The organism is Streptomyces sp. B1I3 (assembly GCF_030816615.1).
Taxonomy (GTDB): Bacteria; Actinomycetota; Actinomycetes; order Streptomycetales; family Streptomycetaceae; genus Streptomyces.
On record NZ_JAUSYD010000001.1, the window covers coordinates 6,259,534 to 6,716,307 of the forward strand.

The window sequence follows — 456,774 nt, forward strand, 5'->3', positions numbered from 1 at the left end:
GAGGCCCTGCGCCGTGACGCCGCACTCGCCAAGGGCCTCAACACCCATGACGGCCAGGTGGTTTACCGCGAGGTGGCCGAGGCGCACGGGCTCGACCACGTCGAACTGAGCACGCTCCTGGGCTGAGCGGTCAACGCTTCCCGTCAACCTCGCGCGTCCGGCCGGACCTTGCTCAGCAAGGTCCGGCCGGACGTGTGCCGGGCCCTTGCCCGCGTCGCCGGAGACGTGGCTCTCCACCCGTTTTGCACCCCCGCGAAAGGTGCGCTCCGGTCACCCCGCACCCTTGACAGAGCGGTGCGCGATTGCCGACACATCGGGCCGGGTCCGGCGGATTGTGTTGCTGCGAACCGGTGACACGCCATAGAGTCGCCAATCGTCGGCATGGTGCCACGCTGACCTATCGATAAGTTTCCTGGTCGCATCCAAGGAGGTAAGACGACTTGTGAATGAGTCGACAATTACTCCCGGGGGTGGTCAACCAGGGATGCCTGCACGGGGTCTGAGCCCGATCGGGCTCGAAGCTGTCGGCTCCGTCGCTGTCCGCACCTTCGCCACCCACCAGCACATGACGACAGCCCCCCAGATGATGGACGGCCTACACGTGAACGCCATGGCCGGCAACGAAAGTGGCCGAGAGACCGCCCACTTCGCCGACTTCGCCGAGGTGCCCGAGGGGCACTTCTACGACCCCGACGCCGAGTACGAGCCCGATCCGGAGTACGCGGCCACCCTCGCGCCCGACGCCGCCCGCCAGCGCCGCGAGCGGATCGGCCCGACGGGCCGCCCGTTGCCGTACTTCCCGATCCCCGGGCCGCTGAACGAGCACGGCCCCGCGAAGATCATCGCGATGTGCAACCAGAAGGGCGGCGTCGGCAAGACCACGTCGACCATCAACCTGGGTGCGGCTCTCGCCGAATACGGACGGCGCGTCCTGCTCGTCGACTTCGATCCGCAGGGAGCCCTGTCGGTCGGCCTCGGCGTCAACCCGATGGAGCTCGACCTCACGGTCTACAACCTGCTCATGGAGCGGGGCATGGCGGCCGACGAGGTCCTGCTGAAGACCGCCGTGCCTAACATGGACCTGCTCCCGAGCAACATCGACCTCTCCGCCGCCGAGGTGCAGCTGGTGAGCGAGGTGGCCCGGGAGTCGACGCTGCAGCGCGCCCTCAAGCCGCTCATGGCCGACTACGACTACATCGTGATCGACTGTCAGCCCTCGCTCGGTCTGCTCACCGTGAACGCCCTGACGGCCGCGCACAAGGTGATAGTCCCGCTCGAATGCGAGTTCTTCGCGCTGCGCGGTGTGGCGCTGCTCACCGAGACCATCGAGAAGGTCCAGGAGCGGCTCAACCCGGAGCTGGAGCTCGACGGCATCCTCGCCACCATGTACGACTCCCGCACCGTCCACAGCCGTGAGGTGCTCGCGCGCGTCGTCGAGGCCTTCGACGAGCACGTCTACCACACCGTCATCGGCCGTACGGTGCGCTTCCCGGAGACCACGGTCGCCGGGGAGCCCATCACCACGTACGCGTCCAACTCGGTCGGTGCCGCCGCCTATCGCCAGCTCGCCAGGGAGGTGCTCGCCCGGTGTCACGCCGAGTGAGTCTGCCGGGGGCCGACGAGCTGTTCCGCACCACCGGGGGCATGGGCCTCCAGGCCTCGTCCCCGGCCGATCGGCGACGCAAGGCGAACGGTGAGGCGCGGGTGCCCCCGCCGGCCGGCCCGAGCGGCCCGGCGGCGGAGACGACCGGACGGGGCGAGGCTCCGGGCGGTGACGGCGGGACGACCGCCGCTCCGGCGCAGGAGGAGCACTCGGCGGCCGGTGACGGTGACAGCGGTTCGGGCTCCCGGGGCGACGGGGGCGGACGAGCCGCGGCGCCCCAGCCCCGTACCGAGCCGCAGGAAGCGGCCCCCACGGTCCAGCAGCAGCGCACACGCGGCGGCGGGCGGGGTGCGAACCGCAGGCCCAGTGGCCGCGAACGCCACGACGAGAAGATCACCGTCTACGTGTCGGCCGAGGAACTCATGGACCTCGAGCACGCGCGCCTCGTGCTGCGCGGCGAGCACGGTCTGGCCGTCGACCGCGGGCGCATCGTCCGTGAGGCGGTCGCCGTGGTGCTCGCCGACCTGGAGTCACGGGGCGACGCGAGCATCCTCGTACGGAGGCTGCGGGGCCGCTGACCGGCGCGGCGCCGGTAGCCTGCCCGGACGGGGCCGCCGACAGGGCGGCCCGTCCCGCTCCACCGGCCGCCGCCGGACTCCCCGCCACACCCCTGGACCTCCGCACATGCCGACTGCCGACGACCCGCTCCGCCCGGCCCGCCGCGCCCTCGGCCGCGGGCCCGTGACCCGGCCCGCGCCGGAGGCGTGGGATCCCGAGGCGGCCTCACCGGCCCCCGAGGCGGCTTCACCGGCTTCTGAGGCGGTTTCACCGGCTCCGAACGGTCCCGAGGCGGCCTCGCCGGCTCCGGAGGGCCCGCCAACGGCCTCAGGGCCCCCGGGGGGCCCTTCGGGGCCCAGGACGGCGCCTGAGGCCCAGGACGGCGTTCCGGGTGCGGGGAGCGTCCCTCAGGGCGCCGGCGAGGACACGGCCGGGGCCGCCGGCGACGGACGGTTCACCGTCCGGCTGGTCAATTTCGAGGGACCCTTCGACCTGCTCCTGCAGCTGATCTCCCGGCACAAGCTCGATGTGACGGAAGTCGCGCTCTCCAAGGTGACCGACGAGTTCATGGCCCACATCCGGGCCATGGGCCCGGACTGGGACCTCGACCAGACCACCGAGTTCCTCGTCGTCGCCGCCACCCTGCTCGACCTGAAGGCGGCCCGGCTGCTGCCCACCGCCGAGGTGGAGGACGAGGCGGACCTCGCCCTCCTGGAGGCGCGTGACCTGCTCTTCGCGCGGCTCCTGCAGTACCGCGCGTACAAGCGGATCGCGGAGATCTTTAGCGACCGGCTCGACGCGGAGTCCCGCCGCCACCCCCGCACCGTGGGGCTCGAGCCCCAGCACGCCGCGCTGCTGCCCGAGGTCGTCATCAGCATCGGCCCGGACGGCTTCGCGCGGCTGGCCGTGAAGGCGATGCAGCCGAAGCCCAAGCCGCAGGTGTACGTCGACCACATCCACGCGCCCCTGGTCAGCGTGCGCGAGCAGGCCGGGATCGTGGTGGCGCGGCTGCGCGCGGAGGGCGAGATGAGCTTCCGGGCGCTCACCGACGACGCGGCGGACACGCTCACCGTCGTCGCCCGGTTCCTGGCTCTGCTGGAGCTCTACCGGGAGAAGGCCGTCGCCCTCGACCAGGAGGAACCGCTCGGCGACCTCCTCGTGCGCTGGGCGGGCGGCGACGGGGTGCAGCCGCTCGTGACGGACGAGTTCGACCAAGAGGTTCGCGAGGCACGGGAGGACGTGGACGCATGAGTGCAGGGGACGACGGGCGCGGGGGCGGGGTGGCGGACCTCGCCCTCAAGCCCGCGCTGGAGGCGGTCCTCATGGTCGTCGACGAGCCGGCCACCGAGGAACACCTCGCCAAGGTGCTGGAGCGGCCCCGCAGGGCCGTCGCGGAGGCCCTGCGGGAGCTGGCCGGCGAATACACCGTCCAGCGCCGTGGATTCGATCTGCGGCTGGTCGCGGGGGGCTGGCGCTTCTACACGCGCCCGGAGTACGCGGTGGCGGTCGAGGGCTTCGTCCTGGACGGCCAGCACGCCCGGCTCACCCAGGCGGCACTGGAGACCCTCGCGGTGGTCGCCTACCGGCAGCCGGTGAGCCGGTCGAGGGTCTCGGCGGTGCGCGGAGTGAACTGCGACGGGGTGATGCGCACCCTCCTCCAGAGGGGTCTGGTCGAGGAGGCGGGCGCGGAACCCGAAACAGGTGCGATCCTGTACAGGACGACGAACTACTTTCTGGAGCGCATGGGCCTGCGAGGCCTGGACGAGCTCCCGGAGCTCGCGCCCTTCCTCCCGGAGGCGGACGCGATCGAGGCTGAGACGCTAGAGGGTGTGCCGTCGTTCGATCCGGACGCACCGGACACCCCGGAAACTCACGCAGACGACAAGACGGATTTTTGATGCGAAGCAGTGGCAGCAACAGCGGAAGCGGCAGCAGCGGCAGGAGCAGCGGCGGCGGTAGGAGTGGCGGCGCCGGCGGCAGGAGCAGCAGCGGCGGCGGTAGGAGTGGCAGCGGCGGCGGCAGGAGTGGCGGCGCCAGCAGGAGTGGCGGCGGCAGCGGCTCCTGGAGCGGCGGCGCAGGGGGCAGGAACAACAGCGGCAGCGGCCGGAGCAGTAACCCGAACCCCCGGGTCTCCGGCTCCGGACGCGACGACAAGCAGGAGGAGCAGCGCCCCCGCCGGCCCCGTCCCGAGGAGCGTCGCTACGACGTGGGCTCCGACAAGCCCGGCGGCGACGGCGGCCCCCGCAAGGGCCGCGGCTCGGCGGCACGCGGTGGGGCCAAGGGCGGCCCGAAGCCCGCACAGAACGTGAGCAAGGGCGGTCGGCGCCAGGGCGCCCCCGCCCGTCCGCGCGAGCTCGACGCCAAGATCGAGCAGCGCAACCGCGACCGGTACGCGGAGAAGCCCGAGATCCGTACGCCGAAGACGCACCCGGGCGCCGAGCAGGAGGGCGAGCGCCTGCAGAAGATCCTCGCCCGCGCCGGCATGGGTTCGCGCCGGGCGTGCGAGGAGCTGATCGAGCAGGCCCGGGTCGAGGTCAACGGGGAGATCGTCCTCGAGCAGGGCAAGCGCGTCGACCCGCAGAAGGACGAGATCAAGGTCGACGGCCTGACCGTCGCGACCCAGTCCCACCTGTTCTTCGCGCTGAACAAGCCGGCCGGTGTCGTCTCCACCATGGGGGACCCGGACGGCCGCCAGAACCTCGGTGACTACGTCAACAACCGCGAGACCCGCCTCTTCCACGTGGGCCGGCTCGACACCGAGACCGAGGGCATCATCCTGCTCACCAACCACGGCGAGCTGGCCCACCGTCTGACGCACCCCAAGTACGGCGTGAAGAAGACCTACCTGGCGGCCATCCAGGGTCCGCTCCCGCGTGACCTCGGCAAGCGGCTCAAGGACGGCATCCAGCTGGAGGACGGGTACGCCCGCGCCGACCACTTCCGGGTCGTCGAGAACACCGGCAAGAACTACCTGGTCGAGGTGACCCTCCACGAGGGTCGCAAGCACATCGTCCGCCGGATGCTGGCCGAGGCCGGCTACCCGGTCGAGCGGCTCGTGCGCACCTCCTTCGGCCCGATCCCGCTCGGTGACCAGAAGTCAGGCTGGCTGCGCCGCCTGACCAACACCGAGGTCGGCATGCTGATGCGCGAGGTCGGTCTGTAGGACCTGCAGGCACCGAACGGCCCGCGGCCGGTTCCTGGTTCGTTTTTCGAACAGGAACCGGCCGCAGGTCTTTTGCGGCCACCGTTTCTTCTTTATAGTCAGTGTGACCATAAAGAAGGAGGCGGCGTGACTCCCGCGGACATCCTCGATCCCCTGCAGCAGCCCCTGGTGACGGTTCTGGACACCCCGGTCAGCTGGACCGAGGTGCTCGGCTTCGGCAGCGGCGCACTCTGCGTCTGGCTCGTGGCCCGCCAGCACGTCGCCAACTGGCCGATCGGCATCGCCAACAACCTGTTCTTCGTCCTGCTCTTCGCCCAGTCCGGTCTGTACGCCGATGCCGGCCTCCAGATCGTCTTCATCACCCTCGCCGCTTACGGCTGGTGGACCTGGACCCACGGGGGTGGACCAGGTGCGTCCGTCCTGCCGGTGCGCACGACCACGCGCACCGAATGGGCCTGGCTGCTCGCGGCGGGGGTGGTGGGGACCCTCGCCCTCACGGTGCTGCTGTCCCGGGTCACGGACTCGACCGTGCCCTTCTGGGACGCGCTGACGACCTCTCTGTCCCTGACGGCGACGTACGGCCAGTGCCGCAAGCTCGTCGAGTCCTGGTGGCTGTGGATCGCCGCCGACGTGGTGTACATCCCGCTGTACGCGTACAAGGAGCTCTACCTCACCTCCCTGCTGTACGCCGGTTTCCTCACGCTCTGCCTCCTCGGGCTGCGCGCCTGGAGCCGGGACGTCACGGCCGGCCGTGACGCGGCCGAGCGGGTGCCCGCGTGAAGCGCCACGGGCACGGGCTGGTCCTCGGAAAGTTCTATCCGCCGCACGCCGGCCACCATCACCTCGTCCGCACCGCCCAGGACCGCTGCGAGCGCCTCACCGTCCTGGTCTGCGCCGCCTCCGTGGAGTCCGTCCCCCTGGCCGACCGGGTCGCCTGGATGCGGGAGGTGCACCCCGGAGTCCGGGTGGTGGGGGCCGTCGACGACACCCCCATGGACGTCACCGACCCCGCCGTCTGGGACGCGCACATGGCCGTGTTCACCGCGGCCGTCCCCGAGCGCGTCGACGCCGTCTTCACCTCGGAGTCGTACGGGGACGAACTGGCCCGCCGCTTCGGCGCGGAGTCCGTCCTCGTCGACCCGGAACGCACCGTCTTCCCCGTCTCCGGAACCGCCGTCCGGGCGGACCCGGCCGGTCGCTGGGACTTCCTGGAACCGCCCGTCCGGGCCGCGCTCACCCGCCGGGTCGTCGTCCTCGGCGCCGAATCCACCGGCACCACGACCCTCGCACGGGCGCTGGCCGAACACCTCCGCCGGCGCGGCGGTGTCTGGACGCGCACCCAGTACGTCGCCGAGTACGGGCGGGAGTTCAGCGAAGCAAAACTCGCCGCCCTGCGCGAGAAGTGGCCCGGCGCGCAGTGGGAGGACGTCACCTTCACCACCGAGGACTTCCCCCACATCGCCGAGACCCAGAACGCCCGGGAGGAGGCCGCCGCGAGGGTCGGCTCCCCGGTGCTCGTCTGCGACACCGACTCCTTCGCCACCACCGTCTGGCACGAGCGGTACATCGGAGGCCGCAACCCGCTCGTCGAGAGGACCGCCGACCGGATCACCCACCACCTCTGGCTGCTCACCGACCACGAGGGCGTCGCCTTCGAGGACGACGGACTGCGCGACGGCGAGGAGCTGCGGCCCTGGATGACGGACCGCTTCCGCGACGAACTCACCAGGACCGGGCGCACCTTCGTCGAGCTCAGCGGTCCCCACCGGGTCCGCCTGGCCGCCGCGGTCACCGCCGTGGACGAACTCCTCGCCAGGTCCTGGAACTTCGCGGCACCCCTCCCGGAGCGGCGATGAGTACCGTCCCCGAGGGCTACGACCCCCACGCCTTCACCCCCTTCGCCGTCACCGTCGACCTCGCCGTCTTCACCGTCCGCCAGGGCCGGCTCCACGTGCTGCTCGTGGAACGCGGCCGGCAGCCCTTCGAGGGCCACTGGGCCCTGCCCGGCGGCTTCGTGCTGCCCCGCGAGTCCGCGGAGGAGGCGGCCCGCCGGGAACTCGCCGAGGAGACCGGCCTCACGCAGAGATCCGTGTGCGCCTTCCACCTCGAACAACTGCGCACGTACACCGATCCGGACCGCGACCCCCGGATGCGGGTCGTGTCCGTCGCGTACGCCGCACTCGTCCCCGACCTGCCCGAACCGCGCGGCGGCGGGGACGCGGCACACGCGCGGTGGTGGGACACCGGCCGGGCCGGGCCGCTCGCCTTCGACCACGACCGCATCCTGGCCGACGCCCACGACCGGATCGGCGCCAGGCTCGAGTACTCCTGCCTGGCCACCGCGTTCTGTCCCGACGAGTTCACCCTCGGCGAGCTGCAGCAGGTCTACGAGACCGTCTGGGGCGTCACGCTCGACCGGCCCAACTTCAGGCGCAAGGTCCTCACCACACCCGGCTTCGTCCAGGCCGTGGAAGGACCGCCACGCCGCACCGGCGGACGCGGGAAACCGGCCGCCCTCTACCGGGCGGGTGCCGCTACCGCCCTGCACCCACCACTCCTGCGCCCGGAAGGACGCCCGAAAGGACGGACGACATGATCCCGACAAGGATGCTCACCAAACAGGCGGCCACGGGCGCGCTGACCGGGCTCGCGCTCGGCGACGCGCTGGGCTTCCCCACCGAGTTCGACAACGTGCCGTCCATCCTCGCCAAGTGCGGCCCCTGGCGGCAGATGCGGCTGCCGAAGCCCGCGTCCGTCTCCGACGACACCCAGATGACGCTCGCCCTGGCACGCGGCATCCGCACCGCCATGGACAGCGGGCTCCTCACTCCGCTGCGGCTGGCCCGTCCGGTGCGCGAGGAGTTCGTCGACTGGTACCACTCCCCGGACAACAACCGCGCCCCGGGCCGCACCTGCATGACGGCCTGCCGCCTGCTCGACAGCGACCGGCCCTGGCAGGAGGCCAGCCAGACGGGCTCCAAGGGCTGCGGCGCCAACATGCGGGTCGCCCCGGTCGGGCTCGTACCCGGCCTCAGCGAGGAGCAGCGCTCCGGAGCGGCCCAGCTCCAGGCCGCCCTCACCCACGGGCACCCCACCGCCCTGGCCGCCTCCGACCTGATGGCCCGCGCCGTGTACCTGCTGGCGCAGGGAGCCGAACCCATGGGCCTGGTGGGCCAGTTGCGCAGCTACGCCTACGAGAACAGCGACCGCTACCTCGAGCGCTGGCTCGGCGACCTGTGGCGGTACGCGGGTGACGCCTCGCCCGGGGCGTACATCCGGCGCGGCTGGGACGAGTGCCTGACGGCCCTCGCCAAGGTGCAGGACGCCCTGCGCGACCCCTCCCCGGAGACCGACCCCTGCGAGGCCACCGGCGACGGCTGGGTCGCCGAGGAGGCCCTCGCCACGGCCCTGCACTGCTTCCTGCTCTTCCCCGAGGAGCCGGTCACCGCCCTGCGCAGGGCAGCCTGCTCCCGGGGCGACTCCGACTCGCTGGGCTGCCTGACCGGAGCGCTGGCCGGCGCGCACCTGGGGGCGGGAGCATGGCCCAAGGAGTGGTCGGAGCGCATCGAGTACCGCAGCGACCTGCTGTCCCTGGCAGCCCTCTGGGACGCGTGAGAGCCGCCCGCCCGGGGCGGGCGGGACAGGGGACGGGCGGGAACCTGCCGAGGGCTCGGGGAGTTGACCGGACATGGCTGTCATCCACAGAACCACCCTGAACCGAGCAAGTTGCAGCTGCTGACCGCCTGGCTGCCCACCCGGTCCTGGTACACCGGTCCGGCCGGTGAGCCGGAGCTCGCCCGGGCCGGCGGCTTCCGGCTCGACGATCCGCAGGGTGAGGTGGGGATCGAGATCATGGTGGTCACGGACGCCTCGGGGGACCGGCCCGTCTCGTACCACGTACCGCTCACCTATCGCGGGGCACCGCTCGACGGAGCCGGCGAGGCGCTCATCGGCACGAGCGAGCACGGGGTGCTCGGGCGGCGCTGGGTGTACGACGGCGTCCACGACCCCGTGCTGGTCGCGCAGCTGCTCGCCCTGTTCCAGGGGCGTAGCGAGCCGCAGGGCCAGAGCCTGACCGGCACCCCCGACCCGACCGTCACCGTCCGGTCCACCGGAGCGGGCCCCTCGGCCGTGGTCACGTCCACGACCGTCCGGGACGGGAGGCACGGCACCGACATCGTGCTGAACACCGGGGCCGGGACGGGGGAGGCGGCGTCCGCCGTCGTCTCGGTGACGCGCGTCCTCGGGGCGGACGGGCCGGCCTCCCGCACCGAAGGGGCGACGGCCGGTGCGCAGGTCACCGCGGGATGGCGGCTCCCGGACGGAGGCGAGGCCCGCGGCCTGTTCTTCGCCCTGTTCGACGAGGCGTTGTAGGCGTCGTCCCACGCCCGCAGGGTGGTGGGCCCCTCAGCCCGCAGACGCGGACGCCCTCCGGGTCCGGACCAGGAAGTCCTCCACGCGGTCACGGTCCGGCTCCGGAGGGAGCGGGGAGCGGGTGGCCGCCTCGTCGCTCTCCTCGGCCAGGCGTGACATCCGCCGCTCCACCTCGGCCCACGGGACCTCCCCCCGCTTGACCGCGAGCAGCGGCTCCCGCGCATCGCCGACGCCGATCGTGAGCTCGCCCGTGCGCAGCAGGTCCCGGCAGCTCGTCAGGAGCCGCAGCAGATGCATGGCGTGCTTCCAGCGCGGAGCGCCGTGCACGCGGAGATCGGCCTCCAGCTTGCGGCGCTGGCTCACCGCGTAGCGCAGATACGTCGTGTGGGCGCGGCGGGAAAGGAAGGCTCCGCGCAGGCCGAGGAGCTCGCGGCCGGTGGCGTCGATCCGCTCCACGAGGGGGGAGTGCAGGCACTCCAGCACATTGGGGTCGGCGCGCAGAGCCAGCTCGCAGAAGCGTTCCAGCTCCCAGGAGAACTGCTCGTCCGCAGGGCCGTCGGCATGGGTCGGCGGTTTGGTGAAGCCCCAGAACAGCGGCGTCGGCGCGAGGAAGACCCCGCGCCGGTCCGTGTCGCTGTCCTCGGTGGCCAGCCCGAAGGCCCGGGAGCCGGTCACACAGGAGTAGACGGTGTGATCCCGCACGAGCCGTGTGCCGTCAGGGGTGATCATCCGCGCGAGCCTACGCGGGGCGGCGCGATCCGTGGAACGGATTTCAGGCCCGACGGATGCTGTCGCCCTCGACCGTGATCCGCTCGGCGGGCAGTGGGCGCGACGCCGGACCCGCCTCCACCGCTCCGTCGGTGATGCTGAACCGGCTGCCGTGGCACGCGCAGTCGATGGTGCCGTCGCCGACCGAGGAGACGATGCAGCCCGCATGGGTGCACACCGCGGAGAAGGCCTTGAACCGGCCGTCGGCCGGCTGGGTCACCACGATCCTCCGGTCCTTGAAGATCGTGCCGCCGCCGACCGGGACGTCGGAGGTCCTGGCCAGCTCCGCGCCGGCCGAGTCGGGCGCGGAGCTCTCGTCACCCCCGCCCCCGTCCGGCGAGCCGCAGCCGGTCGTCAGTGCCGCGGCTCCCGCGGCTCCCGCGGTCAGGACCGTCCTTCGTCGCGCGTGCATCGCTCTCCTCCGGTGGTGATCGCCCACAGGCATCGTGGCGCCGTCGGCCGCCCCGGCGAAGCAACCGCGCCCAGGGACGGCGTAGCACTACTTCCTGTACAGTTGTCCAGGAAATCCCGGGAGGCCATGTCATGCAGACCGCCGCACACGTGCTGGTCGCGCTCGTCGCAGTGATCCACGCCTACTTCCTGGTCCTGGAGATGTTCCTCTGGGACACCCCGCGCGGCCGCAGGGCGTTCTCCACCACCGAGGAGTTCTCGGCGCGGAGCGCCACGCTCGCCGCCAACCAGGGGCTCTACAACGGCTTCATGGCCGCCGGACTGGTCTGGGGCCTGATCGCGAGCGACCCGGTCGCCCACCAGGCGCAGGTCTTCTTCCTGAGCTGCCTGGTCATCGCCGGTGTGTACGGGGCGGCCACCGTCAGCCGCAAGATCCTGTACGTGCAGGCGGTGCCTGCCGTCCTGGCCCTCGTCCTGGTGCTGTCGGCGGGCTGAGCGGATGACACCCGCGACGACGGCCGGCAGCAGCGACCCGAGGACCGCACGCACCCGTGCCCGCCTCCGCGCGGCGCTGCTGGGGGCCTGCGAGGAGCAGCCGCTCGACCGGGTCGGCGTCGCGGGAGTGGTGCGCCGGGCGGGCGTGGGACGCGCCACCTTCTACCTGCACTACGACGACCTGCACGCCCTCGCCGTGGACGCCTGCGCCGGGGTCGTCCGGGAGGCGGTCGACGCCCTGCACGCCTGGGGCCCGGCGCCGCCCGGCCCGGACTCCCCGCCGGGGGAGCTCGTCGCCCTCCTCGGCGAGATCCACGGCCGTGCCGCGCTCTACCGGGGCCTGCTCGGACCCGGCGGCGGCCCCCTCGGGGAACTGCTGCACCGGGAGCTCCGGCTGCGCAGCGGTGACGAGCTACGACGGCGCAGGCCCGCCGGCAGCGCCCACGACCTGACCGCGAGCGCCGTGGCGGGACTGTTCACCGGGGTGCTCGCAGACTGGGTCCACGACCGGATCGACGCCTCGCCCGAGCAGCTCGCCGGGCGGATCTGGCGCATGCTCCTCGCCGTGCACGCCGCCGCGGTGTCTCACCCACAGGGCACGGTGACCACCGGCCCCCCTGCCCCTCTAGGCTGAACAGGCACGCAGAACGAGGAAACGAGGGGTATGACGTGGCGGTACGAGCGGTCCGTGGAGCCGTCCAGCTGGAGCGGGACGAGTCCGGGCACATGGACGAGCGGGTGGGGGCGCTGCTCACCGCCATCCTGGAGCGCAACGAGTTCGTCGCCGACGACCTGATCAGCGTCTGGTTCACGGCCACCCCCGACCTGCACAGCGACTTCCCGGCCGCCGCGGCGCGGAGCCTCGGCATCGTCGACGTACCGCTGATCTGCGCCCAGGAGCTGGACATCACCGGCGCCATGCCCCGGGTGGTCCGCATCCTGGCCCACGTCGAGACGCATCTCTCCAAGGCCGAGATCAGCCACGTCTACCTCGGCGCCACGGGCGCTCTCCGCAAGGACATCGCCCAGTGAGAACAGCTCTCGTCATCGGAACCGGCCTGGTCGGCACCTCGGCCGCCCTTGCTCTCGCCGGGCGCGGCGTCAAGGTCCACCTCGTCGACCGCGACCCGGCCTCGGCGCACACCGCGGCCGCGCTCGGCGCCGGTACGGACGAGGCGCCCGAGGGACCCGTCGACCTCGCCGTCATCGCCGTACCGCCCGCCCACACCGCCTCCGTGCTCGCCGGGGCCATGCGGGACGGCGCCGCCCGCGCCTACCTCGACGTGGCCAGCGTCAAGGGCGGTCCGCGCCGCGAGCTGGAGGCACTCGGCCTCGACCTCACGCCGTACATCGGCACGCACCCCATGGCCGGCAAGGAGCGCTCCGGCCCCCTGGCGGCGACCGGGGACCTCTTCGAGGGCCGCCCGTGGGTGCTCACCCCGACCGGGGGGACCGACACCGAGGTGCTCAACCTCGCCCTGGAACTGGTCGCCCTCTGCCGCGCCGTCCCGGTCGTCATGGACGCCGACGCCCACGACCGGGCCGTCGCCCTGGTCTCCCACACCCCGCAGCTGATCTCCTCGATGGTCGCCGCCCGGCTGGAGGAGGCCGACGAGACCGCGGTACGCCTCTGCGGCCAGGGGATCAGGGACGTCACCCGCATCGCGGCCTCCGACCCCCGGATGTGGGTGGAGATCCTCTCCGCCAACCCCGGCCCCGTCGCCGACGTGCTGGCCGGCGTCGCCGCCGACCTGGACGAGACGGTGAGGGCGCTGCGCGGCCTGCAGTCGGCCGACGAGGACGAGCGCCGTTCCGGCACCCGGGGCGTCGAGGACATCCTGCGCCGCGGCAACGCCGGCCGGGTCCGGGTGCCCGGCAAGCACGGGGCGGCCCCGGCGGCGTACGAGATCGTGGCCGTGCTCATCAGCGACCGGCCGGGCGAGCTGGCGGGGATCTTCGCCGACGCCGGGCGGGCCGGGGTCAACATCGAGGACGTCCGCATCGAGCACGCCACCGGTCAGCAGGCCGGCCTGGTGCAGCTGATGGTCGAGCCGAGCGCGGCGCCCGCGCTGAGCACGGCGCTCAAGGAGCGGGGCTGGTCCCTCCGCGCGTAGGCCGGTGTGCCCGGTCCCGCTCCTGTCCCGCCCGGCCCTGCCCGGTCCCGCCCGGGGCAGGGGTACAAAGGCGCTTCGCACACTCGGTAACCTTGGGGGAGGCCGTTCCCTGGCCCGCTCCGCCCACCCCGTGTACCAGGAAGGTGTCCACCACCGTGGAAACCGTTAGCGCCGCAGCCCGGACTGCCCCGGCCGCAGTGATCGTCGCCATCGACGGTCCCTCCGGCACCGGCAAGTCGAGCACCTCCAAGGCCGTCGCCGCCCAGCTCGGCCTGAGCTACCTGGACACCGGCGCGCAGTACCGGGCGATCACGTGGTGGATGCTGAACAACGGCATCGACGTGAGCGACGCCGCCGAGATCGCGACCGCCGCCGCCAAGCCGGTCATTCTCTCCGGCACGGACCCGGCGGCCCCGGCCATCACCGTCGACGGCGAGGACGTCTCCGGCCCGATCCGCACCCAGGAGGTCACCGCGGCCGTCAGCGCCGTCAGTGCCGTCCCCGAGGTGCGGACCCGGATCACCGAGCTGCAGCGCACCATCGCCGCGGAGGCCGGGCAGGGCATCGTCGTGGAGGGCCGGGACATCGGTACGACCGTGCTGCCCGACGCCGACATCAAGATCTTCCTGACCGCCTCGCCCGAGGCGCGCGCCGCCCGGCGCAGCGGTGAGGTCAAGGGTTCCGATCTCGCCGCCACCAGGGAGGCGCTGATCAAGCGGGACGCCGCCGACTCCGGCCGCAAGACCTCCCCGCTGGCCAAGGCCGCCGACGCGGTCGAGGTGGACACCACCGAGCTGACCCTCGCGCAGGTCATCGAGTGCGTCGTCACCCTCGTCGGGGAGAAGCGGGACGCGAAGTGACCGATGCCACCGCCGCGCCGACGCTGCGCGGAGCAGCCGTCGGGCGCGGTATCGGCATCGGGCTCATGTACGGCCTGTTCAGGCCCCGCGTACTCGGCGCCTGGCGGGTGCCCGCCGGCGGACCCGTCATACTCGCGGTGAACCACGCGCACAACATCGACGGGCCGATGCTGATGGGCACCGCGCCCCGGCCCGTCCACTTCCTGATCAAGAAGGAGGCGTTCGTCGGCCCCCTCGACCCGTTCCTGCGCGGAATCGGGCAGCTGAAGGTGGACCGCACGACCGTCGACCGCACCGCCATCACCCAGGCGCTCGGCGTGCTGGGGAACGGCGGGGCCCTCGGGATCTTCCCCGAGGGAACCAGGGGCGAGGGTGACTTCGCCTCGTTGCGCGCGGGGCTCGCGTACTTCGCGGTACGCGGCGGGGCGCCGATCGTCCCCGTGGCGGTCCTGGGAAGTACGGAGCGCCGCGGACGGTTGATACCGGCACTGCCTCCACTGCGCAGCCGGGTCGACGTCGTCTTCGGCGACGCCTTCCAGGCCGGTGACGGCAGCGGCCGGCGGACCAGGAAGGCGCTGGACGAGGCGACCCTCCGGATCCAGGGCGCGCTGACCGCGCACCTGGAGCACGCCAGGCGCCTCACCGGGCGCTCGGCCAAGACGTGAGTAGTGGGTCACCAGTTCGTGGCCCATCGATGATGATGCAAAGAGGAACGGACTTCATGAACGACCAGATTCACTCCGACGGCTCGGACCACGAGCACGGAGCACTTGGCGATGCCGAGTACGCGGAGTTCATGGAGCTCGCCGCGCAGGAGGGGTTCGACCCCGAGGACGTCGAGGGCGCGATCGGCGAGGCCGGCCACGGCCCGCTCCCCGTCCTCGCCGTCGTCGGCCGTCCGAACGTCGGCAAGTCGACCCTGGTGAACCGGATCATCGGCCGCCGCGAGGCCGTCGTGCAGGACAAGCCGGGCGTCACCCGTGACCGCGTCAGCTACGAGGCCGAGTGGGCCGGGCGCCGCTTCAAGGTCGTCGACACCGGCGGCTGGGAGCAGGACGTGCTGGGCCTCGACGCCTCCGTGGCCGCCCAGGCCGAGTACGCGATCGAGACGGCCGACGCGGTCGTCTTCGTGGTCGACGCGACCGTCGGCGCCACCGACACCGACGAGGCGGTCGTCAAGCTGCTGCGCCGGGCCGGCAAGCCCGTCGTCCTGTGCGCCAACAAGGTCGACGGACAGAGCGGCGAGGCCGACGCCACCGCACTCTGGTCGCTGGGCCTCGGAGAGCCGCACCCGGTCTCCTCGCTGCACGGCCGCGGCACCGGCGACATGCTGGACGCCGTCCTGGAGGCGCTGCCCGAGGCGCCGGCACAGACCTTCGGCACCGCGCTCGGCGGCCCGCGCCGCATCGCGCTCATCGGACGTCCCAACGTCGGCAAGTCCTCCCTGCTGAACAAGGTCGCCGGCGAGGACCGTGTCGTCGTCAACGCTCTGGCGGGCACCACCCGCGACCCGGTCGACGAGCTGATCCAGCTCGGCGGGACCACCTGGAAGTTCATCGACACGGCGGGCATCCGGCGCAAGGTCCACCTCCAGGAGGGCGCGGACTACTACGCCTCGCTGCGCACCGCGGCCGCCGTCGAGAAGGCGGAGGTCGCCGTCATCCTGATCGACTCCAGCGAGTCCATCAGCGTGCAGGACCAGCGCATCATCACGATGGCGGTGGAGGCCGGCCGAGCGATCGTCGTCGCCTTCAACAAGTGGGACACCCTCGACGAGGAGCGCCGTTACTACCTCGAGCGTGAGATCGAGACGGAGCTCGCGCAGATCTCCTGGGCCCCGCGCGTCAACGTCTCCGCCGTCACCGGCCGGCACATGGAGAAGCTGGTCCCGGCGATCGAGACCGCGATCGAGGGCTGGGAGACCCGTGTCCCCACCGGCCGGCTGAACGCCTTCCTCGGTGAGATCGTCGCCTCCCATCCGCACCCCGTGAGGGGCGGCAAGCAGCCCCGCATCCTCTTCGGCACCCAGGCGGGCACCAAGCCGCCGCGGTTCGTCCTCTTCGCGTCCGGCTTCCTGGAGCACGGCTACCGCCGCTTCGTCGAGCGCCGTCTGCGTGAGGAGTTCGGCTTCGAGGGCACCCCGCTCCACATCTCCGTCCGCGTGCGCGAGAAGCGCGGACGCAACAAGTAACGGCCACGGCTGACGACGAAGCCCCGGATCGCTCGCGAGAGGCGAGCGATCCGGGGCTTCGTCGTACGCGGTCAGGCGTCCGCGGACCCCGGGGGCAGCGCGGCGGGCCGGGTGCGCCCGGCATGCCGCCCCACCCGCTGCCAGGAACCGAGGTTGCCACCGTGCGCGCTCTGGCTTCCCTGGCTGTTCGCCGCCGTACGACCGCTCAGCGGGGCGCGGCTGCCGAACATCCCGATGCCGAACTTTCTGAAGCCGAGATTCTCCTCACCGCTCCGGTCCCCCGGAAGCGCCCGGAACGATCGCCGGTACTCCGAGTACAGGGCGTCGTAGATCGGGGTGGGGGACTTGCCGCCCGAAGGGTCCTGCGACGGACGCATGGCCGGGATCGGGGCGGGCTGCTGGTGAGAAGGGTCGTATGAGTGCACGTAGGTGCCAACGACCCCGCCGCCCGTCGGATGCGGGCCGGGCGGAGAAAACGCTGTTCGGCGGCTGCGGGACGGCGGCACGGACATGATCAGGTCCCGGCGAGTGGCATGGACGCGGCGACCAGGAGGCCGTTGACCGCGGCCTTGTCCAGGGCGTCGCGGAGCAGGTCCTCGCGCGGCTGCTGGCCGATGGAGCCGGCCGGGGCGGCGAAGACGAGCACGGTCTGTGACTTGTTCGCGGCGGCACGCCAGCCCTCGGTCACCTGGAGAGGCTGATGGGCCTGCCACCATGCGACCGGGTTGCCGCCGCCGGCGCCCGGCTGCAGTACGGCGTGCAGCTGGCCCATGGCCAGGAGAACCGACCAGCCCCGGAGCACGCCCGGCAGCCGGTGCAGGTCGGGCGTGGGCGCGAAGCCCTGCTCCAGCAGCAGCTGGAGGAACTGGTCGCCGTCGCGTCCGTCCGTGCCGGGCCGGGCGATCGGGCCGGTCGGTTCGACGACGAGGGCGGGGCGCAGATCGTCCTCGATCAGGACGAGGCCGCTGGTGATGCCGAGAACGGCCTGTTCGGGCATGAGGCCCTCCGGGTTCTGTGGCTCGCTGCCGGTGATGGATCGCACGGCGCCCTGCAGTTGGTCCTCCGCGATCTGGACGACCTGCGAAGGGATGCAGGTCGCGTGGGCGAAGGCCAGCACGGCGGTCTCCTCGCCCACGAACAGCACGGTGCTCGTCCGCTCCTGGTCGGAGTCGCCCGGGGTGCGGCAGGAGGTGCAGTCGTAACTGCCTGGGGCGCTGTCGCCGACGAGCAGCCGGTCGGCTTCGGCATCGCCGATCTCGGCGCGTACGTCCTCGCTGACGTCGAGCATGCGCGGCACGGGTGGCTCCTCGAACTCGGTGCGTGGGCCGGGCGGTTCCCGGCTCATGCAGAGACAACGGGCGACCGGGGGCCGGAGTCACGCGCGAATCGGCAGGAGAAGTCGCCGGGTCGGCAGACCGGCAGGTCGGCAGGTCGTGAAAGCGACACGGAGCTGGGCATTCCGTGGAGGAGTCCACAGGTCGGCCGCGCGTTCGAACTGTTACGGGACTGTGCGACTCGTGTGCGAACCCTGTGGGGCGAGGTGACGCCGCGTAGGGTCCATGGAGACCAGTCGAACAGGGGAAACGACTTCGCAATGCACATTTCATTTCTGCTCCACAACGCGTACGGCATCGGGGGAACGATCCGTACCACCTTCACCCTCGCGAGCACCTTGGCCGAGCAGCACGACGTGGAGGTCGTCTCCGTCTTCCGGCACCGTGACGCGCCCGTGCTGGGAGCGCCCGACGGGGTGCGGATGCGGTACCTCGTCGATCTGCGCAAGGAAAGCCCTCAGTACGACGGCGACGCGCCGGCCTACTCCGGGCCCGCCTCGGTGTTCCCCCGCGGCGACAGCAGGCACCGCCAGTACAGCCGGCTCACCGACACCCGCATCGCGGCCCATCTGAGCGCCCTGCAGGCGGACGTCGTCGTCGGTACCCGCCCGGGCCTCAACGTCCACATCAGCCGGCAGGCGCGGCGCGGCCCGGTGCGCGTCGGCCAGGAGCACCTCACGCTCCAGAGCCACAGCTACCGGCTCCGCCGGGAGATAAGCCACCGGTACGGGCTGCTCGACGCGGTCACGACCGTCACCGAGGCGGACGCGCGCGACTACCGCGACCGGCTGAGGCTGCCCGGCGTACGGATCGAGGCCATCCCGAACAGCGTGCCGGCACCCGCCGGGCCACCGGCCGACGGAGACGCCCGCTGGATCGTCGCGGCGGGGCGGCTGCACCGGGTCAAGCGGTACGACGTACTGATCCGGGCCTTCGCCGAGGTGGCGGCGGCCCGCCCCGAATGGGGACTGCGGATCTACGGCGCCGGCGACGCGAGCGGCAACGAGCAGAAGGCGCTGCGCGGGCTCGTCGACGGGCTCGGGCTCCGGGAGCGGGTGCTCCTGATGGGATCGGTCCACCCGATGGAGAAGGAGTGGCCCAAGGGCTCCATCGCCGCGGTCACCTCCGAGCGCGAGTCCTTCGGCATGACCATCGTGGAGGCCATGCGCTGCGGGGTGCCGGTCGTCGCCACCGACTGTCCGCACGGTCCGGCCGAGATCATCGACGACGGCACGGACGGCCGCCTCGTGCCGTTGGGGGACACAGGGGCCTTCACGGACGCCCTCCTCGCGCTGGTCGACGACGACGGGCTGCGGCACCGGATGGGGCGGGCCGCGCTGGCGTCCTCCGCCCGGTTCGACCCGGCACCGATCGCGGAGCGGCACGAGCGGCTCTTCGCCGAGCTGGCCGCGCGGGGTGCCCGGGGCCGCTCGCGGAGCGCGGTGCGCACGGTGCTGCACCGCTCCAGGGGCAGCGTGCTGGACGGTGCGTATGCGCTCCGTTACAAGGCCGCGGGTGTGCTCCGCAAGGGGAAAGGGCCGTGAGGGCGCGGGGGAGCCGGCGTATCCCTGGCCGTTCGCCCGGTCACAGGCCGCAGGCAGCCGGCGGGCCCCGGAGATGGGCGCCGTATATATAAGGCACGCATAAGGGTGAGTGAATTCCGGATGAAGTAACCGTTCACGCCCCCTCCCGCGACTCTTGGGAAAACTCGTACGGCCCGGGTATCCGTCCGTCGGGTAATTGGTTTCCGTGGCCGTCCGGCCCCATTGCGCGGACGGTCACCAATTCCGACTTCCCGGGAGCGGAACGAGCGTTCGGGTGAACGGGTTCCCGGTAAACACGCGTGGGGATCCTGTGACACAAGTGTGACCGTGGAGGTACATAAGTGGGTGAGGGGGCGTTGTCGCCCCTGCTTCCGTCACGGCCACGGGCACCCTACGGTGAGAGGTATGGCACCTGTACCGACACCACCAGCCCAGCCGGCCGACAGGCCCGAGTCGTACGTCGGCCTCGATGCCGGGACCGCCGAGCGGCAAGCGAGAGAACGGGGCTGGAACACGGTCCGGGCCCTTGCTCCGGGGACGGTCATCACCATGGAGTTCCTCGGCGGGCGGATCAACTTCGAGGTGGAGGCCTCCACCGTGACCCGCTGCTGGGTCGGCTGACCCGTCGTCCTACGCACGCCGAAGGCCCCGACGTCCGTCGGGGCCTTCGGCGTGCGGGGGCGTCCCACGGGCCGCTCCGGTGGCCCGTGGGACGGGCGAGGTCAGGGGGCGACCGGCCCGCCCGTCACGGGCCGGGCCGGGGTCGCGTTGGCCCGGGGGGCGCGGTCCGCGTGCGGGGGGCGGCGCGAGCCCCCGGGGTGAGGGGCGTCCGCTCCGACCGCACCGCGTGCGGCGGATGCGCCCTCGACCGGCCGCCCGCGGCCGGGTACCCGGCCGTTGCCTGCGGCTCGGGTGCCGGGCTGCCGCCCTCGTTGTCCCTCGCGGCGCCGGGGGAGATCCCTGGGGGGACCTCGCGGGGGGCCTGCGGGGAGCTCTGTGCGGCCAGGTCCCCCGGTGTCTGCGGTACGAGCACCGGTGCGGGTGCGCCGGCCGCGGCCGGTACGGGAGCCCGCCGCCCGCGTCGGTCCCGCCACTGGCGGCGCAGCGAGAGGACCCAGACCTCGCTCCGGGTGATCAGCGGTTCGAACCAGGGCAGGGCCAGCAGGATCAGCAGCCCGGCCGCCCAGCCCAGCAGTACGTCGCTGAGCCAGTGCGTGCCGATGTAGACGGTGGTGAGGCCCACGCCGAGGGAGACGAACGCCGACACGGCCGAGAGGTAGCGCCGGGCGCGCGGAGTCGTGGCCAGATAAGCGAGGATTCCCCAGGTCACGACGGCGTTCGCGGTGTGTCCCGAGGGAAATATATCGCCGCCGGCGAAGAGTTCCGCGGACCCGATCTGTGTGGCGTAGTGCGGGCCGAGCCGCCCGAGGCCGAGCTTGACCGCGCCCACCGTCACGTTGAGCAGCAGCAGAGAGGTGCCCAGGGTCAGCAGGGGGCGCAGCGTGTGCTGGCGCCAGGAGCGCCAGCCGAGCCAGGAGGCGACCATCACGGCCGTGGGGCCACGCTGGCCCAGCACGACGTAGTAGTCGAGGAAGGCGTGGAGTTCCGGCCACTGCTGGTAGGGCCGGAACAGCATGACCTTCCAGTCGAGAGCCACCAGCCAGGAAGAGGCGAGCACGGCGACGACGATGGCGAGATAGAACGCCAAAGTCCCGCCGAAGAGAGCGATGCGGTGACGGCTCATCCGCGGGATCTCTATCTTCGGCGGTTCCGGCTCCCGGTCCAGACGGGCAAAGATGTCGGTACGCACACATTGGACGTTACAGCGAGTGAGTGAGCGATCCGGCCGATCCCGCATCTTTGTGATGACGATGTGATGTGGACTTTGTCTCGGAACGGCATCCATTCCGCGCACTCCGGGAAATCGTCCCGGACCTGCGGCCTATTTCCCCGGGGCGCCGATCGCAGAAATGTTTGATCTCCGAAGAGATGATCCGTCCGGCTCCACTCCGTATTCGTCCAGCCGTTCGCAGGGGGTGGACGGGTGCCGTGGGAGGACGGCTCGGCCCAGGGGCGGGCGACGTCCGCCGCACGGCCCGCCGTCCGTCGCGGAGGTCCCGGAGGCGCCCCCTCCGGCAGTCGCCCGAGTGGTGTACGCCACACCCCGGTGCGGGCGGGCGTATGAGGTGGACCACGTCTGACCACGCGGGACTCGCGTACGCTGACGGCTCACTCGCCCATCGATGCCGGGCCTGAGGGACGCCGGAGCGCGGGTCCCCGGTAGGTCTGCCGAGCGCGAGGGACTCATTGTGGGAGGTACGTACATGACCGGGACGTCCACAGCCGTGGCCCGGCTGCGCGCAGCAGCCGGCGGCGCCGACCGCTGGGTCGTCCTGGTCGTCCTCTGCCTCAGTCTGCTGCTCGTCGCGCTCGACGCGACCGTGCTGCACGTCGCCGTTCCCGCCGTGACCGAGGACCTGCGGCCGAGCGCCGTCGGCCTGCTGTGGATCGTGGACGCCTACCCGCTGGTCTGCGCCGCGCTGCTGATCCTCTTCGGCACGCTCGGTGACCGGATCGGCAGACGCCGCGTCCTGCTCTGCGGCTACGCCCTCTTCGGTGTCGCCTCCGCGCTCGCGGCGACGGCCGGCACCCCTGCCGTGCTGATCGCGGCACGGGCCCTGCTGGGCGTCGGCGGCGCCATGATCATGCCGGCGACGCTCTCGATACTCCGCCAGGTCTTCCCCGACCGCCGGGAGCGCGCCCTCGCCATCGGGGTCTGGACGGCGGTCGCCGCGGTGGGCGCCGCCACCGGACCGGTGATCGGCGGATTCCTCGTCGAGCACTACTGGTGGGGCTCCGTCTTCCTGATCAACGTCCCCCTCATGGCCGTCCTCCTTCCGCTCGGACGCAGGCTGCTGCCCGAGTCCCGCGGTGACGGCGACGGTCCCTGGGACGTGCTCGGCGCTTCGATGGCGGCGGCGGGGGTGTTCGGAGTCGTTGTCGGCGTCAAGCGCATCGGTGGCGGAGAAGGCCTCTGGGACCTCGCCTCCCTCGGGCCCCCGGCCGTCGGTGCCTCGCTGCTCGTCCTCTTCGTACGCAGGCAGAAGCGCCGTGCCCACCCGCTGATCGACATCGCGATGTTCTCCCGGCCCGCCTTCACCACCGCCGTCGGCTGCATCGTCCTTGCCATGCTCGCCCTGGTGGGCCTGGAACTCATCGCCGTCCAGTACCTCCAGCTCGTCCTGGACCTCAGCCCGCTCGAGACCGGGCTGCGGCTCCTTCCGCTGACCTTCGCCGCCATCGCGGCCGGCGCGACGGGCTCGTACACGCTGAGCCGTGTCGGCCCCCGCAGGATGGTGGGCTGGGGATTCGTGCTCACGGCGGCCTCGGTGCTGCTGCTGACCGCGATGGGCCAGCACGACCGGCCCGTGCTCCTCACCGCAGGCTTCGTCCTGCTGGGGTTCGGACTGCAGTCCACACTCTTCGGCGCGTACGAGTCGATGCTGAACGAGGTCCCCGCCGAACGGGCCGGCGGCGCGGCCGCGATAGGGGAGACCTCCTACCAGCTCGGTGCCGGCATGGGGATCGCCCTGCTCGGCAGCGTGATGAACGCCGCCTACACCCCCGGTCTCGCCCGGCTGCACGAGGAGGGTGTGCCCGCCGCCGCGGGATCGGCCGCGGCGCACTCGCTCGGCGAGGCCTACCAGGTCGCGGAGCGGCTGGGCGGTCCCACGGGTGATCTGGTGCGGAACACGGCCCGGCACGCGTTCGTCGGCGGCCTCCATGTCACGCTGCTGGTCAGCGCCGGTCTGCTGCTGCTCGGAGCGCTCGCGGCGACCCGGCTGCCGCGGGTCATGGACTGCTTGCCGGCCGGAACGGACGCGCCGGAGCCACTGCCGACCGGACTCCCGGTACCGGGACAGGCGGCCCACCCGCGGCCGGGCGCGGCCGGCCCGGCTCCGGCCGTCGCGGGTGCCCGGTCCGCACCCCACCCGTTGCCGGCGCAGGGCCGGCCGGAACGGACCCGGGATGCCCGGCTCGCCGGGTGGCGGGAGCCCGCCGAGGCGACCGGCTCTGGACGGCCGCCGCGGTGAGCCGTAACGTCAGCGCGAGGCCATAACTACCACTGCTAGTTTTTGTACCGTGCGAGCCGCCGGAGGCACCCCCATGTCCACCCCCGAGTCCGCGAAGCCGTCGAAGCTGCCCTCCTTCGATCCCCATGACCCCATCGGCATCGACGATCTCCTCGACCCCGAGGACCTCGCGATCCGCGACACGGTGCGCACCTGGGCCACCGACCGCGTGCTGCCGCACATCGCCGAGTGGTACGAGAACGGCGAACTCCCCGGCATCCGGGAGCTGGCCCGTGAGCTGGGCTCCCTCGGCGCGCTCGGCATGTCCCTGCGGGGATACGGCTGCGCGGGCGCGAGCGCGGTCCAGTACGGACTGGCCTGCCTGGAACTCGAGGCGGCCGACTCCGGGATCCGCTCCCTGGTCTCCGTCCAGGGTTCCCTGGCCATGTACGCCATCCACCGCTTCGGATCCGAGGAGCAGAAGCAGCGCTGGCTTCCCGGCATGGCGTCCGGCGAGATCATCGGCTGCTTCGGGCTCACCGAGCCGGACCACGGGTCCGATCCGGCGGGCATGCGGACGTACGCCGAGCGGGACGGGGACGACTGGGTCCTCACCGGGCGCAAGATGTGGATCACCAACGGCTCGGTCGCCGGGGTCGCCGTCGTCTGGGCGCAGACCGGCGAGGCCGGTGGCGGATCCGGTATCCGCGGGTTCGTCGTCCCGACGGACAGCCCCGGCTTCTCGGCGCCGGAGATCAGGCACAAGTGGTCGCTGCGCGCCTCGGTCACCAGTGAGCTGGTCATGGACGGTGTACGTCTGCCCGCAGACGCCGTCCTGCCCGAGGTCACCGGCCTGCGCGGCCCGCTCAGCTGCCTCGGCCACGCCCGGTACGGCATCGTCTGGGGGGCCATGGGCGCGGCGCGCGCCAGCTTCGAGGCGGCCCTGGACTACGCGAGGACCCGCGAGCAGTTCGGCAGGCCGATCGGCGGGTTCCAGCTGACCCAGGCCAAGCTGGCGGACATGGCGCTGGAACTCCACAAGGGCATCCTGCTCGCCCACCATCTGGGCCGCCGGATGGATGCCGGCAGGCTCCGTCCTGAGCAGGTCAGTTTCGGAAAGCTCAACAACGTGCGGGAGGCGATCGAGATCTGCCGTACCTCGCGCACGATCCTCGGAGCCAACGGGATCTCGCTGGAGTACCCGGTGATGCGCCACGCGACGAATCTGGAGTCGGTGCTCACCTACGAGGGCACCGTGGAGATGCACCAGCTGGTGCTGGGCAAGGCGCTCACCGGCCTGGACGCCTTCCGCTAGGGCCGGGAGCGGCACTCCCGACGCCCGGCGAGCACCCTGCTCAGCTCTGGTTGAAGAAGCCGTCGGCGGGCCGGCCGGCGGCTTCGCCGTTCACCACCCGCGTGTGGGCGGGAGTCAGCAGGAACACCCGGGTCGCCACGCGCTCGATCGAACCGCGCAGACCGAAGGTCAGTCCCGCGGCGAAGTCCACGACGCGCTTGGCGTCGGTGGGGTCCATGGCCGTCAGGTTGACGATCACGGGCACCCCGTCCCGGAAGAGCTCGCCGATGCCGCGCGCGTCCCGGAAGCTGTCCGGGGTGACGGTGGCGATCCGGCGGCCGGTGTCCTCGGCCTCCTCGGCAACCACCTGCACGCGGGGGTCGGTGACCCAGGGCTGGTTCGTACCGGTTTCCGCCTCCTCGGAGTACTCGTCGTCGTAGTACCGCTCGTCGTTGTCTTCCACGAGGCCCAGCCAGGCACTCGCCTTGCGCACCGATCCCATGGACTCCTCCTCTCACCGCGGTTCGTTGGTGTTCCGCATCTCTTTCCTATCCCTATGGTCGTCCATGATGCGGATGATGCGCCAAGGGGATAGTCGGCGCGCAGGCGATTCGTGACGCGACTGGTGCAGATCATGTGGCGATTCGTCAGGGTTCCAGCCCCATAGGGCGGGTTGCGGAAGGAAAATATGATGCGCCCGTCCGTACGGGTGACCTGGGGGACGTACGGGTGAACGACTCACTCGATACGATGCACGCCGCGCACGCGCACGAGTGCGGCGCGTCAGGTGAGCGGCTCCCGGGGGATCGTCGTGTTCGGAATCGTGAGGCCCTGCACCCATCGGCTGTCCGAAGGGCTCAGGGCGGAGTGGGTGGCCCATCTCTGCGGGCTCTGCCTCGCTCTCCGCGCGGACCACGGGCAGTTCGCCCGGGTCGTCACGAACTACGACGGTCTGATCGTCTCGGTCCTGACGGAGGCTCAGGCTGAGCATGCCCCCGGCCGGCGACGCACCGCGGGACCCTGTCCGCTCCGCTCGATGCGGAAGGCGCCGGTCGCCCGCGGCGAGGGGGCCAGACTCGCCGCCGCCGTATCGCTCGTGCTGGCGTCGGCGAAGGTCCGCGACCACGTGGCCGACCGGGACGGGCTGTTGAAGCGCCGCCCGGTCGCCGCCGCGGCGCGCCGGGTCGCGGCCGGCTGGGACAGGGCGGGCGCGCGCACCGGAGCTGAGCTGGGCTTCGACACGGCGGTCCTGGTCGATGCCGTCGACCGGCAGACCGGCATCGAGTCCCTGGCCGGCCCCGGCACCTCACTGCTGACGGTCACCGAGCCCACCGAGACGGCGACGGCCGCCGCCTTCGCGCACACCGCGCTCCTCGCGGGCAAGCCGCGGAACGCGGAGCCGCTCGCCGAGGCCGGGCGTCTCTTCGGGCGGCTCGCCCATCTGCTGGACGCCGTCGAGGACAGGGAAGCTGACGCCGCGTCGGGTGCCTGGAACCCGCTGACCGCGACCGGCACCCCGCTCGCCGAGGCCCGGCGGCTGTGCGACGAGGCGCTGCACGGAGTGCGTCTGGCGATGCGGGACGCGGAGTTCACCGACGGCAAGCTGGCGCACGTCCTGCTGGTGCACGAGCTGCGGCGCTCCGTGGACCGGGCCTTCGGCTCCGCCTCCTGTTCGCACCAGCAGGGCGCGCACCCGTCGGGGGCGTACGGTCCCCAGCCGGGTAACCCGTACGCACCGGCCCCCGGCGGCCCCTACGTCCCGCCCGGCCCGCCGCTCCCGCCCGAACCGCCGCGCAACCGGCGCGGCCTGATCGCCGGCTGCCTGGTGTGGGCGGGACTCGCCTGCACCTGCCAGATGTGCTGCGGCAGCTTCCACGACCCCTGGAGCGGACAGGAGCGCGAGGGGCTCTGCCAGAAGTGCGACTGCGGGGACTGCTGTGACGCCTGCGACTGCTGCAGCAACTGCTGCAGCTGCGAGGACGGCTGCTGCAACTGCGACTGCGGGTGCGACTGCTGAGCCGTCACCGGCCACCGCACGTGATCTGGGCCGTCACCCGCCACCGCACGTGATCTGAGCCGTCACCCGCCACCGCACGTCACCTGAGCTCCGGCGGCGAGATGCGTGAAGTCCGGATCGCGGACTCGCCGGTGCCCCACTTCTCCAGGATGCGGTCGTAGGTCCCGTCCGTCTTCAGGCCGTTGACCGCGGCCTGGAACGCGGGGGCCAGCGGTGTGCCCTTCCTGAAGGCGAAGCCGACATCGAGCCGCTTGAACTCGTCGATGAAGCGCAGGCCCTCCTGCTGGGTCACGGCGTAGCGCAGCCCGTTGATCGTCGACATGACGACATCGCTGCGGCCCTGCCGGAGCGAGATCCAGATGGCGGCCTGGTCGGCGTACGTCCTCACGTCGTACGCCTTCCGGCCCGCGTCGGAGCACACGTGTCTGCCGGCCTCCAGTGTCGCCTCGAACGTCGTCCCGGCGCCGGTGGCGACGGTCAGGCCGCAGAGCCGGGTGAGGTCGGTGACCTCCTCCAGCGGGCTGTCGTCGCGGACGGCGAAGCCCTGGCCGTCGTTGATGTACGTCACGAAGTCGATGGTCCTTCTGCGCTCGTCGGTCACCCCGAAGTTGCCGGTGCCCACGTCGTACTTCCCGCTGTCCAGGGCGGGCAGGATCGCCTCGAACGAGGCGACCTCCCGCTCGAGTTCCAGCCCGAGCGCCCTGGCCACCGCGTCCGCGAAGTCGATGTCCGCGCCGGCCAGGGTCCTGCCGTCCTCCAGGTAGAACGCTCCGGGAGGCGCGCCGACAGCGGAAGCGAGCGTGAGGGTGCCCGAGGCGCGGACCTTCGCCGGCAGCAGCCTCGCCGCGTCCTCGTTCCGCTTCACCGACGAGACCACGTCGGCCGTCGGGAGCCTCCCCCTGGCCACGGGCCCGGCTCCTGCCGGTGGGGCGGCGGCCGGGTCTCCCGACCCGCAGCCGGTGAGCGCGAGCGTGACCAGGGTGATCAGGGTGAAGGCAGAGATGTGCCAGGTTCGGGGCATGACGGAACTTCTCCGGTCTGCTTCGACCGCGCTCCGGCGCGCGGGCAGCACGGAGTCACGGGACGGGAGATCAGCGGTGCGAGGGGAGGGTGGAGCGGCGTCGTGTAAGTGAAGGCACGCGGGAGGGCGCGCTCGAGCACCGGCAGGGGTGCGAGCGTGCGGAAAGCGGAAACGCGGGTGGGGTCAGCTCAACACGAACAGGACCACACGCGACCGAAGTCGATGTGGGAGCGGGTGACCAGCCACTGCTGCGAGTACATGGCCCAAGTGGAACAGGCATCCGGATGCGCGTCAACAGGGCCAGGTCGTACGGCTCACAGTGTGGACAGCCTTGACAACAGGCCCCGGGCAGGGCTTGTCTCGGTGGCGGACCGGCGCTGAGGGGCCCGGTCCACGTCGCGTTCCGTGTGAAGGCACACCCCGTGTCCGATCTCTGCATCCACGGAGCCTTCGCATGTCCGCGCAGACAGCCACCCTTCCCCCGCCGGTCCCCGCCCCGTCCGCCGAGGACACCGGGAACACCGCCCTCCGTATCGTGCCGGTCCGCCGAACAGGACGGCGGGCGGCGGCCGTCGCCGTCCTCCTGCTCCTCGCGGCGGTCCTGGTCTCCGTGGTCCGCAACGACGCGTTCCAGTGGGACGTCGTCGGCGAGCACCTCACCACCGCGTCCGTGCTCCGGGGCCTCGGCCTGACCCTGTGGCTGACAGGTCTCGTGATGGTGCTCGGCTTCGCCCTCGGCACCCTCCTCGCCGTGCTCCGGCTCTCCGGAAACCCGGTGCTCCGGGCCGTCAGCTGGGGGTACGTCTGGCTGTTCCGGTCCACCCCGATCCTGGTGCAGCTGCTGTTCTGGTTCAACATCGGCGCCCTGTACCCGACGATCCTGGGTGTCGACACGGTCGACCTCCTCGGCCCGGTCACCGTCGCGGTCATCGGCCTCACCCTCCACGAGGCCGCGTACGCCGCCGAGGTCGTCCGCGGCGGCATCCTCTCCGTCGGGCACGGACAGCTGGGAGCCGCCCGGTCGCTCGGCCTCCGGCCGTGGCGCCGGCTGCGGCGGATCGTACTGCCGCAGGCCATGCGCTCCATCGTCCCGCCCGCCGGGAACATGCTGATCGGCACGCTCAAGGGAACCTCCGTCGTCAGCATCATCGCCGTGCAGGACCTGCTGTACTCGGTCCAGCTCGTGTACCACCGCACCTACCAGGTCATCCCGCTGCTGCTCGTCGCCACCCTCTGGTACGTCGCCGTCACCTCGCTGCTGTCCGCCGGGCAGTACTACGTGGAGCGCCACTACGCACGCGGCACCGCGGGCACCCGATGAGCGGCGTACCGGCGCTCGTCGTCATCGGGGGCGGCCCCCGCGGCACCGGCGTCATCGAGCGCATCGCCGCCAACGCCGGTGAGCTGTACGGGGACCGGCCCCTGGACATCCACCTCGTCGACCCGTACCCGCCCGGCGGTGGCCGGATCTGGCGGCAGGACCAGTCCCCCCTGCTCCGGATGAACTCCATGGCCGAGGACGTCACCATGTTCACCGACGACACGGTGCGCATGGACGGCCCCGTACGGCCGGGGCCCGCCCTGGACGCCTGGGCCGGGGACGTGGCGCGGGGACGGACCGGGGTCGAGGCAGCCCCCGACGTCCTGGAGGAGATCCGGACGCTCGGCGCCCGGGACTTCCCCAGCCGCCGCCTGCAGAGCGTCTACCTGCGCTGGGTGTACGAGCAGGCCGTCGCCGCCCTGCCGCCGGGCATCACCGTCCACGAACACCGCACGTCGGCGTGGCACGTCTCGGGTCCGCGCGACGGCCGGCAGCGCGTCCGGCTCGACGGCCGCCCCGAACCGCTCCTCGCCGACCTCGTCGTCCTCACCGTCGGCCACCTCGACGCCGAACCCGACACCGGGCAGCGGGAGCTGACCGCCTTCGCCGCCCGGCACGGCCTCGTCCACCTCCCGCCGGACTTCACCGCCGACAGCGACCTGAGCGCGCTGCCCGCGGGCCGTCCCGTCATCGTGCGCGGCTTCGGCCTGGCGTTCGTCGACCTGATGGTGCTGCTCACCGAGGGCCGCGGCGGCCGGTACGAGAACGGGACCTACCTCCCGTCCGGGAGGGAGCCCGTGCTGTACGTCGGATCGCGGCGCGGCGTCCCGTACCACTCCAAGATCGGCTACCCGCTGCTGGGCGAACGGCCGCCCCTGCCCAGCCACTTCGGGCCGACCCAGGTGGAGGCGCTGCTGAAGGAGGGGGGAACCGCGGACTTCCGGCGCGACCTGTGGCCCCTGATCGTCAAGGAACTCGGACACGCCCATTACCACCGGCTGTTCACCGCCCACCCCGAGCGCACCTCCGTCGCACGCGCCGACTTCGAGGAGAAGTACGCCGTCGCGGAGCCGGGGAGCCCCGAACTGGAGGCCCTGATCACCGGGGCCGTCCCCGACCCCGCCGACCGGCTCGACCTCGAGGCGCTCGACCGGCCGCTGGACGGAGTGCGCCACGCGTCCTACGACAGCCTGCAGGACGGCCTGCGCGACTACATCACCGCCGACCTCGAACGCCGCCACGACCCCCGGCACAGCCCCGACCTCGCCGTCTTCCTCGGCCTGCTCTCCGTGTACGGGCAGCTGGTCCGCCTCGGCGAGGCCGGCGACCACTGGCACGGCTTCTTCAGCCACCTGGCCTCGGGGCCGCCGGGACCGCGGCTGCGCAGCCTCCTCGCCCTGTCCCGGGCCGGAGTGGTCCGCTTCCTCGGCGCCGGGATCACCGTCGAGGCGGACGAGGAACGGGGCCTCTTCCGGGCCGGCAGCGCCACCGTGCCCGGCGACCACGTCACCGCCCGGGCGCTGGTCGAGGCCCGGCTGCCCGACCCCTCCGTACACCGGACCCGCAGCCCGCTGCTGCGCGCACTGTACGAGGACGGGGCGTCCGGTACCGGCTCGGGACTGCTCCGAGTCGCCCCGGCCGACGGCCGCGTCCTTCACCGGGACGGAGTCCCGCACCCGCGGCGCTTCGCCCTCGGCCCGTACACCACGGCACGGAGCGGCGGCGCGTTCACGCGGCCCCGCACGGGTGGCCCGGCCCTCCGGCAGAACGACGCCACCGCCCGCGCGGCCCTCGCCTTCCTGCGCACGGTCGGCGCGACCCCGAGCACATGACCGCCGCCACCCGCCCGCACCCGCGACCCCAGGGACACCGCATGCAGCTCACCAGTGACCGCCGGCCCGCGACCCCAGACGCACCGGCCATGGTCGAGATGCGTCCGAGCACCCTTCTCCCGACAAACCGACCGAGGTTCCCATGACTGCCATCAGGCCACTCCACCTGGCCGCCGAGATCGGCGGCCCGCCGCGATACGACGCCGCCTCCCACATCGCACTCGCCCGACTCGCCGAACGGGGCGCGCTCGACTTCGTCAGCCTGGGCGACTCCTTCGCCCGGCCGGGGCCCGACGCCGTGGCCGTGCTGGCCCACGTCGCCACCAGGACAAGCCGGATCGGTCTCGTACCGACCGTCACCACCACGCACACCGAGCCGTTCCACGTCTCGTCCGCCGTCGCCACCCTCGACTGGGTCAGCCGGGGCCGGGCCGGCTGGCACGCCGACGTGTCGACGACCGAGGCCGAGGCCCGGCTGTTCGGCCGGCGCCGGGCCGCGCCCGCGGCCGCCCTCTGGCAGGAGGCGGGCGAGGTGGCCGACGTCGCCGCCCGGCTCTGGGACAGCTGGGAGGACGACGCGGAGATCCGGGACGCCGCCACCGGTCGGTTCATCGACCGTGACAGGCTGCACCACGTCGACTTCCAGGGCAGCACCTTCTCCGTGAAGGGCCCCGCCATCGTGCCCCGGCCCCCGCAGGGCAGACCCGTCACCGTCGTCGACGCCACGACCGGCCCGGCCCGGGAGCCCGCGGCACGGTACGCCGAGGTCGTGTACGTCCGGGCCTCCTCACCCGGGCAGGCGGCCGCGCTCCGCGACGAGATACGCCGCTCGGCCGCCGCCCACGGGCGGGACCCGGACGGCCTGCGGGTGCTGGTCGCGCTCACCGTCGACCTCGGGGACGCCGAGACGACACCCGAACCCGGACTCGTGAGCGGGCCCCAACTCGCCGGACACGGGACCTACTTCCGGGGCGGCCCCGTCGACCTGGCCGAACTCGTCACCCAGTGGTACCGGTCCGGGGCGGTGGACGGCTTCCACCTCACACCCCTCACCCCGGGCCGCGACCTCGAAAGGATCGTCAACGGCACCGTGGCCCTCCTCCAGCACCGCAGTCTCTTCCGCACCTTCTATCCCGGGGGCACGCTCCGCGAGCACCTCGGCCTGGCGCGCCCGGCCAATCGGTACGCGCTCCAGCGCACGGCCACGGAGGCGACCACGTCATGAAGCAGATGCACCTCGCCGCCCACTTCCCGGGCGTCAACAGCACCACCGTCTGGGCCGACCCCCGTTCCGCCAGCCAGATCGACTTCGCCTCCTTCGAGCACCTCGCCCGTATCGCCGAACGGGGGAAGTTCGACTTCTTCTTCCTCGCGGAAGGGTTGCGGCTGCGCGAGCACAAGGGACTGATCCACGACCTCGACGTGGTGGGCCGTCCCGAATCCCTCACCGTCCTGAACGCCCTGGCGGCCGTCACCGACCGCCTCGGCCTCGCCGCCACGGTCAACGCCACCTTCAACGAGCCGTACGAACTCGCCCGCCGTCTCGCCACGCTCGACCACCTCAGCGCGGGGCGCGCCGCCTGGAACGTCGTGACCTCCTCCGACGCCTTCACGGGGGAGAACTTCCGCCGCGGCGGCTTTCTGCACCGTGCGGACCGCTACACCAGGGCCGCCGAATTCGTGGCCACCGCGCGGGAGCTGTGGGACTCCTGGACGCCGGAAGGGGTCCCGAGGCCGTTCGCGCACTCGGGGCGGCACTTCGGCATCTCCGGCGAGTTCGGCGTCCCCCGCTCCCCGCAGGGACACCCCGTCGTCATCCAGGCGGGGGACTCCGACGAGGGCCGGGAGTTCGCCGCCTCGGCCGCCGACGTCATCTTCACCCGGCACGGCACCCTGGAGGCCGGGCAGGCCTTCTACGCCGACGTCAAGGCCCGGCTCGCGAAGTACGGCAGAGAGCCCGAAGACCTCAAGGTCATGCCAGGGGTCACCGTCGTCCTCGGCGACACCGACGCGGAGGCCCAGGAGAACGCCGCCGAGATCCGCCGGCTGCAGGTCTCACCGCAGAACGCCATCCTGGCCCTCGAACAGGTCTGGGGCCGCGACCTCTCCTCGTACGACGCCGACGGCCCCCTCCCCACCGTCGACCCGGACCCCGATGCGGTCCTGGCGCAGGGACGGGTCCGGGTCGACGATCCCCTGGCCGTGGCCGCCAGGTGGCGTGCCCTGTCCGAGGCCAAGGGGCTGTCGATCCGCCGGACGGTCATCGAGGCCACTACGCGGCAGTCCTTCGTCGGGTCCCCGGACACGGTCGCCACCGCCCTGGAGACGTTCGTGGCCACCGGCGCCGCCGACGGCTTCATCCTCGTACCCCACCTGACCCCGGGCGGCCTGGACGGTTTCGTCGACCGGGTCGTCCCGCTCCTCCAGGAGCGCGGAACCTTCCGTTCCGACTACACCGGGCCCACCCTGAGGTCGCACCTCGGTCTGGCGGAGCCCGTATGGAAGGGTTGACCGCATGAGCACGGACGCACAGCAGGAGAGCCGGGACGGCCGGGACGCCGAGGACCTCCGGAAATGGCAGCGCTGGCACGAGGAGCGCGTCGTCGCGGTCGCCGCACCGTACGGCCCGCTCTCCCTCACCGGCACCCACTGGCTGGCCGACCACCCGGAGGGGCGAATTCCGGCCGTACCCGGACTGTGGCGCGAGGAGGACGACCACCTCGTGCTCACCGCCGGCGCGGAGGACGGACTGACCGTCGACGGAAGGCTTCTGGACGGCGACGTCAGGCTCACCGCCGACCGCGGGCCGATCGACGCCTCGCGGGTGGCGCGGGGCGAACGGCGGCTCGTCGTCCTGAGCCGCGAAGGCCTCTGGGCCGTGCGGGACTTCGACCCCCTGTCACCGGCCCGGCACCGCTTCAGGACCATCGACGCCACCCCGTACGACCCGGACTGGTCCCTGGACGGTGTCTTCCGGCCGTACGACACCGACCGGACGATCCGCGTCGAGAACGCCGACGGGCGCGAGCGCGGGCTGGGGCTCAGCGGCGAGATCGCCTTCACCCTGGACGGAGCCGAACACACCCTCCGGGCCGCGGTGGAGCCCGACGGCTCGCTCTGGGCCGTCTTCGCCGACGCCACCAGCGGGGACAGCAGTTATCGGTTCCGCTTCCTGCGGCCGGACGCCCCCGACGGACACGGGAGGGTGAACGTCGACTTCAACCGCGCGCTGCTGCCGCCCTGCGCCTTCGCCGACCACTTCATCTGCCCGTTCCCCCCGCCCGGCAACACCCTCGCGGTCGCGGTCCCGGCCGGGGAGCGCAACCGCATCGACGCCTGACCGGCCGGCACCGGTGACACGGCTCCGGCGGCTTCGGCGCATCGGCCTCCGGGCTGCCGCCGCCGGTGCCGCCGGTGCCGCAGTTGCTGCTGGTGCAGGGATCGGCGCCGCTTGCCGTCGCGGCCGAAAAGGCGTCCTTGCGGGGCCCGGTGACGCCCCCGAATACTCCCGAGCAGCGCTGGTCAGGGGCATGGAGTATCCGGAATCGGCACGCTCGCCGAACGCGCCCACGCCCACTGACCGCGCCTCACGGGTCCAGCCACCCCACAGGCCGACCCCCGATCCTTCTCGGGAGGAACGAAAAGTGAGGATCACGCGCACCACCCCCCGCGGCGGCACAGCGAGACGCAGCAGGGCCCTCGCACTCTCGGCCGGCCTCGTCGCCATCGCCGCCCTCGCCGTCCCGTCGGCCGGCGCCGACACCACCGGGACGTACAGCGCCGCCCGACTCGACGCGTTGGGCGACGCCGTCCTCGGCGCCGACGTCGCCGGCACCGCATGGAACGTCGACCCGGCGACCGAACGGCTCGTCGTCACCGTGGACAGCACCGTCTCGCAGACGGAGATGAACGAGATCAAGAAGTCCGCGGGAGCCGACGCGGGAGCCCTGCGCATCGAACACACCCCCGGGACCCTCAGCAAACTGATCTCGGGCGGCGACGCCGTCCACGCCTCCAGCTGGCGCTGCTCCCTCGGCTTCAACGTCCGCAGCGGCAGCACCTACTACTTCCTGACCGCCGGTCACTGCACCGACGGCGCCGGCACCTGGTGGTCCGACTCCGCCCACGCCACGGTCCTCGGCACCACGACGGGCTCCAGCTTCCCGACCGACGACTACGGCATCGTGCGGTACACCAACACCTCCGTCACCAAGTCCGGCACCGTCGGCAACCAGGACATCACCAGCGCGGCCAACGCCACGATCGGGATGTCCGTCACCCGCCGGGGCTCCACCACCGGCACCCACAGCGGCACCGTCACCGGCCTCGACGCCACGGTCAACTACGGCGGCGGGGACATCGTCCACGGCCTGATCCGCACCAACGTGTGCGCCGAGCCCGGCGACTCCGGCGGCCCGCTCTACTCCGGCACCCGGGCGATCGGTCTCACCTCCGGCGGCAGCGGCAACTGCTCCTCGGGGGGCACGACCTTCTTCCAGCCGGTCACCGAAGCGCTGAGCGCGTACGGCGTCAGCGTGTACTGACACCGGACTCCGCCGCACTCCTGTGAGCCCCCGCCGATTCCCGGCGGGGGCTCCCGTTCGGCCCGCGGCTTTTGAGAGGATGTGACAACGGTCGGTCGCAGAGGTACCACGGGGGCGGACACTGTGCACGGCCGGAGGGCTGTCCCTCCGGGCCCCCGCAGACACCCAGGGGGTTCCAGGTCCGTGAAACGCATCGGAGTGACCGGTCACCGATCCATCCCCCAGGAGGTCCACGCGCACGTGATCGAGGGGATGCGGGCGGCCCTGTGCGCGGCGGAAGGCTCCCTGGAGGCGCTCTCCAGCCTGGCGGTGGGAGCCGACCAGATCTTCGCCGACCTCGCGCTGGCGCACGGCGCCGAGCTCACCGCCGTCATCCCCAGCGGCGACTACGAGGCCGGTTTCGCCGAAGGGGCCGAGCTGGCGCGCTACCGCACGCTCAAGGCCCGGGCCGTCCGCGAGGTCCGGCTCGGCTTCCCGCACTCCACGGACGAGGCCTACTACGCGGCGGGCGCCTACATCGCCGACCACTGCGACCGGCTCCTCGCGGTCTGGGACGGACGGCCCGCGCGAGGGCTCGGCGGCACCGGCGACATCGTGACGTACGCCCGCAGGCTGGGCCGGCCCGTCACCGTCATCTGGCGCGACGGCGTGGAGCGGGACTGAGCGGGCACCGCCTCACATCCGGTGCCGGGCCAGCCAGTCCGTGTGCTCGGGCGAGACGATCCGCTCGGTCTCGAAGACGGCGGCCGCCCACTGCCGTTCGGTGAGGGTGGTCTCCATCGCGGCCTGCATGTTCTCCAGGTCCTCCTCCACCAGCGAGTGCGCGGAGACCAGCGGATGATGGCGGCGCTTCTCGTTCCAGGCGAGGCAGGCCGCGGCGGCGGCGGAGAACGTCCCGGTCAGCGCGAAGGAATCGGCGCTCCCGAAGGTCTGCAGTGCGGCGAGGACCAGGGCAGGCAGCGTCAGTACGGCGATGGTGCTCGCCCAGACGAGCGAGCCACGCCGGGAGACCTGCCTGCGCCTGCGGTACCAGCGCCGCTGCTCTATGAGCCGGTCCCGGATGTAGGTCTCCTTGCGTACGGTGAACGCCCTGTCCCGTAACTCCCGCATGGACGCGGTGATCAGACCCTCACCCGCGTCCGTCATCTCCTCCCGGGGATCCACCCAGCCCACCTTCCGTAACTCCTGGAGGCCGTCCTCGATCCGGTTGGCGAACACCGCCTCCGGATGCAGGGTGCCCGTGTCGAAGGGCGAGCCGTGGACGGCGTACCGCCAGCAGTTGGACTTGATGAACTCCGCTGCGGAGCGGTTGAGTTGCCAATGCGACTTTGCTTTGCGCCGCGAGGCGAGGTACGTCGCGATCAGGACACCGAGGTAGGCCAACACCGCTGTCGCGTCGAGCAGTTGGATGTCACCGGCCACCTCGACGTGCCAGGGCAGGGCGGCGGGCACGGTACCGACGACGAGGAGGGCCAGCTGACCGCGGGTGGTGTTGACGGCCTCACGCTGACGTGCGACGGCGACGGCGTCCGTGTGGTGGAAGAGTGCGGGCAGATCCTCGCTCCGGAAGACCATGGACTGAAGTGGCCCAGGTATCGCCGACATGTGCACCCCCGTCTGCAGTTGTGTGCATGCCCCCGTCCGGGGGCCACGAGAGTAGGTCGCGCACCCGTCGACTGCAATGGCGCCTCGGGCCGCCGCCCACGGCCGGCGGCGCCCGGAGGCGCTCTCGTGCGATGCGGCAAGCTGTGGGAAACTCACGCGACTTCGTACGTGAGCGGGCGCGTCGGCCCTGGGGGGACCGTGCCGGTGCCTCGCTCCCCGATGGGGGGAAGCGACGTGAGCGATGCAGGCCGGCGCAGTGCCGCGCCGCCGTCCGACGCCCAGCGCAGGGTGCGCCGGAGCCCACTGCTGTTCACCGCCCCGCTGGCACTGCTCGGTGTCCTGACGCTCATCCTGATCTGGGAGGCGATCCGGGCGAACGTGACCGCCGAAGCGCGGACCGAATGGCCGTGGCGCCTCCAGCTGCTCGACGTGGACGCGCTGGGAAGCCTCCTGGCGGTCGCTGCCGGCGCCGTCCTGGCGAGGGCTCAGTACGCCCGTACCGTGCGGCCCTACCTGGGCTGGCGGTCGTCCTGGGCCAAGGGGCACCTCCAGGACGACGCGCCTGCCTGGCGCGTCGGCATACTCAACGGCGGGCAGCACATCGCGGCCATCGAGTCCTGGGACTGCCAGGTGGTCCTGGCAGGGGCGTCCGCTTCGGGTGACGCGCCGTGGGTCGACGTCTCCGAGGCCGTCACCGAGCTGGCCGCGGCCGGCCTGGCCGTCGCCGAGGACTTCCAGCTGGTCGAGTTCGGCGCGGGGTTCCCCCTGGTGGGAACCGCCGGCTACGAGACGGTGCTGGTCGGCGCCTTCTCGAGGAGGTTCGTCGAGAGCGTCGACGCCCTGTACCTGCGCGTGCGGGTGACGGACGTCGTCGGCGACAGCCACGAGCGCATCGGTGACTGCATGAAGGGTGCCGGAGCGCTCGCCCACGCCCCGCTCGACTGATAGGGGGTGCGGCTCACCGGCCTGACCGGGATTCCCGGGCCGGATCGACTGTTCACGGACCCGGACGGGTGGACCGCTGGTCCGCCGCGCCGCCCGAGGCGCATTCCGGCCCTGGCATGGAGGTGCGGACGCCACCCGGGTGGGTCAGGCCTCGAAAGAATTTCGGTCTCCACAATTCGGCGTAAACACAAGATTTCCCGCCACGGCCACGTTTGCGGAGGGCTGCGGGGGGAGTAAAGTCATGCCGCCGGACACTGTGAATATGCAGGTGCCGGTCGTGATCCAGTGTCCGGAACCAATCCATCAAGGACGGCCGTGAAGACCTACGAAACCTCCCCTTCCTTCGCCATTGCGAAGAAGAGTCGCGTGCCCCTCGCGGAGATCGACACGCGCGGACCCGAAGCCTCCAGGAAGCTCGGCCGGGTATTCGGCACCGCCGCGGCCCGCCCCACCCGGACTTCGACCTTCAGTTCGGCCCTCTGAGGCGGGGGGCGACACTGCTGGACGGGGGGACAATTGGCGGGCGTGGTCAGGCCGATGGGCTGACAGGCGCGGCTAGACTGGGGGAATGACAGGACCCCTGGTCCCCTTTCGCGAGATCGTGCTCAAGGTGCACAGTCGATGTGATCTTGCCTGCGACCATTGCTATATCTATGAACACGCAGATCAGAGTTGGCGTACCCGACCTAAGTCCATCTCTGACGAAGCCATTTCATGGACAGCTCGACGATTGGCCGAGCATGCCGAACGGCATGCGCTCGATTCGGTGGCAGTGATCCTGCACGGAGGCGAGCCGCTCCTGGCCGGGACCGCGCGTCTGCGCCGTGTCTGCGAGGAGCTCACGTCGGCCTTGCGCGGTATCGCTGAGCTGGACCTCAGGATCCACACCAACGGCGTCCAGCTCAGCCCCCGGTACCTGGACCTCTTCGACGAGTTCGACGTGAAGGTCGGCATCTCGCTCGACGGTGACCGCGCGGCCAACGACCGGCACCGCCTCTTCGCCAACGGGCGCACCAGCCACCCCCTGGTCCTGCGAGCGGTGGAGCTGCTGCGCCAGGAACGCTACCGGCACCTGGATCTCGGCCTCCTGTGCACGATCGACGTCCGCAACGATCCGGTCGCCGTGTTCGACGCACTCGCCGAACTCGACCCTCCTCAGGTCGACTTCCTGCTGCCCCACGCCACATGGGAAGAGCCGCCGCCGAGGCCGGACGGGTCGGCCACCGCCTACGCGAGCTGGCTCCTCGAGGTCTTCGACCGCTGGACGGAAGGAGGGCGACGGCTGCCGGTGAGGCTCTTCTCGTCCGTGCTCTCCACCCTGAGCGGGGGCCCCAGCCTCACCGAGTCCCTCGGGCTGGCCCCCACCGATCTGGTCGTCGTCGAGACGGACGGCTCCCTCGAGCAGGTGGACTCGCTCAAGAGCGCCTACGAAGGCGCGGCGGCCACCGGGTTCGACGTGTTCCACCACGCCTTCGACGAGGTCGCCGCCCACCCCGGGGTCAGGTCACGGCAACTCGGTCTCGCCGGAGTCAGCGAGACCTGCCGTACGTGCCCCGTCGTACGTTCGTGCGGCGGCGGGCTCTACACGCACCGCTACCGCGCGTCGAACGGCTTCGACAACCCGTCGGTGTACTGCGCCGACCTCGAGGCGCTGGTGAAGGGCATCGAGGAGCGCACGGCCGTGCGGTCCGGCTCCCCGGCCGTCGCGGGGACCGCGGAGCTGGTCGAGGCCGAGCGGAATCTCAACCTGACCATGCTGGCGGCCCTTCACGCCGAGCTCGGAGGGCGGGGGCGGGAGCGCTGGGACGACGCCTGGGCGCTGGTCGCGGCGACCGAGCGGACGGAGGAGGGCGCCGGCGCCCTGGACGAGGTGCTGACCCACCCCTACGCCCGCAGCTGGCTCCTCGACGCGTCACGCGCGGCGGAACGTACCGGACCGCGGTCCGCCGACGGGACCGCGCAGCGACTCGCCGCCACGGTGGTGGCGGCGTCCGTGCGAGCCGGGCTCGACCTGACGGTGCCCCTGGAGTTCCGGGACGGCAGGGTCTTCCTCCCCACGCTCGGGGAGCTGCGGGTCGGTGGCCCTGCGGAGCGGGGCACCGTACGGGTGCGGGCCACCGAGGGCGGACTCGTGGTGCGTCGCGGGGGAGGTGGTGGCGAGCTGCGCATCGCGCGTGACGCCGAGGAGAGCGCCGCATGGCTGCCTCTGCGCACGGTGGGCGGAGGCGGTGCCCCCGTGTTCGTGCTCGACGACCTCGACCCGTACCGCGACTGCTTCGGTGTCCCCGTGGCACCGCGCCTCACACCGCAGGGTGTCCAGGACTGCGACGCACGCGTCACCCGCGCCTGGGCGCTGCTGCTGGAACGCGTGCCGAAGCAGGCTGCCGACCTGGCGGAAGCCCTGACCACGTTGACACCGGTCCTCCCGGTTCCGGCCGTCGCGGGCGGGCACGGGTACGGCGCCCTGGGGATCGGGAGGGCGGACAGCGACGAGGAGCTGGCGCTCGGGCTGCTCCGGGCGTTCAGGCGTAGCACCTGGCAGGCAGTCGTCGCCGTCACGGACCTGTACGCGTCGGACGGGACCTGGGAACATCGGTCGCCCTGGAGGCGGGAGCCCGTCCCCTTCTCCACGCTGCTTTCGGAGACCTTCGAACGGGTAGGGATCGGACTCTTCGACGCGCGGTTCCTGCCGGGTGTCCGGCAGGCGCTCGGCGCGATGGCATCCGCCGCCGAACTGACCGTCGACGGGAAACGGGTGCTCATCGGGCTCGAGAAGGAGATCGCCGAGCTACCGGAAGGGACATCTGGGGAAGAACGTCCGCAGATCGTCTCCGCGCGGGGGCCGCGGTGAGCGGGCGTGGGGATGGATGACCGAAAAGTAACGGTGAATGACCGGCCGATAGAGGGGTGGAGCACTGTCCGCTCCGTAATGATGAATTCGCTCGCATTCTTTCTCCCTTCTCGATGCGAGTGCTCACACAGGACGGGGGTCGTGTGCACGCATCGACGCAGCAGCGAGCGGCGGACCATCGGCCGTACTTCTTTCTGAGTTACGCGCACACACCGGGGTACGGCGGTGGGACGGACCCCGATATGTGGGTCGAACGGCTATTCCAAGATCTCTGCGGTCATGTGATGGCCATGACCGATCTTCCGGCCGGGGCGTCCGCCGGATTCATGGACCGGGAGATACGCTCCGGCGAGGGCTGGTCGGAAAGACTGGGCGGAGTGCTCGCCACCTGCCGCGTCTTCGTCCCTCTGTTCTCGCCCCGCTATTTCGCCAGCGAGATGTGCGGCAAGGAGTGGTATGCGTTCGAACAGCGCGCCATTCATCACAGGGCACGCTCGAACCAGCCGGCGGAGGCCATCGTCCCGGCGCTCTGGGTTCCGGTCCCGCCCAGCCAGCTGCCGGGCTCGGCCGAGCGGTTGCAGTTCAATCACCGCGACTTCGGTGAGCGTTACGTCAGTGACGGGCTCTACGGGCTGATCAAACTCAGGCTCTTCGCCCAGGAGTACGAACGGGCGGTCTACGAACTGGCCAAGCGGATCGTCAGTGTCGCCGACACCGTGCAGATCGACACCGGGAGGCCGGTCGACTACCGCCTCGCCCCCAGCGCCTTCGGATCGACGAGCAGTGGGGTGGGCGCTCCGCGGCCGATGCAGATCACCATCGCCGCCCCCACCCGCCACGACCTGCCCGAGGGGCGGAACGCCGACTACTACGGCGACCACCCACAGGACTGGAACCCCTACTATCCGGCTGCCGCGAGACCTCTGGCCTATGTCGCCGAGGAGCTGGTGCGTTCCCTCAACTACCAGGCCGTGATCACCTCTTTCGACGAGGAGTCCGGACAGCAGGAAGGGAAGCAGGCGCCCAGCACGCCGGAGATACTCCTCGTGGACCGCTGGGCACTGCAGGACGAGGACCGGCGGCGCCGGCTCGCCGCGTTCGACGCGGAGAACCGGCCCTGGGTGACCCTGGTCGTGCCCTGGGGCAGGGAGGACCACCAGAGCAGGGCAGCCGAGGCCGAACTGACCGAGAAACTCGAGCGGACGATGCCCGCCAAGATGCGGCAGGGGCGGGCCTTCTGCCGCGCCGCGGCCAAGGGGGTCCCCACCATGGAGGCGTTCGGGCAACTCCTTCCCCAAGTGGTCGAAGTGGCCGCCCAGCAGTATCTGCGGCATGCCACGGTCTACCCCCCGGCGGGCGGCCGGCACAGTGAACGGACGCGACTGATGGGCCCCATGGGCGGCAGCACGCAGTTCATACCCGACATGCACGACCCTGCGACGGATGCGGAGGACGTATGACTGCCGGTCGTGACGGGCGCGTCGTCACTTTCTACTCGTACAAGGGCGGCACGGGGCGCACCATGGCCCTCGCCAACACCGCGTGGATCCTCGCGGCCAACGGCAAACGGGTGCTGGCCGTCGACTGGGACCTGGAAGCACCCGGGCTCCACCGCTTCTTCCACCCCTTCCTCGACCCGTCGACCCTCGGCGCCACCACCGGCGTGATCGACCTGATCACCGAGTACGCCTGGGCCGCCACCAACCCCGCCCAGCGCGCCGACGACTGGCACCGCGACTTCGCCCGCATCCAGCCGCACGCGGTGTCCCTGAACCCCGAGGCGCTCGGCTGGGAATTCCCGCAGGGCGGCACACTCGACTTCGTCTCCGCAGGCCGGCAGAACCGCGAGTACTCCGCGACGGTCTCCACCTTCGACTGGGACAACTTCTACGACCGGCTCGGCGGCGGGCACTTCTTCGACGCCCTGCGCGACGACATGAAGGCCAGTTACGACTACGTCCTCATCGACAGCCGCACCGGCCTCAGCGACATCGCCGACATCTGCACCGTCCACCTCCCGGACGTGCTCGTCGACTGCTTCACCCTCAGCGACCAGTCCATCGACGGCGCGGCCTCCGTTGCACGGCAGATCGCCGAGCGCTACACCGGCCGCCCCATCTCCATCTTCCCCGTCCCGATGCGCATCGACGAGGGGGAGAAGGAGAAGGCCGACGCAGGCCGCGCCCTGGCCCGGCTGAAGTTCGACCGGCTTCCCCGTGACCTGTCCGGCGACGAACTCACCGCGTACTGGGGAGCGGTGGAGATCCCCTACCGCCCCTACTACGCGTACGAGGAGACCCTCGCCACCTTCGGTGACGAGGCGGGACTCAGCAACTCACTGCTGTCCGCCTTCGAACGCCTCACGGCCGTCGTCACCCAGCAGGAGATCACCTCGATGCCCCCGGTGGGCGAGGAGGTACGACTGCGCATCCGGGACGCCTTCACCCGGCGCAGGCCCGCGCTGCCCGCCGATCTCTTCCTCAGCTATGTGGCGGAGAACCGCATGTGGGCCGACTGGATCGAATCGGTCCTCACCCGGGCGGGCTTCCGGGTCGTCCCGCGTGACGTCTCCGCGGAACGGGACACGCGGGAGCCGGCGGCCGTCGCAGCCGAGACGGCGGCCCGCACGGTGGTCCTGCTCTCCAGCGCCTATCTGAAGTCCCAGCGGGCGGTGGACCTGTGGAACCGTGCGGCCGCCGAGGACTCGGGCGGTGGCAGGCGTCAGCTGCTGGCCCTCCGGGTGGGCGACGTACGCCTGTCCGGGCCGTACATCGACCGCAACCCCGTCGATCTCTTCCGGCTGGACGAGGTGCACGCGACCACGGCCCTCATGCGCGCCCTGGACAGGCCCGTACAGCTCGTCGACGGCACGTCGCCGGGTCCCCGCTTCCCCGGCACCGTGCCGCGGATCTGGAACGCGCCTCCCCGCAACCCCGGGTTCACCGGCCGCTCGCTGGTGCTCGAGCGGATGCGTGACCAGCTCGGTGGCGGCATGGCCGTGGTGCTGCCGCAGCCGCAGACCCTGTACGGGCTCGGCGGCGTCGGCAAGACCCAGGTGGCCCTCGAATACGTGCACCGCTTCATGGCCGACTACGACCTGGTGTGGTGGATATCCTCCGAGCAGACCGACGACGTCGTGGCAGGACTGGCGGAACTCGCCGTCCGGCTCGGCGCCCAGGGCGGCGACGACATGGCCGCGGCCTCCAAGGAGGCCGTCGACATGCTGCGGCGCGGCCTGCCGTCGGACCGCTGGCTGCTCGTCTTCGACAACGCGGACGACCCCGAGCAACTGCGCCGCTACTTCCCGCAGGGCGGCTCGGGGCACATCCTCGTCACCTCCCGGAACCAGAGCTGGTCCCAGCACGGCGACGCGCTGCCCGTCGACGTCTTCCTGCGCGAGGAGTCCGTCGAGCACCTGCAGCGCCGTGCCCCCGGACTGACCGCCGACGAAGCCGCCCAGGTGGCGACGGCTGTCGGCGACCTGCCGCTCGCGGTCGAACAGGCGGCGGCCTGGATCGCGGAGACGGCCACTCCCATCGGTACGTACCTGGAACAGCTCGCCCAGCAGGCGCCCCAGGTCCTCGGTCTCAACCAGCCCGCCGGCTATCCGCAGCCCGTCGCGGCGACCTGGAACATCTCCATCGCCCGCCTCAAGGAGCGCTCACCCGCCGCGGTGAGACTCCTGCAGCTGTGCGCCTTCTTCGCCCCGGAGCCGATCTCCGCGAACCTCCTCTACAGCAAGGAGATGATCGAGGCGCTCAAGCCGTACGACTCCTCGCTCCAGGAGAAGCTCGTGCTCGGCCGGGTCATCCGGGAGATCGGCCGCTTCGCCCTGGCCAAGGTCGACCAGGTCTCCAACTCCATCCAGGTCCACCGGCTGGTCCAGGCCGTCATCCGGGCCCAGCTCAGCGAGGAGGAGCAGCGCGACGCCCGGCACGTCGTGCACCGCATCCTGGCCGGGGCGCGCCCCGACGACGACGAGCCGATCGACAACCCCGAGACGTGGCCGCGCTTCGCCACGATCTGGCCGCACCTCGGCCCGTCCGACGCGCGCAACTGCAAGGAGCCCGAGACCCGCAGGCTGCTGATCGACCGCGTGCGCTATCTGTGGAAGCGCGGTGACTTCAGGACCGCCGGGACCCTCGGGAACGAGCTGCGCGACATCTGGCGGGAGACCCTGGGGGACCGGGACCTGCAGTACCTCTACCTCCGCTTCCACCTCTCCAACATCCTCCGTTCGCGGGGGCGTTACGTGGAGGCGAAGGAGCTCGACGAGGTGACGCTCCAGCGGCAACGGGAGGTGCTGGGGCCCGAGCACCCGCACACCTACATGACCACCAGCAGCCTCGCCATCGACCTCGGCACGCTCGGTGACTATCAGCAGGCCATCGCGCTGGCGACCGAGGCCAACGACGGCTTCAGCCAGATCTTCCACGAATCGCACCCCAGGACACTCGCGGCCGCCAACAACCTGGCACTGAACCTGCGCAGCGTCGGGCAGTACGCGAGGGCCCGGGAGATCGACCAGGACGTGTACGACCGGCGTACCGAGGTGCTCGGGGCCGACCACCCGCACAGCCTGTCCTCCGCCATGAACCTGGCGCGCGACCTGCGGGAGGTCGGGCGCTACGACGACTCCGTGGCCCTGCTCAGCCGCACCTACGAGAGTTTCAAGGTGACGCTCGGCCGCACCTACCCGACCACCCTGAGCGCGGCCAAGAGCCTGGCGGTGTCGTTGCGGCGGGCAGGCCAGCACGAGGACGCACGCCGGCTCACGGCGGCCACCCGGGCCAGGTACCGCGCCAAGTACACGGCGGCCAACCCGGACTCGCTGGCGTGCGACCTCAACATGGCGGCGGACTTCTTCGCGGCCGGCGAGGCGGTCGAGGCGAAGGAGACCGCGCAGGAGGTCGTCGACGAGTACATGAAGGTGCCGGGGGAGCAGCATCCGTACACCCTGGCCGCGCAGAACAACCTCGGCGTCTACCTGGCCGGGGCGGGGGCGCCGGACGAATCGGAGAAGGTGCTGACCAGGGTGGTCGCCTCCATGCGGCGGGTCTTCGGCCGGGAGCACCCGAACACGCTGTTCTGCGTGATGAACCTGGCCAGTGCGACGGCGGAACGGGGCGAACTGGATCTGGCCCTGCGCACGGAGCGCGAGGTGGCCGGGCAGCTCCGGAACGCGCTCGGGGCGTACCACCCCGAGACGCTGGCCATGATGTCGAACATGGCGGTCACTCTCGACGCGATGGGCCGGGAGGCGGAAGCACGCCAGGTGCGGGCGGAGGCGGGTGACGAGCTGGCCAGGCTGCTGGGGGAGGAGCACCCGCTGACCCGGATCGCCAGGGACCAGCGGCGCTTCCAGCGCGAACTGGAGCCGATGGCGGTGTGAGCAGGGCGGGCCGCCGGTGCGACGGCGCACCGGCGGCCCGCCCGCACCGCGGTCAGCAGGTGGTCTTCTCCCGGTCGTCCAGCAGCCAGTTGAGCACCTCCGGGAGCACCGACAGCGCGTCGAAATGCGCCGCCGCCGGTTCGAGCACCGTCGTGGCTCCCGGGATCTGCCCGGCCAGCCAGCGGGAGTGGCCGACCGGTGAGAACACGTCCTTCTCACCGTGCCACAGCATCACGGGCCCGGTGATGTCCGCCGGGTCGAAACCCCACGGCCGGGCGAACGCGATCGCGTCGTCGATCCAGCCGTACGCCGAATGCCTCAGTCCCTCACGGTAGTTGGCGAGCAGCATCGTGCGGATCCCCGCGTCGTTGACCACGACCCGGTCGGAGTCGGTCAGCTCCCGGCGCAGGTCGTCCAGGAGCCGGACGGGATCCTGCCGGATCTCCGCCGACCGGCTGATGAAGGACTCCGCCAGACCGTCCGGATCCGCGGCCGCGGTGGAGTAGGCGAGCACGTTCGACGCCGCCATCCCGTCGAACCAGTCGAGCCCGGCCGCGCCCCAGGGGGCCAGGCCGACCAGAGCCGCGGTGCGGGTGACCCGTTCGGGCATCAGGGCGGCGCAGGCCAGGGCGTGCGGGGCGCCGCCGGAGCGGCCCACCACGGCGAACCTGTCCAGGCCCAGCGAGTCGGCGATCGCCCGTACGTCCTCGGCGACATCGACCACCCGGCGGCCGGCCAGCCGGTCCGATCCGCCGTACCCCGGGCGGTCGTAGGCGATGAGCTGCGTCTTGCGCTGGTAGAGCACCATGCCGCGCGGGGCCGGGCCGAGCCGGCTGCCAGGGGTCCCGTGCAGGAGGAAGACCGGTCTGCCGCGCGGATCCCCCTGCCGCTCGACCATCAGATGCCGCCCGTCCGCCACGCGCACCCGACTGCGCACCCGCCGCCTCCGCTCGGTCGCCCCGCCCGGTCCGGGCGTCAACTGCCCGGCGTGCATTGCCTGTTCGATGATGACCTATCCACGGCGATTGCGGCACTCCGCGTGGCCGGGAACCGGGGGTGTTCGAAGCGTTCAGGGGGCGTCCGGTGGTGTCGGGGGCGTCCGGCTTCAGGAGACCGGCCCGCGCCATCCGGACTCGTGGCGCGCTTTCAGGACAGGTCCAGTCCTCACCGGTTGCCGATCTCCGGTCGCACCGGGTGTTCGCACATGGAATCGACATGGTCCGACACCCGCTTGTGAACGCGTGGGGCGTGAAGCGTCGGTGTCATGTGTGCGTCTCGAAGTCGACCTTGTGTGCTATCGGCCGTCTCGGAATAGTGGGCGCCCCATCCTCCGTGTTCCCGGGCACCCCACTTGTCCGGCACACGGCCCCACAGGAGGTCGAAGTTGAAGCACCGACGCATATCCAGGAAGCGCGCGGCCATGGCCGGATCGGCCGTCGTCGCCCTGGTCGCAGCAGGAGTGACCTTCCAGACTGCGAACGCCAGTGACGACGTACCCCGGTTCACCGTGCGGACCCTGACGGCGAGCGCGGCCGGAAATCTCGCCACCACCCTGGACCGGACCCTGGGCGGTGACGCGGCCGGCGCCTATTACGACGCCGACGCGAAGAGCCTCGTCGTGAACGTGCTCGACGAGGCGGCGGCCGAGCAGGTCCGCCAGGCAGGCGGCAAAGCCAGAATCGTGCAGCACACGCTCGCCGAGCTGACGTCCGCCCGGCAGACCCTCACCGACAAGGCGACCATCCCGGGCACCTCCTGGGCCGTCGACCCGGTCAGCAACAAGGTGGTCGTCACAGCGGACCGTACGGTCGACGGCGCGTCCTGGGACAAGCTCGGCAAGGTGGTCGCAGGGCTCGGCTCCAAGGCTGAACTGAACCGGTCGGCAGGGGAGTTCAAGCCGCTCATCGCGGGAGGCGACGCGATCTGGGGCAATGGTGGCCGCTGCTCGCTCGGCTTCAACGTGGTCAAGGACGGCGCACCGTACTTCCTGACCGCCGGCCACTGCACCGAGTCGATCACCAGCTGGTCCGACGCCCAGGGCGGCGCGGAGATCGGGGCCAACGAGGGATCCAGCTTCCCGGACAACGACTACGGCCTGGTCAAGTACACCTCCGACGTGGCGCACCCCAGCGAGGTCGACCTCTACAACGGCTCCACGCAGCCGATCACCAAGGCGGGTGAGGCGACCGTCGGCATGTCGGTGACCCGCAGCGGCTCCACGACCCAGGTCCACGACGGCGAGGTCACCGCCCTGGACGCCACGGTCAACTACGGCAACGGCGACATCGTCAACGGCCTCATCCAGACGACGGTCTGCGCCGAGCCGGGTGACAGCGGCGGCTCCCTCTTCTCCGGGGACACCGCGATCGGCCTGACCTCGGGCGGCAGCGGCGACTGCTCCGCCGGCGGCGAGACGTTCTTCCAGCCGGTGCCCGAGGCGCTGGCGGCATTCGGCGCCGAGATCGGCTAGCCCTCCGGCTCCACCTGCGGTCCGGTGACCCGGCGCGCCCGCTCCCCACGTCGGGGAGCGGGCGCACTGCCGTGCGTGGAACGCAGCCCGGAGTGCGTGACTGCCGGACGGCGGCCGGCGCGTGCGCACGTCCCAGCGGTCAGGGGCCCTTGAAAGGGGCCGTACGACCGCGGGCCGGCCGACCGCGGGCCGTACGACCGCGGGCCGTACGACCGCGGGCCGTACGACCGCGCTTCCGTCTTCGGAGGGACGTCCTCACCGCAGCTGCTCGGGGGTGAGCAGGCGCTGAGGCACCGGCGATGCGCCGGGAGCCCGCCCGGCGGGGACGCCGCTCAGCGCTCCGTCCATGTATCCGAACAGTGCGTCGCCGATCGGGTCCGGCAACGGCTTGCCGTCATCGCCGAACCGCTCGTACTTCATCAGGTTGTAGCCGATCGCGGCCTGGCGACGCCCGTCCTCCGTGGACAGCGCCCAGGTCCCCGCCCCGAACACCCCACCGTCGTGGCCCCAGTACCAGCCGCCGCTGGGCATCTTGAGCGTGTACAGGCCGAGGCCGTACCGCATCGCCACCTCCTGTCCAGGAGCCGGCTCGTAGGCGGGAACCGTCGTCTTCATCTCCCGCAGCTCCGCCGCGCCGAGCAGCTTCCCGCTCAGGAGCCGGCGGTAGAAGTCGTTGAGGTCGTGCATCGTGGAGACCATCGCACCGGCCGTCCCGGCCCAGGACATGTCGTAGACGCTGTAGTCGCGTGCCGGGTCGATGGTTCCGTAGAAGGACTCGTACATCTTGGCGTGCGGTCCCGATATGCGGGCGGAGCGCGGGAAGTACGTGTGCCGCAGTCCGGCCTTGCGGATGACGTTCCGGGTGATGTACGACTCCGGATCCTGGCCCGTGACCTTCTCCAGCAGCAGCCCGGCGAGGACGTAGTTGGTGTTCGCGTACGAGTGCGTGCCACGCGGCGCCGGCGGCTCGGCGGCCAGGCCGAGGCGGACCAGCTCCTCGGGGGCCCGCCTGCGGAACCGGCCCGCGTCCAGGGCCTGTCCCGGGTCCGTCACCAGCTCGGGGAAGGCCGGCAGTATGTAGTCCGCGATGCCGCTCGTGTGGTTGAGCAGCATCCGCACCGTCACCTCCCGGCCCCGCTCGCCCGGTACCAGCTCCGGGAGGTAGTCGCCGATCGGGGCGTCCAGGTCGATGCGGCCGTCGGCCACCTGCTGCAGGACGGCCACCGACGTGAAGGTCTTGGTGATACTCCCTATCCGGTGTTCGTAGTCCGGGCGCATCGGCCGTCCGGTGCTCATGTCGGCAACGCCTGCCGCTCCGCGCCACTGCTCGGAGCCGTCCCTGACCGATGAATACGCCCCGTACATCCCCGCCTGGTGGAACGCATCGAGGGAGGCCCGCAGCGCCCTCCGGTCGAGGTCGGTCGTGGCCGAGGCGGCGGACACGGTGGCCCCGGCCGGCAGCGGGGCGGCGGCCCCAACCGGAAACGCACCGACCACGAGCGACAACAGGGCCGCCGACGCCACGGCGGCCAGACGCGCTCTCCGGCGGTGGGGTCGAGGGCTCGGTCGGGTGTTGCACATGGGTGGATCCCGTCTCATCAGGTGTCTGTGGCGGACGCCCCCATCCTCCGCGCGTCCCGCCGGCCATCCGTCCTTCCTCCGAACGACCCTGCTCACAGGAAGAGATGACGTTTGTCAGGTGTGGGTGCGCCCGGTGCAAGGTGTGCATCCGGGCGTGGCCGGCCGATCCGCGCGGACTCACACACCTGGCCGGTGTGCCGTCGGCATCCACGGCTCACGCTGCCCGGCAGCGGATCTCGAAGGCCACTCCCGCGGCGAGGCCACGGGCCGTCCCCGGGAGCGAGCCCCTGCGTGCGGGTGGGGCGGCAGGTCGCGAGCAGACCGTCGTACCGCTCGTCGAGCCACGTGTGGTTCGCGGCATCGTTCACGGGGGCAGGACCGGCAGCCGTCACCGGCAGCTCTCACCGGCAGTCGGTTCTCCGCCGGCCCTCCCGCGTGATCGTCCACGGCCCGCCCGCAGGCCCAGGGCGGCATGGAACCCCGGGCCCGGCGGGCAGGTGGCTGTCAGGCTGCTCGGGCCAGTCCGGCGGAGCTCGCCTTGGCCGGGGCGACGCCGAAGATGTCCACGGCGTGGTAGTACGTCCAGGCCGTGCTGTTGCACGACGTCAGCTTGGCGCCGGAGTAGGCGGCGCACACACGTTTCAGGTCCGAGTAGAACGCGGAGTCGATCCGGGACTTGTTCGCGGAGAACGTGCCGGCGGCCTTGTAGTTGCGGTAACCGAAGTCGTGGCGGGCGCAGGCCGTCTGGAAGGGGAAGCCGAACGGGTTGTCGGGGGAGGTGCTGCAGTAGTCCGTCGACCAGTCGAAGCCGTACGCGGCCCAGGCGCCCTGGTTGTTGCGGGCGGCGTTCCAGGCGTTGTAGCTGGAGACGCTCGTCTGCGTCCAGGAGCTGAGGACCTGCGGCTTGTCCGACGGGGCAGCCGAAGCGGAGACGGCCGGCAGAAGGGCGAGCGGGACCGACAGGGCGACTGCGGCGAACGGAACGGTGAATCGGCGACGCATGAGCAACCTCCGTGGAATGGGTGGGGGTTGTACGGCCGTGCTCCTCGCGGGGCTCTCACGAGGCCGCTCCAGAATGGCGTCATGTACCTGCCATGCCTAGGGGTCTTCGTCAGTTGGACGCCGAAAATTCGGTCATGCGTCAGGCGGTGATCAGCGGGGATCCGGCTCGGGGGTGAAGGCCGGAGCGGCCGGACGGGTCCGCCCCGCCCGGCCGCCGCCCCCGAACCGCTATGCCTTCGACTCCAGGTGGTACGTGGTGTCGACCCAGAAGCCGTTCAGGGCCCTCGCCTTGATCTCCAGTACGTACTGGCCCGGGAGCAACGGCGCCATGCCACCCCAGATACCCCACGCGTAACGCTGGATCAGGCCCGTCCTGAACGGCGCGGTGAACTCCTGCAGTGGCAGCGGTATGCCGTTGAGCGAGGCCGTGGCCTCCGCCACCTTCAGGGACTGGGGCACCCTCGCATACGACCTGGGGTGCTGCATGTTGAGCACCGGGAAGAAGATCGGCCGGTCCGAGGGGGCGGCGCAGCGGCGTACCACCCGGCCGCCGTAGGTGCCGGCCAGGAACCAGAGGTCGTCCGGCTGGTTCCAGGCGGCGTGCTCGCCCGTCGTGTCCTCGACCGGGCTGCGGCCCTCGGGTGCGGCCAGGGCCCACTGCCACCACCGGCCCGCGAGTCTCCCGCCCTCTTCGCTGCTCAGCTTCCACCCGCTGTCGACCGATTCCGTGCCACTCATGACGCCCCTCCCGCCTGCGGTCCCTGTCAGGGACCGTTTTCGAACGAGCAGACAGTACCGGGGGTGAACGGCCGGGCACTCATCGAGTGGCGGTGCCGGCGGCCCGCCATACCGGTTCGCCCGCGCGAGCGGGCCGAGCGGGAGCCCGCCCTCCCCGGCGCCAGGTGCGGGCGGGCTTCCCTGCTGTCACACGGCGGGCGCGGCCGACGCCTTGACGACGGGCTCTTTCGCCAGCGGGTCGTTCTCGCAGCCGAGGGCCTCGGTGGCTCTGCGGGTCATGAGGTAGAGGAAGGTGACCTGCTGGTCGATCGTCTTCTGCTGGACTTCGGTCCCCATGAGCAGGGTGTTGGAGGCTTCCCCCTGGAGCAGTATCTGCTTCGACGTCTTCTTGTCAGCGCCTGGTAGCACGCACTCGACCCTGAGGTGGGAGCTGATGTCGTTGGCTTCCCCCACGGCGCCGTTCACGTTGTAGTGGCTGAGCGGGCCCGGAAGCTTGTTCCCGTGGCCCGCCTCGACGTTCCGCGGAACCCATGAGAACTCGATACGCAGTGTCTTGGTGCCGGCGGTGTCTCGCGGAGCGTACGAACAGGTGGCCTGAGGCAGTGTCGGTTCGCTCAGGTCCTCTTCCAGTCGTTCCTGCATGCCCTCGACCAGGTCCGAGGTCTCCGCGAAGACGGTGGACCTGAGATTCTGTGCCTTCAGCTGATCGCGCACCAGCTTTCCTTCGGCGGAGGAAGTGGGTACGTCACAGAACTCCTTCTCGGGTGCCGCCTTGCCATCTGTCGTGCACGCGGATGTGGCGAGCCAGAGAAGGGCTACAGCGGTGAGAGCCAAGCGCCTCCTGGTCCGGACCGGGGTCCGGCCCTCAGGAGTGCAGGTGCGCCGCAGCGGCGCCCCTTCCGATGCTGTAACCAGCACTCGCGTCATCCTTCGCCTCGTTGAACGGCCCATCACCCGTGATTCCCCTCTTTGCGCCCCATTCATCGATGAGGCGATTGGTTCCCTCCATACCCTTGCCGTAGTTTTCACTGGAATCCTGCTTGCCCTGCTGCTCGGCTTCCTCGACGACATCCTTGGTCCAGTCGTATTTGAGCGAATCGATCAACGCACCACCCGCGGTGCTCACTACCGGAATTTCGCCTATGAGCCCATTGGCCCCGATGGCTGAATACTCGGCGGTGTCCTCCGCCCATTCGACCCTGTCATCCTCCTTGTCCTTGTAGACATCGGCGCCGATTCCATTGATGGCACCCATCGCCGTGCCGATCTGCTGGTTACGGTGGTTCCAGTCCGAACTGGCTCCGTGCGTGCTGTCGCCGTGGAACTCCGGCGCATCGGCAAGCACCTCGGCCGAATAGGCCCGCTCCGCCTCGTACAGCAGTGAATAGGACGGCGCATCGTCCGAGATGCCCCGCATGACACGGATGAGGCTCCCCTGGCCCACGGCGATGTGTGCCTTGTCGCCGGACCCGTGGACGGAATCGTTGCCGTCGACACCGCCGTAGTCCGATTCCTGACCGCCGAGGATGATGTGGGTGTCGGAGACATAGTCCGCCATGGCCTTGGCCATCGGCTGCTGCAGGTTCTTCAGGTCCTCGGGGAACTCGTCCCCGCCCATCTCGCTGTCCAGGTAGCGGATGGTGTTGTGCATGACGCGGGCCTGGCCCTCGGTGTGCGGACCCGCCTCGCCCAGCTTCTCTCCCGGTTCGTGCCCGGTGGCGGCCGCCTGGATGGCCGCTCCCAGTCCCGTGGCCTTGTCGGTGTCCTCGACGTCCATGACCGCGCCGGGTCCGGAGAAGTACTCGTCGGGCCATTCCTTGCGGTCCGTCAGCAGGTACTTGAGGTGCTCGTTCTTGTTGCCCGGGGCCTCCGGGTCGAGGAAGTAGGTGGCCGCGCCCGGGTCCTTGCCCATGATGCCGAGGATGCCGTCCAGCGGGTCGTTCGCCAGGGTGGGGCGGCTGGCGTCGACGTGGTGCAGCCAGACGTTCGGGTTCTTCTTCTCGGCGTCGATGATGTCGTTCGCGACGTCGTTGAGGAACTGCTTCCCGTACCCGTTGCCGTGCTGCATGAGGGTGACCGCGGTCTGGTAGCCGTTCACCGGCCGCAGGTTGTCACCGATGTTGTCCGTACCGGCGTCCTTGAGCCCCTCGACGAAGGGCTTGTACGCGTAGCTGGTCGGATCCTTCGTGCCCGAGGCCACGGTGTTGGCCAGGCTGGTGTTGATCGAGTCGTAGAGCTTCTTGTCTTCCTTCGACACGCCTCGTTCGTTGGCCGCCAGCTCCATCTTGTCGGCCAGGTCCAAGGTGCCTTTCGCGCCGAGGCCGTCGATATAGGCCTCGCCGAAGTGCTTGTCCTCGGAGTTCTGCTTCATGATGTCCCGGTAGTGCTGCAGCTCCTTCTCGGAAGCCTTACCGGAACGGACCTTCTCCGTGAGGTTGAGCGCCTCGACGGCCTCGACATCGTTGATCGGCTTCGCGTTGAATCCGAAGAGCCCCGACTTGTCGGCCCCCGACGCCTGCAGCAGGGCCACCTTGATGTCGTGGTCGTATTCGGTCACGACCTTGACCGCGTCGGCGATCTTCTGGGTGTAGGAGTGCTCCACGTTCGGAAGGTCCGGGTCGTGCTGGATGCTGTACTTCGTCTTCGCGTCGACCTTGCTGAAGTCATAGTTCGCGACGCCCTGGGCCGAGACCTTCATCCCCGCCTTCTCGGCCTCCGCCACAGCGGACTTGACCCGGCCGATCAGCTCGGTGAGCTGGCCATGGGCATCGCGGAGCAGCGACTCCATGGCTTTCGCCTCTTTCTGCGCGGCGTCGTACTCACTGCGCGTCAGGGCGAAGTTCGTGGAGGAGACGGAGGCGCTCTCACCCGTCCAGAGCTGCCCCTTGGAGATGCTCTGGACGTCGTCCTCGTACAGGTCCTCGAGCGTCTTGAACTTGCCCGCCATCGTCTTCCAGCCGTCCGCCGCCGTGGTGAGCGCGGACAGCTTTATCTGCGTGATCTCTTCGTACGTCGGCACCGGCTCCCCCTAGATACCCGACACCTTGGACTTCACCGGGGCGAATCCGGCCTCGGTCTCCAGGTCGTTGTTGCTGAACATGATCGCCGTGTTGCGCAGAGCCGACTTCTCCCGGCTCAGGCGCCCCATCAGCCGCTTGACCTGCGTGTCCCATTGCTCGTGGGCCTTCTTGAGTCCGGAGGCCGTTTCCCAGCCCTTGAACTCGGTGATGGCGCCGCGTACGCCTTCATCGGCGGCGTTGGCGGCGGTCCTGGTGCCGGGCTCGATGTTCTTCTCGATGCTGTTCGCCGCCTTCTTCTTCTTGGCGGGCGCGGTCGCCAGGTCCGGCGACTGGCTGCTGCCCAGCAAGGGCGGCTGTCCCGTGGGCCCTTGGTCGCCCGGGAGCTGGTTCAGCCGCATCTGCGTCGAGTGGCGCTCGGCCACCTCGTCCTTACGCTGCGCCCACTCTTGCTCGAACGACATGGGTCCCCCTTGCTGGTTTCACCGGTTGCAGAAGCGATCACTCTATCGAGTGGCCCACGTCCTGAACTCCGGAGGCGTAGCACCTGTAACCAACCCCACGTGGGCGCGCACGCGCTGTTTATGGCCTTTTCGTGAGTCATGCACAGCGAAGTCCGCCGGTCCGGCGTGTCCGGTGTGTGAAGGATGAGGAGGTCATGAGGCGGCAAGCGGTGCCGGTCGACGCGCTGGTGCGTAATTCCACCGGTTCTGCGGACGTGCTGGGTGCGTAACCCCACCGGATCTGCGGACGTGCTGGGTGCGCGATTCCACCGGATCTGCGGCTGACACCGGTGGGGCGGCGGCGTCCCCGTGGGCCGTGCTGCCCCTCGCGCCCGGCCCTCAGGTGACGCCGGACCCGCCCCCGGCCGCGGCTTCGCGGGCTCCGTCCGGCTTCCGGTGGCGCATCGACAGGAGCAGTGTCAGAGCCGTGCCGGCGACCGCCCACGCGGAGAGCACCAGCAAGGGGCCGGTGACCGCGTTGCCGTGGAAGTACGCGATCGAGCGCGCCACCCAGGTTCCCGCACCGGGCGGGAGGGCGGGGCCGATCGCGCGCCAGAAGTCCGGCAGCATCGGCAGCGGGAAGGCGCCCCCCGCGCTCGGATTGCCGGCGATCACGATCAGCAGGACGGCGAGACCGATGCCGACGATGCCGGTGAGCGCCTCCAGGGCGAGTGTGATCATGCCGACCGCGAAGACGACCAGGGCGCCCAGCCCGGCCAGTCCCCACACGCTGCCCGGCAGTGCGCCGAGGATCGGCCCGATGATGACCGCGCCGCCGATCCCGCCCGCGATCGAGTACAGCGCCATGACCCCGGTACGGATCATCGCGCGCTGCCGGTTGGCGGGTTTGGTGCCCGCGCTGATCGCCAGGATCGAGGCGCAGAGGTAGCCGCCCACGCACCAGCCCACGACCAGGTAGAACGACGAGAGCCCGTCGAAGTCGTCCGGCGAGGCCGGGGCCACGTCCACGGCCCGCACCGTGCGCTGCCGGCCCGCCTCCACCTCCGTGACGATCCTGACCAGGGAGGTGGCCAGGACCGTGCCGCCGCCGGAGGCGACGAGCACCGTGTCCTTGGCGCCGGTGGGGCTGACGATCAGGGCGCCGTCGATGTCCCGGTTCTCGATCTGCCTGCGGGCCTCGGCCGTGTCGGTGACCGGGCGCGGATCGAGCGGGCCGCCGGGGAGGTCGCCCAGCCGGGTGACGAGCTGCCCGGACACCTGCTGCGGGGCGACGACCCCGAAGGGGACGTCCGTCGGGTCGGGCCTGTGCAGCGCGCCGACGTAGGAGGCGATGAACAGCAGCTGTAGAGCCAGCACGCCGATGACGAGCAGCGCGGCCCGTGCGGTGACGGCGTTCTTCACCTCGTCAGCGAAAGTCATGCCCCCACAGTCCGGGGAGCTCGCCGTCCGCGCAGGTGGGGCCGGGCCGAATGGCGGACGAGTGGCGCGCCCTCGGTTATCGTACGAACGTTCGAAACTTGGTCTATGGTGGAGAGCGAGGGGTGGTGAGTACGGATCGGTCCAGGAGGCGCGGATGTCAGGCTTCACGCATCTGCACACCGTTTCGGGGTTCTCCCTGCGGTACGGGGCCTCGCACCCGGAGCGGCTGGCCGAGCGTGCCGCCGAGCGGGGGATGGACGCCCTCGCGCTGACCGATCGCGACAGCCTCGCGGGCACCGTCCGCTTCGCCAGGGCCTGTGGGAAAGCCGGCATCAGGCCGCTCTTCGGGGTGGAGCTCGCGGTGGCGCCTCCCGCGGGGACGGGCGGCGGGCGCACCCACCGGCCGCGCACCCCGGTGCGCGGCGGTGCCTTCGTCGACGAATCGGCCCCCCGGGCCACCTTCCTCGCCAGGGACGGCGCACGCGGCTGGGCCGAGCTGTGCCGCCTGGTCACCGCCGCCCACGCCCGGACGGCGGATTCCGGGCAACCTCTGCTCGACCGCTCCGCCCTGCCCGCCGAAGGGCTCACCGTGCTGCTCGGTCCCGCCTCCGAGGTCGGGGCCGCGCTGACCGCCGGCCGGCCCGACCGGGCGGCCGCGCTCCTCGCCCCCTGGCGGGAGGTCTACGGTGACGCCCTGCGCCTCGAAGCGGTCCACCACGGCCGCGAGGGCACCGGGCCGGGATCGCTGCGGCTCGCCGCCCGTACCGTCGGCTTCGCCGCCGAGCACGGGGTGCGGGCCGTCCTGACCAACGCCGTCCGGTACGCCGATCCGGGGCAGGGGCCCGTCGCCGACGTCCTCGACTCGGCCCGCAGGCTCGTCCCCGTCGACCCGCGCCGCTCCCCCCTCGACAGCGGGGAGCGCTGGCTCAAGGACGCCCGTGCGATGCGGGAGACCGCCGAGCGCGTCACCTCCGCCGCCGGGCTCGGGCCGGGCGCGGGGGAGCGGCTGCTCGCGGAGACCCGGCACACCGCCGACGCCTGCTTCGTCGACCCCGCGGACGACCTCGGCCTCGGCACCGTCCACTTCCCCGAACCGCACCTCGTCGGCGCGGAGCGGCGCACCGCCCAGCGGGTGCTGGCCTCCCGGGCCGCCGCGGGCATGGTGCTGCGCGGGCTCGACCGCAGGCGCGACTACTGGGAGCGGATGCACCACGAGCTGGACATCATCGCCCACCACGGCTTCGCCTCCTACTTCCTGACGGTGGCTCAGGTCGTCGACGACGTGAAGGGGATGGGCATACGGGTCGCCGCGCGCGGCTCCGGGGCCGGATCCCTGGTCAACCACCTGCTCGGAATCGCCCACGCCGACCCGGTCGAACACGGACTGCTCATGGAGCGCTTCCTGTCCGAGCGGCGCTTCGTGCTGCCCGACATCGACATCGACGTCGAGTCGGCCCGCCGCCTGGACGTCTACCGCGCGATCATCGGACGCTTCGGCGCCGAACGGGTCGCGACCGTCTCCATGCCCGAGACCTACCGGGTGCGCCACGCCATCCGGGACGTCGGGGCCGCACTGTCCATGGACCCGGCCGAGACCGACCGGCTCGCCAAGGCCTTCCCGCACATCCGGGCCAGGGACGCCCGCGCCGCGATGGAGGAGCTGCCCGAGTTGCGCGCCGTGGCCGGGCAGAAGGAGAAGTACGGCCGGCTCTGGGAGCTGGTCGAAGCGCTGGACGCACTGCCGCGCGGCATCGCCATGCACCCGTGCGGAGTGCTGCTCTCGGACGACTCGCTGCTGCGCCGCACGCCGGTCGTGCCCACCAGCGGCGAGGGTTTCCCGATGGCGCAGTTCGACAAGGACGACGTGGAGCACCTGGGGCTGCTCAAGCTCGACGTGCTCGGCGTACGGATGCAGTCGGCGATGGCGCACGCGGTCACCGAGGTGAAGCGGGCGTCGGGCGAGGTGGTCGACCTGGACGCGGTGCCGCCCGGTGACCCCGAGACGTACCGGCTGATCAGCAGTACCGAGACGTTGGGCTGCTTCCAGATCGAGTCGCCCGGCCAGCGTGATCTGGTCGGCAGGCTCCAGCCCTCCACCTTCCACGACCTGGTGGTCGACATCTCGCTGTTCCGCCCCGGCCCCGTCGCCGCCGACATGGTGCGGCCGTTCATCGAGGCCAGGCACGGCCGGGCGCCCGTCCGCTACCCCCATCCCGACCTCGAGGAGGCGCTGCGCGGCACCTACGGCGTCGTCGTCTTCCACGAGCAGATCATCGAGATGGTGGACATCATGACCGGCTGCGGCCGGGGTGAGGCCGACCGGGTGCGGCGCGGTCTCTCCGACCCCGAGTCGCAGGACCGGATCAGGACCTGGTTCGCGGCCCGGGCGGCGGAGCGGAAGTACGACGCGGAGGTGATCGCCCGGGCCTGGGAGATCATCGAGGCGTTCGGCAGCTACGGCTTCTGCAAGGCGCACGCGGTCGCCTTCGCCGTACCGACGTACCAGTCCGCATGGCTCAAGGCGCACCACCCGGCGGCCTTCTACGCCGGGCTGCTCACGCACGACCCCGGGATGTACCCGAAGCGGCTGCTGCTGGCGGACGCGCGGCGGCGCGGGGTCCCGGTGCTGCCGCTGGACGTGAACAGGTCCACGGCGGTCCATCGAATCGAACTGGTGTCTGGTAAGGGGGGTGAGGACACCTGGGGTCTGCGGCTCGCGCTCTCGGACGTCCACGGCATCAGTGAGGCCGAGGTCGCCCGGATCGAGGCCGGACAGCCCTACGCCTCCCTGCTCGACTTCTGGCAGCGGGCCAGGCCCGGAAAGCCGGCAGCCGAACGGCTGGCGCAGGTCGGCGCGCTGGACGCCTTCGGTGCCAACCGCCGGGATCTGCTGCTGCACCTGTCCGAACTCCACCGCGCCCAGCGGGGGTCCGGAGCCGGGGGAGCCCAGCTCCCGCTCGGCGACGGGCACCGGACCGGCACCATAGGTCTGCCCGACCTCAACGACGCCGAACGCCTCAGCGCCGAGCTCGGCGTCCTCAGCATGGATGTGTCACGCCACCTGATGGGTGACCACCACGCCTTCCTGGAGGAGCTCGGGGCGCTCTCCGCCAAGCGGCTGCGCGAGGCCCGGCACGGCGAGACCGTGCTGGTCGCGGGCGCCAAGGTGGCCACCCAGACCCCACCGATCCGCTCCGGCCGCCGGGTCGTCTTCACCACCCTGGACGACGGGACGGGCCTGGTGGACCTGGCCTTCTTCGAGGACAGCCACGCCTCCTGCGCGCACACCGTCTTCCACTCCTGGCTGCTGCTGGTGCGCGGTGTGGTCCAGCGGCGCGGTGCGCGCAGCATGAGCGTGGTGGGGTCGGCGGCCTGGAATCTGGCGGAGCTGGCCGAGCTGCGGCGCAGCGGCGGACTCGACGCGGTCGCCGCACGGCTGGCCGAGGTGCCCGCTGCCGAGGAGGAGGCGGAGGCGGAAGGAGCGCCCGGACGCCGGATCCGCCTGTCCACGGGCTACGAGATGAACCCGTGGGCCGATCTCCAGCCGGCCGGTGAAGGGGCGCCCACCGGAAGGAAGTTGTGGCACCAGAGCCCGGGGAGTGCGGGATGAGCGAGCGACCGAAAGCCGTCCGTGAGCAGCAGCTGACAGCCATGAGTGAGCAGTCGCCGGTCATGGGTGAGCAGTCGGCGGATGTGGGCGAGCAGCTGACGGACATGGGTGAGCAGCCGACTGTCCTGTGCCTGCGCTTCCGCCGGATCGGCGGAGGGCTGCCGGACAGCGCCGGTTACGAGGGGCTGCTCGCCCTCCTCGGCGCGTTCACCCCTGTCGTCGAGGCGGCGCCCCCCGACGGGGCACTCGCCGACGTCGGTGGCTCCCTGCGCTACTTCGGGCAGGCCCCGGCGGGGCTGGCCTCGGTGATCAGGGTCCGCGCGCTCGCCCTGCACGGTGTGGACTGTGCGATCGGGGCGGCCCCGAATCCCATGCTGGCCAGGATGGCGGCGCGGCAGGCGGCGCCCGGGACGACCTTCGTGGTGCCCGCCCGGGAGGTCGCCGGCTTCCTCGAGCACAGGCCCGCCGCCGCGCTGGACGGCGTCGGGGCCGCGACCGCACGCACCCTGTGCGGATACGGTCTCGACTCCATCGGCCGGATCGCCGCCGCGCCGCTCGCCACCCTGCAGCGGATCGCCGGGGTGCGGACCGGGCGCGAGCTGTGGGAGCGGGCGAACGGCATCGACCGTACGCGGGTCGTGCCGAACGCGGCCGCCAGGTCGATCGCGGCCGAACGGTCCTTCCCGCGCGACGAACTGGACCCGGAGCAGCACCGCCGGGCGCTGCTCTCGCTCACCGAGGAGCTGGGTGCCAGGCTGCGCGGCGACGGCCAGGTGTGCCGCTCGCTCGCGGTCTCCGTGCGGTACGCCGACCGGACCGGTTACTCGACGCTGACCCGGAGCCGTACGCTCCGTGAGCCCACCGCCCACTCGGCCGACCTCACCGCGCTCGCGTACCGGATCCAGGACTCGTTCGGGCTGCAGCGGGCGCGCGTCCGGGGTCTCGCGCTGCGGGCGGAGGGGCTCACGGACGCGGAACGGGCCTCCCATCAGCTCACCTTCGACCCGGTGGACGAGCGGGCACGGCGCATCGAGGCGGTCGCCGACGAGCTGCGGGCGAGGTTCGGTCCGCAGGCGGTGAAGCCGGGGCGACTGGCCGCCTGATTCCCCGCCGGCCGGTGCGGGCTTCCTGCCCGCTGATTTTTTACCCGCGCGTAACTTCCCGCGCCACCTTACCCGAGCGTAATTTGACATGAGCACATAGAAACGCCACGCACATTCACCCTGTTCCACCTGTGGTCCGGACCGCAGGGCGCACAGACATCGCAACTCCCTTGAGCCGCAAGGAGATCACCCGATGCTGCCCTGGATCCGAGTCCCGCGTACCCCACGCGCACGCCGAACCCTCGCCGCACTGCTCCTCGCGGTCGCCGCCATCGCCACCCCCACGGCGACCGCGACCGCAGCCACCCCCACCGCCTCCGCGGAAGCCGCCGCCACCTCCCGCGGCTGGAACGACTACTCCTGCAAACCCTCCGCAGCCCACCCCCGCCCCGTCGTCCTGGTCCACGGAACCTTCGGGAACTCGATCGACAACTGGCTGGTCCTCGCGCCCTACCTCGTCAACCGGGGCTACTGCGTCTTCTCGCTCGACTACGGGCAGCTCCCCGGGGTGCCGCTGTTCAACGGCCTCGGCCCGATCGACAGGTCGGCCGGACAACTCGGCGCGTTCGTCGACAAGGTCCTCGGCGTCACCGGCGCCCCGAAGGCCGACCTCGTCGGCCACTCCCAGGGCGGCATGATGCCCAACTACTACCTCAAGTTCCTCGGCGGCGCCGCGAAGGTGAACTCCCTCGTGGGGGTGGCCCCCGACAACCACGGCACCACACTCCTCGGGCTGACCGGGCTGCTGCCGTACTTCCCCGGCGCGGGGGACCTGCTCACCGAGCACACCCCGGGGCTCGCCGACCAGGTCGCCGGCTCCGCGTTCATGACCAAGCTCAACGCGGGCCCCGACACCGTGCCGGGCGTCCGCTACACCGTCATAGCCACCCGTTACGACGAAGTCGTGACCCCGTACCGCACGCAGTACCTCGACGGGCCGAACGTACGCAACGTCCTGCTCCAGGACCTGTGTCCGCTCGACCTCTCCGAACACGTCGCCATCGGGACCATCGACCGGATCGCCTACCACGAGGTCGAGAACGCACTCGACCCGGCGCACGCCACCCCGACGACCTGCGCCTCGGTCATCGCCTGAGACGGGCCGGCCGTCCCCGGCCGGCCCGGGCCGCCGGGCCTCGCCACAGGGGCCCGGCAGCCGCCCGATCAGCCGCGGGGCGCGCCACCGGCCGCACGGCGGCGGACCGAGGCGAACAGGGCGCTCGCGCCGATGGCCAGCGCCGCCGCTCCGCCGGCCGCGAGGTACGGGGTGGAGCCGTCACCGCCGGTCTCGGCGAGGCTCTCCTCACCCGCGGGGGCCTCGACGGACGCGGCGGCGTTCTTCGCCTCGGGAGCGTTGCCACCGTCCACCGGGGCCGCACCGTCCGCCTCGTCCACCGGACCGGTCCCGTCGGCGGGGGCCGCCTCCGTGACCTTCGCGCCGGTCGAGGCGTCGTCGTCCCCGTGTCCGGCGTGCTCGACGGACGACTTGCCGGCGCCCTGGTCGATGTCCTGCTCCGACGGGGCGGACGCGGTCGGTGCCGGGACCGCCGCGACCGGACCGCCGCCCGTCCCTCCGCCGCCGAAGACCACGTCGGAGCAGGCGTAGAAGGCCTCGGAGGAGTCCGACCGCTGCCAGATCGTGTAGATCAGCTGCCGCCCCGACGCCTGCGGCACGGTCCCCTCGAAGACGTACGAACCGTTCTCCAGCGCCGGGTCGGTGGCCGCGGCGAACGGCTTCTCCTGGAGGTCCGACCACTTCAGGGGCTGTGACGGGTCGTAGCCGGCGTCAGTCAGGTACAGCTCGAACGTCCCCTTGTGCGGGGCGGTCGCACGGAAGCGGAACGTGTGGCTGCCGGCCTCCATCGCGGTGGACGGCCAGTCGGAGCGCGGCAGGTCGAGCCCCTTGAACTTGTCGTTGCCCGCGCTGCACAGTTCGCCGTCCGGGATCAGCTCACGGTGTTTCCCGGCCGCGCCGGCGATGTTCACGCCGTTCCAGTCGTACAGCGCCTGCGTCCCGCCCGCCGCGACCGCCGCCCGGCACGCGGCGGACTTCGGGTTCTCCGGACCCTCCGCGAAACAGGCCGAGACCCGGCTCACCGGGTCGGTCGGCGAACCGTGCGCGGCGGCCGGCGAGGCGGACAGCCCCGTCAGCGCGAGTGGCGCGACGCCGAGCGTGACGATTCCGGCGAGGCTGCGGCGAGCGGTCGTGATGACGGCCATGGTGGTGGGTCTCCTTCGGCGGACGCGTCTGCGAGGGCGCGGCACAGGGTCCGCACGGCGGTGCGGCCCCCCGTACGGATGCGGCACCGGCGGGACGGACCCCGTGTCGGTGATCAGCAAACTAGCCGCCGTCGAGGGCGTGTTCAGCCGTGGAAAGCCGCAGGTGGCGATCGTTATGGTGGACTTAAGGGAGCGCTAAGAGAGCCATCGGGATCGGACGGCCGTGGGCCTCTTCCGAGCCGTGACGCCGGGAGGGGAGCCGTGGTTCGCGGGCGGGCCCCGGCCGCCCCCTGCCCCCGGCGGGGCCTCACCCGGTGGGGCCTCACGTACGGCCGGGGGCCGAGCCGTACGTGAACAGGACGGCTGCGCGGCGGGAGCGGCTCAGGACACCGCGCGGTAGCGGCGCTCCGGCCGGCCCGTTCCGCCGTAGCGCAACGACACCTCGGCCCGGCCGGTCACCGCGAAGTACTCCAGGTAGCGGCGCGCGCTGACCCGGGACAGGGTGCCCGCCTCCGCGCACTCCGAGGCCGACAGGCCGTCCGGATGCTCGCGCAGGACCCGTTCCACCAGGTCCGCGGTGTGGGCCGCCAGGCCCTTGGGCAGCTCGCGGGAGCCCGGGGGGCGGGTGCCGAAGATGCGGTCCACGTCCTCCTGGCGTGCCTCCTGCCTGGCCTCGTCGAGCGCGTCCAGACGATGGCGCAGCGAGGCGACATGGAGGAGCTGCTCCTGCAGTGCCGCGCGGTGGAACGGCTTGATCAGGTAGTGCAGGGCGCCTGCCCGCAGGGCGGCCCTGACCACCCCGGCGTCCCGGGCGGCAGTGATGAAGAGGGCGTCCGCACTGTGCGTCCCCCCGTCCCGCCCCTCCGCGGCGCGCAGCTCCCGCAGTACATCGATGCCGTCCATGTCGGGCAGATAGATGTCGAGGAGTACGAGGTCGGGGCGCAGCCGGCGAGCCGCGCGCAGCGCTTCGGCGCCGCTGTGGGCCACGCCGACGACCGTGAACCCGTCCATCGCGGACACATAGCGGCTGTGCAGCTTCGCGACCATGAAGTCGTCGTCCACCACCAGCACTGTCGTCACGCCCGACACGGTAGGTCGCGACCACAACGACCACAACGTCCGTTGGTTCCGGAACGGCGACAGCTGGTCAACGCGCAGGCAACATGTGGGCCACCTCACACATGTCCACGCTCGGCTCGAAAGGCGGCACCAGGTGCGATCGCGCACTCCACTCGCCCTGTTCGGGGCGGCGCTGCTGGTGGTCCTGGGACCACCACTGCTCTCCACCGGCAGCGGCTCCGACACCGGCACGCAGATACCCGGACTGCGCTTCATGGTCCCCAACTCACCCGGCGGCGGTTACGACATCACCGCCCGTACCGCCGCGAAGAACGCCGAGGACGCCGGTCTCACCCACGGCATCGAGGTGTTCAACCTCCCCGGCGCCGGTGGCACCGTCGGGGTGACCCGGCTGGTCGGCGAGCACGGAAACGGCAAGCTCGCCATGTCCATGGGTCTCGGGGTCGTGGGCGCGGTCCACACCAACAAGTCGCCCAAGTCCCTCGCCGACACCACCCCGATCGCCCGGCTCACCGAGGAGCAGGACATCGTCGTCGTCTCCAAGGACTCCCCGTACCGGACGATCGACCAGCTGCTCACCGCCTGGAAGAAGGACCCCGGGAAGATCCCCGTCGGCGGCGGTTCCTCACCCGGTGGCCCCGACCACCTGGCACCCATGCTGATGGCGAAGGCCGCCGGGATCGCGCCCAAGGAGGTCAACTACATCCCCTTCGACGGCGGCGGGGAACTGCTCGCCTCGATCCTGGGTGACAAGGTCGGCTTCGGCGTCTCCGGGGTCGGCGAGTACCTCGACCAGATCGAGGCAGGCGAGCTGCGACTGCTCGCCGTCACCGGCCCGAAGCGGGTCCCGGGCCTCGACGCGCCCACCCTCCGCGAGGCCGGTCTCGACACCGACTTCACCAACTGGCGCGGAATCGTCGCACCGCCCGGCCTCTCCGACGCCGAACGCGACAAACTCGTCGGACTGGTGACGAAGCTGCACGGCTCGAAGGAGTGGCGCGACTCCATGGAGAAGAACGGCTGGGACGACGCCTTCCTCCCCGGCGACGCCTTCGGGGAGTTCCTGGACGGCCAGGACCGCCGCGTCGCCACCGTCCTGAAGGAGCTGGGACTGTGACGAACGGAACGACACCACCACCCCGGCCCACCACCGCGCGCTCCTGGTTGCGCGAGCACTCCGAACTCGGCGTCTGCTTCCTGCTGCTCGTGCTGGGCGTCCTCGTCCTGACCGACGCCCTCACGATGAGCGTGGACCTCACCCAGCGCGGGCCCGTCGGCCCCAGGACCGTCCCCGTCGTGGTGGGGGCCGGCCTGCTCGTCGTGGCCCTCCTCCTCGCCGTCGACGTCCTGCGCGGCGGCCGGGGAGAGGCGGAGGGCGGCGAGGACGTCGACCTCGGCGAACCCGCCGACCGGCGGACCGTCGCCCTGCTCACCGGGGTCTTCCTCGCCTTCGCCGTCCTCATCGGGCCGCTCGGCTTCCCCATCTCGGGCGCCCTCCTCTTCTGGGGCTCCGCCTACGCGCTCGGCAGCCGCCACCACGACCGCGACCCCCTCATCGCCGCCGGGCTCTCCCTGGTGACCTACTTCGTCTTCGACAACCTGCTCGGCGTCCCCCTTCCGGGCGGCCCGCTGATGGGGGTGCTCTGACCGATGGATTCCCTCAACTCCCTCATCGACGGCTTCGGCACGGCGCTCACGCCGGTCAACCTGCTCTGGGCCGCGCTCGGCGTCCTGCTCGGCACGGCGATCGGCGTACTCCCCGGCATCGGACCAGCCATGGCCGTCGCCCTGTTGCTGCCGGTGACGTACGGGCTCGAACCGACCGGCGCCTTCATCATGTTCGCCGGGATCTACTACGGCGCCATGTTCGGCGGCTCCACCACCTCGATCCTCCTCAACACACCCGGGGAGAGTGCGGCCGTCGTCGCCGCGATCGAAGGCAACCCCATGGCGAAGGCCGGGCGCGGCGCACAGGCGCTCGCCGCCGCTGCCATCGGGCACTTCACCGGCGGCATGATCGGCACGATCCTGCTCGTCATCCTCGCCCCGACCGTCGCCTCCCTCGCCGTCGACATCGGGGCGCCGGACTACTTCGCCATCATGGTGCTGGCCTTCATCGCCGTGACCTCCGTCCTCGGCTCCTCCCGGATCCGCGGCCTCGCATCCCTGCTCATCGGCCTCACCATCGGGCTCGTCGGGCTGGACCAGATGACCGGCCAGCAGCGGCTGACCTTCGGTTCGCTCCAACTGGCCGACGGTGTCGACGTGGTGATCGTCGCGGTCGGGCTCTTCGCCATCGGCGAGGCCCTCTGGGTCGCCGCACATCTGCGCCGCTCCACCGGAGAGCCGATCCCCGTCGGCCGCCCCTGGCTCGGCAGGGACGACGTCCGGCGCACCTGGAAGTCCTGGCTGCGCGGGCCCCTCATCGGCTTCCCCTTCGGCGCGATACCGGCGGGCGGCGCGGAGATCCCCACCTTCCTCTCGTACGTCACCGAGAAGCGGCTCTCCAAGCACCGTGACCAGTTCGGCAAGGGCGCCATCGAAGGCGTCGCGGGACCGGAGTCGGCGGCCTCCGCCTCCGCCGCCGGGACCCTGGTCTCCATGCTCACCCTCGGCCTGCCCACCACGGCCGTCGCAGCCGTGATGCTGGCCGCCTTCCAGCAGTACGGAATCCAGCCGGGCCCGCTCCTGTTCGAACGCGAACCGGAGTTGGTGTGGGGCCTGATCGCCTCACTCTTCGTCGGCATGGTGCTGCTGCTCGCCCTCAACCTGCCGCTGGCACCGCTGTGGGCGAAGCTGCTGCGGATCCCGCGCCCCTACCTCTACGCGGGCATCCTGTTCTTCGCCGCCGTCGGTGCGTACGCGGTCGGCGGGGAGGCCTTCGACCTGGTGATCCTGCTGGTGATCGGGCTGATCGGATTCGGGATGCGCAGGTACGGGCTGCCGGTGCTCCCCGCGGTGATCGGCGTCATCCTCGGCCCGGCCGCCGAACAGCAGCTGCGGCGCGCCCTGCAGATCAGTGACGGCAGCGTGAGCGGCCTGGTCAACACGCCGTTCTCCGTGACGGTGTACGCGATCGTCGTGCTCATCCTCGCCTGGCCGCTGGTCAAGAAGCTGATCACCCGCCTCCGGGCCTGACGCGTCGTCGGTGGCGGCTGACAGGATCACCCCATGACCACGATCGACTGGGACGCCGCCGCCGACTCCTTCGACGAGGAGCCCGACCACGGGCTGCTCGACCCGGTGGTCCGCAGCGCCTGGGCGCAGCGGATGGAGACCTGGCTGCCCACCGTCCGCTCCGAGGTCCTCGACCTCGGGTGCGGCACGGGCAGCCTCGCGCTGCTTGCCGCGACCCAGGGACACCGCGTCACCGCCGTCGACCGGTCCCCGCGCATGGCCGAGCAGGCGCGCGCAAAACTCGCCGGGACCGGCACCGAGGTCCTCGTGGGCGACGCCGGCCGGCCGCCCGTCGGCGGACAGCGGTTCGACGTGATCCTCGCCCGGCACGTGGTCTGGCTGCTGCCCGACCCCGCGGCCGTGCTGCGCCACTGGTTCGCCCTGCTGCGGCCCGGCGGGCGGCTGGTGCTGATCGAGGGGGTGTGGGGCGGCGTGGGACTCTCCGCGGCCCGCCTCACCGCCCTGCTCGCCCCCCACACGGAGCGCGTCCACCACGAGCCGCTCTCCGGCGACGCCCGGCTCTGGGGCAAGGAGGTCGACGACGAACGCTACGCCCTGGTCGTCCGCGCCGAGCCGGTGCGCCGGCACAGGGAGGTCGTCGACGTCCACCTGATCCTCCGCCGGGGTCCCGACGTGCTGCTGGCCCGGCGGGCCGGCACCGGATACGCGGACGGGCTGCTCCACGCACCCTCCGGCCACGCCGAGGACGGGGAGGACGTCCGGGAGGCGATGATCAGGGAGGCGGCCGAGGAGATCGGCGTGGTCCTCGATCCGGACGAGCTCCGCGTCGCCCTGGTGATGCAGCACCGGGGGCCCGGCGGCAACCCCAGGATGGGCTGGTTCTTCGAGGCGGAGTACGACCCCGACCGCCCGCCCCGCAACACCGAACCGGAGAAGTGCTCCGAGCTCGGCTGGTTCCCGCTGGAGGCCCTGCCCGACGACATGGTCGCCTACTGCCGCGCGGGACTCGACGGCTACCGCGCCGAGGAGCGCTTCCTGATCCACTGGCACGAGGACGGTGACACCGTCGGGTACGCCCCCGACGGGGACCGGCGGGCCGTCCCGGTCCCGGTGGCCGTGGCCCCCACCGGCCGCTTGCACCACATCGAGCTGTGGACACCCGACCTGGCACGGGCCGAGGCGGAGTGGGACTGGCTGCTCCGCGAGCTGGGCCACGTCCCGTACCAGCGCTGGACGCACGGCCGCAGCTGGCGGCGCGGTGACACCTATGTGGTGGTCGAACAGTCTCCGGACCTGACGGCGCGCACGCACGAGCGGCTGCGGCCCGGGCTCAACCACCTGGCGTTCCACGTGCGGGACCGGCCCGCCCTCGACGCGCTGGTGGCAGTCGCCCCCGGCCGGGGCTGGCGGCTGCTCTTCCCGGACCGCCATCCGTACGCCGGCGGCAGCGGGCACTACGCGGCGTACCTGGAGAACACGGCCGGGTTCGAGGTGGAGCTGATCGCTCCTCAGGTGTCCGGCGGGGCCGCCGGGGCCGGGTCCGCGAGACCGCGCCCGGCCCGCCCGTCGGACGGCGGGACGCCGCGGACCCCTTAGGGCCGCTCGCCGACCAGTCCCGCCAACCCCTCGGTCCGGGCCAGGTGTTCGAGCTCGTCCAGTGCCCGCACGGCGGCCCGAGCCGCTACGGGGTCCCGGTCGGCGAGGCCGCTCTCCGCGAACTCGTCCTCGTCCAGCCGCAGGACGGACGAGCCGTCCGCCGACACCCAGAGGTCGAGGTCGAGGTCCTCGACCAGGAGTTCGTCGCCGCGCAGGACTGCGGGCCGGGTGACGTCGCAGTACCAGCCCTTCAGCACCCCACCACCGGTGCGGACCTCCTTCACCGCGAACCACCTGTCGCGCCAGTAGTGCTCCGTGAAGACATCGCCCGGCTCGAACCGCACGAATCCGAAGTCCCGGACGCCGGGGGCCGCCCACGGGGCCCGGACGGTGATGCGGGTGCCGTCGTCACGGACCGGCTCGGCCGGGTAGCGGATCTTGGTACGGCCTGCCTTGACCAGGGCGACGGTGAGAGTGGCCCCGGACCCGACGGGCGAGGGGGTGGACATGACGTACCTCCGTTGCGCAGATGTCATAGCCGAAGCGCGCGTCGACGGCCGGCCTGGGGCCGTCCCCCGCGTCGTTCCCGGTACGGGGGTTCCGCGTCGGCGGGCCGGACCTCACGAACGATCACCGTCATGCGGGGGACGGTACGCGGGAGGGCGGGGCGCCCGCCTCCGAATTTCCGGTGGTGGGGGAGAATCGGCCCGTGACCCTGACGATCGCCGTTGACCCGGACTCCGCCACCGCCCCGTACGAGCAACTGCGCACGCAGCTCTCCGAACAGGCACGCTCGGGGGCGCTGCCCGTCGGCTACCGGCTCCCGACCGTACGCGGCCTCGCCGAGGACCTGGGCCTGGCCGCGAACACCGTCGCCAAGGCCTACCGCGCGCTGGAGGCCGACGGGGTGATCGAGACCCGGGGCCGCAACGGCACGTTCGTCGCGGCCGCGGGCGATGCCGCGGCGCGCAAGGCGGCGACCGCCGCCCAGGAGTACGCCGGTCAGGCCCGGCGCCTCGGCCTGTCCCGTGCCGAGGCGCTCGCACTGGCCGAGGACGCGGTCCGCGCGGCCTACCCGGGTTAGGCCGCGTCAGCCCCCGGAGCCGCGGGTCAGCCGGCTCGGGGAAGGCCTTCGGCAGTCCGGCCCGCGTCTCAGAGGTACAGCCCCGCGTCCGCCCCCGCGTCCTGCTTCGGCACGGATGCGGGGCCGCTGCCCCGCCGCAGCGCGTACAGCTCCGCGAGGGTCGTGCCCTCCCGCCCGACGCCCTCCTCGGTGCCCAGCCAGGACACCGACTCGGCGCGGGTCAGCGAACCCACCTCGATCCGGGCCAGGCAGCGGCCGGGCCTGACGACCGCGGGGTGCAGCCGCTCCAGGTCCTCGTTGGTCGTCACGCCCACCAGCACCTTGCGGCCCTGGCCCAGCAGACCGTCCGTCAGATTCAGCAGCCGGGACAGGGCCTGGCCGGCCGTGTGCTTGGCCTCACCGCGGATCAGCTCGTCGCAGTCCTCCAGCAGCAGCAGCCGCCACCGGCCCTTCGCCGAGCTGTCGTCCTCGCCGATGGCGATGTCCATCAGATAGCCGACGTCGTTGAAGAGCTGCTCCGGATCGAGCACGCAGTCGACCTGGCACCAGTCACGCCAGGACCGCGCGAGCGTGCGCAGCGCCGAGGTCTTGCCGGTGCCCGGGGGGCCGTGGAGCAGGAGCAGCCGGCCGGTGATGTCGTCCGGGGTCACCTTCATCAGCCGGCCCATGGCATCGGCGACCGGAGCGGTGTAGTTGGCGCGGATCTCGTCCCACGTGCCGGCGGCGATCTGCCGGGTGGTGCGATGCGGGCCGCGGCGCGGGGAGACGTACCAGAATCCCATCGGCACGTTCTCCGGCTGCGGCTCCGGCTCGTCCTGCGCGCCGTCGGTCGCCTGGGCCAGCACCTGCTCCGCCAGCTCGGCGCTGGTGGCCGTGACGGTGACGTCGGCCCCGCGGTTCCATCGCGAGATCAGCAGCGTCCATCCCTCACCCTCGGCGAGCGTGGCGCTGCGGTCGCCGTCACGGGCTGCCCGCAGCACCGTGGCCGCCGGTGGGAGCAGGGTGGCCCCCGACTTCACCCGGTCGAGCGAGGAACTGTGCGAGTACGGCTGCTCGCCCGTCGTGAAGCGGCCGAGGAACAGCGCGTCCACGACGTCGGACGGCGAATCGCCGTCGTCGACGTTGAGCCGGATCGGCAGAGCGGACTCGGGGTTGGCAGACATGGCGTCCATGATCCGGCACGGCGGCAGCCCGCGCACCCAGGTTTCACCAGCTGCCCCCGTGCGTGCGGCGATGACACACGCCCGGTTCGTCCGGACGCGAGTGCGGGCGCCCTCGACCCGATGCGCCGCACGCCGAGTCGGACTGTCGTTCGGTCAGCACGCCTCTGAGGCACTCCGGTTCAACGTTTTTGGCATGGACACTTCCGGAAAGGCCGTTGGTGGGCTACCACGGAGTAGGCAGAGATCCTGCCCAAGGAGGTTCCATGAAAATGTCCAGACTCGTGGCGTTCTCGTCCTCTCTCCTGCTCGGCGTCGCTCTCGCGCTGACCGGCGCGAGCGTCGCCACCGCCGGCGAATCCGTCCAGGCCGTCGACTACGTGGCGCTCGGCGACTCGTACTCCTCGGGCGTCGGGGCCGGCAGTTACGACAGTGCGAGCGGTGACTGCAAGCGCAGCACCCGCGCCTACCCGGTCCTCTGGAAGGCGGCCAACGCCCCGGCCTCGTTCGCCTTCACCGCATGCTCGGGGGCCAGGACGGGTGACGTCACGGCCGGTCAGCTCGGCCCGCTCAACTCCTCGACCGACCTCGTGTCGATCTCCATCGGCGGCAACGACGCGGGCTTCGCCGACGTCATGACCACCTGTGTCCTGCAGTCCGAGGCCACCTGCCTGAGCCGGGTCGCCACCGCCCGCGGCTACGTCGACTCCACCCTGCCCGGCAAGCTGGACGCGGTGTACTCCGCGATCAGTGCCAAGGCGCCCTCCGCCCACGTCGTCGTCCTCGGCTACCCCCGCTTCTACAAGCTCGGCGGCGGTTGTCTCGCCGGACTGAGCGAGAACGAGCGCACCGCCATCAACGGCGCCGCCGACTACCTCAACGCGGCCACCGCCAAACGGGCCGCCGACCACGGTTTCACCTTCGGTGACGTCACCCCGACCTTCACCGGGCACGAGATCTGCTCGGGCAGCGCCTGGCTGCACAGCGTCAACTGGCTCAACATCGGCGAGTCCTACCACCCGACCGCGGCAGGGCAGTCGGGCGGTTATCTGCCCGTCCTCGACGCGAACGCCTGACCGCGCGTCCCCGCACCTCCCTCGCGCGTTCGCGCACATCCCTCGCACGCCCATCACCCGGCGCGCCCGGCCGGCATGTCCGCCGGGGAGGAGACTCCGTCCACCGGGGACTCCTCCCCGATCCCGGCATATCGGCACCGGACCGCCCCAACAGGGCCCGCAACATGCCGAATCCGGTAACGGGCCGTCAACCTCCGTGTACGTGTGTGCAATCCTGCGGCCGGGATACACGAGTGTCAGCGCGGGACGATAGGGTTAACCTGCCCGGGCCGGGTGCCCTCGTACGGGTGGGGAGTGACATGGAACAGATAACGGTGCGCAGCAGGCCGCGTGTGCCTGCCATTACATGCGGGAGCAGTGCGACCAGTTCGCGCCTCGACCGCCATCTCGCAGTGCTGGGCGGCCCCGCCGTTCCGCAGCGCGAGTCCGCGGAAGCGACGCTGCTGATGCTCGAGCTCACCTCGCGCGACGCCTCGCACACCCGCAGGAGCAGGAGCGCGCGCGTCTCGCTCTTCGCCCCGCTGCGGCGGCTGCGACGCTCGCTCTTCGGCAGCCGCCGCTGACCGACGGCTGTCACCACCGGGCCGGCCCACCGCTCGTTGCCGGACCCGCGATCACTCCGTCCCGACGCAGTGCTGCGCTCTGCTCGCCCGTCATCCCCAGGGCTCGCAGCGTTGCGTCGGTGTGTTCTCCCAGCGCCGGTACGGCACCCATCGGTGTCGGCGCCCCGCCCGGCAGGCCGATCGGTGGCAGCAGGGCACGCAGTGCGCCGACCGGGGTGGCCACCTCCCGCCACCGGTCCCGCGCGGCCAGCTGCGGATGGGCGGCGACGTCCGCGACCGTGTTCAGCCGCGCGCAGGCGATGCCCGCCGCGTCCAGCCTGGCCAGCGCCTCCTCGCCCTTCAGCCCGGCTAGTGCCGCGCCCACCACCGCGTCGGTCCGCTCCCGGTTCGCCGTCCGCGCGGCGTTCGTCGCGAAGTCCGGGTCATCGGCCAGTTCCGGCCGCTCCAGCACCTGCCCGGCGAGCCGGCGCCATTCACGGTCGTTCTGCACGGAGAGCAGCAGTTGTTCCCCGTCCGCGGTGCGGTACGCGTCGTACGGGGCGATGACCGCATGGGCGAGGCCCGTGCGCGCCGGCGCCACGCCGCCGTGCATCCCGTGGTGCAGCGGATGCCCCATCCACTCGGCCAGGGCGTCCAGCATCGAGATCTCCACCGGGCCGCCGCGTCCCGTGGTGGCCCTCCTCAGCAGTGCGGCGAGCACGCCGGAGAACGCGTACATCGCCGCCGCGATGTCGGCGGCGGGGACGCCCGCCTTCACCGGCTGTGCGGGGGTCCCCGTGACGGACACCAGGCCCGCCTCGCACTGGACGAGCATGTCGTAGGCCCGCCGGTGCGCGTACGGCCCGTCCGGCCCGTACCCCGAGATGTCCACGGCCACCAGACGGGGGTGCGCGGCGCAGAGGGTGGCGGCGTCCAGACCGAGCCGGGCGGCCGCCCCCTGCGCGAGGTTCTGTACGAACACGTCCGCGTCCTGGACGAGCCGGCGGACCACGTCCAGACCGCGCGGGTCCTTGAGGTCGACGGCCACGGACTCCTTGCCGCGGTTGCACCACACGAAGTGGGAGGCGAGCCCGCCCGCCGCGGTGTCGTAGCCGCGGGCGAAGTCGCCCCCGTCCGGACGTTCGATCTTGATGACCCTGGCGCCCAGATCGGCGAGCTGCCGGGTGGCGAACGGGGCGGCGACGGCCTGCTCGACGGCGACGACGGTGATCCCGTCCAGGGGGAGGGGCTGAGTGCTGCTCATGAGACCCGTGCATACCGTCTGCGCGGCGGCCTTGTCACGCGTGGCCGCGACCGGCGCACGCTCGCCGCACCCGCGGTCCGCCCCCGCACCGGCACCTGCGACCCGCCCGGGCACCCGCGATCCGCCCCGGCCTCTGTGACCACCCCCGGCACCTGCGAGTCGCCGCGACGCCGATCCCCGGCGCCTGTGACACCCCCTCCGGAACGCCGATCCCCGGTGCCTGTGACCCCTCCGGAACGCCGAACCCCCGCACCTGCGAATACCACCCGCCCCCGCCGTCACAGCAGCGCGAACTGCCCCTCCGGCCCCTCTTCGTGGTGGTCCAGGACCGAGGCGGGCCGCCGTGCCGCCGCCGGAACGGGCAGCACCCCCGCCGTGCGCAGGTCGTACCGGGTCAGCGCGGCCGCCCGGCCGAGGTGCTCCCGCAACGCCTCCTGCCGGGGACCGAGTTCGTCGAGCAGGGCCAGTACGGTGATGAGTTCGAGCAGTTCCGAGGTCCACTCCTGCGGCCAGCCGCGCGGACCCAGGGCCGCCAGACCCTCCGCCCCCTCCCGCACGGTGCGGCGACGCTCGAACCAGAGCTCCAGCATCCGCACACCGTTCACCCTGAACTCCCAGGCTCCGGCCGGGACGGGCGAGATCCGCCCCTCGCCCAGGGTGAGCGTCTCCTCCCCGGCGTCGTAGGCCAGGCCGGCCGGACTCGGTGGGATCGCGGCCCGCACGTAGGGGCGACGGCCTCCCGGCAGGCGTGGACGCTCCCCGCCGCGCGCCCCGCGCAGGTGCAGCCGCAGCAGCTCCTGACCCAGCTCGACGCCGTGCGACCACAGGGCGCCGTCGGCGGGCAGAGGAACGAGCGGCCCGGCGGGGGAGGGGCGTGCGGCGGCGAGGACCCAGGCGAGCACCGACCGTGCGTCCTCGACCTCTCCGTACCGCGCGCGCAGCAGGCCGAGCAGCCCCGGGGCGAGATTGGGCTCCCGGCCGTCCGGCCGCCGGTAGAGGGGCCGGATCCGGCCCGGCCGGCCGGCGGGTGAGTGGCCGTCGGGGAGCAGCGCCGTCACGGAGAGCGCCAGCCCGGTGTCCCGCGGCAGGCAGCCGTGTTCGACGGCGAAGATCTGGTGCCCGTCCGCGACACGCCACATCTCGGGGCGGGCCGCGTCGAGCAGCCGCTGGTCGGGGATGAGCCACTGCTCGTCGAAGGGGCCGTGCAGGATCCGTACGGGCTCGGGGTACGGGCCGGGGTCCCGGGCGAACCCGCTCGTCCCGGTGGTCCGGCCGGGCAGCGCGGCGGCCGGGGACAGGGGCGTACGGGAGCGGCTCGGCCGGAACAGCCGTTCCTGTTCCGCGCCTTCGGCCCGCGCCAGCGCTTCCCAGCGTGCGCGCAGGGAGGGGGCGTCGGGGGCCGTCACCCAGGGGCGCCCCGTCCTCAGGGGCCGCACGGACCAGGGCATGAGGTCGTCCAGCAGCGGGCAGGCCCCGTCCCCGCCGGCTCCGGCCGCCACCCGTGCTGCCACCGTGTCGTCCTCCCCGTCGCCACGTCCGCCGCCCTGGGCATCGTAGCGACCGCCGAGCGGCCTTCGTCCTCGATGGGCGGCACCCACCGCATGGCGTCAAGCGGCGTCCGCCGCCGGTGGGCGGCCCCCGCCCCATGACCTCGAGCGGCGCCCGCCCGTCGCGCGCCCCCTCGGGCGGCGGGGCCGCGTCAGTGCGCGTCCACCGTCACGGAGAAGGAGAAGCGGTCCCCCCGGTAGCGGATGCGCGCCACGTCCACCACCCGGCCCTCGTCGTCGTACGTCACGCCGGTGTAGTGCAGGATCGGGCTGAGGAGCGGGACCTCGAGCAGCTCCGCCGTGGCCGGGTCGGCGAGGCGGGCCTCGACGGTGTCCGTGATCCGGGAGATCTTCACCCCGACGGCGTCGCGCAGCACCTTCGTCATCGGCCACCGTTCGAGGTCGGCCACGTCCAGGCGGGCCGCGATCTCCGGAAGCACGGCGTTCTCGGCCCAGTTGGTGGGCTCCCCGGTGGTGCCGTCGCAGCGCAGCCGCCGGTAGCTGACCACCTCGGCACAGTCCGGGAAGAACTCGGCGAGTTCCCCCGGCACAGGGGCCGGGCCGTGGCCGAGCACGGTCGTCAGCTCGCCCGACTGCTGGGCGACGATCGCGTCGATCGAACCCAGCAGCCGTACCGGCGACACCCGCCGGGCACGCGGCTCGATGAACGTGCCGCGCCTTCGGTGCCTGCTGATCAGGCCCTCGGTCTCCAGTTCCTTCAGCGCCTGGCGCATGGTGAGGACGCTGACGCCGTAGTGCACGGCGAGCTGCTCCTCGGTGGGCAGCCGCGGCGAGGCGTCCCGCGGGCGGCCCAGTATGGACGCCCGCAGCGACTGCGAGACCTGGTACCACAGCGGCAGCTTGCGGTTCAGCACCAGGGAGTCGGGGGCGAAGGCGGGCGCACGACTCACCTCGTTCACCTGGTCCATCCCGTTCACCCGGTCTCTCTGCGCTGGGGGCCGGCCGTGCGGTCTCACGCCCGGAAGTTGCGGCTCAGACCCTGCCACACGTCGTCGTACCCGCGCTGCAGATGGTCCGCTCCCACGGCCTGGGCGGTCGCCGTGACCGGCCAGCGGGTCTCGAACATGAACGCGAGGCCGTCGTCGATCTTCTGCGGCTTCAGCTCCGCGGCGCTCGCCCGGTCGAAGGTCTCACGGTCCGGGCCGTGCGCTGACATCATGTTGTGCAGTGAACCGCCGCCCGGGACGAATCCGCCCGCCTTCGCGTCGTACGCGCCCTCGATCAGGCCCATGTACTCGCTCATCACGTTGCGGTGGAAGTACGGCGGGCGGAAGGTGTCCTCGCCCACGAGCCAGCGCGGGGCGAAGACGACGAAGTCGACTCCGGCCAGCCCCGGGGTGTCGGACGGCGAGGTCAGGACGGTGAAGATCGACGGGTCGGGATGGTCGTAGCTGATCGTGCCGATGACGTTGAAGCGCCGCAGGTCGTAGACGTACGGCGTGTGGTTGCCGTGCCAGGCGACGACGTCGAGCGGCGAGTGGCCGTACGTGGCCGACCAGAGGTTGCCGCAGAACTTGTTGACGACCTCGACCGGTCCCTCGCGGTCCTCGAACGCGGCGACGGGGGCCAGGAAGTCCCGCGCGTTGGCCAGGCCGTTGGCACCGATCGGACCGAGTTCGGGCAGGACGAACGGCTGCCCGTAGTTCTCGCAGACGTAGCCGCGGGCCCTCGTGTCCAGCAGTTCCACGCGGAAGCGGACACCCCGTGGGATCAGCGCCACATGGCCCGGTTCCGCCCGCAGCAGTCCGAGTTCGGTACGCAGCAGCAGGCCGCCGTGCTCGGGGACGATCAGGAGTTCGCCGTCCGAGTCGCTGAACACCCGGTCCGTCATGGAGGTGTTGGCGTCGTAGAGGTGCACGGCCATACCGGTGCGCTGCGCGGCGTCGCCGTTGCCCCCGAGCGTCCACAGACCGGTCAGGAAGTCCGTACCGGCCGGTGCCGCCGGCAGCGGGTCCCAGCGCAGCCGGTTCGGGTCGGGGACCGTCTCGGTGAAGGGGGCCGTGCGCAGGGTGCCGTTGTCGACGCGGACGAAGGCGGGGTGGGCCGCGGAGGGACGGATCCGGTAGAGCCAGGAGCGGCGGTTGTGGGCGCGGGGCTCGGTGAAGGCGGAGCCGCTCAGTTGTTCCGCGTACAGGCCCAGGGGGGCGCGCTGAGGTGAGTTGCGGCCGTGCGGCAGGGCGCCCGGAACCGCCTCGGAGCTGTGTTCGTTCCCGAAACCGGGGGAGTGGCGGAGTGTCTCCGCCGTCTTCCTCGCCTGCTCGATGCCGCTCATCACGCACTCCCGGTGGAAGGGGGATCCCGTGGACCCCCTGACGAAGAATCCTATGGATCACCGTAGGAATCGGAAGGCGACCCGTCAACGGCATACGGGCATCATGGGGACCGTGTCCCATGTGCATACGAATCTCAGGCGCGTCCCCGTGCAGCAGCGCAGCGCCGAACGCCTGGCCCGGATCCTCGACGCCGGCGCCGGAATCCTGGACGAGACCGGCTACGAGCAGCTGTCCACCAGGGCGGTGGCCGACCGGGCTGGGGTGCCCATCGGGTCCGTCTACCGCTTCTTCCCCAACAAGCGGGCGCTGGTCGACGCGCTGGCCGCGCGCAACCTCGACGTCTACGCCGAGCGGGTCGTGGCCCGGCTCGCGGTCATCCCGGAGCCGGAGTGGCGGGCGGCCATCGACGCCGTACTCGACGAGTACCTGGCGATGAAGCGTTCGGTCCCCGGCTTCGCCCTCGTCGACTTCGGTCCTCCCGCCCCGGTCGCCGACCCGCTCGACGACTCCAACCAGCGGGTCGCGGACCGCCTGAAGGCGCTGCTCGCGAGGCATCTCGGTGCAGGGCGCGCGGGGGCCGTGTCCGACGCCGACCTCTCCCGGACGGTCCTGGTCTGCGTGCAGGCCGCCGACGCGCTGCTCCAACTGGCCTTCCGCGGCGACCCGTCGGGCGACGCGGACCTGATAGCGGAGACCCGGACCCTGCTGCGGGCGTATCTGGCGCAGCTGCTCGAATGAGCCCGTCCGGGGCTGCCGGTGCAGATGGTGCCGCGGCCGGTATCCGGTGGCGCCACGACCTCGCCACCATCCGTACCGGTCGGTATGCTCGCTTCGGCGGGAGGTCGTCCACCGCGCCCGCGGCGCGGGCCGGCGCCCGTCGCATGCCCGCGCGCCACCGCTGTCGCCGCCCCGGGAGGGCCCATGTCCAGCGAATCCCGCACCGCTCTGCGCGTCTGCCCGCTCTGCGAAGCCACCTGCGGACTCACGCTCACCATCGAGGGCGGGACCGTCACCGGCGCCCGTGGTGACCAGGACGACGTCCTCAGCCATGGCTTCATCTGCCCCAAGGGCGCGTCTTTCGGCGGGCTCGACACCGACCCCGACCGGCTGCGCACCCCGCTCGTGCGTACGGACGGCGTGCTGCGCGAGGCGACCTGGAGCGAGGCCTTCGACGCGATCGCCGCCGGCATCCCGGCCCTCACCCGGACGTACGGCAGCCAGGCGGTCGGCGTCTACCTGGGCAACCCCAACGTCCACACGATGGCCGGCGCGCTCTATCCGCCCCTGCTGCTCTCCGCGCTCGGCACCCGCAACGTCTTCACCGCGAGCACGCTGGACCAGATGCCCAAGCACGTCTCCAGCGGACTGCTCTTCGGCGACGCCCACGCCATCCCCGTACCCGACCTGGACCGCACGGGCCACCTCCTGCTGATCGGCGCCAACCCGCTCGAGTCCAACGGCAGTCTCTGCACCGCCCCCGACTTCCCGGGCAAGCTCAAGGCGCTGCGCCGGCGCGGCGGCACCCTCACCGTCATCGACCCGCGCCGCACCCGCACCGCGCGCCTCGCCGACCGGCACGTCCCTGTCCGGCCCGGCACCGACGCCCTGCTGCTGGCCGCGCTCACCCAGGTCGTCGTCGAGGAGAAGCTCGCCGCACCCGGCGCACTCGCCGAGCACCTCGACGGGTACGACGAACTCGCCGCGGCCATCGCGGACTTCACTCCCGAAGCCGTGGCGGCCGCCTGCGACGTGGAGGCCGGGACCATCCGCTCGATCGCCCGCGAACTGGCCGCCGCCCCCGCCGCGGCCGTCTACGGGCGCATCGGCAGCTGCACCGTCGAACACGGCACCCTGGCCAGCTGGCTCGTCGACGTGCTCAACATCCTCACCGGCAACCTCGACCGGCCCGGCGGCGCGCTCTTCCCGCTCTCCGCCACCGCGCGCGCACCCCGCCCCGCAGGCCCCGGCAAGGGGTTCGCCCTCGGGCGCTGGAGGAGCCGCGTCTCCGGACACCCCGAGGCGAAGGGGGAACTGCCGGCCGCCGCGCTCGCCGAGGAGATCGAGACACCGGGTGAGGGGCGGATCCGGGCCCTGATCGTCGTCGCGGGCAACCCCGTGCTCTCCGCCCCGGACGGGGACCGGCTCGACCGCGCGCTCGCCGACGGCCTCGACTTCATGGTCAGCGTCGACCCCTACCTCAACGAGACCTCACGCCACGCGGACGTGGTCCTCCCGCCGCCGCCGCCGTCGCAGAGCGCCCACTTCGACTTCGCGTTCAACTCCTTCGCCGTCCACAACCAGGTCCGCTACAGCCGCCCCGCCCTGCCCCTGGAGGACGGCGGGATGGACGAGTGCGAGATCCTCGCCCGGCTCGTCCTCGCCGTCGGCCCCGGGCACGGCGCACCGCCCGAGTCCGTCGACGACCTGGTCATCGCCACCACACTCGCCCGGGCCGGGGCCCCGGAGTCGCTCGCCGCCGAACTGACCGGCCGCACCGGGGCCGAACGGCGCCTCGACCTGATGCTGCGCCTCGGCCCGTACGGGCTCACGCTCGAGCAGCTCCTGGACCATCCGCACGGCATCGACCTCGGCCCGCTGAAGCCCCGCATACCGGAACTGCTCAAGACCCGTAGCGGTCGCATCGAGCTGTTTCCCGCGCCCGTCGCCGCCGATCTGCCCCGGCTGCGTGCCGCTCTCGGCGCGCGCCCCACCGGTCTCGTCCTCGTCGGCCGCCGCCATCTGCGGTCCAACAACAGCTGGATGCACAACGTCGCTCAGCTCCGCGGCGGCTCCAACGTCTGCACCCTGCAGATCCACCCGGACGACGCGGCCCGCCTCGGACTCACCGACGGCGGCACGGCCCGCATCACCGCGGCCGGCGGGGAGGTGGAGGCGCCCGCCGAGATCACCGACGCGGTACGCCCCGGGGTCGTGAGCCTTCCGCACGGATGGGGACACAGCCGCCCCGGCACCCGTCTCTCCGTCGCCGGCGAGGAGCCGGGAGTCAACGTGAACCAGCTGCTGTCCGGCACGCTCCTGGACCCGCTCTCCGGCACCGCCGTGCTCAACGCCGTCCCCGTCTCCGTATCAGCCGCCCGCTGACCTGGGGTTTTGCTCGTATTGCTCACACGTCAACATCTTGTTAACTCCTCCTTGGGACCCCTAACGTCAGCCGGACCGCCGAGTCCGGTGCGAGTTCAAAGGTGAACGTTAGGTATCCCACATGCTGACAATCCTCGGATTTGCCATGATCGCGACCTTCCTGGTCCTGATCATGATGAAGAAGATGTCGCCGATCGCGGCGCTGGTCCTGATCCCCGCCCTGTTCTGCGTAGCCGTCGGGCAGGGCGCGAAGCTCGGCGACTACGTCATCGAAGGCGTCGGCAACCTCGCGCCGACCGCGGCGATGCTGATGTTCGCCATCGTCTACTTCGGGGTGATGATCGACGTCGGACTCTTCGATCCGATCGTCCGGGGCATCCTGCGCTTCTGCAAGGCCGACCCGATGCGGATCGTCGTCGGTACGGCGGTGCTCGCCGCGATCGTCTCGCTGGACGGTGACGGCTCCACCACCTTCATGATCACCGTTTCGGCGATGTACCCGCTCTACAAGCGGCTGAAGATGAGCCTGGTCGTGATGACGGGCGTCGCGGCCACGGCGAACGGCGTCATGAACACCCTGCCCTGGGGTGGACCCACCGCCCGCGCGGCCACGGCGCTGAAAGTCGACGCGGCCGACATCTTCGTCCCGATGATCCCGGCCCTCGCCGTCGGGCTCCTCGCGGTCATCCTGCTGGCCTGCGTCCTGGGCCGCCGCGAGCGCAAGCGGCTCGGCACACTCACCCTCGACGACGTCCTCGTGACGGAGCCCGAGACCGTCCTCGTGGGCGCGGGCGGCGGCGGGGACCGGCCCGCGCGCGGGCCGAAGCCTTCCACCGGCGGCGGCGCGGCCGTCGGCGAGGAAGGGCAGCACAACGGGGACACGGAGCACGGGAAGGGTGCGGACGAGGGGGGCACGGGCGAGGGATTCAAGGGGCTCGACCCCGACAGGTCCACGCTGCGGCCCAAGCTCTACTGGTTCAACGCCGGCCTCACCGTTGCCCTCCTGGCGGCCATGATCCTCGAGCTCATGCCGATCCCGGTCCTCTTCCTGCTCGGCGCGGCCCTCGCCCTCACGGTCAACTTCCCCCACATGCCGGACCAGCGGGCCCGCATCGCGGCCCACGCCGACAACGTCCTCAACGTCTCCGGCATGGTCTTCGCCGCCGCCGTCTTCACCGGAGTCCTCACCGGCACCGGCATGGTCGAGCACATGGCCGACTGGGTCGTCGGCGCCGTCCCCGACGCCATGGGCCCGCACATGGCCCTGGTCACCGGCCTGCTGAGCCTGCCCCTGACCTACTTCATGTCCAACGACGGCTTCTACTTCGGTGTCCTGCCCGTACTCGCCGAGGCCGGAGCCGCCCACGGAGTCTCCCCGCTGGAGATCGCCCGTGCCTCCATCGTGGGGCAGCCCCTGCACATGTCGTCGCCGCTCGTGCCCGCCGTGTACGTCCTGGTCGGCATGGCGAAGGTCGAGTTCGGTGACCACACCAGGTTCACCGTCAAGTGGGCGGTGCTCACCTCGCTCGTGGTCCTCGGCGCCGGAATCCTCTTCGGCATCCTGTGAGGGCACATCCGCAACCGGGGCCCGGCAGGGGCTGGCTGCTGCGCCTCGTCATCGCCTTCGCCTTCGCGCAGGGGGCGGTGTCGATGGCGCGGCCCGCCGTCTCCTACCGGGCCCTGTCCCTGGGCGCCGACGAGCGGGCGATCGGCGTCATCGCGGGCGTGTACGCGCTCCTGCCGCTCTTCGCCGCCGTACCCCTCGGCCGCAGGACCGACCACGGCCGCTGCGCACCCCTGCTGCCCGTCGGCGTCGCCCTGATCGCCGCGGGCTGCGCCCTCGGCGGCAGCGCGGGCTCCCTGCCCGCACTCGCGGCCTGGAGCGGGGTCATGGGCCTCGGCCACCTCTGCTTCGTGATCGGCGCCCAGTCGCTCGTCGCCCGGCAGTCGGCCCCCGCCGAACAGGACCGCAACTTCGGCCACTTCACCATCGGGGCCTCCCTCGGCCAGCTCATCGGCCCGATCGCGGCCGGTTACCTCGTGTCGGAGCGGGACGGCGCGATGGGCCGTACGAGCGCCCTCGCCCTGCTGGTCGCGGCGGCCGTCGCCGCCGTCTCCTTCACCGCACTGTGGCGCCTCGAGCACCGGGCCGCCCCCGGCCCCGGCGAGCGCGCGGCGCAGCGGGTGCCGGTGGCCCGCATCCTGCGGACCCGGGGCGTGCCGGCGGGCATCTTCGTCAGCCTCGCCGTGCTGTCCGCCACCGACATCATGACCGCCTACCTCCCGGTCGTCGGCGAGCACCGCGGCATCGCGCCCGCCACGGTCGGACTGCTGCTCAGCCTGCGGGCCGCCGCCACCATCGCCTGCCGGCTGGTCATGACACCGATGCTGCGCCTCTTCGGCCGGAGGGCGCTGCTCACCACGACCTGCCTGCTCGGCGGCCTTCTCTGTGCGGGTATCGCCCTGCCCGTACCCGTGTGGGGGCTCGCCCTGATGCTGGCCGCCCTGGGCTTCTGCCTGGGAGTGGGCCAGCCGCTGTCGATGACCACCGTCGTCCAGGCGGCCCCCGCGGCGGCCCGCTCCACCGCCCTCGCGCTCCGGCTCACCGGCAACCGCCTCGGCCAGGTCGCGGCTCCCGCCGCGGCGGGCCTGATCGCCGGGGTCGCGGGCGCCGCCGCGCCGTTCGTGATGCTGGGCGCCCTGCTCCTGGCGGCGGCGGGACTCGGCGTACGCGGTGGTCCGGGGGAAAGGGCGCACGGCCCCGACCCCGGCCCTGAGCCCGCCTCAGCCGAGCCCCGCGCCGAACCCGTCCCGAAGGAGACGGCGCAGGAGTGACCCGCACGGGAGGGCGGACCGGGAGCGCACGTCCCGCCCGGCGCATGTCCCGCGCGGCCGCCGCCGCGCCGCTGTGCCGGCCGTACCGGGGACATCCCCGGCCTCGACGTGCGACTGTTGCCGACAGCCGTGCGTGACCTGTGTCTCCAGCGGTTCCCTGGCGCCGGAAAACTAACAGCGCTAGTTTGGGCCGGGGCGGAACCGTCCACAGACGCAGGACGCAGGACGCAGGACGCAGGACGAGCGACGCACACGACGCGCGATGCACGACCGGCGACGCACGGCTTCGGCGGCAGGCACAGTGAGCCCGGGAGGGGCAGTCATGAAGGCGCATGACGGGATGTACATCGGCGGCACGTGGCGGCCCGCCGTCGGCCAGGACACGATCGCGGTCGTGAACCCGGCGGACGAGCAGGTCATCGGCCAGGTCCCGGCGGGCACCGCGGAGGACGTCGACGCGGCGGTACGAGCCGCCCGCGCCGCGTTCCCCGGCTGGGCCGCGACCCCGCCCGCCGAGCGCGCCGCGCGCATCGGCGCCCTGCGCGACGTCCTGGCCGCCCGCAGGGGTGAGATCGCCGAGACCGTCACCGCCGAGCTCGGCTCGCCGCCGGCGCTGTCCCAGGTGGTGCACGCGGGGGTGCCCATACTGGTCGCCGGCTCGTACGCCGAGCTGGCCGCGACGTACGCGTTCGAGGAGAAGCTGGGCAACTCGACCGTCCTGCTGGAACCCGTGGGCGTCGTCGGCGCGATCACCCCCTGGAACTACCCGCTCCACCAGATCGTCGCGAAGGTGGCTCCCGCGCTCGCCGCCGGCTGCACCGTCGTGCTCAAGCCCGCCGAGGACACCCCGCTCGTCGCCCAGCTCTTCGCCGAGGCCACCGCGGAGGCGGGCCTGCCGGACGGCGTCTTCAACCTGGTCACCGGTCTCGGCCCGGTCGCCGGACAGGCGCTCGCCGAGCACGAGGGCGTCGACCTGGTCTCCTTCACCGGGTCCACGGCCGTCGGCAGGCAGATCGGCGCCACGGCGGGCGCGGCGGTCAAGCGCGTCGCGCTGGAGCTCGGCGGCAAGTCCGCCAACGTGATCCTGCCCGGCGCCGACCTCGCCAAGGCGGTGAACGTCGGCGTCGCCAACGTGATGTCCAACTCCGGCCAGACGTGCAGCGCGTGGACCCGGATGCTGGTCGACGCCGACCGGTACGAGGAGGCCGTGGCCCTCGCGGCGGCGGCCGTCGCCAAGTACGTCCCCGGGGAGCGGGTCGGCCCCCTCGTCAACGCCAAGCAGCAGGCCCGGGTGCGCGGTTACATCGAGAAGGGCATCGAGGAAGGCGCCCGGCTGGTCGCCGGAGGCCCCGAGGCGCCCAAGGAACAGGGCTACTACGTCAGCCCCACCGTGTTCGCCGACGTGACGCCCGCCATGACCATCGCGCAGGAGGAGATCTTCGGCCCGGTGCTCTCGATCCTGCGCTACGAGGACGTGGACGACGCCCTGCGGATCGCCAACGACACCGTGTACGGACTGGCCGGGGCCGTCTGGGCGGCCGACGACGCCGAGGCCGTGGCCTTCGCCCGCCGCATGGACACGGGGCAGGTGGACATCAACGGCGGCCGGTTCAACCCCCTGGCACCCTTCGGCGGTTACAAGCAGTCCGGGGTGGGCCGCGAACTCGGCCCGCACGGCCTGTCCGAGTACCTCCAGACCAAGTCCCTGCAGTTCTGAGCCCCTCCGGCTCCCAGCCCCTGCCCGCTCCCCACCGAGGAGTCCGTTCGTGGTCCGCGCCGCTGTCCTGCCCGCCGTCGGAGCTCCCCTGGAGATCACCGACATCGAACTCCCGGAGCCCGGCCCCGGCCAGGTGAGCATCAGGCTCGCCGCCGCAGGCGTCTGCCACTCCGACCTGTCCCTGTCGAACGGCACCATGCGGCTGCCCGTTCCCGCCGTCCTCGGGCACGAGGGCGCCGGGACGGTGCTGGCCGTCGGCGAGGGCGTCACCCATGTCGCCGCCGGTGATCCGGTCGTCCTCAACTGGGCGCCGTCCTGCGGGGAGTGCTTCCACTGCGGGATCGGCGAGGTCTGGCTCTGCGCCGACGCGCTCAAGGGCGCAGGCAACATCCACGCCCGCCTGGCGGACGGCACGGAGCTCCATCCCGGACTGAACGTCGCGGCCTTCGCCCAGGAGACCGTCGTCGCCGCGAACTGCGTGCTGCCCGCCCCGGCCGGCATCCCGCTCGACGACGCCGCCCTGCTCGGCTGCGCTGTCCTGACCGGGTACGGGGCGGTCCACCACTCCGCCCGGGTCCGTGAGGGCGAGAGCGTCGTCGTCTTCGGCATCGGCGGGGTGGGCCTCGCCGTCCTGCAGTCGGCGCGTCTCGCGGGCGCCTCGCGGATCATCGCCGTGGACGTGTCGCCGGAGAAGGAGGAGCTGGCCCGGCGGGCCGGTGCCACCGACTACGTCGTCGCCTCCGACACCACCCCACGCGCCGTCCGCAAACTCACCGGCGGCCAGGGCGCGGACGTCGCCGTGGAGTGCGTGGGGCGTCCCGCCACGATCCGCGCAGCGTGGGAGTCCACCCGCCGCGGTGGCCGCGCGACCGTCGTGGGCATCGGCGGCAAGGACCAGGTGGTGAGCTTCAACGCCCTGGAGATCTTCCACTGGGGCCGTTCGCTGACCGGGTGCGTGTACGGCAACAGCGACCCCGCCCGGGACCTGCCCGTGCTGGCCGAGCACATCCGCGCCGGCCGCTTCGACCTCTCCATGATGGTCACGGAACGCATCACGCTGGACGGCATCCCCGCGGCCTTCGACACCATGATCGCGGGCAAGGGCGGGCGGGCGCTGGTCGTGTTCCCCGGCGCCGACGCCGCGCCCTGACCCCCGGGCCGTCCCCCGGCTCCCAGCCCTCGGCCGGCGCCGGGGGTGCCGGGACGCGGTCGCCGGCGCCGCGCCCCGCGGATCCGCGTGGACCTCCAGGCCGCCGGGCCCACCGTGCACGGCCGGGTCTGGGCGTCGAACACCGGGGGAGAGGCGGCGACGGCGGTCCGCTCCCCCGGGAGCCGGGAGCGGCGTGTGCGGTGTGCTGCGTCACGTGCCGACCTCCTGCCGCCGGGGCCGCGCGGCGGCCCGGGCCGGCCACGCGGGCTGTGACTCATCTCCCGGCGTTCGGCTCCGACGCGGCCGACGTCAGGGGAGTCGGCCCCTTGCCGGAAGGCTTCTTGCCCCGTCCCGCCCGGGCCCGGGTGCGCGAGACGGCGACGCCGGCGAGGCAGAGCAGCCCGCCGCCGACCGTGAGCAGTGCGGGCACCTCGTCCAGCAGCAGCCACGACATCAGGACCACCAGCGCCGGCACCGCGTACGTCGTCGCGCCCATCCTGCCCGCGGTGGTGCGGGCCAGGGCGTACGCCCAGGTGGTGAAGGCCAGCGCCGTCGGGAAGACGCCGAGATACAGCATGTTCAGGGTCGCGGAGGCGGGGGCGTCGGCCGCTTCGGAGATGAGCAGGCCGGAGAACGGCAGGCAGGCGACCGTACCGATCAGGCAGCCGAAGGTCGTGATCTGCAGCGGTGTCCCGTGCCGCAGCGCGGGCTTCTGGATGACCACCCCGCCCGCGTACGACACGGCGGCCAGCAGGCAGAGCAGCACGCCGAGCACGGACGAACTGCCGTGCCCGGACATCGAGAGGCCCACCACGACCGCGCCCGCGAACGAGACCGCCATGCCCGTCAGGAGCCGGCGCGGCAGGCCTTCTCCCAGCAGGCGGGCACCCAGCAGCGCCATCAGGATCGGCCCCACGTTCACGATCATGGCGGCCGTACCCGCGTCGACCTGCTGCTCACCCCAGTTGAGGACCACCATGTACAGCCCGAACCAGAGCAGCCCGGAGCCGACGACGCCCGGCCACGCCGCGCGGGCGGGCAGCCCTTCCCGGCGTATCAGCAGGATCGCCCCGAGCCCGGCCCAGGGCCAGCGCCCCGGGGGAGTAGGCCTCGCCCGCGCTGCGGATGGAGACAAAGGCGGAGGCCCACAGCAGCACCGTGGTGCAGGCGGCGGCCGGCGCACGCCAGTCGCGGCCCGGCGAGGCGGTCGCCGGTGAGGTCGGTGTCGTCGTCATGGTCACGACCGTAGAGCCGACACGCGTCGGCCCCCACCGAATTGTCAGGGACCGTCAATCGTCGCGGGTTCGATGCCCAGGTGATCCGACAGTGCGCGCAGCCCTTCGGGCGTCGTGCGTACCGCTCGCCCCGAACCGATCCGCTCGCACCAGCCGGCGTCGAGCGCGTGGGTGCACAGGGCGGCGCCCGCGACGCCCGCCAGGTGCGGGCGCCGCTCGGTCCAGTCCAGGCAGTCGCGCGCCAGGGGCCGTCGCGCGCCCGTGTCCAGGGGGACGCCGAGCGCACCGAACCACCGCAGTCCGTCGTCGGTGAGCGCGAAGCCGGTGTCCTGCCGCAGCAGGCCCCGGGTGGTCATGGCGTCCGTGATCGTGATGCCGAGCCGCCCGGCGAGGTGGTCGTAGCAGGTGCGTCCCCGGGCCAGTGCGCTGCTCAGGCTCGCCGCGCGCAGGGTCCGGGGCCGCGTCTCGTCCGGCCCGGGGACGACCCGGGCGGCGAGTTCCTCGAGGAGCCGGGCGGTACGGGCGCCGGCGAGCCTCACGTAGCGGTGGCGGCCCTGCCGCTCCTGGGTCAGCAGCCCGCCCGCGACCAGCTTCCCCAGGTGCTCGCTCGCGGTGGAGGGTGCCACACCGGCGTACCGGGCCAGCTCGCCCGCCGTCCAGGCGCGCCCGTCGAGCAGGGCGAGGCAGAAGGAGGCGCGGGTCTCGTCGGCGAGCAGTGCCGCCAGCGCGGCCAGGCGGGGCGCTGCCGGGTCCCGCGGTGTCCTGGGTGTCATACGGTCCAGGATGCGTCAGGCACCGTTCGGCGCGCGCCGAACGGTGCCGCCGCCACCGGCGGTCTGCTCGTACTGGAGCACGAGGCCGTCCAGGAGGGCCCGCAGACCGGTCTCGAAGGCGCCCTCGTCGACCTGCTGGCGGCGGTCGGCCAGCAGATGGGCCTGGCCGAGGTGGGGGTAGTCGGCGGGGTCGTACGCCGTCTCGTCGTCCACGAAGCCCCGGGCGAAGGAGCCGAGTGCCGACCCGGTGACGAAGTACCGCATCAGCGCACCGATGTACGTCGCCTGGGCGGGCGGCCAGCCGGCGCGGACCATGGCGCCGAAGACCGCGTCGGCGACCCGCAGGCCGGCCGGGCGGCGGCCGGGGCCCTGCGCCAGCACCGGGACGATGTGCGGGTGCGCGGCGAGCGCGGCACGGTAGGAGACGGCCCAGTCGTGCAGGGCGGCGGGCCAGTCCCGCGGGTCCGCATCCTCGAACATCGACAGGTCGACCTGGGCGGAGACCGCGTCGGCGACCGCGTCGAGGATCTCGTCCTTGTTCCGGAAGTGGTTGTAGAGCGAGGGCCCGCTGACTCCGAGTTCCGCCGCGAGCCGACGGGTCGAGACGGAGCCGAGCCCCTCGGCGTCCACGAGCGCGCTCGCCGCCTCGACGATGCGGTCTCTGCTGAGGAGGGGCTTGCGCGGTCGTGCCATGCGGCACATAGTAGGGCCTGCGAACAGAAAACTAGCAGTGCTAATTAAAAGTGGGGTGTCACAGGATGAACCTGGAGCTGAGCGAGGAGCAGGACGCCGTCCGGCAGCTCGCCGAGGACTTCGTCGCACGGGAGATCACCCCGCATGTCGTCGAGTGGGACCGTGCCGAGAGTGTCGACAAGTCGATCGTGAAGAAGCTGGGTGCCCTCGGCTTCCTCGGACTGACCGTCCCCGAGGAGTACGGCGGCTCCGGCGGTGACCACCTCGCCTACTGCCTGGTGACCGAAGAGCTGGGGCGCGGCGACTCCTCGGTGCGCGGCATCGTGTCCGTGTCGCTCGGCCTGGTCGCCAAGACGATCGCTTCCTGGGGCAGCGAGGAGCAGAAGCGGCAGTGGCTGCCGGAGCTCACCGCGGGCGAGGCCGTCGGCTGCTTCGGCCTCACCGAGCCGGGCACCGGCTCCGACGCGGGGAACCTGACCACCAGGGCCGTGCGTGACGGCGGCGACTACGTCATCAACGGCTCCAAGATGTTCATCACCAACGGCACCTGGGCCGATGTGGTCCTGCTGTTCGCCCGCACCGGCGACGCGCCGGGCCACCGGGGCATCTCCGCCTTCCTGGTGCCGGCCGACGCCCCGGGCCTGACCCGGCGGACCGTCCACGGCAAGCTCGGCCTGCGCGGGCAGGCCACGGCCGAACTGGTCCTGGAGAACGTCCGCGTCCCCGCCACCACGCTCATGGGCCCCGAGGGCAAGGGCTTCTCCGTCGCCATGTCCGCCCTGGCCAAGGGGCGCATGTCCGTCGCGGCCGGCTGCGTCGGCATCGCGCAGGCCGCGCTGGACGCCGCCGTGCGGTACGCGGGGGAGCGCGAGCAGTTCGGCAAGTCCATCGCGAGCTACCAGCTCGTCCAGGAGCTGATCAGCGACATCTCCGTCGACGTGGACGCCGCCCGCATGCTGACCTGGCGCGTCGCCGACCTCGTCGACCGCGGCCAGGACTTCGCCACCGCCGCCTCCACGGCGAAGCTCTTCGCGTCCGAGGCCGCCGTGCGCGCCGCGAACAACGCCCTCCAGGTGTTCGGTGGTTACGGCTACATCGACGAGTACCCGGTGGGCAAGCTCGTCAGGGACGCCCGTGTGATGACCCTGTACGAGGGCACCAGCCAGATACAGAAGCTGATCATCGGCCGTGCGCTGACAGGAGTCTCCGCCTTCTGAGCGCGGCGGCCCGTCGCCGCCGCCTGCCCGCCGGCGACCGCACCGGTGAGTACCGGCTGAGTACGCCGACGGATGCCGTGGTACGCCACCGCGCCCCATGCTGTGCGGCATGAGTGAGACAACATCGGTCAAGCAGCAGAGCACCGCCGCCTTCTACGGACAGGCCGTCCTCTCCTTCGGGGTGGCGATGGGCGCGGTGGCCCTCGGCATCTTCTTCCTCGACGCCGACGCCTGGGTGCGTGCCTTCCTCGCCGTCGGCGTCCTCTACCTCGTCACTTCGTGCTTCACTCTGGCCAAGGTCATCAGGGACCGGCAGGAGGCGGGGCAGATCGTCAGTCGCGTCGACCAGGCCCGGCTGGAGAAGATCCTCGCCGAGCACGACCCCTTCCAGAAGCTCTGAACGGTCCCGGCCGCGCGAGAGACCCTAAGCGCTTGCTCAGGTTCGCGGTATGGTGTTCGTCCTGCGAGGGAGAGGGGCACGTGAGCATGAGCACGGCGGAGGAGACCGACGGCGAGAACACGCCGTGGAGTGAGGTCACGCCCGAGGCGGCCCGGCGACTGCTGGTCGCCGCCGTCGAGGCCTTCGCCGCGCGCGGCTATCACGCGACCACCACGCGGGACATCGCCGGCCGGGCCGGGATGAGCCCGGCGGCGCTCTACATCCACTACAAGACCAAGGAAGAGCTGCTCCACCGGATCAGCAGGATCGGCCACGACCGCGCCCTGCTCCTCCTGGAGACGGCCGCGTGCAGTGGCGGTACGGCGGCCGAGCGGCTCGCCGGCGCCGTGCGGTCCTTCGTCCGGTGGCACGCCGAGCGGTACACCACGGCGCGCGTGGTGCAGTACGAGCTCGAGGCCCTCGGCGAGGAGCACCGCACCGAGATCGTGGAGCTGCGCAGGAAGAGCGACGCGGTGGTGCGCCGGATCATCAGCGAGGGCGTGGCGGCGGGTGAGTTCGACGTCCCCGACGTCCCCGGCACCACGCTGGCCGTGCTGTCGCTCTGCATCGACGTGGCGCGCTGGTTCAACGCGCAGGGGAGCCGGACGCCCGACGAGGTCGGGGCGCTCTACGCCGACCTCGTGCTGCGGATGGTCGGCGCCCAGAAGTAGGCCCGGCCGGACGGCGCCCCTCGGTAGGCCCGGCCGGAGGGCGCCCCGAAGGGGGCCGGGCGCGTGCCGCGCTCCCGGCTGCGCCGGGGCGCCCCGGGGGCCGTGCCGTCCCGCAGGCGCCCCGGGGGTGTCCGGCAGCGGTTCAGAAGTAGTAGCGCGACACCGACTCGGCGACACAGGCGGGCTTGTCGCCGCCCTCGCGCTCGACCGTGACGAGCGCGGTCACCTGCACGCCGCCGCCGGTCTCCTCGACGTCCTTGAGCACCGCCGTGGCCCGCACCCGGGAACCCACCGGGACGGTCGAGGGGAAGCGCACCTTGTTGGTCCCGTAGTTGATGCCCATCTTCGCGCCCTCCACCTGAAGGATCTGCGGGACGAGCACGGGAAGCAGCGAGAGTGTCAGATAGCCGTGCGCGATCGTCGTGCCGAAGGGACCGGCCGCGGCGCGCTCCGGGTCCACGTGGATCCACTGGTGGTCGCCCGTGGCCTCGGCGAACAGGTCGATCCTCTTCTGCTCGATCTCCAGCCAATCGCTGTGACCGAGCTCCTGGCCCACCCCGTCCCGGAGCTCCTGCGCGGAGGTGAATATCTTCGGCTCTGCCATGTTCCTGGTCCCTGCCTTCCGGCTGTCCGCCGTCGTCGCCGAGTAGTGTCTAAGCGCTTGCTCAGCATGCTGGGGCCGCGCGCTCCTGTCAACGACGGTCCGCCGGGCCGGGAGCCCGGTCAGCGCGCGACGTCCGGGCCCCAGTACGGACCGTCCGCCTCCCGCACCCGGCCGTCCTCCTCCACCACCACGAAGCGGTCGAAGGTGCGGGCGAACCAGCGGTCGTGCGTGACCGCGAGGACCGTGCCCTCGAAGCGTTCCAGGGCGGATTCCAGGGCCTCGGCGCTGTGCAGGTCGAGGTTGTCGGTCGGCTCGTCCAGCAGGAGCAGCGTGGAGCCCTGGAGTTCCAGCAGGAGGATCTGGAACCGCGCCTGCTGGCCGCCCGACAGCTGGTCGAAGCGCTGGTCCCCGTGTGCCTGGAGCTCGTACCGGCGCAGGACCGAGACGGCTGCCCCCCGGTCCCGCCCCTCCCGGTCGCCGTCACCCCGGCCCAGTACCTCCACCAGCGTGCGGCCCGCCAGGTCGGGCCGCGCCTGGGTCTGTGCGAACCAGCCCGGCCGCACCCGCGCGCCCAGCCTGGCCACCCCGGTGTGGCCGACCGGTTCGCCGTGGCGTGCCGGATCGTGCAGATCCTGCTCGCTCCCGCCGGCCGCGAGCAGCCGCAGCAGGTGCGACTTGCCCGTACCGTTCGAACCGAGTACGGCCACCCGCTCGCCGAAGTAGACCTCCAGGTCGAACGGCTTCGTGAGCCCGGAGAGTTCGAGCGCCTCGCAGCGGACGGCCCGTACGCCGGTGCGGCTCCCGCGCAGCCTCATGCGGACGTTCTGCTCGACCGGCCGCTCCGGCGGCGGGCCGGCCTCCTCGAACCGGGCGAGCCGCGTCTGCATGGCGCGGTACTTCCCGGCCATCGAGGCGGAGGCCTTGGCCTGCTGCTGGAGCGTGCGGACCAGGTTCTTGAGCCGCTGGTGCTCCTCGTCCCAGCGCCGGTGCAGCTCGTCCAGACGTTCGAGACGGGACTGCCTCGCGGTGTAGTAGTCCCGGAATCCGCCGCCGTGCACCCAGACGCCGTTCGCCTCCAGGGTGAGGACGCGGGTGGCGGTGGCCGCCAGCAGTTCGCGGTCGTGGCTGATGTAGAGCACGGTCTTGCGGGACGCGGCCATCATCTCCTCGAGGTGGCGCTTGCCCGGTACGTCGAGGTAGTTGTCCGGCTCGTCCAGCAGCAGCACCTGGGCGTTGCCGCGGAACAGCGCCTCGAGCGCGAGACGCTTCTGCTCGCCGCCGGACAGGGTCCGCAACTCCCTGGACCTGGCCCGTTCGAAAGGGAGCCGCAGCGCCGCCCCGGTGACCAGGTCCCATTCCACCTCGGCGTCGTAACCACCGGTCTCCGCCCATTGCGAGAGCGCTTCCGCATAGCGCATCTGCACGGCTTCGCTCTCGCTCTCCAGCATGGCCAATTCTGCGCTCTCCATGGCCGAAAATGCCTGTTTCAATTCCGGCCTGGACAGTGAGACGAGAAATTCGAGCACGGTGGTCGCGTCGCGCACGGAGCCGACGAACTGGGGCATGACCCCGAGCCCGCCCACCGTGCGCACCGTCCCGGAATGAGCCTTCAACTCGCCTGTGATCAGGCGGAACAGCGTGGTCTTCCCCATTCCGTTGGCTCCGATGAGAGCGACCTTGTCGCCGTCACCGACACGGAAGGAAGTGTCATGAAAAAGCATCCGGCCATCCGCCAGCCAGTACTCCAGACCGGAAACTTCCAAGAACCCCACGGCTTTTCACCCCTCGATCGCGTTTAACGTCCCTCCGGACTCTTCAATCTCTCATGCCTTCTTGTTTTGTTTCCGGGCCTTGTGCAAGCATCCCGTCATCCGGTCACCGGACATCACGCTCGGTGACCGGGGGTCCAGGGCGCACCCAAGGGGTGAGAGCTCCGTCCCGGTGTGCCCGTCCACTCACACGAGGGGAACCACCATGGAATCCAACGCCCAGCGTCCGGTGAACGAGGAGACCCCCGAGCTGCGCCAGCAGGACGGCGACACCTCGGGTCCGGAGCTCGAGACCGACGGTCTGGTCTTCAAGCGCGAGCTGCTCAACGAGTTCCTCGGCGGACGCGTCCGCAGCTGACCGAAGCGCCACCGGGCTCCGGCAGACGCAGGGCCGGGGCCCGGTGGTGTGCGACATCGGGCCGACGAGGCGGAACGAAGGTGCCGACACGGAGCGGGGGGCGGTGGTCGACGTGCGGACGGACGAGACCGGCGAGGGGAAGCGCGGCCCCCGCCCGTTCACCGTGGACATCGACGCCTGGCCGCTCAGTCTGGACCCGTACCACGTCGTGGACTTCAACCAGGCGCTCGTCCTCGACGCGCTCGTCGACCCACTCACCCGCGAGGACCCGCTCGACCCGGGGGTCGCGCTGCCCTCGGCCCTGAGCTCGCTCGACCCCCTGGACGACGGACGGACCTGGCTGCTGCGCCCGGCGCCCGGTCAGATCTGGGACGACGGCACACCCGTCCGCCCCCAGGAGATCGCGGCCGGGATCCACCGGGCCTGGGGCCCCACCGGGCTCGTGCTGCCCGACGGGTACGCCACCCACGACAGCGGTCCGGGCGGCGGCGCCCGGTCGCCGGTCACCGCACGCGTCGTCGCCGGCGACGGCGGAGCCGTCACCGGGCGCACGGTGATCGAGGTGCGGTCCTCCCTGGCGCTGCCCTACCTCGCCGGGCTCCTGGCGTTCCCGGGCGCGGCCCCCGTGCGGGAGGAGGGACACGGCTGGACGGCCAGCGGGCCCTACCGCCCGGTGAGCGCCGACCGCCGGCTGGGCAGGATCGAGCTGCGCCGCAAACCGTCCCGCAGGACCGGCCCCGGGACACCCGCAACCGTCGTCTTCCAGGTGCACCGCGAACGCGCGCGGGCACTCGCCGCGTTCGACGAAGGACTGCTCGACCTCTCGCTCAACACCGGTCTGCCGCCGGCGGACTTCGGCCGGCTCGCAGCCCTGCCGCACGCGACGGTACGCACCCTGTCCATGGCCTGTCAGCTGTGGGTGCGCCCCGGCACCGACTCCGTCCTGGACACCGCTGCCGGACGGCGCGCGTTCGGCGACGGCTTCGACCGGGAGGCGGTCTCCGCCCGGCTGCAGCGGGCCGTGGTGCCGTTGCACCGGTACAGCGGGCTGTGGGACACGCACCGGCCGGCCCCTGGGATGCCCGACATCGCGACGCCGCCGCCCCGCCGGCTTCCGCCGTCCGGCCGCCGCGCGGAACTGACCCTCACCTACGCGGACTTCCCGCCCAACGACCGGGTCGTCGCGGCCCTCGCCGCCGACATCGAAGCCCGCCTCGGCCATCGTGTCCATCCGCGCCCCCTGACCTACCGCGCGTTCGCGAAGGCCGTCACAGCCCTCGACTACGAACTGCTGTACTGCATCAATCCGGCGCCCCTGGCGCACGTGGCCGGCTACCTCACCCAGTTCCACAGCGCCGCGGCCACCGGCAGAGCGCTCGGGCTGCGTGACGCGGAAGTGGACGCGGCCCTCGACCGCGCCCTGCGCACGCCGGGGGCCGAGGCCTCCGCCCGGGCCTGGCAGCAGGCCGAGGCGGCCGTCCTGAGCCGGGCCCCCGTGGTGCCGCTCTTCCAGGTCAACAGCGTCACCCTGCACCGGCCCGGCTCCCCGCCACCCGCGGTGGCCGCCACCGGAGCCATCGACCTGGACCGTGCCGCCGGCCCCGCCGCGCCCCACACCCACGACCGGAAGGTCCTCTCCGCATGACGAACACGACCACGGGCAGGGCCCATGCCTACCGGGCGGCGGACCGGACCCCGCCGGAACTGGCCGCCCTCGGCGCCCTCCTGCGCCGCGACCCCGCCCGCCCGGTCCACCTCGACGGATTCCTGCCCGCCGAGCGGGCGGACCGCCTGGGCGATGCGGTCCGCGCGCTCCCCCGATGGGCGTCGTCGGCCGTGGTGTGGACCGAGGACCGGAGCTCCACCGTCAAGGTCACCCCGCAGGAGTGGCGGGCCGCGGAACCCGGCCGGCGGGCCGCGATCCGTGACGTCGCCCAGGACATCCCCGCCCTGTTCGACGGGGACTTCACCTACCCGGCCGCGTACCGGGAGGAGCTCTCCGACTTCTTCGTCTTCGCCGGCATGGGGCCCGTCCTGCGCACCCGGCTCGCCCGGTGGGTGGCACCGGACGGCCCGATCACCACCAACGTCGAATTCGCCCGCTACGGCCGGGACGACCAGCTCGGCGAGCACTCCGACGCGGAGTCCGACACCCTCTTCGTCCTCAACCTCTACCTCGATCCCGGATTCCGGGAGGCGGACGGCGGCGTACTCGGGTTCCGCAACGAGGCGGGGGAGGAGTTCCGCATGCCGCCCCGCTTCAACAGCGTCTCCGTGGTGCCGATCCGGCCGGGATGCGTGCACTGGGTCGAACGGTGGCGGACCGGACGCATCGGCCGGCACACCGTCAGCATCGCCGTGACCCCGGCCCCCACGACGAACGCCGAGGTGAAGTGACCATGGCAGTAAGTGCTGGGAACGCTCCCGGGACGAAGAGCGCGGGGACCTCCACGAGCGGCGCGGACGGTGCGCGGTCCGTGGTGCTCGCCTTCCCGCCGCTCGTCGAGTCCAGCTTCGGCCGCTACTTCCCCTCCGTCGCCGCACTCGCCGGATACCTGGACAGCCGCGGGGTCACCACGCGGCAGTGGGACCTCAACGAGGAGTTCGCCCTGCACCTCCTCGAACCGGCCCACCTGCAGGCGGCCGGCGAGGGCAGGCTCACCGGCCTCGAGGACCACTCACCGGAGGCGATGAGCGCGGTCGCCGGGCGTTGGCTCGCCGGTCACCGCGACACGCTCTTCGACGACGAGGGCCGTCACGCCTTCGCCGCCTCGGCCGGTCCCGCCTACCTGCTCTCCGCCCTCGCACAGCCCTACCTCATCGATCCGGAACCGCAGTGGCTCGGCGACGCCGCGCTCCTGCGGTCCGCGCCCACGCTCGTCTACCGCACCTACTACGCCCGCCTCGGCCTGGCCTCCCGCATTCCCGCGGACGCCTGCCTCATCGGCATCTCCGTCCCCATGGGACCGCAGCTGGTTCCGGCGCTCCTGCTGGCCGAGGCCGTCAAGGAGGTCCGCCCCGACGTACGCGTCGTGCTCGGCGGGCCCACGCTGTCGCTCATGCAGGAGGAGGACCTCACCACTCTGCTCGCCACCCACCGGCAGGTGGACGCGGTCGTCAGGTTCGACGGCGAGACGCCGCTCGCCGCCCTGTGCTCCCACGCACGCGAGGGCGGCTGGCGTCCCGGCGAGGTGGCGGGAGTGTCCTCCTGGTCGGGGCAGGGCGTCACGCACGTACCGCCCGGTCCCGGCCTGCACCCCAACGTGCTGCCGCCCGCGGCGTACGACCACGAGCTCCTCGGCAGGCTCGTCGCCCCCGAGATCGGCATCTCCCAGGCGCGCGGCTGCTACTGGGGCAAGTGCGACTACTGCGACTTCGTCGAGCTCTACGACGGCAGCCCGCCCTACCGCGGACGCTCGGTGAAGACCTTCATGGCCGAGCTGGAGCACCAGGTCCGCTCGCACGGCGCCCGCCACTTCGAGCTGATCACGGAGTCCATCCCGCCCGCGTTCGCCCGGCGCTTCTCCCAGGCGGTCATCGACCGAGGGCTGGACATCGTCTGGAACTCCTTCGCCATGGTCGACCGGCGCTTCGACGCCGAACTCCTGCAGCTCATGGCCAGGGCCGGGTGCGAGTACCTCGTCATCGGCATGGAGACCACCAACACCCGCGTGCTGAACCTCGTCCACAAGTCGGCCGACCGCGAGGAGAACCTGCGCTTCATCCGCGAGGCGCACAGCGCGGGGATGAAACTGCGGATCAACCTCATTCCCGACCTGCCCTCCACCACCCGCGAGGAAGCTCTGGAGTCGCTCCGGGACGTCGCCGAACTCGCCGATCTCGTCGACTCGTTCACCGTGTTCCCCTTCGAGGCGACCCGGTCGTCCGAAGTCGGCCGCAACCCCGAGCGCTTCGGGCTGGTGATCGCCGACTCCGGCACGGGCACCGCCAACCAGGCGCAGTACGCCCTCAACCACCTGGGCAACATCGATCCGGCGATGACCGACGAACAGCGCCGCGGTGTCCACGAGGTGTACCAGGACTTCGCCGTCCAGCACGGCTCCGGTTACATGCGGGTGACCGGCTCGGACTTCCTCGGGCGCCTCCCTGCCCCGGACGAGCCGTTCCGCCTCGGCACCGAGTACCTGGACGTCCTGCGGCGCGGGGAGGCACTGGTCGTCACCCACGTGCTGCGCCGCGAACGCACGGTCCTGCCCGCCGCCGTCGCCACCGGACTGACCCGCTGGCTGGACGGATCACCGCTGACCCGTCAGGACCTCGCCCACTCCTACGGGGACGACGGGGCGCGACGGGTCGTCGAGCAACTGGTCGACGCCCGGATGCTGATGACGGCCGCCGGGGCCGTCGACAACGAACCCGCCGTCGTGTGACCCGTACGGAGCAGAACGACACCTCCGCCACCCACGAGGAGAATCCATGCGCAGTACCACCGAGCAGCCGACGCACCCGGAGCTCGCCGCGGCAGTGCCGTTCATCGCCCCCGAGTACCTGACCGGCGACTTCTTCGCCAGGATGGGTGACTGGTACCACGGCGACGAACCCCACCCCCTGCACCTGCACAACTTCCTGCGGCCCGAGCTCGCGGCCGCGGTGTCCACGGCCGTGCGCGGCATCCCCGACTGGTCACCGCACGCAGCGCTCTACGAAGGCCGCATGGGCAAGACGGAGTTCTGGGACGAGGAGGCGGACGCCGGCCACGAGGTCACCATCAGCCAGCTCGCCGTACGGGACATTCCCGCACTGCTCGACAGCGGGGCCATGGACCCCGCCCACCAGCAGGTCATCGAGCAGTTCCTCGCCTTCGCCCTGCTGTCCGACACACTCCGCGACTGGATCAAGGCCGGCACCGGTCTGGAACTGCGCAAGCGGGCCTTCATGGAGATCGCCGCCTACCGCCGCTCCGACGGGCTCGGCGCACACCAGGACCTGGTCCCCGGCCGGGTGCTGGCGATGAACTTCTACCTCGACGAGAACTACCGCGCCGAGCACGGCGGCCGGCTCAGCTTCCGTGACGGCGAAGGCCGTGAGCACCACATCGAGCCCGTCTACAACAGCCTCTCCATCATTCCGATCCGCGAGGACTGCTGGCACTGGGTCGAGCCCTTCAGCAGCGACACGGTCGGCCGGTACACCATCGCCATCGGGCAGCATCTGGAGGGGAGCTGAACCGCACCCTGCGCCTCCTGCCCGCCGTGGCGGTCCATGAGACCGAGTGCGAGACGCTCCTGAACCTCGGTGACCGGCTGCTGCGCGTCGGCGGCCCCCAGCCGCGGGTCCGCGCGGCACTGGACCGGCTGCGCACGGGAACCACGCAGGACCGGCTGGCCGCGGACTGGGCCCCCGGTGCGGTCGCGGCGCTGCTCGCCGAACTCCGCGACCAGGGCTGGCTCACCGGGGAGAGCGAAGAGGAACGTGCCGCCTTCGCCGGGGAGACGTACGAGCGCCAGGTCGACCACCTGGCACTCTTCGGCCCCGACACGGCCGCCGCGCAGCGCCGGCTGCTCGGGTCCCGGGTCGCCGTCATCGGCCTGGGAGGCATCGGCGGCATCGTCACCCAGCACCTGGTGGGAGCGGGCGTCAGCCGGTTCTGGCTCGTCGACGACGACTGCGTGGCCGGCCACAACCTCAACCGCCAGTTCACGTACGGGTCACAGGACATCGGCAGTCCCAAGACCCGGGCGCTCGCCCGCAGTCTGTCCGCCCTGCGGCCCGGCATCCGCACCACCGGCGTACGGAAGCGGATCACGGAGGCCGCCCAGCTCTTCGACGAGCTCCCCGGCGACCTGGACCTGGTGATCGTGGCCGCGGACACCCCGCCGGGTCTCCCGGACGTCGTGTGGGAGTGGGCCGTGGCCACGGGCACCCCCACGGCCGTCGCGGCTGTCGGTGTCGGCATCGGCTTCTGGGGCCCCGTCCTCGTGCCCGCCCGCGACGGCTGCTGGCCGTGCTTCGAGCGCGGCCGGCGAGCCGTCCTCACGGGACTGGAACGAACCGTCGAGGACCGATCCGCCGAACCTGCCCCCTTCTCCTTCGGTCCGAGCAATACAGTGATCGCCGCGATGCTCGCCCATGACGTCGTGGAGTTCCTGTGCAGCGGATCGTGCCCCACCCTGGGCCGCCGTGCCGCGCTGGACTTCCGGCGCCAACGGATCACCCACAGCGAAGAAATGAAGTGCTCGTGTCCGACGACCTGATAACGCAGCAGAAGCAGAAGGCGGCGGGCCGCAGGAAGGAGTCGTTCAGGGGCACCGGCTTCCTGCGCCTGTGGTCGGGCGAGACGGTGTCCGTGGCGGGCACCGAAGTCACCTTCATGGCGATCGGGATCGCCGCGGCGACCACCCTCGCCGCGACGCCCTGGCAGATGGGTGTGCTGGAGGCCGCGGAGTCCGCCGCGGTCCTGCTGCTCGGCCTGTCCGCGGGCGTGTGGGCGGACCGCTACGAGCGGCGCCGCATCATGCTCATCGCCAACCTGGCACGCTGCGTACTGATCCTCTCCGTCCCGCTGCTGTACTGGCTGGACGCACTGACCATGCCCGTGCTGTACGCGGTCGTCTTCCTCGTCGGTGCCCTGACGCTGCTCTTCGACAGCGCGATGTCGGCCTATCTGCCACGGCTGTTGCCCCGCAGCCAACTGGAACGCGCCAACTCCTGGATGGAAGCCAGCACGTCGGTGGGCTCGGTCGCCGGACCGGGACTCGCCGGAGTGCTCATCCAGGTCATGAGCGCCCCGGTGGCCCTGGTCGTCGACTCCGTCTCCTACCTGGTCAGTTACCTCACCCTGTCGCGGCTGCCCCAGGCCCCGCCGTCCGCCGACCCGGGGACCCCGGACGCGGAGCCGCAGGAATCGCACCGGCACGCCGTCCTCAAGGGCCTGCACCTGCTGCGCGTCGACCGCATCCAGCGGCCGATGATCCTCGCCGCCGCGCACTTCAACATCTTCCACACGATGTTCTTCGCCGTGCACACGCTCTTCGTGTTGCGTGTACTCGACTTCAGCCCCGGCCTCCTCGGCGCCACCAGCATGGCGGGAGGTGTCGCAGGACTCCTCGGCGCGTCCTTCACGCCGGCGCTCACCCGTCTTTTCGGCCAGGGCCGCACCCTGATCATCGTCTACGCCGCCCCGGGCCTCTCGGCCCTCCTGGTCCCGCTGGCCCACCACACGGGCGACCGGGGCCTCGCCATCGCCCTGGTCTCGCTGTCGACCTTCACGTGGACGTTCGCCGTGGTGGTCAATCTCGTCATCAGCGAGACGGTGAAGCAGACCCTGGTCCCCGACCACCTCCTGGGCCGGGTCACCGCCACCACACGCTTCGTCAGCTGGGGGGTCCAGCCGGTCGGCGCGCTGCTCGGCGGCTGGCTCGGCGGACGGCTGGGGCTCTCGGAGGTCATGGTCGTCTCGGCGGCCGGCCTGTTCACGTCCGCGCTCTGGCCGCTCCTCAGCCCGGTACGCAATCTGGTCGGACCGCCTGACGACGACACGGACGGCGGCGTGACGGACGGCGACGGCGGGGACGTCGACGGCGCGAGCGGCGCGACGAGCGAGCCGTCGCCGCCGCCCGAGAAGACCTGACGACAGCCGGCCCGGTCCGTCCGCAGAGCCTGAACACAGGAGCAGAAGATGCCCGCGCTCAATCCGATCGGCCGCACCTTGTCCAACGGCCTGCGGGTGATCGTCTCCAGGGACACCACGGTCCCCGTCGCCGCGGTGTGCCTGTGGTACCGGGTGGGATCGTGTGACGAGCCCGCCGGCCGGACAGGTCTCTCCCACCTGTTCGAACACCTGATGTTCCAGGGATCGACGCACGTCCCGGCCAACGGCCACACCGCCGCCGTGGAGGAGGCGGGCGGTCTGACCAACGCCTCCAGCGGCTTCGAACGCACCACTTTCTACACGGTCGTCCCCGCCGGCCAGCTGGAACTGGTGCTGTGGCTGGAGGCCGACCGGATGGGAGGCATGCTCGACGCCTTCACGCCCGAGGGCCTCGGCAACCAGCGGGACGTCGTGCTCAACGAGCGGCGGGAGCGGTACGACAACGTGCCCTACGGCACCGGATGGGAGCAGCTGGTCGCCATGACGTTCCCTCCCGGTCACCCCTTCCGCGAGTTGCCGGCAGGCAGCCCCCGGGACCTGGCCGCCGTCACGGAGGACGACTGCCGGGCGTTCTTCCGCCGGCACTACGCCCCCGACCGGGCGATCCTCACGGTCGTCGGCGACGTGGAACCGGACGCGGTGGTGGATCTCGCGGAACGCCACTTCCGTCACATAGCGCCCTCCGCCTCCGGCCGCTGGGCACCCCCGGCGTGCTCGCGCACCCCCGCGCTCCCGGCCGAGACCCGGCGCCACGCCGAGGCGGCGGTGCCCGGTCCGGCGTTCATGGCCGCCTACCAGCTGCCCGCCCGTGGTGGACGTGCCTACGCCGCCACGGACCTCGCTCTGACGCTGCTGGGGGGGATGAGCAGCAGCGGACTGCACGACCGGCTCGTGCGGCGGGACCAGCTCGCCCACAGCGCCCGCTTCTCCCTGTTGCCCCTGCGGTCGGCACCCTCCCTGGGCCGGCTGGACGTGCGCGCCGTGCCCGGCACCGGCCTCGACGTCGTGGAGAAGGTGGTCGACGAGGAGATCGAGCGCCTCGTCGACCACGGGGTCGCCGACGCGTCGCTGCGGGGGGCCAAGGCCCAGATCCGGCGCGAGTGGTACGACCGCCTCGCCCATCCGGGCAGCCGGGCCGACGAACTGTGCGCCCAGGAGGCTCACTTCGGCGACGCGGCGCTGGCCGACGCCCATCTCGGTGAGGCCTTGGACATCTCCGCGGCCGAGGTGCGGCAGGCCGCGGCCGACTGGCTCGCCCCCGAACGGCGCTCGGTCCTGACCTATGAACCCGCGGGTGCCACGGACCCGGCCCGAGCCGCGCGAGGAGCCGCCGCATGACCGCCCCCGCCACCACCGGCCCGCGCCCCGCCCGTCCTGCCACGGCGCCCGTCCGGCCGTGGCACTTCCCCCGGCTGCACAGGAGCGTCCTGGACAACGGCCTCACGCTGCTGACCTGCGACCGGCCGGGTCAGGAAGTGCTGAGCGCCGAGATCATCGTCGCCGTGCCGCTCGCTCTCGAACCACGCGAGCTGGAGGGCGTCGTGGGCATCACGGCCAGCGCCCTGGCCGAGGGCGTACCGGGACTGGACTCGCTCGACTTCATCCACGCGCTGGAACACTGCGGAGCCACCCTCGGCGTCGGCGCCGAGCACACCGGCCTCCGGATCACCCTCGACGTCCCCGGTACCCATCTGGAGGAAGCGCTGGGCCTGCTCACCTCGGCTCTGCGCACCCCCCTGTTCCCCGCTCGATCCGTCGAACGCCTGGTCGGAGCACGCGCGAACGCGTACGTCCGCAACCGGGCCGACGCCGAGCGCCGCGCGTCCATGGAACTGCACACCGCCCTGTTCGACGCGGCGGACCGCCGTTCGCGGCCGGCCCGCGGCACCGACGTGACGGTCCGCGGGATCGACCGGGACGCGGTCGCCGCCTTCCACCACCGCTTCGTCCGCCCGGCCGTCTCCACCGTCGCGCTCGCGGGCGACCTGGCCAGGTACGACGTCGACGCCGTGCTGCGCCGCGTGCTGGGCACGTGGGAGGGCGAGCCGGGCACCCTTGAGGCACCCCCGTCCCCGCCGGTGCGCGACGAGGCGCCGGTGATCCTCGTCGACCGGCCAGGGGCCCTCCAGACCCGGCTGGTCCTCGGGCGGGTCGCACCGGGCCGTGCCACGCCCGACTGGGACGCGCTGCTGATCGGCAACCACAGCCTCGGCGGCTCGGTCAACGCACGGCTCGACCGTGAACTACGCGAGGCCAAGGGCTACACGTACGGGTTCCACAGCCGCCTGCTGGGTGTGGTCCAGGACTCCCTCGCCGTCGTGACGGGGGCGGTGGAGACATCGGTGACGGCGCCCGCGCTGAACGACATCACCCGCATCCTGACCGAGGTCGCCGACCGCGGGATCACGGAGGCGGAGCGCGCGGCCGCGGTGGCGCAGATCGTGGACGCGGCGCCGCTGCGCTACCTCACCGCGTCGGCGGTCGCGGAGGAGATGGCCCTGCTGGTCCTCGACGGCCGGGACCCCGCGAGCCTGCCGGACGCCTTCCGGCGCGCGGCGGCGATCACCACCGAGGAGGCCTCCGGCGCCCTGCGTTCAGCCTTCCCTCCGGACGGCATGGTGACGGTCGCGATCGGCGACGTCTCGGTGTTCGGTGAGGAACTCCGGGGGAACGCCACGGCTCCGGTGCACCTCCTGCGAACGGGGTCCTCACGGCTCCCGTAGGTCCCCAGGGCGACATGGCGGAGCCCGCTCCATGGGAGGGGCGAGGTCGTTAGGGTGGGAGGGGTGCCCCAGATCCCGCAGACACTCCACGAACTCACCGTCGGCCAGCTCTCCGCGCGCAGCGGCGCGGCGGTGTCGGCCCTGCACTTCTACGAGTCCAAGGGCCTGATCACGAGCCGCCGCACCAGCGGCAATCAGCGCCGCTACACCAGGGACGCCCTGCGCCGGGTCGCGTTCGTGCGCGCGGCCCAGCGGGTGGGTATCCCGCTGGCGACGATCCGGGACGCGCTCGCCGAGCTGCCCGAGGAGCGCACACCGAACCGCGACGACTGGGCACGGCTCTCCCGGGCGTGGCGCGCGGAGCTTGACGAACGGATCAAGCAACTGGGGCGGCTGCGGGACCATCTCACCGACTGCATCGGCTGCGGCTGCCTGTCGCTGGAGACGTGCGTGCTGTCCAACCCCGACGACATCACCGGTACACGCATGGCGGGGTCGCGTCTGATGCCCGAGCTGATGGCGCCGGACCGTTCCTGAACCGCTCGGGCCCCACGCCCCCGGGCACGGGCGACACGGGCGACACGGCCCACGCATGCCCCGCCCGCCTCAGGCCGCCGACGCCAGGTCTCTCGTCCGTGTCCTCCTCGCCTTCGCCAGGGCCCCTGCCGTCAGGACGGGCCTGGGGACCACGATGCCGCACCCGGTGCACACGGGGCCGGACGACGGCTCACGGTCCAGGTCCTGGCGCCAGACGATCCCGGTGTCCGAGCAGACCGGGCACGCGGCACCAGGCTCCGTCCCCAGCGCCGCGATCAGCCGGCCCAGGACCTCGGCGAGGGGGGCGGTCGGGTGGGTACCCGGGTTGTCGCAGAGGGCGATCCCGTTGCCGCCCCACGTCCGCCTGTGCCAGTCGTCGAACGAACCGGGCCGGCGCAGTCCGTCGTGCTTCTCCCGGCGCCGCCGCTCGGCGAAGCCCGACTCGTACGCGAGCCAGACGGCCCGCGCCTCCTCCAGCTCCTCCAGCGCGCGGATCAGGCGCGCGGGGTCGGGAGCCCGGTCCTCGGGTCCGATACCGTGCCGGGCGCACAGATGGTCCCAGGTGGCCCGGTGGCCGTACGGGGCGAAGCGCTCCAGGCATTTTCGCAGCGAGTACCGCCGCAAAGCCAGATCGCCCCGTGGATCACGGACCTGTCTCGCAAGACTCCGGAAACCGGCCATGGCACTGCCACCTCCGTCGCTCGTACTTCGGCGTCAAGGGATGGACGTACGACTGCCCGATTCGGCTCCATCGAAAGGTGATTGCGTCCGCGGAGTGAGACGGCACCTGTCGGGCGAGGTGCGGAGGCGCCGTGCGCGGTGTGTCGTGCGCCGCCCTGCGGACCGGAGTGTGGCGGTTCGGAAAAAGTGACCGATGTTCACCTTACCGGCGGTACAACCCGCCGGTAACCTCCGGCGCATCGGTCTCACCGGAGGAGCACGCATGCCCCCACGCACCCGCACGCTCTCGGCCGCCGCAGTCGCGGCCGTCCTCGCTCTCGGTACCTCCCTGCTCGCCGCCACGGCCCCCCGGGCCGAAGCCGCGCAACCGGATCCCGTCGCCGCCACCGACTTCTGCCAGGGCCGGTGCGCCGACATCCTGCCCCCGGGCGAGAACGGCAACGCCACCCTCGCCGAGATCCTCGGCAACAAGGCGTTCGGCACCCACCCCGCCCACAGCGACGACCAACTCGACCGCTACAACGGGCTGGTGGCCGGCCACACGACCCTCACCGACCAGAAGCTGACCGACTTCTTCGGCGACGCCTCCTTCGGCGTCGCCGCGGACCAGGTCGAGTCCGTCACCTCGCCCCGCGAGGACGTCACCATCACCCGCGACAAGAAGAGCGGCGTCCCGCACATCAAGGGAACGACCCGCTACGGCACCGAGTTCGGCGCCGGCTTCGCGGCCGGACAGGACCGGCTCTGGCTGATGGACCTCTTCCGGCACATCGGACGAGGCGAGCTGACCCCGTTCGCCGGAGGAGCCCTCGCCAACCAGGGCCTCGAGCAGCAGTTCTGGCCCCAGGCCCCGTACACCGAGGCGGATCTCGAGGCCCAGGTCGAGCGGATCAGGACCACCGAGGGGGCGCACGGTGAGCAGGCGATGGCCGACGCGCAGGCCTACGTCGACGGCATCAACGCCTATCGCGAGAAGTCGAAGAAGGGCCGCTACTTCCCCGGTGAGTACGTCCTCACGGGAAAGATCGACGCCATCACCAACGCGGGCGAGATCCAGCCGTTCAAGCTGACCGACCTGATCTCGATCGCCTCGGTCGTCGGCGGACAGTTCGGCGGCGGAGGCGGCGGCGAGGTGCAGGCCGCACTGTCACTGCTCGCCGCCCAGCAGAAGTACGGAGTCCAGGAAGGCACCCGCGTCTGGGAGTCCTTCCGCCAGCGCAACGATCCCGAGGCCGTCCTCACCGTCCACGACGGCACCTCCTTCCCGTACGCGGGCAAGCCCGACGAGGCCCGCGGCGCCGCACTCCCCGACCCGGGCACCGTCACCCCGGAGCCCTTGATCCACGACCGCACCGGCGCGGCGGGCACGGACAGGAAGGACCCGGTCGACGCACCGGCCCGCCTCGAACCGGCCCAGGGAATGTACGACGACGGGGTCATCCCGGAGGGCTCGCTCCCGGGATCCGGTGAGGGCGCCCAGAAGCGAGGCATGTCCAACGCACTCCTGGTGTCCGGCGAACACACCGCGAGCGGCAACCCGATCGCCGTCATGGGCCCCCAGACCGGCTACTTCGCCCCGCAGCTGATGATGCTCCAGGAGATCCAGGGCCCCGGCATCAGCGCGCGAGGCGTCTCCTTCGCCGGGGTCGGCATGTACATCCAGATGGGCCGAGGCCAGGACTACGCCTGGAGCGCCACCTCGGCGGCCCAGGACATCACCGACACGTACGCCGTCGAGCTCTGCGAACCCGACGGCTCCGCCCCCACCAAGGACTCCACGCACTACCGCGACCACGGCGCCTGCACGGCCATGGAGAAACTGGAGCGCGTCAACTCCTGGAAGCCCACCGTCGCCGACTCGACGGCCAAGGGCTCCTACCGGATGCGGGTGTGGCGCACGGACTACGGCATCGTCACCCACCGCGCCACGGTCGACGGCAAGCCCGTCGCCTACACCTCGCTGCGCACCACCTACCGGCACGAGGCCGACTCGATCATCGGCTTCCAGCTGCTCAACGACCCGGCGTACGTGACGGACGCGGCGTCCTTCCAGCGGGCGGCGAGCCACATCGACTACGCCTTCAACTGGTTCTACGCGGACTCGCGCACCGCGGCCTTCTACAACAGCGGCATGAACCCGGTGCGCGCCGCCGGGGTCGACCCCGCGCTGCCGGTCAAGGCCGAGAAGGCGTACGAGTGGCAGGGCTTCGACCCGGCCGCCAACACCAGCGACTACACCCCGTTCGCCGCACACCCCCACTCCAGCGGACAGGACTACTACATCTCCTGGAACAACCGTCAGGCCAAGGACTACGCCACCGCCGCCTTCGGCTTCGGGTCGGTGCACCGGGGCGACCTGCTCGACGACCGGGTGGCCGCACTCGTCGAGGACGGCGGAGTGACCCGCGCCTCCCTCACCCGTGCCATGGCGGAGGCCGCCGTCACCGACCTGCGGGGCGAGCAACTGCTGCCGGAGCTCCTGAAGGTGATCCGCTCCCGGCCGGTCACCGACCCGGAGCTCAACGCGGTGGTCCAGCAGCTGGACTCCTGGCGGGCGGCCGGTGCGCAGCGCAAGGAGACCCGCGAGGGCTCGCACACGTACACGCACGCGGACGCGGTACGGATCATGGACGCGTGGTGGCCGAAGCTCGTCGAGGCGGAGTTCCGTCCGGGTCTGGGTGACGACCTCTACGCGGCGTTCACCGCGAGCCTGGCCACCGACGAGTCCCCGGCCGCGAGCCACGGGCCGAGCGGGGCGCACAGCGGGTCGGCCTTCCAGTACGGGTGGTGGGGGTTCGCCGACAAGGACCTGCGCCAGGTCCTCGGGCAGCCCGTCGCGGGGCCGCTGGCGAGGACGTACTGCGGCAACGGCGATCTGGCCACCTGTCGCGACGCACTGCTGACCACGCTGAAGCAGGCGGCCGCGGTGCCCGCCACGACGGTCTACCCGGGCGACGACAGCTGCACGGCGGGGGAGCAGTGGTGCACCGACGCCATCGTGCACCGCCCGCTCGGCGGGATCGGCCACAAGATGATCCACTGGCAGAACCGGCCGACCTACCAGCAGGTCGTGGAGTTCCCCTCCCACCGCTGAGCCCCGGTCGGCCGGCGCCAGGCGCGCCGAGCCCTGCCCGGAAGACCTGACGGTGCAACACATCCCGTCCCCCGTACCGCCGTTCACGGCGGGACGGGGGACCCCGTCGTGCGCGGACCGGATGCGCTTCGGCCGCCCCGGCGTGCCCGGTCCGTGAGGCAGCCAGTAGCATTCCGCCGTTCAACAATGTCATGTGCATCAAGGGGTGGGGACAGCTTGAGACTGAATCGAGTGCGCGGTACGGCCGTGGCCGCCGCCCTCGGAGTCGTCGCGGTTCTGGGATTCCAGGGCGTCGCGAACGGCACCGGGGCGGGCGAAGCGCCCAACGAGGGCGGGCCGGCCGGCGGGGCGGGCGTCCACAGTGCCGCGGCCAAGGGGAACGGACCGGTCAAGAGCGAGGTCCACAAGCTCGCCCTGAAGTCCGAGGGGCGTGGCGAGGCCACCCTCTCGCGGCGTACGACGGAGCCGTTCGGCATGCTGGGCGTGTCCTGGCCCGACGCCGACGCGAAGATCAAGGGCACGATCGAGGCCCGCACCCGCAGCGTGGAGACCGGTGCCTGGTCCGACTGGATCACCCTGGAGCCGTACCTGCCCGGCCTCGACGGCGAGCGTCCCTCGGAGCGCGGCTCCACGGAGCCCGTCTGGGTCGGACGTTCGGACGGCGCCGAGGTACGCGTGAGCGACGGAGCGGCCTCCGGCACCCTGCCGGCCGGTCTCCGGCTCGACATGGTGGACCCGGTCGCCGGGCAGAGCGCGGCAACCGGCGGTGGACTGAACGCCGAGCCCGCCGCCTACTCGTCCTCGGCGGCCGCCGCGGTCGACCCCGGCCCGCCTTCGACGGTTCCGCAGCCCCCGGTCGTCACCCGCGCCCAGTGGGGTGCCGACGAGTCCCTGAACAACGAGGGCCCGATCTACCTCGAGGGCGGCGTCATCAAGGCCGTCTTCGTGCACCACACCACGGACGGCGCCTACAACTGCGCCGATTCCGCGGCCGTGGTCAGGGCGCTGCACGTCTACCACGTGAAGACGAACGGCTGGCGCGACCTCGGCTACAACTTCCTGGTCGACAAGTGCGGGACGATCTTCGAGGGCCGTCAGGGCGGCATCGACCAGCCGGTCATGGGCGCGCACACGTACGGCTTCAACAGCGAGTCGACCAGCGTCGCGATCATCGGCAACTACACGAACGCCGGTGCGTCGAGCGCCGCTCTCGAGGCGACCGCCCGGGTGGCCGCGTACAAGCTCGGGCAGTACGGCGGTGACCCGGCCGGCAGCACCACGCTGGTGGCCGGCGCCACGCAGAAGAACTACGCGGGCAAGGAGTTCGTCGCCGGGCAGTCGTACCCCTTCAGCCAGATCTCGGGCCACCGGGACGGCTTCAACACCGAGTGCCCGGGTATGCAGCTCTACCCGCAGCTTCCGGCCATCCGGACGCTGGCCGCGGGCCCGGTGCAGGGCCTCAAGGTCACCTCGGTCGGTGGCGGGGCGTTCGCCGTGGACTCCGGCTACGAGACCCCTGGCCCGGTCTCGGTGAACTGGTCGACGACCACCCCGAGCTCCCTGATCAGCGGGTTCGAACTCGTCGTCGACGGCCGGACCGTGACCAGTGTCGCGGGCAGGGTCCGCACCGCCTCCACGACGCTCGTCCCGGGCAGCCACAAGGTCGCCGTGAAGGCCGTCCACCAGTCGGGCAGGACCACGGTCACCGCCGCGGTGAACGTGAACGTCCCGAGCCCGAAGAAGTTCGTGCCCGTCACCCCGCAGCGGCTGATGGACACCCGTGTCGGCCTCGGTGTGCCGAAGGCCCAGGTCGGTCCCGCGGGTGTCGTCACCCTTCAGGTGACCGGTACCAACGGCATCCCCGCCACAGACGTGGGCGCCGTCGTGCTGAACGTGACGGCGACGCACGTGTCGGCGACGAGCTTCGTGTCGGTCTACCCGAACGGGACGACCCGTACGAGCGCCTCGAACCTGAACGTGGTGCAGGGGCAGACGGTCCCGAACCTGGTGGTCGTGCCGGTCGTGAACGGCAAGGTCAGCTTCTACAACAACGCGGGCAGTCTCGACCTGATCGCGGACATCACCGGCTACTTCACCTCCGCCGGCGAGGGCTCCACGCACGTCAACCTGGGGCCGCAGCGCGTGATGGACACCCGTGAGGGCCTGGGTGTGCCGAAGGCCCAGGTCGGCCCGGCCGGTGTGGTGACCCTGCAGGTCGCGGGCGTCAACGGGGTGCCGGCCGAGGGTGTCACGGCGGTCGTGCTGAACGTGACGGCGACGCACGTGTCGGGTACGAGCTTCGTGTCCGTCTACCCGGACGGCACCACCCGGACGGACGCCTCGAACCTGAACGTGGTGAAGGGGCAGACGGTCCCGAACCTGGTGATCGTGCCGGTCGTCAACGGCAAGGTCAGCTTCTACAACAACGCGGGCACCGTCGACCTGATCGCGGACATCACCGGCTACTTCACCTCAGCCGGTGAAGGCGCGTCGCACATCAACCTCGGCCCGAAGCGCGTGATGGACACCCGTGAGGGCCTGGGCGTGCCGAAGGCCCAGGTCGGCCCGGCCGGTGTGGTGACCCTGCAGGTCGCAGGCGTCAACGGGGTGCCGGCCGAGGGTGTCACGGCGGTCGTGCTGAACGTGACGGCGACGCACGTGTCGGCGACGAGCTTCGTGTCGGTCTACCCGAACGGGACGACCCGTACCAGCGCCTCGAACCTGAACGTGGTGCAGGGGCAGACGGTCCCGAACCTGGTGGTCGTGCCGGTCGTGAACGGCAAGGTCAGCTTCTACAACAACGCGGGCAGTCTCGACCTGATCGCGGACATCACCGGTTACTTCCGCAAGTGACCTGACGGAGGCGGGGTGGTCCGGGCCCGGCCCGGACCACCCCGCCTTCGCGTGCGGCCACCGGGATCCGGCCACCCGCCGCCTCCGGCCGCCGACCGGTACGGGCGCTGCCCCCGACCCTTCACCGGTACAGGAGGTACTCCCGCCGCACCGCCCGGAACGCCGCCAGATCCGCCGCCCAGGCGCCCACCACCTCGTCCGTGCCGGCGCCCGCGTCGATCATCGTGCGCACGCGGGTGTTGCCGGTGAGCTTGTCGATCCAGTTGTCCGCGCGCCACGCGAACCCACTCCACGTCCGCTTCGCCGTCACCAGCAGCGCGATCCCGGTGCGGACCGGGTCGAAGGACTCCCGGTCGTGGACGTGCAGCTGCACGCCACCCACCGTCCTTCCCTGGAACTTGGAGAACGTGGGCGCGAAGTACGCCTCGCGGAAGGCCACTCCCGGCAGGTCCAGCGCGTTCGCCGCGGCCGCCCACCGGTGGTCGATCCCCTCCGCGCCCAGCAGCTCGAAGGGGCGGGTGGTGCCGCGGCCCTCGGAGAGGTTCGTACCCTCGAACAGGCAGGTCCCCGGGTAGACCAGTGCCGTCTCCGGAGTCGGCATGTTCGGGCTGGGCGGCACCCATGGCAGGCCCGTCGCGTCGAAGAAGTCGGACCGCCGCCAGCCCGCCATCTTCACGACCTCCAGTTCCACCGGCCGGTCCGCGAGGAACTCCGCGTTGAACAGCAGTGCCAGCTCGGCGACCGTCATCCCGTGCGCCTGTGCGATCTCCCGGCGCCCCACGAACGTGGCGAACGCCGGGTCGAGCACCGGACCGAGCGCAGCCCGCCCGGTCACCGGGTTCGGCCGGTCCAGGACGACGAACCGCTTGCCCGCGAGCGCCGCCGCCTCCATGCAGTCGTACAGCGTCCAGATGTACGTGTAGAAGCGGGCTCCGGCGTCCTGGATGTCGAAGACGACCGTGTCCACGCCGGACGCCGTGAAGACGTCGGCGAGCGCCTGCCCGCTCCTGAGGTAGGTGTCGTAGACCGGCAGACCCGTCGCGGGGTCGTCGTAGCGGCCCTGCGAGCCACCCGCCTGCGCGGTCCCCCGGAAGCCGTGCTCGGGACCGAAGACGGCGGTGAGGCCGACCCGGTCGTCGGGGTGCATCACGTCCACGATGTGCCGCACGTCCGCGGCGATCCCGGTGGGATTGGTGACCACACCGACCTTGTGCCCCGCCAGCAGGCGGTATCCGTCCGCGGCCAGCCGGGCGAACCCGGTCCGTACGCCCGGGCGCCCGCCACCGTGGCCGGGAGCGGCGGTGGCCGGGCCGGTCCCGGTGACCGCGAGGGCACCCACCGCGCCGCCGGCCGTCAGCACACCACGTCTGGACAGGGTCATTCCACTACCTCCATGATCGCGCCGACCGTCATGGCCACGCACGCTAGCGCGGGCGCGCGCCACACGGAACGCCCATGACCGGGCAGATTCCCAGTCCTGCCCCGGACCCCTTCCCGGATCACATACCGACTGGTTAGTCTGCCGGAGGAAGACGGCCGAGAAGGGTGGAACGGATGAGTACGGTGCAGGGCGCTGGTGTAGTGGTGACCGGAGCCGGAGGCGGCATCGGTGCCGCTCTGGCCCGCAGATTCGCCGCGGAGGGCGCCCGGGTCGTCGTCAACGACCTCGACGGCGACCGGATCAAGGCGCTCGCCGAGGAGATCGGCGGCACCGTCGTGGCCGGCGACGCCTCCGGTGTCGTGGCGGCCGCACGCGACGCACTCGGCGGCACGGTGGACGTCTACTGCGCGAACGCCGGCCTCGGATCGGGCGGCGACGCCTTCGCCGGCGAGGACGTCTGGGCCGCGGCCTGGGACGTCAACGTGATGGCGCACGTCCGCGCGGCCAGGGAGCTCCTGCCCGACTGGCTGGAGCGGGGCAGTGGACGCTTCGTCTCCACCGCGTCGGCGGCCGGCCTGCTGACGATGATCGGAGCAGCCCCGTACAGCGTCACCAAGCACGGCGCCGTCGCCTTTGCCGAATGGCTCTCCCTGACCTACCGGCACCGAGGCGTCAAGGTGCACGCGATCTGCCCGCAGGGCGTGCGTACGGACATGCTCACGGCGGCCGGCTCCGCCGGCGACCTCGTGCTCGCCCCCACCGCGATCGAGCCGGAGGCCGTCGCCGACGCCCTGTTCGACGCCATGGAGCAGGACCGCTTCCTCGTGCTGCCGCACCCCGAGGTGGCCGGGTACTACCGGGCGCGCGCCAAGGACCCCGACCAGTGGCTCGGCAACATGAACCACCTGCAGCAGAAATGGGAGGCGACCGGCGCATGACCGAGTCCATCTACGCGGCCAAGCCCTGGACCGCCCTGCTCAGCGAGGCGCAGCTCGCGCCCGCCCGGCCGGCCGAGACCGTGGTCCACGCCTTCCGCGAGGCCGTCGACCGGGCGCCGGAGCGCACCGCGCTCGCCTACTTCGACGGACGCCTCAGCTACCGCGAGGCCGACGCGCTGTCGGACTCCGTGGCCGGGCACCTCGCCGCCGAGGGACTGCGGCGCGGCGACCGGGTGGCGATCATGCTGCAGAACACCCCGCACTTCGTCCTCGCGCTGTTCGGCGCCTGGAAGGCGGGTGCGACCGTCGTCCCGCTCAACCCGATGTACAAGTCCGGCGAGGTCGGCCACGTACTGAACGACGCGGGTGTGAGCGCGCTGATCTGCTCCGACCGGGCCTGGGCGTCCTACCTGCGGGAAACCGCCGAGGCCGCCCCCGGCGTGCGGATCGCCCTCACGGCCTGCGAGCTCGACCTCCAGACGACCGACGACCCGCGGGTGCTCGGCTTCGAGCGGCTCCCCGCCCCGGGTCCCGACGACTGGGCAGCCGATCTGGTGGCCGTGGCCCGCCGGGGTCTCGGCGCCCCCGAGGGCCGGGAGCTCACCGCGTCGGACACCGCTCTGATCAGCTACACCTCCGGGACGAGCGGCACCCCCAAGGGGGCCATGAACTCCCAGGGCAACATCATGATCAACGCCGAGCGCCAGCGGGCCGGCCACCCCATCGAGGAGGGCTCCTCCTACTTCGCGCTCGCCCCGCTCTTCCACATCACCGGCATGGTGTGCCAGCTCGCCACCTGCGTCGCCAACGCCGGCACCCTCGTGCTGGCCTACCGCTTCGAGGCGAGCGTCGTCCTGGAGGCCTTCGCCGAGCACCGCCCGGCCTACACGGTGGGCCCTTCCACGGCCTTCATGGCCCTCGCGGCACACCCGGGGGCGACACCGGAGCACTTCGCCTCCTTCAAGGTGATCTCCTCGGGCGGCGCACCGCTGCCGCCCGCCCTGGTCGAGAAGTTCCGCGCCGGCTTCGGTCCGTACATCCGCAACGGATACGGCCTCACCGAGTGCACCGCACCCTGCGCCGCGGTGCCGCCCGAACGCGAGGCCCCCCTCGACCCGGTCTCCGGGACCCTGTCCGTCGGCGTGCCCGGCCCCGACACCGTGGTGCGGATCATCGACGAGAAGGGCCACGACGTGCCCTTCGGTGAGCAGGGCGAGATCGCGATACGCGGACCGCAGGTCGTCTCCGGCTACTGGAACCTCCCCGAGGCCACCGAAGCCACCTTCCCCGACGGGGAGCTGCGCACCGGAGACATCGGCTTCATGGACACGGCGGGCTGGCTCTACGTCGTGGACCGCAAGAAGGACATGATCAACGCCTCCGGCTTCAAGGTCTGGCCCAGGGAGGTCGAGGACGTCCTCTACACCCACCCCGCGGTCCGTGAGGCGGCCGTCGTGGGCGTCCCCGACGCCTACCGGGGCGAGACCGTACGGGCCTACGTCAGCCTGCGCCCCGGAGCGGTGGCGGAGCCCGCCGAGCTGAGCGCGTACTGCAAGGAACGCCTCGCCGCGTACAAGTACCCGCGCGAGGTGGAGGTCCTGACGGAGCTCCCCAAGACGGCAAGTGGGAAGATCCTCAGGCGGGAACTGCGTTCCCCCCGTTAGACGGTTCACGCATGGACGAGAGGGCAGGTGGCGGCAATGGCCAAGGCGACGGACGGGAACGGTACGCCCGTCCCCCAGAGGCTGCTGGCCGCCGCCACCCGGCTCTTCGCCGAGCGCGGTTACGACCGCACCTCGGTCCAGGAGATCGTCGAGGCGGCGGGCGTCACCAAGGGCGCCCTCTACCACTACTTCGGCTCCAAGGAGGACCTCCTCCAGGAGGTCTACGCCCGGGTGCTGCGCCTCCAGCAGGAGCGGCTCGACGCCTACGCGAACGCCGAGGCGCCGATCGAGCAGCGTCTGCGGGACGCGGCGGCGGACGTGGTGGTCACCACCATCGACAACCTCGACGACGCCTCGATCTTCTTCCGCTCGATGCACCACCTGAGCCCGGAGAAGAACAAGCAGGTCCGCATGGAACGCCGCCGCTACCACGAACGCTTCCGCGCCCTGATCGAGGAGGGCCAGCGAGCCGGGGTCTTCTCCGGTGCGACCCCGGCCGACCTGGTCGTCGACTACCACTTCGGCTCGGTCCACCACCTGTCGACCTGGTACCGCCCGGACGGCCCCCTCAGCCAGCAGGAGGTCGCCGACCACCTGGCGGACCTGCTGCTGAGGGCCCTGCGTCCCTGAGTCGCCGCATCCCTGCGCCGCTGTGCCCTTGCACCGCCGCGCCCCTGAACCGCCGCGCCCCTGAGCCACTGCGACCCTGAGCCACTGCGACCCGAGCCGGACCGACGGGCCTTCGGCAGGTCAGGAGGCGGGCGGGCAGAAGAGGCCGTCTGCCGTGTGTAGCCCATGCTGCGGAAGGCATGGCCGGTGACGTCGAATCCGTACGTCTTCACGGGGTGCCGTCGATCCTGAGTTCCCCCGTCCCCAGGACGCTGCGGGCGGGCGCCCCTCGGTGTGCGACCGCCTCCGGCGTGCTCCGGCACACGCCGTGGCCGGCCGCCCGGGTGCGGCCCAGCCCGCGAGCCCGCCGAGCCCTCCTCGGGCCTTCGGCGTCCTTCACGTCCTTCGGGCCGGGCCCTTCCGGCCGGAGGGGGCGGCACGAACCTCGGCGCCCGTCACGGCCTCCCCCCGGATGTCCGCTGAGCGAACGCGCCTGTCCGGATTCCACCCTTGACGGTACTCGGTCACCTACCCGAGCATCGGGGGCGCACTTCCCCCCACTGCTCCAGGCCCCGGGCCGTGCACGGCCCGGGGACCCCCCGCACGTTCCGTCAGTCCCCGAACGGAGTCCGGAGCCTTCGATGAGACCTGCCCGCAGCACATTCCTCCCCGCCGCCACACTCGCCGTCGCCGCCCTGCTGGCGACCGCCGCCCCCGCCGCCCCCGCCGTGCAGGCCGCGCCCGCGACGGCCGCCGCCGCCCCCGACATCCCCCTCGCCAACGTCAAGGCGCACCTCACCCAGCTCCAGTCCATCGCCACCGCCAACGGTGGGAACCGGGCCCACGGCCGGACCGGCTACAAGGCCTCCGTCGACTACGTGAAGGCCAAGCTGGACGCGGCCGGATACACCACGGCGCTCCAGCAGTTCACCTCCGGCGGAGCCACCGGGTACAACCTGATCGCGGACTGGCCGGGCGGAGACCCGAACCGGATCCTCATGGCCGGCTCCCACCTCGACTCGGTGACCTCCGGCGCCGGCATCAACGACAACGGATCGGGTTCGGCCGCCGTGCTGGAGACGGCCCTCGCGGTCGCGCGGGCACAGCTCGCACCGGACAAGCACCTGCGCTTCGCCTGGTGGGGCGCCGAGGAGCTGGGCCTCGTCGGATCGAAGTACTACGTCAACAGCCTGGCCTCCACCGAGCGTGCCAAGCTCGCCGGGTACCTCAACTTCGACATGATCGGCTCGCCGAACCCCGGCTACTTCGTCTACGACGACGACCCGGTCATCGAGCGGACCTTCAAGGACTACTACGCGGGCCTGTCGATACCCACCGAGATCGAGACCGAGGGTGACGGCCGTTCCGACCACGCCCCGTTCAAGAGCGCGGGAGTCCCCGTGGGCGGGCTCTTCTCCGGAGCCGACTACACGAAGACGACCGCCCAGGCCCAGAAGTGGGGCGGCACGGCGGGCCAGGCCTTCGACCGCTGCTACCACTCCTCGTGCGACACCGTCACGAACATCAACGACACGGCCCTGGACCGCAACAGCGACGCGATCGCCCACGCCGTCTGGACCCTGTCCGCCGGGACGGTCACCCCGCCGACCGGAACGGTGTTCAGCAACGCGACCGATGTCGCCGTGCCCGACAACGGAGCCGCGGTGACCTCCTCGGTCGCGGTCACCGGCCGCACCGGCAACGCCCCGTCGGCGCTCAAGGTGGGCGTCGACATCAAGCACACCTACCGGGGCGACCTCGTCGTCGACCTGCTCGCGCCCGACGGGACGGCCTACCGCCTGAAGAACTCCAGCAGCAGCGACTCCGCGGACAACGTGATCGCGACCTACACGGTCGACGCGTCGAGCGAGACCGCCAACGGCACCTGGAAGCTCCAGGTCAGGGACGTCGCGGCGCAGGACACCGGCTACGTCGACAGCTGGCAGCTCACCTTCTGACCCGCCGGGGAGGCGGCCACCCGGGCGCCTCCCCGTACAGAGTGGTCAGAGGTACTTCTTGATCTCCCGCCGCGCCAGCGACCGCTGGTGCACCTCGTCCGGCCCGTCCGCCAGGCGCAACGTCCGGGCCGACGCCCAGAGTTCGGCCAGCGGGAAGTCCTGACCGACCCCGCCGGCGCCGTACAGCTGCACCGCCTGGTCGAGGATGCCGCACACCGCGCGCGGTGTGGCGATCTTGATCGCCTGGATCTCGGTGTGGGCACCGCGGTTGCCCACGGTGTCCATCAGCCAGGCCGTCTTCAGCACCAGCAGCCGCAGCTGCTCCACCGTCACCCGGGCGTCCGCGATCCAGTTCTGTACGACGCCCTGCTGCGCGAGCGGCTTGCCGAAGGCCGTACGGGCCACGGCCCGCCGGCACATCAGCTCGATCGCCCGCTCGGCCATCCCGATCAGCCGCATGCAGTGGTGGATCCGGCCCGGCCCCAGCCGCGCCTGGGCGATGGCGAAGCCGCCGCCCTCCTCACCGATCAGGTTCGCCGCAGGCACGCGTACGCCGGTGAAGACGACCTCGGCGTGGCCGCCGTGGGAGTGGTCCTCGTAGCCGTACACCTGCATCGCGCGGCGTACGTCGACGCCCGGGGTGTCACGCGGGACGAGGATCATGGACTGCTGGCGGCGGATGTCCTCGCCGTCCGGGTCCGTCTTGCCCATCACGATGAAGACGGCGCAGTCGGGGTTCATCGCCCCGGAGATGTACCACTTACGCCCGTTGATGACGTAGTCGTCGCCGTCCCGGGTGATGTGGGTCTCGATGTTCGTCGCGTCCGAGGAGGCCACGTCCGGCTCCGTCATCGCGAAGGCCGAGCGGATCTCCCCGGCCAGCAGCGGCTCCAGCCACTGCTTCTTCTGTGCGTCCGAGGCGAACTGGAAGAGCACCTCCATGTTCCCGGTGTCCGGCGCCGCGCAGTTCAGCGCGGTCGGCGCCAGGTGCGGGCTGCGGCCGGTGATCTCGGCGAGCGGGGCGTACTGGAGGTTCGTCAGCCCCGCGCCGTACTCCGCGTCGGGCAGGAAGAGGTTCCACAGGCCCTGGCGGCGGGCCTCCGCCTTGAGGTCCTCCACGATCCTCGGGGTGTCCCACGGGGACGCCAGCCGCGCGCGCTGTTCCTCGGCGACCTGCTCGGCGGGGTACACGTGCTCGTCCATGAAGGTGAGCAGCCTGGTGCGCAGCTCTTCGGTACGGGCGTCGAATGCGAAGTCCATGGGGTGGGTCAGCCTTCCTGGAGGGTGGTGAGGCCGTGCGAGATGAAGACGGGGACCAGGTCGCCGATGCGGTCGAAGCCGGCGCCGACCGTCTGGCCCAGGGTGTAGCGGTAGTGGATGCCCTCGAGGATCGCGGCGAGCTTGAACCACGCGAAGGCCGTGTACCAGGAGATGGCCGAGGTGTCCCGGCCGGAGCGGGCGGCATAGCGCTCGATCAGCTCGGCGGGGCTCGGGTGGCCCGCGGCCCCGCTGGTGGTGGAGACCGGGGACTCCGGCAGGTCCAGGTCGGAGCTGTACATCACCAGCAGGCCGAGGTCGGTCAGCGGGTCGCCGAGCGTGGACATCTCCCAGTCCAGCACCGCCTTGATCCGGTCGTCGGAACCGATCAGCACGTTGTCCAGGCGGTAGTCACCGTGGACGACGGCGGGGGCGGGGGAGACGGGGAGCTCCCTGCCGAGCGCGGCGTGCAACTCGTCGATCCCGGCCAGCTCACGGTTGCGCGAGGCGTCGAGCTGCTTGCCCCAGCGCCGCAGCTGCCGGTCCAGGAAGCCCTCGGGCCGCCCGAAGTCGCCGAGGCCGACCGCCGAGGGGTCCACGGCGTGCAGGTCCACCAGGGTGTCCACGAGCCCCAGCACGGCCGCCCGGGTGCGCTCGGCGCCCAGGGGCGCGAGCTGCTCGGCGGTCCGGTACGGGGTCCCCTCGACGTACTCCATGACGTAGAAGGACGAGCCGATGACCGAGTCGTCCTCGCAGAGCAGGACCGGCCCGGGCACGGGCACGGCCGTGGGGTGCAGCGCGCTGATCACCCGGTGCTCGCGCTTCATGTCGTGCGCGGTGGCCAGCACATGGCCGAGCGGCGGCCGGCGGACGACCCACTGCCCGGTACCGTCGGTGACGACGTAGGTGAGGTTGGAGCGGCCGCCCTCGATGAGCCGGGCCTCGAGCGGTCCGTTCACCAGGCCCGGCCGCTCGCGGTCGAGATGGCCGCGCAGCAGGTCGAGGTCGAGACCTGGCGGGTGGACTGGGCTCATGGTGCGTACCTCCGGGGCGGTGGGGACGATCGGGACCATGATGCCGACCAGTCGGTATGTCGTCCAGTCTCCGCCCTGAATCGGCCGGACGAACAGGGCCGGTGCCCCGGTGGCCGGCCCTCCCCCCGGACGGGTTCCGCGGGCGGTTTTCCGGGCGGGGACGGCCCTGCCCTGAGTTGCGGGGGCCCTGGCCCACGCCGATCGTCGGAGGATGAAGGCGATCAGCTACAGCAGGTACGGCGCGGCCGACGTCCTGGAGTACGGCGAGCGTCCCGACCCGAAGGTCGGGCCGGACTCGGTCCTCGTCAAGGTACGGGCCGCGGCCGTGAACCCGGTCGACTGGAAGGCCCGCGAGGGCTACCTCCAGGCGGGACTGGAAGCCGTCTTCCCGGTCATCCCCGGCTGGGACGTCTCCGGCATCGTCGTGCAGCCCGGGGCGGCCGTGGACGAGTTCGAGGTGGGCGACGAGGTCATCGGCTACGTCCGCGAGGACTTCCTCTCGCGCGGGACCTTCGCGGAGTACGTCGCCGCCCCCGTGCGCACCCTCGCCCGCAAACCCCTCAGCCTGAGCTTCGAGGAGGCAGCGGGCCTGCCCCTGTGCGGCCTCACCGCGCACCAGGTGCTGCACCGCGTCCTGAAGGTCCAGGAGGGCGAGACCGTCCTCGTCCACGCCGCCGCCGGCGGTGTCGGCTCGCTCGCGGTCCAGCTCGCCCGGCACGCGGGCTGCCGGGTCATCGGCACGGCGGGGCCCCACAACCACGACTACGTACGGCGGCTGGGCGGTGAACCCGTGGAGTACGGCGACGGGCTGGCCGGCCGGCTGCGGGACCTGGCGCCCGACGGCATCGACGCCGCGTTCGACACGGTCGGCGGGGAAGCGCTCCGGGTGTCCGCCGAGACCCTCGCGAGCGACGGGCGGCTGGCCTCCGTCGCCGACGCGGAGGTCTTCTCCTACGGCGGCCGCTACGCCTTCGTACGGCCCGACGCGCAGGACCTCGCGCACCTCGCGGAACTGGCCGAACAGGGCATCGTCTCCGTCCACGTGGACCGGGTGTTCCCGCTGGAACAGGCCGTCGACGCCTACCGGCTCAACGAGGAGGGGCGTACCCGCGGGAAGATCGTCGTCACCGTCGGCCGGGAGAGCTGACTCCGGCCGGAGGTCAGAACAGCGTCGCGGCGGCGAACACCGCGAGGGCGGCCGTGCACGCGGCGGCCGTCAGCGCGAGCCGCGGCGACAGCGGCGCCGGCACGGCGGCCGCCGTGCCCGCCATGCGGCGGTGCGCCACCGCGAGGAAGAGCAGCCAGGCCAGCAGGGTCAGCGCCACCGCGATCACCCCGGGCCCGCTCGCCCCGCCGTGCAGTGCCTGACGGCCGGCGAGCAGCGCCACCACCGTGCAGGACAGCGTCGTACGCCGCCACGCCAGCCGGGTCCGCTCCGGCTGCAGACCCGGGTCGCGGCCCGCTGCCGTGGTCACCGGCCCTCCCACCCGAAGAGGACGACCACCACCATCGCCACGGCGACCACGGCGACGGCCAGACCGAGCAGCGCCGGGAAGCGCGACACGGGCAGATCCTCGCCCCGCCGCATCGCCCGCTCGCACCGCACCCAGTGGCTGACCGACCGCAGCGCGCAGAGCACCCCGGCGGCCAGCAGCGCGAGGGCCAGCCCGGTCCGTACCCCGTGGACGAGACCGGGCAGGAACTGGTCCACGGCGAAACCGCCGCCGATCAGCGCGAGCGCGGTCCGGATCCAGGCGAGGAAGGTGCGCTCGTTGGCGAGCGAGAAGCGGTAGTCCGGAGTGTCGCCCTCCTCGCGGATCTGCCGCGGTGCGAGCCCTGTCCGCAGACCGCGCAGGAACTCGCTCACGAGCCGTCCGCCTGCGCGGCGGAACGGAACCGCCGCAGCCGGTGGTACGTCTCCAGCCCGTCCGGCACCCACAGCCGGTCGCCGAGCTGCCGCTCCAGCTCCGCGTCGGTGAGGAAGGTGTGCCAGGCCACCTCCTCCGCCTGCGGGCGCACCGGCAGCTCGCACCGCACCTGGTACACCGCGGACCACCAGCTGTGCCCGGCGTTCTCGTACAGGAACGTGAACAGCGGCTCGGGGCGGGGGAGGCCCTGGACGCCCAGCTCCTCCTCGGCCTCCCGCAGCGCGGCGTCGTCGTAGGACTCGCCCGCGCCCACCACCCCGCCGACGAACATGTCGTAGTGCGAGGGGAAGACCAGCTTGGTCGCCGTCCTGCGGTGCACGAAGAGTCGGCCCGCGGCGTCCCTGGCCTCGACGAACACGCAGCGGTGGCGCAGGCCCCGCGCGGTCGCCTCGCCGCGCGGCGCCTGCCCCACCACCTCGTCGTTCTCGTCCACGATGTCCAGGATCTCGTCAGCCGGAGTCATGGCGTCCATCCAACCCCACGCCGTGGACCTCCGTTGAACCGTGCTGCTCCTTGCCCGCCGGCATCGCCGGGTGCAGCCCGAGCAGCACGATCCCGGCCACGATCGCCGCGAGGCCCGCCGCCTGCCATGCCAGGGCGCCGACGTCGGTGCGGACCTGGTCGCCGAGGAACCCGATCCCGCAGACGATCCCGGCCAGCGGCTGGGCGGCGGTCAGCGCGGGCAGGGACATCCGAAGTGGCCCCGCCTCGAAGGCGCTCTGGACGATGATCAGGCTGGTCACACCCATGACGACCAGCGCGTACGGCTGCCAGCTCGTGAACAGGGCTCCCCAGCCGCCGTCGGCCAGCCGCAGACCACAGACCCGGGTCAGGGCGTCCTGGAGCCCGTACAGCAGTCCCCCGGCCAGCCCCAGCAGCGTGGGGGCCCACGGGGTGCGCGGGTGCCTGGCGAAGGCCGTGAGCACGAGCGCGAGCCCCGCCACCACGCCGATCACCAGCCAGTGCCGCAACGGCTCGGTCACCGCCTCGCCGCCGCGTGGCCGGCCGCCCAGCAGGAAGGCGATGACGCCGCCGGCCAGCAGCCAGAGGCCGCCCCAGCCCTGCCGGCCGAGTCGCTGCCCGGTGAAGTAGCGCGACAGGGCCAGAGCGAAGAGCAGGTTGGTGGCCAGCAGCGGTTCGACGACCGACACCTCGCCCTGCCCGAGCGCGAGCGCCCCGAGGACCATGCCGCAGATCATCAGACCGATGCCGGCCAGCCAGCTCGGCACCCTCATCAGGTCCAGCAGGAGTCGGGGCGACAGGAAGTCGCTCGGCGGCGCGCGGCGGGCCGCGTCCTGCTGCAGGACGAAGCCGAAGCCCGTACAGCACGCGGCGCCCACGGAGAGCAGGAGTACCAGCAAGGACACGGTCCGACGATAGCCCCGCAGCCGTACCGGACGCGTGAGGCCGCCGTCGACCGGACGGTTGACGTGGGAGCGGCCGGTACCCAAGATCTGACGCACGAGTAACTTCGCACCGGGCGGCGACCCGCGCCGGGTCGCCCCGCATGCCCCGAAGGACGGAACCCATGGCGTACGACGCTGATGTCATCGTGATCGGGGCGGGGCTCGCGGGTCTGGTGGCCACCGCCGAGCTCGTCGACGCGGGCCGGACGGTGATCCTGCTCGACCAGGAACCCGAGCAGTCCCTCGGCGGTCAGGCGCACTGGTCCTTCGGCGGCCTCTTCCTCGTCGACTCACCCGAACAGCGCCGGATGCGGATCAAGGACAGCCACGACCTGGCCCTCCAGGACTGGTACGGCACGGCCGGCTTCGACCGCAAGGAGGACCACTGGCCGCGGCAGTGGGCCCAGGCGTACGTCGACTTCGCGGCCGGTGAGAAGCGGTCCTGGCTCCACGCCCAGGGGCTGCGGCTCTTCCCCGTCGTCGGCTGGGCCGAGCGGGGCGGCTACGACGCGAACGGCCACGGCAACTCCGTCCCCCGCTTCCACATCACCTGGGGCACCGGCCCCGGTGTCGTCGCCCCCTTCGAACGCAGGGTGCGCGAAGGTGTGGCGAAAGGGCTCGTCCGGCTGCGGTTCCGCCACCGGGTGACGGGCCTCGGCCGCTCGGCCGGGACGGTCGACACGGTCACCGGCGAGATCCTCCGGGAGAGCGGTGCCGAGCGGGGCACCGCGAGCACCCGCGAGGTCACCGGTGCCTTCGAGCTCCGGGCCCAGGCTGTGGTCGTCACCTCCGGAGGCATCGGCGGCAACCACGACCTCGTGCGTGCCCAGTGGCCCGAGAGGCTGGGCACCCCGCCCGGGAAGATGCTGTCCGGGGTTCCCGCGCACGTCGACGGGCTGATGCTCGGCATCACGGAGGAGGCGGGCGCGCACCACATCAACCGCGACCGGATGTGGCACTACACCGAGGGCATCGAGAACTGGAACCCGATCTGGGCCAGGCACGGCATCCGCATCCTCCCCGGCCCCTCCTCCCTCTGGCTGGACGCCCGCGGCAAGCGGCTCCCCGTCCCGTTGTTCCCCGGCTTCGACACGCTGGGCACCCTCGAACACATCATGAGGTCCGGCCACGGCTACACCTGGTTCGTCCTGGACCGGAAGATCATCGGCAAGGAGTTCGCGCTCTCCGGGTCCGAGCAGAACCCCGACCTGACCGGCAAGTCGGTCCGCGGGGTGATCGGCAGGGCGCGCGCCGACGTCCCGGCGCCGGTCAGGGCGTTCATGGACAAGGGCGTGGACTTCGTCGTCGAGAAGGACCTGGGCGCGCTGGTGCGCGGCATGAACGCGCTGACGGGCGACACGCTGATCGACGAGGACGACCTGCGCCGTGAGATCACGGCGCGCGACCGGGAGATCGCCAACCCCTTCACCAAGGACCTGCAGGTCACCGCGATCCGCGGAGCCCGCACCTACCTGGGCGACAAGCTGATCCGCACGGCCCGCCCGCACCGCATCCTCGACCCCGCGGCGGGCCCGCTGATCGCCGTACGGCTCAACATCCTGACCCGCAAGTCCCTCGGAGGCCTGGAGACGGACCTGTCCTCCCGCGTACTGACGGCGGACGGTTCCCCGTTGCCCGGCGTGTACGCGGCAGGCGAGGCGGCGGGCTTCGGGGGCGGCGGGGTCCACGGCTACCGCTCCCTGGAGGGCACGTTCCTCGGCGGCTGCATCTTCTCGGGCAGGGTCGCGGGCAGGGCGGCGGCGGAGGCGACCGGCTGAGCCGCCCGGGGCCGGTCCGGTCACTCCAGCCGCTCCACCACCCGGAACCTCTCCGCCACCACCATCGTCCCGTCGTCCACGGTGAACGCCGGATCGTCCAGCGCCTCCCGCATCTCCTCGCTGTGCCAGAACGCCTCGTGCGCCGCGCGCCACGCGGCCACCGAGGTGTACCCCTCGCCCTCGTCGAGGACGTGCTGCAGGTCGACCGATCCCAGGGGGAGCACGCGGACCTCCGTCACCTCGACGACGGCGACCTCACGCCCGCCGGAGTCGATGAGCGCGGACCGTTCGCCCACCGGTGGAAGCTCCTCCTTCTCCGCCTCGTACTCCACGAGCAGCCCGGAGGTGGAGACCTTCTCGCCGGCGAGTACGGCCGCGACCAGCCGGTCGCGCAGCGGCCCGGGAAGGGCGAGAGGGAGGGGTTTGAGCGCTTCACGGTTCTCCATCCCAGCAGTGTGGCACGCGTCACTTCACCCCCTCGCGACACCTCCGCACCGCGGTCCGAGCTGCGCGGATGGTGTGGACCAATGACCGCGCAAGGTCAACTGGGCTAGCGACGCGGGGAGTTGCGGACGGCGTGCGCTTGACTCGGAGCACCCCCTGCCGGTTTGCTGTGCGCGATCGTCTGCTCGCACACAGCATCGAACCGCTCGCCCGTCGCGTCGAGAAGGAAACCTGCGGATGTCCCCGCCTCCGCCGCCCCTGGGCCGCTCCCGCCGCAGGGCCGGACGCTCGGACCACGCGTTCGACCCGGCCCTTGGCGACCAGGAACTCATCGACGCACGCGACCGGTTCACGCAGGGGCGGTGGGCAGGAGCCCGGTCCCTGCTCGTGACGACCGGCACGGACTGGGACCGGCGCGGCCACCGTGTCCTCACCCTCGCCGCTGTCCCGTCCGCCACCGGATGGGCCCGTGACTGGCTGCTCGCCGAGCCGGACAGCCCCGACGCCGCCACCCTCCTCGCCTGCGCCGCCGTCACCCGCAGCCTGCGCCCGAAGGCCGATGACGCCGAACGCGACGCCGCCCGCGACGCCTGCCTGGCCGCCGCCGCACTCGCCCCCGCCGACCCGACCCCCTGGCTGGGCCTGATGCTGCTGCACCGCACGTACGGCACCTGGGAGGAGACCGGCCGGCACTTCGAGAAGATCCGCGCACGCCACCCCGAACACCACCAGGCGCACCACCTCATGACGGCCCGGCTCGCCGAGTCCCGGCCCACTGGCGACCCGCTCCACGAGGTGTACGACTTCGCCGCATGGGCCGCCGAACAGGCCCCGGCCGACTCGCCGCTCGCCATGCTCCCCGTCGTCGCACACGCCGAGCGCTACCGCGTCCTGGTCGCGGCGGGCCATGCGTCCGAGGACCCTGCGGCGTCCGGCCACTGGGCCGGACGCCGGGCCCGCCAGGTGATGAAGGCAGCTTTCGACTGGTGGCTGGAATGGGAGCGCGAGGACCACCCCCGCCACCACGCCGACCTCAACTTTCTCGCCCACGCCAAGACCTGCGAGGGCCGCCCCGCCGAGGCCGCCGCCCTCTTCCACCGCATCGGCCCGCACGCGACCGCCGCCCCCTGGTCGTACTCCGGCCGTGATCCGTACCCCGCATTCCTCGCCGCGCGCGGCTACGCGCTCGGTACCCCGTGATGCAGCCGCTCTCAACGAAGGGACACCGCCGCCATGCCGACGGGCAGAACAGACGCGAGTGAGGCCGGAGCGAGCGTGACCGGCACGAGGAACTCGACGGGCGACACCGGTGGGATCAACACCTACAAGGGACAGGAGCGGGCCCTGCGGGCCGACCGCCTCGGCACCCCCGGTCTCCTGCTCTCCGTCCTCGCCGCGAGCGCCCCGCTGATGGTCGTCGCCGGGGTGATGCCCACCGTCTTCGGAGTGATGGGCATCGTCGGGCAGCCACTGCTCTACGTCATTCTCGGCATCGTCCTGATGCTGTTCGGCGTCGGTTACGCGGAGATGAGCCGTCACGTCCACAACGCCGGCGCCTTCTACGCCTACATCGCCCGCGGGCTCGGCGCGACGGCGGGCGCGGGCGCCTCGTTCGTCGCCCTGGTCGCGTACAGCGCCATGCAGGTGGGCATCTACGGCATCCTGGGCTTCGAGGTCTCAGGCCTGTTCGCCACCTACCTCGACGTCGAGCTCAGGTGGTGGATCCCCGCTCTCGTCTGCGTGGCCGTCGTCGGCGTACTCGGCTGGCTGAAGATCGACCTCAACGCCAAGGTCCTCGGCGTCCTGCTCGTCGTCGAGTGTGCCCTCGTCGTCGTCTTCGACATCGCCGCCGTCGGCAAGCCCGGCCCCGAGGGCCTGTCCCTGCACGCGTTCGACCCGGAGACCCTCACCGGGGCGGGCCTGGGCACCGCACTGTGCTTCTGCATCGCCGCCTTCGTCGGATTCGAGCAGGCTCCCGTGTACGCCGAGGAGACCAGCCGCCCGCAGGTCGTCGTCTCCCGCGTGATGTTCCTCGCCGTCGGCTACGCCGCACTGTTCCTCGCCGTCAGCTCCTGGGCGCTGACCGTCGCCGCGGGACCCGGCTCCATCGCCGCCACCTCCCTCGAGGAGGGACCGGGCATGCTCTTCGGCCTGACCGAGGACCGGCTCGGCGCCACCTTCACCGACGTCCTGCACGTCCTCTTCGTCACCGGGATGTTCGCCGCGCTGCTCAGCTTCCACAACGTGGTCGCCCGCTACGCCTTCGCCATGGGCCGCGAAGGGCTGCTGCCCGCCCGATTCGGCAGGACCAGCAGGACCAGCGGAGCGCCCGCCACCGGATCGATGCTCCAGTCCGGGCTCTCCGCGGTGATCGTCGCCGCCTTCGCCGTCACCGACGACAACCCGGCCGGCGACCCCACCGCGCCCGTCCTGCACCTGTTCACCTGGATGGGCAACGTCGGTGCGCTCGGAGTCATCCTGCTGATGGCGACGGCCTCCTTCGCGGTCATCGCCTTCTTCGTACGCCGCGGCGCCGGCCGGGCCCAGGCCCCCCGGCTCGTCGCCTCCGGACTCGCGGGCCTGGCCCTGCTGGCCATCGCCGTCCTCACCGTCCGGGACTTCGACGTCCTGGTCGGTTCCGGCCCCGGCTCGGTCCTGAACCTGCTGCTGCCCGGTGTCATCGTCCTGGCCCTCGCGGGGGGCCTGGTCCACGGTGCCGTACTGCGCCGCACCAGGCCCGCCGTGCACGCCGGGATCGGCCTCGGCAACGAGGCGTTCCAGCTGGAGAAGGCCGCTGAGAGCCGCCCCGCGCCGCGCTGACGCACGGTTCGGCCACTGACGGCCTGGCGGACGGCAGCGGGCGGATCGTCCTTACCGAAGAGTGACGGCCACCCGTGGCCCCTGGTGACGGGCGGCCGCGGGTGTTCGAATGGGCGGGTGAACAGTCCCCCTCCCGACACGGGCGGCACACCCGTCGGCCGCCGTCTGGTCCTGACCATGCTCGGCCTCGGCGCCACCGGGGTGGTGGCCGCCCCCGTCCTGCAGCGCGCGCTGGAGAACGGCCTCGGCGCCGTCGCCGACAAGGACCCCACCGGACTCACCGGCCTGCTGCCCAACGGCGGCGGCTTCCGCTACTACTCGGTCACCACCTCCGTGCCCGAGAAGACCGCCGCCGACTACCGGCTCACCGTGGACGGCATGGTCGACCGCCCGGCGACGTACACGCTCGGCTCCCTGAAGTCGCTGCCGCAGACCCGCACGGTGCGCGACGTCCAGTGCGTCACCGGCTGGCGCGTGCCCGAGACCCCGTTCGAAGGCGTCAGGCTCTCGGCGCTGCTGGACGCGGCGGGGGTGCGGCCCGGCGCGAAGGCGGTCCGCTTCACCTGCTTCGACGGCGCCTACAGCGAGAGCCTCACGCTCGAACAGGCCCGCCGTCCGGACGTCCTGGTCGCCCTGCGCATGCAGGACAAGCCGCTGGCCCACTCGCACGGCGGCCCGGCCCGGCTGTACGTGGCCCCCATGTACTTCTACAAGTCGGCGAAATGGCTCTCGGGGATCACCGTCACCGACTCCGTGCGCCCCGGATACTGGGAGGAGCTCGGCTATGACGTCGACGCCTGGGTCGGCCGGTCCAACGGCCGCGACGACGCCCCGACCGTCTGAACCGTCCCCGAGGATCCGCTTCACCACCGCGGAACGCTGGGTGCACCGCACCACGGCCTGGCTCGTGCTCCTCTGCGTGGCCACGGCCGCCTGTCTGTACGTTCCCCAGCTCGCGGAGCTCGTCGGCCGCCGCCGCCTCGTCGTCACCCTGCACGAATGGTCCGGGCTGCTCGTCCCCGTACCCCTGCTGGCCGGGCTCGTCTCCCGGGCGCTGCGCACCGACCTGTCGCGGCTCAACCGGTTCGGGCCGCACGACCGGCAGTGGCTGCGGGCCGCCCTGCGCCGCGAGCGCACGCCCGGCGCACGGCCGGCCGGGAAGTTCAACGCGGGCCAGAAGCTCTACGCCGGCTGGATCGCGGGCGCCGTGCTCGTGATGCTGGGCACCGGGCTGCTGATGTGGTTCACCGGCCTCGCCCCGCTGGTGTGGCGTACGGGCGCGACCTTCGTCCACGACTGGCTGGCACTCGCGGTCGGCGTCGTCCTCGCCGGGCACATGGCGAAGGCGCTCGCCGACCCGGAGGCACGCCGTGGCATGCGTACCGGGTCGGTCGAGCGCCTGTGGGCCCGTACCGAGCATCCGCTGTGGCGGGACCCGGAGGAGTAGCGGGGGCTACAACACCAGGGACAGCAGCATGATGAAGCCCAGCGAGACGACGGAGATGATCGTCTCCATCACCGACCAGGTCTTGATCGTCTGCGGGACGTCCATGCCGAAGTACTCCTTCACCAGCCAGAATCCCGCGTCGTTGACGTGGCTGAAGAAGAGCGAACCCGCACCGACCGCGAGGACGAGCAGCGCGACGTGCGACGTCGACAGGTCGGCGGCCAGGGGGGCGACCAGACCGGCCGCCGAGATGGTGGCCACGGTCGCGGAGCCCGTCGCCAGGCGGATCGCGACGGCGATCAGCCAGCCGAGCAGCAGGGCGGGGATCGACCAGTTCTCGGAGAACTCCAGGATCATCTGGCCCACGCCGGCGTCGATGAGGGTCTGCTTGAACCCGCCGCCGGCGCCCACGATCAGGAGGATGCCCGCGATCGGGGCGAGCGACTTCTCGACGGTGACGGAGAGGCGGGCCCTGGTGAAGCCGGCCGCACGGCCCAGGGTGAACATGCCGACGACGACGGCTGCCAGCAGCGCGATCAGCGGCGAGCCGATGACGTCGGTGACCCGCTGGACGTGGTTCTCCGGGTCGTCCACCACGATCTCGACGAGTGCCTTGACCAGCATCAGCACGACGGGCAGCAGGATCGTCGCCAGGGTCGCGCCGAAGCTGGGACGGCGGTCCAGGTCCTCGGACGGACGCTGCGGGACCATCTTCTCCGGCGCCTCGATGTCCACCCAGCGGGCGGCGTAGCGGGAGAAGACCGGACCCGCGATGATCACGGTGGGGACGGCCACCAGCACGCCGAGGGCGAGCGTGACACCCAAGTTGGCACCGAGGGCGTCGATCGCCACCAGCGGGCCGGGGTGCGGGGGGATCAGCCCGTGCATCACGGAGAGACCGGCGAGCGCCGGGATCCCGATCCGCATCAGTGAGTAGTTGCCGCGCTTGGCGACCAGCAGCACCACCGGGATCATCAGCACGATCCCGACCTCGAAGAACAGCGGAAGCCCGATGATCGAGGCGATCAGGACCATCGCCCACGGCATCGCCCGCCCGCTCGCCTTGGCGAGGATCGTGTCGACGATCTGGTCGGCGCCGCCGGAATCGGCGAGCAGCTTGCCCAGGATGGCACCGAGAGCGATGAGCACGCCGACGCCCGCGACGGTCGAACCGAGGCCCGCGGTGAAACTGGCGATCGTCTTCGCCGGGTTGGCCCCGGCGAAGGAGCCGAGGGCGAGCGAGCCGATGGTCAACGCGAGGAACGCGTGCATCTTGAGCTTGGTGATGAGCAGGACGATGACGGCGATGCCCGCCAGGACGGCGATGCCCAACTGGGCGTTGCCGGCCGATGTGATCGGTTCGACTGCATCGGCTGCCAGCATCTCGACGCTGAGACTGGTCACGGTGATGATCCTTAAGAGTCGAGCCGGCGCAGCGCGGCGACGGCCCGTTCGGTGATTTCCTCGGGGGTGCCGGACACGTCGACGGCCACGCCGGCCTCGTCCTCCTGCAGCGGCTGGAGGGTCGCGAACTGGGAGTCGAGGAGGGCGGTCGGCATGAAGTGGCCCTTGCGGTCCGCCATCCGGCGCTCGATGAGCGGCCGGTCGCCGGTCAGATGCAGGAAGACGGCATCCGGGGCCTCGTTCCGCAGCCGGTCGCGGTAGGCCCGCTTGAGCGCCGAACTGCTGACGACCCCGCCGAGCCCCGCCCGGCTGTGCGCCCACTGCCCGATCGCGTCCAGCCAGGGCCAGCGGTCGTCGTCGTCCAGCGGGGTTCCGGCCGACATCTTGGCGATGTTGGCCGGCGGGTGGAAGTCGTCGCCCTCGGCATAGGGGACGCCGAGTGCGGCGGCGAGCAGGGGGCCGATCGTGGTCTTGCCGGTCCCTGCTACGCCCATCACCACGACGACGTGGGGGGTGCTCATTGGTGCCTCGCTGTCTTCATCGACATCGGTCCGCGACATCGGTCCGTCGCGCTACTGAAACGCATTACATACGACTTATTCAAGGGGCTGTGACATAAACGTCGTACTTTTTGTTCCCGGAGGCCGCCCCGTAGGGTTGTGCGCATGACCACACCTGCTCAGGGGCTCCATACGCATGTGCTGGACGCCCTGGGGCTGGAGATCGCCGCGGGTGACTGCCCACCCGGCATGGTCCTGCGCACCGACGAGCTCGCCCAGCGTTTCGACGTGTCACGCACCGTCGTACGCGAAGTGGTCCGCGTCCTGGAATCCATGCACCTGGTCGAGTCCCGGCGCCGCGTCGGGGTCACCGTGCGGCCCACCGAGGAGTGGAACGTCTACGACCCACAGGTCATCCGCTGGCGGCTCGCCGGCTCCGACCGGTCCCGGCAACTACGCTCCCTCACCGTGCTGCGGTCCGCCGTCGAACCCGTCGCCGCGGGCCTCGCGGCCCGTCACGCCACGGCGGAGCAGTGCGCCGCGCTCACGGAGTGCGCCCTCGGCATGGTCGCGACCTCACGCGGCCAGCAACTGGAGGGTTACCTCCGGCACGACATCGCCTTCCACCGCATCGTGCTCAACGCCTCCGGCAACGAGATGTTCGCGCGGCTCGGCGACGTCGTCGCCGAGGTCCTCGCCGGGCGTACCCACCACCAGGTGATGTTCGAGGACCCCGACCCCGCCGCCGTCACCCTCCACGTCCGGCTGGCCGAAGCCGTCCGCGAGGGGGACTCCGGGGCGGCCGAACGGCTGACCAAGGAGATCGCGGTCGGCGCGCTGCACGAACTGGACGTACTGGCCCCGTGAGCGGCGCCCCGCCCGGGTACGGTGGGCGTGTTCGATCTTCGGGACGACGGGGCAGTCGGGATGGGAGACCACGGCATGGCACAGCAGGTACGAGGGGTCATCGCACCGGGGAAGAACGAGCCCGTGCGCGTCGAGACGATCGTGGTGCCGGACCCAGGTCCCGGTGAGGCCGTCGTCAGCATCCAGGCGTGCGGCGTCTGCCACACCGACCTGCACTACAAGCAGGGCGGCATCAACGACGACTTCCCCTTCCTGCTCGGCCACGAGGCCGCGGGTGTCGTGGAGTCGGTCGGCGACGGCGTCACCGACGTGCGGCCGGGCGACTTCGTCGTCCTCAACTGGCGTGCGGTGTGCGGTCAGTGCCGTGCCTGTCTGCGCGGCCGCCCCTGGTACTGCTTCGACACCCACAACGCGAAGCAGAAGATGACCCTCCTGGACGGCACCGAGCTCTCCCCGGCGCTCGGCATCGGGGCCTTCGCCGAGAAGACCCTCGTCGCCGCCGGTCAGTGCACCAAGGTCGACCCGGAGGTCTCCCCGGCCGTCGCCGGACTGCTCGGCTGCGGTGTCATGGCGGGCATCGGCGCCGCCATCAACACCGGCCAGGTCGGCCGCGGCGACTCCGTCGCCGTCATCGGCTGCGGCGGCGTCGGCGACGCGGCGATCGCCGGTGCCCGGCTCGCGGGAGCGGCGAAGATCATCGCGGTCGACATCGACGACCGCAAGCTGGAGACGGCGAGGAGGATGGGCGCCACCCACACCGTCAACTCCCGCTCCGACGACCCGGTCGAGGCCATCCGCGCGCTGACCGGCGGCAACGGCGCCGACGTCGTGATCGAGGCGGTCGGCCGGCCGGAGACGTACAAGCAGGCCTTCTACGCCCGCGACCTCGCCGGCACCGTCGTCCTCGTCGGCGTCCCCACGCCCGAGATGCGGCTCGAACTCCCGCTCCTCGACGTGTTCGGCCGCGGCGGTTCGCTCAAGTCCTCCTGGTACGGCGACTGCCTGCCCTCGCGCGACTTCCCCATGCTCATCGACCTGCACCAGCAGGGCCGCCTCGACCTCGGCGCCTTCGTCACCGAGACCATCCAGCTCGGCGAGATCGAGCAGGCCTTCGCCCGGATGCACGACGGCGACGTCCTGCGCTCGGTGGTGGTCTTCTGATGGCAGCCCGCATCGACCACCTGGTCACCTCCGGAACCTTCGCCCTCGACGGCGGTGAGTGGGACGTCGACAACAACGTCTGGATCGTCGGCGACGACACGGAGGCCGTCGTCATCGACGCCGCCCACGACGCCGCCGCCATCGAGGCCGCACTCGGTGGCCGTACGCTGCGTGCCATCATCTGCACCCACGCGCACAACGACCACATCGACGCGGCCCCGGCCCTCGCCGACGCGACCGGGGCACCGATCCTGCTGCACCCCGACGACCTCGTGCTGTGGCGGCAGACCCACCCGGACCGCACCCCGGACGCGGAACTGGCCGACGGCCAGGAGCTGGAGATCGCCGGCACGCGCCTGACGGTCATGCACACTCCGGGCCATGCCCCGGGAGCCGTCTGCCTGCACGCACCGGAGCTGGCCACCGTCTTCACCGGTGACACCCTCTTCCGGGGCGGGCCGGGCGCCACCGGCCGCTCCTTCTCCCACTTCCCGACGATCGTCGACTCGATCAGGGACCGGCTGCTCTCCCTCCCGCCGGGGACCACCGTCCGCACCGGGCACGGGGACTCCACGACCATCGGCGCCGAGGCCCCGCACCTGGACGAGTGGATCGCCCGCGGGCACTGACGGTCAGAGGGCGTCCGGGGCGTCCGGGGCGTCCGGCCACGCGGTGAGCCGCTGTCCGCTCTCGAAGCGGCGCGGCTCACCCGTGACCGGATCGGTGAACTCGAGCACCCTCGCGACCAGTTGGAGCGGGCGGAGGTAGTCCCCGGGGCCGGGCTCGGGCTCCACCACCGGATAGACCGGATCGTTCACCAGCGGCAGCCCCAGTGCGTTCATGTGGACCCGCAGCTGATGGGTGCGCCCGGTGGTGGGCAGCAGCCGGTAGCGGCCGAGCCCACCCCTGTGCTCCAGCAGCTCGATCCTGCTCTCGCTGTTGGCCTCGCCCGGCTCCTCGCGCGCCGCGATGACCCCGCGTTCCTTGACGATCCGGCTGCGCACGGTGCGGGGGAGCGCGAGCTCCGGGTCGTACGGTGCCACCGCTTCGTACTCCTTGCGTACCAGCCGGTCCCGGAACAGCGTCTGGTACGCGCCCCGGTCCTCGGCCCGTACGACGCAGAGCACCAGGCCGGCGGTCAGCCGGTCCAGCCGGTGCGCGGGCTGCAGCTCCGGCAGCTCCAGCCCGTCGCGCAGCCGCGCGACCAGGGTCTGGGTGACGTGCCGGCCACGCGGGGTGGTGGCCAGGAAATGCGGCTTGTCCGCGATCACCAGGCGGTCGTCGCGGTGGACGACGCCCACGGGGAAGGGCACCGGCTCCTCGGGCGCGAAGTCACGGTGGAACCAGAGGTGGCGCCCGGCCGTGTACGGCTCGTCCGCCCGCACCGCACCGCCGTCCGCACCGACGAACCTGCCCTCGGCCAGCATCGCGTCCACCCTCCCGGCGCCGATCGCCCCCGCGAACCGGTGCAGCAGGTGGTCCCGGACGGTGGGCCAGGCCCCGGCCGGATCCGCCGGGAACCGCACCCGCACCGGGTCGACACCCGCGCGCTGGGGGAGCGGGGCGGCGGGCGGTTTCGCCCGTCCTCTCATCGCATGGGTCCTTGTCACCGGAGGGGGCCCGGTACGGACGGGCGCAGCCCCTTCATCATCCCATCGGCGTGTGCGCCCGCAGCAACCGCTCGTACTCCTGCCGCGTGACCGGCAGTACCGTGCCGTGGCGGGCGCCCGCCGGGAGGGAGTAGTCGGTGGCCATCGTCCACCGCCCCGAATCGAGATCGGTGCTCTCGAAGGGGACATAGCCCCGCCCGCCGAACTCGTCGATGAGCAGGTACCACTTCGCCTCGGTGCCGGACGCGAAGACCGCGGGTCCCTCACCACGCTCGACCGCGCCCTTCCCGACGCAGTCGGCGACGAAGTCGTAGGCCCCTGAGGTCAGCTCCCGCGACTTCTCCACGGTGATGAACTTGGAACAGGGCGTGTCCGACGAGGGGTTCCGCTCGTCCTTCGTGAACCGGTAGTAGCTGCCGTCGTGGCGGATCACGGTCGAGTCGATCACCGAATAGCCGGGGTCGTGCCACACGGCCGGCTCGCTGAAGGTGCGGAAGTCGCGTGTGGTCGCGTACATCATCTTGTTGTAGGTGCTGCCGGTGTGCCCCGGGTCGTCGGCCGCGTAGAGCTTCGAGGCCCAGAAGACGACGTACGAGCCGAGCTCCTCGTCGTAGTACGCCTCCGGCGCCCAGGCGTTTCCGGCGGTCCGCGGTGCCACCTCGACCAGGCGCTGATCCGTCCAGTGCACCAGGTCCGTCGACTCCCAGACCATGACGGACCGGCTGCCGGTGCGCTGCACCTGGTCCCAGCTACCGCCGCTTCCCCCGTACATCCGCAGGTCGGTGGCGATCTGGAAGAACCTGTCGCCCTCGGGGGAGCGGATGACGAACGGGTCGCGCAGCCCACCGGTGCCGAGCTCCGAGGTGAGCACCGGTTGGCCGCCGTTCAGCTCCTGCCAGTGCAGCGCGTCGTCGCCCCGGCTGAGCGCCATCCGGATCTGCTCCCCGTCCGCGGTCCCCTCGCCGGTGAAGTAGCTCATGGCGTAGGCGGCGAACGGCTGCTTCCGCGGCAGCTCGCGCACCGACGCGGTGAAGGCCCGGGTCGCGACGGCCCGGCCGCGGGTGTCGGTCGCGGTCAGCCGCACCCTCTCCGGGCCCTTCCCCCGCGCCGGGCGGTGCACGACGCCGGCCGGACCGATGACGGCGGGCCTGGAGGAAGCCCAGGTCACGGCCGTGCCGAGGGCCCCGGCGGCCGGCAGTGTCAGATTGCCCCGTACGTCGTCGAGCCCGTGCACCGTGAGCTCGGCGGCGGCCCGGGTGGTGGCGCGGACATCACCGGCTCCCACGGACCCGGTGCCCGGCGCTCCGGCGTGCGCGGAGCCGCCCGGCAGGGCGAGCAGGCCGAGGACCAGTGACAGGACGGGGACCAGGGCCTTCCGCATGAGGAGTGGACGCATGACTCTCCCGACATCGCGTTCGGTATACCGGACGTTGTTCGTGAAATCGGCCCGACGCTAAGGGGGCCGGCGCAGGGCGTCAAGCGTCTCGACGAAAGTGCCCGTTCCGTAGAAAGCGCTTGCCGGAGGCGCTAGGGTCTCTGCCCGTTGAATCCATTCAATACGGAGGAGTCCGCCATGCGCCGAACCGGTACCGCGTTACTGGCAGCCCGTGCCACCGTCGCAGCCCTGACCGCCGTGGCCGCCCTGACCGCCGTCGCCGCAGTGCCGGCCCGGGCGCAGGGCCGCGTCCCCGGCGGGAACGGCCTCGGCCACTGCACCGGCACCGCCCCCGTCGTCTGCCACCTCGACGTCGCCCCCGGGACCTATCGCGTCCGGGTCCTGCTCGGAGGGGGTGCTGGAGCGGGCGCCACCGCCGTCACCGCCGAGACCCGCAGGGCGATGCTCGCCGAGACGCCGAACGCCGCGGGCGAGACGGTCCGGCGCGGCTTCACCGTGGACGTCCGCGATCCCGAGGGCGAGCCCACCGGGGCCACCGGCAACCCCGGCCTCGACCTCGCCTTCGGAGGAACGGCCCCACAGCTCGCCGCCCTCCAGGTCGAACGCGTCCGTACGCCGCAGATCCTGCTCGCGGGCGACTCCACCGTCTGCGACCAGGCCGGCGAACCGTACACGGGCTGGGGGCAGCGGCTCCCGCAGTACCTCACCGAGCGGGTGTCCGTCGCCAACTACGCGGACTCCGGCGAGGGTTCACAGTCGTTCCGGGACAACCCGGCGCTCTTCCCCGCCCTGCGCTCCCGCATCCACCGCGGAGACCTCGTCCTCGTCCAGCTCGCCCACAACGACAAGCAGACCGACCGCGACACCTACCGGGCCAACCTCACGGCGATGATCGAGGGCGTACGCGCCGAGGGTGGCAGGCCCGTCCTCGTCACCCCGATCGTCCGCCGCTGGTTCAACCCCGACGGCACGCTGGACAACGGCACCGCGCTGCTCGTCAACGGCCTGGGCGTGGACCTGCCCGCCGAGGTGCGCGGCCTCGCCGCCGAGCAGGGCACCCCCCTCGTCGACCTCACGGCCCTGACCAGGGCCAGGGTCGAGGAGCTCGGCCCCGAAGGGTCCAAGGCCCTCTACCTCTACGACGAGAAGCGCGACAACACCCACACCTCGGTGCGCGGAGCCACCGAGTACGCCGCGCTCGTCCTCGGCGAACTGCGGGCTCAGAAGCTGCTCCCGTCGCGCTCGTTCCGCTGAATCCGTCTTCGGTCGAACCGCGACCGCTGAATCCGTTCCCGGTCGAACCGCGACCGCAGAATCCGTTCCCCGGTCGAGCCGCGACCGCTGAATCCGTTCCCGGCCGGAATGCGACCGGGAACCCCGTTGCCACGCGAGAGGTGATAACCGTGAGTCGAGCCGAAGTGCCCAACCGCAGAACCGTGCTCAGGGGTGCCCTGGCCGCAGGGGCCCTCACCGCCGTACCCGCCACCGCCGCCCAGGCCGCGGCGCCGCGAGCCCCGTACCGCAACCCGCTGGTCGAGCAGCGCGCCGACCCGCACATCACGCGGCACACCGACGGCCGCTACCACTTCACCGCCACCGTCCCCGAGTACGACCGGATCATCCTGCGTTCCTCCCGTACCCTCCGCGGTCTGGGCACCGCCGAGGAGTCGGTGATCTGGACCAGGCACACCACCGGCGACATGGCCGCCCACATCTGGGCGCCGGAACTCCACCACATCCGCGGCAGGTGGTACGTCTACTTCGCCGCGGCCCCTGCCGACGACATCTGGAAGATACGTATCTGGGTGCTGGAGAACGCGAGCCCCGACCCTCACCGCGGCAGCTGGACCGAGAAGGGGCAAATCGCCACGGCCTGGGACACCTTCTCCCTCGACGCCCACACCTTCACCCACGGCGGCGACCGCTACCTCGCCTGGGCCCAGCACGAGCCCGGACTGGACAACAACACCGGGATCTTCCTCTCCCGGATGGCGGACCCCTGGACCCTCACGGGGCCCCAGGTCCGCCTCAGCACGCCCGAGTACGACTGGGAATGCGTGGGCTTCAAGGTCAACGAGGGTGCCGCGGTCATCAAGCGGAACGGCCGCGTCTTCATGACGTACTCCGCGAGCGCGACGGACGCCAACTACTGCATGGGCCTGCTCAGCGCGGACGCCCGCAGCGACCTGATGGACCCGGCTTCCTGGGTCAAGTCTCCGGAGCCCGTCTTCGCCGGCAGCGAGGAGACGGGCCAGTACGGCACCGGCCACAACTGTTTCACCGTCGCGGAGGACGGCCGCACGGATGTGCTCGTCTACCACGCCAGGCCGTACAAGGAGATCACCGGCGACCCTCTGCACGATCCCAACCGGCACACCCGCATCCAGCGGTTCGGCTGGCGGCCGGACGGCACACCGGACTTCGGCGTCCCGGTGCGCTCCTGAGGGGCCGTCCCGGCCGGTTCCGGCGAGGGCGTTGACGCACGGCCCCGCCCTGCCTATCTTTCGTTCGAAGTTCTGGGCAGCGTCCGATATATCGAACATTTAACCCTGGAGCGTCCATGCCGCACCCGCACCTGTGGCCGAGACTCACCGTCCCGGTCGTCGCCCTCCTGCTCGGCACGCTGGTGGCAGCACCCACCCGCGCAGCCGACGGCCCACCCGTGGCGGAGGCGACCGACTACTCCCTCACCGTCCACCCCGAGCGCACGGGCCCCGCCATCAGCGCGTCGATGTACGGCGTCTTCTACGAGGACATCAACCACGCGGCGGACGGCGGTCTCTACGCCGAGCTCGTCCAGAACCGCTCCTTCGAGTACGACCGCGCCGACAACGCCGCGTACTCACCCATGACCGCCTGGAGCGAAGCCGCCGTGGCGGGCGGCACGGGACACGCCGTGACCGTCGACGACGAGCAGCGCCTCGGCGAACGCAACCGGCGCTACCTGCGCCTCGACCTCGCCGGGACGGGAGAACGCGGGGCCGGCTTCGGCGTCAGCAACTCCGGCTACAACCAGGGCCTGACCCTGCGCAAGGGCGAGCGCTACGACTTCTCCGTCTGGGCCCGCACGGACCGTCCCGCGGGGACCGCCCTGACCGTCGGCGCCACCACGGCGGACGGCACCGCGCTCGCGACGCCGCTGCGCGTCACGGCCCGAGGCGACCGCTGGAAGAAGTACACCGGCACGTTCACCGCCCGCACCTCGGCTGCGGACGGCCGGCTGACCGTCACGGCGGGCGGCAGCGGCACCGTACGGCTCGACATGATCTCGCTCTTCCCCCACGACACGTACAAGGGCCGGGCCAACGGCCTGCGCAAGGACCTCGCGGAGAAGACCGCCGCGCTCGACCCGGGCTTCCTGCGCTTCCCCGGCGGCTGTCTCGTCAACACCGGCAGCCACGAGGCCTACGAGGCACCCGGCTGGGAGCGGAAGCGCTCCTACCAGTGGAAGGAGACCATCGGACCGGTCGAGCAGCGCCCCGTCAACGCCAACTTCTGGGGCTACAACCAGACCTACGGCCTCGGCTACTACGAGTACTTCCAGTTCGCCGAGGACATCGGGGCGATGGCCCTGCCGGTCGTGCCCGCCCTCGTCACCGGATGCGGCCAGAACAAGGCGACCGACGACCCCGCCCTGCTGCGCCGGCACATCCAGGACACCCTCGACCTGATCGAGTTCGCCAACGGCCCGGCCGGCTCCACCTGGGGCGCGAAACGGGCCGCGATGGGCCACCGCGCGCCGTTCGGACTCACCCACATCGAGGTCGGCAACGAGGAGAACCTCCCCGAGGAGTTCCTCGCCCGCTTCACGGAGTTCCGCACGGCCATCGAGGCCCGGTACCCGGACATCACCGTCATCAGCAACTCCGGCCCGGACGACAGCGGCAGCACCTTCGACCGCGCCTGGCAGCTCAACCGCGACGCGGGCGTCGCCATGGTGGACGAGCACTACTACAACAGCCCGCAGTGGTTCCTGGAGAACAACGGGCGTTACGACACCTACGACCGCAAGGGCCCGAAGGTGTTCCTCGGCGAATACGCCTCGCTCGGCAACCGCTTCTCCAACGCCCTCGCAGAAGCCGCCTACATGACGGGCCTGGAACGCAACGCCGACGTCGTGGAGCTCGCCTCCTACGCCCCGCTGTACGCGGACACGAACGACGCCCAGTGGCGGCCGGACATGATCTGGTTCGACAACGAGCGGTCGTGGGGATCGGCGAACTACGAGGTCCAGAAGCTCTTCATGAACAACGTCGGCGACCGTGTCGTCCCGAGCACCGCTTCCCCGACGCCCGCCACCACCGCGCCGATCACCGGCGCCGTCGGCCTGTCGACATGGGCCACCAGCGCCGCGTACGACGACGTCGAGGTCACGGGCCAGGACGGCGCACAACTGCTGAGCGACGACTTCTCCGGCGGGGACGCGCAGTGGACGAAGGCGGCGGGCCGTGGCACCTGGGCCGTCCAGGACGGGGCCTACGTCCAGTCCGACGAGAGCGCGGAGGACACCCTGGTCACGGCAGGGGACGCCGGCTGGCAGAACTACGACCTCAAGGTCAAGGCCACGAAGAAGGCCGGTAAGGAGGGCTTCCTCGTCGCCTTCGGGGTCAGGGACACCGGCAACAAGTACTGGTGGAACCTCGGCGGCTGGAACAACACCCGCTCCGCGGTGGAGAAGACCGTGGACGGCGCCAACCAGACGATGACCGAGGACGCCACCCGGATCGAGACGGGGCGTACGTACGACCTCGAGATCCGGGTACGCGGCCGGCAGGTCGCGCTGCTCCTCGACGGGAAGCAGTGGGGCGCCTTCACCGACGACAAGCCGGCCGAGCCCTTCCGCCAGGTGGTCACCGAGGACAAGGCCACCGGCGAGCTCGTGGTCAAAGTGGTCAATGCCCAGGCGTCGGACACCAGGACCCGGATCGACCTGGGGGCGAAGCCCGGCTCACCGGTCGCCCGCCTGACCACGCTCCAGGCGGCTCCGGACGCCGTGAACACCGCGGAGGACCGGCCGGTGGCTCCTCGGAGATCGACCCTGCGCGTCGACGGACGTGTGCTCACCCATACGTTCCCGGCGCACTCCGTGACCTTCCTGCGCATCAAGGAGTAGGGCGGGAAAAGCAAAAACCCCCAGGGCGACCTGGGGGTTTTTCGCTGGTGTCCGAGGGGGGACTTGAACCCCCACGCCCGATAAAGGGCACTAGCACCTCAAGCTAGCGCGTCTGCCATTCCGCCACCCGGACAAGGTGTCTGTCTCGCGGGCCCCTGGCCCGTTCCGACGTGGAAAACCATAGCAAACATTCAGGGGTGCTCGATCACGCCCCAGATGACGCCCAGGCTCGTGAACGGCGCATGACGGGGCGCGGCCGGTCTTGGGTGCGCGGGGCGGGCGCGCGAGGATGAGGGGGAGCACCACCGCGACAGTGGGAGGAAACAGCATGAGCGAGGCCGACGCGGCCCGGACCGGCATCGGTGAGTCCGCCGAGAAAGAGGTCGTCGACCTCTGCCGTGACCTGATCCGGATCGACACCAGCAATTACGGCGACCACTCCGGACCCGGGGAGAGGATCGCCGCCGAGTACATCGCCGAGAAGCTCGCCGAGGTCGGGCTGGAGCCGAAGATCATCGAGTCCCACAAGGGCCGGGCCTCCACCGTGGCCCGGATCGAGGGCGAGGACCCCTCCAAGCCCGCGCTGCTGATCCACGGGCACACCGACGTGGTGCCGGCCAACGCGGCGGACTGGACCCACGACCCGTTCTCCGGGGAGATCGCGGACGGCTGCGTGTGGGGTCGCGGCGCGGTCGACATGAAGGACATGGACGCCATGACCCTGGCGGTCGTCCGTGACCGGATGCGCAGCGGCCGCAAGCCCCCGCGCGACATCGTGCTGGCCTTCCTCGCCGACGAGGAGGCGGGCGGCACGTACGGCGCACGCCATCTCGTGGACCACCACCGGGACCTCTTCGACGGGGTGACCGAGGCGATCGGCGAGGTCGGCGGCTTCTCGTTCACCGTCAACGAGAACCTGCGCCTCTACCTGGTGGAGACCGCGCAGAAGGGCATGCACTGGATGCGGCTCACCGTGGACGGCACCGCCGGGCACGGCTCGATGACCAACGACGACAACGCGATCACCGAGCTCTGCGAGGCCGTCGGCCGGCTGGGCCGCCACACCTGGCCGGTGCGGATGACCAAGACCGTACGGTCCTTCCTCGACGAGCTGTCCGACGCCCTGGGCACCCCGCTCGACCCGGAGGACATGGAGGCGACGCTCGCCAAGCTCGGCGGGATCGCCAAGATGATCGGCGCCACCCTGCGCAACTCCGCGGCGCCCACCATGCTCGGCGCCGGTTACAAGGTGAACGTGATCCCAGGACAGGCCACCGCGCACGTGGACGGGCGCTTCCTGCCCGGCCACGAGGACGAGTTCCTGGCCGACCTCGACCGCATTCTCGGTCCGCGCGTGAAGCGGGAGGACGTGCACGGTGACAAGGCCCTGGAGACCACCTTCGACGGCTCCCTCGTGGACGCCATGCAACTGGCGCTGAAGGCCGAGGACCCGATCGCCCGCGCAGTGCCCTACATGCTCTCCGGCGGTACCGACGCGAAGTCGTTCGACGACCTCGGCATCCGCTGCTTCGGTTTCGCCCCGCTCAAGCTGCCGCCGGAGCTGGACTTCGCCGGGATGTTCCACGGGGTGGACGAGCGGGTGCCGGTGGACGGCCTGACCTTCGGTGCACGGGTGCTCGACCGGTTCATCGACCACGCGTGAACGGGCGGCCACGTCCGCCACTTTCCGTACCGGAATTCGCCAGCGCGTGCGACGTGACTGGAAAGGGTGAAAGGCGTCGCGCACTCGTAGCCCCGCCATCCCCTCCTCGTTACAGGTGATGCGGTCCGCGGCTGGGACCGCACTTGTCAACCAGGAGGAATTATGATCAAGAAGGTCGTCGCAATCGCGGCAGCTACCGGTGGTCTCGTGCTCGCGGGTGCGGGTATGGCGTCCGCCGACGCCGGTGCCCAGGGTGCCGCCATCGGCAGCCCCGGCGTGCTCTCGGGCAACGTCATTCAGGTGCCGGTCCACATTCCGGTGAACGTGTGCGGCAACACGATCAACGTGATCGGGCTGCTGAACCCCGCCTTCGGCAACGTCTGCATCAACGACTGACGTTGCGAAGTCAACCCGTAAGGGTGTGAGTCCGGTCGGCCCCGGAGTGCGCGCCATGCACTCCGGGGCCGCTGGGCATTCGGCCCCCGCACGGTGGTGTCGGGGCATTTCGGCAGGCAGAAGGCAGGAAAGCAACCTATGCGACAGGTCACACGTAAAGGCCTGATCACCATGGCAGCCGCGGGCGGAGTGCTCGCGCTCGGTGGCGGCTACGCACACGCCGACGCGGGAGCGGCCGGCGGCGCGTCGAACTCACCGGGAGTGCTCTCGGGGAATTCGATCCAGATTCCGGTCGATGTACCCGTCAATGTGTGCGGGAACTCCGTGGACGTCGGTGGTCTGCTCAACCCCACGGGCGGTAACGACTGCGGAAACGGCGCTGCGAGCGCCGCGCACGAGCAGACGTCGGACAGTTCCCCGTCCGGTCACGGCTCCGGCAGCTCGGCCCCTGGCGGCCACGGCTCAGCCAGCTCGGCCTCCGGCGGCCACGGTTCCGGACACGAGGCCCGGGACAGCGGAGCGGGAACCGGCAGGCACCGCGCCTCCGGCACCTCGGCACAGGCGGAGACGACCGGTTCGCCCGGCATCCTCTCCGGCAACCAGGTGCAGGTGCCGGTGGAGATCCCCGTGAACGTCTGCGGCAACAGCATCACCATCGGCGGTCTGCTCAACCCGGTCTTCGGCAACAGCTGCGAGAACGACACGGAGGCGCCCCCGCCCGTCGTGCCGCAGACGCCGCACACCCCCGGAAAGCCGATTGCTCCGCACACGCCGCAGGCTCCCGAGCCCCAACTGCTGCCGGGCGAGCAGCTCGCCCAGACGGGCGCCGGAGGGCTCGGCCTGCTGGTTCCGGCGAGCGCCGGACTGCTGCTCGCGGGTGCGGGCACGGTCCTGTACCGGCGCTCGCGCAGCGCCGCGTAACGACGGCACCCGGAACGGCACCGCCGCCCGGGTGTGCCGGGCGCGGAGGAGGAGAGCGGGTTCCGCGGGTGCGGGGCCCGCTCCGTCCTACCAGGTGGCCCGGAGCTGGCGGATGATCCGGCGGCGCAACCGCACACGGCGACTGCCGTCGAAGCGCAGCGTCAATCGGTCCAACTCCCAGTGCCCGTACTCGGCATGGTCGGTCAGCAGGCGGGTCGCCTCCTTACGGGACACCCCGCGCGGCACGTACACGTCGACAAATTCGTATTCCGGCATCGCATCTATTGTGCAAGCAGAGCCCTGGTACGGATAGCGTCTGCACTATGTCTGATGCTGCGCAGCCCACCGCTGCCGAGGTACGCGCCGCCGCCGATGCAGTCAAAACCGCGCTCGACCGCCACCTCGAGGCCGTCGAACGCCGTACCGGGGACGACGACCCCGCCGTCTACGACGCGTTCAACGCACTGGCCGCCGCGGCCGAGGTCTACGACGAACTCCTCTACGACCGCTACGACGAGGTCACCCCCTTCGAGATCCCCGGCGCCGAGGATTCCCTGCCGCCGTACGCCGGTCCGGAGGAGCCGCACGCCCTCAGCGTGCTGATCAGGCGCGACTACGCGGTCGCGGAACCCTCGCGGTTGCTCGCCCAGGCACAGCGGCTCGCCGACCTGGATCCGGACAGCCAGGACGGCGGCGTGGCATCGGTGCCCGGCATTGGGGTGCATGCCGCGCTGGGCGTGCTCTTCGGGGAGTACGAGGCGGACGAGATCGCCTCACGGCACAAGGAGTTCGGACTGGAGGAGGGGGACTCCACCCTCTGGGTGACCGCGGCCGAAGAACTGCCGGAGCCCGGAGAGTGGCTCGCGGAGCCGTTCGAGGACGCGGACCCCTCGCTGGTGGTCTGCCGCTTCGACGTCAGCTCGGTCTTCGACGAGGACGACGGGCCGGACGGGGATCCGGAAGGCTCCGCCACGGACCGTTCCTGACGCCCCGGCGCCGCGGCCCAACCGACTGACACCGTCCGCCGGAGGGACCTGCCGGCACCGCCCTGGGGCGGTACCGGCCTGGCACGGCTGCCGGCCCCGGAGCGCTGCGCTCCGGGGCCGGCAGCCGTGCCAGACGGCTCCGGCAGACGCCGGGCGGGGGGGGGGGGGGGGGGGGGGGGGGCTCAGAGGGCGTCGGGGGCCTGCTGGGCCTCCAGGAGGGGGCGCAGCCGGGTCGTCCGCTCCTGGGCCGGGATCGCGGCCACGGCGTGCGGCAGTGCCTGATCCACCCCGTGCACCACGGACAGGTGCCGCTCGCCACGGCTGAACGCGGTGTACACCCAGGGCCGGCTCAGCGCCTGGGCGGCGTCACCGGGCAGCACGACCACCACGGCGGGCCAGCGCATCCCGGCCGCCTGATGGGCGCTGAGCGCCCAGCCGTGCCGCACCGAGGACTCCACGCGGTCCGGGGGCACGAGGACACCGGCGCCCGCGCACTCCAGGTGCAGCCCCTCGGCGTCGGCCGAGACCACCGAGCCGGGAACCGCCCTTCCAGGTGCCGGGACATGGACCACCCGGTCACCGGGGTCGAATCCGCCGAACCGGCCCGGGCCCGGATTGAGCCGCTGCTTGAGCGCCGCGTTGAGTGCCGTGGTGCCCGCCGGGCCGCCGTGTCCGACCGTGATCACCTGGGTGTCCGACGCGGGCACGCCGATGACCCGCGGCACCGAATCGGCGACCAGTTGCACCGTGCGGTGGACGGCCTCGCCCGCGTCACGGACGGGCACGATCACGACCTCCTTGCCGGGTGCGTCGACCTGGCCGAGCTCACCGATGCCGACACCCGACACCAGCTCGCCGATCGGTCCGGGGTCGGGGGTGCGCGACACGACCTGCGGGCAGGACCGGGCCGCCAGGACGTCCCCGAACACGCGCCCCGCGCCGGCGGACCCCAGCACGCCCGGATCACCGCTGAGCACCAGCCGCGTCCCGTCGGCGAGGGATTCCACCAGCATCGCCGCCGCCTCCACGTCGAGCTGAGGAGCGTCCAGGACGACCAGCAGGTCGATCGCGAGCGCCCCGTCCGCGTCCCTGCCCGGCTCCGCGGCACCGGAGAGCAGGTCCCACAGAGTGACGGCCACCTGCGGGTCACCGGCCGCGGCGGCCAGCCTGCGCCGGCCGTCCTCGCTGTGGGTGGTGCCGAGGGCCCGCAGTCCCAGGCCCCCGGCCGCGGCGAGCAGGGCGGCGGGCTCGCCGCGGGCGCTCTCACCGCCGCTGTGGACGACCAGTCCGGCGCCCGCGACCGTCCGGATCAGCTCGCCCGCCGAGGGAGACGGGGCGGCAGCGGCTGCCTCCGCCCAGTCGGCTTCCTTCTCGCAGCTGTTGACCAGCCGCGCCAGGCCGTCCGCGAGGCTCTCCTCGGCCAGGGCGTACCGGTCGAGGCCGAGCAGGACCCGTACGGGCTCCTCCCCGTCCCGTGAGCCGTCCGGTGAGCCGTCCCCCGAGCCGTCCTGAGTGCCGTCGCCGGCGCTCCCGGAGGCCGGCCCCTCGGGTCCGGAGGCGTCCGAGGTCTCCCCGGCGTCGACGCCGTCCTGGAAGACGAGCACGACACCTTCGGACACGGCGTGCCCAACGGCCGCCCCGGGATCGGTCACCGCGTGCTCGGCGAGTGCGGCGCGCACCTGGGAGGCGTCCAGCGCGGTGTGGCCCCTCAGCGCGGCCCGCTCCAGCAGCCAGCCCACGAGCGCGGCCGTGCGCCGCCCGTCGTCCGGACCGCACTCGGCGCCCAGCAGGGCCCTCGCGAAGCCGTCGGCCTGCTCCGGACGGACGCCGGGCACGGACAACAGCTGCCAGGGATCCGCACGCAGGATCCCGGCGGCCTGTTCACCGAGTGCCGCGGCCGCCGGGCGGGCCAGGGACTCGGGGGCCCCGCCTTCGGCGAGCACCGCAGCGACGGAGGCCGCCGCTTCCGGGGAGGCGCTCCGCGCGCCGGCCTGCCCGGTGGACGGGGGAGGGGGCGATGACGGCCGTGCGGGCGGGGGCGCCGGGGTGGCGCGGCGGGGCGTGGGCGCCGACGCGGGCGAGTCGAAGAAGGCGGTGCCCGCCTTCTCGCCGCTCTCCACGGCCCGCACGGCCGCGAGCAGATCGGCGGCCGGACCGCTCAGCTTCGCACCGGCCGCGACGGGCCCCGCCTTCTCGGCCTTGCGCTTCTCGATCCGCTCATGGAGCTCGCGCTGGGCGGCAAGCTCCAACTCCGCCTCCGAGGGCGCGGGATTCGCGGCGTCGGCGACCTGCTCGGCCGCCGGGGCCTCCGCGCCCTCGGACGGCTGCTCAGCAGCGCCTTCGCCGGGTGTGCCGGCGGCGGCGGCCTCCGGACCCGCGTCCTCGCGGACTTCGCGGTCCCCGCGGTCCTCGTCGTTCTCGGCCGCGGGGTCCGGGGACTCGCCCCGGGGAAGCGCAGTCACAGCGTGCTCCAGTCCTGGTCGGGATAGCGGTGCACGGGCGCCGACACGTCGTCGAGCGCCTGGCAGATCTCGTCAGGAAGACTAAGCGCCTCCACTGACAACGCCTCGCTCAGCTGCCGCGCGTTCCGCGCGCCGACGACCGGGGCCACCACTCCCGGGCGGTCCCGCACCCAGGCGAGCGCGACGAGGAGTGCCGTCGTGGCGAGGCCGTCCGCGGCCGTGGCCACCGCGTCCACGATCCTGCTCGCCGCGTCGTCGAGGTACGGCTCGACGAACGGAGCCAGCACCTCGGAGGCGCCGCGCGAGTCGGACGGGGTACCCGTGCGGTACTTTCCGGTCAGCACCCCGCGGCCCAGGGGGGACGACGGCAGCAGCCCCACCCCCAGGTCCAGTGCGGCCGGCAGCACCTCGCGCTCGACGCCCCGCTGCAGGAGTGAGTACTCCATCTGCGTACTCGCGAGCCGGGTCCGGAGCCCGGGGGAGGCGAGCTGCCAGGTGGCCGCCTTCGCCAGCTGCCAGCCGCTGAAGTTCGACACGCCCGCGTACCGGACACGGCCCGACGAGACGGCCAGGTCCAGTGCCTGCAGGGTCTCGTCCAGCGGTGTCACCGGGTCGAAGGCGTGGATCTGCCAGAGGTCGACGTAATCCGTCCCCAGGCGCTCCAGGGAGGCGTCGAGGGCGGCGAGCAGATGGCCGCGCGACCCGTCGAAGCGGCGGTACGGGTCGGGCACGCTGCCCGCCTTGGTGGCGATGACCAGATCCTGTCGCGGAACGAGGTTGCCCAGGAGCCGCCCCAGCAGGTATTCGGCCTCTCCGCCGCCGTAGACGTCGGCCGTGTCGACGAGGGTGCCACCGGCGTCCCAGAAGGCTTTCAGCTGTTCGGCAGCGTCGTGCTCGTCGGTGTCCCGGCCCCACGTGAGGGTGCCGAGCCCGATCCGGGACACGCGAAGGCCGGTACGGCCCAGATACCTCTGCTCCATGGGCGCTGAGATTACTGGCCAAGGGCGCACGGGGTGGCAGCCTGTGGACAGGGCGGCGGCCGGCGACCGGGCCTGCCGGATCGCGGTACCCCGCGCTAGAGTCCCGGACACAGGACGTTACTGATCAGTAGAGGGAGCGTGGCTATGCGGCTCGGCATCAATCTCGGTTACTGGGGTGCGGGTATGGACGGCGACAACCTCGCCGTCGCCCAGGAGGCCGACCGGCTCGGCTACGACGTCTGCTGGGCGGCCGAGGCCTACGGCTCCGACGTCCCGACGGTACTGGCCTGGGTCGCGGCCCGGACCGAGTCCATCGACGTGGGTTCCGCGATCATGCAGATCCCGGCCCGCCAGCCCGCCATGACGGCGATGACGGCGGCCACCCTCGACTCGCTCTCCGGCGGCCGCTTCCGCCTCGGCCTCGGCGTCTCGGGACCGCAGGTCTCCGAGGGCTGGTACGGCGTCAAGTTCGACAAGCCCCTGGCCCGCACCCGCGAGTACGTCGAGATCGTGCGCAAGGCGATGTCCCGGGAGCGCCTGTCCTACGAGGGCGAGCACTGGACGCTGCCGCTGCCCGACGGCCCCGGCAAGCCCATCAAGCTGACCGTCCACCCGCAGCGCGAGCACATCCCGCTCTACATCGCCGCGATCGGCCCGAAGAACCTGGAGCAGACCGGCGAGATCGCCGACGGGGCACTCCTGATCTTCCCGTCCGCCGATCACCTGGAGGAGACCACGGTGAAGCACCTGCGGGCCGGTCGCGAGAAGGCCGGGAAGACGATGGAGGGTTTCGACGTCTGTCCGACCCTGCCGCTCGCGGTCGGCGACGACGTCAACGGCCTCGCCGACATGTTCCGCCCGTACACCGCCCTGTACGTCGGCGGCATGGGGAGCCGCAAGCAGAACTTCTACAACGCGCTCGCCCAGCGCATGGGGTACGAGAAGGAAGCCGCCGAGATCCAGGACAAGTACCTGTCCGGGGACAAGGCCGGAGCGGCGGCCGCCGTACCGCACGAGCTCATCGACCGGACGACGCTGCTCGGCCCGGTGGAGCGGATCGCCGAGCGGATGCAGGCGTACGCGGCCGCCGGTGTCACCACCCTCACCCTGGCGCCGGCGGGCTTCACGCTCGACGAGCGGCTCGCGGCCCTGCGCGCCGGCACGGACGCCCTGGAGCGCTCCGGCCTCGCCGCGTAGCGACGCCCTCGCCCGGCAGCGACGCCTCGCCATGCGACGAGGCGTCCCGTACGGCAGCACTACGGCCGTGGTGGGGGCTCGGGGGTCCTCCCCGCCACGGCCGTCACGGAGCACAACGGGCCCGGCGCCGTGCGGGTTACGCCGGGTACTCCTCCCGGGGCGCCACGGCATGCCGCACCGCGCCCGTTCGGCCCCGCGCCGGCCCTCTCGTGTTGCCTACCGCCCCGTACCGCATTTGACTGTGCCCCTGCGGACACCGGTGCGAAAGGTGGCAGTGATGCTGTCGGCTAAGAGTCTGTTCCAGGAGATCGTCGACAACGACGAGTCGTTCCGGCTGTTCTGCTCGATCGCGGCGGGCGGCGAGGCGCAGGGCGGCTGGGAGAACGGCCGCATCGCCGCCCTCGTCCCCGCCAACCTGCGTGATCTCGCCCCCAAGGCCGCCCGGCACGGAGCCGACGAGGACAAGCACGGCCGGATCTTCAACGCCCTGCTCAAACAGCGCGGGCTCGCTCCGGTGGCCGTGCCCTACGAGACCGACTACACGCTGATCCTGGAGAGGCACGGCATCGGCCTCGCCCATGAGCGGCTCGGCCGCGAGGAGCCGCTCACGGAGCGGGACGTCATCGTGTACCTGGCCCACAGCCGGGTGACCGAACAGCGGGCCTCCGAGCAGATGCGGCTCCTGCTCAGGCACTTCGCCGGCCACCCCGTCCTCGGGCGCGCGGTGCAGATGATCTCGAGGGACGAGGACAGCCACCTCGCCTACTGCCACGAGGAACTGCTGCGCCTGGCCCGGTCCGGGCACGGCCGGACGATCCAGTCCGTCCTGCGCGAGTGCGCCCGGGCCGAGATCCGGGTGTACCGCGACGTCAGCCTGGCCGTGATGAGCCACATGGGCGCGATCCTGCACTGGCCCCGTGCCAAGGCCGCCGTGCTGGCGGCCGGCATCCACGCGGTGTACGCCTACGAGAGGCTGGCGGGCTGGCGGCGGATGGTCAGCCTCCGGCAGCCCGACCGGCGCAACGCGCTGGGCGGTCCGGCGGTGCCCGAGACGGAGTTCGCCTGACCCCCGGGACGACCGCGCGGCGCCGCTCACGGCCGGCCGCGGCGCCCGAACGGCGCGGCGCCGCCTACAGCCAGCCGCGGCCCTTGAACAGGCGGTGCAGTCCGAAGACCGCGACGGCCATGGACACGATCACCGCGGGGTACGTCCACACCCAGTGCAGCTCCGGCATGTGGTCGAAGTTCATGCCGTAGATCCCGGCCACCATCGTCGGCACCGCCGCCATGGCGGCCCAGGCCGAGATCTTCCGCATGTCGTCGTTCTGCCGTACGCCCATCTGTGCCAGATGCGCCGACAGGATGTCCGAGAGCAACCGGTCGAGCCCCTCCACCTGCTCGTTGGCACGGGTGAGGTGGTCGTTCACGTCCCGGAAGAAGGGCTGTGAGCCCTTGTCGACGAACGGCACGCCCGCGCTCGCCAGCCGCGCCATGGGGGCGCTCAGCGGGCCGGTCGCCCGGCGGAACTCCAGTACCTGGCGCTTGAAGGTGTAGATGCGTGCGGCGGTGCTCTGGGAGTCGCCGGAACCGCTGGGGGCGAACACCCGCGTCTCCAGCTCCTCCAGGTCGACATGGAGCTCGGCGGCGACATCTATGTACTGGTCCACGACCGCGTCGCTGACCGCGTACAGCACGGACGTGGGGCCGTGCCTGAGGACCTCCGGCTCGGCCTCCAGACGGCGCCGCACAGCCGCCAGGGGGGCGCCCTCGCCGTGCCGGACCGTCACCACGAAGGAGTCGCCCATGAAGAGCATCAGCTCTCCGGTGCTGACCGTGTCGCTCTCGGGTTCGTAGACCACCGGCTTGATGACCACGAACAGGGAGTCGTCGTAGATGTCCAGCTTGGGGCGCTGGTGCGCGCGCAGGGCGTCCTCGACCGCCAGCGGATGCAGCGCGAACTCGCTGCTGACGAGGTCGAACTCCTTCTCCGTGGGCTCGTGCAGTCCTATCCAGACGAACGCGTCCCCGGCGGCCCGCGCCTCGTCGAGGGCGTCGGAGAAGTCGGCGGGGCCTTCGGTCCGGCGCCCGTCCCGGTAGATGCCACAGTCCACGATCACGCGCGCATTCTTCCCTGCCGTCGGCTCCGGTGCACTCTTCCCGTGCCCCCTAGGCTGGCACGTATGCCCACGCTCATCCTTGTACGCCATGGACGCTCGACCGCCAACACCGCCGGACTGCTCGCCGGGCGGACCCCCGGTGTCGCCCTCGACGAACGCGGCGCCGCGCAGGCCGCCGCGCTCCCCGGCCGGCTGGCCGCCCTCCCGCTCGTCGCCGCCGTCACCAGTCCCCTGCAGCGGTGCCGCGAGACCCTCCAGCCACTGCTGGACGCCCGCCCCGGCCTGCCGCTGCACACCGAGGACCGCATCAGCGAGTGCGACTACGGGGAATGGTCGGGACGCAAACTGGCCGAGCTGTCCGACGAACCGCTGATGTCCGTCGTGCAGCAGCACCCCTCCGCAGCGGCCTTCCCCGGTGGCGAGTCCATGCGTGGCATGCAGGCCAGGGCCGTCGACGCCGTACGGGACTGGAACGCCCGTGTCGAGGCGGAGCACGGCGAGGACGCCACGTACGTGATGTGTTCGCACGGCGACATCATCAAGGCGCTCGTCGCCGACGCGCTCGGCATGCACCTCGACCTCTTCCAGCGCCTCCATGCCGACCCGTGCTCGGTCACCGCGATCCGCTACACCCGGCTCCGCCCGTTCCTCCTCAGGCTCGGGGACACCGGCGATCTCGCGTCCCTGGCACCGCGCGAACAGGCCCTGGGGGCCGACTCGGCGGGGGGTACGGCAACCGAAGCGGCCGTCGGGGGCGGCGCGGGGGCGCCGTGATCGCTCGGCGCAGTAGGGTGGACGCGCCGTAGCGGCCTCGCGGGGGCTTTCCCCCCTGGGCCCCGGCCGCCCCCATTGGCCTCCACATTCTCAAGGGAGACAGGACGTGTCCCGTCAGGTGTTCCTCTACGACCCCCCGGACCGTTTCGTGGCCGGTACGGTCGGGCTGCCTGGCCGCCGTACGTTTTTCCTGCAGGCATCCTCGAGGGGACGGGTCACGAGCGTGGCCCTGGAGAAGACCCAGGTTGCCGCGTTGGCCGAACGGATCGACGAACTCCTCGACGAGGTCGTCCGGCGGACCGGCGGCAATTCACCGGTGCCCGCCGTGGCACCCATGGACGTCGCCGACACCGCTCCGCTCGACGCCCCCGTCGAGGAGGAGTTCAGGGTCGGCACGATGGCCCTCGCCTGGGACGGCGAGGAGCAGCGCATGATCGTCGAGGCGCAGGCGCTCGTCGAGCTGGACGCCGATTCCGGGGACGACCTCGCGGAGGCCGAGGAAAGGCTTCTGCAGGACGAGGAGAACGGCCCGCCCATGCTGCGCGTCCGGCTGAGCGGCGCCCAGGCGCGGGCGTTCGCCAAACGCGCCCTGGACGTCGTCAACGCCGGGCGCCCGCCGTGCCCGCTGTGCAGCCTGCCCCTCGACCCGGAAGGACACGTATGCCCGCGCCAGAACGGATACCGTCGCGGGGCCTGACGGAGGCCGGGCTGCGCACCCTGCTCAGCGAGGGGGAGCTCACGGTCCTCGGACAGGTCAGGGGCGCGTCCAACGCGGTACTCCACTGCACGGTCGCGTTCGAGGGTGAGGAGCGCACCTGCGTCTACAAGCCGGTCGCGGGGGAGCAGCCCCTGTGGGACTTCCCCGACGGCACGCTCGCCCAGCGGGAGGTCGCGGCGTACGAGATCTCCGAGGCCACAGGATGGGGCCTCGTGCCGCCGACCGTGCTGCGGGACGGGCCGTACGGCGAGGGGATGTGCCAGCTCTGGATCGAGGCGGAGGAGGCCGCGGCGCCGGACGGGGCTCCCGACGCGGCGCACGGGCTGCTGGCGCTCGTGGAGGGTGAGGAGCCCGGCGAGGGCTGGAAGGCCGTGGGCTTCGCCGAGGTCGGCGGGGGGAGGACCGCCCTGCTGGTGCACGCGGACGACCCACGTCTGCGGCGGCTCGCGATCCTGGACGCGGTGATCAACAACGGGGACCGCAAGGGCGGCCACCTGCTGCCCGCGCCCGGCGGCCGGCTGTACGGCATCGACCACGGCGTCACCTTCAACGCGGACGACAAGCTGCGGACGCTGCTGTGGGGCTGGGCGGGCGAGCCCTTGCCGGAGGAAGCCGTCACGGTGCTCGAGCGGCTGTCCGTGGACCTGGAGCCGGGCCGGGCGCTCGCCGCCCGGCTGGCGGAGCTGATCACGGAGACGGAACTGGACGCGCTGCGGGGGCGGGTGGAGGCCCTGCGCAAGAGCGGCCGGCACCCTGGGCCGAGCGGGGAGTGGCCCGCGATCCCCTGGCCGCCGGTGTGAGTGCCACCTACGGGCCGCCGCCCTGCCGCCCGTAGAACACGGCTTCCGGATGCGCAAGACCGCCTCTTCGGCCACGATCCGTGATCCGGTTCGTATCCGGAAGCAACGTCCGGTTACGCTCATGACATGCATGCCTGGCCCGCTTCTGAGGTCCCCGCCCTGCCTGGCAAGGGCCGCGACCTTCGGATCCACGACACCGCGACCGGCGGACGGATCACCCTTGACCCCGGTCCCGTCGCCCGCATCTACGTCTGCGGCATCACGCCGTACGACGCGACCCACATGGGTCATGCGGCGACCTACAACGCGTTCGACCTCGTTCAGCGCGTGTGGCTCGACACCAAGCGGCAGGTTCACTACGTCCAGAACGTGACCGACGTGGATGATCCGCTGCTGGAGCGGGCCGTGCGCGACGGTCACGACTGGACCGAGCTCGCGGAACGCGAGACGGCGCTCTTCCGGGAGGACATGACGGCCCTGCGCATGCTCCCCCCCGAGCACTACATCGGGGCGGTGGAGGCGATACCCGGCATCGTCCCCCTCGTCGAACGGCTCCTGGACGCGGGCGCGGCCTACGAGCTCGACGGCGACGTGTACTTCTCCGTCGAGTCCGACCCGCACTTCGGCGAGGTCTCCCACCTCGACGCCGAGGCGATGCGGCTCCTGTCCGCCGAGCGCGGCGGGGACCCGAAGCGTCCCGGCAAGAAGAACCCGCTCGACCCGATGCTCTGGATGAGCGCCCGCGACGGCGAGCCGAGCTGGGACGGGGCCACGCTCGGCCGCGGCCGGCCCGGCTGGCACATCGAGTGCGTCGCCATCGCGCTCGACCACCTCGGTATGGGCTTCGACGTCCAGGGAGGCGGCTCCGACCTCGTCTTCCCGCACCACGAGATGGGCGCCTCGCACGCCCAGGCGCTGACCGGCGAGCACCCGTTCGCCCGCGCTTACGTCCACGCGGGCATGGTCGCCCTCGACGGCGAGAAGATGTCCAAGTCCAAGGGCAACCTGGTCTTCGTCTCGGCTCTCCGCAGGGACGGCGTGGACCCCGCGGCGATCAGGCTCGCGCTGCTCGGGCACCACTACCGGGCCGACTGGGAGTGGACCGACCAGGTGCTCGCCGACGCCGTCGAGCGGCTCGCACGGTGGCGTGCCGCGGTCTCCCGGCCCGACGGGCTGCCCGCCGACGCACTGGTCGAGGAGGTGCGGGAGGCGCTGGCCGACGACCTCGACACCCCTGCCGCACTCGCCGCCGTGGACCGCTGGGCCGCGGCGCAGAGCGCCGCCGGCGGCACGGACGAGGGCGCGCCCGGCCTCGTCTCACGCACCGTGGACGCCCTGCTGGGCGTCGCCCTGTAACCCGCTCCCCACTCCGTACACACCCCGGCCCCGTACTTCGCGGTGAAGTCCGGGGCCGGGGTGTGTACGGAGTGGGGAGGGAGACGGCTCAGCCGTCCGAAGGGCCGGGGCCCTCGTCCGGCCCGGACGGCGGGTCCTGGGGCGGGTCCGCGTCCTTCCGCCGCCCCGTCTCCGGGCGCTGCGGTTTGGGCGGCCTCGTGCGGCCGCTCGACGGATCCCGCAGATAGGACGCGTCACCGCTCTCCGTCGCGTGCCCGCCGGGCCCCTGGCCGGCGGGGCCTCCGACGTCCCGGCGCCTCAGGTACCGCTCGAACTCCCGGGCGATGGCCTCCCCGGACGCCTCGGGCAGCTCCGCGGTGTCCCGGGCCTCCTCCAGCGTCTGGACGTACTCCGCCACCTCGCTGTCCTCGGCCGCCAGCTGATCGACACCGAGCTGCCAGGCACGGGCGTCCTCGGGCAGTTCGCCCAGCGGGATGCGCAGTCCGAGCAGGTCCTCGAGACGGTTCAGGAGAGCCAGCGTCGCCTTCGGGTTCGGCGGCTGCGACACGTAGTGCGGCACCGCGGCCCACAGACTCACCGCGGGCACACCCGCGTGGGTGCAGGCCTCCTGGAGGATGCCGACGATGCCGGTCGGTCCCTCGTACCTCGTCTCCTCCAGGTCCATGGTTCTGGCCAGGTCCGGGTCCGAGGTGATGCCACTGACCGGTACCGGCCGGGTGTGCGGGGTGTCGCCGAGCAGCGCCCCCAGGACGACGACCATCTCGACGCCCAGTTCATGGGCGAAGCCGAGGATCTCGTTGCAGAACGACCGCCAGCGCATGGAGGGTTCGATGCCGCGGACCAGCACCAGGTCGCGGGGCTTCTCGCCACCGACACGGACCACCGAGAGCCGCGTGGTGGGCCACACGACCTTGCGGGTCCCGCCGTCCAGCCACACCGTGGGCCGGTTGACCTGGAAGTCGTAGTAGTCCTCGGCGTCGAGCGCCGCGAACACCTCGCCCTTCCATTCCCGGTCCAGGTGCCCGACCGCTGTGGAGGCGGCGTCGCCGGCGTCGTTCCAGCCTTCGAACGCGGCCACCATGACCGGGTCGATCAGCTCGGGTACTCCCTCGAGCTCGATCACCCAGGCCTCCTTCCGAAGTTCCCTTGTGTACGGACCAACCTTACGGCTTCCGTCCGCTGCGGCCGTAGCCCGTTTGCGTGCACTCGTGAACCGTGCGGTGCTCGATTCGTCCGAGCTGTACCGGTCGAAGAGCGAGCTGACCTGGCCATGGGCCTTTACGGCGGGGCCTGTGGAGCGCTATACATCGGATGACCACCCAGAGATCCGATGTTATTTCCCAGGGGCGCACATGAGCCGTACCGTCACGCACTTCGAGGTCCACGACATCCGGTTCCCCACCTCGGAACAGCTGGACGGCTCCGACGCCATGAACCCCGATCCCGACTACTCGGCCGCCTACGTCGTGCTGCGTACGGACGGCGACGGCCCCGAAGGGCACGGTTTCTGCTTCACCATCGGCCGTGGCAACGATGTCATGGCCGCCGCCATCGAGACGCTCCGCCCCGCCCTGGTGGGGCGCCCCGCACCGCGCGCCGCAGCCGACCTGGCCGCCCTGTACCGCGAGCTGACGCACGACTCCCAACTGCGCTGGCTGGGGCCGGAGAAGGGGGTGATGCACATGGCGGCCGGCGCGGTCGTCAACGCGGCCTGGGACCTCGCGGCGAAACAGGCCGGGCAGCCGGTCTGGCAGTTCCTCGCCCGGATGACCCCCGAGGAACTCGTCTCCCTCGTCGACTTCCGCTACCTCACCGACGCGCTCACCCCCGAGGAGGCGCTCGCACTCCTGCGCGCCGCCGAACCCGGACGCGCCGAGCGGACCGAGCGGCTGCTCGCGGAGGGGTACCCCGCCTACACCACCTCGCCCGGCTGGCTCGGATACGCGGACGACAAGCTGGTCCGGCTGGCCGAGGAGGCCGTGGCGGACGGTTTCACCCAGATCAAGCTGAAGATCGGCGCCGACCTCGACGACGACGTCCGCAGGCTCGCGCTGGCCCGCGAGGCCGTCGGCCCCGGTGTCCGCATCGCCGTCGACGCCAACCAGCGCTGGGACGTCTCCGCAGCGGTGGAGTGGATGACCGCGCTCGCACCGTACGACCCGTACTGGATCGAAGAGCCCACCAGCCCGGACGACGTACTCGGGCACGCCGCTGTGCGCGCCGGTCAGCCGGTCAAGGTCGCCACCGGCGAACACATCGCCAACCGGGTCGTGTTCAAGCAACTGCTCCAGGCCGGCGCGGTCGACTTCCTCCAGATCGACGCCGCACGGGTCGCCGGCGTCAACGAGAACCTCGCCGTCCTGCTGCTCGCCGCCAAGTACGGCGTGCCCGTCTGCCCCCACGCCGGCGGCGTCGGGCTCTGCGAGCTGGTGCAGCACCTGGCGATGTTCGACTACGTGGCGGTCTCCGGCACCTGCGAGGACCGCGTCATCGAGTACGTCGACCATCTCCACGAACACTTCGCCGATCCGGCCGTGATCAAGGACGGGCGCTACACGGCCCCCCGTTCACCGGGATTCTCCGCCCGGATGCTCCCCGCCTCGATCGCCGATCACCGCTATCCGCAGGGCCCCGTCTGGCAGGCCCGCCGTACCGCCGAGGAGACCGGCCGATGAACACGACACAGGACTTCGACGGGCTCCGCGCCCTGGTCACGGGCGGCGCCTCCGGTATCGGCGCAGCTGTCGCGGCCCTGCTGCTCGCCCGCGGCGCACGCGTGGCCGTGCTCGACCGCGAGACCGGGGGCGCTCCGGAAGGCACGCTCGCGCTCCGGGCCGACGTGACGGACGACGCCGCCGTACGGGACGCCGTCGACCGGGCGGCCCGCGAACTCGGCGGCCTGCACACCCTGGTGTCCAACGCCGGTATCGGCTCCATCGGCACCGTCGAGGACAACCCCGACGAGGAGTGGACCCGCGTCCTGGACGTCAACGTGCTCGGCATGGTCCGCACCGCCCGGCACGCCCTGCCCCACCTGCGCCGGTCCGCGGCCGGTCGCCCCGGCGCGGTGTCGATCACCCAGACCTGTTCCGTCGCGGCCACTGCCGGGCTGCCGCAGCGCGCCCTCTACAGCGCGAGCAAGGGGGCGGTGCTCTCCCTGACCCTCGCCATGGCCGCCGACCACGTCCGCGAGGGAATCCGGGTGAACTGCGTCAACCCCGGCACCGCGGACACCCCCTGGATCGGCCGGCTGCTCGGACAGGCCGAGGACCCGGTGGCGGAGCGCGCGGCGCTCGAAGCCCGCCAGCCGCTGGGACGGCTCGTCCCGGCGGACGAGGTCGCCGCCGCCGTCGTCTACCTGGCGAGCCCGGCGGCCGCCTCCGTGACCGGGACCGCGCTCGCCGTCGACGGCGGCATGCAGGGCCTGCGCCTGCGCCCCGCCACCGGCTGACGGCGGACGCGGGCGGTGACGGTGACGGGGACGGTGGGGCCGCGGAGTCCGGGCCGGGCCGCGGCGCCGGGCCGGTTCACAGCGCCGAGGCCCGGACCGGGCCGCGGCGCCGGCCGGCTCACAGCGCCGAGCGCAGCCACTGCTCCACACTCGCCACGTGCACGGTCGCCCAGGACCGGGCGGCCTCCGGGTCACGGTCCCGCAGCGCGCCGAGTATCGCCCGGTGCTCGTACAGGGTGCGGCTCACCGCGTCCTGCTGGGTCAGCCCACGCCAGACCCTGGCCCGGGTGGTCGGCCCGGACAGGCCGTCCAGCAGCGAGCAGAGGACCGAATTGCCGGAGGACCGGACGATCCCGCGATGGAACTCCAGGTCGCCTGCGACCAGTTCCTCCACCGAGGGGTCGGTGCCCAGCGCGTCCAGCTGCGCGTCCAGCGCGTCCAGCTGTGACTCCTCGATGCGCAGGGCCGCCATCGCCGTGGCCGCGGGCTCCAGGATGCGGCGCACGGCGAGGAACTCCAGCACGGTGTCGTCGCGGTGGAAGTCCACGACGAAGCTGAGCGCCTCCAGGAGGAGCTGCGGGTCCAGGCTGGTGACATAGGTGCCGTCGCCCTGGCGGACGTCGAGGATCCGGATCAGCGACAGGGCACGCACGGCCTCGCGGAGCGAATTGCGTGAGAGGCCGAGCTCGGCGGCGAGTTCGCTCTCCCTGGGGAGCCGGTCGCCCGGAGCCAGGGCACCCGAGACGATCATTCCTTTGATCTTCTCGATCGCTTCGTCGGTGACGGCCATGGACGGCCTCCTCGCACATAAGACATCGGATCTATGACGTCATTATGGGGGTCGCGGCGCAGGGGCCGGACGGCCGGACATCCCGCCCCCCGGACCCCGGCGGTCCGGGGGGCGGGCCGGGGCAGGGGCCCGGCCGTCCGGCGCGGGGGCGCGGGACCGGACCGCCGCGGGAGCCGTGCGTGGACCGGCGTCGCAGGCGCGTGAAGGGGCGGCCCCCACCGGGGGGCCGCCCCTTCACCGTGGGTGCGGCGTCAGCGCCTGTCGGCCAGCACGGCCTCGACGCGGGTCCGGATGTCGTCCGTCGCCAGGCCCCGGATCGTCAGTGTCGTCCGGCGGCGCAGCACGTCGTCCGCCGTCTCGGCCCACTCACGGTCGCGGGCGTACACCACCTGGGCCCAGATCTCCGGGGCTTCCGGGTGGATGCGCTCGGCGAGCGCCGGATCCTCGTTCGCGAGGCGTGCGATGTCGAAGGCGAGCGAGCCGTAGTGGGTCGCGAGGTGGCGGGCCGTCTCGGCCGCCATCCGCGGTCCCGGCGTCCCGCCGTCGACCAGCAGCCGGTGCGCGACGGCGTTCGGGTTGGCGATGCCGGGCAGCGGCAGCTTCCTCGGCAGCCGCGCCATCGGCTCCATGCCCTCGGCCAGCGGGTGCCCGGGCAGGGCGGCCAGCTTGTTCATCACCGTGCGGCCGATGTGACGGAACGTCGTCCACTTGCCGCCCGCGACGGACAGCATCCCGCCGCGGCCCTCCGTCACGACCGTCTCGCGCTTGGCCTTGGACGTGTCACCCGGGCCGCCCGGGAGCACCCGCAGCCCGGCGAAGGAGTAGGTGATCAGATCACGCGAGAGCTGCTGGTCGCGGACCGAGAAGGCTGCCTCGTCCAGGATCTGGGCGGTGTCCTTCTCGGTGACCGCGACGTCGGCCGGGTCGCCCTCGTACTCCTCGTCCGTCGTACCGAGCAGGAGCATGTCCTCCCACGGCAGGGCGAACGTGATCCGGTACTTGTCGATCGGGGTGGCCAGCGCGGCCTTCCAGGGGCGGGTGCGCCTGAGCACCAGGTGCGCGCCCTTGGACAGACGTATGGACGGGGCCGCGTTCGGGTCCTCCATCTTCCGCAGGTGGTCGACCCACGGGCCGGTGGCGTTCAGCACGAGACGGGCGTCGACGCCGAACTCCGTACCGTCCTGGCGGTCCTTCAGCTCGGCGCCGGTGACCCGGCCCCGGGTGAAGCGCAGGCCGGTGACCGCCGCGTGGTTCAGGACGACGGCGCCCGCCTCCACGGCCGCACGGACCGTCATCAGGGCCATCCGCGCGTCGTTCATCTGGTCGTCGCCGTAGACCGCGACGGCCTTCAGGTTGTCCGTACGCAGCTCCGGCACGTCGCGCTGCGCCCGTGCCGGGCTGATCACGTGGCCGACGCCGTCACCGAACGCGGAGAGCGCCGAGTAGGCGAAGACGCCCGCACCCAGCTTGGCCGCGCCGTGCGGGCCGCCCTTGTAGACGGGCAGGTAGAAGGTGAGCGGGTTGGCCAGGTGCGGGGCGACCTGACGGGAGACCGCGCGCCGCTCGAAGTGGTTCTCCGCGACCAGCTTCACCGCGCCGGTCTGCAGATAGCGCAGACCGCCGTGGAGCAGCTTGGAGGAGGCGGAGGAGGTGGCGCCGGCGAAGTCGCCGGCGTCCACCAGGGCCACCCGCAGTCCGGACTGCGCGGCGTGCCAGGCGGTGGAGATGCCCAGGATGCCGCCGCCGATCACCAGGAGGTCGTACGTCGCCTTGGACAGCTGCTCCCGGGTTTCGGCACGGCTCGGGAGGGAGCCGGAGGCCGGATGCGTCCCGAGGGCGGGGACGCTCTGCAGGGTGGTCATATCGATTACTCCTCGACAGTGTCGTCGTCGAGCCAGCCCATGGACCGTTCGACGGCCTTGAGCCAGCTCTTGTACTCGCGGTCGCGGGTCGCCGCGTCCATACGGGGTGTCCACTCGGCGGCCCGGCGCCAGTTGGCGCGCAGCGCGTCGGTGTCCGGCCAGAAGCCGACGGCGAGGCCGGCGGCGTAGGCGGCGCCGAGGCAGGTGGTCTCGGCGACCATGGGGCGCACCACGGGCGCGTCCAGGAAGTCGGAGAGCGTCTGCATCAGCAGGTTGTTGGAGGTCATGCCGCCGTCGACCTTCAGGGCGGTCAGCTCGACGCCGGAGTCCTTGGTCATGGCGTCGCTGATCTCGCGGGTCTGCCAGGCGGTCGCCTCGAGTACGGCACGGGCGATGTGCGCCTTGGTGACGTACCGGGTGAGGCCGGTGATGACCCCGCGGGCGTCGGGGCGCCAGTAGGGGGCGAACAGACCGGAGAACGCGGGCACGAAGTACGCGCCGCCGTTGTCCTCGACGGAGGAGGCGAGCGTCTCGATCTCGGCCGCGGACTTGATCAGGCCCATCTGGTCGCGCATCCACTGCACCAGCGAACCGGTGACGGCGATGGAGCCCTCCAGGGCGTACACGGCCTTCTGGTCACCGATCCGGTACCCGACGGTCGTCAGCAGTCCGTTGTAGGAGTTCACGGGGGTGTGACCGGTGTTCATCAGCATGAAGGTGCCGGTGCCGTACGTGGACTTCGCCTCGCCCTGGGCGAAACACGTCTGGCCGAACAGCGCGGCCTGCTGGTCGCCGAGCGCGGAGGCCACCGGGACGCCGTCCAGCACGCCGCCCTTGGTGGTGCCGTACACCTCGGCGGAGGACCGGATCTCCGGCAGCACGGCGGGCGGGATCTCCATCGACTGCACGATCCGGTCGTCCCACTGCATCGTGTGCAGGTTCATCAGGAGGGTGCGCGAGGCGTTGGTGACGTCGGTGACGTGCACGCCGCCGTCGGTGCCGCCGGTCAGGTTCCAGATGACCCAGGAGTCCATGGTGCCGAACAGGATGTCGCCGCGCTCGGCGCGCTCGCGGAGCCCTTCGACGTTGTCGAGCAGCCAGCGGACCTTGGGACCTGCGAAGTACGACGCCAGAGGCAGGCCCGTCTCGCGGCGGAAGCGGTCCTGGCCGACGTTGCGGCCGAGGTGCTTGCAGAGGGCGTCGGTGCGGGTGTCCTGCCAGACGAGGGCGTTGTGGACGGGCTCACCGGTGTTCTTGTCCCAGAGCAGGGTGGTCTCGCGCTGGTTGGTGATGCCGATCGCCTTGACGTCGGCGGAGGTGATGCCGGCCTTGACGATCGCTCCTGCGACGACTTCCTGGACGTTCTCCCAGATCTCGGTCGCGTTGTGCTCGACCCAGCCGGGCTTGGGGAAGATCTGCTCGTGCTCCTTCTGGTCGACGGAGACGATCCGGCCGTCCTTGTCGAAGACGATGCAGCGGCTGGACGTGGTGCCCTGGTCGATGGCCGCGATGAACGGGCCGGTGGTGTGTGCGTCGGTCACGGTGTGCTCCCGGGGTCTGTGTGGTGGTGAGGGGTGCCGCTCAGGCGAAGGCGAGGTTGTAGAGCCCGCCGGCCAGGGCAGCACCGACGAGGGGTCCTACCACCGGTACCCAGGCGTACCCCCAGTCCGAACCGCCCTTGTTCGGCAGCGGCAGCAGCGCGTGCACGATGCGCGGACCGAGGTCGCGCACCGGGTTGATCGCGTAACCGGTCGGGCCACCGAGCGAGAGGCCGATGCCGACGACCACCAGCGAGGTGATCAGGGCACCGAGGGCCCCGAGGCCGTTGCCCTCGTCGTTGAGGCCCTGGGTGAGGATCGCCAGGATCAGGACGAAGGTCGCGATGACCTCCGTCACGACGTTCTGCACCGCGTGCCGGATCTCCGGACCCGTGGCGAAGACGCCGAGCACCGGGCCCGCCTGGGGAGCCGACGCCTGGTCGACCATGCCCTCCTCGAGGGGCTGGTCCCCGACGATCTCGGGGTCGGTGAGGTGCGCGTGGAACTGCCCGTAGTAGACGGCCCAGACGAGCACGGCACCGATCATCGCGCCGAGCAGTTCGGAGGCGAGGTACAGGGGCACGTCGCTCCACGCGGTGCCGCCCTGGATCGCGAGGGCGATCGTGACCGCCGGGTTGAGGTGGGCGCCGGACACACCGGAGGCTATGTAGGCGCCGGTCAGGACGGCGAAACCCCACCCGAAGGTGATGGCCGGCCAGCCGGCGTTCCGCGCCTTGGAGCGCTTGAGCGTGACGGCGGCACAGACACCGCCGCCGAGCAGGATGAGTATGGCGGTACCGATGGTCTCGCCGATGAAGATGTCGGAGCTGGACACCCGCGACTCCTTTGTCCTTCGTCCAGGGGGAAGGCGAAACACCGGGTACCTCCGGTGGATCGCGCCCCAGGCGGGCACCCGTCGCATACGGGACGCCGCCTGTGAGGGCTTGACCGGCCATCGGCACTGTCACACCCTAACGCGTATTTCCGTTAGGTGTTCGGCAATGCCGACCGGTGAACGGCAATGTTTCTCCCCAATGAACGACGCGTCAAGAGTTCTGTGGTGCGGAGTCGGCGCGGAGCCCGATCGTTATCGACGGGCGGGGGTGTCCTCAGAAACGCCCGGCACCCAGGTCCCGTGAAACGGCGCGGGCGCAGTCCCGTACGGCGGCGACGAGCTCGGGGCGCAGTTCCCCGCCGGTGCAGACGCGCTCCACGGCGCCCGTCACGGCGACGGCGCCGACGGGCATCCTGCGCCGGTCGTGGATGGGGGCGGCCACGGCCGCCACACCCTCCCAGGTCTCCTCCACGTCCGCCGCCCAGCCCTGCGCCCTGATCAGGTCCAGCAGGGACTCGAACTCCTGCGAGCCCGTGACCGTACGCGGGGTGAACGCCCGTCGTTCCGCCTCGACGACCTCGCTGTGCGCGACGGGGTCGTAGGCCGAGAGCACCTTGCCCAGGGCGGTGGAGTGCAGTGGCTGCATGGCGCCGACCTCGAGGACCTGACGGCTGTCGTCGGGCCGGAAGACGTGGTGGACGATCAGGACGCCGTGCTGGTGCAGCACGCCGAGGTGGACGCTCTCGCCGCTGGAGCGGGCCAGGTCGTCGGTCCACACCAGGGCGCGGGCCCGCAGCTCGTGCACGTCGAGGTAGCTGTTGCCCAGGCGGAGCAGCTCCGCGCCGAGCTGGTAGCGACCCGAGGCCGGGTCCTGCTCGACGAAGCCCTCGAGCTGGAGCGTGCGCAGGATGCCGTGGGCGGTGCCTTTGGCCAGCCCCAGGGAGGAGGAGATGTCGGACAGCCCGAGCCGGCGCTCGCCGCCTGCCAGCAGGCGCAGCATCGCCGCTGCCCGCTCGAGCGACTGGATGTTCTTGGCCATCGCGCCGTACTCCTCCACCTCGGTTCGACAATGCTGAACACTATCGGTCGATGCCGACCTGTGTCTGGTCGCGCGACGATTCTGCGCCACCACGCGGACGGGGCCGTGCCCCGCACAGCATGCAGTCCGTCCCGTGGGACGCGGCGACCGGCCCGGGCTCCGCCCCGCTACGCTGGCCGCGTGCCCTCCTCCACAGAAGGGCGCAAAGCCGACAGCCGTCGCATCCCAGGGAGAACATCCATGGCCTCGTCGCCGACCCCCTCCGTTGACAGCCGGACCCGAGCCGCAGCGCTCCGTGAGGCTCTCGCCACCCGTGTGGTGGTGGCAGACGGTGCCATGGGCACCATGCTCCAGGCGCAGGACCCCACTCTCGAGGACTTCGAGAACCTCGAGGGCTGCAACGAGATCCTCAACGTGACGCGGCCCGACATCGTCCGTTCGGTGCACGAGGAGTACTTCGCCGTCGGCGTGGACTGCGTCGAGACGAACACCTTCGGCGCGAACCACTCGGCTGCCAACGAGTACGAGATCGCCGACCGGATCTTCGAGCTGTCCGAGTCGGGCGCCCGGATCGCCCGCGAGGTCGCCGACGAGTTCGTCGCCGCGGACGGCCGGCAGCGCTGGGTGCTCGGCTCGGTGGGCCCCGGCACCAAGCTGCCGTCGCTCGGCCACATCGCGTACGACGTGCTGCGGGACGGCTATCAGCAGAACGCCGAGGGTCTGCTCGCCGGTGGTGCCGACGCCCTGATCGTGGAGACCACCCAGGACCTGCTCCAGACCAAGTCGAGTCTGATCGGCGCGCGCCGGGCGATGGAGGCCCTGGGCGTCGATGTGCCGCTGATCTGCTCCCTTGCCTTCGAGACGACCGGCGTGATGCTGCTCGGCTCCGAGATCGGCGCCGCCCTGACCGCCCTGGAACCGCTGGGCATCGACCTGATCGGCCTGAACTGCTCGACGGGTCCGGACGAGATGAGCGAGCACCTGCGCTATCTGGCCCGTCACTCGCGCACGCCGCTGATGTGCATGCCGAACGCGGGCCTGCCCGTCCTCACCAAGGACGGCGCCCACTTCCCCCTCGGCCCCGACGGCCTCGCCGACTCGCAGGAGACGTTCGTCCGGGACTACGGGCTGTCGCTCATCGGCGGCTGCTGCGGTACGACCCCCGAGCACCTGAGGGCCGTCGTCGAGCGGACCCGCGACCTCACCCCGGCGCCGCGCGACCCCCGCCCCGAGCCGGGCGCCGCCTCGCTCTACCAGACGGTTCCCTTCCGTCAGGACACCGCGTACCTGGCGATCGGTGAGCGCACCAACGCCAACGGCTCGAAGAAGTTCCGCGAGGCGATGCTCGAAGCCCGCTGGGACGACTGCGTGGAGATGGCGCGCGACCAGATCCGCGAAGGCGCGCACATGCTCGACCTCTGTGTCGACTACGTGGGCCGTGACGGCGTCGCGGACATGGAGGAGCTGGCCGGCCGCTTCGCGACCGCCTCGACCCTGCCGATCGTCCTGGACTCCACGGAGCTGCCCGTCATCCGGGCCGGTCTGGAGAAGCTCGGCGGCCGCGCGGTCATCAACTCCGTCAACTACGAGGACGGCGACGGGCCCGAGTCCCGCTTCGCGAAGGTCACCGCCCTGGCCAAGGAGCACGGCGCGGCGCTGATCGCGCTGACCATCGACGAGGAGGGCCAGGCCCGTACCGTCGAGCACAAGGTCGCCATCGCCGAGCGGCTGATCGAGGACCTCACCACCAACTGGGGCATCAACGAGTCGGACATCCTCATCGACTGCCTCACCTTCACCATCTGCACCGGTCAGGAGGAGTCCCGCAAGGACGGGGAGGCCACGATCGAGGCGATCCGCGAACTCAAGCGGCGCCACCCCGACGTCCAGACCACCCTGGGCCTGTCCAACATCTCCTTCGGCCTGAACCCGGCTGCCCGCGTGGTGCTGAACTCGGTGTTCCTCGACGAGTGCGTCAAGGCCGGCCTGGACTCCGCGATCGTGCACGCGTCGAAGATCCTGCCCATCGCACGGCTGGAGGAGGAGCAGGTCAAGGTCGCCCTCGACCTCATCCACGACCGCCGGGCGGAGGGCTACGACCCGCTCCAGAAGCTCATGGAGCTCTTCGAGGGCGTGAACATGAAGTCGATGAAGGAGGGGCGCGCCGAGGAGCTGTTGGCCCTCCCGCTCGACGAGCGCCTCCAGCGACGGATCATCGACGGCGAGAAGAACGGCCTGGAGGCGGACCTCGACGAGGCCCTGCGGACCCGGCCCGCCCTTGACATCGTCAACGACACCCTCCTGGCGGGGATGAAGGTCGTCGGTGAGCTCTTCGGCTCCGGGCAGATGCAGCTGCCGTTCGTGCTGCAGTCCGCCGAGGTCATGAAGACCGCGGTGGCGCACCTCGAGCCGCACATGGAGAAGTCGGACGCGGACGGCAAGGGCACCATCGTGCTCGCCACCGTCCGCGGCGACGTCCACGACATCGGCAAGAACCTCGTCGACATCATCCTGTCGAACAACGGCTACAACGTGGTCAACCTCGGCATCAAGCAGCCCGTCTCCGCGATCCTGGAGGCCGCGGAGGAGCACCGGGCCGACGTCATCGGGATGTCCGGCCTGCTCGTGAAGTCGACCGTGATCATGAAGGAGAACCTTCAGGAGCTCAACCAGCGCAAGATGGCAGCCGACTTCCCGGTCATTCTCGGCGGCGCCGCCCTGACCCGCGCCTACGTCGAACAGGACCTCCACGAGATCTACGAGGGCGAGGTCCGCTACGCCCGTGACGCCTTCGAGGGCCTGCGCCTCATGGATGCCCTGATCGGCGTCAAGCGCGGCGTCCCCGGAGCGGCGCTCCCCGAGCTCAAGCAGCGTCGTGTTCCCAAGCGCGACACGCCGCTGCCGGACGCCGAGGAGCCGCAGGAGGGCGTGCGGTCCGACGTCTCCGTCACCAACCCGGTCCCCGAACCGCCGTTCTGGGGAACCCGTGTGGTCAAGGGCATCCAGCTCAAGGAGTACGCCTCCTGGCTGGACGAGGGCGCCCTCTTCAAGGGCCAGTGGGGTCTCAAGCAGGCCCGCGCCGGGGACGGGCCGACGTACGAGGAGCTCGTGGAGACCGAGGGCCGCCCGCACCTGCGCGGCTGGCTCGACAAGCTCCAGACCGAGAACCTGCTGGAAGCGGCCGTCGTCTACGGCTACTTCCCCTGCGTCTCCAAGGGCGACGACCTGATCCTGCTCCACGAGGACGGCTCGGAGCGCACCCGCTTCACGTTCCCGCGCCAGCGCAGGGGCCGTCGGCTCTGCCTCGCGGACTTCTTCCGGCCCGAGGAGTCGGGGGAGACCGACGTGGTCGGCCTCCAGGTCGTCACGGTCGGCTCGAAGATCGGCACGGCGACCGCCGAACTCTTCGAGGCGAACTCCTACCGCGACTACCTGGAGCTGCACGGGTTGTCCGTGCAGCTGGCCGAGGCGCTCGCAGAGTACTGGCACGCGCGGGTCCGCAGCGAGCTCGGATTCGCGGGCGAGGACCCGTCCGACGTCGAGGACATGTTCGCCCTGAAGTACCGCGGTGCCCGTTTCTCCCTGGGATACGGGGCCTGCCCCGACCTGGAGGACAGGGCGAAGATCGCCGCGCTGCTGGAGCCCGGGCGCATCGGGGTGGAGCTCTCCGAGGAGTTCCAGCTGCACCCGGAGCAGTCCACGGACGCGATCGTCATCCACCACCCCGAGGCGAAGTACTTCAACGCACGGTAGACACCGTTCGACGCGCGGTAGGCGGACGCTCCGCGCGCCGGGTGCGGACGAGTCGTACACTGGTCGGTCCAGTGCAGGCCGGTCGCCCTTCCCACCGGGGGAGGCGGCCGGCCCTCTCGTCCCTCATGGAGGTGTACCGGATGACCAGTACCGTCCCCGCGTCCCTGACCCGTACGGCCGAAGGATCCGCCCTGCAGGCGGTCCTTCTCGACATGGACGGAACACTGGTCGACACCGAAGGCTTCTGGTGGGACGTGGAGGTCGAGGTCTTCGCCGATCTCGGTCACCGGCTGAACGAGAGCTGGCGCGACGTGGTCGTGGGCGGTCCCATGACCCGCAGCGCCGGCTACCTCATCGAGGCCACCGGTGCGGACATCGCCATCGGCGAACTCACCGTGCTGCTCAACGACCGCTTCGAGAAGCGCATCGGACGCGGGGTGCCGCTGATGCCGGGTGCCGCACGGCTGCTCGCCGAGCTCGCGGCCCACGAGGTGCCCACGGCCCTGGTCTCCGCCTCGCACCGGCGCATCATCGACCGGGTGCTCGAGTCGGTCGGCCGGCACCACTTCTCACTCACGGTGGCCGGGGACGAGGTGATCCGCACCAAGCCCCACCCCGAGCCCTACCTCACAGCGGCCGCCGGATTCGGGGCGGACCCGTGGCGCTGCGCGGTCATCGAGGACACCGCGACCGGCGTCGCCGCGGCGGAGGCCGCCGGCTGCCGTGTCGTCGCCGTGCCGTCGGTGGCGCCGATCGCGCCCGGCCCGGGGCGGGTGGTCGTGCCCTCTCTCAAGCACGTGGATCTCGCCTTCCTGCGGGGTCTGGTCACGGAGGACAGATGATCTCCGGGCGTAAATCAGGTGCATGTCAATGAGGTGATTCCGGTCGGGATGTGACCTTGCTCACTCAACGTGGCGTTCCGGGCTCCTCGAGATCGGCCGGGCTGCCCGTTATGGGCGCCCAAAAGTCCGGATTGATGGAGGGGTGCACGAAACATTCCCCGACATGACATAGACAGGCCGTCATGGGTGATCACCGAACGGATACGGGCCCCGATCACGCCGGTCAAGCGCTTCCGCAGCGCCTACTAATGTCAGTTTTCTCGCATGCCGTGATGAGGGAGAACGTCCAGATGAACCGCAAGACGCTGGTGCTGCCGGCCGTAGTGGGCCTGCTCGCGCCCGTGCTCGCCGCCTGTGGCGGGTCGGACGACGGGGGCGATGCCATCGTTGTCGGGACGACGGACCAGTTCAGCGCCTCCGCGGACACCCCGGCGCCACTCGACCCGGCGATCGGCTACGAGGCCGGCGTCTGGAACGTCCTCCGTCAGACGGTGCAGACCCTCACGCACATCCCGCGCGGCGGCGGCGAGCCGGTGCCCGAGGCGGCCGAGAGCTGTGCCTTCACCGACACGGAGAACGAGAGCTACCGCTGCACGCTGCGCGACGGGCTCACCTTCGCGGACGGGACGCCCGTCACACCGGACGACGTGAAGTACTCCATCCAGCGAGTCCTGGACATCAAGGACGAATCCGGCCCCGTCGGTCTGCTCGCCAACATCGACACGATCGAGACCAAGGGCGAGAACCAGGTCGTCTTCCACCTGCGGACCTCGGACGCGACCTTCCCGTACAAGCTCGCCACGCCGCCCGCGGGCATCGTCCAGAAGGACAAGTACCCGGCGAAGACGCCCCGCAAGGGCTTCCAGGTGGACGGGTCCGGCCCGTACACCATGAAGCCGGAGGTCAAGGACAACCAGATCGTGAAGATGGTCTTCACGAAGAACCCCAAGTACAAGGGCGATCTGAAGGTCCTCAACGACAAGGTCGAGCTGACCTCCTTCCCCGATGCGGCGGCGATGGGCAAGGCCCTCGACGACGAGAAGATCGACATGATGACCCGCACCATGTCGCCCGAGCAGGCCCAGGAGATGCTCGCCCAGCCCAAGGACGGCATCAAGCTCACCGAGATGCCCGGTCTCGCCATCAGCTACCTCGGGTTCAACACCGAGGACCCGTTGGTGGAGGACAAGGCCGTCCGGCAGGCCATCGCCCAGGTCATCGACCGCGGGTCCGTCGCGAGCAAGGTGTACGGCAGCACGGCCGAGCCGCTGTACTCCCTGATCCCGTCCGGTATCACCAACCACACCAACTCCTTCTTCAACAAGTACGGCGACCCCGACGCCTCCAAGGCCGCCGGGATCCTGGAGAAGGCGGGCATAGACACGCCTGTGAAGTTCACGCTCCACTACACGACCGACCACTACGGTCCCGCGACCAAGGCCGAGTACGAGATGCTGGCGAAGCAGCTCAACGACTCGAAGCTCTTCGAGGTCAAGGCCGAAGGCACCGAGTGGGCGAAGTTCCGGCCGGCGCAGAGCAAGGGCGAGTACGCGGTGTACGGAATGGGCTGGTTCCCGGACTTCCCGGACCCGGACACCTACACGGCGCCGTTCCTCGACGAGGACAACTTCCTCAACTCGCCCTACCGGTCGGACACCATCCAGAAGACACTCATTCCGCAGTCCCGGCGCGAGGCGGACCGCAGCGCCGCGGCCGACACCTTCACGAAGATCCAGAACATCGTGGCCGAGGACGCTCCGGTCATCCCGGTCTGGCAGGGCAAGCAGTACGTCGCCTCGCTCGACGACCTGAACGGCGTCGAGTGGGCTGTCACCTCCTCGGCCGACCTGCAGCTCTGGGAGCTCGGCCGCGGCACCGCTTCCTGACACCTGCTCATACGGCGATGCGGTCCGGGGCCGTCGGCCCCGGACCGCATCGCCGTGCCGGTGGCGCGTCACTGGGCGCCGGGGCGCACCAGACCGCTCTCGTAGGCGTAGACGGCCGCCTGCACGCGGTCGCGCAGGCCCAGCTTCGTCAGGACATGACCCACATGCGTCTTGACCGTCGTCTCGCTGACGAACAGGTCGGCCGCGATCTCCGCGTTGGACAGCCCCCGCGCCACCAGCTTCAGCACCTCCACCTCACGCTCCGTGAGGGTGTGCAGGGCGTCCGGCACGGACTCCTCGCCCGAGGGCAGGTGATCCGCGTACTTGTCGAGCAGCCGGCGCGTGATGCTCGGCGCGAGCATCGCCTCGCCCGCGGCCACCACCCGGATGGCCTGCACCAGCTCATTGGCGGGAGCGTCCTTCAGCAGGAAGCCGCTCGCGCCCGCGCGCAGCGCCTCCACGACGTACTCGTCGAGATCGAAGGTCGTCAGCACCAGGACCTTCGCCGGGCCGTCGCGGCCGGGGCCCGTGATCTGCCGGGTCGCCTCGACGCCGTCCATCCGCGGCATCCGGATGTCCATCAGCACGACATCGGGCTGGAGTGCGCGCACCTGATCGATGGCCTGCAGGCCGTCACCGGCCTCGCCGACCACCGCGAGGTCCCCCTCCGCCTCCAGAATCATCCGGAAACCGGTGCGCAGCAGCGGTTGATCATCGACCAGCAGGACGCGGATAGCCACGGAATCTCCTTCATGGGCCTTCGAGGGCCGCCGGTCGGCCGGCCTCGGCCCGGACCGGCTCCATTGTGCCCTGCACACCCTCCACCGACTCCGCCGGGCGGATCGGCAGGGGATAGACCGGGGGAGTCCCGCCGAACTCGGGACAGACCGCCCGGTGGTCGCACCAGCCGCACAGCTTCGTGGGCCTCGGCCGCCACTCGCCCGTCTCCGTGGCCAGCCGGATCGCCTTCCAGAGGGCCAGCAGCTTGCGCTCCACCCGCTCCAGGTCGGCCGGAACCGGGTCGTAGGTGAGCACGTCACCACTGCCGAGGTAGACCAGCTGCAGCCGGCGCGGGACGACGTTCTTCAGGCGCCAGATCACCAGCGCGTAGAACTTCATCTGGAAGAGCGCGCCCTCGGCGTACTCCGGCCGCGGGGCCTTGCCCGTCTTGTAGTCCACGATCCGGACCTCACCGGTCGGAGCGACGTCGACGCGGTCGATCACCCCGCGCAGCCGCAGCCCCGACTCCAGCTCCGTCTCGACGAACAGCTCCCGCTCGGCCGGCTCCAGGCGCGTCGGGTCCTCCAGGGAGAACCACCGCTCCACGAGCCGCTCCGCCTGGTCCAGCCACTCCGCGAGCCGCTCTCCGTCCGGGTCCTCGGCGAAGAGCCCGGTCAGTTCCGGCTTCGACTCGAGCAGCCGGTCCCACTGACCGGGGATCAGCGCCTTGGCCCGAGGAGCCGTACGGTCCCCCGCCGGGGCGTCGAACAGCCGCTCGAGCACGGCGTGCACCAGCGTGCCTCGGGTAGCCGCCTCGCTGGGCTTCTCGGGCAGCTTGTCGATCACCCGGAAGCGGTAGAGCAGGGGGCACTGCATGAAATCGCTCGCGCGCGAGGGCGACAGGGACGAGGGTGGCTGAGGCGGGCGCGATACGGAGGTCATGTCGCAGACCCTACGGCCCGCCACCGACACCGAGCGGCATACCATCGACCACAGAGCTCGCACACTGCATGATCGTGGCAGACGCCATCGACCGAAGGGACCTCGTGGACGAGAGCGGCGACAGCGAGCGCCCACAGCCCGGCGCAGGGGGGAAGGACCCCGGCACCGGACCCGGGAAGGGCGCACGGCGACGCCAGGAAGATCCCGGTGGCGGCCTCCTCATGGGTCGTCCCTTCGGCGTGCCCGTGTACGTGGCGCCCAGCTGGTTCGTCGTCGCCGCACTGATCACCTGGGTCTTCGGCGGCCAGCTCGACCGCGTCCTGCCCGAGCTCGGCGGAGCCCGCTACCTGGTCGCGCTCTTCTTCGCGATCGCCTTCTACGCCTCCGTCCTCGTGCACGAGCTCGCCCACACCGTCGCCGCGCTGCGCTACAAACTGCCCGTCCGGCGCATCCAGCTCCAGTTCTTCGGTGGCGTCTCCGAGATCGAGAAGGAGAGCGAGACCCCCGGACGCGAGTTCGTCCTCGCCTTCGTGGGCCCCCTGCTCTCCCTCGTGCTGGGCGGCGTCTTCTACATCCCGCTCCAGTTCGTCGAGGCGGGTACCGTCCCGGGCGTCCTCCTGGCCGGGCTGATGGTCTCCAACCTCATCGTCGCCGCCTTCAACCTGCTCCCGGGCCTGCCCCTGGACGGTGGCCGGATGCTGCGCGCCGTCGTCTGGAAGATCACGGGCAGGCCCATGAGCGGCACCGTCGCCGCGGCGTGGGTCGGCCGGGGTCTGGCCGTCACCGTCCTCATCGGCCTCCCGCTCCTCACGCACACCGGTGCTCTCGGCAACGCCACCAGCGAGATCAGCGGTGTGGAGACCGTCACCGACGCCCTGCTCGCGGCCATCCTCGCCGGCATCATCTGGACCGGAGCCGGCAACAGCCTGCGCATGGCCCGGCTGCGCGAACACCTTCCGGACCTGCGGGCCCGCGCGCTCACCCGGCGCGCAGTCCCGGTCGAGTCCGCCACCCCGCTCTCCGAGGCGCTGCGCCGTGCCAACGAAGCCGGTGCCCGCGCCCTCGTCGTCGTCGACGGCCACGGCAACCCCAAGGGAGTCGTCCGCGAGGCGGCCATCGTCGGCGTCCCGGAGCACCGCCGCCCCTGGGTCGCGGTGAGCGGCCTCGCCCAGGACCTCACCGACGGCATGAGGGTCCCGGCCGAGCTCGCGGGCGAGGCACTCCTGGACCGGCTCAAGGCGACCCCGGCCACCGAGTACCTGGTCGTCGAGGAGACCGGTGAGATCTACGGCGTGCTGTCCACCGCCGACGTCGAACGCGCGTTCGTCGCGGCCATGGCCCGCCCTGCGGCCTGACCGCGACCACCACGGGCGACGGCCGGTCGCGGCCCCCGGAAAGGGGGCCCGTAAATACCGGTAGGCTGGTCACATGTCCGAACCGACCGGTGCCGCCCGCCGTCGCGGCCCATTCAAAGTCGGGGACCAGGTCCAGCTCACCGACCCCAAGGGACGCCACTACACGTTCACGCTCGAGGCCGGAAAGAACTTCCACACCCACAAGGGTTCTTTCCCGCACGACGAGCTGATCGGTGCTCCCGAGGGCAGTGTTGTCCGTACCACGGGAAACGTCGCCTACCTCGCGCTGCGCCCCCTGCTCCCCGACTACGTCCTGTCCATGCCCCGCGGCGCCGCCGTGGTCTATCCCAAGGACGCGGGGCAGATCCTGGCCTTCGGCGACATCTTCCCCGGCGCCCGCGTCGTCGAAGCCGGCGTCGGCTCCGGAGCCCTCAGTACCTTCCTCCTGCGCGCCATCGGCGAGCAGGGCATGCTGCACTCCTACGAGCGCCGCGAGGACTTCGCCGAGATCGCCCAGCAGAACGTCGAGCGCTACTTCGGCTCCCCGCACCCCGCCTGGCAGCTCACCGTCGGTGACCTCCAGGACAACCTCTCGGACACCGACGTCGACCGTGTCGTCCTGGACATGCTCGCCCCCTGGGAGTGCCTCGAGGCCGTCTCCAAGGCACTCGTGCCCGGCGGCATCCTCTGCGCGTACGTCGCCACCACCACCCAGCTCTCGCGGACCGTCGAGTCCATCCGCGAGATCGGCTGCTTCGCCGAACCGCAGCCCTGGGAGTCGATGATCCGCAACTGGCACGTCGAGGGCCTGGCCGTCCGTCCCGACCACCGGATGATCGGCCACACCGGCTTCCTTGTCACCGCCCGCCGCCTGGCGGACGGCGTCGAGCCGCCGCTGCGCCGCCGCCGCCCCTCCAAGGGCGCCTACGGTGACGACTACGACGGTCCCGGCAGCCGGAGCGGCTCCGCCACCCGCGACTGAACCCGCACAACGCACGGGCGCCGCCGCCGAGTTCCCCGGACCGACCCGGGAGCCCGCCGGCGGCGCCTTCGCATACCGCGCGGCGGCCGGCGGCGACCCCGCCGTTCCCTTGCGGTGTGAGGTGTGGCACGATGCTGGCCACCCCCCGCACCGCCGGCCCGCTCGGCACCGCCTGCCCAGGCCTCCAGGAACCACAGGAGACATACCGCGTGCAGACCTCCGCGCTCCCGGACCTCGCGCACACCGACGCCAAGCCGGTGCACTGGCTCGCCACGGCCGCGGCGATGGCCGCCGTCGTCGCCGCCGCAGGGTTCCTGCAGCCCGCCGGGGCCACCGCGACGGCCTCGGCGTCCGAGCACGGCGCCGGCGTCTCGCACGGCAGCGCACCGGCCGCCGCCCCCGACCCGGAGCGGGTCGCCTTCCCGCTCGACTGCGGTACCGCCGGCCGGACCGTGGCCGAGGAGGCACCCGGCGACCTCGACGGCGACGGCAGGCCGGAAACAGTCGCCGTGGTCCACTGCGCGGCCGGATCCGGCACCCCGCCCAGTGGCGTCTACGTCCTGACACAGACGAGCGGGGCCGCACCCCGGGTCGTGGCGACCCTGGTGGACCCCGCTCAGAAGCTGACCGTCACCGACTTCGCGGTCCGCGGCGGCAAGATCTCGGCGACCCTGCTCGGCTACTCCTCGCTCGACGTACCGCGCTGCTGTCCCGACGTGCGGGAGAGCGCCTCCTGGCAGTGGAAGGGCAACGCGTTCGTGAAGTCCGCCGGGGCGACCGAGCTGAGTGCCTGAGGCACTGAGGGCCGGCTGCCCCGCGGGCCGCGTCACGGCCGGAGACCTCCCTCCGGCCGTCTCCGGGCCGGGACCTTCCCTCAGGCCGCGTCCGGGCCGAAGACTTCCACGTTGTCCGAGACGCGACGTACATGGATGCAGTCGCCCGGGCACTCCTTGGCCGAATCCACCACGTCCTGGAGCAGCGGCAGCGGCACCGGAGTAGTGGCCCCCTTGTCCTGGAGGAGCTCGTCGTCGGCGCTCTTCACGTACGCCAGTCCGTCGATGTCGAGCTCGAACACCTCGGGGGCGTACTGCACGCAGATGCCGTCGCCCGTACAGAGATCCTGGTCGATCCAGACCTCGAGATCCTGCGCGTCACTGTCGCCCGGAGCGTCCTGCTGCACGGTCATGTGTCCTGCCGTTCCCTGCGTATCTGCACCAATTGAAGCCAGCCCTGACGGGTGTTGAACGCTTCGACGATACAACCGGCGGCTTTCCGATGCCGAAGGGTGGGTATTCCCTTGGCGTGAGGGAGGGCGCAAGGGTGAAGATCGGACACGCTCCCAGGTCTTTGTGATCTAGGGGTTTCAATCATCACTCACCCAGGTAGGGTCAGGAAGCGTCCAGCTCCCCTTGGAGGAGGTGAGGACCGTGGCAGCCCACGACGACGACATCAACCGCGGCATCCGGCCCGGGCGGGGGTCAGAAGACCCAGCCGGCCAGGTTGCCTATCTCGAGCAGGAAATCGCCGTCCTGCGACGTAAGCTCGCCGACTCTCCGCGTCATACGAGGATTCTCGAAGAGCGGATCGTCGAGTTGCAGACCAGCGTGGCAGGTGTGTCCGCGCAGAACGAGCGGCTCGCCGGCACGCTCCGGGAGGCCCGCGACCAGATCGTGGCCCTCAAGGAGGAGGTCGACCGGCTCGCTCAGCCACCGGCCGGCTTCGGTGTCTTCCTGCAGGCCAACGAGGACGGCACCTGCGACATCTTCACCGGGGGCCGCAAGCTCCGGGTGAACGTCAGCCCCAGCGTCGAGCTCGACGGCCTCCGGCGAGGCCAGGAAGTCATGCTCAACGAAGCGCTCAACGTGGTCGAGGCCATGGAATTCGAGCGGGCCGGGGACATCGTCACCCTCAAGGAGATCCTTGAGGACGGCGAGCGCGCCCTGGTCGTCGGGCACACCGACGAGGAACGGGTGGTGCGGCTCGCCGAGCCGCTGCTGGACATCACCATCCGTCCCGGCGACGCCCTCCTGCTCGAACCCAGGTCGGGCTACGTCTACGAAGTGGTGCCCAAGAGCGAGGTCGAAGAACTCGTCCTCGAAGAGGTTCCGGACATCGACTACGACAAGATCGGCGGCCTGGGAGACCAGATCGAGCTGATCCGTGACGCGGTCGAGCTCCCCTACCTCCACCCCGACCTCTTCAAGGAGCACGAACTGCGCCCGCCGAAGGGCATCCTGCTCTACGGCCCTCCCGGCTGCGGCAAGACACTCATCGCCAAGGCCGTGGCCAACTCCCTGGCCAAGAAGGTCGCCGAGGTCACCGGCCAGCCCGCGGGGAAGAGCTACTTCCTCAACATCAAGGGCCCCGAACTCCTCAACAAGTACGTCGGTGAGACCGAGCGGCACATCCGCCTCGTCTTCCAGCGTGCCCGGGAGAAGGCGAGCGAGGGCACCCCCGTCATCGTCTTCTTCGACGAGATGGAATCCCTCTTCCGCACCCGTGGCTCCGGTGTCAGCTCGGACGTGGAGAACACCATCGTCCCCCAGCTGCTCGCCGAGATCGACGGTGTGGAGGGCCTGGAGAACGTCATCGTCATCGGTGCCTCCAACCGCGAGGACATGATCGACCCCGCCATCCTGCGGCCCGGCCGTCTCGATGTGAAGATCAAGATCGAGCGCCCGGACGCGGAGGCCGCGAAGGACATCTTCGCGAAGTACCTCACCTCGTCGCTCCCGCTGCACGCGGACGACCTGGCCGAGCACACGGGGTCGAGGGAGGCCGCCGCCCACGCCATGATCCAGTCGGTCGTGGAGCGGATGTACACGGAATCCGAGGAGAACCGCTTCCTCGAGGTCACCTATGCGAACGGCGACAAGGAAGTCCTGTACTTCAAGGACTTCAACTCCGGAGCGATGATTCAGAACATCGTGGACCGGGCGAAGAAAATGGCCATCAAGGCATTCCTCGACCAGGGCCAGAAGGGCCTGCGCGTCTCCCATCTCCTCCAGGCGTGTGTGGACGAGTTCAAGGAGAACGAGGACCTGCCCAACACCACCAACCCGGACGACTGGGCCAGGATTTCCGGAAAGAAGGGCGAGCGGATCGTGTTCATCCGCACACTCGTCACCGGAAAGCAGGGCGCGGACACCGGTCGTTCCATCGACACGGTGGCAAATACCGGACAGTACCTGTAAAACGCAGACCGGCTGCGGACGCCCTGCCGGGCGTCCGCAGCCGGCCGTTTTCCCGGTAGTTCCGGCCTCACCCGAACAATGACGTAATTGATCTCCCCACCGGCGCATGGGCGCTCTAGGCTCTGCTGTACCGCCGAGTCGCGCAGTGCGGGGACGGGCACCGCACGCGCAGGAACCAGCAGCGGTACTTGAGCGGCGCTCCCGGACGGGAGCACCGCCGGGCAAGGAGGGCCGCATGACCGTACGGCGAGTAATGGGCATCGAGACGGAGTACGGGATCTCCGTCCCCGGTCAACCCAACGCCAATGCCATGCTCACCTCGTCCCAGATCGTCAACGCGTACGCGGCGGCGATGCACCGGGCGCGCCGCGCCCGCTGGGATTTCGAGGAGGAGAATCCGCTGCGCGACGCGCGAGGCTTCGACCTCGCCCGTGAGACCGCCGACTCCAGCCAGCTCACCGATGAGGACATCGGCCTCGCCAATGTCATCCTCACCAACGGTGCCCGGCTCTACGTCGACCACGCGCACCCCGAATACAGCTCACCCGAGATCACCAACCCGATGGACGCGGTGCTCTGGGACAAGGCCGGCGAACGAGTGATGGCGCAGGCCGCCGAGCGGGCCGCCGCGATCCCGGGCGCACAGCCGATCCACCTCTACAAGAACAACACCGACAACAAGGGCGCGTCCTACGGCACGCACGAGAACTACCTGATGAGGAGGGAGACCCCCTTCTCCGACATCGTGCGCCACCTGACCCCGTTCTTCGTCTCCCGCCAGGTGGTGACCGGCGCCGGCCGGGTCGGCATCGGCCAGGACGGCAACGAGCACGGCTTCCAGATCAGCCAGCGCGCCGACTACTTCGAGGTGGAGGTGGGCCTCGAGACCACGCTGAAGCGCCCCATCATCAACACCCGCGACGAGCCCCACTCCGACGCCGAGAAGTACCGCAGGCTGCATGTGATCATCGGGGACGCGAACCTCTCCGAGATCTCGACCTACCTCAAGCTCGGCACGACCTCGCTGGTCCTGGCCATGATCGAGGACGGCTTCATCAACGTCGACCTCGCGATCGACCAGCCGGTGCGCACCCTGCACCAGGTCTCGCACGATCCGACGCTCCAGCAGTTGATCACGCTCCGTAGCGGCCGGACACTGACCGCGGTGCAGTTGCAGATGGAGTACTTCGAACTGGGGCGCAAGTACGTCGAGGAGCGGTACGGCGCGGACGCCGACGAGCAGACCAAGGACGTCCTGCTCCGCTGGGAGGACACGCTCAACCGCCTGGAGAACGACCCCATGAGCCTGTCGGGCGAGCTGGACTGGATCGCCAAGCGGGAGCTCATGGAGGGCTACCGGCGCCGTGACGGCCTGGACTGGGACGCGCCGCGCCTGCACCTGGTGGACCTCCAGTACGCGGACGTACGGCCCGAGAAGGGCCTGTACAACCGCCTGGCGGCCCGCGGGAAGATGAAGCGCCTGCTCGACGAGAACGACGTCGAGCGGGCCCGTACGAAGCCGCCCGAGGACACCAGGGCCTATTTCCGTGGCCGCTGCCTGGAGCAGTACGCCGACGACGTGGCCGCGGCCTCCTGGGACTCGGTCATCTTCGACCTGCCCGATCGTGACTCCCTGCAACGGGTGCCCACGATGGAACCGCTGCGCGGTACACGTAGTCACGTGAAGGAGCTGCTGGACCGCTGCCGCACGGCGGAAGAGCTGGTCCGGACGCTGACGGGGGGCTGAAATGCGCTCCGGCTGGGAATCAATCAGATGACCTGGGGACGTTGACACAAGTACCGGGCCGATGTCGGACCCCGTAGGTAGGGTCTGATCAAGTGCTTCGAATGCTTCGAACCGAGCGGGGTGAGCTATATGGCGACCAAGGACACCGGCGGCGGACAGCAGAAGGCGACGCGTTCCACCGAGGAGACCGAGGAGCAGGCGCAGGACGCGCAGGCGTCCGCGGACCTCCAGGAGCGCCAGGAGAAGCTGAGCGACGACGTCGACGACGTCCTCGACGAGATCGACGACGTGCTCGAGTCCAATGCCGAGGACTTCGTGCGGTCGTTCGTGCAGAAGGGTGGCGAGTAGCCCGGGCCCGGCCCCGGGGAACTGCTCGCCGGCAGGCTCCCGCCACCGGCGGACGCTTCCGCGGGACGACCCGCACGCACGCAGGGTCGTCCCGCGGAAGCGCTTCTGCATCAGGGCGAGGTTGATCGCCGCCACCGGACGGGTAGGGTCCGTGGCGTACTGCTTCAACTGCAATTCGGCCATCGGCAAGTTGGGGGATGATCCTGACTCCTTGCGCAGGGCCATCGCATACCTGGAGGGAAACGCGTGGAAGCCAACACTCGTAGCACCGGGCGTCTACCAGCTGCCTTCCTGACGCCGGGTTCGTCCTCGTTCATGGACTTCCTGTCCGACCACTCACCCTCGATGCTTCCGGGCAACCGCACCCTGCCGCCGCTGCAGGGTGCGATCGAGGCGCCGCACGGGACGACCATCGTCGCCGCCTCGTTCCCCGGCGGGGTGGTCCTCGCCGGTGACCGGCGGGCGACCATGGGCAACATGATCGCCCAGCGCGACATCGAGAAGGTGTTCCCCGCCGACGAGTACTCCGCCGTGGGCATCGCGGGCACGGCGGGCCTCGCCGTGGAGATGGTGAAGCTGTTCCAGCTGGAGCTGGAGCACTTCGAGAAGGTGGAGGGCGCCACCCTCTCCCTGGAGGGCAAGGCCAACCGTCTTTCCACGATGATCCGCAGCAACCTGGCGATGGCCATGCAGGGCCTGGCGGTCGTCCCGCTGTTCGCCGGGTACGACGTCGACCGCGAGAAGGGCCGGATCTTCTCCTACGACGTCACCGGCGGCCGTTCCGAGGAGCACGGGTACGCGGCCACAGGCTCCGGCTCGGTGTTCGCCCGCGGGTCGATGAAGAAGCTCTACCGCGAGGACCTGACGGAGGAGCAGTCGCTCACCCTGGTCGTCCAGGCGCTGTACGACGCGGCCGACGACGACTCGGCGACCGGCGGGCCGGACGTGGCCCGCCGCATCTACCCGATCGTCACCGTCATCACCGACGAGGGCTTCCGCAAGCTCGACGAAACGGAGTCCGCCGCGATCGCGCGGTCGATCCTGGAGCGCCGGCTCGAGCAGCCCGACGGCCCGCGCGCCGCGCTGCTCTGACCGGGCCGGAAGCTTTTGAGATGCACTCGTCACTGACAGAAAGGGACGGATAGCCGGTGTCGACGCCGTTCTATGTCTCACCCCAGCAGGCCATGGCCGACCGGGCGGAATACGCCCGCAAGGGCATCGCCCGCGGTCGCAGCCTGGTTGTGCTGCAGTACGCCGACGGCATTGTGTTCGTCGGCGAGAACCCGTCCCGTGCGCTGCACAAGTTCAGCGAGATCTACGACCGGATCGGCTTCGCCGCCGCCGGCAAGTACAACGAGTACGAGAACCTCCGCATCGGCGGCGTGCGCTACGCCGATCTGCGCGGCTACACCTACGACCGTGACGACGTGACGGCGCGGGGACTGGCCAACGTCTACGCGCAGACGCTCGGCACCATCTTCTCCAGCCAGGCGGAGAAGCCGTACGAGGTGGAGCTGGTGGTCGCCGAGGTCGGCGACGGTCCCGAGGGCGACCAGATCTACCGGCTGCCGCACGACGGCTCGATCGTGGACGAGCACGGCTCGGTCGCGGTCGGTGGCAACGCGGAGCAGATCAGCAGCTTCCTGGACCAGCGCCACCGCGACGGGATGTCGCTCGCCGAGGCGCTGAAGCTGGCCGTGCAGGCGCTGTCCCGCGAGGCCAACGGCAATGAGCGGGAGATCCCCGCCGAGCGGTTCGAGGTCGCGGTCCTGGACCGTACGCGGCCGCAGCAGCGCAAGTTCAAGCGGATCGTCGGGCGGCAGCTGACGAGGCTGCTGGACGCGGACGGCGCGGGATCCACCCCCACGGACGCACCGTCGGACAATGAGGACGACGCCCCGGACGCCCCGGCCGGGGGCACCGGCACGTCCACGCAGGAGTAACCCCGGGTGTCCGGTGCCCCCGGCCGTCGCGTACGGCGGCCGGGGGCACCGTCATGAGTGGGCGGGAGCGACGGCCGGCGGGGCGGTGGAGCCGCGGACCGTCAGCCGCACGGGCAGGTCGCCCTGCTCCGCCGGGCGGCCGTCCAGGACGGCGAGCAGCGCCCTCATGCCGCGCTCGCCCACCTGCTCGGCCGGCAGCCGGACCGTGGTGAGCTCGGGCTCCACGGCGGTGGCCAGGGCCAGGTCGTCGAAGCCGGTCACGGAGATGTCCTCGGGCACCCTCAGCCCACGCCTGCGTACGGCCTTGCAGGCCCCCGCGGCCAGGATGTCGTCGTCGCAGACGATCGCGGTCGGCAGCGGCCCCGGAGCCGCGAGCACCTTCTCCACGGCCTCCCGCCCGGCCCCGACGTCCAGCGCCGCCGGCACGGTGCGCAGGGCGGCGTCCGGGACGTCCCGCACGGCCCGCGCGAGGGCCTGGGCGCGCACCGTGAAGGTCCAGGTGTCCACGGCGGAGGCGAGGTGGACCAAGCGGCGGTGGCCCAGGCCGAGCAGATGCTCCGCCACCTGGCGCATGCCGTCCGCGATGTCCAGGTTCACGTGGGCCGCCGGGCCGGGGTCCCCGGGATCGCTGTCCAGCATCACCAGGGGGAGGTCGGCGCCCCGCAGGGCTCCCAGGGCCTCGGCGGCCATGGAGGAGGCGATCACCCCGTCCAGGGCCGCGCGGGCGGAGGCGAACGGGTCCCGGGCCGGGCCGGTGCCGTCGGGCGACGGGTAGAGCACCACGCCGAAGTCGTGCTCGGCCGCGACGGCGGCGGCGCCGGAGTAGACCCGGGCGAAGAACTCGTTGGTCAGCGCGGGCACGACGAGGAGGGCCGTGCGGGTACGGCCGAGCCGCAGGCTGCGGGCGGCCAGGTTGGGCCGGTAACCCAGCTCCCTGGCGCTGCCACGTACGCGTTCGGCGGTCGCCTCGGAGACCCTCCCGCGCCATTTCCCGCCGAGCACCAGCGACACCGTGGCCTGGGAGACGTCCGCGGCGCGCGCGACGTCACGGCTGGTGGGGCGGGGTGGGGCCGGCTGCTGCGCGCTGCTCACTCGTGCCTCCGTGCTGAACCGGACAGGTGCCGTGGGATGGACTCGCGGACTGCGCACATGGTACGTATGAGAGCGACGTTATACGTAAAACCCCGAGGGTGCGGCACATGCGGCACCCGCCGGGGGAGAGGGGCGGAAACATGGCCGCGGGATATCTGGACATCCTCAGGGCGCGGCATGCCGCCCGGCTGCTGACGGGGACGCTGGTGGGACGCCTGCCGAACGGCACGGCCCACATCGCCATCGTCCTGTTCACCCGGGCCGAGGGCGGCAGCTACACGCTGGCCGGTGCCCTGGCCGCCGCGTACGGCCTCGCCACGGCCGTGGGCCAGCCCCTGCTGGGCAGGGCCGTGGACCTGCACGGGCAGCCGCGCGTCCAGCTCCCCGCCGCGGTGCTCTCCGCGCTCGGCATGGCCCTCCTGGCCCTGGTGGGCCTGGACATGCTCCTGCTGGCCTACGCGGCCGTGATCGTGGCCGGTGTCTTCACGCCACCGCTGGAGGGCGGGCTGCGCGCCCTGTGGCCGACCGTGCTCGGCACCGAGGACCGGGTGCACCGCGCCTACGCGATGGACGCGGTGGCCCAGGAGGTCATGTTCACCGTCGGGCCCCTCCTCGTGACGGTCCTCGTGTCGCTCTGGTCGCCGGCCGCCGCCCTCCTGGTCATCAACGCCATAGGCGTCCTGGGGGCGCTGTCCGTGGTGCTGTCCGAGCCCTCCCGCACCTGGCGCTCCGCACCCCGCGAGGCCCATTGGCTCGGCGCGCTGCGCTCCCCGGGGCTGCTGGCGCTCCTCGGCGCGTTCTTCTTCGTCGGGCTGGCGCTCGGCTCGATCACCGTCGCGGGCGTCGCCTACGCCGACGACCACGGCCAGGAGTCCGTGTACGGCTGGCTGATGGCGGCGCTCGGCCTGGGGGCGCTGGTCGGCGGCTCGGTCTACGGCGCCCGGCAGTGGGCCGGGGCGCCCGAGCGGCGGCTGCGGGTCGTCGTCGCGCTGCTGGCCCTCGGCTACCTGCCGCTGATGCTGACGCCCGGGGTGCCCGCCATGACCGCGCTGGCCGCGCTGGCCGGAGTGTTCCTGGCGCCGGCGATCGCCTGCTCCTTCATCGTCGTGGACCGGCACGCGCCCCGGGGCACGGTGACCGAGGCGTTCTCCTGGCTCGTGACGACGTTCGGGGTGGGCGCGGCGGCGGGGACGGCCGTGGCGGGCCCGGCCGTCGAGCTCGGCGGGACGGCGTGGAGCTTCGCCGTCGCGGGGGCCGGGGGAGTGGCCGCTCTGCTGGTCCTGCTGACCACCGGAAGGGTCCTCGCAGTTCCCGGCCGTACGTCCGATGTCGTGGCCGGTGTTGCGGCCGGATCGGAAAATGATCGAAACGGTGCTGCCGAACCCGGTTTCAGCTCAGGCCGTAAGGCGTAATGTTCAGTCATGGACCGCCGCATTTTCGGGCTGGAGAACGAGTACGGCGTCACGTGCACGTTCAGGGGACAGCGCCGACTGTCACCTGACGAAGTGGCGCGCTACCTCTTCCGCCGTGTTGTGTCATGGGGCCGCAGCAGCAATGTCTTCCTGCGGAACGGCGCCCGCCTGTACCTCGACGTGGGATCGCATCCGGAATACGCAACCCCGGAATGCGACGACGTGACCGAACTGGTCACGCACGACAAGGCGGGCGAACGCATTCTCGAGGGCCTGCTCGTCGACGCCGAACGCCGCCTGCACGAGGAGGGAATCGCGGGCGACGTCTATCTCTTCAAGAACAACACCGACTCGGCGGGAAACTCCTACGGGTGCCACGAGAACTACCTCGTGGCCCGGCACGGAGAATTCTCCCGGCTCGCGGACATCCTCATTCCGTTCCTCGTCACCCGGCAGCTGATCTGCGGTGCGGGAAAGGTGCTGCAGACCCCGCGCGGAGCCGTCTACTGCGTGAGCCAGCGTGCCGAGCACATCTGGGAGGGCGTCAGCTCCGCGACGACGCGTTCCCGGCCGATCATCAACACCAGGGACGAACCGCACGCCGACGCGGAGCGGTACCGCCGCCTCCACGTCATCGTCGGCGACTCCAACATGTCCGAGACGACCATGCTGCTCAAGGTCGGCGCGACCGACCTGGTGCTCCGCATGATCGAGGCGGGCACGGTGATGCGCGACCTCACCCTGGAGAACCCGATCCGGGCCATCCGCGAGGTCAGCCACGACATCACAGGACAGCGCAAGGTGCGCCTCGCCAGCGGCCGTGAGGCCTCGGCCATAGAGGTGCAGCGCGAGTACTACGAGAAGGCCGTGGACTTCGTCGACCGCCGGGGCATCCGCACCGGCACCGTCGCCCAGGTCCTCGAGCTGTGGGGCCGCACTCTGGACGCCATCGAGGCCGAGGACCTCGACCGGATCGGCACCGAGATCGACTGGGTCATGAAGTACCAGCTCATCGAGCGGTACCGCGCCAAGCACAACATGACCATGTCGAATCCGAGGGTCGCTCAGATAGACCTCGCCTACCACGACATCCACCGGCGACGGGGGCTGTACTACCTGCTGGAGCGCAAGGGGCAGGCAGCCCGCATCTGCAACGACATGAAGATCTTCGAGGGCAAGTCCGTGCCCCCGCAGACCACCAGGGCGCGGCTGCGCGGCGACTTCATCCGACGGGCCCAGGAGCAGCGGCGGGACTTCACCGTCGACTGGGTCCACCTCAAGCTCAACGACCAGGCGCAGCGCACCGTGCTGTGCAAGGACCCCTTCCGTTCCGTCGACGAGCGGGTGGAGAAGTTGATCGCCGGTATGTGAGCTGGCGTCACCGCATCACTACCCCTGCCCCCCAGGACGCATTGGTCCTGGGGGGCGCCTTCAGTCGACCTATTCTCCTTGCTTCAGTTACGGATGGGCTCTGAGTGAGCGTTTGGTCCTCATATTGGGTGTTTCGCTGTGGTTTTGAGCGATCAAGCATGGGCGCCTGAGTGGCGATCTACCAGGAAAGCGGCTTATGCGGCAATCCGTGGACCAGTAATACGCCGGGTTCCTTATAAAAGCTCCCGTCTCATATAGAAGCGACCTGGTTCATGCGGGTCTGAAAACCCGCGCCCCGATGCACCGGATACCTCAGCACACGCCCTGCCCAGGTCGGCCGCCGCCACATACCCAGGCACCATGCAGCCCTCGCAGTCCTACCCCAGTGACCTGTCCGACGCCCGCTGGGAACTCATCCGCCCCACCCTGGAAGCTTGGCGCCAAGCCCGCGCCGGCATCCGTAAGCCCACCCATGACCTACACGCCCTGATGAACGCCATCCTCTACGTCGACCGCACCGGCATACCCTGGCGCTACCTCCCCCACGACTTCACACCCCACCAGACCGTCTACGGCTACTTCGCCCGCTGGGAAGCGGACGGCATCTTCGACCAGCTCACCAGCATCCTCCGCGGCAAGGTCCGAAAGGCCGAAGGCCGCGCCAGCCAGCCCAGCGCCTGCCTGATCGACAGCCAGAGCATCAAGACTTCCGCCAGCGTCCCCCTGACCAGCCAAGGCATCGACCCGGCCAAGAAGATCATCGGACGCAAACGGCACATCGTCACCGACACCCTCGGCCTCCTCCTGGCCGTCGTCGTCACCGCCGCGAGCGTCCGCGACTCCGCGGGCGGTGCCCAGCTCATGACCAAGGTCGCCGCACTCCACCCGACGATAAGCAAAGCCTGGGCCGACAACGGCTACAAGACCAAGGCCGTCGAACACGCAGCCCGACTCGGCATCGACCTCGAGATCGCCCAACGCGACCCCACCACCAGAGGCTTCCACGTCCAGCCACGCCGATGGGTCGTCGAACGCACCCTCGGCTGGCTCATGCACCACCGCCGCCTGGCCCGCGACTACGAAACCCACCCCCACCGATCAGCCGCCATGATCCAACTGGCCGCCATCAACCTCATGACCCGCCGCCTCACCCACGAGACCACCCTCAACTGGCGCGACAGCTAGACCAAACGAAACAGACATTGGAGAACGAAACGCTCACTGAAGCGGAGTCGCGAAAGCGCTTCCTGACCCGGGCCGATAAACCTTTGCTGAGAGGTTCTGTCAGTCCAGGCGGTGGGGCATCTTCTATTAGCCATGCGGGCGTGGTTGACGGCGCGTTCGGTCGGGGGTGCGTTCGCCGTGGCGTGTCTTTGCTCCGACGGCCACCCAGGTGCTGGCGGCCTGGTGGGCGAGGTCGGCAGGGACGGGCACGCCTCGGCGCTCTCAGACCCGGACGACCTGCTTGCGTGGGCAGTGTCAGCCCGTGGCATTCCCCCGGCAGTGCGGGCGAGATCCACGGCCTGTGGCCAGCCGGGTCCGTGACGACCTGCACGTTCACATCGTGGCAGCGATGCTTGGCGGAGTGATTGTCCTGGCGACGGTCGAGGCGTCCCACTCGGCAAGGATGCCGTCGAGCGGGACGTAGCCTGGGTCTTTCTCTCGCAAAACTCTGAGCGGTCCCGGTGCCTGGTCGGCAAGCAGATCGATCACCTTCGAGGTGTACGCGTGAGAGGTGCCGACCGGGATGCTGGACTCGGTGGCGGTCTGGATGAGGGGGTCGCTCTTGCGCACGTCGGTGCGGGGGCGACGGGTAGGAATCGCGGCAAGCGGGGTGCCGTGTCCCTCAGTGATCAGGTGGTCCTACGTTGTTGCGTGGGTTGGACGGGCCAGTCGTAAAACTCAGAGATCCGGCGGCGCTGGGTACGGCTTTCAGGCGGTTGCCCCTGATGGTTTCAAACACCTCGCCGCCTGGTGTCTCACGATGACCCGACCGCTGATTACTGGGGTTAAACTCGTGGAGTCGTAGGAGCTGACGGCTCGTCGCCCCTGCGGTATCGCCGAGGCATGTGGTATCCACAAAGGGCGGACTGACCGCCGAACGGCGGCATTTTCCAGGCGGAGTTACGGCTGAAGGTGGGCGAGGGGTTCGCCCAGGGCGAGGCGAACTCAGTGATCGCCAAAGACCTGCGGGTCAACGCCTGATGGCGGCAGGTATGGGGCGAGGGCGGCCCCCGGCCTCTGCGGTCGCAAGAGCCGGCGTCGCTGCCGGCTGAGCGAGAAAAGATTCGCCCAGTTGGAGGCGGAGCCGGCCAAGGACCTGCCGCGCACGGTTGGGAGGGCCAGCGATGGACGCTCGCGCGGATCAAGATGGTGATCGGCCGACACTTCCATCTGACCTACACCATCCAGGGCGCGCGAAAACTGCTAGTGACCTGAGTCAGAGATTCGCCGGCAGTAGCTGGCGACCTTGTCGAGGATTTCGTCGGCAGTCTTGGTCCAGATGAAGGGCCGTGGGTGGTCGTTCCAGTCCGCGACCCAGGCCCGGATATCGCGTTCCAGTGCCTGGACGGAACGGTGGACACCGCGTTTGAGCTTCTTCTGCGTGAGCTCGGCGAACCATCGCTCCACCAGGTTCAGCCAGGACGAACTGGTGGGTGTGAAGTGCAGGTGGAATCGAGGGTGTGCCAGCAGCCACTTCTTGACCGCCGGTGTCTTGTGGGTCGCGTAGTTGTCGAGGATCAAGTGCACCTCGAGACCGGCTGGCACTTCCTTGTCGACCTTGGCCAGGAACTTCTTGAACTCGGCTGCCCGATGGCGGCGGTGCAATGAGCCGATGACTTTGCCGGTCGCCACTTCCAGAGCCGCGAACAGGGTGGTGGTGCCGGCACGGATGTAGTCGTGGCTTCGGCGTTCCGGGACGCCCGGCATCATCGGCAGCACGGGCTGGGACCGGTCCAGGGCCTGGATCTGCGACTTCTCGTCCACGCAGAGGACCAGCGCTCTTTCCGGCGGATCCAGGTAGAGGCCCACAACATCGCGGACCTTGTCGATGAAGAACGGGTCCGTGGACAGCTTGAACGTCTCAGACCGGTGCGGAGCCAGCGCGAACGCCCGCCAGATCCGGGAGATGGCCGACTGCGACATGCCCGTGGCGGCCGCCATCGACCGGGTCGACCAATGGGTGGCGTTCTTCGGCCTCTCCTCGAGTGTCTTGACGATGACCCGCTCGACGTCGGCGTCACTGATCTTCCTCGGGGCGCCGGGCCGCGGTTCGTCGGACAGGCCGTCCAGGCCACGTTCGATGAACCGCCGCCGCCAGGTGCGGACGGTGTCCGCGGCAACATTCAGCCGGCGAGAGACCTCCAGGATCGAATGCCCCTCGGCGCACTCCAGCACGATCCGCGAACGCTGAGCCAGCGCCTGGGCCGTCGAACGACGACGCACCCAACCCTCCAGCACAGCCCGCTGGGCATCAGTCACCGACAACGGCGGAATCTTCGGACCCGGACGACTCATACACAACCAACGACGAAATCCGACTCAGGTCACTAGTACGCAACGGCTGGTTCTGCCAGGTCCCGGACGGCGACGCGGTGGCGGGTTGGGTCAAGGAGGTGTGGTCCAGCGCGGAAGACTCGCGGCAGCCGTGGAGCCTGGCTCGTCTTCGAGGACGAAGCCGGAGTCTCCATGACGCCGCCGGAGGCGAAGACCTGGTCACAACGCGGCCGGACCCCGGTGGTGCGAGTGCGGGGCCGTTCCCGCAGACGGGTGTACGTTGCCGCGCTGACCTGCTACAAACCCCGCCACCAAGTCCGGCTGATCTACCGTCCCAGTCAGGACGACGGCTGGCGCGACGGACGCAGGAGCTTCTCCTGGCGCGACTACCGAGACCTGCTGATCGCCGCCCACCAACAGTTCGGCGGCCCGATCGTGGCAGTCTGGGACAACCTCAACGTCCACAATGAATCCGCTGCAAGCACCCGTTGGCTTGGCAGCGGCTGTCGTGGCAGCAACGGTTCCATCCGCTCCCATAGGTAGTCTGACACGATCCACGGTGAAATTCCCATGCTGGACGACGTTGTCTTGACGCGGGCAGGGATGCCAGGAGCGGTATCCCTCCGTATGATCTGCTATGAGAGTAGCTAGTGTCCTGAGTCCTTAGAAGCCATCTCATTTGGACGACTCGGTATTCTGTGAGTCATGGTGGGGATCGTTGAGCGGCTGGTGCCGGATGAGTTGTGGGAGTTGTTCCAGCGGGTGGTGCCTGAGGCGCCGTCGCGGCCTCAGGGCGGTGGTCGGCGTCGGCACGGCGACCGGGAAGTGCTGGCGGCGATCGTCTTCGTGGCCACGTCGGGTTGTACCTGGCAGCAGCTGCCTTCAGCGTCGTTCGGTCCGTCCGGAGCGACCGCCCACCGGCGGTTCTCGGAGTGGTCGAAGGCCAGGGTGTGGGCCAAGCTCCACCGCCTGGTCCTCGACGAACTCGGTGCCCGCGGAGAGCTGGACTGGTCGCGGTGCGCGATCGACTCGGTGAACATGCGGGCCCTGAAAAGGGGGACCTGACGGGTCCGAATCCTGTCGACCGGGGCAAGTACGGCTCGAAGATCCACCTGATCACAGAAAGGTCAGGTCTGCCCATATCCGTCGGCATTTCCGGGGCCAACCTGCACGACAGCCAGGCCCTGATCCCGCTCGTGAAGGGCATCCCGCCCATCCGCTCGCGCCGCGGCCGGCGACGGCGCAAGCCCGGCAAACTCCACGCCGACAAGGGCTACGACTACCCCCACCTGCGGCGATGGTTACGCGAACGCGGCATCGCCCACCGCATCGCCCGCAAGGGAGTCGAGTCCTCGCAACGGCTGGGCCGCCACCGCTGGACCGTGGAACGCACCATGGCCTGGCTCGCCGGCTGCCGCCGCCTCCACCGACGCTACGAACGCAAAGCCGACCACTTCCTCGCCTTCACCAGCATCGCCTGCACCCTCATCTGCTACCGCAGGCTCGCCAAATGAGATGACTTCTTAATGGCGTGCAAGTACGAAACAACGCACAGTTGCGTATAACTGATCCCTCCGAGACGTTCACGTATGTTGTAAACATGGAATTTGACTGTCCGCTTGGTGATGTTGAGGGATTCGGCGAGATTGTCAAAGGTGGGCGCGTTGGATAGTAGTGAAAAGACATCCTTCTCGCGGGCAGTCAAGCTGTACAGAAGGGATAGAGCGCGATCAAGCGGTTCGGTAAGAGAAACCGGAAGTGCACCTATGGTAGGGGTCGACTTCACGGCGGGTCTGACAGAAATTTGTTCGAAATTCGATCCGCTTGAGAGTCTCTGTGAAATAATTTCTGGATGAAACACGTGCGTTCTTTCCCTGTTCGGTGACACTTGGTCGAACTTCTGCGATCTGTTAAGGGGTGAGCGATTCGGCAAGCTTAAGCCTGTCTTTAAGTTGCCGTTTGGCAAGATCAAGCATCTTGATGTTGGCGTCAATGATTCTAGTCTGATAGATGGATTCAACATTGAAATAGATACCCGCCAGATTTATATTTTGCTTACACTCGACGTCCTTCTTTGCGATGGTTATGGCGCGAGGGGAGGAGGCCGTTTCCTCATCATCGAATCCCAGTTGAGTGGCTGCCTTCATTGGATCATTTGCGACGAAGCCATGCTTCTTCATGCATGCAGACCAAAGCTTGTTGACATTCTTGATCCGAGAGTCGTTCAGAGCCGCAGATTCGGCATCTCTCTGGAGGTTGAAGACGTACAAGAGATCAACACTGTCTGGTGTACGAGCATAGAGCTTTAGAAACGATTCTCTAGTGCAGCCCCCAACGGGTACTCGCCGACCGTTGATTTTTTGCTCGCTGCCACCTCGCTTATCGGCTTCCTCTTGACTCATCGGTAGATCTTCGAGAGCCAAATCCTTCGCCCCGGCCAGGGCGACGCGCTCAGCTTCACTCTGCAGTGAAGTGCCCGCACCTTGAAGGCTTGTCTCAACTTTGCGTCCATATCCGTATCGGGCGGCAATCTCCATGTCGAGAATTCCAAAAACCCCCGCGTGCCTGCGATCCATGGAGGCGGCAGTTTTTTCGGGGGGAGCATACTCGAATCCCAATCGCTTCATGCATTGCTTCGTCAGAGCCGCCTGCGCTCTGTCAGATGTCTCTTGCTCCTTCTCTGACGCTTGATATTCGTCAAGGGGAAATTTCAATCCCTCTGTTGTTACAATTTTAGGGGCCGTCGCTGGGTGATGTTCCGTTTCATCACTCACCGGGCCGCGGGTCGAACAGCTCACGAGGAGGGTAGATATGCACACGACCAAAGTTGATCGCGTAAAATAATACGAATAAGAAAAGCGCATGCGGATTCCTGTAATCGAGTGGAAAGCGGAAACCGCCATCCCGATCCGAAAATTCGGACAGAATGGCGGCCCTCAGTTCAGGGGAGCTGATTAACCCTTCCAGATGTTCCGGATCGTAGAATCCGCGAATGATGTGATGGCATTTTTGTAATTCAAAGAGGCGTTGCCGGCGTATCCCGAGGGAAGTGAACCTTCGAGGCCGCCACCCGCCACGCCGGTATAGACCCAAATGGTCTCGTGAGCGCGATTCCAGTACGCGGCAGCGTTGTTGTCAACGGACTGCCCCTGGCCTGCGCAGCCGAGGTAGATGCTGGACGATATAAACTTGTTGTCGCTCAAGTTTCCATCGCCGATGGCGACCCCGGGTTGGCCGTCGTCGAATACGCACCCCTTTTGGTCGGAGTTGTAGTAGAGGCCGAACTCTCCGTCGTTGAGGGTGCCGTCTCTGTCTGCCGCCGATGCGATGCTGACGGTCGCGAGGATGACGCCGATGGCGGCAGTTGTCGTTACGGCTGCTCTGCCAAGGTTTCGTGCGATCGTGGATCTGGGCATATCTACTCCTCCTAGGAGTTCTTTTGTGGTACGGGAGATCGTGGCTCGCGAACAGTTATCCAATCAGGATAAAAAGAGGATACGCAACTGTCTCATGAGGCAGGTCCGTTTGAAGCCGGTTAAATTCGGCCATCTCGCAGAAGGCTGCAGTGCGGGCAATCTATGCTATGGTTTCCGCCCTGGAAACAGCCTGGCGTTGGCTAGCCTCGATCCTTCGTGTCGGGCCGTTTGGGTAGCCCGTTTCGGCTTGTCGGGTCGGTGACGGGAGGACGATGACCCGGCTGTCGCGTCGGGTGTGCGCCGGGTTTCACGGCTCCGGCGGGCGGTTCGAGTCCGTCGGGGCAGGCGGTTGCTGCTGGTCATCCAGGGTTCGGGAGTGCTTCGAGTCGCTGGATCGCGCCTGTGATCACGTCGGTCCAGGGCCAATGGTGGGTGAATCTCAGGTGCCGGCGGCGGCCGGTGGCGAAGAGCTGGGCGGCGGCGGAGAACAGCCGCGGTCGTAGGCGGCGAGGTTCCCAGAGGCGGGGTCTGCCGGTCAGGGCGAGCATCGGCAGTCAGGCCAGCAGGTCGAGCCGGGCAATCTGCAGCCAGATCTGGATCTGCGCGGTGTCGTGCAGGGGCTGGTTACGCAGGCCTGCGGCGCGTGCATGGCGGTTGCGGCCCTCGGCGCGCTCGCTGGCGGTGGCCTAGTTCGAGTGCGGCGATCGGGATGTTGGTGGTGTTGGTGGCGAAGCACGTCAGTCGCAGTCCGTCAGCGTCGGTGATCCGTAACTGGGCGCCCAGGTGCGGACGTTCCTTGCGGACGATCATCCGGGTCTCTTGCAGCCAGCCCTTGAGGGCGTCGCCGTCGAGTTCGGCGGGTCCAGACGCCTTCGCGGATCTCGCCTCCCTGTTCGTCGACGGCGGGTGTCCAGGCGCAGGCGGGAACCTTCAGGACGGCAAATTGAATGGTGTCGGTGATGGTCATCCCGACCGAGTGCGGCAGCCGCGTTCCGCGTTTCGCGAGCCAGGCGACGAACTCGTGGGCGCCGCTGGCGGAGTCGGTGCGGATCAGGGTGGAGCGGCCTCGTCGATATCGCTTGGGAAGCTGGGCCAGGGCGAGCCGGGTGGCGGATGTGATCGGCGGCGGTGTTGCTGCCGCGTTCCCTGGACACAGCAGGGCTGCCACCGGCTCTCTGGCGCCGCCGCGTCCCTGATCGACGAAACCCATGAGCGGATGATGCCCGTAGGACTTCTTCCAGGTCGCGGCCGCGTCCTGCTTGTCGGAGTGAGCTGGCACCAGCACTCCATCCAGGTCTATGATCACCTGCCCGGTGGCGTCCGGTGACGAGGCGCCGACCAATTTCCATTCCCGCGCGCGCACTTCGGCCCGGATGGCGGTCAGAGCCTTCGAGCCTGCGGCGGCGAGCTTTCGATGAGCCGGGAGACAGCCGGGTCAGGGCCACCGGCCCGAACGCGGACGGCTCGGCCCGCAGCATCGCGACATCCGCCAGGCAGTCCCCGCCCAGCTGGCCGCCAGGGCCACGTCCGGCAGGATCTTCCCCGGATCATGCACCGGCCGAGGACGCCGCCACGGTGCGAGAGCCTCCGATATCGCGGTGTCCAGGCCGCTCTTGCGGACCGTCTCGACCAGCAATACCCCTCCGGCCTGGAAGACCACCGCCCGGCCACCGCCCTCGATGCGGACAGGCGGAAGGGCCAGATAAGCTTTTGCGCCCGAGGAGTGCTTCCCTTCATGCTACGACCTAAGACCTGTCCCGTAACTGCCGGTCAGGGGTGAGATGATCTTGGCGTGTCTGGTGTGATCACGGCGTCGCAGCCCTCTTGGATAGCCCCGTTCAGCGGGTTGAGCCCGCGCCAGTTCGGCAGGCTGGTCACCGCGCTCCGGCGCGAGGGTGCATATCCGGTGCGCAAAGGCCGGCCATGGAGTCTGCCGCTGGAGGACCGCGTGCTGCTGGTCGCCGCGTACTGGCGGACCAACCTGACCCTGCGCCAACTAGCGCCGCTGTTCGGGGTGTCGAAGTCCGCGGCCGACCGCGTCATCGACCACCTCGGGCCATCGCTCGCGCTCCAGCAACGCAAGCGGTTCCGCAAGGACACCGTGCTCATCGTGGACGGCACCCTGGTCCCCACCCGCGACCACAGTGTCGCCGAGCAGTCGAAGAACTACCGGTACTCCACCAACCACCAGGTCGTCATCGACGCGGACACCCGGCTGGTCGTCGCAGTCGGCCGTCCTTTGCCCGACAACCGAAACGACTGCAAGGCATGGGAGCTGTCCGGTGCGAAGGCCGCCGTCGGCAGGACCACGGTCATCGCGGACGGCGGCTACCGGGGCACCGGTCTGGTCATCCCGCACCGTCGCGAACCCGGCCAGAGCGAACTCGAGGCATGGAAAGAGGAACACAACACCTCGCACCGCAAGGTCCGCGCCCGCGTCGAGCACGCCTTCGCCCGGATGAAGACCTGGAAGATCCTCCGCGACTGCCGCCTCAAAGGAGACGGCGTCCACTACGCCATGCTCGGCATCGCCCGCCTGCACAACCTCACCCTCGCCGGGTGACGAAAGAAACGAGCAGGTCAACGGACACGTCGTAGATCATTTACGGGACAACGCTTAGAGTCTGGATAAGTCCTATCGTTGCAGTTCAGGGGCGACTTTGCGTTTCCGATCATGCATTGGACACCCAGCCACATGAAAGCCCGAGGCTAAAGATTGCACTAACTGATCGTTTCAGAATGAGTTGAGTCATGGGTCTTGTGCTCGGCGATCTTGGTCGGCAGGGTGTCTGGGGTGCGTGCTGATCTTGTTCCTGACGACCTGTGGGAGCGGATCGCCCCACTGTTGCCGCCTGCTCCCGAACGGCGCCGCCGCCATCCCGGGCGGCTGCGTGTTCCCGATCGGGCAGCACTCGCCGGCGTCATGTACGTGTTGCGGATCGGTGTGGCGTGGCGCGATGTTCCTGCCGAGACCGTGGGCTGCTCCGGAGTAACGGTCTGGCGCCGGCTGCGGGACTGGACCGAGGCCGGTGTCTGGCCGCGCCTACACGCCACCCTGCTGGCCGAGCTTCGCCGCGTCGACCTGCTGGACCTAGACGACTGCTCCGTGGACGGGTCGCACGTCGGGGCCCTCAAAGGGGGGATCACGTCGGTCCCTCGCCCGTCGACCGAGCCCGCCCCGGCTCCAAGCACCACCTGATCGTCGACCGCCACGGAACGCCGCTCTCCGTGACGCTGACCGGCGGGAACCGGCATGACGTCACCCAGCTCCTGCCGCTGCTGGACGCCGTTCCGCCTATTCGGGGTCGGCGGGGACGTCCCCGCCGCAAGCCCCGACGTCTGTACGCGGACCGGGGCTACGACTTCGACAAGTACCGCCGCCTACTGCGGAAGCGCGGCATCAAGCCGTGCATCGCACGACGCGGCGTCGCCCACGGTTCCGGACTGGGCAAGGTGCGCTGGGTCGTCGAGCGCGCCTTCGCCTGGCTGCATCAGTTCAAGCGGCTCCGCATCCGCTACGAACGACGCGCGGATCTGCATCAAGGCCTGCTCGAACTGGCCTGCAGCCTCATATGCCTTCGCCGTCTGAGAACTTCATTTTGAAAGATCAGCGAGGGGCAACATGTCGGAGCCGGCGGTAGCGGCAAAGTCGGTTGGTGCCCTTGAGGGCTGAGCTCAGGTGAGGTCGAAGGTGGTGTTCACCGAACCGTGCCCGTTCGGCACCTCCATGAGCGTGAGGGTTCCATCCTCTGTTTCGAAGACTCTCACCAAGATCCCGCTGTTGTCCTCGCCGGGAAACACAACGGAGAAGTGGGGGTCCATCTCCATCAGGAAGTCCCAGCCCTCCCGCTGGGTCGTGTCGAGGAGACTGGCATGCCGACCGGTTGTTCTGCCACTTGCCGACCTCATCGACAGTGACGGTGATGTCGATGCCGTACTTCTCAAGGCAGATCTCGCGATTGGCCCACCATTCGAGGCTGGCCTGACCCACGAATCGATCCGTAGCACACTATGCACGGCACCCAGGCCGGACGGTCAAGTTTGTGTGGCTGCCGGCCGTCGTAGAGCGGTCCGTGAGACAAAGCTGCATGGGCAGGCGGACAGGCCCCCGCCTCAACCGGCTACAGCGTGGATGCCTTCTCTGCCTCCGGATCCCATTCTGAAACCAGCCTTTAAGGCTTCGGCGTAGTCGTGTGCTGTCCGGTTCACGCGTATTTGCCACATGGCTTCGAGCGAGTCTGTTGGCCCCATGGGAACGACTGGTCGGGGGCCATTCACCTGGCGGTGGGTGTGGGATTCGAACTCACGGTGACATCGCTGCCACGACGGTTTTCAAGATTGTCACCGTGAGCGGGCCGCATCGCGCGCGCCAATGATGAGAGTCTGCGCCTCCATGACCACATCACGGAGGCGTCCCGGCTCAACGCCTTCGCGTGCCATCCACTCATCGAGGCGGGGATGGAGGTATCTGACCGCCCACGGCCCGGGGCGCCTCAACATTGAGCGGCTGACCGAGATCTCTTCCTGGATCTCCCGACGCAGCTCGTCTGTCCAACCCTGCTCGCGATCAGCGCTTTCCAGCGGAGTTTTTAGGGCGACCACGGCCTCGCCGAGGGACTCTCGCAGATCCATGGGCTCTCCGATCTAAGCATCCCGACTCGTGAGCTATCGCGCCTCCCGGTTCTAGCAGCACCGACGTTGGCGTACAGCAGCGGAGTACCGCAACCACAGCAACCCTCTTCGTCCGCCACCGTGATCTTCGAGTGGAGTCGCCCGTAGAACGGACATCGCCCCAGCGCCATGGGCTGTAGCGAGCGACATCACGCGGCGAATCTCAGTAGTCCTATGCAGAAACCGAAGGTCGACCAGGGCCTTCGCTCCGCCGGGTTGACGGCTCGGCGAGAGGACAGGCACGGGCTTCCAAGACATGGAGTTCTCTACGCCCCGTGCCTTGCCTGGAAGACCGTGCCTGCCGACGCATCATTGCTGATCCCACCTGCCCTTGACCAGCTCCGCGAGCGGCCCCAGGTTGTGCCAGGGGAGGTGCCAGGTCTGCTGGAACGGCTGGCCGAGGTACCAGATCCTCGCGATCCGCGCGGGGTTCGACACGCCCTGGCCGTCGTGCTCGCGCTGGCCGCGTGTGCGGTGTTGGCCGGGGCAACCTCACTGCTGGCGGTCGGTGAGTGGATCGCGGACGCACCACCGCAGGTGCTGGAACAGCTCGGCGTGCAGCCTGACCCGGTACTGCCGCGGCGGCTGGTGCCGGCGGAGGCGACGGTCCGCCGGCTGCTGGCCCGCATTGACGGCGACGCGCTGGACCGGGCCGTGGGCGGCTGGCTCGCCGACCGCCGCCCCGAGAGCTCCGGATTGCGCGGACTGTCAGTGGACGGGAAGAGCCTGCACGGCGCGGCCAAGGCCCGCGGCCGCAAAGTCCACCTGCTCGCCACCCTGGAGCACACGTCCGGCTTGGTCCTGGCCCAGCTCGACGTGGGCGAGAAGACCGGCGAGACCACCTGCTTCCAGCCACTGTTGGACACTGTCGCCGACCTGGCCGGAACCGTGGTTACCAGCGACGCGCTCCAAACCAAGCGCGAGCATGCCGGATACCTCCTGGGCCGCCGGGCCCACTACATCGCGATCGTCAAAGGCAACCAGAAGAAGCTGCGCAAGCAGCTCAATTCCATGCCCTGGAAGGAAATTCCGCTCCAGGGCCGCACCCGGAGCAGCGGCCACGGCCGCTCCGAGATCCGCCGGATCAAGGTCGCCACCGTCAGCAACCTGCTCTTCCCCGGCGCCCGTCAAGCGGTCCAGATCAAGCGCCGCCGCACCGACCGCAAGACCGGCAAGGCCACCATCGCCACCATCTATGCGGTCACCAGCCTGACCGCCGAGCAGGCCACCCCGCCCCAACTCGCGAAACCGATCCGCGACCACTGGAAGATCGAGGTGCACCACGTCCCGCGACACCACCTTCGCCGAGGACGCCTCACAGCTGCGGACCGGGAACGCTCCCCGGGCGATGGCGACCTGGCGCAACCTCGCCATAGGCGCCCTCCGGCTGGGTGGTGTCAAGAACATCGCCGCCGCCCTCCGCCACAACGCACGCGACGCCCGCTGCCCTCTCACGATCCTCGGCCTCGCATGATCACAAAACGGATGTCAGCCGACTATGACGAAGCCCTGGTATGCGACTGGGCCCCGCACGTTCCTCGTACGGGGCCCTTCGCTCCGCCTAGAGTGTCGGGGGACCATTCACGTGTCGTCTGAGATCTGAGGAACCAGTGCGCCGACTTGCCGGCCTTCTCGTCGTCCCCCTCCTGCTGCTGTCCACAGCGGCATGCGGCGACGACAAGGCCTCCGACTCCGTCTCCAAAAACGGGTTTCCTGCGATCACCGCAGGAGCGAAGTTCGGTGAGAAGCCCACTCTGGCGAAGGGTGAGGGGGATCCACCCAAGGAACTGAAGATCGATGTCATCAGTGAGGGGGGCGGCGCGAAGCTCAAGAACGGCGAAGCTGTCCAGGTCAACTACCTCGGACAGGCGTGGGACTCCACCAAGCCATTCGACAACAGTTTCGATCGCAAGCAGCCGTTTGGACTCATTCTCGGTGCAGGCATGGTAATTCCGGGCTGGGAGCAGGGGCTCGTCGGCCAGAAGGTTGGTAGCCGTGTGCAGTTGGTTGTCCCGCCGGAACTTGGCTACGGAGAGCAGGGCCAAGGCCAGGATATCAAGCCCAACGCCACACTCGTTTTTGTCGTGGACGTGGTGAGTGGGAAGGCAGTCCCGAAGTCGCCGAAGGGCACCGCGGTTGCCCAGGACAACTTTGACCTGCCGAAGGTCGGTGCCAACACCGACGGCAAGGCACCTAAGGTCACAGTCCCCAAGAGCGACCCGCCCAAGAAGCTGGTCTCCAACTACATCATCGAGTCCGACGGGGAAACGCTCAAGGAGAGCGACACCGTGGTCGTGAACTATGAGGCGTACGTCTGGAAGGGCGAGAAGAAGTTCGACAGCACGTACGACACAGGCAAGGTCGCGATGTTCCCGCTGGCCCAGATCACCGTCAAGGGACTGAAGAACGGGCTGGTCGGCAAGAAGGTCGGCAGCCGTGTGCTGCTCGTCATCCCGCCGGACCAGGCCTTCGGCGGCGCGGCGCAGCAGACCATTCCTGCCAACTCGACGCTCGTGTGGTCCGTGGACATCCTGACAAAGATGTAAGACTGTCCCGGTTGCCCAGTTCATCATTTAGAGGAGCAGTTCAGTGAGCATCGAGAAGCCCGAGATCGACTTCCCGGGTGGCGAGCCGCCGGCCGACCTGGAGATCAAGGACATCTGGGAAGGCGACGGACCGGTGGCCGAGAAGGGCCAGACCGTCTCCGTGCACTACGTGGGCGTGGCGTTCTCGACCGGCGAGGAGTTCGACGCCTCCTGGAACCGCGGCACCCCGCTGCAGTTCCAGCTCGGTGCCGGTCAGGTCATCGCGGGCTGGGACCAGGGCGTGCAGGGCATGAAGGTCGGCGGACGCCGTCAGCTGACGATCCCCGCGCACCTCGCCTACGGCGACCGCGGCGCGGGCGGCGGCGCCATCGCCCCGGGCGAGACCCTGATCTTCGTCTGCGACCTGGTCGGCGTCTGAGCCGTCCGGTACCGCAGCGAGGGCCCGCGCCGCAAGGCGCGGGCCCTCGCTTTGGCCCGGACACCCCGGGGCGGTACGGTCGACGGTCGTAGAGCACGTAGAGAAAGGGCGTCGATGGCGATTGCCAAGGCCGAACGGCTGATGAACCTGGCGCTGTGCCTGCTGGGTACCCGTCGCCCGCTCAGCAAGCGTGAGCTCCGAGGGTCCATCGAGGCCTACCTGGAAGCCGGCACCGACGAGTCCTTCAACCGGATGTTCGAGCGGGACAAGGACGATCTGCGCGAACTCGGCCTGGTCATCGAGACCGTGGAGAACCTGGACGGCGACACCGGCTACCTCGCCCGCCGCGACAGCAACCGGCTGCCCCCCATCACCCTGGACGCCGAGGAGGCCGCGGCCCTCGGGCTCGCCGCCAAGGTCTGGCAGCAGGCCCGGCTGGCCGGGGCCGCCAGCGGCGCGCTGCAGAAGCTCCGGGCCGCCGGAATGCCGGAGGCCGAGGACGCCTACGAGGTGCACAGCGCCCTGGAGCCCCGCATCCCGGTCCACGAGGCCGCGTTCGAGCCGCTGATGCTCGCCTGCCGGGACCGCCGCCCGGTCACCTTCGACTACCGCAAGGCCAACGCCGCCCGCCCCGAACAGCGCCAGGTCGAACCCTGGACGCTCGAGTGCTGGCGCGGTCACTGGTACCTGGCCGGCTGGGACCGCGAACGCGGCGCCGAGCGGGTCTTCCGGCTGTCCCGGATCTCGGGAAAGGTCCGCTCCCGCGCCGGGGCGTTCACGGCCCAGGTGCCCGACGTGGTCACCGTCCGCGAGACCGTGGAGAGCTGGGCGGGCGAGACCGCGACCAGGACCGCCCGGATCAGGCTGCGCACCGGGGCCGGATACCCGCTGCGCTCCCGTGCGATATCGGTGCGCGAACTCGGTGACGGCTGGGAGGAGCTGGAGATCCCGTACGGACACGGACTGGACGCCTGGCTCGTCGAGTTCGGGCCGGACGTCGTCGTGAGCGAACCCGCCGATCTGCGGGCCGATGTGATGGACCGGCTGCGCGCCGTGGCCAAGGACTGAAGGGGACCCCTGCCCGTGGCCACGAACGCCATCGACCAGACCCGGCGGATGCTCTCCCTGGTGACCTACCTGCGTGAGCGCCCCGGTGCGCACGTCCAGGACGTCGCCCGGGCCTTCGGGATCACCGAGGACGAGCTGATCTCCGACCTCGACGTACTCCCCATGTGCGGCACCAGCTTCCGCGGCGGTGACCTCCTCGACATCGACACCGACGGCGACCGGATCTGGTGGCACAACCCGGACGACGTCGCCGAGCCGCTGCGGCTGGCCGCCGACGAGGCCACCGCCCTGCTCGTCGCGGCCCGCGCCGTCGCCACACTGCCCGGACTGCGGGAGAGCGACCGGCAGGCGCTGGTGCGCGCGACCGCGAAGCTGGAGACGGCGGCCGGCGAGGTGGGGGCCGCGAGCTCACGGCTCTCGGTCACCTTCGAGTCCGAGGGCGGCGTCTTCGCCGAGGTGGACCGGGCGATCTCCGAGCGGCGCCGGCTCTGGCTGCGCTACTACTCGCCCGCGCGTGACGAACTCACCGAGCGCGAGGTGGACCCGATCAGGCTGTTCGCCGTCGGCCACACCTACATGGAGGGCTGGTGCCGGCTCTCCGAGGCGCGGCGCACCTTCCGGCTCGACCGGGTGGCCGAGATCAGGCTGCTCGACGCCCCGTCGGCGCCGCCCGAGCTGGAGTTGCGCGACCTGTCCGAAGGGCTGGTGCAGCCGGCGGCCGAGGACCCGGAGGTCGTGATCGAGGTGGGGCCCGGAGGCCGGTGGGTCGCCGAGTACTACCCCCACGACAGCGCGGAGGAGCTGCCCGACGGAGGCATGCGGATCACGCTGCGCACCCCGGACCCGGCCTCGCTGCGCAGACTGGCGCTGCGACTGGGCGGGGAGGGGCGTATCACAGCTCCGCAGCAACTGGCCGAGAGCGCCCGGCTGGCGGCGCGTGAGGCACTGGCCGCCTACGACGGCGCGCTCTGAGCGGCCGTCACAGGGGAACCGAGGGGACGGAGGTCACATGAGGGGAACACCGCAGGGGCGGACCGGGCCGGTTCCGGTTGCGGTGGCCGCCGCCGTACGGTTCAAGGCCGCCTGCCCGGACTGCCGGGGGCGGTTCGAGCTCGCGGCCGGCTCCCTGCGCCTGGCGATAGGAGCCAGCCGCCGCACGACCTTCTACTCCTTCACCTGTCCCGAGTGCGGCTCCGCCGTCCGCAAGCCGGCCGGGGAGCGCATCGTCGAACTCCTCACCGGCGGCGGGGTGCGGACGCTGCGCCTCCACACCGCGCTGCGGTAGCGCGTGCGGTGACGACACACACATCGAGGCTCGTCCATGTTCTGGCCCATGCTCGCCATCGCTCTCGGATTCCTCGGCCTCGCCGTGCTGGGCGTCCTGGCCGTGAAGGTGTTCGTCGAGGCCCAACGGCTCGGCAGACAGGTCGCCACGACCACCCGGCGGATCAACCGAGCGGCGGAGGATCTCGAACGAGCGGCCTCGACGCTCGCCGACACCGGTGAGGCCCTGCGTTAGCGGAGCGCACCCTCCTGATTCACCGGTTCGGGGGGTACGCTGCTGGAGTCGGCCCAGGCAGGGAGGTGGGGGCCGCAAGCCGGAGTACGCACGGCCATTGCCTCGCGTTTACCCCTGCGGGTTACGATCGCTGCCAGCGCGAAGGTCGGACGTATGTCCGTCCCAACGGGTAGCGAGCCCACCCTCCAGTCGCCTCAGTGAGAAGGAAGTCGCACATGATCGGCAATCTGAAGCCCCTCGAGATCGTTCTGATCATCGCTGTCATCCTGCTGCTCTTCGGTGCCAAGAAGCTTCCCGACATGGCGCGTTCGCTCGGCAAGTCGGCCCGCATCCTCAAGAGCGAGGCCAAGGCCATGAAGAAGGACGACGCGGAGACCGCGGCGCCCACCACGGAGACCGTCGCGGACGCGACCCCGCAGGCGACCACCGCCCGGACGATCCAGGCCGCTCCGGGAGACGTCACCAGCTCCCGCCCGGTCAGCGAGGCCAAGCCCACCACCCAGAGCTGACAGCTGATCCGTACCACCGGCAGCTGCCGCACGAGACGAGGGAAGTGGGTTGCTCAAGTCTGCCCGCAAGCAGGAGAAGGACGACGAGGGGCGGATGCCCCTCCTCGATCACCTGCGTGAGCTGCGCAACCGACTGCTGAAGTCGGTACTGGCCATCGTGATCGCCGTGATCGCGGCAGCGTTCTTCCAGAAGGACATCTTCGAGTTCCTGATGAAGCCGATCCTGGACTCGGTCGGCTGCAAGAACGGCGCCGTGACCATGATCAATGGCCGGCCGTGCGCGGAGATGACCACCAACGGTCTCCTCTCGCCCTTCACCATCGCGCTGAAGGTGTCCCTCATGGCGGGCGTGCTGGTGGCCACTCCTGTGTGGCTGTACCAGCTCTGGGCGTTCGTGGCGCCCGGCCTGCACAAGCAGGAGAAGCGCTACTCCATGGCCTTCGTCGCCGCGGGGGTCCCGCTCTTCGTCGCCGGTGCGTACCTCGCGTACGCGATCCTGCCGCAGACCGCGGAGATCATGCTCGGCTTCACGCCCGACAACGTGCGCAACCTGCTGCCGCTCGACGACTTCCTCGACCTGATCACCCGCATGGTGATCGTGTTCGGGCTCGCCTTCGAACTGCCGCTGCTGCTCATCCTGCTCAACATGACCGGCGTCCTGTCCGGCGCCCGCATGCTGCACTGGTGGCGCGGGATGCTGGTCGGGCTCACCGCCTTCGCCGCCATCGCGACCCCGGGTGGCGAGCCCATCTCGATGCTCCTGCTGGCGGGCCCGCTCGCGGTGCTCTACTTCATCGCCGTGGGTGTCTCCCTCCTCAACGACAAGCGCAGGCGGCGGTCCGACCCCGACGCCGAACTCGACGACGACGAGGCCTCGCGGCTGGACCTGACTCCCGAGGCCGTCGGCGCGGTCGAGCCGGTGTCCGCGCGGGCCGCCCTGCCCGAGCAGGCCGGCGGTGACGCGGACGGTGGGCGCTCGCGCCGGCTCAACGGTTACGACGACATCACCTGACCTTGTAGTGTCCCCGGGTGACCAGCGAGATCACCCTCTTCGTCAATCCCACCGCGGGAAGCGGCCGGGGCGCGCGAGCCGCGCAGCCGGCCGCTTCCGCGTTGCGGGACGCCGGATTCTCCGTACGGACGGTCCTCGGAGAGGATGCCGGCGACGCCTTGCGGCGGGCCCGGGACGCTGTGGCGGGTGGGACGGGAGCGCTCATAGCCGTGGGTGGGGACGGCCTGATGTCCCTCGCCCTGCAGGCGGTGGCGGGAACCTCCACGCCGCTCGGCGTCGTCGCCGTGGGCACCGGCAACGACTTCGCCCGGGCCCTCGGGCTGCCCGTGCGCGATCCGGCCGCGGCCGGGCGCCTGGCCGCCGAGGCGCTCAAGGCGGGAACGGCACGCGAGATCGACCTGGGCCGGGTCGGCGGCCGCTGGTTCGGTACCGTGCTCGCCTCCGGGTTCGACTCACGGGTCAACGACCGGGGGAACCGGATGCGGTGGGCCGGCGGACGGTTCAAGTACGACCTGGCCATCCTCGCCGAGTTGGCGGCCTTCCGGCCGATCCCGTACCGCCTCCGGCTGGACGGCGGGCCGGTGCGCGAGACCGAGGCGACGCTGATCGCGGTGGGCAACGGGACGACGTACGGCGGCGGCATGCGGATCTGCGCCGACGCCGTCATGGACGACGGTCTCTTCGACGTCACCGTCGTCGGGAACTGCAGCCGCGCCACCCTGCTCAAGGTGTTCCCGAAGGTCTACAGGGGCACCCACCTCGGCCATCCCGCGGTCACCGTGCACCGGGTCTCCTCGATAGAGCTGGAAGCGGCCGGTGTCACGGCGTACGCGGACGGAGAGCCGCTGGGCGCGCTGCCCCTCACCGCCACCTGTGTCCCCAGGGCGGTCCGGGTCCTCGCGCCGTGACCCCTGCGGCGTGACGTCCGGGCCGTGCTGCCCGGGGCCGTGCCCCGTGATCGTCGCGCGGTGGTCGTCGCCCTGTGATGCCGCGCCGTGGTCGTCGCACCATGATCATCGCACCGTGAAACAAAGATCGGGCTGACTGTCATACGCGGCGGGTAGGCTCGTATCAAGATGACAGAGGACCTCTCACCAGCTGAGCGATACCAGGCTTCCCGGGTCCGTGCCGCCGAGCAGGCCACGGCTCTCGGGCCCTTCCGCGAGATGTACGCATTCGGGCTGGACCCGTTCCAGATCGACGCCTGCAAGGCCTTGGAGGCGGGCAAGGGGGTGCTGGTCGCCGCTCCCACCGGCTCGGGCAAGACCATCGTCGGCGAGTTCGCCGTGCACCTGGCCCTGCAGCAGGGCCGCAAGTGCTTCTACACCACCCCCATCAAGGCGCTGTCCAACCAGAAGTTCACCGATCTGGTCAGGCGCTACGGTGCGGACAAGGTCGGGCTCCTGACCGGCGACAACAGCGTCAACGCGGACGCGCCCGTGGTCGTCATGACCACCGAGGTGCTGCGCAACATGCTGTACGCCGGCTCCCAGGCGCTCACCGGCCTCGGCTACGTGGTCATGGACGAGGTGCACTACCTCTCCGACCGCTTCCGCGGGGCCGTGTGGGAGGAAGTGATCATCCACCTGCCGGAGTCGGTGACTCTGGTGTCCCTGTCGGCGACCGTGTCCAACGCCGAGGAGTTCGGCGACTGGCTGGACACCGTCCGGGGTGACACCGAGGTGATCGTGTCCGAGCACCGGCCCGTGCCGCTGTGGCAGCACGTCATGGCCGGGCGCCGGATGTACGACCTCTTCGAGGAGGCGACCGACCACGGGGGCCGGGGCACCGGCCGCCGCGAGGTCAGCCCCGACCTCGTCCGGCTCGCCCGCATGGAGAACCAGCGCGGGTACAACCCGCGCGACCGCCGCCGGGGAAAGATGGTGCGCGAGGCGGACCGCGAGCGGGAGCGGCGCCAGCGGAGCCGGATCTGGACCCCGTCCAGGCCGGAAGTCATCGACCGGCTCGACGCCGAAGGGCTGCTGCCGGCCATCACCTTCATCTTCAGCCGGGCCGGCTGCGAGGCGGCCGTGCAGCAGTGTCTGCAGGCCGGGTTGCGGCTGAACGACGAGGACAAGCGCCGGCTGGTGCGGGAGATCGTCGAGGAGCGGACGGCGTCCATCCCCGGCGAGGACCTCCACGTCCTCGGTTACTACGAGTGGCTCGAGGGCCTGGAGCGGGGCATCGCCGCTCACCACGCCGGCATGCTGCCGACCTTCAAGGAGGTCGTGGAGGAGCTGTTCGTCCGCGGTCTGGTGAAGGCCGTCTTCGCGACGGAGACGCTGGCGCTGGGCATCAACATGCCCGCGCGCTCCGTGGTGCTGGAGAAGCTCGTCAAGTGGAACGGTGAGCAGCACGCCGACATCACGCCCGGCGAATACACCCAGTTGACCGGGCGGGCCGGGCGCCGGGGCATCGACGTCGAGGGCCATGCGGTGGTCCTGTGGCAGCGGGGCATGGACCCCGGCGCCCTCGCCGGGCTCGCCGGCACCCGTACGTACCCCCTCCGCTCCAGCTTCCGGCCCTCGTACAACATGGCCGTGAACCTCGTGCAGCAGTTCGGGCGGCACCGTTCGCGCGAGCTGCTCGAAACCTCCTTCGCCCAGTTCCAGGCCGACCGGTCGGTGGTCGGGATCTCCCGGCAGGTCCAGCGCAACGAGGAGGGCCTCGCCGGTTATCGCCAGGGGATGACCTGTCATCTCGGCGACTTCGAGGAGTACGCGCGGCTGCGCCGCGACCTCAAGGACCGGGAGACCGAGCTGGCCAAGCAGGGCGCGGCCCAGCGGCGGGCGGCGGCGGCGTCGTCCCTGGAGAAGCTGAGGCCCGGCGACATCATTCACGTGCCGACGGGGAAGTTCGCCGGACTCGCGCTGGTCCTCGACCCGGGTGTGCCCGCGGGACGGACCGACGGGCATCGCGGGCTGGAGTACCACGACGGGCCGCGCCCCCTGGTCCTGACCGCCGAGCGGCAGGTCAAGCGGCTGGCCCAGATCGACTTCCCGGTCCCGGTGGAGGCGCTGGAGCGGATGCGGGTGCCCAAGGCGTTCAACCCGCGCTCCCCGCAGTCGCGCCGCGATCTCGCCTCCGCGCTGCGGAGCAAGGCCGGGCACATCGATCCGGGACGGCACCGCAAGCAGCGGTCCGCAGCGGCGGACGACCGCGAGATCGCCCGGCTGCGGACGGAGCTGCGCGCGCACCCCTGTCACGGATGTGACGAGCGCGAGGACCACGCGCGGTGGGCCGAGCGGTACCACCGCCTGCAGCGCGACACCCGGCAGCTGGAGCACCGCATCGAGGGGCGGACCAACACGATCGCCCGTACCTTCGACCGGATCGTGGCCCTCCTCACCGAGCTGGACTACCTCCGGGGCAACGAGGTCACGGACAACGGCAGGCGGCTGGCCCGGCTCTACGGCGAGCTGGACCTGCTGGCCAGTGAGTGCCTGCGGGAACACGTCTGGGAGGGGCTGAACCCGGCCGAGCTGGCGGCGTGCGTCTCGGCGCTCGTCTACGAGGCGCGCCAGGCGGACGACGCGGTCGCGCCCAAGCTGCCGTCCGGACCGGCGAAGACGGCGATGCGCGAGATGGTCCGCATCTGGGGCCGTCTCGACGCCCTGGAGGAGGACTTCAAGATCAGCCAGACGGAAGGGGTCGGTCAGCGTGAACCCGACCTCGGCTTCGCCTGGGCGGTCTACATGTGGGCCTCGGGGCGGACGCTGGACGAGGTGCTCCGTGAGGCGGAGATGCCGGCGGGCGACTTCGTACGGTGGTGCAAGCAGGTCATCGACGTGCTCGGCCAGATCGCGGCTGCCGCTCCCCGGGAGGGGAGTTCGGTGGCGAAGAGTGCGCACAAGGCCGTCGACGCGGTGCTGAGGGGTGTGGTGGCGTACAGCTCGGTGGGGTGACCCGGCGGGTGGGGGCGAAGGAGTGGCCACAGGCGGGTCGTCCCTGCCTGTGGCCCTTGTCGCATGCCTCCCGGTCAGGTTTTCCTGTTCTTCATCGCGACTCCCGCGCAGGCCGCCCCCAGCACGATCGCCAGCGCTCCGACGATCACGTTGTTGAGGATGACGCCCGTGTCGGGGCTCTGGCCCACGACCCAGGTCGACACGATGAGCCATGCGCCCAGTGCACAGATCGCCATGCTCATTCCGGTCATCCGTTCCGGCATGGCGGTGAAGCACAGTGCCAGTACGGCTATCGCGATCCCGATGACGAGGTTGTGCGTCACCAGGGAGGGCTGGCTCGCTGTGAAGTGCAGGATCCACGGCGAGACGGCGCAGTACAGGCCGAGCAGGAACACGGGTGCGTCCGCCATGGCGGTGTTGCGGCCGCCACCCCGGGCCACGCGGTCATGCCGGGCCCGCATTTCTTCTGCATCGGGGTGGCCGGAAATGTCTCTTCCGGTGTGCGAGACGTTGCTCATGAGGTTCGTCTCCTTCGTCTGGCGAGAACAACCACGCTTCCGAGTGCGCGGTCATCACCTCTCCCGACCCAGTGTGCTCTTATATGTCCCTTATGTGTAGTTTTTCGGGTGGTGTGATTCTGCGGATCCGTCGAGCCTGAGAGCCAGTGACACGAGGTCATCGGTCCGCAGCACCCGGTCCCCGTATCCCGGCAGGGGGACGTGCAGCGGGCGCGTCCAGCGTTCCGGCACGGCGCCGATCCCGTACACCGCGCCCGCCAGCCCGCCCGTGACCGCCGCGACCGTGTCGGTGTCCCCGCCGGCGTCGACGGCGGCCGCCAGGGCGTCCTCGAAGGTGGTGGTCGTCCGCAGCGCCCACACCGCAGTTCCCAGGCACGGCCACACCGCACCGTTGAACTCGGTGGCCTCGCCCGGATGCCATCGCGGCGAGAGCACGGTGGCCCAGCGGGCCCGGTGGTCCTCGTGCACCGCGGCCAGGACGTCCTGCACGGCCGCGAGGGGATCGCCGCCCTCCAGGGCCACGCGCACCAACTCGTGCTGAACGGCGGCGCCTTCCCACGCGGCCCGGTCGCCGTGCGTCAGCGCCGCGATTCGGCGGGCCGCGTCCATCGTGCCCGTCCGTCCCGCGCGGGCGAAGTGGATGGCGGAGGTGGCGGCACGCATCAGCGAACCATTGCCGGCGGCACGGTCGTTGACCTGGAAATGAAGCGCGGCCGCGAGATCCCACGGATCACCGCTGGTGAGGACGGCTTCGGTCTGCAGGCCGATGTCCTTCGGCTCACCGGCCGCCCACCGGCGGAACCGGGCGAACATGTCGGGGAGGTCCAGGCCCCCCTTCTCGAGCAGGGACTCCCCGACGAGTACGGCCATCTGTGTGTCGTCCGTCGCCTCGCCCGGATCCCAGCCGCCGCCCCCGCACATCGCGCCGGCACCGTCCGGGAAGCGCGAGGTGTAGACGCCGGGGGCGCCGAATTCGAAGGGCGCGCCCAGCGCGTCACCCACCGCCGAGCCGACGACCGCGCCCACGGCGCGAGCCTTGCGGGCGGCGCCGTCCCGGTCGTCGGGGCAGGGGGCGCGGTCCACGGGGCTCGTCGACGTCATGCCGTCAGGATACGGACGGGCGCACCGCTCAACTCGGCGGCACCGGAACGGTGTCGGGCGACGGGCATCGTGGCGTCGGTGGTCGGGGCGTAGCCGCAGCGCCGAAACGGTCGAGCGCCCCCACTCGGACGCGAAAGACCGGGTGACGGGGGGCGCGGCACCATCCGCCGCCCAGGCGCCCGGGTGCTCCGGAACCTACGGCGACGCGGGGCGGGCGCCGGGTACGGGGCCGGCTGAACGACGTACGGAACCCGGTCACCTGCGGGGCAGGTGACCGGGTTCCGTGGGGGCGGGCGGGTGTCAGCCCGCGTTCTCCTGCTCGCGTTCGACCTGCTCGTTCCACTCGCGCTTGACCGCGCGCCACGCGTCGTCGCTCTGCCCGAGACGCCAGTAACCGGAGATCGACAGCTGGGAGAGCGGGATGCCGCGCTCCAGCCGCAGGTGGCGCCGGATCTCCTTCACGAACCCGGCCTCGCCGTGGACGAAGGCCTGCACCTCCCCCTCGGGGAAGTCCAGTTCCGTCACCGCGGCGACGACGGCCTCGCCGACCGGGCGGTCGCCGCGGTGCAGCCAGGTCACGGCCACCCCGTCCGGCGTCACGATCTTCTGTTCCTCCGTCGCGTCCGCCACCTCGACGAAGGCGTGCACCAGGGCGCCCGCCGGCATCCGCTCCAGCGCGGCGGCGATCGCCGGGAGCGCGCTCTCGTCGCCGGCCAGCAGATGCCAGCCGGCCGACGCCTGCGGTCCGTAGCCCCCGCCGGGCCCCAGGAAGGTCACCTGGTCGCCGGGGCGGGCCCGGGTCGCCCACGGCCCCGCGAGCCCCTCGTCGCCGTGCACCACGAAGTCGACCGCGAGCTCACGGGTGGCGGGGTCCCAGGAGCGCACCGTGTAGGTGCGCGTGGTGGGCCACTGCTCACGCGGGTACTCCTCGCGGATCCTGGCCATGTCGAACGGGTGGGTGTAGTCCGCGCCTTCGGGGGCGAAGCACAGCTTGATGTAGTGGTCGGTGAACCCGGCGAGGTTGAAGTCGGCCAGGCCGTCGCCCCCGAGGACCACCCGCACCATGTGCGGCGTGATCTGCTCGGTGCGCAGGACCTGCGCCCCCTGCGCCTTCGGTGCCCGGCGTGCCGGCCGCTCTGCCACGAGGTTCTCCCTGCTCTGGACGTTGATGGGGCTCTGCGCACCCGGGTCGCCGCCGCTGACGCTGCCGCTGACCGACTGCTGTCCGACCGGGCCCCATCCACTTAGGCTTACCTAAGTTAGCATCTTCACGCCTGGAGCGTCACGAGGAGGCGCTGCAGTGCCCCTCCCAGACCCCACCGGGACGCGAGGGCCTCCAGCGCGGCGGGGTCGCGCGGCTCCCGTGGCAGGGCGAGGCCGACGTCGGGCAGTGGTACGTCGCCGGCGACGCGGACGACCTTGGGGGCGACCGCGACGTAGTCCCGCGCCTCGTCGAGGCGCTTGCGCTGCGACGGCGTCAGCCGGGCGGCCGGATCGTCCACCGCGGCCATGATCCCCGCGAGGTCGCCGAAGGTGTCCAGCAGTTTGGCGGCCGTCTTCTCGCCGATCCCCGGGACCCCCGGCAGTCCGTCGCTCGGATCGCCACGCAGCAGGGCCAGGTCGACGTAACCGGCGCCGTCGACACCGTACTTCTCGCGCAGCCAGGCCTCGTCCGTCACCTGGAGCGACCCGACGCCCTTGAGGGGGTAGAGCACCCTCACCCCGCGCGCGTCGTCGACCAGCTGGTAGAGGTCGCGGTCCCCGGTGACGATGTCGACCGGCCCGGTGGCCCGCCCGGCCAGTGTGCCGATCACGTCGTCCGCCTCGTACGGCGCGACGCCGATCCGGGTGATGCCGAGCGCGTCCAGCACGTCCTCGATGATCGGGACCTGGGGGGAGAGCGTGTCGGGGGTCTCCTCCTCGTCGGGGACGCCCTCGGGCGTCTCGACGGCCACGCGGTGCGCCTTGTAGGTGGGGATCAGCTCCACCCGCCAGTGCGGGCGCCAGTCCGCGTCCATGCAGGCGACCAGGTCGTCCGGCCGGTGGTCCTGCACGAGCCTGGCGATGAAGTCGAGCAGCCCGCGCACGGCGTTGACCGGCGTGCCGTCCGGTGCGCGCACCGAGTCCGGGACGCCGAAGTAGGCGCGGAAGTACAGGGAGGCGGTGTCGAGGAGCATCAGGCGTCGCGTCACACCCTGATGATGCCGCACCCCACCGACAGTTCCGGCCGTCGGCGCCCGCGGTTCCTGGAACGCCACCTCGCCGAAGTGAACTGGGTCACACATGTGTTTGGGTTGTGTAAAGAGGGGCAGCCGCGCCATCGGAGCGGATCACGTCCATTTTCCATCGGTGCACGTGCTCTGCGGGCCGAATCCGCCCGCTCCACGGTCTGCCGGCGGGGGTGGCAGACCGTTTTCGGTTCAACGCGTGAGGTGTATGTGTCAAGGCTGCAAGCGGAGCACTTGTACAAGGTGTTCGGCAGACGACCGGATCAAGCCGTGCAGAAGCTCGAGAACGGTGCCCACCGTGACGAGCTGCGCGCCGACGGAACGACAGCAGCGGTGATCGACGCCTCGTTCACCGTGGAACCGGGTCAGATCTTCGTGGTCATGGGACTCTCCGGGTCCGGCAAGTCGACCCTGCTGCGGATGCTGAACGGGCTGCTGGAGCCCACCGCCGGACGTGTGCTGTTCGACGGGCAGGACCTCACGGCACTCAGCGCCCGCGAACTGCGCGGCGTACGCTCGTCGAAGATCAGCATGGTCTTCCAGCACTTCGCGCTCTTCCCCCACCGGAGTGTCCTGGAGAACGCCGCGTACGGCCTCGAGGTGCAAGGGGTTCCGCGTGCCGAACGCGAGCGGCGCGCCACCGAAGCGCTGCAGCTGACCGGTCTCGCCGGGTGGGAGAAGTCCTGGCCCGACGAGCTGTCCGGCGGTATGCAGCAGCGTGTGGGCCTGGCCCGCGCGCTGGCCACCGACGCCGACCTGCTGCTGATGGACGAGTCCTTCAGCGCGCTCGACCCGCTGATCCGCCGCGACATGCAGGACCAGCTCCTCGAACTCCAGAAGCGGCTGAAGAAGACCATCGTCTTCATCACCCACGATCTCAACGAGGCCATGCGCCTCGGCGACCGCATCGCCGTGATGCGGGACGGCGAGATCGTGCAGCAGGGCACCGCCGAGGACATCCTCGTCCGGCCGTCCAACGACTACGTGGCCTCGTTCATCCAGGACGTCGACCGTTCCCGTGTGCTCACCGCCGGTTCGATCATGGAAGCGCCCGAAGCGGGACGTTCCCACAAGGACCTGCTGGCGGAGGCCCCCGCGACGGTGTCCGCCGAGACACCCATCGCCGAGCTCTTCACCCCGTGCTCCACCAGCGGGGTCGCCGTCGCCGTCACCGACGCGGGCGGCGGCGTCATCGGGGTGGTACCCCGCAACCGGTTGCTCGCCGCGCTCGGCGAGGAGCCCCGGGTCGAGGACGTCCTGCCCGCCCCGCGCGACGCCCGGGTGGTGAAGGCAGGTGCCTAGGTTCTCCTTCGGTGAATGGGTCGAGAGCGCGGTCGACTGGCTCCAGTCGAACCTCACGTGGATCTTCGACGCCATCAAGACCGTCCTCGGCGGCATGTACGACGGTGTCGACGCGGTGCTCGGCGGTGGTGAGCCGCTGCTGATGGCGGCGATCTTCGCTGTCATCGCGTTCTGGCTGCGCGGCGTGTTCCCGGCCGTCCTCACCTTCGTGGGGTTCGCCCTCATCGACTCCCTCGCCCTCTGGGACGAGGCGATGGCCACACTGTCGCTGGTCGTCGTGGCAGCGGTGATCACCATCGTGATCGCGGTGCCCACGGGCATCTGGGCCGCGCGCAACAGCAGGGTCAGCGCCACGCTGCGGCCGGTGCTCGACGTCATGCAGACGATGCCGGCCTTCGTCTACCTGATCCCCGGCGTCATGTTCTTCGGCGTCGGCGTCACCCCCGGTGTGATCGCCACCATCGTCTTCGCGATGCCGCCCGGCGTCCGGATGACCGAGCTCGGCATCCGCCAGGTCGACGGCGAACTGGTCGAGGCCGCAGCGGCGTTCGGCACCACGCCCAAGGACACCCTGACCCGGGTGCAGCTGCCGCTCGCCCTGCCGACGATCATGGCCGGAATCAACCAGGTCATCATGCTGGCCCTGTCGATGGTCGTCATCGGCGGTATGGCCGGGGCCGGCGGCCTCGGTGAGAAGGTGTACGCCGCGATCACCCAGCTCCAGGTCGGCCTCGCTGCCGAGAGCGGGATCGCCGTCGTCATCCTCGCCATGTACCTGGACCGGATGACCGGCGCGCTCAACGAACGGGTGTCCCCGCTCGGCCGACGTGCCGCCGCGAAGGCCGCCGCCGGTGCGCGGCGCCTGAAGTTCGCGCACTACAAGCCGGGGACCGCCGTCGCCATGACGGGTGTCGTCGTCCTGGCGCTCGTCGCGGGCGGCCTCAACATCGCCGGCTCCGGCGACGCGGGGAGTACCCGGGCCGCCGGCGGCGACGTCGGCAAGGGCCAGAAGATCAACATGGGCTACATCCCCTGGGACGAGGGCATCGCCTCCACCTTCCTCTGGAAGGAGCTCCTGGAGCAGCGCGGCTACGAGACGGGCATCACCCAGCTCGACGCCGGCCCGCTGTACTCCGGGGTCGCCCGCGGTGACATCGACTTCCAGACGGACTCCTGGCTGCCGACGACGCACAAGGACTACTGGGACAAGTACAGCGACCAGCTGGACGATCTCGGCTCGTGGTACGGGCCGACCTCGCTGGAGCTGACGGTTCCCTCGTACGTCAAGGGCGTCGACTCGCTGGCCGACCTCAAGGGCCAGGGCAAGAAGTTCGACGGCAAGATCATCGGCATCGAGGCCAGTGCCGGGATGATGGGCACGCTCAACGAGAAGGTGCTCAAGGCGTACGGCCTGGAGGGCGAGTACAAGGTCGTCTCCTCCAGCACCTCCTCGATGCTCGCCGAGCTGAACGCCTCCATCAAGAAGAAGGAGCCCGTCGTGGTGACCCTGTGGTCGCCGCACTGGGCCTACGGCAAGCACGACCTGAAGAAGCTCGAGGACCCCAAGGGGGCCTGGGGCAAGGGCGAGGAAGTCCACACGGTCGCCCACAAGGGCTTCGCGAAGAAGGCCCCCGCCGTCGCCGAGTGGCTCAAGGACTTCGAGCTCAGCGAGAAGCAGCTCACGAGCCTCGAGAACGAGATCCAGAACGCCGGGCAGGGCGAGGAGCAGGACGGCGTCCGCGCCTGGCTGAAGAAGAACCCGGGCCTGGTCGACAAGCTGGCCCCGGTGCCGGGCGGCGCCGGCGGCACGCAGCAGGGCAAGGACGCGGGCAAGACCGTCGACATGGGGTACTTCCCGTGGGACGAGGCGATCGCCTCGACCTACCTCTGGCAGAACATGCTGGAGGACCGGGGGTACAGGACGACGGTCAAGCAGCTCGACCCGGGCCCCCTCTACACCGGCCTCGCGCAGGGGCAGCTGGACGTCCAGTTCGACTCCTGGCTGCCCACGACGCACAAGGACTACTGGGACCGTTACAAGGACGACCTCACCGATCTGGGTTCGTGGTACGGGCCGACCTCGCTGGAGCTGACGGTTCCCTCGTACGTCAAGGGCGTCGACTCGCTGGCCGACCTCAAGGGCCAGGGCAAGAAGTTCGACGGCAAGATCATCGGCATCGAGTCGAGCGCCGGGATGATGGGCACGCTCAACGAGAAGGTGCTCAAGGCGTACGGCCTGGAGGGCGAGTACAAGGTCGTCTCCTCCAGCACCTCCTCGATGCTCGCCGAGCTGAACGCCTCCATCAAGAAGAAGGAGCCCGTCGTGGTGACCCTGTGGTCGCCGCACTGGGCCTACGGCAAGCACGACCTGAAGAAGCTCGAGGACCCCAAGGGGGCCTGGGGCAAGGGCGAGCAGATCCACACGGTCGCCAAGAAGGACTTCGCCGAGGACTTCCCGGAGCTGACCGGCTGGCTGAAGGACTTCGAGCTCGGTGAGGCGCAGCTGGCCTCCCTCGAGGTGGAGATCCAGAAGGGCGGCGCGGGCAAGGAGAAGGAGTCGGCCCGCCGGTGGATGGATGCCAACCCGGACGTGGTGGACAAGCTGGCGCCTGTCGGCAGCTGAATTCGAACGTCTGAACGATGAAGGGGGCGGCCCGGTAGCGAACCGGGGCCGTCCCCTTCAGGCTGGTCGGAGGGACCCGGACGGTTTCCCGTCCCGTCACTTCCGCTCCATCGCGCGAACGACATGCGTAGGGTGCTGGCAACCGGGAGGATGGCGATCCGGGGAGGGAGCCGGACATGGACGACAAGGAAGCCCTTCGAGTGGGTGCCGCGGTGCGCCGTCGGCGCAGGACCCTCGGCCTCACGCTGGCCGCGGTGGCCGGGCGCAGTGGCCTGTCCGTACCGTTCCTCAGCCAGATCGAGAACGAACGGGCCAGACCCAGCCCCCGGTCCCTGGACCGGGTGGCCGAGGCGCTGGAGACCACCACCGAGCGACTGCGGGCGGCGGCCGACTCGGCGCGCGCCGTGGACGTCGTACGGGCGGACGGCGATGACGGGGTACGCCGGCTGGTGCGTGGCCGCCACCAGCTGAGCGCCCTCGAATTCGTGGGCGAGCAGGACCTCGGACGGGAGTTCCAGCACCGCAACGACGAGTTGATGTACGTCGTGGAGGGCGCCGTCGAGGTCGAGGCCGAGGGCCGGGCCTACCGGCTGGGCCGCGGCGACACGCTCTTCCTCTCGGGCGGGGTCCGCCACCGGTGGCGGGCGACCGTCACGGACACCCGGCTGCTCGTCGTCGCGGTCGCCGAGCACATCGACGCCACCTACGACACCCGCCGCTGAGAGTGCGACACCCCCGGCGGGGCGGACGGGCAGCCGCCACCGGACGGCGTCCGCGGCTCGCCGCCGCGGGCCGCCTCAGGTCGCGGCGCCGGCCACCGGACACGGCGGTCGCGGCGGCGCGAGCAGCGTTCCGCCGATCACCCCGCGCAGCGTCCTCGCGCCCGCCACGGCCCAGGCGGTCACCAGCAGGGCGTAGAGCGCCACGGCCAGCCAGGTGAGCGCGGTCAGCCCCGTGTGCCGGGCCAGTCCCGCCGCGCCGGTGACGCACGTGCCGACCGGGAACGTGAAGCCCCACCACGTCATCGTGAACGGCATGCCCCGCCGCGCCGCGCGCACCACCATCGCGACGGACAGTGCCAGCCACAGCAGCGCGAAGCCCATCACCGGCACCCCGTAGACCACGGCGAACGCGCCGAACGCCGAGGCGTAGGGCGTCCTGATCGCGTCCGGCGCCACATCGGCCAACTGGTTGACGGCGGTCGTGGACTGGCCGAGCGGGCCGAGCACCAGGAAGAGCGCCGGGGTCAGCGCGAGTGGCAGTGGCCCGTGGTGGATCAGTCGTCCGAGGATCAGGGGCACGACGGCCAGGGTCGCCAGCAGGGACAGCCCGAACATCGCGTAACAGGCCAGCAGCAGCGCCTCGCGCCACTGGCCGGGCGGCAGCTCGGGTACGAGGAGGGGGCCGACCGCGGCGGAGACCATCGGGGCCACCAGGGGCAGCAGCCAGACCGGCGAGGCGGTGCCGGGTGCCGGGCGGTGACGTACGACCATGAGGTACGGGACGGCCACGGCGACGACGAGGCCGCTCACCGTGCCCGCCGTGAAGAGCACCGCGCCCGTGGCGACGGCCGCCGGGTGGCCGATGACGTCCCGGCCGACGGCCGCCGTACCGGCGCCCACCGCGAGCAGCGCCATGGACAGGCAGCCGTAGAACGGGGCGACGGCGGGGTCCAGGAGGTGTGCGCGGGCCTGGTCGCGGTGGAAGACCCAGTGTCCGGCGCGGGCCACGAGGACCCCGGCGAGCAGCACGGCGGACAGGAGCCACACCGCGACGCAGGCACCCCGCAGGCCCGGGACGTGGACGGGCAGCGCGGCGCCGGCGCTCGCGACGACGGCGGTGCCCATGACCGTCGCGTACCAGTTCGGGCCGATGTGCCGGAGGGAGGGGAGTGGGAGCGGGGCGGGGGCCGGTGCGAGGGCGACGGGCCGGATCCGCGGAATGGTGGCCATGCCATGATTTTCCGTGGGCGGGTCGCCGCCCACCAGGGAGCCCGCACCTATGAGGTCATAAGCTGGCTTTATGCCCAGCTCCACGCCCGGCCCCTCGCCCGTGCCGCCGCCCGGCCCCTCGTCCGTACCGCCGCCAGGTCCCTCGTCCGTGCCGCCGCCCCCCGGGACAGGAGCCGGTCAGTCCGCCCCCGGCGATGGGCACGGGCGCCTCGCGCAGCGGGTTCCCGACCTGGGGGCGATGGTGCTGCTGCTCGCCGTCGCCCGGCACGGGAGCCTCGGACGGGCGGCCCGGGACATCGGCATCACGCAGCCCGCTGCCTCCAGCCGCATCCGGTCGATGGAGCGGCAGCTGGGCGTCGCGCTGCTGGACCGCTCGCCGCGCGGCTCCCGGCTGACCGACGAGGGAGCCCTGGTCACGGACTGGGCGCGCCGGGTCGTCGAGGCCGCCGAGGCGTTCGACGCGGGAGCCCAGGCGCTGCGGGACCGCCGTGACTCCCGGCTGCGGGTCGCCGCGAGCATGACGATCGCGGAGTACCTGCTGCCCGGCTGGCTGATCGCGCTGCGGGCCGAGCGCCCCGGTACCGCCGTCTCGCTCCTCGCGGGCAACTCGGCCGCGGTGGCACTGCGGCTGCTGACCGGTGAGGCGGACCTGGGCTTCGTCGAGGGACTGTCCGTACCGGAAGGGCTCGACGGCACGGTCATCGCGCACGACCGGCTCGTCGTCGTGGTCGCCCCCTCCCATCCGTGGGCCCGCCGCAGGACCCGGCTGATGCCGGGGGAGCTCGCCGCCACACCGCTGATCCTGCGGGAACACGGCTCGGGCACGCGGCAGGTCCTGGACGCCGCCCTGGCGGTGCACGGAGGGCTGGCGCGCCCCCTGCTCGAACTCTCCTCGACGACCGCGGTCAAGGGCGCGGCGGAGAGCGGGGCCGGTCCCTGCGTGCTGAGCGAACTGGCCCTCGGCGAGGAGCTCTCCGCCCGCCGCCTGGTCAAGGTCCCGGTCGAGGGCGTCCGGCTGCGGCGCCAGCTGCGCGCGGTCTGGCCGGCCGGCCACCGGCCCGCCGGACCGGCCCGCGACCTGCTCTCCCTGACGGTCCCCCCGGCGGGGCCGGGCCGCGCCTGAGGGCCGTCAGTACCGCACCCGCCGGGACGGAGGCCGCCGCACCGGATCAGACGCGGACGGCGACCGGGGGCGCTGCCGCCTTCTCCCGGGCCGCTTCCACCAGCGCCCGCACGACCCGGAGGTCGTCACCCATCTCCGGATGCCACTGAACCCCCAGCACCCACTGCGCGCCCGGCAGCTCGACCGCCTCCACCGTGCCGTCCGCGGCGTGCGCGGACGCCACCAGACCGGGCGCGAGCCGGTCCACGGCCTGGTGGTGGTACGTGGGCACGGACGCCTCCCCGGGCGCCACCGAGGCGTACAGCGTCCCCTCCACCGGGGTCACCACGTGTTCGCCGAGAACCCCCGCCTTGCCGAACGGGCCGGCGTGGCCGTCCAGGTGCTGGATCAGCGTGCCTCCCAGCGCCACGTTGAGCAGCTGCATGCCGCGGCAGATGCCGAGCACCGGGATGCCCGCCCGCATCGCCGCGCGGAGCAGGGCGGGCTCCCAGGCGTCCCGCTCCGGCGCAGGCGGCCCGGTCCTGAAGTCGCGCTCCGCGCCGTACAGCCCGGGATCGATGTCGGCGCCGCCCGCCACCACGAGGCCGTCGAGCCGGGCCACCACGGCCGCCGCCTGTTCAGGGGAGTCCGGGGGCAGGAGGACGGCCAGACCGCCGGAGCGCTGGACCAGCCGTGGGTAGGCGGCGGGGAGCACCGCCGCGGGGAGTTCCCAGACACCCCAGCGAGCCGCCGGCTCCAGATAGGTGGTGACGCCGATGAGCGGTCGGTGCATGGTGCGGTCCCTCCGGCGGGCGGGTCTGCGGACCGGCCCAGTGCAATGGTGTCGCGTCATACCTTTGTGCGTCCGGCGGGGCCGCGCAAGAGAGAGGATCCGGAAGGGCGGGTTCAGGCCAGGAATCCCCGCAGCAGCGCCGCCGTCCCCGCGCAGTGTTCGCGCATCACCGCGCGTGCCGCCTCCTCGTCGCCGGCGAGCACCGCCTCCACGAGCGCCGTGTGCTGGCGCTGCGCGTGTTCGAGGTTGCGTACGAGCAGGGGGATGCAGTCCAGCAGGTCGTTCACGGTCGCCCGCACCGCCGCGTACCGGGCGCTCAGGGAGGGTGAGCCGGACAGTTCCGCCAGCGTCAGGTGGAAGAGGGTGTCGAGCCTGCGGTACTCGGGCAGAGGTGCCTCGTGTGTCGCGACCAGAGCCGTACGCAGCCGGGCGGCGCCCGTGTCGTCGAGGCCGCGGCCGGCGCACAGGCCGGCGGCGCCCGTCTCCAGCACCTCGCGGAAGAGCAGGACGTCCTCCATGTCGGTACGCGCCGCCCGGCGGCGCAGCTCCTCCCCGTCGGCCGGGGCGGTGCGGGGAAGCACGAAGGTGCCGCCGTACCGCCCGCGCCTTGCCTCGACGAGGCCCTGGTCGGCGAGGACCCTCAGGACCTCGCGGAGCGTGACGCGGCTGATGCCCAGGCGTTCGGCCAGCTCGCGCTCGGCGGGCAGCCGCCCGCCGTCCGGTACCAGCCCGAGCCGGACCACCTGGAGGATCTGCTCCAGCGCCTCCTCGAAGCCGTTGCCCGCACGGACCGGCCGCAACACCGGCATCAGGCGGTCGAAGGGCCGGAACACCTCGCTCTCTTCCGCCACGTCCCGATTCCCTTCCCCCCAATGGTTTTCTCCCATACCTTAGACCGGCCGACCGAACGAGGAGCATCCCGTGGCAGACCGAACACCTCCGCTCCGGGCCGAGCGGCTGCGCGCGCTCGTCGCGAGCGGGGAGATCGACACCGTCGTCCTCGCCTTCCCCGACATGCAGGGCAGGCTCCAGGGCAAACGGTTCGCGGCGTCCTTCTTCCTGGACGAGGTGCTGGAGCACGGCACCGAGGGCTGCAACTACCTGCTCGCCGTCGACACGGACATGAACACCGTCGACGGATTCGCCATGTCCTCCTGGGCCGACGGCTACGGCGACTTCGCCATGCGCCCCGACCTCGCCACCCTGCGCCGCGTCCCCTGGCACGAGGGCACGGCGATGGTCATGGCCGACCTCGCCTGGGAGGACGGCACCCCGGTCGTCGCGGCGCCCCGCCAGATCCTCAGACGGCAGCTCGAGCGGCTCGCCGCCCACGGCCTGACCGCCCACGTCGGTACCGAACTCGAGTTCATCGTCTTCAAGGACACCTACGAACAGGCCTGGGACCGCAACTACCGCGGCCTCACCCCCGCCAACCAGTACAACATCGACTACTCCGTCCTCGGCACCGGCCGCATCGAGCCGCTGCTGCGCCGCATCCGCAACGAGATGGCGGCCGCCGGACTCACCGTCGAGTCCGCCAAGGGCGAGTGCAACCCGGGGCAGCACGAGATCGTGTTCCGGTACGACGAAGCGCTCGTCACCTGCGACCAGCACGCCGTCTACAAGACCGGCTCCAAGGAGATCGCCGCCCAGGAAGGCGTCGCCCTCACCTTCATGGCCAAGTTCAACGAGCGCGAGGGAAACTCCTGCCACATCCACCTCTCGCTCCAGGACGCCGGCGGCCAGAGCGTCATGGCGGGCGAGGACGGCACGATGTCGCCCCTGATGCGGCACTTCCTCGCCGGTCAGCTCGCCGCACTGCGGGAGTTCTCCCTGCTCTACGCGCCGAACATCAACTCCTACAAACGCTTCCAGCCGGGCTCCTTCGCCCCCACCGCCGTCGCCTGGGGCCACGACAACCGGACCTGCGCCCTGCGCGTCGTCGGACACGGCCGCTCCATGCGCTTCGAGAACCGGCTGCCCGGCGGAGACGTCAATCCGTACCTGGCGGTCGCCGGTCTCGTGGCCGCCGGGCTGTACGGCGTCGAGCGCCGGCTCGAGCTGCCCGAGGCGTGTGCGGGCAACGCCTACACCGCCGGATACGAGCGGGTGCCCACCACCCTGCGTGAAGCGGCCGACCTGTGGGAGCACAGCGAGATCGCCCGGACGGCCTTCGGCGAGGAGACGGTCGCGCACTACCGCAACATGGCGCGCGTCGAACTGGAGGCCTTCGACGCAGCGGTGACCGACTGGGAACTCCGCCGCTCCTTCGAACGCCTGTGAGGCGCCCCGTGACCACCGAGCACCACGTCCTCAACCCGGCGACCGAGGAACTCGTCGCCACCGTCCCCGCCACCTCCGTCAACGAGGTCGACACCGCCGTCACCCGGGCCTCGGCCGCGCAGCGCACCTGGGCCGCCCTCGCCCCCGCCGACCGCGCCAGGCTGCTGCGCCGCTTCGCCGTCCTCGTCGACGAGCACGCCGAGCGGCTGGCCCGGCTCGAGGTCACCGAGGCGGGCCACACCCTGGGCAACGCCCGGTGGGAGGCGGGCAACGTCCGTGATCTGCTGGACTACGCGGCCGGGGGAGCGGAGCGGCTCACCGGACGGCAGATCCCCGTACCCGGCGGGATCGACATCACCTTCCTCGAACCCCTCGGGGTGGTCGGGGTGATCGCCCCGTGGAACTTCCCCATGCCGATCGCCGCCTGGGGCGTCGCCCCCGCCCTCGCGGCCGGCAACGCCGTCCTGCTGAAACCGGCCGAGGCCACCCCGCTCACCGCCCTCCACCTGGCCCGGCTCGCCCTCGACGCCGGCCTGCCCGAACACCTCTTCCAGGTGCTGCCCGGGGCCGGCGACGTCACGGGCAACGCCCTGGTCGAACACCCCGGCGTGGCCAAGATCGTCTTCACCGGGTCCACCCGCGTCGGCAAGCAGATCATGGCCCGGTGCGCCGGCCAGGTGAAGCGGCTGACCCTCGAACTCGGCGGCAAGAGCCCCAACATCGTCTTCGCCGACGCCGACATCGAGGCCGCCGCGGCCGCCGCCCCCATGTCCTTCCTGGACAACACGGGCCAGGACTGCTGCGCCCGCACCCGCATCCTGGTGCAGCGCCCGGTGTACGACCGCTTCCTGGAGCTCCTGGCCCCCGCCGTGGCCTCGGTCGTCGTCGGGGACCCCGGCGACGAGAGGACCCAGATGGGCCCGCTGATCTCCCGGACCCAGCTGGAGCGGGTCCGCGCCCACGTCCCCGAGGGCGCGGCCGGGATCCGGGGCACGGCCCCCGACGGCCCCGGCTTCTGGTTCCCGCCGACCGTCCTCACCGATGTCGGCGCGGACGCGCCCGTCGCCACCGAGGAGGTGTTCGGGCCGGTCGCCGTCCTGCTGCCCTTCGAGGACGAGGCCGACGCGGTCCGGCTGGCGAACGCCACCAAGTACGGCCTGGCCGGCTCGCTCTGGACCCGTGACGTGGGCCGCGCCCTGCGGGTCTCCCAGGCGGTGCGCGCCGGGAACCTGTCGGTCAACTCCCATTCCGCCGTCCGGTACTGGACCCCCTTCGGCGGCTTCAAGCAGTCCGGACTCGGCCGTGAACTGGGGCCCGACGCCCTCGCGGCCTTCACCGAAACCAAGAACGTCTTCATCGGCACGGAGGTCTGAACGACCATGACCACGGACACCGGGAACATCTGCCGCCGCCTGGCCGGCCGCACCGCCGTCGTCACCGGGGCGGGCAGCGGCATCGGCCTGGCCACCGCCCGCAGACTCGCGTCCGAAGGGGCCCACGTCGTCTGCGGCGACATCGACGAGCGTGCGGGCGCCGCGGCCGCCCACGAGGCGGGCGGCACCTTCGTACGCGTCGACGTCACCGACCCCGAGCAGGTCGAGGCGCTCTTCGCCGCCGCGTACGAGACCTACGGCTCCGTCGACATCGCCTTCAACAACGCCGGCATCTCACCGCCCGACGACGACTCGATCCTCACCACCGGCCTCGAAGCCTGGAAGCGTGTCCAGGACGTCAACCTCACCTCCGTCTACCTCTGCTGCAAGGCCGCCCTGCCGTACATGCGACGTCAGCGTCGCGGTTCCATCATCAACACCGCGTCGTTCGTGGCCCGGATGGGCGCGGCCACCTCCCAGATCTCCTACACCGCCTCCAAAGGCGGTGTGCTCGCCATGTCCCGCGAACTCGGCGTCCAGTTCGCCCGGGAGGGCATCCGGGTCAACGCCCTGTGCCCGGGACCGGTCAACACCCCGCTGCTGCAGGAGCTGTTCGCCAAGGACCCGGAGCGCGCCGCCCGCAGGCTCGTCCACATCCCTGCCGGCCGGTTCGCCGAGGCGACGGAGATCGCGGCGGCGGTCGCCTTCCTGGCGAGCGACGACTCCTCGTTCGTCAACGCCACGGACTTCCTCGTCGACGGCGGTATCTCGGGGGCGTACGTGACGCCGCTGTAGGCCCTCGGCCCCGGCGCGCACAGCCTCTCCCTAGAGTGGACGGCATGAGCGACGCGCCCCCGCCCGGCTGGTACCCGGACGTGAACATGCCCGGCACCGAACGCTGGTGGGACGGCGCGGCCTGGACAGGGCACATCCGGTCGTCCGCCGCCCAGGTGCCCGCGGTGCCCGGGCCGCAGTCCGGTCCCCGGGTGTCCGGGGCGCCCGGCGGCCGGGCCGGGGCCACGACGGTGGCCGCGGTCACCGCGGCCGTCCTGGCGACCGTCGCCGTCGCCGTCACCGGGATCACGGTCTCGGGCGACGACGGAGGGGCGAAACCGGGCTCGGCGCCCACCACCTCCGCCCCGCGGCCCACCGCCACGGCCACCCCGAACGCCGCCGCCCCGTCACCGCAGGACGGGCCGGTGGACGATCCGAAGGTGCTGACCGACCAGCTCGACGGCATCACGCTGCGCGTCCCCGAGGGCTGGGAGAAGCCGGAGAGCACCCTCGACGACGCCTCGACGATGCGTACGACCGGGTCCTACACCTGCCCCGGCGACTCCGGAAGCTTCTGTTACCACGGCACGGTCACCGTCCGGACGGCGAGCGGCACCGACCTCGATTCCATGAAGGCGCTGGCCGAGGAGGACATCGGCACCGCCGCCGACCGGGCCTACGGCGAGAACACCGTCGGCGACCTCGTCCACGGCGGCATCAGGTCCCACAAGAAACTGACGTCCGCGTCCGTGAGCGTGGCCGGGCGCACCGGACACCTCGTGCGGTGGCAGGTCACCACGGGCCGGGGCGCGGGCGGATACGTGGAGTCGCTCGTCTTCCCCTCCGCGGTCGGCAGTGAGACGCCGGTCATCGTGCGCTTCGCCTTCGACGCGGGCCGCAAGGAGCTGCCGCTCTCCCTCATGGACACCATCACCCGCGGCATCCGCCCGATCGGTGACAGCGCCACCGGTGGCGGCGTCGGCAGTACCGTCGGCCCCTGAGGCCGCAGGGCTCACAGGAACGTACGGCCCTCGCCCCGGTACGTCGGGACGGTGGCCGTGATCCGGTCGCCCTCGATCAGCCGCAGCTCGTCGAAGCGCTCGCACAGCTCACCGGCCTTGGCGTGCCGGAACCACACCTTGTCCCCGATCAGCAGGTCGTCGGCCGGGGCGCCGAGCAGAGGTGTCTGCACCTCTCCCGGTCCCTCCTGCGCGTCGTAGCGCAGCCCGTGGGGCAGATACGGGACCGGGAGCCGGTCCGCGCCCGCGGCCCCGGACGCCGGATAGCCGCCGCCGAGCACGGTCACCACACCCACGCCGGGCCGCCGGACCACGGGCTGGGCGAACAACGCCGCCGGACGGCCCGTGAACGACGTGTAGTTGTCGAACAGCCGCGGCACGTACAGCCCCGACCCGGCCGCGATCTCCGTCACCGCGGCCTCGGCGGCGGTGTGCTGCACACTGCCGGTGCCGCCCCCGTTCACGAACTCCAGGTCCGGCGCCACCGACCGCACCGCCCGCACGACCTCCGCCCGCCGGGCCGTCAGCTCCCGGCGGGCCGCCGCCTGCATCAGCCGGACCGCCCGGGAGCGCAGCGGCCGGCCCGCCACCTTGTCCCCGACACCGGCCACATGACCCTCGTACGCCATCAGCCCCACCAACCGGAATCCCGGCCTGCGGCCCACCGAGCGGGCCAGGTCGGCCAGTTGGGCGGGGGAGCGCAGGGGGGAGCGCAGGGCGCCGACCCTCACCCGGCCACCGAGCAGCCGCAGGGAGGTGTCCAGCTCGAGGCAGACCCGGATCTCCTCGGTTCCGCCGGCCCGTGCCGCGTCGATCAGTTCCAGCTGCGCGTGGTCGTCCACCATCACGGTCACGGCCGCCGCCAGCTCGGGGTCGGCCGCCAGTTCGGCGTACGCCGCCCGGTCGGCCGACGGATAGGCGAGAAGGACGTCGCCGAAACCGGATTTGGCCAGCCACAATGACTCGGCGAGGGTGAACGACATGATCCCGGTGAACCCGGGCCGCGCGAGCACCCGCTCCAGCAGGGCGCGGCAGCGCACCGACTTGCTCGCCACCCGGATCGGCTTCCCGCCGGCCCGCCGCACCAGGTCGTCGGCGTTGGCGTCGAAGGCTTCCAGGTCCACGACGGCCACGGGGGCGTCGAGATGGGCGGTGGCCCGGTCGTAACGGGTCCGGTCGGCGGCGCGGGCAGTCATGGCCGCAGCTTGCCAGACCGCCGTACCACTGGGTAGGGGGACGTTCGGGGCAGATCCCCCGCAGCCGCCGTCCCGTTCCCACGGCGTGTGCTCCACCCCGTAGAGTGACGGTCACGCGGATGACCGGCGGACCAGTCCGGCACGGTGATCCACGGGCGGTACGGGGACGTGGACCAGGGGGCCGGATGAGTACCGAAGCGCAGCGCGCTCCCGTGCCACCCCGCCCGACCACCCCACCCCCGGTGCCGCCCCGGCCCCCCGCCGCACCCGCACCGCGCACGGAGCCCGCGCAGCCGGCCGCGCCCCGCCCCGCGTGGGAACCGGCGTCCGGCCCGGCGGAACCGGCGCCCCCGCCCGTGTCGCCCCCGCCCGTGGAGACGACCACGCGCCTGCGCGCCGTTCCCCCCGCGCCCCACGACCGCCGCACCGCCACACCCCCCGCGCACCACGGCCGGCCCGGCACACCGCCACCGTCCGCCGCCACCAGGCGCCGGCCCGTCGGCGCCGTCGACCTCACCCCCCGCCCCGGCGCGGCTCCCGCCCCGCGCGGCGTGTACTACGCGTACGCCGAGACACCCGTGGAGACCACGACCCGGCTGCGCCCCGTCAAGAACGGGCACCCCGCCAGAACCGCGGCCGCCGCAGCCTGCGTCGTACTCGGCCTCGGACTGATCGGCGGAGCCGTCACCGGCAGCTGGCTCACCGGCGACTCCGCGGCCGACCCCGGAGCCGGCAACGCGTACACCGTGGGCCGCTCCGTCTGGCACGGCGTTCCCGTCGACACCCTCTTCCCCCGCACCCTCAAGGGCGACGGCGCAGGCCCGGGGGCCGCCGACCGCGTCTGGACCCGGATCGCCGTGGCCACCGACAGCGACTGCGCCGCGGGCCTGGACCCCCTGCTCCTGGAAACGCTCCGCCCGGTCGGCTGTGAACGCCTGGTGCGGGCCACCTACACCGACGCCACCCGCAGCAGCGTCACCACGGTGGGCCTGGTCTTCACCGAGGCGGACGCCGCGGGGATGACCGCGCTCAGCACCCGCTTCACCGGTCAGCACCTCGGCGAGCGCGCCGACCTCATGCCCCGCGCCTTCCCGGCGAGGGGCACCGCCGCCGCGGACTTCGGCGACCGGCAGCGTGCCAGCTGGACGGTCCGCGTACTGACCGAGGTGCCCGTCGTCGTCTTCTCCGTCTCCGGCTTCGCCGACGGCCGCCCCGTCACCGAACCCCAGCCCGCCGCCGCGGCCATGGCGGAGGGCGCCACGACGCCGGCGGCACAGGCCGGACTCGGTCACGAGGCGAAAGGCATCGCCGACCGGGTGGAGCGCGCGCTGCGCAGGACCGTCACCGACCTCACGGAGAAGCCGGAATGACCCGCCCGCGACGGCTCCGCGCCCTCACCGCGCTGGCCACGGCCACCGCGTTCACGCTGCTCCCCGCCCTACCGGCCCACGCCGACGCCATCCGCGACCAGCAGTGGGGTCTGGAGGCCCTGCACACGGAGCGGGCCTGGCAGACCACCCAGGGCGAGGGCATCACCGTCGCCGTCCTGGACACCGGAGTCGACCGCAGCCACCCCGATCTCGCCGGTCAGATCCTCCCCGGCAAGGACCTCATCGGCTTCGGCGCCGGTCAGGGCGACAGCGCCTGGGCCCTGCACGGCACGGCGATGGCCGGCATCATCGCCGGCCGCGGCAGCGGCCCCGGCCGGGACGAGGGGGTGCTCGGCGTCGCTCCGGGAGCGAAGATCCTGCCCGTCCGGGTGATCCTCGAGTCCAACGATCCGTCCCGCACCAAGGCCCGCGCGTCGCGCGGCACCGCCCTCGCCGAGGGCATCCGCTGGGCCACCGACCATGGCGCCGACGTCATCAATCTCTCCCTCGGCGACGACAGCAAGTCCGCCCACCCGGAGCCCGGTGAGGACGCCGCCGTCCAGTACGCCCTGAGCAAGGGCGTCTCGGTCGTCGCCTCGGCGGGCAACAGCGGGGACAAGGGCGACCGCGTCTCCTACCCCGCCGCCTATCCGGGAGTGATCGCCGTCGCGGCCGTCGACAAGTACGGCACGCACGCCGCGTTCTCCACCCGCCGCTGGTACGCGACGGTCAGCGCACCGGGCGTCGACATCGTGGTCGCCAACCCCGACCGGCACTACTACATCGAGTGGGGCACCTCCGCGGCCTCCGCCTTCGTCTCAGGAGCCGTCGCCCTCGTGCGCGCCGCGCACCCGGGCCTGTCGCCCGCCCGGATCAAGACGCTGCTCGCGGACACCGCCCGCAACTCGCCCGCGGGCGGACGCGACGACGCCCGGGGCTACGGACTGGTCGACCCCGCGGCGGCGATCGAGGCCGGGGCGAAGCTGGGCCCCGACGGCCTGAGCGCCGCGTCAGGATCCGGGGCCGGCTACCGCAAGCAGTACTTCGGCCCCGGCCCCACCCCGAAACGGGAGGACGAGCGCCCGGCCGGCTGGCTGGCCCCGACGGCCGGAGGCCTCGGCGCCCTCCTGCTGGCCGTGGCCGTCGTGCTGTGGCGCGGCAGGAACACCGCCGGACGCGGGAACAGCGCCTCCGCGGCGGGCATCGGCGGGCATCGCTGACCCACCGGCCCCGGAGACCGCCCCCGGTGGCCGGCGGCGCGCCCCGGCCCCGGCGGTCCGCATCCGGGCCCGTGGGCCGACCGGCAGCCCCCGAGCCCGGGGGCCGGTCGCAGTCACCCACCCGGTACGACGACGGCCCCGGAGGCTGTGGCGGGCACGGCCCGGGGCCGGGAACCTGGGCCGGCAGCAGCCTGTGCCGACCTGTCGCCCGGGTGGGAGAACCGACCCACTACGCTCGTCGTGTGGCGCTCAAGAACATCCCGGACCCCGGTTTCTCCGAAGACGACGGCACGGCCGCTCCCGAACTGACGGCGGCGCTCGCCGCCTGGGCGCAGGACCGTACGGCCGTCGGCCCGGTCCTGACGGCACTCCGCGGGGCCCGGCTGCTCGTGCCGGTCGTCGCCGTCCTCGGCGAGGTGGAGGAGGACGAGAACGGGCTGCGCCGCGAGAAGACCAGCGACATGGCCGTGCCGACCCTCCAGGCGGGGGACCGGCGCGCCCTGCCCGCCTTCACCTCCACCGCCTCGCTGGCCCGCTGGGACCCGCAGGCCCGGCCCGTCGCCGTACCCCTGCACCAGGCCCTGCAGGCAGCCGCCCACGAGAAGGCGGACACCGTGGTGCTCGACCTCGCGGGTCCAGTCGCGTTCGAGCTGACCGGCCCGGCGCTGCTGGCCCTGGCGGAGAACCGCACCAGCGCCGACCCGCTCGACGACCCGGCGGTCGTCGCCGCCGTACGGGAGGCGGTCGCCGCCGAACCCGCGGTGGTCCGCGCCCATCTCGGTCCGGGCCGGGCCGACGGCACCGTCGCTCTGGTCCTCGCCCCCGACGCGGTGCCGGCCGAGGCCGTCCGGCGGGTCGCCGAGGCCCTGTCGGCCAGTGAGGTGCTGCGGGCCAGGCTGGTGCGCGGCATCGACCTGGCGCTGCTGCCGGCCGGCGCCGCCGCCCCGGGCGAGCCCCTGTTCAGCCGCTGACGCACGAGGGCCCGCCGCCTGTCGCAGGCGGCGGGCCCTCGTGGAGGATCTCCTAGCCGTAGACGGGGCCGGTGTACTTCTCGCCGGGGCCCTGTCCCGGTTCGTCCGGTACCAGCGAAGCCTCGCGGAACGCCAGCTGGAGCGACTTCAGGCCGTCGCGCAGAGGCGAGGCGTGGAACGTGCTGATCTCCGTGGCGCTCGCGTCGAGCAGCCCGGCGAGCGCCTGGACCAGCTTGCGGGCCTCGTCGAGGTCCTTGTGCTGCTCGCCCTCCTCGGTCAGGCCGAGCTTCACGGCGGCCGCGCTCATCAGATTGACCGCGACGGTCACGATCACCTCGACCGCGGGGACCTCCGCGATGTCGCGGGCCATGTCGTCGAAGCCGGGGGTCTCGGTGCTGGGAGGGGTCGCGTCGCTCATGCCCCACACGATAAGGCCAGGCCGCGCGCTTCCTTCCCGCGGGAGCGGGGGAGACACGGGATTAGCGCACGCCCCGGCGGGCTGCTAACCTTGTGTAACGACCGGCCGGACACCTATGTGCTCGGCCCACAAGTGGAGGCTCCGATCTCCCACCTGACCGTCCTCCGGGACGGCGGGTCACCGGTCAGGTGGCGACCATCGTTCCGTACGGACGATGGAGCCGCCCGATGCGCCCCGCGGTTGCACGCGGCGGTGTTCCGGTATTTCCAGGAGCCCCGCCTGTGTCCCGTCCGGGGCATTTTCTGTCTTCCGGTTCGGTTGGTCCTACACAAACAGACGTTACGCGGCTGTCCGCCAGGCGGTCGCGTGGTGCTACCTAGGAGGATCCATCAGCGCCGAGCCCCGCATCAACGACCGGATTCGCGTTCCCGAGGTGCGACTTGTCGGTCCCAGCGGCGAGCAGGTCGGGATTGTCCCGCTTGCCAAGGCCCTTGAGCTCGCACAGGAGTACGACCTCGACCTGGTCGAGGTGGCGGCGACAGCCCGTCCCCCCGTGTGCAAGCTCATGGACTACGGGAAGTTCAAGTACGAGTCGGCCATGAAGGCCCGTGAGGCGCGCAAGAACCAGGCGCACACGGTCATCAAGGAAATGAAGCTCCGGCCGAAGATCGACCCGCACGACTACGACACCAAGAAGGGTCACGTCGTCCGGTTCCTCAAGCAGGGGGACAAGGTCAAGATCACGATCATGTTCCGCGGTCGTGAGCAGTCCCGCCCCGAGCTGGGCTTCCGACTGCTCCAGCGTCTCGCTTCGGATGTCGAGGACCTCGGCTTCATCGAGTCCAGCCCGAAGCAGGACGGCCGAAACATGATCATGGTTCTCGGCCCGCACAAGAAGAAGACCGAAGCGATGGCCGAAGCCCGTGAGGCCCAGGCCGCCCGCAAGGCGGAGCGTCAGGGTTCCACCCACGACGCCGAGTCCGATGGGGATGCCGCCGAGGCTCCGGCCGAAGCGGTCGAGGCTCCGGCCGAGACACCTTCCGAGGCGTGACCTCCGGGGGCTGCCATCCAGGCGCCCCCGGGCCCCTCGGGAACCACCCAAAGATCTGACGCCCCTGCAGTCCGGTGCCCGCACCGCGAGGGGCGCCACTGACGAGGAGATAACGGCGCGATGCCGAAGAACAAGACGCACAGCGGTGCCAGCAAGCGCTTCAAGATCACTGGATCGGGCAAGGTGCTCCGCGAGAAGGCCGGCAAGCGCCACCTGCTCGAGCACAAGTCGTCCAAGAAGACCCGCTCGCTGACCGGCACGACCGTCGTGGCTCCGGCCGACGCCAAGAAGATCAAGAAGCTTCTCGGCAAGTGAGGACGCGGCCTCCGGTGACACCGGCGGCGCGTTCTCGATCAGGCCGGGACCAATTCGTTTCCGGGTCGGGTGAGTCTGAACTGCGACCATCCGGCCCCGCTGCAAGGAGTTAAAAGTGGCACGCGTCAAGCGGGCAGTAAACGCCCACAAGAAGCGCCGGGCGATCCTCGAGGCCGCCAGCGGTTACCGCGGTCAGCGTTCGCGCCTGTACCGCAAGGCCAAGGAGCAGGTCACCCACTCCCTGGTCTACAACTACAACGACCGCAAGAAGCGCAAGGGCGACTTCCGTCAGCTCTGGATCCAGCGCATCAACGCCGCTGCCCGCCAGAACGGCATGACGTACAACCGCCTCATCCAGGGTCTGAAGGCCGCCAACATCGAGGTGGACCGCAAGATCCTGGCCGAGCTCGCGGTCAACGACGCCAACGCGTTCGCCGCGCTCGTCGAGGTTGCCCAGAAGGCCCTCCCGAGCGACGTCAACGCCCCGAAGGCCGCCTGATCCAGGCAGTTCTTCCGGCGTTCCAGCGTTTCGAGCCGGACCCGCAGGCGCGCACACCGTCTGCGGGTCCGGTGCGTTGCGCGACGTATCGCGTACGTGCGTAGTCAGCCTTACGCAGATCAACGTACGCAGAGAAGCAGAGTTACGCAGAGAGGCTCGCCGCCGACCATGGGCACCCCCGAACTGATCTCCGCGCGCTCTCCGCGCGTCGCCGCCGCACGCAGGCTGGCCCGGCGCAACTTCCGCGGCAAGGAGCGCAGGTTCATCGCCGAGGGCCCGCAGGCCGTACGGGAGGCCGCGGCACACCGGGGCGGCGACGGGCAGCCCACGCTCACCGAGCTCTTCGCCACAGTCGAGGCGGCCGAGCGGTACGCCGCCATCGTCGACGCGGCCCGTGCCGCGGGGGCCCGCGTGCACCTCGCCGACGCCGACGTCCTGGCCGAGGTGTCGCAGACGGTCACCCCGCAGGGCCTGATCGGCGTGTGCCGCTTCCTGGACTCGCCCTTCGAGGACATCCTCGCGGCGAAGCCCACCCTGGTCGCCGTCCTCGCCCACGTACGCGACCCCGGGAACGCCGGAACGGTGCTGCGCTGCGCCGACGCCGCGGGCGCGGACGCCGTCGTGCTCACCGACGCGTCCGTCGACCTCTACAACCCCAAGTCGGTCCGTGCCTCCGTCGGCTCGCTCTTCCACCTCCCGGTGGCCGTCGGCGTACCCGTCGAGCAGGCCGTACGGGGGCTGCGGAGCGCCGGTGTGCGCATCCTGGCAGCGGACGGCGCGGGCGCCGACGACCTCGACGACGAACTCGACGCGGGCACGATGGGAGGACCCACCGCCTGGGTGTTCGGCAACGAGGCCTGGGGTCTGCCCGAGGAGACGCGGGCGCTGGCCGACGCCGTGGTCCGGGTCCCGATCCACGGAAAGGCGGAAAGCCTCAATCTCGCCACCGCCGCCGCCGTCTGCCTCTACGCCTCCGCACGGGCCCAGCGCCCGCGGCACACCGCCTGAACCGCCTCGCTACGGCGGCCCCACCGACCGATACAGGCCACACCGGCCGGGGCGCGCCCGCAGGGTGTCGCTCGCCGTCCGGCGCCTAGTAGGGTGACGAACTCGGGGGCCCACTGCACCGGTTCGAGAGGTGGGGTACGGGAATATGGCTGTCGGCATGAGCACGCCGCGTCACACACACACGGCAGCCGTGCGCGCCACCACCGACGGGGACGGCGAGGAGCGGGCCGCCGTCGACACGGCGACGGACATCGGTCCGGACGACCTGCCCGACGGGCTCGTCGTCGCGGACGAGAACGGCCGGGTCATCTGCTTCAACGCGGCCGCCGCCAGGATCACTGCCACGCCCCGCGCCGCGGCCCTCGGCCGCTCCCTGGAACACGCGCTGCCCCTGGAGGACCTCAAGGGCCGGCGCTGGTGGGCCCTGACCGACCCGTACGGCGGGCTCGCCACCCGCGTCGGCCAGCCCGAGCGCAATCTGCTGCTCCCGGGCGGCCGCGAGGTCCTGGTCTCGGCACGGTACGTGCGTGAGACGCCGACCGGTCCGGTCCGCCGGCTCGTCGTCTCGCTGCGCGGCACCGAGGCCCGCCGCCGCACCGAGCGCAGCCACGCCGAGCTGATCGCCACCGTCGCCCACGAGCTGCGCTCCCCGCTGACCTCTGTGAAGGGCTTCACCGCGACGCTGCTGGCCAAGTGGGAGAGGTTCACCGACGACCAGAAGCGGCTCATGCTGGAGACCGTCGACGCCGACGCCAACCGCGTCAACCGGCTGATCGCCGAGCTGCTCGACATCTCGCGTATCGACTCCGGCCGCCTGGAGCTGCGCCGCCAGCCCGTGGACATCTCCGCCGCCGTCGAACGCCACATCCAGGCACTGACCGCCACCGGTCAGGCCCCCGGCCGCTTCCTCGTCCGGACCCGCCGGCCCCTGCCCGAGCTCTGGGCGGACCCGGACAAGGTCGACCAGGTCCTGGGTAACCTGCTGGAAAACGCGGTGCGGCACGGCGAAGGAACCGTCACCATCGAGATCGCCCCTGCGCCCGCACCGGGCAAGAGGGACGAGAGCGGAACGGCGGTCACCGTGAGCGACGAAGGCCCGGGAATCCCCGAGGAGTCGATGGGCCGCGTCTTCACCCGCTTCTGGCGGGGCAGCAAGCGCGGCGGGACCGGCCTGGGCCTGTACATCGTCAAGGGCATCGTCGAGGCGCACGGCGGCATGATCACCGTGGACCGGGGACCCGGCGGCGGCGCCGAATTCCGATTTATCCTGCCCGTGAGCATGCCGGCCTACCTGGCCTGAGCCGCCCACGGGCTTCTTCGCCTCCCCGCGGCCCGTAGACTCGACTTTTGGCACCTTTGCGTCCTCAGTCGTCGAACCAGGGTCGCCACCAGCCAATCGGAAGCACGGGAAGAGATGTCGGCACCGAACAAGTCGTACGACCCAGTCGAGGTCGAGGCACTGAAACCGGAAGAGATCGAGCGCATGCGGGACGAGGCGTTCGCCGCCTTCGCCGCCGCCGGCGACCTCGAGGCGCTCGCCCAGGCGAAGACCGCGCACACCGGTGGTACCTCGCCCCTGTCGCTCGCCAACCGGGAGATCGGCGCCTTGCCGCCGCAGGCCAAGGCCGAGGCGGGCAAGCGCGTGGGCCAGGCCCGCGGCGCCGTCTCCAAGGTGCTGGCCGCCCGCCAGGCCGAGCTGGAGGCCGAGCGTGACGCCCGGGTGCTGGTCGAGGAAGCGGTGGACGTCACCCTGCCCCACGACCGCGTCCCGGCCGGCGCGCGGCACCCTCTGACAACCATCATGGAGCGCGTCGCCGACGTCTTCGTCGCCATGGGCTACGAGATCGCCGAAGGCCCCGAGGTCGAGGCGGAGTGGTTCAACTTCGACGCCCTGAACTTCGTGCCCGACCACCCGGCGCGGCAGATGCAGGACACCTTCTTCGTCCAGGGCGCCGAAGGCACCAGGAGCGACGAGTCCGGTGTCGTGCTGCGCACGCACACCTCGCCCGTCCAGGCCCGCTCGCTGCTCAGCCGCAAGCCTCCGGTCTACGTGGTCTGCCCCGGCCGGGTCTACCGGACCGACGAGCTCGACGCGACGCACACCCCGGTCTTCCACCAGATCGAGCTGCTCGCCGTCGACGAGGGCCTCACCATGGCCGACCTCAAGGGAACGCTGGACCACATGGTCCAGGCACTCTTCGGCCCGGACATGAAGACCCGGCTGCGGCCGAACTTCTTCCCGTTCACCGAGCCGTCCGCAGAGATGGACATGGTCTGCTACGTCTGCCGCGGTGAGTCCGTCGGCAACCCGGACCGCCCCTGCCGCACCTGCGGCAGCGAGGGCTGGATCGAGCTCGGCGGCTGCGGCATGGTCAACCCCAAGGTGCTCACGGCCTGCGGCGTCGACCCCGAGAAGTACAGCGGGTTCGCCTTCGGGTTCGGCATCGAGCGGATGCTGATGTTCCGGCACAACGTCGAGGACATGCGAGACATGGTTGAGGGCGACGTCCGGTTCACCCGGCCGTTCGGGATGGAGATCTGATGCGCGTCCCGCTTTCCTGGCTGCGGGAATACGTCGACCTGCCGGCGACGGAGACCGGCCGCGACGTACAGGCCAAGCTCGTCTCCGTCGGACTCGAGGTCGAGACCGTCGAGCAGACCGGCGCCGGCCTCAAGGGCCCCCTGGTCGTCGGACAGGTACTGACCATCGAGGAGCTGGAGGGCTTCAAGAAGCCCATCCGCTTCTGCACCGTCGACGTCGGCACGGCCAACGGCACGGGTGAGCCGCAGGAGATCGTCTGCGGCGCCCGCAACTTCTCCGTGGGCGACAAGGTCGTCGTCGTCCTCCCGGGCGCCGTCCTGCCCGGCGACTTCGCGATCGCCGCGCGCAAGACGTACGGCAAGACCTCGCACGGCATGATCTGCTCCACGGACGAGCTCGGCATGGGCGACGACGGCACGCACGGCATCATCGTGCTGCCGCCCGAGTTCGAGCCCGGCACCGACGCGATCGAGCTCCTCGAGCTCGTGGACGAGGTCCTGGACATCGCCGTCACGCCCGACCGCGGCTACTGCCTCTCGATGCGGGGCGTGGCCCGTGAGACCGCCATCGCGTACGGCCTGCCGCTGCGCGACCCGGCGCTCCTGGACGTGCCCGCTCCGAACGCGTTCGGCTACCCGGTGAAGGTGTCCGACCCGATCGGCTGCAGCAACTTCACCGCGCGTACCGTCACCGGCCTGCAGCCCGAGGCGCGCTCCCCGATCTGGATGCAGCGCCGGCTGCAGAAGGCCGGGATGCGTCCGATCTCGCTCGCCGTGGACATCACGAACTACGTCATGCTCGAGCTCGGCCAGCCGCTGCACGCCTACGACCGCACCCGCGTCGACGGGCCGATCGGTGTGCGCCGCGCCCAGCAGGGCGAGAAGCTCACCACGCTCGACGGTGCCGTGCGCGTCCTGGACTCCGCCGACCTCGTGATCACCGACGACCGCGGGCCCATCGGTCTCGCCGGCGTCATGGGCGGGGCGAACACGGAGATCGCCGACGTACAGGCCGAGACGGCCGGCACCACCGAGGTCGTCATCGAGGCCGCGCACTTCGACGCGATCGCCATCGCCCGGACCGCGCGCCGCCACAAGCTGTCCTCCGAGGCCTCCAAGCGCTTCGAGCGCGGGGTCGACCCGCAGGCCGCCGCCGCTGCCGCGCAGCGCACCGTCGACCTGCTGGTCCTCCTGGCGGGCGGCACGGCCGAGGCCGGCGTCACGGAGATCAGCGCCCCCCGCGCACCGCGCACCATCGCGATGCCCGCCGCCCACCCCGACCGGGTGGCCGGCGTCGAGTACGGCCGCGAGACCGTCGTGCGCCGCCTCCAGGAGGTCGGCTGCGACGTCTACGGGCAGGACGAGCTGATCGTCACGGTGCCGTCCTGGCGCCCCGACCTGGCCGAGCCGAACGACCTGGCCGAAGAGGTCATCCGGCTGGAGGGGTACGAGAACCTCCCGTCCACCCTGCCGACGCCGCCGTCCGGCCGCGGGCTCACCGACGGACAGCGGCTGCACCGCCGCATCGGCCGGGCCCTCGCCGGGGCCGGATACGTCGAGGCGCTCAGCTACCCGTTCATCGGCGAAGCCGTCCTCGACCAGCTCGGCCTGGAGAAGGGCGACGCCCGCCGCCGTACGGTCACCCTCGTCAACCCGCTCTCCGACGAGGAGCCCTCGCTGCGCACCACGCTGCTGCCGGGCCTGCTCGGCGCACTGCGGCGCAACGACGGCCGCGGCAGCCACGACCTCGCCCTGTTCGAGACGGGCCTGGTCTTCAGGCCCACCGGCCAGGAGACGAAGGCCGTACGGCTGCCCGTCGACCGCCGTCCCACCGACGAGGAGATCGCCGGGCTGAACGCGGCACTCCCGCGCCAGCCCCGCCGCGCCGCAGTCGTCCTCGCGGGCGCCCGTGAGCAGGCAGGCTGGTGGGGCAAGGGCCGCCCCGCCGACTGGGCGGACTCCGTCGAGGCGGCGCGCACGATCGCCCGCGAGGCGGGCGTCGAGCTGACCGTCCGCGCCGACCGGCACGCGCCCTGGCACCCGGGCCGCTGCGCGGCGCTCTACGTCACGGTGGACGGCCAGGAGACCTTGTTCGGGCACGCGGGCGAACTGCACCCGCGCGTCATCAAGGAGCTCCACCTGCCCGAGCGGACCTGCGCCATGGAGGTCGAACTGGACGTCCTGGAGCAGGCCGTCGACGGCGTGCTGCAGGCGCCGCGGATCTCCACCTTCCCGGTGGCGACCCAGGACGTCGCGATCGTAGTAGGCGCCGACGTTCCCGCCGACGCGGTGGAGAAGGCCCTGCGCGAAGGCGCCGGTGACCTCCTCGAATCGCTGCGGCTGTTCGACGTCTTCACCGGTGAGCAGATCGGCGAGGACAAGAAGTCCCTGGCGTACGCGCTGCGCTTCCGTGCGGCCGACCGCACACTGACGGTCGAGGAGGCCACCGCCGCCCGCGACACGGCGGTCGCGCTGGCCGCCGAGCGCACCGGCGCGGTGCTGCGCGGCGCATAGGGCCTTTGGTCCGGGCACGCGGGCCCGGACGGGTCCGCACGAGAGGGCCGTAGGCACTCGTGGACAGTGAGAAGGGGCGTATCCGGCCACCGGATACGCCCCTTCCTCTCTCGCAGGACGGCCCGGGGACCGCACGCGGGCCCTCCTGTCATCGAGGCAGTAGGTCGTGCGATCCGGCGCCGTCCCTCCTGCCACGGAGTGTCGGGCAGGTCGGCAGGAGGGACGGCGCGGGGGCGGGTCGTCGAACTGTACGAGGGGGAGCCGACGACCCGGCCGCCTCTTGCGAGGCACTCATTCAAGCCGCCGGTGCCCCGTCGGGGCAGAGCGCACGGCGGCACGGTTCGGGCACTGCGTTCACACCCCGTGTGAATCGCGCTCCACTATGCTCGTCGCCACACGCACATGGGGGGGCGATGGAGCCCAACGTCCTGCTCGAATCCCTGATCGACGAGGCGGGTGTGTCCCGTGCGGGGCTCGCCGGTCACGTCAACCAGGCCGGCCGTGCCCGTGGCCTGGGCCTGAGGTACGAACACACCGCGGTCTCCCGTTGGCTCAAGGGCCAGCGCCCGCGCGGGCAGGTGCCCGACCTGATCTGTGAGGTCCTCGCCGGCAGGCTGCACCGGTCCGTCACGCTCGACGACATCGGCCTGGGCGTCTCCGGCGCCCGGACGGCGGCGCACGGCTCCACGCTCTGCGGATTCGTCGAGCACGCCACCGCGCTGTGGCGCTCCGACGAACAGCAGCGCCCGCACCTGGCGACCGCCGCGGCCGTCACGGGCACGCCGGCGGTGATGCCCGTGTGGGAGTGGGAGAACCCACCCGAGGACGCCGACGTCTCGCGCCCCGGGCCGTCCCGCGTGAGCGCGGCGGACATAGGGATGCTTCGAGCGGCGCGGTCCCACTACGAACAGATGTACCGGAAGGCGGGTGGCATCGCGACCAGATCCCGCATCGTCGGCTTCCTCAACGCCGAGACGGCACCGCTGCTGCGGGGCGGGTACAGCGACGCGCTGGGCCGCCGGCTGCACCGTGCGACCGGCGGGCTGGTGGCCGTCGCCGGTATCTGCGCCTACGACTCCGACGCGCACGGCCTCGCCCAGCGCTACTTCCACCAGGCGCTGCGCCTGGCCAAGGCCAGCGGCGACCGCGGGTTCGGCGCCTATGTGATCGCGCTGCTGGTCAACCAGTCGCTGTTCCTGGCCGACTACCGCAGGTCGGTCGCCTTCGCCGAGGCGGCACTGCGGGCAGCGGGCCCGCACCTCACCCCGGCCCTGGCCGCCGATCTGTACGCCATGCAGGCCAAGGCCTACGCGCAGCTCGGCGACCGGCCGAGCGCCCTGGAGCGCATCCGCCGGGCCGAGACCGAGGCCGGGCGGATCCGCCCCGGACACGAACCGGAGGAGACCGGATACGTCCAGCCGGGCCTCGTCAACGTCCAGGTGGCCGAGGCGCTGCTCGGTCTCGGGGATCTCACCGGGGCCAGGGAGCACGCGACGGCGGCCGTACGCTCCCCTGCGCACGACCGGGGCAGAGTGCACCGGCTGGCCATGCTCAGCCATCTCGAACTCCTCCAGGGAGACGCGGACCAGGCGGCCGGCACGGCGTGTGAAATGGCCGAACACGCCTGCGGTATGGAGTCCCGGCGGCTCCGGGACCGGCTCCGTTCGGTGCGCGAACTCCTGGCCGCGAGCGGCTGCGCCGACGCGCAGGCCGCGGCCGGCCTGATCGACGGAGCGTTGCGCGTGCCCCTGTGAGCCCCGTCCGAGCCGCCCCCGCGCGTTCCGCTGCGGGGCGGCCCCTGCTCCGATGTTGTCATCGACCAATCGGAAGGTGGCAGCACTGTGCAGTGGACGAACTTGAACGAACAGGCCGTGTACGCGAATCGCTGGTTCCGAGTCAATCTGGCGGATGTCGTCCTCCCCGACGGCCGCCATCTCGACCACTTCGTCATCCGGCTCCGCCCCGTGGCGGCGGCCACGGTCGTCAACGAGGCCGACGAGGTGCTGCTGCTGTGGCGGCACCGCTTCATCACCGACAGCTGGGGGTGGGAACTCGCGGCCGGCGTGGTGGAGGACGGCGAGGACATCGCCGCCGCGGCCGCCCGGGAGATGGAGGAGGAGACCGGCTGGCGGCCCGGAGAGCTGAGTCCGCTGATGACCGCCGAGCCCGCCAACGGCCTCACCGACGCGCGCCACCACCTCTTCTGGTCGCGCGAGGCGACCTACACCGGCCGCCCGGTGGACGACTACGAGTCCTCGCGCCGCGAGTGGGTGCCGCTCAAGCTGGTGCCCGACATGATCGCGCGCGGCGAGGTTCCGGCGGCGGCCATGGCGGCCGGTCTGCTGATGCTCCATCACCTGCGGCTGGGCTGAGGGCGCCCGGGGAACGAGGGCCGGCCGCAAGCTCACCGGTCGGCCCTCGGTACGGGCCGAAGGCCCTCACGCGTACGGGTAGAACCCGATCCCGTCCTGCGGCCGAGCCGGCCCGCGTCGACCATGCGCTGGAGCAGCGGGGGAGCGGCGTACAGCGGCTCCTTGTACTCCGCGCAGGACACCGAGGACCCTGCGGCGCTGCAGCGTGTGGAGGTGCTCGGGGTCGCCGAGTGCGGTCTCGGCGTGGCTGAGCAGGGCCAGGCGGCGGGCGGTGCTTTCCTGTTAGCGGTACCAGCCCACCGCGGCGACCACTTCGTCGGTCCTCGACTGGCTCCAGCCCGCCGCTTCCCGCTGGGCCGCGCGGGCACGCTCCAGGGCGGTGCGGACCATGTCCGGGCGCGGCATGGGCGTCACAGCTCCTTTTCCACCAGACCGGTCTCGTACGCGATGATCGCCGCCTGCACCCGGTTGCGTACCTCGAGGGACATGAGGATGGAGCTGACGTAGCTCTTCACCGTCCCTTCCACGACGTGCAGTCGCTTGGCGATGTCGGCGTTGGACAGGCCCTGGCCGAGGAGGGCGAGGACTTGGCGTTCGCGTTCGGTGAGTGTCTCGACGCGTTCGCGTGAGGCGGCATTCCGCACCATGCGCTGGCCCGCGGAGCCGCGGTTCAGCTCGGCGATGATACGGCCCGCGACCTCGGCCGAGAGATAGGCGGCGCCCCGTGCGGCGGCGTGTACACCGGTCAACAGTTCCCGGGGATCACCGGACTTGAGCATGAACCCGCCGGCACCGTCGCCCAGGGCCCGGGCGACATACTCGTCCTCGGAGAAGGTGGTGAGGATCAGGACGGAGGTCTCCGGGACCTTGCGCTTGATCTCCGCGGTTGCGGCGAGCCCGTCCATCACCGGCATCCGGATGTCCATGAGGACCACGTCAGGGCGGTGTCTGAGGGTCAGGTCGACGGCTTCGGCGCCGTTACTGGCCTCCGCCACCACATGGATCTCGGGATCGGCGGCGAGGATGGCCTTCACGCCGGCCCTGATCATCATCTCGTCGTCGGCAAGGATGAGTCGGATGGCAGTAATCGTGCTCTCCCTATTCTGTGGGGACCTGGGTGCGCGGAGACGGGGGACGGTCCGCCCGGCCGGTCAATCATGGTCGACGGGTTCGCGGGACCTGGCCGTGATGACGTCCTTGTGCGTCAGCTCGCCATCTTGAAAGCAGAGCCTGAACACGTCGACGCGTACGAACAGCGCCGAACTCCCCCGGTAGTACCGGCAGTCGGCGCCCTCGGGCTCGGGGAGCGATTCGGAGGGCGGATCGCTCATCTCGTTGTCGGGCAGCAGGTGCTGTATCTGGCCCGTGGTGCTGCCGAGCTCGATCCGATCGTAGAACTTCGGGGCGAGCGCCGACGACGAGGACAGATAGGCGTAGTAGCCGAGCATGCCGACGGCCAGGCACACGCACAGGCTGAGCGGCAGGGCCACCAGGGAGATGAACCGCCGGCGCAGCCGGGTGGTGGCGTGCGCCAGGCTGTCCTCGGTGATCTCGGCGTGGGTGTTGATCGGCGCCGTGGTGCTGCCGGCCTGGCGCATGGCGGGCGGGGTGCGCGGCAGGCTCGCCTGCACCTCGAAGCCGCCGTCGTGCAGGGGGGCCGCGCGCAGGGCGCCGCCCGCGAGCCGGGTCCGCTCCTCCAGCCCGATCAGTCCGCGCCGGCCTTGCACGGCCGGCCGGTCGGGCCGCTGCGGCGAGGGTCCGTTGCGTACGGTGACCGTCACCTCGTCGACAGCGTAGGCGAGCCGGACCGCGATGCGTGATCCGGGCGCGTGCTTCATGGCGTTGGTCAGCGACTCCTGCACCACCCGGAACAGGGCCTTGTCGGTCATGTCGCCGAGGCTCCCGATATCGCCGCTGCGGTCGAACGCCACGTCCACTCCGCTGTCGCGGGCGCGTTCCACCAGGTCGCCGATGTCCGGCTGGGCGGGCTCCATCCGGGCCGGGGCGTCGTCCTCCCGCAGGACTCCGATGATGTCGCGCAGCCGTTCCAGGGAGCTGGCGGCGTTGGCCCGCAACTCCCCCGCCGCGTCCCGGAAGCGCTCGTCGACGCCAGGCGTGACCTGCAGGGCGCCCGCGCGCAGCGCGATCAGGCTGAGCTCGTGGCCCAGCGAGTCGTGCATGTCCTCGGCGATACGGGTGCGTTCGCGCAGCCGGGCCTGTTCCACGCTGATGCGCTGCTGGAGCTCCAGCTGGCGGGCGTGCTCCCAGCCGGCGTGCTGCAGTTCGCTGCGCTGGCGTGCGTAACGGCCCACCAGCCACGGCAACTGGCAGGCGAAGATCAGGGAGGTCACCAGGACGAACCACATCGGCAGCGTCAGCCCGGCGAAGGCTGTGACCGCGGTTCCCGCCAGGACCACCACGCCGACCGAGGCGAGCACCGAGGCCGGCCGCATCGGCAGCCGTCCCACGGTGAAGCTGCTGATGAACACGGCCGGCAGATACGGCGACACCACAATGGAGCCGACATCGTTCTGCATGACCCCGACGAACCACCACAGGCCCAGGCACAGTACGAACGAGACGAGGGGCAACCGCAAGTAGAGCAGCACGGCGGCGCCGATCACCGCGGCGCCGACGAGGAGTTGCAGCGGCCGGTGCTCCACCGCGTTCATGCTCTGTACGAGCAGCAGGGCGGGGATGTTGAGCGCGACCCAGGTGAGCAGCGAGGCCGAGATCCAGCGCCTGGGCCTCGGCGAGCGCTCGGTGGGGGCCAGCCAGTCGGCGAGTGTTCGCAGATGGGGAGGGATGCAGGTCACTGTGTTCACCTTAAGTCAGCCGACCGGCGGCGTAGCAGGAGCCATGGGTCAACCGGCTTGGTGTCGGACGGGTGTTGCGCATCCGAACGGGGGATGCTGAATGCGCAACACCCGCACGCCCCGGTTCTGCGACCGGGACGTGATCGGAGGGTCAGGCGTCGCGGCGGCGCAGCGCCTGATGGCCGACCGCAGTGATCACCACGGACCACAGGAGCAGGAAGACGAAGGCCGTGCCCGCTCCGTACGGACTGGTGTCCGCGTTCATGAAGTGCGTGCCCGCCGAGTTGGGCATCCGGTCGGAGAGCCAGACCAGCGGCGACATGTCGGAGGCCTGCAGGATCACCGGCATCACGGTGAGGCCGACGAACACGATCGTCAGGGTGCCCGCGGCGCTGCGCACCGCGATGGCGACGCCGATGGTCAGCGTGCTGATCAGGGCCAGGTAGACGCCCATGCGCAGGGAGGTGGCGAGAATTTCTCCCCCGTCGGCGATCGCCTTGTCGCCCAACGTCACGGCCGACATTCCGGCGCCGATGAGGCAGAGCACGACACCGCCGACGAAGTTGACGGCGCCTGCCACGATGTTCTTGGCGGCGAGCATCTGCCCGCGCCTGGGCACGGCCTGCAGCGTGGTGCGCATGCTGCCCGAGGTGTACTCGGCTGTGATCACCAGCATCGACAGGGCGATGAGGGCGAACTCGGCGACGTAGACCGTGTTGACCGCGACCTCGCTGACCGCGACTCCGGCGCTGTTCTTCTTGTTGTTCGCCATGGTCGAGCCGATGATCGGCGCGGTGAGCAGCATCAGCAGGCCGCCGCCGACGAGGCTCCACCAAGTGGACCTGACCGACCACAGCTTGGTCCACTCGGCCTCCACGGCGCCGGGCAGTCCGCCACCGGTCGCCTGCGCCGCACCGGGCGCGGCGGACGGATAGGTCGATGTCGTCATGACAGTTCCCGTTCGGATGAGGAGAGTTGCTGGGGGCGCCGCTGTTCAGCTGCGCGTGGCGGAGTACGGGGCTTGCCGCGGGGCGGGCGGCGCCAGGACGGGCGAGGTGCCGAGGACCAGCGCGAGTGAGGGCTTGCGACGCATCGCCGTGACGAGGTGGGTGCCGGGTGCCCGCAGGGCCAGGAGCACCAGCGGGGCGAGCAGAAGGCCGAGCAGCATGCCGGCCGCGACGTCGTGCAGGTAGTGGACGCCGACGTAGACCCGGGACAGGGCGGCCAGGACCGCCACCGGCAGCAGCAGTACACCGATGAGGCGCCAGCTGATCAGGAGGGTGGCCACTGCGGAGGCGGCGATCACCGAGTGGTTGCTGGGGAAGGAGTAGTCACCGGTGGCCGGACACTCCGCGATGGCCCGCACCCCGGGGATGTCCCGGCAGGGCCGCTCCTCGTGCAGCCATACCTTGATGCCTTCGCTGAGGGCGTAGACCACCACGACTGCGAGCGGCGCGATCAGCGCGTACGCCATGGCGCGGTCGTCGCCCTTGCGGGCCCGCCACCACTGGAAGATCATGACGCCGACGAACAGCAGGATGCCGCCCTCGGTGAACAGCTCGCCGAGCGTCTGCAGCCAGTCGGGGGTGCCGACCGCCCACTCGGTGATGTCGCGGTACACGCCGACGCCGTAGCCGGGTCCGGCCTTCGCCAGAGGTACGAGGGTGGTGGTCATGCGCGGCCTCCGTCGACATCCGACTCCGGCGCGGGGCGCGAGGCAGGGGTTCCGTACTCGACGCTGTCGGCGGTGAGCTCCATGTAGGCCTGCTCCAGGGAGGCCTCGACGGTGCGCACCTCGTGCAGGCGCACGCCCAGCTCGTACGCCAGGTCGGAGACCCGGTCGACGGTGAGCCCGTTGATGTGCAGTTCGTTGGCGCTCTCCCAGCGGACGGGCACTCCCCACTCGAAGAGGCGGGCGACCAGGCGCTCCAACGCGGGGGTCTCGGGACCGCGGGCCTTGACGGCGTTCAGGGAGCTGGCGTCGATGAGCTGCTTGACCGAGGTCTCGGTGATCAGCTTGCCCTTGCCGATGATGACCAGCTGGTCGGCGGTCAGCTGCATCTCGCTCATCAGATGGCTGGAGACGAAGACCGTGCGGCCCTCGGCGGCCAGGCCGCGCATCAGGCCGCGGATCCAGCGCACACCATCCGGGTCGAGGCCGTTGACCGGCTCGTCGAACATGACGATGCCCGGGTTGCCGAGCAGTGCGCCTGCGATCCCGAGGCGCTGGCTCATGCCGAGTGAGAACGTTCCGGCGCGGTGATCGGCCACCGAGGTGAGGCCGACGGTCTCCAGGACCTCGTCGACCCGGGCCGTCGGGATGCCGTTCGTCCGGGCGAGCGCCTTGAGGTGATTGCGGGCGCTGCGACTGGGGTGCACCGCCTTGGCGTCCAGGAGCGCGCCGATCTCGCGCAGCGGGTGGCGCAGCTGCTCGTAGGGCCGGTTGTTGACCAGGGCATGGCCCTCGGTGGGGCGGTCCAGGCCCATGATCATGCGCATGGTGGTGGACTTGCCCGCGCCGTTGGGGCCGAGGAACCCGGTGACCCGGCCCGCCGGGACCGTCAGGGAGAGGGCGTCGACCGCGGCGCGGTCGCCGTACCGCTTGGTCAGCCCCTGTAGGGTGATCATCTATGCGCTCCCTGCCTCAACACGTTCATCGTCACGTAACGAAACGTAAGGGCCGGGCAGGGGTCTCCACAGTGCACGAAGGCCAGTGAGCACCCCTACTTTAGTCAGGACTTCGGCCGGAACCTTCGGCACATGCCCGGCGCCTCTCGCCGAGCGGTCGGAAGGCATCGCAGAGTGGACTGCTGGTAGACGGACGGGATTCACCGCCAGTCCGGTTCCCTTTCGCCGACGATGTCCGAACAGGTTCCACTCCGCCCTTTTCCTGCTGCCTTCGCCAGGCCATACGCAGACAGATCCTTCACCCAGGGAGAACGTCCGGGCGCATGAATGAGTTTGTTTCGGCACCCGCCCGACCCGCCCTTTCGCCATCGTCACCTACGGAATCCGTACGCGCCTATTACCGCCTGGTCGACGCCGATGACATCACCGGGCCGCTCCAGCTGTTCGAACCCACCGCGCAGTACCGAAGGCCCGGATACGCAGAGCTCAACGGCCCTGCCGAGCTGGAGCGCTTCTACCGGGACGAGCGGGTCATTGAGAGCGGAACCCATTCCATCGCCACACTCGTCTGCGAGGGTCGTGAAGTGGCCGTGCGCGGCGCTTTCGAAGGAGTGCTGCGTGACGGGGTGAAAGCATCACTGCGCTTTGCCGATTTCTTCGGCGTGACCGCGGCGGGGACATTCTCGCTGCGCGAGACATTCTTCTTTGCGCCACTGGTTTGATTGCTTGAGTCATTGACGGGGGATATCAGAATCATGCACAATCCAGCGAATGACGCTCACGCCTGCCCGCGCGCCATTCGGTGAACTCCTCACCCCGCACATGGTGACCGCGCGGTGGCAGCAGGGTGCGGGCTGGTCCCGGCCGCACCTGGAGCCTTTCGCGGACCTGCCGATGTCACCGGCCATGGTCGGCCTCCACTACGGCCAGGTGGTCTTCGAGGGTCTGAAGGGATACCGGCGCCCGGGCGGCGGCGTGGACCTGTTCCGGCCGCTGGACCACGCCGCCCGGCTGCGCCGCTCCGCGGAACGCCTCGCCATGCCCGTACTGCCCGAGGCACGCTGTTCCAGGACGCCGTCGAACTCCTCGTCTCCGCCGACCAGGCGAGCTTGCCCCGGCAACCCGGACTGAGCCTGTACCTGCGTCCGGTGCTCTTCGCCGACGAGGCCAACCTGGCACTGCGCCCGGCCCGTTCGTACACCTTCCTGCTGATCGCCTTCATCACCGGCGGCTTCTTCTCCGACCGGCCGGACCCCGTCACGGTGTTCGTCAGCCGCGACTGCACGCGTGCCGCGCCGGGCGGCACCGGTGGTGCGAAGTTCGCGGGCACAGGGGTGGTCAGGGTGCTCAACAATGACGGTGGAACACTTTGTAGAGGTCCGACAGCCACCGGTGCTCGTCGCTCGGGACGGGGTGACCCGGCGCAGCCGGCTCAACTGAGGTCGCCCCAGTGGGTCGCTGGCAGCGCCACCGGTGGACGGCCGGTGGACAGACGCCTTTGGACGGTGCAGCACAGGCCGACCTACCGCACGTGCTCTGATCAGGAAGAAGGTCAGTACGCAGCGGGAGACGGCACCACGCAACATAGTCGCTCTCGGACTCGTAATGCGTAGGCCCGAGATCCGAGTTGCTAGGGACTTTTCAGGGACTTCCAACTCTGTCAGAGGGATATCCGAGGGAGTTTTCGCAGTACAAGCACGGAAGATTGCGACAGTGCTGAAAGGCCCAGGGCTTCGGGCCCGCACATCCGCGCCGTCGCTCCACTGCGCCCGGCGCGGATGTGCGGGCCGGCAGTGGAAGACGAGGCTCTTTCGAAGCCGCACACGGTCCTGACCTCGGAGAACGTGCCCCGGCGGGCCCGGCAGGGTGAGCGCCGGGCCCGCGGGCGGGTGGTCAGGCGTACGGGTAGAAGCCCGAGCCGGTCTTGCGGCCGAGTCGGCCCGCGTCGACCATGCGCTGGAGCAGCGGGGGAGCGGCGTACAGCGGCTCCTTGTACTCCGCGTACATCGAGTCGGCGACCGAGGCCACCGTGTCCAGGCCGATCAGGTCGGCGAGCTTCAGGGGACCCATCGGGTGGGCGCAGCCCATCTCCATGCCGTTGTCGATGTCCTCGCGGCTGGCGATGCCCGACTCGAACATCCGGATCGCCGAGAGGAGGTACGGGATCAGCAGGGCGTTGACCACGAAGCCGGACCGGTCCTGGGCGCGGATGGCGTGCTTGCCGAGTACGTCCTGCACCACCGCCTCGGCGCGCTTGACGGTCGCGTCCGACGTCGTCAGGGCGGGGATCAGCTCGACGAGCTTCTGCACCGGCGCCGGGTTGAAGAAGTGGATACCGATGACCTGGTCGGGCCGGGAGGTCGCGACGGCCAGCTTCACCAGGGGGATGGAAGAGGTGTTCGAGGCGAGGATTGCGTCCGGCCGCGTCACCACCTGATCGAGGACCTGGAAGATCTCGGTCTTGACCTGCTCGTTCTCCACGACGGCCTCGATGACGAGGTCACGGTCGGCGAACTCGCCGAGGTCGGTCGTGTAGCTGAGGCGGCCGAGCGTCTCGTCGCGCTCCTCCTCGGTGATCTTGCCGCGTTCGGCGGCCTTCGAGAGGGAGTTGTGCAGCCGGGTACGCCCTATCTCCAACGCCTCGCCGGTGGTCTCCGCCACCATGACATCGAGGCCGCTGCGGGCGCACACCTCCGCGATGCCTGCGCCCATTTGGCCACAGCCCACCACTCCGACGCGTGCAATGTCGGCCATAGAGTCCGTCACCTCGTGCCTTTCGCTGATCCTCGTGCGGCAGTATCCGTCTGATTCCGGTGCCCGCCTCGACCCCACGACGTTACTCCGCGATCAGGCCCCCATGACCTGCGGGTCGCGGGGCGGGGGCGGGCATGATCTGCGTCACGCACGACGGCCGGAGCGACACATGAGGACACAGAGAGACGAAAGGCGCGATCGATGCGGCATTGTGGCCGAAGGTCTTTTGTGATGAGCGCGGCAGGAATGCTCGCCGCCCTGGTGACGGCGGGTGACGCCGTCGCCGTTCCCCGGTCCGGCGCCGCCGTGCCCGTGCCGGGCCCGGGAGCGGCGCCACGGCGCCGGAGAGCGGCGCAGGGCGAGATGCGCGGCATGTGGATCTCCACCGTCGCCAACGTGGACTGGCCCTCGAAGACCGGTCTGTCGGCCGCCGCCCAGCAGGCCGAGCTGATCGACCACCTGGACCGTGCGGTCGACCTCGGGCTGAACGCCGTCGTCCTCCAGGTCCGGCCGACCGCGGACGCGCTCTGGCCCTCCCCGTACGAACCGTGGGCGCAGTACCTCACGGGGGTCCAGGGCAAGGACCCGGGTTGGGACCCGCTCGGCACGGCGGTGCGTGAGGCGCACGCCCGCGGGCTGGAACTGCACGCCTGGTTCAACCCGTACCGGGTGGCGAACCACACCGACCCCTCGCGGCTCGTCGCCGACCACCCCGCCCGGGTGCACCCGGAGTGGGTCCTGCCCTACGGCGGCAAGCTCTACTACAACCCGGGGCTGCCCGAGGTCAGGAAGTTCGTTCAGGACGCGATGCTCGACGCGGTGAGCCGCTACGCCATCGACGCGGTCCACTGGGACGACTACTTCTACCCGTACCCGGTGGCGGGCCAGGACTTCGACGACGACGACGCGTACGCGCGCCACGGGGGTGCCTTCGCGTCCAAGGCCGACTGGCGCCGCGACAACATCGACCGGCTGGTGCGCGAGACGTCCGAACGGATCAAGGACACCAGGAGCGGCGTCCGGTTCGGCATCAGCCCCTCCGGCGTGTGGCGCAACAAGGCGACGGACGCGCTGGGATCCGACACCAGCGCGGGCGTACAGACCTACGACGACCTGTACGCCGACACCCGTGCATGGGTGAAGAAGGGGTGGATCGACTACATCTGCCCGCAGATCTACTGGCACATCGGCCTCGCGTCGGCCGACTACGCCGAGCTCGTGCCGTGGTGGGCGGAGACCGTGCGGGGCACCGGGGTCGATCTGTACATCGGGGAAGCCCTGTACAAAGCCGGCGACCCCGCCCAGCCGGCCGCCTGGCAGGACCCGGCGGAACTCTCCCGCCACCTCGATCTCGCCGCAGACCACCCGGAGGTGGGCGGCCACGTGTTCTTCTCCGCGAGACACGTCAAGGCCGACCCCGTCGGGGCCATGGCGCGCGTGGTGGCCGACCACTACCAGGTCCGTGCCCGTACTCCACGCTGAACCGGCGGGTGCGCCGGAGGCCCAGGAGGCGCCCGGCGCACCCGCGCCCTACCGGTCTCGATCCTGCGCGGCGGTGTGCTGGACGACGCTGTCGGGGCCGGGGGACCTGATCGACTCGTGTCCGTCGTCGAAGCGCAGACGGTACGGCGGACTGCCTCCGTCACCGAGCACTTCGACGATCTCTGCGACCTGGTCGTGCTGCCCCACGGTCCTGCCGTGCGTCAGCAGCCTGTCGCCCATGTGTGCCTCCATCGGGAGTGACCTCCTCACGGGGTGGCGGTCCGTATATCGACAAGTCTATGACCGCGGGCCCTGGCCGCCTCCTGGACGGGCGGCCGTGCCTCCCCCCGCGCGGCCGCCCGACCGCTGGGTGGCGGCGATGCAGACCAGGACGGCCACCGCTGCCACCGGGGCGGCCGCGGACACCTTCTCGCCGAGCGCAAGGAACGACCAGACCAGGGTCAGCAGCGGCTGCGCCAGCTGGAGCTGGCTGGCCCGGGGCACGCCGATCTCCGCCATGCCCCGGTACCAGACGTACAGCCCGAGGAAGGTCGATCCACCGGCCACCCAGACCAGCCCGGCGACCCCGTGTGCCGTGAGGTGCACCGGCTCGAAGGGCAGCGCAACGGCCGCCCCGGCCACCGCGAGCGGCAGGCAGAGGACGAGGGCCCAGCCGATCACCTGCCAGCCCGGCATCACCTTGGCCAGCCTTCCGCCCTCGGTGTAACCGGCCGCACAGACCAGCAGCGCCCCGAAGAGATACAGGTCTCCGCCGGAGAGTGCCCCGCCACTCTGCTGGACCGTGAAGGCGATGACCACGGCGGCTCCGGCCAGCGCCGCGATCCAGAAGGCGCGCGGCGGGCGCGAGCCGGTGCGCAGCGCCGCGAGAAGCGCGGTCGTCAGCGGCAGCAAACCCACCACCACCGCTGCGTGCGAGCTGGTGGAGGTCTGCAGGGCCAGCGTGGTCAGGAGGGGGAATCCCACCACCACGCCCCCGGCGACAACCGCCAGGCCGCCCCAGTGACGGCGGGCCGGCAAGGGCACCCGGCCCGCCAGCAGGGCGCAGCCCGCGATCAGGGCGGCGAGCAGGCTGCGCAGGGCGACCAGGGACCAGGGGCCGAAGCTCTCCAGCCCCCACACGGTGGACGGGAAGGTCAGGGAGAAGGCGACGACGCCGAGCCCGGCGAGCAGGACGCCGCCGCGCGCGCTCTTCGCGCCCGTCGGATCGGCGTCAACCGCTATCGTCCTGTGTCCAGTAGCGCTATCCTGTGCTGTCATGGAAGAGCGTAGCAGTGCCTCCGAGCTGGTTAGTTCTCTGAGGAGCGAGCTGAACCGCTACTCACCCGGAGGGAAGCTGCCGTCCAGCCGGGCACTCGTCCAGCGCTTCGGGGTCAGTCCCGTGACGGTCTCGCGGGCCGTCGCGCAGCTCGCCGCCGAGGGGCTGGTCGTCACCCGGCCCGGCGCGGGAGCCTTCCGGGCCGAGCCCCGCAGCGCCGTGCCCGCGCCGGGCGACACGTCCTGGCAGGAGGTGTCCCTCAGCGGCGACGGCGGACCCGAGGTCGTGCCCCGCACGGTCGACGCCTCGGGGGTCCTGGTCACGCTCGCCGCGCCGCCGTCCGGGGTCATCGAGTGCAACGGGGGCTATCTGCACCCCTCGCTCCAGCCGGAACGTGCCATGGCCGCCGCCCTGGCCCGCGCGGGCCGCCGCCCCGGGGCGTGGGGCCGGCCGCCCACCGACGGGCTGGACGAGCTGCGTGCCTGGTTCGCCCGGGAGATCGGCGGCACGGTCACCGCAAGCGACGTCCTGATCACCGCGGGCGGGCAGAGCGCGCTGGCCACCGCCCTGCGGGCGCTCTCCCCGCCCGGCGCCCCCGTTCTCGTCGAGTCACCCACCTACCCGGGCATGCTGGCGGCCGCCCGCGCCGCGGGGCTGCGGCCGGTGCCCGTGCCGGTGGACGCCGACGGGGTGCGTCCCGATCTCCTGGAAGCGGCCTTCCGCGCGACCGGGTCACGGGTCTTCGTCTGCCAGCCGCTCTTCCAGAATCCGACCGGAGCGGTCCTCGCGCCGGAGCGGCGCGGGCAGATCGTGCGCATCGCCCGGGACGCCGGCGCCTTCGTCGTCGAGGACGACTTCGCGCGGCGACTCGTCCACGCGGACGCGGGGCCGCTGCCCGTCCCCCTGGTGGCACACGATCAGGACGGGGTCGTCGTCCACGTCTGTTCCCTCACCAAGGTGACCTCGCCGAGTCTGCGCGTCGGCGCGCTGGCCGCCCGGGGGCCGGTCCTGGAGCGGCTGCGCGCCATCCAGGTCGTCGACAGCTTCTTCGTGCCCCGTCCGCTCCAGGAGGCGGCGCTCGAACTCGTCGGCTCCCCGGCGTGGGGGCGCCATCTGCGCGCCGTGGCCGCCGAGCTCGCCGGCCGGCGTACCGCCACGACGGCCGCGGTACGGCACCACCTGCCCGAACTCGCCCTGCCCCTCGTGCCGTCCGGGGGCGGCACCCTGTGGCTCCGGCTGCCCGGGCCGGGAGCCGGCGAGCCCGCCCTGGTCTCCGCCGCACTGCGGGCCGGCGTCGCCGTCGCGCCCGGCAGGCCGTACCACTGTGCCGAGCCCCCGGCCGGGCACATCCGGCTGAGCTTCGCGGCCGTCTCCGGTCCCGCCGAGCTCGCCGAGGCGGTGCGGCGGCTGCGCACCGCCTGCGACGAACTGTTCGGCCCCCCGCCCGGCCCGGACGGTAGCCTCCGCGCATGAGCGACCACGACACGTCCGAGAGGCGTCACGAGATCTCGTCCGATCCCTCCCGGCTCGATACCGCCCGCATCCACCACTGGCTCTCCACGGACGCCTACTGGGCGCTCGGCCGCACCCCGGAGCAGCAGGAGCGGGCGATAGCCGGTTCCCTCAACTACGGTGCCTATGACCTGACTTCGGGTGAACAGGTCGCCTACGCCCGGGTGGTGACCGACCACGCCTCCTTCGCCTGGATCTGCGACGTCTACGTCGACCGGGCGGCCCGCGGCCACGGCCTCGGCACCCGCCTCGTCACCGCCGTCCGGGACCACCTGACACCGCTGGGCGTACGCAGGCTCATGCTCGCCACCAAGGACGCCCACGGGATGTACGCGAAGATCGGGTTCACGCCGCTGGAGGCGCCGGACATGTGGATGTCCCTCGAGGCGGGCTGAACCGGGCGCCCGTTCACGCCGCGCCGCCCTCTTGACCGGCGCGGCGTTCGGCTCCACGATCGCGCCCATGAGTGTTCGGGTCTCGCTGGTCGCCGCAGCACGCAGCTCAGCCCTCCTCGCCGAGCGTTTCGACGACGACCGGCCACTCGACCACGCGGGCTGGCGGGAGGTGCAGTTCGTCGCGCACGTCCTGGTGCCGCTGCTCGGGGCCGCCGAACTGCGCTACTGCTCCCCCACCCCCCGCAGCCGCGCCACCGGGGACGCCCTCGGCTTCGCCCCGCTCGTCCAGCCCGCGCTGCGGGACTGCGACATGGGACGCTGGCGCGGCCTGACCCTGGCGGAGGTGGCCGCCCACGAACCGGATGCCGTCGACGCCTGGCTCGCCGACCCCCGCTCCGCCCCGCACGGCGGCGAACCGCTCATGGCCTTCATCTCCCGGATAGGGGGCTGGCTCGACACCCGGCCTGCCTGCGACGGTCTCATCGTCGCCGTCGCCGAACCCGCAGTGGTCCGCGCCGCTCTCGTCTACGCCCTGAACGCCCCGCCGTCGGCGTACTGGAACGTGGACGTCCGGCCGCTCTCCACCCTCACGCTCACCGGTCTCCCCGGCCGCTGGAGCCTGAGCCTCCAGTCGCTCACCGGCTGACCGGGGCCACGGAGGGAAGGACGCGGCAGCTGACGTCTTTCCGCCGGTCCGACCAGTCGGTATGGTGCAATCCCCGAGCCGAGGAGAGACCCGTGCCGCAGATCCATGGCCACTGCGACGACAGGTTCACCGCCGTGCGCGACGCCTTCGCGGCCAACTTCGCGGAGCGTGACGAACTGGGCGCGGCCGTCACCGTACTCGTCGACGGCACCCCGGTCGTGGACCTCTGGGGTGGCTGGGCCGACGCGGCCCGCACCCGCCCGTGGGAGCGGGACACCGTGGTCAACGTCTGGTCCACGACGAAGGGCCCGACCGCGCTCTGCGCCCACGTCCTCGTCGACCGTGGCCTGCTCGACCTGGACGCTCCCGTCGCCGCGTATTGGCCCGAGTTCGCCGCCGCCGGCAAGGAGTCCGTCCGCGTACGCCACCTGCTCTCGCACCGGTCGGGAGTCGCGGGCCTGCGTCAGGAGCACACCCTGGCCGAGCTCTACGACTGGGAGCTGACCACGGCGCGCCTCGCGGCCACCGAACCCTGGTGGGAGCCGGGCACCCGTTCCGGGTACCACGCGATCTCCTACGGCTTCCTGGTCGGCGAGGTCGTCCGCCGGATCACCGGCCTGCTGCCGGGGGAGTTCCTGCGGCAGGAGATCACCGGACCGCTCGGCATCGACTTCACCGTAGGCCTCCCGGAGGAGGACGCGGGCCGGGTCGCCGAGCTCGTCCAGCCGAAGGCCGTCTTCCGCGAACAATCCGCGCTCTTCGCCCGGATGGAGCCGGTGGCCATCGCCTCCCTGCTCAACCCCGGCACCGGGACGGCTGCCGCCAACACCCCCGCCTGGCGGGCCGCCGAGATCCCCGCCGCCAACGGTCACGGCACCGCCCGCGCGGTCGCCGCCCTCTACGCCATCCTCGCCGGACGCGGCAGCCTCGACGGCCGGCGCATCCTCTCCGAGGAGGCCGCGGAGCGGGTCCGGGAGGGGCAGGGCCCCTGCCGGGACCTGGTGCTGGGCGCCGGGTTCGCCCATGAGACAGAGCTGGGTCTCGGACTCTGGCTGAGCGGCCCCAACGCCTCGTACGGGCCCAACCCACGGGCCGTCGGACACGACGGGGCGGGCGGCTCCTGCGGACTCGCCGACCCGGAGGCCGGGGTCGCGCTCGGCTACGTCATGAACCGCATGGGCCCGCACATCGCGGACGACCCCCGCAAGATGGCGCTGGTCGAGGCGGTGTACGGGGCCCTGTGAGCCCGTTGGGGGCGCGACCGGCGCGGCTGCTCCCCGAAGCGCTAGGGGCAGGGGCTCCGCCCATCCGCTACGGCCGGCGGCGCGGCTTTCCGCGTGAGGCGCCGCCCTTGGCGCCACCTCTGGGGTTCTTCGCACCGCCGGAGCCGCCGGAGCCGCCCGAGCCGCCTCGGGAGGTCCTGCCCGCCGCCGGTTTGCGCGGGGCGCCGCCCTTCTTGCCGGTGTCCTTGGCCTTGCCCTTGGGTTGCGGAGGCGTCGGCGGACGCCCTCGTGTGCTGTTGACCGTCCGCCCGCGGACGATCCCGATGAACTCCTCCACGAGGTCGGTCGTCCGCTCCTCCGGCCACGAGAGGGCGATCCGCGACTCGACGACACCGGCGAGGGGCCGGTAGGTGAGGTCCTTGCGGTGGTGCAGCCGGGCCAGCGACTGCGGTACGACGAGCAGCCCCACCCCCGCCGCCACCAGTTCGACGGCGTCCGCCGTCGTGGCGGGCCGCTCGAACGCGGGCCGGCCCGGGGGATGCTCCCAGCCGAGGGTGTCGTCGAGGGGGTGCAGCACGATCTCGTCGGCGAGGTCCTCGGCCGACATCTCCTCGACGGCCGTCGCCGCGTGGTCCTTGGGGATCACGACCACGGTCGTCTCGGTGTAGAGCGGGATCGCGCTGAGGTCCGTACGGTCCACGGGCAGCCGCACGAAACCGGCGTCGGCGCCGCCGTCACGCAGCAGTCCGGCGGCCTCGGCCGCGGGCACACCGACGAGGGACAGCGGGACGCCAGGCAGCCGCTCGTTCCAGATCCGCACCCACTTGGTCGGGGTCACGCCCGGGACGTAGGCGAGCCGGAACGAAGGGGGTACTTCCGAGCCTGTCACCCCGCCAGGTTACCGGCCGTGGTCGGAGGGGGCGCACATGCTCGATACCCTGGGCACCATGACGTCGCACCAGACCACCCAGACGATGAAGCCCGCCACAGCGGCGAAGAAGCTGGGTGTGTACCTCGAAGCCACCCCCGCCGAGTTCCAGGAAGGCGTCGTCTCGCGCGCCGAACTCAACGCGCTGCAGGCCGATCCGCCCGAGTGGCTGCAGGAGCTGCGCCGCAACGGCCCGCACCCCCGGCCGGTGGTCGCCTCGAAGCTGGGCGTCTCCATCGCCGGGCTGGCGCGTGGCGGTGTCACTGAGCCGCTCACCACCGAGCAGATCGACGAACTGAAGAAGGACAGCCCGGAGTGGCTCCAGAAGGAGCGCGCGACCCAGGCCGAGGTCCGCAAGGAGTCCGCGCGGATCAAGGAGCGCGACGCCGCCCGAGCCGAGGAGCCGGGCCGCGACTGACGTGCCCGGCGGCCGTGCGTGACGGCCCGCGGTGTGCGGCGGGGGCCGCCCGGCCGCCCGCATCGGGTCCCGCGGATGTCGGTCCGAGGCGGTGGAGTCGTCGGTCACGACGCATCTCTCCACGAGAGCCGCGCCATGCGTACGTCGCCTGTCGCCTCGCAGTCCGGGTCGCGGTGGAGGACGAGCAGCTGGGACGCGGCGAGGCGCCGCACCGACTCCGGATCGGGCGCGATGACGGCGAGGTCCCTGCCGACGGCGAACCCGCCGTGGATGCCCGCGCTCGGCGCCGTCCTGACCTCTTCGGCGACGTGGGCACGGTAGGCGTCCCGGAACGTCCGCATGTATCTGCCCGTCGCCGGTCCAGAAGACGCGGATGTCGGCGCGAAGCTGCCCGTGGGCAGCATCACGTCTACGCCGTCCGGGCGGTGCCGGCACCTCGGCCCGGCCTCAACGCGGGCCGGTCCAGCCGCCGAGCGTGACCGGGCCGAGGCCGGACGGCAGCCTGTGCACAGCCGCTGCGACGGCCTCGTCCGCCGTGGCGAACAGGCCGAAATCCGGAGTGCTGAAGCCCCTGCCCACTCCGTACGTGGCGTCGCTGCCCGAGGTCAGGCACGGTCCGGCGACGGTCAGGTTCGGGCGGGTGGTGGCCGAGAAGCGCAGCGCCCAGTGGCTCGTGAACGGGTAGAGGGCCCGCAGCGCCGGCTCGGCGTACGCCGCCTCGATGAGGGCTTGGTACTGCTCCTGCCAGGTGTACTCCAGTCCGCGCGCCTCCTGCAGCATGCCCTGCCACTCGGATTCCGTCAGGCGCACGGGATCGCGGTCGGGCACCTCGAACCGGCCGGTCAGGCGCACGAAGGGGGCCGCCCTGCGGATGTCGTCCAGGGCAGCCCCCTCGTGCCACGACTTGGCGGCCCTGGCGACCTGCGCCAGGTCGTCCGTCCTGCCGACGATCAAGGGCAGCCCCTGGAACGGCTCCGCACCGTCGATCGACCACCGTCGCCCGTGCGGCCACCCGCTGATCCGAAGCGGCTCGCGATGTGCCAGGGTGCTCGCCACGCTCGCGTGGAGCAGCGGAGCGGAGTCGGGGGACGTGACGGGGACGGCGCCGAGACAGCCTCCCGCCTCGCCCCGGAGCGCTGCGGCGAGGCTGCCGCAGGCCGCGACGTCGGGGTACAGGACGGCGGGATCAGGAGGGGTCGGCACGGCTCCCGATTGTGCCCGAGCCGCCGGGTTCCAGGGCAGGTGGCCCCAGGGGCGGTCTCGACGGCTGTCCTGCGAGCCCACTGGCCGGAACCCTCAGGGGCCGACTGCAGCGCTGGGGGGCCGACTGAAGCCCCGATGAGCGTGGAGCGGGACGCGAGCGCTGTGTACTGGCCGAGGACGTTGACCGAAGGCGACGGATGGCTCCTGTCAGGGGTGCCGTTGAGGTGCGCCCAACGCGACAGACGTGTTGCGGGTGTGGGACCCACGTGGATGTACCGAAGTGACGATCACTCCGCTGATCTGGGGTTTTTGCGCTGGTTGGCGTTGAAGCGCGCCTTCTTCTGACGATTCCCGCACGTGTTCATGTCGCACCACTTGCGGGTGCGGCTCTGGCTGGTGTCGAAGAAGGCGGCTTGGCAGGTCGGTGACGCACACAAGGCCAACTTCCCGTCTCGTTCGCCTGCGATGATGTCGATCGCGTCGGCGGCGATCACACTGAGGGCATCTTCCACGCAGGAAGCCGAGCTGAGCCGCCATCGCCGCTCACCCTCGGGCGTCAGGACAGCCGCGGCCCGACCGTGAGCGCTGCAGTCGTTGATGACGTGGACAGCAGATGCAGGGAGAGCGTCCTGGATCGCGGCCGCTGTCGCGGCGGCGTGAATCGACTCCCTCAGTTCCCGGGCGAGGCCGAGCTGGGCAGCGGTGCAGGAGTCCACGGCGAGGCCGTTCACTGCCAGCCAGTCGACGAGTCGGTGCGGCGTGGGAATGCGCTCCACGGCGTCGCCATGACGCTCCGACAGAGTCCCCGTGAAGCTGGTCGCCAGCACGTTGCCGAGGCGGAAGTCAGGGAACCGGGCATGCATGGAACCACCTTAGCGGGTTGCGGCGTGGCTCAGGGGACTGCTAGAACCGCCTTAGCCGGTTCACGAATGGTCGTAGCCGGTTCCACGACGGCCAGGAGGTCTCATGCCCCGTCCCACCAGCGACGTGCAAGCATTTGAAGCCCACGCAAGTGACGCCGACCTCGACGATCTGCGCGCACGACTGGCCGCGGCGCGACTGCCGGAGGCCGAGACGGTCCGTCGCGCCGCACCCGGCCCTCGCCGATGGGAACAGGGCGTTCCCCTCGCCGACCTCGTCGATGTCGTGAACTACTGGCGCACCGGGTACGACTGGCGGTCGTTCGAAGCGCGCCTCAACCGGATCGGCCAGTTCCGCACGACCATCGACGACCTGGGAATCCACTTCCTGCACCGCCGATCCGCGCGCGCAGATGCGACTCCTCTGATCCTGACGCACGGGTGGCCGGGCAGCATCGCCGAGTTCGTCGATGTGGTGGACGAGCTGGCAGATCCGAAAGACGCGGGCGCGCCGGCGTTCCACGTCGTGGTCCCGTCGCTACCAGGCTTCGGTTACAGCGACAAGCCGGCCACCACCGGGTGGGGAGTCGAAAAGATCGCGGCCGCATGGGTGGAACTGATGGAAAGGCTCGGCTACAGCAAGTTCGCAGCCCACGGCGGCGACTGGGGAGGTGTGATCACCACTGTTCTCGGTGGCAGGTTCCCGACGCACGTTCTCGGCATCCACACACTGACCCCGCAGGCACCGCCCGGGTTGACAACGGACGGGCTGACGGCGGCCGAGCGCAGATGGACCGAGGAAACCCGCGATTTCTGGAACGGCCCCCGCGCGGCGTACGCGAAGCAGCAGGCGACCCGACCGCAGACCATCGGCTACTCGCTCGTCGACTCACCGGTCGGGCTTCTCGCCTGGATCCTCGACAAGTTCGCCGAGTGGACAGATACCGAAGACAGCCCGTTCGAGACGATTTCCGTAGACCGCATCCTTGACAACGTGACCCTGTATTGGCTGACGCGGGCCGGAGCGTCGTCGGCCCGCATCTACTACGAAAGCCACGACTCGCTCGATCCCGAACTCCGGGTCGACGTCCCGTCAGCGCTCAGTGTGTATCCCCGCGACATCGAGAAGTGCCCGCGCGCCTGGGCGCAGGAGCGGTTCCGGCAGATCGTCCGATGGAGGTCGCCTGAAACCGGGGGACATTTCCCGTCGCTGGAGGTTCCCGAGTATTTCGTCAAGGATCTGCAGGAGGGCCTCGCGGCAGTGCTGGCCGCTCATCACTGAACGCGGCTCGGTGACCCGGCACCCGATCACCACCTGATCCGGCTCGAGGCGTTGCCCGACGGCTTAGGTAGGGCCCGGTCGCGCAGGTGCGTGGTTCACGCTAGGGCGGTGGACGGCGGTGATCCTGAGCCCGCGGCTTCCACGACGGTCCCTCCGGCCCGGGTGCGTGCATACAGCACCTCTCTGCCCACACGGTGGCGGCTCACCAGACCAGCGGTGCGCAGGGCCGTCAGGTGCTGGGAGACGCCGCCGGGAGTCAGCCCGGTGCGGCGGGCGAGGTCGGTGGTCGAGGCGGGGGCTGTCAGTTCGGTCAGGAGGGTTGCACGGGAGCGGCCCAGCACCCCCGCCAGGGCATCGGACACGGTCGCGGGACGCGCCTGCCACAGCGTGCCGACGGCGCGTGGCGGATAGCGCAGTGAGGGCTGCCATGGCTCGTTGAGCACGGAGAACACGCGCGGCCACACGAAGGCGGACGGCACCAGCAGCAGGCCCTGGCCGTCGAGTCGGCGCGCTCCGCGCACGGTGCGGTGCTCCAGGTGCAGAGTGCCTCCGGCCCAGGTGACCTGTGGGTCGAGGTCTGCGAACAGACGCAGGGCGCCGCCTTCGACCAGGCGCCCGGCGCGGTAGCGGATGTCGCCCTCCAACAGCGTGAGGATCCGCGACCAGTACGGCGCCAGTGCCAGCTCCCAGTACGCCTCCAACACGTCGGTCAGTCGTCCGAGCTCGGCTGCGGGGTCGGCGCGCAGCACCGCCATCCGTGCAGGCGGCACCTCGGCCGTCGTGTGCAGGAGCGCCGGCGGGGTGGCCCGGACCGTGGCCAGCTCCACATCCAGTGACGGTAGCGGCGTCGTGGGCGGCGGGCAGATGAAACCCGGAACGCAGTCGGCCCAGGGCGAGCGCGTCGACACCGGAACAAGGTCGAACAGTGGCCCCAGGTCGAGGTCTGCCGCAGCCAGCCTCGGGCGCACCTGATCGGCCCAGGTGCGATGCAGGCCGTGTTCGTCCGCGCCCTTGAGCACCCGGACGCTGGCCACCACCTCCCACAGCGGGGAGATCGCGAAGCGGGTGCGGGCCACATCCTCCAAGCCGAGTCCGATCTCGATCATTTAGCTGAGGGTAAAACACTGGGTGGAGCGGTCGCGGTCGCGCACAGTACCCGCCGGCCCCGGCCAGGCCGGTGCGCTGGCCGCACTGTCCACCGCCGCCTTCCTCTTCATCGGCCTGCCCGCGGGCGCCTGGGTGGACCGCATGCCCGGCCGCCGGGTGCTGGTCGCCGCCGACGCGGCCCGTGCCGCGCTGTTCGCCTCGATCCCCGTCGCCTGGTGGCTGGGCGTGCCGTCACTGCCGCAGCTGTACGCGGTGGTGCTGCTGAACGGCTGCGCGACGGTGTTCTTCGACGTCGGCTCGCAGAGCGTCCTGCCCGAGCTGGTCGGCCGTGAGCGCCTGGTGCCGGCGAACGCCGCCCTGGTGAGCCTGATGGCCGGCGCCAACATCGCCGGCCGCGGCGCCGGCGGCTTCTTCGTGCAGTTCTTCACGGCTCCCCTCGCGATCCTCGGCGGGGCCGTCGCCTACCTGGCCTCCGCCGCCGGCCTCACGGGCATCCGACGACAGGCTCCTGCCGTGCCACCGGCAGACCGGCGACGGCTGCGGGCCGAGATGGCGGAAGGGCTGCACCACGTCCTGGGCAGCCGCGAGCTACGCGCGTTGGCGCTCACCGCGACCCTCACCAACCTCGGCGCACAAATGATCAACGCCATACTGCCGGTGCTGTTCGTCCGCGAACTGCACCTGTCCGCCGGGGTGCTCGGGGCGTACTGGGCTGCCGGCGGCCTGGGTATCCTGCTCGGCGCCGGCGTCGCCCGCCGCCTCGCCGCCCGCCTCGGCCACGGCCGCACCCTGGGGTTGGCCGGGCTCTGGTTCGCACCCGCCGCACTCGCCGTCGCGCTGATCGACGATGGGCCGTGGCTGTGGGTGGCCGGTGCCGGGTGGCTCGCGGCCATGACCAAGACGGGTATCGACAACGTCCTCGGCGTCACCCTGCGCCAGCACCTGACCCCTGGCCCGCTGCTCGGACGCATGAACGCCACCTTCCGCTTCCTGCTCACCGGCGCCCTGGCCATCGGCTCCGCCCTCGGTGGCCTCGTCGGCCAGGCGGCCGGCCTGCGCACGGCGGTCTGGGCGGGTGCGATCTGCCTGGCCGGCGCCTTCCTCCCGGTCTTCTGCTCCCCCGTCCGTAAGCTGCGAGAGCTTCCGGTAGCCAGCACGCCACCCCGCCGGGCATCAACGGCATGCGCCACCGAGGCGTGAACCGGCACTCGCCTGCGCGATCGGGCCCCGTGGGTCAACCACGACGCTCAACAGGCCAACTCGAGCGCTCACAGGCCGACTGAAACGCTCGGTCACACATCCGACGCCCGTGCGCCGATCACACCTTTGCATAAACCTGCGTGGATGCGTATAGTCATGCCATCGACGAGGAGGATTCCCGATGGTGGTACGTGCGGCAGTGGCAGGAGCGAGCGGCTATGCAGGCGGAGAACTGCTCCGCCTGCTCCTCGCCCACCCCGAGGTGGAGATCGGCGCGCTCACCGCGCACTCCAACGCCGGGGAGCGGCTCGGCGCACTGCAGCCGCACCTGAGGCCGCTCGCGGACCGGGTTCTGCAGCCGACCACGGCCGAGGTACTTGCCGGGCACGACGTCGTCTTCCTGGCCCTTCCGCACGGGCAGTCCGCCGCCGTCGCCGAGCAACTCGGCGAGGAGGTGCTCGTCGTCGACATGGGCGCCGACTTCCGGCTGGCGGACGCGGCCGACTGGGAGAAGTTCTACGGCTCGCCGCACGCCGGCACCTGGCCCTACGGCCTGCCCGAACTGCCGGGAGCCCGCGCGGCCCTGGAGGGCTCCAAGCGCATCGCCGTACCGGGCTGCTATCCCACCGCCGTCTCGCTCGCGCTCTTCCCGGCCTACACCGCCGGCCTCGCCGAGCCCGAGGCCGTCGTCGTCGCCGCCTCCGGCACCTCCGGCGCCGGCAAGGCGGCCAAGCCGCACCTGCTCGGCTCCGAGGTCATGGGCAACATGTCCCCGTACGGCGTCGGTGGGGTGCACCGGCACACCCCCGAGATGATCCAGAACCTCAGTGCCGCGGCCGGTGAGCGCGTCACCGTCTCCTTCACGCCGACCCTGGCCCCCATGCCCCGCGGCATCCTGGCCACGTGCAACGTGAAGGCGAAGCCCGGCGTGGACGCCGGCACGCTCCGCGCAGCCTACGAGAAGGCCTTCGCCGACGAGCCGTTCGTCGATCTGCTGCCCGAGGGGCAGTGGCCCGCCACTGCGGCCGTGTACGGCTCCAACGCCGTCCAGGTCCAGGTCGCCCACGACGAGGCGGCCGGCCGGATCGTCGTGATCAGCGCCATCGACAACCTCGCCAAGGGCACCGCCGGAGGCGCCCTGCAAAGCATGAACATCGCCCTCGGGCTCCCCGAGGACACAGGTCTTTCCACGATCGGAGTCGCACCGTGAGCGTCACGGCAGCCAAGGGATTCACGGCGGCGGGCATCGCCGCCGGAATCAAGGAGAGCGGTAGCCCGGACCTGGCCCTCGTGGTCAACAACGGCCCCCGCCGCGCCGCCGCGGGCGTCTTCACCTCCAACCGCGTCAAGGCCGCACCCGTCCTCTGGTCGGAGCAGGTGCTCAAGGGCGGCGAGGTCACCGCCGTCGTCCTCAACTCTGGGGGAGCCAACGCCTGTACGGGTCCTCAGGGTTTCCAGGACACGCACGCCACGGCCGAGAAGGCCGCCGAGGTCCTCACCGGTCACAGCGCCGGTGAGATCGCGGTCGCCTCGACCGGGCTGATCGGCCTGCTCCTGCCCATGGACAAGCTCCTGCCCGGCATCGAGAAGGCCGCGGCCGCCCTCAGCGAGCACGGCGGGGAGAAGGCCGCCCTCGCGATCAAGACCACGGACACGGTCCACAAGACGGCTGTGGCAGGCGGCGAAGGCTGGACCGTCGGCGGCATGGCGAAGGGCGCCGGCATGCTCGCCCCCGGCCTCGCCACGATGCTGGTCGTCCTCACCACCGACGCGGACGTCGACGCGCCCGCCCTCGACGCCGCCCTGCGCGCCGCCACCCGCACCACGTTCGACCGGGTCGACTCCGACGGCTGCATGTCGACCAACGACACCGTGCTCCTCCTCGCCTCCGGAGCCAGCGGAATCACGCCCGCCCGGGCCGAGTTCGACCAGGCCGTCCACAGTGTGTGCGCCGACCTCGCCCGCCAGCTGATCGGTGACGCCGAGGGGGCCTCCAAGGACATCCGGATCGAGGTGATCAACGCGGCCACCGAGGACGACGCCGTCGAGGTCGGCCGGAGCATCGCCCGCAACAACCTCCTCAAGTGCGCCATCCACGGCGAGGACCCCAACTGGGGCCGGGTCCTCTCCGCGATCGGCACCACGAAGGCCGCCTTCGAGCCGGACCGTCTCAACGTCGCCATCAACGACGTCTGGGTGTGCAGGAACGGCAGCGTGGGCGAGGACCGTGAACTGGTCGACATGCGCTACCGGGAGGTCAGGATCACCGCCGACCTCGCCGCGGGAGCCGAGTCGGCCGTCATCTGGGCCAACGACCTCACCGCCGAGTACGTCCACGAGAACAGCGCCTACAGCTCATGAACGCCGCGAGGAAGCACACCGCGCTGCCCAAGGCCCAGATCCTCATCGAGGCGCTGCCCTGGCTGACCCGGCACAACGGCAAGACCGTCGTCATCAAGTTCGGCGGCAACGCCATGATCGACGAGGAGCTGAAGGCCGCCTTCGCCCAGGACGTCGTCTTCCTGCGGCACGCCGGTCTCAAGCCGGTCGTCGTGCACGGCGGAGGCCCGCAGATCAGCGCCCAGCTCGACAAGCAGGGTCTGGTCAGCGAGTTCAAGGCCGGGCTGCGCGTGACCACGCCGGAGGCGATGGACGTCGTACGCATGGTGCTGGCCGGCCAGGTCCAGCGTGAGCTCGTGGGGCTGCTCAACCAGCACGGCCCGCTCGCCGTCGGTATGACCGGTGAGGACGCCCACACCATCACCGCCACCCAGCACCGTCCTGTGATCGACGGCGAGTTCGTCGACATCGGCAGGGTCGGAGAGATCACCGCCATCGACACCGGGGCCATCCAGGCGTTGCTGGACGACGGCCGGATCCCGGTCATCTCCTCCATCGCGCGCTCCGCCGAGGACAACCACGTCTACAACGTCAACGCCGACACCGCGGCCGCCGCACTCGCCGCCGCGCTGAACGCCGAGACGCTGATGGTCCTGACCGACGTCGAGGGCCTCTACGAGGACTGGCCGAACAGCGACGACGTGATCAGCCGGCTCACCGCCACCGAGCTGGAGAAACTGCTCCCCGACCTGTCCAGCGGCATGGTGCCCAAGATGCAGGGGTGCCTGCACGCCGTACGCAACGGTGTCGAGACCGCCCGTGTCATCGACGGCCGGGTCCACCACTCGATCCTGCTGGAGATCTTCACCGACGAGGGAGTCGGCACAATGGTCGTGCCCGACGCACAGACCGACGTCCGCACCGACGCACAGGCCGACGCCCGCACCGACGCGCAGGCCGACGCCCGCACCGACGCACGGACCGACCCACAGGCCGGCGTACGCACCGGCCAGCAGACCGGCGAGCAGGGGGAAGCATGAGCAACGAGGAGCTCTCACAGCGCTGGCAGACCGCGCTGATGAACAACTACGGCACCCCGCAACTGCCCCTGGTCCGCGGCTCCGGCGCCCGGGTGTGGGACGCCGACGGCACCGAGTACCTCGACTTCGTCGGTGGTATCGCGGTGAACGCGCTCGGCCACGCCCACCCTGCCGTCGTCGAGGCCGTCTCCACCCAGATCGCCTCCCTCGGCCATGTCTCCAACCTCTTCATCGCCGAGCCGCCGGTGGCGCTCGGAGAGCGGCTGCTGCAGCTCTTCGGCCGGACGGGCAGGGTCTTCTTCTCCAACTCCGGCGCGGAGGCCAACGAAGCCGCGTTCAAGATCGGCCGGCTCACCGGGCGCACGCACATGGTCGCCACGGACGGGGGCTTCCACGGCCGGACCATGGGCGCCCTCGCCCTGACGGGTCAGCCCGGCAAGCGCGAGGCGTTCCAGCCGCTGCCCGGCGACGTCACGCACGTGCCGTACGGAGACGTCGAGGCCCTCAGGGACGCGGTGACGACCGAGACGGCGCTGCTGATCATCGAGCCCATGCAGGGCGAGAACGGCGTGGTCGTCCCGCCTGCGGGTTATCTGGAAGCCGCCCGGGAGATCACCCGGGCCACCGGCACCCTGCTCGTACTGGACGAGGTGCAGACGGGTGTCGGCCGCTGCGGCCACTGGTTCGAGCACCAGGCCCACCAGGGGGTCGAACCGGACGTCGTCACGCTGGCCAAGGGCCTCGGCGGCGGACTGCCCATCGGCGCCACCGTCGCCTTCGGCGCGGCGGCCGGCCTGCTGCAGCCCGGCCAGCACGGCACGACGTTCGGCGGGAACCCCATCGCCTGTGCCGCCGGCCTCGCAGTCCTGGACACCCTCGCGGCCGAAGGCGTCCTGGACGAGGTGAAGCGGCTCGGGGAGAAGATCAGGAACGGGGTCGAGGGTCTGGGCCACCCGCTGGTCTCCCACGTCCGCGGCTCCGGCCTGCTGCTGGGTATCGTGCTCACCGGGCCCCTCGCACCGCAGGTGCAGCAGGCGGCTCAGGGAGCCGGACTCCTGGTGAACGCGCCCGCCCCCGATGTCGTGCGGCTCATGCCGCCGCTGATCATCGGTGACGCAGAGGTGGACGCGTTCCTGCGGATTCTTCCGGGAGCCCTCGACGCGGCCTACGGGGACGGACGATCCGGGGAGTCACGATCCGGAGAATGAGGCGACGACGATGACCGAGGCGCAGGAAACCGACCACGGCGGGCCGTCGGTGCCGCAGACCCGCACCGCACGCCACCGCAGGATCGTGGACATCCTGAACCGGCAGCCGGTGCGCTCGCAGAGCCAGCTGGCCCGGCTCCTCGCCGACGACGGGCTGAGTGTCACCCAGGCGACGCTCTCCCGCGACCTGGACGAGCTCGGCGCGGTGAAGATCCGCAACACCGGAGGCGAGCTGATCTACGCGGTGCCGAGCGAGGGTGGATTCCGTACCCCGCAGGCGCCGCTCGGCGGGTCGGCCAAGGAGGAGCGGATGCGCAGGCTCTCCGCCGAGCTGCTCATCTCCGCGGAGGCCTCGGCCAACCTCGTGGTGCTGCGCACGCCCCCGGGCGCCGCGCAGTTCCTCGCCTCGGCCATCGACCAGGCCGAACTCCAGGCGATCCTCGGCACGATCGCGGGCGACGACACACTCATGCTCATCAGCCGCGACCCGGCCGGCGGGCAGGCGCTGGCCGACCATCTGCTGAGGCTGGCCCAGAACGACGTCTGAGCCGTCGGCGCCGGTCAGTACCGGGTGATCGCGGTCGGGCCCGACCGGGTGCCGACCGCGATGTGCGGCAGGCGGCCCGGATCGGCCCAGGCGAGGAGCCGGTCCATGGCAGCCGCCGGTACGGACACACAGCCGGCCGTCGCCCCCTTGCCGTCGACGTGGAGGAAGATGCCGGCGCCCCGGCCGCGTACCGGCCGCTCGTAGTTGTAGCCGATCACGAGCGCCCGGGCGTACTGCGTTCCGTACGCCGCGAGGCGTTCGGCCTCCTCGGCCCGGCAGTCGTCCGGCAGGGGCTCCACCCAGCGGTTGTAGGCGCGCGAGGCGTTGTCCTGGCACCACCAGGAGTGGGCACCGATCCGGCGGTAGGGGTAGCGGGTGCCGGGCCGGGCGGCCTCGGTCCCGAAGGCGTACGGCAGGTCGTACAGGCCGGTGGGTGTGGTGTTCGTGCCCTGGGTGCGGGTGGCCCCCTCGACGAGGCCGTTCGCCCCGAAGCGGGCCGGGGCCGAGCCGGCCGCCACCCACCCGCCCCGCCGCCGGTCCCACCAGGTGAGCGTGCCGGTGGTGGAGCCGGCGCCGGGTGCCTCGGCGGTGATCAGCTGCGTACCGCCGCCCGTGTCGGCCAGCCGGCCGGGCAGGGACGGGCCGTCGGCGGGCCGGGCCCCGAGGGAACCGGCCAGCGCGAGCAGAACGGACGCGGCCACCAGGTGTCTGCGCATGCGAGGGACGCTACGGCGCGCGGGGGCCCGCCACCCCCGCATCTGCTCCGGACGGCCCAGCGCCTCACCCCGCGGTCGGCGCGGCGGGCATGCCGGGCAGCGGCAGGTTGCGGCCCGGCATGCCCGGTGCCGGTGACGACGTCCGGCTTCTTCCCGGAACAGCCGCTCAGGCCCTCGTCACACCGGCGCCGGAAGCGGTCGGCGTGCGGGGAACGAACCGGGCCGCAGGACCTGAAGGACAGCCCACCGGAGCGACCGGCCCCGATCACCGGCTCGGCGCGTGCACACCACGGCCGTCTTCCGGAGGGACACATGCCGGGCGCGGAACAGCAGCCGCATGTCAATGCATGCGCGTTTCCACCGCCCTGACCGGCAACTTTGACAAACCATACGGCCTATCGCATAGTTATGCTGTTCGTGATCGCGCCGCGAGGCGGCCGCACACCCCTTGCACTCCCGAGGAGCACCCCAGTGAGCAACGGCACCGGTAACAGCGACGTACGCCTCTGGGGCGGCCGCTTCGCCGACGGCCCGGCCGAGGCCCTGGCCAAGCTGTCCGTCTCTGTCCACTTCGACTGGCGGCTCGCCCCGTACGACATCGCCGGCTCCCGTGCCCACGCCCGTGCTCTCGGCAAGGCGGGCCTGCTCACCGGGGACGAACTGACCCGCATGATCGCCGGGCTCGACGCCCTGGAAGCGGATGTCGCCGACGGCTCGTTCACCGGCACCATCGAGGACGAGGACGTCCACACCGCCCTGGAGCGCGGCCTCCTGGAGCGGCTGGGCCCGGATCTCGGCGGCAAGCTGCGGGCCGGCCGCTCCCGCAACGACCAGATCGCCACGCTCTTCCGGATGTACCTGCGCGACCACGCCCGCACCATCGGCGGGCTGATCGCCGAACTCCAGGACGCGCTGGTCGGGCTCGCCGAGGCGCACCCGGACGTGGCCATGCCCGGCCGTACCCACCTCCAGCACGCACAGCCCGTCCTCTTCGCCCACCACGTCCTGGCACACGCCCAGGCCCTGGGGCGGGACGCCGAGCGCCTGCGGCAGTGGGACGGGCGGACCGCGGTCTCGCCGTACGGTTCCGGCGCGCTGGCCGGCTCCTCCCTCGGGCTCGACCCCGAGGCGGTCGCTGCCGAGCTCGGCTTCGAGCACGGTTCCTGCGGCAACTCCATCGACGGCACCGCGTCCCGGGACTTCGTCGCCGAGTTCGCGTTCATCACCGCGATGATCGGAGTCAACCTCTCGCGGATCGCCGAGGAGGTCATCATCTGGAACACGAAGGAGTTCTCCTTCGTCACCCTCCACGACGCCTTCTCCACCGGGTCGTCGATCATGCCGCAGAAGAAGAACCCGGACATCGCCGAGCTGGCGCGCGGCAAGTCCGGCCGCCTCATCGGCAACCTGACCGGCCTGATGGCGACGTTGAAGGCCCTGCCGCTCGCGTACAACCGCGACCTGCAGGAGGACAAGGAGCCGGTCTTCGACTCCTGCGACCAGCTCGAGGTCCTCCTCCCCGCCTTCACCGGCATGATGGCGACGCTCACCGTCAACCGGGAGCGCATGGAGGAGCTGGCACCGGCCGGTTTCTCACTCGCCACGGACATCGCCGAGTGGCTGGTCAAGCAGGGCGTTCCGTTCCGTGTCGCGCACGAGGTCGCGGGGGAGTGCGTGAAGGTGTGCGAGCAGCAGGGCATCGAACTGGACGAGCTGACGGACGAGCAGTTCGCGAAGATCTCCGAGCACCTCACCCCCGAGGTGCGCACGGTCCTCGACGTGAGGGGAGCCCTCGCCTCGCGCGACGGCCGCGGCGGCACCGCCCCCTCTGCCGTCGCCGTCCAGCTCGCCGAGGTGAAGGCCGACCTGGCGGCGCAGCACGCCTGGGCCACCGCGCGCGGGTGAAGGAGGCATCGCGGGCGGTCTTTTCGGGAAGGCGTCCGGAACCGACCCAGAGGAGCCCGCGATGCCCTTCGCCCGCCTGAACCGAGCGACCACCCCGACCGCGCACATCGGGCTCGGCCTGGCAGCCGTCGGCAGGCCCGGCTACATCAACCTGCACCGCGACCGCGACCTGCCCGCCGACCGCAGCGTCGACGCGCTGCGGGCGCGTACCCACGAACTTCTGGACGCCGCCTACGCGCAGGGTGTCCGCTACTTCGACGTGGCCCGCTCCTACGGCCGTTCGGAGGAGTACCTCGCCGACTGGCTCACCGCCCGGCCCGACGTGACGGACGTCGTCATCGGCAGCAAGTGGGGCTACACCTACACGGCCGGCTGGCGTGTCGACGCCGAGGCGCACGAGGTGAAGGACCACGGCCTGGCCACCTTCGAGCGTCAGCGGGCCGAGACCGCCGCGCTGCTCGGTGAGCGGCTCGACCTCTACCAGATCCATTCGGTGACGGCCGACAGTCCGGCGCTGAACGACAAGGACCTGCACGCGCGTCTGGCCGCGCTGGCCGCCGAGGGCACCACCGTCGGCGTCACCACGAGCGGGCCCGCCCAGGCGGACGCCGTCCGGGCCGCCCTCGCCGTGACCGTGGACGGCGAGCCCCTCTTCCGTACGGTGCAGGCCACCTACAACGCCCTGGAAACCTCCGCCGGGCCGGCGCTCGCCGAGGCGCACCAGGCGGGAGTCACGGTCATCGTCAAGGAGGCCATGGCCAACGGCCGGCTCGCCGGCACGCAGGCCCCGGCCGTCGTCCGGGAGATCGGGGCCGAGGCCGGACTGGACGCGGACGCCGTGGCCCTCGCGTTCGTGCTCCACCAGCCGTGGGCGGGTGTCGTGCTGTCCGGAGCGGCCACGGTCACCCAGCTCGCCGGCAATCTGCACGCCCCCGTCCTCGGCCTCGACGCGGACGGGCTGGACCGGCTGGACGCCCTGGTGGAGGAGCCGGAGGCGTACTGGCGCCACCGCTCCTCGCTGCCCTGGAGCTGAGGCCGTTCACACCCAGTCGGCGAGCGCGTCGAAGTCCGTCGGCACCAGGCCCACCCGGGGATCGATCTGCCGCAGCAGGGCCCGCCCCGGGTGGTGGGCGGCGACCCACGCCGTGTCGATGTCCGTGATCTCGTCGTCGACCCAGGCGAACGGCCGCCCGGCCGCGTACGCGACGACGTACCGCGTCTTCCAGTACGTTCCGTCGCCGGTGGCTCCGTGCATGTCCGGCCAGTCGATGTACGGCAGTGGCGGCAGCCCGAGGTGCGGGCCGATCCACTCGTTCGCCTCGTCCTTCCAGGTGGAAGCCCAGACGAGTTCGTAGCGGTCGGTGAGGGTCAGCAGTTCGTCGCCGTGCCCGGGGTGGAGCAGCACGGGCAGCGGCGGCCCCGCCGTCCACCCCGTCGGCCGCATGGAGTGCCTCGTATAGCCCTGGGGCGCCCTGCGGCGTGACAGTGCCGCGTACGGATTGAGCGGACCGTCGACGTCGATCAGCAGCAGCGGCTTCATGGCGTCATGGTGCCCGCGGGCGGCGGGGGAGTCGACACCATTCCTCCATGAGACGTACATGTCTCAAATGGCTTACTCTCGTCTCATGACCCTCGACCGTGAACAGGTGCTGCGGAGCGCCGCCGCCCTGCTGACCCGCAGATCCACCGCGACCATGGACGAGGTCGCCAGAGCCGCAGGCATCGGGCGCGCCACCTTGCACCGGCACTTCGCCGGCCGGGACGCCCTGGTCGGCGCGCTGGAGAACCTCGGCATCCAGGAGTTCGAGGCCGCCCTGGACGCCGCCGCCCTCGACGAGGGCAGCGCGGAGGAGGGGCTGCGGCGGCTCGTCGCCGCCGTCGAGCCCAGCGCCGGCCTGCTGTCCTTCCTCGTCACCGAGAGCCAGCTCTTCGAGGGCGACCAGGTGAACGAGGGCTGGAACCGGCTCGACGCCCGGGTCTCCGCCTTCTTCCGCCGGGGGCAGGAACGCGGTGAGTTCCGCATCGACCTCACCCCCGCCTGGCTGACCGAGGCGCTGTACGGGCTGATCAGCAGCTGCGCGTGGTCCGTGCAGGTGGGCAGGGTCGCCGCCCAGGACTTCCCCCACATGATCGTCGAGTTGCTCCTGGGCGGAGCACGCCGGAGCGTGGAGAAATGAGTAGCACCGATCAGCGGGCGGGCGTCACCGGCGATCCGCACCACCAGGGGCGGTGGGTCGCCCTCACCGTCCTCGTCCTGGCCGTACTGCTGGTCGCCGTCGACGCCACCGTCCTCGGCCTGGCGACCCCGTTCCTCAGTGAGGATCTCGAACCGACCGGCACCCAGCTGCTCTGGATCGGCGACGTCTACTCCTTCGTGATCGCCGGACTGCTGGTCTCCATGGGCAGCCTCGGTGACCGCATCGGCCGTAAGAAGCTGCTGCTGACCGGCGCGGCCGCCTTCGGCGCGGTCTCCGTGCTCAACGCCTACGCGTCGAGCCCCGAGATGATGATCCTGGCGCGGGCACTGCTCGGCGTGGCGGGCGCCACCCTGATGCCGTCCACGCTCGCCCTGATCCGCAACCTCTTCCACGACCCGCGCGAGCGCAGTCTCGCCGTCGGGATCTGGGGCGCCATGGCATCGGCGGGCGCCGCCGTGGGACCCGTCGTGGGCGGGCTGCTCCTGGAACACTTCTGGTGGGGCTCGGTCTTCCTGATCAACCTGCCGGTGATGGCGGTCCTGGTCGTCGTCGGCATCAAGATGATCCCCGAATCGAAGAACCCGGCACCCGGCCCATGGGACCTGCCCAGCGTGGGGCTCTCCCTCGTCGGCATGATCGGCGTCGTCTACGCCGTCAAGGAGGCGGCCGCGCACGGCATCGGCTGGGAGACCGCCGCCTCGTTCGTCGGCGGGGCCGGGGCCCTCCTCTGGTTCGTACGCCGTCAGCTCCGGCTGCCGGCCCCGCTCCTGGACATGCGGCTCTTCCACCACCGCGGATTCTCCGGTGCGGTCCTCGCCGACCTGCTGACGATTCTCGGCCTGTCCGGGATCGTCTTCTTCCTCTCCCAGTTCCTGCAGCTGGTCCAGACCCGAGGGCCCCTGGAGGCCGGGCTCGCGCAGCTGCCGGCGGCCGTCGGCGCGGTGACCGCGGGCCTGACGGCGGGGATGGTCGCGCGCCGCTACTCGGTGCGCTCGGTCGTCGCCGCCGGTCTCGCGGCCATCGGTGTCTCGCTCGCCGTGGTCACGGTGATCCACAAGGAGACCGGCTACCCGCTGATCGGGGCACTGCTCCTCGTCGTGGGCGTCGGCGCGGGGTTCGCCTTCACCGTCACCTCCGACGTGATCCTCTCCAGCGTCCCCAAGGAGCAGGCGGGGTCCGCCTCCGCGGTGTCCGAAACGGCGTACGAACTGGGCGCGGCCCTCGGGATCGCCCTGCTCGGCTCCATCGTCACGGGTGTCTACCGGGGCTTCGGCACCCCCGAGGGCATCCCCGCCGCCGCCGAGGCGGCGGCCCACGAGTCGCTCGGCGGCGCCGTGGAGACGGCGGAGCACCTTCCGGCGCAGCAGGGGAGCGAGCTGGTCGTCGCGGCCCAGGAGGCGTTCGTCAACGGGCTGCGGGTGTCGGCGGCCGTCGGCGCCGTGGTGCTCCTGGCGACCGCCACGGCGGCCTGGTTCCTGCTGCGGGGCCAGAAGCTGGAGGAGGGCATCGTCCCCGACGAGTGACGGCCCGCCCGCTCCGCACAACCGGAAGGGCCGGTGACCGCCGAGGCGGTCACCGGCCCTTCCGGTTGTGCGGAGCTCAGGCTGCCTTGGCCTTCGTGGCGTAGATGTCGACGTACTCCTGGCCGGACAGCCGCATCACCTCGGCCATCACCGAGTCCGTCACCGCCCGCAGCACGTAGCGGTCGCGGTCCATGCCCTCGTAGCGGGAGAACTCCATCGGCTCACCGAAGCGGACCGTGACCTTGCCCGGGCGGGGGAGTCCGGCACCGCCGGGCTGCAGCTTGTCCGTACCGATCATGGCGAACGGCACGACCGGCGCGCCCGTCATCAGCGTCAGCCGTGCGATGCCCGTGCGGCCCCGGTAGAGCCGTCCGTCGGGGGAGCGGGTGCCCTCGGGGTAGATCGCGAAGGCGTTGCCCTCGTCCAGCACCCGGCGGCCCGTCATGAGGGCCGCGACGCCGCCGCGGCCACCGTCACGGTCCACCGGGATCATTCCGCAGCCCGTGAAGAACCAGGCCATCAGGCGGCCCTTGAGCCCCTTGCCGGTGACGTACTCGTCCTTGCCGATGTAGAACACCGGCCGGTCGCAGCAGATCGGCATGATCATCGAGTCGATGAACGTCAGGTGGTTGCCCGCGAGAATCACCGGCCCGGTCCCCGGGATGTTCTCGGCGCCTTCCACCTGGGGGCGGAACATGAGGCGCAGGATCGGTCCGAGCACTGCCTTGATGACCGTGAGTCGGGACAACGCATCCTCCGGTGTCGTGGCCGGGCGGCCGGGTGTGGATTTCGCAAGGGTCTGTGCAGGTGAGGACGATACTCGCGGGTACTGCCTGATCGCACATCGGGTACACGCGGCGGACACACGGTGTTGACGTGTGTTTCCGCCACGTTCGTCCGTGGGCCGCCCCACCGATGGCGTGGCTGCCTACGATCGAGCCTCGCTCGACACGATGCCAGACATCCCATGCGAGGAGCATTCATGACAGAGCGCGCGCGCACGAGTCCCGGCCGACGGACCCTTCTGGGGGCGGCCGTCCTCGGCACGGCGGCCCTCGGAATCACCGGTACGGCGCAGGCCGCCGAGCGTGGCACGAACGGCCGGAACAGCGGCCACGGCTCCTATCGGGACCTGCCCGTGCCGACTGTGATCGGCCACCGCGGCGCCAGCGGCTACCGCCCCGAGCACACCCTCGGCTCCTACCGGCTGGCCCTGGACATGGGCGCGCACATCGTCGAGCAGGACCTGGTGCCGACCAAGGACGGCCACCTCGTCTGCCGCCACGAGAACGACATCACCGCCACCACGGACGTCGCGGACCACGCCGAGTTCGCGAGCCGCAAAACCACCAAGAAGGTCGACGGCGTCGCGCTCACCGGCTGGTTCACCGAGGACTTCACCCTGGCCGAGCTGAAGACACTCCGGGCGAAGGAGCGCATCCCCGCCAACCGCCAGGAGAACACCCTCTACGACGGACGCTGGGAGATCCCCACCTTCGAGGAGGTCCTGCAATGGGCCGACGAGGAGGGACGCAGGCGCGGCAGGCCCGTCTGGCTGTACGTCGAGACGAAGCACCCCTCCTACTTCCGGAACCTCGGGCTCGCGCTCGAGGAGCCGCTCGCCCGGCTGCTGCGCCGCCACGGCCGGCACCGCGCGCACTCCCCGCTGATCCTGCAGTCCTTCGAGCCGAGCTCCATGCGGCGGATGTCCGAGCTCGTCGCCACCCCGCGCGTCGTCCTGCTGTCCGGACCGGGGGAGCGCCCCTGGGACTTCGTGGAGGCCGGCGACCCGCGCACCGTCGCCGACCTGGTGAAGCCCGCCGGGCTGACGTGGATCGCGTCCTTCGCCCAGGGCATCGGCCCCACGCTGGACCTGGTCGTCCCCAGGGACGGCGCCGGCCGGCTGACCACGCCCACGGCCCTGGTGGACGACGCGCACGCCCGGGGCCTGATCCTCCACCCGTACACGATGCGCAACGAGAACACCTTCCTGCCCGCGGACTTCCGTCGCGGCACGGACCCGAACGCGTACGGCGACGCCTTCGGCGCCCTGCGCACCTACTTCGAGGCGGGCATCGACGGCATCTTCTCCGACAACCCGGACACCGCGCTGCTCGCGGCGTCCGACTTCGCCGAGGGCTGAGCGCAGCCGTCAGCCGCACGGCCGGGATGCCCCGGTCGGGTGGAGCTCCCCGCGTACGGCAACCGGCCCCGCGCGGGGAGCGTTGACGGGGCATGACGCTTCCCGATCTTGTTCCCCGGCCGGCGGACGCCTCCCGGAGGGCCGTCGTCCGCGCCCTGCACCCCCTCGTGCGCGCGGAGGCGACAGCCGAGGCCGTGGCGGCCGGGATGGAGGCCGCCGACCTGGAACAGGCCGTCTGGTTACGGCTGCTGGAGCGACCGGCCGGGCAGGGGCCTCCCCGGGACCCCGCCCGCTGGGTCCGCGCCGCCGTACGGGCGGCGGCGCGCGACGCCCGCCGCAGGGCCCGTCATGAGCGGGCGTACACCGCCGGCGACGCGCCGGGCGACTGGAGCGGCTGCCCCGAGCGGATCGCCCTGGGGGCCGACGAACGCCGGGCGCTGCGCGCCGCGGTGGGACGGCTGCCCGGGAGATGCCCCCGGTTACTGGAGGCGATGCTGTCCCCCCACGATCCGACGTACCGGGAAATCGCAGGGGAGTTGGGTATGTCACAGGGGAGTTTGGGACCGATGCGTTCCCGATGCCTTGGATGTCTGCGCAGAATGCTCACGGCGGAGGTTGTAGCTCCTGAACTGCGGGGAATGGAGCGGTAGACAACCGGCGGACCAGGTGAGCGGGAGGCATGCACACATGGGCATGAGCGTGACCATCTCGGCGGCGACAGCGCAGGACGCCGAGCAGATCTTCAGGCTCCAGTACCTCTGTTTCCAGAGCGAGGCGGAGCTCTACGGCAACTACCGGATCGATCCGCTCGTGCAGAGTCTCGACTCGGTCCGCGACGAAGTCGCCACCGACCTGGTGTTCGTGGCCCGGCTCGGCGACGAAGTCGTCGGCTCGGTACGCGGCTTCACCGACAAGGACGGCACCGGCCGGATCGGCAAGCTCTGCGTCCACCCCCGGCTCCGCGGCCACGGCCTCGGTACCCGCCTGCTGCGCGCCGCGGAGTCCGGCCTGACGGACGGGCGTTCCGCCACCCGCTTCCGGCTGCACACGGGGGAGCGCAGCGAAGGCAATCTGCGTCTCTACCGCAAGGCCGGATACGCCCGGGTGGGCAACGCCACCGGTGAGGACGGCGTCCGGCTCGTCCTGCTCGAGAAGAACGCCGCCGCACCGGCGTACGTCGCCAGTGCCTGAGGGTCTGCCGGGTGGTCCGCGGTCGTGCGGCGGGCACCCGGCAGGCGCCTGACGGCCCGGTGCCCCTGCGGGCGGCGGGCGGACCGGGGAATCACGCGCTCCGCGCGCGGCGCAGCCAGAGCATCCCGGTGACCGGCAGGATCACCGGGATGAACAGGTACCCCATGCCGAAGTCCGACCACACCGTGGCGTCCGGGAACGCGGACGGCTTCGCCAGCGTCCAGGTGCCGACGACCAGCACGCCCGCGAGCTCGGCGGCGCAGCACACGAGCGCCGCCCTGCGCGCCTTCTCGCCGCCCCGCACCAGCGAGTACGTGATGAAGCCGTACACGAGGGCGGCGACGGCCGAGAGCACGTACGCCAGGGGTGCCCGGTCGAAGTCCAGGATCATCTGGACGATCGAGCGGGAGGCGGCTGCCACGGTGAACACCCCGTAGAACCAGACCAGTACGCGCCCGGGGCCCGTGCCGAGCTCGAACTGCGGCCTCGGCTGCGGGTGCGGCCCGGTGGGGGCCTCGGAGCGGTCGGTGTCGGTCACAGTCAGTTTCCCCAGATGTCGTAGAGCCGCACTTCGAGGACGGCCAGCACCACCGCACCCGCCGCCACGGTCACCGAACCCCAGCGGGTCCGCTCCGTCAGGGACAGGAAGCCCGCCGCGGGTACGGCCGCGAAGGAGCCGATCAGATAGGCGATGAAGATCGTCATGCCCTGGTCCGGCCGCTCGCCCCGGGCGAGTTGCACGATCCCCACCACGAGCTGGGCCAGCGCCAGCACGGAGACGACCGCCATCCCGATGAAGTGCCAGTCCTTGGTGGGCTGGTCCCGGTAGGCGGCGAGTCCGCACCAGGCGGCGAGGGCGAGCGCGGTCACGGCGACCGCGACCGTCAGGGCGTCAAGCATGAAGCGAGGGTATTACGGACCACGGGGACCACCGCGTGCGGCCCTGGCGCCGGGCCGGACCGGGGCGGCCGGGTGATCGTGGCCTTGGCCACAGCCCGCCCACGGCCGAGCCCGGTGGCCCGCCGGGCGAGTGGAGTACCTGCTTCCGTATCATCGCAGGTCACAGAGGTGGCGGGCCCGCCCGGCGGGGGCGGGCCGGCCATCCATCACTGTCCGCTATACGGACAGCCGGGCTCGGCGGGAGGTGACGTCTGTTTTACTTGGGCCATGACCACGACGAGCTACCGCAGCCCTGCGACCGAGGCGATCACCACGCCCGGTGCTCGTTGTATGTGTCGAATGCGCGCCTTCTGAGGGCCCCCGCCTGAGCCTCGCGCCCCGAAGCGAGACCGAGCCCATGCCGTCCGCAGCGCACCGCGGATCGAGCCCGCCCGGCCATGTGCCGCGTCCGGCCGCCCGCCGCGCCCGGCCGTGCCGGGACTGCCACCGGTCGACCACCGAGAACAGTCTCACCAGACGAATGCCCCGTGCCCGGCGGACACCGCGCCGCGCACTCGACAGTGACGGAAACCCTGTGATCACCACTTCGGGCCTCACGAAGGTCTACCAGTCACGCGGCCGCGAGGTCACCGCCCTGGACGGCGTGGACCTCCACGTCCGCGAAGGAGAGGTCTACGGCGTCATCGGACAGAGCGGTGCCGGCAAGTCCTCCCTCATCCGCTGCGTCAACCTGCTCGAACGTCCCACGTCCGGCACCGTGACGGTGGCGGGCCAGGACCTCACCGCCCTCGCCGGTCGCGGCCGGCGCGCCGGCAAGGAGCTCAGGCGGGCGCGCAGCCGCATCGGCATGGTCTTCCAGCACTTCAACCTGCTGGACTCGCGCACCGTCCGGGACAACGTCGAGCTCCCCCTGGAGATCCTCGGCGTCTCCGGACAGGCGCGTACCCGCAAGGCGCTCGAACTCCTCGACCTCGTCGGCCTGGCCGACAAGGCGAAGGCCTACCCCGGGCAGCTGTCCGGTGGCCAGAAGCAACGCGTCGGCATCGCCCGGGCCCTGGCCGGCGACCCGAAGGTGCTCCTCTCCGACGAGGCGACCTCCGCGCTCGACCCCGAGACCACCCGTTCCATCCTGCAGTTGCTGCGCGACCTCAACCAGGAACTCGGCCTCACCGTCCTGCTCATCACGCACGAGATGGACGTCGTCAAGACCGTCTGCGACTCGGCCGCCCTGATGAGGAAGGGCCGCATCGTCGAGTCGGGCACGGTCGGCACGCTGCTGGCCACCCCCGGTTCCGAACTGGCCCACGAGCTGTTCCCCGTCGGCGGAACCGCCTCCGGGCCCGACCGCACGGTCGTCGACGTCACCTTCCACGGTGAGGCCGCCGCCCGGCCGGTGATCTCGCAGCTCTCCCGTACGTACAACATCGACATCTCGATCCTGGGCGCCGCGATGGACACCGTCGGCGGCAAGCAGATCGGCCGGATGCGCATCGAGTTGCCCGGCCGCTTCGAGGAGAACGTCGTACCGATCGGCTTCCTGCGCGAGCAGGGCCTGCAGGCCGAGGTCGTCGACGGCGAGCCCGCCGGCACCACGGACATCCCCGCCCAGACCCCCGCTCAGCTCACCAAGGAGGTGGCGAAGTGACCTGGTCCGAAATGCAGCCACTGCTCACGCAGGGAACCATCGACACCCTCTACATGGTGCTCTGGTCCACGCTCGTCACCGTCGTCGGCGGTCTGCCGCTCGGCATACTGCTCGTCCTCACCGACAAGGGCGGCCTGCTGCAGAACACCGCGGTGAACAAGGTCGTCGGCGTGATCGTGAACATCGGCCGTTCCCTGCCCTTCATCATCCTGCTGATCGCCCTGATCCCCTTCACCACGTGGGTCGTCGGCACCTTCATCGGCCCGTCCGCGATGATCGTGCCGCTCGCCGTCGGGGCCATCCCCTTCTTCGCGCGGCTCGTCGAGACGGCGGTGCGCGAGGTCGACCACGGCCTCGTCGAGGCGGTCCAGTCGATGGGCGGCTCCATCCCCACGATCGTCCGCAAGGTCCTCCTGCCGCAGGCCCTCCCCTCGCTCGTCTCGGGCGTCACCACCACCGTCATCGTGCTCATCGGCTATTCGGCGATGGCCGGCGCGGTCGGCGGCGAAGGGCTCGGCTCCAAGGCCGTCACCTACGGATTCCAGCGCTTCGACAACCAGTTCATGCTCATCACCGTCGCGCTCCTGATCCTCATCGTGACCGTGATCCAGCTGATCGGCGACGGGGCCGTACGCCTGCTGGCCCGCCGGGGCCGCACCACCTCCTGACCTCATCGCCCCATGAAGCCCGAACTCCTTGTCGGGCGCACCACCGTCACCACCGGAAAGAGGCACTCTTCGTGCGCAAGAACATCAAGATCACCGCTGCAGCAGCCGCCACCGCCGCCCTCGCACTGGGCCTCAGCGCCTGCGGTACGGACTCCGACCCCGCCGCCAAGGGCGAGACCGGCGCGAACGCCGACACCTCCAAGGCCCTCGTCGTCGCCGCGTCCCCGACCCCCCACGCCGACATCCTCGGCTACGTCAAGAAGAACCTGGCGGAGAAGGCCGGCCTCAAGCTGGAGGTGAAGGAGTTCACGGACTACGTCCTGCCGAACACCGCCACCGAGAACGGCCAGGTCGACGCCAACTTCTTCCAGCACAAGCCCTACCTGGACGACTTCAACAAGAAGAACGGGACGCACATCGTCCCGGTCGTCGACGTCCACCTCGAGCCCCTCGGCCTCTACTCCAACAAGGTCAAGGACCTCAAGGACATCAAGGCCGGCCAGACCGTCGCGGTCCCGAACGACACCACCAACGAGGGCCGCGCGCTCCAGCTGCTCGCCGAGAACGGGCTCATCACCGTCAAGGACGGCGTCGGCACCAACGCCAAGCTCAGCGACATCACGGACAAGAAGGGCCTGGAGTTCAAGGAGATCGAGGCCGCGACCGTGCCGCGCGCCCTGGACGACGTGGACGCCGCCGTCATCAACGGCAACTACGCCATCCAGGCCGATCTCCAGCCGGGCAAGGACTCCCTGGTGCTGGAGAAGGCCGAGGGCAACCCGTACGCCAACCTCCTGGCCGTCAAGGAGGGCAACGAGGACGACCCCCGGGTGCAGAAGCTCGCGAAGCTCCTGAACTCCGACGAGGTCAAGAAGTTCATCGAGGACACGTACAAGGGCTCGATCATCCCCGCCTTCGGGGCGCCCGCCGCGTCCTGACCCCGGGCACCACTCGCCCCTCGGGCCCCGCACACCCCCGGCAGGGTGTGCGGGGCTCCGCCGTGCGGACCCGGCCATGCGCATCGACGTCCCGATGCTGCATGCTGTGTCTTCACACGGTCTTCGGCATGGAGCTGCGCATGACTACCACCTTCCCGTCCATCTCCATCAGCACGGACAGGTTGGTGCTGCGCCCCTTCGACATGGCGGACGTCCCGGCGTACATCGAGATGATGAACGACGAACTCGTCACCGCCTGGATCGACGGACCGCACCCCTACACCCAGGTCGACGCCGAACGGTGGGTCCGCAGGATCGCCCCCGCCGAGCGCACCCAGGGCCACGGCATCGTCTTGGCCGTCACCGAGTTCCTCACCCAGCGCCTCGTCGGATCCGTCCGGCTCCTCAACACCGACTGGCGCACCCTGGCGACCGAGGTCCGCTACATCACCGCCCCCTGGGCGCGCGGTGAGGGGTACGCCACCGAGTCCGTGCTGGCGCTCGCCGAGTGGCTCTTCCGCGACCAGGCCTTCGAGCGCATCGAGCTGCGCACCCCCGCCGACAACACCGCCTCCCAGCAGGTCGCCCAGAAAGTCGGCTGCATCAGCGAGGGAGTCCTGCGCAACGCCCGGATAGCGCGGACCCGGACCGAGAACGGCACGGACGGCGGCTGGACCGACATCAGGACCGACCTCATCGTCTGGGGACTCCTGCCCGAGGACCTGGAAGGCGTCGCCGAGCAGCTGGCCGACGCGGGCGGGTACGGAACCTACAGCGACTGGGACTGACGCCCTCCCGGCCTCCGGCCCCCTGTCCGTACCGCGCAGGGCCCGCAATCCCCGCGCGCGCCCACCTCGGCGCGTCACCGCCGACACCCGTGGCGCCGCCACCGACCCCCTCCCGCGCCCTGCGGTGCACGGCACGGACGACGCTCCCCACGTCCCGTCCCGTCCCGTCCGGACTGAACACCCTCCGGGCAGCCGCCGGTCGGACGCCGGTACGGACCGGATACGCTCACCCTTGCTCCGCCACGCCGGCGCAGAGCCCCCGCCTGCGACACCCCTGGAGACTGACGACGATGGCCGACCGGGTCACGGTGATCGGCTGGGACGGCTCGCCACTGACCAGAGCGGCCACGGCCGCGCTCTCGGCCGCCACGCTCGTCGCCGGAGCCGCCCACCACCTCGCTCTCCCCGAGATCCCGGAGCGCGCCGAACGCATCCGCCTCGGCAGCGTCGACCTGGCCGCCCGCAGGATCGCCGGCCACCGCGGCAGCCCCGTGGTCCTCGCCGACGGCGATCCCGGCCTCTTCGGCGTCGTGCGCACCCTGCGCGCACCCGAACACGGCCTCGAGGTCGAGGTCGTCCCCGCCGTCTCCTCCGTCGCCACGGCCTTCGCCCGCGCCGGCATGCCGTGGGACGACGCCCAGATAGTCGTCGCGCACCCCCGCACCCTGCGCCGCGCGGTCAACGTGTGCCGCGCGCACCACAAGGTCGCCGTGCTCACCTCGCCGGGTGCAGGTCCCGCCGAACTCGCCCTGCTCCTCGAGGGCGTTCACCGCACCTTCGTGATCTGCGAGGAGCTGGGCACCGAGCGGGAACGCGTCACCGTCCTCACCTCCGACAAGGTCGCCGACCACGCCTGGCGCGACCCCAACGTCGTGATCGTCATCGGCAGCGGCCCCGAAACGTCCACCGGTGCCTGGATCGGCGGCCGCCGGCCCGACGGCGCCCGGGGGATCCGCGGCTGGGCGCTGCCCGCGGCGGCCTACGGCGCACCCGCCGCCTCCCGGGGCCCCGACGAGCAGGGCGAGGGCGAGTCGCCCGGCCTGCGCGCCGCCCAACTGGCCCGCCTCGGCCCGCGCACCGGTGACCTCCTCTGGGACATCGGGGCGGGCAGCGGCGCCCTCGCGGTGGAGGCGGCCCGCTTCGGCGCTGCGGTACTGGCCGTCGACAGTGATCCGGACGCCTGTGCGCGTACGGCGGCGGCGGCCCGCGCCTTCGAGGTACCCGTCCAGGTCGTCCAGGGCCGGGCACCGCACGTACTGGAACGCCTGCCCGAGCCGGACGTCGTGCGCATCGGCGGCGGGGGCGTCCCCGTCGTCATCGCGGTCGCCGACCGGCGGCCGGAACGTATCGTCACGCACGCCTCGAACCGGGACGAGGCCGAGGCCCTCGGCGCGGCGCTCGCGGAGAACGGCTACACCGTCGAGTGCTCGCTGCTCCAGTCCGTCGAACTGGACACCTCCGCCTGGACCGAGCGCGAACGCTCCGTCGTCTTCCTGCTCTCCGCCCTGCGTTCCGACCTCGCCCCCTGAGCCGCCCCGGCCGGGCGCGAGGTAGGCTGACCGATTGTTGTACCGCACCCGGCCGTTCGACGGTTCGTTCGTCAATGTCCGGAAAAGTGGACCGTTTTGGTCCGCGATGTGGTACGGCATCACCGGGGGACGCGCAACGTGGCGCAGTCCACAGCGAGCCGTGGCAGAACTGTCTTCCGCGGCGGCGAACGACCGCGAGAATGTATACCTCCCGCGCGCGTTTCGTGCCGCGCGGCGAGCCCGCTCGTTCTAGTTGACGAGCACCGGCGTGCCGTGGTTCGGGCATCCCGGCGAAGGGCCGAAGGAGCACTGACGATGGGCGAGGGGTACGCATGACTGACACCGGCCAGATCCCGGGCGAGGGACTGCCGGAGAACGCAGGCATGGTGGAGCAGCCGGGCGTCCCCGTCCCGGACGCCTACACCTTCCTCGAACCCTCCGAGCACACGCCCGAGGACGACGACCTCCTCCTGATGCCGGCGGCCCAGGGCGCGTGGAGCGACGCGCCGGCGGGCCAGTCCGCGCAGTTCACGGCCCAGGACCGGGCCCCGGGCGGCGCCCACGCGTCCGGCTCCACCGACGTCAGCGGCGTACGCATCGCAACTCCCTCGCAGACTCCCGGCGGTCAGGTGCCGGTGGCCGCCCACGCGGCCCCTCAGGCCCGGCGCCCCCTCCACCGCGGCCCCGCGACCCCCGAGGCCCCCTCCTACGGTGGGACGCCGAGCGGCGGAGTGGTGCGTTCGCTCGCGGACCGCGGCCCGGCCGGCGCACCGCAGAGCCCGGCGGCCACACGGCACGCCGGACCGCCGACGACCGGCCCCGAGTACTACGACATCCCGGCGGACGACGCGTCCCAGCTGCCCGGCCCGCAGCTGGGGGAGATCCCGCCCCAGAGCGGGGCCCCGTGGGGTGCCCGGACGCCCGAGGCAACGGTCCAGGCCGGGCCGGTGGCCCAGCCCGAGACCGCACCGGCCGCGCAGGCGGAGCCGGAGGCAGCGGTGCAGGCCGAGCCGGTCGCCCAGGCCGGGCCGGAGCTCGTGTCCGAGCCCGTCCCCGCTCCCGAGCCGGTCCCCGCTCCCGAGCCGGTCCCCGCTCCTGATCCGGTCGCGCCCGCTCCCCAGCCCGTGCCGGTTCCCGAGCCGGTGCCTGCTCCCGAGCCTGTGCCCGCGCCTGTGCCCGCGCCCGGGCCGGTCTCCGCTCCTGAGCCGGCCGCACCCGCAGAAACGGTCGTTCCTGAGCCGGTGGCCGCAGTGACGCCCGGGGTTCCCGAGGAGGCCGCAGCGGAGCCGCTCGCGCCCGTCGTGGCCGAAACCCCGGCGGACGGGCCGGCCGAGGTGCCAGCAGCTGCCCAGACCGAGATGCCCGCAGAGGCAACCCCTTCAGTCGTCACGGGCGAGCCCGTGAGCCGGTTCGTGCCCGTCGAGGGCCTCGTGCCGACGGCGGAGCACCTCTCCCCGACGTTCGTGGCCGACTCGCCGACGGCACCGGCCGAGCCCGTGCCGACCGAGCCCGTCCCGACCGAGCCCGTGCCGATCGAGTTCGTGCCGACCGAGCCCGTGCCCGCCGCGCAGCCGGAGGCCGCACCCGCGCCGGTTCTGGCGGAGCCCGAGGTGGAGCCCGCGCCGGAATCTGTCGCCCTCGCCCCGGCCGCTCAGGCGGAACCGGTCGCCGAGGCCGCCCCCGCCGCCGTCGAGCCGCAGCCCGCCCCCGCCGCCGTCGAGCCGCAGCCCGCCCCGGCCGCCGTCGAGGTCCCCGCAGCTCCGCAGCCGGAAACGCCCGAGGTCCGGGAGACCTCCGCCCCCGAGCCGGAGGCGGTCCCGGAGCCCGAGCCGGAAGCGGCCCCGGAGCCGCTCGCCGCGCCGGAGCCCGTGGCCCAGGCCGAGCCGGCCGTGGAGGCCGGGCCCGTGCCCGCGGTGCAGGAGGAACTCCCGGCCCCCGCCGAGCCGGAGCCGGGCACCGGCCCCGAGATCATCGAGACGCCGGAAGCCGGGACGCCGGAAGCCGAAGCGCCGGAAGCCGAAGCGCCGGAAGCCGAAGCGCCGGAAGCCGAAGCGCCGCAGATCGTGACGTCCGAAACGCCGACGCCCCGGCCTGCGACGTCCGAAGCCCCGACGCCGGAAGCCGAGCCGCTGGAACCGCAGGCCCCGGAGGCCGGCACCTCGCAGGAGCAGGAGCAGGAGCAGGAGCAGGAGCAGGAACCCGCGCCCTCGGAGCCCGCGGCCCCGGAAGCAGAGGCGCCTCACACGGCAGCCGAGCAGACGCCCGCCACCCCGCCCGCCCCCGGATACGACGACGCCGAGCGCGAGGCCGTCCTGCGGGTCATGCGCGAGCGCCGCGACATCCGCAACGGCTTCCGCAGCGACCCCATCCCGCACGAGGTCCTGCTCCGCGTGCTCGAAGCCGCCCACACCGCACCGAGCGTCGGCCACTCCCAGCCCTGGGACTTCGTCGTCATCCGTTCCGCGGAGACCCGCCGGTCCATGCACGAACTCGCCCAGCGCCAGCGCGAGGCGTACGCCAAGTCGCTGCCCAAGGCGCGGGCCAAGCAGTTCAAGGAACTGAAGATCGAGGCGATCCTCGACACCCCGGTGAACATCGTCGTCACCGCCGATCCCACGCGCGGCGGCCGCCACACCCTGGGCCGGCACACCCAGCCGCAGATGGCCCCGTACTCCTCGGCGCTCGCCGTCGAGAACCTGTGGCTCGCCGCCCGGGCCGAGGGCCTCGGCGTCGGCTGGGTCAGCTTCTTCGACGAGCGTGAGATGGTCCGTGCGCTGGGCCTGCCCGAACACCTCGAGGTCGTCGCGTACCTGTGCGTGGGTTACGTCGACGAATTCCCCGAGGAGCCCGAGCTGATGCAGGCGGGCTGGTCCAAGCGCCGCCCGCTGTCCTGGGTCGTCCACGAGGAGACGTACGGCCGGCGCGCGCTGCCCGGCGAGGAGCCGCACGACCTGCTGCAGGAGACCATCGCCAACATCCGCCCGCTCGACGCCAAGGCGCTCGGGGAGGCCTGGGAGCGCCAGAAGCGGATGACGAAGCCCGCCGGTGCGCTCGGCATGCTGGAGATCATCTCGGCGCAGCTGTCCGGGCTCTCCCGGATGTGCCCGCCGCCCATCCCCGAGCCGGCCGCCGTCGCGATCTTCGCCGGTGACCACGGGGTGCACGCCCAGGGTGTCACCGCGTGGCCGCAGGAGGTCACCGCCCAGATGGTCGCCAACTTCCTCGGCGGCGGCGCGGTCTGCAACGCCTTCGCCGCCCAGGTCGGCGCGGAAGTCTGCGTGGTCGACGTGGGCGTCGCCTCCGAACTGCCCGCGACGCCCGGTCTGCTGCCCCGGAAGATCAGACCGGGAACGGCCGACTTCACGACGGGCCCCGCGCTCACCCGCGACGAGGTCCTCGGCGCGATCGAGGTCGGCATCGAGACCGCCCGCGACCTGGTGGCAGCCGGCAACAAGGGCCTGCTGACCGGTGAGATGGGCATCGCCAACACCACCGCGTCGGCGGCGCTGATCTGCGTGTACACCGGCATGGACCCGGCGGAGGTGACCGGTCGCGGCACCGGCATCAACGACGAGATGCACGCCCGTAAGGTCGACGTGGTCCGCCGCGCCCTGGATCTGCACCGGCCCGACCCCGGCGACCCGATCGGGGTACTGGCCGCGGTCGGCGGTCTCGAGCACGCGGCGATGGCGGGCTTCCTGCTGGGTGGCGCCTCGCTGCGCACGCCCGTGATCCTCGACGGGGTCAGTGCCGGAGCGGCGGCGCTGGTCGCCCGGGCGATCGCCCCCGAGGCGCTCGCCGCCTGCATCGCGGGGCACCGGAGCGCCGAACCCGGCCATGTGGCCGCGCTCAACAAGCTGGGCCTGCGTCCGCTGGTCGACCTGGACCTCCGCCTCGGCGAGGGCACCGGAGCCCTGCTCGCGCTCCCCATCGTGCAGAGCGCGGCGCGGGCCATGCACGAGGTCGCGACGTTCGACTCGGCGGGCGTGACGGAGAAGTAGCAGGGCGGGGCGCTCCGAGCCGGTCCGACGGCCCGGAGCTCCGGCCCGGCCACCGTGCCCCCGGATCCGCGGTGGCCGGGCCCTCACGGCCCGACGCCCCCGCGACACCACCCCGTATCGTGGTCCCACCCGCACAGCCCCGGCACACTCCGCGCCGCCGCCGCCCCACCCGCCCGCATCGCCCAGCGCAGTCCCCGCCGCTCCACCGCCGCAGCGGCCCGCAGCACACCGCACCCTGCACGAGGAGCACGCACGACCATGGCCGAGCACGACGAGCACCCCGCCTACCCCGTCGGACTGCGCCTCAACGGGCGCCGCGTCGTCGTCGTCGGCGGCGGCCAGGTCGCGCAGCGCAGGCTGCCCGCCCTCATCGCGGCCGGAGCCGACATCACCCTCGTCTCCCCGTCCGCGACCGCGTCCGTCGAGGCGATGGCCGACACCGGCGAGATCCGCTGGGAGCGTCGCAGGTACGAGGAGGGGGACCTCGCCGACACCTGGTACGCACTCGTCGCGTCCTCGGACCCCGCCGCCAACGACGCCGCGTCCGCCGAGGCGGAGCGCACCCGCACCTGGTGCGTCCGTAGCGACGACGCGGAGGCGGCGACCGCCTGGACGCCGGCCACCGGCCGCAGCGAGGGCATCACGGTGGCCGTCCTCACCACCACGTCCGAGGGCCGCGACCCCCGGCACTCCGCCGCCGTCCGCGACGCCATCGTGGAGGGCCTGCGCGACGGAACCCTCGCCGCGCCGCACCACCGCACCCGCGCCCCCGGCGTGGCCCTGGTGGGCGGCGGCCCGGGTGACCCCGACCTGATCACGGTCCGCGGCCGTCGTCTCCTCGCCGAGGCCGACGTGGTCATCGCGGACCGGCTCGGCCCCCGCGACCTGCTCGACGAGCTCCCGCCGCACGTCGAGGTGATCGACGCCGCGAAGATCCCCTACGGCCGTTACATGGCGCAGGAGGCGATCAACCAGGCACTGATCGACCACGCGAAGGCCGGAAAGTCCGTCGTGCGGCTCAAGGGCGGCGACCCGTTCGTCTTCGGGCGGGGAATGGAGGAGGCCCAGGCCCTGGCCGCAGAGGGCATCGCCTGCACGGTCGTCCCCGGCATCTCCAGCTCGATCTCCGTGCCGGGCGCGGCCGGGATCCCCGTCACCCACCGGGGTGTCGCCCACGAGTTCACCGTGGTCAGCGGCCACGTGGCGCCCGACGACCCGCGTTCGCTGGTCGACTGGGCGGCCCTGGCGCAGCTGCGCGGCACGCTCGTCCTCCTGATGGCCGTCGACAAGATCGGCGCCATCGCCGACGCGCTCATCGCCCACGGGAAGTCCCCGCAGACCCCCGTGGCCCTGGTCCAGGAGGGCACCACGGCCGCGCAGCGCAGGGTGGACGCGACGCTCGGGACCGTCGGGGAACGGGTGGTCGCCGAAGAGGTGCGCCCCCCGGCCGTCATCGTCATCGGCGACGTCGTCGCCGTCGGCCAGGAGGCCCCCCGGCCTTCCACCCACTAGCGGCACAGCCGCTCCACGCATCCGGTGGCCCCGGCTCCGGCCGGGCCCCGGCACCCACACCGGACAAGGCAGCATCACCCCGTGGCTGAACTCACCACCGTCACCGACCCCGACGACCCGCGCCTGAGCGACTACACCGGCCTCACAGACGTCGAGCTACGGCGCCGGCGGGAACCCGCGGAGGGCCTCTTCATCGCCGAAGGCGAGAAGGTGATCAGACGCGCCCTCGACGCCGGGTACGCGATGCGGTCCATGCTGCTCTCCGCCAAGTGGGTCGACGTCATGCGCGACGTGATCGACGAGACCCCTGCCCCGGTGTACGCGGTCGCACCCGAGCTCGCCGAGCGCGTCACCGGCTACCACGTGCACCGCGGCGCCCTGGCCTCCATGCAGCGCGCCCCCCTGCAGGGCGCCGGCGCCCTGCTGGCCCCGGAGTCGGGGGACGTCCGCCGGGTGGCCGTCTTCGAGGACATCGTCGACCACGCCAACCTCGGAGCCGCCTTCCGCAACGCCGCCGCACTGGGCGTCGACGCCGTCCTGCTCACCCCCCGCTGCGCCGACCCGCTGTACCGCCGTGCGGTCAAGGTGTCGATGGGATCCGTCTTCCACGTCCCGTGGACCCGGCTGGAGTCATGGCCCGCGGACCTCGGCCTGCTGCGGGCGGCGGGCTTCACGACCGCCGCGCTCTGCCTCGGCGAGCGGTCGATCACCCTGGACGAACTCGTCGCGCGCGGGTACGGGAAGCTGGCCCTGATCTTCGGCACCGAGGGCGACGGGCTCACGCCGCAGGCGCTTGGCGCGGCCGACTGCCACGTCCGTATCCCCATGGACGCCGGCGTCGACTCGCTCAACGTCGCCGCGGCCTCCGCCGTCGCCTTCTACGCCACGCGGGTCCGGCCGGCCTGACCGTGCGGGACCCGGCCGGAGCCGGGGACGACCTGGCCGGGCAGGCCCGCTCCCGAGCCGGGCAGCACCGGCCCGGTGTGCGTCAGCGCGCGTCGCCACCGCGCGGTTGCCCCGCGGCCCGGTCCTGGGTCTGCGACGGTGTTCCGCCCAGCCCCCGCGTCGGCCCCTGACAGCCCTGGGCGGCCGCGATCCCCAGTGCCACCAGCAACGTGACCACGACGAAGACGACGAGCCGCTGACGCAGCAGCCGCGGATTGGCCGGGCGGCGCTTGCCGTTGCTGCCCGCCGAGGTCGTGCGTCCCCCGGAGCGGGTGCCCGGACGGCCGTTCGTGCCCTGCGTCCCGTGCGGGCGCTTCCCGGAGGGCGTACCGCCCCGGGAGGCCTGGGGGCGTGAGCCGCCGGTACGGGCCGGCGCCGGGCGCGCCGAGGAGGGCCGCCGGACCGGTGGGCGGGTCTCCGGGCCGGGGCCCGGGGCACGCCGGGTGTGCTGCTCGGTGTACGGGCCCTGCAGACGGCCGGTGGGGCGGTCCAGCTCCTGCTCGCCGCGCTGCGCGGGTGGCCGGCGCTCCTGCAGGCCCTGCGCCTCGCGTGCGGCGATCTCCTTGAGCCGCATGGAGAGCTGCAGGGTGCTCGGCCGCTCCTCGGGATCCTTCGCCAGACAGGCCCGTACCAAGGGGGCGAGGGCGTCGTGCACATCGAACAGATGCGGCTCCTCGTGCACCACGCGGTAGAGCATCACCTCGGAACTGCCGTGTCCGAAGGGCGAGTCGGCCGTGGCCGCGTACGCCAGTGTGGCGCCCAGCGAGAACACGTCCGTGGCCGGCGTCACCGCCGCTCCGCGCACCTGCTCCGGCGCCAGGAACCCCGGCGAGCCGACGGCCGTACCGACGTGCGTGAGCGTGCTGGCCCCGGTCGCCCAGGCGATGCCGAAGTCGATGATGCGCGGGCCCTTGGGGGAGAGGAGGATGTTCGACGGCTTCAGGTCACGGTGCACGACACCGGCCTCGTGCACCGCCACCAGTCCCTCCGACAGCGCCGCCCCGATCGAAGCGACCTCGGCGGCCGACAGCGGCCCCTCCTCGGCGACCTTGTCGTGGAGCGAGGGCCCGGGCACGTACTGCGTCGCGAACCACGGGCGGTCCGCCTCCAGATCGGCGGCCACCAGGCGCGCCGTGCAGCCGCCGCGGATCCTGCGGGCGGCGGACACCTCGCGCGCGAAACGCGAACGGAACTCCTGATCCTCCGCGAGGTCCGGCCGGATCACCTTGAGCGCCACCCGCTGGCCCCTGCGGTCGGACCCCAGGTAGACGACGCCCATGCCACCCGCTCCGAGCCGCCGGTGGAGCCTGAACGAGCCGACGACACGCGGGTCCTCGCGCCGGAGCCGCATCATCGCCATCGTCTGCCCATCCCCGCTGCCTGGTCCGCCGTCCGCCTGACGAGGCACAGCTTACGTACCCGTGGCGCGGCGCGCTCAGAGGCCGCGCCCTCACCGGTCCATCGATTGTCAGTGCCCGGTGGGAGAATTGAAGGGTGGTCAGGGAGCCGCGGATCCAGGCTTCCCGGCCCGTGCGAGATCTCAAAGGACCGTCGCAGAAGGGGGATTGGATCAGTGAAGGGCGATCGTGTGGAAATAGTCGTGGACGCCGGAGACACGACACGGACGTACGAGGTGGTGGCCTCCAGGGCAGGCCGCCGGGTGGAGACAGCGGTCCGCAGAGGGGTGGTCGAAGTGAGTGAAGTCACCAGAAGTGGATCAGTTGTCCGCACTGCCCGTTTCATGGCGACCAGGGTGCTCGCCCTCGTCGAACAGCCGGTCCCTCGGGAGGACGCCTCCGAGCGCCCCCTCGGGGATGACCCCAAGGTCTAGCGCCGGATCTCCACCCAGGGGAGTACGCGGGAGGTGGCCGGCTCATCCTCCGGGAGGCCCGGCAATCGGTACGCGGGCATGACGCCGGACGGCCCCCGTCTCCCTAATGTTGAGGTCAAGCGGCGGGCGAAGAACTCGTCCCCCGAGGTCATACGCCCGCCGCTCCGGAACAGGTCAGGAGAGGAACCATGGCGGACACGGCAACGCGGACCATGATCCGCACGCAGGGACGCAAGGCGCACGCCTCGTTCGGCGTACGCCCGTCCGGCCGGCGGCACCCGTTGGTGGCGACGGCGATGGTCCTTCCTCTGGCGGCCCTGCTCGTGGTCGTCTTCGGCGGCTGGGAGGCAGTGGTCACACAGGCGTCGTCCGTGGGCGTGATGTTGGGGCGCTGAGCGGCGCCCCGGGTCCGGAAGAGCGGTCCGGACCGGGACATCCGGCCAACAGCCCCGTGGGGACGGGGGTGCGGCGGACGGCAGCGTTTGTCCGGCCAGCTGGGGAGCTGGCCGGACATCTCGCTGTCCAGGGCCGTCACGGCCGCCGCGTAGGCTCGGTGCCGGACCGGCCGCAGGGCCGGCAGCCCACCGCCCAGGGAGCTCCTGCGATGACCACCACTCCTGTCGTACGCGTACTGGGCGATCTCGCGCACGCCAGGGTCCACACCCCTACCGCCGCGTGCGACTGCGGGGAGCCGCGGGTGCTCGCGGACCGCCCCGACGGGACGGTGGTGCGCAGCGGCCCGGTGGTCGCCAAGGCCCACGCCCCGGACACCGGCGCCGCGGGTCTGACGGCCCGGCTGTCGCTGGCCGCCTCCCCGGGCCTGGCGGGCATCCTCCTGCCCCCGCTCGGCGACGAAGCCCGTCCCGTACCGGCCCCTTGCGCGGAGCCCCCTGCCGTACCGGCCCCTTGCGCGCAGGCCCAGGCACGCCCCGGTCCCCAGGCCGTCCAGGACCCCGTCCGCCTCCGTACCCCCGACGGCCGTGCCGTCAGCCTGTGGCCGTACGGGGAGCCCGTCGACCCCGCGGACCCCGACGCCGCCCCCTGGGAGGAGGCAGCCGCCCTCCTGGCCGCGCTGCACCGGACCCCGCCGCCCCACCCGCTCCCACCGATGCGCGGCCCGGCCAAGGCCGCCGTGGCCGTCGAGCGGATGCGCGCTGCGCGGCCGGGGGAGCCGGTCACCGACGCCGTGCTCGCCGCCTGGCGCGGACTGCCCGGCTGGGCGCGTGCCGAGGGCCCGGCGCTCGCGCACCGGTCCGCCTTCCTCTGCCACGGAGATCTGCACCTCGGGCAGCTCGTCCGGCACCCGGGTCCGCACGGCCCGTGGCTGCTGATCGACGTCGACGACGCGGGCTTGGGCGATCCCGCCTGGGACCTTGCCCGCCCCGCCGCCTGGTACGCCGCCGGCCTGCTGCCCCCCGAGGTCTGGCTGCGCTTCCTGGACGCCTACCGGGCCGAAGGGGGCCCCGCCGTACGGCCGGAGGGGGACCCGTGGCCCGAGCTCGACGTCCCGGCACGCGCCCTCACGGTGCAGACGGCGGCGCTGGCCCTGGCCAAGTCCGCAGCGGAGCGGCGCAGTCCGGACGAGGTCGAGCAGCTGATGATCGACGCCTGTGCCCGAATAGCCTCCCTCCCGCCCCGGTTGACGGCCGGACGCGCGTCGTAGGGTGAACCGACCGCCGCCGGGCATGCATCCGGCGACGACGCGACGACGGTGAGGAGCCGACCCGATGATCCAGTGCCCCAAGTGTCACGCCCAGATGCACACGTACAACCGCAACGGCGTCCAGATCGAGCAGTGCAGCGGCTGCCGGGGGATCTTCCTCGACTACGGCGAGCTGGAGTCCCTGACCCGCCTGGAGTCGCAGTGGGCGCAGCAGGCCCCGCCCGCGCCGCCCGCCCCGCAGGCCTACCCCGCCGCCCAGGCTCCCGCCTGGGGTGCGCCGCACCAGGGCGGGCACTACGGCGGCCACCACCGCCAGAAGAGCTTCGGCCGGATGCTCTTCTCCTCCTGACCGTCGCCCCCGCGCCACGGGCCGGACGCCGAGCGTGCGGGCCCGTGGCGCAGGGTCGAAGCGCTTCCGCCCATGATCTAGTCATGCCCATGACTGATGCCTGGAGTGCGGGGCCATGAACCTCCTCGACAGGTCCCGGACTGTCGCGCCCCCGGGCTGGAGCCGCTGGCTCGTGCCACCCGCAGCGCTCGCCGTACACCTCTCCATCGGCCAGGCCTACGCCTGGAGCGTGTTCAAGCCTCCGCTCGAATCCGCGCTCGGCCTCTCGGGCGCCGCGAGCGCCCTGCCGTTCCAGCTCGGCATCGTCATGCTCGGCCTCTCCGCCGCCTTCGGCGGCACCCTCGTCGAACGCAACGGCCCCCGCTGGGCGATGTCGGTCTCCCTCGTCTGCTTCTCGTCCGGCTTCCTCGTCGCCGCACTCGGGGCGGCCACCGGCCAGTTCTGGCTCGTCGTGCTCGGCTACGGCTTCATCGGCGGCATCGGGCTCGGTGTCGGCTACATCTCACCCGTCTCCACCCTCATCAAGTGGTTCCCCGACCGCCCCGGCATGGCCACCGGCATCGCCATCATGGGCTTCGGCGGCGGCGCCCTCATCGCCTCGCCCTGGTCCACCGGCATGCTCGACCGCTTCGGTGCGGACCGCTCCGGCATCGCCACGGCCTTCCTCGTCCACGGCGTCGTCTACGCCGCGTTCATGGCGCTCGGCGTCCTTCTCGTACGGGTCCCGCCTGACAGCTGGACCCCCGCCGGCTGGACACCGAAGCAGGAGACCCGCAGGCTCGTCACCACCGCCCAGGTCTCCGCGCGCAACGCGCTGCGCACCCCGCAGTTCTGGTGCCTGTGGGTGGTCCTCTGCATGAACGTCACCGCGGGCATCGGCATCCTCGAGAAGGCCGCACCCATGATCACGGACTTCTTCTCGGGCACCCCGGCCCCCGTCAGCACCTCCGCCGCAGCCGGGTTCGTCGCCCTGCTCTCGCTCGCCAACATGGGCGGCCGCCTCCTGTGGTCCTCGGCCTCGGACCTCATCGGCCGCAAGAACATGTACCGCGTCTACCTCGGCGTCGGCGCCTGATGTACGTGCTGATCACCCAGCTCGGCAACGACTCCAGACCCGTATTCATCTGCTGCGCACTGGTGATCCTCTCCTTCTACGGCGGCGGGTTCTCGACCGCGCCCGCCTACCTGAAGGACCTGTTCGGCACGTACCAGGTGGGTGCCATCCACGGACGGCTGCTGACCGCGTGGTCTACCGGCGTCCTCGGCCCGCTGATCGTCAACCGGGTCGCGGACGCGGGGGAGCGGGCCGGCCACAGCGGCCCCAGCCTCTACACGACCTCCCTGACGATCATGATCGGGCTGCTGGCCGTCGGTTTCGTCGCCAACGAATGCATACGCCCGGTCCACGCCCGATTCCACGAGAAGCCGCAGGAGAGCCCCCGTGTCCACCAGGAATCGTAAATCGCTCATGGCCTTCGTCTGGCTGTGGGTCGCCGTGCCGTTCGCCTACGGGCTCTACGAACTGGTCCGCAAGGCCACCCAGCTCTTCACCGACTGACGACCCACCCCGCACGCGACGGAACCCCCGGTCGTCGAGACGACCGGGGGTTCCGGGTGGTGCGCGATACTGGGATTGAACCAGTGACCTCTTCCGTGTCAGGGAAGCGCTCTCCCGCTGAGCTAATCGCGCAGGGCGAACCTGCGTGTACTGCGTGCGCGATACTGGGATTGAACCAGTGACCTCTTCCGTGTCAGGGAAGCGCTCTCCCGCTGAGCTAATCGCGCGGGGGTCCTCGTGGACCGGTGGACGATACTGGGATTGAACCAGTGACCCCTTCCGTGTCAGGGAAGTGCTCTCCCGCTGAGCTAATCGTCCTTGGAGGTGGAGACGGGATTTGAACCCGTGTAGACGGCTTTGCAGGCCGTTGCCTCGCCTCTCGGCCACTCCACCAGGGGTGGGGGTTCGGGAAGATCCCCCACCTTCTGCGAGCGGACGACCAGGTTCGAACTGGCGACCTCAACCTTGGCAAGGTTGCGCTCTACCAACTGAGCTACGTCCGCTTGTCTTTCCCGGCCCGCTTGCGCGTCCCGGCGACGTGTTGAACTCTAGCGGATTCCCGGGCCAGTACAAAAACGCGTTTGCGCAGCGTGCTGCGCTGCCTCCGCCCCGCCGCAGGTCATGATGGACCGCCCTACACTCATCGGCGTGCACGACCTCGCCCCCATGGCCCGCTTCGGCGGCCTCGTCGCCTCCGGTCTGCAGGACGTGACCTGCGATCCTGCGGCTCTCGAATCATCCGGCTTCTGGGCCGTGTGTGCCGACTTCGAGGGCCGTCTCGTCTGCGCCCGCTTCGCCACCGTACGAACGGAGCAGGTGCCTCTCCCCGTGCCCGGGGCCTGGCGCGGGCCGGCCCCGCAGGACTGGACCTCGTCCCTGGACGAGGAGGCCTACCTGGCCGGCGTGCGGCGGATCCGCGAACACATCGCGGCGGGCGAGGTCTATCAGGCGAATCTCTGCCGCGTGCTGTCCGCGCCCCTGCCCGGCCCCGCCGCCGACGTCGACGCCCTCACCGCCCTGCTCGCCCTGGGCAACCCGGCGCCGTACGCGGGAACGATCCGGCTCCCGGCGCACGGGGTGGAGATCGCCACCGCCTCCCCCGAACTCTTCCTGAGGCGCGACGGCCGGACCGTGGAGTCCGGGCCCATCAAGGGCACCGGGCGCACCGAGGCCGACCTGCTGGAGAAGGACCACGCGGAGAACGTCATGATCGTGGACCTGGTCCGCAACGATCTGGGCCGGGTCTGCGCGACCGGCAGCGTCGGCGTGCCCGATCTCTGCGTGGTGGAGAAGCATCCCGGCCTCGTCCACCTCGTCTCCACCGTCCGCGGACGGCTCGCCGCCGGCGCGGGGTGGCCCGAGCTGCTCACCGCGGCGTTCCCGCCCGGATCGGTCACGGGCGCTCCCAAGTCCAGTGCGCTGCGGATCATCCAGGCCCTGGAGACCTCGCCCCGCGGCCCGTACTGCGGCGCGGTCGGCTGGGTGGACGCGGACCGGGCCACCGCGGGACTCGCCGTCGGGATACGGACCTTCTGGATCGACCGCACCGGCCCCGCGCCCCTGCTGCGCTTCGGTACGGGAGCCGGTATCACCTGGGGCTCCGATCCGCGGCGCGAATGGGCGGAGACCGAGCTGAAGGCGTCCCGGCTGCTCGCTGTAGCGTCGGGTACCCACGAGGAAACAGGAAGGACCGTGTCATGAGGATCTGGGTCGACGGCGGACTGCGGGACGCCGATGACGCACGGGTGTCCGTCCTCGACCACGGGCTCACCGTGGGGGACGGCGTCTTCGAGACGGTCAGGGTCGCCGAAGGCCGCCCCTTCGCCCTGACCCGGCACCTCGAACGCCTCACCCGCTCGGCCAGGGGTCTCGGCCTGCCCGATCCCGACCTCGACGAGGTCCGCAGGGCCCTGGCGGCGGTGATCGGCGCCAACCCCGTGGCGCTCGGCCGGCTGCGGATCACCTACACCGGCGGCCTCTCCCCACTCGGCTCGGACCGCGGCGACGCCGGGCCCAGCCTGTTCGTCGCCCTGGACGAGGCGGCACGCCGTCCCGACACCACCGCCGTGATCACCGTCCCCTGGACGCGCAACGAGCGCGGCGCGCTGTCCGGGCTCAAGACCACCTCGTACGCCGAGAACGTGGTCGCGCTGGCGCGCGCCCACGAGCGGGGCGCCTCCGAGGCGCTCTTCCCCAACACGGCCGGGCGGCTCTGCGAAGGCACCGGATCCAACGTCTTCGTCGTCCTCGACGGCCGGATCCACACGCCCCCCGTCGCCTCGGGCTGTCTCGCCGGCATCACCCGTGCCCTGGCCGTGGAGTGGACGGGCGCGCAGGAGACCGACCTCCCGATGGACGTCCTGGAGCAGGCCGAGGAGATTTTCCTGACCTCGACCCTCCGGGACGTGCAGGCCGTCCACCGGGTCGACGGACGGGAGCTGCCGGATGCCCCCGGCCCCGTGACGGCGAAGGCCATGCGGATCTTCGACGAGCGCGCGGGGGATGACCTCGATCCGTGAACCGGATACCGAAAAGCGGGTGACGGACCGCCGGCCAGTGGATAGAACACCCCTGATGACAACGACCCTCCGGCCCACCGGGCCGATCCAGCACGGCGCCGACGGCGCCCGGTCCCGCACGTACGACGTCTGCGACAACGGACGTCCCGTCGGGAGCGTCGGCATCAGTACCGACCCGGCGTTCGGGCCGACGGCCGGCATCCTGCAGGCGCTCCGCATCGAGGAGCCGCACCGCAGACGCGGTCGCGGCACCATCGCCGTGCTCGCCGTGGAGGAGGTGCTGCGCGGCTGGGGCTGCACCCAGGTCCGCCTGGTGGCGCCGGCGGGCGACGAACCCGCCCGGCGCCTCGCCGCCGCGCTCGGGTACTCCGAGCGCAGCCGCAACATGCTCAAGACGTTGGCCCCGGCCGTTCCCGCGTTGCCGGACGGGGTCACCGGCCGCCCGATGACCGAGCGGGAATTCGCCGCGTGGGCGAGCACCAGCACCGAGGCGTACGCGCGGAACTGGATCGAACGGGGTGTCCCCGAGGAGCAGGCCAGGCACAAGTCCGAGACGGACCACGCCACGAAACTGCCGGAAGGGCTCGCCACCCCGGGCATGAGCTTCCACGTCCTCGTCCGTGCCGACGAGACGCTCGGGCACCTCTGGGTGGCACGGCACGAGACGCCCGGGGGCGACGAGATCGGCTACGTCTTCGACGTCGAGGTGGCTGAGGGGCATCGGGGGCACGGCTACGGCAGGGCGCTGATGCACCTGGCCGAGGACCTCACGCTCGGCGCGGGGCTCACCCGGCTGGGGCTGCACGTCTTCGCGTCCAACACGCCCGCTCTGAGGCTGTACGAGTCGCTCGGCTACGAGACGACCCGGTACAACCTGGCCAAGGGCCTGTAGGCGGGGGGCCGGCCACTGCCCGGCGCCCCGGCCCTCCTGGGCCCGGCCCTCCTGGGCCCGGCGCCCCTGCCCGGCGCCTGCCCGGCGCCCGGCCTCGGCACCTGCAGCCCCGGCACGTCTGGCCCCGCGCCGCCGGGTGGCGGAGTCAGCCGCGGTCCGCGAGCAGGCGGTCGGCGATCTCCTCGATCCGGGCGCGCAGCCCTTCCTGACTCTTCCCGCCGTCCAGCCGCTCGTCGCCGATGACATAGGTCGGTGTGCCGGTGACGCCGATCGCCTTGCCTTCCGCCTGGTCCGCGTCGACGATCAGCAGATGCCGGCCGTCGATCAGCGCGGTGTCGAACTCCTCGGCGTCCAGGCCCAGTCCGCGTGCCACGTCGAGCAGTACGGGCTCGCCGGTGCGGGCGAGGTCGGCGGTCCGCGCCAGGACGGCCTCGATGTACTCCCACCCCTTGCCCTGGACGACGGCCTCCTCGGCCGCCTGCGCCGCGGCGTAGGCGTGCTTGTGCTTCTCCAGCGGGAAGTGGCGCAGCCTCACCTCCAGCCGGTCGCCGTAGCGCGCACGCAGGGTGTGGATGTCGGAGAGGGCCCGGTGGCAGTCGGGGCACTCGAGCTCGCACCAGATGTCGAGGACAACCGGCGCTGCGGGGGTGGAATCGCTCATGGATCCAGTCTTCCAGGCCGGACCTCCGCCTCCCAATCGGGACCCGGGGAGGACCGCGGCCCTGATATGTCCCTGATGTGGCTCCGGGGCGTGGCCCCGGAACGGGTGGCCGGTGCAGGATGGAAGGGACGTTTCCCGATCGCTGGAGGCACCGATGCTTGCCGAGACCATCTGTTCCGCGGTGTCGGCGGCCGGCCTGGGCATCGCCGCGATCACCGCGTACCGCAAGCGGTTCCTCGCTGCCACCCGGATCGCCGCCTACTCGTTGGTGCCGGTCGGCCTGGTGATGACCGGTGTCGTGAAGTGGGTGTCGGGCATCGTCTTCGAGCCGAGTGTCTGGATCGGCTTCGGGCTGCTGGCCGTCGCCTGGCTGCTCCTCGTGACCACCCGCGCCGTCGAGCGCCGGGGCGGCGCCACCCGTAAGGAGCGCAAGGCGGCACGGGACGCGTCGCAGGGCGAGGCGGTCGCTCCCGTCGCCTCGGCGCCCTCGCTCGGGACGGCCGCCGGGCCGGCGGCGGACCCGGCCGCTCGGGACGGCCGGAAGGAGAAGCCGCAGCAGGCCGCGGGAGCCGGTGACGACTTCAGCGACATCGAGGCGATCCTGAAGAAGCACGGCATCTGACGGGCCGTCCCCGCGCGTGCACGCGCGGATGCATGAGGCGTGAATCGATTCATGCGGGATCGTGCGATCCCGGCGCGTACGCAGGCTGCCGCGTCTCGGTATATTCGGCTGCGGCGGCGCCGCGAGCTTGACGGTGTCCCAGGGCTGGGTTTAGCGTCCCGACCGGATTGAAACGCTTCATCCGGAGGTGCGGCCACGGGCGACGAGGCGGCGGACCACGCCGGGACGTCTGTCCGTACGACAGTGAGACGCCGCGCCGGCGCGCGGCGACCGAGTGCATCAGTGGGGCAGGGCAAGTGGCGCGTGTGGCAGGGATCAAGGACGTGGCCCGGCAGGCGGGCGTCTCGGTGGGCACGGTCTCCAACGTGATCAACCGCCCCGAGGCGGTGCTGCCCGACACCCGCGCCCGGGTGCTCGCGGCGATCGAGGAGCTGGGTTACGTACGCAGTGAGTCGGCCAGGCAGCTCAGGGCGGGCCGGAGCCGCATCATGGCCCTGCTCGTCCTCGACATGGGTAATCCCTTCTTCGTGGACATCGCCCGCGGCGCCGAGCGTGCCGCCCGGGACGCCGGGCTGGGCGTCATGGTCTGCAACAGCGGCCAGAGCCAGGAGGAGGAGTCCGAGTACCTCGGGCTCTTCGCCGAGCAGCGGGTCTGCGGCGTGCTGATCACCCCCGCCGATGCCACGGGCGCCAACCTCGAGGCGTTCGCCCGCCACCGGATCCCCTACGTGCTGGTCGACCGGGTCGCGGCCTCCACCGAGAACTGCGCGGTCTCCGTGGACGACGTGCGCGGCGGCATGCTGGCCGTAGGGCACCTCGTGTCCGCAGGCCACAGGTCGGTCGCCTACGTGAGCGGCCCCGGCGACCTGCACCAGATCAGGGACCGCCGGGAGGGCGCCCTCGCGGCCCTCGCGGAGGCGGGGTACGGCCCCGAGGCCCTCGTGGAGATCCCCTCCGACCGCCTGGACGTGGCGGCCGGCCGTGACGCCGGGGCCCGCCTGCTCGGCCTCGTGCCCCGGCCGACCGCCGTCTTCTGCGCCAACGACCTGCTGGCCCTCGGTGTGCTGCAGTCGCTGTACGCCGCCGGTGTCCGGGTGCCGCAGGACGTCGCCATCGTCGGGTACGACGACATCGAGTTCGCCGCGGCCGCCGCCGTACCGCTCACCTCGGTCCGACAGCCCGCCGTGGTGATGGGCAGGATGGCGGCGGAGCTCCTCCTGGAAGAGGCGGACTACGGGAGCGGCAGCCACGAGCACCGCAGTGTCGTCCTCCAGCCGGAGCTTGTCGTCCGCGCCTCGAGCGCCGCCCCGCGCTGAACCGGCCTGCCGCCCTCGCCTGCCGCCCTCGCCGGCCGACCTCGCCGCGCCGCGCGGGCGGCCCGGCGCGGCGTACGGTCGAAAACGTGGTGGGTGGTCGGACGCCGGAGCGAATATTTGCAGCCCGGAGCGGGTGAACCGGCCCTCGGGAAAGGCGTATTGATCGCCAACACCAGTTCCGGTGAGTCATGATCACTGCGAGATGGTGGACACATCGCGGGGCGAATCCCCCGCACCCCCTGCCGAAGAGCCACGCGGCTGCCTCTTCGCCCTGTCCCAACCGCCCCTGATGATCTTCCTGACGGTGATCGGCGGCCTGCTGCTGATGGCCGCGCTGCACGACCTCTTCCTCCTGTGAGCGGGCCGCCACCGGCCCGGCGTACCGCCGGGCCGCACCCGGCTCCGTACAGCCGGCGGCCGTGCCGGACTCCGTACAGCCGCCGGCCGTGCCGGACTCCGTGCCGCCGGCAGTCGCGCCGTGCCCGGAAGGTGTCAGCCGGCCGCTTCGCGGCGACGGGCCCGGTACGCGGCGACGTGGAGCCGGTTGCCGCAGGTGCGGCTGGAGCAGTAGCGCCGGGAGCGGTTGCGCGACAGGTCGACGAAGGCGTGCCGGCAGTCCGGTGCCTCGCACCGCCGCAGCCTCTCCTGCTCGCCCGCCACGACGAAGAACGCCAGCGCCATGCCGCAGTCGGCCGCGAGGTGGTCGGCCAGCGAGGCGTCCGGCGCGAAGTAGTGGACGTGCCAGTCGTAGCCGTCGTGGTCCGTGAGCTGGGGGGTCGTGCCCGCGGCGGCCACCAGCGCATTGACGAGATCGGCGGCGGTGCGGGCGTCGGGCGCCGCGAATATCTCGGCGAAGCGGCTCCGTACCTCCCGGACGGCGCTCAGGTCCTTCTCCCCGAGGACGCCGACACCACTGATGTGATGGCGCTCGGCGAAGTCGTAGAGCGCGGCGACGTCGGCGAGTCCGTCGGCGGGCTCGCTCTCCGGCGCGGTGTTCACCAGCTCGACCACCGTGTCGAGGGCGATCCGGGTGTCGTGGGGGATCAGCACGCTTCGCTCCCTGGCCTCCGGCGGACGGGCGCCCGCCGATGCGGGCTGACTCTACTGGCTCCCCGAAGGCGCTCCCGGCCCGGTGGGAGCTCACGGGCGGCAGGGTGGGCCTTTGGTCGCCCCGGCGCTTCGGCGGAGCCGCTGGCGCCTGCCTGGACGCCTGCGTGGCCGTGCCGGTGGGGTGGGGGCGCCCTGCGGGACCAATGGGGCCGGTGGGATCTGTAGGACCAGTGTGACCGGTGGGGATGGATCATGAGCCCCGCCGCGAACGACCTGCGGGGCCGCAGGCCGTTCGGACGCCGGCCCTCTCGGGGTGCGGGCGGCAAGCACCGGCGCCGTCGCCGCGGTGGGTTCCGCGGCGACGGCGCCGGTGTCTGCCGTATGAGGTTGTCCGCGCGACGCCGTCTCCCCGAGTCGGACGGCGTCCCGCAGCTCTCGGCCTGGCTCAGCTCTCGGCCAGGATGTGTGAGAGCTCCGTGTCGAGGTCGAAGTGACGATGCTCGGTGCCGGGCGGGACCGCGGCGTCGGTCCTCTTCAGGAATGACTCCAGGGCCCTCGCCGGGGCCTCCAGCAGGGCTTCTCCCTCCGGGGAGCTCAGCGCGATGCAGACGACGCCTTGGCCGTGACTTCGGGATGGCCAGACGCGGACGTCTCCGGTGCCGGTGGGCCTGTGCAGCCCCTCGGCAAGAAGGTCACGGGCGAAAACCCACTCGACCGTTTCCTCCGCTCCGGTGTGGAAGGTGGCGTGCACGGCATAGGGATCGGCCGTGTCATACCGCAGGCCCGCGGGTACAGGCAGTGAGGACTCGCTCGACACAACGAGGCGCAGGTGCAGCTCGCAGCTGACCGTGGTGTTCATAAGCGCCAGGGCCTTTCGCTCAGTGTGCGCTCGGGGATTCGCACGTCGGCGAAATCGACATGCCACCTACGGTGGCGTTGTAAACCCCTCTGACCTATTTGTGATGCTTCAGGTAGCTCGTACAGCGGTGTGTAACTTTGGGTCATGCGTCCATTCCGGTGACGAGTGCCCTTCCGGTAGGTTGGGCCTCATGAACGCGGAGAGTGACGAGCGGAAAGAGGTCGCCGCATCGGTGGCCCCGGAACCCGCTGCGGGGGACGAGCGGCAGGCGGAGCGTGAGCTGGGATCGCGGGCGCCCGCATTCATCCGGGCGTCGAGGGTGCTGCACCTGAGCTGGCAGGTCGGCATCTTCGTCGCCGGCCTCGCCGTGGTCGGCGCGGGCGTCGTGATGCTGCCGCTGCCCGGACCGGGGTGGCTGGTGATCTTCGGCGGCATGGCGATCTGGGCGACCGAGTTCGTGTGGGCGCAGCTCGTCCTGCGCTGGACCAAGCGCAAGGTCACCGAGGCCACCCAGCGGGCCCTCGACCCCAAGGTCCGGAGGCGCAACGTCATCCTGACCGCCGTCGGACTCGTGATCATCGCCGTGCTCGTCGGGATCTACGTCTGGAAGTTCGGCATCACGATGCCGTGGAAGATCGAGCAGTGACCCGCAGGTGGTCCGGGAGCGCCGCTGACATGGGGTAATGTGTGCGGTGCGCCGGGGCGATTAGCTCAGTGGGAGAGCGCTTCGTTCACACCGAAGAGGTCACTGGTTCGAACCCAGTATCGCCCACCCCGTACCGATGGCCGGAAGCTTCACCGAAGCTTCCGGCCATCGGTGTTTTCCGTGGCCTCGTCCCGTCGTTTCCGGCACTCTCGACGTTCGGTTTCTCGAACGGCGTTCGGCCCGGGTGTGCTCCGAGGGTCTCCCTCCGCCCGGCAAATTTCGTCCGAACCGTTGACGTGCCCGGTGTCGCTCCCTACCTTGACCCAGCAAGCGCTTTCTAAAACGATTCAATGCGAAGATGGATGGGGGCGAGCCATGTCTCGGAACAGCGGCATCGACCGACGGCAGATGCTGAAGCTGGCCGGTCTCTCGGCGGCCGGTCTCGGGCTGACAGCGGCTGGTTGCGGCTCGGGCGGAGGCAGTGGCTCCGGTGGCACGGTGACCATCCGGCACTCCTGGTGGGGCGCCGACGACCGGGCGAAGAAGATCCAGCAGTGCATCACCCTCTTCGAGAAGAAGCATCCGAAGATCAAGGTGAAGACGGACTTCCAGCAGTACGGGGACTTCTGGAAGAAGTTCAACACCCAGGCGGCCGGCGGCAACCCGCCCGACGTCATCCAGAACGCCGTGACCTTCCTGCGCAAGTACGAGGCGAAGAACGTGCTCCTCGACCTCGGCCCCCAGGCCGAGAAGGGGAACCTCGACCTCACAGGCTTCCGCGCCGGACTGGAGAAGTTCGCCGAGGTGGACGGCAAGCTGCTCGGTGTACCGGTCGGCAGCAACTCGATGGCCCTGGTCATCGACGAGAAGGTCTACGAGAAGGCAGGGGTCGCTCCCGAGATCGGCTGGACCTGGGACGACTGGTACGCGGGCCTGCAGAAGATCCGGAGCAGCCAGAACATCCCCGGTGACGCCGGGCCGCACGGAGTGATGTACCTCTACGACCTGATCCTCCGCCAGAACGGCAAGGCGTTCTTCACCGAGGACGGCATGGGATTCGGCGAGGCCGAACTGCTGCCCTACTGGACGGAGGCCCTGGAGCGGGTGAAGAAGGGCCTCTACGCCGACCAGAAGAAGGTCGAGCAGATCAAGCCCGCCTTCGCGACCACCCACGGGCTGTCCGCCGGCGAGTTCACCTGGGACAACTTCTCCGTCCGCTACAGCGCGGAGGGCAGGAGCAGCTACGGCCTGGCGCCCATTCCCAGCACCGACGGCAAGAGGACCGGGCAGTACCTCGGCTCCCTGATGCTCAGCGGATCGGCGCGCACCAAGCACCCCGCCGAGGTCGCCACCTTCATCAGCTTCATGACCCATGACCTGGAAGTCGCCCGCATCATGGGCTACGACCGCGGAGTACCCGCCACCACCGCGCAGTTCGAGGCCTATCAGCCCGCCGACGCACCGAACAAGGCGATAGCCGCGTACGAGACCGCGATCGCGGACGCGGGACTCCTGGAGCCCATCACCCCGCACCCGGCCGGTGCCGACGTGGTCGAGGCGGCCTTCCTGCGCATCGGTGCCGACCTCTCGCTGGGCAAGGCCTCGCCGGAGGACTCGGTGAAGCAGTTCCTCTCCGAGGCCAAGACCGCCCTCGCCTCGAACTGAGAGGGACCGCGGTGACTCACATCCAGACCTCCCCGGGCGTATCGCCGCCCGCGGGCGACCGGTCCGTGAACAAGCGGAACGGTCCCACGGGCCAGGCGCCACCTGCCGGCACCACGCGTCCCGGCCGTCGCGAGAACCTGGCCGGCTACCTGTTCATGTCGCCCTGGATCGCGGGCTTCCTGTTCCTGATCGCCGGGCCCATGGTGTTCTCGCTGTACCTCTCGTTCACCGAGTACAACCTGTTCGACGCGCCACGCTGGATCGGCCTGCGGAACTTCACCGACATGTTCGCCGACCCGCGGTGGCGCCAGTCGGTCAAGGTGACCTCCTGGTACGTCCTGATCGGCACCCCCGTCAAGCTGGCCGCGGCGCTCGCCGTCGCCATGCTGCTCGCGCAGAAGCGGTGGGGCCAGTCCTTCTACCGGGCGGCCTTCTACGCCCCGTCGCTGATCGGCGCGAGCGTGTCGGCGGCCATCGTCTGGCGGGCACTGTTCTCGGACGGAGCCGTCGTCGACCGGACGCAGAAGCTGTTCGGTGTGGAGACCGGTGGCTGGATCGGCGATCCCGAGATGATCATCTACGCACTGATCGCCCTCACCGTATGGCAGTTCGGCGCACCGATGGTCATCTTCCTGGCCGGCCTGAAGCAGGTGCCGCGCGAACTGTACGAGGCGGCCGAGGTGGACGGAGCCGGCCCGTGGCGCAGGTTCTTCCACATCACCCTGCCGATGATCTCACCGGTGCTGTTCTTCAACGTGCTGCTCGAGACCATCCACTCCTTCCAGATCTTCGGCTCCGCCTACATCCTCTCCAACGCCACCTGCGGGCCCGCCGACGCGACGCTCGTCTACACCTGTTACCTGTACGAACAGGGCTTCGTGAACAGCCGGATGGGCTTCGCCTCCGCCATGGGATGGCTGCTGCTCGTCGCTGTCGGCCTGGTCACCGCCGTCCTGTTCTGGTCCCAGAAACGCTGGGTGCACTACGAGGAGGGCGGCCGATGAGTCTCCTGACCGCAGCCGTACGACGCCGGGGAGCCGGCGCACTGGCCTGGCACCTGGGGGCCCTCGCCGTGCTCGCCGTGGTCCTCTACCCGGTGGTGTGGACGATCGGGGCCTCCTTCAAGCCCAGCGCGGACATCATCGGCGCTCCGGAACTCTTCCCGGGCGATCCCGTCACCGACAACTACACCAGGCTCACCGAGGGCATCGCCGACATCCCCATCTCCACGTTCTTCATGAACTCGGCCTACATAGCGGTCGGTTCGGTGATCGGAGTGGTGCTGTCCTGCTCATTGACGGCCTATGCCTTCGCCAAGGTCCGTTTCGCCGGCCGCAACGCCATGTTCGCCGTCATGATCGGCACCCTGCTGCTGCCGTACCACGTGCTGATCATTCCGCAGTACGTGCTGTTCCAGAAGCTGGAGCTGATCAACACCTTCACCCCGCTCCTGATCGGCAAGTACCTCGCCACCGACGCCTTCTTCGTCTTCCTGATGGTGCAGTTCATGCGCGGTCTGCCCAGGGAGCTCGACGAGGCGGCGCGGCTCGACGGCTGCGGGCACCTGAGGATCTACTGGTCGATCGTCATGCCGCTCTGCCGGCCGGCGCTGATCACCAGCGCGATCTTCACCTTCATCAACGCCTGGAACGACTTCATGGGCCCCTTGCTCTATCTGAACGAGCCGGACAACTACACCGTCTCGATGGGGCTCAAGATGTTCATCGACCAGGACGCCGTGGCCGACTACGGCGGCATGATCGCCATGTCGCTGGTCGCCCTGCTGCCCGTGCTGGCCTTCTTCACGGCCTTCCAGCGCTACCTGATCGACGGCATGGCCACCTCCGGCCTGAAGGGCTGAGGCGGTCATGACGACGAAGGCTCCCACGGCGCAACGGCGCTCGCACGCGATGGACCGCTTCGCCCTGTTCTCCGAGTGCCTGCTCACCGGCGTCTGGATCGCCGTCGCGGCCCTCCCGCTGCTCACCTTCCCGGCGGCCTTCGCCGCCGGGACCAGGCACCTGCGCCGCCACCTCGCCGGGGAGCGCGGCGGGGTGCGGGAGTTCGTGGGGGACGTCCGCGCCGCGGCGCGCGGCGGCCTGTTCGTGGGTGCGGCCGTGTGGGCGGCCGGAGCGCTGCTCTGGCTGGACCTGGCGGCCGTACGGGCCGGGCTGCCGGGCGGGCCGCTCGTCGGCGCCGTCGGCATCCTCTCCCTGATCGGCCTCCTCGTCGCGGTCGTGCGCGCCGCCGCGTGCTGGGAGCCCGGTGAAGCCTGGCGGGTCCTGCTCGCCGGCGCCGGACGGCGCACGGTCCGCGATCCGGCGGGCTCGTTCCTGCTCGTGTGCGGGATGGCCGTCGTCGTCCTGTCCGGCGCCCTGATGCTGCCGCTGGCCGTTCCCGTCGTCGGGGCGGTGGCCGCCGCGGCCACCGCCGTCGAAGCCCGCCGGCTCGCCCGCTGACCGCACGGCCACCCCGCTCTTCCCCCTGCCGTACGTCCCCGATCCGCACGGAGAGAGGCACCACCATGTCCAGGATGCCCCGCAGAACACTCCTCAAGGCAGCAGCGGCGGCCGGTGCCGCCGCACAGTTCAGCTGGTCCCTCGGCACCACCGGCGCCGCGGCCGCATCCGGCACCGGCGAGACCGCCGGACCCGTGACCCTCACCTGGCTGGAGCCCGGCGGCCTCGGCGCGGCCCCCGGATCCACGCTCGGGGTGCCCTGGCCCAAGGGGCAGTACCCGAAGGACCAGCACTTCACACTGGTCACCGAGGACGGCAAGGACGTCCCCGTGCAGTCGTGGACCACCGCCACCTGGCCCGACGGCTCCGCGAAGTGGACCGCCCACGCCGTAGGGCCGGAAGCCGCCGGCGCCAAGAAGTTCGTGCTCGGCCCCGGAGCGCCCGCCGCGCCCGCCCACAAGGTCACCGTCAAGAACACCGGGTCCACCGTCACCGTCTCCACCGGCGTCATCACCGCGAAGATGGGGAAGACCGGCTCCTCGCTCATCACCTCCCTCGTCCGTGGCTCCACGGAGATCGCCAAGGACGGCCGGCTCGTCCTGATCCGCCAGGGCGAGATCGAGGACGGTGACCAGGGGCGCGAGTCGTACGAGCGCTTCGAGAGCGCCGTCACCACGACCGAGGTCGAACAGAGCGGGCCCGTTCGCGCGGTGGTCCGTATCGAGGGCAAGCACCGCAGAGGGAAGCGCTCCTGGCTGCCCTTCTCCGTCCGGCTCTACTTCTACGCCGGCGCCGAATCGTTCCGCATGGTGCACACCATCACCTTCGACGGTACCCAGGAACCCGGAAAGGCGAGCGGCGACTTCATCCGCGGCCTCGGTGTGCGCTTCACCGTCCCGATGCGGGACGAGGCCTACGACCGGCACATCCGCATCGGCGGCGAGGGCACCGGCATGCTCCGTGAGGCCGTCAAGGGCATCACCGGACTTCGCCGCGACCCCGGAGCCGCCGTCCAGGCAGCGCAGTTCGAGGGGACGAAGCTGCCCGATCCCGCCACCTGGGACCAGCGCGTCACCAGCCGCCTCCACCTCATCCCCACCTGGGGTGACTACACCCTGAGCCAGCTGTCCGCCGACGGGTTCTCCCTGCGCAAGCGCACCAAGAAGGGCCACGGCTGGATCGCGGCGGGCGGTGGCCGGCGGGCCTCCGGCTTCGCATACGTCGGCGGGGCGAGCGGTGGGCTCGCCTTCGGCCTGCGGGACTTCTGGGAGAAGTTCCCCGCCCAGCTCGACATCCGCGACGCGCACACCGACGCGGCCGAGGTCACCGTGTGGCTCTGGTCGCCCGAGGCCGAGCCGATGGACCTGCGCTTCTACCACGACGGTCTCGGCCAGGACACCTACGCCGAGCAGCTCGAAGGCCTCAACATCACCTACGAGGACTACGAACCCGGCTTCGGCACCCCGTACGGCATCGCCCGCACCAGCGAACTCCTCTTCTGGGCCCACGACTCCACCCCCGGCGCCTCCGCCCTCGCGCAGCAGACCGAAGCCGTCCGCACCCTTCCCCAGCTCGTCGCGCCCCCGGCCCAGCTGATCGCCGCGAAGGTCTTCGGCGGGCTCTTCTCCCCGGTCGACCGATCGACACCGGCCAAGGCGAAGATCGAGGACCACCTCGACTTCCTCTTCACGTACTACAAGGACCAGGTCGACATGCGGCGCTGGTACGGCTTCTGGGACTACGGCGACGTCATGCACTCCTACGACCCGGCCCGTCACCAGTGGCGCTACGACGTCGGCGGCTACGCGTGGGACAACTCCGAGCTCTCGCCCGACCTCTGGCTCTGGTACGCCTACCTGCGCTCCGGGCGTGCCGACATCTTCCGCTTCGCCGAAGCCATGACCCGGCACACCGGTGAGGTCGACGTCTACCACCTCGGGCAGTGGGCCGGCCTCGGCACCCGGCACGGCATCCAGCACTACGCCGACAGCGCCAAGCAGCAGCGCATCGCCAACACCACCTACCGGCGCTTCTACTACTTCCTCACCGCCGACGAACGCGTCGGCGACCTCATGCGTGCCAACGTCGACTCCGACGAGACCTTCCTCGCCCTCGATCCGCTCCGCAAGATCCGCACCGAGCCCTACACACCCGACCGGCACGCCCTGTCCATCGGTTTCGGTACCGACTGGAGCGGGCTGGTCTCCGCGTGGCTCACCGAATGGGAGCGCGGCGGTCCGCAGGCCGCGAAGGCGAAGGCCCGCGTCCTCGCGACCATGGAGACGATCGCCGCACAGCCCAACGGCTTCGTCCAGGGCAGCGGCCTGTACGACCTCGACACGGGGAAGTTCGCCGTCGCCGCCGAGCCCGTCGTCAGCGTCTCGCACCTCTCGGCGGTCTTCGGCCTGAACGAACTGTGCGCCGAGCTCATCGACCTCGTCGGCCTCGAGGTACCGGAGTTCGAGGAGGCGTACCTCGACTACTGCCGGTACTTCAACGCGACCAAGGCAGAGCAGAGGGCGCGCTACGGCTCCGACTTCGGCAGTCTCATCCTCTTCCAGGGCCACTCCCGGCTCGACGCCTACGCCGCGGTCCGGACGGGCGACGGGAAACTCGCCGCCCGGGCCTGGGAGAAGTTCTACAACAGCGACGGGTACAAGGAGTCGGCCCCCTGGCGGACCGAGAAGGTGACCGGCCCCGTCACCACCGTCCCCGGCACGGAGGCCGACTGGGTCTACACCAACGACACCGCGCTCTACGGACTCGCCGCCATCGAGAACCTCGCCCTCATAGGCGACCGCATGCCCGCCTGATCCCGGAGCAGGACGCCCTGGGCCGGCCCCGCGGCCGTCACCGCATCCGGCCCACGGCGTCCCTCAGCCGGCGCGCGTCGCGCAACCGCTGCTCGTACGTCGCACCGACCGCGAGCAGCACCAGCCCGGCGAGGGCGGGGGGCGCCCAGCGGGGGAGTGCGTCGAAGACCTGGACCACCTGCGGAGCCAGCTCGTGCAGCCCGTCCAGGGCCAGCACCGTGGCGCCCAGCACCAGAGGCGCCCGCAGGCGGCGGCGGGCGCCGGCCAGGGTGACCACCAGTGCCGCGACGCCCAGCAGCAGCGGCCGCAGCCAGTGCGCGTCGCCCCACGCCGCGACGAGGCTCGGCACCATCGTCATCGACAGGGCGGGCCCGTACGCCACCCAGGAGGACGCCGAAGCATCCCGGCGACGCCGCAGGTACCCCACCCCGAACGCGGCCACCGAGGCCGGCAGGGTGTACGCCTCCGGGGCCGACACATCCCAGGCCCCCAGGCGCACCCACGCCGCCAGCACGAACAGCACCGCCGCCGTGCTCCCGGCCACCCGCCGGCGCTCCGGGCGCAGCGCGCCGTAGGCCGCCAGCACCCCGCACAGGGCCAGGACCAGCGCCAGGTACGGCGCGTCCGTCACCGCGAGCCCCACGGCCACCACCGCACCGCACGCCCCTGCGGCCTCCACCGCCACCGCCACGGCGGCGACCCGCAGACGCGCGCCGAGCAGCACCGTCACCGCCGGCACCACCAGGACCGCAGGCGCCGTACCGGCCGCGCCCCACCCGAGGGAGGCGCCGACCGCGGACACCACGACCACCGCCCACAGCACCGACCCGCCGGCGAGGACCGACTGCACCACCGGCACCCGCGACCGGGCGGCCGCCCCCGCGAACAACACCGCCAGCACCCCGGACACCACCGGCGTGGCGGGCTCGGCGGCCAGCGCCAGCAGCCCCACGCTCACGGCTCCGACGAGCGCGCACACCAGCCCGGTCAGCCCGGCACCGTCGGTTCCCCGCCGCACGGCCACCGCCAGCAGCCCCGCCACCAGCGACAGCTCCACCCCCACGGCCGCCGCGTACGGCACGTCCGCCACGGCGAGCAGCGCGAGCACCGCCGCCCAGACCAGGCCGAGGGCGCCTGCCCCAGCCGCAGCCCGCCACGCGGCCCCCGGCACCACCGGCTCCCCACCGGTCCGCAGCCGCCCCGCGTACAGCGCGCCCAGCAACCCGGCCACCACGACGAGCACCACCGGCGACGCGGTGGACCGCGCCCACGGCACCGAAGCTCCGAGCGCGTCCCGCAAGCCCGACGGCGCCCCGGCCCACACCTTCGTCACCAGGGAGATCGGCCCGAGCAGCACGGCGGCCACCACCGGCAGCGCCCACAGCACCGCGCCCGACACGACGGCGGCCGACGCCCCCAGGACGCCCCGGGCCACCGGCTGCGGGACCCGGAACCGCACCACCGCGGCGAGCGCCGCCCCGCACAGCAGGTACGCCGGGACCGACCAGCCCCACGGCAGCCCCGCACGCACCACACCGCCCACGGCAGCCACCGCGGCCAGACCCGCCACCGCACCCGCGACCGCCGCCGCCTCCTTCGGCGCGCGCCACGCCCCGACCAGCGCCACCAGTGCGCCCGCCAGCAGCAGAGCCCCCGGACCCACGGCCGCGGACGGCCCCTGCGCCGACAGCGACTGCTCCAGACCCAGCAGCAGAGCGGTCAGCCCGGTCGCCGTCGCCCCGGCGCACGCCGTGATCCGCACCGCGAGCCCCCGGCCCCGCAGCGCCACCGCCACATCTGCCGCGGCCGTCACCAGCAGCGCCCAGCCGAACACCGGCGCGGACGCTCCCGCCGCCCAGGCCCCCAGTACCAGAGGCAGCTGTCCCGCCACCACGGCCGCGGGCAGAGGTAGCCGCAGCCGCCCCAGGCCCAGCCCGTACGCCGTCCACACCGCGGCGAGCACCGCCGAGGCGACCGCCGAGAACCGGAGCCCGTCCGTGCCCGGCGCCGCCACCGCGTGCAGGGCGTACGCGTCCAGGACCGTCAGCACCAGCGCCAGCGCGGCCAGCGACTCCGCCGTCGCGGACAGCCCGCGGCGCAGCAGCAGGGCAGGCGCCACGAGCGCACCGGCCGTCACCGCCGCCAGCACCACCGAGCGGCCCGCGATGCCCATCTCGCCCCAGCTGAACAGGGTGAACGCGATCGCCGCGACGGTCAGCAGGAGACCGCCGAGGACCAGCAGCACGTTCTGGGCGCCGCGCGACGCGGCGGCGGGGGCGGCGGGCGTGGCCGGGCCCCAGGGAGGCGGGCCGGCCGTGGGCGGCGTGGGAGGCGCGGGAAAGCCCGCAGGCGCGGCCGGGGGCCGGAGTACGGTCAGGAGCCAGGCACGACGGTGCAGCAGCTGCAGCCGGCGGGCGTCCAGCCGGACCAGTTCGCGGTCGAGGAGCGCCAATTCCTCGGCGGGTGGCGGCACATGTTCCATGTACGGGAGTGTGGCGCCGCCCACATGTTCGTACATGCGCTCGGGTACTCACTTCCACGCCTGAGTAGGCACCCCGGCACACTGGAGCCATGGACTGGAATCACTACCGCTTCACGAGCATCTGGGACATCCCCGTCCCGCCCGACGCCGTGTACGACGCCCTCGAACGTCCCGAGGACTACCCACGCTGGTGGCCGCAGGTCCGCGAGATCAGCCGGATCGACGACGCCACCGCCACGGCACGCTTCCGTTCCTCGCTCCCCTACGACCTCGTCCTGACGCTCCGGCAGCGCCGCAGCGACCCCGCCGCGCGGACACTCGAAGCCACGATGAGCGGCGACCTGGAGGGCTGGGCACGCTGGACCGTCGCCCCGCACGAGGGCGGCAGCCGGGTCACGTACGAGCAGGAGGCCGAGGTCCGCAAAGGGCTGCTGCGCCGGCTCGCCGTGCCCGGACGTCTCCTCTTCCGCGTCAACCACACGCTGATGATGCGCTCCGGACGCCGCGGACTGCGGGCATGGCTCGAAGCGGTTTGAACGGAGACCGCCGAGCCCTGTATGGTTCAACCCGTTCCCGGGCGATTAGCTCAGTGGGAGAGCGCTTCGTTCACACCGAAGAGGTCACTGGTTCGAACCCAGTATCGCCCACCCGGGAAAAGCCGGTCCGTCAGTACCACCGACGGACCGGCTTTCGCGTCCCCGGCCCCGGGCGGGGCCTTGCGCGGGCCCGGCCCGTCAGGCCGCGGCAGGGAGCTCCGGACGCAACGGCCACGCCGGGTCCACCGCCTCCGGCGTACCGCTCTTCTCGAACCACGCCTGCAGCCCCCGCGCCTGAGCCGCATGCCACACGGCCTGCAGCGAATGCAGTTCCGCCGGAGTCAGCCGCTCCAGCCGGGCGGCGAACCGCCGCCCCACCGCGCGCACCAGCTCCAGTGAGGCCACCGCGTCGGCCGCCGCGTCGTGCGCCCCGTCCAGCGCCACCCCGTACAGCTCGCACAGGTCCGTCAGCGTGCGACGGCCCTTGCGGTAGCGGTCCAGATGCTTGTCCAGGACCCGGGGGTCCAGCACGCACAGCGGCGCGTTCCGCAGGTACCCCGCCAGCGACGACGCCCGGTGCCGCCTCAGCTCCCGGTCCAGCAGCGTCAGGTCGAACGGCGCGTTCATCACGACGATCGGCCGCCCCGCCGCGCACTGCTCCGCCAGCGCCCGGCCTATCTCCTCCACCACGGGGGCGGGCCACCGCCCGTTGCGCTGCAGATGGTCATCCGTCAGCCCGTGGATCTCGGTGGCCCCGGCGGGCACCGGAATCCCCGGATTGACCAGCCAGCGGGTCACGCGGGGACGCCCGCCCGCCATGTCCTGGACGACGAGTGCGGCCGAAACGATCCGGTCCTCCTCGACGTCCACGCCTGTCGTCTCGGTGTCAAAAGCGGCCAGTGGGCCATCGAACCAGTGCATCATCCCCGAACTCCTCGCACCTGCTTGGCAGATGGCGGGATTCCTCTGCCCGATTCGGTGATACCCGGGCCCTTTGCCTGATACGCCGTTTGCGGCACGTCTCCTGCGGTGACAACAGAGATGACGGGCAAGGAAGTTGACCGGTCCGTCAGCGGAGACCGGGCAACCGGTCGGCACAGCCCGGAAGGCACACGGAGCCATGGCGCTCGCGCAGCCGAATCCAGCAGGTCCCGCCCACGCCGAGGAGTACGGGGCAGGGCCGCCGCCGCAGAGGACCGCACCACCCCTTCGCGGCACACTCGCCACCACCGCCTGCATGGAGACCCTTCAGGTGGGCTACCTGCACGCGGTGGCCGCCGCCGCGGGATGCTCCCTGTCGCAGCCCTTTCCCGACAACGGCATCGACTGGCACGTCAGCCACGGCGCCCCCGTCCACACCGTCGACGACGAAGTGACCGTCAAGGTGCAGCTCAAGTGCACCTACCAGATCGCCCCGCGCCCGCCGGGCGCCGCGTTCTCCTTCACCCTCGACAACGCCCACCTGGTGAAGCTGGCACGGACCCCCGTGTCGGTGCACAAGATCCTGGTCGTGATGCTCGTGCCCCGCAGCCAGGACGACTGGCTGCGGGCCGGACACGACCGGCTCGACCTGCGGCACTGCTGTTACTGGACCAACCTGGCCGGCCACGCGGTGACGGGACGTCACAGGACCACCGTGCGGATCCCGACCTCCCGGATCTTCGACGACCGAGCACTCTGCGAGATCATGGCCCGGGTCGGGGCCGGAGGGAGACCCTGATGCACCGGTCGACGGACGAACCCGGCGGAGCGGTTCCGGCGGGCCCCCGCGCACATCCGTACGCCCCCGAAGGGCCGGGCCCCGGCCCCGATCCCGCGCGCGTCGACCCCGCCGTCCTCGGCGCACTCCTGCGCAGGCACGGATGGTGCCGCCGCGGAGGCGCCGCCGGGCGCTACAGCCGGTGGACCCCGCCCGGCCCCGACGAGCCGGGTACCAGCCTGCTCGTCCCAGACAGCACCACCTTCCCCGACAGCGAGGACCTGCTCGCCGAAGCCCTCACCGCACTCGCCCGCGCCGCGGCCCCGTCCGCCCGCGACGTCCTCGTCGCCCTCACCGTGCCCAGCGACGAGATCCGCTGGTGGCGCGATGTCCCCGAAGGCGCCGCAGGTGCCGCCGGGTGGACCGAGGTGGACACGCTGCGCACGGCGGCCCGGCAGATCCTGCTCGCCGGCGCGCTCGCCGTACGCGGCCGGGCCGGCCACCACGGCGCACGCCACCGCAGGAAGGCCCGCGCCGCACTGGACGGCACCCTCGTGGGACCCGCACCCGACGGACGCACACTGACCGCGTTCGTTCCCGTCGCCTCCGGGCGGGCCGTCGCCGTACAGCTCCACCAGGCCCTGCACGCCACTCGGGAGGCCGTCGACTTCCAGCGCGCCACCGGAGGCCTGGACGCCTTCGACGGTGCCGTCGCCGCCGGGGTCAGCAGGGAGCTGACCGAGGCGGTCGTCGCCCTGGTCCGCGGCACGGAAGGCACCACGATCACGCTGGCCTGGGCGCCCGCCGCCGGGACGCCCCTCGGCTGCCCGGAGAATCCCGAGCCGGTGGAGTTCTCCCCGGGCGACCTGCCCGCCCTGCGCCTGGCCGGGGCGCGCTACCTCAGGGACGAGCCCGCCGTCCCGGTCCGCATCACCGGCGCCGTCGTACGGCTGCGCCGCTCGGGCCCGCGCGGCCCCGGCGTCGTACGGCTGCGGGTCCTCGCGGGTGCCGAGGTCGGGCATGTACGGATGGAGCTCGACGAGGAGGCGTACCGCATCGCCGGCCACGCCCATCTGGTCGGGCTCCCGCTGCGGGTGGAGGGCAGGCTGGAGAACCGCGGGGGCTTCCGGCGGCTCACCGGCGCCTCACAGGTCGCGCCGGTCCAGGTCGACGAGGCGGAACGGGACCGGCTGATGAAGTCGCTCCAGGAGAACCTCGACTTCTTCGAGGAGGCCTGCACGGGGGACGAGCGGTAGGGCCCCGCGTCCGGACAGGCCGCGCGGGGGCGCGGTGCCGGGGCACGCGGGCCCGGCACGATCCGGGCGAGAGGCCCCGCGCCCCGGCATCCCTTTGGCGCCGGGAGGCTCCGGCTCGGTACGATTCCTCTTGCGTACGCCACAGACAGGCGTCGCATCCCCTCAGTCAGGAGAGACCGGTGTCAGACGTCCGTGTGATCATCCAACGCGATTCCGAGCGGGAAGAGCACGTGGTGACGACGGGCACGACGGCCGCCGAGCTCTTCCCCGGGCAGCGCACCGTCGTCGCCGCCCGGGTCGACGGCGAGCTGCGGGACCTCGCGTACGCGCTCCAGGACGGCGAACTCGTCGAGCCCGTGGAGATCTCCTCCGAGGACGGCCTGAACATCCTGCGGCACTCCACCGCCCACGTGATGGCGCAGGCCGTGCAGGAGCTGCACCCCGAGGCCAAGCTGGGCATCGGCCCGCCGGTCAAGGACGGCTTCTACTACGACTTCGACGTCGAGAAGCCGTTCACGCCCGAGGACCTCAAGGCCATCGAGAAGAAGATGCAGGAGATCCAGAAGCGGGGCCAGCGGTTCTCCCGCCGGGTCGTGACCGACGAGGCGGCCCGCGAGGAGCTCGCCGACGAGCCCTACAAGCTCGAGCTCATCGGCATCAAGGGTTCGGCCTCCAGCGACGACGGCGCGGACGTCGAGGTGGGCGGCGGCGAGCTGACCATCTACGACAACCTCGACCCCAAGACCGGCGAGCTGTGCTGGAAGGACCTCTGCCGGGGGCCGCACCTGCCCACCACCCGGTTCATCCCGGCGTTCAAGCTCATGCGGAACGCGGCGGCGTACTGGCGGGGCAGCGAGAAGAACCCGATGCTCCAGCGCATCTACGGCACCGCGTGGCCCACCAAGGACGAGCTCAAGGCGCACCTGGAGTTCCTTGAGGAGGCCGCCAAGCGCGACCACCGCAAGCTCGGCAACGAGCTGGACCTCTTCTCCTTCCCCGACGAGATCGGGCCCGGCCTCGCCGTCTTCCACCCCAAGGGTGGCGTCATCCGCCGGGCCATGGAGGACTACTCGCGGCGCCGCCACGAGGAGGAGGGCTACGAGTTCGTCTACAGCCCCCACGCCACCAAGGGCAAGCTCTTCGAGAAGTCCGGCCACCTGGACTGGTACGCCGACGGCATGTACCCGCCCATGCAGCTCGACGACGGGGTGGACTACTACCTCAAGCCGATGAACTGCCCGATGCACAACCTGATCTTCGACGCGCGCGGCCGCTCGTACCGTGAACTGCCGCTGCGCCTCTTCGAGTTCGGCACCGTGTACCGGTACGAGAAGTCGGGTGTCGTCCACGGCCTGACCCGCTCGCGCGGTTTCACGCAGGACGACGCGCACATCTACTGCACCCGGGAGCAGATGGCCGAGGAGCTGGACCGGACGCTCACCTTCGTCCTGAACCTGCTCCGCGACTACGGTCTGACCGACTTCTACCTGGAGCTGTCCACCAAGGACCCGGAGAAGTTCGTCGGCTCGGACGAGGCCTGGGACGAGGCCACCGAGACGCTGCGCCAGGTCGCCGAGAAGCAGGGCCTCCCGCTGGTCCCGGACCCGGGCGGCGCCGCCTTCTACGGCCCGAAGATCTCGGTGCAGTGCAAGGACGCCATCGGCCGTACGTGGCAGATGTCGACCGTGCAGCTCGACTTCAACCTGCCCGAGCGCTTCGACCTGGAGTACACCGGCCCCGACGGCACCAAGCAGCGCCCGGTCATGATCCACCGCGCGCTGTTCGGTTCCATCGAGCGCTTCTTCGCGGTGCTCCTCGAGCACTACGCGGGTGCGTTCCCCGTGTGGCTGGCCCCGGTGCAGGCGGTCGGCATCCCGATCGGCGACACCCACATCCCCTACCTCCAGGAGTTCGCCGCCAAGGCGCGCAAGCAGGGGCTGCGGGTCGATGTGGACGCCTCCTCGGACCGGATGCAGAAGAAGATCCGCAACCAGCAGAAGCAGAAGGTGCCCTTCATGATCATCGCGGGCGACGAGGACATGGCCAACGGCGCCGTCTCCTTCCGCTACCGCGACGGTTCGCAGGAGAACGGCATCCCGCTCGACGACGCCATCGCCAAGATCGCGAAGGCCGTCGAGGACCGCGTCCAGGTCTGACCCGTACGACGGAGGAGGCCCCCGGAGAGCTACCCGCTCCCCGGGGGCCTCCTCTCGTCCTCCCTGGCGAACACCTGCAGCAGCCACGACGAGAACGACCCCGTCACCGCACCCAGCAGGGCGAGGCCGCAGGCCATCAGCACCGCCGCGATCAGCCGCCCCAGCGGCGTCACCGGTACGGCGTCCCCGTACCCCACGGTCGTGAGCGTCGCGCACGCCCACCACACCGCGTCGCCGAACGTGCGGATCGAGGCGTCCGGCGCTCCGTGCTCCTGGTGGTACACGGCGAGTGCGGCGGAGAAGCCCAGGAGCACGGCCGTGAGGCCCGCGTACGACATCACCCGGGCGTACAGGCTCAGCCGTGGCTCCTGGCGGCGCTTCTGGACCGCCGTGTAGAGCTGGACCATGCGCAGCGGACGCAGCAGGGGCAGCAGGAGGACCAGCGTGTCCAGCCAGTGGGTGCGCACGAAGCGCCGGCCGAGGCCGCTGAGGCGGAGCCGTACGCCGTAGTCCACGACGAAGACCGCCCAGGTGGTGGCGACCAGGCCGAGGGCGATGTCCCGCCAGGGCTGGGTGTCGTGGGGGGCGAGGACGCGGACCGCGTAGCCGATGAGGAAGAGGAGTGCCGCGGCGAGGAGCGGCACCTGGGTGCGCTGGTCCCATTCCTTGAACCGGCGGGGCACGGGGTCGGCGGGGCGGTCGCTCATGGCGTCAGCATCGCGGTGCGCCCGCGGGGGCGGCCCCGGCGACACGCGCGGCGGGAGTGAAGCAATATGCTGGCCGGCATGACGAGTGAGCCGGAGCAGCAGATCGGAGTGGGGTCGCCCGACGCGTTCCAGCGCCTGTGGACGCCCCACCGGATGGCGTACATCCAGGGCGAGAACAAGCCGAGCGGCCCGGGGTCCGGGGACGGGTGTCCCTTCTGCGTGATCCCGTCGAAGTCGGACGAGGACGGGCTGGTCGTCGCGCGCGGCGAGCGCGTCTACGCGGTGCTGAACCTGTATCCGTACAACGGGGGGCACCTGATGGTGGTGCCGTACCGGCACGTCGCCGACTACACGGAGCTGACCGTGCCGGAGACGGCCGAGCTTGCCGATTTCACCAAGCGGGCCATGGTCGCGCTGCGGGCGGCCTCAGGGGCGCACGGATTCAACATCGGGCTCAACCAGGGTGCCGCGGCCGGCGCGGGCATCGCCGCCCATCTGCACCAGCATGTGGTCCCGCGCTGGGGTGGGGACACCAACTTCATGCCGGTGGTGGGGAACACGAAGGTCCTGCCGCAGCTGCTGGGGGACACCCGGACGATGCTCGCCGGCGTGTGGCCCGCCGAGCTGCCGGCGGTCTGAGCGGCTCGTACACGACGTGAGGGGTGCGCTTCCCGGCCGGGAAGCGCACCCCTCACGCCGTCAGGCGTCGTAGACGTCGGCCTTCCGCGGGGCGGCGTCCTGCACCATCCCGCTGAGGACCATGGAGCGGTTGTCGAAGCGTTCGGTGTCGACGCCGTGCTCCTTGAGGACCCGCATGGCCGCCGCGTGCACGACGCGCAGGACGGGGGTGGCCGCCCGCATGGCGTCGTCCGCCATGAAGCGGTGGCCCCACGGCTTGGCCGCCCAGGCGTGACGCAGGCCGAAGGGCTCGGGCAGGACGATCTTGCCGCCGAGGTAGTCGAGCAGCGGCGGATACCAGGTGAACGGGGCCCGCAGGGCGAGCCTGACGACCTCGTTCGCCTTGACGACGGGGAGAGTGACCGTGCGTGTCTCCCAGAAGCGGACGGCCTTCTTGACGGTCTTGGTCTCGGCTGCGGGCTTGGTCAGGAACAGCGGGTGGACCGGGCCCAGGGCGTGTCCGGTGACCTCGATGCGCAGCGTCTCGTGGAGCACGGTGACCGTGATCAGCATCGTGACCACGAGCTGGCCGTCCCAGAGGGTGAACTGGACGCCGAGGTAGTGCCGGTCTCCACTGCCGAACTGCTGGTGGTTGCAGATGCGCTGTATCTCGTGCGGCTTGATCTGGAAGGTGGCGACGTCCTCGCCCTCGGGGCGGGTGACGGAGTCGGCGTTCTCGCCGATGGGCGAGACGATCCAGTGCTTGACGGACGGGGTGGGGAAGCCGCCGGTGTTCAGCGGGCCGCGCTCGAGCATCTTCAGCTGGTCGTGGATGGCCCGGACGACGTCCCAGCTGCGGAACTGGTGGATCTCCTTGGCCGGGTCAGCGGGGGTGAGCTCCTCGGCGAGCTGCCAGCTGCCCCAGCGGGTGCCCATGCCGAGGATGCCCTTGGGACCGGCGTAGAAGACGGCGTTGGACTGCTGCTCGGCGGAGAGCTTCTCCAGACCCTGGCGCAGGGCCTCCCGGGCGGTCTCGCTGGGATTCTTCGGCACGGCCTCGGGGATCTTGGCGCTCACGGCGGCGCCGGACAGGAGCCCCTCCCAGCGTGCGCGCATGTCCTTGGCCGAGGCTTCGGCGATGCGCTTGGCGAGCAGCCAGCCGATCAGCGGTGCGATCGCCATGAGGCGCAGGTAGAGGGCCAGGAATCCGGTGAGCGGCATGGCGATCAGGCCGACGGCGGCGGCCGCGCCGAACACGAGGAGGAGGAGGCCGCCGAGTGCCTGGAACGCCTTGTCCTTGGACTTGTTGAGCGAGTCGCGCAGCCGGAAGGCCAGGACCCAGAAAAGCAGCCCCGGCAGGAAGGCGAAGCCGAAGACGGCGGTGACCAGCGTCAGCCGGGTGTCGCGTGCCTTGCGCAGCCGGGTGGCGGACAGACAGTGCTCGACGACGGTCTGCGGGTCGGTGCCGAAGGACTGGATGAGCGCCTTGCGGGCGCCGCCGAGCATGCGTTCCTGTACGGCCCGGGAGAAGGCCTCGCCCAGATTCGGCTTGAAGTAGTCGGACTTGAGTAGCTTGGCGTCGCCCGGCTTCACCTCGGACTTGTGCCACTCGCTGTTGGCCTTGAGGATCTCCGTCACATCGCTGTCGCGGTACGCGGCGGAGGCGAGGGCGTTGGTCGCCACCGCCTGCCCGGCCGAACCCTGGAGCGGGATCTGAGCTCCGGGAGAGAAATCGAATCCGTCGTTGGCCACTGCCGCCCCCACTCGCCGCACGGTCTGCTCCTGCGGCTTTTCCCAACTAACGTACGTCGCACACCTTCTGAGCTGGGACCACAGCGTATCGTCCGGAACGTGCCGCCGCCCGCCGGCGGGGCCGGGTGCGGGCGGCAGACACCATTTCCGGTCACCTAGCTTCTGCTTGTGGTGTTTTCCTGCGATGCGCGGACGCGTTCGGCGAGCTGGGGAGGCATGGCTTCGTGCCGGGCGTACGCCCGGTCGAACCGGCCCGTGCCGTGCGTCAGGGAGCGCAGGTCGACGGCGTATCTGCCGATCTCGATCTCGGGCACCTCGGCGCGTACGAGCGTGCGTTCTCCGGCCGCCTGCTCGGTGCCGACCACTCGGCCCCGCCGTCCCGCGAGGTCGCTCATGACGGCGCCCACGTAGTCGTCCGGGATCAGGATCCGCACGTCGGCGACCGGTTCGAGGAGCTGGATCCTGGTGTCGGCCGCGGCCTCGCGCAGGGCCAGCGCGCCCGCTGTCTGGAAGGCGGCGTCGGAGGAGTCCACCGCGTGCGACTTGCCGTCGAGCAGGGTGACGCGCACGTCGACGAGCGGGTGTCCCGCCGCCACACCGCGGGCGGCCTGGGTGCGCACGCCCTTCTCGACGGACGGGACGAACTGCCGGGGCACCGAGCCGCCGACCACCCTGTCGACGAATTCGAGGCCCGTACCGGGCGGCAGCGGCTCCACCTCGATCTCGCAGACGGCGTACTGGCCGTGGCCGCCGGACTGTTTCACGTGCCGGCCGCGGCCGACGGTGCGGGAGGCGAACGTCTCGCGCAGGGGGACCCGGTGGGGTACGGCGTCCACCTGCACGCCGTACCGGCTGCGCAGGCGTTCCAGCGCCACCTCGGCGTGGGCCTCGCCCATGCACCACAGGACGACCTGATGCGTGTCCTGGTTCTGTTCCAGCCGCATCGTCGGGTCCTCGGCGACCAGCCGGGCCAGCCCCTGGGACAGCTTCTCCTCGTCGGCCTTGCCGTGGGCGCGTACCGCCAGCGGCAGCAGCGGGTCCGGCATGGCCCACGGCTCCATCAGCAGGGGGCCACCGGGGTCCGAGAGGGTGTCGCCGGTCTCCGCCCCTCCCAGCTTCGACACGCATGCCAGGTCACCGGCGATGCAGCGGTCCAGAGGGCGCTGCTGCCGGCCGAACGGGGCGAAGAGCGCGCCGACACGCACATCGGCGTCATGGCTGGGACGCGCTTCGTGCCCGGGGCCGGTGAGACCGTGGCCGCACACGTGGACGGGGTCGTCGGGGCGCAGTGTGCCGGAGAAGACGCGGACGAGGGAGACCCGCCCGACGTAGGGGTCGGACGCCGTCCTCACGACCTCGGCGACCAGCGGGCCCCCGGGATCGCAGGCCGGGGCGGGGCGTGGGGAGCCGTCGGGGGTGGTGACGGCGGGGAGCGCGCGCTCCAGGGGGGAGGGGAAGCCCCGGGTGATCAGTTCGAGGAGCTCGACCGTGCCGATGCCCTGACGGGCGCCCTCGGCGGCCGGCGCCGCCGTGAGGACGGGGTGGAAGGAGCCGCGTGCGACGGCACGTTCCAGATCCTCCACGAGTGTCCCGGCGTCGATGTCCCCGCCGCCGAGGTAGTGGTCCATCAGCGTCTCGTCCTCGCTCTCGGCGATGATCCCCTCGATGAGCCGGTCACGGGCGCGTGACAGTGGTTCGCGCTGGTCACCGGCGGGCGGGAGCTCGCGGCGCTCCCCGGTGGAGTAGTCGAGGATCCGCTGGGTGAGCAGGCCGGTGAGCCCGGTGAGCGGGGCGTGCCCGTCCGGGCCCTCGGGCCCCTGCACGGGCAGGTGGAGCGGCAGTACGGCGTCGGGGTCCTCACCCCCGAAGATCCGCCCGCAGATCCGCGTCATCTCGTCGAACGACGTGCGCGCGGTGTCCAGGTGGGTGACGACGACGGCACGTGGCATCCCCACGGCCGCGCACTCCTCCCACACCGCACGGGTGGTTCCCGCCACGGCGCCGGCCTCCTGCGCCGCCGACACGACGAAGAGGGCCGCGTCCGCGGCTCGCAGACCGGCCCTGAGCTCCCCGACGAAGTCCGCGTAGCCGGGGGTGTCCAGCAAGTTGATCTTGTAGCCCTCCCACTCGACGGGGACGAGCGAGAGCTGTACGGAGCGGTGGCGACGCCGTTCGATCTCGTCATGGTCCGAGACGGTCCCGCCGTCCTCGACCCGGCCCGCCCGGTTGATCGCTCCCGCCGTCAGCGCGAGAGCCTCGACGAGGGTGGTCTTGCCGGAGCCGCTGTGGCCGACCAGCACCACGTTCCGTACGGAAGCGGGCCGCTCGGCCGCCGCCGCCCTGCCGGCGGCTCCGGTGTGCGTATGTGTCCTGTCGCCCATGATGCGTGCCTCCCGGTGGGTGGCGCGGTGCCGGCGGCACCGGCGCGGTGAGGGGAGATGCCGCACGGGCGTGGACGCCTCACCGACGGCTTCGGCGACGCCCGCGGTACTTCGAGCTTTCCACTCACCCCGGGCCGCGTCCATATGTCGGGCCGCGGCCCCGCCGCGGTGGCACGGCGGCCCGTGTCCGTGCGGCCGGGCGGAGACGGCCGCCGCGGGCGCCGGATCCCCCGGACGGGGTGCCCCGCCGTGGGCAGGCCCGGCTCGTGACTACGATGGGCCCGCCGGTGGCCGAAGGGGCCGCGCGGCCCACCGAACCTCGGGAAGGCCATGCTGAACAAGTACGCGCGTGCATTTTTTACGCGTGTCCTCACACCGTTCGCCGCTCTGCTGCTCCGTCTCGGGGTCAGTCCCGACGCGGTCACGCTCGTCGGTACGGCCGGAGTGATGGCGGGTGCGCTGGTCTTCTTCCCCATGGGGGAGTTCTTCTGGGGCACGATCGTCATCACCGTCTTCGTCTTCTCGGACCTGGTCGACGGCAACATGGCCCGGCAGGCCGGGATCTCCAGCCGGTGGGGCGCGTTCCTGGACTCGACGCTCGACCGGGTGGCGGACGGGGCGATCTTCGCCGGGTTCGCGCTCTGGTACGCGGGCGACGGCGACGACACCATGCTGTGCGCGGTCGCGATCTTCTGTCTGGCCAGCGGCCAGGTGGTCTCGTACACGAAGGCGCGCGGTGAGTCGATCGGCCTGCCGGTCGCGGTGAACGGGCTGGTGGAGCGTGCCGAGCGGCTGGTGATCTCGTTGGTCGCGGCCGGCCTCGCCGGGCTGCACGGCTTCGGCGTACCCGGAATCCAGGTCCTGCTGCCGATCGCGCTGTGGATCGTCGCGGTGGGCAGTCTGGTGACGCTGGTCCAGCGGGTGGTGACCGTGCGCAGGGAGTCGGCCGAGGCCGACGCCGCTGCCGCCACCGCGGGCGGGACGGCGGACCAGGGGAGCGAGGCCGCGCAGTGAGCGGCACGGGATCCGACCTGAAGGGGCGGCTGACCGACGGGCTGTACGGGCTCGGCTGGGGCGCGGTCAAGAAGCTTCCCGAGCCGGTCGCGGCGGCGCTCTTCCGCACCCTGGCCGACCAGGTGTGGAAGCGGCGCGGGAAGTCCGTGCTGCGCCTGGAGTCGAACCTCGCCAGGGTGGTGCCCGACGCGGACGCCGCCCGGCTCGCCGAGCTGTCGAAGGCCGGCATGCGCTCGTACATGCGCTACTGGATGGAGTCCTTCCGGCTGCCGACCTGGAGTCCGCAGCGGATCAAGGCGTCCATACACGTCCGTGACATCCACCGCATCACCGACGCTCTCGACTCGGGCCAGGGGGTCGTCGTCGCGCTGCCGCACCTGGGGAACTGGGACCTGGCGGGAGCATGGGCCACCACGGACCTGAAGGTGCCCTTCACGACGGTCGCCGAGCGGCTCAAGCCGGAAAGCCTCTACGACCGGTTCGTGGCCTACCGCCAGGGCCTGGGCATGGAGGTCCTGCCGCACAACGGAGGGGCCGCGTTCGGGACCCTGGCCCGGCGGCTGCGTGCGGGCGGGCTGGTCTGCCTCGTCGCCGACCGCGATCTGTCCGCCTCCGGCGTCGAGGTGAACTTCTTCGGCGACACCGCCCGCATGCCCGCCGGCCCGGCTCTGCTGGCCCAGCAGACCGGTGCGCTGCTGCTGCCCGTCACCCTCTGGTACGACGGCACGTCCGTGATGCAGGGGCAGATCCATCCGCCTGTCGCCGTACCGGAGACAGGCACCCGGATCGAGAAGACGTCCTCCATGACACAGGCGATGGCCGATGCCTTCGCCACCGGGATCGCCGAGCATCCGGAGGACTGGCACATGCTGCAGCGGCTCTGGCTCTCCGATCTGGATCCCCAGGGGGAAGCTCCGTGAAGATCGGCATCGTCTGCCCGTACTCCTGGGACGTCCCGGGCGGCGTGCAGTTCCACATCCGTGACCTGGCGGAGCACCTGATCCGCCTGGGCCACCAGGTCTCGGTGCTGGCGCCCGCCGACGACGAGACACCCCTGCCCCCGTACGTGGTGTCCGCGGGCCGGGCCGTGCCCGTCCCGTACAACGGCTCCGTGGCCCGGCTGAACTTCGGCTTCCTGTCCGCCGCGCGGGTGCGGCGCTGGCTGCACGACGGCACCTTCGACGTCATCCACATCCACGAGCCGGCCTCGCCGTCGCTGGGGCTGCTCGCCTGCTGGGCGGCGCAGGGGCCGATCGTCGCCACGTTCCACACGTCGAATCCGCGCTCCCGGGCCATGATCGCGGCCTACCCGATCCTCCAGCCGGCACTCGAGAAGATCAGCGCGCGCATCGCGGTCAGCGAGTACGCCCGCCGCACCCTGGTCGAGCACCTCGGCGGGGACGCCGTGCTCATCCCCAACGGCGTGGACGTCGGTTTCTTCGCCGGGGCCGAGCCGAAGGCCGAATGGCAGGGCGGGACGCTCGGGTTCATAGGGCGCATCGACGAACCGCGCAAGGGGCTGCCCGTCCTGATGAAGGCACTCCCCGCGATCCTCGCCGCCCGGCCGGGTACCCGGCTGCTCGTCGCGGGCCGCGGTGACGAGGAGGAGGCGGTCGCCTCACTCCCCGAGGAGATGCGCGGCCGCGTCGAGTTCCTCGGCATGGTGAGCGACGAGGACAAGGCACGGCTGCTGCGCAGCGTCGACGTGTACGTCGCGCCGAACACCGGCGGTGAGAGCTTCGGCATCATCCTGGTCGAGGCTCTGTCGGCGGGCGCGCCCGTGCTCGCCAGCGACCTGGAAGCGTTCGCGCAGGTACTCGACCAGGGCGCCGCGGGTGACCTCTTCGCCAACGAGGACGCCGACGCGCTGGCCTCGGCGGCGATCCGGCTGCTCGCCGATCCGGAGCGGCGGGCGGGACTGCGGAAGCGCGGCAGCGCGCATGTGCGCCGCTTCGACTGGTCGACTGTGGGGGCGGACATCCTCGCGGTGTACGAGACGGTGGCGGACGGGGCGGCGGCGGTGGACACGGACGAACGTACGGGGCTGCGCGCACGGTTCGGGCTGGCCGCCCGGGACTGAGGGCTCGGGGGTCGGGTCCGGGTCCGGGTCCGGGTCCGGTCCCGGCTCGGGGGTTTGTCCTCAATCGCCGGACGGGCTTGGTGGTGGCCGTCCCACGTGGGGTGGGCCGGTCGGGGGCGGGTGCCGCCCCGCGTCGGTGGGTGGGCCCGGGGGCCCTCCGGAGTGTCTCCTCGGGTGACGAACGTTTCCAGTCGTACGTGGGGTGGGCCTGAATTGTGTTCGTCACCCTGCGGGGACCCTCCTGCACGCCCCCGGGCCGGTCGTCGTGCGTCGTGAGCCCGGGGCCGGGTGCCGCCCCGCGTCGGTGGGTGGGGCCCGGGGGCCCTCCGGAGTGTCTCCTCGGGTGACGAACGTTTCCAGTCGTACGTGGGGTGGGCCTGGATTGTGTTCGTCACCCTGCGGGGACCCTCCTGCACGCCCCCGGGCCGGTCGTCGTGCGTCGTGAGCCCGGGTGCCGCCCGGCGTTGGTGGTGGGGGCCGTCATACGTTGTGCGCCTGGGGGACGGTGCGGCTGTCGTGTGCCCGCGGGTTGCGGGCTTGGCGTACTGGGAGCCGAGGAAGGGGTGCGTGCCCGGGGGGTCCCGGCACCGCCGGTAACCTCGGTGGGTGATCGAAACCTTCATCTGGATCGCCGTCGCGCTCTTCGCGATCGGCCTGTACCTCAGCTGGACCGCCGGTCGGCTCGACCGGCTCCACTCCCGTATGGACGCGGCCCGCGCGGCCCTGGACGCCCAGTTGCTGCGCCGCGCCTCGGTCACCCAGGAACTGGCCACGTCCGGCGTCCTGGATCCCGCCGCGTCGATCGTCCTGTACGAGGCGGCGCACGCGGCCCGGCAGGCCGCGGAGGAGCAGCGGGAGGTCGCCGAGAGCGAGCTGAGCACCGCCCTGCGGGCCGTGTTCGGTGAGCCGGTGCAGGTGGAGGCGGTCAAGGAGATCCCCGGCGGGGAGGAGGCGGCGCGGGAACTGGCCGCGGCGGTGCGCCGGGTACCGATGGCACGGCGCTTCCACAACGACGCCGTGCGGGCCGCCCGGGCGCTGCGTACGCACCGGACGGTGCGGTTGTTCCGGCTCGCCGGGCACGCGCCGTTCCCGCTCGCGTTCGAGATGGACGACGAGCCGCCGGTCGCCCTCGCGGACCGGCCCGGTACCTGAGGGCGCGCGGCGCAGGCCGGAGGGGCCGTCCGGTGCGAAGCGGTCCACGGGGTGTTCATTGGCCCTTGCAGTGGACCGGTCGCCGGGCGTTTGCTCGGGGCTGCAGCATTCCGCTCTTTTCACCCCAGTGAGGTCGATCCGTGTCCACGCTTCCCCGTACCCCGCAGTCAACCGAGGCCCCGGCCACCGGCACCGCCCGCGTCAAGCGCGGCATGGCCGAACAGCTCAAGGGCGGCGTGATCATGGACGTCGTCGACGCCGAGCAGGCGAAGATCGCCGAGGACGCGGGAGCCGTGGCCGTCATGGCGCTGGAGCGGGTCCCCGCCGACATCCGCAAGGACGGCGGCGTGGCCCGGATGTCGGACCCCAACATGATCGAAGAGATCATCCAGGCCGTCTCCATCCCCGTCATGGCCAAGTCCCGCATCGGCCACTTCGTCGAGGCCCAGGTGCTGCAGTCCCTCGGCGTCGACTACATCGACGAGTCGGAGGTCCTGACCCCGGCCGACGAGGTCAACCACAGCGACAAGTTCGCCTTCACCACGCCGTTCGTCTGCGGCGCCACCAACCTGGGCGAGGCGCTGCGCCGCATCGCCGAGGGTGCCGCGATGATCCGCTCGAAGGGCGAGGCAGGCACCGGCAACGTCGTCGAGGCCGTCCGCCACCTGCGCCAGATCAAGAACGAGATCGCCCGGCTGCGCGGCTACGACAACAACGAGCTGTACGCCGCCGCCAAGGACCTCCGCGCCCCCTACGAGCTGGTCAAGGAGGTCGCCGAGCTCGGCAAGCTGCCCGTCGTCCTCTTCTCGGCCGGTGGCGTGGCCACGCCGGCGGACGCGGCCCTGATGCGCCAGCTCGGCGCCGAGGGCGTCTTCGTGGGCTCCGGCATCTTCAAGTCCGGCGACCCCGCCAAGCGTGCCGCCGCCATCGTCAAGGCCACCACCTTCTACGACGACCCGAAGGTCATCGCGGACGCCTCCCGCAACCTGGGCGAGGCCATGGTCGGGATCAACTGCGACACCCTGCCCGAGGCCGAGCGCTACGCCAACCGCGGCTGGTAAGCACCGATGACCGACACCCCTGTCATCGGCGTCCTGGCACTCCAGGGCGACGTACGGGAACACCTGATCGCCCTGGCCTCGGCCGACGCCCTGGCCAGGCCGGTCCGGCGTCCCGAGGAGCTCGCCGAGGTCGACGGACTCGTCATACCCGGCGGCGAATCCACCACGATGTCCAAGCTGGCGGTCCTCTTCGGCATGCTGGAACCGCTGCGGGAGCGGGTCGCCGCCGGCATGCCGGTCTACGGCACCTGCGCCGGGATGATCCTGCTCGCCGACAAGATCCTGGACCCGCGCTCGGGTCAGGAGACGGTCGGCGGGATCGACATGATCGTGCGCCGTAACGCTTTCGGGCGGCAGAACGAGTCCTTCGAGGCGGCCGTCGACGTCGACGGAGTGCCCGGGGGGCCCGTCGAGGGCGTCTTCATCCGGGCTCCCTGGGTGGAATCGGTGGGCGCCCGCGCGGAGGTCGTCGCGGTGCACGGCGGGCACATCGTGGCCGTACGCCAGGGAAACGCCCTCGCCACGTCGTTCCACCCGGAGCTGACCGGGGACCACCGGGTGCACGCACTCTTCACCGACATGGTGCGCGCCGTGGGCTGATGCGATCCCGGTAGGATCTCTCGGGTTCGGATCGATTTTGGTGACGCGAAGGAGAAGGCAGATGTCCGGCCACTCTAAATGGGCTACGACGAAGCACAAGAAGGCCGTGATCGACGCCAAGCGCGGCAAGCTCTTCGCGAAGATGATCAAGAACATCGAGGTCGCGGCCCGCACGGGCGGCGCGGACGTGTCCGGCAACCCGACCCTCTTCGACGCCATCCAGAAGGCCAAGAAGAGCTCGGTCCCGAACAAGAACATCGACTCGGCGGTCAAGCGCGGTGCCGGCCTCGAGGCCGGCGGTGCCGACTACGAGACGATCATGTACGAGGGTTACGGCCCGAACGGCGTCGCGGTGCTCATCGAGTGCCTCACCGACAACCGCAACCGTGCCGCGTCCGACGTCCGTGTCGCCATGACCCGCAACGGCGGTTCGATGGCTGACCCGGGATCGGTCTCGTACCTGTTCAACCGCAAGGGCGTCGTGATCGTCCCCAAGGGTGAGCTGGGCGAGGACGACGTGCTCGGGGCCGTGCTCGACGCAGGCGCCGAGGAGGTCAACGACCTCGGTGACACCTACGAGGTGCTCAGCGAGGCCACCGACATGGTCGCGGTCCGCACCGCGCTGCAGGACGCCGGCATCGACTACGACTCGGCCGAGGCCAACTTCGTCCCGACCATGCAGGTCGAGCTGGACGAAGAGGGCGCGCGCAAGATCTTCAAGCTGATCGACGCGCTGGAGGACAGCGACGACGTGCAGAACGTCTTCGCCAACTTCGACGTCTCCGACGAGGTCATGGAGAAGGTCGACGCCTGAGGGCGGTACAGCCTGGGACGGGCCGACGGGACACACCCCGTCGGCCCGTCCCATTGTCGGTGGCAGCCGATAGCCTGCGGGAACAGATGACCGAGCGGCGGAGGGTCCTACATGCGGGTACTGGGCGTGGACCCGGGGCTGACCCGGTGCGGTGTCGGAGTCGTCGAGGGGGTCGCCGGCCGTCCGCTGACGATGGCCGGGGTCGGCGTGGTGCGCACGCCGGCGGACGCGGAGCTCGGCCACCGGCTGGTCGCCATCGAAGAGGGCATCGAGCGGTGGCTCGACGAGTACCGCCCCGAATTCGTCGCTGTGGAACGCGTGTTCAGCCAGCACAACGTACGTACGGTGATGGGCACCGCCCAGGCCAGCGCGGTCGCCATGCTGTGCGCCTCCCGCCGCGGGATTCCGGTCGCCCTGCACACCCCCAGTGAGGTCAAGGCCGCCGTCACCGGGTCAGGCCGTGCCGACAAGGCCCAGGTCGGGGCGATGGTGACCCGGCTGCTGCGGCTCGACGCGCCCCCGAAGCCCGCCGACGCGGCCGACGCCCTCGCCCTCGCCATCTGCCACATCTGGCGCGCACCCGCGCAGAACCGACTGCAGCAGGCTGTCGCCGCCCACCGCACGCTGAAAGGCCGTACCGCATGATCGCCTTCGTCTCCGGCCCGGTGGCCGCCCTCGCCCCCTCCACGGTCGTGGTCGAGGTCGGCGGCATCGGCATGGCCGTCCAGTGCACGCCCGGCACGCTCGCCGGCCTGCGCATCGGCAAGGAGGCCAGGCTGGCCACCTCCCTCGTCGTGCGGGAGGACTCGCTCACCCTGTACGGCTTCGCCGACGACGACGAGCGCCAGGTCTTCGAGCTCCTCCAGACCGCCAGCGGCGTCGGCCCGCGGCTCGCCCAGGCCATGCTCGCCACCCACAGCCCGGACGCGCTGCGCATCGCCGTCGCCACCGGCGACGAGAAGGCGCTCACCGCCGTGTCCGGCATCGGCAAGAAGGGCGCCCAGAAGCTCCTGCTGGAGCTCAAGGACCGGCTCGGCGAGCCCGTCGGCGCGCACATCGGCCAGCAGGGCATCGGCGCCGCCGTCACCTCCTCCTGGCGCGACCAGCTGCAGGCCGCCCTCATCGGCCTCGGTTACGCCACCCGCGAGGCCGACGAGGCCGTGGCCGCCGTGGCCCCGCAGGCGGAGGCGGCGATCGCCGGGGGTGGCCAGGCCCCCGTGCCCCAGCTGCTGCGGGCCGCCCTGCAGACACTCAACCGCGCACGCTGACCGCAGCGGCCCCCATGCCCCGCACGCCGGCCGGACACCGCACGTGCCGGCACCGAACCACCCGAGGCGGACTGACGAGATGAACTGGGACGAGACCGGGCCCGACACCGGCGAGTTGACGGACGAGCGGCCGGAGGACCGGCTGGTCGCCGCCGGCGCGGACGGCGAGGACACCGCGGTCGAGGCCGCCCTGCGCCCGAAGGACCTCGACGAGTTCGTCGGCCAGGAGAAGGTACGCGAACAGCTCGACCTGGTACTCAAGGCCGCCCGGGCCCGCGGCGCCACGGCCGACCACGTCCTGCTCTCCGGCGCCCCCGGCCTCGGCAAGACCACGCTCTCCATGATCATCGCGGCCGAGATGAACGCCCCGATCAGGATCACCTCCGGCCCGGCCATCCAGCACGCAGGCGACCTCGCGGCGATCCTCTCCTCCCTCCAGGAGGGCGAGGTCCTCTTCCTCGACGAGATCCACCGCATGTCGCGGCCCGCCGAGGAGATGCTCTACATGGCGATGGAGGACTTCCGCGTCGACGTCATCGTCGGCAAGGGCCCCGGCGCCACGGCCATCCCGCTCGAACTGCCGCCGTTCACCCTCGTCGGTGCCACCACCAGGGCCGGACTCCTGCCGCCCCCGCTGCGGGACCGCTTCGGTTTCACCGGCCACATGGAGTTCTACGAGCCCACGGAGCTGGAGCGCGTCATCCACCGCTCCGCCGGTCTCCTCGACGTGGCCATAGACACGGCGGGGGCCGCGGAGATCGCCGGCCGCTCCCGAGGCACGCCGCGGATCGCCAACCGGCTGCTGCGCCGGGTCCGGGACTACGCCCAGGTCAAGGCCGAGGGGCGGATCGACCGCGACATCGCCGCCGCGGCCCTGCGGGTGTACGAGGTCGACGCCCGCGGCCTGGACCGGCTGGACCGCGCCGTGCTCGTCGCCCTGCTGAAGCTGTTCGGCGGCGGGCCCGTCGGCCTGTCCACCCTCGCGGTCGCGGTGGGGGAGGAGCGCGAGACGGTCGAGGAGGTCGCCGAGCCCTTCCTCGTACGCGAAGGGCTGCTCGCCCGGACCCCTCGCGGGCGGGTCGCCACCCCCGCGGCGTGGGCCCATCTCGGGCTCGTACCGCCGCAGCACGGCGCAAAGGGACAACAGGGCCTGTTCGGGGCGTGATGCGTCACAGGTTTTCGCCGAGGGGAACCACGGTGCCATGCTGGGCGTTGTTCCAATGATGCGGACTCGCTTAGACTCCGCCGATGCCGCCCGTACAGGTCGGTGTACCCACCCCCGTAGATACAGGCCGTCTTTCAGCGCGGTCGTGCGAAGGAAGTTCCGTCCCGTGAGTCTCGTGACCCTCCTCCCCTTCATCGTGCTCATCGGGGCCATGTTCCTGATGACCCGGTCCGCCAAGAAGAAGCAGCAGGCGGCTGCGCAGATGCGCAACGACATGCAGCCCGGTACCGGCGTCCGGACGATCGGGGGCATGTACGCCACCGTCAAGGAGATCCTGGACGACACGGTCGTCCTCGAGGTCGCGCCCGGCGTTCACGCCGTCTACGCCAAGAACGCCATCGGCGCCGTCCTGGACGACGCGGAGTACAACCGCATCGTCCACGGTGACGACGACCTGGAGGTCGGCGGCGCGGTCGTGCCGGACGACGCCTCCTCGCTCACCGCCGGGCCGGCGGACGCGGAAGGCGACGCGGACGACGCGAAGACGGACCTGACCAAGAAGGCCGAGGTCGACACCCCCGCGCCGAAGGTCCCCGAGGTCAAGGACGCCGAGGCCGAGGACGGCAAGGGCGACGCGAAGTAGCTCCACGATTCCGGGACGCCGGGCGCCTGCGGGTGTCCGGCGTCTCTCGGGCCGTGGGGCCCTCTGCGGGGTCGGGTCCCCACAACACTTAGCGGCCGCTCGGGCGCGTACCCGGCGCGGGGCGGTTGGACAGGGAGAAACGAAAAGGTGGCAGCACCGAAGAAGGGCCGGGGACCAACCGGTGGACAGGGCAAGCCGGGCCGTGCCCTGGCTTTGATCCTCATCGCCATGGTCGCGCTCACCGGCGGGATGTTCCTGTCCGGTCACACCACGCCTCGGCTTGGTATCGACCTGGCAGGCGGCACCTCGATCACGCTCAAGGCGAAGAGCCAGCCGGGCAAGCCTGACGCGATCAACGAGACCAACATGAACACCGCGGTCAGCATCATCGAACGCCGTGTCAATGGTCTGGGTGTCTCCGAGGCCGAGGTTCAGACCCAGGGCAAGTCGAACATCATCGTCAACATCCCCAAGGGGACGAATTCGAAGCAGGCCCGGGACCAGGTCGGTACGACCGCCCAGCTCTACTTCCGTCCCGTGCTCACCGTCGCCGGGGGCGAACCGACGCCCACCGGTTCGGCGAGCCCGTCCGCGAGCGGTACCGGGAAGCCGAACGCCACGCCCAGTGCGAAGGCGAGCGACCCGGAGACCGCCTCCGACGGCAAGGGCACGCCCTCGGCGAACGCCACCACCCAGGGCCGTGCCGTCACCGGCGCCCTGAAGCAGGACGCGACGCCGAGCGCAGGCGCCTCCGCCGATGCCAAGGCCACCGACAGCCCCGCGGCCACCGGTGCGCCCGACCCGGCCACCGCCGCGCTGGAGAAGAAGTTCACCGCGCTGGACTGCGGCGACGCCGCAGCCCGTGCCAAGGCCGGCGACGGCGTCAAGCCCGAGGACCCCACGGTCGCGTGCAGTTCCGAGGGTGACGCCAAGTACCTCCTCGGCCCGGCCGAGGTCTCCGGTACGGACGTCGACGACGCGAAGGCGCAGTTCGACCAGCAGCGCGGCATCTGGCTCGTCTCGATGGAGTTCACCGACAAGGGCTCCAAGAAGTTCCAGACGATCACGAAGAAGCTCTCGGCCCAGCAGTCGCCGCAGAACCAGTTCGCCATCTCCCTCGACGGCGAGGTCGTCTCGGCACCCCAGGTGAACGAGACGCTCAGCGGCAGCGCCGAGATCTCCGGCAGCTTCACCCAGCAGTCGGCCGAGGACCTGGCCAACGTCCTGTCCTACGGTGCGCTCCCGCTCTCCTTCAGCGAGGACACGGTCACCACCGTCACCGCCGCTCTCGGTGGCGAGCAGCTCAAGGCCGGCCTCATCGCCGGTGCCATCGGGCTGGCCCTGGTCGTGATCTACCTGGTGGCCTACTACCGCGGCCTGGCGCTCATCGCGCTCCTCAGCCTCCTGGTCTCCGGGGTCCTGACCTACACGATCATGGCGTTGCTCGGCCCGGCCATCGGCTTCGCGCTGAACCTCCCCGCCGTCTGCGGTGCCATCGTGGCGATCGGAATCACGGCGGACTCGTTCATCGTCTACTTCGAACGCATCCGGGACGAGATCAGGGAAGGCCGTACGCTCCGTCCGGCCGTCGAGCGCGCATGGCCCAGGGCCCGGCGCACCATCCTGGTCTCCGACTTCGTGTCGTTCCTCGCCGCCGCGGTGCTCTTCCTCGTCACGGTCGGCAAGGTCCAGGGTTTCGCGTTCACGCTCGGTCTCACGACCCTGCTCGACGTCGTCGTGGTGTTCCTCTTCACCAAGCCGGTCATGACGCTCATGGCCCGCACGAAGTTCTTCGCCAGCGGCAACTCGTGGTCCGGTCTGGACCCGAAGCGGCTGGGCGCCAAGCCTCCGCTGCGCCGCACGCGCCGTGTCAACGCCCGCACCGACCACCCGAAGGAGGCCTGAGATGTCGCGACTCGGCGATCTCGGCGCCCGGCTCTACCGAGGCGAGGTCGGTTACGACTTCATCGGCAAGCGCAAGATCTGGTACGGCGTCTCGATCCTGATCACCATCACGGCCATCGTCGGCCTGGCGGTCAGCGGCCTCAACATGGGCATCGAGTTCAAGGGCGGGGCGGTCTTCACGACCGACAGCAAGGCGAAGGTCTCCGTCTCGCAGGCCCACGAGGACGCGGTGACGGCCTCCGGCCACGAGGCGATCGTCCAGGAGCTCGGCAACGGCGGCCTCCGGATCCAGATCACCGAGGTCGACACCGACAAGGCCGACCAGATCAAGGCCCAGCTCTCCGACGACCTCGGCATCCCCGAGTCGAAGATCAACGCTGACCTCGTCGGCCCCAGCTGGGGTGAGCAGATCGCCAACAAGGCCTGGACCGGCCTCGGCATCTTCATGGTCCTGGTGGTGGTCTACCTGGCCATCGCCTTCGAGTGGCGGATGGCCATCGCCGCCCTCGTGGCGCTGATCCACGACATCACCATCACGGTCGGCATCTACGCCCTCGTGGGCTTCGAGGTCACCCCGGGCACCGTGATCGGCCTGCTGACGATCCTCGGTTACTCCCTCTACGACACGGTCGTCGTCTTCGACAGCCTGAAGGAGGGCTCGAAGGGGATCACCAAGCAGACCCGGTGGACCTACAGCGAGATCGCCAACCGCTCCATCAACGGCACGCTGGTGCGCTCCATCAACACCACCGTCGTCGCGCTGCTGCCGGTTGCCGGTCTGCTGTTCATCGGTGGCGGCGTCCTCGGCGCCGGCATGCTGAACGACATCTCGCTGTCGCTCTTCGTCGGCCTCGCCGCCGGTGCGTACTCCTCGATCTTCATCGCCACTCCGCTGGTCGCCGACCTCAAGGAACGCGAGCCGCAGATGAAGGCCCTGAAGAAGAGGATCCTCGCCAAGCGGGCCGCTGCCGCGGCCAAGGGTGAGTCCCCCGAGGACGACGGTGACGACCAGGCGCAGGACTTCGGCCCGGAGGCCGAGACCGCCGGGGCCGTCATCGGTCAGCGCCGCCAGCACGGCGGCCACGGCCGGACCCCGGGGAACCGCCGATGACGAGCACGGCCTCGACCCGCGACCTCCTGCTCAGCCGGATCCGTGACGTGCCGGACTACCCGAAGCCGGGAGTCCTCTTCAAGGACATCACCCCGCTCCTCGCGGATCCGGCCGCCTTCTCGGCGCTCACCGACTCCCTCGCCGAGCTCTGTGTACGGCACGGGGCCACCAAGATCGTCGGCCTCGAGGCGCGCGGGTTCATCCTGGCGGCGCCGGTCGCAGTCCGGGCCGGGCTCGGCTTCGTACCCGTGCGCAAGGCCGGAAAGCTGCCCGGGGCGACCCTCGCGCAGGCCTACGAGCTGGAGTACGGCACGGCGGAGATCGAGATCCACGCGGAGGACCTGGACTCCGACGACCGGATCATGGTCATCGACGACGTCCTGGCCACCGGCGGTACCGCGGAAGCCTCGCTGGAGCTGATCCGGCGGGCCGGCGCCCAGGTCGCGGGGGTGTCCGTCCTCATGGAGCTCGGATTCCTCGGCGGCCGGGCACGGCTCGAGGCGGGGCTGCGAGGCGCCCCGGTCGAGGCACTGATCACGCTCTGACCCCCGCGCTCCACGGCGGCGGCGGAGCACCGCACGGACGGGCACCCGGGAACACCCGGGTGCCCGTCCGCGTTGTGAGGGTTCCGCCGTCCCCGGGCGAGGACCGGCCGGGGGGTCGATACCATGGGGTTTCCGGGGAGCCCGGATCCGCACGAGGAGCGCTCTTGCCAGACGAGGCCCGTCCAGTCGCCGCCGCGCAGCCCGACAAGCCCGCGACGGCCCCCGCCACGCCCGCGAAGGCGCAGCCCGCCCACGCGGGCGACCCCGGGGCGCGCAAGCCCGCGGACGGCCGGGAGCAGAGCGGTGAGGCGGCGGCCCCCGCGAAGCCGGCTCTCCCCGCCGGGACGGAGTCCGCGGCGGCCCCCGAATCCGGGAGTCCCGCGCCGAAGCCTCCGGCACCGGACCCCGCAGGTCAGCCCGCCGCCCCGGCCCCCGCCGTCCAGCCCGCGGTGCCGGCGGCAGCGCCCCCCAAACCGCCCGCCCCCAAGCCCCCGGCCCCGGCTCCCACGCCGTCCGTGCGTTCCGGCGGCTCCTCCAACCGCGTCCGGGCCCGCCTCGCCCGTCTCGGCGTGCAGCGCTCCAGCCCGTACAACCCGGTCCTCGAACCGCTCCTGCGCACCGTCCGCGGCAACGACCCCAAGATCGAGTCCGCGACCCTGCGCCAGATCGAGCGCGCCTACCAGGTCGCCGAACGCTGGCACCGTGGGCAGAAGCGCAAGAGCGGCGACCCCTACATCACCCATCCGCTCGCCGTCACCACGATCCTCGCCGAGCTCGGCATGGATCCGGCGACGCTGATGGCCGGACTGCTGCACGACACGGTCGAGGACACCGAGTACGGCCTGGACACGCTGCGCAAGGACTTCGGCGAGCAGGTCGCACTCCTGGTCGACGGCGTCACCAAGCTCGACAAGGTCAAGTTCGGCGAGGCCGCCCAGGCCGAGACCGTGCGCAAGATGGTCGTCGCGATGGCCAAGGACCCCCGGGTCCTCGTCATCAAGCTCGCCGACCGGCTGCACAACATGCGCACCATGCGCTATCTCAAGCGGGAGAAGCAGGAGAAGAAGGCCCGCGAGACCCTCGAGATCTACGCGCCGCTGGCCCACCGGCTCGGCATGAACACCATCAAGTGGGAGCTGGAGGACCTCGCCTTCGCGATCCTCTACCCCAAGATGTACGACGAGATCGTCCGCCTCGTCGCCGAGCGCGCCCCCAAGCGCGACGAGTACCTCGCCATAGTGACCGACGAGGTCCAGTCCGACCTGCGCGCCGCCCGCATCAAGGCCACCGTCACCGGGCGGCCCAAGCACTACTACAGCGTCTACCAGAAGATGATCGTGCGAGGCCGCGACTTCGCGGAGATCTACGACCTGGTGGGAATTCGGGTCCTCGTCGACACGGTCCGCGACTGCTACGCGGCGCTCGGCACCGTCCACGCCCGGTGGAATCCGGTTCCGGGACGGTTCAAGGACTACATCGCGATGCCCAAGTTCAACATGTACCAGTCACTGCACACCACGGTGATCGGTCCCAGCGGCAAGCCCGTCGAGCTGCAGATCCGTACGTTCGACATGCACCGCCGGGCCGAGTACGGCATCGCCGCGCACTGGAAGTACAAGCAGGAGGCCGTCGCGGGCGCCTCGAAGGTGCGCACCGACGTCCCCAAGAACACCGGCGGCCGGGGCCAGGACACGGTCAACGACATGGCGTGGCTGCGCCAGCTCCTGGACTGGCAGAAGGAGACGGAGGACCCCAGTGAGTTCCTGGAGTCCCTGCGCTTCGACCTGTCGCGCAACGAGGTCTTCGTCTTCACACCGAAGGGCGACGTCATAGCGCTGCCCGCAGGGGCCACGCCGGTCGACTTCGCCTACGCCGTCCACACGGAGGTCGGCCACCGGACCATAGGGGCACGGGTCAACGGGCGGCTCGTCCCGCTGGAGTCGACGCTCGACAACGGCGACCTGGTGGAGGTCTTCACCTCGAAGGCGGCCGGCGCGGGGCCCTCCCGTGACTGGCTGCAGTTCGTCAAGTCGCCCCGGGCGCGCAACAAGATCCGCGCCTGGTTCTCCAAGGAGCGGCGCGACGAGGCGATCGAGCAGGGCAAGGACGCCATCGCGCGGGCCATGCGCAAGCAGAACCTGCCGATCCAGCGGATCCTGACCGGCGACTCCCTGGTCACCCTCGCCCACGAGATGCGCTACCCCGACATCTCGTCGCTGTACGCGGCGATCGGCGAAGGCCATGTCGCCGCGGCCGGTGTCGTCCAGAAGCTCGTCCAGGCGCTCGGTGGCGAGGACGCCGCCAACGAGGACCTGGCGGAGAGTTCGCCGCCCTCGCACGGCCGCAACAAGCGCCGCGCCAAGGCCGATCCGGGCGTGGTCGTCAAGGGCGTCGAGGACGTCTGGGTCAAGCTGGCCCGCTGCTGCACGCCCGTCCCCGGCGACCCGATCATCGGATTCGTGACCCGGGGCAGCGGGGTCTCCGTACACCGCGCGGACTGCGTCAACGTCGACTCGCTCTCCCAGCAGCCGGAGCGGATCCTCGACGTCGAATGGGCACCCACCCAGTCGTCGGTCTTCCTCGTCGCCATCCAGGTCGAGGCGCTGGACCGCTCGCGACTGCTCTCCGACGTCACCCGCGTCCTGTCCGACCAGCACGTCAACATCCTCTCGGCCGCCGTGCAGACGTCCCGCGACCGGGTGGCCACCTCGCGCTTCACCTTCGAGATGGGCGACCCGAAGCACCTGGGTCACGTCCTGAAGGCCGTGCGGGGCGTGGAGGGCGTCTACGACGTCTACCGGGTCACCTCGGCCCGCAGGCCGTAGCACGCGGACACACGAGAGGGGCTCCTGTACGTGACACGTACAGGAGCCCCTCTCGTACGGAACCGGCCGGCCTCAGCCGCCGAACTCCTCCAGGCCCTTCAGCGCCTGGTCCAGCAGCGCCTGGCGGCCCTCGAGCTCACGCGAGAGCTTGTCGGCCCGCGCGTTGTTGCCCGAGGCGCGCGCCGTGTCGATCTGCGTGCGCAGCTTGTCGACGGCCGCCTGCAGCTGACCGGTCAGACCCTCGGCGCGGGCCCGCGCCTCCGGGTTCGTCCGGCGCCACTCGGACTCCTCGGCCTCCTGGAGCGCCCGCTCCACGGCGTGCATCCGCCCCTCCACCTTCGGGCGGGCGTCGCGCGGTACATGGCCGATGGCCTCCCAGCGCTCGTTGAGGGCACGGAACGCGGCCCTGGCCGCCTTCAGGTCCGTCACGGGCACCAGCTTCTCGGCCTCGGCCGCGAGCTCCTCCTTGAGCTTGAGGTTCTCGCCCTGCTCCTCGTCGCGCTCGGCGAAGACACCGCTGCGGGCCGCGAAGAACACGTCCTGCGCGCCGCGGAAGCGGTTCCACAGCTCGTCCTCGGCCTCGCGCTGGGCGCGTCCCGCCGCCTTCCACTCGGTCATCAGGTCGCGGTAGCGCGCGGCCGTGGTGCCCCAGTCGGTCGAGCCGGAGAGCGACTCGGCCTCGGCGACCAGCTTCTCCTTGACCTTGCGGGCGTCCTCGCGCTGGGCGTCCAGGGCGGCGAAGTGGGCCTTGCGGCGCTTGGAGAAGGCGGACCGGGCGTGCGAGAAGCGGTGCCACAGCTCGTCGTCCGACTTGCGGTCGAGACGCGGCAGCCCCTTCCACGTGTCGACGAGCGCCCGCAGCCGCTCACCGGCGGACCGCCACTGCTCGCTCTGCGCCAGTTCCTCGGCCTCGACGACGAGCGCCTCCTTGGCGCCGCGCGCCTCGTCGGTCTGCTTCGCCTTCTGGATCCTGCGCTCCTCACGCCGGGAGTCGACCGTCGCGACGAGCGAGTCCAGCCGCTTGCCGAGCGCGGCGAGGTCGCCGACGGCGTGGTGCTCGTCGACCTGCTGACGCAGGTGCTCGATCGCCGCCGTGGCGTCCTTCGCCGACAGGTCGGTGGTCTTCACCCGCCGTTCGAGGAGGCCGATCTCGACCACCAGGCCCTCGTACTTGCGCTCGAAATAGGCCAGGGCCTCCTCGGGAGAACCGGCCTGCCACGATCCGACGACCTGCTCGCCCTCGGCTGTACGCACGTACACGGTGCCCGTCTCGTCGACACGGCCCCACGGGTCGCTGCTCACAGCGCCTCCTCCACCTGATGCCTGCGAGGGGGTTCGCCCCCCGTGCATCGTCCACAGTTTCCTGGGGCGGGCAGCGCCCGCCCTGCACAACGCCAATCTAGGCGACCGGCCGCCCGGCTGTCCGCACTCCGCGCGGCCGAAATTATCCGGTCCGCGCCCGGGCGCCGGGGCGGACCGGCCGCCCGGTCGCTCAGGCCTTCTCGACAGCCGCCTTCTCGACCGTGACGGTCTTCTTGGGAGCACCGTCGGCCGCCCCACCGGTGACGCCGGCTTCGGCGATCTTCTTGACGGCCTTCAGGCCGGCTTCGTCCATGGTGCCGAACGGCGTGTAGCTGGGCGGCAGTTTGGTGTCCTTGTAGACCAGGAAGAACTGGCTGCCCCCGGTCCCCGGCTGGCCGGTGTTCGCCATCGCGACCGTGCCCGCCGGATACGTCACCGAGCCGTCGTCGCCCGCCTTGCCCAGCGCGGTCAGGTTCTCGTCGGGGATCGTGTAGCCCGGACCGCCCGTTCCGTCGCCCTTCGGGTCGCCGCACTGCAGGACGAAGATGCCCTGGGTGGTCAGCCGGTGGCACTTGGTGCCGTCGAAGTACCCCTTGTCCGCGAGGGACTTGAACGAGTTCGTGGTGTGCGGGGTCTTCGCCGCGTCCATCGTGATCGCTATGTCGCCCTGGCTGGTCTTCAGCGACATCGAGTACTTCGCCTTTTTGTCGATCTTCATCGCAGGCTCGGGCACACTGCTCTCGCTCGCCGAGGGCGACGCGGAGGGGCTCGCGGCCGCGTCCGCGGTCTTCTTGTCGCCGCCGTCGTCGCCGTCGACGGAGACGTAGGCGCCCGCACCGATGGCCGCCACCACGGCCACCGAGGACGCGATGATCACCGCGAGACGCCTGGTCCTGCGGCGCGCCTCCTCCCGGCGCTGCTGCTGCCGCTCGAACTTCTCCCGGGCGAGCTGCCGCCGCCGCTGATCGCTGCTGACCACGGGTTGGTCTCCTTGTACGTCGTGTGATCGGGCCTGGGTTGCCCCGTACGGTATATGGGTTAGCTGTGGAATGAGGAGCGCCGGTAGGCTCTGATCTGCCGCATTCCTCTCCGCGGCCCTCCCGCTACGGACGAACACTAAGGACGATCGTGCTCATTGCCGGGTTCCCCGCCGGGGCCTGGGGGACCAATTGCTATCTGGTCGCCCCCGCCGCAGGCGAGGAGTGCGTGATCATCGACCCCGGCCACCAGGCCGCCCAGGGCGTCGAGGAAACGCTGAAGAAGCATCGGCTGAAGCCCGTGGCCGTCGTGCTCACCCACGGCCACATCGACCATGTCGCCTCCGTCGTCCCCGTGTGCGGCGCCCATGGCGTGCCCGCCTGGATCCACCCCGAGGACCGCTTCATGATGAGCGACCCGGAGAAGGCCCTCGGCCGCTCCATCGGGATGCCGCTGATGGGGGAGCTGACCGTGGGCGAGCCCGACGACGTCGAGGAACTGGCCGACGGCGCCCTGCTGAAGCTGGCCGGCATGGAGTTCGGTGTCGCGCACGCACCCGGGCATACCAAGGGGTCGGTGACGTTCAGGATGCCCGAGGCCGCGGATGTACCGCAGGTCCTCTTCTCGGGCGACCTGCTCTTCGCCGGCTCCGTCGGACGCACCGACCTGCCCGGCGGCGACCACGCCGAGCTGCTCGAGTCGCTGGCCCGCGTGTGCCTGCCGCTCGACGACTCGACCGTGGTGCTGTCCGGCCACGGCCCCCAGACGACCATCGGCCGCGAGCGTGCCTCCAATCCGTATCTGCACGGCCTGGACGCGCCCCGCCGAGGAATGTGACGAGAGAAAAACACCGTGAGCACCTTCCAGGCCCCCAAGGGCACGTACGACCTGACCCCGCCGCGCTCCGCGAAGTTCCTGGCGGTGCGCGAGGCCATCTCCGCGCCCCTGCGCAACTCCGGCTACGGCTACATCGAGACGCCCGGCTTCGAGGACGTCGCCCTGTTCTCGCGCGGAGTCGGTGAGTCCACCGACATCGTGTCCAAGGAGATGTACACCCTCACCACCAAGGGCGGCTCCCAGCTCGCCCTCAGGCCCGAGGGCACCGCGTCCGTGCTGCGCGCCGCGTTGGAAGCCAACCTGCACAAGGCGGGCAACCTCCCGGTCAAGCTCTGGTACTCCGGCTCGTACTACCGCTACGAGAAGCCGCAGGCGGGCCGTTACCGCCACTTCTCGCAGGTCGGCGCCGAGGCCATCGGCGCGGAGGACCCGGCTCTGGACGCCGAGTTGATCATCCTGGCGGATCAGGCCTACCGTTCGCTCGGCCTCGCGCAGTTCCGCATCCTGCTGAACTCGCTGGGCGACAAGGAGTGCCGCCCGGTCTACCGCGAGGCGCTCCAGGGCTTCCTGCGCGACCTCGACCTCGACGACGAGACCCGCCGCCGCATCGAGATCAACCCGCTGCGGGTGCTCGACGACAAGCGGCCCGGCGTCCAGAAGCAGCTGATCGGCGCCCCGATGCTCCGCGACTACCTCTGCGACGCCTGCAAGGCGTACCACGAGGAGGTCCGCGAGCTGCTGACGGCGGCCGGCGTGGTGTACGAGGACGACGAGAAGCTGGTCCGCGGCCTCGACTACTACACCCGCACCACCTTCGAGTTCGTGCACGACGGACTGGGCTCCCAGTCCGCGGTGGGCGGCGGTGGCCGCTACGACGGCCTCTCCGAGATGATCGGCGGCCCCGCGCTGCCGTCCGTCGGCTGGGCGCTCGGCGTGGACCGCACGGTGCTCGCCCTGGAGGCGGAGGGCATCGAGCTGGAGATCCCCGCCGCCACCAGTGTCTACGCGGTACCGCTCGGCGAGGAGGCGCGACGGGTGCTCTTCGCCCTGGTCACGGAGTTGCGCAAGGCCGGTGTCGCCACGGACTTCGCGTTCGGCGGCCGCGGGCTCAAGGGCGCGATGAAGAGCGCCAACCGCTCCGGCGCCCGCTACACCGTCGTCGCCGGTGAGCGGGACCTCGCCGAGGGCAACGTCCAGCTCAAGGACATGGAATCCGGGGAGCAGCAGCCGGTCGCGCTCGAGGACCTGGTGGCGGTCGTCCGGGGCAAGCTCGCCTGAACCCGCGCACGTGTGACTGTGCCCGCCCGGTGTTCCCGGGCGGGCACAGTGCGTTGCTGCGTGGGAGGGGCTGGAAGCGTCAACCCGGTGGCGAGGCGTTCATCCCCTGGGACGGTTCGAAACGGAACGGCCACCGGCGCTCCCGTTCCCGCCGGTCACGGGCGCGACGCGTCCGTCGTGGCACTCCCTCCTGCCCGTCCCGGCCGAGGCCGGGCAGCTCCACCGCGTGCCGCACCCGCAGGTCGCAGCCGTGCCCGGCGGGCGGACCGCCCGCCGGTGCGCGCCGGCCGGGTGCGTACGCCGCCGGCCCCGCCGCCACGGCGAGCGCCCGGCGGGGCCCCCGCCCCCGCACCTGCGGTACGTACACCTTTATGTCCATCGAACGGATGGGCGCGGTGCCCGTGCGGCAGAATGACCGTGCCCCGGCCGGCTACTCAGTGATGGAACGGCGATATGACGATGGCAGCGGTAGACCATTCCTCCTCCGAGCGGGACCCGGAGCAGGGCGCGGACAGCGGCAGGAGGACCGTCGGCGGCAGCCGCGCGTTCGCGCTGCTGCTGGTGATCACGGGAGCGGCCGGGCTGCTCGCCGCCTGGGTGATCACCATCGACAAGTTCAAGTTGCTCGAGGACCCCAGCTTCACCCCGGGCTGCAGCCTGAACCCGGTCGTCGCCTGCGGCAACATCATGAAGAGCGAGCAGGCGTCCGCCTTCGGCTTCCCCAACCCGATGCTCGGCATCGCCACCTACTCGGTGGTCATCGGCATCGGTATGGCGCTCCTGGCGGGAGCACGCTTCCGCAGCTGGTACTGGCTCGGCCTCAACGCGGGCACACTGTTCGGCGTGGGCTTCTGCACCTGGCTGCAGTACCAGTCGCTGTACAACATCAACTCGCTCTGCCTCTGGTGCTGCCTGGCCTGGGTCGCCACGATCCTCATGTTCTGCTACGTCACCACGCACAACGTCAAGCACCGCATCCTGCCCGCCCCCGCCTGGCTCAGGAACGGCCTCACCGAATTCCACTGGGTGCCGCCGGTGCTCTGGATCGGCATCATCGGCATGCTGATCCTGACGCGCTGGTGGGACTTCTGGACCAGCTGACGGAGCCGGCGGTCCTGTCGGTGGGGTGGCATAGGCTTCCTGCGTGGAGCCCGACCTCTTTACCGCAGCCGCCGAAGACCGCCAGGAGAAGGATCCGTCCGGCAGCCCCCTGGCTGTCCGGATGCGTCCTCGCACGCTGGACGAGGTGGTCGGCCAGCAGCACCTGCTCAAGCCGGGCTCGCCGCTGCGCCGACTCGTCGGGGAGGCCGGAGGAGGGCCCGCGGGCCCCTCCTCCGTGATCCTCTGGGGGCCGCCCGGTACGGGCAAGACGACCCTGGCGTACGTGGTCAGCAAGGCCACCGACAAGCGCTTCGTCGAGCTCTCCGCCATCACCGCGGGCGTGAAGGAGGTGCGGGCCGTCATCGAGGGCGCCCGCCGCGCCACCGGGGGGTTCGGCAAGGAGACGGTCCTCTTCCTCGACGAGATCCACCGCTTCTCCAAGGCCCAGCAGGACTCGCTGCTGCCCGCCGTGGAGAACCGCTGGGTGACCCTCATCGCGGCCACCACGGAGAATCCGTACTTCTCGATCATCTCACCGCTGCTCTCGCGCTCCCTGCTCCTCACCCTGGAACCGCTCACCGACGAGGATCTGCGCGCCCTGCTGCGCCGGGCCCTGACCGACGGGCGCGGCCTGGGCGGCGCGGTCACACTGCCCGAGGCCGCCGAGGCCCACCTGCTGCGGATCGCGGGCGGCGACGCCCGCCGTGCGCTGACCGCACTGGAGGCGGCGGCCGGCGCGGCCCTCGCCAAGCACGAGCCGGAGGTCACGCTGGCGACGCTCGAGGAGACCGTCGACCGCGCCGCGGTGAAGTACGACCGGGACGGCGACCAGCATTACGACGTGGCGAGCGCCCTGATCAAATCGATCCGGGGGTCGGACGTGGACGCCGCCCTGCACTATCTGGCCCGGATGATCGAGGCGGGGGAGGACCCGCGTTTCATCGCCCGGCGGCTGATGATCTCCGCCAGTGAGGACATCGGCCTCGCCGACCCGACCGCGCTGCCCACGGCGGTGGCCGCGGCCCAGGCGGTGGCGATGATCGGCTTTCCCGAGGCGGCGCTCACCCTCAGCCACGCCACCATCGCGCTGGCCCTGGCCCCGAAGTCCAACGCCGCCACCCTGGCGATCTCGGCCGCGCAGGACGATGTGCGCAGAGGGCTCGCGGGCCCGGTCCCGGCGCATCTGCGCGACGGCCACTACAAGGGTGCGGCGAAGCTGGGCCATGCCCAGGGCTACATCTACCCGCACGACGTGCCCGGCGGCATCGCCGCCCAGGAGTACGCCCCGGACGCCGTCCGCGGCAGGCGCTACTACGAACCCACGCGCTACGGCGCGGAGGCGCGGTACGCCGATGTGGCCGACCGGGTCCGCGAGCGGCTCGGCCGCGGCGAAGCGGGCGGTACGGCACCGTCCTGACCGCCCCCGCTCAGCAGGACGCCGCTTCGAAGAGCGCAGGGCCGACCTCTTCGGCGCCCCACAGATCCTCCACGGACACTTCGGCGATCTCCGGCCTCAGCACCGACCGGCCCGGCCCCGCCCAACCCGGGACGCGGGTGAGCCGGCCGGCGATGCGGGCCCGGCCACGGACCGTGCGGTACGGAGACGGGGGCGACATCGGTGATCTCCAGCACAGCGGCCCGGCCATCGCCCTGCGCGTGGCTCGCGGCCCGTACGAGCGGGGAATCGGCGGGGCAACCGAGGAGCAGATCGCCTTCGGACCCACTGTCCTGCTGTCCGGCATCGACCGGTCCTGGGGGCTCACCACCAGGCCTGGTACGAGCAGTGCGGCGGAGCAGGTACTCTGTACGAGAGTTCGTGTGCGTTCGGCTGCTGACGGCAACCGAACGTTTTCAAGCCCGCTGGGACGCGGCTGACCACGATCAGATCGGCCTTCCGTCGTAGCGGCGCCTTTTCAGATGCGCCGCCGCTGTCTGTGCTGTCCGTGACGTGTGTGGTGTTCCCAGGGCGAGACATGCGATCTCCTTGAGTAAGGTAAAAAACCTACAACGGAGGTCTGGAGAACGTGCCTAACCAGTCGCGTCCCAAGGTCAAGAAGTCGCGTGCCCTCGGCATCGCCCTGACGCCGAAGGCTGTCAAGTACTTCGAAGCCCGCCCCTACCCGCCGGGCGAGCACGGCCGTGGCCGCAAGCAGAACTCGGACTACAAGGTCCGTCTGCTCGAGAAGCAGCGTCTGCGTGCGCAGTACGACATCAGCGAGCGCCAGATGGCGCGTGCCTACGACCGAGCCAAGAAGGCCGGCGGCAAGACGGGCGAGGCGCTGGTCGTCGAGCTCGAGCGTCGTCTCGACGCCCTGGTCCTGCGTTCGGGCATCGCCCGCACCATCTACCAGGCCCGCCAGATGGTCGTCCACGGCCACATCGAGGTCAACGGTGGCAAGGTCGACAAGCCGTCGTTCCGCGTCCGTCCCGACGACGTCGTGATGGTCCGCGAGCGCAGCCGCTCCAAGGTCCCCTTCCAGGTGGCCCGCGAGGGTGGTTACGACACCGACGGTGAGACCCCGCGCTACCTCCAGGTGAACCTGAAGGCCCTGGCCTTCCGCCTGGACCGGGACCCCAACCGCAAGGAAATCCCGGTCATCTGCGACGAGCAGCTCGTCGTCGAGTACTACGCCCGCTGATCCAGGCGTAGCGCTCAGCCGAGCTCGGGCCCGCCCCTCCCTGTCGTCCGGGAGGCGGCGGGCCTTCGCGTCTTCCCGGCGGCCCCACCGTGCGGCTCCTCGGCGGCCGGCCTGCCGAGCGCCCGCGCCACCGCGGCCCTCATGTCCAGCAGGGCCCCCGAGCGCCGCTCCGCCTCGTACCGCGCATCGCCGAGATCCGCACGGGCCCGCTCCTCGCACCGGGCCCGGGGCCCGCCGTAGTGGGCCGAGCCGAAGACGGGCAGGCCCACCGAGGGCCAGATCCGCTCCGCGGCCCCCTGCAGGACCGCCGCCTCCGCCGCGTCGCCCTCGACCGACGTGAGCAGGGCCAGCAGTTCCAGCGAGAGCACCGTGCCGAGCAGGTCGTGGAAGGCGTGCGCGATGGACAGCGCCTCACCGAGCATGCGCCGGGCGTGCCCGTGCCGCCCGCGCGCCAGCGCCGCGTACGCCAGGACGTACAGGCAGTAGGCCAGAGCCCACCGCTCACCGTGGTCCTCGCAGACCCCGCGGACCTCCTCGCAGATCTCCGCCGCCCCGTCGAGGTCCCCGCGGAAGGCCACCGCCATCGCCAGCTCGACCTGCGCCATGAGCACGTTGCTGTTCAGCTCTCCGATCGCCCGGTAGCGGGCCAGGGCGTCGTGGAACAGATCCTCGGCGCGCGCCGGATCGTCCGTGACGAGCGCGAGGCAGCCCGTGCGGTGGACCGCGTAGGCGACGGCGGACGCGTCCCCGGAGAGTTCCCCCTCCTCCCGGCACTCCCGCAGGGCCGACATCGCACCGGCCGGGTCCCCCTGCAGCACGGCGACGTACCCGAGCACCCACAGGGCCTTGAGCCGCGACGGATCGTACGCGGACTCCTCCTCCAGTACATGGTCGAGCCAGTGGCGGCCCTCCGAGAGCCGGCCGCAGCCCACCCAGTAGAACCAGAGCGTGCCCGCCAGGTACTGGGCGAGATGGACCTCGTCGGCGCTCTCCATCGAGCACTCCATGGCCCGGCGCAGATTGGGCAGTTCGCTGTCGATACGCGCCGCGACCTCCGCCTGCCTCGGGCCGAACCAGTCGAGCTCGCACCAGGTGGCGAGCCCCAGGAACCAGTCGCGGTGCCTGCGCCGCAGCCGGCGGGTGTCCCCGGTGGCGTTCAGCCACTCGGCGCCGTACTCCCGCACGGTGTCCAGCAGCCGGTAGCGGCTGCCGGCGCCCGAGTCCTCGCGCTCCACGACCGACTGGGCGATCAGCTCGTCGAGCACGTCCAGCACCGAGTCCGCCGGCAGGTCAGGACCGCTGCAGATGTACTCGACGGCCTCCAGGTCGAACTGCCCGGCGAACACCGAGAGCCGGGCCCACAGCAGCCGCTGCCCGGGAGCGCACAGCTCATGGCTCCAGCCGACGGCCGTGCGCAGCGTCTGGTGGCGCGGCAGCGCCCCCCGGCTGCCGCCCGTCAGCAGCCGGAACCTGTCGTCGAGCCGGCTCAGCACCTGTTCCACCGACAGGGCCCGCATCCGCCCCGCGGCCAGCTCCAGGGCGAGCGGGATCCCGTCCAGGCGCCGGCACAGCTCCCGGGCGGCGTCCCGGTTGCCGTCGTGCAGCCGGAAACCCCGGCTGCACCGTGCGGGCCCGCTGCGCGAAGAGCTCCATCGCGTCGTCGTCCGCCATCGTCGCCAGGGTGAAGGCGAGCTCACCGTCCACCCGCAGGGGACGGCGCCCGGCGGCGAGGACCTGGAGACCGGGGGCCCGGCGCAGCAGTTCCCGGACGAGTCCGGCGCAGGCGTCGATCAGGTGCTCGAAGCCGTCGATCACCAGGAGGAGCCGGCGCCCGGCGCAGTGTTCGACCAACGCGTCGCGGGGCGGCCTGCCGGTGTGGTCGGTCAGGCCCAGCGCCTCGACGAGGGCGTGCTCCACGAGTGCCGCATCATGGACGGTCGAGAGCTCGGCCATCCAGACCCCGTCGCAGTACCGTTTCTCCACGCGGGCCGCGATCCGGGCGACGAAACGGGTCTTGCCCACCCCGGCAACCCCCGACACCGTCAGGAGCCGGGACTCCCTCAGGAGCGAATCGGCTTCGCGGAGCTCGTCGTCGCGGCCCACGAACACGTTCAGTTCGGCCGGGAGATTGCCGTGGACGGCGGGGGACGGGGGCTCCGGGGCGCCGGACGCGGGGGAGGGGCGCTGAGGGCGTCGCATGAAACACGCAGAGTACTGGCACGTAAGCTCTCCGTACAATCTTGCTGCTTCCGGGGCCGCCCCGCCCGCGCGTAATGCGGTACGGCGGGTGACGCCCGGCGCGATAGGCTCGAGGAACGACGATCGGCCTGGGTGGCAGGACGCGCACGGCCGGTCGGGCAGGCCGGGACACGCCCCGGCCGGAGCGAGCGACGAGCAGAGAGCGGTGCACTGTGTCCGGTGGAGAGGTGGCCGGGATCCTGGTGGCCGTCTTCTGGGCGATCCTGGTCTCCTTCCTGGCCGTGGTGCTGGTGAGGCTGGCCCAGACGCTCAGGGCGACCACCGCGCTGGTGGCGGACGTGACCGAGCAGGCCGTGCCGCTGCTCGCCGACGCCTCCGCGACCCTGCGGTCCGCGCAGACCCAGCTCGACAAGGTCGATGCCATCGCGAGCGACGTGCAGGAGGTCACCTCCAACGCCTCCGCGCTCTCCACCACCGTCGCCTCCACCTTCGGCGGCCCGCTCGTGAAGGTGGCCGCGTTCGGCTACGGGGTGCGCCAGGCACTCGGCCGGCGCACCGCGCCCGAGCCGGAGCCGGACCGCCGCACCCCCCGCCGCACGGTGATCGTCGGCCGTACCGTGCCGTCCGCCCGCAGGAAGCGGAACGGCCGTAGCTCCCGCGGACAGAAGGACTGACGCAGCGATGTTCCGCCGTACGTTCTGGTTCACCGCCGGCGCAGCCGCCGGTGTCTGGGCCACCACCAAGGTCAACCGCAAGATCAGGCAGCTGACTCCGGAGAGCCTCGCGGCGCAGGCCGCCGACAAGGCGATCGAGGCGGGTCACAGGCTCAAGGACTTCGCGCTCGACGTGCGCGAGGGCATGGTCAGGCGCGAGGCCGAACTGGGCGGTGCGCTGGGCCTGCAGGCGCCGGTCGATCCCGAACTCCCGGCCGTTTCCCCGGTCGCCGTCGAAGCGGCCGAGACGCGCCGCGCCGCCACGTACCGCACGCTCCCCTACAACTCGGACAACCGGAATGAGGACCACTGATGGAGTCGGCTGAAATTCGCCGCCGCTGGCTGAGCTTCTTCGAGGAGCGCGGCCACACCGCCGTGCCTTCGGCGTCGCTCATCGCGGACGACCCGACTCTGCTGCTGGTCCCCGCGGGCATGGTCCCCTTCAAGCCCTACTTCCTCGGCGAGGTCAAGCCGCCCGCCCCGCGCGTCACCAGCGTGCAGAAGTGCGTCCGCACGCCGGACATCGAAGAGGTCGGCAAGACCACCCGGCACGGCACGTTCTTCCAGATGTGCGGCAACTTCTCCTTCGGCGACTACTTCAAGGAAGGCGCCATCCAGTTCGCCTGGGAGGCCCTCACGACCCCCGTGGCGGACGGCGGCTTCGGCCTCGACCCCGAGCGTCTGTGGATCACGGTCTACCTGGACGACGACGAGGCCGAACAGATCTGGCGCGAGAAGATCGGCGTCCCGGCCGAGCGCATCCAGCGCCTGGGCAAGAAGGACAACTTCTGGTCCATGGGCGTCCCCGGCCCCTGCGGCCCGTGCTCGGAGATCAACTACGACCGCGGCCCCGAGTTCGGTGCCGAGGGCGGCCCCGCCGTCAACGACGAGCGCTACGTGGAGATCTGGAACCTGGTCTTCATGCAGTACGAGCGCGGTGCCGGCGACGGCAAGGAGGACTTCCCGATCCTCGGGGACCTGCCGTCGAAGAACATCGACACCGGTCTCGGCCTCGAGCGCCTCGCCATGATCCTGCAGGACGTGCAGAACATGTACGAGACCGACACCCTGCGCGTCGTCATGGACAAGGCCACCGAGCTCACCGGTGTGCGCTACGGCGCCGAGCACGGATCCGACGTCTCCCTCCGCGTCGTCGCCGACCACATCCGCACCTCGGTGATGCTCATCGGCGACGGGGTCACCCCCGGCAACGAGGGCCGTGGCTACGTCCTGCGCCGCATCATGCGCCGCGCCATCCGCAACATGCGGCTGATGGGCGCCACCGGACCGGTCGTCCGCGAACTGGTCGACGTCGTCGTCGACACGATGGGGCAGCAGTACCCCGAGCTGATCACCGACCGCAAGCGCATCGAGACCGTGGCCCTCGCCGAGGAAGCCGCCTTCCTCAAGGCCCTCAAGGGCGGCACGAACATCCTCGACACCGCCGTCACCGAGACCAAGGCCTCTGGCGGCAAGGTCCTGGCCGGGGACAAGGCGTTCCTGCTCCACGACACCTGGGGCTTCCCGATCGACCTCACGCTGGAGATGGCCGCCGAACAGGGCCTCTCCGTCGACGAGGACGGCTTCCGCCGCCTGATGAAGGAGCAGCGGGAGCGCGCCAAGGCCGACGCCAAGGCCAAGAAGACCGGGCACGCCGACCTGTCCGCCTACCGTGAGGTCGCCGACAACTCGGGCGTCACCGAGTTCACCGGCTACACCTCCGTCGAGGGCGAGTCGAAGATCGTCGGACTGCTCGTCGACGGCGTGCCCTCGCCCGCCGCCACCGAGGGCGACGAGGTCGAGGTCGTCCTCGACCGCACCCCCTTCTACGCCGAGGGCGGCGGCCAGCTCGCCGACCAGGGCCGGATCAGGCTCGAGACCGGCGCAGTCATCCAGGTCCGCGACGTGCAGCAGCCCGTCCCGGGCGTCTCCGTCCACAAGGGCTCGGTCCAGGTCGGCGAGGTGACGGTCGGCGCCTCCGCCTTCGCCGCCATCGACAACACCCGCCGCCGCGCCATCGCCCGCGCCCACAGCGCCACGCACCTCACGCACCAGGCCCTGCGCGACGCCCTCGGCCCGACGGCCGCCCAGGCCGGTTCGGAGAACTCGCCAGGACGCTTCCGCTTCGACTTCGGTTCGCCCGCCGCCGTACCCGGCACGGTCCTGACCGACGTGGAGCAGAAGATCAACGAGGTCCTCTCCCGGGAGCTCGACGTCCAGGCCGAGGTCATGTCCATCGACGACGCCAAGAAGCAGGGCGCCATCGCGGAGTTCGGCGAGAAGTACGGCGAGCGGGTCCGCGTCGTCACCATCGGCGACTTCTCCAAGGAGCTGTGCGGCGGTACGCACGTCCGCAACACCTCCCAGCTGGGCCTGGTGAAGCTGCTCGGCGAGTCGTCCATCGGCTCCGGCGTGCGCCGCATCGAGGCCCTCGTCGGGGTCGACGCGTACAACTTCCTCGCCAAGGAGCACACGGTCGTCGCCCAGCTCCAGGAGCTCCTCAAGGGCCGTCCCGAAGAGCTCCCGGAGAAGATCTCCGGCATGCTCGGCAAGCTCAAGGACGCCGAGAAGGAGATCGAGAAGTTCCGCGCGGAGAAGGTCCTCCAGGCCGCCGCCGGACTCGTGGAGTCGGCCCGGGACGTCCGGGGCGTCGCCCTGGTCACCGGGCAGGTGCCCGACGGCACGTCGGCCGACGACCTGCGCAAGCTGGTCCTCGACGTGCGCGGGCGCATCCAGGGCGGCCGCCCGGCCGTCGTGGCCCTGTTCACCACGGCCAACGGCCGCCCGCTGACCGTCATCGCCACCAACGAGGCCGCCCGCGAGCGCGGCCTCAAGGCCGGTGACCTGGTCCGCACCGCAGCCAAGACCCTCGGTGGCGGTGGCGGCGGCAAGCCGGACGTCGCCCAGGGCGGCGGTCAGAACCCGGAGGCCATCGGCGACGCCGTCGCCGCAGTCGAACGCCTCGTCACCGAGACGGCGTGACGCCGGACATGCCGCGGATGCGGCGTGGACGCCGACTCGCGATCGACGTCGGGGACGCCCGTATCGGGGTCGCCTCGTGCGACCCCGACGGGATCCTCGCCACGCCGGTGGAGACCGTGCCGGGACGCGACGTCCCGGCCGCCCACCGGCGGCTCGGCCGACTCGTCGAGGAGTACGAGCCGATCGAGGTCATCGTCGGCCTGCCTCGCTCCCTCGGCGGCGGCGAAGGTCCTGCCGCCGTCAAGGTCCGGGCCTTCGCCCAGGTCTTCGCCCGCGCGATCGCACCGGTCCCCGTGCGTCTCGTGGACGAGAGGATGACCACAGTGACGGCCAGTCAAGGGCTGCGGGCCTCGGGCGTGAAGTCCAAGAAGGGCCGTTCTGTCATCGACCAGGCTGCCGCTGTGGTGATCCTCCAGAACGCTCTGGAGTCCGAACGGGCGTCAGGCACTGCGCCGGGCGAGGGCGTCGAAGTGGTTGTCTGATCGCGATACGGTAACGTTCCGCGCGATGCGCCGGTGTTCGAACAGGCACCGCACAGCTAAGCGAAGAGACGGAACGCGTCTCGCGGCTTTAGGGGATCGATGACTGAGTATGGCCGGGGCCCCGGCTCCGAACCGTGGCATCCCGAGGACCCGCTTTACGGGGACCAGGGATGGGGAGGCCGGCAGGCCGCCCACGACCCCGGCCAGGGCCAGTACGAAGGTCAGCAGCAGCCCTCCGCGCAGGACCCGTACGCCCAGCAGGGCTACCAGCAGGACCCGTACGCGCACCAGCAGCAGCACCAGCAGGATCCTTACGCGCAGCAGCACCAGCAGGACGACCCGTACGGCGGCGGGCAGCACCAGCAGGATCCGTACGCCGCCCAGGGCCATCAGCAGTACGGCACCCCGCACGACCCGTACGCCCAGCAGCCCCCTCGCCCGCAGTACGACGGCGGCTGGGACACCGGTCAGCAGCAGGCGATGCCGTACGAGCCGCAGCCCCCCTACGACAGCACCCAGGGTGGCTACGGCCGGCAGGCCGACTACTACGGCACCGCCGAGGCCTACCCGCCGCCGCAGCCCCCCGGCCGCCGCGAGCAGGCGCCCCAGCAGCCCGAGCAGTCCCAGCGCCAGGAGCACCCGCAGCAGAACCCGGACTGGGACCCGGACGTGCCGCAGGAGGAGACGCATCCTTTCTTCACCGGTGCGGACGAACCGGCCGGCACCCGTGACGCGCGAGGCCCCCGCTCCCGCGACGACGAGGACGAGAGCGACGGCGACCCGCGCGAACCCCGCAGGGGCGGCGGCGAGCGCCGGGGCAAGGGCAAGAAGAAGAGCCGCAACGGCTGCGCCTGCCTGGGCGTGGCCGTGGTGCTCGTCGGCGGCCTCGGCGGCTTGGCCTACGTCGGCTACTCGTACTACCAGAACCAGTTCGGCGAGGCCCCCGACTACGCGGGTGACGGCACGGGCTCGGTCGAGGTGGAGATCCCCGAGGGCGCGCTCGGGAACGAGATCGCGAACATCCTGAAGAAGGCCGGCGTCGTCAAATCGGCGGACGCCTTCATCTCGGCCCAGAACGGAAACAGCAGGGGCAAGTCCCTGCAGGCCGGCGTCTATCTCCTGAAGAAGGAGATGTCCGCCGACAGCGCCATCCAATTGATGCTGAACCCGAAGAGCCAGAACGGTCTGATGGTTCGTCCCGGTGCACGCAACGCCACCGTGTACGAGGACATCGACAAAAGGCTGGGCCTCAAAATCGGGACGACCGCGGGGGTCGCCGAGACGAATGCGGGCAGCCTCGGTCTTCCCGACTGGGCGGACAACGACCCGGTCATAAAGGATCCGCTGGAAGGCTTCCTCTACCCGGCCACCTATCCGGTCTCCAAGGGCACGAAGCCCGAGGCCGTGCTGAAGAAGATGGTCGGCCGGGCCAGTGCCGAGTACGAGAAGCTCGATCTGCAAGCAGCTGCCGAGAAGTACGACCTGGACGGTCCCTGGCAGGTGCTCACCGTCGCGAGCCTCGTCCAGGCCGAGGGTAAGACGCACGATGACTTCCGGAAGATGAGTGAGGTCGTCTACAACCGTCTCAAGCCCACCAACACCGAGACGAATCAGTTGCTGCAGTTCGACTCGACGTTCAATTACCTCAAGAAGCAGAGCAAGATCAATATCAGCGTGTCCGAGATCCACAAGAACAAGGACCCGTACAACACCTATACGCAGCGTGGCCTCACGCCTGGCCCCATCGGCAACCCGGGCACCGAGGCGCTGACGGCCGCACTGAATCCGACGGCGGACGGCTGGATCTACTTCGTGGCCACCGACGGGCAGCACAAGACCGAGTTCGCCAAGACCTACGACGACTTCCTGAAACTCAAGGACAAGTTCGATGCCCTCGAATGAGGCTCACAGGGCGGCCGTCCTCGGCTCACCCATCGCCCACTCCCTCTCCCCGGTCCTGCACCGGGCCGCGTACGCGAAGCTCGGCCTCGACGCCTGGTCGTACGGTCGGTTCGAGGTGGACGAGGCGGCGCTCCCCGGCTTCGTCGAGGGCCTGGACGCCTCCTGGGCCGGGCTCTCCCTGACGATGCCGCTCAAGCGGGCGGTCATCCCGCTGCTGGACGAGATCACCGGGGCCGCGGCCTCGGTCGAAGCGGTCAACACCGTAGTCCTCACCGAGGACGGCCGGAGGCTGGGCGACAACACCGACATCCCCGGCATGATCGCGGCCCTGCGGGAACGCGGCCTCGGCACGGTGGAGTCCGCCGCGGTCCTCGGCGCCGGCGCCACGGCCTCCTCGGCCCTGGCCGCCCTCTCGCAGATCTGCACGGGGCCGGTGACGACCTACGTGCGCAGCGCGGCCCGCGCCGACGAGATGCGCGGCTGGGGCGAGCGCCTCGGCGTCGACGTCCGGATCGCGGACTGGGCCACGGCTGACGAGGCGCTGCTCGCCCCCCTGGTGATCGCCACGACACCGGCCGGTGCGACGGACGCGCTGGCGGAGTCCGTACCCGACGCACCCGGCACCCTGTTCGACGTGCTGTACGAACCCTGGCCGACCGTCCTGGCCTCCCGCTGGTCGGCGACCGGGGCGAACGTCGTCGGAGGCCTCGACCTCCTGGTGCACCAGGCCGTCTTCCAGGTGGAACAGATGACCGGGCGCGACGCACCGCTCGCCGTCATGCGCGCGGCCGGCGAGCAGGCCCTCGCCGCACGGGCGCACTGAGGGTTCCCCGTCCGGTCCACCCGCCGCCGGAACGTCCGTCTGCTGGACCGGCGGCCGGTCCGCGCCCCGGTCGTGGGAGGATCGGGGGTGGCGGGCCAGGGCCGCGCACCCGGTCGCGCCGTTGGATTTCCAGGCGCGAGCATAGGAGCACCGTTGAGCAGGTTGCGCTGGCTGACCGCGGGGGAGTCGCACGGCCCCGCACTGGTGGCGACGCTGGAGGGTCTTCCCGCCGGTATCCCCGTCACCACGGAGATGGTGGCGGACGCGCTCGCCCGGCGACGGCTCGGTTACGGGCGCGGCGCGCGGATGAAGTTCGAGCGGGACGAGGTGACCTTCCTCGGCGGCGTCCGGCACGGGCGCACCATGGGCTCGCCCGTCGCCGTCATGGTGGGCAACACCGAGTGGCCCAAGTGGGAGCAGGTCATGTCGGCCGATCCGGTCGACCCGGACGTGCTCGCCGCCCTGGCCCGCAACGCCCCGCTGACCCGCCCCCGGCCAGGTCACGCCGACCTCGCCGGGATGCAGAAGTACGGCTTCGACGAGGCCCGGCCGATCCTGGAGCGCGCCAGCGCCCGGGAGACCGCGGCCCGCGTCGCGCTCGGTGCCGTCGCCCGCTCCTACCTCAAGGAGACCGCGGGCATCGAGATCGTCTCCCACGTCGTCGAGCTGGCAGCGGCCAAGGCGCCCTACGGCGTCTACCCGAAGCCCTCCGACGTCGAGCGGCTCGACGCCGACCCCGTGCGCTGCCTGGACGCCGACGCGTCCAAGGCGATGGTCGCGGAGATCGACCAGGCCCACAAGGACGGCGACACCCTCGGCGGAGTCGTCGAGGTGCTCGCCTACGGTGTGCCCGTCGGCCTCGGCTCGCACGTGCACTGGGACCGCCGCCTCGACGCCCGCCTCGCCGCCGCCCTGATGGGCATCCAGGCCATCAAGGGCGTCGAAGTCGGCGACGGCTTCGACCTGGCCCGGGTGCCGGGTTCGAAGGCGCACGACGAGATCGTCGCCACCGAGAACGGCATCAAGCGCACCTCCGGCCGCTCCGGCGGCACGGAAGGCGGTCTGACCACCGGCGAGCTGCTCCGCGTGCGCGCGGCGATGAAGCCCATCGCCACCGTGCCCCGCGCACTCGCCACGATCGACGTCGTCACGGGTGAGGCGGCCAAGGCCCACCACCAGCGCTCCGACGTCTGCGCCGTGCCCGCGGCCGGGATCGTGGCGGAGGCGATGGTCGCCCTGGTGCTGGCCGACGCGGTCGCGGAGAAGTTCGGCGGCGACAGCGTCGCCGAGACCCACCGCAACGTGCAGTCCTACCTCTCCCACCTCCAGATCCGGTGAGCGGCCCGCTGATCGTCCTCGTCGGCCCCATGGGGGTCGGGAAGTCCACGGTGGGCGAGCTGCTCGCCGAGCAGCTCGGCACCACGTACCGCGACACCGACGCGGACGTCGTGGCCATGGCGGGCAAGCCGATCTCCGAAATCTTCTTCGACGAGGGCGAGGAGCACTTCCGGGCCCTGGAGCGGCAGGCCGTACAGGACGCGATCGCCGAGCACGCGGGCGTCCTCGCGCTCGGCGGCGGCGCCGTCCTCGACGAGGCGACCCGTACCCTGCTCGCCGGCCACCAGGTGGTCTACCTCTCGATGGAGGTGGACGAGGCCGTCAGGCGGGTCGGGCTGAACACCGCCCGCCCGCTGCTGGCCGTCAACCCGCGGCGTCAGTGGCGCGAGCTCATGGACGCCAGGCGCCACCTCTACGAAGAGGTGGCCCGCGCGGTCGTCGCCACCGACGACCGCACTGCCGAAGAGGTCGCCCGGGCGATCCTCGACGTTACGGAACTGCCGGAGCGCACGGGCGAGCCCGCGCCGTCCGGCCGGGAGACCACACGCATGACCGAGCAGGGCACCACGCGCATCCAGATCGCCGGCACGGCAGGAACCGACCCGTACGAGGTGCTCGTCGGCCGCCGCCTCCTCGGCGAGCTGCCCAACCTCATCGGCGACCGCGCCAAGCGGGTCGCCGTCCTGCACCCCGAGGCGCTCGCCGAGACCGGTGAGGCGGTCCGTCAGGACCTCGCCGACCAGGGCTACGAGGCCATCGCGATCCAGCTGCCCAACGCGGAGGAGGCCAAGACCGTCGAGGTCGCCGCCTACTGCTGGAAGGCGCTCGGACAGACCGGGTTCACCCGCACCGACGTCATCGTCGGCGTCGGCGGGGGCGCCACCACCGACGTCGCCGGCTTCGTCGCCGCCTCCTGGCTGCGCGGGGTCCGCTGGATCGCCGTACCGACGACCGTGCTCGCCATGGTCGACGCCGCGGTCGGCGGCAAGACCGGCATCAACACCGCCGAGGGCAAGAACCTCGTCGGCGCCTTCCACCCGCCGGCCGGGGTGCTCTGCGACCTCGCCGCGCTCGACTCGCTGCCGGTCCACGACTACGTCTCCGGCATGGCCGAGATCATCAAGGCCGGCTTCATCGCCGACCCCGTCATCCTCGACCTCGTCGAGGCCGACCCGGAAGGCGCCCGTACGCCCGCCGGGCCGCACACCGCGGAGCTGATCGAGCGGTCCATCCGGGTCAAGGCCGAGGTCGTCTCCAGCGACCTCAAGGAGTCCGGCCCGAGGGAGATCCTCAACTACGGGCACACCCTCGCCCACGCCATCGAGAAGAACGAGCGCTACAAGTGGCGCCACGGCGCAGCCGTCTCGGTCGGCATGGTCTTCGCCGCCGAGCTCGGCCGGCTCGCGGGACGCCTCGACGACGCCACCGCCGACCGGCACCGCGCCGTCCTGGAGTCGGTCGGACTGCCGCTCACCTACCGCGGCGACCAGTGGCCCAAGCTGCTGGAGAACATGAAGATCGACAAGAAGTCACGCGGCGACCTGCTGCGCTTCATCGTCCTGGACGGCATCGGGAAGCCGACCGTGCTCGAGGGGCCCGACCCGGCGGTCCTGCTGGCCGCCTTCGGGGAGGTCTCCGCGTGAGCACCCGCAGGGTCTTCGTGCTCAACGGCCCCAACCTCGGGCGCCTGGGCTCCCGTGAGCCCGATGTCTACGGGGCGACCTCGTACGCCGGTCTCGTCGACACCTGCCGGACCCTCGGCAAGGAGCTCGGCTTCGACGTCGACGTCCGGGAGACCAACGACGAGGGCGAGCTGATCCGCTGGCTGCACGAGGCGGCGGACGGGGCGATCCCGGTCGTCCTCAACCCCGGTGCGTTCACGCACTACTCGTACGGCATGCGGGACGCGGCAGCCCAGCGCACCGCCCCGCTGATCGAGGTGCACATCTCGAATCCGTACGCACGGGAGGAATTCCGCCACACCTCCGTGGTCGCTCCCGTGGCCACCGGCACCGTGGCAGGATTCGGCATCGGCTCCTACCGGCTCGCCCTGCGGGCGCTCGCCGGTGAACTGACGGACTGAGACCGGGCACTTCGCACCCTCCCCGGCCGTTCACCGCGTGGCGGCCGGGGAAGGTACGGTTGCCGTCGACCAGCGCCAGTTGCCTGCACGAGACGGAGTGGCACCGGATGCAGCACGCAGTGGGGGCCCCGCTGCCGCCGCCCCACGGTCCCGGTAACGGGCCGTGGACGCACCAGGCCCAGCACCCCGGCCCACCGGGGCCGCCGCCCCCGATACCGCCCGCGCCCCAGGGCCGGACCCGGCCCGGTCCGCCGCCGGCCCCGCCCGCGCCGCAGGGCCCCGGGCCGGTGCCCCTGCACGCCCCCGCCCCGCCTTCGCGGGAGACGACCGGGCACGTCCAGCTCCCGCCCGGTGGACCCGTACCGCTGCCCGCGCCGCTCGCCGAGCCGGGCACCGGCACCGCGACCCTCGCCGTGCTCCTGATCGGTCCCGCGGGCGCCGGCAAGACCACGGTCGCCAAACTCTGGGCGGGCCGCCGCCGCGTCCCCACCGCGCACGTCTCCCTCGACGACGTCCGCGAGTGGGTCTGCTCCGGCTTCGCCGACCCGCAGGCCGGGTGGAACGACCACTCCGAGGCCCAGTACCGCCTGGCCCGCCGCACCTGCGGCTTCGCCGCCCGCAACTTCCTGGCCAACGGCATCTCCTGCATCCTCGACGACGCGGTCTTCCCCGACCGGCCCGTCGTCGGCCTCGGCGGCTGGAAACGCCACGTCGGGCCGGGGCTGCTGCCCGTCGTCCTCCTGCCCGGCCTGGAGGTCGTCCTGGAGCGCAACGCGGCCCGCAGCGGCAACCGGCGCCTCGCCGACGAGGAAGTCGCCCGGATCCACGGCCGGATGGCCGGCTGGTACGGCTCGGGACTCCCGATCATCGACAACTCGACCTACGACGTCGAGACGACCGCCCGGGTCCTCGACGACGTCCTGGCCCGCTCCATGGCCAGCCCGCCGGCCTGGTAGCGGCACCGGCGGACGGGCGGGGTCCCCGGTCGGATGCGCTGACCGGGCGGGCCGGGACCCACGCTCGTAGGCTCGAGCACATGTCAGAGGTGTACGCCGTCCGACGCGGGCTGCTGCGTGACCGGTACGCCGCCGCCGGTTCTGCGGCCGCCCTGGTCTCCCGCCCCGCCAATGTCCGCTATCTCGCGGGCGCGGCCCCGCCCGGCGCCGTGCTGCTGCTCGGCCCGGGCGAGGACGTCCTGCTCTGCCCCCGGCTCCCGGCCGCCGACCCCGCCCCGGGGCACCCCGACGAGCAGCTCCGGCTGACCGTCCTGCCCGCCTCCGACGGCGATCCGGTCGTCGCGGCCGCCGGGCTCGCGGCCTCGCTGGACGTGGGCTCCCTCGCCGTGGAGGAACACGACCTGACGGTCGCCCGGCACCGCGCGATGCACTCCGTCGCCCCCCACCTGCGCCTGGCCGACCTCGGCTCCACGGTGGAGCAGCTGCGGATCGTCAAGGACGAGGAGGAGATCGCCTGTCTGCGGATCGCCGCGGAGATCACCGACCAGGCCCTCGGCGAGCTGCTGGAATCGATCCTGGTGGGCCGCACCGAGCGCCACCTGGCCCTGGAGCTCGAACGCCGCCTGGTGGACCACGGCGCCGACGGCCCGGCCTTCCCCACCTCCGTGGGGACGGGCCCCCACTCGGGCCAGGGCCGCCACAGACCCTCCGACCGAAGGGTCGAGGAAGGCGATTTCCTCTCCGTCTGCCTGGGTGCCAACTATCGCGGCTACCGGTGCGAGATCGGCCGGACGTTCGTCATCGGCACCGCTCCCGCGGACTGGCAGATCGAGCTCTACGACCTCGTTTTCGCCGCTCAGCGGGCCGGACGGGAAGCTCTCGTGCCGGGGGCGGCCTACCGTGACGTGGACCGCGCGGTCCGCCAGCTCCTGGACTCCGCGGGCCACGCGGACGGCCTCCAGCCCTGCACCGGGCACGGTGTCGGACTGGAAATCGACGAGGACCCGCAGTTGGCACCGACAGCCATGGGTAAACTGGACGCTTGTGTGCCGGTCACCGTCGAACCGGGGGTCCACCTCCCGGGCCGGGGCGGTGTCCGGATCGATGACACGCTCGTCGTACGCCCCGAGGCGGACGGCGGACCCGAGCTACTCACCATTACGACCAAGGAGCTGCTCGCGCTCTAGCGCGCATCCTCGGTCGTCCACCAGCTTCAGTCCAGGAGATTCCGCAACCGTGGCTTCCACGAACGACCTCAAGAACGGCCTGGTGCTCAAGCTCGACGGAGGCCAGCTCTGGTCCGTCGTCGAGTTCCAGCACGTCAAGCCCGGCAAGGGCCCGGCCTTCGTGCGCACCAAGCTCAAGAACGTGCTGTCCGGCAAGGTCGTCGACAAGACGTTCAACGCCGGCGTGAAGGTCGAAACGGCCACCATCGACCGCCGGGACATGCAGTTCTCGTACATGGACGGCGAGTACTTCGTCTTCATGGACATGGACACGTACGACCAGCTCATGGTCGACCGCAAGGCCGTCGGCGACGCCGCCAACTTCCTGATCGAGGGCTTCACCGCCTCCGTGGCCCAGCACGAGGGCGAGGTGCTCTACGTCGAGCTGCCGGCCGCCGTCGAGCTGACCGTCAAGCACACGGACCCGGGCGTGCAGGGCGACCGCTCCACCGGCGGCACTAAGCCCGCCACCCTGGAGACCGACTACGAGATCGGCGTCCCGCTCTTCATCACCACCGGTGAGAAGATCAAGGTCGACACCCGTACGGGCGATTACCTCGGCCGGGTGAACAGCTAACCGTGGCTGCCCGGAACAAGGCCCGCAAACGCGCCTTCCAGATCCTCTTCGAGGCCGACCAGCGCGGCGAGTCCGTGCAGACGGTCCTCGCGGACTGGGTACGGCTCTCGCGGACCGACGAGCGCCAGCCGCCGGTCGGCGAATTCACCATGGAACTCGTCGAGGGGTACGCGCAGTACGCGGACCGGATCGACGACCTCATCGTCACCTACGCCGTGGACTGGGAGATCGACCGCATGCCGGTCGTCGACCGGAGCATCCTGCGGCTCGGTGCGTACGAGCTGATCTGGGCGGACTCCACGCCCGACGCCGTGGTGATCGACGAGGCGGTCCAGCTCGCCAAGGAGTTCTCCACGGACGACTCCCCGTCCTTCGTGAACGGCCTGCTGGCCCGTTTCAAGGACCTCAAGCCGAATCTCCGCCGGGAGCAGTAGCCGACGGTGCGTTCAGCCGAACGAAGGGCCCACGGTCGCCATGACCGTGGGCCCTTCGGCGTGCCGGGGGAGGCGCCCCGGACGGCGGCGGAGGAGCGTCAGCCTCCGGCACGACGGAAAACGCCGGGTGGGCGGGGTCCTCAGGACCCCGCCCACCCGGCGGTACGTTTCTGCGGGGGCGGGTCAGCCCTCGTCGTGGGCCACCGCGCGACGCGCGTCCGCGTCCAGCACACCCCAGCTGATCAGTTGCTCCGTGAGCACCGAAGGCGACTGGTCGTAGATCACGGCCAGGGTGCGCAGGTCGTCCTGGCGGATCGACAGCACCTTGCCGTTGTAGTCGCCACGCTGGCTCTGGATCGTCGCCGCGTAACGCTGCAGCGGTCCGGCCTTCTCCGGCGGGACGTGGGCGAGCCGCTCCAGGTCCAGGACGAGCTTCGGCGGCGGCTCGGCGGCTCCGCCGGGCGTCGTGCCGGGCAGGAGTTCCTGCACGGGGACGCCGTAGAAGTCCGCCAGCTCGGCGAGGCGCTGCACGGTCACGGCGCGGTCGCCGCGCTCGTAGGAACCGACCACGACGGCCTTCCAGCGGCCCTGGGACTTCTCCTCCACGCCGTGGAGGGAAAGGCCCTGCTGGGTGCGGATGGCGCGGAGCTTGGCCCCGAGCTGTTTTGCGTATTCGCTGGACATGAGGCTCCCCGGACGCTGGAACATTTCTTGCGGCTCAACCGCGTGGCTGGTAACTCACTGTGAGGTTACGCAGCGTTACTTGGCTGCGTCAAGCCGAAAGGTCCGGACTGTGCCTCCCGGGGGCGCCGCCATGTGCCCGCACACGCCCTGGTACCGTGGATGACGCAAATCCGACGTCCTTTAACGTCCGTCCAGTGAGGCGGAGAAGGAGGTCCGTTTCTTATGGACGCACAGCACGACCGCACCGGCAACGCGGCACGCCCCGTACTCGAGGCTCCCGACGTCGCCCGTGTCCTGACCCGCATCGCCCACGAGATCGTCGAACGCGCCAAGGGCGCCGACGACGTGGTGCTGCTCGGCATCCCGACGCGCGGGGTCTACCTCGCACGCCGGCTCGCCGGGAAGCTGGAGGAGATCACCGGACGCAGTACGCCGGTCGGCTCACTCGACATCACCATGTACCGCGACGACCTGCGGATGCGCCCGGCGCGTGCTCTGGCCCGCACGGAGATCCCCGGCGAGGGGATCGAGGGCAGGCTGGTCGTCCTGGTCGACGACGTGCTCTTCTCCGGCCGCACGATCCGCGCCGCACTCGACGCGCTCGGCGACATCGGCCGGCCCCGTGCCGTGCAGCTCGCGGTCCTCGTCGACCGCGGCCACCGCGAACTCCCGATCCGCGCCGACTACGTCGGCAAGAACCTCCCCACGTCGCTGCGGGAGACGGTCAAGGTCCAGCTCGCCGAGGAGGACGGCCGCGACGCCGTGCTGCTCGGCGTCGAGCAGACCGTCCCGGCAGGCGAGCAGTAGCTTCCGTCCGTACGCCGCACCGGCCGTACGGCAGCTTCCGCACGCCCGTATGCCTGCTTCCTCCACCATCCACGGAGACCCCAGATGCTGCGCCCTCCCGGCGGAAACCCCCGGACCCCCCGTCACCTCATCTCGGCCGCAGACCTCACCCGCGACGACGCCGTCCTGATCCTCGACACCGCCGAGGAGATGGCCCGGGTCGCGGACCGGCCGATCAAGAAGCTTCCCACCCTGCGTGGACGTACCGTCGTCAACCTCTTCTTCGAGGACTCGACCCGGACCCGCATCTCGTTCGAGGCCGCCGCCAAGCGCCTCTCCGCCGACGTCATCAACTTCTCGGCGAAGGGTTCGTCCGTCTCCAAGGGCGAGTCGCTCAAGGACACGGCCCTGACCCTGGAGGCCATGGGCGCCGACGCCGTCGTCATCCGGCACGGGGCCTCCGGAGCCCCCTACCGCCTGGCGACCTCCGGGTGGATCGACAGCGCCGTCGTCAACGCCGGTGACGGCACGCACGAGCACCCGACCCAGGCGCTGCTGGACGCGTTCACGATGCGCCGCAGGCTCGTCGGGGCCGACGCCGGACTCGGCCGGGACCTCGAAGGCCGCCGCATCACGATCGTCGGCGACATCCTGCACAGCCGGGTGGCCCGCTCCAACGTCCACCTGCTGGCCACGCTCGGCGCGCAGGTCACCCTCGTGGCCCCGCCGACCCTCGTGCCCGTCGGCGTCGGGCAGTGGCCCTGCGAGGTCAGCTACCACCTCGACGACGTGCTGCCGAAGTCCGACGCCGTGATGATGCTGCGTGTGCAGCGCGAACGGATGAACGCCGCGTACTTCCCGACCGAGCGCGAGTACTCCCGCCGCTACGGCCTGGACGGCGAGCGCATGGCGAAGATGCCGGAGCACGCCATCGTGATGCACCCCGGGCCCATGGTCCGCGGGATGGAGATCACGGCCCAGGTCGCCGACTCCGACCGCTGCACCGCCGTCGAGCAGGTCGCGAACGGAGTCTCCACCCGCATGGCCGTCCTGTACCTGCTGCTGGGCGGATCAGAGACCGCCCTGCCGTCCGCCGCCGCCCGTACCGAGGAGAACAACGCATGAGCAAGACCCTGATCCGCGGCGCGAAGGTCCTCGGCGGAGAGCCGGCGGACGTCCTCATCGACGGGGAGACCATCGCCCGCGTCGCGCCGTCCATCGAGGCCGGCGACGCCACCGTCATCGAGGCGGACGGCCGGATCCTGCTGCCCGGCCTCGTCGACCTGCACACGCACCTGCGCGAGCCCGGCCGTGAGGACTCCGAGACCGTCCTCACCGGCACCAGGGCCGCGGCGATCGGCGGCTTCACGGCCGTGCACGCCATGGCCAACACCTTCCCCGTCGCCGACACCGCCGGCGTCGTCGAGCAGGTCTGGCGGCTCGGCAAGGAGTCCGGCTACTGCGACGTGCAGCCCGTCGGCGCCGTCACCGTCGGCCTGGAGGGCAAACAGCTCGCCGAGCTCGGCGCCATGCACGACTCCGCCGCCGGGGTGAAGGTCTTCTCCGACGACGGCAAGTGCGTCGACGACGCCGTGATCATGCGCCGCGCACTGGAGTACGTGAAGGCGTTCGACGGCGTCGTCGCGCAGCACGCCCAGGAGCCCCGGCTCACCGAGGGCGCCCAGATGAACGAGGGCGTCGTCTCGGCCGAGCTCGGCCTCGGCGGCTGGCCCGCCGTCGCGGAGGAGTCGATCATCGCCCGCGACGTGCTCCTCGCCGCCCACGTCGGCTCCCGGGTGCACATCTGCCACCTGTCGACCGCCGGGTCCGTGGAGATCGTCCGCTGGGCCAAGTCCAAGGGCTGGAACGTCACCGCCGAGGTCACCCCGCACCACCTGCTGCTCACCGACGAGCTCGTACGGTCCTACAACCCCGTCTACAAGGTGAACCCGCCGCTGCGCACCGAGGCCGACGTCATGGCCCTGCGCGAGGCGCTCGCCGACGGCACGATCGACTGCGTCGCCACCGACCACGCCCCGCACCCGCACGAGGACAAGGACTGCGAGTGGGCCGCCGCCGCCATGGGCATGGTGGGCCTGGAAACCGCGCTCTCCGTGGTCCAGCAGACGATGGTGGACACCGGCCTCCTCGACTGGGCCGGGGTCGCCGACCGGATGTCGCTGCGTCCCGCGGCCATCGGCAGGCTCGAGGGACACGGCCGGCCCGTCTCGGCGGGTGAGCCTGCCAACCTCACCCTGGTCGATCCGGCATACCGTGGAAGCGTGGACCCCGCGGGCTTCGCCTCCCGCAGCCGCAACACTCCCTACGAGGGTCGCGAGCTGCCGGGCCGAGTGACGCACACCTTCCTGCGGGGCCGTGCCACGGTCGTCGACGGGAAGCTCGCGTGACAACACTCACCCCCCTGTACCAACTGGCCGCCGAACAGAAGTCGGCCGATGTGACGGACTGGTCCGCCCGCATCAGCTGGGTCGTCGCCCTGCTCGTCCTCATCGCCTTCGTCTACTGGCTGATGCGCCAGGGATGGAAGTGGCGGGGGAGCCTCCAGTCCGACGTACCCGAGCTCGCGACCACCCCGCCCGGATTCGCGGACGGCCCGGTGCTGCTGACCCTGTCGGGCCGCTACCACGCCTCGACGACCGCGGGGCAGTGGCTCGACCGCATCGTCGCCCACGGCCTCGGCACCCGCAGCCGGGTCGAGCTGACCCTCACCGCGCAGGGCCTGGACGTCGTACGCCCCGGAGCCGCCGGCTTCTTCGTACCGGCCGCCGCACTGCGCGAGGCCCGGCACGACAAGGCGATCGCCGGGAAGGTTCTCCCCGAGGGCGGCCTCCTGGTCATCACCTGGGCACACGGCGACAAGCTGATCGACTCCGGCTTCCGCTCCGACCACGCGGCCGAACACCAGGCCTGGGTCGACACCGTCAACCACCTCACCAGCACTACGGAAGGCACCGCACGATGACGATCTCCAATCCGGGGCATGCCTCGAAGAGGAAAAAGGTGTCTCCCGCCGTACTCGTCCTGGAGGACGGCCGCTCCTTCCGCGGCCGCGCCTACGGGGCCGTGGGGGAGACCTTCGGCGAGGCGGTGTTCTCCACCGGCATGACCGGTTACCAGGAGACACTGACCGATCCCTCCTACCACCGCCAGGTCGTCGTGATGACCGCACCGCACGTCGGCAACACCGGCGTGAACGACGAGGACGCCGAGTCCCGGCGGATCTGGGTCTCCGGATACGTCGTACGCGACCCCGCCCGCCTCCCCTCCAACTGGCGCTCCCGGCGCTCGCTGGACGAGGAGCTCGCCGCCCAGGGTGTCGTCGGCATCAGCGGCGTCGACACCCGCGCGCTCACCCGCCACCTGCGCGAGCGCGGCGCCATGCGCGTCGGCATCTTCTCCGGCGACACGATCCAGGACGAGGGCGTGCTGCTCGCCAAGGTGCGCCAGGCCCCCGAGATGAGCGGCGCCGACCTCTCCGCGGAGGTCGCCACCAAGGAGGCGTACGTCGTCCCCGCGGCCGGCACCAAGAAGTTCACCGTCGCCGCGATCGACCTCGGCATCAAGGGCATGACCCCCCACCGCATGGCCGAGCGCGGCATCGAGGTGCACGTCCTGCCCGCCACCGCCACCCTCGACGAGGTGTACGCGGTGGAGCCCGACGGGGTCTTCTTCTCCAACGGCCCCGGCGACCCGTCAACCGCCGACCACCCGGTCTCCCTGATGCAGGGCGTCCTGGAGCGGAAGACCCCGCTCTTCGGCATCTGCTTCGGCAACCAGATCCTCGGCCGTGCCCTCGGCTTCGGCACCTACAAGCTGAAGTACGGCCACCGCGGCATCAACCAGCCCGTGCAGGACCGCACGACCGGCAAGGTCGAGGTCACCGCGCACAACCACGGCTTCGCCGTCGACGCCCCCCTCGACAAGGTCTCCGACACGCGGTACGGCCGCGCCGAGGTCTCCCACGTCTGCCTGAACGACCAGGTCGTCGAGGGACTCCAGCTCCTGGACCGGCCCGCCTTCAGCGTCCAGTACCACCCCGAAGCGGCCGCCGGCCCGCACGACGCCGCCTACCTCTTCGACCGTTTCGTCTCCCTGATGGAGGGCCCGCGTGCCTAAGCGCTCCGATATCCAGTCCGTCCTGGTCATCGGCTCCGGCCCGATCGTCATCGGGCAGGCCGCCGAGTTCGACTACTCCGGCACCCAGGCCTGCCGCGTCCTCAAGGCCGAGGGCCTGCGCGTCATCCTGGTGAACTCCAACCCGGCGACGATCATGACCGACCCGGAGATCGCCGACGCCACCTACGTCGAGCCGATCACCCCCGAGTTCGTCGAGAAGATCATCGCCAAGGAGCGCCCCGACGCGCTGCTCCCCACCCTGGGCGGCCAGACCGCGCTCAACACGGCGATCTCCATGCACGAGAACGGTGTCCTGGAGAAGTACAACGTCGAGCTCATCGGCGCCAACGTCGAGGCCATCAACAAGGGCGAGGACCGCGAGCTCTTCAAGGGCGTCGTCGAGGCCGTCAAGGCGAAGATCGGTTACGGCGAGTCCGCCCGCTCGGTCATCTGCCACTCCATGGACGACGTCATCAAGGGCGTCGACACGCTCGGCGGCTACCCCGTCGTCGTCCGCCCGTCCTTCACCATGGGCGGCGCCGGCTCCGGCTTCGCGCACGACGAGGAGGAGCTGCGCCGCATCGCCGGACAGGGCCTCACCCTCTCGCCGACCACCGAGGTGCTCCTGGAGGAGTCCATCCTCGGCTGGAAGGAGTACGAGCTGGAGCTGATGCGCGACCGCAACGACAACGTCGTGGTCGTCTGCTCCATCGAGAACTTCGACCCGATGGGCGTCCACACCGGTGACTCCATCACCGTCGCCCCGGCGATGACGCTCACCGACCGCGAGTACCAGCGGCTGCGCGACATCGGCATCGCGATCATCCGCGAGGTCGGCGTCGACACCGGCGGCTGCAACATCCAGTTCGCGATCGACCCCGCCGACGGCCGGATCATCGTCATCGAGATGAACCCGCGCGTCTCCCGCTCCTCGGCGCTGGCCTCCAAGGCCACCGGCTTCCCGATCGCCAAGATCGCCGCCAAGCTGGCCGTCGGCTACACGCTCGACGAGATCCCCAACGACATCACCGAGAAGACGCCGGCCTCCTTCGAGCCGACCCTCGACTACGTCGTCGTGAAGGCCCCGCGCTTCGCCTTCGAGAAGTTCCCGTCCGCCGACTCCACCCTCACCACCACCATGAAGTCGGTGGGCGAGGCCATGGCGATCGGCCGCAACTTCACCGAGGCGCTGCAGAAGGCCCTGCGCTCCCTGGAGAAGAAGGGCTCGCAGTTCGCGTTCACCGGGGAGCCCGGTGACAAGGCCGCGCTGCTGACCGAAGCGGGTCGTCCGACCGACGGTCGGATCAACACCGTGATGCAGGCGATCAGGGCCGGCGCCACCCAGGAGGAGGTCTTCGACGCCACGAAGATCGACCCCTGGTTCGTCGACCAGCTCTTCCTGATCAAGGAGATCGCCGACGAGCTGGCCGCCGCCGACAAGCTTGTCCCCGAGCTGCTGGCCGAGGCCAAGCGGCACGGCTTCTCGGACGTGCAGATCGCCGAGATCCGCGGCCTGCGCGAGGACGTCGTCCGCGAGGTCCGGCACGCCCTCGGCATCCGACCGGTCTACAAGACGGTCGACACCTGCGCCGCCGAGTTCGCCGCGAAGACGCCGTACTTCTACTCCAGTTACGACGAGGAGAGCGAGGTCGCCTCCCGTGCCAAGCCCGCGGTGATCATCCTCGGCTCCGGTCCGAACCGCATCGGCCAGGGCATCGAGTTCGACTACTCGTGCGTCCACGCCTCCTTCGCCCTGCACGACGCGGGCTACGAGACCGTGATGGTCAACTGCAACCCGGAGACCGTCTCCACGGACTACGACACCTCCGACCGCCTGTACTTCGAGCCGCTCACGCTCGAGGACGTCCTGGAGATCGTGCACGCCGAGTCGCTGGCAGGCCCGATCGCCGGTGTCATCGTCCAGCTCGGCGGCCAGACGCCGCTCGGCCTCGCGCAGGCGCTCAAGGACAATGGCGTGCCGGTCGTGGGGACGTCCCCCGAGGCCATCCACGCCGCCGAGGACCGCGGAGCCTTCGGCCGGGTGCTCGCCGAGGCCGGACTGCCGGCGCCGAAGCACGGCACCGCCACCACCTTCTCCGAGGCCAAGGCCATCGCCGACGAGATCGGCTACCCGGTCCTCGTACGCCCGTCGTACGTGCTCGGCGGCCGTGGCATGGAGATCGTCTACGACGAGACCCGCCTCTCCTCGTACATCGCGGAGTCCACCGAGATCAGCCCCACCCGGCCGGTCCTGGTCGACCGCTTCCTCGACGACGCGATCGAGATCGACGTCGACGCGCTCTACGACGGCACCGAGCTCTACCTCGGCGGCGTCATGGAGCACATCGAGGAGGCCGGCATCCACTCCGGCGACTCCGCCTGCGCCCTGCCCCCCATCACGCTGGGCGGCTTCGACATCAAGCGCCTGCGGGCCTCCACCGAGGGCATCGCCAAGGGCGTCGGCGTGCGCGGACTGATCAACATCCAGTTCGCGCTGTCCGGCGACATCCTCTACGTCCTCGAGGCCAACCCGCGCGCCTCGCGCACCGTCCCCTTCACCTCGAAGGCGACCGCGGTCCCGCTCGCGAAGGCCGCCGCCCGCATCTCGCTGGGCGCGACCATCGCCGAACTCCGCGCCGAGGGCCTGCTGCCGAAGCACGGCGACGGCGGCACCCTGCCGCTCGACGCCCCCATCTCCGTCAAGGAGGCCGTCATGCCGTGGTCGCGCTTCCGCGACATCCACGGCCGCGGCGTCGACACGGTCCTCGGGCCGGAGATGCGCTCCACCGGTGAAGTCATGGGCATCGACTCGGTGTTCGGGACGGCGTACGCCAAGTCGCAGGCCGGTGCCTACGGCCCGCTGCCGACCAAGGGACGCGCCTTCATCTCCGTCGCCAACCGCGACAAGCGCTCGATGATCTTCCCGGCGCGTGAACTCGTCGCCCACGGCTTCGAACTGATGGCCACGTCCGGCACCGCCGAGGTGCTCAAGCGCAACGGCATCAACGCCACCGTCGTGCGCAAGCAGTCCGAGGGCGAGGGCCCCGACGGTGAGAAGACCATCGTCCAGCTGATCCACGACGGCGAGGTCGACCTCATCGTCAACACCCCGTACGGCACGGGCGGCAGGCTCGACGGCTACGAGATCCGCACCGCGGCCGTGGCCCGGTCCGTGCCGTGCCTCACCACGGTCCAGGCGCTCGCCGCCGCCGTCCAGGGGATCGACGCGCTCAACCACGGTGACGTCGGCGTACGTTCCCTCCAGGAACACGCGGAACATCTGACCGCGGCCCGCGACTAGCAGCCAGGCCCAGCAGGGGGACACCGGAAACGGTGTCCCCCTCTTCATGAGGACACCGAGATGTACAAACTCTTCTTCCAGCTGGTCTTCAAGCGGATGGACCCGGAGCAGGCCCACCACCTGGCCTTCCGGTGGATCCGCCTCGCCGCCCGCACCCCGGTGCTGCGCACCTTCGCCGCCGCCGCGCTCGCGCCCCGCCACAAGGAGCTGCGCACCGAGGCGCTCGGCCTGCGGATGCACGGCCCCTTCGGGCTCGCCGCCGGCTTCGACAAGAACGCCGTCGCCATCGACGGCATGTCCATGCTCGGCTTCGACCACATCGAGATCGGCACCGTCACCGGCGAGCCCCAGCCCGGTAACCCGAAGAAGCGGCTCTTCCGCCTCGTCGCGGACCGGGCGCTCATCAACCGCATGGGCTTCAACAACGAGGGCTCGGCGGCCGTGGCGGAACGCCTCGCCGCCCGCAAGGCGGTCTTCCGCACGACCGTCGGCGTCAACATCGGCAAGACCAAGGCCGTCCCCGAGGACGAGGCCGTGGGGGACTACGTGAAGTCCACCGAGCGGCTCGCCGCCCACGCCGACTACCTCGTGGTGAACGTCTCCTCGCCGAACACCCCGGGACTGCGCGACCTCCAGGCCACCGAGGCGCTCCGGCCGCTGCTCACCGCGGTGCGCGAGGCCGCCGACCGTACCGTCACGGACCGGCGGGTCCCGCTGCTCGTCAAGATCGCCCCGGACCTCGCGGACGAGGACGTCGACGCGGTGGCCGACCTCGCCGTGGAACTCGGCCTGGACGGCATCATCGCCACCAACACCACGATCGCCCGCGACGGCCTCGGCCTGAAGTCCTCGGCGTCCCTGGTCAAGGAGACCGGTGGCCTCTCCGGCGCACCCCTCAAGGAGCGCTCCCTGGAGGTGCTGAGCCGCCTGTACGCCCGCGTGGGGACCCGGATCACCCTGGTGGGCGTCGGGGGCGTCGAGAACGCCGAGGACGCCTGGCAGCGCATCCTGGCCGGTGCCACGCTCGTCCAGGGCTACAGCGCCTTCATCTACGAGGGCCCGTTCTACGCCCGCGCGATCCACAAGGGGCTGGCCGCCCGCCTGGCCGCCTCCCCGTACGCCACCCTCGCCGAGGCCGTCGGCGCCGAGACACGGAAGGCCACGCAGTGACCCCTGAGCCCTTCGGCGCCCGCCTGCGCCACGCCATGGACACCCGCGGACCGCTCTGCGTCGGCATCGACCCGCACGCCTCGCTGCTCACCTCCTGGGGCCTGGACGACGACATCGCAGGCCTGGAGCGCTTCACGCGCACGGTCGTCGAGGCGCTGGCCGACCGGGTCGCCGTCCTCAAGCCGCAGTCGGCCTTCTTCGAGCGGTTCGGCTCGCGTGGCATCGCCGTCCTGGAGAAGGCCGTCGAGGAGGCCCGCGCGGCCGGGGCGCTGGTCCTCATGGACGCCAAGCGCGGAGACATCGGCTCCACCATGGGCGCGTACGCCGCCACGTACCTCGACAAGGACTCACCGCTGTTCTCCGACGCGGTCACCGTCTCGCCCTACCTCGGCTTCGGCTCGCTGCGTCCCGCGCTCGACGCGGCCGCGGTCTCCGGCTCCGGGGTCTTCGTGCTCGCCCTCACCTCCAACCCGGAGGGCGCCGAGGTGCAGCGCGCCACGGCCGCCGACGGGCGCTCGCTGGCCCAGCTCATGCTCGACCACATGGCCGCCGAGAACGCGGGGGCCACGCCGCTCGGCTCCGTCGGCGCGGTGGTCGGGGCCACGCTCGGGGACGCGGGAGTGGATCTGGCGGTCAACGGCCCGCTGCTCGCTCCGGGCATCGGCGCCCAGGGGGCGACCCCGGCGGACCTGCCGGGCGTGTTCGGGGCCTCGGTGCGCAACGTCGTGCCGAGCGTGAGCCGGGGTGTCCTGCGTCACGGACCGGACGTTTCCGGGCTGCGCGAAGCCGCCGGGCGGCTCGCGGAAGAGGTCCGCGAGGCCGTCTCGGAAAGCTGACCATGCCACGTAACAGCGTGTTGACGGAATCCTGACCAAAAAACCGGGTTGTTTTGACTGGAATGTCCTGGTCGGCTCAGGCTGACCAGGACTTTTCGTCTGTTCTCGCTGACTCAGGCGGCCTTGGCCGCTAGTCTCCGTCGAGGGCCAACGGATACACGTTGTCCGTTGCTCACCAGGTGTGGAGCCACCAGGTTCCCCACCGGTCCGTATCCGACAGATCGACATCCGAGGTGACGTAGGCGTGGCTCTTCCGCCCCTTACCCCTGAACAGCGCGCAGCCGCGCTCGAAAAGGCCGCCGCGGCTCGCCGGGAGCGGGCCGAGGTCAAGAATCGACTCAAGCACTCCGGCGCCTCCCTCCATGAGGTCATCAAGCAGGGCCAGGAGAACGACGTCATCGGCAAGATGAAGGTCTCCGCCCTTCTCGAGTCCCTGCCGGGCGTGGGCAAGGTCCGCGCCAAGCAGATCATGGAACGGCTCGGCATCTCCGAGAGCCGCCGGGTCCGGGGTCTCGGCTCCAACCAGATCGCATCCCTGGAGCGTGAGTTCGGCGGCAGCGCCGCCTGACGTTCTCAGGCACCCCTGAGAACCTGGATAATCGCCCCATGGCTGCAACATCCCGGGGGACGTCCCCCGTACCCCCGGACGTACGTCCGCGGCTGACCGTGCTCTCCGGCCCCTCCGGGGTCGGCAAGAGCACGGTCGTCGCTCATATGCGCAAGGTTCACCCCGAGGTCTGGCTCTCGGTGTCGGCCACGACCCGCAGGCCGCGCCCCGGCGAACGCAACGGTGTCCACTACTTCTTCGTGGACGACGAGGAGTTCGACAAGCTGATCGCCAACGGCGAGCTGCTGGAGTGGGCGGAGTTCGCGGGCAACCGGTACGGCACGCCGCGCCGGGCCGTGCTCGACCGCCTGGAGGCGGGCGAGCCGGTGCTGCTGGAGATCGATCTGCAGGGCGCCCGGCTGGTCCGCCAGTCGATGCCCGAGGCGCAGCTGGTCTTCCTGGCGCCGCCCAGCTGGGACGAACTCGTGCGCCGGCTCACCGGCCGCGGGACGGAGTCGGCGGAGGTGATCGAGCGCAGGCTCACCGCGGCGAAGACCGAACTGGCCGCCGAGGCGGAGTTCGACACGACGCTGGTCAACACCTCCGTCGAGGACGTCGCCCGCGAGCTGCTAACGTTGATGCTGCAGGCTTCCGGCCTCCACGGCACCGACGACTGACCCACCGACTCCGGTCGGCGGCATGGCCGACGGCATGGTCGACGGCACAATCAGCGCGATCAGCAGCCATGGACGCAGAACAGCACCACTGCGGAACCAGCACGATCAAAGATCTCTTTGATCTCTATCCCCTTCGGAAGGCAGAGAGTGTCCTCTTCCATCACCACGCCCGAGGGCATCATCAACCCGCCGATTGATGAGCTCCTCGAGGCCACCGACTCGAAGTACAGCCTTGTGATCTACGCCGCCAAGCGCGCGCGCCAGATCAACGCGTACTACTCGCAGCTCGGTGAAGGCCTCCTCGAGTACGTCGGTCCGCTCGTCGACACGCACGTGCACGAGAAGCCGCTCTCGATCGCGCTCCGCGAGATCAACGCGGGCCTGCTGACCTCCGAGGCCATCGAGGGCCCCGCGCAGTAAGCAGGAGAACGCACCTTCACCACAGGCCCGGCGGTCGACACCGCCGGGCCTGTGGTGTGCCGGGCCACCCGGGCCCCCGGAGGCCGTCCGGTGCGGTGAGGCAGCATGGAGTGCGTACGTCATGAGGCTGTACGGGGCCGAGTGCGCAGAGACACGAGTGCGGGGAGATGCAGTGGACAAGCCGAAGGTCGTCCTGGGGGTCAGCGGAGGCATCGCCGCCTACAAGGCGTGCGAGCTGCTGCGCCGGCTGACCGAGTCGGGCCACGACGTGCGGGTCGTCCCGACCGACGCGTCGCTGAACTTCGTCGGGGCGGCCACCTGGTCGGCGCTCTCCGGCAACCCCGTCTCGACCGAGGTCTGGGAGAGCGTCCACGAGGTGCCGCACGTACGGATCGGCCAGGCGGCCGACCTCGTCGTGGTCGCCCCGGCCACCGCGGACATGCTCGCCAAGGCCGCCCACGGGCTCGCCGACGACCTCCTGACCAATACCCTCCTCACCGCCCGCTGTCCGGTCGTCTTCGCGCCGGCGATGCACACCGAGATGTGGGAGCACCCCGCCACCCAGGAGAACGTCGCCACACTGCGCCGCCGCGGCGCCGTGGTCATCGAGCCCGCCGTCGGCCGGCTCACCGGGGTGGACACGGGCAAGGGGCGGCTCCCGGACCCCGGGGAGATCTTCGAGGTCTGCCGCCGCGTGCTGGCGCGCGGGCCCGTCGCCCCCGACCTCGTGGGCCGCCACGTGGTGATCAGTGCGGGCGGTACCCGCGAGCCGCTCGACCCAGTCCGCTACCTGGGCAACCGCTCCTCCGGCAAGCAGGGATACGCGCTGGCCCGCACCGCCGTCGCCCGCGGCGCCCGGGTCACGCTGATCGAGGCGAACACGCAACTGCCCGACCCGGCCGGTGCAGACGTCCTGCGCGTCGGCACCGCCGTGCAGCTGCGCGAGGCCGTGCTGAAGGCAGCGGCGGATGCCGACGTGGTGGTGATGGCGGCGGCCGTCGCCGACTTCCGTCCCGCCGACTACGTCACGGGGAAGATCAAGAAGAAGGACGGCCAGGAGCCGGCGCCCCTGACGCTGGTGCGCAACCCCGACATCCTCGCCGAGGTCGCCGCGGACCGGGCACGCCCCGGGCAGCTCGTCGTCGGCTTCGCCGCCGAGACCGACGACGTCCTCGCCAACGGCCGGCAGAAGCTGCGCCGCAAGGCGTGCGATCTCCTCGTCGTCAACGAGGTCGGTGAACGCAAGACCTTCGGCTCGGAGGAGAACGAAGCCGTCGTGCTCGGGGCCGACGGCAGCGAGACCGCTGTGCCGTTCGGGCCCAAGGAAGTGCTCGCCGACATGGTTTGGGACCTTGTGGCGGCACGATTCGGCTAGATTGCGTAATTACCGCTCCGGCGGGAAGGAAACGCGACGTGAACGGCCCCGTCACCCGCTCCTGAGGAGGGATTGTCGTACCGCAGTCAACCGTGCCGCAGGTCACAGACCTCCCAAGGGGCGAGACGCGTGGCCCGACCGCCGGATGCGACCGATAAACTGGTCGACGGAATGTGCCGGGCGCAGCTCCCGGAAGTCCACCCATGATCAGCCAGCAGCCGCTGCAACCCCAGGGAGCGATGTGTCCCGCCGTCTCTTCACCTCGGAGTCTGTCACCGAGGGTCACCCCGACAAGATCGCTGACCAGATCAGCGACACGATCCTCGACGCGCTCCTGCGTGAGGACCCTTCCTCGCGCGTCGCCGTCGAGACCCTGATCACCACCGGTCTGGTACATGTCGCGGGTGAGGTCACGACCAAGGCCTACGCCGACATCCCCAACCTCGTGCGCAACAAGGTGCTGGAGATCGGCTACGACTCGTCCAAGAAGGGCTTCGACGGAGCCTCCTGCGGCGTTTCGGTCTCCATCGGCTCGCAGTCCCCGGACATCGCCCAGGGCGTCGACACGGCGTACGAGAAGCGGGTCGAGGGTGCCACCCGTGGTGAGGAGGACGAGCTCGACAAGCAGGGCGCCGGCGACCAGGGGCTGATGTTCGGCTACGCCTGCGACGAGACGCCCGAGCTCATGCCGCTCCCGATCCACCTGGCGCACCGGCTGTCGCGCCGGCTCTCCGAGGTCCGCAAGAACGGCACCATCCCGTACCTGCGCCCCGACGGCAAGACCCAGGTCACCATCGAGTACGACGGCGACAAGGCCGTCCGCCTCGACACGGTCGTCGTCTCCTCGCAGCACGCCTCCGACATCGACCTGGACTCGCTGCTCGCCCCCGACATCCGTGAGTTCGTCGTCGAGCACGTCCTGAACCAGCTCATCGAGGACGGCATCAAGCTCGACACCGAGGGTTACCGCCTCCTGGTCAACCCGACGGGCCGCTTCGAGATCGGTGGCCCCATGGGTGACGCCGGCCTCACCGGCCGCAAGATCATCATCGACACGTACGGCGGCATGGCCCGTCACGGCGGCGGCGCCTTCTCCGGCAAGGACCCGTCCAAGGTCGACCGCTCGGCCGCGTACGCGATGCGCTGGGTGGCCAAGAACGTCGTCGCGGCCGGTCTCGCGGCCCGCTGCGAGGTCCAGGTCGCCTACGCGATCGGCAAGGCCGAGCCCGTGGGCCTGTTCGTCGAGACCTTCGGCACGGCCACGGTCGAGACGGAGAAGATCGAGCACGCCATCGGCGAGGTCTTCGACCTCCGCCCGGCCGCGATCATCCGCGACCTCGACCTGCTCCGCCCGATCTACGCCCAGACCGCGGCGTACGGGCACTTCGGCCGTGAGCTCCCCGACTTCACCTGGGAGCGCACCGACCGCGTGGACGCGCTGCGCAGCGCCGCAGGCATCTAGAGCGCGCCGGTCCCCGAGACCGCCGCTCCTGCCGGGGCCCGGACACCGCACGAGGTGTCCGGGCCCCGGCACGTGCGGGCCGCGGGCCGCGGCGGCAGCCGCGTGCGGGAGCCGTCCGGCTCCGCTGTCGGTGGCGTCTGGTAGGTATGAGGCTGTGAGCAGCGACGACGAGCGGTCCGACGAGCCCGAGGCCGGGGCTCCGGAGCAGCTTGCGCTCATCCGGGAGACCGTACGCAGGGCCAAGGTGCCCCGTGCCAAGCCCCGGACATGGCGAGGCGCCGCGCTGGCCGAGGAGCTTCCGGTCGCCCGCGTCCTGGTCAACAAGGGCGCACTCCACCTCGACCAGTATTTCGACTACGCCGTCCCGGAGGAGCTGGACGCCGTGGCGCAGCCGGGCGTGCGGGTGCGGGTGCGGTTCGGCGCCGGGGGACGGCAGGTCCGCGGCGGCCGGCGCGAGGGCGGCGGGCTCATCGACGGTTTCCTCATCGAGCGCCGGGTCGAGTCGGACTACCAAGGTGCCCTGGCGGCCCTCGCCTACGTCGTCTCGCCCGAGCCGGTGCTCGGGCCCGACCTGCTCGCGCTCTCCCGGGCCGTCGCCGACCGTTACGCCGGCAGCCTCGCCGACGTGCTGCAGCTCGCCGTGCCGCCCAGGAACGGCCGGGCCGAGTCGAAGCCGTCCCCCGCCCCCCTTCCGCCCCCCGCCGCCCCGCCGCCCGGGACCTGGGAGAGGTACGGGCAGGGGCCGGCCTTCCTGACGGCGCTCGCCGAGGGCGGCGCGCCCCGGGCCGTCTGGACGGCGCTGCCAGGACCGCACTGGCCCGAGGAGATCGCCGCGGCCGTGACCGCCACCCTGGCCTCGGGCCGGGGTGCGCTCGTCGTCGTACCGGACGGGCGCAGCGCCGCCCGGGTGGACGGCGCTCTCACCGCGCTCATGGGGGCCGGGCGCCATGCCCTGCTGACCGCCGACTCGGGGCCGGAGAAGCGGTACCGGCAGTGGCTCGCGGTCCGGCGCGGCTCCGTGCGTGCGGTGGTCGGGACCAGGGCGGCGATGTTCGCCCCGGTCGCCGACCTGGGCCTGGTGGCCGTGTGGGACGACGGTGACTCCAGCCACAGCGACGACAACGCCCCGTTCCCGCACGTCAGGGAGGTCCTGGAGCTGCGCGCGGCGCACGGCCGGTGCGCTTTCCTGCTCGGCTCGACGAGCTGCACGGTGGAGGCCGCGCAGCTGGTGGAGACCGGCTGGGCGCTGCCGCTGCGCGCCGACCGGGAGCAGCTGCGTGCCGCGGCGCCCCTGGTGCGCACGGTGGGTGACGGCGAGCTCGCCCGGGACGGTGCGGCCCGTTCGGCCCGGCTGCCCAGCCTGGCCTGGCAGACCGTGCGGGACGGGCTGCGCAGCGGTCCGGTGCTGGTCCAGGTGCCGCGCCGCGGTTACGCGCCCCGGCTGGCCTGCGAGCGCTGCCGCGAGCCCGCGAGATGCCGGCACTGCGCGGGCCCTCTGCAGGCCCCGGACCAGCAGGACCTCGACTGCGCGTGGTGCGGGCGGGCCGAGACCGCCTGGCACTGTCTCGCCTGCGGAGGCCGGCGGCTGCGCGCGCAGATCGTCGGTGCGCGCCGGACAGCCGAGGAGCTGGGGCGTGCGTTCCCCGCCGTTCCGGTGCGGACGTCCGGCCGTGATCATGTGCTCGATTCCGTACCCGGCCAGCCCGCGCTGGTCGTCAGCACCCCCGGGGCGGAACCCGTGGCCGAGGGGGGCTATGCGGCCGCTCTGCTGCTGGACGGCTGGGCGATGGTCGGCCGGCCCGACCTGCGGGCGGGCGAGGAGGCACTGCGGCGCTGGACGGCAGCGGCGGCGTTGGTGCGGGGGCAGCCGGAGGGAGGCACGGTGGTGGTCGTGGCCGAGCCGACGCTGCGGCCCGTCCAGGCGCTGGTGCGCTGGGACCCGGTCGGCCATGCCCGGCGCGAGCTGGCGGAGCGGGCCGAGCTCGGCTTCCCCCCGGTGTCCCGGATGGCTTCGGTGACCGGGCCGCCGGAGGCGGTCGCCGCGTACCTCGCCGGCGCGGAGCTGCCGCCCGAAGCGGAAGTGCTCGGCCCCGTCCCGGTGCGGGGAGCCGTGCCGGGCAGACCCCGCAGGCAGGGCGACGCCCCACCCGGCGAGACCTGGGACCGGGCACTGATCAGGGTGCCGCCCGGGCGCGGCGCCGCGCTCGCGGCCGCCCTGAAGTCGGCGCAGGCGGCGCGGACCGCCCGCGGGAGCGGCGATCCCGTACGGATCAGGGTCGATCCGCCGGACATCGGCTGACGCGGGGCCGGTCAGCCGTTGCGCGGGCCGGGGAAGGCACCGGGGCGCAGTTCGTCACGGACCGGGGGAGTCCGGTCGGCCGACGGCTGCGGCGGCATGGAACGTGCCGCGGGGACGGCCGGTACCGGGGACGACGCCGCGGCCGGCGGGTGGGCCGCGGTCTCGGCGGCGGCGTCGGTGGTCCCCGGCTGCGGGGCGGCCCGGCGGGCGCCGTAACGGCGGTGCACCGCCTGCTTGGTGACCCCGAGCGCCGAGCCCACGGCGTCCCACGAGAAGCCCAGCGAGCGGTCGAAGTCCACCGCCGCCGTGACCAGCGTCTCGACGCTGTCCCGCAACTCCTGGGCCAGCCGGACCGTCGGGGCCGGCGCCCTGCCGTAGACGACGAAGCCCGCTGAGGGCCCGGAGCGGCGCGGACGGTAGACGTTGCCCAACTGCGCAGTGAGGGTGCGCAGCGCGTCAACCTGCCGCCGGACCCGCTCGATGTCCCGCACCAACAGGTGCAGACTGGCACGCGCTTGGGCGTCGTGGGTTGCGTGGTCGGCCATGAACAAGCCTCTCGAACCGGCGTTGAAAGGGATCGGACCGCACGATGGCGGCCCCCTTCGGTCAATCTCACTTGACCAACGCCTCACCCGCCGATGTGGTCACGCTATCGGGGCGTATGTGAATATGCGCGGGGCGCGCGGGTCCGCTCACGCCCCGGGGGCGGCGCCCGGAGCCTCTCGCGGCCCCACCGGCGCTGCCGCGATCCCGGCTCCGCACGAGCTGGGGGACTTCGATCGCCCCGCGTCACTCCGTCCTCCGCCTGGCAGGACGCACGCACCGGGCCCCGCTCCCCGGTCCGGCATGATCCGGAGACACGACCTAGACTGGTGTGCTGCTCGCCACCGTACGTTCCGGCCCGAGAGGCAGTCCGCCACCCATGAAGCTCGTCTTCGCAGGCACCCCCGAGGTCGCCGTCCCCGCCTTGGACGCCCTGATCGCCTCCGGCCGCCACGAGGTGGCCGCCGTGGTCACCCGTCCCGACGCACCGGCCGGGCGGGGGCGCAGGCTGGTGGCCAGCCCGGTGGCGGAGCGTGCCGAGGAGGCGGGGATCGAGGTGCTCAAGCCGGCCAGGCCGCGGGACGAGGAGTTCCTGGCACGGCTGCGCGAGATCGGGCCCGACTGCTGTCCCGTCGTCGCCTACGGCGCGCTGCTGCCCAAGATCGCGCTCGACGTGCCCGCCCGGGGCTGGGTCAACCTGCACTTCTCCCTGCTGCCCGCCTGGCGCGGGGCCGCCCCCGTCCAGCACGCCGTGATGGCCGGGGACGAGGTGACCGGCGCCTCGACCTTCCTGATCGAGGAGGGGCTGGACTCCGGACCGGTCTACGGGGTCCTGACCGAGCGGGTACGGCCCACCGACACCAGCGGCGACCTGCTCACCCGGCTGGCCTTCGCCGGCGCCGGGCTGCTCGCCGCCACCATGGACGGCATCGAGGACGGCACCCTGCACGCCGTCCCGCAGCCCGCCGAAGGCATCACCCTCGCCCCCAAGATCACCGTCGAGGACGCCCAGGTGCAGTGGTCCGCGCCCGCGCTGCGGGTCGACCGCGTGGTGCGCGGCTGCACCCCCGCCCCCGGCGCCTGGACCCTGTTCCGCGGGGAGCGCCTCAAGCTGGTCCAGGCCGCACCCGTCGTCGACCGCACGGACCTGGCGCCGGGCGAACTGTCCGCGGGGAAGAACAACGTGTACGTGGGCACGGGCTCGCACGCCGTGGAGCTCCACTGGGTCCAGCCCCAGGGCAAGAAGCCGATGCGGGCCGCCGACTGGGCCAGGGGCGTCCGCATCGCCCACGGCGAGGCGCTGGGCGTCTGAGCCCTCCCGGGGCCGGTGCGGGGCCGGACCCGGACCCGCACCACGCGGGACTGCCGACCTCAGGCTCCTGCCCGGCCGCCGCTGCCCCCTGCCCCTGCCCTGCCGCCCCTCCCGGCACGGGCCGCGGACGCGGCCGACGTACGCTGGAGAGGTTCGCCCCCTCACCATCAGCGGAGCACCTTTCACGTGAACGACCAGCAGCGTCGCCGTCCGGCCAAGCAGCACCGCCGTCCGCAGAAGGACCCGGTCCGGTTCCTCGCCTTCGAAGCGCTCAGGGCGGTCGACGAACGCGACGCGTACGCCAACCTCGTCCTGCCGCCGCTGCTGAAGAAGGCACGCGCCAAGGGGGACTTCGACGGCAGGGACGCGGCGCTGGCGACCGAGCTCGTCTACGGGACCCTGCGCCGGCAGGGCACGTACGACGCGATCGTCGCCGCCTGCATCGACCGGCCGCTGCGCGAGGTCGATCCGCCGGTGCTCGACGTGCTGAACATGGGTGTGCACCAACTGCTCGGCACCCGCATCCCCACCCACGCGGCCGTCTCCGCCAGCGTGGAGCTGGCCCGGGTCGTGCTGGGCGAGGGCCGTGCCAAATTCGTCAACGCGGTGCTGCGCAAGGTCGCCGCCGACGACCTGGACGGCTGGGTGGAGCGCGTCGCCCCGCCCTACGACGAGGACGCCGAGGCGCACCTCTCCCTCGTCCACTCGCACCCGCGGTGGGTCGTCTCCTCCCTCTGGGACGCCCTCGGCGGCGGGCGCGCCGGGATCGAGGACCTGCTGGAGGCCGACAACGAGCGGCCCGAGGTGACGCTGGTGGCCCGGCCCGGCCGCTCCACCCCCGAGGAACTGCTGTCCGCCCTCGGTGAGGAGAGCGGTCTGCCGGGCCGCTGGTCGCCCTACGCCGTACGGATGGCCGAGGGCGGCGAGCCCGGCGCCCTGGCTGCCGTACGGGACGGCAGGGCCGGCGTGCAGGACGAGGGGAGCCAGCTCGTCGCGGCAGCCCTGGCCGCCGCGCCCGTCGAGGGCCGTGACACCCGGTGGCTCGACGGCTGCGCCGGCCCGGGAGGCAAGGCCGCGCTGCTCGCCGCCCTCGCCTCCGGGCGAGGCGCGTCGCTCCTCGCCGCCGAGAAGCAGCCGCACCGGGCCCGGCTCGTCGAACGTACCCTCGCCGGCAACCCCGGGCCGTACCAGGTGATCACGGCGGACGGCACCCGGCCGCCGTGGCGGCCCGGCTCCTTCGACCGGGTCCTGATGGACGTACCGTGCTCCGGGCTCGGCGCGCTGCGCAGGCGGCCGGAGTCGCGCTGGCGGCGCCGCCCCGAGGACCTCGAAGGCTTCGCCCCCCTGCAACGCGGCCTGCTGCGCGAGGCGTTCAAGGCCGTGCGGATCGGCGGGGTCGTCGGCTACGCGACCTGTTCGCCCCACCTCGCGGAGACCAGGGTCGTCGTCGAGGACGTGCTCAAGGGGCGCGGGGGAGAGCCCGTCGAGGCGGAGTGGGTCGACGCCCGGCCGCTGCTGCCGGGAGTGTCCGCCCTGGGTGACGGTCCCGACATCCAGCTGTGGCCGCACCTGCACGGCACGGACGCGATGTACCTCGCCCTGCTGCGCCGCACGGGCTGACCACGCAGGGGCAGGGTCCCGGACAGAGCCGCGGACCGGTCGAAAAGCCGGGAATGCGCGAACCGTAATGATCCCGTGAGGCTTTGGGGCACACCGAGGCGGGGAAGTGGCGCGGAGCATGGCAGGCTTGGTGCATGGCCCAGATCAACCCCAGCATCCTGTCCGCCGACTTCGCGCGCCTCGCCGAGGAGGCGAAGGCCGTCGAAGGCGCCGACTGGCTCCATGTCGATGTCATGGACAACCACTTCGTGCCCAACCTGACGCTCGGTGTGCCCATCGTGGAGGCGCTGAGCAAGGCCACGGACACCCCGCTGGACTGCCACCTGATGATCGAGGACGCCGACCGCTGGGCTCCGCAGTACGTCGAGGCCGGCGCCGGCTCCGTCACCTTCCACGCGGAGGCCGCCGCGGCGCCCGTCCGGCTGGCACGGGAGATCAGGGCGAAGGGCGCGCGCGCCTCCATGGCGCTCAAGCCGGCGACCCCCGTCGAGCCGTACGAGGACCTGCTCCCCGAGCTCGACATGCTGCTGATCATGACGGTGGAGCCGGGATTCGGCGGCCAGGCGTTCCTGGACATCATGCTGCCGAAGATCCGGCGTACCCGTGAGCTGATCTCCAAGCACGGTCTGGAGCTTTGGCTCCAGGTCGACGGTGGCGTCTCCGCCACCACCATCGAGCGGTGCGCGGAGGCGGGCGCGGACGTGTTCGTCGCCGGCTCCGCGGTGTACGGGGCGAAGGATCCGGCCGAGGCCGTGCGCGCGCTGCGTGAGCAGGCGGACACGGTGACGGCCACCGCGCCCTGGGCATGCGCACACTGAACGAAGGGCGGATGAACGCGGCCCGACGGGCCGGATCGAGGATCGCAGGATCTGACAGGATGAACGGCGTATCGGGCGCGTGAACAGCAGTGAGGAGATCGCGGTGTCTGGCATCTCGGCGGGTCGGTCAGCCATGCGGATGGGACCCGCGGAGCTGGTGCAGGCGGCGGCCATGGCCCGCCGGTTCTATCTCGAGGGAAAGTCGAAGATCCAGATCGCCGAGGAGTTCGGCGTGAGCCGCTTCAAGGTGGCCCGGGTCCTGGAGACGGCCCTCGAGCGTGATCTCGTACGGATCGAGATCCGGGTTCCGGCGGAGCTGGACGCGGAGCGTTCCGACGCACTCCGCGCGCGTTACGGTCTGCGGCACGCGGTCGTGGTCGAGTCCCCGGCCGAGGAGCAGGACGACGCCGCCGATCCGGAGAACCTGGGCGAGGTGGCGGCCGAGCTCCTGGGCGAGCTGGTGAACGAGGGCGACGTCCTGGGCCTGGCCTGGGGCCGCTCCACCATCCACATGGCGGCCGCCCTCGACCGGCTGCCGCCCTGCACGGTGGTCCAGCTCACGGGGGTCTACGACGCAGGGACGGCCGAGCGCGGCTCGGTCGAGGCGGTCCGCCGCGCGGCGCAGGTCTCGGGCGGCGAGGCCCATCCGATCTACGCCCCCATGCTGCTGCCGGATCCGGCGACGGCGGCGGCCCTGAGGCACCAGACGGGTATCGCCCGCGCATTCGAGTACTTCGACAAGGTGACGGTCGCCGCGGTCTCCATCGGGTCCTGGGAGCCGGGCATCTCCACCGTCCACGACATGCTCTCGGACGAGGAACGCGCGCACTACGCCTCACTGGGCGTGGCCGCGGAGATGTCCGCGCACCTCTTCGACTCCGACGGCCGGCGGGTCGGCCGGGACCTGGGCGAGCGGTGCATCACCGTGGAGGCGGACCGGCTGCGCCGGATCCCCGAGGTGGTGGCCATCGCCGGCGGCCAGCGCAAGGCGGCGGCGATCGGCGCGGTCCTGCGCTCCGGTCTGGTCACCAGCCTCGTGACGGACACCGCGGCCGCCGACTACCTGCTCACGGAGTCCGCGGCCGGACAGCGCCCCGCGCTGGAGCGCACCGACCCCGACGACTGACGCCAGGGGCGGCCGGCACCGCACACGGCTCGGGCCGGGCACCCCGCGGGTGCCCGGCCCGAGCCGCGCTCAGCTCCGGGGGCCGCCGGACGCGCCGTGGCCCGCACGGTCCGCGGCCACACCGAGGACGGTCTCCTCCAGATACGCCCCGGGCTCCTCGTACTGGCTGACGTCCGCCGGGTTGTAGCGCGGGGTCAGGCGCGACCAGTCGAGGTTGCCGCGCATCCAGCTCCGCATTCCGTCGAGGTACGGGACGAGCATCCCCGACAGCTGGGGGTACATGTCGATCAGCTCGTCCTCTGCCGTGAGGAACCGCTCGGTCTCGGTCGCTATCTCCGCGCACACGTGGTCGAGCGCCTGCTGCTCCCCGTAGCCGCGGTGGTGACGGACCAGGTGGACGAGATTGTGGATCTCCCCGAGCACCTGTTCCTTCTCGTAGGAGTACACGTCGTTGGCCCAGCACACGACGTTGCAGGAGGCTTCGAGCGCCGTGATGAACCGGGGGTCGTTGTGCACCGACTCGGGTGCCTCTATACCGGCCACGATCTCGATCAGGTCCATGCACACGTGGATCGCCCCGGTGTGCCGGCGGTTGGTCATGTACGCCGCCTCGGACGGCACCACACCGTCGGCCCGGTTGCCCGCCTCCCAGGTGGTGGCGGTCGTGAGGTAGGTCATGAGGTGCCACGCGAAACGGGTGCGCCAGTGCGGGGCGGCCCGCACGGTCGTACGTTCCCACAGGTCCACGAGGGCGACGACGGCGGCGGGGAGCTCCTCGCCCGGCAGCGGGGCGGGGCCCGAGCCCTCCACCACCGCCCGCATCCGGGCCACCACGTCGCGTACCCGGTCGGGGCTGCGGCCGAGGTGCCCGTCGTCCAGCTGGTCGTCGACGAGGAAGAGCCAGACGAACCAGTCGGCGACCAGATCCAGGTGCTCCGCGCTCGCCGTCGGATAGACCATGCCGACGAACGCGCCGAAGTCGGCCTGCTCGAAGCGCTCCCTGGCGGACTGCCGGTGCACCAGACCGGTGCGGCGCGTCCAGGCGTCGAGGTGCTCGCGGGTGTGTTCTACGTGCGGATTGCTCCGCTGCGGGAACGGGCAGTAGATATCCGGCAGTTCGCTCTCCACGGGCGGATCCGAGTCCTTTCCGGTCTGACGCGTGACAGGCCTTCCGGGCGCTTCCGCGCAGCTCTGCGGCCACCCGGGGCCTGCGCTTGTGAAGCTACCTGAGCCCCCGTCACCCGGTCCAGGGATCGTGATCACGAATGCTCGAATCCTGTTCGGGTAAGGTCCCTGGGTAAGGCAGGTTCCACTTGCCCGGCGCCCCCGGGACGCCTCTTCGGAGGAATCGACGAACGCGGGGGTGCATTGCTGTGTCTTCGTGGAAACGACCTGCACCGTTTCGTATGAAAAAATGAGTGTTATGCGTTTTCTTGAGCCCGGCACGGGTCGTTACACGGCCTCCCCCTCGGTCCCCTACGACCTCACGTACGACGACGTCTTCATGGTCCCCGGCCGCTCCGCGGTCGGGTCCCGGCAGGCCGTGGACCTCTCCTCGCCCGACGGCACCGGCACGACCATCCCCCTCGTCGTCGCCAACATGACCGCCATCGCGGGCCGCCGGATGGCCGAGACGATCGCCCGCCGCGGCGGACTGGCCGTCATTCCCCAGGACATCCCGATCGAGGTCGTCACCGAGGTCATCGGCTGGGTCAAGACGCGCCACCTCGTCCTCGACACGCCGATCGTGCTGGCCCCGGGCCAGACCGTCGCCGACGCCCTCTCCCTGCTGCACAAGCGGGCCCACGGGGCGGGTGTCGTCGTCGACGCCGAGTACCGCCCCGTCGGAGTCGTCACCGACCACGACCTCACCGGGGTGGACCGCTTCACCCAGCTGTCCGAGGTCATGTCCCGGGACCTGGTCGTGCTGGACGCGGACATCGACCCGCGCGACGCCTTCCACAAGCTCGACGGCGCCAACCGCAAGCTCGCCCCCGCGGTCGACGCGGACGGCAGGCTCGTCGGCATCCTCACCCGTAAGGCCGCGCTGCGCGCGACGCTCTACACCCCCGCCACCGACGCGGACGGCAAGCTGCGCATCGCCGCCGCCGTCGGCATCAACGGCGACGTCGCCGGCAAGGCCAAGCAGCTTCTCGACGCGGGCGTGGACACCCTCGTGGTGGACACCGCGCACGGCCACCAGGAATCCATGATCAGCGCGGTCGCCGCGGTCCGGGCGCTCGACCCGCGCGTACCGATCGTCGCGGGCAACGTGGTGGCCGCGGAGGGCGTCCGCGACCTGATCGAGGCCGGAGCCGACATCATCAAGGTGGGTGTCGGTCCCGGTGCCATGTGCACCACCCGGATGATGACCGGCGTGGGCCGGCCGCAGTTCTCCGCCGTCCTGGAGTGCGCCGCCGAGGCGCGCAGGCACGGCAAGCACGTCTGGGCCGACGGTGGTGTCCGGCACCCGCGCGACGTGGCCATGGCGCTCGCCGCCGGCGCGTCCAACGTGATGATCGGCTCCTGGTTCGCGGGGACGTACGAGTCGCCCGGTGATCTCCAGCAGTCCGCCGACGGCCGGTACTACAAGGAGTCCTACGGCATGGCCTCGGCGCGCGCGGTGAAGAACCGCACGTCCGAGGAGTCCGCGTACGACCGTGCCCGCAAGGGCCTGTTCGAGGAGGGCATCTCCACGTCGCGGATGTTCCTGGACCCGGTGCGCCCCGGTGTGGAGGACCTGATCGACTCGATCATCGCCGGGGTCCGCTCCTCCTGCACCTACGCGGGGGCCGCCTCGCTCGAGGAGTTCGCCGAGAAGGCGATCGTCGGTGTGCAGAGCGCCGCCGGTTACGCCGAGGGCAAGCCGCTGCACGCCAGCTGGAGCTGACGGATTCCGCAGCCCTGCGGCCTCGTCGCCCCTCCCGGACCTGTGTCCGGGAGGGGTTTGCGTTGTGTGCGCCCGATGGCCACCCGTGACCGTTCGCTTTCGGTCGTCGACCTTTCCTGGGCGGCTCCAACTCGATTGCTGTCTAAGTAATATGATCCGCTATCAGCTGCCCGCCCCTCTGCGGTAAGGGAACTCATGTCCTCCTTCTTCACCGACCTGGCCCAGCAGTACATCGACGGCGAGTGGAGGCCGGGTAAGGGGTCCTGGGACATCATCGACTTCAACCCGTACGACGGGGAGAAGCTCGCCTCGATCACCGTGGCCACCGCCGCCGAGGTCGACCAGGCCTACCGTGCGGCCGAGCGCGCCCAGCAGGAATGGGCGGACACCAACCCGTACGCCCGCCGCGCGGTGCTGGAGAGGGCGCTACGCATCGTCGAGGAGCGCGAGCCCGAGATCAGCGAGGCGATCGTCGCCGAGCTCGGGGGCACCCGGCTGAAGGCCGGCTTCGAACTGCACCTGGCCAAGGAGTTCCTGCGCGAGGCGGTACACCTGGCGCTGCGGCCTGCCGGCCAGATCCTCCCCTCGCCGACCGAGGGCAAGGAGAACCGGGTCTACCGGATACCCGTCGGAGTCGTAGGGGTCATCAGCCCCTTCAACTTCCCCTTCCTGCTGTCGCTCAAGTCGGTCGCACCGGCCCTCGCGCTCGGGAACGCCGTGGTCCTCAAGCCGCACCAGAACACCCCCATCTGCGGCGGAACGCTGCTGGCGAAGGTGTTCGAGGAAGCCGGTCTGCCCGCCGGGCTGCTGAACGTCGTGGTCACCGACATCGCGGAGATCGGCGACGCCCTGCTGGAGCACCCGGTCCCGCAGGTCATATCCTTCACCGGCTCCGACAAGGTCGGCCGCCACGTCGCGACGGTCTGCGCGGCCAACTTCAAGCACGCGGTCCTCGAACTGGGTGGCAACAGCGCGCTGATCGTCCTGGACGACGCCGATGTGGACTACGCCGTCGACGCGGCCGTCTTCAGCCGCTACATCCACCAGGGCCAGGTGTGCATGGCGGCCAACCGGATCCTGGTCGACCGCGCCGTGGAGCAGGAGTTCACCGAGAAGTTCGTGGCCAAGGTCGCCTCCCTGCGGGTCGGGGACCCGGCCGACCCCGCGACCCACATCGGTCCGCTGATCAACTCCTCGCAGGCCGAGGCCGTCTCCAAGCTGGTCGACCAGACCGTGGAGGCCGGCGCCACGGCGCTGCTGCACGGCACGGTCGAGGGCAACGTGGTGAGCCCCTCCGTGCTGACCGGCATCGCCGCCGGATCCCCCGTGCTGCACCAGGAGATCTTCGGTCCGGTGGCCCTGCTCGTGCCCTTCGACGGAGAGGACGAGGCCGTCCGCATCGCCAACGACACCCCGTACGGCCTGAGCGGCGCGGTCCACACCGCCGACGTCGAGCGCGGCGTGCGGGTGGGCAAGCGCATCCGCACCGGCATGATCCACATCAATGACGGCACGGTCCACGACGAGCCCGTCGTCCCCTTCGGCGGGGAGAAGAGCTCGGGCCTGGGGCGGCTGAACGGCGACGCGATGATCGAGGCCTTCACCACCCAGAAGTGGATCTCCGTGCAGCACGGACGCTCGCGGTTCCCCTTCTGACCGGCCGTTCTCCACGGTGAACGCGCCCCCGAGGGGCACCCGTGGTCTACTTCGGGGGCGGCCTGTGCCGCCCCCGAACCGGTCTCCCGCAGAGAAGTGATCCGCCCGAAGTGCGCCTGAACGACCTCGACGAACGCATCGTCCACGCCCTCGCCGAAGACGCCCGCCGCTCCTACGCCGACATCGGTGCACTCATCGGCCTGTCCGCCCCCGCGGTGAAACGCCGGGTGGACCGACTGCGTGCCGAGGGCGCCATCACGGGCTTCACCGTGCGCGTCGACCCGGCGGCGCTCGGCTGGGAGACCGAGGGATACATCGAGATCTACTGCAGCCGCAACACCGGCCCCGAGGCGATCAAGAAGGGCCTCGCCCGCTATCCGGAGATCGCCTCCGCGTCCACGGTCACGGGTGACGCCGACGCGATCGTGCAGGTCTTCGCCGCCGACATGCGGCACTTCGAGCAGGTGCTCGAGCGGATCGCGGGCGAGCCGTACGTCGAGCGGACCAAGTCGGTACTCGTCCTGTCCCCGCTGCTGCGGCGGTACACCTCGGGCCCGCCCGCCTGAGACCCGGATCACCCGCCTGACCTGCGCGGAGACGGTGCGCAACGAATCGCCGGGCCGGCCCGGTGCGGCGCAACAGATCGACGGTGCACGCGCAACGGTCGCGTCTTGCCGGGCCTGTTCGCCGCACCGTACCGTCGATACGTCTCCCCACCCCGCCCGCACCGCCCGAGGTCAGCCATGCCGCCGTTGCGTACCGCCCTGCTCCAGAGCTCCGGACGACCCGGCTCCGTGGCGCGGAACATCGAGGTGCTCGACGAGGCCGCCGGACGGGCGGCGGAGGCGGGCGCCCGGCTCCTGGTCTGCCCGGAGCTGTTCCTCACCGGATACGCCGTCGGTGACGCGGTCCCCGAGCTCGCCGAACCCGCCGACGGCCCAGGCGCCAGGGCGGTCGCCGACATCTGCGCGCGGCACGGTCTGGCTGTCCTCTACGGCTACCCGGAGCGCGCGGGCGGGCTGCTCTTCAACGCGGCGCAGCTCATCGGCCCGGACGGTGCCGTGCTCGCCCACTACCGCAAGACCCACCTCTTCGGCGAGTTCGAGGAGAAGTGGTTCACCCCCGGCGAGCAGCCCGTGGTCCAGGCCGAGCTGGACGGCGTCCGGCTCGGGCTGCTGATCTGCTATGACGTCGAGTTCCCGGAGAACGTCCGGGCGCACGCCCTGGCCGGGACCGATCTGCTGCTGGTGCCGACCGCGCTGATGCACCCCTTCGCCTTCGTCGCGGAATCCGTCGTGCCGGTGCGCGCCTTCGAGAGCCAGATGTACGTCGCGTACGTGAACAGGACGGGCACGGAGGGCGAGTTCGAGTTCACCGGGCTGAGCTGCCTGGCCGGCCCCGACGGCACCGCCCGTACCCGCGCCGGGCGCGGGGAGGAGCTCGTCGTCGCCACCGTGGATCCCGCCATCCTCGATGCCTCGCGTGCGGCCAACCCCTATCTCGCCGGCCGTCGCCCCTCGCTGTACCGCTCCCTCGTCTGAGCCACCCGCACACGCTCCCTCGTCCGAGCCACCGCCCACCCCCGCGTTCCCCGCGTTCCTTCGCAAGGAGTCCGTACCCCATGACGTCCACGGTGCCCAACGCTGTCCAGCACACCGACGCGCAGCCGCCGATCACCATGTTCGGGCCGGACTTCCCCTACGCCTACGACGACTTCCTGGCCCACCCCGCGGGGATCGGCCAGATACCCGCGACCGAACACGGATCCGAGGTCGCCGTCATCGGCGGGGGACTCTCGGGCATCATCGCCGCCTACGAACTGATGAAGATGGGCCTGAAGCCCGTCGTCTACGAGGCGGACCGGATCGGCGGCCGGCTGCGGACGGTCGGCTTCGAGGGCTGCGACCCCTCGCTGACCGCCGAGATGGGCGCCATGCGCTTCCCGCCCTCCTCCACGGCGCTCCAGCACTACATCGACCTCGTGGGCCTGGAGACCGAACCGTTCCCCAACCCGCTCTCCCCGGCCACTCCGTCGACCGTCGTCGACCTCAAGGGCGAGTCCCACTACGCGAGGACGATCGACGACCTCCCGCAGGTCTACCGCGACGTCGCGGACGCGTGGAGCGCATGCCTGGAGGAGGGCGCCGACTTCTCCGACATGAACCGTGCGATGCGCGAGCGTGACGTACCCCGCATCCGGGAGATCTGGGCGAAGCTCGTCGAGAAGCTCGACAACCAGACCTTCTACGGCTTCCTCTGCGACTCCGAGGCCTTCAAGTCGTTCCGGCACCGGGAGATCTTCGGCCAGGTGGGCTTCGGTACCGGCGGCTGGGACACCGACTTCCCCAACTCCATCCTGGAGATCCTCCGGGTCGTCTACACCGAGGCCGACGACCACCACCGCGGGATCGTGGGCGGCAGCCAGCAGCTGCCGCTGCGGCTGTGGGACCGGGAGCCGCAGAAGATCGTGCACTGGCCGCTCGGTACGTCGCTGGCCTCGCTGCACGGCGGACAGCCGCGGCCCGCCGTGACCCGGCTCGACCGCACCGCCGGGAACCGGATCACGGTCACCGACTCCACCGGCGACATCCGCACCTACCGGGCAGCGGTCTTCACCGGTCAGTCCTGGCTGCTGCTCTCCAAGATCGCCTGCGACGACGCGCTCTTCCCGATCGACCACTGGACGGCGATGGAGCGCACCCACTACATGGAGTCGTCCAAGCTGTTCGTGCCCGTCGACCGGCCGTTCTGGCTGGACGCTGCCGTCGACGGCAGCGGGGCACCCACCGGCCGAGACACCATGTCGATGACGCTCACGGACCGGATGACCCGGGGCACGTACCTGCTGGACGACGGTCCCGACAAGCCGGCCGTCATCTGCCTCTCGTACACCTGGTGCGACGACAGTCTGAAGTGGCTGCCGCTCTCGCCGAACGAGCGCATGGACGTCATGCTCAAGTCACTCGGCGAGATCTACCCCGGGGTCGACATCCGGAAGCACATCATCGGCAACCCGGTCACCGTCTCCTGGGAGAACGAGCCCTGGTTCATGGGCGCGTTCAAGGCCAACCTGCCCGGCCACTACCGCTACCAGCGACGGCTGTTCACCCACTTCATGCAGGACCGCCTGCCCGCCGACAAGCGGGGCCTGTTCCTCGCCGGCGACGACATCTCGTGGACGGCCGGCTGGGCCGAGGGTGCCGTGCAGACCGCGCTGAACGCCGTGTGGGGCGTGATGGCGCAGTTCGGCGGTGCCACGGACCCGACGAACCCCGGCCCCGGCGACGTCTTCGACGAGATCGCCCCGGTCGAGCTGCCGGAGGACTGAGCGGGGCCGGGGGGCCGGTGGGACGGCGCCCGGGGCGTCAGCGGCAGGGAGTGAGCAGGAAGCGCCCCACCAGGCCGACGCCCGCGTCCGTCCAGGCCCTGACCTCCTCCGCCAGCAGCGGCAGCCCCCGCAGCCGCCACAGCACCCCGGCCGCGGTCCACGCCGCATCGCGGGCCCGCTCCAGGCTCCAGACGCCCGCCAGATGGGTGAGCGGGTCGGCGATCCCGAGCAGATCGGGGCCCGGCATCAGATCGTCGCGGATCCGCTCCTCCAGCACCGCGAGGAGGTCACCCACCCGTTCGAACTCCTCCTCCAGGTCACCGGGGACGCAGTCGAGCGCATGGCAGGTGTCCACGACGGCCAGGGCGAGATCGTGACCGATGTGGGCGTTGATACCGGCCAGGGCGAACTGGAGGGGGCGCACGCCGGGATGGCGCCGGTGCTCGAACAGGGGACGCCAGCAGTCGGGCGGCCGCCCGCCCGCTGCGGCCGTGTCGACCGCCGTCAGATAGCGCTCCGCGAAGCGCACGTCCAGTGCGGACACGGCCGCCCGGTCGCCGAAGGCGCCGTCGCCGATCCGCGCGCCGATGGTCTCGGTGACCGTCAGGTAGAGCTGGTTGAAGACCGCCACCCCGTCCCCGGGCGGCCAGCCGGAGCGGAAGTCGCGCATCCGCCGGATCACCACGTCGATGTCGGTCACCGGGTCGATGTCGGTCACCGTGCCGGCGTCGGTCACCGCGTCGGTGTCGGTCACCGTGCCGGCGTCGGCCGGCGTCCTGACATCGGCCATCGCGCCGACCGACTCGGCCGGACCCGCGCACTGCTCGAAGCGGTTCATGCGCGCAGCGTCCCAGCCGCGGGCCCGCCAGGGCGCCGACGGGCCGGAGCGTTCATCGGAACGGACGAACGTCCGGGCGCCGGGGGAGGGAACGGGGGCGGGAGACGAGGTCAGGCCGTCCCGGCCGGCGGCTCCTCGTCGTACGTGGAGGTGCCCGAGTCCAGCAACGGCTCCTGCGTCTTCAGGTGGGCGGGGGCGAAGGCCCGCAGGGCGTGGTAACCGGTGATCACGACGAGGGTGCCGAGGGCGATGCCGCTCAGCTCGAAGTTGTCGGTGATCTTCAGGCTGACTCCGCCGACGCCGATGATGATGCCGGCGGCGGCCGGCACGAGATTGAGCGGATTGCGCAGGTCGACCCCGGCGTTCAGCCAGATCTGGGCGCCCAGCAGGCCGATCATCCCGTACAGGATCACGGTGATGCCACCCAGCACCCCGCCCGGGATCGCGGCGACGACCGCGCCGAACTTGGGGCAGAGACCGAACAGCAGCGCGAAGAACGCGGCGGCCCAGTACGCGGCGGTGGAGTAGACCCGGGTCGCGGCCATCACCCCGATGTTCTCGGAGTACGTCGTGTTGGGCGGGCCGCCCACGGCGGTGGACAGCACCGAGGCGGCGCCGTCCGCCGCGATGGCGGTGCCCAGCTTGTCGTCCAGGGAGTCGCCGGTCATCTCACCGACGGCCTTCACGTGCCCGGCGTTCTCGGCGATCAGGGCGATCACGACCGGCAGCGCCACCAGGATCGCCGACCATTCGAAGCTCGGCGCGTGGAAGGACGGCAGCCCGAGCCAGTCGGCGTCCGCCACACCGGACAGGTCGAGGCGCCAGTGATCGACGGCCTCGGCGCCACCGGCCGGGGAGTGGATCTTGCCGAGGGCGAGGTCGAGCACCCAGGACAGGACGTACCCGAAGACGAGTCCGAGGAAGATCGCGATGCGGGAGAAGAACCCGCGCAGGCAGACGACGGCGAGCCCGGTGAAGAGCATGACCAGCAGGGCCGTCCACTGGTCCTGGGGCCAGTACGTCGACGCGGTGACCGGCGCCAGGTTGAAACCGATCAGCATCACGACGGCGCCGGTCACCACCGGCGGCATCGCCGCGTGGATGATCCGCGCGCCGAACCGCTGCACCGTGAGCCCCACCAGGAACAGCACGACACCGACCACGAGCACCGCGCCCGTCACGGTGGCACTGCTGCCGCCACTGGCCCGGATGGTCGCCGCGACGCCCACGAAGGAGAGCGAGCACCCCAGATAGCTGGGCACCCTGCCGCGCGTCGACAGCAGGAAGATGGCGGTCGCGACACCGGACATCATGATGGCGAGGTTGGGGTCCAGGCCCATCAGGACCGGCGCCACGAAGGACGCGCCGAACATGGCGACCACGTGCTGGGCGCCGAGTCCGAAGGTGCGGGGCCAGGAGAGCCGCTCGTCGGGGCGCACCACGGCCCCTGGTGCGGGAGTCTTCCCGTCGCCGTGCAAGGTCCAGCGCACGCCGAGGCCGCCCATGGTCGCTCCCTGTTGGTGTGTGCGGTGTGCCCACCCTGGTGTTCACCCGCGGAAAAGATCAGCGCAATGGTAGTGCCGCGGCGTCGTGACCTCGCGTCCGGCCCTGCCGCCTGCCGCCTGCCGCCTGCCGCCTGCCGCCCGCCGCCTGCCGCCCGCCCTCACCGCGCAGTCGGGCTGTTCTCAGTCCGCGGTCGGGCTGCCGGCCGCAGCCGACGCCCGTGCGCCGCTCTCCGCGACCTTCCGGTCGCCCGCCCGCAGCACCCCTGCGCCCAGCACCAGCCCCAGGGCCAGCACCGTCACCGGGGAGCTGAGGGGAGCTCGCCACCCCCCGTCCTGGGTGATGGCGGCTCGGACGGCCCGGCCGTCGAGACCGGGCTCGATCAGGGGCAGCGCCTCGGCGACCTCCTCGGGCAGGTCGTCCCCGGCACCGTGGACCAGGCGCACATCGTTGTGGACGGCGCGACGAACACGTGAGCCTCGGGTGCCTGCCCCTGGGCGAGCAGCAGCGTGCCGACGCCCCGGCGCAACTCGACCGCCTCTTAGAAGGGCAGCCACACCGTCGACGTCCAGCGTCAGTACACCGGCACGCAGGGCGGATCGAGGACTCCCGGGTTGCCCTCTCCCTTGTCCGTGCAGGTGCCGGGGCCATGCGGCGGTGGACGGGGGACTGTACGTGCCCCGTTCCTGGTCCCGCGACCCGATGTGGGCGGTGGGGGCTGAGCGAGGACATCGCCCTCGCAGCCGAGCCACAGCGGGCTCGCACGCTGATCGAATACAAAATGAGCTGCGTAACACCGACACGAAGGAAACCGGGTCGAATGAAAGGCCAAAGGGTGTCTTCACCAAGCTGAAATGGCGTTGTCGAACATGTGTGAAACTCGCGGTGTACCCGGAACCTTCTCGATGACCGGACTCATGTTTCGTGGTGTTCAATTCGGCCAGGATCGGGCAGGCGTCCATATCCGGGTAGGGCGCATGGTCAGGTGGTTCGGATTATGTGTGGGGGTCCTTGAGGTACGCAACTGGATGAGGGTCGGGTCGTAGCCCGAAAGGGTCGGGTGGCAGGCAGCGGGCGGTTTCCGAGTCGATGGGTCGGCGAACAGATCGGCGGTGCCGTGCGGGGCAGGGCTTTGGTGTCGCCTACGCCCCGCACGACCACGGGGAGCCCGTCGTTCTCAAGCTGCCCCAAGTCGGCGAAATTCGTGTGTGGCGCGGGGAAACATGGACGATAGAATGTTCGACGGAAGCTCTCCGTCTAAGGAAGATGCCAGAAATTGCGTACAGGTGACTGGAAAATGCTCCCATCGGTCACCGCGGGCCTCGTTCACCATGACGGTCCACTGATCCGGTTCAAGGCCTGGCCGAACAAGCCAGTAGAGGCATTCTCCGTTGTCCGTGGTTGCCCAGGGAATTACTCGGGAGCCCTCGATCTCCAGTTCCGCCGGCTTCTTCTCGAATTGCCATAGGTCTTCGAGGTCTTCGGCCTGGTTGGCCGCCCATTCGAGGAGGTTGTAGTTCTCATTCGGGCAGCCGGGCTCCAGGATGTAGAGATAGTCGTCCCAGTTGCTCCCTCCGTAGTCGTGGATGAGTTCCTTGTAGTCGGCGGGAAGCTCGACCCCAAGATCGCGCTCGACCGCCTGCCAATTCTTCTGGCGGGGCTCGATCGGCGCCGTGAAGATTTCGAGAAGGCGCGTCAGGGCGTTGGTCATCGGGGCCTTTCCTGGTGTCTGGAGATATTGATGAAAGGGCGAGTGATAGTGATTGCCTAGCCCTGTCGGTCATCCCCCCTCTTCTTGTTGGGTATCAATGCCGTATTCCTCGACTCGGTGATTCCGGTTCTTCTGCGCTGGGTGAACTCGAAACCGTCCGAGCCGTAAGCCTCGATGTACACCCCGGTGGGGATCATGTCGGTCCCACTGTATCGAGGGTTAACGCTGTACTGGATGGTCTCACCGGACTCGACAGCGGCTCTCACTTGGTTTTCGATGTGCCGCATGACGGGGGTATTCGCATACAAGCTCGTAACACGCTCTTGTCGATGTTGGCTGGTGGGGCGTAACCGGTGTGACGATTGGGCTGTTCGCGAGGGCGTGGAGGCTCTCCACTTCCGACGAAAAGTGAACGGCGCACCCGCGTACGTCCCGGACGGGGGCGCCCGCAAAAGCACTGCGGGATAGCACCACGATCAGGCGTACCGGGTTACGGCGTAGATCGCGCCCACGATACTGACGCACCACAAGACACTCAGCACGGTCACCCAGCCGCCGTGGAATCCCCGGTGTTCATCCGCTTCCGACCGCAGCATCGACCGACGGGGCCGACGAGGGTCGTACAGAACCGGCACTTGCGACCCCACGGGCGGGAGACCCACGCTGTACAGCTGCGATTTCCCTGTGTGCCGCGCACCCTGACCGGCTTCGTACTCGTACATCATTCCCACTTGGTTATTGGCATGGAACCAGGCGGAACACACGGCTGACGCCTCACTCCACGACGATCGCGCCACGCGCGCCCGCCGCAATGCGTACAACTGAGCCCAAATTCCGCAAGTCATCGTAAACACGGATACGAAGAAGAAAATTATCATCAATAGGCCCCAATCCGGACGTCGCGGCATAGCCACGTGAGTGCTCCGCTGCCCATCATTCCTTGAGGCACGATCAGGATCTGACCCTCTGCAAGCGCCGATAGCAGATGAGGCTGCAGGCGAGGGAGATGAAGGCGTCGTGGAGTTCGGTTCGGCGTTCCCAGCGGACGGCGAGGCGTTTGAAGTGGTGGAGCAGGGCGAAGGTCTGCTCCACCATGTAGCGGAGCGTGCCCAGGCCATTGATGCTCGGGGATCCTCTGCGGGGGATGACGGGCAGGATCCGTCGGCGACGCAGTTCGTCGCGGTGGGCTTTGGAGTCGTATCCCTTGTCACCGAGCAGGGCTTCGGGCCGTCTGCGGGGCCGGCCGGGGCGACCTGCGATGGGTGGGATGCCGTCGACCAGGGCGAGGATCTGGGTGACGTCGTTGACGTTGGCCGCGGTCGTGATGACCTTGAGCGGGGTGCCGCGTCCGTCGCAGATCAGGTGGTGTTTGCTGCCCGTTTTCAGCCGGTCGACCGGCGACGGACCGGTGTCGGCGCCCCCTTCTTAGCGCGGATGTGGGAACCGTCCACGCATGCTCGTGACCAGTCGAGTTCGCCGGCCGCGTTCAGCTTCGCGAGCAAGACCCGGTGGAGCCGGCCGAAGACTCCTTCCTTCTGCCACCGGTCCAGACGGCGCCAGCAGGTCTGTCCGGAGCCGAACCCGAGCTCCGCAGGCAGAAGTTGCCAGGATATGTCGTTGTAGAGAACGAACAGGATGCCCTGGAGGCAGAGCCGGTCCGGGACCGGCCTCGGCCCCGGCGACCGCTCCGGCCACGGCGGCAGCAACGGCTCGATCAGAGCCCACAACCCATCGTCCACGATCCACGGTCGAGTACCCACGCCCTCACGAACGGCCGAATCGTCACACCGGTTACGCCCCATCATTCAACGTCGACAAGATCGTGTTACGAGATTTAAGAGTGCATAGTGACGAAATTGTCAGGATTGTAGTTGGATCAGCCGAGCTGTGCGCCAAGGAGGTGAGCCCGGTTGTATCCCTGATCCTTCTGCCAGCCGGGGGATCACCGTGCGGGTCCGTGGGATTCTTCCCCGTCATGTCTTCTCCCAGCGTGGCGCTTCGTCGATGAGTTCCGTCGGAGCATCGACCAGGTCGGTGACGATGGCGAAGAAGCGTCCGTCGTCCGTGTGGGTGCGGCGTTCCGTCTGCGACAAGGGACGTAGGCCGGCGTAGTCCCAGGTCAGGACGACGTTCGCGCTCGACTGCTCGCAGAGGGTTGTGCCGTCCCACGTGAAGTGCACCGTCTCGAAGGAGGACTGCTTGGATATGCGTCGGCCCAAAGGGTCGTATGCGTAGCGCCAGACGGTGCCGTCCGGTGTTGTTACCGCGATGAGGCGGTCCTCGGTGTCCCACTCGTAGCGCCAGGTGTCGGGCCTTCGGGAGAGCCGGGTTCTCCGGCTCATGGTGATCCGGCCTTGACCGTCGTGTTCGTAGCGGACGGCACCGGCGCTGGTTGTCCGAGTGCCCTCGTAGGCGCGTGCGCCCGTTGCGAAATGGGGCGGGTGAGTCGTGGGCCATGAGGCCTCTGTCTGGTTTCCGGCTTCGTCGTAGGCGTACTGCTCCTTCCAGCCCTGCGCATGAACGGCTGTGACACGACCGGCCGAGTCCACATCGAAGCCACGGGGTTCGGACGGAGTCCGCCATGTGTTCGTAGTGCGTCGTGGCGCCCAGCGGATCGGTGACCTCGACCGGAAGTCCCCGCCGGTCCAGGATCAGCCGGGTGATGGCGCCGAGTGGGTCCGTTACCGAGGTGAGCCGGCCGGCCGCGTCGTACGCGAACGCCGCCGTCGAGCACCCAGGACAGGACGTACCCGAAGACGAGTCCGAGGAAGATCGCGATGCGGGAGAAGAACCCGCGCAGGCAGACGACGGCGAGCCCGGTGAAGAGCATGACCAGCAGGGCCGTCCACTGGTCCTGGGGCCAGTACGTCGACGCGGTGACCGGTGCCAGGTTGAAACCGATCAGCATCACGACGGCGCCGGTCACCACCGGCGGCATCGCCGCGTGGATGATCCGCGCGCCGAACCGCTGCACCGTGAGCCCAACCAGGAACAGCACGGCACCGACCACGAGCACCGCGCCCGTCTGTCCTCGCTCCGCGGGTCGGGCTGTTCTCAGTCCGCGGTCGGGCTGCCGGCCGCAGCCGACGCCCGTGCGCCGCTCTCCGCGACCTTCCGGTCGCCCGCCCGAAGCACCCCTGCGCCCAGCACCAGCCCGAACGTCAGCACCGTCACCAGCCCGAAGGACACGAGCAGCGAGGTCGCCTCCGCCAGCGAACCGATCGCGGACGGGGCGATCAACCCGGAGGTGTACGTGATCGTCGCCACGCCCGCGATGGCCCGGCTCGGGTTCGACCCGCTGCGCCCGGCGGCCGCGAACGCCAGTGGTACGACGACGGCGACGCCCAGTCCGAGCAGTCCGAAGCCGCAGAGCGCGATGGCCGCGTTCGGCGACAGCACCACCAGCAGGCCGCCGGCCGTGGCCATGACGCCGCCGACACGTACGGTCCGCACGGCACCGAACCGGTCGACGACCTTGTCGCCGGCGATCCGGGCCACGGCCATCGTCAGGGCGAACGCCGTGGTCGACGCCGCCGCGAGGCCGGCCGAACTGCCCATCACATCCCGTAGGTAGACCGCCGACCAGTCCATGCTGGCCCCCTCGGCGAAGACCGCGCAGAAGCCGACCGCGCCGATGACGAGCGCCGACCTCGGAGGCAGGGTGAAGCGCGGCGGCGGTTCCGCGTCCGGTTCGCTGCGCAGGTCGAGCACGCCCCCGCAGGCGACCAGGCCGAGCGCCGTGAGCACCAGGGCGGCCACCGTGTGGTGCAGCCGGGCGTCGGCCCCGACATGGGCGGCGACCGTGCCGGCCGCCGAACCGATCAGGGCGCCCACGCTCCACATGCCGTGGAGCCCGGACATGATCGACTTGTCCAGCCGGTTCTCCACCTCGACACCGAGCGCGTTCATCGCCACGTCCGACATCCCGGCACTCGCCCCGTACACGAAGAGCGCGACGCAGAGCGTCAGGAGATTCGGGGCGACGGCCGGCAGGACCAGCGAGAGCGTCCAGAGTGCCAGCAGCCCGCGCAGGGCCGTCCGGGCGCCGAAGCGGTGGCTGACGCGGCCGGCCAGCGGCATGGCCAGCGAGGCACCGATGGCCGGGAAGGCGAGGGCGAGCCCGAGCTGGCCGGCACTCACCGAGGCATGGTCCTGGATCCACGGGACACGGGTCGCGAAGCTTCCGGTCACCGCCCCGTGCACGGCGAAGACCGCGGCCACCGCGTACCTCGCCCGTCTGACCTGCTCCGTTCCGAAGACCGGAGCCGTTGTTCGCGTCGTCATACGCCGTACCTCCCCTGGACATGGTGACCGCCGGCGCCCTCGGCGCCCGATTCTGCGGTGCGGGCGTAAACTATCAGGAACCCTGCCTGATAAATAGCCGCGAGGGCGACCCGCGGTGATCTGGAAGGATCCCCGCATGCCCGCATCCCCGAGCACCGCCCGGGCCATCAACGACCGGCTCGCCCTGCGACTGCTCCAGCAGGACGGCCCGCTGACGGCCCCACAGCTGAAGTCCATGACCGGACTGTCCCGGCCCACCGTCGCCGACCTGGTGGAACGGCTGCAGGAAGCCGGCCTGGTCCGGGTGGTGGGCGAGAGCGGCTCGCAGCGCCGCGGTCCCAACGCCCGGCTGTACGGGATCGTCGCCGACCGGGCCCACCTGGCCGCGCTCGACGTACGGACCGACAGCGTCGCCGTCGTCGTCGCGGACCTGCTCGGGGCCACGCTGGCCGAGGCCACCTCGCCGATCGGCGGCGACGCCGGCACCCGGCCGGCCGTCGAGCAGGCGGTGGCCATGGTGGAGCGCACCGCCCGCGAGGCCGGTACGGCGCCGCTGCACAGCGTCGCCATCGGGGCCCCCGGGCTGATCGACCCGGTCACCGGCGAACTCCGGGGCACCGCCGGGCTGCCGGCCTGGCACCGGGGCCTGGTCAAGGAGCTCCAGCGGCGGCTGCCCGCGACGGTGGTGGTGGAGAACGAGACCAATCTGGCCGCCGTGGCCGAACACCGCACCGGTGCCGCTCTCGGCCGCGACACCTTCGCCCTGCTCTGGCTGGGACACGGCATCGGCGCCGCGGTCATGCTGGACGGGGTACTGCGGCGGGGTGCGTCGGGAGGCGCGGGTGAAATCGGCTTCCTGCCGCTGCCCGGCACGCAAGGTGTGCCCTCGGCGGCCAACTGCGACGGCGGATTCCACTCGCTGGCGGGATCGGTCGCCGTCTGCGAGCTGGCGGCGTCCCACGGGATCGATGTACGGGTCCCGGCCGCGGCGGGCGGCGGTGAACGGGAGCAGCACCTGGCGGCCGCGTTCGCTGTGCAGGCCGCGGTGGCCGACGGCGGGCCCCGGGGCGAGGCGTTCCTGTCGGCACTCGCCGACCGGATCGCCCTCGGCGCGGCCTCCGTCGTCGCGGTGCTCGACCCGGGGTGTGTGGTCCTGGCGGGTGAGGTGGGCCTCGCGGGCGGTGACGTCCTCGCGGCCATGGTCGAGGAGCGGCTGGCCCGGCTGTCGCCACTTCCCACGGAGGTGAGAGCCGGAAGCCTGGGCGGCGGCGCGGTCCTGCGCGGCGCGGTCCTGGCGGCCCGCGAGGCCGCCCAGGACGCGCTGTTCGCACCGGGCGGCTGAGCCGAGCCGGCGGGTGCAGGTACGGGAGTGGGTGTGCGGGACGGGGCGGCGGCGATTCGTCCGGCCCGATCAGCCGGCCGAAGACGAGCCGGCCAGACGCCCCCCCGGGGGGACGGGCCCCATCCGCTTCGGACCCGGGACGGCTCCTCAGCCCCGGCCCGGAAGGGCTTGGTGGCTCACGGCGCCCGTCTCCACCAGGAACTCGCTCGGCTCGCCCCACCACGACACGTAGAGACTGTCCCGCGCGCGGGTGCAGGCGACGACAGCAGGCAGCGTTCAGCCAGAAGGTCGGCCTCGTGCTGCAGCCGGTCGACGTCTACCGGGGTCACGGCCCTCGGATACGGCAGGGCGCCGTCACTTACCCCGATGACAGCGACGCACCGGAACTCCAGCCCTTTGAACGAGTGCATGGTGCCGATTGGGACGGCGGCCGAGTCGGAGACAGCATCGCCGCGCAGGCGTGTGGCGCGGATCCCCGCCGCCGTGAGCCGTTCCACCGCCTTGTCGCAGCTCTTGTTGAACCGGGAACCGATCCCGATCTCACCCGGTTGGATCCCGTCGTCGAGCCACCCGCGTACCCGAGTGACGAGCGCGTCGAGTTCGGCGGCTTCCGAGCTCCCGCCGAACACCTCGGGCCCATTGCCGTGCAGGGCCGACCGGTAACCGAGCAACGTCTCGTTGCGGGCATCGTCCGCCAGTTGCTCGAAGGGACGGCCGACGAGGAGGGCGGTCGACCAGCTGAGAATCTCGTGGGTGGACCGGTAGTTCTTGCGCATCTTCGTGGACCGCCCTGAGACCCGGACGCCGACCGCCTTCTACGACACCTTCGTGTCGTAGATGCGCTGGTGCGGGTCGCCCGCGATGAATAGGTCGTCGGGCCGCGGCGGAGCCGCCGCGCGCAGCAGCCGCCACTGGGCGGGATGCAGGTCCTGGGCCTCGTCGACGACCACGTGCCGGTAGCGCGGACCGGTTGTCTCCAGCAGGTCGGCGGCTTCCGCACACGTGCCCAGGTAGGTGCGCAGTCCGTCCGCGGTGAGGCGGCCGGTGAACTCCTCGACCGTGCGCCAGACGAGTCCGCGGGAGGAGGCGGACAGGGCGCTGCCCCGCCCCCGCCGCTCGCAACCCACGTACTCTTCCAGGGTCCGCAGGTTCTGTGCGAGCACCACGTGCTTGTACTCCTGGGCGAGGAACTGTGCGGTGCCGGTGCAACCGGTGGCCTGTGCCGCCTGCTCCCACCGCGCTTCCTCCTCACCGCCCCGCAACGGCCGCCGCGACGTCGACACGACCCTTCCCGCGAACGCGTCGACGGTCATGATGTCGACGCGGTCACGCAGCACCTCGTCCTCGACCAGCGCCGCCAGTCCGGTGCGCAGCGCGGCCACGAGCGTGTTGGTGTACGACGTGAGCAGAATCCGGTCCCCGTCGCGCAGATACCCCAGCAGGTGGCGTACCCGGTGCAGGGCGACGACCGTCTTGCCGGTGCCCGGGCCGCCGGTGACCTGCGCAGGGCCTGAATACGAGGGCGGTAGGCGACCTTGTGCTGTGACGGGTGAAGGAAGACCCGCCAGGCGGCGAACGGCTTGGCGAGGATGTCGCGGAGTTCCTCGGAGGCGGTGACGAGAGCGATACGGGCCCGGGTGCGTCGAATGGCGGTCGCGAAGTCCTCGGTGTCCACGGGCGGCTCGCCGGCGGACACGTTGGACATGCTGACGGACACCACGTCGCGCCACACCTCCTCCACGCTGAAGCCCGCCGCCAGGTATTCCAGGACCTCTCTCTGGTCCTGCGGGAAGTACGGGGCGAAGACCTCCAGTTGTTCCGCGTCGCTGAGCGCGCGGGCCTGGCGCAGGGTCGTCCCGTCGATGCCGAGTGCTGTCATGTCGCCGTCGGACACGTGCGCGAACAGGCGCTGATGGGGAGCTGGGGCGATGCGTTCGTACGCCGGCGTCAGTTCGTCGAGCATCGCGATGTCCCGAATCTCCACGGCCCGGGTGACCGTGTTGATGCTGGCCTTCTGTTTGATCGCCCACGCGATCGCCTTGTCGTGCGGCATCACCCGCAGCAGTACGTAGGTGTCCCCGCTGTCCGGTGCGAGGACGACACCGCGTGTGCTCTGATCGATGCGGATGGTCCTGATGTGCGGGTCGCGTGCCCGCTTGAGCGTTTCCAGCTTCAGTCCCTGGTCCTTGAAGAGCTGGTCCAGGGTGAGACGTTCGAACTGCTCCCAGGCGTCGAACACCCCCTGTTTGACGCTTCCCTGGAGCTTGCTGAGCTGTGCGCAGAAGTCGATGTCGAACGCGAGGTGGGGCATGGGCGGATTCTCCGGGGGAGCGGTTGACGTCGGAGGTGATGACGGGTCAGGCGGCCGGCCCCTCGAGATCGAGTTCGATTTCGATCAGGGCCAGCGCCTCGGCGACCTCCTCCGACATGTCGTCCGCGGGGCCGTAGACCAGGCACAGATCGTCGTGGAGGGGCGCGAGGATCAACTGCGCCTCAGGTGTCTCCCCTTGGGCCAGCAGCAGCATGCCGATGTCTCGGCGCAGCTCGACCGCCTCCTCGCTCACGTCGCCGTCCACCGCCCGGACGACGTCCAGGACCGCCCGCAGCACCCCCAGCGCGTCGGTGGCCTGGCCCAATTCGGCGCGGCACCGGGCAGCCTGGGCCCGGCACGCACGGGCCTGCGTACTGCTGGGGCCACCGGTACGGGCGTACGCGTCGGCCAGGGCGTCGAACTCGGGCAAGGCCGCCCTGTAGTCTCCGCCGAGGAGCTGAATCGCGGCGCGCTGCGTGCGGAGCTCCAGAACCTTCCTGTTCTCGGCACCGAGGGCACGCGGGGCCGGCTCGATGATCTCGCCCAGCACCTCGGCGGCCTGGGCGAACCGCTCCTCGGCCAGCAGCGCGTCGGAGTGCGCGTACGCCTCCGCGATCTCCGCCCGTAGCTGCTTCGGTACGGCCACGGGAGCCGGAGGCGCGGCGTTCGGATCGACTGTGGTGGGTACGGCCCTGCCCGTACCGGCGCGGGCGCGCGGCGCGTACGGCTGACGGAAGACGCCTGTGGGATCCGCGCCGGATACACGAATACCGGCCGCAGTGCAGGCCCTCTAGATGGCTTCAATAATCAATTTGGACGTTGGCACTGCGGGCTGGTTCCTGGCTACGGCTGCGTCGACCAATGCATGCACGAACCGATTGTAGGTCGCCGCCTGGCTACTTACTCTCTGGCTCGGTGAGCCACTTGGCAAGGAGGTTTGTGAACTCTTCATCCGAGATGGAATTGATGTTGGAATTGAACCCTTGCCAGGCGAGCGCTCGCTGAAGAATGTCTATTGGAATTCCGAATGCACTACGAAAAACGGCCACGAAGGAAACCGGGCCGAATGCGGGTCCAAGTGTATCTTTTGCCAGTTCTCCAAGCTCTGTTGCCCCCGAGCCTCGACGGTGGGCCGCCCGTAGGGTGCTCGCTGCCTGCTGTATGAAATCGTTTGACATGGATGTTTCTTGTCCTTCTAGTGGCTAGCGGAGAGGTGGACCAAATATTACACCGACGTGACTGTAGTCTCCATGTGGGCCTCTCAGTTCGACAATATCGACTTCCGTGAAACCGTGACGCGCGGCCATTTTGCCGGTGAACGTCGATCGTGCAGCAGACTCAAGAGCTTGCATGTCACCCGGGGAAGAGTTTCGGGCGGCAGAATTGAAGGAATCCAAATTATCGCGTAGGGTGCCTCCGTTTTGCCAGTATCCCTTTACGCCCTGCACGTCATCTCCAAAGTTTCTTATGGCGTTGTCAAACATCTCGGAACCACGAGGAGTGTCAGGGCCCTTCTCGATAACCAGACTCATGACTCCCCGGGAGTCCAACTCGGCCACAATGCCCTTTCCGCTGGGATAGACATCCATGTACGGGCACGGTGCAAGGCCGAGAGGGTCAACCCATGCATGTGGGTTGCGCACGTATGCGACGGGATTTGGCGAAGGCTCTAGGCCGAGCGGGTCCGAGGTCAGGTACCGTGCTGTCGAGGGGTCGTAGTGGCGGAAGTAATTGTAATGCAATCCCGTTTCGGGGTCGTAGTACTGCCCTGGGAAGCGGAGCGGCGTGTAAGTGGTGCTGTCCGCGGCCCAGGTGGTCACCCCCCAGAGCGTGGCCCGCGTACGCCATGCGATCCGGCCCTCGCCGTCGACGAGTTCGCTGGGCGTGCCCGTCAAATCCGTGATGATAGCGAAAAATCGAGAGTCAATTTCTTCCTGCGGGGAATCAGCGGCGGTAATGCGTTCTCGCTGAGTAATGGGCAGCAGGCCCTGGTGGTCCCAGGTGATGGTCACCGGGTGGGGCAGCTCGGTGGACGTGGTGGTCTGTTCGCACAAGGTCGTGTCGTCCCAGACGAACACCACCCGTTCGACGATGGTTTCTCTGTCCTCCGCCAGGCGGAGTTTCGCGGTGCGGCGTCCCAGCGGGTCGTAGGTGTAGCGCCAGCAGGTGCCGTCTGGGGTGACAACCGAGGTGAGGCGATCCTCAGAGTCCCACTCGTAGCGCCAGGTGTCTGGTTTGCGAGACAGCCGGGTCTTCTGCCGGAGGGTGATGCGGCCGAGGGCGTCGTGTTCGTAGCGGACACCGCCTGCACGGGTGATTCGTGTTCCGATGTAGGTGCGAGCGCCCACGGCCTCCTGGCTGGGGTGGCCCGGTGGCCAGCTCGCCTGCGTTTGATTGTCCACCTCGTCATAGGCGTAGGTCTCGGTCCAGTTGGCCGCATGGACCCCCGTCACCCGACCGATCGGGTCGAGGTCGAAGCGGCGGGAGCCGGATAAATGGTCGAGGATGCTGAGGAGATGGCCGTCAGCGCGGTAGGTGTACTTCCGTTGCTGGACCAGGCTGCCGCTTTCTCCCGCCACCGCCTGGGTGATCAGGCGGCCCATGGCGTCGAAGGTGTGTTCCTGGGTAAGCGTCTCTCCGACGCGGCGGGTAATCTCGCGGCCAGCCTCGTCGTAGGTGAAGTCGATGGTCCAGCCGGAGGCCAGCATGCCGGTGCGCTGGCCAGCCGAGTCGTATGACCAGGTCGTCGCCGCGCCGGACGGCGTCGTACGGCCCGTGCGTCGCCCTGACTCGTCGTAGCAATAGGCCATTAGGCGGCCATCGATCGTTTCCTCGCGGACTCGACCGTATCGATCGCGTAGCACTGTCAGTGTGCTGCCGCTTGGTCCGGTGGCCTGTGCTATTTGGTCGGTGAGGTCATAGGCGTAGGTGGTGACCTCGCCAGCCGCGTCCTTGCGGACTATCTGGCCCAACTCATTGCGTTCGAGCCGCACCATCTGGCCCAGGGAGTTGGTTCGGGAGATCAGTCTGCCCGTGGCATCACGAGCGGGAACGGTGCGAGCGCTGCGGGTGGAACGCACGGAGCGCACGGGGAACGGTGGCAACCCCGTGCCGGCAGCCCTGAGTTCGGCCGGACAGCGGTGAGCCCGGCGGCGACGGTGGTGCCGGTCGCCGCCGGGCGGTCGGTGCCGGGTTCAGCAGCTCCCGAGGTCCTGCCAGACACCCCACTCACCGGTGCTGCCGGGCGTCTCGCCCTTGGTCCACCACTTGGCCTTCCACGTGTGTGAGCCGTGGCTCACGGACGCCCCCGCTCCGTACTCCGCCGTCGCGCTCCAGGCCGCCGCGGTGCAGGTGCCGGGAGTCGGCGTCGGAGTCGGTGTCGGCGTCGGTGTCGGGGTCGGTGTGGGTCCGGTTCCGGTGCCCGGCTGGACGACGGTGGTTCCGCGTGCCAGGTCCCCGGCTAGGGAGTACGTGGCACCGCCGAAGGTCACCGTCCAGTTGGAGGGCGTCGAGGTCGGCAGGTAGTACACGAAGTCCAGCTGTACCGAGGCGCCCGGGGCGAGCGTCTGCCAGGCGGGCAGCTTCAGCGACACGCGGTTGTAGTCGCCCTTCAGGCCGCCGACGTTGTTCGCCGCGGTGTGGTCGCTGCGGACGATGGTGGTGCCGAAGCCCGACTGGTCCTTGGCGTTGGCCGGGGCGGAGGTCGCGTAGTCGAACCGGAACTCCGTGCCGCCCGGCAGGGTCGCCGTCGTGTTGTTGGTGATCTTCAGCTTCGGGCCGATCGGGTAGTTCGAGTCGCCGAGCGGGAACTGCTCGAACGCCACGTCGATGTCCAGGGCCTTGGCCGGCAGGTCGACGGTCGACCGGGTGGCACCGTACGGGGTGGCCGACCTGAACTTCTCGTACATCGCGGACGTCAGCGTGGAGCCGGGCTCGTACTGGCCCTTGGCGGCGTTCCAGCCGTAGTCGCCGGCCAGCTCCCAGATCATCGTGCCGCCGATGCCCCTGTCGACGACGAAGTCCGCCTTGGCGGCCACCGACTGCTCGTCCTCGGTGGAGAGGAAGACCTTCTTCTCGGCGTTCCACAGCCAGGGCGCGACCAGCGTCGCGTCGTAGTTGCGGGCGTAGGTGCCGGTCAGCTTCGTGCCGGCGGGGAAGCCGTACCGGGTGACGTAGTCGCCCACGACACCCTTCTCCAGGTTCTTCGCGTGCCACATCGGGTTGGAGCCGGCCGGGGACTCCTTGCCGTTCGTGTCCAGGTCGTGCCAGAGGTTGTCGATACCGACGGCACCGTCACCGCACTTCGTCAGCCCGGCGCCCGCGGGGCAGTCGGTGGTGGCGGCCCTGCCCCACAACCCGTTCGTGCCGCCCTGCACGTTCTTGAAGCCGCGGGTGTAGTAGGGCAGCCCGATGTTGATCCGGCCGGGCGGCATGGAACCGCGGAAGTAGTGGTACGCCCAGTCGGTGTTGAGGTAGCCGGTCCCGCCGTACTGGGACGTCGAGTAGACGCCTGCCTGGGCCAGTTCGGCATCCTTGCCGTCGTCGAAGAGGGAGGCGTTCGGGCCGACGTACTCGTTCCAGGCGCCGTGCAGGTCGTAGGACATGATGTTCACGTAGTCCAGGTACTTCTGGACCTGGAAGGTCTCCATGCCGCGCAGCAGATAGCCGGAGGAGGGGGCCGCGACGGTCAGCAGGTAGTGCGTGCCGTCGGCGGCGGATGCGCGGTCCAGCTTCTCGCGCAGCGTCTTCATCAGCGCGCCGTAGCCCTTGACGAGACCGGCCCGGCGGGCGTTGGCCAGGGTGTGGTCGAGCGGGTTGCCGGCGTCCTTCATCGTCGTCGGGTACTCGTAGTCGATGTCGACGCCGTTGAAGCCGTACTTCTTGATGAACGCGACGGTCGAGTCGGCGAAGGTGTCGATGCCCTTCTGGTTGACCGAGCCGTCGGCGTTCGTGGCCATCGAGTAGAAGCCGCCCGAGTCCACCCGGGCGCCCTTGTCGTCGAAGTAGCCGCCGGTCTCGGCCCAGCCGCCCACCGAGACCAGGGTCTTCACGGCCGGATGCTGCTTCTTGAACTTGTTGAGCAGGTTGAAGTGGCCCTTGTAGGGGAGACCGGGGTCCATCTCGGCGCCCGCCACGCCCGGCCAGGTCATCCCGGTGGAGGCGTTCTGCGGGCCGTCGGTGCCGACGGAGATCTTGTTGTCACCGCCGATGTGCGCGAACGCGTAATTCAGATGGGTGACCTTGTCCCACGGGATGTCCGGGGCGAGGTAGGCCGGCGTGCCGTCCTTGCCGGTCCGCCAGCCGGTGAAGTACCCGATGACGCGCCGCTGGTGGTCGGCGCCCATCTTCTCGCGGCCCTCGGAGTCGTAGACCGAGCAGTACGGCACGTCGACGCCGGGGGTCCGGTAGAGCCCGTCGGGCCGGCAGGACTCCTGGTCGGCTGCGGCGGCCGACGGAGTCGCGGTGAGCGAGCCCAGCAGCAGTCCGGCTGCGGCTGCGCCGGCTGCCAGCAGGGTGGCTCTCGCACGGGTGGGGGACAGCATGTGTTGTTCCTCCTGGGGAGGTCGGCTGACACAACTGGCAAGCGGGGGAGTTGCACGGGCCCGGGTGTGCGCACACCCGGCAGGCGTACCTCGGAGGTGACGCAGAGATTAAGAGGACTAGACCAGTGAGTCAATAGGTCTGGACCATTTCGCCGGCAAGTGGGCCAGGACCCGCTCACGGCAGGCGCTGTGAGCCGCCCCACAGCAGGCACCCGTTCGGCTCAAGGCGGGCCGTGGCACAATGAGTGCTGTACCAGCAGCAGCGCACTCCGGGGTCGGTGCAATTCCGAACCGGCGGTTATAGTCCGCGACCCGTCCGCATCCAGCGGCCGGTTGACCAGGTGGGATTCCTGGACCGACGGTTAAAGTCCGGATGGGAGGCAGTGCGCGGCGGGCCGTCACAGGTACGCCGCCGTAGGCGGATGCGTTCCGGGAGATCCCGGGACATGCGCATCCGTGCCTTCGGTTTCGGCGTTCCCTGTTGCGTTCCGCTTCATCTGTCGTCATCGACAGGCCCCGGAGTCCGTGCCCGAAGAGGCAGGAGGACCCGGTGGCAACCGCAGCCGACATCACCGCCATGCGGCGCGCAGTCACGCTCGCAGCCCGCGGTCTCGGCGCCACCAGCCCCAACCCGGTCGTCGGATGCGTCGTCCTCGACGCCACCGGGCAGCCGGCCGGTGAGGGCTACCACCGGCGCGCCGGCGGGCCGCACGCCGAGGTCCACGCCCTGCGCGAGGCCGGCGAAGCCGCCCGGGGCGGCACCGCCTACGTCACCCTCGAACCCTGCAACCACACGGGCCGCACCGGCCCCTGCGCCCAGGCACTCCTGGACGCCGGTGTCCGCCGCGTCGTGTACGCGGTCGGCGACCCGAACCCGCAGGCCACGGGCGGTGCGGACACCTTGCGCGCCGCAGGCGTCCAGGTGGAGCAGGGCCTCCTCGCCGAAGAGGCGGAGGCGGGCAACAGGGCCTGGCTCACCTCGGTGCGGCTGGGCCGGCCCTACGTCCTGTGGAAGTACGCGGCCAGTCTCGACGGCCGTATCGCCGCCGCCGACGCCACCAGCCGCTGGATCACCTCGCCCGAGTCCCGCGCCGACGTCCACCGGCTGCGCGCCGAGGCCGACGCCGTCGTGGTCGGGTCCGGCACCGCCCGCACCGACGACCCGCAGCTGGGGGTACGCGGTATCGAGGGCGCCGTGCAGCCGCTCCGGGTGGTCGTCGACACGGCCGCCACCGCCGTCCGGCCCGGAGCCCGGGTCCTGGACGACACCGCGCCGACCCTGGTCGCCGTCGCCGAGGACGCGGACACCGCTCACCTCCCCGAAGAGGTCGTGCTGCGGCTCCCGCGAGCCGCCACCGGCCCCGGGCTGGACATCGCGGCCCTGCTCGCGGCCCTGCACGCACGCGGCATCCGCTCCGTACTCCTCGAAGGCGGGCCCGTCCTGGCCGGCTCCTTCGTCGCCGCGGGAGCGGTCGACACCGTCGTCGGCTATCTCGCCCCGGTCCTTCTCGGCGCGGGCCCCGCGGCCCTCTCCGACGCCGGAATCTCCACCATCTCCCAGGCGTTGCGCCTCGACGTGACCGGGACCGCCCGTTTCGGCCCCGATCTGCGCATCACCGCCGTCCCCGTTCCTGCTCGGAAGGGAAACTGAGTGTTCACCGGAATTGTCGAAGAACTGGGTGAGGTCACCGCCGTCGAGAAGCTCGGCGACGCCTCGCGCTTCCGGCTGCGTGGCCCCGTGGTCACCGAAGGCGCCGGACACGGTGACTCCATCGCCGTCAACGGCGTCTGCCTCACCGTCGTGGACCTCGGCGAACACGAGTTCACCGCCGATGTGATGGCCGAGACGCTGAGCCGTTCGAGCCTGGGCGCGCTCACGGCCGGCTCCCGGGTCAACCTGGAGCGGCCCATGGCGCTCGGCGGCCGGCTCGGCGGGCACATCGTCCAGGGCCACGTGGACGGCACGGGCCGCATCATCGAGCGCAAAATCTCCGAGAACTGGGAGATCGTCAAGATCTCCCTTCCCGCGGACCTGACCCGCTACGTGGTGGAGAAGGGCTCGATCACCGTCGACGGCGTCAGCCTGACCGTCGTCGACGCCGGGCCGGACTACTTCACCATCAGCCTCATCCCGACCACCCTGGCGCTGACGACGCTGGGCATCAAGGAGCCGGGCGACCCCGTCAACCTCGAGGTGGACGTCCTCGCGAAGTACGTCGAGAGGCTGCTCGGCGCCGGCGCCGGCCCCGCGACGAAGCCCGGGGAGCCGGTCGCATGAGCATCCTGGACTGGCTGAACTCGGAGGCGTTCACCGCCTTCGGGCAGCACATCATCTGGTCGGACATGATCGGCAACACGATCGGTCTGATCGCCCTGGCCCTCGGCTGGCTCCGGTCCGTGTGGACCTGGCCCGCCCAGCTCCTGTCCGGCCTCGTGCTCATCGCAGCCAACGTCTCCGTGCAGCAGGCGGGCAGCGTCGGCAAGCAGCTGATCGTCGTCGCCGTCGCCGTATGGGGCTGGCAGCAGTGGACCCGCGGCAGGCAGAAGGCACAGGACGGTTCCATCGCCGTACGCTTCGCCACCTGGCGCGAACGCGCGTACCTGGTGGGCGGCGCCGCCCTCGGCACCCTCGCCGTCGGGGCGCTGTTCACCGCCTTCCCGTCGCTCTCCTGGAGCCCGTGGGCGGACGCGTACATCTTCGCCGGCACGCTCGTGGCGATGCTCGCCCAGGCCCGCGGCATGGTCGAGTTCTGGTTCGCCTGGCTGCTCGTCGACCTCGTCGGGGTCCCGCTCAACTTCCACAGCGGACTCGCCTTCTCCGGTCTCATCTACGTCGTCTACGGCGCCCTCGTCCTGTGGGGCATGCGCGACTGGTGGCTGCGTACGCGGACACCCGCTCTGGAAGGAGCCACGGCATGACTGCCCAGCCCACCTGGCTGCACGACCGCACCCCCGAGAGCCTCTCCCTCGACCCCGTCGAACAGGCGATCCGCGACATCGCCGCGGGACGGCCCGTCGTCGTCGTCGACGACGAGGACCGGGAGAACGAGGGTGACCTCGTCATCGCCGCCGAGAAGGCGACCCCCGAGATCATCGCCTTCATGATGAGCGAGTGCCGCGGCCTGATCTGCGCGCCCATGGAGGACGACGAACTGGAACGCCTCCAGCTCCCCCAGATGGTCGAACACAACACCGAGTCGATGAAGACCGCCTTCACCGTCTCCGTGGACGCCTCCGCCGCACACGGGGTGAGCACCGGTATCTCCGCCGCCGACCGGGCCACCACCCTGCGGATGCTGGCCGGCGGTGTCGCGGGCCCCGGCGACTTCGTACGACCCGGCCACGTCTTCCCGCTCCGCGCCCGCTCCGGTGGTGTCCTCGTCCGCAACGGACACACCGAGGCAGCCGTGGACCTCGCCCGGCTCGCCGGACTGCGGCCGGCCGGCGCCATCGTCGAGATCGCCGGCGAGGACGGCGTGATGCTCCGCCTGCCCGAACTCGTCCCGTTCGCCCGCAAGCACGGCCTCACGATCATCTCCATCGAGGACCTGATCGCCTACCGGCGCAGCGCCGAACCGACCGTCCGCCGGGAGGCCGAGGTCCGGCTGCCCACCGCCTTCGGCCCGTTCACCGCCTACGGCTACCGCTCGACCGTCGACGGCGTCGAGCACGTCGCACTCGTCCACGGCGACATCGGCGACGGCCAGGACGTGCTCGTACGCGTCCACTCCGAGTGCCTGACCGGCGACATCTTCCAGTCGCAGCGCTGCGACTGCGGCCCGCAGCTCCACGCCTCCATGGAACGCGTCACGGCGGAGGGGCGCGGCGTCGTCGTCTACCTGCGCGGCCACGAGGGCCGCGGCATCGGGCTGCTGTCCAAGCTGCGGGCCTACGAACTCCAGGAGCGCGGCGCCGACACCCTCGACGCCAACCTCGAGCTCGGCCTGCCGGCCGACGCCCGGGACTACGCGGCGGGCGCCCAGATCCTCAGCGACCTCGGCGTCCACTCGCTCCGGCTCATGACCAACAACCCGGAGAAGACGGCCGCCCTCGTCAGGCACGGCCTCGGAATCACCGGACGCGAACCCATGCCCGTCCAGGCCGGTGAGCACAACCTCCACTACCTGCGCACCAAGCGCGACCGCATGGGACACGACCTGCCCTGGCTCGACCCCATCACCGTGTCGACCTGCGGCAACCAGTAAGTACCGACGAAACACTCAGGAGAGACATGAGCGGCAAGGGCGCACCCGAACTGTCCGTACGCAACTGCGGTGACCTGCGGGTGGCCGTCATCGCGGCCCAGTGGCACGAGAAGGTCATGGACGGACTCGTCGACGGGGCCCTGCGCGCCCTGCACGACCTCGGCATCGACGAGCCGACGCTGCTCCGGGTCCCCGGCAGCTTCGAGCTCCCGGTGGTCGCCAAGGTCCTCGCCGGCCGCGGCTACGACGCGATCGTCGCCCTCGGGGTGATCATCCGCGGTGGCACCCCCCACTTCGAGTACGTGTCCCAGGGCGTCACCAACGGCCTCACCCAGGTCACCGTCGACACCGGGGTCCCCGTCGGCTTCGGCGTCCTCACCTGTGACACCGAGGAACAGGCGCTGGACCGGGCCGGGCTCGAGGGCTCCAACGAGGACAAGGGGCACGAAGCGGTCACCGCTGCCGTCGCCACCGCCGCAACACTGCGCACCGTCAGCGAACCCTGGCGCTGAGCAGCGGTCCGGGACCCCGTATTCTAAGGACCATCATGGCGAACAAAACCTTCGAAGAGCTCTTCGCCGAGCTGCAGCTCAAGGCCGCCGACGGCGACCCCTCCACCTCCCGTACCGCCGAACTGGTGGACAAGGGCGTGCATGCCATCGGCAAGAAGGTCGTCGAGGAGGCCGCCGAGGTCTGGATGGCCGCCGAATACGAGGGCAAGGAAGCCGCCGCCGAGGAGATCTCCCAGCTCCTGTACCACGTCCAGGTGATGATGGTCGCCCGCGGAATCTCCCTCGACGACGTCTACGCCCACCTCTGAGCCTCCGGCACACCGAGCCCGGCCCTCATCGGCACCCGGCTCCGCACGTCCCCGAACATCCCTTCGCACAAAGGAAACCCGCCCTCATGCTGCGCATCGCCGTCCCCAACAAGGGTGCACTCTCCGGGCCTGCGATGGCGATGCTCCATGAGGCCGGCTACCAGCAGCGCAAGGAGTCGAAGGAACTCGTCCTCGTCGACCCCGCCAACGAGGTCGAATTCTTCTACCTCCGGCCGCGCGACATCGCGATCTACGTCAGTTCCGGCCGCCTGGACATCGGCATCACCGGCCGCGACCTGCTGCTCGACTCCGCCGCCGAGGCCGAGGAGATCCTCCAGCTCGGCTTCGCCCGGTCCACCTTCCGCTACGCCACCAAGCCCGGAACGGCGACCGGCCCGCAGGACTTCGACGGCATGACGATCGCCACCTCCTACGAGGGCATCGTCGCCAAGCACCTCGCCGACGTGGGCGTCAACGCCTCCGTCGTCCACCTCGACGGCGCGGTGGAGACGGCCGTCGAACTCGGCGTCGCCCAGGTCATCGCCGACGTCGTCGAGACCGGCACCAGCCTGCGCAACGCCGGACTGGAAGTCATCGGCGAGCCGATCATGACGTCCGAAGCCGTCGTGATCCGCCGCACGGGCGCCCCCGCCGACGACCCCAAGGTCCAGCAGTTCCTGCGCCGCCTGCAGGGCGTCCTCGTCGCACGCAGCTACGTGATGATGGACTACGACTGCCGCGTCGAGCACCTGGAGCGAGCCGTGGCCCTCACCCCGGGCCTGGAGTCGCCGACCATCTCGCCCCTGCACCACGAGGGCTGGGTCGCCGTCCGTTCCATGGTCGCCGCCAAGGAAGCCCAGCGGATCATGGACGACCTGTACGAGCTCGGCGCCCGTGCCATCCTCACGACGGCCATCCACGCCTGCCGCCTCTGACGGCCCCACCCAGTCCGCACCTGCCGCCCTGGTGACGGCCGGGACCAGAGAACACCGAAGGACGACAGCGCCCATGTCCGCCCCCGCGCCCAGGCCGCCCGAACTCCCCGAACTCCCGGCCACCTTCAGGCCCACCCGCAGCAGGGTGGTCCTGCTGGCCGTCGGAGCGGCGATGTTCGTCGTCATCACGGCGATCGCGCTGATACTGGAGCAGCTGAGCCCGGGGGAGCGGACGAGCTTCGTCTTCGTCGCCCTGCTCTTCTTCGGTGTTCTCGCCCTCCTCAGCAGGCCCCGGATCGTCGCGGACGAGTCCGGCGTCACCGTCGTCAACATCACCCGGACGCGCCGCCTGGCGTGGGCGGAGATCCTGCGCGTCAACCTGCGGGCCGGTGACCCCTGGGTCTTCCTCGACCTCAGCGCGACGGCACCAGCCTGCCCGCCCTCGGCATCCAGCCCGGAATCGCCAAGGAGCACGCCATCCGTGACGCCCGTACACTCCGCGCACTCGCCGAATTCCACGGCAGCGGAGTGAACGGCAGCACGCAGAACGGCTGAGCCCCCTGCCCCGCACGGCCCGTTCTTGATTACTCTGGAGGGCGGCGGCGCACTGCGCGCCCCGCCCCGCACCGGAGGCCATGAGGCCCGCGGGGCCTTCCTGCGACCCAAGGAGTGACTCCCTCCAGCAATGGACGGATCGTCCGGTAGTATCTGCGCCGCCCTCCTCCCGGAGGCGGCGGCATGACCACCCCCCTGTTGCTGCTCACCGCGGCATTCCTTCTCATCCTCGCCAACGGATTCTTCGTGGCAGCCGAATTCGGGCTCGTCACGGTGGAACGGCCCGACGCCGAACGCGCGGCCGCCGAAGGCGACCGCCGGGCCGGCACCGTCGTGGCGGCCCTGCGCGAACTCTCCTTCCAGCTCTCCGGCACCCAGCTGGGCATCACCATCACCTCGCTGGTCGTCGGCATGCTCGCCGAACCCGCGCTCGCCCAGTTGCTGGCCGGACCGCTCACCGCCACCGGCCTGCCCGCAGGGGCAGCCCCCGGGGTGAGCGTCGTCGTCGGCATGCTGCTCGCCTCCGCCGTCCAGATGGTGATCGGCGAACTCGTGCCCAAGAACTGGGCGATCTCCCGGCCGCTCCAGGTCGCACGCTTCGTCGCCGGCCCCCAGCACCGCTTCTCCACCGTCCTGCGCCCGGTGATCACGGTGCTGAACACCGTCGCCAACCGGCTGGTACGGCTGTTCGGTGTCGAACCCACCGACGAACTGGCCTCCGCGCGGACGCCCGGCGAGCTGGTCTCACTGGCCCGGCACTCGGCCCAGGCCGGGGCCCTGGAACAGGACACCGCCGACCTCTTCGTACGGACCCTGTCCCTGGCCGGGCTCACCACGCAGCACGTCATGACGCCGCGGGTCAGGGTCAGTGCGCTGCAGTCGTCGGCGACCGCCGCGGACGTCCTCAACCTCACCCGGGCCACCGGACTCTCCCGCTTCCCGGTCTACCGCGACCGCATCGACGAGGTCGTCGGCATGGTCCACCTGAAGAACGCGCTCGCCGTCCCCGCCCAGGACCGGATGCGCACCCCGGTCGGCAGCATCGCCGTGCCGCCGCTCCTGGTGCCGGAGACACTGCCCGTCGAACAACTCCTGCGAAGGCTCCGCAACGAGCAGCCGATAGCCGTCGTGGTCGACGAGTACGGCGGCACCGCCGGGGTCGTCACCCTCGAGGACATCATCGAGGAGCTCGTCGGCGAGGTCCGCGACGAGCACGACGCGGAAGGCGCCGACCGCCCCGACCTGACCCCCGTGGTCGCCGACGACGGCCGGCCCGGCTGGGACGTGGAAGGCAGCTGCAGGGTTCTGACCCTGCGGCGCATAGGCCTCGAGGTGCCCGACGGGCCGTACGAGACCGTGGCGGGGCTGGTCGCCGACCTGCTGGGGCGCATTCCCGCCCCCGGCGACCGGGCCGAACTGCCCGGCTGGCGGGTCCTGGTCCGCCAGGTCGGCCACTACCGCGCCGAACAGGTCCGCTTCGTCCGCCTGACGGACCCGGCGCGGCCCGTGGCGGCCGAACTCACCCAGGAGCTGCTGGAGGCCGTGCGATGAGCCTCGTACAGCTGCTCTTCGCCGGGCTCCTCGTCCTGGCGAACGGCTTCTTTGTCGGCGCCGAGTTCGCACTCGTCTCCGTACGCCGCAGCCAGGTGGAACCTCTCGCGGCGAAGGGATCCGGCCGCGCCGGACAGGTCCTGTACGGCCTGGAGAACCTGCCGCAGATGATGGCCGCCGCACAGTTCGGCATCACCGTCTGCTCCCTGACCCTCGGTGCCGTGGCGGAGCCGACCGTGGCCCACCTCCTGGAGCCGGTCTTCCACGCCGTGCACCTGCCCGAGGCACTGATCCACCCGCTCGGCTACGCCCTGGCCCTCGTCCTCGTGGTCTTCCTCCACCTCGTCGTCGGCGAGATGGTCCCGAAGAACCTGGCGATGGCCGCGCCCGAGAAGACCGCCCTGTGGCTCAGCCCCGCCCTGGTCGGCTTCGCACGGCTCTGCCGGCCGGTCACGTCGGCGCTCGGGGCCTGCGCCCGCCTGGTGCTGCGGCTCTTCGGCGTCGAGCCGAGGGACGAGGTGGAGGCCGTCTTCACCAGCGAGCAGCTCAACCGTCTCGTGGAGGACTCCGGGCAGGCCGGTCTGCTGGAACCCGAGGCGCAGGAACGGCTCGAGGACGCCCTGGAGCTGGGCAGCAGGCCGGTCACCGACGTGCTGCTCGACCGGGCCGTGCTGGTGACGGTGGACCCGTCGGTCACCCCGCGCCGGATCGAGGAGCTGACCGTACGGACGGGGTACTCACGCTTCCCCGTCTGCGCGGAGGGCGGCGGCCCCTTCATGGGCTACCTGCACGTCAAGGACGTCCTGGAGCTGGAGGACGGCGAACGGGCCGTTCCGCAGCACGTCTGGCGCCCGATGGCGACCGTACGGGCGGAACTCCCGCTGGACGACGCCCTGACGGTGATGCGGCGCGCGGCGACGCACCTGGCCCAGGTCGCCGACGCCTCGGGCAAGGTGCTCGGTCTCGTCGCCATGGAGGACGTCCTGGAGACGCTCGTGGGCGAAGTGCGCGACCCGGCGCACCGCGTCTCGGTGCCCCGCCGCACGGTGGAGGTACCCAAGGCCATGGCTCCGCTGGGCTGACCCCCCGGCGACGGGTCGCCGGGCGGCTACGGCCCCGCCCGGCGACCCGCGCACGTCACAGCGCCCCCGGCTCCTGGGTCCCCCGGTCCACCGGGCCGCGCCCGGACAGCACCTCGCCGTACGCCTGCATCAGGTCGGCCAGCCGCAGCGTCGCCAGATCGTCCCGGGACGGAGCGGCCGTGTAGCCGGAGAGCCGCAGGTCACGGTAGGCGCAGCTCTTCTCGTACAGCGTGCGGACGAAGCGGCCGTTGCCCAGTTCGTCGATCCAGCCCTGGTCGATCACATGCCCGCTGATGCTGCGCAGCTCCTCCAGGGACTCCTCGTCCCAGGTGTCGCCGTTCTCGGCGGCCAGCACCCCGCCGATCGCGGTGAGTTCGAGCGGGCGGTAGCTGGGGAAGTCGACCCGGGTGGTGAAGCGGGAGGAGAGGCCCGGGTTGACGGACAGCAGCCGGTCCATGCCTTCGGGGTAGCCGGCGAGGATGACGACGAGATGGTCCCTGTTGTCCTCGGCTCGCTTGAGGAGGACCTGCAAGGCCTCGTCCCCGTATGCGTCGCCCTTGCTGTAACCGGAGTTGGAGAGGCTGTACGCCTCGTCGACGAACAGCACCCCGCCGAGCGCCGAATCGATCAGCTCGTTGGCCTTCACCGCCGTCTGGCCGAGGAACTCGCCCACCAGATCAGAGCGTTGGGCTTCCACCAGATGGTCACCACCGAGCAGCCCGAGGGCGTAGAACACCCGGCCCAGGATGCGGGCGACCGTGGTCTTGCCCGTGCCGGAGGGGCCGGAGAAGACGAAGTGCCGCTTCGGCGGCTGCACGGGCAGGCCCTGCTCGGCCCGGAGCCGCGCCATGTTCAGCTGGGCGGACAATGCCTTGACCTGACGCTTCACGGGTTCGAGCCCCACCATGCGCTCGAGCTCCGCCAATGCCTCGGCGAGCAGCACGGGATCGCTCGGCCCCGCCGGGAAACCGGTGTGCGCCGCTCTGCGGGGCGTCCCCGGCTTCTCGCGTAGCCGGTCGGGCCGGGGCGACGGCACGGCGGGTCCCGGCAGGTCCTGCGGCTCTCCGCCGAGCCAGGGGTCGCGGCCGTCCACCAGGTCGGTGCCCAGCGTCGTCTCACCGTCCGGCTGCGCCTCCGCGCCCAGGCCGTCCGAGGCGAACCCGAGCGACACCGCTGCGAGGCCGGCGGCCTCCTCGTAGCCGTCGCCGTCGGAGATCGCCGCGAGCCGGGCGGAGGTGTCCATGAAGGCCGGGTCGACGCGGTGCACCGCCCGGTACAGGGGGAGGGCGGCCGCACTCCGTCCGGTGCCCTCGTGGGCCCTGGCCAGCCAGTAACGCAGCTCCTTGCGCTGGGGCTGTTCGCTGCGGCAGCGCATCAGGGCGGCGGACAGGAGGGGCTCGGCCTGCCCGTACATCTCCAGGCGCACCCGGGCCATGCCGCCGAAGAGGCCCGATTCGATGCCGAGCAGCGGATCGTCGACGAGTGGTTCGGTGGTGCGGACGAGCTGCTCCCAGTCCTTGACGAGATACGCCCGGCACGCGTGCAGGAACCGTACGTGCGCATCGGCGTCGACCGGCGGCAGGGCCGCCAGGGCGCGGTCCAGTTCCGGCACGTGGCGGCCGTCCAGCCAGTGGGAGGCGTGCGCGAGGAGCAGGTCGCGCGGGCTCTCCAGCACCGGTTGCACCCACCAGCCCAGCCAGTACCAGGAGTTGAGCGTGCGGCGGTACCGGGCCCGCTGCTCGCCGAAGCGGTCGCGGTGACGGTACATGCGTAACAGTGCCGTGGTGGTGTCGACCCGCAGGGCGTGCAGGCCGAGCCAGCCGTCCGCCATGCCGGGGTCGACGCGCACCGCGGTTCTGAATTCCTCTTCGGCCTGTGGGTAGGCGCCCATCGTGTAGGCGTCCACCCCCCGCAGCCAGGCGAGGTCGGCCGGGGCCTGTGCGCCCTGCGTGCCGATGTCCATCAGGTCCCCCACAAACCGTGCCCCCAGAATGCCCTGCCCGCACAGCATGCCCATCGGAGCGTTCCTAATCACCGTGCCGGGGGCGGGAATTGACCACAGCGGGAAGCATCGTACCTGCGGGGGGAGTGCCTGGTTAAGGGCGTTACCGGCGCTTCGGCTGCGGTGACCGAGGGTGAGCGCGAGGGCCTGTCCGGGGCTGGAAGAGGGGGTGTGGTGGGCAGAACGAAGCCCCCGATCACGGGGGAACGACCGGGGGCTTCGTGCCTGCGGGGCTCCGAAAAGCCGCACAATGAGAACGTAAGACCTGTACGACCCCTTGGTCAAGCCGCGTCGAGGCACTTCCGGCGCGATCTCCGGCTGACCGGTGTCGCCACGCTCAGTCCTCACTCTCCGTGAGGGTGTGACTCGTCACCGCTGTCGCGCGAGGCCCTTCCAGCCAGTCGTAACCCTCCGGTTTCTGGCGTATCAGCGCGTCGGCGAACGGATATGAGGGATCGTCGGCGAAATGCCGTCGCTCGGCGACGGTCCAGCCGTCCCAGAATTCCGACAGCGCCGGCCCGTCACGTCTCCTGCCCCGCTGCCAGGACCACTCGCTGTCCCCCTCCAGCCAGAGAAGCCCGGCGAGGTACGGCCGCACAGCGGCCCGGCCCGCACCCACCCCCTCGATCAGCATCACGGGCGCGGGCTCCACGACCCGCGCCGCCCCGAAGCGCCGGGCGCTCCAGTCGTACGGGGCGTACCGCGCGGCCTCCCCGCGCGCCAGCGGGTCCAGGACCTGCGCCCGCAGGCGGTCCGTCCAGGCGAAGAGCTCCTCGTGGGTGGCCAGGTCGTCCAGGTGCAGCACGGGGGCGTCGCCGAGCTCCGAGGCGAGCCGGCCGGCGAACGTGGTCTTGCCCGAACCCGCGTGGCCGTCGACGGCGACGATCCGCACGGGCCCGCAGGACGGACGCAGGGAGCGCAGACGGCGTGCGTGGTCCGCCAGGTCGTTCATGGTCCCAGCCTACGAGAGCCGCCACCGGCCGCGGGGGCCGCGGGCCGCCACCGGCCGTGGGGCAGCAGGAGCCGCAGAGCCGGGTCCGTCATGCCGGGCGGAGGCGCCGAACGACTGAGCCGCCCTGGGCCACAGCGCAGGTCATGTCAGTGGACCAGACCAATATTACTGCGGCGGCACGGGCCGAATCGCTGGCAGGATCCGGCTCCCACCCGCGATAGTTGGCGCACCGATCGCCACCCGCAGCCCCACATCCGCACACGACCGGGGGTCTCGCCCATGACCAGACCGACCACACGCAGGACCGTGCTCACCGCCGCGCTCGCGGCAGCGGCCGGGGCGGGCACGGTGGCCTCCGCCGGCCCCGCGACGGCCTCCTCCTCCTCCCGCACCTCCTCCTCCGCGGCGGCCGCCTCGGTCGTGGACAACCGCTTCTGGAGTACGTACACCGACTGGCGCTTCGGCTCCGCGGCCGGAACCCGCGCCGTCGCCGGCCGGCGGCCGGGCCTGGTGATCGCGGCCCCCGCCGGCACCACCGAGTACACCGACCCGCACACCGGCACGACCGGCACGTGGGAGTACGCCACCTGGACCTCGCCGCTCCACCGCTCCGCCGTCCCGGCGACCGAGGTGATCGCCTCCTGGAACGCCCGGACGCCGGCGGGCACCTGGATCCAGATCGAGCTACGCGGCCGCTACTCGGACGGAACGGACACACCCTGGTACGTGATGGGCCGGTGGGCGGCAGGCGACGGCGACATCCGCCGGACGTCCGTCGACGACCAGACCGACGGCAGGAGCACGGTCTGGACCGACACGTTCTCGGTGGACGACGCGGCGAGCGGACTCCGGCTGGTCTCCTACCGGCTCAGGCTCACCCTGTACCGGACCCCGGGCAGCGGCCTCACGCCCACGGTCCACCGGATCGGCGCCATGGCCTCGGACGTCCCGGACCGCTTCACCGTCGAGCCGAGCACGCCCGGGATCACCCGGGAGCTGGCGGTGCCCCGCTACTCGCAGAACGTCCATGTGGGGCAGTACCCCGAGTACGACAACGGGGGTGAGGCCTGGTGCAGCCCCACCTCCTCGCAGATGATCATCGAGTACTGGGGGCGCCGGCCCACCGCGGAGGACCTCGCCTGGGTGAAGCCGGGGATCGCCGACCCGCAGGTCTGTCACGCGGCCCGCCACACCTTCGACCACCAGTACGAAGGCTGTGGCAACTGGCCCTTCAACGCCGCGTACGCGGCCACGTACAAGGACATGAACGCGGTCGTCACCCGCCTCGGCTCGCTCACCGACGTGGAGCGGCTCGTCCGCGTGGGCATTCCGGTCATCACGTCACAGTCGTTCCTCAAGGAGGAGCTGACGGGCGCCGGATACGGCACCTCCGGCCACCTGATGACCGTCATCGGCTTCACCGCCGACGGCGACGTGATCGCCAACGACCCGGCTTCCCCTGACAACGACGCCGTCCGCCGCGTCTACCGAAGGGCCGAGTGGGAGAACATCTGGCTCCGCACGAAGCGCTACGACGCGAACGGGCGGGTCAGGAGTGGCACGGGAGGGGTCTGCTACATCTACTGGCCTGCCCACCCGTCGCCGGCGCAGCGGCGCGTCCTTCAGTCCTTCGGCCTGCTGTGAGCATGTGCGGCGCAGGGGCCTCCTCGGCGACCTGACGGCAGCGTTCGCGGCCGTCCTGCGTGAGGTGGCCGTACTGGTCCACCGTGACCTTGATCGAGCGGTGTCCCAGCCATCAAGACACATGATGGAGGGGTACGCCGCTCGTCAAGGTCACGCCGGTCGCGGGTGCCGAACGCAGGCGGCGGGCGCCTGTCCCGTGCCGAGGTGCGGATCCCGCGTGAGCGTCGCAACCTGGAGGGAAGCGAGCACGCAGGTACAGACATGGGGTCAGGCGGGGACCGTCAGGGGAGATGCGGAGGCGATCCGTCCTATGGCATCCGACGATGCGCTGATCGTCGTGGACGTGTCGGGAACCGTGCTCGAGTGCGCCGACGAGGCGGAAGAATTGTTCGGCCGTGCGGCGTCCGAGGCCGTGGGCCGTCCGGTCTCGGAGCTGTTTTCCGCCATAGCGAGGTCGGCCGCCGAGGATGCGTGGTCGAGGAGCGACGGTGCGGAAGCCGATGGGCTGCTGGTGCGGCCGGTGTTCTGTCAGGACGGCTCCCACGCGTGGGGCGTGTACCGCGAGACATCCGCCGAGGACGACGGCCCTTTCGGCAAGGCTCTGCTCAGAGCGCTGTTCACCCTGTCCCCTGTAGGGATGCACGTCCTGGACACCGATTTGCGGGTCCTACGGGTGAACACGGCAGCCCACGGCATCAGTGGAATACCCCCCGGGCTCCTGGTAGGGCGTCGGCTGGCCGACGCGTTCCACTTCACCGACCCCGACGCCACCGCGGCCATGGTGCGGAGCGTACTCACCACCGGCGAGCCCGCGATCGGCAGGCTTGTGGGAGCCAAGCCGCCCACCGACCCCGACCGAGAGCATCTGTACGAGGTGTCGGTGCTCCCGCTCCATGTGTCCGACGGGCAGGTGCTCGGTGTCGCGAGCTCGGTGGTCGACGTCACCGAACGTGAACATGCCCTGTCGCGTACCGGGATTCTCAACGCCGTCCGAGAGGACGTCGGCCGTACTCTGGATATGGACACCACCTGCGAGGACCTGGTGCGTGTCCTGGTACCCGACTTCGCGGACGACGCGGAGCTGCATCTTCTGGACCCTGTCATCCGCGGTGACGAACCCCCTTCCGCGCCAGTCGCTTCCGATGTGCCTCTACGGCGCATGGCAATCGTCTCCGCGGAGCGCTTTCCTCCATCCGAGAGCCTGGAGCGGGAGCCGTTCCACTTTCCAGCAGCGTTGTCGCAGTCGCTCACCGACCTGCGCCCCCACCTCATCGTCCACGGCCCGGGCCCGGCGGCAGGCCCGTCCCACGCCCGTTCCGCCATCATCACCCCGCTGTCCCTGAGGGGTGGCGTGCTCGGGGCGCTCAGCCTGTACCGGTCCGCCGGCCGTGCGGTATTCGAGCAGGAGGACCTCGACCTCGCTCTGGAGTTGGCCCTACGTACCTCGTTGTACATCGACAACTCACGGCGCTACACACGTGAACACACCATCGCTCTCACGCTCCAGCGCCACCTCCTACCGCAGCGACCTCCCCGCCTGGTCGCCGTGGAGACAGCCCACTTCCACGAGCCGGGAGCGGTGGGCGGCGGCTGGTTCGACGTCATTCCCCTGTCCGGTGCACGCGTGGCCTTCACCGTCGGACGTGTCTCGGGGGAGGGGATACAGGCGACGACTGCCATGGGACAGATCCGGACGGCCATCCACACCCTGTCCTCGCTGGATCTCGCATGCGACGAGCTGCTGGCCCGGCTCAACGACACGGTCGCGCGCCTTGCCGCCGAGCGTTCCGGCCTCGACCACGGCCACCCTCCGCGCGAAGAGAAGCTGACCGCGGGCTGCGTGTACGGCATCTACGACCCGCTGAGCCTCACCTGCACCATTGCTCTCGCCGGTCACCCGCCCCCGTGGCTCGCCCACCCGGACGGGACCGCGTCCATCTGCGACCTCTCCCAGGCTCCGCCTCTCGGTGCGGGCACAGATGGCGCGGTATTCGCCGGTTCCCGTCTCGACCTGAGCGAAGGGAGCGTCATCGCGCTCCACACCGACGTCTTTCTGCCCCCGGACGCCCCCAGCGCCACTGCTCGCCGCCAGGAACTCCGGCAGGTCCTCGCGAACACCGGTCGCTCCTTGAAGACCCTGTGCGTGGAGGCGGTCCGGAGAGCGGCGCCCGAGGGGCACGACGCCGACGCCATCCTGCTCCTCCTCCGCGCCCGGGCCGTCGATGCCGACCGAGTCGCCACGTGGGACCTGCCGGCCGAGCCCGCCGCCGTGGCCGGCGCACGCGCCTGGGTCCGCCGCCGGCTGGCCGGCTGGAACCTCGAGGAACTCACCTTCGGTACGGAACTCATCGTGAGCGAACTCGCCACCAACGCCATCCGCTACGGGACGCCTCCGCTCCGGCTGCGCCTCATCGACGGCCCTACCCTGACGTGCGAAGTCAGCGATGCGAGCCTCGTCGCACCACACCTCCGGCATGCCCGGACCACGGACGAGGGCGGACGCGGGCTCTTCATCTGTGCCGAACTCGCCCACCGGTGGGGCGCCCGTTTCACGAACGAGGGCAAGACGATCTGGACTGAGCAGGAGATGCCTCAGGCGACATCCGCCGCACCGGCCGCCTGACACGGAGGGAGCCTGTATGACGAGCGACTGGATGGCATCCCGTAGGTAGTGTGGGCAAGGACCCTGGGTCCGGCGCCGGGCGGCCCCAGCATGATCGCGGACACCGATCGCGAGCCCTGGCTGGATGCCATCTCCGCCTGGCTGGACACGAGATCGCCACGGATCAGCCGGCGCTGGTCACTTGTTCCGCCCTCGAGCGGGCCTACCGCGACCGACTTCTGCGCGGGAGGCCGGAAGTGCGTCTGGTGTACCTGCACGGCGCACCGGAACTGATTCGCTCCCGGCCGTCCGACAGACGAGGACACTTCTTGCCGTAGAGGTTGCTGGAGAGTCAGGTCGCCGCTTTTGAGCCCATGTCCTGCCCGCCGGATGCCTTTCGCAGTGGCCTCGGCCCCGACGCCGTGGAGCAGGAGGGCGACCTACGTGCTCCGATGGGCCGGACGGTATGGCAGGCGTCATGAACGTCGCACGTCGCTGCGGTTGAGCCGACCGGGGGAAGCCGTTCCGCCCAATGGCCCAGGAGCGGCCCGCCAGGACCGCGGCCCCGTTCGTCCGGTGATTTCCTGATTCTCGCCTGTCGGGCAGTAGCCGGGCGGGCCGGAGCCGCGCAGCGAGGAGACAGGGCATCATGGATTCCCACGTCGAGGCAGCGCGGGGTGCTCTGCCGTCCGACTTGCTGAAGGGCCAGACAGCTCTGGTGACCGGAGCCAATTCCGGCATCGGTAAGGGCACGGCCATCGCGCTGGGCCGGGCGGGCGCCAACGTGGCGGTGAACTACGTGAGCGACCGGGAAGCCGCCGAGCAAGTGGTCGAGGAGATCACGTCATTCGGGGTGCGTGCGGTGGCCTACGAGGCGGACGTGTCGCAGGAGACCCAGGTGACCGCGATGGTGGACCGGACGGTCCAGGATTTCGGAACCCTCGACATCCTGGTCGCCAACGCCGGTATGCAGCGTGACGCCAAGTTCACCGAAATGACTCTCGCCCAGTGGCAGAAAGTCCTCGACGTGAACCTCACGGGCCAGTTCCTGTGCGCACGGGAGGCGGCCAAGGAGTTCCGTCGGCGCGGAGTGGTCCCGGAGGTGTCCCGAGCGGCCGGCAAGATCATCTGTATGAGCTCGGTGCACCAGCTCATCCCCTGGGCGGGGCACGTGAACTACGCCTCGTCGAAGGGAGGCGTCCAGATGATGATGCAGACCCTGGCCCAGGAGCTCGCACCGGAGCGGATCCGGGTGAACGCCGTCGCCCCCGGGGCGATCAAGACCCCCATCAACCGCAGCGCCTGGGAGACGCCGGCGGCCCGGGAGGACCTCCTGCGCCTGATCCCCTACGGCCGGATCGGTGACCCCGAGGACATCGCCCACGCCGTCGTCCTGCTCGCGTCCGACCTCATGGACTACGTCGTGGGGACGACCCTCTACGTCGACGGCGGGATGACGCTCTTCCCCGGGTTCGCAACCGGCGGCTGACCTCTTTCGCAGGACCCGAACAGCGAAGGCGGTTATGTGCGCATCGGTCCATCTCCTGGCGAGCGCTCCGGATCAGCTCCTGCCGGCCCGAGAACTCATGGCCTTCACTCTGGCCTCCCACATCGTCCTGGTCCCGTTGGGCGTAGCCCTGCCTCTGATCACCCTGGTCATGCATTACCGCGGGCTGCGCCACAAAGACGCGACGGCCCTCCTGCTGGCACGGCGCTGGTCGGCGGTCATGGCGGTCCAGTTCGCCGTCGGAGTCGTCACCGGCACCGTGCTCTCCTTCGAATTCGGTCTGCTCTGGCCGGGGTTGATGGGCAGGTGGGGCGACGTCTTCGGAATCGGCTTCGGGGTCGAGGCCTGGGCGTTCTTCCTCGAAGCGGTCCTCATCGCCATCTATCTCTACGGATGGCGGAGACTGAAGCCCCGGACACACTTCCTGCTGGGGCTGCCGCTTCCGGCCGCCGCGCTGCTCGGGGCATTCGGCATCCTGGCGGCCAACTCCTGGATGAACACACCGCAGGGCTTCTCCCTCGACTCCGCCGGCAAGCCGACGGACGTGAACGTCTGGAAGGCGATCTTCACTCCGATGTTCGGGCCGCAGTACTGGCACTTCGTCGTGGCCATGCTGTTGACCGCGGGCTACACGGTGGCCGGCGTCTACGCGGTCGGCTGGCTGAGGGGGCGCCGTGACCGTTACCACCGGCTCGGCTTCGCCATTACCTTCAGCATCGCCGCGGTGGCGACCCCTGTGCAGTTCGCCCTCGGCGACTCCATCGCCCGGTCGGTGTTCCACAAGCAGCCGGTGAAGTTCGCGGCCATGGAGATCGTCTGGAAGACCGACACCCGCGTACCGGAGTACCTGTTCGGCCGCCTGCACTCCGACGGTTCCGTATCGGGCGGCATCAAACTTCCGCTGCTTGACTCCGTCCTCGCCGGTTTCAGCCCGGACACCAAGGTCGTCGGACTGACCTCCGTCCCGCCGGACCAACGGCCCACCGCCGTTCAGGCGACGATCGCGCACTGGGCTTTCGACATCATGGTTCTCATCGGGTCCGCCCTGGTACTCCTCGCGCTCTGGTACGGCCTGGTCTGGCTGCGGCACCGCAGGCTTCCTGAGTCGAAGTGGTTCTACCGCAGCGCGGCCTGCGCAGGTCTGGCCTCGGTGGTGGCCGTCGAATGCGGCTGGATCGCGACCGAGGTGGGACGCCAGCCCTGGATCGTCTACCAGAACACGCGCGTTGCCGAGGCAGTCACGGCGACGCGCTCGTCCACCCTGTGGATCATGCTCGGCCTGGTGATCGTCGTGTACGTGTTCATCTTCGGTTCGCTTCTCGCCGTGCTGCTCAAGCTGCGCACCCGATGGCGGCTCGCCGACGCGGAACAGGTCGCCGGGCGAGCGGCGGACGAGCCGGAGACAGACAGCCCCTACGGTCCCCGGTCTCCTGTTCCCTCGGGTGACGGCGGTTCCGGTGGCGTCACCCGGTCCAAGGGTGACCGACCGTGACGGCCGATTTGATGGCAGTGGTACTGCTGCTGGCCATCGCTGCGTACACCTGCGCGGGCGGTACCGACTACGGTGCCGGCTTCTGGGACCTGACCGCGGGAGGGGCGGACCGCGGCAAGCGGCCGCGATGGCTCATCGATCACGCGATGGCACCCGTGTGGGAGGTCAACAACGTCTGGTTGATCTTCGTCTTCGTCATCATGTGGACCGGCTTCCCGACCCTCTTCCAGGCCGTGTTCTCCGCGATGTGGCTGCCTCTGGCCCTGGCCGCCGTGGGACTGGTCCTGCGCGGCGCCGGCTTCGCCTTCCGCAAGGTCGCCCACCGGCTCGCGGATCGGCGCATCTACGGTGCCGTGTTCGCCCTGGCCTCGCTCGTGACTCCGTTCTTCCTCGGCGCCGCCGTAGGGGGTGTCGCCTCAGGCCGGGTGAAGCTCGGGACGGAGGCGTCGGCGGACGCCTGGTCCAACCCCACCTCGATCATGTTCGGCCTGCTCGCCGTCGCCGCGACCGCCTTCCTGGGCGCCACCTTCCTGACAGGGGATGCCCGCCGCTTCGACGCACCCGACCTGATCGCGTACTTCCGGCGGCGCGGGCTGCTGAGCCTCGTTGCGCTCGTGGTGCTGGTGGTGATCACCCTGTTCGTCACCAGCGAGGACGCCCCACATGTGTGGCACGGGCTCACCCACGGGGCGGGGCTGGCCTTCGGTATCGCCGGGGCGGCGGCCGCCCTCACCACGGCGTGGCTGCTCGTGCGTATGCCGGGCGGCTGGGCCCGCGCCTCGGCCGTCGGCGCCATCACCTGCGCGGTCCTCGCCTGGGGACTGGCTCAGCGTCCCTATCTGCTCCCGCGATCGATGACCGTCGCCGAAGGTGCCGGTGCATCGGCCACGCTGACCTGGCTGGCGGTCGTCACCCTTGTCGCGCTGGTGATCGTGGTACCGGCCGTCGCCTTCCTGTACTGGCTCGACACCCGAGGCGATCTGCAGGAACTGACCGAGGCCGACCTGCGGCAGGGCGGCGATCCCGAAGACGGTGGCAGGTCGGGAGCCACCTGACCGTCGGAGGCCGAATCGCCACCGCGCCAGGACTCTGCCGAAAGGAGCTGCTGTGACAGACGACGAGATCTACCTCGGAATTGCCCTGACCCTGATCCTCGCCACCGGGTCACAGATTCTGGCGAGCAAGCTGCGCGTTCCCGCCCTCATCATCCTGCTGCCCGCAGGTTTCACGGCCGGCGCGCTGACGGACGTCATCCACCCCGGGAAGCTGATGGGGCAGAACTTCGACGTCCTCGTGTCGATGTCCGTGGCGGTGATCCTCTACGACGCCGGACTCGGGCTCGACCTGCGCAAACTCACCGGACGCACCCGCTGGATCGTGGGACGGCTGCTGCTGCTCGGTGTGCTCGTCACGTTCCTGGTCACCTCCGCCGTGGCACCGGCGATGTTCGACATGCCCCTCAAGGTCGCCTCGATGCTCGGCGTGATCCTGGTCGTCTCCGGTCCCACGGTGGTCGGCCCCATCCTCGACGTCGTACGGCCTACGGACAAGGTGCGCCGTATCCTCATCTGGGAAGGGACCCTGACCGACCCGATCGGCGGCATCCTGGGCGCGCTGGTCTTCCACGCCATCGCCACCACGCACCAGGTCGACATCGGACGGGGCTACCAACTCGGGCAGTTCGCCATCAGCATGGTCGTGGGGCTGATCGGTGGGGCGGTCGGGACGGCATTGCTCTGGCTGACGCTTCGCACGTTGCGGCTCGGCGAGACGCTCGGGACGCTGGCCCAGTTGGCCACCGTGATCGCAGTGTCCGCCGGTGCCGACATCGTCAGGGACGACACGGGACTCATCGCCGCCATCGTCACGGGCCTCGCCGTCACCAACATCAGGGGCTTCGACATGCCCGCGCGCCGTCCCTTCTTCGAGACACTGGCCCAGCTGATCATCGGTCTGCTGTTCGTCTCGATCTCCTCCACGGTCACACCGGCCTCCCTCGTGCCCGTACTCCTCCCGGCCCTCGGCCTCATCGCCATCCTGGTCCTCGTGGTGCGGCCTCTCGTGGCCTATGTGTCGACCGTGGGTTCCGGTCTGTCCCTGGGCGAGAGGGCTTTCGTCGGATGGATGGCCCCCCGCGGGATCGTTGCTGCCGCCACGGCTACGGCGTTCTCTGCGAGCCTCGTCGACAAAGGGGTCGACGGGGCCGCCAGAATCCTTCCCGTCACCTTCCTCGTGATCGTCGGGACGGTCCTGTTGTACGCCCTGAGTGCGGCTCAGGTCGCCAGGATGCTGGGCATCGTCAAACCCGCCGGGACACGGATCCTGCTCGTGGGCGGCGAGCCGTGGGTGGTCGATCTCGGGAGGAGCCTGAGATCCACCGGCCTCGACCTGCTGATGTGGGCAGGCCTCGCGCAGGAGCGCCGACGGATCGAGGACGCGGGGATCCAACTCGCCACGGGCGATCTGCTGGCCACGGCCACCAACCCGGGTGCCCGGCTGGAGGGCGTGACGGCAGTGTTCCTGGCGACGGACGACGACGACTTCAACGCGCTCGCTTCCGTCGTGATGCAGGACAGCGTCGAAGGACCCGTCTATCGGGTCGGGCCGCCCCACGACAGCCATGGAGTCGTGGCTCCCTACACCGGCGGGGACATTCTCTTCGGTAGATCGCTCGTCCGCCACACGTTGGCGGCGCGGTATGGGGCGGGCGGGCGGTTCCTGGTTCAGCCGGCCTCCGCTCCACTGCCGCCTGGGAGCGAGACGCTCTTCGTCGTACATGAGGATCTGCGGCTCGAACCCGTCACCGAGAAGCGGCGGATCGCTCCCGGGGAAAGGGACAGCGTTGTGCTGCTGACCCCTGGCACGGAGCAGGGAGACAGACCATGGTGATGTCCTGGGCCTCCGCGTTCCGGCTGCGGCAATACGTGAAGGCGAGCCTGTGGATCACGCCGTTGTTCGGTCTCGTGCTGGGAGTCGTTCTGGCAGAACTGGCCGTCACCGCTGACAGTTCGGACTGGCCACCGAGTGGCTGGCGCTATTCGGCGACGACGGCGAGCGGAGTCCTGAGCTCCATCGTCGGGTCGATGGTCGCCCTTCTGGGATTCGTCGTGACCATCGGTGTTCTCGTCATTCAGCAGGCCACAGGAACGTTGTCGCCGAGATACATGCGGCTCTGGTACAGGGACCGGCTGCAGAAGACCGTGCTGGCCACCTTCACCGGCACATTCGCGTTCGCCTTCTCCCTGCTGCGCAGTATCGAGTCGAATTCGGTGCCGGACCTCGGAGTCACCCTCGCCGGCGCCGCCGTGGCTGTCAGCCTGCTGCTGCTGCTCATCTACCTCAACCGCTTCACGCACAACCTCAGACCGGTCGCCATCGCCGATCTCGTCGGTCGCATGGGGGAGGACGTCTTCGAGCACGGGGCCGTGGCGCTCGGGGAGTCGGCGCCCCACCACGGCGAAGCCGCGCTGCGGGACGGACTGGTGACCGTTGTCCGTGCGACCGGAGGCGGGGCCGTCCAGGCCCTCGACTCCGCCGGCCTCGCGGCTCTCGCCGCGCGCCACGACTGCGTGTTCACCGTGCCCCACTTGATCGGTGACTACGTCCCTCGAGGCGCCGTCCTCGTCGAGATGCACGGCGGCACATCCGCCCCCGACCACGGGCGCGTGACCGGCCTCATCGCACTCGGTCCCGAGCGGACGATCGAACAGGACCCGGCCTTCGCCCTGCGGGTGCTCGTAGATATCGCCATCCGCGCCCTGTCCCCCGCCGTCAACGACCCCACCACCGCCGTACAGGTCCTCAACCACATCGAGTCGTTCCTCACCAGGCTCGGCCAGGTGCCACTGCCCGGCCGGTACGTGCTGGCCGGTGACGACGGCCGGCCGCGGCTCGTGCTGCGGGGGAGGGCGTGGGAGGACTACCTTCAGCTCGCCGTCTCCGAGATCCGCGACTACGGGGCAACGTCCGTGCAGGTCTGCCGACGGCTGCGTGCCCTGCTCGACGGTCTGCTCGACAGCCTGCCGCCCACCCAGCATCCCGCAGTCCGGGCAGAGATGGACCTCCTGCGTGAATCGGTGGACCGGACGTTCCCCGATGCGGCTCGCCGTGCCGTCGCACAGACGGCCGACAGCCAGGGCGTGGGCGGCTCCCGGATCGGCCGATAGCGGGGTGGCCGTGTCTCCGGCCAGCCCGCAACCGGCTCAGGCCGGGCTCGACCACCCGCTCAATTCGGCTGCACCCAGCCGTGCCGGACGGCATGACCGCCGAGCTGCATCCGGGTCCGGACCCCGGCCATGTCCATGAGGTGGCGCAGGCGTCGGTGCAGCGTGCGCGGTGACAGACCGAGCTGAGTCGCTGCCGTCGGGTCGGTCAGGCCTGCCAGCAGCAGGGAGAGGATCTGTCGGTCGAGGTCGGACGGCCCTTCCGCGCCGAGCTCGACGGTGGGTTCGGACTCTCCGCCGGTGCCCGAGAGCTCGAGCGGGTGGGCGGTGCGCCATACGGTCTCGAACAGCGCGTCGAGTGCATCCAGCAGGCCACTGCGGTGCAGCAGCACGGCGCCGGGCTCTCCGGCCGGTGTGACAGCGAGCGGCACGAGTCCGAGGTCGGCGTCGGCCAGCACGAGTTTCATCGGCAACTGGTCGGCGACCCGCAGTTGCACACCGTTGCGCATGGAATCGATCGCATCGGTGATGATGCCCGGCTCCGCCAGCACGGCCCGGTCCAGGACCGCCCGGAAGTGCACGCCGCGACCGATGGCCATGGGTTCGGCCGAGTTCTCGTCGGGCGGCACGGCGACGAACGGCGCGGTGATGAACGTGCGGACCTGGGTGCGGGCTGCCTGCTGAACCTGGAGGAAGCGATGGCGGATGGCATCGACACCCGTGACGACCTCGATCAGATCGCTGATGCTGCTCCCGGTCATCGCCGCCCGGTGCTCCTCGGCGAAGGTCACCAGCGCCTGCTCGGCCATGCGCAGCCCGTCCCGGCGCTGGCTGATGAGAGCGCCGAGGGCCATGGCCGGCGGTGCGGCGGTGAACTGCTCATCCACCGACCTGATCACCAGCCCCCACCCGACCAGATGGCACAGGGCCTTGTCGATGTGGGCCTGCGACACGTCGAGCAGCTCCGCCAGCAGTTTCGCGGTGCAGTGCGGCCGTCCGAGCAACGCCCGATAGACGCGCTCATCATCGGGCTCGAGGCCCAGGACATCCAGCATCGGCGACCGACTCTCTTCCGCTTGCCGCAGCGGAGAGAGTATGCGCCATGGCGGCAGATACTGAATAGTCCCTGATGGGAGCAGGTGTGGCGGGAAGGGCCCCGGGGAGTCGCCTCCCCGGGGCCCGACAGTGTGGCTCATCGCAGGCCGTACGCCCGGATGATCTCGTTCTTGACGCCGAAACCGCGGTCCGTCGCGGCGCTCGCGCGGACCGACACGAAGCCGCCGGGCTTCTTGGCCGTCTTGAACGAACCCGCCCAGGAGCCGCCGGGGCCCTTGGACAGTGTCACCTTCTGCCAAGTGGTGCCGTCGTCGTACGAGACGTCCAGCTTCACCGCGGTCACCTTGCCCGGTACCGTGCCGAGGTCCATCGACACCGGCTCGAGCGCGATTCGCTGCGTGGCGTCGGCCTTGACGTCGCCGTGCAAGTCCGACTCCAGCTCGTAGTCCAGGTTCAGCACCGAGAACGGCTCGAAGACGTCCGAGTCGACGGTGTCGGACGTGAACGTCCACTCGGAGTGGGTGCGCGTCGACAGCCGGAAGACGTCACCGGGCCGTTCCACGTCGAGGACGGTGCGGTAGGGAAGGTTGCCGGCCGGCACCTCCACCCACTGCATGTCCCCGCTGACCGGGTTGTCGTGGATCAGCTTGTCGCCCTGGAAGACCTGCAGGTGGGACGGCGTCTCACCCCACGGCAGGTTGCCCCCGAGCCGCATGTTGTTGCTGGCGGAGGCCCACGCCTGCACGTTCCAGGTCATGAAGTTCTGCCAACGGGAGTTGTACACCCCGAAGGACTCGCTCTGAGCGGGCCGGGTCAACGGGGCGAACCAGTCCAGACGGCTGGTGCTGCCCTTGGCATACGTGTTGTCGCCCGACACCATCACCCACGGCAGGGGCCCGTCGACGCCCTGCGCGTGAAACTCCCTCCAGACCTGGCGTGGGGTCACCCATTCGGTGCGGGTGCCCGGGTGCCACTCGATCTCGGGGAAGTTGAAGGACGGGCTGAGGGTGAAGTCGGACCTGTAGCCCTCCGACAACTTGCCGTCCGTGGCCGAGTAGTAGCGGGCGTCGATCCGGGCGAGGTCCCGCTGGGAAGGCTTGTAGACCAGGGCTCGGTCGGGCACCTGGCCGGGGTAGTCCCGGGTCAGGTCGTAGACGAACGGCGTGAACTCGGTCTGCTTGACGGTCAGCTTGAGGATGCCGGTCCTGGCCGCGGCGATGAGGGCCTTCCCCGCGTCGCGGTGCACGGTGGCGACGGGGATGGCGGACTCGCCGACGTACTCCATCAGACCGCCGACACCGTCGTTGACCACGATCAGCGCCTTCGCACCGGCCGCGACCGCGGCCTCGGTGCGCTCCTGAGGCGAGACCTCGTCGCTGCGCGTGATGACGACGACCTTGTCCTTGGCGTTGACCTTCTCGTACGCGGTCGCCGCGCCGTTACCCGCGTGGACGGCGTTCAGCGTGTCCGTGGCGGTGCCCAGGGCACTGCCCGCCTGCACCCTCGCCTCGAAGCGGAGGCGACCGCCCACCGTGCTCAGGCCGAGCTGTGGCTCGCCCTTGCGCCAGCGGGTGATCAGCATGAACTCGCCCTGCTTCATGGGCTCGGTCGGGGCGACGTACACGTCGTCGTACGCCGGCGGCAGCACGTACGCGCTGCGGTAGTCCATGTATGGGTCGAGGCCCTTGTAGTGGACGTTGAAGTCGACCTTGCGCTGGCGGTCCTCAGTGCGCTGCGGCGCTTCTGTCTGCAACAGGCGTGCCTTGCTCGCGTCCAGTACGACAGTCGCGGAGCCGTCCTCGAGCACGGTCTCCGGGGCGACCAGCACGGCCAGGCCCGAGCGGTCCGCTTTCTCACCGGCCACGTCGAGGTACCCCGCGACGGTGTACAGGCCGGGTGCCATACGCATGGTGGTCCGGCCGTCGACGTAGACCGACCACGGCCAGAAGTCACCGGCCAGGTTGATCGAGACCTGGCCGGAGGCGGGCTTGCCGTCCCGGCCGACGAGCTTGATGGTCAGGTCGTAGCGCTCCTCCTCCTTGAGCAGCGCCACGGATGTGCGGGTCACCGGCTTCCCGGTGGCCGCGTCGGTGGCTATCACGTAACTGACGTGCCGGCCTGGCGAGGCGGCTTTCGGGTCACCGGTCACCGGGACGGCAGCGGTGCCGCCCGCCGGGACGGTCACCGCGGTGGCTCCCAGCGTGAACAGGCCGCCGTCGTTGGTCAGTGCCAGGTTCAGCTTGACGTCGGCGGAACCGGTGTTGGTGAAGACCAGGTCCTTCTCGACCGCGGCGTCGCTCGGCTCGTGCGGCCATGTGTGGTTGCCGAAGAAGAGCGATCCGGTGCCGCGGACCTCGGTGCTCACGGCGGCGGCCACGTCGAGACGGCCGGTGCCGACCTCGTACGGCGAGTACCCGGCGTCCAGGCCCTTCGCGGTGCTCATCAGATGTTCCTTGAGCTGTGCGCCGTTCCAGTCCGGGTGCTGCTGAGCGAGGATCGCCGCCGCGCCGACCACGTGCGGGGTGGCCATGGAGGTTCCGCTGATCGTGCGGTAGAGGCCCTCGCCACCGTCGGTCATGTCCTGCGAGCGGGCGGCGGTGATGTCCACGCCGGGCGCCGCGATGTCCGGCTTCATGCTGCCGGAGTAGGCGAGCGGACCGGTGCTGGAGAAGGACGCGAGCTGGTCCTGCTTGTCCGTGGCGGCCACGGTCAACGCCGAGGCGGCCGCGCCGGGGGCGGAGATGCTCTCCGGACCCGCGTTGCCGGCGGCGATGACGAACAGAGTGCCGTACTGCTCGGACAGTGCGTCGACAGTCTGCGACATCGGGTCACTGCCGTCCGTCGGGTAGGAGTCGCCGAGGCTCATGTTGACGACGTCCGCACCGGTCTCCGCGGCCCACTGCATGCCGGCCATGACCCAGGAGTCCTGGCCGGAGCCCTCCGCGCCGCCGAGCACCTTGCCGACGAACAGGTCGGCGCCGGGGGCGACGCCCTTGTTGTCGCCTCCGGAGGCGGCCCCCGAACCGACGATCGTGCCGGCCACGTGCGTGCCGTGCCCGTTGACGTCGGTGACTGCCTCACCCGGCACGAAGCTGGCCGTGCCGTCGATCAGGCCGGCGAAGTCGGGGTGCTCGGCGTCGATGCCGGTGTCGAGCACCGCGACCTTGACGCCCTTGCCGTTGTACCCGGCCGCCCAGGCCTCGGGCGCGCCGATCAGGGGCACGCTCTCCTTGAGGCTGGCCTTCACACGACCGTCGAGCCACAGCTTCGCCACACCCGCGCCCAGCTTCGCACTGCCCTGCGGTGCGACGGTGGTCCAGAAGGTGTGCGCCTGCCGCTTCTCGGTACTGAGCACGGTACCGCCGATGCCCTTGAGTTTGCGGGTCAGCTTGCTGCCCCGGGGGGCTGTGGGCTGGACGGCCGAGCGGGACTTCGACCGGTCGTACGTCGCGATCAGCGGAACAGCGGTCGACTTCGCGTCGTCGTAGCCCATTTCGATCAGGTCCGTGACGTTGAACAGACGCTTGTCCAGCTTGTCCGTGCTCAGCAGGGGCCCCGCCTCGTCGGGAATGACGAACAGGTCACCCTTGATCCGCTGGACCTTTACGCCGCCGACGGCGCTGTCCGGGCGGTCGACTTCGGCGGTCTGCTTCCCGTCGGCCATCGTGGTGACCGTGACGACGTCACCGGTGACCAGGGTGACCTTGTGGGTCGCCGAGGGTTTGGCGGGAACGGTGGGCTTGCTCGGAGCAGCTTGTGCGGGCGCTTGAAGAACTGCGAGGCCCGACGCCAGCAGCGGCGCCACGGTGGCAGCTGAGATGAGCTGCCACCGTCTGCGCCGGAAGGCGGAGGCGTGAGAGGGGGAGAACATGCCATGGGTCTATCGGCCGGCGGCGCCCGACGTGAAGGCCCGCGGACGGCAAGTCCTTGCCATGGCAAGGACTTGACAGTCGCAATGGGTTCGAATCCGGGCAAGACTCACTTTGCCGGCCCCGTCGTCCGATCCCAGCTGCAGCGGGAGGCCGCCGGCACGCATCCCGTCACCGAACAGGCGTGTGGAGTCCTGCGGCCGGCCGTCTCACCTGGTCGTGCGGAGCGAGCGGGTCTCTGCCGCAGTGGGCGGCGGCCCGTCAGTAACCGGTCCCGGGCTTGATCTGGGCCCGCTCGACCCCGTGAGTCGAACCCTTGTCGTCCAAGGTGCGACACGCGTCGGTGATGTCCTGGCTCAGGCGATGGATCTGCTCGCGGCTCAGGGTCTCCTTGACCAGGGCGCGCATGATCTTCACCCCCTCCGCGTCGGGCGGGAGTGTGTACGCCGGCACCATCCAGTCGCGCTCGGCCGACAGTTGCCAGGTGAGGTCGGACTCGTCGTAGGAGTGCTTGCCGAGGAGCCGGAAAGCGACAAGGGGCAGCTGCTCAGCATCGCTGCCGATCACTTCGAAGCGGCCGCTGTTGCGCAGGTTCTCCGCCAACGCATGGGCGTTCTCCGATCCCCTGCTCGGTGACCAGCTCGACCACCGCATCCAGGGCGGCGCCGGTGACCCGTTCCTCCCGGGGCCGACCCGGCCCTCGTACCGCCCCGTCCGGCTGCATACCCACCACGCGCAGAGACTACGGTCTCCGCCGGATCGGCCGGAACGTGTGAGGGCCGTGCGGGGCGCCCGAGGGCGTCCCGGAGGGACGAGAAGTTCCTGTTGCCCTAGGCTGGTGATTCGGGACCGAAAGGGGATCAAGATGGATGAATACCCCCTGATCGAGAACCATGGCCTTATCGGGGATCTGCAGACCGCGGCGCTCGTGACGACCGACGCGACGATCGATTGGTTCTGCTGCCCGCGCTTCGATTCGCCCAGCATCTTCGGCGCCCTGCTCGACCGGCGGAAGGGCGGCCACTTCACCGTCAGGCCGGCTGCGGACACGTACACCACCAAGCAGCTCTACCACCCGGACACCGCCGTGCTGGTGACGCGTTTCATGACCGAAGCCGGGGCGGGCGAGGTCGTCGACTTCATGCCGGTGACCGGCACGACGGCAACGGACCGGCACCGTCTGGTCCGCATGCTGCGCTGTGTCCGGGGGAGCATGACGTTCGAGGGGGAAATCGCTCCCCGGTTCGACTACGGCCGCAAGCCGCACGAACTGCACATCACGGAGCACGGGGCCTTGTTCACTTCGCAGGATATGGACCTCGCTGTCCACGCCGTCCGTGAGCCGCAGGACGAGCGGCTGCTGAGCATTCTCTCCGGTGACAACGACCTGCGCTTCACTCTGACCCTGCAGGCGGGGCAGCAGCGTGGGCTGGTCCTGGAGTCGTCCCCTGGCGGGCCGCCGCACGAGGTCCGCGGAGCGGAGTTCGAGCAGTTCTTCGATGAGACGGTCCTCTTCTGGCGCTCCTGGCTGGGGCAGTCCACCTACACGGGCCGTTGGCGGGAAGCGGTGGAGCGTTCAGCCGTGACTCTGAAGCTCATGACCTACGCGCCGACCGGCGCTCTGGTCGCCGCCCCCACGGCTGCTCTGCCGGAACAGCTGGGGGGAGAGCGCAACTGGGACTATCGGTTCACCTGGATCCGTGACGCGTCGTTCTCGGTGTACGCCCTGCTGGGCATGGGATTCAAGGAAGAGGCGGCGGCGTTCAACAGCTGGCTGCACGATCGTGTGAAGGAAGAGGCCGGCCAAGGCGACGGCGCGGGGCCGCTGAACATCATGTACCGGGTCGACGGCTCGTCCGACATGGTCGAGGAAACCCTGGAGCATTGGGAGGGATACTGCGGCTCCGCTCCGGTGCGTATCGGCAACGGAGCAGCGACCCAGCGGCAACTGGACATCTACGGTGAGGCGCTCGACAGCATCTACTTCGCGCATCGGCACGGCATGCACCTCGACCACAGAGGCTGGACCGCGCTGCACACTCTTCTCGACTGGCTGGTGGACCACTGGGACCAGCCCGGAGAAGGGCTGTGGGAGACCCGCGGCGGCCGGAAGGACTTCACCTACGGGCGCGTGATGTCCTGGGTGGCCTTCGACCGTGCCCTTCGGATCGCGTACGACGACGGCCGCCCCGCCGCGCGTGGCCGCTGGGTGGACGCGCGTGACGAGATTTACGCGCAGGTACTCAGCCGGGGATGGGACCCGAGGAAGCAGGCGTTCGTCCAGCACTACGGCGACGATGTGCTCGACTCGTCGCTGTTGCGCATGCCGACGGTCGGCTTCATCACACCCGATGATCCGATGTGGAAGTCCACGTTGGACGCCATGGAGCATGAGTTGGTCAGTGACAGCCTGGTCTACCGCTACAACCCCGAGGCGTCACCGGACGGGTTGCGAGGCAGCGAGGGGACCTTCTCCCTGTGCACGTTCATGTACGTCGACGCCCTGGCACGAGCCGGACGCACCGACCAGGCGAGGCTGGTGCTGGAGAAGATGCTCACCTACGCCAATCACCTGGGTCTGTACTCCGAGGAAATCGGCCTGACGGGGAGGCAACTGGGCAATTTCCCACAGGCTTTCACCCACCTGGCCCTGATCGATGCGGCGATCACCTTGGACGCGAAGCTCAACGGGGCGCGCAGGAGCGGGACTTAAGGACTCCTGGTAAAGGTGGTGGACTTGACCCGGCCAGAGGCCGGGTTCGCGCACGAAGCGCTACGACGCCAACGGGGGTCAGGAGTGGCACGGGAGGGGTCTGTTACCCCTGCTGGCCTGCTGACCCCTCTCCGGCCGGCACCTCGTCCTACGGTCGCTCGGCCTGACGTGACCGCGTGAGGCCTCGCGTCCGGACGCAAGGTCCCACGGCTGCCCCGACGCACTGACGGCAGCAGTCCCGACCGTCCTGCGGTGACACCTGTGCGGCAGCGGTGAGGCGGCCTGCGGGTCGCCTCACCGCTGCGGGGGCGCGGGTGTGGGGGGCGTAAGTGCGGCGGCGCGGGTGTGGCGTCCGGCACAGCCGGCTCCCCGCCGCACCGGTCCGTTCCCTCCGGATTCCTTACGGCCACGGGCATCGGGGCCGCTCACGCGCCTCCGGGCGCCGGGCCCGCAGTGACCTGGATCTCTACCGCACGGGCCGTCCCCGCTGGCACTGTGGTCGGGTCACGGGGGACTTCCACTGCCGAACACCGAGCGAGATGCCATGACCGCGACTGCCGCCGAGATCCTGAGCAACGCCCGCCACGCCCGCCGAGCCCGCACCGGCGGCCCCGAGGACGGGCCCAAGCTGCTGGAACACATCCTGGGCTGGACGCTGGTCGTCGTCCTCGCCATGTTCGTCACCCAGGCCGGGCTCATGTGACGGCGGACGCCGGTACCTCCCAGGAGGAGGAGAGGCGGGGCGCCCGCCCGGCACCCCGCCTCTGACGGCCCCACCCGGGGACCGCGCACCCGCCCTGTCGTGCGTGTACCCCGCGCGGTCCGGTTGATGGCCCGCCGGGGTGTCGTAGCCCCACCGGTCGGTCCCGCGGTGGGCCCACACGGTGCCGGCCGCGGTGCCGGTGACCGGACAGCTGCTCTTCAGGGCCTTCCGGTCCTTGTGGCCTCGATGCCGGCCTCCGCAGGTGCCCGGACCGCCCCGGTCGCCGTGCTGTCCGGCTCAGAGCTGTGTGACACCGCTCCAGCCGCGCCCGGAGAAGCCGATGCCCAGCAGCAGCTACTCCGGCGGGATGCCGAGCCCCACGAATCTCGGACCGCCGCGTCACTCGTGAAGTCCTCGGCCGGCACGCCCAGGTAGGAGGTCAGCGGCGAGTACGGGGCCGTCGGCCCCTTCGCCGGGAACACACCGGAGCGCGCCGAAGAAGTCGTACGTCATCGGGTTGTGCCAGTCGACGTACTTCGCCGCCCGCGCGCAGCCCACGGCGTCGACCCCGCCGCCGTCCGACCCGTCGGCGGTGATCGCCGAGGCGAACAGGTCGCGGTACAGGCGGTCGCGGCGGACGCCCGGAGGCGGGCGCCGGGGCGGTGACATCCGGTCAGGGCGGGTCCTCGTGGGAGAGGGCGAATGGTGCGGGGGGTGACCGATCGGTCCGCCTCGCTCGGCATGGACTCGATCAAGCGCGAGGCAGATCGCAGAAGGATCGGACCAGTTGGGTCAGTGGTGCGGACCGATGTCCCTGACCGACGTGCTCCTCGCACCCGGTGACGGGGGCGCTCCGATCGGGCATACTCGACCCGCCACAGCCGCTGGCCAGCGCCTCTCGTGATCCGAGCAGGGCAGGATCGGCTGGGGAGCCATACCTTTCCGGGCGAGGCCCGGGACCACCCGGCGGCGCCGCGCACACCCCGCGCGTGCGACTGCCGCAACGCCCGACAGGGAGGAGAGCGCCGTCATGTCCGACCGTGCCCCGCAGCCGGTGGAACGCCGCCTGCCCACCGAGGAGTCCCGGCAGCTCGTCGAGCTCGTCCGCGACATCGTGTCCAAGGAGATCGCGCCCCGGGCGGCCGAGGAGGAGGAAGCGGGGCAATTCCCGCGCGCTGTCTTCACCCTGCTCTCCGAATCCGGTCTCCTCGGACTGCCGTACGACTCCGCGTACGGAGGCGGCGACCAGCCGTACGAGGTCTACCTCCAGGTGCTCGAAGAGCTGGCCGCCGCCCGGCTCACCGTCGGCCTCGGCGTCAGCGTCCACTCGCTGGCCTGCCACGCGCTCGCCGGATACGGCACCGAGGAGCAACGCGCCGCACACCTCCCGTCGATGCTCGCGGGCGGACTGCTGGGCGCCTACTGCCTCTCCGAGCCGTCCTCGGGCTCCGACGCCGCCTCGCTGCGCACGAAGGCCGTACGGGACGGTGACGACTGGGTCCTGACCGGCACCAAGGCCTGGATCACACACGGCGGCATCGCCGACTTCTACACGGTCCTGGCCCGCACCGGGGCGGAGGGCCCGCACGGCATCACGGCGTTCCTCGTACCCGGTGACGCCGAGGGCCTCGGTGCCGCAGTACCGGAGAAGAAGATGGGCATGAAGGGCTCGCCCACCGCCCAGATGCACTTCGACGGTGTACGCGTCGGCGGGGACCGCCGCATCGGGGACGAGGGGCAGGGCTTCGCCATCGCCCTGTCCGCCCTCGACTCGGGGCGGCTGGGCATCGCAGCCTGCGCCATCGGCGTCGCCAGGGCAGCCCTGGACGAGGCCGTCGCATACGCCACCGGAAGGCGCCAGTTCGGCCGGCCCGTCGCCGACTTCCAGGGGCTGCGTTTCATGCTCGCCGACATGGCCACCCAGATCGAGGCCGGCCGGGCGCTCTACCTCGAGGCGGCACGGCGCCGCGACGCCGGCCTGCCGTTCTCACGGCAGGCCGCGATGGCCAAGCTCTTCTGCACCGACGCGGCCATGCGGGTGACCACCGACGCGGTCCAGGTGCTGGGAGGCTACGGGTACACCCTCGACTTCCCCGTCGAGCGGCTGATGCGCGAGGCCAAGGTGCTGCAGATCGTCGAGGGCACCAACCAGATCCAGCGTATGGTCATCGCCCGCCACCTCGCAGGTCCCGAGACGCGCTGACCCCCAGGGGCCGGTCCGACCACACGGGTGTCGTCATGATCCGGTTCCACTCCTGGTCATGACGGCCCGGCAGAGTCCGTCCCGTGCTCTCCCAACGGCGCAGCAGGGCCCGGTAGATGGGTGGATCGGTCGTGAACGGCGGCGACTGCCGCGGTGCCCGGCCGGCCGCCGTGCCGGGCTGGGGAACCGAATCTTCCGATGCCGGAGCGGTGAGAGGGCGGCGAGCGGGGCCGGCCGTCGAATGCGGCGTGGTCATACCGGGCCAACGCCGGGACCGGGCTCCTGGTCACTGTCCGGCCGATTCGCGCGCCCGTTCCTCGGGTGCCGCGGTCACCGGCCGGGAGTGGTGACTGCCCGCACCGCACCGGCAGGCGCGGCGCGGGGAGGACGCCTCTTCCGGGGCGGAGGCCTCAGGCCGCCTGCCGCCGGACCGGCGGTACGCGCAGGGGCCGCGAGCCGGGCCCGCCGGCGTGCGAGAAGGGCTGCATCCGCCAGTCGAGTCCCTGGGGAAGCGTCAGGAGCAGCGCCGTCTCCTGCTCCTGGACCTCCGGCGACTCGTCGGCCGGACGGGCCTCGGCGGCCGAACGGCTCGTCCCGGCGCACACGGTGAGGACGAACGGATTCCACGGCGTGGGGCACAGCGCGTGTTCCGGCAGGACGTCCTCGTCCGCCAGCAGGGCGATCGGCTGCGCGCAGTCCGGGCAGATCACCCGGTACATCTCGAACGTGTCGTACGCGTCGGCAGCGGAGTCCTCGTCGGCGGCGTACTCGACGGGCTCCGGTTCGGTACGTCCGGTGAGCTCGATGCTCTGCATGGGATGTTCCCCCCTCGGATGGGCCGGCCAGGCGCCACGGCCTCGGCCACAGCAAGCACTTCCCGTGAGGGCCCGGCGGTAATCGCGAGGCCGTCGGCTACCGAACGGTAAACTTGTGGTATTGGTCACATGCCCCTCGTACGTGCACTTCCGGAGCTCCTGCGGCTGTGCCTGGAGGCACCCGGGGCCATAGGTTGATCCGCATGGAGGAGCTGGACCGTCAGATCGTGGAGTTGCTCGTCAAGGACGGGCGGATGAGCTACACCGACCTGGGCAAGGCCACGGGCCTGTCCACGTCGGCCGTTCATCAGCGCGTCCGCAGGCTGGAGCAGCGCGGGGTGATCCGCGGCTACGCCGCGGTCGTCGACCCCGAGGCCGTCGGCCTGCCCCTCACCGCGTTCATCTCGGTGAAACCCTTCGACCCGAGCGCCCCCGACGACATCGCCGAACGGCTCGCCGGCGTGCCGGAGCTCGAGGCCTGCCACAGTGTCGCCGGCGACGAGAACTACATCCTCAAGGTACGGGTCTCCAGCCCCCTGGAGCTGGAGCACCTGCTGACCCGCATCCGTTCGCTGGCAGGCGTCTCCACCCGTACGACCGTCGTCCTCTCGACCCCCTACGAGGCACGTCCGCCGCGCATCTGAGGTATCCGGGCGGTCGCCTGTCCGAGGTAGCGGCGGGCGCGCGGGAGGGGGCGCGGGCGGAGACGCTCCGGGCAGGCGCGAGACTGGTCCCATGACCGAGAGCACCGCCCTCCAGAGCGAACACCGCACCGTGCTGCTGCGCGGTGGAGACGTCCACAGCCCCGCCGACCCGTTCGCGACCGCGATGGTCGTCGACCGCGGCCATGTCGCCTGGGTCGGGTCGGAAGGGGCGGCCGACGCCTTCGCCGGTGGCGTGGACGAGGTGATCGACCTGGAAGGGGCGCTGGTCACCCCTGCCTTCACCGACTCCCACGTCCACACCACCTCGACCGGACTCGCCCTCACCGGGCTGGACCTCTCCGGCGCGCGCACCCTCGCCGAAACCCTGGGCCTCGTACGTGCGTACGCGAACGGCCACGCCGCGCAGCGGGTCGTCCTCGGACACGGTTGGGACGCGACGCGCTGGCCCGAGCAGCGGCCCCCCTCGCGCGCGGAACTGGACGAGGCCGCCGGTGGCCGGCCGGTCTACCTGCCCCGGGTGGACGTCCACTCCGCCGTGGTCACGACGGCCCTCCTGGACCTCGTCCCCGGCGTCACGACGCTGCCCGGCTACCACCCCGACGGCCCCCTGACCGGCGCCGCCCACCACGCGGTGCGCTCCGCGGCCCACGGCGCCGTCACACCGCTCCAGCGTGCCGACGCGCAGCGCGCGGCCCTCGCGCACGCGGCTTCACTCGGCATCGGGACCGTGCACGAGTGCGCCGGCCCCGACATCTCCGACGAGGAGGACTTCACCGGGCTGCTGAAGCTCGCCGCCGAGCAGCCGGGCCCCCGGGTCTTCGGTTACTGGGCCGAGCGGATCGCGGACGGGAAGGGTGCCCGCCGCATCCGTGAGCTCGGGGCCGTCGGCGCCGCCGGTGACCTCTTCGTCGACGGCTCCCTGGGCTCGCACACGGCCTTCCTGCAGGAGCCGTACGCCGACGCGCCGCACAGCGGCACCGCCCACCTGGACGCGGCACAGATTGCCGCACACGTCACGGCCTGCACCGAAGCGGGTCTGCAGGCAGGCTTCCACGCCATCGGCGACGCGGCTGTCCACGCCGTCGTCGCCGGTGTGCGGGCCGCGTCCGAGACCCTCGGGCTCGCACGCGTCCGCGCCGCGCGCCACCGGGTGGAACACGCCGAGATGCTCACCCCCGAGACCATCGCCGCATTCGCCGAACTCGGTCTCACCGCCTCCGTGCAGCCCGCCTTCGACGCGGCCTGGGGCGGCCCGGAAGGCATGTACGCCCGACGGCTGGGTGCGGAGCGGGCCGCGACTCTGAACCCGTACGCGGCACTCCTGCGGGCCGGTGTGCCCCTCGCCTTCGGCTCGGACAGTCCTGTCACGCCGCCGGACCCGTGGGGGACGGTGCGGGCGGCGGCGTTCCACCGGACGCCGGAGCACCGCGTCTCCGTGCGGGCCGGCTTCACCGCCCACACCCGGGGCGGCTGGCGGGCCGTCGGGCGCGACGACGCGGGTGTCCTCGTCCCGGGCGCCCCCGCCGACTACGCCGTCTGGCGGACAGGCGAACTGGTGGTGCAGGCGCCCGACGACCGGGTCTCACGCTGGTCCACCGACCCCCGCTCGGGCACCCCAGGCCTGCCGGACCTCACCCCGGGGGCGGAGCTTCCGGTCTGTCTGCGCACAGTGGTCCTCGGACGAACCGTCTACGTCAGGCCGAACGAGTGACGTCCGTATCCTCCGTACCGCCGATCGAAGGCGGGCGTACTCCGGGGTGACCCGTGCGGCCCGGGCACTGACCTGGCACTTTGAGCGAAAGGCGCAGGTCGAACGGCTGTTGACAGGAAGCGCCCACCGGCCGGTAGGTTCGGCCGGGTCCACCACTGGACGTCCGACCGGCCGAATCTCCACGCAGTCGTCGAACGCCGCTGGGTCATGGGGTGGTGTGCCGCACCGGCGCACCACCACTGACAGCCAGGTTCAGCGCCCGCGCCTCGGGGGCGAGGGGAGGTTTCGTCCGGACGGCAGGTGCGACCCGGGTGGGGCCCGGAGGTTCAGTAGACAACGGCTTTCGGTCGACCCGCAGCCAGCGGGTCCCAGGTCGGCCCGAAGGACGCCGGGCCCCGACCCGCAGATCTGTCCGTAGTTCCGTCCTTCTGTCCGGTCCGGCGGCTGCGCCTGAGGTGCCGGCTCGTGACCGCGCAGGAGTTCGGTGGCGATGCGCTGGATATGGTGTGCACCTGCGTACGGACTTTAAGGGGCAGTAGTGAACGACGGCGGTCAGAGGCAGTTCGGCCCGCTCGGCAGAGTCTTGGTGATCATTCCGACCTACAACGAGGCCGAGAACGTCAAGCTGATCGTCGCCCGGGTGCGCGCCGCCGTTCCGGAAGCGGACGTCCTGGTCGCCGACGACAACAGCCCCGACGGCACCGGCAAGGTCGCCGACGAGCTCGCGGCGGCCGACAGTCGCGTGCACGTACTGCACCGGGAGGGCAAGGAAGGACTCGGCGCCGCCTATCTGGCGGGGTTCCGCTGGGGCACCGAGCACGGCTACGGGGTCCTGGTCGAGATGGACGCGGACGGCTCCCACCAGCCCGAGGAGCTTCCCCGGCTCCTCACCGCGCTCAAGGGCGCCGATCTGGTCCTCGGTTCGCGCTGGGTGCCCGGTGGCCGGGTGGTCAACTGGCCGAAGCACCGCGAGATGATCTCCCGCGGCGGCAGCCTCTACTCCCGGATGCTGCTCGGCCTCTCGGTCCGTGACGTGACCGGCGGCTACCGGGCGTTCCGCACCCCGACCCTGGAGGGGCTCGGCCTCGACGAGGTCGCCTCGCAGGGCTACTGCTTCCAGGTCGACCTGGCCCGGCGGGCGGTCGAGGCGGGGTACCACGTCGTCGAGGTGCCGATCACCTTCATGGAACGGGAGATCGGTGACTCCAAGATGAGCCGCGACATCCTCGTCGAGGCCCTCTGGCGGGTCACCGGCTGGGGCATCACCGGCCGGGCGAACAAGATGCTGGGCCGCAAGAACGCCTGAGTTCTCCACGGGGCCCCGGGAGCCCGCCGGAGCCGCGCTCCGGCGTCCCGGACGAGCGGTCCCATGATCACCCCCTTGTGCGGCGTGCACGCTCTGACAGGCACACTGGGTGCATGACGACCGGCACACCGCCTCAGAACCGTCCACGGCGCTCACGCGCCCGTACCTTCCTGCCGCTCGGCCTCGCCGCCTGGCTGGCACTGGAGATCTGGCTGCTGACCGTGGTGGCCGACGCGGCGAGCGGCTTCACCGTGCTGCTGATCCTGGTGGCCGGGGCCGTGCTCGGTGCCGCGGTGATCAAGCGGGCGGGGCGGCGGGCCTTCCGGAACCTGTCCGAGACCCTGCAGCAGATGCCGGGGCAGCCCGGTGCGTCCGCCGATCCGGCCGCGGCCCCGGCCGGCAGCAAGGGCAACGGCTTCCTGATGCTGGGCGGCCTTCTCCTGATGATCCCCGGCATGATCTCCGACGTGGCGGGGCTTCTGCTCCTGCTGCCTCCCGTCCGCTCGCTGCTCGGCCGGTTCGCGGAGCGCTCCCTGGAGAGCCGGATGCGGGCGGCGACGCCGGGGACCCTCTCGGAGGCCTTCCAGCAGGCCCGTATGCGCCGGCCCGACGGAAAGGTCGTACAGGGCGAGGTCGTCCACGAGGACGGCACGCAGGCTCCCCACCGCCCCGAAGAAGGCCCGGCGGGGCCCCGCCCACCGCTGGCCCCCTGAGCGCCTGCGCGCGCGTGAACCGGGCGCAGCCGGCACCCGGGTGGGACCGGACCTGCGGGGCCGGAAGCCCGCCCAGCCGGCACTCGGGCGGGGCCGGACGCCTGTGTGACGCGGACCTGTCCTGGACCCGCACCTGCGCGGGACGACGGGACACATGCGGGCGGGAACGGAACGGAAAGAGCCGCGGGCCGTGACACATGTTCTGTGTCACGGCCCGCGGCTCTTGATCTGTGCGGTGTGCGCGGTCAGGCAGACTTCCTGCTGTCCCGCGGGTGCACGGCAATGTTCATGGCGCCGGAGCGCAGAACCGCCAGCCTCTCGGCCAGCACCTCCTCCAGCTCCTCGCGGGTGCGCCGCTCCATGAGCATGTCCCAGTGCGTACGCGCAGGCTTGCCCTTCTTCTCCTCGGGGCCATCCCCGTCCACCAGGAGTGCCGTGGCGCCGCACGCCTTGCACTCCCACTCCGGCGGAATTTCCGCCTCTACCGAGAACGGCATCTCAAAACGATGTCCGTTCGGGCATGCGTACTCCACCGCCTGGCGCGGGGCCAGATCGATGCCGCGGTCCGTCTCGTAGCTGGTAACCACGAGTCGCGTGCCGCGGAGAGCTCGCTCACTCATGAATCGTGCCTCCCGGGCTTGTCGCCCACAGGACAGGTGTCGCTGTCGTCGTCATCCGGTCAACGTCCGGTCGGCGATAAAGATTCCCGTTGCCGGTCATGCGTCGCCCGTCGTGCCGCTGCTGTGTCTGGGTTGAGTACCCACCGGTGCCCGGTTTGTCACCTGTGGTCGAAGTTGTCACCCAAGGGTTCGGCTTCTTCCACTCGCAGTAACGGTCCTCCGGGCAGGCCAAAGGCGTACACTACCGGCCTTTCACTTCAACGCCTAAATCCTGGCCGGAACGGGATTGCCCGCGGCGGCCACAGCGGCCC

Annotated in this window: 399 protein-coding genes, 8 tRNA genes, 17 pseudogenes and 1 riboswitch (2 of these 425 cut by a window edge); of the genes and pseudogenes, 282 read left to right on the top strand and 142 right to left on the bottom strand. The window is 71.1% G+C overall.

Annotated features, from left to right (window positions below; genetic code table 11):
- From ald to QFZ58_RS28490, 11 genes are all read left to right on the top strand, one after another.
- Positions 1 to 126, top strand: the 3' portion of a protein-coding gene (gene ald / locus QFZ58_RS28440; protein WP_307129023.1) for an alanine dehydrogenase. 990 nt of this gene lie to the left of the window's left edge; only the last 126 of its 1,116 coding nucleotides appear in the window; the start codon falls outside the window, past its left edge; it ends in the stop codon at positions 124 to 126.
- Between the two features lie 358 nt (positions 127 to 484).
- Positions 485 to 1,603 carry a ParA family protein gene (locus QFZ58_RS28445; RefSeq protein ID WP_307127747.1) on the top strand — a complete coding sequence of 373 codons (1,119 nt, stop codon included), beginning with the start codon at positions 485 to 487 and terminating at the stop codon, positions 1,601 to 1,603.
- Complete coding sequence (locus QFZ58_RS28450) at positions 1,600 to 2,181, top strand: hypothetical protein (RefSeq protein WP_307129024.1); 582 nt, start codon at positions 1,600 to 1,602, stop codon at positions 2,179 to 2,181. Before QFZ58_RS28445 ends, QFZ58_RS28450 begins: the two co-directional genes overlap by 4 nt.
- A 106-nt stretch (positions 2,182 to 2,287) precedes the next feature.
- Positions 2,288 to 3,412: a ScpA family protein gene (locus QFZ58_RS28455; RefSeq protein WP_307127748.1), complete on the top strand. Its 1,125-nt coding sequence runs from the start codon at positions 2,288 to 2,290 to the stop codon at positions 3,410 to 3,412.
- Positions 3,409 to 4,059, top strand: coding sequence for an SMC-Scp complex subunit ScpB (scpB, locus tag QFZ58_RS28460; RefSeq protein ID WP_307127749.1), 651 nt, complete (start codon positions 3,409 to 3,411; stop codon positions 4,057 to 4,059). Before QFZ58_RS28455 ends, scpB begins: the two co-directional genes overlap by 4 nt.
- Entirely contained in the window at positions 4,059 to 5,324 is a 1,266-nt protein-coding gene (locus QFZ58_RS28465) for a pseudouridine synthase (RefSeq protein ID WP_307127750.1), read from the top strand. Before scpB ends, QFZ58_RS28465 begins: the two co-directional genes overlap by 1 nt.
- A gap of 126 nt (positions 5,325 to 5,450) precedes the next feature.
- Positions 5,451 to 6,104, top strand: coding sequence for a nicotinamide riboside transporter PnuC (pnuC, locus tag QFZ58_RS28470; RefSeq protein WP_307127751.1), 654 nt, complete (start codon positions 5,451 to 5,453; stop codon positions 6,102 to 6,104).
- A complete protein-coding gene (locus QFZ58_RS28475) occupies positions 6,101 to 7,180 on the top strand; it encodes an AAA family ATPase (protein WP_307127752.1) in 1,080 nt (359 codons plus the stop codon). The genes pnuC and QFZ58_RS28475 overlap by 4 nt, the downstream gene beginning before the upstream one ends.
- Positions 7,177 to 7,920, top strand: coding sequence for an NUDIX domain-containing protein (locus QFZ58_RS28480; RefSeq protein ID WP_307127753.1), 744 nt, complete (start codon positions 7,177 to 7,179; stop codon positions 7,918 to 7,920). Before QFZ58_RS28475 ends, QFZ58_RS28480 begins: the two co-directional genes overlap by 4 nt.
- Positions 7,917 to 8,939, top strand: a complete 1,023-nt coding sequence (locus QFZ58_RS28485; protein WP_307127754.1) for an ADP-ribosylglycohydrolase family protein — start codon at positions 7,917 to 7,919, stop codon at positions 8,937 to 8,939. Before QFZ58_RS28480 ends, QFZ58_RS28485 begins: the two co-directional genes overlap by 4 nt.
- Positions 8,940 to 9,050: 111 nt before the next feature.
- Entirely contained in the window at positions 9,051 to 9,698 is a 648-nt protein-coding gene (locus QFZ58_RS28490; RefSeq protein ID WP_373428602.1) for a 1,4-alpha-glucan branching protein, read from the top strand.
- A 33-nt stretch (positions 9,699 to 9,731) separates the two neighbouring features.
- Here QFZ58_RS28490 and QFZ58_RS28495 read toward each other — a convergent pair whose 3' ends face one another.
- Together QFZ58_RS28495 and QFZ58_RS28500 are read right to left on the bottom strand one after the other, a co-directional pair.
- Entirely contained in the window at positions 9,732 to 10,427 is a 696-nt protein-coding gene (locus tag QFZ58_RS28495; protein ID WP_307127755.1) for a DNA polymerase beta superfamily protein, read from the bottom strand.
- A 43-nt stretch (positions 10,428 to 10,470) separates the two neighbouring features.
- Complete coding sequence (locus QFZ58_RS28500; RefSeq protein WP_307127756.1) at positions 10,471 to 10,878, bottom strand: Rieske (2Fe-2S) protein; 408 nt, start codon at positions 10,876 to 10,878, stop codon at positions 10,471 to 10,473.
- Positions 10,879 to 11,009: 131 nt separating this feature from the next.
- Between QFZ58_RS28500 and QFZ58_RS28505 the strand changes: the two genes are divergently transcribed.
- The 7 genes from QFZ58_RS28505 (at position 11,010) to der (ending at position 16,537) form a co-directional block, all read left to right on the top strand.
- Positions 11,010 to 11,372 (top strand): DUF1304 domain-containing protein, encoded by a 363-nt coding sequence (locus tag QFZ58_RS28505; protein ID WP_307127757.1) that lies wholly within the window; start codon positions 11,010 to 11,012, stop codon positions 11,370 to 11,372.
- A gap of 4 nt (positions 11,373 to 11,376) precedes the next feature.
- Positions 11,377 to 12,006, top strand: a complete 630-nt coding sequence (locus tag QFZ58_RS28510; protein ID WP_307127758.1) for a TetR/AcrR family transcriptional regulator — start codon at positions 11,377 to 11,379, stop codon at positions 12,004 to 12,006.
- 35 nt (positions 12,007 to 12,041) lie between these two features.
- Positions 12,042 to 12,404 (top strand): chorismate mutase, encoded by a 363-nt coding sequence (aroH, locus tag QFZ58_RS28515; RefSeq protein ID WP_307127759.1) that lies wholly within the window; start codon positions 12,042 to 12,044, stop codon positions 12,402 to 12,404.
- The gene (locus QFZ58_RS28520) at positions 12,401 to 13,486 is read left to right on the top strand and encodes a prephenate dehydrogenase (RefSeq protein ID WP_307127760.1); all 1,086 of its coding nucleotides are present in this window, start codon (positions 12,401 to 12,403) and stop codon (positions 13,484 to 13,486) included. Before aroH ends, QFZ58_RS28520 begins: the two co-directional genes overlap by 4 nt.
- A 143-nt stretch (positions 13,487 to 13,629) precedes the next feature.
- Positions 13,630 to 14,346, top strand: coding sequence for a (d)CMP kinase (gene cmk / locus QFZ58_RS28525; RefSeq protein ID WP_307127761.1), 717 nt, complete (start codon positions 13,630 to 13,632; stop codon positions 14,344 to 14,346).
- Positions 14,343 to 15,011 (top strand): 1-acyl-sn-glycerol-3-phosphate acyltransferase, encoded by a 669-nt coding sequence (locus tag QFZ58_RS28530; RefSeq protein ID WP_307127762.1) that lies wholly within the window; start codon positions 14,343 to 14,345, stop codon positions 15,009 to 15,011. The genes cmk and QFZ58_RS28530 overlap by 4 nt, the downstream gene beginning before the upstream one ends.
- Positions 15,012 to 15,067: 56 nt before the next feature.
- Positions 15,068 to 16,537, top strand: coding sequence for a ribosome biogenesis GTPase Der (der, locus tag QFZ58_RS28535; RefSeq protein WP_307127763.1), 1,470 nt, complete (start codon positions 15,068 to 15,070; stop codon positions 16,535 to 16,537).
- A 71-nt stretch (positions 16,538 to 16,608) separates the two neighbouring features.
- On the opposite strand, the gene QFZ58_RS28540 is transcribed toward der, so the two are convergent.
- Both QFZ58_RS28540 and QFZ58_RS28545 read right to left on the bottom strand, forming a co-directional pair.
- Positions 16,609 to 16,914 carry a hypothetical protein gene (locus QFZ58_RS28540; protein WP_307127764.1) on the bottom strand — a complete coding sequence of 102 codons (306 nt, stop codon included), beginning with the start codon at positions 16,912 to 16,914 and terminating at the stop codon, positions 16,609 to 16,611.
- A gap of 137 nt (positions 16,915 to 17,051) precedes the next feature.
- A complete protein-coding gene (locus QFZ58_RS28545) occupies positions 17,052 to 17,834 on the bottom strand; it encodes a hypothetical protein (RefSeq protein ID WP_307127765.1) in 783 nt (260 codons plus the stop codon).
- Positions 17,835 to 18,131: 297 nt separating this feature from the next.
- On the opposite strand from QFZ58_RS28545, the gene QFZ58_RS28550 reads away from it, so the two are divergent.
- Both QFZ58_RS28550 and QFZ58_RS28555 read left to right on the top strand, forming a co-directional pair.
- A complete protein-coding gene (locus QFZ58_RS28550) occupies positions 18,132 to 19,415 on the top strand; it encodes a glycosyltransferase family 4 protein (RefSeq protein ID WP_307127766.1) in 1,284 nt (427 codons plus the stop codon).
- 405 nt (positions 19,416 to 19,820) lie between these two features.
- Positions 19,821 to 20,036 (top strand): I78 family peptidase inhibitor, encoded by a 216-nt coding sequence (locus QFZ58_RS28555; protein ID WP_307127767.1) that lies wholly within the window; start codon positions 19,821 to 19,823, stop codon positions 20,034 to 20,036.
- Positions 20,037 to 20,160: 124 nt separating this feature from the next.
- Here the strand turns inward: QFZ58_RS28555 and QFZ58_RS28560 are convergent, their stop codons facing one another.
- The gene (locus tag QFZ58_RS28560) at positions 20,161 to 21,225 is read right to left on the bottom strand and encodes a phosphatase PAP2 family protein (protein ID WP_373428603.1); all 1,065 of its coding nucleotides are present in this window, start codon (positions 21,223 to 21,225) and stop codon (positions 20,161 to 20,163) included.
- Positions 21,226 to 21,739: 514 nt separating this feature from the next.
- Between QFZ58_RS28560 and QFZ58_RS28565 the strand changes: the two genes are divergently transcribed.
- Together QFZ58_RS28565 and QFZ58_RS28570 are read left to right on the top strand one after the other, a co-directional pair.
- The gene (locus QFZ58_RS28565; RefSeq protein WP_307127768.1) at positions 21,740 to 23,509 is read left to right on the top strand and encodes an MFS transporter; all 1,770 of its coding nucleotides are present in this window, start codon (positions 21,740 to 21,742) and stop codon (positions 23,507 to 23,509) included.
- 73 nt (positions 23,510 to 23,582) lie between these two features.
- On the top strand, positions 23,583 to 24,803 hold the full coding sequence (locus QFZ58_RS28570) for an acyl-CoA dehydrogenase family protein (RefSeq protein ID WP_307127769.1): 1,221 nt from the start codon (positions 23,583 to 23,585) through the stop codon (positions 24,801 to 24,803).
- 40 nt (positions 24,804 to 24,843) lie between these two features.
- Here the strand turns inward: QFZ58_RS28570 and QFZ58_RS28575 are convergent, their stop codons facing one another.
- Positions 24,844 to 25,284, bottom strand: a complete 441-nt coding sequence (locus QFZ58_RS28575) for a cell division protein SepF (protein WP_307127770.1) — start codon at positions 25,282 to 25,284, stop codon at positions 24,844 to 24,846.
- Between the two features lie 309 nt (positions 25,285 to 25,593).
- Here QFZ58_RS28575 and QFZ58_RS28580 point away from each other — a divergent pair, with 309 nt between their 5' ends.
- On the top strand, positions 25,594 to 26,799 hold the full coding sequence (locus tag QFZ58_RS28580; RefSeq protein WP_307127771.1) for a DUF5685 family protein: 1,206 nt from the start codon (positions 25,594 to 25,596) through the stop codon (positions 26,797 to 26,799).
- A 79-nt stretch (positions 26,800 to 26,878) separates the two neighbouring features.
- Here QFZ58_RS28580 and QFZ58_RS28585 read toward each other — a convergent pair whose 3' ends face one another.
- A complete protein-coding gene (locus QFZ58_RS28585) occupies positions 26,879 to 27,820 on the bottom strand; it encodes an ABC transporter substrate-binding protein (RefSeq protein ID WP_307127772.1) in 942 nt (313 codons plus the stop codon).
- Between the two features lie 454 nt (positions 27,821 to 28,274).
- On the opposite strand from QFZ58_RS28585, the gene QFZ58_RS28590 reads away from it, so the two are divergent.
- The 7 genes from QFZ58_RS28590 to QFZ58_RS28620 all read left to right on the top strand — a co-directional run bounded on the left by QFZ58_RS28590 (position 28,275) and on the right by QFZ58_RS28620 (position 36,180).
- A complete protein-coding gene (locus tag QFZ58_RS28590; RefSeq protein ID WP_307127773.1) occupies positions 28,275 to 29,141 on the top strand; it encodes an amino acid ABC transporter permease in 867 nt (288 codons plus the stop codon).
- A complete protein-coding gene (locus QFZ58_RS28595; protein ID WP_307127774.1) occupies positions 29,138 to 30,973 on the top strand; it encodes an FAD/NAD(P)-binding domain-containing protein in 1,836 nt (611 codons plus the stop codon). Before QFZ58_RS28590 ends, QFZ58_RS28595 begins: the two co-directional genes overlap by 4 nt.
- Positions 30,974 to 31,115: 142 nt before the next feature.
- Complete coding sequence (locus QFZ58_RS28600) at positions 31,116 to 32,198, top strand: LLM class flavin-dependent oxidoreductase (RefSeq protein ID WP_307127775.1); 1,083 nt, start codon at positions 31,116 to 31,118, stop codon at positions 32,196 to 32,198.
- A complete protein-coding gene (locus QFZ58_RS28605; protein WP_307127776.1) occupies positions 32,195 to 33,484 on the top strand; it encodes an NtaA/DmoA family FMN-dependent monooxygenase in 1,290 nt (429 codons plus the stop codon). Before QFZ58_RS28600 ends, QFZ58_RS28605 begins: the two co-directional genes overlap by 4 nt.
- A 4-nt stretch (positions 33,485 to 33,488) precedes the next feature.
- Positions 33,489 to 34,313 carry a DUF1684 domain-containing protein gene (locus tag QFZ58_RS28610; protein WP_307127777.1) on the top strand — a complete coding sequence of 275 codons (825 nt, stop codon included), beginning with the start codon at positions 33,489 to 33,491 and terminating at the stop codon, positions 34,311 to 34,313.
- Between the two features lie 304 nt (positions 34,314 to 34,617).
- Positions 34,618 to 35,517 carry a S1 family peptidase gene (locus QFZ58_RS28615; RefSeq protein ID WP_307127778.1) on the top strand — a complete coding sequence of 300 codons (900 nt, stop codon included), beginning with the start codon at positions 34,618 to 34,620 and terminating at the stop codon, positions 35,515 to 35,517.
- A 183-nt stretch (positions 35,518 to 35,700) separates the two neighbouring features.
- Positions 35,701 to 36,180, top strand: a complete 480-nt coding sequence (locus tag QFZ58_RS28620; protein WP_307127779.1) for a hypothetical protein — start codon at positions 35,701 to 35,703, stop codon at positions 36,178 to 36,180.
- Between the two features lie 12 nt (positions 36,181 to 36,192).
- Here QFZ58_RS28620 and QFZ58_RS28625 read toward each other — a convergent pair whose 3' ends face one another.
- On the bottom strand, positions 36,193 to 37,122 hold the full coding sequence (locus QFZ58_RS28625; RefSeq protein ID WP_307127780.1) for a DUF4231 domain-containing protein: 930 nt from the start codon (positions 37,120 to 37,122) through the stop codon (positions 36,193 to 36,195).
- Between the two features lie 234 nt (positions 37,123 to 37,356).
- Between QFZ58_RS28625 and QFZ58_RS28630 the strand changes: the two genes are divergently transcribed.
- The 5 genes from QFZ58_RS28630 (at position 37,357) to fxsT (ending at position 46,310) form a co-directional block, all read left to right on the top strand.
- Complete coding sequence (locus tag QFZ58_RS28630) at positions 37,357 to 38,067, top strand: hypothetical protein (RefSeq protein WP_307127781.1); 711 nt, start codon at positions 37,357 to 37,359, stop codon at positions 38,065 to 38,067.
- 315 nt (positions 38,068 to 38,382) lie between these two features.
- Complete coding sequence (gene fxsA, locus QFZ58_RS28635) at positions 38,383 to 38,550, top strand: FxSxx-COOH cyclophane-containing RiPP peptide (RefSeq protein WP_307127782.1); 168 nt, start codon at positions 38,383 to 38,385, stop codon at positions 38,548 to 38,550.
- Between the two features lie 85 nt (positions 38,551 to 38,635).
- On the top strand, positions 38,636 to 40,918 hold the full coding sequence (fxsB, locus tag QFZ58_RS28640; RefSeq protein WP_307127783.1) for a radical SAM/SPASM protein FxsB, inactivated metallohydrolase extension form: 2,283 nt from the start codon (positions 38,636 to 38,638) through the stop codon (positions 40,916 to 40,918).
- 113 nt (positions 40,919 to 41,031) lie between these two features.
- Positions 41,032 to 42,378, top strand: coding sequence for an FxsC protein (fsxC, locus tag QFZ58_RS28645; protein ID WP_307127784.1), 1,347 nt, complete (start codon positions 41,032 to 41,034; stop codon positions 42,376 to 42,378).
- Positions 42,375 to 46,310 (top strand): FxSxx-COOH system tetratricopeptide repeat protein, encoded by a 3,936-nt coding sequence (gene fxsT / locus QFZ58_RS28650; RefSeq protein WP_307127785.1) that lies wholly within the window; start codon positions 42,375 to 42,377, stop codon positions 46,308 to 46,310. Before fsxC ends, fxsT begins: the two co-directional genes overlap by 4 nt.
- 52 nt (positions 46,311 to 46,362) lie before the next feature.
- On the opposite strand, the gene QFZ58_RS28655 is transcribed toward fxsT, so the two are convergent.
- The gene (locus QFZ58_RS28655; RefSeq protein WP_307127786.1) at positions 46,363 to 47,247 is read right to left on the bottom strand and encodes an alpha/beta fold hydrolase; all 885 of its coding nucleotides are present in this window, start codon (positions 47,245 to 47,247) and stop codon (positions 46,363 to 46,365) included.
- A gap of 447 nt (positions 47,248 to 47,694) precedes the next feature.
- On the opposite strand from QFZ58_RS28655, the gene QFZ58_RS28660 reads away from it, so the two are divergent.
- On the top strand, positions 47,695 to 48,780 hold the full coding sequence (locus QFZ58_RS28660; protein WP_307127787.1) for a S1 family peptidase: 1,086 nt from the start codon (positions 47,695 to 47,697) through the stop codon (positions 48,778 to 48,780).
- A 255-nt stretch (positions 48,781 to 49,035) separates the two neighbouring features.
- On the opposite strand, the gene QFZ58_RS28665 is transcribed toward QFZ58_RS28660, so the two are convergent.
- The 7 genes from QFZ58_RS28665 to QFZ58_RS28695 all read right to left on the bottom strand — a co-directional run bounded on the left by QFZ58_RS28665 (position 49,036) and on the right by QFZ58_RS28695 (position 57,001).
- Positions 49,036 to 50,361 carry a serine hydrolase gene (locus QFZ58_RS28665; protein ID WP_307127788.1) on the bottom strand — a complete coding sequence of 442 codons (1,326 nt, stop codon included), beginning with the start codon at positions 50,359 to 50,361 and terminating at the stop codon, positions 49,036 to 49,038.
- A gap of 504 nt (positions 50,362 to 50,865) precedes the next feature.
- Positions 50,866 to 51,363, bottom strand: coding sequence for a phospholipase (locus tag QFZ58_RS28670; RefSeq protein ID WP_307127789.1), 498 nt, complete (start codon positions 51,361 to 51,363; stop codon positions 50,866 to 50,868).
- Between the two features lie 228 nt (positions 51,364 to 51,591).
- Positions 51,592 to 52,101, bottom strand: coding sequence for a hypothetical protein (locus QFZ58_RS28675; protein WP_307127790.1), 510 nt, complete (start codon positions 52,099 to 52,101; stop codon positions 51,592 to 51,594).
- 186 nt (positions 52,102 to 52,287) lie between these two features.
- Entirely contained in the window at positions 52,288 to 52,935 is a 648-nt protein-coding gene (locus tag QFZ58_RS28680; RefSeq protein ID WP_307127791.1) for a hypothetical protein, read from the bottom strand.
- 31 nt (positions 52,936 to 52,966) lie between these two features.
- Complete coding sequence (locus QFZ58_RS28685; protein WP_307127792.1) at positions 52,967 to 55,120, bottom strand: DUF6571 family protein; 2,154 nt, start codon at positions 55,118 to 55,120, stop codon at positions 52,967 to 52,969.
- Between the two features lie 9 nt (positions 55,121 to 55,129).
- On the bottom strand, positions 55,130 to 55,582 hold the full coding sequence (locus tag QFZ58_RS28690; RefSeq protein ID WP_307127793.1) for a hypothetical protein: 453 nt from the start codon (positions 55,580 to 55,582) through the stop codon (positions 55,130 to 55,132).
- Between the two features lie 378 nt (positions 55,583 to 55,960).
- Positions 55,961 to 57,001: a DUF3533 domain-containing protein gene (locus QFZ58_RS28695; RefSeq protein WP_307127794.1), complete on the bottom strand. Its 1,041-nt coding sequence runs from the start codon at positions 56,999 to 57,001 to the stop codon at positions 55,961 to 55,963.
- 154 nt (positions 57,002 to 57,155) lie between these two features.
- Between QFZ58_RS28695 and QFZ58_RS28700 the strand changes: the two genes are divergently transcribed.
- The 3 genes from QFZ58_RS28700 to QFZ58_RS28710 all read left to right on the top strand — a co-directional run bounded on the left by QFZ58_RS28700 (position 57,156) and on the right by QFZ58_RS28710 (position 62,810).
- Complete coding sequence (locus QFZ58_RS28700; protein ID WP_307127795.1) at positions 57,156 to 60,611, top strand: DNA polymerase III subunit alpha; 3,456 nt, start codon at positions 57,156 to 57,158, stop codon at positions 60,609 to 60,611.
- Positions 60,612 to 60,715: 104 nt separating this feature from the next.
- Entirely contained in the window at positions 60,716 to 61,714 is a 999-nt protein-coding gene (locus QFZ58_RS28705; RefSeq protein WP_307129025.1) for a hypothetical protein, read from the top strand.
- A gap of 193 nt (positions 61,715 to 61,907) precedes the next feature.
- Entirely contained in the window at positions 61,908 to 62,810 is a 903-nt protein-coding gene (locus QFZ58_RS28710; RefSeq protein ID WP_307127796.1) for a triacylglycerol lipase, read from the top strand.
- 68 nt (positions 62,811 to 62,878) lie between these two features.
- On the opposite strand, the gene QFZ58_RS28715 is transcribed toward QFZ58_RS28710, so the two are convergent.
- Together QFZ58_RS28715 and QFZ58_RS28720 are read right to left on the bottom strand one after the other, a co-directional pair.
- On the bottom strand, positions 62,879 to 63,934 hold the full coding sequence (locus QFZ58_RS28715) for a lytic polysaccharide monooxygenase (RefSeq protein ID WP_307127797.1): 1,056 nt from the start codon (positions 63,932 to 63,934) through the stop codon (positions 62,879 to 62,881).
- A gap of 381 nt (positions 63,935 to 64,315) precedes the next feature.
- On the bottom strand, positions 64,316 to 65,014 hold the full coding sequence (locus tag QFZ58_RS28720) for a response regulator (protein ID WP_307127798.1): 699 nt from the start codon (positions 65,012 to 65,014) through the stop codon (positions 64,316 to 64,318).
- A 133-nt stretch (positions 65,015 to 65,147) separates the two neighbouring features.
- On the opposite strand from QFZ58_RS28720, the gene QFZ58_RS28725 reads away from it, so the two are divergent.
- Genes QFZ58_RS28725 through QFZ58_RS28740 form a run of 4 tightly spaced genes read left to right on the top strand, consistent with a single transcriptional unit; the run spans position 65,148 to position 69,748 of the window.
- Positions 65,148 to 66,131: a tripartite tricarboxylate transporter substrate binding protein gene (locus QFZ58_RS28725; protein ID WP_307127799.1), complete on the top strand. Its 984-nt coding sequence runs from the start codon at positions 65,148 to 65,150 to the stop codon at positions 66,129 to 66,131.
- Positions 66,128 to 66,661: a tripartite tricarboxylate transporter TctB family protein gene (locus QFZ58_RS28730; protein WP_307127800.1), complete on the top strand. Its 534-nt coding sequence runs from the start codon at positions 66,128 to 66,130 to the stop codon at positions 66,659 to 66,661. Before QFZ58_RS28725 ends, QFZ58_RS28730 begins: the two co-directional genes overlap by 4 nt.
- A 3-nt stretch (positions 66,662 to 66,664) precedes the next feature.
- A complete protein-coding gene (locus QFZ58_RS28735) occupies positions 66,665 to 68,152 on the top strand; it encodes a tripartite tricarboxylate transporter permease (RefSeq protein WP_307127801.1) in 1,488 nt (495 codons plus the stop codon).
- 33 nt (positions 68,153 to 68,185) lie between these two features.
- Positions 68,186 to 69,748 carry a trifunctional class I SAM-dependent methyltransferase/NUDIX hydrolase/VOC family protein gene (locus QFZ58_RS28740; RefSeq protein ID WP_307127802.1) on the top strand — a complete coding sequence of 521 codons (1,563 nt, stop codon included), beginning with the start codon at positions 68,186 to 68,188 and terminating at the stop codon, positions 69,746 to 69,748.
- Here QFZ58_RS28740 and QFZ58_RS28745 read toward each other — a convergent pair.
- Both QFZ58_RS28745 and QFZ58_RS28750 read right to left on the bottom strand, forming a co-directional pair.
- A complete protein-coding gene (locus QFZ58_RS28745; protein ID WP_307129026.1) occupies positions 69,745 to 70,209 on the bottom strand; it encodes a DUF402 domain-containing protein in 465 nt (154 codons plus the stop codon). The genes QFZ58_RS28740 and QFZ58_RS28745 overlap by 4 nt on opposite strands.
- Positions 70,157 to 70,339 (bottom strand): annotated as a pseudogene (locus tag QFZ58_RS28750) (hypothetical protein); the annotation flags it as partial. The gene QFZ58_RS28745 and the pseudogene QFZ58_RS28750, both read right to left, overlap by 53 nt.
- A 118-nt stretch (positions 70,340 to 70,457) precedes the next feature.
- Here QFZ58_RS28750 and QFZ58_RS28755 point away from each other — a divergent pair.
- A complete protein-coding gene (locus tag QFZ58_RS28755) occupies positions 70,458 to 70,832 on the top strand; it encodes a GntR family transcriptional regulator (RefSeq protein WP_307127803.1) in 375 nt (124 codons plus the stop codon).
- Between the two features lie 68 nt (positions 70,833 to 70,900).
- Here QFZ58_RS28755 and QFZ58_RS28760 read toward each other — a convergent pair whose 3' ends face one another.
- Complete coding sequence (locus QFZ58_RS28760) at positions 70,901 to 72,004, bottom strand: DUF5925 domain-containing protein (RefSeq protein ID WP_307127804.1); 1,104 nt, start codon at positions 72,002 to 72,004, stop codon at positions 70,901 to 70,903.
- A 254-nt stretch (positions 72,005 to 72,258) separates the two neighbouring features.
- On the opposite strand from QFZ58_RS28760, the gene QFZ58_RS28765 reads away from it, so the two are divergent.
- Together QFZ58_RS28765 and QFZ58_RS28770 are read left to right on the top strand one after the other, a co-directional pair.
- On the top strand, positions 72,259 to 73,068 hold the full coding sequence (locus QFZ58_RS28765) for an SGNH/GDSL hydrolase family protein (protein ID WP_307127805.1): 810 nt from the start codon (positions 72,259 to 72,261) through the stop codon (positions 73,066 to 73,068).
- A 299-nt stretch (positions 73,069 to 73,367) separates the two neighbouring features.
- A complete protein-coding gene (locus QFZ58_RS28770) occupies positions 73,368 to 73,631 on the top strand; it encodes a hypothetical protein (protein WP_307127806.1) in 264 nt (87 codons plus the stop codon).
- Between the two features lie 10 nt (positions 73,632 to 73,641).
- Here QFZ58_RS28770 and QFZ58_RS28775 read toward each other — a convergent pair whose 3' ends face one another.
- The 4 genes from QFZ58_RS28775 to hmgA form a co-directional block, all read right to left on the bottom strand.
- The gene (locus tag QFZ58_RS28775) at positions 73,642 to 74,874 is read right to left on the bottom strand and encodes a CaiB/BaiF CoA-transferase family protein (protein ID WP_307127807.1); all 1,233 of its coding nucleotides are present in this window, start codon (positions 74,872 to 74,874) and stop codon (positions 73,642 to 73,644) included.
- A 278-nt stretch (positions 74,875 to 75,152) separates the two neighbouring features.
- The gene (locus QFZ58_RS28780) at positions 75,153 to 76,385 is read right to left on the bottom strand and encodes a type ISP restriction/modification enzyme (protein ID WP_307127808.1); all 1,233 of its coding nucleotides are present in this window, start codon (positions 76,383 to 76,385) and stop codon (positions 75,153 to 75,155) included.
- A 188-nt stretch (positions 76,386 to 76,573) separates the two neighbouring features.
- Entirely contained in the window at positions 76,574 to 77,350 is a 777-nt protein-coding gene (locus QFZ58_RS28785) for a GntR family transcriptional regulator (RefSeq protein WP_307127809.1), read from the bottom strand.
- Between the two features lie 44 nt (positions 77,351 to 77,394).
- On the bottom strand, positions 77,395 to 78,714 hold the full coding sequence (hmgA, locus tag QFZ58_RS28790; protein WP_307127810.1) for a homogentisate 1,2-dioxygenase: 1,320 nt from the start codon (positions 78,712 to 78,714) through the stop codon (positions 77,395 to 77,397).
- Between the two features lie 103 nt (positions 78,715 to 78,817).
- Here hmgA and QFZ58_RS28795 point away from each other — a divergent pair, with 103 nt between their 5' ends.
- From QFZ58_RS28795 to QFZ58_RS28820, 6 genes are all read left to right on the top strand, one after another.
- The gene (locus tag QFZ58_RS28795; protein WP_307127811.1) at positions 78,818 to 79,453 is read left to right on the top strand and encodes a TetR/AcrR family transcriptional regulator; all 636 of its coding nucleotides are present in this window, start codon (positions 78,818 to 78,820) and stop codon (positions 79,451 to 79,453) included.
- Between the two features lie 183 nt (positions 79,454 to 79,636).
- Positions 79,637 to 81,817: a molybdopterin oxidoreductase family protein gene (locus QFZ58_RS28800; RefSeq protein WP_307127812.1), complete on the top strand. Its 2,181-nt coding sequence runs from the start codon at positions 79,637 to 79,639 to the stop codon at positions 81,815 to 81,817.
- Between the two features lie 121 nt (positions 81,818 to 81,938).
- Positions 81,939 to 83,384, top strand: a complete 1,446-nt coding sequence (locus QFZ58_RS28805; RefSeq protein WP_307127813.1) for a CitMHS family transporter — start codon at positions 81,939 to 81,941, stop codon at positions 83,382 to 83,384.
- A complete protein-coding gene (locus tag QFZ58_RS28810; protein WP_307127814.1) occupies positions 83,381 to 84,652 on the top strand; it encodes an MFS transporter in 1,272 nt (423 codons plus the stop codon). Before QFZ58_RS28805 ends, QFZ58_RS28810 begins: the two co-directional genes overlap by 4 nt.
- A 322-nt stretch (positions 84,653 to 84,974) precedes the next feature.
- Entirely contained in the window at positions 84,975 to 86,369 is a 1,395-nt protein-coding gene (locus QFZ58_RS28815; RefSeq protein ID WP_307127815.1) for an aldehyde dehydrogenase family protein, read from the top strand.
- A gap of 49 nt (positions 86,370 to 86,418) precedes the next feature.
- The gene (locus QFZ58_RS28820) at positions 86,419 to 87,519 is read left to right on the top strand and encodes a Zn-dependent alcohol dehydrogenase (RefSeq protein ID WP_307127816.1); all 1,101 of its coding nucleotides are present in this window, start codon (positions 86,419 to 86,421) and stop codon (positions 87,517 to 87,519) included.
- 274 nt (positions 87,520 to 87,793) lie between these two features.
- Here QFZ58_RS28820 and QFZ58_RS28825 read toward each other — a convergent pair.
- The 3 genes and pseudogenes from QFZ58_RS28825 to QFZ58_RS28835 form a co-directional block, all read right to left on the bottom strand.
- Positions 87,794 to 88,754 (bottom strand): annotated as a pseudogene (locus QFZ58_RS28825) (DMT family transporter).
- 44 nt (positions 88,755 to 88,798) lie between these two features.
- Complete coding sequence (locus QFZ58_RS28830; protein ID WP_307127817.1) at positions 88,799 to 89,527, bottom strand: helix-turn-helix transcriptional regulator; 729 nt, start codon at positions 89,525 to 89,527, stop codon at positions 88,799 to 88,801.
- 15 nt (positions 89,528 to 89,542) lie between these two features.
- Positions 89,543 to 90,220, bottom strand: coding sequence for a TetR/AcrR family transcriptional regulator (locus QFZ58_RS28835; protein WP_307127818.1), 678 nt, complete (start codon positions 90,218 to 90,220; stop codon positions 89,543 to 89,545).
- Between the two features lie 65 nt (positions 90,221 to 90,285).
- Here QFZ58_RS28835 and QFZ58_RS28840 point away from each other — a divergent pair, with 65 nt between their 5' ends.
- The 3 genes from QFZ58_RS28840 (at position 90,286) to QFZ58_RS28850 (ending at position 92,547) form a co-directional block, all read left to right on the top strand.
- The gene (locus QFZ58_RS28840; protein WP_307127819.1) at positions 90,286 to 91,437 is read left to right on the top strand and encodes an acyl-CoA dehydrogenase family protein; all 1,152 of its coding nucleotides are present in this window, start codon (positions 90,286 to 90,288) and stop codon (positions 91,435 to 91,437) included.
- 109 nt (positions 91,438 to 91,546) lie between these two features.
- On the top strand, positions 91,547 to 91,837 hold the full coding sequence (locus QFZ58_RS28845; RefSeq protein ID WP_307127820.1) for a YiaA/YiaB family inner membrane protein: 291 nt from the start codon (positions 91,547 to 91,549) through the stop codon (positions 91,835 to 91,837).
- 86 nt (positions 91,838 to 91,923) lie between these two features.
- Positions 91,924 to 92,547 (top strand): TetR/AcrR family transcriptional regulator, encoded by a 624-nt coding sequence (locus QFZ58_RS28850; protein ID WP_307129027.1) that lies wholly within the window; start codon positions 91,924 to 91,926, stop codon positions 92,545 to 92,547.
- A 142-nt stretch (positions 92,548 to 92,689) separates the two neighbouring features.
- On the opposite strand, the gene QFZ58_RS28855 is transcribed toward QFZ58_RS28850, so the two are convergent.
- Both QFZ58_RS28855 and QFZ58_RS28860 read right to left on the bottom strand, forming a co-directional pair.
- A complete protein-coding gene (locus tag QFZ58_RS28855) occupies positions 92,690 to 93,151 on the bottom strand; it encodes a MaoC family dehydratase (protein ID WP_307127821.1) in 462 nt (153 codons plus the stop codon).
- A gap of 119 nt (positions 93,152 to 93,270) precedes the next feature.
- A complete protein-coding gene (locus QFZ58_RS28860) occupies positions 93,271 to 94,923 on the bottom strand; it encodes an ABC-F family ATP-binding cassette domain-containing protein (protein WP_307127822.1) in 1,653 nt (550 codons plus the stop codon).
- A gap of 202 nt (positions 94,924 to 95,125) precedes the next feature.
- On the opposite strand from QFZ58_RS28860, the gene QFZ58_RS28865 reads away from it, so the two are divergent.
- From QFZ58_RS28865 to soxR, 10 genes are all read left to right on the top strand, one after another.
- Complete coding sequence (locus tag QFZ58_RS28865) at positions 95,126 to 95,278, top strand: hypothetical protein (RefSeq protein WP_307127823.1); 153 nt, start codon at positions 95,126 to 95,128, stop codon at positions 95,276 to 95,278.
- 103 nt (positions 95,279 to 95,381) lie between these two features.
- Positions 95,382 to 96,923 carry a hypothetical protein gene (locus QFZ58_RS28870; RefSeq protein WP_307127824.1) on the top strand — a complete coding sequence of 514 codons (1,542 nt, stop codon included), beginning with the start codon at positions 95,382 to 95,384 and terminating at the stop codon, positions 96,921 to 96,923.
- Positions 96,920 to 97,675: a hypothetical protein gene (locus QFZ58_RS28875; protein ID WP_307127825.1), complete on the top strand. Its 756-nt coding sequence runs from the start codon at positions 96,920 to 96,922 to the stop codon at positions 97,673 to 97,675. Before QFZ58_RS28870 ends, QFZ58_RS28875 begins: the two co-directional genes overlap by 4 nt.
- Positions 97,676 to 97,677: 2 nt before the next feature.
- Entirely contained in the window at positions 97,678 to 99,669 is a 1,992-nt protein-coding gene (locus tag QFZ58_RS28880) for a B12-binding domain-containing radical SAM protein (protein ID WP_307127826.1), read from the top strand.
- 46 nt (positions 99,670 to 99,715) lie between these two features.
- Positions 99,716 to 100,465, top strand: a complete 750-nt coding sequence (locus QFZ58_RS28885; protein ID WP_307127827.1) for a 2OG-Fe(II) oxygenase — start codon at positions 99,716 to 99,718, stop codon at positions 100,463 to 100,465.
- 26 nt (positions 100,466 to 100,491) lie between these two features.
- Entirely contained in the window at positions 100,492 to 101,493 is a 1,002-nt protein-coding gene (locus tag QFZ58_RS28890; protein ID WP_307127828.1) for a ThiF family adenylyltransferase, read from the top strand.
- Complete coding sequence (locus QFZ58_RS28895; RefSeq protein WP_307127829.1) at positions 101,478 to 102,869, top strand: MFS transporter; 1,392 nt, start codon at positions 101,478 to 101,480, stop codon at positions 102,867 to 102,869. Before QFZ58_RS28890 ends, QFZ58_RS28895 begins: the two co-directional genes overlap by 16 nt.
- Before the next feature lie 48 nt (positions 102,870 to 102,917).
- Positions 102,918 to 104,228, top strand: coding sequence for a pitrilysin family protein (locus QFZ58_RS28900; RefSeq protein ID WP_307127830.1), 1,311 nt, complete (start codon positions 102,918 to 102,920; stop codon positions 104,226 to 104,228).
- Positions 104,225 to 105,613: a pitrilysin family protein gene (locus QFZ58_RS28905; RefSeq protein WP_307127831.1), complete on the top strand. Its 1,389-nt coding sequence runs from the start codon at positions 104,225 to 104,227 to the stop codon at positions 105,611 to 105,613. Before QFZ58_RS28900 ends, QFZ58_RS28905 begins: the two co-directional genes overlap by 4 nt.
- Positions 105,614 to 105,676: 63 nt before the next feature.
- The gene (gene soxR / locus QFZ58_RS28910; RefSeq protein WP_307127832.1) at positions 105,677 to 106,150 is read left to right on the top strand and encodes a redox-sensitive transcriptional activator SoxR; all 474 of its coding nucleotides are present in this window, start codon (positions 105,677 to 105,679) and stop codon (positions 106,148 to 106,150) included.
- Positions 106,151 to 106,219: 69 nt separating this feature from the next.
- Here soxR and QFZ58_RS28915 read toward each other — a convergent pair whose 3' ends face one another.
- Positions 106,220 to 106,831, bottom strand: a complete 612-nt coding sequence (locus QFZ58_RS28915) for a hypothetical protein (protein WP_307127833.1) — start codon at positions 106,829 to 106,831, stop codon at positions 106,220 to 106,222.
- 262 nt (positions 106,832 to 107,093) lie between these two features.
- On the opposite strand from QFZ58_RS28915, the gene QFZ58_RS28920 reads away from it, so the two are divergent.
- Complete coding sequence (locus QFZ58_RS28920; protein WP_307127834.1) at positions 107,094 to 109,925, top strand: penicillin acylase family protein; 2,832 nt, start codon at positions 107,094 to 107,096, stop codon at positions 109,923 to 109,925.
- 216 nt (positions 109,926 to 110,141) lie between these two features.
- On the top strand, positions 110,142 to 112,778 hold the full coding sequence (locus tag QFZ58_RS28925) for a peptidoglycan recognition protein (RefSeq protein ID WP_307127835.1): 2,637 nt from the start codon (positions 110,142 to 110,144) through the stop codon (positions 112,776 to 112,778).
- Positions 112,779 to 112,899: 121 nt separating this feature from the next.
- Here the strand turns inward: QFZ58_RS28925 and QFZ58_RS28930 are convergent, their stop codons facing one another.
- Positions 112,900 to 114,159, bottom strand: a complete 1,260-nt coding sequence (locus QFZ58_RS28930; RefSeq protein WP_307127836.1) for a DUF1343 domain-containing protein — start codon at positions 114,157 to 114,159, stop codon at positions 112,900 to 112,902.
- 173 nt (positions 114,160 to 114,332) lie between these two features.
- Here QFZ58_RS28930 and QFZ58_RS28935 point away from each other — a divergent pair, with 173 nt between their 5' ends.
- The 4 genes from QFZ58_RS28935 to QFZ58_RS28950 all read left to right on the top strand — a co-directional run bounded on the left by QFZ58_RS28935 (position 114,333) and on the right by QFZ58_RS28950 (position 119,328).
- On the top strand, positions 114,333 to 115,097 hold the full coding sequence (locus QFZ58_RS28935; protein WP_307127837.1) for an SDR family oxidoreductase: 765 nt from the start codon (positions 114,333 to 114,335) through the stop codon (positions 115,095 to 115,097).
- On the top strand, positions 115,094 to 116,761 hold the full coding sequence (locus QFZ58_RS28940; RefSeq protein ID WP_307127838.1) for an AMP-binding protein: 1,668 nt from the start codon (positions 115,094 to 115,096) through the stop codon (positions 116,759 to 116,761). The genes QFZ58_RS28935 and QFZ58_RS28940 overlap by 4 nt, the downstream gene beginning before the upstream one ends.
- Before the next feature lie 36 nt (positions 116,762 to 116,797).
- The gene (locus tag QFZ58_RS28945) at positions 116,798 to 117,391 is read left to right on the top strand and encodes a TetR/AcrR family transcriptional regulator (protein ID WP_307127839.1); all 594 of its coding nucleotides are present in this window, start codon (positions 116,798 to 116,800) and stop codon (positions 117,389 to 117,391) included.
- A 620-nt stretch (positions 117,392 to 118,011) separates the two neighbouring features.
- Positions 118,012 to 119,328, top strand: coding sequence for a M28 family metallopeptidase (locus QFZ58_RS28950; protein WP_307127840.1), 1,317 nt, complete (start codon positions 118,012 to 118,014; stop codon positions 119,326 to 119,328).
- A gap of 45 nt (positions 119,329 to 119,373) precedes the next feature.
- On the opposite strand, the gene QFZ58_RS28955 is transcribed toward QFZ58_RS28950, so the two are convergent.
- Together QFZ58_RS28955 and QFZ58_RS28960 are read right to left on the bottom strand one after the other, a co-directional pair.
- A complete protein-coding gene (locus tag QFZ58_RS28955; RefSeq protein WP_307127841.1) occupies positions 119,374 to 120,588 on the bottom strand; it encodes an acyl-CoA dehydrogenase family protein in 1,215 nt (404 codons plus the stop codon).
- 8 nt (positions 120,589 to 120,596) lie between these two features.
- Positions 120,597 to 121,619 (bottom strand): phosphotransferase family protein, encoded by a 1,023-nt coding sequence (locus QFZ58_RS28960; RefSeq protein ID WP_307127842.1) that lies wholly within the window; start codon positions 121,617 to 121,619, stop codon positions 120,597 to 120,599.
- 211 nt (positions 121,620 to 121,830) lie between these two features.
- Here QFZ58_RS28960 and QFZ58_RS28965 point away from each other — a divergent pair, with 211 nt between their 5' ends.
- Positions 121,831 to 122,766, top strand: coding sequence for an NADP-dependent oxidoreductase (locus QFZ58_RS28965; protein ID WP_307127843.1), 936 nt, complete (start codon positions 121,831 to 121,833; stop codon positions 122,764 to 122,766).
- Between the two features lie 13 nt (positions 122,767 to 122,779).
- On the opposite strand, the gene QFZ58_RS28970 is transcribed toward QFZ58_RS28965, so the two are convergent.
- The 4 genes from QFZ58_RS28970 to QFZ58_RS28985 are packed head-to-tail and all read right to left on the bottom strand — an operon-like array spanning position 122,780 to position 124,914.
- Positions 122,780 to 123,094 (bottom strand): DUF202 domain-containing protein, encoded by a 315-nt coding sequence (locus QFZ58_RS28970; RefSeq protein ID WP_307127844.1) that lies wholly within the window; start codon positions 123,092 to 123,094, stop codon positions 122,780 to 122,782.
- Complete coding sequence (locus QFZ58_RS28975) at positions 123,091 to 123,486, bottom strand: YidH family protein (RefSeq protein WP_307127845.1); 396 nt, start codon at positions 123,484 to 123,486, stop codon at positions 123,091 to 123,093. The genes QFZ58_RS28970 and QFZ58_RS28975 overlap by 4 nt, the downstream gene beginning before the upstream one ends.
- Positions 123,483 to 124,010 carry an NUDIX hydrolase gene (locus QFZ58_RS28980; protein WP_307127846.1) on the bottom strand — a complete coding sequence of 176 codons (528 nt, stop codon included), beginning with the start codon at positions 124,008 to 124,010 and terminating at the stop codon, positions 123,483 to 123,485. Before QFZ58_RS28980 ends, QFZ58_RS28975 begins: the two co-directional genes overlap by 4 nt.
- The gene (locus QFZ58_RS28985) at positions 123,997 to 124,914 is read right to left on the bottom strand and encodes a DMT family transporter (RefSeq protein WP_307127847.1); all 918 of its coding nucleotides are present in this window, start codon (positions 124,912 to 124,914) and stop codon (positions 123,997 to 123,999) included. The genes QFZ58_RS28980 and QFZ58_RS28985 overlap by 14 nt, the downstream gene beginning before the upstream one ends.
- Positions 124,915 to 125,075: 161 nt before the next feature.
- Between QFZ58_RS28985 and QFZ58_RS28990 the strand changes: the two genes are divergently transcribed.
- Positions 125,076 to 126,731: an FAD-binding dehydrogenase gene (locus QFZ58_RS28990; protein ID WP_307127848.1), complete on the top strand. Its 1,656-nt coding sequence runs from the start codon at positions 125,076 to 125,078 to the stop codon at positions 126,729 to 126,731.
- Between the two features lie 20 nt (positions 126,732 to 126,751).
- Here the strand turns inward: QFZ58_RS28990 and QFZ58_RS28995 are convergent, their stop codons facing one another.
- Entirely contained in the window at positions 126,752 to 127,177 is a 426-nt protein-coding gene (locus QFZ58_RS28995; protein ID WP_307127849.1) for an ASCH domain-containing protein, read from the bottom strand.
- 235 nt (positions 127,178 to 127,412) lie between these two features.
- Between QFZ58_RS28995 and QFZ58_RS29000 the strand changes: the two genes are divergently transcribed.
- The 4 genes from QFZ58_RS29000 (at position 127,413) to QFZ58_RS29015 (ending at position 131,442) form a co-directional block, all read left to right on the top strand.
- On the top strand, positions 127,413 to 128,375 hold the full coding sequence (locus tag QFZ58_RS29000; RefSeq protein ID WP_307127850.1) for a hypothetical protein: 963 nt from the start codon (positions 127,413 to 127,415) through the stop codon (positions 128,373 to 128,375).
- A gap of 33 nt (positions 128,376 to 128,408) precedes the next feature.
- Positions 128,409 to 129,995 (top strand): APC family permease, encoded by a 1,587-nt coding sequence (locus QFZ58_RS29005; protein ID WP_307127851.1) that lies wholly within the window; start codon positions 128,409 to 128,411, stop codon positions 129,993 to 129,995.
- A 177-nt stretch (positions 129,996 to 130,172) separates the two neighbouring features.
- Complete coding sequence (locus QFZ58_RS29010; RefSeq protein WP_307129028.1) at positions 130,173 to 130,838, top strand: molybdopterin-dependent oxidoreductase; 666 nt, start codon at positions 130,173 to 130,175, stop codon at positions 130,836 to 130,838.
- A complete protein-coding gene (locus QFZ58_RS29015; protein ID WP_307127852.1) occupies positions 130,780 to 131,442 on the top strand; it encodes a cytochrome b/b6 domain-containing protein in 663 nt (220 codons plus the stop codon). The genes QFZ58_RS29010 and QFZ58_RS29015 overlap by 59 nt, the downstream gene beginning before the upstream one ends.
- Positions 131,443 to 131,448: 6 nt before the next feature.
- On the opposite strand, the gene QFZ58_RS29020 is transcribed toward QFZ58_RS29015, so the two are convergent.
- Together QFZ58_RS29020 and QFZ58_RS29025 are read right to left on the bottom strand one after the other, a co-directional pair.
- Positions 131,449 to 132,846: a GntP family permease gene (locus QFZ58_RS29020; RefSeq protein WP_307127853.1), complete on the bottom strand. Its 1,398-nt coding sequence runs from the start codon at positions 132,844 to 132,846 to the stop codon at positions 131,449 to 131,451.
- A gap of 11 nt (positions 132,847 to 132,857) precedes the next feature.
- Positions 132,858 to 133,367 (bottom strand): gluconokinase, encoded by a 510-nt coding sequence (locus tag QFZ58_RS29025; RefSeq protein ID WP_307127854.1) that lies wholly within the window; start codon positions 133,365 to 133,367, stop codon positions 132,858 to 132,860.
- Positions 133,368 to 133,511: 144 nt separating this feature from the next.
- On the opposite strand from QFZ58_RS29025, the gene QFZ58_RS29030 reads away from it, so the two are divergent.
- The 3 genes from QFZ58_RS29030 to QFZ58_RS29040 all read left to right on the top strand — a co-directional run bounded on the left by QFZ58_RS29030 (position 133,512) and on the right by QFZ58_RS29040 (position 136,003).
- The gene (locus QFZ58_RS29030; protein WP_307127855.1) at positions 133,512 to 134,213 is read left to right on the top strand and encodes a FadR/GntR family transcriptional regulator; all 702 of its coding nucleotides are present in this window, start codon (positions 133,512 to 133,514) and stop codon (positions 134,211 to 134,213) included.
- Positions 134,214 to 134,288: 75 nt separating this feature from the next.
- Positions 134,289 to 135,374, top strand: a complete 1,086-nt coding sequence (locus tag QFZ58_RS29035; protein WP_307127856.1) for an S-(hydroxymethyl)mycothiol dehydrogenase — start codon at positions 134,289 to 134,291, stop codon at positions 135,372 to 135,374.
- Complete coding sequence (locus tag QFZ58_RS29040; protein ID WP_307127857.1) at positions 135,374 to 136,003, top strand: MBL fold metallo-hydrolase; 630 nt, start codon at positions 135,374 to 135,376, stop codon at positions 136,001 to 136,003. The genes QFZ58_RS29035 and QFZ58_RS29040 overlap by 1 nt, the downstream gene beginning before the upstream one ends.
- A gap of 3 nt (positions 136,004 to 136,006) precedes the next feature.
- Here the strand turns inward: QFZ58_RS29040 and QFZ58_RS29045 are convergent, their stop codons facing one another.
- The gene (locus QFZ58_RS29045) at positions 136,007 to 136,966 is read right to left on the bottom strand and encodes a pseudouridine synthase (protein WP_307127858.1); all 960 of its coding nucleotides are present in this window, start codon (positions 136,964 to 136,966) and stop codon (positions 136,007 to 136,009) included.
- 55 nt (positions 136,967 to 137,021) lie between these two features.
- Positions 137,022 to 138,380: an immunoglobulin-like domain-containing protein gene (locus tag QFZ58_RS29050; RefSeq protein WP_373428604.1), complete on the bottom strand. Its 1,359-nt coding sequence runs from the start codon at positions 138,378 to 138,380 to the stop codon at positions 137,022 to 137,024.
- A 177-nt stretch (positions 138,381 to 138,557) separates the two neighbouring features.
- Between QFZ58_RS29050 and QFZ58_RS29055 the strand changes: the two genes are divergently transcribed.
- The 3 genes from QFZ58_RS29055 (at position 138,558) to QFZ58_RS29065 (ending at position 143,493) form a co-directional block, all read left to right on the top strand.
- Positions 138,558 to 139,634 (top strand): rhamnogalacturonan acetylesterase, encoded by a 1,077-nt coding sequence (locus QFZ58_RS29055; protein ID WP_307127859.1) that lies wholly within the window; start codon positions 138,558 to 138,560, stop codon positions 139,632 to 139,634.
- A 149-nt stretch (positions 139,635 to 139,783) separates the two neighbouring features.
- Complete coding sequence (locus tag QFZ58_RS29060) at positions 139,784 to 140,824, top strand: glycoside hydrolase family 43 protein (RefSeq protein WP_307127860.1); 1,041 nt, start codon at positions 139,784 to 139,786, stop codon at positions 140,822 to 140,824.
- Positions 140,825 to 140,940: 116 nt separating this feature from the next.
- Positions 140,941 to 143,493, top strand: coding sequence for an alpha-L-arabinofuranosidase C-terminal domain-containing protein (locus QFZ58_RS29065; protein ID WP_307127861.1), 2,553 nt, complete (start codon positions 140,941 to 140,943; stop codon positions 143,491 to 143,493).
- A gap of 45 nt (positions 143,494 to 143,538) precedes the next feature.
- Here QFZ58_RS29065 and QFZ58_RS29070 read toward each other — a convergent pair.
- Positions 143,539 to 143,626 (bottom strand) — tRNA-Leu (locus tag QFZ58_RS29070).
- Positions 143,627 to 143,821: 195 nt separating this feature from the next.
- Here QFZ58_RS29070 and QFZ58_RS29075 point away from each other — a divergent pair.
- The 3 genes from QFZ58_RS29075 to QFZ58_RS29085 all read left to right on the top strand — a co-directional run bounded on the left by QFZ58_RS29075 (position 143,822) and on the right by QFZ58_RS29085 (position 146,473).
- The gene (locus QFZ58_RS29075) at positions 143,822 to 145,156 is read left to right on the top strand and encodes a M20/M25/M40 family metallo-hydrolase (RefSeq protein ID WP_307127862.1); all 1,335 of its coding nucleotides are present in this window, start codon (positions 143,822 to 143,824) and stop codon (positions 145,154 to 145,156) included.
- A gap of 162 nt (positions 145,157 to 145,318) precedes the next feature.
- A complete protein-coding gene (gene chpH / locus QFZ58_RS29080; protein ID WP_307127863.1) occupies positions 145,319 to 145,552 on the top strand; it encodes a chaplin ChpH in 234 nt (77 codons plus the stop codon).
- A 138-nt stretch (positions 145,553 to 145,690) separates the two neighbouring features.
- Complete coding sequence (locus tag QFZ58_RS29085; RefSeq protein ID WP_307127864.1) at positions 145,691 to 146,473, top strand: chaplin; 783 nt, start codon at positions 145,691 to 145,693, stop codon at positions 146,471 to 146,473.
- 87 nt (positions 146,474 to 146,560) lie between these two features.
- On the opposite strand, the gene QFZ58_RS29090 is transcribed toward QFZ58_RS29085, so the two are convergent.
- Positions 146,561 to 146,749: a DUF5703 family protein gene (locus QFZ58_RS29090; protein ID WP_307127865.1), complete on the bottom strand. Its 189-nt coding sequence runs from the start codon at positions 146,747 to 146,749 to the stop codon at positions 146,561 to 146,563.
- 47 nt (positions 146,750 to 146,796) lie between these two features.
- Here QFZ58_RS29090 and QFZ58_RS29095 point away from each other — a divergent pair, with 47 nt between their 5' ends.
- Complete coding sequence (locus QFZ58_RS29095; RefSeq protein WP_307127866.1) at positions 146,797 to 147,459, top strand: hypothetical protein; 663 nt, start codon at positions 146,797 to 146,799, stop codon at positions 147,457 to 147,459.
- A 182-nt stretch (positions 147,460 to 147,641) separates the two neighbouring features.
- Here QFZ58_RS29095 and QFZ58_RS29100 read toward each other — a convergent pair whose 3' ends face one another.
- Positions 147,642 to 149,921: a helix-hairpin-helix domain-containing protein gene (locus QFZ58_RS29100; RefSeq protein WP_307127867.1), complete on the bottom strand. Its 2,280-nt coding sequence runs from the start codon at positions 149,919 to 149,921 to the stop codon at positions 147,642 to 147,644.
- Complete coding sequence (locus QFZ58_RS29105) at positions 149,918 to 150,901, bottom strand: aldo/keto reductase (RefSeq protein ID WP_307127868.1); 984 nt, start codon at positions 150,899 to 150,901, stop codon at positions 149,918 to 149,920. The genes QFZ58_RS29100 and QFZ58_RS29105 overlap by 4 nt, the downstream gene beginning before the upstream one ends.
- A gap of 144 nt (positions 150,902 to 151,045) precedes the next feature.
- On the opposite strand from QFZ58_RS29105, the gene QFZ58_RS29110 reads away from it, so the two are divergent.
- Together QFZ58_RS29110 and QFZ58_RS29115 are read left to right on the top strand one after the other, a co-directional pair.
- Complete coding sequence (locus QFZ58_RS29110; RefSeq protein ID WP_307127869.1) at positions 151,046 to 152,098, top strand: LLM class F420-dependent oxidoreductase; 1,053 nt, start codon at positions 151,046 to 151,048, stop codon at positions 152,096 to 152,098.
- Between the two features lie 277 nt (positions 152,099 to 152,375).
- On the top strand, positions 152,376 to 153,164 hold the full coding sequence (locus QFZ58_RS29115) for a ferritin-like domain-containing protein (protein WP_307127870.1): 789 nt from the start codon (positions 152,376 to 152,378) through the stop codon (positions 153,162 to 153,164).
- A 64-nt stretch (positions 153,165 to 153,228) separates the two neighbouring features.
- Here the strand turns inward: QFZ58_RS29115 and QFZ58_RS29120 are convergent, their stop codons facing one another.
- Positions 153,229 to 154,215, bottom strand: a complete 987-nt coding sequence (locus QFZ58_RS29120) for a magnesium and cobalt transport protein CorA (protein ID WP_307127871.1) — start codon at positions 154,213 to 154,215, stop codon at positions 153,229 to 153,231.
- Between the two features lie 63 nt (positions 154,216 to 154,278).
- On the opposite strand from QFZ58_RS29120, the gene QFZ58_RS29125 reads away from it, so the two are divergent.
- The 4 genes from QFZ58_RS29125 to mshC all read left to right on the top strand — a co-directional run bounded on the left by QFZ58_RS29125 (position 154,279) and on the right by mshC (position 157,863).
- Entirely contained in the window at positions 154,279 to 154,989 is a 711-nt protein-coding gene (locus tag QFZ58_RS29125; protein ID WP_307127872.1) for a histidine phosphatase family protein, read from the top strand.
- 106 nt (positions 154,990 to 155,095) lie between these two features.
- On the top strand, positions 155,096 to 155,686 hold the full coding sequence (locus QFZ58_RS29130; RefSeq protein WP_307127873.1) for a DUF3090 domain-containing protein: 591 nt from the start codon (positions 155,096 to 155,098) through the stop codon (positions 155,684 to 155,686).
- Positions 155,650 to 156,507, top strand: a complete 858-nt coding sequence (locus tag QFZ58_RS29135; RefSeq protein ID WP_307127874.1) for an SCO1664 family protein — start codon at positions 155,650 to 155,652, stop codon at positions 156,505 to 156,507. Before QFZ58_RS29130 ends, QFZ58_RS29135 begins: the two co-directional genes overlap by 37 nt.
- Positions 156,508 to 156,633: 126 nt before the next feature.
- Positions 156,634 to 157,863 (top strand): cysteine--1-D-myo-inosityl 2-amino-2-deoxy-alpha-D-glucopyranoside ligase, encoded by a 1,230-nt coding sequence (gene mshC / locus QFZ58_RS29140; RefSeq protein WP_307127875.1) that lies wholly within the window; start codon positions 156,634 to 156,636, stop codon positions 157,861 to 157,863.
- 88 nt (positions 157,864 to 157,951) lie between these two features.
- Here mshC and QFZ58_RS29145 read toward each other — a convergent pair whose 3' ends face one another.
- Complete coding sequence (locus QFZ58_RS29145; RefSeq protein WP_307127876.1) at positions 157,952 to 158,986, bottom strand: PAC2 family protein; 1,035 nt, start codon at positions 158,984 to 158,986, stop codon at positions 157,952 to 157,954.
- A 229-nt stretch (positions 158,987 to 159,215) separates the two neighbouring features.
- On the opposite strand from QFZ58_RS29145, the gene QFZ58_RS29150 reads away from it, so the two are divergent.
- Together QFZ58_RS29150 and QFZ58_RS29155 are read left to right on the top strand one after the other, a co-directional pair.
- Positions 159,216 to 160,538 carry an enolase C-terminal domain-like protein gene (locus QFZ58_RS29150; protein ID WP_307127877.1) on the top strand — a complete coding sequence of 441 codons (1,323 nt, stop codon included), beginning with the start codon at positions 159,216 to 159,218 and terminating at the stop codon, positions 160,536 to 160,538.
- Positions 160,535 to 161,314 (top strand): SDR family NAD(P)-dependent oxidoreductase, encoded by a 780-nt coding sequence (locus QFZ58_RS29155; protein ID WP_307127878.1) that lies wholly within the window; start codon positions 160,535 to 160,537, stop codon positions 161,312 to 161,314. Before QFZ58_RS29150 ends, QFZ58_RS29155 begins: the two co-directional genes overlap by 4 nt.
- 118 nt (positions 161,315 to 161,432) lie before the next feature.
- Here the strand turns inward: QFZ58_RS29155 and QFZ58_RS29160 are convergent, their stop codons facing one another.
- The 5 genes from QFZ58_RS29160 to QFZ58_RS29180 all read right to left on the bottom strand — a co-directional run bounded on the left by QFZ58_RS29160 (position 161,433) and on the right by QFZ58_RS29180 (position 167,378).
- A complete protein-coding gene (locus QFZ58_RS29160) occupies positions 161,433 to 162,104 on the bottom strand; it encodes a FadR/GntR family transcriptional regulator (RefSeq protein ID WP_307127879.1) in 672 nt (223 codons plus the stop codon).
- 251 nt (positions 162,105 to 162,355) lie between these two features.
- Positions 162,356 to 163,966, bottom strand: a complete 1,611-nt coding sequence (locus QFZ58_RS29165; protein ID WP_307127880.1) for a glycerol-3-phosphate dehydrogenase/oxidase — start codon at positions 163,964 to 163,966, stop codon at positions 162,356 to 162,358.
- 5 nt (positions 163,967 to 163,971) lie between these two features.
- Positions 163,972 to 165,507, bottom strand: coding sequence for a glycerol kinase GlpK (glpK, locus tag QFZ58_RS29170; protein ID WP_307127881.1), 1,536 nt, complete (start codon positions 165,505 to 165,507; stop codon positions 163,972 to 163,974).
- Between the two features lie 40 nt (positions 165,508 to 165,547).
- On the bottom strand, positions 165,548 to 166,339 hold the full coding sequence (locus QFZ58_RS29175) for an MIP/aquaporin family protein (RefSeq protein ID WP_307127882.1): 792 nt from the start codon (positions 166,337 to 166,339) through the stop codon (positions 165,548 to 165,550).
- 274 nt (positions 166,340 to 166,613) lie between these two features.
- Positions 166,614 to 167,378, bottom strand: a complete 765-nt coding sequence (locus QFZ58_RS29180) for an IclR family transcriptional regulator (RefSeq protein ID WP_307127883.1) — start codon at positions 167,376 to 167,378, stop codon at positions 166,614 to 166,616.
- Between the two features lie 240 nt (positions 167,379 to 167,618).
- Between QFZ58_RS29180 and metH the strand changes: the two genes are divergently transcribed.
- From metH to QFZ58_RS29195, 3 genes are all read left to right on the top strand, one after another.
- Complete coding sequence (metH, locus tag QFZ58_RS29185; protein ID WP_307127884.1) at positions 167,619 to 171,131, top strand: methionine synthase; 3,513 nt, start codon at positions 167,619 to 167,621, stop codon at positions 171,129 to 171,131.
- Positions 171,132 to 171,271: 140 nt separating this feature from the next.
- Positions 171,272 to 171,973 carry an HAD family phosphatase gene (locus QFZ58_RS29190; RefSeq protein ID WP_307127885.1) on the top strand — a complete coding sequence of 234 codons (702 nt, stop codon included), beginning with the start codon at positions 171,272 to 171,274 and terminating at the stop codon, positions 171,971 to 171,973.
- A 290-nt stretch (positions 171,974 to 172,263) separates the two neighbouring features.
- Positions 172,264 to 173,859 carry an ABC transporter substrate-binding protein gene (locus tag QFZ58_RS29195; RefSeq protein ID WP_307127886.1) on the top strand — a complete coding sequence of 532 codons (1,596 nt, stop codon included), beginning with the start codon at positions 172,264 to 172,266 and terminating at the stop codon, positions 173,857 to 173,859.
- 68 nt (positions 173,860 to 173,927) lie between these two features.
- On the opposite strand, the gene QFZ58_RS29200 is transcribed toward QFZ58_RS29195, so the two are convergent.
- Both QFZ58_RS29200 and QFZ58_RS29205 read right to left on the bottom strand, forming a co-directional pair.
- A complete protein-coding gene (locus QFZ58_RS29200; RefSeq protein WP_307127887.1) occupies positions 173,928 to 174,599 on the bottom strand; it encodes a response regulator transcription factor in 672 nt (223 codons plus the stop codon).
- Positions 174,600 to 174,609: 10 nt separating this feature from the next.
- Positions 174,610 to 175,455, bottom strand: coding sequence for a PD-(D/E)XK nuclease family protein (locus QFZ58_RS29205; protein WP_307129029.1), 846 nt, complete (start codon positions 175,453 to 175,455; stop codon positions 174,610 to 174,612).
- 170 nt (positions 175,456 to 175,625) lie between these two features.
- Here QFZ58_RS29205 and QFZ58_RS29210 point away from each other — a divergent pair, with 170 nt between their 5' ends.
- The 3 genes from QFZ58_RS29210 to QFZ58_RS29220 all read left to right on the top strand — a co-directional run bounded on the left by QFZ58_RS29210 (position 175,626) and on the right by QFZ58_RS29220 (position 178,652).
- Positions 175,626 to 176,876 carry a site-2 protease family protein gene (locus QFZ58_RS29210; RefSeq protein ID WP_307129030.1) on the top strand — a complete coding sequence of 417 codons (1,251 nt, stop codon included), beginning with the start codon at positions 175,626 to 175,628 and terminating at the stop codon, positions 176,874 to 176,876.
- Between the two features lie 73 nt (positions 176,877 to 176,949).
- Complete coding sequence (locus QFZ58_RS29215) at positions 176,950 to 177,858, top strand: tRNA (adenine-N1)-methyltransferase (RefSeq protein ID WP_307127888.1); 909 nt, start codon at positions 176,950 to 176,952, stop codon at positions 177,856 to 177,858.
- Between the two features lie 209 nt (positions 177,859 to 178,067).
- Positions 178,068 to 178,652, top strand: a complete 585-nt coding sequence (locus tag QFZ58_RS29220) for a hypothetical protein (protein ID WP_307129031.1) — start codon at positions 178,068 to 178,070, stop codon at positions 178,650 to 178,652.
- Positions 178,653 to 178,732: 80 nt separating this feature from the next.
- Here the strand turns inward: QFZ58_RS29220 and QFZ58_RS29225 are convergent, their stop codons facing one another.
- Complete coding sequence (locus QFZ58_RS29225; protein WP_307127889.1) at positions 178,733 to 179,044, bottom strand: ferredoxin; 312 nt, start codon at positions 179,042 to 179,044, stop codon at positions 178,733 to 178,735.
- A gap of 241 nt (positions 179,045 to 179,285) precedes the next feature.
- On the opposite strand from QFZ58_RS29225, the gene arc reads away from it, so the two are divergent.
- From arc to prcA, 6 genes and pseudogenes are all read left to right on the top strand, one after another.
- On the top strand, positions 179,286 to 181,052 hold the full coding sequence (arc, locus tag QFZ58_RS29230; protein WP_307127890.1) for a proteasome ATPase: 1,767 nt from the start codon (positions 179,286 to 179,288) through the stop codon (positions 181,050 to 181,052).
- A gap of 235 nt (positions 181,053 to 181,287) precedes the next feature.
- Entirely contained in the window at positions 181,288 to 182,799 is a 1,512-nt protein-coding gene (gene dop, locus QFZ58_RS29235) for a depupylase/deamidase Dop (RefSeq protein WP_307127891.1), read from the top strand.
- Positions 182,800 to 182,928: 129 nt separating this feature from the next.
- A complete protein-coding gene (locus tag QFZ58_RS29240; protein ID WP_307127892.1) occupies positions 182,929 to 183,147 on the top strand; it encodes a ubiquitin-like protein Pup in 219 nt (72 codons plus the stop codon).
- A gap of 120 nt (positions 183,148 to 183,267) precedes the next feature.
- Positions 183,268 to 183,442 (top strand): annotated as a pseudogene (locus tag QFZ58_RS29245) (endonuclease domain-containing protein); the annotation flags it as partial.
- Complete coding sequence (prcB, locus tag QFZ58_RS29250) at positions 183,394 to 184,239, top strand: proteasome subunit beta (protein ID WP_307127893.1); 846 nt, start codon at positions 183,394 to 183,396, stop codon at positions 184,237 to 184,239. The pseudogene QFZ58_RS29245 and the gene prcB, both read left to right, overlap by 49 nt.
- Before the next feature lie 56 nt (positions 184,240 to 184,295).
- Entirely contained in the window at positions 184,296 to 185,090 is a 795-nt protein-coding gene (gene prcA / locus QFZ58_RS29255) for a proteasome subunit alpha (protein WP_307127894.1), read from the top strand.
- A gap of 51 nt (positions 185,091 to 185,141) precedes the next feature.
- Here the strand turns inward: prcA and QFZ58_RS29260 are convergent, their stop codons facing one another.
- Positions 185,142 to 186,182, bottom strand: coding sequence for a LacI family DNA-binding transcriptional regulator (locus tag QFZ58_RS29260; RefSeq protein WP_307127895.1), 1,041 nt, complete (start codon positions 186,180 to 186,182; stop codon positions 185,142 to 185,144).
- Between the two features lie 140 nt (positions 186,183 to 186,322).
- Between QFZ58_RS29260 and QFZ58_RS29265 the strand changes: the two genes are divergently transcribed.
- The 3 genes from QFZ58_RS29265 to QFZ58_RS29275 all read left to right on the top strand — a co-directional run bounded on the left by QFZ58_RS29265 (position 186,323) and on the right by QFZ58_RS29275 (position 190,150).
- Complete coding sequence (locus QFZ58_RS29265; protein ID WP_307127896.1) at positions 186,323 to 187,594, top strand: MFS transporter; 1,272 nt, start codon at positions 186,323 to 186,325, stop codon at positions 187,592 to 187,594.
- Between the two features lie 9 nt (positions 187,595 to 187,603).
- On the top strand, positions 187,604 to 188,965 hold the full coding sequence (gene pafA, locus QFZ58_RS29270; RefSeq protein WP_307127897.1) for a Pup--protein ligase: 1,362 nt from the start codon (positions 187,604 to 187,606) through the stop codon (positions 188,963 to 188,965).
- A gap of 360 nt (positions 188,966 to 189,325) precedes the next feature.
- Positions 189,326 to 190,150, top strand: coding sequence for an IS5 family transposase (locus QFZ58_RS29275; protein WP_307127898.1), 825 nt, complete (start codon positions 189,326 to 189,328; stop codon positions 190,148 to 190,150).
- A gap of 372 nt (positions 190,151 to 190,522) precedes the next feature.
- On the opposite strand, the gene QFZ58_RS29285 is transcribed toward QFZ58_RS29275, so the two are convergent.
- Positions 190,523 to 190,759, bottom strand: a complete 237-nt coding sequence (locus tag QFZ58_RS29285) for a hypothetical protein (RefSeq protein WP_307129102.1) — start codon at positions 190,757 to 190,759, stop codon at positions 190,523 to 190,525.
- A gap of 492 nt (positions 190,760 to 191,251) precedes the next feature.
- Here QFZ58_RS29285 and QFZ58_RS34550 point away from each other — a divergent pair, with 492 nt between their 5' ends.
- Positions 191,252 to 191,404, top strand: a complete 153-nt coding sequence (locus QFZ58_RS34550) for a winged helix-turn-helix domain-containing protein (protein WP_373428678.1) — start codon at positions 191,252 to 191,254, stop codon at positions 191,402 to 191,404.
- On the opposite strand, the gene QFZ58_RS29290 is transcribed toward QFZ58_RS34550, so the two are convergent.
- A complete protein-coding gene (locus tag QFZ58_RS29290; RefSeq protein ID WP_307127899.1) occupies positions 191,393 to 192,484 on the bottom strand; it encodes an IS630 family transposase in 1,092 nt (363 codons plus the stop codon). The genes QFZ58_RS34550 and QFZ58_RS29290 overlap by 12 nt on opposite strands.
- Before the next feature lie 171 nt (positions 192,485 to 192,655).
- On the opposite strand from QFZ58_RS29290, the pseudogene QFZ58_RS29295 reads away from it, so the two are divergent.
- Positions 192,656 to 192,958: pseudogene (locus tag QFZ58_RS29295) on the top strand (IS630 family transposase); the annotation flags it as partial.
- A 210-nt stretch (positions 192,959 to 193,168) separates the two neighbouring features.
- Positions 193,169 to 193,977 (top strand): IS5 family transposase gene (locus QFZ58_RS29300; protein ID WP_373428605.1). Its coding sequence is split into 2 segments (ribosomal slippage): positions 193,169 to 193,517 and positions 193,517 to 193,977, totalling 810 coding nucleotides; the frame shifts between segments, so codons are not numbered across the junction.
- On the opposite strand, the gene QFZ58_RS34555 is transcribed toward QFZ58_RS29300, so the two are convergent.
- The 4 genes from QFZ58_RS34555 to QFZ58_RS34560 form a co-directional block, all read right to left on the bottom strand.
- Positions 193,956 to 194,486: a helix-turn-helix transcriptional regulator gene (locus tag QFZ58_RS34555; protein WP_373428606.1), complete on the bottom strand. Its 531-nt coding sequence runs from the start codon at positions 194,484 to 194,486 to the stop codon at positions 193,956 to 193,958. The two genes, QFZ58_RS29300 and QFZ58_RS34555, sit on opposite strands and share 22 nt — an antisense overlap.
- On the bottom strand, positions 194,374 to 195,261 hold the full coding sequence (locus QFZ58_RS29305; protein ID WP_307127901.1) for a hypothetical protein: 888 nt from the start codon (positions 195,259 to 195,261) through the stop codon (positions 194,374 to 194,376). The genes QFZ58_RS34555 and QFZ58_RS29305 overlap by 113 nt, the downstream gene beginning before the upstream one ends.
- 156 nt (positions 195,262 to 195,417) lie before the next feature.
- A complete protein-coding gene (locus tag QFZ58_RS29310; RefSeq protein WP_307127902.1) occupies positions 195,418 to 195,879 on the bottom strand; it encodes a hypothetical protein in 462 nt (153 codons plus the stop codon).
- 751 nt (positions 195,880 to 196,630) lie between these two features.
- The gene (locus QFZ58_RS34560) at positions 196,631 to 197,242 is read right to left on the bottom strand and encodes a transposase (RefSeq protein ID WP_373428607.1); all 612 of its coding nucleotides are present in this window, start codon (positions 197,240 to 197,242) and stop codon (positions 196,631 to 196,633) included.
- A gap of 429 nt (positions 197,243 to 197,671) precedes the next feature.
- Between QFZ58_RS34560 and QFZ58_RS29320 the strand changes: the two genes are divergently transcribed.
- Complete coding sequence (locus tag QFZ58_RS29320; RefSeq protein WP_307127903.1) at positions 197,672 to 198,442, top strand: transposase; 771 nt, start codon at positions 197,672 to 197,674, stop codon at positions 198,440 to 198,442.
- Positions 198,443 to 198,673: 231 nt separating this feature from the next.
- Positions 198,674 to 199,482 (top strand): IS5 family transposase gene (locus QFZ58_RS29325; RefSeq protein WP_307127904.1). Its coding sequence is split into 2 segments (ribosomal slippage): positions 198,674 to 199,013 and positions 199,013 to 199,482, totalling 810 coding nucleotides; the frame shifts between segments, so codons are not numbered across the junction.
- Between the two features lie 72 nt (positions 199,483 to 199,554).
- Here QFZ58_RS29325 and QFZ58_RS29330 read toward each other — a convergent pair.
- The 3 genes from QFZ58_RS29330 to QFZ58_RS29340 form a co-directional block, all read right to left on the bottom strand.
- Positions 199,555 to 199,788 carry a hypothetical protein gene (locus tag QFZ58_RS29330; RefSeq protein ID WP_307127905.1) on the bottom strand — a complete coding sequence of 78 codons (234 nt, stop codon included), beginning with the start codon at positions 199,786 to 199,788 and terminating at the stop codon, positions 199,555 to 199,557.
- 432 nt (positions 199,789 to 200,220) lie between these two features.
- Positions 200,221 to 200,511 (bottom strand): hypothetical protein, encoded by a 291-nt coding sequence (locus tag QFZ58_RS29335; protein WP_307127906.1) that lies wholly within the window; start codon positions 200,509 to 200,511, stop codon positions 200,221 to 200,223.
- A gap of 348 nt (positions 200,512 to 200,859) precedes the next feature.
- Positions 200,860 to 200,988, bottom strand: coding sequence for a hypothetical protein (locus QFZ58_RS29340; RefSeq protein WP_307129103.1), 129 nt, complete (start codon positions 200,986 to 200,988; stop codon positions 200,860 to 200,862).
- Positions 200,989 to 200,991: 3 nt separating this feature from the next.
- Between QFZ58_RS29340 and QFZ58_RS29345 the strand changes: the two are divergent.
- The 11 genes and pseudogenes from QFZ58_RS29345 to QFZ58_RS29395 all read left to right on the top strand — a co-directional run.
- A pseudogene (locus QFZ58_RS29345) lies at positions 200,992 to 201,825 on the top strand (ISAs1 family transposase); the annotation flags it as partial.
- A 335-nt stretch (positions 201,826 to 202,160) separates the two neighbouring features.
- On the top strand, positions 202,161 to 203,096 hold the full coding sequence (locus QFZ58_RS29350; RefSeq protein ID WP_307127907.1) for an FKBP-type peptidyl-prolyl cis-trans isomerase: 936 nt from the start codon (positions 202,161 to 202,163) through the stop codon (positions 203,094 to 203,096).
- A 43-nt stretch (positions 203,097 to 203,139) separates the two neighbouring features.
- Complete coding sequence (locus QFZ58_RS29355; RefSeq protein ID WP_069173379.1) at positions 203,140 to 203,514, top strand: FKBP-type peptidyl-prolyl cis-trans isomerase; 375 nt, start codon at positions 203,140 to 203,142, stop codon at positions 203,512 to 203,514.
- A 114-nt stretch (positions 203,515 to 203,628) separates the two neighbouring features.
- Complete coding sequence (locus tag QFZ58_RS29360; RefSeq protein ID WP_307127908.1) at positions 203,629 to 204,582, top strand: YafY family protein; 954 nt, start codon at positions 203,629 to 203,631, stop codon at positions 204,580 to 204,582.
- A 15-nt stretch (positions 204,583 to 204,597) separates the two neighbouring features.
- On the top strand, positions 204,598 to 205,554 hold the full coding sequence (locus QFZ58_RS29365; protein WP_307127909.1) for a YafY family protein: 957 nt from the start codon (positions 204,598 to 204,600) through the stop codon (positions 205,552 to 205,554).
- 37 nt (positions 205,555 to 205,591) lie between these two features.
- A complete protein-coding gene (locus QFZ58_RS29370) occupies positions 205,592 to 205,867 on the top strand; it encodes a hypothetical protein (RefSeq protein WP_307127910.1) in 276 nt (91 codons plus the stop codon).
- A 36-nt stretch (positions 205,868 to 205,903) separates the two neighbouring features.
- Complete coding sequence (locus QFZ58_RS29375) at positions 205,904 to 206,101, top strand: hypothetical protein (protein ID WP_307127911.1); 198 nt, start codon at positions 205,904 to 205,906, stop codon at positions 206,099 to 206,101.
- Positions 206,102 to 206,316: 215 nt separating this feature from the next.
- On the top strand, positions 206,317 to 206,610 hold the full coding sequence (gene tatA, locus QFZ58_RS29380; protein WP_307127912.1) for a Sec-independent protein translocase subunit TatA: 294 nt from the start codon (positions 206,317 to 206,319) through the stop codon (positions 206,608 to 206,610).
- A 49-nt stretch (positions 206,611 to 206,659) separates the two neighbouring features.
- Positions 206,660 to 207,622, top strand: coding sequence for a twin-arginine translocase subunit TatC (tatC, locus tag QFZ58_RS29385; RefSeq protein ID WP_307127913.1), 963 nt, complete (start codon positions 206,660 to 206,662; stop codon positions 207,620 to 207,622).
- A 17-nt stretch (positions 207,623 to 207,639) separates the two neighbouring features.
- Positions 207,640 to 208,530, top strand: a complete 891-nt coding sequence (locus tag QFZ58_RS29390) for a diacylglycerol kinase (protein ID WP_307127914.1) — start codon at positions 207,640 to 207,642, stop codon at positions 208,528 to 208,530.
- 168 nt (positions 208,531 to 208,698) lie between these two features.
- Positions 208,699 to 211,527 (top strand): RNA helicase, encoded by a 2,829-nt coding sequence (locus QFZ58_RS29395; protein WP_307127915.1) that lies wholly within the window; start codon positions 208,699 to 208,701, stop codon positions 211,525 to 211,527.
- Positions 211,528 to 211,601: 74 nt separating this feature from the next.
- On the opposite strand, the gene QFZ58_RS29400 is transcribed toward QFZ58_RS29395, so the two are convergent.
- The 4 genes from QFZ58_RS29400 to QFZ58_RS29415 all read right to left on the bottom strand — a co-directional run bounded on the left by QFZ58_RS29400 (position 211,602) and on the right by QFZ58_RS29415 (position 215,323).
- Positions 211,602 to 212,045 (bottom strand): SPW repeat protein, encoded by a 444-nt coding sequence (locus tag QFZ58_RS29400; RefSeq protein ID WP_307127916.1) that lies wholly within the window; start codon positions 212,043 to 212,045, stop codon positions 211,602 to 211,604.
- Between the two features lie 90 nt (positions 212,046 to 212,135).
- Positions 212,136 to 213,146, bottom strand: coding sequence for an ADP-ribosylglycohydrolase family protein (locus tag QFZ58_RS29405; RefSeq protein WP_307127917.1), 1,011 nt, complete (start codon positions 213,144 to 213,146; stop codon positions 212,136 to 212,138).
- 300 nt (positions 213,147 to 213,446) lie between these two features.
- The gene (locus QFZ58_RS29410) at positions 213,447 to 214,289 is read right to left on the bottom strand and encodes a siderophore-interacting protein (RefSeq protein WP_307127918.1); all 843 of its coding nucleotides are present in this window, start codon (positions 214,287 to 214,289) and stop codon (positions 213,447 to 213,449) included.
- 125 nt (positions 214,290 to 214,414) lie between these two features.
- Entirely contained in the window at positions 214,415 to 215,323 is a 909-nt protein-coding gene (locus QFZ58_RS29415) for a 5'-3' exonuclease (RefSeq protein WP_307129033.1), read from the bottom strand.
- Positions 215,324 to 215,584: 261 nt separating this feature from the next.
- Here QFZ58_RS29415 and QFZ58_RS29420 point away from each other — a divergent pair, with 261 nt between their 5' ends.
- The 3 genes from QFZ58_RS29420 to QFZ58_RS29430 all read left to right on the top strand — a co-directional run bounded on the left by QFZ58_RS29420 (position 215,585) and on the right by QFZ58_RS29430 (position 220,021).
- On the top strand, positions 215,585 to 216,676 hold the full coding sequence (locus tag QFZ58_RS29420) for a glycine betaine/L-proline ABC transporter ATP-binding protein (protein ID WP_307127919.1): 1,092 nt from the start codon (positions 215,585 to 215,587) through the stop codon (positions 216,674 to 216,676).
- Positions 216,669 to 219,299, top strand: coding sequence for an ABC transporter permease/substrate binding protein (locus QFZ58_RS29425; protein WP_307127920.1), 2,631 nt, complete (start codon positions 216,669 to 216,671; stop codon positions 219,297 to 219,299). Before QFZ58_RS29420 ends, QFZ58_RS29425 begins: the two co-directional genes overlap by 8 nt.
- Before the next feature lie 176 nt (positions 219,300 to 219,475).
- Entirely contained in the window at positions 219,476 to 220,021 is a 546-nt protein-coding gene (locus QFZ58_RS29430) for a helix-turn-helix domain-containing protein (RefSeq protein WP_307127921.1), read from the top strand.
- A gap of 75 nt (positions 220,022 to 220,096) precedes the next feature.
- Here QFZ58_RS29430 and QFZ58_RS29435 read toward each other — a convergent pair whose 3' ends face one another.
- On the bottom strand, positions 220,097 to 221,251 hold the full coding sequence (locus tag QFZ58_RS29435) for a TDT family transporter (protein WP_307127922.1): 1,155 nt from the start codon (positions 221,249 to 221,251) through the stop codon (positions 220,097 to 220,099).
- Between the two features lie 238 nt (positions 221,252 to 221,489).
- Between QFZ58_RS29435 and QFZ58_RS29440 the strand changes: the two genes are divergently transcribed.
- On the top strand, positions 221,490 to 222,374 hold the full coding sequence (locus QFZ58_RS29440) for a LysR family transcriptional regulator (RefSeq protein WP_307129034.1): 885 nt from the start codon (positions 221,490 to 221,492) through the stop codon (positions 222,372 to 222,374).
- Positions 222,375 to 222,420: 46 nt separating this feature from the next.
- Here QFZ58_RS29440 and QFZ58_RS29445 read toward each other — a convergent pair whose 3' ends face one another.
- Entirely contained in the window at positions 222,421 to 223,146 is a 726-nt protein-coding gene (locus tag QFZ58_RS29445) for a gamma-glutamyl-gamma-aminobutyrate hydrolase family protein (protein ID WP_307127923.1), read from the bottom strand.
- Between the two features lie 113 nt (positions 223,147 to 223,259).
- Positions 223,260 to 223,955: a FadR/GntR family transcriptional regulator gene (locus QFZ58_RS29450; protein ID WP_307129035.1), complete on the bottom strand. Its 696-nt coding sequence runs from the start codon at positions 223,953 to 223,955 to the stop codon at positions 223,260 to 223,262.
- 112 nt (positions 223,956 to 224,067) lie between these two features.
- Here QFZ58_RS29450 and QFZ58_RS29455 point away from each other — a divergent pair, with 112 nt between their 5' ends.
- The 4 genes from QFZ58_RS29455 to QFZ58_RS29470 are packed head-to-tail and all read left to right on the top strand — an operon-like array spanning position 224,068 to position 228,577.
- Positions 224,068 to 225,429 (top strand): glutamine synthetase family protein, encoded by a 1,362-nt coding sequence (locus QFZ58_RS29455; RefSeq protein WP_307127924.1) that lies wholly within the window; start codon positions 224,068 to 224,070, stop codon positions 225,427 to 225,429.
- An 8-nt stretch (positions 225,430 to 225,437) separates the two neighbouring features.
- The gene (locus QFZ58_RS29460; RefSeq protein WP_307127925.1) at positions 225,438 to 226,802 is read left to right on the top strand and encodes an aldehyde dehydrogenase; all 1,365 of its coding nucleotides are present in this window, start codon (positions 225,438 to 225,440) and stop codon (positions 226,800 to 226,802) included.
- A 6-nt stretch (positions 226,803 to 226,808) separates the two neighbouring features.
- Positions 226,809 to 227,597, top strand: a complete 789-nt coding sequence (locus QFZ58_RS29465; protein ID WP_307127926.1) for a 3-oxoacyl-ACP reductase — start codon at positions 226,809 to 226,811, stop codon at positions 227,595 to 227,597.
- 44 nt (positions 227,598 to 227,641) lie between these two features.
- Positions 227,642 to 228,577: a DUF2510 domain-containing protein gene (locus QFZ58_RS29470; protein ID WP_307127927.1), complete on the top strand. Its 936-nt coding sequence runs from the start codon at positions 227,642 to 227,644 to the stop codon at positions 228,575 to 228,577.
- A gap of 11 nt (positions 228,578 to 228,588) precedes the next feature.
- Here QFZ58_RS29470 and QFZ58_RS29475 read toward each other — a convergent pair whose 3' ends face one another.
- A complete protein-coding gene (locus QFZ58_RS29475; protein ID WP_307127928.1) occupies positions 228,589 to 229,791 on the bottom strand; it encodes an amino acid deaminase/aldolase in 1,203 nt (400 codons plus the stop codon).
- Between the two features lie 551 nt (positions 229,792 to 230,342).
- On the opposite strand from QFZ58_RS29475, the gene QFZ58_RS29480 reads away from it, so the two are divergent.
- The 3 genes from QFZ58_RS29480 to QFZ58_RS29490 all read left to right on the top strand — a co-directional run bounded on the left by QFZ58_RS29480 (position 230,343) and on the right by QFZ58_RS29490 (position 233,352).
- Positions 230,343 to 231,161 (top strand): hypothetical protein, encoded by an 819-nt coding sequence (locus tag QFZ58_RS29480; protein ID WP_307129036.1) that lies wholly within the window; start codon positions 230,343 to 230,345, stop codon positions 231,159 to 231,161.
- Positions 231,158 to 232,381, top strand: coding sequence for a type VII secretion-associated serine protease mycosin (mycP, locus tag QFZ58_RS29485; protein WP_307127929.1), 1,224 nt, complete (start codon positions 231,158 to 231,160; stop codon positions 232,379 to 232,381). The genes QFZ58_RS29480 and mycP overlap by 4 nt, the downstream gene beginning before the upstream one ends.
- Before the next feature lie 242 nt (positions 232,382 to 232,623).
- Entirely contained in the window at positions 232,624 to 233,352 is a 729-nt protein-coding gene (locus tag QFZ58_RS29490) for an SseB family protein (RefSeq protein WP_307127930.1), read from the top strand.
- A 52-nt stretch (positions 233,353 to 233,404) separates the two neighbouring features.
- Here the strand turns inward: QFZ58_RS29490 and QFZ58_RS29495 are convergent, their stop codons facing one another.
- Positions 233,405 to 233,770: a DUF1844 domain-containing protein gene (locus tag QFZ58_RS29495; protein WP_307127931.1), complete on the bottom strand. Its 366-nt coding sequence runs from the start codon at positions 233,768 to 233,770 to the stop codon at positions 233,405 to 233,407.
- A gap of 388 nt (positions 233,771 to 234,158) precedes the next feature.
- Between QFZ58_RS29495 and infC the strand changes: the two genes are divergently transcribed.
- The 9 genes from infC (at position 234,159) to QFZ58_RS29540 (ending at position 244,070) form a co-directional block, all read left to right on the top strand.
- The gene (gene infC, locus QFZ58_RS29500) at positions 234,159 to 234,821 is read left to right on the top strand and encodes a translation initiation factor IF-3 (protein ID WP_307129037.1); all 663 of its coding nucleotides are present in this window, start codon (positions 234,159 to 234,161) and stop codon (positions 234,819 to 234,821) included.
- A gap of 120 nt (positions 234,822 to 234,941) precedes the next feature.
- On the top strand, positions 234,942 to 235,136 hold the full coding sequence (gene rpmI, locus QFZ58_RS29505) for a 50S ribosomal protein L35 (RefSeq protein ID WP_014044927.1): 195 nt from the start codon (positions 234,942 to 234,944) through the stop codon (positions 235,134 to 235,136).
- A gap of 115 nt (positions 235,137 to 235,251) precedes the next feature.
- The gene (rplT, locus tag QFZ58_RS29510) at positions 235,252 to 235,635 is read left to right on the top strand and encodes a 50S ribosomal protein L20 (protein ID WP_003970214.1); all 384 of its coding nucleotides are present in this window, start codon (positions 235,252 to 235,254) and stop codon (positions 235,633 to 235,635) included.
- Between the two features lie 168 nt (positions 235,636 to 235,803).
- Positions 235,804 to 236,643: an RNA methyltransferase gene (locus QFZ58_RS29515; protein WP_307127932.1), complete on the top strand. Its 840-nt coding sequence runs from the start codon at positions 235,804 to 235,806 to the stop codon at positions 236,641 to 236,643.
- A 145-nt stretch (positions 236,644 to 236,788) separates the two neighbouring features.
- On the top strand, positions 236,789 to 237,943 hold the full coding sequence (locus QFZ58_RS29520; protein WP_307127933.1) for an ATP-binding protein: 1,155 nt from the start codon (positions 236,789 to 236,791) through the stop codon (positions 237,941 to 237,943).
- Positions 237,944 to 238,057: 114 nt separating this feature from the next.
- Complete coding sequence (pheS, locus tag QFZ58_RS29525; protein ID WP_307127934.1) at positions 238,058 to 239,185, top strand: phenylalanine--tRNA ligase subunit alpha; 1,128 nt, start codon at positions 238,058 to 238,060, stop codon at positions 239,183 to 239,185.
- On the top strand, positions 239,185 to 241,698 hold the full coding sequence (pheT, locus tag QFZ58_RS29530) for a phenylalanine--tRNA ligase subunit beta (RefSeq protein WP_307127935.1): 2,514 nt from the start codon (positions 239,185 to 239,187) through the stop codon (positions 241,696 to 241,698). The genes pheS and pheT overlap by 1 nt, the downstream gene beginning before the upstream one ends.
- 413 nt (positions 241,699 to 242,111) lie before the next feature.
- A complete protein-coding gene (locus QFZ58_RS29535; protein ID WP_307127936.1) occupies positions 242,112 to 243,452 on the top strand; it encodes a transcriptional regulator in 1,341 nt (446 codons plus the stop codon).
- 87 nt (positions 243,453 to 243,539) lie between these two features.
- A complete protein-coding gene (locus tag QFZ58_RS29540; RefSeq protein ID WP_307127937.1) occupies positions 243,540 to 244,070 on the top strand; it encodes an NUDIX domain-containing protein in 531 nt (176 codons plus the stop codon).
- A 32-nt stretch (positions 244,071 to 244,102) separates the two neighbouring features.
- Here the strand turns inward: QFZ58_RS29540 and QFZ58_RS29545 are convergent.
- The 7 genes and pseudogenes from QFZ58_RS29545 to QFZ58_RS29575 all read right to left on the bottom strand — a co-directional run.
- A pseudogene (locus QFZ58_RS29545) lies at positions 244,103 to 244,243 on the bottom strand (3-hydroxyacyl-CoA dehydrogenase family protein); the annotation flags it as partial.
- Positions 244,244 to 244,352: 109 nt separating this feature from the next.
- A complete protein-coding gene (locus QFZ58_RS29550; RefSeq protein WP_307127938.1) occupies positions 244,353 to 244,475 on the bottom strand; it encodes a hypothetical protein in 123 nt (40 codons plus the stop codon).
- Between the two features lie 5 nt (positions 244,476 to 244,480).
- Positions 244,481 to 245,122, bottom strand: coding sequence for a response regulator (locus tag QFZ58_RS29555; RefSeq protein ID WP_373428608.1), 642 nt, complete (start codon positions 245,120 to 245,122; stop codon positions 244,481 to 244,483).
- Between the two features lie 99 nt (positions 245,123 to 245,221).
- A complete protein-coding gene (locus QFZ58_RS29560) occupies positions 245,222 to 246,886 on the bottom strand; it encodes a histidine kinase (RefSeq protein ID WP_307127939.1) in 1,665 nt (554 codons plus the stop codon).
- Positions 246,887 to 247,037: 151 nt separating this feature from the next.
- Positions 247,038 to 247,835 (bottom strand): ABC transporter permease subunit, encoded by a 798-nt coding sequence (locus QFZ58_RS29565; protein WP_307127940.1) that lies wholly within the window; start codon positions 247,833 to 247,835, stop codon positions 247,038 to 247,040.
- A gap of 45 nt (positions 247,836 to 247,880) precedes the next feature.
- The gene (locus QFZ58_RS29570) at positions 247,881 to 248,561 is read right to left on the bottom strand and encodes a phosphatase PAP2 family protein (protein ID WP_307127941.1); all 681 of its coding nucleotides are present in this window, start codon (positions 248,559 to 248,561) and stop codon (positions 247,881 to 247,883) included.
- A complete protein-coding gene (locus QFZ58_RS29575; RefSeq protein WP_307127942.1) occupies positions 248,558 to 249,514 on the bottom strand; it encodes an ABC transporter ATP-binding protein in 957 nt (318 codons plus the stop codon). Before QFZ58_RS29575 ends, QFZ58_RS29570 begins: the two co-directional genes overlap by 4 nt.
- Before the next feature lie 323 nt (positions 249,515 to 249,837).
- Between QFZ58_RS29575 and QFZ58_RS29580 the strand changes: the two genes are divergently transcribed.
- The 3 genes from QFZ58_RS29580 to QFZ58_RS29590 are packed head-to-tail and all read left to right on the top strand — an operon-like array spanning position 249,838 to position 251,127.
- Positions 249,838 to 250,236: a nuclear transport factor 2 family protein gene (locus QFZ58_RS29580; RefSeq protein ID WP_307127943.1), complete on the top strand. Its 399-nt coding sequence runs from the start codon at positions 249,838 to 249,840 to the stop codon at positions 250,234 to 250,236.
- A gap of 49 nt (positions 250,237 to 250,285) precedes the next feature.
- Complete coding sequence (locus QFZ58_RS29585; protein WP_307127944.1) at positions 250,286 to 250,645, top strand: hypothetical protein; 360 nt, start codon at positions 250,286 to 250,288, stop codon at positions 250,643 to 250,645.
- Positions 250,646 to 250,662: 17 nt separating this feature from the next.
- A complete protein-coding gene (locus QFZ58_RS29590; protein WP_307127945.1) occupies positions 250,663 to 251,127 on the top strand; it encodes a hypothetical protein in 465 nt (154 codons plus the stop codon).
- A 280-nt stretch (positions 251,128 to 251,407) separates the two neighbouring features.
- Here the strand turns inward: QFZ58_RS29590 and QFZ58_RS29595 are convergent, their stop codons facing one another.
- The gene (locus QFZ58_RS29595) at positions 251,408 to 252,268 is read right to left on the bottom strand and encodes a 3-hydroxybutyryl-CoA dehydrogenase (RefSeq protein ID WP_307127946.1); all 861 of its coding nucleotides are present in this window, start codon (positions 252,266 to 252,268) and stop codon (positions 251,408 to 251,410) included.
- Between the two features lie 228 nt (positions 252,269 to 252,496).
- On the opposite strand from QFZ58_RS29595, the gene QFZ58_RS29600 reads away from it, so the two are divergent.
- Positions 252,497 to 253,750 carry a glycoside hydrolase family 10 protein gene (locus QFZ58_RS29600; RefSeq protein WP_307127947.1) on the top strand — a complete coding sequence of 418 codons (1,254 nt, stop codon included), beginning with the start codon at positions 252,497 to 252,499 and terminating at the stop codon, positions 253,748 to 253,750.
- Positions 253,751 to 253,798: 48 nt separating this feature from the next.
- Here the strand turns inward: QFZ58_RS29600 and QFZ58_RS29605 are convergent, their stop codons facing one another.
- Together QFZ58_RS29605 and QFZ58_RS29610 are read right to left on the bottom strand one after the other, a co-directional pair.
- A complete protein-coding gene (locus QFZ58_RS29605) occupies positions 253,799 to 254,002 on the bottom strand; it encodes a DUF1918 domain-containing protein (protein ID WP_307127948.1) in 204 nt (67 codons plus the stop codon).
- Between the two features lie 45 nt (positions 254,003 to 254,047).
- Positions 254,048 to 255,028: a DMT family transporter gene (locus QFZ58_RS29610; protein ID WP_307127949.1), complete on the bottom strand. Its 981-nt coding sequence runs from the start codon at positions 255,026 to 255,028 to the stop codon at positions 254,048 to 254,050.
- Here QFZ58_RS29610 and QFZ58_RS29615 point away from each other — a divergent pair.
- From QFZ58_RS29615 to QFZ58_RS29630, 4 genes are all read left to right on the top strand, one after another.
- Positions 255,027 to 256,499 carry a PLP-dependent aminotransferase family protein gene (locus QFZ58_RS29615; protein ID WP_307127950.1) on the top strand — a complete coding sequence of 491 codons (1,473 nt, stop codon included), beginning with the start codon at positions 255,027 to 255,029 and terminating at the stop codon, positions 256,497 to 256,499. The genes QFZ58_RS29610 and QFZ58_RS29615 overlap by 2 nt on opposite strands.
- The gene (locus tag QFZ58_RS29620) at positions 256,496 to 256,933 is read left to right on the top strand and encodes a GNAT family N-acetyltransferase (RefSeq protein WP_307127951.1); all 438 of its coding nucleotides are present in this window, start codon (positions 256,496 to 256,498) and stop codon (positions 256,931 to 256,933) included. The genes QFZ58_RS29615 and QFZ58_RS29620 overlap by 4 nt, the downstream gene beginning before the upstream one ends.
- A 67-nt stretch (positions 256,934 to 257,000) precedes the next feature.
- On the top strand, positions 257,001 to 257,579 hold the full coding sequence (locus QFZ58_RS29625; protein WP_307127952.1) for a histidine phosphatase family protein: 579 nt from the start codon (positions 257,001 to 257,003) through the stop codon (positions 257,577 to 257,579).
- 92 nt (positions 257,580 to 257,671) lie between these two features.
- Positions 257,672 to 258,823: a serine hydrolase gene (locus QFZ58_RS29630; RefSeq protein WP_307127953.1), complete on the top strand. Its 1,152-nt coding sequence runs from the start codon at positions 257,672 to 257,674 to the stop codon at positions 258,821 to 258,823.
- A 67-nt stretch (positions 258,824 to 258,890) separates the two neighbouring features.
- Here the strand turns inward: QFZ58_RS29630 and QFZ58_RS29635 are convergent, their stop codons facing one another.
- The gene (locus tag QFZ58_RS29635; RefSeq protein ID WP_307127954.1) at positions 258,891 to 259,691 is read right to left on the bottom strand and encodes a LysR family substrate-binding domain-containing protein; all 801 of its coding nucleotides are present in this window, start codon (positions 259,689 to 259,691) and stop codon (positions 258,891 to 258,893) included.
- A gap of 58 nt (positions 259,692 to 259,749) precedes the next feature.
- Between QFZ58_RS29635 and QFZ58_RS29640 the strand changes: the two genes are divergently transcribed.
- A complete protein-coding gene (locus tag QFZ58_RS29640; RefSeq protein WP_307127955.1) occupies positions 259,750 to 260,148 on the top strand; it encodes a DUF5997 family protein in 399 nt (132 codons plus the stop codon).
- A gap of 104 nt (positions 260,149 to 260,252) precedes the next feature.
- Here QFZ58_RS29640 and QFZ58_RS29645 read toward each other — a convergent pair whose 3' ends face one another.
- The 3 genes from QFZ58_RS29645 to QFZ58_RS29655 form a co-directional block, all read right to left on the bottom strand.
- Entirely contained in the window at positions 260,253 to 260,489 is a 237-nt protein-coding gene (locus tag QFZ58_RS29645) for a hypothetical protein (RefSeq protein ID WP_307127956.1), read from the bottom strand.
- A gap of 106 nt (positions 260,490 to 260,595) precedes the next feature.
- Positions 260,596 to 261,351 (bottom strand): DUF6193 family natural product biosynthesis protein, encoded by a 756-nt coding sequence (locus tag QFZ58_RS29650; protein WP_307127957.1) that lies wholly within the window; start codon positions 261,349 to 261,351, stop codon positions 260,596 to 260,598.
- 287 nt (positions 261,352 to 261,638) lie between these two features.
- The gene (locus QFZ58_RS29655) at positions 261,639 to 262,214 is read right to left on the bottom strand and encodes a CGNR zinc finger domain-containing protein (RefSeq protein ID WP_307127958.1); all 576 of its coding nucleotides are present in this window, start codon (positions 262,212 to 262,214) and stop codon (positions 261,639 to 261,641) included.
- A 103-nt stretch (positions 262,215 to 262,317) separates the two neighbouring features.
- Here QFZ58_RS29655 and QFZ58_RS29660 point away from each other — a divergent pair, with 103 nt between their 5' ends.
- Positions 262,318 to 263,493 carry an epoxide hydrolase family protein gene (locus QFZ58_RS29660; RefSeq protein WP_307127959.1) on the top strand — a complete coding sequence of 392 codons (1,176 nt, stop codon included), beginning with the start codon at positions 262,318 to 262,320 and terminating at the stop codon, positions 263,491 to 263,493.
- Positions 263,494 to 263,588: 95 nt separating this feature from the next.
- Here QFZ58_RS29660 and QFZ58_RS29665 read toward each other — a convergent pair whose 3' ends face one another.
- Complete coding sequence (locus QFZ58_RS29665) at positions 263,589 to 264,599, bottom strand: DUF5937 family protein (RefSeq protein ID WP_307127960.1); 1,011 nt, start codon at positions 264,597 to 264,599, stop codon at positions 263,589 to 263,591.
- Between the two features lie 22 nt (positions 264,600 to 264,621).
- Between QFZ58_RS29665 and QFZ58_RS29670 the strand changes: the two genes are divergently transcribed.
- From QFZ58_RS29670 to QFZ58_RS29695, 6 genes and pseudogenes are all read left to right on the top strand, one after another.
- Positions 264,622 to 265,800 carry an MFS transporter gene (locus QFZ58_RS29670; protein WP_307127961.1) on the top strand — a complete coding sequence of 393 codons (1,179 nt, stop codon included), beginning with the start codon at positions 264,622 to 264,624 and terminating at the stop codon, positions 265,798 to 265,800.
- A gap of 181 nt (positions 265,801 to 265,981) precedes the next feature.
- Entirely contained in the window at positions 265,982 to 267,010 is a 1,029-nt protein-coding gene (gene argC / locus QFZ58_RS29675; RefSeq protein WP_307127962.1) for an N-acetyl-gamma-glutamyl-phosphate reductase, read from the top strand.
- Positions 267,007 to 268,161: a bifunctional glutamate N-acetyltransferase/amino-acid acetyltransferase ArgJ gene (gene argJ, locus QFZ58_RS29680; RefSeq protein WP_307127963.1), complete on the top strand. Its 1,155-nt coding sequence runs from the start codon at positions 267,007 to 267,009 to the stop codon at positions 268,159 to 268,161. Before argC ends, argJ begins: the two co-directional genes overlap by 4 nt.
- Positions 268,158 to 269,057 (top strand): annotated as a pseudogene (gene argB, locus QFZ58_RS29685) (acetylglutamate kinase); the annotation flags it as partial. The gene argJ and the pseudogene argB, both read left to right, overlap by 4 nt.
- Before the next feature lie 119 nt (positions 269,058 to 269,176).
- Positions 269,177 to 270,388 carry an acetylornithine transaminase gene (locus tag QFZ58_RS29690; protein WP_307127964.1) on the top strand — a complete coding sequence of 404 codons (1,212 nt, stop codon included), beginning with the start codon at positions 269,177 to 269,179 and terminating at the stop codon, positions 270,386 to 270,388.
- 10 nt (positions 270,389 to 270,398) lie between these two features.
- Positions 270,399 to 270,935, top strand: coding sequence for an arginine repressor (locus QFZ58_RS29695; protein WP_307127965.1), 537 nt, complete (start codon positions 270,399 to 270,401; stop codon positions 270,933 to 270,935).
- Positions 270,936 to 270,949: 14 nt separating this feature from the next.
- Here the strand turns inward: QFZ58_RS29695 and QFZ58_RS29700 are convergent, their stop codons facing one another.
- Positions 270,950 to 271,651 (bottom strand): L,D-transpeptidase, encoded by a 702-nt coding sequence (locus tag QFZ58_RS29700; RefSeq protein WP_307127966.1) that lies wholly within the window; start codon positions 271,649 to 271,651, stop codon positions 270,950 to 270,952.
- Positions 271,652 to 272,122: 471 nt separating this feature from the next.
- Between QFZ58_RS29700 and argH the strand changes: the two genes are divergently transcribed.
- Entirely contained in the window at positions 272,123 to 273,556 is a 1,434-nt protein-coding gene (gene argH, locus QFZ58_RS29705) for an argininosuccinate lyase (RefSeq protein WP_307127967.1), read from the top strand.
- 61 nt (positions 273,557 to 273,617) lie between these two features.
- Positions 273,618 to 274,589 (top strand): aldo/keto reductase, encoded by a 972-nt coding sequence (locus QFZ58_RS29710; RefSeq protein ID WP_307127968.1) that lies wholly within the window; start codon positions 273,618 to 273,620, stop codon positions 274,587 to 274,589.
- 6 nt (positions 274,590 to 274,595) lie between these two features.
- On the opposite strand, the gene QFZ58_RS29715 is transcribed toward QFZ58_RS29710, so the two are convergent.
- Positions 274,596 to 275,096, bottom strand: coding sequence for a hypothetical protein (locus QFZ58_RS29715; RefSeq protein ID WP_307127969.1), 501 nt, complete (start codon positions 275,094 to 275,096; stop codon positions 274,596 to 274,598).
- Between the two features lie 85 nt (positions 275,097 to 275,181).
- Here QFZ58_RS29715 and QFZ58_RS29720 point away from each other — a divergent pair, with 85 nt between their 5' ends.
- Positions 275,182 to 275,733, top strand: coding sequence for a TetR/AcrR family transcriptional regulator (locus tag QFZ58_RS29720; protein ID WP_307127970.1), 552 nt, complete (start codon positions 275,182 to 275,184; stop codon positions 275,731 to 275,733).
- Positions 275,730 to 277,277, top strand: coding sequence for an MFS transporter (locus QFZ58_RS29725; RefSeq protein WP_307127971.1), 1,548 nt, complete (start codon positions 275,730 to 275,732; stop codon positions 277,275 to 277,277). Before QFZ58_RS29720 ends, QFZ58_RS29725 begins: the two co-directional genes overlap by 4 nt.
- A 76-nt stretch (positions 277,278 to 277,353) precedes the next feature.
- Here QFZ58_RS29725 and QFZ58_RS29730 read toward each other — a convergent pair whose 3' ends face one another.
- A complete protein-coding gene (locus tag QFZ58_RS29730; RefSeq protein WP_307127972.1) occupies positions 277,354 to 278,025 on the bottom strand; it encodes a 1-acyl-sn-glycerol-3-phosphate acyltransferase in 672 nt (223 codons plus the stop codon).
- 234 nt (positions 278,026 to 278,259) lie between these two features.
- Between QFZ58_RS29730 and QFZ58_RS29735 the strand changes: the two genes are divergently transcribed.
- From QFZ58_RS29735 to QFZ58_RS29745, 3 genes are all read left to right on the top strand, one after another.
- Positions 278,260 to 279,420, top strand: a complete 1,161-nt coding sequence (locus tag QFZ58_RS29735) for a glycerophosphodiester phosphodiesterase (protein WP_307127973.1) — start codon at positions 278,260 to 278,262, stop codon at positions 279,418 to 279,420.
- A 92-nt stretch (positions 279,421 to 279,512) separates the two neighbouring features.
- Entirely contained in the window at positions 279,513 to 280,070 is a 558-nt protein-coding gene (locus tag QFZ58_RS29740) for a sigma-70 family RNA polymerase sigma factor (RefSeq protein ID WP_307127974.1), read from the top strand.
- A gap of 37 nt (positions 280,071 to 280,107) precedes the next feature.
- Positions 280,108 to 280,611: a GNAT family N-acetyltransferase gene (locus tag QFZ58_RS29745; RefSeq protein ID WP_307127975.1), complete on the top strand. Its 504-nt coding sequence runs from the start codon at positions 280,108 to 280,110 to the stop codon at positions 280,609 to 280,611.
- Positions 280,612 to 280,702: 91 nt separating this feature from the next.
- Here the strand turns inward: QFZ58_RS29745 and QFZ58_RS29750 are convergent, their stop codons facing one another.
- Entirely contained in the window at positions 280,703 to 281,149 is a 447-nt protein-coding gene (locus QFZ58_RS29750; RefSeq protein ID WP_307127976.1) for a hypothetical protein, read from the bottom strand.
- Between the two features lie 2 nt (positions 281,150 to 281,151).
- On the bottom strand, positions 281,152 to 281,511 hold the full coding sequence (locus QFZ58_RS29755) for a hypothetical protein (RefSeq protein ID WP_307127977.1): 360 nt from the start codon (positions 281,509 to 281,511) through the stop codon (positions 281,152 to 281,154).
- A gap of 574 nt (positions 281,512 to 282,085) precedes the next feature.
- On the opposite strand from QFZ58_RS29755, the gene QFZ58_RS29760 reads away from it, so the two are divergent.
- From QFZ58_RS29760 to QFZ58_RS29795, 8 genes are all read left to right on the top strand, one after another.
- Positions 282,086 to 283,156 carry a methionine ABC transporter ATP-binding protein gene (locus QFZ58_RS29760; RefSeq protein WP_307127978.1) on the top strand — a complete coding sequence of 357 codons (1,071 nt, stop codon included), beginning with the start codon at positions 282,086 to 282,088 and terminating at the stop codon, positions 283,154 to 283,156.
- Positions 283,153 to 283,824: a methionine ABC transporter permease gene (locus QFZ58_RS29765; RefSeq protein WP_307127979.1), complete on the top strand. Its 672-nt coding sequence runs from the start codon at positions 283,153 to 283,155 to the stop codon at positions 283,822 to 283,824. Before QFZ58_RS29760 ends, QFZ58_RS29765 begins: the two co-directional genes overlap by 4 nt.
- A 71-nt stretch (positions 283,825 to 283,895) precedes the next feature.
- A complete protein-coding gene (locus QFZ58_RS29770; RefSeq protein WP_307127980.1) occupies positions 283,896 to 284,762 on the top strand; it encodes a MetQ/NlpA family ABC transporter substrate-binding protein in 867 nt (288 codons plus the stop codon).
- Positions 284,763 to 284,863: 101 nt separating this feature from the next.
- Positions 284,864 to 285,550 (top strand): GNAT family N-acetyltransferase, encoded by a 687-nt coding sequence (locus QFZ58_RS29775; RefSeq protein WP_307127981.1) that lies wholly within the window; start codon positions 284,864 to 284,866, stop codon positions 285,548 to 285,550.
- 290 nt (positions 285,551 to 285,840) lie between these two features.
- Positions 285,841 to 287,079, top strand: a complete 1,239-nt coding sequence (gene cbiE / locus QFZ58_RS29780; RefSeq protein WP_307127982.1) for a precorrin-6y C5,15-methyltransferase (decarboxylating) subunit CbiE — start codon at positions 285,841 to 285,843, stop codon at positions 287,077 to 287,079.
- 332 nt (positions 287,080 to 287,411) lie between these two features.
- The gene (gene cobT, locus QFZ58_RS29785) at positions 287,412 to 291,080 is read left to right on the top strand and encodes a nicotinate-nucleotide--dimethylbenzimidazole phosphoribosyltransferase (protein WP_307127983.1); all 3,669 of its coding nucleotides are present in this window, start codon (positions 287,412 to 287,414) and stop codon (positions 291,078 to 291,080) included.
- Positions 291,081 to 291,338: 258 nt separating this feature from the next.
- Positions 291,339 to 292,592: a uroporphyrinogen-III C-methyltransferase gene (gene cobA / locus QFZ58_RS29790; protein ID WP_307127984.1), complete on the top strand. Its 1,254-nt coding sequence runs from the start codon at positions 291,339 to 291,341 to the stop codon at positions 292,590 to 292,592.
- Positions 292,593 to 292,673: 81 nt separating this feature from the next.
- A complete protein-coding gene (locus QFZ58_RS29795) occupies positions 292,674 to 293,498 on the top strand; it encodes an RNA methyltransferase (protein ID WP_307127985.1) in 825 nt (274 codons plus the stop codon).
- Between the two features lie 82 nt (positions 293,499 to 293,580).
- On the opposite strand, the gene QFZ58_RS29800 is transcribed toward QFZ58_RS29795, so the two are convergent.
- A complete protein-coding gene (locus QFZ58_RS29800) occupies positions 293,581 to 294,897 on the bottom strand; it encodes a serine/threonine-protein kinase (protein WP_307127986.1) in 1,317 nt (438 codons plus the stop codon).
- Positions 294,898 to 295,110: 213 nt separating this feature from the next.
- On the opposite strand from QFZ58_RS29800, the gene QFZ58_RS29805 reads away from it, so the two are divergent.
- The 5 genes and pseudogenes from QFZ58_RS29805 to QFZ58_RS29825 all read left to right on the top strand — a co-directional run bounded on the left by QFZ58_RS29805 (position 295,111) and on the right by QFZ58_RS29825 (position 298,841).
- On the top strand, positions 295,111 to 295,368 hold the full coding sequence (locus tag QFZ58_RS29805; protein WP_307127987.1) for a hypothetical protein: 258 nt from the start codon (positions 295,111 to 295,113) through the stop codon (positions 295,366 to 295,368).
- Between the two features lie 188 nt (positions 295,369 to 295,556).
- Positions 295,557 to 295,763 (top strand): hypothetical protein, encoded by a 207-nt coding sequence (locus QFZ58_RS29810; RefSeq protein ID WP_307127988.1) that lies wholly within the window; start codon positions 295,557 to 295,559, stop codon positions 295,761 to 295,763.
- A gap of 209 nt (positions 295,764 to 295,972) precedes the next feature.
- Positions 295,973 to 297,031: an aminoglycoside phosphotransferase family protein gene (locus QFZ58_RS29815; RefSeq protein ID WP_307127989.1), complete on the top strand. Its 1,059-nt coding sequence runs from the start codon at positions 295,973 to 295,975 to the stop codon at positions 297,029 to 297,031.
- A 64-nt stretch (positions 297,032 to 297,095) separates the two neighbouring features.
- On the top strand, positions 297,096 to 297,380 hold the full coding sequence (locus QFZ58_RS29820) for a zf-TFIIB domain-containing protein (protein ID WP_307127990.1): 285 nt from the start codon (positions 297,096 to 297,098) through the stop codon (positions 297,378 to 297,380).
- Positions 297,381 to 297,495: 115 nt separating this feature from the next.
- Positions 297,496 to 298,841, top strand: a pseudogene (locus tag QFZ58_RS29825) (OFA family MFS transporter).
- Between the two features lie 154 nt (positions 298,842 to 298,995).
- On the opposite strand, the gene QFZ58_RS29830 reads toward QFZ58_RS29825, so the two are convergent.
- From QFZ58_RS29830 to QFZ58_RS29850, 5 genes are all read right to left on the bottom strand, one after another.
- A tRNA-Val gene (locus tag QFZ58_RS29830) sits at positions 298,996 to 299,070 on the bottom strand.
- A 23-nt stretch (positions 299,071 to 299,093) separates the two neighbouring features.
- A tRNA-Val gene (locus tag QFZ58_RS29835) sits at positions 299,094 to 299,165 on the bottom strand.
- A 19-nt stretch (positions 299,166 to 299,184) separates the two neighbouring features.
- Positions 299,185 to 299,256 (bottom strand) — tRNA-Val (locus QFZ58_RS29840).
- Between the two features lies 1 nt (position 299,257).
- A tRNA-Cys gene (locus QFZ58_RS29845) sits at positions 299,258 to 299,331 on the bottom strand.
- Between the two features lie 37 nt (positions 299,332 to 299,368).
- Positions 299,369 to 299,441 (bottom strand) — tRNA-Gly (locus tag QFZ58_RS29850).
- A gap of 163 nt (positions 299,442 to 299,604) precedes the next feature.
- Here QFZ58_RS29850 and QFZ58_RS29855 point away from each other — a divergent pair.
- The 3 genes from QFZ58_RS29855 to QFZ58_RS29865 are packed head-to-tail and all read left to right on the top strand — an operon-like array spanning position 299,605 to position 302,349.
- On the top strand, positions 299,605 to 300,639 hold the full coding sequence (locus QFZ58_RS29855) for a chorismate-binding protein (protein WP_307129039.1): 1,035 nt from the start codon (positions 299,605 to 299,607) through the stop codon (positions 300,637 to 300,639).
- Complete coding sequence (locus QFZ58_RS29860; protein WP_307127991.1) at positions 300,636 to 301,457, top strand: aminotransferase class IV; 822 nt, start codon at positions 300,636 to 300,638, stop codon at positions 301,455 to 301,457. Before QFZ58_RS29855 ends, QFZ58_RS29860 begins: the two co-directional genes overlap by 4 nt.
- A 55-nt stretch (positions 301,458 to 301,512) precedes the next feature.
- A complete protein-coding gene (locus tag QFZ58_RS29865; protein WP_307127992.1) occupies positions 301,513 to 302,349 on the top strand; it encodes a GNAT family N-acetyltransferase in 837 nt (278 codons plus the stop codon).
- A 145-nt stretch (positions 302,350 to 302,494) separates the two neighbouring features.
- On the opposite strand, the gene QFZ58_RS29870 is transcribed toward QFZ58_RS29865, so the two are convergent.
- Positions 302,495 to 303,010: a DsbA family protein gene (locus tag QFZ58_RS29870; RefSeq protein ID WP_307127993.1), complete on the bottom strand. Its 516-nt coding sequence runs from the start codon at positions 303,008 to 303,010 to the stop codon at positions 302,495 to 302,497.
- Positions 303,011 to 303,164: 154 nt separating this feature from the next.
- Here QFZ58_RS29870 and QFZ58_RS29875 point away from each other — a divergent pair, with 154 nt between their 5' ends.
- The 3 genes from QFZ58_RS29875 to QFZ58_RS29885 all read left to right on the top strand — a co-directional run bounded on the left by QFZ58_RS29875 (position 303,165) and on the right by QFZ58_RS29885 (position 305,306).
- Positions 303,165 to 303,632, top strand: a complete 468-nt coding sequence (locus QFZ58_RS29875) for a hypothetical protein (protein WP_307127994.1) — start codon at positions 303,165 to 303,167, stop codon at positions 303,630 to 303,632.
- A gap of 296 nt (positions 303,633 to 303,928) precedes the next feature.
- On the top strand, positions 303,929 to 304,948 hold the full coding sequence (locus tag QFZ58_RS29880; protein WP_307127995.1) for a LacI family DNA-binding transcriptional regulator: 1,020 nt from the start codon (positions 303,929 to 303,931) through the stop codon (positions 304,946 to 304,948).
- Positions 304,949 to 305,150: 202 nt separating this feature from the next.
- On the top strand, positions 305,151 to 305,306 hold the full coding sequence (locus QFZ58_RS29885; protein WP_175420900.1) for a hypothetical protein: 156 nt from the start codon (positions 305,151 to 305,153) through the stop codon (positions 305,304 to 305,306).
- Positions 305,307 to 305,440: 134 nt separating this feature from the next.
- On the opposite strand, the gene QFZ58_RS29890 is transcribed toward QFZ58_RS29885, so the two are convergent.
- Complete coding sequence (locus tag QFZ58_RS29890; RefSeq protein WP_307127996.1) at positions 305,441 to 305,998, bottom strand: CGNR zinc finger domain-containing protein; 558 nt, start codon at positions 305,996 to 305,998, stop codon at positions 305,441 to 305,443.
- A 445-nt stretch (positions 305,999 to 306,443) separates the two neighbouring features.
- On the bottom strand, positions 306,444 to 306,857 hold the full coding sequence (locus QFZ58_RS29895; RefSeq protein WP_003959770.1) for an SsgA family sporulation/cell division regulator: 414 nt from the start codon (positions 306,855 to 306,857) through the stop codon (positions 306,444 to 306,446).
- Positions 306,858 to 307,047: 190 nt separating this feature from the next.
- Here QFZ58_RS29895 and QFZ58_RS29900 point away from each other — a divergent pair, with 190 nt between their 5' ends.
- The 7 genes from QFZ58_RS29900 to QFZ58_RS29930 all read left to right on the top strand — a co-directional run bounded on the left by QFZ58_RS29900 (position 307,048) and on the right by QFZ58_RS29930 (position 314,440).
- Positions 307,048 to 307,503, top strand: coding sequence for a TIGR02611 family protein (locus QFZ58_RS29900; protein WP_307127997.1), 456 nt, complete (start codon positions 307,048 to 307,050; stop codon positions 307,501 to 307,503).
- A gap of 54 nt (positions 307,504 to 307,557) precedes the next feature.
- Positions 307,558 to 307,629, top strand: a tRNA-Val gene (locus QFZ58_RS29905).
- Positions 307,630 to 307,878: 249 nt separating this feature from the next.
- Positions 307,879 to 309,168: an ABC transporter substrate-binding protein gene (locus tag QFZ58_RS29910; RefSeq protein ID WP_307127998.1), complete on the top strand. Its 1,290-nt coding sequence runs from the start codon at positions 307,879 to 307,881 to the stop codon at positions 309,166 to 309,168.
- A gap of 11 nt (positions 309,169 to 309,179) precedes the next feature.
- On the top strand, positions 309,180 to 310,172 hold the full coding sequence (locus QFZ58_RS29915; RefSeq protein ID WP_373428609.1) for a carbohydrate ABC transporter permease: 993 nt from the start codon (positions 309,180 to 309,182) through the stop codon (positions 310,170 to 310,172).
- A complete protein-coding gene (locus QFZ58_RS29920; protein WP_307127999.1) occupies positions 310,169 to 311,029 on the top strand; it encodes a carbohydrate ABC transporter permease in 861 nt (286 codons plus the stop codon). The genes QFZ58_RS29915 and QFZ58_RS29920 overlap by 4 nt, the downstream gene beginning before the upstream one ends.
- A gap of 7 nt (positions 311,030 to 311,036) precedes the next feature.
- Positions 311,037 to 311,627, top strand: a complete 591-nt coding sequence (locus QFZ58_RS29925; protein ID WP_307128000.1) for a hypothetical protein — start codon at positions 311,037 to 311,039, stop codon at positions 311,625 to 311,627.
- A 65-nt stretch (positions 311,628 to 311,692) separates the two neighbouring features.
- Entirely contained in the window at positions 311,693 to 314,440 is a 2,748-nt protein-coding gene (locus tag QFZ58_RS29930; RefSeq protein ID WP_307128001.1) for a Tat pathway signal sequence domain protein, read from the top strand.
- Positions 314,441 to 314,477: 37 nt separating this feature from the next.
- Here the strand turns inward: QFZ58_RS29930 and QFZ58_RS29935 are convergent, their stop codons facing one another.
- Entirely contained in the window at positions 314,478 to 316,922 is a 2,445-nt protein-coding gene (locus tag QFZ58_RS29935; protein WP_307128002.1) for an SCO7613 C-terminal domain-containing membrane protein, read from the bottom strand.
- A gap of 89 nt (positions 316,923 to 317,011) precedes the next feature.
- Between QFZ58_RS29935 and QFZ58_RS29940 the strand changes: the two genes are divergently transcribed.
- A complete protein-coding gene (locus tag QFZ58_RS29940; RefSeq protein ID WP_307128003.1) occupies positions 317,012 to 317,458 on the top strand; it encodes an SRPBCC family protein in 447 nt (148 codons plus the stop codon).
- 39 nt (positions 317,459 to 317,497) lie between these two features.
- A tRNA-Val gene (locus QFZ58_RS29945) sits at positions 317,498 to 317,569 on the top strand.
- Between the two features lie 87 nt (positions 317,570 to 317,656).
- On the opposite strand, the gene QFZ58_RS29950 is transcribed toward QFZ58_RS29945, so the two are convergent.
- Positions 317,657 to 318,382, bottom strand: a complete 726-nt coding sequence (locus tag QFZ58_RS29950) for a 3'-5' exonuclease (protein WP_307128004.1) — start codon at positions 318,380 to 318,382, stop codon at positions 317,657 to 317,659.
- 196 nt (positions 318,383 to 318,578) lie between these two features.
- Between QFZ58_RS29950 and QFZ58_RS29955 the strand changes: the two genes are divergently transcribed.
- From QFZ58_RS29955 to thrS, 3 genes are all read left to right on the top strand, one after another.
- Positions 318,579 to 319,178 (top strand): DUF4365 domain-containing protein, encoded by a 600-nt coding sequence (locus QFZ58_RS29955; RefSeq protein WP_307128005.1) that lies wholly within the window; start codon positions 318,579 to 318,581, stop codon positions 319,176 to 319,178.
- Positions 319,178 to 320,413 (top strand): hypothetical protein, encoded by a 1,236-nt coding sequence (locus QFZ58_RS29960; protein WP_307128006.1) that lies wholly within the window; start codon positions 319,178 to 319,180, stop codon positions 320,411 to 320,413. The genes QFZ58_RS29955 and QFZ58_RS29960 overlap by 1 nt, the downstream gene beginning before the upstream one ends.
- A 179-nt stretch (positions 320,414 to 320,592) precedes the next feature.
- Positions 320,593 to 322,569, top strand: a complete 1,977-nt coding sequence (gene thrS / locus QFZ58_RS29965; RefSeq protein ID WP_307128007.1) for a threonine--tRNA ligase — start codon at positions 320,593 to 320,595, stop codon at positions 322,567 to 322,569.
- Between the two features lie 29 nt (positions 322,570 to 322,598).
- On the opposite strand, the gene QFZ58_RS29970 is transcribed toward thrS, so the two are convergent.
- Complete coding sequence (locus tag QFZ58_RS29970) at positions 322,599 to 323,276, bottom strand: potassium channel family protein (RefSeq protein WP_307128008.1); 678 nt, start codon at positions 323,274 to 323,276, stop codon at positions 322,599 to 322,601.
- 66 nt (positions 323,277 to 323,342) lie between these two features.
- Here QFZ58_RS29970 and QFZ58_RS29975 point away from each other — a divergent pair, with 66 nt between their 5' ends.
- Positions 323,343 to 323,915 carry an HIT domain-containing protein gene (locus QFZ58_RS29975; protein WP_307128009.1) on the top strand — a complete coding sequence of 191 codons (573 nt, stop codon included), beginning with the start codon at positions 323,343 to 323,345 and terminating at the stop codon, positions 323,913 to 323,915.
- Positions 323,916 to 323,975: 60 nt separating this feature from the next.
- Here QFZ58_RS29975 and QFZ58_RS29980 read toward each other — a convergent pair whose 3' ends face one another.
- A complete protein-coding gene (locus QFZ58_RS29980) occupies positions 323,976 to 325,646 on the bottom strand; it encodes a hypothetical protein (protein ID WP_307129041.1) in 1,671 nt (556 codons plus the stop codon).
- A 155-nt stretch (positions 325,647 to 325,801) separates the two neighbouring features.
- Positions 325,802 to 328,027, bottom strand: coding sequence for an elongation factor G-like protein EF-G2 (locus tag QFZ58_RS29985; RefSeq protein ID WP_307128010.1), 2,226 nt, complete (start codon positions 328,025 to 328,027; stop codon positions 325,802 to 325,804).
- Between the two features lie 330 nt (positions 328,028 to 328,357).
- Here QFZ58_RS29985 and pgsA point away from each other — a divergent pair, with 330 nt between their 5' ends.
- From pgsA to QFZ58_RS30060, 15 genes are all read left to right on the top strand, one after another.
- Complete coding sequence (gene pgsA / locus QFZ58_RS29990) at positions 328,358 to 329,041, top strand: phosphatidylinositol phosphate synthase (protein WP_307128011.1); 684 nt, start codon at positions 328,358 to 328,360, stop codon at positions 329,039 to 329,041.
- Entirely contained in the window at positions 329,038 to 329,961 is a 924-nt protein-coding gene (locus QFZ58_RS29995; RefSeq protein ID WP_307128012.1) for a phosphatidylinositol mannoside acyltransferase, read from the top strand. The genes pgsA and QFZ58_RS29995 overlap by 4 nt, the downstream gene beginning before the upstream one ends.
- Positions 329,958 to 331,121, top strand: a complete 1,164-nt coding sequence (locus QFZ58_RS30000; RefSeq protein WP_307128013.1) for a glycosyltransferase family 4 protein — start codon at positions 329,958 to 329,960, stop codon at positions 331,119 to 331,121. The genes QFZ58_RS29995 and QFZ58_RS30000 overlap by 4 nt, the downstream gene beginning before the upstream one ends.
- Before the next feature lie 606 nt (positions 331,122 to 331,727).
- Entirely contained in the window at positions 331,728 to 332,273 is a 546-nt protein-coding gene (locus QFZ58_RS30005; RefSeq protein ID WP_307128014.1) for a hypothetical protein, read from the top strand.
- A 140-nt stretch (positions 332,274 to 332,413) separates the two neighbouring features.
- On the top strand, positions 332,414 to 333,334 hold the full coding sequence (pdxS, locus tag QFZ58_RS30010) for a pyridoxal 5'-phosphate synthase lyase subunit PdxS (protein WP_307128015.1): 921 nt from the start codon (positions 332,414 to 332,416) through the stop codon (positions 333,332 to 333,334).
- A 6-nt stretch (positions 333,335 to 333,340) separates the two neighbouring features.
- The gene (gene pdxT, locus QFZ58_RS30015) at positions 333,341 to 333,934 is read left to right on the top strand and encodes a pyridoxal 5'-phosphate synthase glutaminase subunit PdxT (protein ID WP_307128016.1); all 594 of its coding nucleotides are present in this window, start codon (positions 333,341 to 333,343) and stop codon (positions 333,932 to 333,934) included.
- Positions 333,935 to 333,995: 61 nt separating this feature from the next.
- A complete protein-coding gene (locus QFZ58_RS30020) occupies positions 333,996 to 334,748 on the top strand; it encodes a YebC/PmpR family DNA-binding transcriptional regulator (protein WP_307128017.1) in 753 nt (250 codons plus the stop codon).
- A gap of 111 nt (positions 334,749 to 334,859) precedes the next feature.
- Complete coding sequence (gene ruvC, locus QFZ58_RS30025) at positions 334,860 to 335,393, top strand: crossover junction endodeoxyribonuclease RuvC (RefSeq protein ID WP_307128018.1); 534 nt, start codon at positions 334,860 to 334,862, stop codon at positions 335,391 to 335,393.
- Positions 335,390 to 336,016 carry a Holliday junction branch migration protein RuvA gene (ruvA, locus tag QFZ58_RS30030; RefSeq protein ID WP_307128019.1) on the top strand — a complete coding sequence of 209 codons (627 nt, stop codon included), beginning with the start codon at positions 335,390 to 335,392 and terminating at the stop codon, positions 336,014 to 336,016. The genes ruvC and ruvA overlap by 4 nt, the downstream gene beginning before the upstream one ends.
- Before the next feature lie 79 nt (positions 336,017 to 336,095).
- On the top strand, positions 336,096 to 337,181 hold the full coding sequence (gene ruvB, locus QFZ58_RS30035) for a Holliday junction branch migration DNA helicase RuvB (protein WP_307128020.1): 1,086 nt from the start codon (positions 336,096 to 336,098) through the stop codon (positions 337,179 to 337,181).
- A gap of 166 nt (positions 337,182 to 337,347) precedes the next feature.
- Entirely contained in the window at positions 337,348 to 337,824 is a 477-nt protein-coding gene (gene yajC, locus QFZ58_RS30040; protein ID WP_307128021.1) for a preprotein translocase subunit YajC, read from the top strand.
- A 147-nt stretch (positions 337,825 to 337,971) separates the two neighbouring features.
- Positions 337,972 to 339,729, top strand: a complete 1,758-nt coding sequence (gene secD, locus QFZ58_RS30045; RefSeq protein WP_307128022.1) for a protein translocase subunit SecD — start codon at positions 337,972 to 337,974, stop codon at positions 339,727 to 339,729.
- A 1-nt stretch (position 339,730) separates the two neighbouring features.
- Positions 339,731 to 340,840 (top strand): protein translocase subunit SecF, encoded by a 1,110-nt coding sequence (gene secF, locus QFZ58_RS30050; protein WP_307128023.1) that lies wholly within the window; start codon positions 339,731 to 339,733, stop codon positions 340,838 to 340,840.
- Positions 340,837 to 341,385: an adenine phosphoribosyltransferase gene (locus tag QFZ58_RS30055; protein ID WP_307128024.1), complete on the top strand. Its 549-nt coding sequence runs from the start codon at positions 340,837 to 340,839 to the stop codon at positions 341,383 to 341,385. The genes secF and QFZ58_RS30055 overlap by 4 nt, the downstream gene beginning before the upstream one ends.
- 164 nt (positions 341,386 to 341,549) lie before the next feature.
- Positions 341,550 to 344,210: a bifunctional (p)ppGpp synthetase/guanosine-3',5'-bis(diphosphate) 3'-pyrophosphohydrolase gene (locus QFZ58_RS30060; protein WP_307128025.1), complete on the top strand. Its 2,661-nt coding sequence runs from the start codon at positions 341,550 to 341,552 to the stop codon at positions 344,208 to 344,210.
- Between the two features lie 72 nt (positions 344,211 to 344,282).
- Here QFZ58_RS30060 and QFZ58_RS30065 read toward each other — a convergent pair whose 3' ends face one another.
- Both QFZ58_RS30065 and QFZ58_RS30070 read right to left on the bottom strand, forming a co-directional pair.
- A complete protein-coding gene (locus tag QFZ58_RS30065; protein WP_307128026.1) occupies positions 344,283 to 345,512 on the bottom strand; it encodes a DUF349 domain-containing protein in 1,230 nt (409 codons plus the stop codon).
- A gap of 190 nt (positions 345,513 to 345,702) precedes the next feature.
- Entirely contained in the window at positions 345,703 to 346,491 is a 789-nt protein-coding gene (locus tag QFZ58_RS30070) for a peptidylprolyl isomerase (protein ID WP_307128027.1), read from the bottom strand.
- A 149-nt stretch (positions 346,492 to 346,640) separates the two neighbouring features.
- Between QFZ58_RS30070 and QFZ58_RS30075 the strand changes: the two genes are divergently transcribed.
- On the top strand, positions 346,641 to 347,327 hold the full coding sequence (locus QFZ58_RS30075) for an MBL fold metallo-hydrolase (protein WP_307128028.1): 687 nt from the start codon (positions 346,641 to 346,643) through the stop codon (positions 347,325 to 347,327).
- A 15-nt stretch (positions 347,328 to 347,342) separates the two neighbouring features.
- On the top strand, positions 347,343 to 348,605 hold the full coding sequence (gene hisS / locus QFZ58_RS30080) for a histidine--tRNA ligase (RefSeq protein WP_307128029.1): 1,263 nt from the start codon (positions 347,343 to 347,345) through the stop codon (positions 348,603 to 348,605).
- 79 nt (positions 348,606 to 348,684) lie between these two features.
- Here hisS and QFZ58_RS30085 read toward each other — a convergent pair whose 3' ends face one another.
- Positions 348,685 to 348,984, bottom strand: a complete 300-nt coding sequence (locus tag QFZ58_RS30085; RefSeq protein ID WP_307128030.1) for a hypothetical protein — start codon at positions 348,982 to 348,984, stop codon at positions 348,685 to 348,687.
- Between the two features lie 74 nt (positions 348,985 to 349,058).
- Here QFZ58_RS30085 and QFZ58_RS30090 point away from each other — a divergent pair, with 74 nt between their 5' ends.
- Both QFZ58_RS30090 and QFZ58_RS30095 read left to right on the top strand, forming a co-directional pair.
- Positions 349,059 to 349,706 carry a vitamin K epoxide reductase family protein gene (locus tag QFZ58_RS30090; protein WP_307128031.1) on the top strand — a complete coding sequence of 216 codons (648 nt, stop codon included), beginning with the start codon at positions 349,059 to 349,061 and terminating at the stop codon, positions 349,704 to 349,706.
- A gap of 43 nt (positions 349,707 to 349,749) precedes the next feature.
- On the top strand, positions 349,750 to 351,123 hold the full coding sequence (locus QFZ58_RS30095; RefSeq protein WP_307128032.1) for a replication-associated recombination protein A: 1,374 nt from the start codon (positions 349,750 to 349,752) through the stop codon (positions 351,121 to 351,123).
- A 16-nt stretch (positions 351,124 to 351,139) separates the two neighbouring features.
- On the opposite strand, the pseudogene QFZ58_RS30100 reads toward QFZ58_RS30095, so the two are convergent.
- Positions 351,140 to 351,547 (bottom strand): annotated as a pseudogene (locus QFZ58_RS30100) (DUF2470 domain-containing protein); the annotation flags it as partial.
- A 183-nt stretch (positions 351,548 to 351,730) separates the two neighbouring features.
- Here QFZ58_RS30100 and rpsD point away from each other — a divergent pair.
- On the top strand, positions 351,731 to 352,345 hold the full coding sequence (rpsD, locus tag QFZ58_RS30105) for a 30S ribosomal protein S4 (protein WP_185301908.1): 615 nt from the start codon (positions 351,731 to 351,733) through the stop codon (positions 352,343 to 352,345).
- A gap of 14 nt (positions 352,346 to 352,359) precedes the next feature.
- Here rpsD and QFZ58_RS30110 read toward each other — a convergent pair.
- Positions 352,360 to 354,544 (bottom strand): annotated as a pseudogene (locus tag QFZ58_RS30110) (AAA family ATPase).
- A gap of 227 nt (positions 354,545 to 354,771) precedes the next feature.
- On the opposite strand from QFZ58_RS30110, the gene QFZ58_RS30115 reads away from it, so the two are divergent.
- From QFZ58_RS30115 to nusB, 13 genes are all read left to right on the top strand, one after another.
- Entirely contained in the window at positions 354,772 to 355,218 is a 447-nt protein-coding gene (locus tag QFZ58_RS30115; RefSeq protein ID WP_307129042.1) for a DUF948 domain-containing protein, read from the top strand.
- 7 nt (positions 355,219 to 355,225) lie between these two features.
- On the top strand, positions 355,226 to 355,570 hold the full coding sequence (locus QFZ58_RS30120; protein WP_307128033.1) for a DUF6167 family protein: 345 nt from the start codon (positions 355,226 to 355,228) through the stop codon (positions 355,568 to 355,570).
- Positions 355,570 to 358,239, top strand: a complete 2,670-nt coding sequence (gene alaS, locus QFZ58_RS30125) for an alanine--tRNA ligase (protein WP_307128034.1) — start codon at positions 355,570 to 355,572, stop codon at positions 358,237 to 358,239. Before QFZ58_RS30120 ends, alaS begins: the two co-directional genes overlap by 1 nt.
- Positions 358,240 to 358,247: 8 nt before the next feature.
- Positions 358,248 to 358,721, top strand: coding sequence for a Holliday junction resolvase RuvX (gene ruvX, locus QFZ58_RS30130; RefSeq protein WP_307129043.1), 474 nt, complete (start codon positions 358,248 to 358,250; stop codon positions 358,719 to 358,721).
- A 99-nt stretch (positions 358,722 to 358,820) separates the two neighbouring features.
- Positions 358,821 to 360,623 (top strand): endolytic transglycosylase MltG, encoded by a 1,803-nt coding sequence (gene mltG, locus QFZ58_RS30135; RefSeq protein WP_307128035.1) that lies wholly within the window; start codon positions 358,821 to 358,823, stop codon positions 360,621 to 360,623.
- The gene (locus tag QFZ58_RS30140) at positions 360,610 to 361,446 is read left to right on the top strand and encodes a shikimate dehydrogenase (RefSeq protein ID WP_307128036.1); all 837 of its coding nucleotides are present in this window, start codon (positions 360,610 to 360,612) and stop codon (positions 361,444 to 361,446) included. Before mltG ends, QFZ58_RS30140 begins: the two co-directional genes overlap by 14 nt.
- A 153-nt stretch (positions 361,447 to 361,599) precedes the next feature.
- The gene (gene aroC / locus QFZ58_RS30145) at positions 361,600 to 362,784 is read left to right on the top strand and encodes a chorismate synthase (RefSeq protein WP_307128037.1); all 1,185 of its coding nucleotides are present in this window, start codon (positions 361,600 to 361,602) and stop codon (positions 362,782 to 362,784) included.
- Complete coding sequence (gene aroB, locus QFZ58_RS30150) at positions 362,781 to 364,427, top strand: 3-dehydroquinate synthase (protein ID WP_307128038.1); 1,647 nt, start codon at positions 362,781 to 362,783, stop codon at positions 364,425 to 364,427. The genes aroC and aroB overlap by 4 nt, the downstream gene beginning before the upstream one ends.
- Positions 364,424 to 364,867: a type II 3-dehydroquinate dehydratase gene (gene aroQ, locus QFZ58_RS30155; RefSeq protein ID WP_307128039.1), complete on the top strand. Its 444-nt coding sequence runs from the start codon at positions 364,424 to 364,426 to the stop codon at positions 364,865 to 364,867. The genes aroB and aroQ overlap by 4 nt, the downstream gene beginning before the upstream one ends.
- Before the next feature lie 107 nt (positions 364,868 to 364,974).
- The gene (locus tag QFZ58_RS30160) at positions 364,975 to 365,823 is read left to right on the top strand and encodes a Pro-rich N-terminal domain-containing protein (RefSeq protein WP_307128040.1); all 849 of its coding nucleotides are present in this window, start codon (positions 364,975 to 364,977) and stop codon (positions 365,821 to 365,823) included.
- 80 nt (positions 365,824 to 365,903) lie between these two features.
- The gene (locus QFZ58_RS30165; protein ID WP_307128041.1) at positions 365,904 to 367,010 is read left to right on the top strand and encodes a M24 family metallopeptidase; all 1,107 of its coding nucleotides are present in this window, start codon (positions 365,904 to 365,906) and stop codon (positions 367,008 to 367,010) included.
- A 49-nt stretch (positions 367,011 to 367,059) separates the two neighbouring features.
- Positions 367,060 to 367,626: an elongation factor P gene (efp, locus tag QFZ58_RS30170; RefSeq protein WP_307128042.1), complete on the top strand. Its 567-nt coding sequence runs from the start codon at positions 367,060 to 367,062 to the stop codon at positions 367,624 to 367,626.
- Positions 367,627 to 367,628: 2 nt separating this feature from the next.
- The gene (gene nusB / locus QFZ58_RS30175; RefSeq protein WP_307128043.1) at positions 367,629 to 368,060 is read left to right on the top strand and encodes a transcription antitermination factor NusB; all 432 of its coding nucleotides are present in this window, start codon (positions 367,629 to 367,631) and stop codon (positions 368,058 to 368,060) included.
- A gap of 183 nt (positions 368,061 to 368,243) precedes the next feature.
- On the opposite strand, the gene bldD is transcribed toward nusB, so the two are convergent.
- Positions 368,244 to 368,744, bottom strand: a complete 501-nt coding sequence (gene bldD, locus QFZ58_RS30180) for a transcriptional regulator BldD (protein WP_014157378.1) — start codon at positions 368,742 to 368,744, stop codon at positions 368,244 to 368,246.
- A gap of 222 nt (positions 368,745 to 368,966) precedes the next feature.
- Here bldD and pyrR point away from each other — a divergent pair, with 222 nt between their 5' ends.
- The 14 genes from pyrR to QFZ58_RS30250 all read left to right on the top strand — a co-directional run bounded on the left by pyrR (position 368,967) and on the right by QFZ58_RS30250 (position 385,754).
- Positions 368,967 to 369,551 carry a bifunctional pyr operon transcriptional regulator/uracil phosphoribosyltransferase PyrR gene (gene pyrR / locus QFZ58_RS30185; RefSeq protein ID WP_307128044.1) on the top strand — a complete coding sequence of 195 codons (585 nt, stop codon included), beginning with the start codon at positions 368,967 to 368,969 and terminating at the stop codon, positions 369,549 to 369,551.
- Positions 369,552 to 369,635: 84 nt separating this feature from the next.
- A complete protein-coding gene (locus QFZ58_RS30190) occupies positions 369,636 to 370,655 on the top strand; it encodes an aspartate carbamoyltransferase catalytic subunit (RefSeq protein WP_307128045.1) in 1,020 nt (339 codons plus the stop codon).
- Positions 370,652 to 371,938 (top strand): dihydroorotase, encoded by a 1,287-nt coding sequence (locus QFZ58_RS30195; RefSeq protein ID WP_307128046.1) that lies wholly within the window; start codon positions 370,652 to 370,654, stop codon positions 371,936 to 371,938. The genes QFZ58_RS30190 and QFZ58_RS30195 overlap by 4 nt, the downstream gene beginning before the upstream one ends.
- On the top strand, positions 371,935 to 372,513 hold the full coding sequence (locus QFZ58_RS30200; RefSeq protein WP_307128047.1) for a hypothetical protein: 579 nt from the start codon (positions 371,935 to 371,937) through the stop codon (positions 372,511 to 372,513). The genes QFZ58_RS30195 and QFZ58_RS30200 overlap by 4 nt, the downstream gene beginning before the upstream one ends.
- On the top strand, positions 372,510 to 373,667 hold the full coding sequence (gene carA / locus QFZ58_RS30205; protein WP_307128048.1) for a glutamine-hydrolyzing carbamoyl-phosphate synthase small subunit: 1,158 nt from the start codon (positions 372,510 to 372,512) through the stop codon (positions 373,665 to 373,667). The genes QFZ58_RS30200 and carA overlap by 4 nt, the downstream gene beginning before the upstream one ends.
- Entirely contained in the window at positions 373,660 to 376,968 is a 3,309-nt protein-coding gene (gene carB / locus QFZ58_RS30210) for a carbamoyl-phosphate synthase large subunit (RefSeq protein WP_307128049.1), read from the top strand. The genes carA and carB overlap by 8 nt, the downstream gene beginning before the upstream one ends.
- Positions 376,969 to 377,028: 60 nt before the next feature.
- A complete protein-coding gene (locus QFZ58_RS30215) occupies positions 377,029 to 378,138 on the top strand; it encodes a quinone-dependent dihydroorotate dehydrogenase (RefSeq protein WP_307128050.1) in 1,110 nt (369 codons plus the stop codon).
- Positions 378,135 to 378,974, top strand: a complete 840-nt coding sequence (pyrF, locus tag QFZ58_RS30220) for an orotidine-5'-phosphate decarboxylase (RefSeq protein ID WP_307128051.1) — start codon at positions 378,135 to 378,137, stop codon at positions 378,972 to 378,974. Before QFZ58_RS30215 ends, pyrF begins: the two co-directional genes overlap by 4 nt.
- A gap of 244 nt (positions 378,975 to 379,218) precedes the next feature.
- A complete protein-coding gene (locus QFZ58_RS30225) occupies positions 379,219 to 379,542 on the top strand; it encodes an integration host factor (protein WP_014157387.1) in 324 nt (107 codons plus the stop codon).
- A gap of 38 nt (positions 379,543 to 379,580) precedes the next feature.
- Entirely contained in the window at positions 379,581 to 380,198 is a 618-nt protein-coding gene (gmk, locus tag QFZ58_RS30230; protein WP_307128052.1) for a guanylate kinase, read from the top strand.
- Between the two features lie 147 nt (positions 380,199 to 380,345).
- Complete coding sequence (gene rpoZ / locus QFZ58_RS30235; protein WP_003970369.1) at positions 380,346 to 380,618, top strand: DNA-directed RNA polymerase subunit omega; 273 nt, start codon at positions 380,346 to 380,348, stop codon at positions 380,616 to 380,618.
- 172 nt (positions 380,619 to 380,790) lie between these two features.
- Positions 380,791 to 381,993 carry a bifunctional phosphopantothenoylcysteine decarboxylase/phosphopantothenate--cysteine ligase CoaBC gene (gene coaBC, locus QFZ58_RS30240; RefSeq protein WP_307128053.1) on the top strand — a complete coding sequence of 401 codons (1,203 nt, stop codon included), beginning with the start codon at positions 380,791 to 380,793 and terminating at the stop codon, positions 381,991 to 381,993.
- 241 nt (positions 381,994 to 382,234) lie between these two features.
- The gene (gene metK / locus QFZ58_RS30245) at positions 382,235 to 383,455 is read left to right on the top strand and encodes a methionine adenosyltransferase (RefSeq protein ID WP_307128054.1); all 1,221 of its coding nucleotides are present in this window, start codon (positions 382,235 to 382,237) and stop codon (positions 383,453 to 383,455) included.
- Positions 383,456 to 383,609: 154 nt separating this feature from the next.
- A complete protein-coding gene (locus QFZ58_RS30250) occupies positions 383,610 to 385,754 on the top strand; it encodes a primosomal protein N' (RefSeq protein WP_307128055.1) in 2,145 nt (714 codons plus the stop codon).
- An 11-nt stretch (positions 385,755 to 385,765) separates the two neighbouring features.
- On the opposite strand, the gene QFZ58_RS30255 is transcribed toward QFZ58_RS30250, so the two are convergent.
- Entirely contained in the window at positions 385,766 to 386,299 is a 534-nt protein-coding gene (locus tag QFZ58_RS30255) for a hypothetical protein (RefSeq protein WP_307128056.1), read from the bottom strand.
- A 377-nt stretch (positions 386,300 to 386,676) separates the two neighbouring features.
- Here QFZ58_RS30255 and fmt point away from each other — a divergent pair, with 377 nt between their 5' ends.
- From fmt to QFZ58_RS30275, 4 genes are all read left to right on the top strand, one after another.
- Entirely contained in the window at positions 386,677 to 387,609 is a 933-nt protein-coding gene (fmt, locus tag QFZ58_RS30260; RefSeq protein WP_307128057.1) for a methionyl-tRNA formyltransferase, read from the top strand.
- A 186-nt stretch (positions 387,610 to 387,795) separates the two neighbouring features.
- Positions 387,796 to 389,229 (top strand): RsmB/NOP family class I SAM-dependent RNA methyltransferase, encoded by a 1,434-nt coding sequence (locus QFZ58_RS30265; RefSeq protein ID WP_307128058.1) that lies wholly within the window; start codon positions 387,796 to 387,798, stop codon positions 389,227 to 389,229.
- A 134-nt stretch (positions 389,230 to 389,363) separates the two neighbouring features.
- A complete protein-coding gene (gene rpe / locus QFZ58_RS30270; RefSeq protein WP_307128059.1) occupies positions 389,364 to 390,047 on the top strand; it encodes a ribulose-phosphate 3-epimerase in 684 nt (227 codons plus the stop codon).
- Between the two features lie 139 nt (positions 390,048 to 390,186).
- Complete coding sequence (locus QFZ58_RS30275; RefSeq protein WP_307129044.1) at positions 390,187 to 391,173, top strand: sugar-binding transcriptional regulator; 987 nt, start codon at positions 390,187 to 390,189, stop codon at positions 391,171 to 391,173.
- A gap of 69 nt (positions 391,174 to 391,242) precedes the next feature.
- Here QFZ58_RS30275 and QFZ58_RS30280 read toward each other — a convergent pair whose 3' ends face one another.
- Positions 391,243 to 392,301: a terpene cyclase gene (locus QFZ58_RS30280; protein ID WP_307128060.1), complete on the bottom strand. Its 1,059-nt coding sequence runs from the start codon at positions 392,299 to 392,301 to the stop codon at positions 391,243 to 391,245.
- Between the two features lie 295 nt (positions 392,302 to 392,596).
- On the opposite strand from QFZ58_RS30280, the gene QFZ58_RS30285 reads away from it, so the two are divergent.
- The 5 genes from QFZ58_RS30285 (at position 392,597) to QFZ58_RS30305 (ending at position 399,047) form a co-directional block, all read left to right on the top strand.
- On the top strand, positions 392,597 to 394,063 hold the full coding sequence (locus tag QFZ58_RS30285; protein ID WP_307128061.1) for a GuaB1 family IMP dehydrogenase-related protein: 1,467 nt from the start codon (positions 392,597 to 392,599) through the stop codon (positions 394,061 to 394,063).
- A gap of 195 nt (positions 394,064 to 394,258) precedes the next feature.
- Positions 394,259 to 395,719 (top strand): aldehyde dehydrogenase family protein, encoded by a 1,461-nt coding sequence (locus tag QFZ58_RS30290; protein WP_307128062.1) that lies wholly within the window; start codon positions 394,259 to 394,261, stop codon positions 395,717 to 395,719.
- A gap of 110 nt (positions 395,720 to 395,829) precedes the next feature.
- Complete coding sequence (locus tag QFZ58_RS30295; protein WP_307128063.1) at positions 395,830 to 396,285, top strand: Lrp/AsnC family transcriptional regulator; 456 nt, start codon at positions 395,830 to 395,832, stop codon at positions 396,283 to 396,285.
- Positions 396,286 to 396,462: 177 nt separating this feature from the next.
- Positions 396,463 to 397,260, top strand: a complete 798-nt coding sequence (locus QFZ58_RS30300; protein ID WP_307128064.1) for a carbon-nitrogen hydrolase family protein — start codon at positions 396,463 to 396,465, stop codon at positions 397,258 to 397,260.
- An 80-nt stretch (positions 397,261 to 397,340) separates the two neighbouring features.
- The gene (locus QFZ58_RS30305; protein ID WP_307128065.1) at positions 397,341 to 399,047 is read left to right on the top strand and encodes an NAD(P)/FAD-dependent oxidoreductase; all 1,707 of its coding nucleotides are present in this window, start codon (positions 397,341 to 397,343) and stop codon (positions 399,045 to 399,047) included.
- Positions 399,048 to 399,084: 37 nt separating this feature from the next.
- On the opposite strand, the gene QFZ58_RS30310 is transcribed toward QFZ58_RS30305, so the two are convergent.
- From QFZ58_RS30310 to QFZ58_RS30345, 10 genes and pseudogenes are all read right to left on the bottom strand, one after another.
- Complete coding sequence (locus QFZ58_RS30310; protein ID WP_307129045.1) at positions 399,085 to 399,717, bottom strand: DUF5995 family protein; 633 nt, start codon at positions 399,715 to 399,717, stop codon at positions 399,085 to 399,087.
- A 278-nt stretch (positions 399,718 to 399,995) separates the two neighbouring features.
- The gene (locus QFZ58_RS30315) at positions 399,996 to 401,390 is read right to left on the bottom strand and encodes a uracil-xanthine permease family protein (RefSeq protein ID WP_307128066.1); all 1,395 of its coding nucleotides are present in this window, start codon (positions 401,388 to 401,390) and stop codon (positions 399,996 to 399,998) included.
- A 180-nt stretch (positions 401,391 to 401,570) separates the two neighbouring features.
- On the bottom strand, positions 401,571 to 401,834 hold the full coding sequence (locus tag QFZ58_RS30320) for a hypothetical protein (RefSeq protein ID WP_307128067.1): 264 nt from the start codon (positions 401,832 to 401,834) through the stop codon (positions 401,571 to 401,573).
- 731 nt (positions 401,835 to 402,565) lie between these two features.
- Positions 402,566 to 403,099, bottom strand: a complete 534-nt coding sequence (locus tag QFZ58_RS30325) for an SMI1/KNR4 family protein (protein ID WP_307128068.1) — start codon at positions 403,097 to 403,099, stop codon at positions 402,566 to 402,568.
- A 56-nt stretch (positions 403,100 to 403,155) separates the two neighbouring features.
- Positions 403,156 to 403,557 carry a DNA/RNA non-specific endonuclease gene (locus tag QFZ58_RS34565; RefSeq protein ID WP_373428610.1) on the bottom strand — a complete coding sequence of 134 codons (402 nt, stop codon included), beginning with the start codon at positions 403,555 to 403,557 and terminating at the stop codon, positions 403,156 to 403,158.
- Between the two features lie 18 nt (positions 403,558 to 403,575).
- Positions 403,576 to 404,007, bottom strand: a complete 432-nt coding sequence (locus tag QFZ58_RS34570) for a DUF3592 domain-containing protein (protein ID WP_373428679.1) — start codon at positions 404,005 to 404,007, stop codon at positions 403,576 to 403,578.
- Positions 404,008 to 404,050: 43 nt separating this feature from the next.
- Positions 404,051 to 404,901, bottom strand: a protein-coding gene (locus QFZ58_RS30330) for an IS5 family transposase (RefSeq protein ID WP_307129046.1) whose coding sequence is annotated in 2 segments (ribosomal slippage) — positions 404,051 to 404,521 and positions 404,524 to 404,901 — 849 coding nt in all. Because the reading frame shifts where the segments join, the coding sequence is not laid out codon by codon here.
- Positions 404,902 to 405,096: 195 nt separating this feature from the next.
- Positions 405,097 to 405,663 (bottom strand): annotated as a pseudogene (locus tag QFZ58_RS30335) (type IV secretion protein Rhs); the annotation flags it as partial.
- A gap of 161 nt (positions 405,664 to 405,824) precedes the next feature.
- Positions 405,825 to 406,127: pseudogene (locus tag QFZ58_RS30340) on the bottom strand (solute carrier family 23 protein); the annotation flags it as partial.
- A gap of 26 nt (positions 406,128 to 406,153) precedes the next feature.
- Positions 406,154 to 407,383 (bottom strand): MFS transporter, encoded by a 1,230-nt coding sequence (locus QFZ58_RS30345; protein WP_307128069.1) that lies wholly within the window; start codon positions 407,381 to 407,383, stop codon positions 406,154 to 406,156.
- A 136-nt stretch (positions 407,384 to 407,519) separates the two neighbouring features.
- Here QFZ58_RS30345 and QFZ58_RS30350 point away from each other — a divergent pair, with 136 nt between their 5' ends.
- Positions 407,520 to 408,725, top strand: coding sequence for an ROK family transcriptional regulator (locus tag QFZ58_RS30350; RefSeq protein ID WP_307128070.1), 1,206 nt, complete (start codon positions 407,520 to 407,522; stop codon positions 408,723 to 408,725).
- Between the two features lie 147 nt (positions 408,726 to 408,872).
- Here QFZ58_RS30350 and QFZ58_RS30355 read toward each other — a convergent pair.
- The 5 genes and pseudogenes from QFZ58_RS30355 to QFZ58_RS30375 form a co-directional block, all read right to left on the bottom strand.
- Positions 408,873 to 411,036 (bottom strand): annotated as a pseudogene (locus QFZ58_RS30355) (UvrD-helicase domain-containing protein).
- 46 nt (positions 411,037 to 411,082) lie between these two features.
- A pseudogene (locus tag QFZ58_RS30360) lies at positions 411,083 to 411,787 on the bottom strand (serine/threonine protein kinase); the annotation flags it as partial.
- A gap of 145 nt (positions 411,788 to 411,932) precedes the next feature.
- Positions 411,933 to 412,214 carry a hypothetical protein gene (locus tag QFZ58_RS30365; RefSeq protein WP_307128071.1) on the bottom strand — a complete coding sequence of 94 codons (282 nt, stop codon included), beginning with the start codon at positions 412,212 to 412,214 and terminating at the stop codon, positions 411,933 to 411,935.
- A gap of 24 nt (positions 412,215 to 412,238) precedes the next feature.
- Positions 412,239 to 414,077, bottom strand: a pseudogene (locus tag QFZ58_RS30370) (RHS repeat domain-containing protein); the annotation flags it as partial.
- Between the two features lie 153 nt (positions 414,078 to 414,230).
- Positions 414,231 to 416,579, bottom strand: a complete 2,349-nt coding sequence (locus QFZ58_RS30375; protein WP_307128072.1) for a chitinase C-terminal domain-containing protein — start codon at positions 416,577 to 416,579, stop codon at positions 414,231 to 414,233.
- A 260-nt stretch (positions 416,580 to 416,839) separates the two neighbouring features.
- Positions 416,840 to 416,970: riboswitch (FMN riboswitch) on the top strand.
- Positions 416,971 to 417,129: 159 nt separating this feature from the next.
- Here QFZ58_RS30375 and ribD point away from each other — a divergent pair.
- The 10 genes and pseudogenes from ribD (at position 417,130) to QFZ58_RS30425 (ending at position 425,727) form a co-directional block, all read left to right on the top strand.
- Entirely contained in the window at positions 417,130 to 418,230 is a 1,101-nt protein-coding gene (ribD, locus tag QFZ58_RS30380) for a bifunctional diaminohydroxyphosphoribosylaminopyrimidine deaminase/5-amino-6-(5-phosphoribosylamino)uracil reductase RibD (protein ID WP_307128073.1), read from the top strand.
- Positions 418,231 to 418,857 carry a riboflavin synthase gene (locus tag QFZ58_RS30385; protein WP_307128074.1) on the top strand — a complete coding sequence of 209 codons (627 nt, stop codon included), beginning with the start codon at positions 418,231 to 418,233 and terminating at the stop codon, positions 418,855 to 418,857.
- Positions 418,854 to 419,498 (top strand): nicotinamide mononucleotide transporter family protein, encoded by a 645-nt coding sequence (locus QFZ58_RS30390; protein WP_307128075.1) that lies wholly within the window; start codon positions 418,854 to 418,856, stop codon positions 419,496 to 419,498. The genes QFZ58_RS30385 and QFZ58_RS30390 overlap by 4 nt, the downstream gene beginning before the upstream one ends.
- Complete coding sequence (locus QFZ58_RS30395) at positions 419,495 to 420,784, top strand: bifunctional 3,4-dihydroxy-2-butanone-4-phosphate synthase/GTP cyclohydrolase II (RefSeq protein ID WP_307128076.1); 1,290 nt, start codon at positions 419,495 to 419,497, stop codon at positions 420,782 to 420,784. The genes QFZ58_RS30390 and QFZ58_RS30395 overlap by 4 nt, the downstream gene beginning before the upstream one ends.
- A gap of 26 nt (positions 420,785 to 420,810) precedes the next feature.
- Positions 420,811 to 421,296: a 6,7-dimethyl-8-ribityllumazine synthase gene (gene ribH / locus QFZ58_RS30400; RefSeq protein WP_307128077.1), complete on the top strand. Its 486-nt coding sequence runs from the start codon at positions 420,811 to 420,813 to the stop codon at positions 421,294 to 421,296.
- Between the two features lie 35 nt (positions 421,297 to 421,331).
- On the top strand, positions 421,332 to 421,604 hold the full coding sequence (locus QFZ58_RS30405) for a phosphoribosyl-ATP diphosphatase (protein ID WP_031097852.1): 273 nt from the start codon (positions 421,332 to 421,334) through the stop codon (positions 421,602 to 421,604).
- Positions 421,605 to 421,690: 86 nt separating this feature from the next.
- The gene (gene hisG, locus QFZ58_RS30410; protein WP_307128078.1) at positions 421,691 to 422,539 is read left to right on the top strand and encodes an ATP phosphoribosyltransferase; all 849 of its coding nucleotides are present in this window, start codon (positions 421,691 to 421,693) and stop codon (positions 422,537 to 422,539) included.
- 73 nt (positions 422,540 to 422,612) lie between these two features.
- Positions 422,613 to 423,094 (top strand): annotated as a pseudogene (locus QFZ58_RS30415) (PH domain-containing protein).
- A 183-nt stretch (positions 423,095 to 423,277) separates the two neighbouring features.
- Positions 423,278 to 424,645: a hemolysin family protein gene (locus QFZ58_RS30420; protein WP_307128079.1), complete on the top strand. Its 1,368-nt coding sequence runs from the start codon at positions 423,278 to 423,280 to the stop codon at positions 424,643 to 424,645.
- Positions 424,642 to 425,727, top strand: a complete 1,086-nt coding sequence (locus QFZ58_RS30425) for a hemolysin family protein (protein ID WP_307128080.1) — start codon at positions 424,642 to 424,644, stop codon at positions 425,725 to 425,727. The genes QFZ58_RS30420 and QFZ58_RS30425 overlap by 4 nt, the downstream gene beginning before the upstream one ends.
- Before the next feature lie 55 nt (positions 425,728 to 425,782).
- Here QFZ58_RS30425 and QFZ58_RS30430 read toward each other — a convergent pair whose 3' ends face one another.
- Complete coding sequence (locus tag QFZ58_RS30430) at positions 425,783 to 427,738, bottom strand: AAA family ATPase (protein WP_307129047.1); 1,956 nt, start codon at positions 427,736 to 427,738, stop codon at positions 425,783 to 425,785.
- A gap of 328 nt (positions 427,739 to 428,066) precedes the next feature.
- Entirely contained in the window at positions 428,067 to 428,681 is a 615-nt protein-coding gene (locus QFZ58_RS30435; protein WP_307128081.1) for a uridine kinase, read from the bottom strand.
- A 279-nt stretch (positions 428,682 to 428,960) separates the two neighbouring features.
- Here QFZ58_RS30435 and QFZ58_RS30440 point away from each other — a divergent pair, with 279 nt between their 5' ends.
- From QFZ58_RS30440 to QFZ58_RS30470, 7 genes are all read left to right on the top strand, one after another.
- Positions 428,961 to 430,325: a peptidase C39 family protein gene (locus QFZ58_RS30440; protein ID WP_307128082.1), complete on the top strand. Its 1,365-nt coding sequence runs from the start codon at positions 428,961 to 428,963 to the stop codon at positions 430,323 to 430,325.
- Positions 430,326 to 430,635: 310 nt separating this feature from the next.
- Positions 430,636 to 432,948 carry a SpoIIE family protein phosphatase gene (locus QFZ58_RS30445; RefSeq protein WP_307128083.1) on the top strand — a complete coding sequence of 771 codons (2,313 nt, stop codon included), beginning with the start codon at positions 430,636 to 430,638 and terminating at the stop codon, positions 432,946 to 432,948.
- 628 nt (positions 432,949 to 433,576) lie between these two features.
- Positions 433,577 to 434,416, top strand: a complete 840-nt coding sequence (locus QFZ58_RS30450; protein WP_307128084.1) for an SDR family oxidoreductase — start codon at positions 433,577 to 433,579, stop codon at positions 434,414 to 434,416.
- A gap of 97 nt (positions 434,417 to 434,513) precedes the next feature.
- Positions 434,514 to 435,926: a cytochrome ubiquinol oxidase subunit I gene (locus tag QFZ58_RS30455; protein WP_373428611.1), complete on the top strand. Its 1,413-nt coding sequence runs from the start codon at positions 434,514 to 434,516 to the stop codon at positions 435,924 to 435,926.
- Complete coding sequence (locus QFZ58_RS30460; protein WP_307128086.1) at positions 435,923 to 436,981, top strand: cytochrome d ubiquinol oxidase subunit II; 1,059 nt, start codon at positions 435,923 to 435,925, stop codon at positions 436,979 to 436,981. The genes QFZ58_RS30455 and QFZ58_RS30460 overlap by 4 nt, the downstream gene beginning before the upstream one ends.
- A gap of 52 nt (positions 436,982 to 437,033) precedes the next feature.
- Positions 437,034 to 438,815 (top strand): sodium:proton antiporter, encoded by a 1,782-nt coding sequence (locus QFZ58_RS30465; RefSeq protein ID WP_307128087.1) that lies wholly within the window; start codon positions 437,034 to 437,036, stop codon positions 438,813 to 438,815.
- Positions 438,809 to 440,092: a DUF2254 domain-containing protein gene (locus QFZ58_RS30470; RefSeq protein WP_307128088.1), complete on the top strand. Its 1,284-nt coding sequence runs from the start codon at positions 438,809 to 438,811 to the stop codon at positions 440,090 to 440,092. The genes QFZ58_RS30465 and QFZ58_RS30470 overlap by 7 nt, the downstream gene beginning before the upstream one ends.
- A gap of 59 nt (positions 440,093 to 440,151) precedes the next feature.
- Here the strand turns inward: QFZ58_RS30470 and QFZ58_RS30475 are convergent, their stop codons facing one another.
- From QFZ58_RS30475 to QFZ58_RS30485, 3 genes are all read right to left on the bottom strand, one after another.
- On the bottom strand, positions 440,152 to 441,144 hold the full coding sequence (locus tag QFZ58_RS30475) for a helix-turn-helix domain-containing protein (protein WP_307128089.1): 993 nt from the start codon (positions 441,142 to 441,144) through the stop codon (positions 440,152 to 440,154).
- 137 nt (positions 441,145 to 441,281) lie between these two features.
- Entirely contained in the window at positions 441,282 to 445,016 is a 3,735-nt protein-coding gene (locus QFZ58_RS30480) for a S8 family serine peptidase (protein ID WP_307128090.1), read from the bottom strand.
- Between the two features lie 259 nt (positions 445,017 to 445,275).
- Positions 445,276 to 445,617, bottom strand: a complete 342-nt coding sequence (locus tag QFZ58_RS30485; protein ID WP_307128091.1) for a hypothetical protein — start codon at positions 445,615 to 445,617, stop codon at positions 445,276 to 445,278.
- A 262-nt stretch (positions 445,618 to 445,879) separates the two neighbouring features.
- Between QFZ58_RS30485 and QFZ58_RS30490 the strand changes: the two genes are divergently transcribed.
- Together QFZ58_RS30490 and QFZ58_RS30495 are read left to right on the top strand one after the other, a co-directional pair.
- Positions 445,880 to 447,727, top strand: coding sequence for a glycoside hydrolase family 15 protein (locus QFZ58_RS30490; protein ID WP_307128092.1), 1,848 nt, complete (start codon positions 445,880 to 445,882; stop codon positions 447,725 to 447,727).
- Positions 447,728 to 448,271: 544 nt separating this feature from the next.
- Positions 448,272 to 448,430: an SCO1431 family membrane protein gene (locus tag QFZ58_RS30495; protein WP_307128093.1), complete on the top strand. Its 159-nt coding sequence runs from the start codon at positions 448,272 to 448,274 to the stop codon at positions 448,428 to 448,430.
- Positions 448,431 to 448,565: 135 nt separating this feature from the next.
- Here QFZ58_RS30495 and QFZ58_RS30500 read toward each other — a convergent pair.
- Positions 448,566 to 449,045, bottom strand: a pseudogene (locus QFZ58_RS30500) (glycosyl hydrolase family 18 protein); the annotation flags it as partial.
- A gap of 415 nt (positions 449,046 to 449,460) precedes the next feature.
- Here QFZ58_RS30500 and QFZ58_RS30505 point away from each other — a divergent pair.
- The gene (locus QFZ58_RS30505) at positions 449,461 to 450,633 is read left to right on the top strand and encodes an acyl-CoA dehydrogenase family protein (protein ID WP_307128094.1); all 1,173 of its coding nucleotides are present in this window, start codon (positions 449,461 to 449,463) and stop codon (positions 450,631 to 450,633) included.
- Positions 450,634 to 451,043: 410 nt separating this feature from the next.
- Here QFZ58_RS30505 and QFZ58_RS30510 read toward each other — a convergent pair whose 3' ends face one another.
- Entirely contained in the window at positions 451,044 to 451,448 is a 405-nt protein-coding gene (locus tag QFZ58_RS30510; RefSeq protein ID WP_307128095.1) for a hypothetical protein, read from the bottom strand.
- 203 nt (positions 451,449 to 451,651) lie between these two features.
- Between QFZ58_RS30510 and QFZ58_RS30515 the strand changes: the two genes are divergently transcribed.
- The 4 genes from QFZ58_RS30515 (at position 451,652) to fxsA (QFZ58_RS30530) (ending at position 455,843) form a co-directional block, all read left to right on the top strand.
- Entirely contained in the window at positions 451,652 to 452,092 is a 441-nt protein-coding gene (locus QFZ58_RS30515; RefSeq protein ID WP_307128096.1) for an Lrp/AsnC family transcriptional regulator, read from the top strand.
- Between the two features lie 91 nt (positions 452,093 to 452,183).
- Positions 452,184 to 453,824 (top strand): amidohydrolase, encoded by a 1,641-nt coding sequence (locus QFZ58_RS30520; protein ID WP_307128097.1) that lies wholly within the window; start codon positions 452,184 to 452,186, stop codon positions 453,822 to 453,824.
- Between the two features lie 538 nt (positions 453,825 to 454,362).
- Positions 454,363 to 455,130, top strand: coding sequence for a polyprenol monophosphomannose synthase (locus QFZ58_RS30525; protein ID WP_307128098.1), 768 nt, complete (start codon positions 454,363 to 454,365; stop codon positions 455,128 to 455,130).
- A gap of 113 nt (positions 455,131 to 455,243) precedes the next feature.
- Positions 455,244 to 455,843, top strand: a complete 600-nt coding sequence (fxsA, locus tag QFZ58_RS30530; protein ID WP_307128099.1) for an FxsA family membrane protein — start codon at positions 455,244 to 455,246, stop codon at positions 455,841 to 455,843.
- 245 nt (positions 455,844 to 456,088) lie between these two features.
- Here fxsA (QFZ58_RS30530) and QFZ58_RS30535 read toward each other — a convergent pair whose 3' ends face one another.
- Positions 456,089 to 456,463 carry an RNA polymerase-binding protein RbpA gene (locus tag QFZ58_RS30535; RefSeq protein WP_014044757.1) on the bottom strand — a complete coding sequence of 125 codons (375 nt, stop codon included), beginning with the start codon at positions 456,461 to 456,463 and terminating at the stop codon, positions 456,089 to 456,091.
- Between the two features lie 264 nt (positions 456,464 to 456,727).
- On the bottom strand, positions 456,728 to 456,774 hold the 3' portion of the coding sequence (locus QFZ58_RS30540; protein ID WP_307128100.1) for an MFS transporter. It continues 1,318 nt past the right edge of the window; only the last 47 of its 1,365 coding nucleotides appear in the window; its start codon lies beyond the right edge, outside the window — the gene reads right to left on this strand; its stop codon occupies positions 456,728 to 456,730.

What these genes read in the sequence shown, in the direction of transcription:
- fmt (WP_307128057.1), top strand. Translation starts at nt 386,677, where the DNA reads ATGAAGCTCGTCTTCGCAGGCACCCCCGAGGTCGCCGTCCCCGCCTTG.
- QFZ58_RS29745 (WP_307127975.1), top strand. Translation starts at nt 280,108, where the DNA reads ATGGGCATGAGCGTGACCATCTCGGCGGCGACAGCGCAGGACGCCGAG.
- QFZ58_RS29960 (WP_307128006.1), top strand. Translation starts at nt 319,178, where the DNA reads ATGCACCGGTCGACGGACGAACCCGGCGGAGCGGTTCCGGCGGGCCCC.
- QFZ58_RS30085 (WP_307128030.1), bottom strand. Translation starts at nt 348,984, where the DNA reads ATGGACATAAAGGTGTACGTACCGCAGGTGCGGGGGCGGGGGCCCCGC.
- QFZ58_RS29855 (WP_307129039.1), top strand. Translation starts at nt 299,605, where the DNA reads ATGGCCCGCTTCGGCGGCCTCGTCGCCTCCGGTCTGCAGGACGTGACC.
- QFZ58_RS29055 (WP_307127859.1), top strand. Translation starts at nt 138,558, where the DNA reads ATGCGCCGAACCGGTACCGCGTTACTGGCAGCCCGTGCCACCGTCGCA.
- QFZ58_RS29895 (WP_003959770.1), bottom strand. Translation starts at nt 306,857, where the DNA reads ATGAACACCACGGTCAGCTGCGAGCTGCACCTGCGCCTCGTTGTGTCG.
- QFZ58_RS30190 (WP_307128045.1), top strand. Translation starts at nt 369,636, where the DNA reads ATGCTGCGCCCTCCCGGCGGAAACCCCCGGACCCCCCGTCACCTCATC.
- QFZ58_RS28540 (WP_307127764.1), bottom strand. Translation starts at nt 16,914, where the DNA reads ATGCGTCCGTCGCAGGACCCTTCGGGCGGCAAGTCCCCCACCCCGATC.
- QFZ58_RS29535 (WP_307127936.1), top strand. Translation starts at nt 242,112, where the DNA reads ATGGAGCCCAACGTCCTGCTCGAATCCCTGATCGACGAGGCGGGTGTG.
- QFZ58_RS28605 (WP_307127776.1), top strand. Translation starts at nt 32,195, where the DNA reads ATGAAGCAGATGCACCTCGCCGCCCACTTCCCGGGCGTCAACAGCACC.
- QFZ58_RS28880 (WP_307127826.1), top strand. Translation starts at nt 97,678, where the DNA reads ATGGCAGTAAGTGCTGGGAACGCTCCCGGGACGAAGAGCGCGGGGACC.
- QFZ58_RS29240 (WP_307127892.1), top strand. Translation starts at nt 182,929, where the DNA reads ATGGCGACCAAGGACACCGGCGGCGGACAGCAGAAGGCGACGCGTTCC.
- QFZ58_RS29620 (WP_307127951.1), top strand. Translation starts at nt 256,496, where the DNA reads ATGAGCGACCACGACACGTCCGAGAGGCGTCACGAGATCTCGTCCGAT.
- QFZ58_RS28980 (WP_307127846.1), bottom strand. Translation starts at nt 124,010, where the DNA reads ATGACTCCGGCTGACGAGATCCTGGACATCGTGGACGAGAACGACGAG.
- QFZ58_RS28865 (WP_307127823.1), top strand. Translation starts at nt 95,126, where the DNA reads ATGGAATCCAACGCCCAGCGTCCGGTGAACGAGGAGACCCCCGAGCTG.
- QFZ58_RS29975 (WP_307128009.1), top strand. Translation starts at nt 323,343, where the DNA reads ATGCTGGCCGGCATGACGAGTGAGCCGGAGCAGCAGATCGGAGTGGGG.
- QFZ58_RS29985 (WP_307128010.1), bottom strand. Translation starts at nt 328,027, where the DNA reads ATGGGCGACAGGACACATACGCACACCGGAGCCGCCGGCAGGGCGGCG.
- chpH (WP_307127863.1), top strand. Translation starts at nt 145,319, where the DNA reads ATGATCAAGAAGGTCGTCGCAATCGCGGCAGCTACCGGTGGTCTCGTG.
- QFZ58_RS29050 (WP_373428604.1), bottom strand. Translation starts at nt 138,380, where the DNA reads ATGCGTCCACTCCTCATGCGGAAGGCCCTGGTCCCCGTCCTGTCACTG.
- QFZ58_RS28485 (WP_307127754.1), top strand. Translation starts at nt 7,917, where the DNA reads ATGATCCCGACAAGGATGCTCACCAAACAGGCGGCCACGGGCGCGCTG.
- QFZ58_RS30350 (WP_307128070.1), top strand. Translation starts at nt 407,520, where the DNA reads ATGCCCGCATCCCCGAGCACCGCCCGGGCCATCAACGACCGGCTCGCC.
- QFZ58_RS28935 (WP_307127837.1), top strand. Translation starts at nt 114,333, where the DNA reads ATGAGTACGGTGCAGGGCGCTGGTGTAGTGGTGACCGGAGCCGGAGGC.
- QFZ58_RS28610 (WP_307127777.1), top strand. Translation starts at nt 33,489, where the DNA reads ATGAGCACGGACGCACAGCAGGAGAGCCGGGACGGCCGGGACGCCGAG.
- QFZ58_RS28495 (WP_307127755.1), bottom strand. Translation starts at nt 10,427, where the DNA reads ATGATCACCCCTGACGGCACACGGCTCGTGCGGGATCACACCGTCTAC.
- QFZ58_RS29275 (WP_307127898.1), top strand. Translation starts at nt 189,326, where the DNA reads ATGCAGCCCTCGCAGTCCTACCCCAGTGACCTGTCCGACGCCCGCTGG.
- QFZ58_RS30195 (WP_307128046.1), top strand. Translation starts at nt 370,652, where the DNA reads ATGAGCAAGACCCTGATCCGCGGCGCGAAGGTCCTCGGCGGAGAGCCG.
- QFZ58_RS28570 (WP_307127769.1), top strand. Translation starts at nt 23,583, where the DNA reads ATGTCCACCCCCGAGTCCGCGAAGCCGTCGAAGCTGCCCTCCTTCGAT.
- QFZ58_RS28555 (WP_307127767.1), top strand. Translation starts at nt 19,821, where the DNA reads ATGGCACCTGTACCGACACCACCAGCCCAGCCGGCCGACAGGCCCGAG.
- QFZ58_RS30390 (WP_307128075.1), top strand. Translation starts at nt 418,854, where the DNA reads ATGAGCATCCTGGACTGGCTGAACTCGGAGGCGTTCACCGCCTTCGGG.
- QFZ58_RS30450 (WP_307128084.1), top strand. Translation starts at nt 433,577, where the DNA reads ATGGATTCCCACGTCGAGGCAGCGCGGGGTGCTCTGCCGTCCGACTTG.
- QFZ58_RS29665 (WP_307127960.1), bottom strand. Translation starts at nt 264,599, where the DNA reads ATGATCGAGATCGGACTCGGCTTGGAGGATGTGGCCCGCACCCGCTTC.
- QFZ58_RS34555 (WP_373428606.1), bottom strand. Translation starts at nt 194,486, where the DNA reads ATGTTGAATCCATCTATCAGACTAGAATCATTGACGCCAACATCAAGA.
- QFZ58_RS30425 (WP_307128080.1), top strand. Translation starts at nt 424,642, where the DNA reads ATGAGCCTCGTACAGCTGCTCTTCGCCGGGCTCCTCGTCCTGGCGAAC.
- QFZ58_RS28595 (WP_307127774.1), top strand. Translation starts at nt 29,138, where the DNA reads ATGAGCGGCGTACCGGCGCTCGTCGTCATCGGGGGCGGCCCCCGCGGC.
- QFZ58_RS30520 (WP_307128097.1), top strand. Translation starts at nt 452,184, where the DNA reads ATGACCGAGAGCACCGCCCTCCAGAGCGAACACCGCACCGTGCTGCTG.
- QFZ58_RS29110 (WP_307127869.1), top strand. Translation starts at nt 151,046, where the DNA reads ATGCGGCTCGGCATCAATCTCGGTTACTGGGGTGCGGGTATGGACGGC.
- QFZ58_RS28510 (WP_307127758.1), top strand. Translation starts at nt 11,377, where the DNA reads ATGACACCCGCGACGACGGCCGGCAGCAGCGACCCGAGGACCGCACGC.
- QFZ58_RS29640 (WP_307127955.1), top strand. Translation starts at nt 259,750, where the DNA reads ATGACGTCGCACCAGACCACCCAGACGATGAAGCCCGCCACAGCGGCG.
- QFZ58_RS29625 (WP_307127952.1), top strand. Translation starts at nt 257,001, where the DNA reads ATGAGTGTTCGGGTCTCGCTGGTCGCCGCAGCACGCAGCTCAGCCCTC.
- QFZ58_RS29310 (WP_307127902.1), bottom strand. Translation starts at nt 195,879, where the DNA reads ATGCCCAGATCCACGATCGCACGAAACCTTGGCAGAGCAGCCGTAACG.
- QFZ58_RS30300 (WP_307128064.1), top strand. Translation starts at nt 396,463, where the DNA reads ATGCCGCCGTTGCGTACCGCCCTGCTCCAGAGCTCCGGACGACCCGGC.
- QFZ58_RS29405 (WP_307127917.1), bottom strand. Translation starts at nt 213,146, where the DNA reads ATGACGTCGACGAGCCCCGTGGACCGCGCCCCCTGCCCCGACGACCGG.
- QFZ58_RS28915 (WP_307127833.1), bottom strand. Translation starts at nt 106,831, where the DNA reads ATGGCCGGTTTCCGGAGTCTTGCGAGACAGGTCCGTGATCCACGGGGC.
- QFZ58_RS28670 (WP_307127789.1), bottom strand. Translation starts at nt 51,363, where the DNA reads ATGCGTCGCCGATTCACCGTTCCGTTCGCCGCAGTCGCCCTGTCGGTC.
- QFZ58_RS29470 (WP_307127927.1), top strand. Translation starts at nt 227,642, where the DNA reads ATGAGCGACGCGCCCCCGCCCGGCTGGTACCCGGACGTGAACATGCCC.
- QFZ58_RS28445 (WP_307127747.1), top strand. Translation starts at nt 485, where the DNA reads ATGCCTGCACGGGGTCTGAGCCCGATCGGGCTCGAAGCTGTCGGCTCC.
- QFZ58_RS29435 (WP_307127922.1), bottom strand. Translation starts at nt 221,251, where the DNA reads ATGGCCACCATTCCGCGGATCCGGCCCGTCGCCCTCGCACCGGCCCCC.
- QFZ58_RS29955 (WP_307128005.1), top strand. Translation starts at nt 318,579, where the DNA reads ATGGCGCTCGCGCAGCCGAATCCAGCAGGTCCCGCCCACGCCGAGGAG.
- pheT (WP_307127935.1), top strand. Translation starts at nt 239,185, where the DNA reads ATGCGCGTCCCGCTTTCCTGGCTGCGGGAATACGTCGACCTGCCGGCG.
- QFZ58_RS29615 (WP_307127950.1), top strand. Translation starts at nt 255,027, where the DNA reads ATGGAAGAGCGTAGCAGTGCCTCCGAGCTGGTTAGTTCTCTGAGGAGC.
- QFZ58_RS29930 (WP_307128001.1), top strand. Translation starts at nt 311,693, where the DNA reads ATGTCCAGGATGCCCCGCAGAACACTCCTCAAGGCAGCAGCGGCGGCC.
- QFZ58_RS29115 (WP_307127870.1), top strand. Translation starts at nt 152,376, where the DNA reads ATGCTGTCGGCTAAGAGTCTGTTCCAGGAGATCGTCGACAACGACGAG.
- QFZ58_RS29415 (WP_307129033.1), bottom strand. Translation starts at nt 215,323, where the DNA reads ATGCTCCTCGACACCGCCTCCCTGTACTTCCGCGCCTACTTCGGCGTC.
- cobA (WP_307127984.1), top strand. Translation starts at nt 291,339, where the DNA reads ATGGCCGAGCACGACGAGCACCCCGCCTACCCCGTCGGACTGCGCCTC.
- QFZ58_RS29025 (WP_307127854.1), bottom strand. Translation starts at nt 133,367, where the DNA reads ATGAGCACCCCCCACGTCGTCGTGGTGATGGGCGTAGCAGGGACCGGC.
- QFZ58_RS29465 (WP_307127926.1), top strand. Translation starts at nt 226,809, where the DNA reads ATGACCACGGACACCGGGAACATCTGCCGCCGCCTGGCCGGCCGCACC.
- QFZ58_RS29885 (WP_175420900.1), top strand. Translation starts at nt 305,151, where the DNA reads ATGGTGGACACATCGCGGGGCGAATCCCCCGCACCCCCTGCCGAAGAG.
- QFZ58_RS29395 (WP_307127915.1), top strand. Translation starts at nt 208,699, where the DNA reads ATGACAGAGGACCTCTCACCAGCTGAGCGATACCAGGCTTCCCGGGTC.
- QFZ58_RS29515 (WP_307127932.1), top strand. Translation starts at nt 235,804, where the DNA reads ATGGGCACCCCCGAACTGATCTCCGCGCGCTCTCCGCGCGTCGCCGCC.
- QFZ58_RS28830 (WP_307127817.1), bottom strand. Translation starts at nt 89,527, where the DNA reads ATGACACCCAGGACACCGCGGGACCCGGCAGCGCCCCGCCTGGCCGCG.
- QFZ58_RS29030 (WP_307127855.1), top strand. Translation starts at nt 133,512, where the DNA reads ATGACCACACCTGCTCAGGGGCTCCATACGCATGTGCTGGACGCCCTG.
- QFZ58_RS28575 (WP_307127770.1), bottom strand. Translation starts at nt 25,284, where the DNA reads ATGGGATCGGTGCGCAAGGCGAGTGCCTGGCTGGGCCTCGTGGAAGAC.
- QFZ58_RS30490 (WP_307128092.1), top strand. Translation starts at nt 445,880, where the DNA reads ATGGATGAATACCCCCTGATCGAGAACCATGGCCTTATCGGGGATCTG.
- mycP (WP_307127929.1), top strand. Translation starts at nt 231,158, where the DNA reads ATGACCCGCCCGCGACGGCTCCGCGCCCTCACCGCGCTGGCCACGGCC.
- QFZ58_RS30440 (WP_307128082.1), top strand. Translation starts at nt 428,961, where the DNA reads ATGACCAGACCGACCACACGCAGGACCGTGCTCACCGCCGCGCTCGCG.
- QFZ58_RS29290 (WP_307127899.1), bottom strand. Translation starts at nt 192,484, where the DNA reads ATGAGTCGTCCGGGTCCGAAGATTCCGCCGTTGTCGGTGACTGATGCC.
- carA (WP_307128048.1), top strand. Translation starts at nt 372,510, where the DNA reads ATGACGATCTCCAATCCGGGGCATGCCTCGAAGAGGAAAAAGGTGTCT.
- QFZ58_RS29570 (WP_307127941.1), bottom strand. Translation starts at nt 248,561, where the DNA reads ATGACCACCACCCTCGTACCTCTGGCGAAGGCCGGACCCGGCTACGGC.
- QFZ58_RS29335 (WP_307127906.1), bottom strand. Translation starts at nt 200,511, where the DNA reads ATGGATCTGCGAGAGTCCCTCGGCGAGGCCGTGGTCGCCCTAAAAACT.
- QFZ58_RS29125 (WP_307127872.1), top strand. Translation starts at nt 154,279, where the DNA reads ATGCCCACGCTCATCCTTGTACGCCATGGACGCTCGACCGCCAACACC.
- QFZ58_RS28690 (WP_307127793.1), bottom strand. Translation starts at nt 55,582, where the DNA reads ATGTCGTTCGAGCAAGAGTGGGCGCAGCGTAAGGACGAGGTGGCCGAG.
- QFZ58_RS30420 (WP_307128079.1), top strand. Translation starts at nt 423,278, where the DNA reads ATGACCACCCCCCTGTTGCTGCTCACCGCGGCATTCCTTCTCATCCTC.
- QFZ58_RS29700 (WP_307127966.1), bottom strand. Translation starts at nt 271,651, where the DNA reads ATGCGCAGACACCTGGTGGCCGCGTCCGTTCTGCTCGCGCTGGCCGGT.
- QFZ58_RS30475 (WP_307128089.1), bottom strand. Translation starts at nt 441,144, where the DNA reads ATGCTGGATGTCCTGGGCCTCGAGCCCGATGATGAGCGCGTCTATCGG.
- QFZ58_RS28805 (WP_307127813.1), top strand. Translation starts at nt 81,939, where the DNA reads ATGCTGACAATCCTCGGATTTGCCATGATCGCGACCTTCCTGGTCCTG.
- QFZ58_RS29265 (WP_307127896.1), top strand. Translation starts at nt 186,323, where the DNA reads ATGGCCGCGGGATATCTGGACATCCTCAGGGCGCGGCATGCCGCCCGG.
- QFZ58_RS28900 (WP_307127830.1), top strand. Translation starts at nt 102,918, where the DNA reads ATGCCCGCGCTCAATCCGATCGGCCGCACCTTGTCCAACGGCCTGCGG.
- QFZ58_RS29075 (WP_307127862.1), top strand. Translation starts at nt 143,822, where the DNA reads ATGAGCGAGGCCGACGCGGCCCGGACCGGCATCGGTGAGTCCGCCGAG.
- mshC (WP_307127875.1), top strand. Translation starts at nt 156,634, where the DNA reads ATGCATGCCTGGCCCGCTTCTGAGGTCCCCGCCCTGCCTGGCAAGGGC.
- QFZ58_RS29005 (WP_307127851.1), top strand. Translation starts at nt 128,409, where the DNA reads ATGCCGACGGGCAGAACAGACGCGAGTGAGGCCGGAGCGAGCGTGACC.
- pheS (WP_307127934.1), top strand. Translation starts at nt 238,058, where the DNA reads ATGTCGGCACCGAACAAGTCGTACGACCCAGTCGAGGTCGAGGCACTG.
- QFZ58_RS30285 (WP_307128061.1), top strand. Translation starts at nt 392,597, where the DNA reads ATGCGTTTTCTTGAGCCCGGCACGGGTCGTTACACGGCCTCCCCCTCG.
- QFZ58_RS28505 (WP_307127757.1), top strand. Translation starts at nt 11,010, where the DNA reads ATGCAGACCGCCGCACACGTGCTGGTCGCGCTCGTCGCAGTGATCCAC.
- metH (WP_307127884.1), top strand. Translation starts at nt 167,619, where the DNA reads ATGGCCTCGTCGCCGACCCCCTCCGTTGACAGCCGGACCCGAGCCGCA.
- QFZ58_RS29815 (WP_307127989.1), top strand. Translation starts at nt 295,973, where the DNA reads ATGACCACCACTCCTGTCGTACGCGTACTGGGCGATCTCGCGCACGCC.
- QFZ58_RS30310 (WP_307129045.1), bottom strand. Translation starts at nt 399,717, where the DNA reads ATGCGCGACTTCCGCTCCGGCTGGCCGCCCGGGGACGGGGTGGCGGTC.
- QFZ58_RS28675 (WP_307127790.1), bottom strand. Translation starts at nt 52,101, where the DNA reads ATGAGTGGCACGGAATCGGTCGACAGCGGGTGGAAGCTGAGCAGCGAA.
- QFZ58_RS29370 (WP_307127910.1), top strand. Translation starts at nt 205,592, where the DNA reads ATGAGGGGAACACCGCAGGGGCGGACCGGGCCGGTTCCGGTTGCGGTG.
- QFZ58_RS30215 (WP_307128050.1), top strand. Translation starts at nt 377,029, where the DNA reads ATGTACAAACTCTTCTTCCAGCTGGTCTTCAAGCGGATGGACCCGGAG.
- QFZ58_RS29215 (WP_307127888.1), top strand. Translation starts at nt 176,950, where the DNA reads ATGTCCGAACCGACCGGTGCCGCCCGCCGTCGCGGCCCATTCAAAGTC.
- QFZ58_RS29775 (WP_307127981.1), top strand. Translation starts at nt 284,864, where the DNA reads ATGCTGTGTCTTCACACGGTCTTCGGCATGGAGCTGCGCATGACTACC.
- rpe (WP_307128059.1), top strand. Translation starts at nt 389,364, where the DNA reads ATGGCCCAGATCAACCCCAGCATCCTGTCCGCCGACTTCGCGCGCCTC.
- QFZ58_RS30430 (WP_307129047.1), bottom strand. Translation starts at nt 427,738, where the DNA reads ATGCTGTGCGGGCAGGGCATTCTGGGGGCACGGTTTGTGGGGGACCTG.
- QFZ58_RS29165 (WP_307127880.1), bottom strand. Translation starts at nt 163,966, where the DNA reads ATGACCACCCTGCAGAGCGTCCCCGCCCTCGGGACGCATCCGGCCTCC.
- QFZ58_RS29595 (WP_307127946.1), bottom strand. Translation starts at nt 252,268, where the DNA reads ATGGCCGACATTGCACGCGTCGGAGTGGTGGGCTGTGGCCAAATGGGC.
- QFZ58_RS29870 (WP_307127993.1), bottom strand. Translation starts at nt 303,010, where the DNA reads ATGAGCGATTCCACCCCCGCAGCGCCGGTTGTCCTCGACATCTGGTGC.
- QFZ58_RS29150 (WP_307127877.1), top strand. Translation starts at nt 159,216, where the DNA reads ATGAGCCGTACCGTCACGCACTTCGAGGTCCACGACATCCGGTTCCCC.
- QFZ58_RS30395 (WP_307128076.1), top strand. Translation starts at nt 419,495, where the DNA reads ATGACTGCCCAGCCCACCTGGCTGCACGACCGCACCCCCGAGAGCCTC.
- QFZ58_RS29550 (WP_307127938.1), bottom strand. Translation starts at nt 244,475, where the DNA reads ATGCCGCGCCCGGACATGGTCCGCACCGCCCTGGAGCGTGCCCGCGCG.
- QFZ58_RS30365 (WP_307128071.1), bottom strand. Translation starts at nt 412,214, where the DNA reads ATGTCAAACGATTTCATACAGCAGGCAGCGAGCACCCTACGGGCGGCC.
- QFZ58_RS30255 (WP_307128056.1), bottom strand. Translation starts at nt 386,299, where the DNA reads ATGGCCGACCACGCAACCCACGACGCCCAAGCGCGTGCCAGTCTGCAC.
- QFZ58_RS30345 (WP_307128069.1), bottom strand. Translation starts at nt 407,383, where the DNA reads ATGACGACGCGAACAACGGCTCCGGTCTTCGGAACGGAGCAGGTCAGA.
- QFZ58_RS30435 (WP_307128081.1), bottom strand. Translation starts at nt 428,681, where the DNA reads ATGAACGACCTGGCGGACCACGCACGCCGTCTGCGCTCCCTGCGTCCG.
- QFZ58_RS28940 (WP_307127838.1), top strand. Translation starts at nt 115,094, where the DNA reads ATGACCGAGTCCATCTACGCGGCCAAGCCCTGGACCGCCCTGCTCAGC.
- QFZ58_RS28500 (WP_307127756.1), bottom strand. Translation starts at nt 10,878, where the DNA reads ATGCACGCGCGACGAAGGACGGTCCTGACCGCGGGAGCCGCGGGAGCC.
- pyrR (WP_307128044.1), top strand. Translation starts at nt 368,967, where the DNA reads ATGGACGCACAGCACGACCGCACCGGCAACGCGGCACGCCCCGTACTC.
- pdxT (WP_307128016.1), top strand. Translation starts at nt 333,341, where the DNA reads ATGACCGACACCCCTGTCATCGGCGTCCTGGCACTCCAGGGCGACGTA.
- QFZ58_RS29195 (WP_307127886.1), top strand. Translation starts at nt 172,264, where the DNA reads ATGAACCGCAAGACGCTGGTGCTGCCGGCCGTAGTGGGCCTGCTCGCG.
- QFZ58_RS28585 (WP_307127772.1), bottom strand. Translation starts at nt 27,820, where the DNA reads ATGCCCCGAACCTGGCACATCTCTGCCTTCACCCTGATCACCCTGGTC.
- QFZ58_RS29950 (WP_307128004.1), bottom strand. Translation starts at nt 318,382, where the DNA reads ATGATGCACTGGTTCGATGGCCCACTGGCCGCTTTTGACACCGAGACG.
- QFZ58_RS29740 (WP_307127974.1), top strand. Translation starts at nt 279,513, where the DNA reads ATGACGCTTCCCGATCTTGTTCCCCGGCCGGCGGACGCCTCCCGGAGG.
- QFZ58_RS29520 (WP_307127933.1), top strand. Translation starts at nt 236,789, where the DNA reads ATGGCTGTCGGCATGAGCACGCCGCGTCACACACACACGGCAGCCGTG.
- QFZ58_RS29900 (WP_307127997.1), top strand. Translation starts at nt 307,048, where the DNA reads ATGAACGCGGAGAGTGACGAGCGGAAAGAGGTCGCCGCATCGGTGGCC.
- alaS (WP_307128034.1), top strand. Translation starts at nt 355,570, where the DNA reads ATGGAGTCGGCTGAAATTCGCCGCCGCTGGCTGAGCTTCTTCGAGGAG.
- QFZ58_RS29105 (WP_307127868.1), bottom strand. Translation starts at nt 150,901, where the DNA reads ATGGAGCAGAGGTATCTGGGCCGTACCGGCCTTCGCGTGTCCCGGATC.
- cbiE (WP_307127982.1), top strand. Translation starts at nt 285,841, where the DNA reads ATGGCCGACCGGGTCACGGTGATCGGCTGGGACGGCTCGCCACTGACC.
- QFZ58_RS28960 (WP_307127842.1), bottom strand. Translation starts at nt 121,619, where the DNA reads ATGAGCCCAGTCCACCCGCCAGGTCTCGACCTCGACCTGCTGCGCGGC.
- gmk (WP_307128052.1), top strand. Translation starts at nt 379,581, where the DNA reads ATGGCTGCAACATCCCGGGGGACGTCCCCCGTACCCCCGGACGTACGT.
- QFZ58_RS29360 (WP_307127908.1), top strand. Translation starts at nt 203,629, where the DNA reads ATGGCGATTGCCAAGGCCGAACGGCTGATGAACCTGGCGCTGTGCCTG.
- pafA (WP_307127897.1), top strand. Translation starts at nt 187,604, where the DNA reads ATGGACCGCCGCATTTTCGGGCTGGAGAACGAGTACGGCGTCACGTGC.
- QFZ58_RS29865 (WP_307127992.1), top strand. Translation starts at nt 301,513, where the DNA reads ATGACAACGACCCTCCGGCCCACCGGGCCGATCCAGCACGGCGCCGAC.
- QFZ58_RS30455 (WP_373428611.1), top strand. Translation starts at nt 434,514, where the DNA reads ATGGCCTTCACTCTGGCCTCCCACATCGTCCTGGTCCCGTTGGGCGTA.
- hisG (WP_307128078.1), top strand. Translation starts at nt 421,691, where the DNA reads ATGCTGCGCATCGCCGTCCCCAACAAGGGTGCACTCTCCGGGCCTGCG.
- QFZ58_RS29375 (WP_307127911.1), top strand. Translation starts at nt 205,904, where the DNA reads ATGTTCTGGCCCATGCTCGCCATCGCTCTCGGATTCCTCGGCCTCGCC.
- QFZ58_RS30505 (WP_307128094.1), top strand. Translation starts at nt 449,461, where the DNA reads ATGTCCGACCGTGCCCCGCAGCCGGTGGAACGCCGCCTGCCCACCGAG.
- QFZ58_RS28600 (WP_307127775.1), top strand. Translation starts at nt 31,116, where the DNA reads ATGACTGCCATCAGGCCACTCCACCTGGCCGCCGAGATCGGCGGCCCG.
- QFZ58_RS28945 (WP_307127839.1), top strand. Translation starts at nt 116,798, where the DNA reads ATGGCCAAGGCGACGGACGGGAACGGTACGCCCGTCCCCCAGAGGCTG.
- QFZ58_RS30090 (WP_307128031.1), top strand. Translation starts at nt 349,059, where the DNA reads ATGACGATGGCAGCGGTAGACCATTCCTCCTCCGAGCGGGACCCGGAG.
- QFZ58_RS30275 (WP_307129044.1), top strand. Translation starts at nt 390,187, where the DNA reads ATGGGACCCGCGGAGCTGGTGCAGGCGGCGGCCATGGCCCGCCGGTTC.
- QFZ58_RS28710 (WP_307127796.1), top strand. Translation starts at nt 61,908, where the DNA reads ATGCTGCCCTGGATCCGAGTCCCGCGTACCCCACGCGCACGCCGAACC.
- ruvB (WP_307128020.1), top strand. Translation starts at nt 336,096, where the DNA reads ATGAACTGGGACGAGACCGGGCCCGACACCGGCGAGTTGACGGACGAG.
- QFZ58_RS29580 (WP_307127943.1), top strand. Translation starts at nt 249,838, where the DNA reads ATGAATGAGTTTGTTTCGGCACCCGCCCGACCCGCCCTTTCGCCATCG.
- QFZ58_RS28550 (WP_307127766.1), top strand. Translation starts at nt 18,132, where the DNA reads ATGCACATTTCATTTCTGCTCCACAACGCGTACGGCATCGGGGGAACG.
- QFZ58_RS30160 (WP_307128040.1), top strand. Translation starts at nt 364,975, where the DNA reads ATGCAGCACGCAGTGGGGGCCCCGCTGCCGCCGCCCCACGGTCCCGGT.
- QFZ58_RS29695 (WP_307127965.1), top strand. Translation starts at nt 270,399, where the DNA reads ATGACCGAGGCGCAGGAAACCGACCACGGCGGGCCGTCGGTGCCGCAG.
- QFZ58_RS28625 (WP_307127780.1), bottom strand. Translation starts at nt 37,122, where the DNA reads ATGTCGGCGATACCTGGGCCACTTCAGTCCATGGTCTTCCGGAGCGAG.
- QFZ58_RS29095 (WP_307127866.1), top strand. Translation starts at nt 146,797, where the DNA reads ATGTCTGATGCTGCGCAGCCCACCGCTGCCGAGGTACGCGCCGCCGCC.
- ruvC (WP_307128018.1), top strand. Translation starts at nt 334,860, where the DNA reads ATGCGGGTACTGGGCGTGGACCCGGGGCTGACCCGGTGCGGTGTCGGA.
- QFZ58_RS30470 (WP_307128088.1), top strand. Translation starts at nt 438,809, where the DNA reads ATGGTGATGTCCTGGGCCTCCGCGTTCCGGCTGCGGCAATACGTGAAG.
- QFZ58_RS29710 (WP_307127968.1), top strand. Translation starts at nt 273,618, where the DNA reads ATGCCCTTCGCCCGCCTGAACCGAGCGACCACCCCGACCGCGCACATC.
- QFZ58_RS29495 (WP_307127931.1), bottom strand. Translation starts at nt 233,770, where the DNA reads ATGAGCGACGCGACCCCTCCCAGCACCGAGACCCCCGGCTTCGACGAC.
- tatA (WP_307127912.1), top strand. Translation starts at nt 206,317, where the DNA reads ATGATCGGCAATCTGAAGCCCCTCGAGATCGTTCTGATCATCGCTGTC.
- QFZ58_RS29970 (WP_307128008.1), bottom strand. Translation starts at nt 323,276, where the DNA reads ATGAGCGACCGCCCCGCCGACCCCGTGCCCCGCCGGTTCAAGGAATGG.
- cobT (WP_307127983.1), top strand. Translation starts at nt 287,412, where the DNA reads ATGACTGACACCGGCCAGATCCCGGGCGAGGGACTGCCGGAGAACGCA.
- QFZ58_RS28885 (WP_307127827.1), top strand. Translation starts at nt 99,716, where the DNA reads ATGCGCAGTACCACCGAGCAGCCGACGCACCCGGAGCTCGCCGCGGCA.
- QFZ58_RS30290 (WP_307128062.1), top strand. Translation starts at nt 394,259, where the DNA reads ATGTCCTCCTTCTTCACCGACCTGGCCCAGCAGTACATCGACGGCGAG.
- QFZ58_RS30165 (WP_307128041.1), top strand. Translation starts at nt 365,904, where the DNA reads ATGTCAGAGGTGTACGCCGTCCGACGCGGGCTGCTGCGTGACCGGTAC.
- QFZ58_RS28800 (WP_307127812.1), top strand. Translation starts at nt 79,637, where the DNA reads ATGTCCAGCGAATCCCGCACCGCTCTGCGCGTCTGCCCGCTCTGCGAA.
- QFZ58_RS30510 (WP_307128095.1), bottom strand. Translation starts at nt 451,448, where the DNA reads ATGCAGAGCATCGAGCTCACCGGACGTACCGAACCGGAGCCCGTCGAG.
- QFZ58_RS29755 (WP_307127977.1), bottom strand. Translation starts at nt 281,511, where the DNA reads ATGCTTGACGCCCTGACGGTCGCGGTCGCCGTGACCGCGCTCGCCCTC.
- QFZ58_RS28835 (WP_307127818.1), bottom strand. Translation starts at nt 90,220, where the DNA reads ATGGCACGACCGCGCAAGCCCCTCCTCAGCAGAGACCGCATCGTCGAG.
- QFZ58_RS30305 (WP_307128065.1), top strand. Translation starts at nt 397,341, where the DNA reads ATGACGTCCACGGTGCCCAACGCTGTCCAGCACACCGACGCGCAGCCG.
- QFZ58_RS28565 (WP_307127768.1), top strand. Translation starts at nt 21,740, where the DNA reads ATGACCGGGACGTCCACAGCCGTGGCCCGGCTGCGCGCAGCAGCCGGC.
- ruvX (WP_307129043.1), top strand. Translation starts at nt 358,248, where the DNA reads ATGCCGCGGATGCGGCGTGGACGCCGACTCGCGATCGACGTCGGGGAC.
- QFZ58_RS29445 (WP_307127923.1), bottom strand. Translation starts at nt 223,146, where the DNA reads ATGCACCGACCGCTCATCGGCGTCACCACCTATCTGGAGCCGGCGGCT.
- QFZ58_RS29475 (WP_307127928.1), bottom strand. Translation starts at nt 229,791, where the DNA reads ATGACTGCCCGCGCCGCCGACCGGACCCGTTACGACCGGGCCACCGCC.
- QFZ58_RS29565 (WP_307127940.1), bottom strand. Translation starts at nt 247,835, where the DNA reads ATGACGACATCGACCTATCCGTCCGCCGCGCCCGGTGCGGCGCAGGCG.
- QFZ58_RS29090 (WP_307127865.1), bottom strand. Translation starts at nt 146,749, where the DNA reads ATGCCGGAATACGAATTTGTCGACGTGTACGTGCCGCGCGGGGTGTCC.
- QFZ58_RS28795 (WP_307127811.1), top strand. Translation starts at nt 78,818, where the DNA reads ATGGGGACCGTGTCCCATGTGCATACGAATCTCAGGCGCGTCCCCGTG.
- QFZ58_RS30405 (WP_031097852.1), top strand. Translation starts at nt 421,332, where the DNA reads ATGGCGAACAAAACCTTCGAAGAGCTCTTCGCCGAGCTGCAGCTCAAG.
- QFZ58_RS28950 (WP_307127840.1), top strand. Translation starts at nt 118,012, where the DNA reads ATGAGACCTGCCCGCAGCACATTCCTCCCCGCCGCCACACTCGCCGTC.
- QFZ58_RS29555 (WP_373428608.1), bottom strand. Translation starts at nt 245,122, where the DNA reads ATGATGATCAGGGCCGGCGTGAAGGCCATCCTCGCCGCCGATCCCGAG.
- QFZ58_RS29065 (WP_307127861.1), top strand. Translation starts at nt 140,941, where the DNA reads ATGCCGCACCCGCACCTGTGGCCGAGACTCACCGTCCCGGTCGTCGCC.
- QFZ58_RS28815 (WP_307127815.1), top strand. Translation starts at nt 84,975, where the DNA reads ATGAAGGCGCATGACGGGATGTACATCGGCGGCACGTGGCGGCCCGCC.
- QFZ58_RS28840 (WP_307127819.1), top strand. Translation starts at nt 90,286, where the DNA reads ATGAACCTGGAGCTGAGCGAGGAGCAGGACGCCGTCCGGCAGCTCGCC.
- QFZ58_RS29810 (WP_307127988.1), top strand. Translation starts at nt 295,557, where the DNA reads ATGGCGGACACGGCAACGCGGACCATGATCCGCACGCAGGGACGCAAG.
- QFZ58_RS30315 (WP_307128066.1), bottom strand. Translation starts at nt 401,390, where the DNA reads ATGGGCGGCCTCGGCGTGCGCTGGACCTTGCACGGCGACGGGAAGACT.
- QFZ58_RS29935 (WP_307128002.1), bottom strand. Translation starts at nt 316,922, where the DNA reads ATGGAACATGTGCCGCCACCCGCCGAGGAATTGGCGCTCCTCGACCGC.
- QFZ58_RS29660 (WP_307127959.1), top strand. Translation starts at nt 262,318, where the DNA reads ATGCCCCGTCCCACCAGCGACGTGCAAGCATTTGAAGCCCACGCAAGT.
- QFZ58_RS29875 (WP_307127994.1), top strand. Translation starts at nt 303,165, where the DNA reads ATGCTTGCCGAGACCATCTGTTCCGCGGTGTCGGCGGCCGGCCTGGGC.
- QFZ58_RS28955 (WP_307127841.1), bottom strand. Translation starts at nt 120,588, where the DNA reads ATGGACTTCGCATTCGACGCCCGTACCGAAGAGCTGCGCACCAGGCTG.
- QFZ58_RS28735 (WP_307127801.1), top strand. Translation starts at nt 66,665, where the DNA reads ATGGATTCCCTCAACTCCCTCATCGACGGCTTCGGCACGGCGCTCACG.
- QFZ58_RS28455 (WP_307127748.1), top strand. Translation starts at nt 2,288, where the DNA reads ATGCCGACTGCCGACGACCCGCTCCGCCCGGCCCGCCGCGCCCTCGGC.
- QFZ58_RS29135 (WP_307127874.1), top strand. Translation starts at nt 155,650, where the DNA reads ATGCCCGCGCCAGAACGGATACCGTCGCGGGGCCTGACGGAGGCCGGG.
- QFZ58_RS29645 (WP_307127956.1), bottom strand. Translation starts at nt 260,489, where the DNA reads ATGCGGACGTTCCGGGACGCCTACCGTGCCCACGTCGCCGAAGAGGTC.
- QFZ58_RS28700 (WP_307127795.1), top strand. Translation starts at nt 57,156, where the DNA reads ATGTCAGGCTTCACGCATCTGCACACCGTTTCGGGGTTCTCCCTGCGG.
- QFZ58_RS29010 (WP_307129028.1), top strand. Translation starts at nt 130,173, where the DNA reads ATGCTCGGCCTCGGCGCCACCGGGGTGGTGGCCGCCCCCGTCCTGCAG.
- QFZ58_RS29015 (WP_307127852.1), top strand. Translation starts at nt 130,780, where the DNA reads ATGACGTCGACGCCTGGGTCGGCCGGTCCAACGGCCGCGACGACGCCC.
- QFZ58_RS28465 (WP_307127750.1), top strand. Translation starts at nt 4,059, where the DNA reads ATGCGAAGCAGTGGCAGCAACAGCGGAAGCGGCAGCAGCGGCAGGAGC.
- QFZ58_RS29225 (WP_307127889.1), bottom strand. Translation starts at nt 179,044, where the DNA reads ATGACCGTGCAGCAGGACGCTCCGGGCGACAGTGACGCGCAGGATCTC.
- QFZ58_RS29330 (WP_307127905.1), bottom strand. Translation starts at nt 199,788, where the DNA reads ATGAGGTCGGCAAGTGGCAGAACAACCGGTCGGCATGCCAGTCTCCTC.
- QFZ58_RS28715 (WP_307127797.1), bottom strand. Translation starts at nt 63,934, where the DNA reads ATGGCCGTCATCACGACCGCTCGCCGCAGCCTCGCCGGAATCGTCACG.
- QFZ58_RS29035 (WP_307127856.1), top strand. Translation starts at nt 134,289, where the DNA reads ATGGCACAGCAGGTACGAGGGGTCATCGCACCGGGGAAGAACGAGCCC.
- QFZ58_RS29430 (WP_307127921.1), top strand. Translation starts at nt 219,476, where the DNA reads ATGGACGACAAGGAAGCCCTTCGAGTGGGTGCCGCGGTGCGCCGTCGG.
- QFZ58_RS29155 (WP_307127878.1), top strand. Translation starts at nt 160,535, where the DNA reads ATGAACACGACACAGGACTTCGACGGGCTCCGCGCCCTGGTCACGGGC.
- QFZ58_RS29690 (WP_307127964.1), top strand. Translation starts at nt 269,177, where the DNA reads ATGAGCAACGAGGAGCTCTCACAGCGCTGGCAGACCGCGCTGATGAAC.
- QFZ58_RS28695 (WP_307127794.1), bottom strand. Translation starts at nt 57,001, where the DNA reads ATGACTTTCGCTGACGAGGTGAAGAACGCCGTCACCGCACGGGCCGCG.
- QFZ58_RS29820 (WP_307127990.1), top strand. Translation starts at nt 297,096, where the DNA reads ATGATCCAGTGCCCCAAGTGTCACGCCCAGATGCACACGTACAACCGC.
- argC (WP_307127962.1), top strand. Translation starts at nt 265,982, where the DNA reads ATGGTGGTACGTGCGGCAGTGGCAGGAGCGAGCGGCTATGCAGGCGGA.
- QFZ58_RS30055 (WP_307128024.1), top strand. Translation starts at nt 340,837, where the DNA reads ATGACGAGCACGGCCTCGACCCGCGACCTCCTGCTCAGCCGGATCCGT.
- QFZ58_RS28845 (WP_307127820.1), top strand. Translation starts at nt 91,547, where the DNA reads ATGAGTGAGACAACATCGGTCAAGCAGCAGAGCACCGCCGCCTTCTAC.
- hmgA (WP_307127810.1), bottom strand. Translation starts at nt 78,714, where the DNA reads ATGAGCGGCATCGAGCAGGCGAGGAAGACGGCGGAGACACTCCGCCAC.
- QFZ58_RS28705 (WP_307129025.1), top strand. Translation starts at nt 60,716, where the DNA reads ATGGGTGAGCAGCCGACTGTCCTGTGCCTGCGCTTCCGCCGGATCGGC.
- QFZ58_RS29160 (WP_307127879.1), bottom strand. Translation starts at nt 162,104, where the DNA reads ATGGCCGTCACCGACGAAGCGATCGAGAAGATCAAAGGAATGATCGTC.
- QFZ58_RS28785 (WP_307127809.1), bottom strand. Translation starts at nt 77,350, where the DNA reads ATGGACCAGGTGAACGAGGTGAGTCGTGCGCCCGCCTTCGCCCCCGAC.
- QFZ58_RS30535 (WP_014044757.1), bottom strand. Translation starts at nt 456,463, where the DNA reads ATGAGTGAGCGAGCTCTCCGCGGCACGCGACTCGTGGTTACCAGCTAC.
- QFZ58_RS28760 (WP_307127804.1), bottom strand. Translation starts at nt 72,004, where the DNA reads ATGGACGCCATGTCTGCCAACCCCGAGTCCGCTCTGCCGATCCGGCTC.
- QFZ58_RS30445 (WP_307128083.1), top strand. Translation starts at nt 430,636, where the DNA reads ATGGCATCCGACGATGCGCTGATCGTCGTGGACGTGTCGGGAACCGTG.
- QFZ58_RS29040 (WP_307127857.1), top strand. Translation starts at nt 135,374, where the DNA reads ATGGCAGCCCGCATCGACCACCTGGTCACCTCCGGAACCTTCGCCCTC.
- QFZ58_RS29920 (WP_307127999.1), top strand. Translation starts at nt 310,169, where the DNA reads ATGAGTCTCCTGACCGCAGCCGTACGACGCCGGGGAGCCGGCGCACTG.
- fxsB (WP_307127783.1), top strand. Translation starts at nt 38,636, where the DNA reads ATGACAGGACCCCTGGTCCCCTTTCGCGAGATCGTGCTCAAGGTGCAC.
- pgsA (WP_307128011.1), top strand. Translation starts at nt 328,358, where the DNA reads ATGCTGAACAAGTACGCGCGTGCATTTTTTACGCGTGTCCTCACACCG.
- QFZ58_RS28770 (WP_307127806.1), top strand. Translation starts at nt 73,368, where the DNA reads ATGGAACAGATAACGGTGCGCAGCAGGCCGCGTGTGCCTGCCATTACA.
- QFZ58_RS28665 (WP_307127788.1), bottom strand. Translation starts at nt 50,361, where the DNA reads ATGTGCAACACCCGACCGAGCCCTCGACCCCACCGCCGGAGAGCGCGT.
- QFZ58_RS30020 (WP_307128017.1), top strand. Translation starts at nt 333,996, where the DNA reads ATGTCCGGCCACTCTAAATGGGCTACGACGAAGCACAAGAAGGCCGTG.
- QFZ58_RS28930 (WP_307127836.1), bottom strand. Translation starts at nt 114,159, where the DNA reads ATGACCCTGTCCAGACGTGGTGTGCTGACGGCCGGCGGCGCGGTGGGT.
- QFZ58_RS28765 (WP_307127805.1), top strand. Translation starts at nt 72,259, where the DNA reads ATGAAAATGTCCAGACTCGTGGCGTTCTCGTCCTCTCTCCTGCTCGGC.
- QFZ58_RS28905 (WP_307127831.1), top strand. Translation starts at nt 104,225, where the DNA reads ATGACCGCCCCCGCCACCACCGGCCCGCGCCCCGCCCGTCCTGCCACG.
- QFZ58_RS29610 (WP_307127949.1), bottom strand. Translation starts at nt 255,028, where the DNA reads ATGACAGCACAGGATAGCGCTACTGGACACAGGACGATAGCGGTTGAC.
- der (WP_307127763.1), top strand. Translation starts at nt 15,068, where the DNA reads ATGAACGACCAGATTCACTCCGACGGCTCGGACCACGAGCACGGAGCA.
- QFZ58_RS29735 (WP_307127973.1), top strand. Translation starts at nt 278,260, where the DNA reads ATGACAGAGCGCGCGCGCACGAGTCCCGGCCGACGGACCCTTCTGGGG.
- fsxC (WP_307127784.1), top strand. Translation starts at nt 41,032, where the DNA reads ATGCGAGTGCTCACACAGGACGGGGGTCGTGTGCACGCATCGACGCAG.
- QFZ58_RS30495 (WP_307128093.1), top strand. Translation starts at nt 448,272, where the DNA reads ATGACCGCGACTGCCGCCGAGATCCTGAGCAACGCCCGCCACGCCCGC.
- QFZ58_RS29440 (WP_307129034.1), top strand. Translation starts at nt 221,490, where the DNA reads ATGGTGCTGCTGCTCGCCGTCGCCCGGCACGGGAGCCTCGGACGGGCG.
- ribH (WP_307128077.1), top strand. Translation starts at nt 420,811, where the DNA reads ATGAGCGGCAAGGGCGCACCCGAACTGTCCGTACGCAACTGCGGTGAC.
- mltG (WP_307128035.1), top strand. Translation starts at nt 358,821, where the DNA reads ATGACTGAGTATGGCCGGGGCCCCGGCTCCGAACCGTGGCATCCCGAG.
- bldD (WP_014157378.1), bottom strand. Translation starts at nt 368,744, where the DNA reads ATGTCCAGCGAATACGCAAAACAGCTCGGGGCCAAGCTCCGCGCCATC.
- QFZ58_RS29575 (WP_307127942.1), bottom strand. Translation starts at nt 249,514, where the DNA reads ATGATCACCCTACAGGGGCTGACCAAGCGGTACGGCGACCGCGCCGCG.
- QFZ58_RS34570 (WP_373428679.1), bottom strand. Translation starts at nt 404,007, where the DNA reads ATGCCGCGACGTCCGGATTGGGGCCTATTGATGATAATTTTCTTCTTC.
- QFZ58_RS28775 (WP_307127807.1), bottom strand. Translation starts at nt 74,874, where the DNA reads ATGAGCAGCACTCAGCCCCTCCCCCTGGACGGGATCACCGTCGTCGCC.
- QFZ58_RS29205 (WP_307129029.1), bottom strand. Translation starts at nt 175,455, where the DNA reads ATGCAGTGCCCCCTGCTCTACCGCTTCCGGGTGATCGACAAGCTGCCC.
- QFZ58_RS29000 (WP_307127850.1), top strand. Translation starts at nt 127,413, where the DNA reads ATGTCCCCGCCTCCGCCGCCCCTGGGCCGCTCCCGCCGCAGGGCCGGA.
- QFZ58_RS29655 (WP_307127958.1), bottom strand. Translation starts at nt 262,214, where the DNA reads ATGCATGCCCGGTTCCCTGACTTCCGCCTCGGCAACGTGCTGGCGACC.
- QFZ58_RS28480 (WP_307127753.1), top strand. Translation starts at nt 7,177, where the DNA reads ATGAGTACCGTCCCCGAGGGCTACGACCCCCACGCCTTCACCCCCTTC.
- fxsA (WP_307128099.1), top strand. Translation starts at nt 455,244, where the DNA reads ATGACGACCGGCACACCGCCTCAGAACCGTCCACGGCGCTCACGCGCC.
- scpB (WP_307127749.1), top strand. Translation starts at nt 3,409, where the DNA reads ATGAGTGCAGGGGACGACGGGCGCGGGGGCGGGGTGGCGGACCTCGCC.
- QFZ58_RS29605 (WP_307127948.1), bottom strand. Translation starts at nt 254,002, where the DNA reads ATGGAGGCACACATGGGCGACAGGCTGCTGACGCACGGCAGGACCGTG.
- QFZ58_RS28965 (WP_307127843.1), top strand. Translation starts at nt 121,831, where the DNA reads ATGAAGGCGATCAGCTACAGCAGGTACGGCGCGGCCGACGTCCTGGAG.
- QFZ58_RS30140 (WP_307128036.1), top strand. Translation starts at nt 360,610, where the DNA reads ATGCCCTCGAATGAGGCTCACAGGGCGGCCGTCCTCGGCTCACCCATC.
- fxsT (WP_307127785.1), top strand. Translation starts at nt 42,375, where the DNA reads ATGACTGCCGGTCGTGACGGGCGCGTCGTCACTTTCTACTCGTACAAG.
- rpmI (WP_014044927.1), top strand. Translation starts at nt 234,942, where the DNA reads ATGCCGAAGAACAAGACGCACAGCGGTGCCAGCAAGCGCTTCAAGATC.
- QFZ58_RS30515 (WP_307128096.1), top strand. Translation starts at nt 451,652, where the DNA reads ATGGAGGAGCTGGACCGTCAGATCGTGGAGTTGCTCGTCAAGGACGGG.
- QFZ58_RS28590 (WP_307127773.1), top strand. Translation starts at nt 28,275, where the DNA reads ATGTCCGCGCAGACAGCCACCCTTCCCCCGCCGGTCCCCGCCCCGTCC.
- QFZ58_RS29860 (WP_307127991.1), top strand. Translation starts at nt 300,636, where the DNA reads ATGAGGATCTGGGTCGACGGCGGACTGCGGGACGCCGATGACGCACGG.
- QFZ58_RS29045 (WP_307127858.1), bottom strand. Translation starts at nt 136,966, where the DNA reads ATGAGAGGACGGGCGAAACCGCCCGCCGCCCCGCTCCCCCAGCGCGCG.
- QFZ58_RS29910 (WP_307127998.1), top strand. Translation starts at nt 307,879, where the DNA reads ATGTCTCGGAACAGCGGCATCGACCGACGGCAGATGCTGAAGCTGGCC.
- dop (WP_307127891.1), top strand. Translation starts at nt 181,288, where the DNA reads ATGACCGTACGGCGAGTAATGGGCATCGAGACGGAGTACGGGATCTCC.
- QFZ58_RS29085 (WP_307127864.1), top strand. Translation starts at nt 145,691, where the DNA reads ATGCGACAGGTCACACGTAAAGGCCTGATCACCATGGCAGCCGCGGGC.
- QFZ58_RS28850 (WP_307129027.1), top strand. Translation starts at nt 91,924, where the DNA reads ATGAGCACGGCGGAGGAGACCGACGGCGAGAACACGCCGTGGAGTGAG.
- QFZ58_RS28995 (WP_307127849.1), bottom strand. Translation starts at nt 127,177, where the DNA reads ATGGAGAACCGTGAAGCGCTCAAACCCCTCCCTCTCGCCCTTCCCGGG.
- QFZ58_RS28855 (WP_307127821.1), bottom strand. Translation starts at nt 93,151, where the DNA reads ATGGCAGAGCCGAAGATATTCACCTCCGCGCAGGAGCTCCGGGACGGG.
- QFZ58_RS28990 (WP_307127848.1), top strand. Translation starts at nt 125,076, where the DNA reads ATGGCGTACGACGCTGATGTCATCGTGATCGGGGCGGGGCTCGCGGGT.
- QFZ58_RS29585 (WP_307127944.1), top strand. Translation starts at nt 250,286, where the DNA reads ATGACGCTCACGCCTGCCCGCGCGCCATTCGGTGAACTCCTCACCCCG.
- QFZ58_RS29725 (WP_307127971.1), top strand. Translation starts at nt 275,730, where the DNA reads ATGAGTAGCACCGATCAGCGGGCGGGCGTCACCGGCGATCCGCACCAC.
- ruvA (WP_307128019.1), top strand. Translation starts at nt 335,390, where the DNA reads ATGATCGCCTTCGTCTCCGGCCCGGTGGCCGCCCTCGCCCCCTCCACG.
- QFZ58_RS29180 (WP_307127883.1), bottom strand. Translation starts at nt 167,378, where the DNA reads ATGGCCAAGAACATCCAGTCGCTCGAGCGGGCAGCGGCGATGCTGCGC.
- QFZ58_RS28740 (WP_307127802.1), top strand. Translation starts at nt 68,186, where the DNA reads ATGACCACGATCGACTGGGACGCCGCCGCCGACTCCTTCGACGAGGAG.
- QFZ58_RS30375 (WP_307128072.1), bottom strand. Translation starts at nt 416,579, where the DNA reads ATGCTGTCCCCCACCCGTGCGAGAGCCACCCTGCTGGCAGCCGGCGCA.
- QFZ58_RS29190 (WP_307127885.1), top strand. Translation starts at nt 171,272, where the DNA reads ATGACCAGTACCGTCCCCGCGTCCCTGACCCGTACGGCCGAAGGATCC.
- QFZ58_RS29715 (WP_307127969.1), bottom strand. Translation starts at nt 275,096, where the DNA reads ATGAAGCCGCTGCTGCTGATCGACGTCGACGGTCCGCTCAATCCGTAC.
- QFZ58_RS30120 (WP_307128033.1), top strand. Translation starts at nt 355,226, where the DNA reads ATGTTCCGCCGTACGTTCTGGTTCACCGCCGGCGCAGCCGCCGGTGTC.
- QFZ58_RS30480 (WP_307128090.1), bottom strand. Translation starts at nt 445,016, where the DNA reads ATGTTCTCCCCCTCTCACGCCTCCGCCTTCCGGCGCAGACGGTGGCAG.
- QFZ58_RS29450 (WP_307129035.1), bottom strand. Translation starts at nt 223,955, where the DNA reads ATGCCGGTGTTGCGGCCGGTCCGTGCGGGCAACGGCTTCGAGGAGGCG.
- QFZ58_RS29800 (WP_307127986.1), bottom strand. Translation starts at nt 294,897, where the DNA reads ATGGCGATGATGCGGCTCCGGCGCGAGGACCCGCGTGTCGTCGGCTCG.
- QFZ58_RS29720 (WP_307127970.1), top strand. Translation starts at nt 275,182, where the DNA reads ATGACCCTCGACCGTGAACAGGTGCTGCGGAGCGCCGCCGCCCTGCTG.
- QFZ58_RS30325 (WP_307128068.1), bottom strand. Translation starts at nt 403,099, where the DNA reads ATGACCAACGCCCTGACGCGCCTTCTCGAAATCTTCACGGCGCCGATC.
- QFZ58_RS29400 (WP_307127916.1), bottom strand. Translation starts at nt 212,045, where the DNA reads ATGAGCAACGTCTCGCACACCGGAAGAGACATTTCCGGCCACCCCGAT.
- QFZ58_RS28920 (WP_307127834.1), top strand. Translation starts at nt 107,094, where the DNA reads ATGCCCCCACGCACCCGCACGCTCTCGGCCGCCGCAGTCGCGGCCGTC.
- secF (WP_307128023.1), top strand. Translation starts at nt 339,731, where the DNA reads ATGTCGCGACTCGGCGATCTCGGCGCCCGGCTCTACCGAGGCGAGGTC.
- QFZ58_RS29940 (WP_307128003.1), top strand. Translation starts at nt 317,012, where the DNA reads ATGGACTGGAATCACTACCGCTTCACGAGCATCTGGGACATCCCCGTC.
- QFZ58_RS28875 (WP_307127825.1), top strand. Translation starts at nt 96,920, where the DNA reads ATGACGAACACGACCACGGGCAGGGCCCATGCCTACCGGGCGGCGGAC.
- QFZ58_RS29925 (WP_307128000.1), top strand. Translation starts at nt 311,037, where the DNA reads ATGACGACGAAGGCTCCCACGGCGCAACGGCGCTCGCACGCGATGGAC.